At 42.5% G+C, this 461,373-nt stretch carries 414 protein-coding genes, 16 tRNA genes, 6 rRNA genes, 7 pseudogenes and 1 riboswitch (1 of these 444 only partly in view); of the genes and pseudogenes, 170 read left to right on the top strand and 273 right to left on the bottom strand.

Going from position 1 to position 461,373, the window contains the following annotated elements:
- The 4 genes and pseudogenes from tnpC to ACNS8M_RS03210 all read left to right on the top strand — a co-directional run.
- Positions 1-264, top strand: a pseudogene (gene tnpC / locus ACNS8M_RS03225) (IS66 family transposase) (its annotated part extends 1,158 nt beyond the left edge of the window); the annotation flags it as partial.
- A 575-nt stretch (positions 265-839) separates the two neighbouring features.
- On the top strand, positions 840-2,501 hold the full coding sequence (gene ltrA / locus ACNS8M_RS03220) for a group II intron reverse transcriptase/maturase (protein WP_419225113.1): 1,662 nt from the start codon (positions 840-842) through the stop codon (positions 2,499-2,501).
- Positions 2,502-2,605: 104 nt separating this feature from the next.
- Positions 2,606-2,833: pseudogene (locus ACNS8M_RS03215) on the top strand (transposase domain-containing protein); the annotation flags it as partial.
- Between the two features lie 214 nt (positions 2,834-3,047).
- Complete coding sequence (locus tag ACNS8M_RS03210; protein ID WP_168525014.1) at positions 3,048-4,352, top strand: IS4 family transposase; 1,305 nt, start codon at positions 3,048-3,050, stop codon at positions 4,350-4,352.
- Between the two features lie 48 nt (positions 4,353-4,400).
- Here the strand turns inward: ACNS8M_RS03210 and tuf (ACNS8M_RS03205) are convergent, their stop codons facing one another.
- The 5 genes from tuf (ACNS8M_RS03205) to ACNS8M_RS03185 all read right to left on the bottom strand — a co-directional run bounded on the left by tuf (ACNS8M_RS03205) (position 4,401) and on the right by ACNS8M_RS03185 (position 10,620).
- The gene (gene tuf / locus ACNS8M_RS03205; protein WP_236094463.1) at positions 4,401-5,591 is read right to left on the bottom strand and encodes an elongation factor Tu; all 1,191 of its coding nucleotides are present in this window, start codon (positions 5,589-5,591) and stop codon (positions 4,401-4,403) included.
- 94 nt (positions 5,592-5,685) lie between these two features.
- A complete protein-coding gene (gene fusA / locus ACNS8M_RS03200) occupies positions 5,686-7,821 on the bottom strand; it encodes an elongation factor G (RefSeq protein ID WP_168460864.1) in 2,136 nt (711 codons plus the stop codon).
- Positions 7,822-7,952: 131 nt separating this feature from the next.
- Positions 7,953-8,423 carry a 30S ribosomal protein S7 gene (gene rpsG / locus ACNS8M_RS03195; protein ID WP_004975277.1) on the bottom strand — a complete coding sequence of 157 codons (471 nt, stop codon included), beginning with the start codon at positions 8,421-8,423 and terminating at the stop codon, positions 7,953-7,955.
- A gap of 177 nt (positions 8,424-8,600) precedes the next feature.
- Entirely contained in the window at positions 8,601-8,975 is a 375-nt protein-coding gene (gene rpsL, locus ACNS8M_RS03190) for a 30S ribosomal protein S12 (RefSeq protein ID WP_000246374.1), read from the bottom strand.
- A 139-nt stretch (positions 8,976-9,114) separates the two neighbouring features.
- A complete protein-coding gene (locus tag ACNS8M_RS03185; protein ID WP_168541978.1) occupies positions 9,115-10,620 on the bottom strand; it encodes an EcsC family protein in 1,506 nt (501 codons plus the stop codon).
- A gap of 284 nt (positions 10,621-10,904) precedes the next feature.
- Here ACNS8M_RS03185 and ACNS8M_RS03180 point away from each other — a divergent pair, with 284 nt between their 5' ends.
- Together ACNS8M_RS03180 and hemJ are read left to right on the top strand one after the other, a co-directional pair.
- Positions 10,905-12,134: a beta-ketoacyl synthase N-terminal-like domain-containing protein gene (locus ACNS8M_RS03180; RefSeq protein ID WP_168460860.1), complete on the top strand. Its 1,230-nt coding sequence runs from the start codon at positions 10,905-10,907 to the stop codon at positions 12,132-12,134.
- Positions 12,135-12,151: 17 nt separating this feature from the next.
- Positions 12,152-12,604, top strand: coding sequence for a protoporphyrinogen oxidase HemJ (gene hemJ, locus ACNS8M_RS03175; RefSeq protein WP_004975266.1), 453 nt, complete (start codon positions 12,152-12,154; stop codon positions 12,602-12,604).
- Between the two features lie 105 nt (positions 12,605-12,709).
- Here hemJ and ACNS8M_RS03170 read toward each other — a convergent pair whose 3' ends face one another.
- Both ACNS8M_RS03170 and ACNS8M_RS03165 read right to left on the bottom strand, forming a co-directional pair.
- The gene (locus tag ACNS8M_RS03170; protein WP_168460858.1) at positions 12,710-13,072 is read right to left on the bottom strand and encodes a hypothetical protein; all 363 of its coding nucleotides are present in this window, start codon (positions 13,070-13,072) and stop codon (positions 12,710-12,712) included.
- 91 nt (positions 13,073-13,163) lie between these two features.
- Positions 13,164-13,820, bottom strand: coding sequence for an HAD-IA family hydrolase (locus ACNS8M_RS03165; protein WP_168418148.1), 657 nt, complete (start codon positions 13,818-13,820; stop codon positions 13,164-13,166).
- An 88-nt stretch (positions 13,821-13,908) separates the two neighbouring features.
- Here ACNS8M_RS03165 and ACNS8M_RS03160 point away from each other — a divergent pair, with 88 nt between their 5' ends.
- On the top strand, positions 13,909-14,676 hold the full coding sequence (locus tag ACNS8M_RS03160) for a hydroxymethylpyrimidine/phosphomethylpyrimidine kinase (protein ID WP_168418155.1): 768 nt from the start codon (positions 13,909-13,911) through the stop codon (positions 14,674-14,676).
- A 57-nt stretch (positions 14,677-14,733) separates the two neighbouring features.
- Here ACNS8M_RS03160 and ACNS8M_RS03155 read toward each other — a convergent pair whose 3' ends face one another.
- The 8 genes from ACNS8M_RS03155 to rpe all read right to left on the bottom strand — a co-directional run bounded on the left by ACNS8M_RS03155 (position 14,734) and on the right by rpe (position 22,135).
- Positions 14,734-15,372 (bottom strand): nuclease-related domain-containing protein, encoded by a 639-nt coding sequence (locus tag ACNS8M_RS03155; RefSeq protein WP_168460855.1) that lies wholly within the window; start codon positions 15,370-15,372, stop codon positions 14,734-14,736.
- Between the two features lie 40 nt (positions 15,373-15,412).
- Positions 15,413-15,886 carry a methylated-DNA--[protein]-cysteine S-methyltransferase gene (locus tag ACNS8M_RS03150; protein WP_171525248.1) on the bottom strand — a complete coding sequence of 158 codons (474 nt, stop codon included), beginning with the start codon at positions 15,884-15,886 and terminating at the stop codon, positions 15,413-15,415.
- A gap of 80 nt (positions 15,887-15,966) precedes the next feature.
- Positions 15,967-16,284: a quaternary ammonium compound efflux SMR transporter SugE gene (gene sugE / locus ACNS8M_RS03145; RefSeq protein WP_168541980.1), complete on the bottom strand. Its 318-nt coding sequence runs from the start codon at positions 16,282-16,284 to the stop codon at positions 15,967-15,969.
- 140 nt (positions 16,285-16,424) lie between these two features.
- Complete coding sequence (locus ACNS8M_RS03140) at positions 16,425-17,492, bottom strand: cation transporter (RefSeq protein ID WP_419225112.1); 1,068 nt, start codon at positions 17,490-17,492, stop codon at positions 16,425-16,427.
- 125 nt (positions 17,493-17,617) lie between these two features.
- Complete coding sequence (locus ACNS8M_RS03135; protein ID WP_419225111.1) at positions 17,618-18,586, bottom strand: copper resistance protein B; 969 nt, start codon at positions 18,584-18,586, stop codon at positions 17,618-17,620.
- A complete protein-coding gene (locus tag ACNS8M_RS03130; RefSeq protein WP_168541984.1) occupies positions 18,573-20,420 on the bottom strand; it encodes a copper resistance system multicopper oxidase in 1,848 nt (615 codons plus the stop codon). The genes ACNS8M_RS03135 and ACNS8M_RS03130 overlap by 14 nt, the downstream gene beginning before the upstream one ends.
- 47 nt (positions 20,421-20,467) lie before the next feature.
- Positions 20,468-21,010: a hypothetical protein gene (locus tag ACNS8M_RS03125; protein WP_168418142.1), complete on the bottom strand. Its 543-nt coding sequence runs from the start codon at positions 21,008-21,010 to the stop codon at positions 20,468-20,470.
- Between the two features lie 438 nt (positions 21,011-21,448).
- On the bottom strand, positions 21,449-22,135 hold the full coding sequence (gene rpe, locus ACNS8M_RS03120) for a ribulose-phosphate 3-epimerase (RefSeq protein ID WP_004975246.1): 687 nt from the start codon (positions 22,133-22,135) through the stop codon (positions 21,449-21,451).
- A 192-nt stretch (positions 22,136-22,327) separates the two neighbouring features.
- Between rpe and ACNS8M_RS03115 the strand changes: the two genes are divergently transcribed.
- The gene (locus ACNS8M_RS03115) at positions 22,328-22,609 is read left to right on the top strand and encodes a DUF2218 domain-containing protein (RefSeq protein ID WP_168460842.1); all 282 of its coding nucleotides are present in this window, start codon (positions 22,328-22,330) and stop codon (positions 22,607-22,609) included.
- A gap of 9 nt (positions 22,610-22,618) precedes the next feature.
- Here the strand turns inward: ACNS8M_RS03115 and ACNS8M_RS03110 are convergent, their stop codons facing one another.
- The 8 genes from ACNS8M_RS03110 to ffh all read right to left on the bottom strand — a co-directional run bounded on the left by ACNS8M_RS03110 (position 22,619) and on the right by ffh (position 31,301).
- Positions 22,619-23,656, bottom strand: a complete 1,038-nt coding sequence (locus ACNS8M_RS03110) for a M48 family metallopeptidase (RefSeq protein WP_168541986.1) — start codon at positions 23,654-23,656, stop codon at positions 22,619-22,621.
- A 14-nt stretch (positions 23,657-23,670) separates the two neighbouring features.
- Positions 23,671-24,774 (bottom strand): YjgN family protein, encoded by a 1,104-nt coding sequence (locus ACNS8M_RS03105; RefSeq protein ID WP_419225110.1) that lies wholly within the window; start codon positions 24,772-24,774, stop codon positions 23,671-23,673.
- A 169-nt stretch (positions 24,775-24,943) separates the two neighbouring features.
- On the bottom strand, positions 24,944-25,792 hold the full coding sequence (fghA, locus tag ACNS8M_RS03100) for an S-formylglutathione hydrolase (protein ID WP_168418139.1): 849 nt from the start codon (positions 25,790-25,792) through the stop codon (positions 24,944-24,946).
- A gap of 36 nt (positions 25,793-25,828) precedes the next feature.
- Positions 25,829-27,238: a C13 family peptidase gene (locus ACNS8M_RS03095; RefSeq protein ID WP_168418138.1), complete on the bottom strand. Its 1,410-nt coding sequence runs from the start codon at positions 27,236-27,238 to the stop codon at positions 25,829-25,831.
- Positions 27,239-27,384: 146 nt separating this feature from the next.
- A complete protein-coding gene (locus tag ACNS8M_RS03090; RefSeq protein WP_168541992.1) occupies positions 27,385-28,206 on the bottom strand; it encodes a class I SAM-dependent methyltransferase in 822 nt (273 codons plus the stop codon).
- Positions 28,200-29,024, bottom strand: coding sequence for an undecaprenyl-diphosphate phosphatase (locus ACNS8M_RS03085; RefSeq protein WP_168418136.1), 825 nt, complete (start codon positions 29,022-29,024; stop codon positions 28,200-28,202). The genes ACNS8M_RS03090 and ACNS8M_RS03085 overlap by 7 nt, the downstream gene beginning before the upstream one ends.
- Before the next feature lie 12 nt (positions 29,025-29,036).
- Positions 29,037-29,702: a tRNA (adenosine(37)-N6)-threonylcarbamoyltransferase complex dimerization subunit type 1 TsaB gene (gene tsaB, locus ACNS8M_RS03080; RefSeq protein ID WP_168460832.1), complete on the bottom strand. Its 666-nt coding sequence runs from the start codon at positions 29,700-29,702 to the stop codon at positions 29,037-29,039.
- Positions 29,703-29,891: 189 nt separating this feature from the next.
- Positions 29,892-31,301, bottom strand: a complete 1,410-nt coding sequence (ffh, locus tag ACNS8M_RS03075; RefSeq protein WP_168418134.1) for a signal recognition particle protein — start codon at positions 31,299-31,301, stop codon at positions 29,892-29,894.
- 139 nt (positions 31,302-31,440) lie between these two features.
- Here ffh and ACNS8M_RS03070 point away from each other — a divergent pair, with 139 nt between their 5' ends.
- Together ACNS8M_RS03070 and ACNS8M_RS03065 are read left to right on the top strand one after the other, a co-directional pair.
- Positions 31,441-32,250, top strand: a complete 810-nt coding sequence (locus ACNS8M_RS03070; RefSeq protein ID WP_019837757.1) for a cytochrome C assembly family protein — start codon at positions 31,441-31,443, stop codon at positions 32,248-32,250.
- A gap of 176 nt (positions 32,251-32,426) precedes the next feature.
- A complete protein-coding gene (locus ACNS8M_RS03065; protein ID WP_286429199.1) occupies positions 32,427-33,368 on the top strand; it encodes a tRNA dihydrouridine synthase in 942 nt (313 codons plus the stop codon).
- Positions 33,369-33,414: 46 nt separating this feature from the next.
- On the opposite strand, the gene ACNS8M_RS03060 is transcribed toward ACNS8M_RS03065, so the two are convergent.
- From ACNS8M_RS03060 to ACNS8M_RS03050, 3 genes are all read right to left on the bottom strand, one after another.
- Positions 33,415-34,491, bottom strand: a complete 1,077-nt coding sequence (locus ACNS8M_RS03060) for a DUF1176 domain-containing protein (protein WP_168541994.1) — start codon at positions 34,489-34,491, stop codon at positions 33,415-33,417.
- An 86-nt stretch (positions 34,492-34,577) separates the two neighbouring features.
- The gene (locus tag ACNS8M_RS03055) at positions 34,578-35,201 is read right to left on the bottom strand and encodes a DUF2939 domain-containing protein (RefSeq protein ID WP_168418132.1); all 624 of its coding nucleotides are present in this window, start codon (positions 35,199-35,201) and stop codon (positions 34,578-34,580) included.
- 146 nt (positions 35,202-35,347) lie between these two features.
- Positions 35,348-35,689 carry a YegP family protein gene (locus tag ACNS8M_RS03050; RefSeq protein WP_168418131.1) on the bottom strand — a complete coding sequence of 114 codons (342 nt, stop codon included), beginning with the start codon at positions 35,687-35,689 and terminating at the stop codon, positions 35,348-35,350.
- Positions 35,690-35,936: 247 nt separating this feature from the next.
- On the opposite strand from ACNS8M_RS03050, the gene ACNS8M_RS03045 reads away from it, so the two are divergent.
- Entirely contained in the window at positions 35,937-37,088 is a 1,152-nt protein-coding gene (locus tag ACNS8M_RS03045) for an IS4-like element ISAbe18 family transposase (protein ID WP_005176703.1), read from the top strand.
- Between the two features lie 143 nt (positions 37,089-37,231).
- Here ACNS8M_RS03045 and ACNS8M_RS03040 read toward each other — a convergent pair whose 3' ends face one another.
- The 11 genes from ACNS8M_RS03040 to acnD all read right to left on the bottom strand — a co-directional run bounded on the left by ACNS8M_RS03040 (position 37,232) and on the right by acnD (position 46,588).
- Complete coding sequence (locus ACNS8M_RS03040; RefSeq protein WP_168418130.1) at positions 37,232-37,573, bottom strand: zinc ribbon domain-containing protein YjdM; 342 nt, start codon at positions 37,571-37,573, stop codon at positions 37,232-37,234.
- 102 nt (positions 37,574-37,675) lie between these two features.
- Positions 37,676-38,041, bottom strand: coding sequence for a DUF488 domain-containing protein (locus ACNS8M_RS03035; protein WP_419225109.1), 366 nt, complete (start codon positions 38,039-38,041; stop codon positions 37,676-37,678).
- Positions 38,042-38,156: 115 nt separating this feature from the next.
- On the bottom strand, positions 38,157-38,534 hold the full coding sequence (locus ACNS8M_RS03030; RefSeq protein ID WP_168418128.1) for a ribonuclease E inhibitor RraB: 378 nt from the start codon (positions 38,532-38,534) through the stop codon (positions 38,157-38,159).
- Between the two features lie 166 nt (positions 38,535-38,700).
- A complete protein-coding gene (locus tag ACNS8M_RS03025; protein WP_419225108.1) occupies positions 38,701-39,651 on the bottom strand; it encodes a DUF4041 domain-containing protein in 951 nt (316 codons plus the stop codon).
- Positions 39,652-39,910: 259 nt separating this feature from the next.
- Positions 39,911-40,576 (bottom strand): RluA family pseudouridine synthase, encoded by a 666-nt coding sequence (locus ACNS8M_RS03020; protein WP_419225107.1) that lies wholly within the window; start codon positions 40,574-40,576, stop codon positions 39,911-39,913.
- A 131-nt stretch (positions 40,577-40,707) separates the two neighbouring features.
- Positions 40,708-41,421, bottom strand: coding sequence for an SIMPL domain-containing protein (locus ACNS8M_RS03015; protein WP_168418125.1), 714 nt, complete (start codon positions 41,419-41,421; stop codon positions 40,708-40,710).
- 96 nt (positions 41,422-41,517) lie between these two features.
- Entirely contained in the window at positions 41,518-41,769 is a 252-nt protein-coding gene (locus ACNS8M_RS03010) for a DUF6868 family protein (RefSeq protein WP_168418124.1), read from the bottom strand.
- Between the two features lie 571 nt (positions 41,770-42,340).
- Positions 42,341-42,913 carry a DUF4126 domain-containing protein gene (locus tag ACNS8M_RS03005; RefSeq protein WP_168460824.1) on the bottom strand — a complete coding sequence of 191 codons (573 nt, stop codon included), beginning with the start codon at positions 42,911-42,913 and terminating at the stop codon, positions 42,341-42,343.
- A 106-nt stretch (positions 42,914-43,019) separates the two neighbouring features.
- Positions 43,020-43,163 carry a zinc ribbon-containing protein gene (locus tag ACNS8M_RS03000; protein WP_004972403.1) on the bottom strand — a complete coding sequence of 48 codons (144 nt, stop codon included), beginning with the start codon at positions 43,161-43,163 and terminating at the stop codon, positions 43,020-43,022.
- Positions 43,164-43,283: 120 nt separating this feature from the next.
- A complete protein-coding gene (locus ACNS8M_RS02995; RefSeq protein WP_225543760.1) occupies positions 43,284-43,838 on the bottom strand; it encodes a hypothetical protein in 555 nt (184 codons plus the stop codon).
- Between the two features lie 143 nt (positions 43,839-43,981).
- Positions 43,982-46,588 (bottom strand): Fe/S-dependent 2-methylisocitrate dehydratase AcnD, encoded by a 2,607-nt coding sequence (gene acnD, locus ACNS8M_RS02990; protein ID WP_419225106.1) that lies wholly within the window; start codon positions 46,586-46,588, stop codon positions 43,982-43,984.
- A gap of 257 nt (positions 46,589-46,845) precedes the next feature.
- Here acnD and ACNS8M_RS02985 point away from each other — a divergent pair, with 257 nt between their 5' ends.
- Both ACNS8M_RS02985 and ACNS8M_RS02980 read left to right on the top strand, forming a co-directional pair.
- Entirely contained in the window at positions 46,846-47,568 is a 723-nt protein-coding gene (locus ACNS8M_RS02985) for a YgfZ/GcvT domain-containing protein (RefSeq protein ID WP_168526273.1), read from the top strand.
- Positions 47,569-47,749: 181 nt separating this feature from the next.
- A complete protein-coding gene (locus tag ACNS8M_RS02980; RefSeq protein ID WP_168460867.1) occupies positions 47,750-48,556 on the top strand; it encodes a tetratricopeptide repeat protein in 807 nt (268 codons plus the stop codon).
- 55 nt (positions 48,557-48,611) lie between these two features.
- Here ACNS8M_RS02980 and ACNS8M_RS02975 read toward each other — a convergent pair whose 3' ends face one another.
- The 5 genes from ACNS8M_RS02975 to ACNS8M_RS02955 all read right to left on the bottom strand — a co-directional run bounded on the left by ACNS8M_RS02975 (position 48,612) and on the right by ACNS8M_RS02955 (position 53,812).
- Positions 48,612-48,857: a GGDEF domain-containing protein gene (locus ACNS8M_RS02975; protein ID WP_419225105.1), complete on the bottom strand. Its 246-nt coding sequence runs from the start codon at positions 48,855-48,857 to the stop codon at positions 48,612-48,614.
- A 60-nt stretch (positions 48,858-48,917) separates the two neighbouring features.
- Positions 48,918-50,300 carry an IS200/IS605 family accessory protein TnpB-related protein gene (locus ACNS8M_RS02970; protein WP_419225104.1) on the bottom strand — a complete coding sequence of 461 codons (1,383 nt, stop codon included), beginning with the start codon at positions 50,298-50,300 and terminating at the stop codon, positions 48,918-48,920.
- Between the two features lie 188 nt (positions 50,301-50,488).
- Positions 50,489-51,496, bottom strand: coding sequence for a diguanylate cyclase (locus tag ACNS8M_RS02965; RefSeq protein ID WP_419225103.1), 1,008 nt, complete (start codon positions 51,494-51,496; stop codon positions 50,489-50,491).
- Positions 51,497-51,619: 123 nt separating this feature from the next.
- Positions 51,620-52,552 (bottom strand): AEC family transporter, encoded by a 933-nt coding sequence (locus ACNS8M_RS02960; protein ID WP_286429179.1) that lies wholly within the window; start codon positions 52,550-52,552, stop codon positions 51,620-51,622.
- Positions 52,553-52,675: 123 nt separating this feature from the next.
- Positions 52,676-53,812: an NADH:flavin oxidoreductase/NADH oxidase gene (locus ACNS8M_RS02955; protein ID WP_286429177.1), complete on the bottom strand. Its 1,137-nt coding sequence runs from the start codon at positions 53,810-53,812 to the stop codon at positions 52,676-52,678.
- 287 nt (positions 53,813-54,099) lie between these two features.
- On the opposite strand from ACNS8M_RS02955, the gene mutM reads away from it, so the two are divergent.
- Together mutM and ACNS8M_RS02945 are read left to right on the top strand one after the other, a co-directional pair.
- Positions 54,100-54,960 carry a bifunctional DNA-formamidopyrimidine glycosylase/DNA-(apurinic or apyrimidinic site) lyase gene (gene mutM / locus ACNS8M_RS02950; RefSeq protein ID WP_419225102.1) on the top strand — a complete coding sequence of 287 codons (861 nt, stop codon included), beginning with the start codon at positions 54,100-54,102 and terminating at the stop codon, positions 54,958-54,960.
- Positions 54,957-55,235, top strand: a complete 279-nt coding sequence (locus ACNS8M_RS02945) for a peptidylprolyl isomerase (RefSeq protein ID WP_168542004.1) — start codon at positions 54,957-54,959, stop codon at positions 55,233-55,235. The genes mutM and ACNS8M_RS02945 overlap by 4 nt, the downstream gene beginning before the upstream one ends.
- A 143-nt stretch (positions 55,236-55,378) precedes the next feature.
- On the opposite strand, the gene mscL is transcribed toward ACNS8M_RS02945, so the two are convergent.
- Positions 55,379-55,810 (bottom strand): large conductance mechanosensitive channel protein MscL, encoded by a 432-nt coding sequence (gene mscL, locus ACNS8M_RS02940; RefSeq protein ID WP_131260726.1) that lies wholly within the window; start codon positions 55,808-55,810, stop codon positions 55,379-55,381.
- A 187-nt stretch (positions 55,811-55,997) separates the two neighbouring features.
- Positions 55,998-57,833, bottom strand: a complete 1,836-nt coding sequence (gene typA, locus ACNS8M_RS02935) for a translational GTPase TypA (protein ID WP_131260727.1) — start codon at positions 57,831-57,833, stop codon at positions 55,998-56,000.
- A gap of 173 nt (positions 57,834-58,006) precedes the next feature.
- Between typA and ACNS8M_RS02930 the strand changes: the two genes are divergently transcribed.
- From ACNS8M_RS02930 to ACNS8M_RS02920, 3 genes are all read left to right on the top strand, one after another.
- Positions 58,007-59,377, top strand: coding sequence for a uracil-xanthine permease family protein (locus ACNS8M_RS02930; RefSeq protein WP_168542006.1), 1,371 nt, complete (start codon positions 58,007-58,009; stop codon positions 59,375-59,377).
- Positions 59,378-59,442: 65 nt separating this feature from the next.
- Complete coding sequence (locus tag ACNS8M_RS02925) at positions 59,443-60,477, top strand: methyltransferase (RefSeq protein WP_168542008.1); 1,035 nt, start codon at positions 59,443-59,445, stop codon at positions 60,475-60,477.
- The gene (locus ACNS8M_RS02920) at positions 60,477-61,940 is read left to right on the top strand and encodes an amino acid permease (protein WP_419225318.1); all 1,464 of its coding nucleotides are present in this window, start codon (positions 60,477-60,479) and stop codon (positions 61,938-61,940) included. The genes ACNS8M_RS02925 and ACNS8M_RS02920 overlap by 1 nt, the downstream gene beginning before the upstream one ends.
- A 414-nt stretch (positions 61,941-62,354) precedes the next feature.
- On the opposite strand, the gene omp38 is transcribed toward ACNS8M_RS02920, so the two are convergent.
- Complete coding sequence (omp38, locus tag ACNS8M_RS02915) at positions 62,355-63,395, bottom strand: outer membrane protein Omp38 (RefSeq protein ID WP_168542012.1); 1,041 nt, start codon at positions 63,393-63,395, stop codon at positions 62,355-62,357.
- Between the two features lie 376 nt (positions 63,396-63,771).
- Here omp38 and ACNS8M_RS02910 point away from each other — a divergent pair, with 376 nt between their 5' ends.
- Both ACNS8M_RS02910 and ACNS8M_RS02905 read left to right on the top strand, forming a co-directional pair.
- Positions 63,772-64,290: a GspH/FimT family pseudopilin gene (locus ACNS8M_RS02910; protein ID WP_168542014.1), complete on the top strand. Its 519-nt coding sequence runs from the start codon at positions 63,772-63,774 to the stop codon at positions 64,288-64,290.
- A 127-nt stretch (positions 64,291-64,417) separates the two neighbouring features.
- Positions 64,418-65,593: a thiolase family protein gene (locus ACNS8M_RS02905; protein WP_419225101.1), complete on the top strand. Its 1,176-nt coding sequence runs from the start codon at positions 64,418-64,420 to the stop codon at positions 65,591-65,593.
- A gap of 86 nt (positions 65,594-65,679) precedes the next feature.
- Here ACNS8M_RS02905 and ACNS8M_RS02900 read toward each other — a convergent pair.
- From ACNS8M_RS02900 to ppx, 6 genes are all read right to left on the bottom strand, one after another.
- A protein-coding gene (locus tag ACNS8M_RS02900) for an IS3 family transposase (RefSeq protein ID WP_419225100.1) occupies positions 65,680-66,902 on the bottom strand; the annotation gives its coding sequence in 2 pieces (ribosomal slippage) (positions 65,680-66,566 and positions 66,566-66,902; 1,224 coding nt in all).
- Between the two features lie 160 nt (positions 66,903-67,062).
- A complete protein-coding gene (locus ACNS8M_RS02895) occupies positions 67,063-67,632 on the bottom strand; it encodes a YggT family protein (protein WP_104852451.1) in 570 nt (189 codons plus the stop codon).
- A 41-nt stretch (positions 67,633-67,673) separates the two neighbouring features.
- A complete protein-coding gene (proC, locus tag ACNS8M_RS02890; protein WP_168418108.1) occupies positions 67,674-68,501 on the bottom strand; it encodes a pyrroline-5-carboxylate reductase in 828 nt (275 codons plus the stop codon).
- Between the two features lie 31 nt (positions 68,502-68,532).
- On the bottom strand, positions 68,533-69,879 hold the full coding sequence (gene tilS, locus ACNS8M_RS02885; RefSeq protein WP_168418107.1) for a tRNA lysidine(34) synthetase TilS: 1,347 nt from the start codon (positions 69,877-69,879) through the stop codon (positions 68,533-68,535).
- Positions 69,816-70,637, bottom strand: coding sequence for an acetyl-CoA carboxylase carboxyltransferase subunit alpha (locus tag ACNS8M_RS02880; RefSeq protein ID WP_168418106.1), 822 nt, complete (start codon positions 70,635-70,637; stop codon positions 69,816-69,818). Before ACNS8M_RS02880 ends, tilS begins: the two co-directional genes overlap by 64 nt.
- 32 nt (positions 70,638-70,669) lie before the next feature.
- On the bottom strand, positions 70,670-72,190 hold the full coding sequence (gene ppx / locus ACNS8M_RS02875; protein ID WP_168418105.1) for an exopolyphosphatase: 1,521 nt from the start codon (positions 72,188-72,190) through the stop codon (positions 70,670-70,672).
- Positions 72,191-72,453: 263 nt separating this feature from the next.
- On the opposite strand from ppx, the gene trxA reads away from it, so the two are divergent.
- Entirely contained in the window at positions 72,454-72,780 is a 327-nt protein-coding gene (trxA, locus tag ACNS8M_RS02870) for a thioredoxin (RefSeq protein WP_004975164.1), read from the top strand.
- A 321-nt stretch (positions 72,781-73,101) separates the two neighbouring features.
- Positions 73,102-74,370 carry a transcription termination factor Rho gene (gene rho / locus ACNS8M_RS02865; protein ID WP_004975162.1) on the top strand — a complete coding sequence of 423 codons (1,269 nt, stop codon included), beginning with the start codon at positions 73,102-73,104 and terminating at the stop codon, positions 74,368-74,370.
- Between the two features lie 61 nt (positions 74,371-74,431).
- On the opposite strand, the gene ACNS8M_RS02860 is transcribed toward rho, so the two are convergent.
- A protein-coding gene (locus tag ACNS8M_RS02860; protein WP_419225099.1) for an IS3 family transposase occupies positions 74,432-75,654 on the bottom strand; the annotation gives its coding sequence in 2 pieces (ribosomal slippage) (positions 74,432-75,318 and positions 75,318-75,654; 1,224 coding nt in all).
- Positions 75,655-76,103: 449 nt separating this feature from the next.
- Between ACNS8M_RS02860 and ACNS8M_RS02855 the strand changes: the two genes are divergently transcribed.
- On the top strand, positions 76,104-76,403 hold the full coding sequence (locus ACNS8M_RS02855; RefSeq protein WP_167846239.1) for a hypothetical protein: 300 nt from the start codon (positions 76,104-76,106) through the stop codon (positions 76,401-76,403).
- A 382-nt stretch (positions 76,404-76,785) separates the two neighbouring features.
- Here ACNS8M_RS02855 and ACNS8M_RS02850 read toward each other — a convergent pair whose 3' ends face one another.
- The 3 genes from ACNS8M_RS02850 to pheS form a co-directional block, all read right to left on the bottom strand.
- The gene (locus ACNS8M_RS02850) at positions 76,786-77,082 is read right to left on the bottom strand and encodes an integration host factor subunit alpha (RefSeq protein ID WP_004649746.1); all 297 of its coding nucleotides are present in this window, start codon (positions 77,080-77,082) and stop codon (positions 76,786-76,788) included.
- Positions 77,079-79,460, bottom strand: coding sequence for a phenylalanine--tRNA ligase subunit beta (gene pheT, locus ACNS8M_RS02845; RefSeq protein WP_419225098.1), 2,382 nt, complete (start codon positions 79,458-79,460; stop codon positions 77,079-77,081). Before pheT ends, ACNS8M_RS02850 begins: the two co-directional genes overlap by 4 nt.
- Positions 79,461-79,589: 129 nt before the next feature.
- Positions 79,590-80,570: a phenylalanine--tRNA ligase subunit alpha gene (gene pheS, locus ACNS8M_RS02840; protein WP_168418102.1), complete on the bottom strand. Its 981-nt coding sequence runs from the start codon at positions 80,568-80,570 to the stop codon at positions 79,590-79,592.
- 160 nt (positions 80,571-80,730) lie between these two features.
- Here pheS and ACNS8M_RS02835 point away from each other — a divergent pair, with 160 nt between their 5' ends.
- Entirely contained in the window at positions 80,731-81,750 is a 1,020-nt protein-coding gene (locus ACNS8M_RS02835) for a hypothetical protein (protein WP_419225097.1), read from the top strand.
- A 67-nt stretch (positions 81,751-81,817) separates the two neighbouring features.
- Here the strand turns inward: ACNS8M_RS02835 and rplT are convergent, their stop codons facing one another.
- Both rplT and rpmI read right to left on the bottom strand, forming a co-directional pair.
- On the bottom strand, positions 81,818-82,177 hold the full coding sequence (rplT, locus tag ACNS8M_RS02830) for a 50S ribosomal protein L20 (RefSeq protein ID WP_004647525.1): 360 nt from the start codon (positions 82,175-82,177) through the stop codon (positions 81,818-81,820).
- A gap of 11 nt (positions 82,178-82,188) precedes the next feature.
- Positions 82,189-82,383, bottom strand: a complete 195-nt coding sequence (gene rpmI / locus ACNS8M_RS02825; RefSeq protein WP_004975152.1) for a 50S ribosomal protein L35 — start codon at positions 82,381-82,383, stop codon at positions 82,189-82,191.
- A 337-nt stretch (positions 82,384-82,720) separates the two neighbouring features.
- On the opposite strand from rpmI, the gene ACNS8M_RS02820 reads away from it, so the two are divergent.
- Positions 82,721-83,482, top strand: a complete 762-nt coding sequence (locus ACNS8M_RS02820; RefSeq protein ID WP_171525243.1) for an energy transducer TonB — start codon at positions 82,721-82,723, stop codon at positions 83,480-83,482.
- A 16-nt stretch (positions 83,483-83,498) separates the two neighbouring features.
- Here ACNS8M_RS02820 and ACNS8M_RS02815 read toward each other — a convergent pair whose 3' ends face one another.
- From ACNS8M_RS02815 to ACNS8M_RS02780, 8 genes and pseudogenes are all read right to left on the bottom strand, one after another.
- Positions 83,499-83,927 (bottom strand): YqaA family protein, encoded by a 429-nt coding sequence (locus ACNS8M_RS02815; RefSeq protein ID WP_168418450.1) that lies wholly within the window; start codon positions 83,925-83,927, stop codon positions 83,499-83,501.
- Between the two features lie 7 nt (positions 83,928-83,934).
- Positions 83,935-84,219 carry a hypothetical protein gene (locus tag ACNS8M_RS02810; protein ID WP_168460804.1) on the bottom strand — a complete coding sequence of 95 codons (285 nt, stop codon included), beginning with the start codon at positions 84,217-84,219 and terminating at the stop codon, positions 83,935-83,937.
- 74 nt (positions 84,220-84,293) lie between these two features.
- Positions 84,294-84,911 (bottom strand): glutathione S-transferase N-terminal domain-containing protein, encoded by a 618-nt coding sequence (locus ACNS8M_RS02805; protein WP_168418448.1) that lies wholly within the window; start codon positions 84,909-84,911, stop codon positions 84,294-84,296.
- Positions 84,912-85,157: 246 nt separating this feature from the next.
- A complete protein-coding gene (infC, locus tag ACNS8M_RS02800) occupies positions 85,158-85,706 on the bottom strand; it encodes a translation initiation factor IF-3 (RefSeq protein WP_168418452.1) in 549 nt (182 codons plus the stop codon).
- A gap of 5 nt (positions 85,707-85,711) precedes the next feature.
- On the bottom strand, positions 85,712-87,634 hold the full coding sequence (thrS, locus tag ACNS8M_RS02795; RefSeq protein WP_168418447.1) for a threonine--tRNA ligase: 1,923 nt from the start codon (positions 87,632-87,634) through the stop codon (positions 85,712-85,714).
- 187 nt (positions 87,635-87,821) lie between these two features.
- Positions 87,822-88,979, bottom strand: a complete 1,158-nt coding sequence (locus tag ACNS8M_RS02790) for an alanine racemase (RefSeq protein WP_419225096.1) — start codon at positions 88,977-88,979, stop codon at positions 87,822-87,824.
- Positions 88,980-89,004: 25 nt separating this feature from the next.
- On the bottom strand, positions 89,005-90,270 hold the full coding sequence (locus tag ACNS8M_RS02785; protein WP_419225095.1) for a D-arabinono-1,4-lactone oxidase: 1,266 nt from the start codon (positions 90,268-90,270) through the stop codon (positions 89,005-89,007).
- 73 nt (positions 90,271-90,343) lie between these two features.
- Positions 90,344-92,109: pseudogene (locus ACNS8M_RS02780) on the bottom strand (neutral/alkaline non-lysosomal ceramidase N-terminal domain-containing protein).
- A 122-nt stretch (positions 92,110-92,231) separates the two neighbouring features.
- Between ACNS8M_RS02780 and ACNS8M_RS02775 the strand changes: the two are divergent.
- Positions 92,232-93,260, top strand: a complete 1,029-nt coding sequence (locus ACNS8M_RS02775; protein ID WP_419225094.1) for an AraC family transcriptional regulator — start codon at positions 92,232-92,234, stop codon at positions 93,258-93,260.
- A 447-nt stretch (positions 93,261-93,707) separates the two neighbouring features.
- Entirely contained in the window at positions 93,708-95,354 is a 1,647-nt protein-coding gene (locus ACNS8M_RS02770) for an acyl-CoA synthetase (RefSeq protein WP_168418446.1), read from the top strand.
- A gap of 159 nt (positions 95,355-95,513) precedes the next feature.
- Here ACNS8M_RS02770 and yjgA read toward each other — a convergent pair whose 3' ends face one another.
- The 9 genes from yjgA to mazG all read right to left on the bottom strand — a co-directional run bounded on the left by yjgA (position 95,514) and on the right by mazG (position 102,183).
- Complete coding sequence (gene yjgA / locus ACNS8M_RS02765; protein ID WP_419225093.1) at positions 95,514-96,047, bottom strand: ribosome biogenesis factor YjgA; 534 nt, start codon at positions 96,045-96,047, stop codon at positions 95,514-95,516.
- Between the two features lie 2 nt (positions 96,048-96,049).
- Positions 96,050-96,319 carry an HPr family phosphocarrier protein gene (locus tag ACNS8M_RS02760; RefSeq protein ID WP_026438354.1) on the bottom strand — a complete coding sequence of 90 codons (270 nt, stop codon included), beginning with the start codon at positions 96,317-96,319 and terminating at the stop codon, positions 96,050-96,052.
- On the bottom strand, positions 96,316-97,167 hold the full coding sequence (rapZ, locus tag ACNS8M_RS02755) for an RNase adapter RapZ (protein WP_180112618.1): 852 nt from the start codon (positions 97,165-97,167) through the stop codon (positions 96,316-96,318). Before rapZ ends, ACNS8M_RS02760 begins: the two co-directional genes overlap by 4 nt.
- A gap of 24 nt (positions 97,168-97,191) precedes the next feature.
- Positions 97,192-98,037 carry a pantoate--beta-alanine ligase gene (panC, locus tag ACNS8M_RS02750; RefSeq protein ID WP_286429314.1) on the bottom strand — a complete coding sequence of 282 codons (846 nt, stop codon included), beginning with the start codon at positions 98,035-98,037 and terminating at the stop codon, positions 97,192-97,194.
- Between the two features lies 1 nt (position 98,038).
- Complete coding sequence (panB, locus tag ACNS8M_RS02745; RefSeq protein WP_286429313.1) at positions 98,039-98,848, bottom strand: 3-methyl-2-oxobutanoate hydroxymethyltransferase; 810 nt, start codon at positions 98,846-98,848, stop codon at positions 98,039-98,041.
- A gap of 48 nt (positions 98,849-98,896) precedes the next feature.
- Positions 98,897-99,385: a 2-amino-4-hydroxy-6-hydroxymethyldihydropteridine diphosphokinase gene (gene folK / locus ACNS8M_RS02740; protein ID WP_168461625.1), complete on the bottom strand. Its 489-nt coding sequence runs from the start codon at positions 99,383-99,385 to the stop codon at positions 98,897-98,899.
- Positions 99,382-100,842 (bottom strand): polynucleotide adenylyltransferase PcnB, encoded by a 1,461-nt coding sequence (pcnB, locus tag ACNS8M_RS02735; protein ID WP_168461623.1) that lies wholly within the window; start codon positions 100,840-100,842, stop codon positions 99,382-99,384. Before pcnB ends, folK begins: the two co-directional genes overlap by 4 nt.
- Before the next feature lie 129 nt (positions 100,843-100,971).
- Complete coding sequence (locus ACNS8M_RS02730) at positions 100,972-101,406, bottom strand: ComEA family DNA-binding protein (protein ID WP_419225092.1); 435 nt, start codon at positions 101,404-101,406, stop codon at positions 100,972-100,974.
- A 12-nt stretch (positions 101,407-101,418) separates the two neighbouring features.
- The gene (gene mazG, locus ACNS8M_RS02725; RefSeq protein WP_419225091.1) at positions 101,419-102,183 is read right to left on the bottom strand and encodes a nucleoside triphosphate pyrophosphohydrolase; all 765 of its coding nucleotides are present in this window, start codon (positions 102,181-102,183) and stop codon (positions 101,419-101,421) included.
- Positions 102,184-102,291: 108 nt separating this feature from the next.
- Here mazG and ACNS8M_RS02720 point away from each other — a divergent pair, with 108 nt between their 5' ends.
- Positions 102,292-103,065: an SDR family oxidoreductase gene (locus ACNS8M_RS02720; protein WP_168418437.1), complete on the top strand. Its 774-nt coding sequence runs from the start codon at positions 102,292-102,294 to the stop codon at positions 103,063-103,065.
- 84 nt (positions 103,066-103,149) lie between these two features.
- On the opposite strand, the gene der is transcribed toward ACNS8M_RS02720, so the two are convergent.
- The 20 genes from der to orn form a co-directional block, all read right to left on the bottom strand.
- On the bottom strand, positions 103,150-104,562 hold the full coding sequence (gene der, locus ACNS8M_RS02715; RefSeq protein ID WP_168418436.1) for a ribosome biogenesis GTPase Der: 1,413 nt from the start codon (positions 104,560-104,562) through the stop codon (positions 103,150-103,152).
- A 161-nt stretch (positions 104,563-104,723) separates the two neighbouring features.
- Positions 104,724-105,872: an outer membrane protein assembly factor BamB gene (bamB, locus tag ACNS8M_RS02710; protein WP_168418435.1), complete on the bottom strand. Its 1,149-nt coding sequence runs from the start codon at positions 105,870-105,872 to the stop codon at positions 104,724-104,726.
- Positions 105,869-106,573: a YfgM family protein gene (locus ACNS8M_RS02705; protein ID WP_168461617.1), complete on the bottom strand. Its 705-nt coding sequence runs from the start codon at positions 106,571-106,573 to the stop codon at positions 105,869-105,871. Before ACNS8M_RS02705 ends, bamB begins: the two co-directional genes overlap by 4 nt.
- A gap of 30 nt (positions 106,574-106,603) precedes the next feature.
- On the bottom strand, positions 106,604-107,899 hold the full coding sequence (hisS, locus tag ACNS8M_RS02700) for a histidine--tRNA ligase (protein ID WP_104852470.1): 1,296 nt from the start codon (positions 107,897-107,899) through the stop codon (positions 106,604-106,606).
- 3 nt (positions 107,900-107,902) lie between these two features.
- The gene (gene ispG, locus ACNS8M_RS02695; RefSeq protein ID WP_104852471.1) at positions 107,903-109,024 is read right to left on the bottom strand and encodes a flavodoxin-dependent (E)-4-hydroxy-3-methylbut-2-enyl-diphosphate synthase; all 1,122 of its coding nucleotides are present in this window, start codon (positions 109,022-109,024) and stop codon (positions 107,903-107,905) included.
- A gap of 22 nt (positions 109,025-109,046) precedes the next feature.
- Positions 109,047-109,856 carry a helix-turn-helix domain-containing protein gene (locus ACNS8M_RS02690; protein WP_168461615.1) on the bottom strand — a complete coding sequence of 270 codons (810 nt, stop codon included), beginning with the start codon at positions 109,854-109,856 and terminating at the stop codon, positions 109,047-109,049.
- Complete coding sequence (gene pilW, locus ACNS8M_RS02685) at positions 109,847-110,656, bottom strand: type IV pilus biogenesis/stability protein PilW (protein ID WP_019836295.1); 810 nt, start codon at positions 110,654-110,656, stop codon at positions 109,847-109,849. Before pilW ends, ACNS8M_RS02690 begins: the two co-directional genes overlap by 10 nt.
- 54 nt (positions 110,657-110,710) lie before the next feature.
- Complete coding sequence (rlmN, locus tag ACNS8M_RS02680) at positions 110,711-111,943, bottom strand: 23S rRNA (adenine(2503)-C(2))-methyltransferase RlmN (protein WP_168461613.1); 1,233 nt, start codon at positions 111,941-111,943, stop codon at positions 110,711-110,713.
- 138 nt (positions 111,944-112,081) lie between these two features.
- Positions 112,082-112,513, bottom strand: a complete 432-nt coding sequence (gene ndk / locus ACNS8M_RS02675; RefSeq protein ID WP_004975092.1) for a nucleoside-diphosphate kinase — start codon at positions 112,511-112,513, stop codon at positions 112,082-112,084.
- 162 nt (positions 112,514-112,675) lie between these two features.
- On the bottom strand, positions 112,676-112,876 hold the full coding sequence (gene iscX / locus ACNS8M_RS02670; protein ID WP_104852473.1) for a Fe-S cluster assembly protein IscX: 201 nt from the start codon (positions 112,874-112,876) through the stop codon (positions 112,676-112,678).
- Between the two features lie 459 nt (positions 112,877-113,335).
- Entirely contained in the window at positions 113,336-113,887 is a 552-nt protein-coding gene (locus ACNS8M_RS02665) for a phosphatase PAP2 family protein (protein WP_168418432.1), read from the bottom strand.
- 24 nt (positions 113,888-113,911) lie between these two features.
- The gene (locus tag ACNS8M_RS02660) at positions 113,912-115,195 is read right to left on the bottom strand and encodes a glycosyltransferase family 4 protein (protein WP_419225090.1); all 1,284 of its coding nucleotides are present in this window, start codon (positions 115,193-115,195) and stop codon (positions 113,912-113,914) included.
- Positions 115,196-115,460: 265 nt separating this feature from the next.
- The gene (locus tag ACNS8M_RS02655; protein WP_419225089.1) at positions 115,461-115,886 is read right to left on the bottom strand and encodes a hypothetical protein; all 426 of its coding nucleotides are present in this window, start codon (positions 115,884-115,886) and stop codon (positions 115,461-115,463) included.
- 31 nt (positions 115,887-115,917) lie between these two features.
- Positions 115,918-118,227: a fimbria/pilus outer membrane usher protein gene (locus ACNS8M_RS02650; protein WP_419225088.1), complete on the bottom strand. Its 2,310-nt coding sequence runs from the start codon at positions 118,225-118,227 to the stop codon at positions 115,918-115,920.
- Between the two features lie 3 nt (positions 118,228-118,230).
- Positions 118,231-118,947, bottom strand: coding sequence for a molecular chaperone (locus ACNS8M_RS02645; RefSeq protein WP_104852477.1), 717 nt, complete (start codon positions 118,945-118,947; stop codon positions 118,231-118,233).
- 98 nt (positions 118,948-119,045) lie between these two features.
- On the bottom strand, positions 119,046-119,576 hold the full coding sequence (locus ACNS8M_RS02640) for a hypothetical protein (RefSeq protein ID WP_168418428.1): 531 nt from the start codon (positions 119,574-119,576) through the stop codon (positions 119,046-119,048).
- Positions 119,577-120,330: 754 nt separating this feature from the next.
- Positions 120,331-121,257 carry a branched-chain amino acid transaminase gene (locus ACNS8M_RS02635; RefSeq protein WP_168418427.1) on the bottom strand — a complete coding sequence of 309 codons (927 nt, stop codon included), beginning with the start codon at positions 121,255-121,257 and terminating at the stop codon, positions 120,331-120,333.
- Positions 121,258-121,290: 33 nt separating this feature from the next.
- Positions 121,291-124,035 carry a bifunctional [glutamate--ammonia ligase]-adenylyl-L-tyrosine phosphorylase/[glutamate--ammonia-ligase] adenylyltransferase gene (gene glnE / locus ACNS8M_RS02630; RefSeq protein WP_419225087.1) on the bottom strand — a complete coding sequence of 915 codons (2,745 nt, stop codon included), beginning with the start codon at positions 124,033-124,035 and terminating at the stop codon, positions 121,291-121,293.
- A gap of 183 nt (positions 124,036-124,218) precedes the next feature.
- Complete coding sequence (locus ACNS8M_RS02625) at positions 124,219-125,025, bottom strand: enoyl-ACP reductase FabI (protein WP_168418425.1); 807 nt, start codon at positions 125,023-125,025, stop codon at positions 124,219-124,221.
- A 167-nt stretch (positions 125,026-125,192) separates the two neighbouring features.
- A complete protein-coding gene (orn, locus tag ACNS8M_RS02620; protein ID WP_004976254.1) occupies positions 125,193-125,750 on the bottom strand; it encodes an oligoribonuclease in 558 nt (185 codons plus the stop codon).
- A gap of 122 nt (positions 125,751-125,872) precedes the next feature.
- Here orn and rsgA point away from each other — a divergent pair, with 122 nt between their 5' ends.
- Positions 125,873-126,931 carry a small ribosomal subunit biogenesis GTPase RsgA gene (gene rsgA / locus ACNS8M_RS02615; RefSeq protein ID WP_168418424.1) on the top strand — a complete coding sequence of 353 codons (1,059 nt, stop codon included), beginning with the start codon at positions 125,873-125,875 and terminating at the stop codon, positions 126,929-126,931.
- Between the two features lie 1,050 nt (positions 126,932-127,981).
- Here rsgA and ssb read toward each other — a convergent pair.
- The 9 genes and pseudogenes from ssb to ACNS8M_RS02570 all read right to left on the bottom strand — a co-directional run.
- Positions 127,982-128,305 (bottom strand): annotated as a pseudogene (gene ssb / locus ACNS8M_RS02610) (single-stranded DNA-binding protein); the annotation flags it as partial.
- Between the two features lie 246 nt (positions 128,306-128,551).
- Entirely contained in the window at positions 128,552-130,648 is a 2,097-nt protein-coding gene (locus ACNS8M_RS02605; protein WP_419225086.1) for a DUF3987 domain-containing protein, read from the bottom strand.
- Entirely contained in the window at positions 130,645-130,950 is a 306-nt protein-coding gene (locus tag ACNS8M_RS02600; RefSeq protein ID WP_180054913.1) for a hypothetical protein, read from the bottom strand. The genes ACNS8M_RS02605 and ACNS8M_RS02600 overlap by 4 nt, the downstream gene beginning before the upstream one ends.
- The gene (locus ACNS8M_RS02595; RefSeq protein ID WP_419225085.1) at positions 130,943-131,338 is read right to left on the bottom strand and encodes a hypothetical protein; all 396 of its coding nucleotides are present in this window, start codon (positions 131,336-131,338) and stop codon (positions 130,943-130,945) included. Before ACNS8M_RS02595 ends, ACNS8M_RS02600 begins: the two co-directional genes overlap by 8 nt.
- Positions 131,335-131,574, bottom strand: coding sequence for a hypothetical protein (locus ACNS8M_RS02590; RefSeq protein ID WP_419225084.1), 240 nt, complete (start codon positions 131,572-131,574; stop codon positions 131,335-131,337). Before ACNS8M_RS02590 ends, ACNS8M_RS02595 begins: the two co-directional genes overlap by 4 nt.
- The gene (locus ACNS8M_RS02585) at positions 131,571-131,789 is read right to left on the bottom strand and encodes a helix-turn-helix domain-containing protein (RefSeq protein WP_419225083.1); all 219 of its coding nucleotides are present in this window, start codon (positions 131,787-131,789) and stop codon (positions 131,571-131,573) included. The genes ACNS8M_RS02590 and ACNS8M_RS02585 overlap by 4 nt, the downstream gene beginning before the upstream one ends.
- Position 131,790: 1 nt before the next feature.
- Positions 131,791-132,084, bottom strand: coding sequence for a helix-turn-helix transcriptional regulator (locus ACNS8M_RS02580; RefSeq protein ID WP_291338785.1), 294 nt, complete (start codon positions 132,082-132,084; stop codon positions 131,791-131,793).
- 86 nt (positions 132,085-132,170) lie between these two features.
- On the bottom strand, positions 132,171-133,046 hold the full coding sequence (locus tag ACNS8M_RS02575) for a DUF6387 family protein (protein ID WP_419225082.1): 876 nt from the start codon (positions 133,044-133,046) through the stop codon (positions 132,171-132,173).
- A gap of 141 nt (positions 133,047-133,187) precedes the next feature.
- On the bottom strand, positions 133,188-134,378 hold the full coding sequence (locus tag ACNS8M_RS02570) for a tyrosine-type recombinase/integrase (protein ID WP_419225081.1): 1,191 nt from the start codon (positions 134,376-134,378) through the stop codon (positions 133,188-133,190).
- A 269-nt stretch (positions 134,379-134,647) separates the two neighbouring features.
- Here ACNS8M_RS02570 and ACNS8M_RS02565 point away from each other — a divergent pair, with 269 nt between their 5' ends.
- From ACNS8M_RS02565 to secB, 3 genes are read left to right on the top strand one after another with little or no spacing between them, the layout of a single operon-like run.
- Positions 134,648-135,055 carry a rhodanese-like domain-containing protein gene (locus ACNS8M_RS02565; RefSeq protein ID WP_168418423.1) on the top strand — a complete coding sequence of 136 codons (408 nt, stop codon included), beginning with the start codon at positions 134,648-134,650 and terminating at the stop codon, positions 135,053-135,055.
- Between the two features lie 33 nt (positions 135,056-135,088).
- On the top strand, positions 135,089-135,343 hold the full coding sequence (gene grxC, locus ACNS8M_RS02560) for a glutaredoxin 3 (RefSeq protein ID WP_004976247.1): 255 nt from the start codon (positions 135,089-135,091) through the stop codon (positions 135,341-135,343).
- Positions 135,344-135,379: 36 nt separating this feature from the next.
- Positions 135,380-135,838: a protein-export chaperone SecB gene (gene secB, locus ACNS8M_RS02555; protein ID WP_070153851.1), complete on the top strand. Its 459-nt coding sequence runs from the start codon at positions 135,380-135,382 to the stop codon at positions 135,836-135,838.
- Between the two features lie 80 nt (positions 135,839-135,918).
- Here secB and coaBC read toward each other — a convergent pair whose 3' ends face one another.
- Positions 135,919-137,193 carry a bifunctional phosphopantothenoylcysteine decarboxylase/phosphopantothenate--cysteine ligase CoaBC gene (coaBC, locus tag ACNS8M_RS02550; protein WP_168418422.1) on the bottom strand — a complete coding sequence of 425 codons (1,275 nt, stop codon included), beginning with the start codon at positions 137,191-137,193 and terminating at the stop codon, positions 135,919-135,921.
- Positions 137,194-137,306: 113 nt separating this feature from the next.
- Between coaBC and radC the strand changes: the two genes are divergently transcribed.
- Complete coding sequence (gene radC / locus ACNS8M_RS02545) at positions 137,307-138,005, top strand: RadC family protein (RefSeq protein ID WP_168418421.1); 699 nt, start codon at positions 137,307-137,309, stop codon at positions 138,003-138,005.
- Between the two features lie 68 nt (positions 138,006-138,073).
- Positions 138,074-138,982 carry a bestrophin family protein gene (locus ACNS8M_RS02540; RefSeq protein ID WP_168418420.1) on the top strand — a complete coding sequence of 303 codons (909 nt, stop codon included), beginning with the start codon at positions 138,074-138,076 and terminating at the stop codon, positions 138,980-138,982.
- 81 nt (positions 138,983-139,063) lie between these two features.
- On the opposite strand, the gene ACNS8M_RS02535 is transcribed toward ACNS8M_RS02540, so the two are convergent.
- Positions 139,064-139,915, bottom strand: a complete 852-nt coding sequence (locus ACNS8M_RS02535; protein ID WP_168542419.1) for a PHP domain-containing protein — start codon at positions 139,913-139,915, stop codon at positions 139,064-139,066.
- A 45-nt stretch (positions 139,916-139,960) separates the two neighbouring features.
- On the opposite strand from ACNS8M_RS02535, the gene ACNS8M_RS02530 reads away from it, so the two are divergent.
- From ACNS8M_RS02530 to mnmC, 4 genes are read left to right on the top strand one after another with little or no spacing between them, the layout of a single operon-like run.
- Positions 139,961-140,572 (top strand): septation protein IspZ, encoded by a 612-nt coding sequence (locus tag ACNS8M_RS02530; protein WP_168542421.1) that lies wholly within the window; start codon positions 139,961-139,963, stop codon positions 140,570-140,572.
- 29 nt (positions 140,573-140,601) lie between these two features.
- Complete coding sequence (locus ACNS8M_RS02525) at positions 140,602-140,904, top strand: YciI family protein (protein WP_019838031.1); 303 nt, start codon at positions 140,602-140,604, stop codon at positions 140,902-140,904.
- A 5-nt stretch (positions 140,905-140,909) separates the two neighbouring features.
- On the top strand, positions 140,910-141,380 hold the full coding sequence (locus ACNS8M_RS02520; RefSeq protein WP_168542423.1) for a hypothetical protein: 471 nt from the start codon (positions 140,910-140,912) through the stop codon (positions 141,378-141,380).
- Between the two features lie 37 nt (positions 141,381-141,417).
- Positions 141,418-143,325, top strand: coding sequence for an FAD-dependent 5-carboxymethylaminomethyl-2-thiouridine(34) oxidoreductase MnmC (mnmC, locus tag ACNS8M_RS02515; protein WP_419225079.1), 1,908 nt, complete (start codon positions 141,418-141,420; stop codon positions 143,323-143,325).
- 79 nt (positions 143,326-143,404) lie between these two features.
- Here mnmC and ACNS8M_RS02510 read toward each other — a convergent pair whose 3' ends face one another.
- Entirely contained in the window at positions 143,405-143,719 is a 315-nt protein-coding gene (locus ACNS8M_RS02510) for a rhodanese-like domain-containing protein (RefSeq protein ID WP_019838034.1), read from the bottom strand.
- 91 nt (positions 143,720-143,810) lie between these two features.
- Between ACNS8M_RS02510 and ACNS8M_RS02505 the strand changes: the two genes are divergently transcribed.
- Positions 143,811-144,299, top strand: coding sequence for a YajQ family cyclic di-GMP-binding protein (locus ACNS8M_RS02505; protein ID WP_168418414.1), 489 nt, complete (start codon positions 143,811-143,813; stop codon positions 144,297-144,299).
- Positions 144,300-144,311: 12 nt separating this feature from the next.
- Complete coding sequence (locus ACNS8M_RS02500; RefSeq protein ID WP_419225078.1) at positions 144,312-144,821, top strand: DUF4442 domain-containing protein; 510 nt, start codon at positions 144,312-144,314, stop codon at positions 144,819-144,821.
- Between the two features lie 66 nt (positions 144,822-144,887).
- On the opposite strand, the gene ACNS8M_RS02495 is transcribed toward ACNS8M_RS02500, so the two are convergent.
- The 3 genes from ACNS8M_RS02495 to ACNS8M_RS02485 form a co-directional block, all read right to left on the bottom strand.
- Positions 144,888-145,262 (bottom strand): acyl-CoA thioesterase, encoded by a 375-nt coding sequence (locus ACNS8M_RS02495; RefSeq protein WP_228278953.1) that lies wholly within the window; start codon positions 145,260-145,262, stop codon positions 144,888-144,890.
- 96 nt (positions 145,263-145,358) lie between these two features.
- Complete coding sequence (trxC, locus tag ACNS8M_RS02490; RefSeq protein WP_136143965.1) at positions 145,359-145,790, bottom strand: thioredoxin TrxC; 432 nt, start codon at positions 145,788-145,790, stop codon at positions 145,359-145,361.
- Positions 145,791-146,687 carry an alpha/beta hydrolase gene (locus ACNS8M_RS02485; RefSeq protein WP_168461840.1) on the bottom strand — a complete coding sequence of 299 codons (897 nt, stop codon included), beginning with the start codon at positions 146,685-146,687 and terminating at the stop codon, positions 145,791-145,793.
- Between the two features lie 124 nt (positions 146,688-146,811).
- On the opposite strand from ACNS8M_RS02485, the gene ACNS8M_RS02480 reads away from it, so the two are divergent.
- Both ACNS8M_RS02480 and ACNS8M_RS02475 read left to right on the top strand, forming a co-directional pair.
- Positions 146,812-147,147: a TIGR01244 family sulfur transferase gene (locus ACNS8M_RS02480; protein WP_136143963.1), complete on the top strand. Its 336-nt coding sequence runs from the start codon at positions 146,812-146,814 to the stop codon at positions 147,145-147,147.
- Entirely contained in the window at positions 147,140-147,559 is a 420-nt protein-coding gene (locus ACNS8M_RS02475; RefSeq protein WP_419225077.1) for a beta-lactamase hydrolase domain-containing protein, read from the top strand. The genes ACNS8M_RS02480 and ACNS8M_RS02475 overlap by 8 nt, the downstream gene beginning before the upstream one ends.
- A gap of 253 nt (positions 147,560-147,812) precedes the next feature.
- Here the strand turns inward: ACNS8M_RS02475 and ACNS8M_RS02470 are convergent, their stop codons facing one another.
- Entirely contained in the window at positions 147,813-148,964 is a 1,152-nt protein-coding gene (locus ACNS8M_RS02470) for an IS4-like element ISAbe18 family transposase (protein ID WP_419225076.1), read from the bottom strand.
- 94 nt (positions 148,965-149,058) lie between these two features.
- On the opposite strand from ACNS8M_RS02470, the gene ACNS8M_RS02465 reads away from it, so the two are divergent.
- Together ACNS8M_RS02465 and ACNS8M_RS02460 are read left to right on the top strand one after the other, a co-directional pair.
- A complete protein-coding gene (locus tag ACNS8M_RS02465; protein ID WP_419225317.1) occupies positions 149,059-150,231 on the top strand; it encodes a hypothetical protein in 1,173 nt (390 codons plus the stop codon).
- Positions 150,232-150,320: 89 nt separating this feature from the next.
- Positions 150,321-151,703 carry a dihydrolipoyl dehydrogenase gene (locus ACNS8M_RS02460; protein WP_419225075.1) on the top strand — a complete coding sequence of 461 codons (1,383 nt, stop codon included), beginning with the start codon at positions 150,321-150,323 and terminating at the stop codon, positions 151,701-151,703.
- 159 nt (positions 151,704-151,862) lie between these two features.
- Here ACNS8M_RS02460 and rrf (ACNS8M_RS02455) read toward each other — a convergent pair.
- From rrf (ACNS8M_RS02455) to ACNS8M_RS02435, 5 genes are all read right to left on the bottom strand, one after another.
- Positions 151,863-151,977, bottom strand: a 5S ribosomal RNA gene (gene rrf / locus ACNS8M_RS02455).
- 223 nt (positions 151,978-152,200) lie between these two features.
- A 23S ribosomal RNA gene (locus ACNS8M_RS02450) occupies positions 152,201-155,093 on the bottom strand.
- Between the two features lie 418 nt (positions 155,094-155,511).
- Positions 155,512-155,587: transfer RNA gene (locus tag ACNS8M_RS02445), tRNA-Ala, on the bottom strand.
- A gap of 64 nt (positions 155,588-155,651) precedes the next feature.
- Positions 155,652-155,728: transfer RNA gene (locus ACNS8M_RS02440), tRNA-Ile, on the bottom strand.
- A 61-nt stretch (positions 155,729-155,789) separates the two neighbouring features.
- Positions 155,790-157,326: ribosomal RNA gene (locus ACNS8M_RS02435) — 16S ribosomal RNA — on the bottom strand.
- The 16S, 23S and 5S rRNA genes sit together here with 2 tRNA genes alongside, the layout of an rRNA operon.
- 558 nt (positions 157,327-157,884) lie before the next feature.
- On the opposite strand from ACNS8M_RS02435, the gene ACNS8M_RS02430 reads away from it, so the two are divergent.
- The 4 genes from ACNS8M_RS02430 (at position 157,885) to ACNS8M_RS02415 (ending at position 161,359) form a co-directional block, all read left to right on the top strand.
- Entirely contained in the window at positions 157,885-158,802 is a 918-nt protein-coding gene (locus ACNS8M_RS02430; protein ID WP_168542505.1) for a VacJ family lipoprotein, read from the top strand.
- Between the two features lie 101 nt (positions 158,803-158,903).
- On the top strand, positions 158,904-159,872 hold the full coding sequence (gigA, locus tag ACNS8M_RS02425) for an RsbU family protein phosphatase GigA (protein ID WP_419225074.1): 969 nt from the start codon (positions 158,904-158,906) through the stop codon (positions 159,870-159,872).
- A 113-nt stretch (positions 159,873-159,985) separates the two neighbouring features.
- The gene (gene gigB / locus ACNS8M_RS02420; RefSeq protein WP_168418886.1) at positions 159,986-160,513 is read left to right on the top strand and encodes an anti-anti-sigma factor GigB; all 528 of its coding nucleotides are present in this window, start codon (positions 159,986-159,988) and stop codon (positions 160,511-160,513) included.
- A gap of 21 nt (positions 160,514-160,534) precedes the next feature.
- Entirely contained in the window at positions 160,535-161,359 is an 825-nt protein-coding gene (locus ACNS8M_RS02415) for a carbon-nitrogen hydrolase family protein (RefSeq protein ID WP_168418885.1), read from the top strand.
- A gap of 137 nt (positions 161,360-161,496) precedes the next feature.
- Here the strand turns inward: ACNS8M_RS02415 and gspE are convergent, their stop codons facing one another.
- On the bottom strand, positions 161,497-162,984 hold the full coding sequence (gene gspE / locus ACNS8M_RS02410) for a type II secretion system ATPase GspE (protein ID WP_168418884.1): 1,488 nt from the start codon (positions 162,982-162,984) through the stop codon (positions 161,497-161,499).
- A 103-nt stretch (positions 162,985-163,087) separates the two neighbouring features.
- On the opposite strand from gspE, the gene ACNS8M_RS02405 reads away from it, so the two are divergent.
- A complete protein-coding gene (locus tag ACNS8M_RS02405; RefSeq protein ID WP_168418883.1) occupies positions 163,088-163,909 on the top strand; it encodes a hypothetical protein in 822 nt (273 codons plus the stop codon).
- Positions 163,910-163,918: 9 nt separating this feature from the next.
- Positions 163,919-164,842 (top strand): mechanosensitive ion channel family protein, encoded by a 924-nt coding sequence (locus ACNS8M_RS02400; protein WP_168418882.1) that lies wholly within the window; start codon positions 163,919-163,921, stop codon positions 164,840-164,842.
- A gap of 49 nt (positions 164,843-164,891) precedes the next feature.
- On the opposite strand, the gene ACNS8M_RS02395 is transcribed toward ACNS8M_RS02400, so the two are convergent.
- Positions 164,892-167,855, bottom strand: a complete 2,964-nt coding sequence (locus ACNS8M_RS02395) for a DUF2339 domain-containing protein (protein ID WP_168542501.1) — start codon at positions 167,853-167,855, stop codon at positions 164,892-164,894.
- 188 nt (positions 167,856-168,043) lie between these two features.
- Here ACNS8M_RS02395 and polA point away from each other — a divergent pair, with 188 nt between their 5' ends.
- Positions 168,044-170,803, top strand: coding sequence for a DNA polymerase I (polA, locus tag ACNS8M_RS02390; RefSeq protein ID WP_419225073.1), 2,760 nt, complete (start codon positions 168,044-168,046; stop codon positions 170,801-170,803).
- 149 nt (positions 170,804-170,952) lie between these two features.
- On the opposite strand, the gene ACNS8M_RS02385 is transcribed toward polA, so the two are convergent.
- The 4 genes from ACNS8M_RS02385 to ACNS8M_RS02370 form a co-directional block, all read right to left on the bottom strand.
- A complete protein-coding gene (locus ACNS8M_RS02385) occupies positions 170,953-171,939 on the bottom strand; it encodes a diaminopimelate dehydrogenase (protein ID WP_168542497.1) in 987 nt (328 codons plus the stop codon).
- A 285-nt stretch (positions 171,940-172,224) separates the two neighbouring features.
- Positions 172,225-172,710 (bottom strand): DUF934 domain-containing protein, encoded by a 486-nt coding sequence (locus tag ACNS8M_RS02380; RefSeq protein ID WP_168418878.1) that lies wholly within the window; start codon positions 172,708-172,710, stop codon positions 172,225-172,227.
- The gene (locus ACNS8M_RS02375; RefSeq protein WP_168418877.1) at positions 172,703-174,346 is read right to left on the bottom strand and encodes a nitrite/sulfite reductase; all 1,644 of its coding nucleotides are present in this window, start codon (positions 174,344-174,346) and stop codon (positions 172,703-172,705) included. The genes ACNS8M_RS02380 and ACNS8M_RS02375 overlap by 8 nt, the downstream gene beginning before the upstream one ends.
- Before the next feature lie 272 nt (positions 174,347-174,618).
- Positions 174,619-175,737 (bottom strand): CaiB/BaiF CoA transferase family protein, encoded by a 1,119-nt coding sequence (locus ACNS8M_RS02370; protein WP_168461511.1) that lies wholly within the window; start codon positions 175,735-175,737, stop codon positions 174,619-174,621.
- Between the two features lie 210 nt (positions 175,738-175,947).
- On the opposite strand from ACNS8M_RS02370, the gene ACNS8M_RS02365 reads away from it, so the two are divergent.
- The 4 genes from ACNS8M_RS02365 to ACNS8M_RS02350 all read left to right on the top strand — a co-directional run bounded on the left by ACNS8M_RS02365 (position 175,948) and on the right by ACNS8M_RS02350 (position 181,055).
- Positions 175,948-176,958, top strand: coding sequence for an AraC family transcriptional regulator (locus tag ACNS8M_RS02365; RefSeq protein WP_168461512.1), 1,011 nt, complete (start codon positions 175,948-175,950; stop codon positions 176,956-176,958).
- A gap of 233 nt (positions 176,959-177,191) precedes the next feature.
- Positions 177,192-178,397: an acetyl-CoA C-acetyltransferase gene (locus ACNS8M_RS02360; RefSeq protein ID WP_168461513.1), complete on the top strand. Its 1,206-nt coding sequence runs from the start codon at positions 177,192-177,194 to the stop codon at positions 178,395-178,397.
- Between the two features lie 10 nt (positions 178,398-178,407).
- Positions 178,408-180,543: a 3-hydroxyacyl-CoA dehydrogenase NAD-binding domain-containing protein gene (locus tag ACNS8M_RS02355; protein ID WP_419225072.1), complete on the top strand. Its 2,136-nt coding sequence runs from the start codon at positions 178,408-178,410 to the stop codon at positions 180,541-180,543.
- A 170-nt stretch (positions 180,544-180,713) separates the two neighbouring features.
- Positions 180,714-181,055 (top strand): hypothetical protein, encoded by a 342-nt coding sequence (locus tag ACNS8M_RS02350; RefSeq protein WP_168461516.1) that lies wholly within the window; start codon positions 180,714-180,716, stop codon positions 181,053-181,055.
- A gap of 98 nt (positions 181,056-181,153) precedes the next feature.
- Here ACNS8M_RS02350 and ACNS8M_RS02345 read toward each other — a convergent pair whose 3' ends face one another.
- The gene (locus ACNS8M_RS02345) at positions 181,154-181,576 is read right to left on the bottom strand and encodes a GNAT family N-acetyltransferase (protein ID WP_168542489.1); all 423 of its coding nucleotides are present in this window, start codon (positions 181,574-181,576) and stop codon (positions 181,154-181,156) included.
- A gap of 23 nt (positions 181,577-181,599) precedes the next feature.
- A complete protein-coding gene (locus tag ACNS8M_RS02340) occupies positions 181,600-182,820 on the bottom strand; it encodes a class I SAM-dependent methyltransferase (protein ID WP_168542487.1) in 1,221 nt (406 codons plus the stop codon).
- Between the two features lie 98 nt (positions 182,821-182,918).
- Here ACNS8M_RS02340 and trhA point away from each other — a divergent pair, with 98 nt between their 5' ends.
- Both trhA and ACNS8M_RS02330 read left to right on the top strand, forming a co-directional pair.
- Entirely contained in the window at positions 182,919-183,566 is a 648-nt protein-coding gene (gene trhA, locus ACNS8M_RS02335) for a PAQR family membrane homeostasis protein TrhA (protein ID WP_168418869.1), read from the top strand.
- Positions 183,567-183,752: 186 nt separating this feature from the next.
- Entirely contained in the window at positions 183,753-185,066 is a 1,314-nt protein-coding gene (locus tag ACNS8M_RS02330) for an MFS transporter (protein WP_168461520.1), read from the top strand.
- A gap of 56 nt (positions 185,067-185,122) precedes the next feature.
- On the opposite strand, the gene ACNS8M_RS02325 is transcribed toward ACNS8M_RS02330, so the two are convergent.
- Entirely contained in the window at positions 185,123-186,133 is a 1,011-nt protein-coding gene (locus tag ACNS8M_RS02325; RefSeq protein ID WP_096901572.1) for a metallophosphoesterase, read from the bottom strand.
- A gap of 228 nt (positions 186,134-186,361) precedes the next feature.
- On the opposite strand from ACNS8M_RS02325, the gene ACNS8M_RS02320 reads away from it, so the two are divergent.
- Positions 186,362-187,924, top strand: coding sequence for a phospholipase D family protein (locus ACNS8M_RS02320; protein ID WP_416240604.1), 1,563 nt, complete (start codon positions 186,362-186,364; stop codon positions 187,922-187,924).
- Positions 187,925-187,981: 57 nt separating this feature from the next.
- On the opposite strand, the gene ACNS8M_RS02315 is transcribed toward ACNS8M_RS02320, so the two are convergent.
- A complete protein-coding gene (locus ACNS8M_RS02315) occupies positions 187,982-188,800 on the bottom strand; it encodes a lysophospholipid acyltransferase family protein (RefSeq protein ID WP_168418866.1) in 819 nt (272 codons plus the stop codon).
- 321 nt (positions 188,801-189,121) lie between these two features.
- Between ACNS8M_RS02315 and hflX the strand changes: the two genes are divergently transcribed.
- The 6 genes from hflX to ACNS8M_RS02285 all read left to right on the top strand — a co-directional run bounded on the left by hflX (position 189,122) and on the right by ACNS8M_RS02285 (position 193,271).
- Positions 189,122-190,462: a ribosome rescue GTPase HflX gene (hflX, locus tag ACNS8M_RS02310; protein WP_168542483.1), complete on the top strand. Its 1,341-nt coding sequence runs from the start codon at positions 189,122-189,124 to the stop codon at positions 190,460-190,462.
- Positions 190,463-190,496: 34 nt separating this feature from the next.
- Complete coding sequence (locus ACNS8M_RS02305; protein WP_096901574.1) at positions 190,497-190,868, top strand: hypothetical protein; 372 nt, start codon at positions 190,497-190,499, stop codon at positions 190,866-190,868.
- 9 nt (positions 190,869-190,877) lie between these two features.
- Positions 190,878-191,552 carry an LrgB family protein gene (locus ACNS8M_RS02300; RefSeq protein ID WP_096901575.1) on the top strand — a complete coding sequence of 225 codons (675 nt, stop codon included), beginning with the start codon at positions 190,878-190,880 and terminating at the stop codon, positions 191,550-191,552.
- 88 nt (positions 191,553-191,640) lie between these two features.
- Positions 191,641-192,087 (top strand): DUF2147 domain-containing protein, encoded by a 447-nt coding sequence (locus ACNS8M_RS02295; protein ID WP_168542481.1) that lies wholly within the window; start codon positions 191,641-191,643, stop codon positions 192,085-192,087.
- A 179-nt stretch (positions 192,088-192,266) separates the two neighbouring features.
- Positions 192,267-192,710, top strand: a complete 444-nt coding sequence (locus ACNS8M_RS02290) for a DUF2147 domain-containing protein (protein WP_168418864.1) — start codon at positions 192,267-192,269, stop codon at positions 192,708-192,710.
- A 108-nt stretch (positions 192,711-192,818) separates the two neighbouring features.
- Positions 192,819-193,271 (top strand): DUF2147 domain-containing protein, encoded by a 453-nt coding sequence (locus ACNS8M_RS02285; RefSeq protein ID WP_168418863.1) that lies wholly within the window; start codon positions 192,819-192,821, stop codon positions 193,269-193,271.
- 83 nt (positions 193,272-193,354) lie between these two features.
- Here the strand turns inward: ACNS8M_RS02285 and ACNS8M_RS02280 are convergent, their stop codons facing one another.
- From ACNS8M_RS02280 to ACNS8M_RS02265, 4 genes are all read right to left on the bottom strand, one after another.
- Complete coding sequence (locus ACNS8M_RS02280) at positions 193,355-194,203, bottom strand: symmetrical bis(5'-nucleosyl)-tetraphosphatase (protein WP_168461525.1); 849 nt, start codon at positions 194,201-194,203, stop codon at positions 193,355-193,357.
- Positions 194,203-195,015, bottom strand: a complete 813-nt coding sequence (gene rsmA / locus ACNS8M_RS02275) for a 16S rRNA (adenine(1518)-N(6)/adenine(1519)-N(6))-dimethyltransferase RsmA (RefSeq protein ID WP_168418861.1) — start codon at positions 195,013-195,015, stop codon at positions 194,203-194,205. The genes ACNS8M_RS02280 and rsmA overlap by 1 nt, the downstream gene beginning before the upstream one ends.
- A gap of 19 nt (positions 195,016-195,034) precedes the next feature.
- Entirely contained in the window at positions 195,035-196,003 is a 969-nt protein-coding gene (gene pdxA / locus ACNS8M_RS02270) for a 4-hydroxythreonine-4-phosphate dehydrogenase PdxA (RefSeq protein ID WP_154321027.1), read from the bottom strand.
- Positions 196,004-196,065: 62 nt separating this feature from the next.
- Positions 196,066-196,455: a hypothetical protein gene (locus ACNS8M_RS02265; protein ID WP_154321028.1), complete on the bottom strand. Its 390-nt coding sequence runs from the start codon at positions 196,453-196,455 to the stop codon at positions 196,066-196,068.
- Positions 196,456-196,721: 266 nt separating this feature from the next.
- Between ACNS8M_RS02265 and rplM the strand changes: the two genes are divergently transcribed.
- From rplM to ACNS8M_RS02240, 5 genes are all read left to right on the top strand, one after another.
- Positions 196,722-197,150, top strand: a complete 429-nt coding sequence (rplM, locus tag ACNS8M_RS02260; protein ID WP_004909012.1) for a 50S ribosomal protein L13 — start codon at positions 196,722-196,724, stop codon at positions 197,148-197,150.
- Positions 197,151-197,162: 12 nt separating this feature from the next.
- On the top strand, positions 197,163-197,549 hold the full coding sequence (gene rpsI / locus ACNS8M_RS02255; RefSeq protein ID WP_154321029.1) for a 30S ribosomal protein S9: 387 nt from the start codon (positions 197,163-197,165) through the stop codon (positions 197,547-197,549).
- A 223-nt stretch (positions 197,550-197,772) separates the two neighbouring features.
- Entirely contained in the window at positions 197,773-198,426 is a 654-nt protein-coding gene (locus tag ACNS8M_RS02250; RefSeq protein ID WP_168418860.1) for a glutathione S-transferase N-terminal domain-containing protein, read from the top strand.
- 10 nt (positions 198,427-198,436) lie between these two features.
- The gene (locus ACNS8M_RS02245; protein WP_168418859.1) at positions 198,437-198,865 is read left to right on the top strand and encodes a ClpXP protease specificity-enhancing factor; all 429 of its coding nucleotides are present in this window, start codon (positions 198,437-198,439) and stop codon (positions 198,863-198,865) included.
- Positions 198,866-198,881: 16 nt separating this feature from the next.
- The gene (locus ACNS8M_RS02240; protein ID WP_168418858.1) at positions 198,882-199,532 is read left to right on the top strand and encodes a hypothetical protein; all 651 of its coding nucleotides are present in this window, start codon (positions 198,882-198,884) and stop codon (positions 199,530-199,532) included.
- Positions 199,533-199,673: 141 nt separating this feature from the next.
- On the opposite strand, the gene rrf (ACNS8M_RS02235) is transcribed toward ACNS8M_RS02240, so the two are convergent.
- The 8 genes from rrf (ACNS8M_RS02235) to ACNS8M_RS02200 form a co-directional block, all read right to left on the bottom strand.
- A 5S ribosomal RNA gene (rrf, locus tag ACNS8M_RS02235) occupies positions 199,674-199,788 on the bottom strand.
- Between the two features lie 223 nt (positions 199,789-200,011).
- Positions 200,012-202,904: ribosomal RNA gene (locus ACNS8M_RS02230) — 23S ribosomal RNA — on the bottom strand.
- A gap of 418 nt (positions 202,905-203,322) precedes the next feature.
- A tRNA-Ala gene (locus ACNS8M_RS02225) sits at positions 203,323-203,398 on the bottom strand.
- Between the two features lie 64 nt (positions 203,399-203,462).
- Positions 203,463-203,539 (bottom strand) — tRNA-Ile (locus tag ACNS8M_RS02220).
- A gap of 61 nt (positions 203,540-203,600) precedes the next feature.
- Positions 203,601-205,137, bottom strand: a 16S ribosomal RNA gene (locus ACNS8M_RS02215).
- A gap of 431 nt (positions 205,138-205,568) precedes the next feature.
- Positions 205,569-206,690 (bottom strand): DUF6670 family protein, encoded by a 1,122-nt coding sequence (locus tag ACNS8M_RS02210; RefSeq protein ID WP_168541450.1) that lies wholly within the window; start codon positions 206,688-206,690, stop codon positions 205,569-205,571.
- A 41-nt stretch (positions 206,691-206,731) separates the two neighbouring features.
- Positions 206,732-207,556, bottom strand: a complete 825-nt coding sequence (gene pssA / locus ACNS8M_RS02205; RefSeq protein WP_168418544.1) for a CDP-diacylglycerol--serine O-phosphatidyltransferase — start codon at positions 207,554-207,556, stop codon at positions 206,732-206,734.
- 43 nt (positions 207,557-207,599) lie between these two features.
- The gene (locus ACNS8M_RS02200; protein ID WP_168418543.1) at positions 207,600-208,457 is read right to left on the bottom strand and encodes a 23S rRNA (adenine(2030)-N(6))-methyltransferase RlmJ; all 858 of its coding nucleotides are present in this window, start codon (positions 208,455-208,457) and stop codon (positions 207,600-207,602) included.
- Positions 208,458-208,573: 116 nt separating this feature from the next.
- On the opposite strand from ACNS8M_RS02200, the gene ACNS8M_RS02195 reads away from it, so the two are divergent.
- Together ACNS8M_RS02195 and ACNS8M_RS02190 are read left to right on the top strand one after the other, a co-directional pair.
- A complete protein-coding gene (locus ACNS8M_RS02195; protein WP_131261017.1) occupies positions 208,574-209,176 on the top strand; it encodes a 2OG-Fe(II) oxygenase in 603 nt (200 codons plus the stop codon).
- Positions 209,177-209,272: 96 nt separating this feature from the next.
- The gene (locus tag ACNS8M_RS02190; protein ID WP_168541448.1) at positions 209,273-209,800 is read left to right on the top strand and encodes a hypothetical protein; all 528 of its coding nucleotides are present in this window, start codon (positions 209,273-209,275) and stop codon (positions 209,798-209,800) included.
- A gap of 43 nt (positions 209,801-209,843) precedes the next feature.
- On the opposite strand, the gene ACNS8M_RS02185 is transcribed toward ACNS8M_RS02190, so the two are convergent.
- The 6 genes and pseudogenes from ACNS8M_RS02185 to ACNS8M_RS02160 all read right to left on the bottom strand — a co-directional run bounded on the left by ACNS8M_RS02185 (position 209,844) and on the right by ACNS8M_RS02160 (position 216,066).
- Positions 209,844-210,101, bottom strand: a complete 258-nt coding sequence (locus ACNS8M_RS02185) for a DUF2789 family protein (protein WP_026438536.1) — start codon at positions 210,099-210,101, stop codon at positions 209,844-209,846.
- A 159-nt stretch (positions 210,102-210,260) separates the two neighbouring features.
- Positions 210,261-210,509, bottom strand: coding sequence for a DUF2789 family protein (locus ACNS8M_RS02180; RefSeq protein WP_004976204.1), 249 nt, complete (start codon positions 210,507-210,509; stop codon positions 210,261-210,263).
- 267 nt (positions 210,510-210,776) lie between these two features.
- Positions 210,777-212,033 (bottom strand): annotated as a pseudogene (locus ACNS8M_RS02175) (YeeE/YedE family protein).
- A gap of 239 nt (positions 212,034-212,272) precedes the next feature.
- Positions 212,273-213,259, bottom strand: coding sequence for a malate dehydrogenase (locus tag ACNS8M_RS02170; RefSeq protein ID WP_168461095.1), 987 nt, complete (start codon positions 213,257-213,259; stop codon positions 212,273-212,275).
- Positions 213,260-213,460: 201 nt separating this feature from the next.
- A complete protein-coding gene (locus ACNS8M_RS02165) occupies positions 213,461-214,108 on the bottom strand; it encodes a ribonuclease T2 family protein (RefSeq protein ID WP_228278958.1) in 648 nt (215 codons plus the stop codon).
- A 71-nt stretch (positions 214,109-214,179) separates the two neighbouring features.
- The gene (locus ACNS8M_RS02160; RefSeq protein WP_171525269.1) at positions 214,180-216,066 is read right to left on the bottom strand and encodes a lytic transglycosylase domain-containing protein; all 1,887 of its coding nucleotides are present in this window, start codon (positions 216,064-216,066) and stop codon (positions 214,180-214,182) included.
- A 359-nt stretch (positions 216,067-216,425) separates the two neighbouring features.
- On the opposite strand from ACNS8M_RS02160, the gene miaB reads away from it, so the two are divergent.
- The 3 genes from miaB to ybeY are packed head-to-tail and all read left to right on the top strand — an operon-like array spanning position 216,426 to position 219,519.
- Positions 216,426-217,880, top strand: a complete 1,455-nt coding sequence (gene miaB, locus ACNS8M_RS02155; protein WP_168418537.1) for a tRNA (N6-isopentenyl adenosine(37)-C2)-methylthiotransferase MiaB — start codon at positions 216,426-216,428, stop codon at positions 217,878-217,880.
- Positions 217,881-217,919: 39 nt separating this feature from the next.
- Positions 217,920-218,993, top strand: coding sequence for a PhoH family protein (locus ACNS8M_RS02150; protein WP_070155261.1), 1,074 nt, complete (start codon positions 217,920-217,922; stop codon positions 218,991-218,993).
- Positions 218,994-219,036: 43 nt separating this feature from the next.
- Positions 219,037-219,519, top strand: coding sequence for an rRNA maturation RNase YbeY (gene ybeY, locus ACNS8M_RS02145; RefSeq protein ID WP_168418536.1), 483 nt, complete (start codon positions 219,037-219,039; stop codon positions 219,517-219,519).
- 406 nt (positions 219,520-219,925) lie between these two features.
- Here the strand turns inward: ybeY and ACNS8M_RS02140 are convergent, their stop codons facing one another.
- Positions 219,926-220,783: an energy transducer TonB gene (locus tag ACNS8M_RS02140; RefSeq protein ID WP_171525687.1), complete on the bottom strand. Its 858-nt coding sequence runs from the start codon at positions 220,781-220,783 to the stop codon at positions 219,926-219,928.
- A 273-nt stretch (positions 220,784-221,056) separates the two neighbouring features.
- On the opposite strand from ACNS8M_RS02140, the gene ACNS8M_RS02135 reads away from it, so the two are divergent.
- The 4 genes from ACNS8M_RS02135 (at position 221,057) to ACNS8M_RS02120 (ending at position 223,994) form a co-directional block, all read left to right on the top strand.
- Entirely contained in the window at positions 221,057-221,737 is a 681-nt protein-coding gene (locus ACNS8M_RS02135) for a hypothetical protein (protein WP_168526024.1), read from the top strand.
- Positions 221,738-221,908: 171 nt separating this feature from the next.
- Positions 221,909-222,622 carry a DUF3108 domain-containing protein gene (locus ACNS8M_RS02130; protein WP_168418533.1) on the top strand — a complete coding sequence of 238 codons (714 nt, stop codon included), beginning with the start codon at positions 221,909-221,911 and terminating at the stop codon, positions 222,620-222,622.
- A gap of 127 nt (positions 222,623-222,749) precedes the next feature.
- Positions 222,750-223,325, top strand: a complete 576-nt coding sequence (locus tag ACNS8M_RS02125) for a xanthine phosphoribosyltransferase (protein WP_168418532.1) — start codon at positions 222,750-222,752, stop codon at positions 223,323-223,325.
- Between the two features lie 273 nt (positions 223,326-223,598).
- Positions 223,599-223,994: a hypothetical protein gene (locus ACNS8M_RS02120; RefSeq protein WP_168541444.1), complete on the top strand. Its 396-nt coding sequence runs from the start codon at positions 223,599-223,601 to the stop codon at positions 223,992-223,994.
- A gap of 68 nt (positions 223,995-224,062) precedes the next feature.
- Here ACNS8M_RS02120 and ACNS8M_RS02115 read toward each other — a convergent pair whose 3' ends face one another.
- Complete coding sequence (locus ACNS8M_RS02115; protein WP_168418530.1) at positions 224,063-224,254, bottom strand: hypothetical protein; 192 nt, start codon at positions 224,252-224,254, stop codon at positions 224,063-224,065.
- A 290-nt stretch (positions 224,255-224,544) separates the two neighbouring features.
- Complete coding sequence (gene wrbA, locus ACNS8M_RS02110) at positions 224,545-225,141, bottom strand: NAD(P)H:quinone oxidoreductase (RefSeq protein ID WP_168418546.1); 597 nt, start codon at positions 225,139-225,141, stop codon at positions 224,545-224,547.
- Positions 225,142-225,253: 112 nt separating this feature from the next.
- Between wrbA and ACNS8M_RS02105 the strand changes: the two genes are divergently transcribed.
- Positions 225,254-226,501, top strand: a complete 1,248-nt coding sequence (locus ACNS8M_RS02105; RefSeq protein ID WP_168418529.1) for a YihY family inner membrane protein — start codon at positions 225,254-225,256, stop codon at positions 226,499-226,501.
- A gap of 150 nt (positions 226,502-226,651) precedes the next feature.
- Here ACNS8M_RS02105 and ACNS8M_RS02100 read toward each other — a convergent pair whose 3' ends face one another.
- From ACNS8M_RS02100 to ACNS8M_RS02075, 6 genes are all read right to left on the bottom strand, one after another.
- Positions 226,652-227,581, bottom strand: a complete 930-nt coding sequence (locus ACNS8M_RS02100; protein WP_168541442.1) for a DMT family transporter — start codon at positions 227,579-227,581, stop codon at positions 226,652-226,654.
- Between the two features lie 170 nt (positions 227,582-227,751).
- Positions 227,752-228,156 carry an ExbD/TolR family protein gene (locus ACNS8M_RS02095; protein ID WP_168418527.1) on the bottom strand — a complete coding sequence of 135 codons (405 nt, stop codon included), beginning with the start codon at positions 228,154-228,156 and terminating at the stop codon, positions 227,752-227,754.
- The gene (locus ACNS8M_RS02090; RefSeq protein ID WP_004976156.1) at positions 228,156-228,779 is read right to left on the bottom strand and encodes a MotA/TolQ/ExbB proton channel family protein; all 624 of its coding nucleotides are present in this window, start codon (positions 228,777-228,779) and stop codon (positions 228,156-228,158) included. Before ACNS8M_RS02090 ends, ACNS8M_RS02095 begins: the two co-directional genes overlap by 1 nt.
- Before the next feature lie 19 nt (positions 228,780-228,798).
- A complete protein-coding gene (locus ACNS8M_RS02085; RefSeq protein ID WP_168418526.1) occupies positions 228,799-229,584 on the bottom strand; it encodes an energy transducer TonB in 786 nt (261 codons plus the stop codon).
- A 261-nt stretch (positions 229,585-229,845) separates the two neighbouring features.
- Positions 229,846-230,712, bottom strand: a complete 867-nt coding sequence (purU, locus tag ACNS8M_RS02080) for a formyltetrahydrofolate deformylase (RefSeq protein ID WP_168418525.1) — start codon at positions 230,710-230,712, stop codon at positions 229,846-229,848.
- A 91-nt stretch (positions 230,713-230,803) separates the two neighbouring features.
- Positions 230,804-231,505, bottom strand: a complete 702-nt coding sequence (locus ACNS8M_RS02075; RefSeq protein WP_168418524.1) for a TetR/AcrR family transcriptional regulator — start codon at positions 231,503-231,505, stop codon at positions 230,804-230,806.
- A gap of 116 nt (positions 231,506-231,621) precedes the next feature.
- On the opposite strand from ACNS8M_RS02075, the gene ACNS8M_RS02070 reads away from it, so the two are divergent.
- The 4 genes from ACNS8M_RS02070 to ACNS8M_RS02055 all read left to right on the top strand — a co-directional run bounded on the left by ACNS8M_RS02070 (position 231,622) and on the right by ACNS8M_RS02055 (position 235,503).
- Positions 231,622-233,070 carry a coniferyl aldehyde dehydrogenase gene (locus ACNS8M_RS02070; RefSeq protein WP_286429508.1) on the top strand — a complete coding sequence of 483 codons (1,449 nt, stop codon included), beginning with the start codon at positions 231,622-231,624 and terminating at the stop codon, positions 233,068-233,070.
- 163 nt (positions 233,071-233,233) lie between these two features.
- On the top strand, positions 233,234-233,470 hold the full coding sequence (gene rpmB / locus ACNS8M_RS02065) for a 50S ribosomal protein L28 (protein ID WP_004976147.1): 237 nt from the start codon (positions 233,234-233,236) through the stop codon (positions 233,468-233,470).
- A 16-nt stretch (positions 233,471-233,486) separates the two neighbouring features.
- Complete coding sequence (gene rpmG / locus ACNS8M_RS02060) at positions 233,487-233,642, top strand: 50S ribosomal protein L33 (RefSeq protein ID WP_003654787.1); 156 nt, start codon at positions 233,487-233,489, stop codon at positions 233,640-233,642.
- 145 nt (positions 233,643-233,787) lie between these two features.
- Entirely contained in the window at positions 233,788-235,503 is a 1,716-nt protein-coding gene (locus ACNS8M_RS02055) for a cation:proton antiporter (protein WP_168418522.1), read from the top strand.
- Positions 235,504-235,631: 128 nt separating this feature from the next.
- Here ACNS8M_RS02055 and ACNS8M_RS02050 read toward each other — a convergent pair whose 3' ends face one another.
- From ACNS8M_RS02050 to ACNS8M_RS02000, 11 genes are all read right to left on the bottom strand, one after another.
- Positions 235,632-235,910 (bottom strand): hypothetical protein, encoded by a 279-nt coding sequence (locus ACNS8M_RS02050; RefSeq protein ID WP_004976142.1) that lies wholly within the window; start codon positions 235,908-235,910, stop codon positions 235,632-235,634.
- A 103-nt stretch (positions 235,911-236,013) separates the two neighbouring features.
- Complete coding sequence (locus ACNS8M_RS02045; protein ID WP_419225071.1) at positions 236,014-236,517, bottom strand: DUF6586 family protein; 504 nt, start codon at positions 236,515-236,517, stop codon at positions 236,014-236,016.
- Positions 236,518-236,693: 176 nt separating this feature from the next.
- On the bottom strand, positions 236,694-236,948 hold the full coding sequence (locus ACNS8M_RS02040) for an RNA recognition motif domain-containing protein (protein WP_168541438.1): 255 nt from the start codon (positions 236,946-236,948) through the stop codon (positions 236,694-236,696).
- A gap of 79 nt (positions 236,949-237,027) precedes the next feature.
- Entirely contained in the window at positions 237,028-239,016 is a 1,989-nt protein-coding gene (locus ACNS8M_RS02035) for an ATP-dependent helicase (RefSeq protein ID WP_419225070.1), read from the bottom strand.
- Positions 239,017-239,164: 148 nt separating this feature from the next.
- Positions 239,165-239,920 (bottom strand): hypothetical protein, encoded by a 756-nt coding sequence (locus ACNS8M_RS02030; RefSeq protein WP_419225069.1) that lies wholly within the window; start codon positions 239,918-239,920, stop codon positions 239,165-239,167.
- Between the two features lie 14 nt (positions 239,921-239,934).
- The gene (locus ACNS8M_RS02025; protein ID WP_168541432.1) at positions 239,935-240,903 is read right to left on the bottom strand and encodes an NYN domain-containing protein; all 969 of its coding nucleotides are present in this window, start codon (positions 240,901-240,903) and stop codon (positions 239,935-239,937) included.
- Positions 240,904-240,914: 11 nt separating this feature from the next.
- Complete coding sequence (gene topA / locus ACNS8M_RS02020) at positions 240,915-243,554, bottom strand: type I DNA topoisomerase (RefSeq protein WP_419225068.1); 2,640 nt, start codon at positions 243,552-243,554, stop codon at positions 240,915-240,917.
- A gap of 34 nt (positions 243,555-243,588) precedes the next feature.
- The gene (locus ACNS8M_RS02015; RefSeq protein ID WP_168418517.1) at positions 243,589-244,038 is read right to left on the bottom strand and encodes an ammonium transporter; all 450 of its coding nucleotides are present in this window, start codon (positions 244,036-244,038) and stop codon (positions 243,589-243,591) included.
- A gap of 100 nt (positions 244,039-244,138) precedes the next feature.
- Positions 244,139-245,146: a PIN domain-containing protein gene (locus ACNS8M_RS02010; protein WP_168418516.1), complete on the bottom strand. Its 1,008-nt coding sequence runs from the start codon at positions 245,144-245,146 to the stop codon at positions 244,139-244,141.
- A 15-nt stretch (positions 245,147-245,161) separates the two neighbouring features.
- Complete coding sequence (locus tag ACNS8M_RS02005) at positions 245,162-246,127, bottom strand: hypothetical protein (RefSeq protein ID WP_168541428.1); 966 nt, start codon at positions 246,125-246,127, stop codon at positions 245,162-245,164.
- A 146-nt stretch (positions 246,128-246,273) separates the two neighbouring features.
- On the bottom strand, positions 246,274-246,516 hold the full coding sequence (locus ACNS8M_RS02000) for a SlyX family protein (RefSeq protein WP_154321065.1): 243 nt from the start codon (positions 246,514-246,516) through the stop codon (positions 246,274-246,276).
- A 35-nt stretch (positions 246,517-246,551) separates the two neighbouring features.
- Between ACNS8M_RS02000 and ACNS8M_RS01995 the strand changes: the two genes are divergently transcribed.
- The 3 genes from ACNS8M_RS01995 to ACNS8M_RS01985 all read left to right on the top strand — a co-directional run bounded on the left by ACNS8M_RS01995 (position 246,552) and on the right by ACNS8M_RS01985 (position 250,691).
- Positions 246,552-248,459 carry an ATP-binding cassette domain-containing protein gene (locus ACNS8M_RS01995; protein WP_168418514.1) on the top strand — a complete coding sequence of 636 codons (1,908 nt, stop codon included), beginning with the start codon at positions 246,552-246,554 and terminating at the stop codon, positions 248,457-248,459.
- Between the two features lie 159 nt (positions 248,460-248,618).
- The gene (locus ACNS8M_RS01990) at positions 248,619-249,554 is read left to right on the top strand and encodes a lauroyl acyltransferase (protein WP_168541426.1); all 936 of its coding nucleotides are present in this window, start codon (positions 248,619-248,621) and stop codon (positions 249,552-249,554) included.
- A gap of 24 nt (positions 249,555-249,578) precedes the next feature.
- Positions 249,579-250,691, top strand: a complete 1,113-nt coding sequence (locus tag ACNS8M_RS01985) for a glycosyltransferase family 4 protein (protein ID WP_168541424.1) — start codon at positions 249,579-249,581, stop codon at positions 250,689-250,691.
- Positions 250,692-251,030: 339 nt separating this feature from the next.
- Here the strand turns inward: ACNS8M_RS01985 and ACNS8M_RS01980 are convergent, their stop codons facing one another.
- Positions 251,031-252,158 (bottom strand): endonuclease/exonuclease/phosphatase family protein, encoded by a 1,128-nt coding sequence (locus ACNS8M_RS01980; RefSeq protein ID WP_168418511.1) that lies wholly within the window; start codon positions 252,156-252,158, stop codon positions 251,031-251,033.
- Between the two features lie 187 nt (positions 252,159-252,345).
- On the opposite strand from ACNS8M_RS01980, the gene asd reads away from it, so the two are divergent.
- The 5 genes from asd (at position 252,346) to truA (ending at position 258,256) form a co-directional block, all read left to right on the top strand.
- A complete protein-coding gene (asd, locus tag ACNS8M_RS01975; protein ID WP_168418510.1) occupies positions 252,346-253,464 on the top strand; it encodes an aspartate-semialdehyde dehydrogenase in 1,119 nt (372 codons plus the stop codon).
- Positions 253,465-253,635: 171 nt separating this feature from the next.
- A complete protein-coding gene (locus tag ACNS8M_RS01970) occupies positions 253,636-255,045 on the top strand; it encodes a hypothetical protein (RefSeq protein WP_419225066.1) in 1,410 nt (469 codons plus the stop codon).
- Between the two features lie 68 nt (positions 255,046-255,113).
- Positions 255,114-256,418 (top strand): fimbrial protein FimV, encoded by a 1,305-nt coding sequence (locus ACNS8M_RS01965; protein WP_168418508.1) that lies wholly within the window; start codon positions 255,114-255,116, stop codon positions 256,416-256,418.
- 47 nt (positions 256,419-256,465) lie between these two features.
- A complete protein-coding gene (locus ACNS8M_RS01960) occupies positions 256,466-257,446 on the top strand; it encodes an asparaginase (RefSeq protein ID WP_419225065.1) in 981 nt (326 codons plus the stop codon).
- A 12-nt stretch (positions 257,447-257,458) separates the two neighbouring features.
- Positions 257,459-258,256 (top strand): tRNA pseudouridine(38-40) synthase TruA, encoded by a 798-nt coding sequence (truA, locus tag ACNS8M_RS01955; protein WP_168541418.1) that lies wholly within the window; start codon positions 257,459-257,461, stop codon positions 258,254-258,256.
- 114 nt (positions 258,257-258,370) lie between these two features.
- Here truA and ACNS8M_RS01950 read toward each other — a convergent pair whose 3' ends face one another.
- Entirely contained in the window at positions 258,371-259,378 is a 1,008-nt protein-coding gene (locus ACNS8M_RS01950) for an AraC family transcriptional regulator (protein ID WP_168418505.1), read from the bottom strand.
- 230 nt (positions 259,379-259,608) lie between these two features.
- Here ACNS8M_RS01950 and infA point away from each other — a divergent pair, with 230 nt between their 5' ends.
- Complete coding sequence (gene infA, locus ACNS8M_RS01945; protein WP_001284370.1) at positions 259,609-259,830, top strand: translation initiation factor IF-1; 222 nt, start codon at positions 259,609-259,611, stop codon at positions 259,828-259,830.
- A gap of 159 nt (positions 259,831-259,989) precedes the next feature.
- The gene (locus ACNS8M_RS01940) at positions 259,990-260,397 is read left to right on the top strand and encodes a hypothetical protein (RefSeq protein ID WP_168541416.1); all 408 of its coding nucleotides are present in this window, start codon (positions 259,990-259,992) and stop codon (positions 260,395-260,397) included.
- 113 nt (positions 260,398-260,510) lie between these two features.
- Here ACNS8M_RS01940 and leuB read toward each other — a convergent pair whose 3' ends face one another.
- From leuB to leuC, 4 genes are all read right to left on the bottom strand, one after another.
- Positions 260,511-261,590 carry a 3-isopropylmalate dehydrogenase gene (gene leuB, locus ACNS8M_RS01935; protein WP_168417506.1) on the bottom strand — a complete coding sequence of 360 codons (1,080 nt, stop codon included), beginning with the start codon at positions 261,588-261,590 and terminating at the stop codon, positions 260,511-260,513.
- Between the two features lie 40 nt (positions 261,591-261,630).
- Positions 261,631-262,194 carry a hypothetical protein gene (locus tag ACNS8M_RS01930; protein ID WP_168417507.1) on the bottom strand — a complete coding sequence of 188 codons (564 nt, stop codon included), beginning with the start codon at positions 262,192-262,194 and terminating at the stop codon, positions 261,631-261,633.
- A gap of 102 nt (positions 262,195-262,296) precedes the next feature.
- On the bottom strand, positions 262,297-262,947 hold the full coding sequence (gene leuD, locus ACNS8M_RS01925) for a 3-isopropylmalate dehydratase small subunit (RefSeq protein ID WP_168541414.1): 651 nt from the start codon (positions 262,945-262,947) through the stop codon (positions 262,297-262,299).
- 98 nt (positions 262,948-263,045) lie between these two features.
- The gene (leuC, locus tag ACNS8M_RS01920) at positions 263,046-264,494 is read right to left on the bottom strand and encodes a 3-isopropylmalate dehydratase large subunit (RefSeq protein ID WP_419225064.1); all 1,449 of its coding nucleotides are present in this window, start codon (positions 264,492-264,494) and stop codon (positions 263,046-263,048) included.
- 324 nt (positions 264,495-264,818) lie between these two features.
- Between leuC and ACNS8M_RS01915 the strand changes: the two genes are divergently transcribed.
- Positions 264,819-265,055, top strand: a complete 237-nt coding sequence (locus tag ACNS8M_RS01915; protein WP_419225063.1) for a DUF2061 domain-containing protein — start codon at positions 264,819-264,821, stop codon at positions 265,053-265,055.
- A gap of 236 nt (positions 265,056-265,291) precedes the next feature.
- The gene (locus ACNS8M_RS01910) at positions 265,292-266,152 is read left to right on the top strand and encodes a LysR family transcriptional regulator (RefSeq protein ID WP_167845754.1); all 861 of its coding nucleotides are present in this window, start codon (positions 265,292-265,294) and stop codon (positions 266,150-266,152) included.
- Positions 266,153-266,280: 128 nt separating this feature from the next.
- Here ACNS8M_RS01910 and ACNS8M_RS01905 read toward each other — a convergent pair whose 3' ends face one another.
- The gene (locus tag ACNS8M_RS01905; RefSeq protein ID WP_167845753.1) at positions 266,281-266,526 is read right to left on the bottom strand and encodes a DUF2789 domain-containing protein; all 246 of its coding nucleotides are present in this window, start codon (positions 266,524-266,526) and stop codon (positions 266,281-266,283) included.
- A gap of 153 nt (positions 266,527-266,679) precedes the next feature.
- Positions 266,680-267,330, bottom strand: a complete 651-nt coding sequence (locus tag ACNS8M_RS01900) for an HAD family hydrolase (protein WP_168417510.1) — start codon at positions 267,328-267,330, stop codon at positions 266,680-266,682.
- A 183-nt stretch (positions 267,331-267,513) separates the two neighbouring features.
- Here ACNS8M_RS01900 and ACNS8M_RS01895 point away from each other — a divergent pair, with 183 nt between their 5' ends.
- Both ACNS8M_RS01895 and ptsP read left to right on the top strand, forming a co-directional pair.
- On the top strand, positions 267,514-267,996 hold the full coding sequence (locus ACNS8M_RS01895) for an RNA pyrophosphohydrolase (protein ID WP_004976084.1): 483 nt from the start codon (positions 267,514-267,516) through the stop codon (positions 267,994-267,996).
- Between the two features lie 121 nt (positions 267,997-268,117).
- Positions 268,118-270,415 (top strand): phosphoenolpyruvate--protein phosphotransferase, encoded by a 2,298-nt coding sequence (ptsP, locus tag ACNS8M_RS01890; RefSeq protein ID WP_194557507.1) that lies wholly within the window; start codon positions 268,118-268,120, stop codon positions 270,413-270,415.
- A 13-nt stretch (positions 270,416-270,428) separates the two neighbouring features.
- On the opposite strand, the gene ACNS8M_RS01885 is transcribed toward ptsP, so the two are convergent.
- Positions 270,429-270,620 carry a DUF7230 family protein gene (locus ACNS8M_RS01885; protein WP_168417512.1) on the bottom strand — a complete coding sequence of 64 codons (192 nt, stop codon included), beginning with the start codon at positions 270,618-270,620 and terminating at the stop codon, positions 270,429-270,431.
- Positions 270,621-271,062: 442 nt separating this feature from the next.
- Between ACNS8M_RS01885 and ACNS8M_RS01880 the strand changes: the two genes are divergently transcribed.
- Positions 271,063-271,554 carry a macro domain-containing protein gene (locus ACNS8M_RS01880; protein WP_004976080.1) on the top strand — a complete coding sequence of 164 codons (492 nt, stop codon included), beginning with the start codon at positions 271,063-271,065 and terminating at the stop codon, positions 271,552-271,554.
- A 144-nt stretch (positions 271,555-271,698) separates the two neighbouring features.
- Here ACNS8M_RS01880 and ACNS8M_RS01875 read toward each other — a convergent pair whose 3' ends face one another.
- Positions 271,699-273,351 carry an acyl-CoA dehydrogenase family protein gene (locus tag ACNS8M_RS01875; protein ID WP_419225062.1) on the bottom strand — a complete coding sequence of 551 codons (1,653 nt, stop codon included), beginning with the start codon at positions 273,349-273,351 and terminating at the stop codon, positions 271,699-271,701.
- A gap of 82 nt (positions 273,352-273,433) precedes the next feature.
- On the opposite strand from ACNS8M_RS01875, the gene ACNS8M_RS01870 reads away from it, so the two are divergent.
- Together ACNS8M_RS01870 and ACNS8M_RS01865 are read left to right on the top strand one after the other, a co-directional pair.
- Positions 273,434-274,066, top strand: coding sequence for a TetR/AcrR family transcriptional regulator (locus ACNS8M_RS01870; RefSeq protein WP_325781396.1), 633 nt, complete (start codon positions 273,434-273,436; stop codon positions 274,064-274,066).
- Positions 274,067-274,339: 273 nt separating this feature from the next.
- Positions 274,340-275,860, top strand: coding sequence for a catalase (locus tag ACNS8M_RS01865; protein WP_419225316.1), 1,521 nt, complete (start codon positions 274,340-274,342; stop codon positions 275,858-275,860).
- 129 nt (positions 275,861-275,989) lie between these two features.
- Here ACNS8M_RS01865 and ACNS8M_RS01860 read toward each other — a convergent pair whose 3' ends face one another.
- From ACNS8M_RS01860 to hcaE, 8 genes are all read right to left on the bottom strand, one after another.
- Positions 275,990-277,042: an MBL fold metallo-hydrolase gene (locus tag ACNS8M_RS01860; RefSeq protein WP_419225061.1), complete on the bottom strand. Its 1,053-nt coding sequence runs from the start codon at positions 277,040-277,042 to the stop codon at positions 275,990-275,992.
- A 188-nt stretch (positions 277,043-277,230) separates the two neighbouring features.
- Positions 277,231-278,139 (bottom strand): DMT family transporter, encoded by a 909-nt coding sequence (locus tag ACNS8M_RS01855; protein WP_194557496.1) that lies wholly within the window; start codon positions 278,137-278,139, stop codon positions 277,231-277,233.
- 84 nt (positions 278,140-278,223) lie between these two features.
- Positions 278,224-279,450 (bottom strand): 3-phenylpropionate/cinnamic acid dioxygenase ferredoxin--NAD(+) reductase subunit, encoded by a 1,227-nt coding sequence (hcaD, locus tag ACNS8M_RS01850; protein ID WP_419225060.1) that lies wholly within the window; start codon positions 279,448-279,450, stop codon positions 278,224-278,226.
- Between the two features lie 4 nt (positions 279,451-279,454).
- Complete coding sequence (locus ACNS8M_RS01845) at positions 279,455-280,420, bottom strand: 3-carboxyethylcatechol 2,3-dioxygenase (RefSeq protein WP_168460355.1); 966 nt, start codon at positions 280,418-280,420, stop codon at positions 279,455-279,457.
- Between the two features lie 71 nt (positions 280,421-280,491).
- Positions 280,492-281,307: a 3-phenylpropionate-dihydrodiol/cinnamic acid-dihydrodiol dehydrogenase gene (gene hcaB, locus ACNS8M_RS01840; protein ID WP_168417520.1), complete on the bottom strand. Its 816-nt coding sequence runs from the start codon at positions 281,305-281,307 to the stop codon at positions 280,492-280,494.
- Positions 281,308-281,309: 2 nt separating this feature from the next.
- The gene (gene hcaC, locus ACNS8M_RS01835; protein ID WP_178318622.1) at positions 281,310-281,636 is read right to left on the bottom strand and encodes a 3-phenylpropionate/cinnamic acid dioxygenase ferredoxin subunit; all 327 of its coding nucleotides are present in this window, start codon (positions 281,634-281,636) and stop codon (positions 281,310-281,312) included.
- Entirely contained in the window at positions 281,636-282,154 is a 519-nt protein-coding gene (hcaF, locus tag ACNS8M_RS01830; RefSeq protein WP_154321079.1) for a 3-phenylpropionate/cinnamic acid dioxygenase subunit beta, read from the bottom strand. The genes hcaC and hcaF overlap by 1 nt, the downstream gene beginning before the upstream one ends.
- Entirely contained in the window at positions 282,151-283,518 is a 1,368-nt protein-coding gene (gene hcaE, locus ACNS8M_RS01825; RefSeq protein WP_154321080.1) for a 3-phenylpropionate/cinnamic acid dioxygenase subunit alpha, read from the bottom strand. Before hcaE ends, hcaF begins: the two co-directional genes overlap by 4 nt.
- A 281-nt stretch (positions 283,519-283,799) precedes the next feature.
- On the opposite strand from hcaE, the gene hcaR reads away from it, so the two are divergent.
- Positions 283,800-284,699 carry a DNA-binding transcriptional regulator HcaR gene (gene hcaR, locus ACNS8M_RS01820; protein WP_168460357.1) on the top strand — a complete coding sequence of 300 codons (900 nt, stop codon included), beginning with the start codon at positions 283,800-283,802 and terminating at the stop codon, positions 284,697-284,699.
- Between the two features lie 314 nt (positions 284,700-285,013).
- Positions 285,014-285,681: pseudogene (locus tag ACNS8M_RS01815) on the top strand (DUF1345 domain-containing protein).
- Between the two features lie 56 nt (positions 285,682-285,737).
- Here ACNS8M_RS01815 and ACNS8M_RS01810 read toward each other — a convergent pair.
- The 7 genes from ACNS8M_RS01810 to ACNS8M_RS01780 form a co-directional block, all read right to left on the bottom strand.
- Positions 285,738-286,598 carry an alpha/beta fold hydrolase gene (locus ACNS8M_RS01810; protein ID WP_168460359.1) on the bottom strand — a complete coding sequence of 287 codons (861 nt, stop codon included), beginning with the start codon at positions 286,596-286,598 and terminating at the stop codon, positions 285,738-285,740.
- 278 nt (positions 286,599-286,876) lie between these two features.
- Positions 286,877-288,142 (bottom strand): OprD family outer membrane porin, encoded by a 1,266-nt coding sequence (locus ACNS8M_RS01805; RefSeq protein WP_419225058.1) that lies wholly within the window; start codon positions 288,140-288,142, stop codon positions 286,877-286,879.
- A 429-nt stretch (positions 288,143-288,571) separates the two neighbouring features.
- A complete protein-coding gene (gene dmpG / locus ACNS8M_RS01800) occupies positions 288,572-289,591 on the bottom strand; it encodes a 4-hydroxy-2-oxovalerate aldolase (protein ID WP_160232107.1) in 1,020 nt (339 codons plus the stop codon).
- Positions 289,592-289,603: 12 nt separating this feature from the next.
- Positions 289,604-290,500: an acetaldehyde dehydrogenase (acetylating) gene (locus ACNS8M_RS01795; protein ID WP_419225057.1), complete on the bottom strand. Its 897-nt coding sequence runs from the start codon at positions 290,498-290,500 to the stop codon at positions 289,604-289,606.
- 25 nt (positions 290,501-290,525) lie between these two features.
- The gene (locus tag ACNS8M_RS01790) at positions 290,526-291,323 is read right to left on the bottom strand and encodes a 2-keto-4-pentenoate hydratase (RefSeq protein ID WP_168417527.1); all 798 of its coding nucleotides are present in this window, start codon (positions 291,321-291,323) and stop codon (positions 290,526-290,528) included.
- 415 nt (positions 291,324-291,738) lie between these two features.
- Positions 291,739-292,407 carry an HAD-IA family hydrolase gene (locus tag ACNS8M_RS01785; RefSeq protein ID WP_168525247.1) on the bottom strand — a complete coding sequence of 223 codons (669 nt, stop codon included), beginning with the start codon at positions 292,405-292,407 and terminating at the stop codon, positions 291,739-291,741.
- Between the two features lie 353 nt (positions 292,408-292,760).
- A complete protein-coding gene (locus ACNS8M_RS01780; protein ID WP_419225056.1) occupies positions 292,761-293,723 on the bottom strand; it encodes an RluA family pseudouridine synthase in 963 nt (320 codons plus the stop codon).
- Between the two features lie 760 nt (positions 293,724-294,483).
- Between ACNS8M_RS01780 and ACNS8M_RS01775 the strand changes: the two genes are divergently transcribed.
- The 5 genes from ACNS8M_RS01775 to ACNS8M_RS01755 all read left to right on the top strand — a co-directional run bounded on the left by ACNS8M_RS01775 (position 294,484) and on the right by ACNS8M_RS01755 (position 300,440).
- Positions 294,484-297,855 carry an Rne/Rng family ribonuclease gene (locus ACNS8M_RS01775; protein WP_419225055.1) on the top strand — a complete coding sequence of 1,124 codons (3,372 nt, stop codon included), beginning with the start codon at positions 294,484-294,486 and terminating at the stop codon, positions 297,853-297,855.
- A gap of 247 nt (positions 297,856-298,102) precedes the next feature.
- Positions 298,103-299,944, top strand: coding sequence for a long-chain-acyl-CoA synthetase (locus ACNS8M_RS01770; RefSeq protein ID WP_419225054.1), 1,842 nt, complete (start codon positions 298,103-298,105; stop codon positions 299,942-299,944).
- Between the two features lie 194 nt (positions 299,945-300,138).
- Positions 300,139-300,214: transfer RNA gene (locus tag ACNS8M_RS01765), tRNA-Lys, on the top strand.
- A 21-nt stretch (positions 300,215-300,235) separates the two neighbouring features.
- A tRNA-Lys gene (locus tag ACNS8M_RS01760) sits at positions 300,236-300,311 on the top strand.
- 53 nt (positions 300,312-300,364) lie between these two features.
- Positions 300,365-300,440 (top strand) — tRNA-Lys (locus tag ACNS8M_RS01755).
- Positions 300,441-300,597: 157 nt separating this feature from the next.
- Here ACNS8M_RS01755 and ACNS8M_RS01750 read toward each other — a convergent pair.
- The gene (locus ACNS8M_RS01750; protein ID WP_419225053.1) at positions 300,598-301,131 is read right to left on the bottom strand and encodes a hypothetical protein; all 534 of its coding nucleotides are present in this window, start codon (positions 301,129-301,131) and stop codon (positions 300,598-300,600) included.
- Between the two features lie 370 nt (positions 301,132-301,501).
- On the opposite strand from ACNS8M_RS01750, the gene ACNS8M_RS01745 reads away from it, so the two are divergent.
- Positions 301,502-301,768 carry a PspC domain-containing protein gene (locus tag ACNS8M_RS01745; protein WP_168460367.1) on the top strand — a complete coding sequence of 89 codons (267 nt, stop codon included), beginning with the start codon at positions 301,502-301,504 and terminating at the stop codon, positions 301,766-301,768.
- A 189-nt stretch (positions 301,769-301,957) separates the two neighbouring features.
- Here the strand turns inward: ACNS8M_RS01745 and ACNS8M_RS01740 are convergent, their stop codons facing one another.
- Positions 301,958-303,055: an HPP family protein gene (locus ACNS8M_RS01740; RefSeq protein ID WP_419225052.1), complete on the bottom strand. Its 1,098-nt coding sequence runs from the start codon at positions 303,053-303,055 to the stop codon at positions 301,958-301,960.
- A 198-nt stretch (positions 303,056-303,253) separates the two neighbouring features.
- Between ACNS8M_RS01740 and glyQ the strand changes: the two genes are divergently transcribed.
- The 5 genes from glyQ (at position 303,254) to ACNS8M_RS01715 (ending at position 308,733) form a co-directional block, all read left to right on the top strand.
- A complete protein-coding gene (gene glyQ, locus ACNS8M_RS01735; protein ID WP_019836027.1) occupies positions 303,254-304,240 on the top strand; it encodes a glycine--tRNA ligase subunit alpha in 987 nt (328 codons plus the stop codon).
- Complete coding sequence (gene glyS / locus ACNS8M_RS01730) at positions 304,240-306,309, top strand: glycine--tRNA ligase subunit beta (protein ID WP_419225051.1); 2,070 nt, start codon at positions 304,240-304,242, stop codon at positions 306,307-306,309. The genes glyQ and glyS overlap by 1 nt, the downstream gene beginning before the upstream one ends.
- 70 nt (positions 306,310-306,379) lie before the next feature.
- The gene (locus tag ACNS8M_RS01725) at positions 306,380-307,321 is read left to right on the top strand and encodes a COG2958 family protein (RefSeq protein ID WP_419225050.1); all 942 of its coding nucleotides are present in this window, start codon (positions 306,380-306,382) and stop codon (positions 307,319-307,321) included.
- Between the two features lie 66 nt (positions 307,322-307,387).
- Positions 307,388-307,777 carry a hypothetical protein gene (locus ACNS8M_RS01720; protein WP_104852995.1) on the top strand — a complete coding sequence of 130 codons (390 nt, stop codon included), beginning with the start codon at positions 307,388-307,390 and terminating at the stop codon, positions 307,775-307,777.
- 428 nt (positions 307,778-308,205) lie between these two features.
- Positions 308,206-308,733, top strand: a complete 528-nt coding sequence (locus tag ACNS8M_RS01715) for a hypothetical protein (protein WP_419225049.1) — start codon at positions 308,206-308,208, stop codon at positions 308,731-308,733.
- A gap of 47 nt (positions 308,734-308,780) precedes the next feature.
- Here the strand turns inward: ACNS8M_RS01715 and ACNS8M_RS01710 are convergent, their stop codons facing one another.
- The gene (locus tag ACNS8M_RS01710) at positions 308,781-308,981 is read right to left on the bottom strand and encodes a hypothetical protein (RefSeq protein ID WP_168460379.1); all 201 of its coding nucleotides are present in this window, start codon (positions 308,979-308,981) and stop codon (positions 308,781-308,783) included.
- Between the two features lie 120 nt (positions 308,982-309,101).
- The gene (locus ACNS8M_RS01705) at positions 309,102-310,370 is read right to left on the bottom strand and encodes a hypothetical protein (RefSeq protein ID WP_419225048.1); all 1,269 of its coding nucleotides are present in this window, start codon (positions 310,368-310,370) and stop codon (positions 309,102-309,104) included.
- A 120-nt stretch (positions 310,371-310,490) separates the two neighbouring features.
- Between ACNS8M_RS01705 and ACNS8M_RS01700 the strand changes: the two genes are divergently transcribed.
- Entirely contained in the window at positions 310,491-311,267 is a 777-nt protein-coding gene (locus ACNS8M_RS01700) for a class I SAM-dependent methyltransferase (protein WP_419225046.1), read from the top strand.
- Between the two features lie 41 nt (positions 311,268-311,308).
- Positions 311,309-311,860, top strand: a complete 552-nt coding sequence (locus tag ACNS8M_RS01695) for a hypothetical protein (RefSeq protein ID WP_168417542.1) — start codon at positions 311,309-311,311, stop codon at positions 311,858-311,860.
- A gap of 6 nt (positions 311,861-311,866) precedes the next feature.
- Here ACNS8M_RS01695 and ACNS8M_RS01690 read toward each other — a convergent pair whose 3' ends face one another.
- The gene (locus ACNS8M_RS01690) at positions 311,867-313,069 is read right to left on the bottom strand and encodes a TIGR03862 family flavoprotein (RefSeq protein ID WP_168417543.1); all 1,203 of its coding nucleotides are present in this window, start codon (positions 313,067-313,069) and stop codon (positions 311,867-311,869) included.
- A 6-nt stretch (positions 313,070-313,075) separates the two neighbouring features.
- A complete protein-coding gene (locus ACNS8M_RS01685) occupies positions 313,076-313,771 on the bottom strand; it encodes an SAM-dependent methyltransferase (protein WP_317097759.1) in 696 nt (231 codons plus the stop codon).
- Positions 313,772-313,857: 86 nt separating this feature from the next.
- On the opposite strand from ACNS8M_RS01685, the gene ACNS8M_RS01680 reads away from it, so the two are divergent.
- The gene (locus tag ACNS8M_RS01680) at positions 313,858-314,031 is read left to right on the top strand and encodes a DNA gyrase inhibitor YacG (RefSeq protein ID WP_004975985.1); all 174 of its coding nucleotides are present in this window, start codon (positions 313,858-313,860) and stop codon (positions 314,029-314,031) included.
- Between the two features lie 264 nt (positions 314,032-314,295).
- Here ACNS8M_RS01680 and ACNS8M_RS01675 read toward each other — a convergent pair whose 3' ends face one another.
- From ACNS8M_RS01675 to ACNS8M_RS01650, 6 genes are all read right to left on the bottom strand, one after another.
- Positions 314,296-315,678 (bottom strand): transposase, encoded by a 1,383-nt coding sequence (locus ACNS8M_RS01675; protein WP_317305210.1) that lies wholly within the window; start codon positions 315,676-315,678, stop codon positions 314,296-314,298.
- 379 nt (positions 315,679-316,057) lie between these two features.
- Positions 316,058-316,702, bottom strand: coding sequence for an MBL fold metallo-hydrolase (locus tag ACNS8M_RS01670; RefSeq protein ID WP_419225045.1), 645 nt, complete (start codon positions 316,700-316,702; stop codon positions 316,058-316,060).
- A gap of 18 nt (positions 316,703-316,720) precedes the next feature.
- Entirely contained in the window at positions 316,721-317,734 is a 1,014-nt protein-coding gene (hemH, locus tag ACNS8M_RS01665) for a ferrochelatase (protein WP_168460391.1), read from the bottom strand.
- A 65-nt stretch (positions 317,735-317,799) separates the two neighbouring features.
- Positions 317,800-318,819, bottom strand: coding sequence for a DUF4062 domain-containing protein (locus ACNS8M_RS01660; RefSeq protein WP_168417547.1), 1,020 nt, complete (start codon positions 318,817-318,819; stop codon positions 317,800-317,802).
- Positions 318,820-318,904: 85 nt separating this feature from the next.
- Complete coding sequence (murI, locus tag ACNS8M_RS01655) at positions 318,905-319,780, bottom strand: glutamate racemase (RefSeq protein WP_419225044.1); 876 nt, start codon at positions 319,778-319,780, stop codon at positions 318,905-318,907.
- A 46-nt stretch (positions 319,781-319,826) separates the two neighbouring features.
- Complete coding sequence (locus ACNS8M_RS01650; RefSeq protein WP_004975967.1) at positions 319,827-320,438, bottom strand: DUF1285 domain-containing protein; 612 nt, start codon at positions 320,436-320,438, stop codon at positions 319,827-319,829.
- Between the two features lie 195 nt (positions 320,439-320,633).
- On the opposite strand from ACNS8M_RS01650, the gene ACNS8M_RS01645 reads away from it, so the two are divergent.
- Positions 320,634-322,346, top strand: a complete 1,713-nt coding sequence (locus tag ACNS8M_RS01645) for a 4Fe-4S dicluster domain-containing protein (protein ID WP_419225043.1) — start codon at positions 320,634-320,636, stop codon at positions 322,344-322,346.
- Positions 322,347-322,754: 408 nt separating this feature from the next.
- The gene (locus ACNS8M_RS01640; RefSeq protein ID WP_104852982.1) at positions 322,755-323,888 is read left to right on the top strand and encodes a hypothetical protein; all 1,134 of its coding nucleotides are present in this window, start codon (positions 322,755-322,757) and stop codon (positions 323,886-323,888) included.
- Positions 323,889-324,025: 137 nt separating this feature from the next.
- Here ACNS8M_RS01640 and ACNS8M_RS01635 read toward each other — a convergent pair whose 3' ends face one another.
- Positions 324,026-325,684, bottom strand: coding sequence for an autotransporter outer membrane beta-barrel domain-containing protein (locus tag ACNS8M_RS01635; protein WP_419225042.1), 1,659 nt, complete (start codon positions 325,682-325,684; stop codon positions 324,026-324,028).
- A gap of 497 nt (positions 325,685-326,181) precedes the next feature.
- A complete protein-coding gene (gene tusA / locus ACNS8M_RS01630) occupies positions 326,182-326,439 on the bottom strand; it encodes a sulfurtransferase TusA (protein ID WP_180060555.1) in 258 nt (85 codons plus the stop codon).
- A gap of 199 nt (positions 326,440-326,638) precedes the next feature.
- Between tusA and ACNS8M_RS01625 the strand changes: the two genes are divergently transcribed.
- The gene (locus tag ACNS8M_RS01625) at positions 326,639-327,478 is read left to right on the top strand and encodes a CBS domain-containing protein (RefSeq protein WP_104852977.1); all 840 of its coding nucleotides are present in this window, start codon (positions 326,639-326,641) and stop codon (positions 327,476-327,478) included.
- Positions 327,475-329,031, top strand: coding sequence for an apolipoprotein N-acyltransferase (gene lnt, locus ACNS8M_RS01620; protein WP_168525215.1), 1,557 nt, complete (start codon positions 327,475-327,477; stop codon positions 329,029-329,031). The genes ACNS8M_RS01625 and lnt overlap by 4 nt, the downstream gene beginning before the upstream one ends.
- Positions 329,032-329,165: 134 nt before the next feature.
- Here the strand turns inward: lnt and gspG are convergent, their stop codons facing one another.
- Together gspG and gspF are read right to left on the bottom strand one after the other, a co-directional pair.
- On the bottom strand, positions 329,166-329,600 hold the full coding sequence (gene gspG / locus ACNS8M_RS01615) for a type II secretion system major pseudopilin GspG (protein ID WP_104852975.1): 435 nt from the start codon (positions 329,598-329,600) through the stop codon (positions 329,166-329,168).
- 76 nt (positions 329,601-329,676) lie between these two features.
- Positions 329,677-330,882 carry a type II secretion system inner membrane protein GspF gene (gene gspF / locus ACNS8M_RS01610; RefSeq protein ID WP_419225041.1) on the bottom strand — a complete coding sequence of 402 codons (1,206 nt, stop codon included), beginning with the start codon at positions 330,880-330,882 and terminating at the stop codon, positions 329,677-329,679.
- Positions 330,883-331,033: 151 nt separating this feature from the next.
- Between gspF and ACNS8M_RS01605 the strand changes: the two genes are divergently transcribed.
- From ACNS8M_RS01605 to ACNS8M_RS01575, 7 genes are all read left to right on the top strand, one after another.
- Entirely contained in the window at positions 331,034-333,256 is a 2,223-nt protein-coding gene (locus ACNS8M_RS01605; protein WP_419225040.1) for a primosomal protein N', read from the top strand.
- Between the two features lie 73 nt (positions 333,257-333,329).
- Positions 333,330-335,171 carry a monovalent cation:proton antiporter-2 (CPA2) family protein gene (locus tag ACNS8M_RS01600; protein WP_104852972.1) on the top strand — a complete coding sequence of 614 codons (1,842 nt, stop codon included), beginning with the start codon at positions 333,330-333,332 and terminating at the stop codon, positions 335,169-335,171.
- 50 nt (positions 335,172-335,221) lie between these two features.
- A complete protein-coding gene (locus tag ACNS8M_RS01595; RefSeq protein ID WP_419225039.1) occupies positions 335,222-336,097 on the top strand; it encodes an Hsp33 family molecular chaperone HslO in 876 nt (291 codons plus the stop codon).
- Positions 336,098-336,329: 232 nt separating this feature from the next.
- Complete coding sequence (locus ACNS8M_RS01590; RefSeq protein WP_168417555.1) at positions 336,330-336,794, top strand: DUF2147 domain-containing protein; 465 nt, start codon at positions 336,330-336,332, stop codon at positions 336,792-336,794.
- A gap of 256 nt (positions 336,795-337,050) precedes the next feature.
- Positions 337,051-337,512, top strand: coding sequence for a DUF2147 domain-containing protein (locus ACNS8M_RS01585; RefSeq protein WP_104852969.1), 462 nt, complete (start codon positions 337,051-337,053; stop codon positions 337,510-337,512).
- Between the two features lie 364 nt (positions 337,513-337,876).
- Positions 337,877-338,212: a chaperone modulator CbpM gene (locus ACNS8M_RS01580; RefSeq protein ID WP_168417556.1), complete on the top strand. Its 336-nt coding sequence runs from the start codon at positions 337,877-337,879 to the stop codon at positions 338,210-338,212.
- Between the two features lie 88 nt (positions 338,213-338,300).
- Entirely contained in the window at positions 338,301-338,564 is a 264-nt protein-coding gene (locus ACNS8M_RS01575; RefSeq protein ID WP_104853289.1) for a YdcH family protein, read from the top strand.
- A gap of 215 nt (positions 338,565-338,779) precedes the next feature.
- On the opposite strand, the gene ACNS8M_RS01570 is transcribed toward ACNS8M_RS01575, so the two are convergent.
- The 6 genes from ACNS8M_RS01570 to ACNS8M_RS01545 all read right to left on the bottom strand — a co-directional run bounded on the left by ACNS8M_RS01570 (position 338,780) and on the right by ACNS8M_RS01545 (position 353,022).
- A complete protein-coding gene (locus ACNS8M_RS01570; RefSeq protein ID WP_419225038.1) occupies positions 338,780-340,018 on the bottom strand; it encodes a magnesium transporter CorA family protein in 1,239 nt (412 codons plus the stop codon).
- Between the two features lie 225 nt (positions 340,019-340,243).
- Complete coding sequence (gene pnp, locus ACNS8M_RS01565) at positions 340,244-342,331, bottom strand: polyribonucleotide nucleotidyltransferase (protein WP_171525211.1); 2,088 nt, start codon at positions 342,329-342,331, stop codon at positions 340,244-340,246.
- Between the two features lie 260 nt (positions 342,332-342,591).
- Positions 342,592-342,861: a 30S ribosomal protein S15 gene (rpsO, locus tag ACNS8M_RS01560; RefSeq protein ID WP_067761248.1), complete on the bottom strand. Its 270-nt coding sequence runs from the start codon at positions 342,859-342,861 to the stop codon at positions 342,592-342,594.
- An 819-nt stretch (positions 342,862-343,680) separates the two neighbouring features.
- A complete protein-coding gene (gene recD, locus ACNS8M_RS01555) occupies positions 343,681-345,420 on the bottom strand; it encodes an exodeoxyribonuclease V subunit alpha (protein ID WP_171525686.1) in 1,740 nt (579 codons plus the stop codon).
- Positions 345,421-345,523: 103 nt separating this feature from the next.
- A complete protein-coding gene (locus ACNS8M_RS01550; RefSeq protein WP_419225037.1) occupies positions 345,524-349,297 on the bottom strand; it encodes a UvrD-helicase domain-containing protein in 3,774 nt (1,257 codons plus the stop codon).
- The gene (locus ACNS8M_RS01545) at positions 349,294-353,022 is read right to left on the bottom strand and encodes an exodeoxyribonuclease V subunit gamma (RefSeq protein WP_168541355.1); all 3,729 of its coding nucleotides are present in this window, start codon (positions 353,020-353,022) and stop codon (positions 349,294-349,296) included. The genes ACNS8M_RS01550 and ACNS8M_RS01545 overlap by 4 nt, the downstream gene beginning before the upstream one ends.
- A 203-nt stretch (positions 353,023-353,225) precedes the next feature.
- Here ACNS8M_RS01545 and ACNS8M_RS01540 point away from each other — a divergent pair, with 203 nt between their 5' ends.
- The gene (locus tag ACNS8M_RS01540; RefSeq protein WP_171525682.1) at positions 353,226-353,735 is read left to right on the top strand and encodes a hypothetical protein; all 510 of its coding nucleotides are present in this window, start codon (positions 353,226-353,228) and stop codon (positions 353,733-353,735) included.
- 63 nt (positions 353,736-353,798) lie between these two features.
- Here the strand turns inward: ACNS8M_RS01540 and ACNS8M_RS01535 are convergent, their stop codons facing one another.
- Positions 353,799-355,217, bottom strand: coding sequence for a phosphate--AMP phosphotransferase (locus ACNS8M_RS01535; protein WP_168541353.1), 1,419 nt, complete (start codon positions 355,215-355,217; stop codon positions 353,799-353,801).
- Between the two features lie 191 nt (positions 355,218-355,408).
- Between ACNS8M_RS01535 and ACNS8M_RS01530 the strand changes: the two genes are divergently transcribed.
- From ACNS8M_RS01530 to ACNS8M_RS01465, 14 genes are all read left to right on the top strand, one after another.
- Positions 355,409-356,116, top strand: a complete 708-nt coding sequence (locus tag ACNS8M_RS01530) for an FFLEELY motif protein (RefSeq protein ID WP_168525207.1) — start codon at positions 355,409-355,411, stop codon at positions 356,114-356,116.
- Between the two features lie 219 nt (positions 356,117-356,335).
- Complete coding sequence (gene ubiE / locus ACNS8M_RS01525) at positions 356,336-357,280, top strand: bifunctional demethylmenaquinone methyltransferase/2-methoxy-6-polyprenyl-1,4-benzoquinol methylase UbiE (RefSeq protein WP_419225036.1); 945 nt, start codon at positions 356,336-356,338, stop codon at positions 357,278-357,280.
- Between the two features lie 11 nt (positions 357,281-357,291).
- Positions 357,292-357,987 (top strand): ubiquinone biosynthesis accessory factor UbiJ, encoded by a 696-nt coding sequence (locus ACNS8M_RS01520; RefSeq protein WP_168541349.1) that lies wholly within the window; start codon positions 357,292-357,294, stop codon positions 357,985-357,987.
- Positions 357,988-358,000: 13 nt separating this feature from the next.
- Positions 358,001-359,620, top strand: a complete 1,620-nt coding sequence (locus tag ACNS8M_RS01515) for an ABC1 kinase family protein (RefSeq protein WP_168541347.1) — start codon at positions 358,001-358,003, stop codon at positions 359,618-359,620.
- A 193-nt stretch (positions 359,621-359,813) separates the two neighbouring features.
- Positions 359,814-360,893, top strand: a complete 1,080-nt coding sequence (locus ACNS8M_RS01510; RefSeq protein ID WP_168541345.1) for a patatin-like phospholipase family protein — start codon at positions 359,814-359,816, stop codon at positions 360,891-360,893.
- 126 nt (positions 360,894-361,019) lie between these two features.
- The gene (hisIE, locus tag ACNS8M_RS01505; RefSeq protein WP_168525203.1) at positions 361,020-361,802 is read left to right on the top strand and encodes a bifunctional phosphoribosyl-AMP cyclohydrolase/phosphoribosyl-ATP diphosphatase HisIE; all 783 of its coding nucleotides are present in this window, start codon (positions 361,020-361,022) and stop codon (positions 361,800-361,802) included.
- Between the two features lie 28 nt (positions 361,803-361,830).
- Positions 361,831-363,333 (top strand): UvrD-helicase domain-containing protein, encoded by a 1,503-nt coding sequence (locus ACNS8M_RS01500; protein ID WP_168541343.1) that lies wholly within the window; start codon positions 361,831-361,833, stop codon positions 363,331-363,333.
- Positions 363,334-363,349: 16 nt separating this feature from the next.
- Entirely contained in the window at positions 363,350-364,723 is a 1,374-nt protein-coding gene (locus ACNS8M_RS01495; RefSeq protein ID WP_168541341.1) for an AAA family ATPase, read from the top strand.
- 665 nt (positions 364,724-365,388) lie between these two features.
- Complete coding sequence (locus ACNS8M_RS01490; protein ID WP_419225035.1) at positions 365,389-368,226, top strand: monovalent cation/H+ antiporter subunit A; 2,838 nt, start codon at positions 365,389-365,391, stop codon at positions 368,224-368,226.
- A gap of 4 nt (positions 368,227-368,230) precedes the next feature.
- A complete protein-coding gene (locus tag ACNS8M_RS01485; RefSeq protein WP_168417573.1) occupies positions 368,231-368,596 on the top strand; it encodes a Na+/H+ antiporter subunit C in 366 nt (121 codons plus the stop codon).
- A complete protein-coding gene (locus ACNS8M_RS01480) occupies positions 368,596-370,404 on the top strand; it encodes a monovalent cation/H+ antiporter subunit D (RefSeq protein ID WP_168541337.1) in 1,809 nt (602 codons plus the stop codon). The genes ACNS8M_RS01485 and ACNS8M_RS01480 overlap by 1 nt, the downstream gene beginning before the upstream one ends.
- A 2-nt stretch (positions 370,405-370,406) precedes the next feature.
- Positions 370,407-370,940 (top strand): Na+/H+ antiporter subunit E, encoded by a 534-nt coding sequence (locus ACNS8M_RS01475; RefSeq protein ID WP_168525195.1) that lies wholly within the window; start codon positions 370,407-370,409, stop codon positions 370,938-370,940.
- Positions 370,937-371,212 carry a monovalent cation/H+ antiporter subunit F gene (locus ACNS8M_RS01470; RefSeq protein WP_104852958.1) on the top strand — a complete coding sequence of 92 codons (276 nt, stop codon included), beginning with the start codon at positions 370,937-370,939 and terminating at the stop codon, positions 371,210-371,212. Before ACNS8M_RS01475 ends, ACNS8M_RS01470 begins: the two co-directional genes overlap by 4 nt.
- Before the next feature lie 11 nt (positions 371,213-371,223).
- The gene (locus tag ACNS8M_RS01465) at positions 371,224-371,622 is read left to right on the top strand and encodes a Na+/H+ antiporter subunit G (RefSeq protein ID WP_168541335.1); all 399 of its coding nucleotides are present in this window, start codon (positions 371,224-371,226) and stop codon (positions 371,620-371,622) included.
- 77 nt (positions 371,623-371,699) lie between these two features.
- Here ACNS8M_RS01465 and ACNS8M_RS01460 read toward each other — a convergent pair whose 3' ends face one another.
- The 10 genes from ACNS8M_RS01460 to tpiA all read right to left on the bottom strand — a co-directional run bounded on the left by ACNS8M_RS01460 (position 371,700) and on the right by tpiA (position 379,174).
- On the bottom strand, positions 371,700-372,104 hold the full coding sequence (locus ACNS8M_RS01460; RefSeq protein ID WP_168417577.1) for a ribosome-binding factor A: 405 nt from the start codon (positions 372,102-372,104) through the stop codon (positions 371,700-371,702).
- Positions 372,104-374,827 carry a translation initiation factor IF-2 gene (gene infB, locus ACNS8M_RS01455; protein ID WP_168541331.1) on the bottom strand — a complete coding sequence of 908 codons (2,724 nt, stop codon included), beginning with the start codon at positions 374,825-374,827 and terminating at the stop codon, positions 372,104-372,106. The genes ACNS8M_RS01460 and infB overlap by 1 nt, the downstream gene beginning before the upstream one ends.
- A 10-nt stretch (positions 374,828-374,837) precedes the next feature.
- Entirely contained in the window at positions 374,838-376,322 is a 1,485-nt protein-coding gene (nusA, locus tag ACNS8M_RS01450) for a transcription termination factor NusA (protein ID WP_168417579.1), read from the bottom strand.
- Positions 376,323-376,357: 35 nt separating this feature from the next.
- A complete protein-coding gene (rimP, locus tag ACNS8M_RS01445; RefSeq protein WP_168460415.1) occupies positions 376,358-376,882 on the bottom strand; it encodes a ribosome maturation factor RimP in 525 nt (174 codons plus the stop codon).
- Positions 376,883-377,212: 330 nt separating this feature from the next.
- A tRNA-Met gene (locus ACNS8M_RS01440) sits at positions 377,213-377,289 on the bottom strand.
- A 229-nt stretch (positions 377,290-377,518) separates the two neighbouring features.
- A tRNA-Met gene (locus ACNS8M_RS01435) sits at positions 377,519-377,595 on the bottom strand.
- Between the two features lie 183 nt (positions 377,596-377,778).
- Positions 377,779-377,855, bottom strand: a tRNA-Met gene (locus tag ACNS8M_RS01430).
- Between the two features lie 46 nt (positions 377,856-377,901).
- A tRNA-Leu gene (locus tag ACNS8M_RS01425) sits at positions 377,902-377,986 on the bottom strand.
- 53 nt (positions 377,987-378,039) lie between these two features.
- Positions 378,040-378,369, bottom strand: coding sequence for a preprotein translocase subunit SecG (gene secG / locus ACNS8M_RS01420; protein WP_168417581.1), 330 nt, complete (start codon positions 378,367-378,369; stop codon positions 378,040-378,042).
- Positions 378,370-378,382: 13 nt separating this feature from the next.
- A complete protein-coding gene (tpiA, locus tag ACNS8M_RS01415) occupies positions 378,383-379,174 on the bottom strand; it encodes a triose-phosphate isomerase (protein WP_168417582.1) in 792 nt (263 codons plus the stop codon).
- A 277-nt stretch (positions 379,175-379,451) separates the two neighbouring features.
- Here tpiA and pilB point away from each other — a divergent pair, with 277 nt between their 5' ends.
- The 4 genes from pilB to coaE are packed head-to-tail and all read left to right on the top strand — an operon-like array spanning position 379,452 to position 383,899.
- On the top strand, positions 379,452-381,164 hold the full coding sequence (gene pilB, locus ACNS8M_RS01410) for a type IV-A pilus assembly ATPase PilB (protein ID WP_168417583.1): 1,713 nt from the start codon (positions 379,452-379,454) through the stop codon (positions 381,162-381,164).
- Positions 381,165-381,194: 30 nt separating this feature from the next.
- Positions 381,195-382,421: a type II secretion system F family protein gene (locus ACNS8M_RS01405; RefSeq protein ID WP_168417584.1), complete on the top strand. Its 1,227-nt coding sequence runs from the start codon at positions 381,195-381,197 to the stop codon at positions 382,419-382,421.
- Complete coding sequence (locus tag ACNS8M_RS01400) at positions 382,421-383,281, top strand: prepilin peptidase (RefSeq protein WP_168541327.1); 861 nt, start codon at positions 382,421-382,423, stop codon at positions 383,279-383,281. Before ACNS8M_RS01405 ends, ACNS8M_RS01400 begins: the two co-directional genes overlap by 1 nt.
- 9 nt (positions 383,282-383,290) lie before the next feature.
- A complete protein-coding gene (coaE, locus tag ACNS8M_RS01395; RefSeq protein ID WP_168417586.1) occupies positions 383,291-383,899 on the top strand; it encodes a dephospho-CoA kinase in 609 nt (202 codons plus the stop codon).
- Here coaE and ACNS8M_RS01390 read toward each other — a convergent pair.
- From ACNS8M_RS01390 to ACNS8M_RS01380, 3 genes are all read right to left on the bottom strand, one after another.
- Positions 383,896-384,825, bottom strand: a complete 930-nt coding sequence (locus tag ACNS8M_RS01390; protein WP_168417587.1) for a DMT family transporter — start codon at positions 384,823-384,825, stop codon at positions 383,896-383,898. The genes coaE and ACNS8M_RS01390 overlap by 4 nt on opposite strands.
- Positions 384,826-384,866: 41 nt before the next feature.
- A complete protein-coding gene (gene rlmB / locus ACNS8M_RS01385; RefSeq protein WP_168541325.1) occupies positions 384,867-385,616 on the bottom strand; it encodes a 23S rRNA (guanosine(2251)-2'-O)-methyltransferase RlmB in 750 nt (249 codons plus the stop codon).
- A 178-nt stretch (positions 385,617-385,794) separates the two neighbouring features.
- Positions 385,795-386,118: a pyrimidine/purine nucleoside phosphorylase gene (locus ACNS8M_RS01380; protein ID WP_168417589.1), complete on the bottom strand. Its 324-nt coding sequence runs from the start codon at positions 386,116-386,118 to the stop codon at positions 385,795-385,797.
- 478 nt (positions 386,119-386,596) lie between these two features.
- Here ACNS8M_RS01380 and recN point away from each other — a divergent pair, with 478 nt between their 5' ends.
- The 4 genes from recN to ACNS8M_RS01360 all read left to right on the top strand — a co-directional run bounded on the left by recN (position 386,597) and on the right by ACNS8M_RS01360 (position 390,268).
- The gene (gene recN, locus ACNS8M_RS01375) at positions 386,597-388,258 is read left to right on the top strand and encodes a DNA repair protein RecN (RefSeq protein WP_168541323.1); all 1,662 of its coding nucleotides are present in this window, start codon (positions 386,597-386,599) and stop codon (positions 388,256-388,258) included.
- Positions 388,259-388,371: 113 nt separating this feature from the next.
- Positions 388,372-388,926 (top strand): YqgE/AlgH family protein, encoded by a 555-nt coding sequence (locus ACNS8M_RS01370; protein ID WP_168417591.1) that lies wholly within the window; start codon positions 388,372-388,374, stop codon positions 388,924-388,926.
- The gene (gene ruvX / locus ACNS8M_RS01365; RefSeq protein WP_168417592.1) at positions 388,919-389,362 is read left to right on the top strand and encodes a Holliday junction resolvase RuvX; all 444 of its coding nucleotides are present in this window, start codon (positions 388,919-388,921) and stop codon (positions 389,360-389,362) included. The genes ACNS8M_RS01370 and ruvX overlap by 8 nt, the downstream gene beginning before the upstream one ends.
- Positions 389,363-389,485: 123 nt before the next feature.
- Positions 389,486-390,268: an IclR family transcriptional regulator gene (locus ACNS8M_RS01360; protein ID WP_168541321.1), complete on the top strand. Its 783-nt coding sequence runs from the start codon at positions 389,486-389,488 to the stop codon at positions 390,266-390,268.
- 35 nt (positions 390,269-390,303) lie between these two features.
- Here ACNS8M_RS01360 and ACNS8M_RS01355 read toward each other — a convergent pair whose 3' ends face one another.
- A complete protein-coding gene (locus ACNS8M_RS01355; RefSeq protein WP_168541319.1) occupies positions 390,304-390,921 on the bottom strand; it encodes an alpha-ketoglutarate-dependent dioxygenase AlkB family protein in 618 nt (205 codons plus the stop codon).
- Between the two features lie 146 nt (positions 390,922-391,067).
- On the opposite strand from ACNS8M_RS01355, the gene ACNS8M_RS01350 reads away from it, so the two are divergent.
- Complete coding sequence (locus ACNS8M_RS01350; protein ID WP_168541317.1) at positions 391,068-392,870, top strand: ABC transporter ATP-binding protein; 1,803 nt, start codon at positions 391,068-391,070, stop codon at positions 392,868-392,870.
- A gap of 59 nt (positions 392,871-392,929) precedes the next feature.
- Here ACNS8M_RS01350 and pgsA read toward each other — a convergent pair whose 3' ends face one another.
- From pgsA to uvrC, 3 genes are all read right to left on the bottom strand, one after another.
- Positions 392,930-393,517: a CDP-diacylglycerol--glycerol-3-phosphate 3-phosphatidyltransferase gene (gene pgsA / locus ACNS8M_RS01345; protein WP_168460419.1), complete on the bottom strand. Its 588-nt coding sequence runs from the start codon at positions 393,515-393,517 to the stop codon at positions 392,930-392,932.
- A gap of 105 nt (positions 393,518-393,622) precedes the next feature.
- Positions 393,623-394,417, bottom strand: coding sequence for a thioesterase family protein (locus ACNS8M_RS01340; RefSeq protein WP_168460421.1), 795 nt, complete (start codon positions 394,415-394,417; stop codon positions 393,623-393,625).
- A 132-nt stretch (positions 394,418-394,549) separates the two neighbouring features.
- A complete protein-coding gene (gene uvrC, locus ACNS8M_RS01335; protein ID WP_168541315.1) occupies positions 394,550-396,349 on the bottom strand; it encodes an excinuclease ABC subunit UvrC in 1,800 nt (599 codons plus the stop codon).
- A gap of 185 nt (positions 396,350-396,534) precedes the next feature.
- Between uvrC and ACNS8M_RS01330 the strand changes: the two genes are divergently transcribed.
- Positions 396,535-397,599 (top strand): AAA family ATPase, encoded by a 1,065-nt coding sequence (locus ACNS8M_RS01330; protein WP_168541313.1) that lies wholly within the window; start codon positions 396,535-396,537, stop codon positions 397,597-397,599.
- A 90-nt stretch (positions 397,600-397,689) separates the two neighbouring features.
- On the opposite strand, the gene ACNS8M_RS01325 is transcribed toward ACNS8M_RS01330, so the two are convergent.
- The gene (locus ACNS8M_RS01325; protein ID WP_168541311.1) at positions 397,690-398,106 is read right to left on the bottom strand and encodes a PH domain-containing protein; all 417 of its coding nucleotides are present in this window, start codon (positions 398,104-398,106) and stop codon (positions 397,690-397,692) included.
- A gap of 115 nt (positions 398,107-398,221) precedes the next feature.
- A pseudogene (lpxO, locus tag ACNS8M_RS01320) lies at positions 398,222-399,158 on the bottom strand (lipid A hydroxylase LpxO).
- A 481-nt stretch (positions 399,159-399,639) separates the two neighbouring features.
- Here lpxO and fadB point away from each other — a divergent pair.
- Complete coding sequence (gene fadB, locus ACNS8M_RS01315; protein WP_168541309.1) at positions 399,640-401,793, top strand: fatty acid oxidation complex subunit alpha FadB; 2,154 nt, start codon at positions 399,640-399,642, stop codon at positions 401,791-401,793.
- 12 nt (positions 401,794-401,805) lie between these two features.
- Positions 401,806-402,978, top strand: coding sequence for an acetyl-CoA C-acyltransferase FadA (fadA, locus tag ACNS8M_RS01310; RefSeq protein ID WP_168417603.1), 1,173 nt, complete (start codon positions 401,806-401,808; stop codon positions 402,976-402,978).
- A gap of 128 nt (positions 402,979-403,106) precedes the next feature.
- Here the strand turns inward: fadA and ACNS8M_RS01305 are convergent, their stop codons facing one another.
- Together ACNS8M_RS01305 and ACNS8M_RS01300 are read right to left on the bottom strand one after the other, a co-directional pair.
- Positions 403,107-403,379 (bottom strand): hypothetical protein, encoded by a 273-nt coding sequence (locus ACNS8M_RS01305; RefSeq protein ID WP_168417604.1) that lies wholly within the window; start codon positions 403,377-403,379, stop codon positions 403,107-403,109.
- 113 nt (positions 403,380-403,492) lie between these two features.
- A complete protein-coding gene (locus tag ACNS8M_RS01300) occupies positions 403,493-404,242 on the bottom strand; it encodes a hypothetical protein (RefSeq protein WP_168525165.1) in 750 nt (249 codons plus the stop codon).
- A 207-nt stretch (positions 404,243-404,449) separates the two neighbouring features.
- Between ACNS8M_RS01300 and ACNS8M_RS01295 the strand changes: the two genes are divergently transcribed.
- Positions 404,450-405,151, top strand: coding sequence for a DsbA family oxidoreductase (locus ACNS8M_RS01295; protein ID WP_168525163.1), 702 nt, complete (start codon positions 404,450-404,452; stop codon positions 405,149-405,151).
- Positions 405,152-405,253: 102 nt separating this feature from the next.
- On the opposite strand, the gene ACNS8M_RS01290 is transcribed toward ACNS8M_RS01295, so the two are convergent.
- Entirely contained in the window at positions 405,254-405,454 is a 201-nt protein-coding gene (locus tag ACNS8M_RS01290) for a dodecin family protein (RefSeq protein ID WP_168417607.1), read from the bottom strand.
- A gap of 373 nt (positions 405,455-405,827) precedes the next feature.
- On the opposite strand from ACNS8M_RS01290, the gene ACNS8M_RS01285 reads away from it, so the two are divergent.
- From ACNS8M_RS01285 to ACNS8M_RS01270, 4 genes are all read left to right on the top strand, one after another.
- Positions 405,828-405,992, top strand: a complete 165-nt coding sequence (locus tag ACNS8M_RS01285) for a hypothetical protein (protein WP_168525161.1) — start codon at positions 405,828-405,830, stop codon at positions 405,990-405,992.
- A 345-nt stretch (positions 405,993-406,337) separates the two neighbouring features.
- The gene (locus ACNS8M_RS01280; protein WP_168417609.1) at positions 406,338-406,517 is read left to right on the top strand and encodes a hypothetical protein; all 180 of its coding nucleotides are present in this window, start codon (positions 406,338-406,340) and stop codon (positions 406,515-406,517) included.
- A 10-nt stretch (positions 406,518-406,527) separates the two neighbouring features.
- Positions 406,528-408,042: a hypothetical protein gene (locus tag ACNS8M_RS01275; protein WP_168541305.1), complete on the top strand. Its 1,515-nt coding sequence runs from the start codon at positions 406,528-406,530 to the stop codon at positions 408,040-408,042.
- A 105-nt stretch (positions 408,043-408,147) separates the two neighbouring features.
- Positions 408,148-409,293: a hypothetical protein gene (locus ACNS8M_RS01270; RefSeq protein WP_168541303.1), complete on the top strand. Its 1,146-nt coding sequence runs from the start codon at positions 408,148-408,150 to the stop codon at positions 409,291-409,293.
- Positions 409,294-409,424: 131 nt separating this feature from the next.
- Here the strand turns inward: ACNS8M_RS01270 and htpG are convergent, their stop codons facing one another.
- The 5 genes from htpG to ACNS8M_RS01245 form a co-directional block, all read right to left on the bottom strand.
- Positions 409,425-411,341 carry a molecular chaperone HtpG gene (gene htpG, locus ACNS8M_RS01265; protein WP_168541301.1) on the bottom strand — a complete coding sequence of 639 codons (1,917 nt, stop codon included), beginning with the start codon at positions 411,339-411,341 and terminating at the stop codon, positions 409,425-409,427.
- A gap of 94 nt (positions 411,342-411,435) precedes the next feature.
- Positions 411,436-411,780, bottom strand: coding sequence for a lysozyme inhibitor LprI family protein (locus ACNS8M_RS01260; RefSeq protein WP_168541299.1), 345 nt, complete (start codon positions 411,778-411,780; stop codon positions 411,436-411,438).
- Positions 411,781-411,947: 167 nt separating this feature from the next.
- Positions 411,948-412,550: an OmpW/AlkL family protein gene (locus ACNS8M_RS01255; protein WP_168541297.1), complete on the bottom strand. Its 603-nt coding sequence runs from the start codon at positions 412,548-412,550 to the stop codon at positions 411,948-411,950.
- 622 nt (positions 412,551-413,172) lie between these two features.
- The gene (locus tag ACNS8M_RS01250) at positions 413,173-414,549 is read right to left on the bottom strand and encodes a Na+/H+ antiporter family protein (protein ID WP_168541295.1); all 1,377 of its coding nucleotides are present in this window, start codon (positions 414,547-414,549) and stop codon (positions 413,173-413,175) included.
- A 107-nt stretch (positions 414,550-414,656) separates the two neighbouring features.
- A complete protein-coding gene (locus ACNS8M_RS01245; RefSeq protein WP_168541293.1) occupies positions 414,657-415,535 on the bottom strand; it encodes an alpha/beta fold hydrolase in 879 nt (292 codons plus the stop codon).
- 115 nt (positions 415,536-415,650) lie between these two features.
- On the opposite strand from ACNS8M_RS01245, the gene ACNS8M_RS01240 reads away from it, so the two are divergent.
- Both ACNS8M_RS01240 and ACNS8M_RS01235 read left to right on the top strand, forming a co-directional pair.
- Entirely contained in the window at positions 415,651-416,136 is a 486-nt protein-coding gene (locus ACNS8M_RS01240; protein ID WP_168541291.1) for a DUF4442 domain-containing protein, read from the top strand.
- A 213-nt stretch (positions 416,137-416,349) separates the two neighbouring features.
- Entirely contained in the window at positions 416,350-417,201 is an 852-nt protein-coding gene (locus tag ACNS8M_RS01235) for an alpha/beta hydrolase (protein WP_168541289.1), read from the top strand.
- Between the two features lie 101 nt (positions 417,202-417,302).
- On the opposite strand, the gene ACNS8M_RS01230 is transcribed toward ACNS8M_RS01235, so the two are convergent.
- The 30 genes from ACNS8M_RS01230 to ACNS8M_RS01085 all read right to left on the bottom strand — a co-directional run bounded on the left by ACNS8M_RS01230 (position 417,303) and on the right by ACNS8M_RS01085 (position 446,658).
- A complete protein-coding gene (locus ACNS8M_RS01230; RefSeq protein WP_168417618.1) occupies positions 417,303-417,659 on the bottom strand; it encodes a DNA transfer protein p32 in 357 nt (118 codons plus the stop codon).
- Between the two features lie 111 nt (positions 417,660-417,770).
- Positions 417,771-418,331 carry a hypothetical protein gene (locus tag ACNS8M_RS01225; protein ID WP_168541287.1) on the bottom strand — a complete coding sequence of 187 codons (561 nt, stop codon included), beginning with the start codon at positions 418,329-418,331 and terminating at the stop codon, positions 417,771-417,773.
- A gap of 154 nt (positions 418,332-418,485) precedes the next feature.
- The gene (rpoC, locus tag ACNS8M_RS01220) at positions 418,486-422,685 is read right to left on the bottom strand and encodes a DNA-directed RNA polymerase subunit beta' (RefSeq protein ID WP_168461828.1); all 4,200 of its coding nucleotides are present in this window, start codon (positions 422,683-422,685) and stop codon (positions 418,486-418,488) included.
- Positions 422,686-422,822: 137 nt separating this feature from the next.
- A complete protein-coding gene (rpoB, locus tag ACNS8M_RS01215) occupies positions 422,823-426,911 on the bottom strand; it encodes a DNA-directed RNA polymerase subunit beta (protein WP_168417621.1) in 4,089 nt (1,362 codons plus the stop codon).
- Positions 426,912-427,218: 307 nt separating this feature from the next.
- Positions 427,219-427,590 carry a 50S ribosomal protein L7/L12 gene (gene rplL / locus ACNS8M_RS01210; protein WP_168417622.1) on the bottom strand — a complete coding sequence of 124 codons (372 nt, stop codon included), beginning with the start codon at positions 427,588-427,590 and terminating at the stop codon, positions 427,219-427,221.
- Positions 427,591-427,638: 48 nt separating this feature from the next.
- On the bottom strand, positions 427,639-428,145 hold the full coding sequence (rplJ, locus tag ACNS8M_RS01205; RefSeq protein WP_019836123.1) for a 50S ribosomal protein L10: 507 nt from the start codon (positions 428,143-428,145) through the stop codon (positions 427,639-427,641).
- 319 nt (positions 428,146-428,464) lie between these two features.
- Entirely contained in the window at positions 428,465-429,160 is a 696-nt protein-coding gene (rplA, locus tag ACNS8M_RS01200) for a 50S ribosomal protein L1 (RefSeq protein ID WP_168461829.1), read from the bottom strand.
- Positions 429,161-429,163: 3 nt separating this feature from the next.
- Positions 429,164-429,592, bottom strand: a complete 429-nt coding sequence (gene rplK, locus ACNS8M_RS01195; protein ID WP_168417625.1) for a 50S ribosomal protein L11 — start codon at positions 429,590-429,592, stop codon at positions 429,164-429,166.
- Positions 429,593-429,709: 117 nt separating this feature from the next.
- Complete coding sequence (nusG, locus tag ACNS8M_RS01190) at positions 429,710-430,243, bottom strand: transcription termination/antitermination protein NusG (protein WP_004975770.1); 534 nt, start codon at positions 430,241-430,243, stop codon at positions 429,710-429,712.
- 7 nt (positions 430,244-430,250) lie between these two features.
- Complete coding sequence (gene secE / locus ACNS8M_RS01185; RefSeq protein ID WP_168417626.1) at positions 430,251-430,691, bottom strand: preprotein translocase subunit SecE; 441 nt, start codon at positions 430,689-430,691, stop codon at positions 430,251-430,253.
- 74 nt (positions 430,692-430,765) lie between these two features.
- Positions 430,766-430,841 (bottom strand) — tRNA-Trp (locus tag ACNS8M_RS01180).
- A gap of 51 nt (positions 430,842-430,892) precedes the next feature.
- Positions 430,893-432,083, bottom strand: a complete 1,191-nt coding sequence (tuf, locus tag ACNS8M_RS01175; protein ID WP_179989672.1) for an elongation factor Tu — start codon at positions 432,081-432,083, stop codon at positions 430,893-430,895.
- A 148-nt stretch (positions 432,084-432,231) separates the two neighbouring features.
- Positions 432,232-432,306, bottom strand: a tRNA-Thr gene (locus tag ACNS8M_RS01170).
- A gap of 14 nt (positions 432,307-432,320) precedes the next feature.
- Positions 432,321-432,396, bottom strand: a tRNA-Gly gene (locus ACNS8M_RS01165).
- A gap of 36 nt (positions 432,397-432,432) precedes the next feature.
- A tRNA-Tyr gene (locus ACNS8M_RS01160) sits at positions 432,433-432,516 on the bottom strand.
- A gap of 54 nt (positions 432,517-432,570) precedes the next feature.
- Positions 432,571-432,646 (bottom strand) — tRNA-Thr (locus ACNS8M_RS01155).
- Between the two features lie 98 nt (positions 432,647-432,744).
- Positions 432,745-434,238, bottom strand: a complete 1,494-nt coding sequence (trpE, locus tag ACNS8M_RS01150; RefSeq protein ID WP_168418404.1) for an anthranilate synthase component I — start codon at positions 434,236-434,238, stop codon at positions 432,745-432,747.
- Between the two features lie 159 nt (positions 434,239-434,397).
- On the bottom strand, positions 434,398-435,069 hold the full coding sequence (locus ACNS8M_RS01145) for a phosphoglycolate phosphatase (RefSeq protein ID WP_168525691.1): 672 nt from the start codon (positions 435,067-435,069) through the stop codon (positions 434,398-434,400).
- Between the two features lie 62 nt (positions 435,070-435,131).
- Entirely contained in the window at positions 435,132-435,782 is a 651-nt protein-coding gene (locus ACNS8M_RS01140; protein ID WP_168418402.1) for an FHA domain-containing protein, read from the bottom strand.
- Between the two features lie 69 nt (positions 435,783-435,851).
- On the bottom strand, positions 435,852-438,107 hold the full coding sequence (gene gspD / locus ACNS8M_RS01135) for a type II secretion system secretin GspD (RefSeq protein WP_168541810.1): 2,256 nt from the start codon (positions 438,105-438,107) through the stop codon (positions 435,852-435,854).
- A 59-nt stretch (positions 438,108-438,166) separates the two neighbouring features.
- Positions 438,167-439,006, bottom strand: coding sequence for a type II secretion system protein N (locus ACNS8M_RS01130; RefSeq protein ID WP_168541813.1), 840 nt, complete (start codon positions 439,004-439,006; stop codon positions 438,167-438,169).
- The gene (gene gspN, locus ACNS8M_RS01125) at positions 439,006-439,746 is read right to left on the bottom strand and encodes a type II secretion system protein N (protein ID WP_168525684.1); all 741 of its coding nucleotides are present in this window, start codon (positions 439,744-439,746) and stop codon (positions 439,006-439,008) included. The genes ACNS8M_RS01130 and gspN overlap by 1 nt, the downstream gene beginning before the upstream one ends.
- A 163-nt stretch (positions 439,747-439,909) precedes the next feature.
- Positions 439,910-440,236: an H-NS family nucleoid-associated regulatory protein gene (locus ACNS8M_RS01120; protein WP_168418399.1), complete on the bottom strand. Its 327-nt coding sequence runs from the start codon at positions 440,234-440,236 to the stop codon at positions 439,910-439,912.
- Positions 440,237-440,380: 144 nt separating this feature from the next.
- Positions 440,381-440,812, bottom strand: a complete 432-nt coding sequence (locus ACNS8M_RS01115) for an acyl-CoA thioesterase (RefSeq protein ID WP_168525682.1) — start codon at positions 440,810-440,812, stop codon at positions 440,381-440,383.
- A gap of 9 nt (positions 440,813-440,821) precedes the next feature.
- Entirely contained in the window at positions 440,822-442,015 is a 1,194-nt protein-coding gene (locus tag ACNS8M_RS01110) for a heme biosynthesis protein HemY (protein ID WP_168525680.1), read from the bottom strand.
- A complete protein-coding gene (locus tag ACNS8M_RS01105; protein ID WP_168541816.1) occupies positions 442,016-442,852 on the bottom strand; it encodes a hypothetical protein in 837 nt (278 codons plus the stop codon). It abuts the gene before it with no gap.
- A complete protein-coding gene (locus ACNS8M_RS01100) occupies positions 442,849-443,628 on the bottom strand; it encodes a uroporphyrinogen-III synthase (protein WP_168418395.1) in 780 nt (259 codons plus the stop codon). The genes ACNS8M_RS01105 and ACNS8M_RS01100 overlap by 4 nt, the downstream gene beginning before the upstream one ends.
- Before the next feature lie 19 nt (positions 443,629-443,647).
- Positions 443,648-444,568 carry a hydroxymethylbilane synthase gene (gene hemC, locus ACNS8M_RS01095; protein ID WP_168460967.1) on the bottom strand — a complete coding sequence of 307 codons (921 nt, stop codon included), beginning with the start codon at positions 444,566-444,568 and terminating at the stop codon, positions 443,648-443,650.
- A 123-nt stretch (positions 444,569-444,691) separates the two neighbouring features.
- Complete coding sequence (locus ACNS8M_RS01090; protein ID WP_104852924.1) at positions 444,692-445,432, bottom strand: LytR/AlgR family response regulator transcription factor; 741 nt, start codon at positions 445,430-445,432, stop codon at positions 444,692-444,694.
- Positions 445,433-445,503: 71 nt separating this feature from the next.
- The gene (locus ACNS8M_RS01085; protein ID WP_168541819.1) at positions 445,504-446,658 is read right to left on the bottom strand and encodes a sensor histidine kinase; all 1,155 of its coding nucleotides are present in this window, start codon (positions 446,656-446,658) and stop codon (positions 445,504-445,506) included.
- On the opposite strand from ACNS8M_RS01085, the gene argH reads away from it, so the two are divergent.
- A complete protein-coding gene (argH, locus tag ACNS8M_RS01080; protein WP_171525255.1) occupies positions 446,649-448,079 on the top strand; it encodes an argininosuccinate lyase in 1,431 nt (476 codons plus the stop codon). The genes ACNS8M_RS01085 and argH overlap by 10 nt on opposite strands.
- Positions 448,080-448,092: 13 nt before the next feature.
- Positions 448,093-448,365 carry an oxidative damage protection protein gene (locus ACNS8M_RS01075; RefSeq protein WP_026438236.1) on the top strand — a complete coding sequence of 91 codons (273 nt, stop codon included), beginning with the start codon at positions 448,093-448,095 and terminating at the stop codon, positions 448,363-448,365.
- 535 nt (positions 448,366-448,900) lie between these two features.
- Here ACNS8M_RS01075 and phoU read toward each other — a convergent pair.
- Positions 448,901-449,623, bottom strand: a complete 723-nt coding sequence (phoU, locus tag ACNS8M_RS01070; protein ID WP_168418393.1) for a phosphate signaling complex protein PhoU — start codon at positions 449,621-449,623, stop codon at positions 448,901-448,903.
- Positions 449,624-449,784: 161 nt separating this feature from the next.
- Positions 449,785-451,119 (bottom strand): TolC family outer membrane protein, encoded by a 1,335-nt coding sequence (locus ACNS8M_RS01065; RefSeq protein ID WP_168541822.1) that lies wholly within the window; start codon positions 451,117-451,119, stop codon positions 449,785-449,787.
- A 466-nt stretch (positions 451,120-451,585) separates the two neighbouring features.
- Between ACNS8M_RS01065 and ACNS8M_RS01060 the strand changes: the two genes are divergently transcribed.
- The 7 genes from ACNS8M_RS01060 (at position 451,586) to ACNS8M_RS01030 (ending at position 458,375) form a co-directional block, all read left to right on the top strand.
- On the top strand, positions 451,586-452,650 hold the full coding sequence (locus ACNS8M_RS01060; protein ID WP_168541824.1) for a hypothetical protein: 1,065 nt from the start codon (positions 451,586-451,588) through the stop codon (positions 452,648-452,650).
- A gap of 80 nt (positions 452,651-452,730) precedes the next feature.
- A riboswitch (TPP riboswitch) is annotated at positions 452,731-452,874 on the top strand.
- Between the two features lie 95 nt (positions 452,875-452,969).
- The gene (thiC, locus tag ACNS8M_RS01055; protein WP_168541830.1) at positions 452,970-454,865 is read left to right on the top strand and encodes a phosphomethylpyrimidine synthase ThiC; all 1,896 of its coding nucleotides are present in this window, start codon (positions 452,970-452,972) and stop codon (positions 454,863-454,865) included.
- Positions 454,866-454,942: 77 nt separating this feature from the next.
- Entirely contained in the window at positions 454,943-455,563 is a 621-nt protein-coding gene (locus ACNS8M_RS01050; protein WP_168418389.1) for an NUDIX domain-containing protein, read from the top strand.
- A gap of 10 nt (positions 455,564-455,573) precedes the next feature.
- The gene (cpdA, locus tag ACNS8M_RS01045) at positions 455,574-456,383 is read left to right on the top strand and encodes a 3',5'-cyclic-AMP phosphodiesterase (protein WP_168418387.1); all 810 of its coding nucleotides are present in this window, start codon (positions 455,574-455,576) and stop codon (positions 456,381-456,383) included.
- Positions 456,384-456,595: 212 nt separating this feature from the next.
- On the top strand, positions 456,596-457,123 hold the full coding sequence (gene dksA, locus ACNS8M_RS01040) for an RNA polymerase-binding protein DksA (protein ID WP_168418386.1): 528 nt from the start codon (positions 456,596-456,598) through the stop codon (positions 457,121-457,123).
- 2 nt (positions 457,124-457,125) lie between these two features.
- Positions 457,126-458,058, top strand: coding sequence for a tRNA glutamyl-Q(34) synthetase GluQRS (gene gluQRS, locus ACNS8M_RS01035; RefSeq protein WP_419225032.1), 933 nt, complete (start codon positions 457,126-457,128; stop codon positions 458,056-458,058).
- Between the two features lie 56 nt (positions 458,059-458,114).
- Positions 458,115-458,375, top strand: coding sequence for a zinc-ribbon domain-containing protein (locus tag ACNS8M_RS01030; protein ID WP_168418384.1), 261 nt, complete (start codon positions 458,115-458,117; stop codon positions 458,373-458,375).
- Positions 458,376-458,377: 2 nt separating this feature from the next.
- On the opposite strand, the gene ftsW is transcribed toward ACNS8M_RS01030, so the two are convergent.
- From ftsW to ACNS8M_RS01015, 3 genes are all read right to left on the bottom strand, one after another.
- Positions 458,378-459,574, bottom strand: coding sequence for a putative lipid II flippase FtsW (gene ftsW, locus ACNS8M_RS01025; protein ID WP_168418382.1), 1,197 nt, complete (start codon positions 459,572-459,574; stop codon positions 458,378-458,380).
- A gap of 19 nt (positions 459,575-459,593) precedes the next feature.
- On the bottom strand, positions 459,594-460,940 hold the full coding sequence (gene murD, locus ACNS8M_RS01020; protein ID WP_168460933.1) for a UDP-N-acetylmuramoyl-L-alanine--D-glutamate ligase: 1,347 nt from the start codon (positions 460,938-460,940) through the stop codon (positions 459,594-459,596).
- A gap of 171 nt (positions 460,941-461,111) precedes the next feature.
- Positions 461,112-461,363, bottom strand: coding sequence for a DUF6587 family protein (locus ACNS8M_RS01015; RefSeq protein WP_168460934.1), 252 nt, complete (start codon positions 461,361-461,363; stop codon positions 461,112-461,114).
- Positions 461,364-461,373 lie beyond the last annotated feature (10 nt).

Raw genomic sequence — 461,373 nt, 5'->3', positions numbered from 1 at the left:
TTAGTGCTGATTCAGAAACTGTATGCGATAGAAGCAGAACTCAGGAAAAAGACCGATGGTACAGCAGAACAGCGCCGCGAATACCGACAACAGCATAGCCAACCGGTGATGCAACAACTATATGAATGGCTCAACCAACATCATCTGACGGTGCCATCGAGTTCTCCCACCGCCAAGGCCATCAATTACACTCTGAAGCGTTGGCCAGCTTTAAGCCGCTATTTGGATGATGGCAATCTACCGATTTGCAATAATTGGGTAGAGGTGCGACACGAAGTCGCTTAATGAAGTTGTTCCCCCTGCGGGAACCACCCGTGTCACCGGGTGAATCTAGAAGGCTGAATAAAGAGCGCCTTCGACAATGTAACGAGGCACCGTAAGGTGCGGGGTATCAATCGTGAGAGGCGTACTCTTCTGGCAGCCATAGCCGGACAAGGGCTAGATAATCGGTATGGTGAACACATGTGAATCTGCGCAACGATCGTTAAATTGAACGAGCGGAAATGGCTAATACGCTCGAACCAAAACGGTAATGGAGGTGGGAATCGCGTCTTTCTACTACGCATTCGTGACCCATACGCCTCCCGGTCGATAGCAGGCACCTAAGCCGATGTACTTCAGTAAGCGGAACGTGGAAATCCCGTATTACCCCCATTGGGAAAGCAGTTTGCAAAAACTGCCCATGGTGATGCGGGCGAAGGAACGAGGAAAAAGCGAATGCCAGTCTGTAATGGGTTGGATAGAGGTTGAAACATTACCTCACGCGAAAGCGGGCTGACGTCCTTATGGTCTCTCATCACAAGAGAGTGTGTAGAACCCTTTTAATGGAGGGAGAGCAAATGAACGCAGCAGTATCAGCGTGTGCGCCTTCCAGCACATCGTGGGACAGCATCGATTGGATTGCTGTACAGCGTCATGTCAGAGGGCTGCAAGCGCGTATTGTGAAGGCGGTACAAGACGGCAGGTATAACAAGGCGAAAGCTCTGCAATGGCTGCTGACTCACTCGTTTAGTGGCAAAGCATTGGCCGTAAAACGAGTGTCTGAAAACAAAGGCAAAAACACGGCTGGGGTCGACAAGGTGACTTGGAATACACCCAAGGCCAAGACCGGTGCGATGATGTCGTTGAAGAGGCGAGGTTACACGCCCCTTCCGCTTCGGAGAGTCCTTATTCCGAAGAAAAATGGCAAGATGAGACCTCTCGGGATACCCACGATGAAATGCCGGGCCATGCAGGCGCTCCATCTGCTGGCTTTGGAACCCATCGCGGAGACCACCGCTGATCGGAACTCTTATGGATTCAGACCACAACGCTCAACCGCGGATGCTGCAGCACAGTGCTTTGGTGTGCTGTCAAGAAAAGTAAGTGCGGAGTGGGTGCTAGAGGGTGACATTCAAGGCTGTTTCGACAATATCAGCCATGACTGGATGATCGCCAACCTCCCAATGGACAAGGTGATTCTACGGAAATGGCTCAAAGCCGGTTACGTCTACCAAAGCAAGCTGTTTCCCAGTCTTTCCGGAACACCGCAAGGAGGTATTATCTCCCCGGTGCTGGCCAACATGACCTTGGACGGACTGGAAACGATGCTGGCTAAGAGGTTCTCTAACGCCAAATGGACAGGCAAAAAGCTGCAACTGGTACGGTATGCGGATGATTTCATCATCACGGGGTATTCTAAAGAGTGGCTCGAAAATGAAGTTCGTCCTGCCGTGGTTGAATTTCTGGCGCAGCGCGGTCTCGTGCTCTCTCAGGAAAAGACCAAAATCACGCACATAGGGAACGGGTTCGATTTTCTTGGCTGGAACGTACGTAAGTACAACGGCAAGCTACTGATCAAGCCGTCAAAGGCAAACATCAGCGCTCATCTTGACAAGCTGCGAGCATTAATCAATGCAAACAAAGCGACACGACAGGCCACTTTGATCGGTTTGCTCAACCCGATTCTAAGGGGTTGGGCCAACTATCATAGTCATGTCGTTGCCAAGAAGGTTTTCAACCAGGTAGACAACGCAGTGTGGGAAATGCTCTGGCGATGGGCTGTACGTCGCCACCCTCGCAAGACACTCCGATGGGTCAAAGATCGGTATTTCAAAGTACAAGGAGCGCGTCGATGGGTGTTCTCATGTGATGAACAGTCCGCCGATGGTCGGAAGCGACAATACACATTAGTGTCTGCCTCGGACACGCCAATTGTGCGACATATCAAGATCAAGGCTGCTGCTAACCCTCATGACCCCGCATGGGATGAGTACTTCGAATCCCGATGGGGTAAAAGAATGCTGGTCTCCGCAAAGGGGCGAGCCAAGCTGTATCGGGTGTGGCTAAAACAAGGTGGTCGCTGCTGCGCCTGTCTTAAACCAGTCACCAAAGATACACCATGGCACAGCCGTCATATTGTGAAGCTAAGTCATGGTGGAACGGATGCAGTTGCTAATCTTGAGATTTACCATCTGTATTGTCCGAGGAGTGTTCAGTTTGCCAATGTCAACGATGTATAACCGGGTGCCGAATGGCGCCTTAGCAGAGGCTTGAGCCGTGTGCTGGGAAACTCGCATGCACGGTTCTTAGGGGGTTGGACGTAGGTAACTGCGTCTGACTACCCGACAATCAAATGCGACCTTGGGCATTGGGCCGTAAGAACTGGTTGTTTGCAGGTTCGCTGCGCAGCGGTCAGCGAGCAGCCAATATCATGACTTTAATCCAGTCAGCAAAGCTGAATGGCTTGGATCCGTATGCCTATTTAAGTGATGTGCTGAAAAGGTTACCGACACACAAAGTGACCCAAATTGAAGAATTGCTGCCGCACTGCTGGAAACCTAAATCGAATTAAAAAATTGGTATGGGATTCAGCGGACGCTTACAATAATGATGAGTGAAATTGTTTTTGTGGTGCAAAAGCACAAATAGCAATACTTTAAATTTGTTTTGTGATTTAGATAAAAAATAACCATAAAAAAAGCGCTCCAAATGGAGTAATGCCAGTCAGTTAAGCAAAAAAAGTTAAAATACTGTAAAAAGAGCGTATGTAAATACGCTCTTTTTTTATGAATTTATCTCAGAATTTAGATTTAACATTAAAACAAACCCTACCTTCACTTTCACAATTCAGTGAATTGATTGATTTAAACTGGATTGAAGATTGCTTAAACCAAACAGGTAAAGCATCAATTCGAAAAAGAAAACTGCCTGCTGAACATGTTGTTTGGCTGGTAATCGGACTTGCTCTATTTCGAAATCAACCGATTTGGTATGTGGTTCAACAATTGCAACTTGTTTTCGGTACGGCAGAATACTGTGTACCGAGTGCATCCGTACAAGCAAGACAGCGCTTAGGCTTAGAGCCCATGAGTGCTTTATTTTCGACATTAAGTCAGGCATGGTTTAAAGACTCACAACAACAATATAGCAACTTTCACGGTCTATGCGTTTGTGCTGTAGATGGTGTGGTTTGGTCTATGCCTCATACAGAAGAAAACTTTAAGCACTTTGGTTCATCCAAAGGCAAAACAGCAGCTGCCCCTTACCCACAAGTCAGAGCGACTTGCCTGGTGAATACCAATACACATGAAATGATTGATGCCCAAATTGGCAGTATGGATCAAGGTGAATTAACCTTAGCCAGTCAATTAAAAGCACCAGTTCGCAGTATTACCCTATTTGATCGTGCTTACTTCTCTGCTGATTTTTTAGTGAGTTGGCAATCTCAGGCAGAAGAGAGTCATTGGTTGATGCGAGCAAAGGACAACCTGCGTTATGAAGTGATTCATCATAATGCGGCCCATGACTTTCAGATCAAAATGCCTGTTTCAGCAAGAGCAAAAAAGATAAATCCGTCATTGGGTGACTATTGGGAAGCACGTTTAATTGAAGTTGAATATGCAGGAAAAATAAGACGTTACATTACATCATTAACAGATTCTAAAGTTTATCCATTCAAAGACCTTGCAATGCTTTATATCCAGCGTTGGGAAATAGAAATGTGTTATCGGGAAATTAAAAGTGATTTACAGGATGCAAGAATTTTAAGAAGCAAACAACCTGATTTGGTCTATCAAGAATTGTGGGGGGTATTTATTGCTTATAATATCTTAAGAAGACAGATGAGGTTTATCGCTGAACATGCAAAGGTGAGTCCTTTAAGGATCAGTTTCCATATTGCATCTATGAGTATTATCAATATCTTAAGGCACACACCTTTAGAATCAGCAGGAAATCTACCCAAACATTTAGCACAATTATTTGAACAATCTAAAATATTTGTATTACCTGAAAAAAGGCAAAGGCAATGTCCGCGAGTAGTGAAAATTAAAGCACAAAAATATCCAAGAAAATGCCAGTCAATTTCTTAACTGACTGGCATTACTCCAAATGGAGCGCTTTTTCACACTATACAGTGATTATGCTGTTACTTTAGCAACAACACCAGCACCTACAGTACGACCACCTTCACGGATCGCGAAGCGTAAACCAGCGTCCATTGCGATTGGGTGGATTAATTCTACTGACATTTCTACGTTGTCACCTGGCATTACCATTTCAACGCCTTCTTTCAACTGGATTGCACCAGTTACGTCAGTTGTACGGAAATAGAATTGTGGACGGTAACCGTTAAGGAATGGAGTGTGACGACCACCTTCTTCTTTAGAAAGTACGTATACTTCCGCATCGAATTTAGTGTGTGGCTTGATTGTACCTGGTTTAGCAAGTACTTGACCACGTTGTACGTCTTCACGCTTAGTACCACGTAGAAGAACACCACAGTTCTCGCCCGCACGACCTTCGTCTAGAAGTTTACGGAACATTTCTACACCAGTTACAGTTGTTTTAACTGTGTCTTTGATACCAACGATTTCAACTTCTTCGCCTACTTTCACGATACCAGTTTCAACACGGCCAGTTACTACTGTACCACGACCAGAAATTGAGAATACGTCTTCGATTGGCATTAAGAATGCTTGGTCGATTGCACGTACTGGCTCTGGGATGTAAGTATCAAGCGCTTCAACAAGAGCAACTACAGCATCTTCGCCATATTGACCTGATTCACCGTTAAGTGCAGCAAGTGCTGAACCACGGATTACTGGAGTGTCGTCGCCTGGGAAGTCGTAAGTAGAAAGAAGTTCACGAACTTCCATTTCAACTAATTCGATTAACTCTTCGTCGTCTACGATATCGCATTTGTTTAAGAATACGATGATGTAAGGTACACCTACCTGACGAGAAAGAAGGATGTGTTCACGAGTTTGTGGCATTGGACCATCAGTCGCTGAACAAACAAGGATCGCACCGTCCATCTGAGCAGCACCAGTGATCATGTTTTTAACATAGTCGGCGTGGCCTGGGCAGTCTACGTGCGCGTAGTGACGAGTTGGAGAATCGTATTCTACGTGAGAAGTATTAATTGTAATACCACGTGCTTTTTCTTCTGGTGCAGAGTCGATAGCAGCGTAATCTTTCGCTTCACCACCAAACTTACGTGCACATACTGTAGCAATCGCAGCTGTTAAAGTTGTTTTACCATGGTCAACGTGACCGATTGTGCCCACGTTAACGTGTGGCTTATTACGTTCGAACTTAGCCTTAGCCATGAGATCTTCCTTTTTAAAACAACTCATGGAGGATCACTCCATGAGCATTAGGTTTTTAACTATGAATTAGTTTGCGCTTATAGTAATCGAAAGATTACTCGTCGTCACCTTTTTTACCACCAGACTGGAATTTAGCAATGATGCCATCTGCCACGTTACGTGGAGTTTCAGCATATTTAGCAAATTCCATAGAGTAAGTCGCACGACCTTGAGACATAGAACGCATGTGTGTTGCGTAACCAAACATCTCTGCAAGTGGAACTTCAGCACGAATTGCTTTAGTACCGCCAGGTAAGTCGTCCATACCTTGAACCATACCACGACGACGGTTTAAGTCACCCATGATATCGCCCATGTAGTCTTCTGGAGTTTCTACTTCAACTTTCATGATTGGTTCAAGAAGGATAGGATCTGCTTTCATGAAACCATCACGGAATGCGTAAGAACCTGCCATTTTGAACGATAATTCGTCAGAGTCGACATCGTGGTAAGAACCGTCGAACAATGTAGCTTTAATGCCTACAACTGGGTAACCAGCCAAGACACCATTCTTCATACGTTCTTGAATACCTTTGTCAACCGCACCGAAGAATTCTTTAGGTACTACACCACCTACAACTTCTTCAGCGAATTCGTAATCTTTACCAGCTTCAGGATCAAGCGGCTCTAAACGTACGAATACGTGACCGAATTTACCTTTACCACCAGTTTGACGAACGAACTTACCTTCTTGTTCGATAGACTTTTTGATCGTTTCACGGTAAGCAACCATTGGTTTACCAATGTTCGCTTCAACGTTGAATTCACGCTTCATACGGTCAACGATGATGTCAAGGTGAAGCTCACCCATACCCGCAATAATCGTTTGGCCAGATTCTTCGTCTGTACGTACGCGGAATGAAGGGTCTTCTTTCGCCAAGCGACCTAAAGCTACTGACATTTTTTCTTGGTCAGCTTTAGTCTTAGGTTCAACAGCCAATGCAATTACTGGCTCTGGGAATTCCATACGCTCTAGTGTAATCACTGCGTTTTCATCACACAATGTATCACCAGTCGTTGTATCTTTAAGACCTACACACGCTGCGATATCACCCGCACGAATTTCTTCGATGTCGTGACGGTCATTTGCGTGCATCTGTACGATACGACCAATACGCTCACGCTTCATTTTCACTGGGTTATAAACCGGGCTACCCGCTTTAAGAACACCTGAGTAAACACGTACGAACGTTAAGTTACCAACGAATTTGTCGTTCATGATTTTGAACGCTAACGCAGCAAACGGAGCTTCATCAGACGCTTCACGAGAATCTTCAGTTTCGTCTTTGTCGTCTAAGATACCTTTAATTGCTTCAACGTCAGTTGGTGCGGGTAAGAATTCAATTACTGCGTCCAACATACGTTGAACACCTTTGTTTTTGAATGCTGAACCACACATTGCAGGTTGAATTTCACCCGCTAATGTACGTTGACGTAAACCAGCAATGATTTCTTCTTTAGAAAGTTCACCATTTTCTAGGTACTTGTCCATGAGTTCTTCTGATGCTTCAGCAGCAGCTTCAACCATGTTAGTACGCCATTCTTCAGCAGTTGCTTGAAGATCAGCTGGAATCTCGCCGTATTCAAACTTCATACCTTGAGAAGCTTCATCCCAGATGATTGACTTCATTTCGATTAAGTCAATAACACCTGTAAATGTGTCTTCTGCGCCCACTGGAACAACGATAGGCACTGGGTTAGCACCCAAACGTGTCTTCATTTGTTCAACTACGCGGAAGAAGTTTGCACCAGTACGGTCCATTTTGTTAACGAACGCTAAACGAGGTACTTTATATTTGTTTGCTTGACGCCATACAGTTTCAGACTGAGGTTGTACACCACCTACAGCACAGTAAACCATACATGCACCGTCAAGAACACGCATAGAACGCTCAACTTCGATTGTGAAGTCAACGTGTCCTGGGGTGTCAATTACGTTAATACGGTGTTGGTCAAATTGGTTAGCCATACCTTTCCAGAAGCATGTTACAGCTGCTGAGGTAATAGTAATACCACGTTCTTGCTCTTGTTCCATCCAGTCAGTTGTTGCTGAACCTTCGTGAGTTTCACCAAGTTTGTGACTTTCACCTGTATAGAACAAAATACGTTCTGAAGTTGTTGTTTTACCCGCATCGATGTGCGCAGAGATACCAATGTTACGGTAACGAGAAATTGGGGTTTGACGTGCCATGATTTCTAGCATTCCTAAATTTTGTTGTTTAAAACAGGACGCTTTAAGCTGCTTAGCAACTTAAAGCGATTTGATGACAACTCAGTGACAACTGATTCATCACCCTCCTGATTAGGGCCTGTTTTATCCGCTTAGAAACGGTAGTGAGAGAAGGCTTTGTTGGCTTCAGCCATACGGTGCACATCTTCACGTTTTTTGATCGCTGCGCCTTTACCTTCAGATGCATCAAGCAACTCGCCAGCAAGACGTAACGCCATAGTTTTTTCAGAACGCTTAGCAGCAGCATCTACCAACCAACGCATCGCTAGAGCAGTACGACGGGATGGGCGTACTTCCATAGGAACTTGATAAGTAGCACCACCAACACGGCGTGCTTTTACTTCGACCATTGGACGAACTTTTTCAAGCGTAGCTTCAAAAAATTCAACTGGGTCTACTTTAGATTTTTCTTGAACGCGGTCTAAAGCACCGTAAACGATACTTTCAGCAATAGACTTTTTACCATCTTGCATTACGTGGTTCATGAATTTAGCGATTGTTTGGCTGCTGAATTTAGGATCCGGAAGGATTTCACGAGCAGCGACTACGCGACGTCTTGGCATTTTAAACTACCTATAAATATGACACTTCAGGGTGATCCAGCCGTAGCACAAAGTGTCGTGTGCATTTCGCTGGCCTTACTACACGTCGCTTGAATTTCACAAAATTAAATGCAGAAATCAGACAAGCGAGACGATAAAGGATTGCAGTTCTAAGAACTAAGACTAATCTTTAAAAGATTATTTCTTAGGACGTTTAGCACCGTATTTAGAACGTGACTGGTTACGATCTTTCACGCCAGCACAGTCTAAAGAACCACGAACGGTATGGTAACGTACACCTGGTAAGTCTTTAACACGACCACCACGGATAAGAACAACACTGTGCTCTTGTAGGTTGTGACCTTCACCACCGATGTAGCTAGAAACTTCAAAACCTGAAGTTAAGCGAACACGGCAAACTTTACGCATTGCTGAGTTAGGTTTTTTAGGTGTAGTTGTGTAAACACGTGTACAAACACCACGACGTTGTGGACAAGCCTTCAACGCAGGAACTTTTGATTTTTCAACCAAAGTCGTACGACCCTTACGGATCAACTGATTTGTTGTTGCCATGTGGCAATTCTCCCGTTAATAAAAAGCCCCAAAAACATACTACTTTTTGAGGGCATGCAATTGTAAGCGAAGATAGAAAAATGGTCAATATTTCATAGACAGTTAAAACAGCAACCATTTTCCTACTTATCACTTGTTTTTATTCAGCTTTTGGTTTTCGTGCAGTGGTACGTGTTCTTGGCTTTTTTGTAACCTTTGTTTCACTCGCTTTTACTGGCTCTGCTTGTTTTTCTGAAACGGTTTCAGCCACTTGAGTTGAATCCTCTACAGCATCCAAGTCATCTTCTAGTGCATATTCATCTGTTTCTTCAACTGGAATAGCTGTTTTTTGTGGTGCAACTTCGGCATGTGGTTCCAGCATTTGATCTGCCAATTCTTCTAATCCCTGCTGAATATTTTCATCTACCTGTGTTTCGGTTGCGTCCACTTTGTCAGATTTTTTCTGTACTTTGACTTTACGGATGCTTTGATGATCCGTTAGTACTTGTGTGGTCGCATCAGAAGGTTCTGCAGCTTGGTTATTTGTATCTAATGACTCATCTAGATCGTCTTGAGCCTTATCTTCACCTTTTAACTGTTCCAATAGTTTAGGCGCAGCCTGTGCAAGTAATTCTAACGACTTTTCATAAGCATGAATGGCAGATAAGTTGCTGTCTTTATGTTGAATCAAATAGCTGCGAGCATTGGAGAATACTTGTTGCGCTTTGTGATGTACATCTTCTACCAATTTCCAGCTATATATAGCACTGACCGATGCTGTTGCAACAGGCGTAAGTTTATTCAGCATAGAGAACTTAGGTACGCTGTTTAGCCACGGCCATTTGGCTTCACCCTGTTCATTTAAAAAGTATTTTTTTAGGGATTCATAGTCATTACTTGAACCCAACAGGTTTTGTAATTGGTGTACATCATGCGTTTGCAACATATTGGATAGGGTTTTAAGTCCCATCAGCACCGCTTGCTTTTCTGCAATCACACCTAAATCAATTTGTTTGAAAATAAACTGTACGATTTCTTGTTCAGTTTCTTTATTCAGTTCAAAACCGTAAGCACGACCCACCTGATAGATTGTACGCAACGACATAATGATTGATGCAGGTACATCAATCGTTGAACCAATTACCCCTGTTGCCCCTGTCAATGCACCTTGCAGGGAGGCAATCCATTTGTTTTGCTCCGCCAGTGCCTGACCAATACGTTTGGAACGATCGACATCTTGTGTCAGTTCTTCTAAATCACGCACACCCGCCTGATCGAGCACAGCATCGACTGAACTAATGTTAGAACTAAAATTGTTGAGCTGATCAAAAAAGTAATCTGAAATTTTGTCGGAAAAATCTGGAGAAACAAAACTGGCAACCTGATTAACACGAGTGTAGTGACGACCGAGTAACTGACGTGACACTTGTGGAATATGCTGTCTGAGCATGTGTTGAGGATTGTCATAATGGTGCGCCTGAAATGGGCTGTAACTACGTGCCTGACCTTCAATAATTTGTCCTGCATTGGAACGTGGCTCCTGCTTGGTTGCTGTACTTGGTGCAACCTGCTGCAAAACATGCATGCCTGTACTGCTGAGCTTTTTAGCCACTCCAATCGCATTCGAGAAGAATCCGCTTGTTTGTTTATTATTAGAATCTGACATTCTTACTCCTCATTTTTAATTTCTATGATTTATAGGTAAATACTAGGTGTAGTCTAAGTTTATCTCAATATGATTGTGTATCTTTTGGTTGGCTTCCTGCATCCATTCTGCTGTGTTTTGGTGGTTTGAACACTGCTGCAAAGTGGCATCATATTTGCCATAAGAATTCAAAATTCTTTCTGTTATTATGAACGCAATTGAAAGACATGAGTCATCCCGTATCAGGCACAGCTGTGCAATTGCGGTGTTCGGCTCAACATTATCACCATATAAGGGATCTGTAGATGAAACGTGTTGTAATCACCGGCATGGGCATTAACTCGTGCATTGGTAATACTTTAGAAGCTGTGACTCATTCTTTACAAAACGGTATTTCTGGAACACGTTCCAACCCAACGTATGCTGAACTGAATTTCAAGAGCCATGTAAGTGCAGCTGCTGAACAAAATTTTGACCACATTGACCGTAAATTAAAACGCTTTATGGGCGTGTGTGCGATGTACGCTTACAACGCTGCAGTCGATGCGATTGAACATGCTGGCTTAAAGCAAGAAGATTTAGCAGGTAACCCACGTTACGGTATCGCGGGTGGTTCTGGCGGTAACTCAACTGCATCTGTTGCAGAAATGATCGAGTTACTTGAAGAAAAAGGCGCACGTAAAATTGGTCCTTTCTTCGTACCACGTAACATGTCGAACACGATTACAGCTAACTTGGGCGTTGCGTTCAAATTACAAGGGATCGCTCACTCAATTACTAGCGCATGCGCAACTTCTGCAGATGCAATTGGTTATGCCTACAACCTAATTCAATTGGGTAAACAAGATTTAATGCTTGCAGGTGGCGGTGAAGAAGATCACTGGTCACAAAGCTTATTGTTTGATGCGATGGGCGCATTATGTTCTAAATACAATGACACACCTGAAACAGCATCTCGTCCGTATTCTGCAGACCGCGACGGTTTCGTGATTGCTGGTGGTGGTGGTTTCGTGGTGCTTGAATCACTTGAACACGCTCAAGCGCGTGGTGCAAATATCTTAGCTGAAGTTGTGGCTTATGCTGCCAACTCTGACGGCGCAGACATGGTTGCACCAAGCGGTGAAGGTGCAACACGTTGTATCCTCATGGCTTTAGACGAAGCAAAACAACACGGTGTAGAAAAAATTGACTATGTGAACACTCATGGTACTTCTACCCCTGCGGGCGATGTAACAGAATTAAAAGCCATGGAACGTGCATTTGGCGAAGGTCAAGTTCCTGCACTTAGCTCAACGAAGTCAATGACAGGTCACAGCTTGGGCGCCGCTGGTGTTCAAGAAGCAATTTACTCTGTCTTGATGATGCAAAACGACTTTATCGCACCAAACATCAACGTTACTGAACTAGATGAAGGCGCAAAACCATTTGATATCGTACTTGAAAAACGTGACACAAAATTGAATACTGTGATGAGTAACAGTTTCGGTTTTGGCGGTGTAAATGCCTGCCTTATTTTCAAGAAGTGGGATGAATAATCTCCATAGGATGATCGATGGATGCACCTTCTGATGCTTTTTTATGGGTAAAAGCATTACATATTATTGCTGTGGTTTGTTGGTTCGCTGCATTGTTCTACCTACCACGTTTATATGTTTACCATGCCATGAGTGAAGATACGCTGAGCCATCAGCGTTTCGAAATCATGGAGCGCAAGTTGTACCGAGGGATTATGTGGCCATCTATGATTGCCACCCTCATTACGGCACACTTTTTGGTAGATTGGGGTGATGCCACCCGCAATTACCACGATGCGTTATGGTTTTACCTGAAAGTTGCATTGGTGGGTTTATTGGTGATTTATCACTTGGTTTGTGGCTACTACCGTCAGAAATTGATTGGTAATGCACATTACAAATCACATAAGTTCTGGCGATTCTTCAATGAAATGCCAACAGTTTTGTTACTGGCAATTGTGATTTTAGTGGTGGTTAAGCCGCAATTCTAAGCGTTAAACCTCAACATCTAGATACGTCCAACTTAACTCAATTGCAATTGAGTTAGAAAAAAACCTCAGCTCTATATGAACTGAGGTTTTTTATTGACTTCAGCCTTATTTATTTTTGATAGATTGGATTGCGTGATAAGACTTAAACCCTAAGGCTTCTGCTTGTTTCTGCTGAGATTGAGGAATAGTCACGATGGCAATTCGTCCATCCGCCCCACCACAGACTTGTGCATACATTCTTCCATCTGAACCCACACGAGCCTGATATACCTGAATCTGTGCCTGCTGCAAACGCTGGCTAATCTCAGCAACAGTTAAACCAGTGTCAGGCTCACACTGACGATGTTGCAATGAGGTGTACATTTCAATCTGTGCTGCGGACTCTGGAAGTGTGGGTATGCTATTCACGCATGCCGTCATCAGTACTGAAACTGCCACAAAAGTAATCGATTGACTGACTCGCTTCATCACAACCTCCTTCTCAATCTGGATATGAAGATTGAAGCATGATCCTGCCTAAAGCTCTGCGGTAAAAATGCAAACAAATATAGCCCAAAAATTAAGGCAACTCTGCAACTACCGACAAAATTTGTGCAAAATGCTGAATTCGATATTTTGGAGCAGCTAAATCTAACTCCTGTGCTGAGCCATAGCCATATTCAACTGCGACACAATCTATGCCATTAGCACGTGCGCCTAAAATATCGTGCTCACGATCTCCAATCATTAAACACTGCTCAGGCTGCAATTGTTCTTGCTGCAAAATATAGTGAATAAGGTCTACTTTATTGGTACGGTCGCCATTCAACTCGCTACCATATGGATATTCAAAATATTGCAATAAATCAAAATGGTCTAAAATTTGGCGTGCATAAACTTCAGGTTTGGCTGTCGCTAAAAATAATCGATAGCCCAGTTGTTTTAAACTGGCTAGAGTCGTTGCAACATCCTCAAAGACATGATTTTCAAACAGCCCTGTGGTGGCAAAGCGCTCACGATAGCCCAATAAAGCTTGCTCAGCTAAGACATCATGCACATCCACCTCAAGTAATTTCGCCAAAGAGGCTTTGAGTGGCGGCCCAATAATCCAGTCAATATTTTCACTTTCTGCAATAGGGTGCCCAACTTTTGCCAAACCATAGCGTGCAGAAGCGGTAATGCCCTCTTTGGGGTCAGTTAAAGTGCCATCTAAATCAATTAAAAGGGTGTTAATCACAATCCATGCCTATCAGTACAAATGACTATCGAGAGTTATTACAAAGTTACCTATACTAACGTAAATATAAGCAATGAAGGATATGGCTGTGCGACCAACGGTACTTTGTTTTTCTGGTTTAGACCCATCGGGTGGTGCTGGTTTACAGGCTGATATTGAAGCGATTGGCAATAGTGGCGCACATGCAGCGATTGCCTGCACAGCATTGACCATCCAAAACTCTCAACAAGTGTTTGGCTTTGAAGCAACATCTAAAACACTGTTACTGGCTCAAGCCAATGCTGTAGTGAATGACCTGCCAATTAAGGTTGTTAAGTCAGGTATGTTAGGCACAACCAACAATATTGCAGCACTGGCAGATTTTTTGCGTGAACACCCTGACTATTTATATGTGCTTGACCCTGTATTAGTGGCCAATAGCGGTGGTTCTTTAGGTGATCAAGCCACGTTGGTTCAGGCGTTTAAAGCACTAATTCCACTTGCTACCTTAATTACTCCCAACACAGTGGAGTTGCGCGCTTTAACGGGTGAAGATGATCTGGAACGTGCAACCGCCAAGTTGTTTGAAATGGGGGCACAGGCTGTTTTAGTCAAAGGTGGACATGAAGATACGCCCAACTATATTCGTAATGCACTGTATAGCAACAATGAACTGGTTTCAGAAACCCGTTGCCCTCGCCTTGAGGGTGAATATCATGGTTCGGGTTGCTCTTTGGCAAGCTTTATTGCAGGACGCTTAGCAATGGGAGATCAACTCAAACAAGCAGTACAACATGCAGAAACGTGGTTGTTTGGTGTACTTAAACATGCCGAAACACCTGTTCCAAATGGTCAGAAAATTCCGAAACGGTTTTAATTTTAAGGCAGAGATATTTAAGCCCTGAGCATATATCAGGGCTTTTTATTTCAATTCTTAACGTTCATGTCGTTGTTTTAAATTTTCAACATGCTCACGATTTGTTTTCCAAGACTTCTCCAAAATTTCTTTTTCTATCCGTAGTTGAATACGTTTAAGCTTCATCGGTGGAATCACCTCATGCTGAAAGCCTTTAACAAACTCAATCCAAGCACTGCCTTTAAAAACATTCTTAGGTAAACTGGTTTTAAATTCACAATCTGGCATAAATACAATCACAGAATGCAGCAATTGAGGCTCGACAATATCGCTCAATACCGATTCCAATACTTTTATATGTTTATAATTTTGATAGACAGGGTTCTGAAACTTATAGCTTTTCTTATAAATCTTTTGTGTCCATACTTTTTGACGCTCTCCACCAAAAATCCAGCCTTTATAGTTTTTCGTTTCAATCACAAAAACGCCAAAAGGACTTAATAAAATATGATCAATTTGCGTTGTCCCTGCCGACTCATCAGGCAAAGTCACGTCATTCAATAAAATATAACGCTCATCTAAATACAGTTTTACATGCGTACTTACCGCAAACTCTCCCACCTTTCCCTTTAAAAAAGGTTTGAAAATTTTAATTAACCCCACACCTGCAACAAGCAGAATAAGCCACCAAAACTGCAGCACTAATGTTTTTAACATTTCCCCTACTCTATTTTTATATCGCTAAGTTCTGCACAAACTACTCAGCTTTTAAAAGTGATGATTCCAACTCTAATAAGATCGCCTTATTATCCAAACCACCAGCGAATCCCACCAACTTACCATTCGCACCCACCACCCGATGACACGGCGCAATAATCGAAATTGGGTTTTTGCCATTTGCTGCACCAACTGCACGTACAGCTTTAACATTACCTACCTGTTCTGCAATTTGCTTATAGCTACGGGTTTCACCAAATGGAATCTCTAGCAAAGCTTGCCAGACGCTTTGCTGAAATGCCGTACCTTCAAAATCAAGAGGGAGATCAAATTGCTGGCGCTGTCCTGCAAAATACTCTTGGAGTTGCTGCTTGGTCTTACACAAAATAGGATGATCATCTTGCTGTAGCAAAGTGGCCAAGCGTACACGTTTAGGATTTTCATTTTCCCACATGACCGCAACCAGTGCCTGATCATGTGCTACCAGTTTCAGCACACCCACAGGAGTATCCATTTCAGTAAAGAACAATTGCACGATCTACTCCTATTTGCATACCGTGGTTAAATCACAAACCAACAAGACCTTGCCTAACCCTAGCTTGAAGATACTTTCATTAGTACCAAACCTGAGATAATCAACACAGCAGCCAACATACGCATGGCACTGGCAGGCTCACCTAAAATAAAAATACCCACCAAAAAAGAACCCACTGCGCCGATACCTGTCCAAATGGTATAAGCCGTACCTAAAGGTAAAGTCCGCATGGCATAAGCCAACAGCACAAAACTTAAAATCATAAAGATCAGAGTGATGATACTGGGTATCAGCTTGCTAAAGCCATCGGATAGCTTCATCGAATATGCCCAGACGACTTCAAAAATACCCGCCAATATCAACATTATCCAGGCCATGACGCCCTCCTTCAAAATAATGAAATCAGGCCGTCCTGAAGATTTTTTCTTATTCAGTTTTTAGTTCTATCTTTGACTAAAACTCAATAAGGGAGGTCGTTCCCCCTGTGATGCTTTAAATCACGACCACTATTCAAGCGCTATTTTAAACTTAAAATTTTGCGTGCACCATTCAACACAAACATCGCCACAATTAAGCCAATGATCAGGTCTGGATAATTCGAGCCTGTCAGTAGCACCAAACCACCTGCAATAATCACCCCTAAATTGACAATCACATCATTGGCCGAAAAAATATAACTGGCCTGCATGTGCGTACCACCATCTTTATGCCCTGAAATCAGCCATAAACAGGTGACATTTGCCACCAATGCAGCAGCGCCAATGAGCATCATCAACATAGATTCTGGTTCGCTACCCAAGAAGAAACGACGCAGTACATCCACAATCACCACTGCAGCCAAAGCCAATTGCACCCAACCTGAAAGATGTGCAGCTTTAAGTTGCTTTTTAGCCGATTGCCCCACCACAAATAGTGCCAAGCCATAGACTGCAGCATCGGCAAACATATCTAAAGAATCGGCAATTAACCCTGTGGAAGACGCAATCAAACCTGCGATCAATTCCACCAAGAACATTACTGCATTGATACCAAGCAAGGCATATAAGACTTTTCTTTGTGCCCGACTGTCGGTTATAGGCAACTCCGTTTGTGTATTTGCCTCAGTCTGTTCAAGCACCGCACCTAAGCCCAATGTTTCCAACTTTTCGGTAATTTCTGCTACAGATCGAGTGTGGTGATACACCTTCAAATGACGTGCCGCCAAATCAAATGACAAAGCTGCAATATCATTGTGATCTGCCAAAGCAATGCGCACCATTTGTTCTTCTGCACCACAATCCATTTTAGGAATGTTGTAGGCACTGACCCATGGACTTAAAGGAATTTGATCTGCCGCAACCACATTTGCATTGGACTGAGCATTGTTGGTGTTGGCGCAACTCTTGTTACTGCAACACGAATCAGCAGTATTTTCAGCAGATGTAGCGCAATCACTCCCACAAGACTGATTTGACCCTGCAGATTGACTGGAGCAAGCAGATTTAACGGGTTGGTTATCCTGACCATCACAGCCAGACGTATTACTACATTGGTTTTTCAGGTTTTGATCTTGAGTCGACTGAGCGTCCTGAGTTGAAGATGACATACACCACACCCAAACATACAATAGGCTCAGTATAAACCAAGCCTATGCTTTTTGGAGTCACCTATTCATTCAAGAAAACAATACTCAACCCAATATCGTTGGTAAGTTTGTGAGTTGGTGAATAATTAAAACCTGAAACGCAAACCTGCAGCATATAACCAACCCTGTTCAGATGGCGTGGAAGTTTGCCAAGCCGTATGCTGATTGCCTTTATGATAGGCATACCCCACATCTACATAGGGCATAATGTTTTTATTCACCTCATAACGTAGCTCAAGTCCTGCTGCCACATGACTTAAACCCGTTTTTTGTGCATATCGAGTATCATCACTGATCTGCAGTTTCACATCTAAATATGGCTGTGCAATCCACTTTTGGGTAAGCAGCAAATCGCGAGTTGTTTCCAACTCCACTGCCGCATAGTGATCATGGCCAACATAGACATGAGCATCGGTTTCAAAGAAATAAGGCGCTAGACCATGCAAGCCCAGCACGACATCTAAGCTTTCTTCAGTATCAGTTTGCTGTACCAATTCAGCAGTCTGATTGCGATAACGCACACCTGCCTGCACATCCCAAAAGTCTGAAAGCATGCGGCTATATAACAGCTTGGCATCATATTCAGTCGGTTGTGATTCATGCTTAGTACGATGAATTTTCAAAAATAATTTATTTTCATCGGTTCCGATACGGGTTTGTAATTCAGACTGCAATGCACCCTCACCGGATTCATTGAGCTGCCATTGTGTATCAACCGTAGTTACGGCATAGATTTGCGCACCATGCTCTTGACGATGATCATGTGGTTGCGACTCTGGCAAGGAGATGACTGACTGATGCGACTGATGCGACTGATGCGACTGATGCGACTGATGCGACTGATGCGACTGATGCGACTGATGCGACTGATGCGACTGATGCGACTGATGCGACTGATGCGACTGATGCGATGCTGAATCAGATACAACTACAGTTGCAAGCATAGATGCACCTGAATGGGCAGCATGTGATGCGGTTTCAGCCATCACCCCACCACTCAAACTACACACTGAAACACCAAGTACAGATTTGGCAAAAAGATTAATGATGCGCATGTTGCTCTCCTTTTTGCTCAGTACTGTCCTTTCCTTCATTAGACGCAATTGGCGTGCTTGAACGCTGATCATCGCTGACGTGAGCCACAATTAACTTATTCATCATTCCTGCACTCATGTGATAAAGCAGATGACAATGTATAGCCCATTCCCCAAGTTCATCTGCGGTTAAAAGTGCCGTGACAGTTTTGCCAGGCGGCACAATTATCGTGTGCTTATTGGGTAAATCTTTCGCAGTTTGACCATTTTCCAGTTGCATAAACATGCCATGTAAATGCATTGGATGCGCCATCATGCTGTCATTAATAAACTTAATCCGAATCCGTTCGCCATATTGCACCTGTAACGGCTCCGCCTCACTAAACTTCTTACCATTGATGGTCCAAATATAACGCTCCATCGTACCGCCTAAACGAATCACCAATTCACTCGTCGGCTCGCGAGTATCTTTCTGCGGTTGCAGCGCTTGTAAATCTGCATATTGCAAGGCTTTATGGCCTACAGGTGTAGAGGCATTGGCCCAACCATATACCACAGTCGAATCATTTTTCTTTGAAGCTGTGTTGTGCTGAGAATGATCTATGTCTGATGTCACGGCATGGTTCTTTTTAGAGTGATCCATTTCTGACATCGCTGCATGATTCATTTTGGAGTGATCCATTTCTGACATCGCAGTGTGGTTCATTTTAGAGTGATCCATTTCCGACATTGCAGCATGGTTCATTTTGGAATGATCAACGTCTAAATGTTCTGAGCCATGCCCCATATCTTCCATCGTGAGTAAAGCACGTGGGCGTGATTGCGCTACATGCGGCATCTGCATAGTGGGTAGTAGTTCATTTTGTAAGCGACCCAAAGCAAAACCCGAACGATCAATCGATTCGGCTTCAATTGCATAATGTGCGGCTTTAGGCTCAACAACGACATCATAGGTTTCGGCGGTTCCAATACGAAACTCATCGACACTGACAGGTTTCACAGGCTGACCATCGGCACTGACTACCGTCATTTTTAGGTTTGGAATCCGAACATCATAAAAAGACATCGCCGACGCATTAATAAAACGCAGGCGGACTTTTTCATTTGGCTTAAACTTGCCCGTCCAGTTTTGTTCAGGCGTTTTACCATTCATCAAAAAGGTATAGCCCGTGACATCGGAAAGATCGGTTTTCAGCATCCGCATCTGGTTCCACATTTTACGGTCTGACCAAGTGGCTTTTAACCCATCACGCTGAGTTTGACGCAAAACATCAGCCAAAGTTTCACGCCGATTTTGATAGAACTCTGCAGAAATTTTTAAATCTTTCTGAATTTGATTACTAGATTTTTCATGGAAATCTGACAACATCACCACATAATCACGATCTGTTTGTTCATGTGCTGGTAAAGGCTGTTTGGCTTGAGGATGAATGAGCAATGCACCATATAAACCGTCTTGCTCCTGACCTTTGGAATGTGCGTGATACCAATAAGTACCACTTTGACGTACTTTAAATTGATAAACAAAATGCCCCTGCGGCTTAATTCCCCTAAAACCATTAAAAGCGGGTACGCCATCCATTAAGCCTGGCAGCAATAAACCATGCCAATGAATCGATGAGTCCTGATTTTTTAATTGATTATGAACATGAATTACTGCGTCATCGCCCTCTTCAAATTCAAGTAGAGGCGCAGGAAACTGACCATTGACGGTAATGCGCTTTACAGATTTACCTGTGATATTCACGGTTTGTTCTGCAATGGTAAGGTGGTATTCCTTAACTGCTGCAAAAACAGCATTGGAGCATAATGCGCAGGCACTTAAAAACAGTGCACGCTGATAAAATTTAGACATGACTTAATCCTTAAAAATAAAACGACAAACGTGTTTTGGGTTCAGGATTAAGCTTTGGGTGGGCGTAAAATTTGTTGCCAATGCCCCAGTAAATGCTGCGCCTGATAAGCAGGCAACAAGATATTGGCAGTTGTAAGTTCTGCAGGTTGCATCAGTTCAGGCAGTTGCACATTCAGCACAGTGCTTAGGCTTTGGCAATGCAATTGTGCACAATCCTGACAATTCATACTGGCAGCAGAAAAATCAGTAGCGCTGAGGCAATCTGGGTTGTTGGTATTCTTAGATGATAGATGTGCAGCAGATGTATCTAGCTGCGCCACAGCATGTGAACGACTATGCCGATCCTGTAAAAATGCATGTTGCATATCAACAGAATTTTTAGATGCAACAGAATGACAATCCGATAAAGAAGATAAAGGTGGATTGGCAGATGCGGCTGATACAGCAGATTGTGTTTCAGTAATTTGTGTATGGCTAGACATCATCCAGACATGGGTAGGTTTGACAGCAGCACTGACAATACTGCTCCACCCCATGACCCATGCCATGAGGACTACAAACCAAACTTGTTTGTACGCTGGAGCAAGCACTAAATTTATCCTTTTAAGTCGCAATACACAGTCTTGTATTCGCCTTGTTTAGGCATCACAGATGAACATTTTTGCCAAGTGCAACTTCTCTGCGAGTTGTTAAACACTATAATCTAAGCCCCAGTTATGCACAATCTTTTCCAATGGAGAAAATTGATTAAAACAGTCCGATTTAAAAACCTACTAAAACAATCAAGTTATATATTAAGCAACTTATTTTTATGATTCACTGAGTAAATACTCAATAAATTCAGTGTATTTAAAACAAACAAAAAGGATTTAATTGAATCCTTTTTATACTTATTTTGTATAAGTCATAAACAGTTGATGTACAAATGTTTATAAATTAATAGGCTTATCCATAGTGTTATCAACATAGATATCCATACGGTTATCTACAAAGTTATCCACAACTTAAAGCCTTGTGATTGTAGAAACTTATACTTCAACTGCGCCCACTTTTGCCAATTCAGCGCGCATTTCGTCAATCACAGTTTTATAGTCTGGCTTACCAAAAATTGCTGAGCCTGCAACAAACATATCTGCACCCGCTTCCGCAATCTCACGAATGTTGGCAGGGCCTACGCCACCATCAACTTCTAAGCGAATATCACGACCTGAAGCATCAATAATTTGACGTGCCTGACGCAGTTTTTCCAAAGTCATTGGAATGAATTTTTGCCCACCAAAACCTGGGTTCACACTCATTAATAATATTTGATCGACTTTATCTAACACATAGTCCAAATAATGTAATGGTGTCGCAGGGTTAAAGACTAAACCTGCTTTTGCTCCGCCCGATTTAATCAATTGCAATGAACGGTCAATATGCTCTGAAGCTTCAGGGTGGAACGTGATAATGTCCGCACCTGCTTCCAAGAAATCACCAATCATACGGTCTACAGGTTTCACCATTAAATGCACATCAATTGGTGCTGTAATGCCATAATTTTTCAGTGCCTTACACACACCTGCACCAAAAGTTAAGTTAGGTACATAGTGATTGTCCATGACATCAAAATGCACCACATCTGCACCCGCCTGCAGCACATTTTCAACCTCTTCACCCAAACGGGCGAAGTCTGCAGACAAAATAGAAGGAGCAATTAAATAAGGCTTAGACATGGGAGAACCTAGCTGAATATTGGGATTGTGGCGCATTATAGCAAAGACTGACTGGCTTGGTTAAACCCGTTGCGATTCAATGATTCTATATCCGCAACGCTCTGTTGCACCCTCCCGCTCGATTTTTTGAATGACTTTGTTATGGTAAATATCCTTCCACTTATTTTAGCAAGATGGCGGTTGCTACAGATCATGCATAGTTCAGCTCATATTCAAACAACACAGGCAAGTCGTATTGCCAAACGTCTACTTAACCACTGGAAACATAAATTTGAAGTTGCAGAAAGCAGCGATCAATTGCAAATTATGATGCCTACAGCAACCATTTCTCTGATTCCACAAGTGCAAGCATTGCTGGTACACATTCAACTACAAGATACCGAAGCCGATTTAACACGACTTGAACAGGTGGTGCTAGATCACTTAATTCGTATGGGACAAGAACCACTTACTGCTATTTGGCAACGTCATTAATTCATATATTTATGGCGTTGCATGCTGCATTTGTTCAAATTCTTTGACTGCCTGAATCCGTTTTTGCGTTGCAGGATGGCTTTGTAAAAAATCCAGTGGTGATTTCTTGGCTTGGCTGTCTTCGCCAGCATCTTGAGCCAAACGCTCCAAAAAATTTGCTAGATGAACAGTAGGAATACCCTGCTGCTGCATGGTTTTGAGTGCGTAGTGATCTGCATCAGACTCAAAGTTACGTGAATAATTCGCTCCCACCAATGCCACAGGTAAGGCCGAAATTAAATCTGTACCATCACCTGTAATGGCCAGCAAAATAATACTAAACCCTAAACTGGACAAGGCCTGCTGCAAGCTGTGTCGCTCGACCAAATGCCCTTGTTCATGTGCCAAAACTGCAACCACTTCCTGATCATTTTGTGCCAAAGCCACCAACTCATCGGTCAAAATAATAGTGTTGTTGGGAATGGCCAAGGCATTGGCACCCAAGCTTTCGCCTTGACGGAACAGTACTTTGGCAGGTGCATCGCCTGCAATGAGTTTTTGATAACTCCCAATAATTTGTTGCTGACGTGCTTGTGACAACTGACTCGGTTGTGTCATCTCTAAAATATAATGCTCGGCTTCATTGCCAATTTTCTGCAAGCTACTTGCAGGCAATTGATAGGCAACATATTTTGCAGCGCTAGGAATACCCCATTGAATCGTTGCAAAAACCATGAGCAATACAAATACCAGACTAAAGACAATCAGGCTTGGGGTACGTTCAAGTTTCCAAATGGAATGATGCACATCTTTATGCCGCAATTGAAACCATTCTGGCAAGGCTTGAGAAAACTCGATGCGGGCATCATCATTTAACTCAATCACAGGCTGGATTTTGCCTAATGCACCAACCAAGGTCATTGCAGCATAGTCATAGCGTCGTTGTTTTTGCAGTGCATCGCCATAACGTATAAGCACTGACTGGTCATCTATCGGAGAAATTTGCGCTGCCCATGGCTTAGATATCACACCATCATAAAACACGACATCCAACACCTGCGCAGCCATATTCTTCCCCATACTTAGAGCGATACATCAATATCAAAAATATCGCTGATTTCTTCTGCAAGCGCACTATGTTCAGCCTGCAGTTTGTTGATCATCGCATCTGGATCATTTTTTAAATGCAAACTTAAAGATTCCACCTGATAGCGATATAAACGAATCGCAGCCCAAGGCGTCATTAAGCCCAAACTCAGCACTTTAACAATCCAATTCGTGACCATAATCCATGCATAATGCCACTGCCCGCAATCGGTTTTAAATACGCTGCGGCTAATACTGGTATTGTTCCACGTGGTAATAAAAATTCGTGCCGACATCAGCGGCCAGACAAAAAATAAACCAAGTAAATAAATCGCTAAAAACAACCAAATCAATTGTGCAGGGTTGCTGCTCAATTGTCCTGCAAAGGCCAAAACTAGGCCAGCCCCCACTAAAATTCCAATAAACAGAAAAACGGGAATGTACATAGCGCGCATATAGGCAGGCCAGTCTGCATTCAATTTAAATTTGAGCTGACCTGCGTATAAGTGGTCTAGGCAATAGCGTTTATACATCCACACCACAACAGGAAAAAACAGTCCCAGAGTCAACAGGTTGATGACAATACATTTAAGAAATACCCAATAGGCTTCTTTATTGCTGCCCGAAAAATAAAAACGGGCATTGCCAAATTTACTATTTCGGGCATTAAAACGAATAGTGGCACGAATCAACCACGGCACTGCCAGATATAAAATGACCACCCCAATCAAGGTCGCTTTAACTGAATAATTGGAAATTACCGATATGGCCACATAAATACCAATTGCAATTAAGCGCCCCAATAAAATTTTATGTGGAATACCAGTGAAGTCAAAACGACGCTGCACAAACTCAGTATTGCCATAAAAATAGCGCAAACGACGGACTTTAGCCCAAGGTGCATAAAGTCCAAAGGTCACAATCATTAGCAAAATATTGACAATCCAGATGCCAAAATATTCTGAGGCTGTACCGTGAAATTGAAAATGATGGGTACGTCCCAACCATGGGTTTTCTTCAGGTGAGACACGCGGTTCAGGTGTAAAAAATGTAGAGGTTGTAGGCGGATGCTGCGCTGCATTCCAGTCTGAATTATGCATGTTTTGCCTTATTGTGTTTTATTTTGATGCCAGTGGCTTTACCCGTAAACCAATTCTATAAAATACAGTGATCTTTCCAAATGGTAAAAAAGCAAGTGCTGAACATTTTAATCAAAAGTCAGCAACTTGCCTAGAAAAGTTTAAAAAAATCAGCGTCTAAAATTAATTGCTATGCAGCGTCATCATCTTGCAATTGTACTGCATGGAATTGTAAATGCTCATCCATAAAACTTTGAATAAAATAATAACCATGATCATAGCCTGCATGTTCACGTAAACTTAGCGACTGCCCCACAGCAGCACAGGCTTGCTGAAATAATGCAGGATTGAGCTGACTATAAAATTGATCCTGAAGCCCTTGATCAATCAGAATATCTTTGAATAACGCACCTTTGGTTTGTACCAATGCAGTGGCATCATGCTGTAACCACACTTGCTGATCTGTACCTAAATAATTGGAAAATGCCTTTTCACCCCACGGACATTGACTTGGTGCGCAAATTGGCGCAAAGGCAGATACGGACTTAAATTTTTCAGGATATTTAAATGCAAGGGTCAGAGCACCATGACCGCCCATACTGTGGCCCATAATACCCACTTGCTGCGGATTCACTGGAAACTGCGCAAGCACTTGTTGATACAGCTCATCGGCCACAAAACTTTCCATTTGATAATGTGTTGCCCAAGGTGCCTGTGTTGCATTGATATAAAAACCTGCCCCCTGCCCAATATCCCAATGATCGCCTTGTGCGACAGTATCCCCACGTGGGGAAGTATCTGGACTAATCAGAATTAAACCCAGTTGTGCCGCCATGCGCTGTGCATGCGCTTTAATTGCAAAAGTTTCTTCCGTGCAGGTCAAGCCCGCCAAATAAAATACCGTAGGACAGGCCTGACCAGCCAAGGCTTGTGCAGGCAGAAAAATGCCAAAGCGAGTTTCACCCTGCAAGGCAGTAGAATGAAAACGATAAATCCGTTGTTCGCCCTCAAAACAGCGATTGTTCTGAATTACTTCCATCACTCTCTCCTACTGTACAGATACTTTTTATTTAATTTATTCGGCAGTGCGCACATTCATTTGCGTATCACTGTTTGCAGCCATACTGCTTTGTGGAAATAAACGCTGCTCTAATTGTGGCAACATTAATTCCATATTTTTACCCATAGACCACTGCGGTTCTGATGGGGCAAAACCTTGGGCCTGTTCCCATTTTGCCACAGTTACTTTGGCCTCACTAAAGGCATTGGCAAAGGAATTCTGCTCACGCATTGCTTGATCAAAAAACGCACGACCAAAATAAGTGTAGTCTGCTTCATTTGAGCAACCAAACGATTCACGATCTGCTGCCGAAGCGGTGATGACCAAGGTATTATCATCTTGCAAGGCCGACACAAAGCTACCCGAATAACAGGCAGAAATCACAATCACTCGCCAGCGAATACCTGATTTATCTAAAGTGTCTCGTAGCCATTTCGGATCGACCTGATTTAAATCGAGCGGTGCATTTTCAATTTCAAAGTGATCTTTTAAACCGTGTGAAGTCATATATAAAAACAGTACGTCACTTTCACGGTTCATACGCTGTCCAATACGGCGTAACGCCATTTCAATACTGGTTTGTGAGGCAATTGGGATTACATTACGGGTCATAGGGTTATTGATTAACACCATAGAACGCCCAAAAGTTCCAAAACGGGTATCAAACTGTTCACGAATACGTTCAATTTCAGACATAAAGACATCTTGATAACTCGCCCCTGCCACACCTAAAAAATACCAGTGCGATTGAGCAAATTCACCATATTGAATACTTTCTAAAGCCTTATTCAATACACGGCTTTGCGCATAAAAAGCTTCTTCGCTCAAACTAGGTGGAACTTCTTCTACTTTCCAAATGGGCTGACTTTTCACTGACATTTGCCAGACCACTAAAGTAAACAACGTTGCCAAAACAATCAGCGCACGCTCCCACCACGGCCAGTGCAATTCACGTGAAAACACCCATACGACGGCCAAGCTTTGCCATACAAACAGCACCATGAAAATAGTGGGCAAATAGTCATACAATACATACGGCAAGACATCCATCATACCCATGTATTGAATCAGACTTTGTAATAAAGCAACGTGGGTGTCTAGCACTAACCACAGCAACGCAGGGACCAAAAGTAGACGAGGATTATTGACCCGTTGGGACAAAATAATTCCAACAATTAAGGCGATAAACGGCCACAGGGCATAGCTGACCAAACCCTGCGGGTTAAATTCACCAACTTCACCTGCCACTAACCAGCTAAATAAGGTATTGGCAAGACCACCTAGAATCCCCCAAAAAATCAGTTGGGGAATAGATGGACGAATAATTTGTAAGGAGCGTCGCGAACCCAAAAATAACCAAACGCCCGCAGCTTGGTTGCTTTTAAAATCGTGCCAAAAGTTAATGGAGGGTTTGAAGTCAATCATAGGATTCTGTTAATCGCAGCTCGCGTTTTCACACTCCAAGTTTATGCTTGTCGTCGTAATTATCAATTGTCATTTTTAACTATATAACAAATCTTTGCACATTATAGAAGCATTGAGCCGCTTGCCCCTGCTTTAGTGGTAGAAATCTACCCATTGTTCAAATTTGGCTGAAAATAAGCATCGAAGCGACAGGCATCCCCTTGCCATTGATGGGTCGTTGATCGGCCCGCTAAAAACACCGCCAAACGTGGGCGTTTTACCACCACTCGTTTTGCAACTTGCTGTGCCAAACCCAGTAAATGATCGCCTAAATCCATTTCACCATGTTCAGGTAACAACAAATGCAATAACTGCATTTGTTTTTTCACCTGCGCCTGCTTTTTCTGGGCTTGCTGATGCTGATCACGCTGTGGAAACATTGGGTCTAAATACACCACATCAACTATTTTGCCTTGTGCAGCACAGTCCCGCAAATAATCGGCTGAGTCTGCAAAAACCAGATCAATTCGCGCCACCACGGGAGCCAAAAATGGATCCCCCTGTGCTTGGCGTTTAGCATCTTCTAATAAAGTAAATAAAATAGGATGGCGTTCCAGCAAAGTGACCTGCGCACCCAAATGTGCCATGAGCAAACTGTCGTGTCCAAGTCCTGCCGTTGCATCAATCAGACTCGGTTTTTCTGACAAATTACAGGCACGTGCAATCATTTCAGATTTTAAAGATGCACGCTTTAAACGCCCTGATTCTGCTTTCCAGTCGGGCTGCATTTTCATGCCATTGGCGCACAACCATAAGCCGTCTGCGTCTACACATAAAGCAAGCTCAGGATGCAAACGTAAAAAACGGGCATTCAGTTTGTCTACCACTTCTAGACAAACCTGTACCCCTCTAGACAAAAGCACAGCAGAATAATGCTGTGCTTGAGCTTGCCATTCGGCTTCGGTATATAAGCGAAGCCCGCTTACCATAGTTTCCAGCCTGTAAATGCGAACAATAAAATTACCAGACCTGAAGCAATACGGTACCAAGCAAAAATCATAAAATCTCGCTTAGCCACATACGCCACCAAGGCACGGATTAGCAATAGTGCCGATACAAAAGATACGATGATCCCGAAACTGAGCACCGTCCAATCTTCTGTGGTTTGGAATACATCATAGCTTTGGTACAAGTCGAGTAAGCCTGCGCCAATAATGACAGGAATACCCAAAAAGAAAGAAAATTCAGTGGCGGCTTTACGCGAAACACCCAAGAACATTGCACCAATAATGGTTGCTCCTGAACGTGATGTACCTGGAATAAGCGATAACACCTGAATCAGACCAATCCAGATAGCATCTCTATAAGTTAGGTCTTCAACTTCATGCGCACGTACTTGTGGTGGATGTTTCTCAATCCACATAATGATAAAACCACCAATAATCAGACCAATGGCTACGGCAACATCATTAAACAATAATTCTTTTACAGTTTGCCCAAAAGTCAGTCCAATCAGAATAATTGGAATAGACGCCATAATCAGACCAAAGCCCAGACGACGACCTTTTTCTTCGCCTGTAAACATTCCTGTCGCTGCGCCCCAAAGACGTGTCCAGTACTCATAAATGACTGCAGCAATTGCCCCCATTTGAATGGCAATCACAAACACATCACTTTTTTCCTTGGTCCAGAAGTCCATCAGTTCAGCCGCAAGAATCAAATGCCCCGTGCTGGAAATGGGTAAAAATTCGGTAATCCCCTCTACAATACCCATAATTGCCGCTTTGAGCAGCAGTAAAAGATCCATAAATAACCCTAATTATGCTTTGCCTTGTTCTGGAATTTTTTTCCAAGCATTGTCACGTAAATATACAGGCAGTGCTTGTTCTGCGCTCACCCATTGCTGTTGCTGCGCATAGACGCGTGCAATAGTAGCAATATCTTGCGCGGTTGCACTTAAGCCTTTGTATTGTATTTGTTCTTGATCAATTAAACCCGCACCCGAACCCACTAAAGTAAAGCGTACCGCTTTAGCAGCATCGCTATAATTCAGCAATTGTTCCTGATCAACCGCCTGCATAATGCCCTGTTCATTCAACTGAAAACTAGCAATATAGACTTCATTCATTCGTGCATCGAGCACCGCAGTTACTGCATTTAAACCTTCAAGACGATAAGCCGCCTGTGCCAGTGCCTGCAAGGTCGATACAGGAATCACAGGTACATCATGCGACCATGCCAATGCCTGAGTCACTGCCGCATTAATACGCACACCGCTAAATGAACCTGGACCCCGGCTAAATGCAATTGCGGTCAGGTCTGCCGTACTGATTTGTGTTTGGGCAAAACCCTGCTCAATCATGGGTAAAATCGTTTGCGTTTGTGCTTTTGCTCGCGCATCCAACTGAAAAAAGAGTTCCTGCGTTTCATCTACTATGGAAACGGAACACTGCTCATTGGCAGTTTCCAATGCCAGCAATTTCATGCACAACCTTCTAAGGAATAAATTTCAAAAAGTGGCGTTATGATACTCCACTCCAGAAATTCTCGCGAGGATTTAACGCAATCTGCGCATTGAATCCTCTCTAAAAATACATCTAACCCAATATGTAAAGTGCTCAAAGCACAACGCCCAAGCAGAAGCTTGGGCGTTGTTGTGAATCTAGCAGATGGCTTATTTTTTGGTTGGGTCGTTATTGCCAAATAACGGCCCCATACCGCCACCACTGAATTGTTTTTGCAAACCACCCAATGAGCGCATCATTTTTGCCATGCCTGATGGATTGGCAAACTTTTTCATCATTTTTGCCATTTGTGCATGTTGCTTGATGAGTTTATTCACTTCTGCCACCTCCATACCACAACCCGCAGCAATACGTTTTTTACGGCTTGGGTTCATGAGGTCTGGGTTACGGCGTTCTTTAATGGTCATCGACTGGATAATCGCTTCCATTTTCTTAACTTGCTTTTCAGGATTCGCCTGAGCAATGGCATCTTGAATACCTGAGTTACTCATGCCAGGCAACTTGTCCAAGAAGCCCATCATGCCACCCATTTTATTCATTTGCTCAAACTGCATTAACATGTCTTCAAAGTTGAAGCTGCCGCCTTTTTGCAGTTTTTTCGCCATTTTTTCGGCTTTTTCTTTGTCGATTTTACGTTCAACTTCTTCGACTAAAGACAGCACGTCACCCATGCCCAAAATACGTTGTGCAACACGTTCTGGGTGGAATGGCTCTAGGGCATCAAGTTTTTCACCCATCCCCAAGAATTTAATTGGCTTACCTGTAATAGCACGTACTGAAAGTGCCGCACCACCACGCGCATCACCATCCGTTTTGGTCAAGATCACGCCCGTTAATGGCAAGGCATCATTAAAGGCTTTGGCTGTATTTGCCGCATCCTGACCTGTCATGGCATCGACCACGAACAAGGTTTCAGTCGGTTTAATAGCTGAGTGTAATGCTTTAATTTCGTCCATCATGTCATCATCGACATGCAAACGACCTGCGGTATCGACAATTAAAACATCAGCAAACTGAATTTTTGCCTGTTCGATAGCACGGTTGGCAATATCTACAGGGTTTTCATTGGCATTCGAGTCAAAGAAAATTGCACCAACTTCACCAGCAACTGTTTGTAGCTGTTTAATCGCTGCAGGACGGTAAACGTCGGCAGACACCATGGCGACTTTTTTCTTTTGACGTTCTTGTAAAAAACGTGCCAATTTTGCAGCTGTGGTGGTTTTACCCGCACCCTGCAAACCTGCCAACAACACTACAACTGGTGGCTTGGCAGCTAGGTCAAGGCTTTCATTGGCCTCGCCCATCATTTTTGTGAGTTCGTCATAGACAATTTTGACGAACGCCTGACCAGGGGATAACTGAGTCATCACTTCCTGACCCAATGCCTCTTCCTTAACTTTCGCGATGAATTCACGAGTTACAGGTAACGCCACATCGGCTTCAAGAAGTGCCATACGTACTTCACGTAACGTATCTTTAATATTGTCTTCGGTTAGCTGCCCTGAGCCAGTAACATTTCTTAAACTCTGCGTGAGTCGTTCTGTTAAGGTATCAAACATTGCAAATTCCGCTTAAAATAGCCATTAGCAAAAAAATGTTTCTTTAAAATAGAAAATTTATGCACAAGATGCTATAGGATACTGTAGTTCTCATCGAATTTATATAAATGAATATTCATCATCCTGAAAAAGGTTTGACATGATCAGTCTCCCCTTGGTTTATACGATTTTAGCATTAATCGCTTATACCAGCTCTTTTTGGTATTTATTTTCTCATTTAATGTCTAAACGTGCGCCAAATCACTGGTTTATTCGTTCTCTGCTCAGTTTGGGCTTAGTGCTGCATGCTGCGGTGTTATATAACGATATGCTGACGCCAATGGGTGTCAATTACAACGTGTTTAATCTGATGTCATTTACTTCAGGTCTGATGTTATTGCTGAGCTTATTGTTCAGTAGTTACCGTCCTGTGATTGCACTGAATTTGATTGGTATTCCTGTGGCTGCTGCGGGTTTAATTGCAGGCTTTTCATTCAGTCAGCATAATTTATTTATTAGCAAAAATTCGATTGGCTTAGACATTCATATTATTTTGTCGCTAGCGGCCTATGCTGTATTGCTCATGGCGACCATTCATGCGGTGTTAATGTGGTTTCAGAACCGCGAACTGAAAAATAAACAAAAGCGTCGAGTTTGGGTCAATTTACTGCCCTCTTTGCAAGATATGGAATCTTTGCTGTTTGATATGCTAATCGCAGGTTTTGCCCTACTGACTGTCGCATTAGGCTTTGGCTTCTTTACAGTAGAACATTTCTTTGCACAGCATTTAGCGCATAAAACGGCGTTTAGTATTATTTCGTGGTTTGTCTATGGTGCATTACTACTTGGACGCTACAAGTTTGGTTGGCGTGGTCAAAAAGCGATTCGCTTTACCATTATTGGTTTCTTTTTATTGGCGCTCGGTTTTATTGGTTCTAAGTTTGTGTTGGAAATGATTTTGGGGAAGTGAGTTGATTACACTTTTACAATGATCAGAGCGAACGAGTTAATCTATTTATGCCGAGAGCAGATAGAGAACAGAAATATTAAAGTCCTTGTGAAGACCATATCAATTCCAAGCCATTGCCTAGACATCCTCCATAAAAAAACGTATAACTCCACTTTTGTTTGAGCTAGTAGCATCCTGTGAAACTAATTCTTGCACCCATGGAAGGCTTAACCGACCCCATCATGCGTGATGTACTCACGTCTGTAGGCAGTTTTGACTGGTGTGTGACAGAGTTTATTCGGGTCACAGATAGTATTTTACCAGACCATATCTATCATACTTATTGCCCAGAACTACTCACCAACGGTAAAACTGCCGCAGGCACGCCTGTACATGTGCAATTTTTGGGAAATAACCCTGATATGTTGGCGGCCAATGCAGCTAAAGTTGCGGCGATGGGTGCACCTGCGATTGATATGAACTTTGGCTGTCCTGCTAAAACGGTCAATCGTCATCGGGGTGGTTCAGTCTTACTCGATGAACCCGAAGTGGTTTATGAGCTGGTCAAAGCCGTGCGTGATGCTGTGCCTGCCCACATACCTGTTTCCGCCAAAATGCGTTTAGGTTATATGGATCGGAACTTCATGCTGGAAAATGCACATGCCATTGAAGATGCAGGCGCAGCATGGGTCACGGTGCATGCGCGTACCAAAGCCGATGGCTATACACCGCCTGCCTTTTGGGATCAACTGCGCCCTATTCGTGAAGCATTGAAGATAAATGTCATTGCCAATGGCGAAATTTGGAATAATGCCGATGCCAAACAATGCCAGTTAGAATCGGGCTGTGAAGATTTAATGATTGGTCGTGGTGCGGTCACCACCCCAGATTTGACCCAATGTATTCGTCAAAACTCAGACCTACCTTTGCTGAGTTGGCAAGATTTGCTACAACTACAAATTCGCTTTATTCATGGCCCTGCCAAAACTGAAATTGGAATGCTAGGCCGTTATAAACAATGGCTTGGCATGATGTCAAAACATTATCCAGAAGCTAAAGCATTATGGGATGACATTAAGCGACTGAAAAAGTTAGATGAAATTATGGAAAAGTTAGTCGCTCGAGCGCAAGTGAATTAAGCACTTGCACCGATTGAATGAGTCATTAATATTTTTACTTTAGTTTTTAATCGGCAGATGCATATTCAATTTGGCTAACAAAATTGGGCATGTCCCACGCACTGCCCGCAAAGCCTTTACATTGCCCTGCATCGAACTGATAGCTTTTCACAAACTGCTGACCATTCCACGCCCATTCAATTTGACTAAAACAATCTCCAATACCACGACCTTTTTGATATGCAAAAACCTGCCCATTGCTAAATTCTGAAGCTGAATCCGTCACAAACTGATGGATATGTTGCAGCTTTTTGTCCATAACCCAATAAGCCACACCCATATTATATGCACCACGCCAACAATCTGCTTCCACCAAAGTACGCTGCTGATTAAGCGAGTAGAGTCGAATATGCTGATCTTCCTCAGGTTCAAACAACATATAACAATTATCACGGTCTGCTGACTGACGTAATATCGGATACAGTTTGTCTGCACTTGCCGCAGTAAGCACTTGTGCTTTGGCTGTTCTATATTTTGGCTGCATCCGAATACTAATTTTCGGAATAGGCTGCGCAACTAACACTTTTGAAGATGACTGCTTACCCTTTGCAAGTACGGCAGATGTTGTCCCCACCCGCTTTTGGAAGCTATCCATTTTTAACAATATCGCACTTAAGCCTGCATCAGACAATTGCCAGCGTTGCTTAGCTTGCCTTAATTCAATAACGGTATACTGACGTGCCTGCACCAACAGCTTTTGCACACTGGCAGCAGACAAGTTAGCAATATTTTCATTAAAGCGTAACTGTTGCAAAGCCCGTCCATTTAAAAATAGTGTCGCTTGAGGAACATCATTTTGAATTTGTATTTGACCTTGTATGACCTGATTTTGACCTGCTTTACGCGTTAGCAATACGCTAATCGGTTGCTCAAAATTGTCATCAGTTTGGTAACCCGCAGCACGGCAGGTGCCTGTATTATCACAAGCCAACTCCCAGTCTTGATGCTGAAAATATAAGCCTTCAATCGGTGCAGTTTTAGATGTCGCTGTTGTACTTGCTACTGGTGCTGCAATCAACAAAGGGCTAAACAATGCTCCACTGAGTAACAACCCCGCACTCAAACCACCTGATAATTTTTTCATCTTATTCTTCCTGCTTGCTCTTGTTTCACCAAATGACCTTCAACACATCGAGAGGAAAGTTCAAAAAGTCCATACCTCGTACTCACCTACTCGCGTACATCTAAACGAATCGCAACAACTTTCCAGCGCCAGTTGCGTGGTTGCAGCTCAAATTCGGTAAGTCCTGCATATTGGGTGGGTACTTTAACCACGAATCGGTTCCAACGATGAAAACCACTGCGAATATCTAGACTCGGTTTAAAAGCCTCGGCAAGTTCAACTTGTTGTGCATGCGCACGTGGAAAAATACTAAATCCTGTTTTCCGATGCTCCACAGTCCATTGCTCTGCGGAGGTTTGCGGCAATCGTAAGGATAAATCTGGTAAACGAATGGATTCCTGCCATGCTTTGCCCTGCATCAATAAAGCAATACTTTCTGGCGTCAGTAAAACATCTAGCATTTTATCGCTCAGCTGATCAGTCAATAGCTGCCCCAAAACATTTGGTGCTGAAGAGGATGCCTCAAAACCCATTAACTGCTGTAAACGCTGCTGCACTTGTGGTTTTAAACTGGCTTTGACTTGCGGATAATCTATATAGCTTGAAAGTTGGTCTGCTTGATGTTGCTCCACAGCCTGATTGATTTGATACAGGCTCCAATATGGCCCTGCGCACCATACCGCCACCACCGCTATAAGTACCAAGAATATCCGCATCGCCAATTTTTTCATTAATCTTCTTCTCTATCCAAAAATGCTCAAAGTACTTCACTCAATACTGTCAATTGGGGAACTATCCATGACATCCACACCAAAATAAAAAAGCATGCCGCAGCATGCTTTTTATATAAGGCTTAAAATTAAGGATAACCTTAAGGTTAAGCACTTACTGTTAAATCTTTAATGGTACTGCTGCTACCATTTGTTTTAACCGATTCAATGCCTTTTTCACGTGATTGCTCAGTTGTATAGAGCTGGCTTGTACCAATCACCTGATGATTGGCGGCTTTTAAATTAAAATACGGCTTATCGTTTTTAGAAGTCAGACGGTCATAACGGCCATCTTCCTGACTGTTTTTTTGTACCGAAGCGATACCATTTAAAGCCGAAGCTTTAGCTTTATAGTACTCACTGGTTAAAATTATTTCGCCATTCCCCGCTTTAAGTACAAAACGATATTGTGCATTGCTTGCTTGTGAAACTTCGAACCATCCTGACATAGTTTCCCCCAACTGTTTTTGTGAGTGGTGTTGTTAAGTAATGACTACGTTAAACCTGATTAAAACTTGTTCTTTTCATCTAAAATATAAAGGACTTAGGCCAAATAAAAAAGTAGTATTTTTGTACAAACATTAAAAGAGATGCTGTGTCACTGCTGTCCCATAGTTTGCTTTAAATAAAAAAACCTGAGTCCTAACAGTTAAAATATGAGTGCAAACAAACACTTTAACGACCAGGATTCAGGTTTTGTCACATCAGAATACCGTATTTCATGAGCTAATTAAACCTGTTGTGCGACAGGATTTTGAACAACTTGCTAAAGTACACCATGTTGGACAGAAATTTAGAGCGGCTTCCCGGTGGGATCAGTTTATTGCCATATTGATGTCTCAATTCTCTTGTAGGCAAAGTCTGAGAGATATTCAATCCAATTTGGAGTGCCAACAGGAAAAGCTGAGTCATCTCGGAGCAAAGTCTATTCCCCGAAGCACGCTGGCACGAATCAATGAGCAGCAGCCTGCTGCCTTGTATCAACAGCTATTTTACAAGTTGCTTAAATACTATGAACACTCAAAAGTAGCTCATAAATTTCGCTTTAAGAATCCCTTGTATTCCTTGGATGCCAGTCATATTGACCTGTCGCTTTCCTTATGTGAATGGGCCAAAGTTCACGACTCAAAAGCCAGCATGAAACTCAGTATAGGATTGAATCACAGCAATGATATTCCTGAGTTTGTTGCAGTTGAAAATGGCAAAGAAAATGACATGGTACAAGGCCGCAAATTCCAGTTTCCTGCTGGCAGCATTGTAGTTTTTGATAAAGGCTATGTCGATTACCAATGGTATGCAAATCTGACTGCTCAAAACATTGGATTTGTCACACGTTTTAGGCCTAAATCTGTGTATCAGGTGATCCAGCAACATCCAGTGCTTGAATCCAAAGGTATTCTAAAAGATGAAACCATTCAGCTGAATAGCGCACATGCCCTAAAAAGAAAAGCCCCAGTGTTAAGAAGAATTGAATATAGAGATCAGCAAAGTGGCAAGCACTTTAGCTTTCTCAGCAATAACTTTCATTTAGCCGCCTCCACCATTGCGGCGATTTATAAAGATCGTTGGAAAGTTGAGCTGTTCTTTAAGGCGATTAAGCAGAATCTCAAATTAAAAGCGTTTCTAGGCCGCAGCAGGAACGCAATTCAGACACAAATCTGGATTGCGATGATCGCCTATTTATTGGTGAGTTTCGCTCGACATTTAGGAAAAACAGGTTGGACAGTTCAACGTTTACTCAGAATAATTCAAGTGAATTTGTTTGAAAGAAGAACTTTAAAAGCTTTATTTTCACCCGATAAAATACCCATAAAACAAGAGGAAGCTCAAATGAGCTTCCTCTTGTGAAAAATTGTGGGACAGCAATGGATGCTGTGTCATTTTTATTGTCACATATCACAAAACTTAATGATCTTTTTCTTTATGCACTGCATAAAAAAAGCGCAGGCGACTTCTACAAAGTTGCCTGCGCTTGGTATTTCTAATACGGATTATGCTTTTTTCACATACTCAGATTTTAATTTCATCGCGCCCATACCATCAATTTTACAATCAATGTCGTGACCATCGGCAGCGTCTGGAATTAAACGAATATTTTTCACTTTTGTTCCTACTTTTACAGCAGCAGAAGAACCTTTAATTTTAAGGTCTTTAATCACGGTTACCGTGTCGCCATCTGATAACACATTACCATTTGCATCTTTAATTACTGCAGCCGCTTCTTCAGTTACATCACCTTCTTTCCACTCATGTGAGCATTCTGGGCAAATGAGCAAGTCACCATCTTCATAAGTATATTCTGACTGGCATTTTGGGCAATTTGGCAAAGACATAAAAAACCTCAAAAATTTTATTATAACATTTTTCACTGATTATTCATAAACTTAAAAACCTTATAAAGCATAAGGATAATGGTTGAATAATCCGATGGATTTTTACTCTAACGATGTTAAAGATTGCTCCAAAACACGCTTTAACACCACAACATGATTATGCTGTTCATCTTTTGCAGCGGTAATTAAGGTCACTTTTTGCTGCTGTGCCAGTTGAAGCAGTTCCTGTAAGGTCGCTTCCTGCTGAGTCAGTTCGAGCCGATAACGCTGTTGAAATTCATCCCAGTTTTGTTCAGGGTTTTGGTGATACCACTTGCGTAATTCAGTTGAGGGGGTAATTTCTTTAGGCCACCAATCAATTTGAGCACGCGCTTTATTCACACCACGTGGCCACAAACGATCGACTAAAACCCGTGTACCATCTGTAGGTACAGCATCTAGATAGGCTCGTTTAATTGCAATATCCATATTGCCTCTTTCTGCTCTACAATACGCTGCAAGGCTTAATACTAAAAACCAATCCTTATGCGTCATGCAGAATTAAAAAAGCATGTGATCAACACATGCTTTTGGAAAATCAAATTTATTCTTCGTCTTCGTACTCATCTTCATCATCGTAGACGTAGGCCATACAGCCCCAACCATCATATTCACCGCCATGCTCTTCGGCAATTTTAGTGAACCATTGTTCTAAATCTACAATGTCTGAATACTCTGGTTCCATATACACATAAATGGTGATAATCCATTCAACCGCATCAGATTCTTCATCTTGAAATAATGAAATTTTTTGCTCTTCTGCCAACAAATACAACGCACATTTTTCGGCTTGTTCTTGTGTGGTAAAAGCAATGGAGTACTCAATTTCATGTGGCTCTGTCAGGTCATCCCCATCTTCATGCATTTGCCAAAGTACATTGCCGTTATCATCATCTGGGAATTGTTCATAGTCACGTGTCATGCGAATATCCTTGTTATCTTTTTAGCCAATATATATCTGGCAAGTGACAAAATAGTGAATTCAACATAGCACAATTTTGCCGTACTTGATCAAGTTTTCTGTATTTTGCCGCTGACTTTAGTCGGACTGCCGTAAAGAGTTTGCATCTTATAGATGCAGATTATCCTTAAGCATTCGCTGCCAGTTTTACTGGCTGTGTGGTGTCAGTGCCCTGTTGCTTAAGGCCAATCACTAAAGATGCAAATTTTAACTCTTCAAGACGAAGTACCAAGTAAGATTCTAAAATTTTGCTATGTCCAAAAGATGCCGCATAGTGATTAAGCAAGGTGAAATCATCCTGCAACGCTTGTAGAGATTCCCCTAAATTGTGTTGGTTCAACTGGGCTAAATATAAGTCTGCTCTGCTGTTAAATGCGTGACTAAGTATTGTTACCGCAGAAAGACGACGCTGCTCATCTACAAATGCACAATAAGCCATTTCATTATTTTGAATCGCTTGCATAATTTTTTGACGTACCTGTACTAAATGCTGTGCTGCATCAGACTGGCTATAGTCTTCAATTAAATGATCGAGTAACTGCTGTGCTGGCAATTGAAACGCGGGGGTATTCTCTTCAATTTTGTGATAAAGCGCGGCAGTCACCTGCTCTAGCTTTTGACGTTCTTCTGCTAAATGATAAAAAGCACCTAATTGTTCTTGAGCTGCTTTTAGGGTTTTAGCTTTGGCTTTTTGTTCGTGTTCGACTAAAAAATTACTGACTTTTTCAATTTTTTGTTTGCATTGATCACGCATGTTTTCTGCTTCAGACTTGACCATTTCTACAAACATTTCAACTTGTTGGCGACGCTCCTGCACATATTGTTCAACATCTAAAATATCTTGATAATGCTGCAAACTTTCCACACGGTTTTTCAAACTCCCTACTTCTACCCGAAGCAGCGTGAGCTGATGCTCTAACTCGTTACTTTCCAACTCATCTGTTGCCAAATTGGTACGGGTACGGTCTAAATTAGTTTGTAATGATTGAATACCTGCTGATAATTCACGGCTGCGTAATGTTTGCCAAAAAACAATCACCACAAGAACTACAATTATTGCGCCCAATATATACAACATAACTTTGCCTCCCACCCCATCGGCCTGCCCCGTTCAAGTGATGCGTTTTTCACGCAAAAATCACTTCAACCTCAAGTTGCAGCCCCAAACACTCAACACAAAAATTTTAAAATAACCAATCAACCTCCTTTTTGTGCAAGGAAAATGAAAATCTACGGTTATAGCGTTAAATTAACTAGTTCTTGGGATGAAGGCTATCCCAAATTTTGAGTATTTTCACAATAATTTGAAAAAAATGTGACTGTTAGAAAGAAAGTGATTAAAAAGGAAGCTGTGCCCGAATTTCTACAGCTTCATGGCTCAAAGGCTGAGTAAACGCCAAATAGCTGGCATGTAACGCCATTCGTTTTAAAGGACTTTGTTGCGGCTGAGGATGATATAACTTATCGCCTGTGATTGGGTGACCAATATATTGCATGTGCACCCGCAACTGATGCGAACGCCCTGTAATTGGCGTCAGTAATACACGGGTAATATCTTCATCGGCCTGATATTCCAAAGCCTGATACAGCGTTTGTGCAGGCTTGCCTAAATCGAAATGCACAATTTGCCGTGGGCGGTTTTCCCAGTCGGTAATTAACGGCACATCGACACTGCCTTGCCCCTCAAGCTGCCCCTGAATTAAAGCTATATAGTTTTTTTTGACCGTTCGGGCCTGAAACATTTTACTTAATGCAACTTCTGCATCACGGTGCTTGGCGAACATTAAAATACCGGATGTCGCCATATCTAAACGATGGGCAATTTTTGCACTGGGATGTTGAGCTAAAACCCTTAAATAGGCACTGTCCTGATGTTCAGGCAAACGTCCCGGCACAGACAACAAACCTGTGGGCTTATCAATCACCAGCAAATCATCATCTTCATAGACAATTTCTAAAGGTTCTTGTGGTGGTGCATAAATAAAGTTGTCGTTTAAAGCCATGAACATACAGCATAAAAAGCGGTGCGGGCAAAATATCAAGCACAGCCCAAGCTGTCAATTCAGTCGGGCAATGTGCTTGCTTAGCTAAAACGATTAATGATGTCTGTTTCCTGATTGAGTGAGTTTGTACATTAATCTGCCAAATAATATTCTACGGTAGACACCACGCGTACTTTTTTCAAATAAGGGGTGTTGCTGTCACGCTCTTCAATGCTAAATACGCCCTGATTGGCCGATTTGATTTTCCCCAAACGGCTGTCAGAATCTGCGGCAAATTTCTCTGCAACACTGCGGGCATTTTGGGTAGCTTGCTCGATCATGGCAGGTTTAATGTCATTCAACTGCGTATATAAATATTCAGTACGTTGCCCATAATCCTCACCACCAAAGGCAATACCATTCTTGCCTAAATCGACCAGACGGCTTTGTGCACTGCGGACTTTATCTATACTTTTGGTATAGACCGTAATGGTTTGATGCGCGGTATAACGCAAGGCAACATTACCATCTCCACCATATTGCTGGGCGTATTTATCGGTAATCACGGGTGCGGCAATGGTAATTTCTTCCGCAGCAAAACCTTCATTTTTTAAAAAGTTTTGAATTTGTGCAGTCTGGCCTTGCATGGTGTCATACAAAGCAGCCAAATCTTGACTGGCTGCGCTAAAACGAATGGGCCACACGGCCACATTGGCTTTGACTTCACGCTCAGACAAGCCTTTGACCGAAACCACACGCTCATATTGCTTAATTTTCAGTGCACTGTTGCCCAAAATCCAACCTGCCAGCACCATTCCCAAACAAATCAGCCCACCTAAAATCAGTGCGGGTTTTAATTGATTCATGTTTGTAAACTCCTTGAATTGTGGTCTTTCAGCCTTGCTGTGACTACATCTTATATTTTAAAGGTGCTTTAAAATGCGGTATTTCTGTTGTGGTATTTAAGGTCGCATCATATACAGCGCAATGAGCGGAGCAATATTGAACAGCAATACCCCTATTTTATAAACTGCCATACCACCATAATGAATCGCATCAAAACTTGAATCGGTGAGTTTGAACCATTTGCCATGTAACTGTCGAAGCCAGTTATGTGCAAATATCAACACCACAAACCACAGCATTAAAATAGCGTAATTAATCAGTGCGCAAGTCAGTAAAAATCGACACCAAAAATCGTAATCAACACTCATATCACACCTGTTTAGATGCAGATTACAAGCTCAATTTAGCAGATTTAGATAAGTGACTTGATGGGAGTTTTGTAGCGAATGTTTACAAGAGATTTAAATTTAAACTGATATTTTATTTAGATTTTTATAATTTTATGGCTGTTATTTTAAGTTGTTATTTGTTTTGAAAATTCTTGAGGGTGTTAGGGAAAACAACTGTGGTTTACTTCAACTATCATGCTGGATAAGCCATGATCTTATAGCCTATAAACTTTTAATCTATAGCGTCCTAAGCCGAATCGAGACCTTTTGGGTAAGTACTACACGCGCGTTGTACGCAACTGGCAGCAATCTACTCTTTTCGATCCCCATCACACCCTTGAGATATATAGTAGTGATTTGAGCATGGGATTGTTTCCCCAAAATGATTTAATTTTTATATTTTTTTGAATTTTTTATTACATTTTTAACAATATTTTAAAATATTTACCAAATAGGCAATTTTTATGCGCTTAAACCATCAAATAAAGCAGAAATATTGAATTTATTACCACATATTTTATGAAATGGTTTCAAACTGCTCCTGAAAGACTTATATCGAAGATTCTGCGACTTTCTTTTTGCCACGAATCCATCGAATAGCCCAAATTAAAGCAATGACCACCACAAACACCACTAACACAGGCACAATTAAAGACAATACCGAAAGTACTGCTGCACCAATCCACTCTCCTGTAGAAACGATAGGATTCGCAACTCCACCTGTAGTTGCAGTCGATACCCCACGTACCGCAACCGTGCTCATTTGCACTACACCCGCTGTACCTCCACCCACAATAATTGCCGAAGCCCAACTGGCAAATTGCGACATTTCGCCACTGCTTACTGCCATAGTGGTGAGTGTTCCTGCAATCATGGCAGCAGGTGTGGCAACGGTGTCGAGCATATTATCGACCCACGGCACATAATATGCGGCTATTTCACTGACTGTTGCTACAGCCAAAGCTAGACAAACAGCAGGCATGGCCAGCCATTCAAAACCTTTTAAGGGTTCAAACCACCCCATCAGTGCTGCAACACTCATAACCAATAATGGTACGAAAACCCGAAAGCCACTGGCAGCACTCAGACCAATGCCAACACATAAACCGAGAATTGTTTCCATGCTGTACCTCATTGCTTGTGGTTTTCTATGGCTAAAATAGCAAAAAGCCCCATCGGGTGATAGGGCTTTAGATTAAAAACAGGATCAGCTGTTTTTGTCGTGTAGCTTAGGCAACCTTGTTGTTATATTGGGTGCCATGGCATTTGGTACACGGTGGTAGACGGTCTGTACCAATTTCTAAGTAAACGCGATGCCCGCATTGGACACAAAAATAGAAGCCTGTTCCTGGTTTATCACCTGCAGTTACCATCTTTGTTCTCCGTATGGTTTAGAAATGGTCAATCCAGTATATCTATTCTGTGATGATTGTCTATTGTCCATTTTGACAGGTGATGATGGCAATTGGGCGAAAGCCTATACTAATTAATTACTATAGCAGCACATCATTTATTGCAATTCCAGTTTCAACATAACGTGCATACCATTTGCCATATAAGCTGTGATTATCTTCATAAAAACTTGCAGGCATACAATCATTTAATTTATTTATCCTGAGTAACGCATCTTCATCTTTTGTAATAGTTGTATGAAAAATTTGTTTATCTAATAACTCTCGTAAGCTTTCTAGAGTTAAGGGCTTTTTTAAATGCTCTTCCAATAATATCTTAGAAATTACTTTTAAAGGAATAGAGTGATCTCGTGTAACTAACTTGTCTCTTCTTTTGATTAAATCATTACGATCCTTACTGTTTGTAGTTAGGCTTATTTTAGACTCGAAATCCTCATAAATTTTCTTAGCTTTTTCTGATGTTTTCGTATTCCAAAGTAATTTAGACCATTTAGCATTTCCATTTTTACTTATAGAATTATTTGCATAACAGTAATATGAGTCTATGAAATGCCTCATATGCTTCACTCTGCCATGATTTAATTCTAATAGTATATGCTTTAATTCAATTTCTGAATTTTCTAAATGCCCAACCATAATGCTTTTCCTCTGTTTTAATTTTATGATAAATATCAATATATTATCACTATTTTTATGGGTGAATATTTGTCTATTTTTAATTTTTATAATTTCTCCCAACTCTTTTTTTCAAGAAAAGTTAGGAGAAATTTTTTAAAAAATCAAGCCACATTCCCTTCCAAGAAGTCCTGTGCAAAACGTTGCAATACACCGCCCGCTTCATATACAGACACTTCTTCTTCGGTATCTAAACGGCAAGTCACAGGCACTTCAATCATTTGATTTTTGCCGTCTGCAGTTGAACGCTCAATCACCAAAGTTAAGTCTGAACGTGGCGCAATATTACCCATCACGCTATAGAGTTCTGTACCATCCAAACCTAAAGTTTTACGGTTTACACCCGCTTTAAACTCAAGTGGCAATACGCCCATGCCCACCAAGTTGGTACGGTGAATACGCTCAAAACCTTCAGCGACAATTGCTTCCACACCAGCAAGACGCACACCTTTTGCAGCCCAGTCACGGCTAGAACCCTGACCATAGTCAGCACCCGCAATAATAATTAACGGCTGTTTACGGTTCATATAGGTTTCAATCGCTTCCCACATACGCATTACTTCGCCTTCTGGCTCAACACGCGCTTTAGAACCTTGCTTAATTGTGCCGTCTGAACGTACCACCATTTCATTAAACAATTTTGGATTCGCCAAAGTTGCACGTTGTGCCGTCAGGTGATCACCACGGTGCGTTGCATAAGAGTTGAAATCTTCTTCTGGCAAGCCCATTTTTGCCAAGTACTCACCTGCTGCCGAATCTAAAATAATCGCGTTCGATGGAGATAAATGGTCTGTGGTGATGTTATCGCCCAAAATAGCCAAAGGACGCATATTGGCTAAAGTACGCGGTGCCGCCAATGCACCTTCCCAATACGGCGGACGACGGATATAAGTACTTTGTGGACGCCAGTCATATAGCGGACTTTCGGATTTTTCAGACTCGCCCAAATCAAACATTGGGATATACACTTGGCGGAATTGTTCAGGTTTAACTGACTCTTTCACCAAAGCATCAATTTCAGCATCAGATGGCCAAATATCTTTTAAGTAAATTGGGTTACCATTTTGATCGGTGCCTAATGCATCTTTTTCGATGTCAAAACGGATGGTACCCGCAATCGCATAAGCCACAACCAATGGTGGAGATGCCAAGAAAGCTTGTTTCGCATACGGATGGATACGACCATCGAAGTTACGGTTACCTGAAAGCACCGCAGTCGCATACAAATCACGATCAATAATTTCTTGCTGAATAACTGGATCTAATGCACCAGACATACCATTACAGGTAGTACATGCATAGGCCACAATACCAAAGCCAAGTTTTTCTAAGTCTTTCAGTACGCCTGCTTCTTCCAAGTACAATGCAGCTGCTTTAGAACCTGGTGCAAATGACGACTTCACCCAAGGCTTACGCACCAAGCCTAATTCATTGGCTTTACGTGCCAATAAACCTGCCGCCACGGTATTACGTGGGTTTGAGGTATTGGTACAAGAGGTAATGGCCGCAATAATGATCGCACCATCTGGCATTAAGCCATCGCTACGCTGCTCAACCACACCTGCAATGCCTTTTTCTTTCAAGTCTGCGGTAGATACACGCGCATGCGGGTTAGATGGGCCTGCAATGTTACGCGTAACCGTCGAAAGATCAAAACGTAACACACGTGGATATTCCGCCTGAGTCATATCAGATGCCCAAAGACCAATTTCTTTGGCATAGTTTTCAACCAGTTTTACCTGCTCTGCTTCACGACCAGTCAGGGTTAAATAGTCAATGGTGTTTTGGTCGATGTAGAACATGGCTGCAGTAGCACCATATTCAGGGGTCATGTTGGAAATCGTGGCACGATCACCCACCGACATGCTGTCTGCACCTTCACCAAAGAATTCTAAATAAGCACCAACCACACGTTCTTTACGCAAGAACTCAGTTAAAGCCAATACGATGTCAGTTGCTGTAATACCCGCCTGACGCTGACCGACTAACTCCACACCAATAATATCTGGCAGACGCATCCAAGAAGCACGGCCCAACATTACGTTTTCAGCTTCTAAACCACCCACACCTACAGAAATGACACCCAAAGCATCAGTATGTGGCGTATGTGAGTCTGTACCTACGCAGGTATCTGGAAATGCCAGACCTTCGCGGTTTTGAATTACTGGAGACATTTTTTCCAGATTAATCTGGTGCATGATGCCGTTACCCGCAGGAATTACATCTACATTTTCAAACGCAGTTTTAGTCCATTCAATAAAGTGGAAACGGTCTTCATTACGGCGATCTTCCACTTCACGGTTTTTACGGAATGCATCTGGGTCAAAACCACCATATTCCACTGCCAAAGAGTGATCGACAATTAACTGGGTTGGCACTACAGGATTCACTTTAGATGGATCACCACCTTGATCGGCAATCGCATCACGCAAACCTGCCAAATCTACCAATGCGGTTTGACCTAGAATGTCGTGACATACCACACGTGCTGGATACCACGGAAAATCATGCTCTTGTTTACGTTCAATCAATTGTTTTAAAGATTGTTCTAAAATTGCAGGATCACAACGGCGCACCAACTGCTCTGCAAGTACTTTTGAGGTATAAGGAAGTTTGGCATAGGCGCCTGGCTGGATATCTTCAACGGCTTGACGCACGTCATAAAAATCGAGCTGAGTGCCTTGCAGCGGTTTGCGGTAGTTGTTATTCATCTGGTATTCGCCCTTACTCTATTGTTCTCAACATCTTATGGGATGATTGTTTCCACCCGTCGAAAGCATTGTACGCTGCCAAAAACCCATTTCCCAAATCTTTTATATTTCATATACTTAAATATAAAAATAGTGGTTTTTGCAATAATTGGTTACATTTCAAGTAAAATTCTTGCCTGAAAAATGCATTTTTTCTAAAAATAGCGCAAAATTGACCTCATTCTTTAGTCTTAGATTTCATTCTGAAAAGGGTTTTCATGCGCGATTTAGCTTTCTGTGCTTTGAGTTTAAACGGTGTAGATGCACAAAAATTTCTCCAAGGTCAGGTGACCGTCAATGTCGAAGCTTTGGCTGAAAATACAACGTGTTATACGGCTATTTGTAGTTTAAAAGGACGTGTGCTGTTTGGTTTATGGCTCAAAAAAATCTCCTCTGAAAGTTTTGAAATAATCAGCACTGCCGACCAAGCCGAAGATTTAGCCAAACACATTAAAAAATTTGGTGCATTTTCAAAAATGCAGCTTGAGACCATCGGTACGGTCTATCCACAACTTCAAGGTCAGCAGACTGAATTTACTGCTGAAACGACCGATATTCAGGTATGGCAGCTACAAGCCATTGAAGCAGGTCAAGCTTGGATTCAAGCCGCAACCGCAGAGGTGTTTCAGCCACAGGAATTACGTTTGCATCAACGGGATGGCGTGCATTATGACAAAGGCTGCTATTTGGGTCAGGAAGTTGTGGCTCGTTTATGGTTTAAAGCTAAACCAAAACATTGGTTACATTTAATTCAGGGTACTGGTGATGCACCTGCGCCTGCAGACAAACTGAATAATGATGTGGAAGTAGTGAACAGCCTTGCAACTGCAGATGGTTTTAAAGCTTTGGTCGTGGCTAAGCCAAGTGCTTTGGAAGAATTATCTGTACAAGTATTAGATTTACCTGAACATTTAAATGGCGATGTCGCCCGCCCACAATAAACTTAAAAATATTGCTTACACCACGAGGGAATCACAAGATTCCCTCGGTCTTTTCTGTAATCTGAATAATTCACAGTTTTTATATTTACTTTCACATTTTTCAAATTATGATGAATACATCCGCTAAAACTTACACATAAACGGAGTTGTGTGTAAAAAATAATAAGGTCAAATGAAAATGATGAAGAAACTACTCATTGTGGGTGCGATTGCCCTATCTAGCAGCATCAGCATGGCAAATAGCAACATTCCAACCGATCCTGCTTTTGCAAAGATTGAACAATTAATGCAAGCCAATAAAGTCAAAGATGCCTATCAGGAGTTAGAAAAACTGTCCAAAGCTGGCAATGCTCAAGCCATGTATAACTTGGGTTATTTAACCCAAACAGGGCAAGGCACCGCTAAAAATGAAAAGAAAGCCCTACAGTTGTACGAGCAATCTGCTCAAAAAGGCTACCCTGTTGCGCATTATGTGTTAGGTAAAAACTATCTGACGGGTGCTTTGGGTTTAAAACAAGATACTGCCAAAGCTAAACAGCATTTACAAAGTGCCTCTAAACTAGGTTTTCACGATGCAACTGTAGATTTAGCCGTTGTATATTTCTCAGAAAATACGGCAGCGTCCGATCAACAAGGACTAAAGTTATTACAGCCTTTAATAGCGAAGGATCACTATCAAGCCATTCATGCCAAAGCTTTATACGACATTAGCACGGGCTTTAAAAACAAAAATGAAACACCAATTAAACAAGGTCTACAAAGTATCCAAAACTTGGCACAAAAGGGCTATATTCCTGCGCTCATGGCGGTGGGCAATATGTTTGTGAATGGCAATATCGTGCCACAAAATTTACCTGAGGCGAAAAAGATTTTTGCATCATTGGCACAGGAAAATGTACCTCAAGCCAAAGAGTCACTGGCTGCGGTAGAAAAAATGATGGCCGATCAAGCCAAAGGTTCAAACAAAGCTGCAGCCAAGAAAAGTTAAAACTCGGACTTAGTGAGCATAGCGCACACATTCAGCCAGTTCATCTGTCAGTGCGCTATCTTACCAACTCAAGACGCTCGCAAGATGCCAAATCTAAGTCGTCATAATGCATCACACAATTCCGCCCCTGATATTTGGCGGTATACAGTGCCAAGTCAGCTTGTTTGATCAATGGCTCCAAATTACACTGTGCGACTCCAAGTTCTGCCACGCCAACAGACACCGAAAAGTGTAATTCCTGATCTTGCAATGAGATGCCTTGTTGCGACAGCTTTTGGCGTAAACGCTCTGCTATTTTCAAGGCATCCTGTTTGGTCGTATGCGGTAAAAAAACAATAAATTCCTGTTCCTTAAAATGTAGTCAAACATAGTCAAGGACTAATTCGCACTCTGTTAATGTCTTGTTGCCAAGCGTGTAACTAGAGCCTGAGTCGGTCAGTTCCGACTTGTAGCGGTCAGTCCGTTCTTGCAATATACGCTTTACAGTTTTGTAAGGCGTATAACGACTTATCTCATTGTCGTTTAATCTTGCAAGCACGTTTCTCGCAGCATTCCAATCAGCTTGCACAACTTCCCCATTGAAACGGTGAAAACGATCTCCCTTACGTGTACCTATTAAAAGGCCATGCAAGAAAGAATCACTTTGCGAAGTATATGCAGAATTGACTAGATGCACCGTAGAACCTCTACGGTGAGATATAGAAGTTAGGGCATTAGCTAACAAACCTTTAGCCCATGTATTTAAGCGTCTATTGGTGTTTTTGCCATAGTTGCGTTTACTTTGAATTGGGGATGTTAAATCTTCCGCAACAATCACTTTGGCTTTATCAACCAACTTGTGAGTTGCTGTAAATATTAATGTTTTGAGCTTTGCTTTTTGAGTATCTTGTCGCTTATCTAGTTTTTTTCGACCTAGATTATTTAACTCAATTTTCTGTTTCTTGTGTGGTTTAGCTTTAGCAATCGCTCTGAGCTTGTTTCTGTGCTTGTACTTTTGATTTAAATAATCTGATTCACTTGAGATCAGCTTGCCTAGACCACTCCCATATACATCGCCATCAGAGTCCACAAAAGCTTCTGAGTACCCTTTATCAACACCTACTGTTTCCTGACCACAATCTTGTGTTTCAACTGCATCATAGGTTGAATGAACTTCAATATTGCCATTTTTTAGAATAATTCTTAATGTGCCTTGCGGTGCAAAATCAACAGTCGTATTTAATGGAATTTTAATGGTTTGTCGAGGGATTAGGCTTGGTACTTTAAGCCAACATTGACCATTTAACTCAAAGGTTTTACACATATCCGCACGAACAATAATTTGATTATGTGTGTGATTAACACCATGCTTAAAGTGATTACGCATTTGACGATGGAGGAAATTATCTGTTGTCCATTCATCTTTTTTTAGCAGCGTATAGAGTCTTTTACGTTCATTGTCGCAAGTCGTACGTTTGCGAATAGCTTGTTTGACCTTTTCCTTGGAAGCTTCACGATAGGCTTTAATATCACCTATGCAATCACGCAGGGTTTCTTTCCACGCATTTGCAGATACACCGAAGTTGCGACCTTCTTTCATCCACGCATCACGAATAGCCCTGTCACTGATATTTAAGCCTGCAACAGCACCATATTTAGCCCAAACTTCACTGCGAACACGACCAAGTAAAACAGCTTGTTTTTCAAGTTGCTTATACTTTTCTCGATTCAAGTTTTTACAGTGATGAATGCGTGTTAATTTCACAAAGTCATGCCTAGGTTAAGGGATTGGATAATCAATAGATATGGATGCTAATATACCAAGACACTCACCTAAAATACAAAAGATAATCATTTAAATCTCTAATAAATACCCACCTTGCCACTACTGAATCGACATAGACAAAATGAGCACTTATGCAAATATTTGTCTATATTTTTAGTTATAGTTAATTACTCTCCACCAAAACGAGCCAAAATATCCCCCTGTCGCATTTCACGTTGTGACACTTCTGCAATGCTACGTAGTACCCGATCACCTACATCGTGCCCATAGGTGTCATTGATGACTTTAAATCTATCGACATCAAAAATCAGTAAAGCCGCTGTGCTCTCATGGCAACATGCCTGAATGAGATGCCCGACTGCATGCATAAAATGGCGTCTGTTGTGCAATTGAGTCAGTTCATCTGTTTGTGCCATTTCATTTAAAATATGGTAATTCCAGTCTTCCAATAATGCTCTAAGAAAATTCTTACGCGCATTTAGGGTATTAATCCAAGCAATATAAATACTGAACAATAAAATAGGCGTATATACCAACAGAAATATATAAAAATCCTGCAAACTACTCAGACGATAGACACCATATAAAATCACCACGCTGATCAGCGCAGAGGTGATTAAAGAACGGCGAAAATGCACTTGAATGGACAAATTTCCCAAGACAATCAAAATCACGCTGGCATATAGATATGTAGAAATCCACGCACTGGTTGAGTGTAATAAAAGTTCAAACCAAATGATTGCAGATACACTAGTCGAAAGCGGTAAAATCAGATCCAACCATTGAATTTGGCGAACATATTTAAATAAGAAAAAATTAAGACTACAACCAATAAGAATGGCCATCACACGTGTCATACCAGACAGCGCACTTACATCGGGGATGACAAAATGGTCTGCCCAGAAATAAATTAAAAATGCCAGCTGAGCGACATAATTTACTTGTTTTAAATAAGATTTTTGATGTCGATACTGAAACTGATAATAGTTTTGTTTGAATACTGCTGGAATTTTTGCAATTGGGTCTTTTAAGGCATTTTCGATAAGTTGCCGACTCTGAATATCACAATGTGAAGCATTCAAAATCGAGCGTTGTGCAGAATGACTCGCTGACTGTAACAACACTTTTGAAGGTGAAATCTCTTGTGTTGTATCTGAATGTGGGGCATCTTGCATAGCCCATCCTGCAAACAATGCTATATGTCTAATATTGCTAAATAATATACAACTGCCATCTATTTTGTACACTGTTTATTCAAGTGCATTTTCAAAGTTATAACACTAAGCTCTCGTTCAGTTTTATAACCAATGGTCAGATTGGGTTAATAAAATTGCCACCATCACAAAACCTAAAATTGTGCTTAACACTAATGGTGCTAAAGCTTTGTCATGTAAACCATAGTGCTGCCCAAAAATACCAAAGGCGATTGGCATGGGCAAAGCCGCCAATAAAGTTCCAACAAACAACATTTCACGGCTGACATCCAACATCCATAAAATGCCAAAAATCATGAGCGGCATCAGCAGCACCTTGAGCAATGCCAACACTATACTTTGCAGATTCAGCGACTGAATTTTCATTCCAACCAGACTGCCGCCAATCACAAACAGTGCCAAAGGTGAAGCGGTTTTACCCAACATTTCTAGAATTTGTGAGATAGATTGCGGCAGTTTTAAGTTTAAGAACACACACAACATGCCCAATAAAATGGATAAAATTACAGGATTTTTCAGTAAACGCTGCAAGGTTTCCAAATAAAGTTGCCAGCCTGATTTTGTTGTAGATTGCAGCCCACGTTCTGCCAAAATTAGCATAATGGCCACAATAATCAGGTTTTCTACAATTAAAGTTAAAGACAAATAAATTGCGGACTGACTGCCAATCAACAAGGTTAAAATGGCTGTGCCAATAAACCCAGTATTGGACATAGAAGCACCCATCGCCAAAACACTGCTATGGGTTAAACTTTCAGAAAAATAATGCCGATACAGTAAAAATGCACCTGCAAACAATACAATAGAACCGCCACCATACCCCAGAAAATAAGCAGGATGCCAAATTTCCGCCAAGCTCTTACTGGCCAAAGCCTGCAATAAAAATGCAGGCAAGGCCACTTTCATAACAAACTGCCCTAGAAACTGAATTGCGTTTGCTTCTATAAACTGGCTTTTTACGGCAAAATATCCCAAAAGCACAACGGCGCAAATGGGAAATAAAATACTCAGTAACACCCTGACATCCTTTTTCAGTGTTGCCCATATTTCTGCATGGTTTTACTGATTTACCTTACACCGAATCCGCCAATAAAGCACGGCAAAATAGTTTAAGTTTCACTTATTTTAAGTGATCCAATCTCAGGTTTCTGCATCACCCTCTATTGGCTTAAACGGCTGAAATAAACGACGGAATCCGTGTGGCTGACAGCGTAAATATTGTGGTGCAATCTCAACTTGCTCACCCAATTCAGCAGCTGCATGCCATGGCCAGCGCGGGTCATACAAAATTGCACGTGCAATAGCAATGGCATCGGCCTGTTCATATTGCAAAATGCCTTCTGCCTGCATGGCTTCCGTAATCAACCCCACTGCAATCACAGGTATTTTTACCGCCTGTTTAATCGCATGTGCAAAGGGTGTTTGATAGCCTGCGTGTAAATCAATCTGCTGTTCAGGGTGTAAACCACCACTCGATACATGAATATACGCAGCACCTAAATGCTCAAGCGCTTTGGCTAAGCCAATGGATGACTCCAGATTCCAACCACCAGCATCATCCATCCAGTCAGTTGCAGAAATTCGCACTCCAATTGGATAATCTTGTGGGACTGCATTTTTAATGGCTTGGAATACTTCTAAGGTCAGGCGAATCCGATGCTCGAGACTACCGCCATATTCATCTTGCCGTTGATTAGACAATGGCGACATAAATTGATGTAACAAGTAACCATGTGCGGCATGAATTTCAATTAAGTCAAAGCCTGCATCCACCGCACGTACAGCAGCACTGGCAAAGTCTGCAATAATCTGTTGAATTTCATCTTGGCTTAACGCATGCGGTGCATGTTCATGTGCCTGAAATGGCAACTCACTGGCCGATACCGTTTGCCAACCATGTTCTTGATTCGGCGCAAATTGCCCTTTGCCCTGCCATGGTTTATCAGTCGATGCTTTACGCCCTGCATGCGCCAGTTGTATCGCAAATGGCATTGGAGACAGACTTTTAAGTTTATGCAATAGCGCTTTGAGCTGCGCACGCTGCATATCGTTCCATAAACCTAAGTCGGCATAACTAATACGCCCTTCAGCCTGCACTGCAGTAGCTTCGACGATACACATGCCTGCACCAGACAGCGCATAATTTGCCCATTGTTGTTCGTGCCAGTAACTCAACTCGCCCTGTTCATTGGCAGAGTATTGACACATTGGAGCAATCAGAATTTTATTGGCAAGTTGCAGTGAGCCAAATTGAATCGGCTGAAAAAGTAATGTCACGCTGCATGCCCTCATACTGTGCGATTCACCAAAAGTGAATCATGAAATAAAGAAGTAAAAACTCGGAATCTGCCATCTTTTCAAGATGGTTTTTCCCTATAGTAGATGTTCAAAAATGATTTATTTATAACGTGTTGTATGGTTTTTGCAAAGCATGCTTTAGCTTTTCACAGAATAATTTTGCGGTGGCAAGCTATGGCTTGTATTCTATAGGTTATCCCCAATATTAAGCGCATTACTTTATGCCCTTGCCTGCTTAATTTCCACAAGTGGATTGAATTTGTACCATGCCTGAATTGCCCGAAGTTGAAACCACCAAAACCAGTTTATTGCCGCTGCTGGATCAAAAAGTCCTGAATGTAGAAGTACGTCAAGCCAGCTTACGTTGGCCCATTCCAGAAAACCTGCATAAACTCACAGGACAAAAACTTCTGCAATTGACCCGCAGATCCAAATACATTCTGGCGCAATTTGAGCAAGACAGCATGTTATGGCATTTAGGCATGTCAGGTAGTTTTCGTCTTTGCGATGCCCATGAAGATTTACGCAAACATGACCATCTGATTATTCAGTTTGAAGATATGCAATTGCGTTACCACGACCCACGTCGTTTTGGCTGTATTTTATGGCTAGATGAAAGCTCACAACATAAATTGATTGATCCTCTTGGCCCTGAGCCACTGAGTGATGCGTTTAATACTGACTATCTTTTTCACAAGTTAAAAAATAAGAACGTTGGCATTAAAGTTGCAATTATGGATAACCATGTCGTGGTAGGTGTGGGTAATATTTATGCCACGGAAAGCCTATTTAACTTAGGTATTCATCCTGCACAACCTGCGTCATCTCTGAGTTTGGCGCAAATTGAAAAACTGGTGCTTGAAATCAAGCGCATTTTAAAACAAGCGATTGATTTAGGTGGTTCGACCTTGCGTGATTACAGCAATGCCATGGGTGAAAATGGCTACTTTCAGCAGACTTTACTGGCTTATGGACGTGCGGGTGAAATGTGTGTGAATTGCGAAACCACATTAGAAAACCTGAAACTAGGACAACGCGCATCTGTATTTTGTCCTGAATGCCAACCATTGAAAAAAGTACCTACCACGACTAAACATGCCGCAACTAAACGAGGTAAAAAAGCATGAAAACTGCAATTGTGCGTCATATCTTAGTCAAAGATAAAGAAACCTGTGAACAACTGAAAAAGCGGATTCAATCGGGTGCTGATTTTGCCAAAATTGCTAAACAGTTTTCGACCTGCCCTTCGGGCAAAAAAGGCGGTGAATTGGGTGAGGTTAAAAAAGGGCAGCTTGTACCCGTAATTGATAAATTGGTCTTTACTGCAGCAGAACGGGTATTACATGGCCCTGTGAAGAGTCAGTTTGGTTTTCATTTACTCGAAATTAAATTTCGGATGTGATTTATAATTTCCAAAGCTCCCTCTTCTTACAAGAGTGGTTTATCCCCTCACCCTTACGCGGTATTGCCGCTCATCTCCCAAAGGAAGAGAGTAAAAAAACGGCGCATCTTGCACCGTTTTTTTGCTTCATCTAAGGATTAAAATTATTGACGTTTTTTCAATTCATCACGAATTTCACGTAATAATTCAATATCTTCTGGTGTTGCTTCTGGAGCTGGCTCTTCTTCTTGGTTACGGCGCATTTTGTTCATTAATTTCACTAACCAGAACACTACCCATGCCAATAGAATGAAGTTAATCAAAATGGTCATGAAGTTACCGTAATGAAAAATATTTAAACCTGCTTCCTGTGCCGCAGTTAAGGTTTGAATATTATTTGGATTATCACCCAAAATCAGGAACTTGTTGGTAAAGTCGACATCACCACCGAGCACCCATGAAATAAGCGGCATGATCACATCTTTAACCAATGAATCAATAATCTTACCAAAAGCACCACCAATGATGACACCAACCGCCAAATCCATCATATTGCCTTTAATGGCAAATTCTTTAAATTCTTGAATAATGCTCATACGACTCTCCAGTATTTTTTAAGCGTTATTTTGTGACGCAGTATACATTATATTATGTTACAAATTGCACGTGTCGTTATAGCATTGTGTAATTTTAAAGTTTGGTCAATATTGAATTTGTGTTTAAACATTCGGGCATAAAAAAACCGCTAAACGAATTTAGCGGTTTTTAGATCAGGATATTTTATTATTTATCACGGTTACGTTTACGTTCGTTTTCAGTCAACCAACGCTTACGAATACGAATTGATTTTGGTGTTACTTCAACTAGCTCGTCGTCTTCAATAAATTCAAGTGCTTGCTCAAGTGTGAATTCAATTGCAGGCACTAGTGTCAACGCATCATCAGTACCAGAAGCACGTACGTTAGTTAACTGCTTCGCTTTAGTTGGGTTAACCACCATGTCGTCTGAACGAGAGTTAATCCCTACAATCATACCTTCGTAAACTTCTAACTGAGGTTTAGCGAATAAACGACCACGATCTTGTAAGCTGAACAATGCATAGCCCAAGCAAGTACCTTGAACCATAGAAATCAACACACCATTTTGACGTTTCGCTACTTGACCTGCTTTCATTGGGCCATAGTGCGAGAAGCTTGAAGTCATGATACCTGTACCTGAAGTCATGGTCATGAATTCAGAACGGAAACCAATTAAGCCACGTGAAGGTACAGTTGCTTCAATACGGATACGGCCTTTACCGTCTACTTCCATATTGGTCATCTCACCTTTACGGTTACCCATTTGTTCCATCACAGCGCCTTGGTGCTGTTCTTCTACGTCAAAAGTCACGTTTTCGTATGGTTCTTGCATTTCGCCATCGATCTCTTTCAAGATCACTTGTGGACGAGATACACCCATCTCGAAGCCTTCACGACGCATGTTTTCAATCAATACTGAAAGGTGAAGTTCACCACGGCCTGATACTTTGAAACGGTCAGGACTGTCAGTATCTTCTACACGAAGTGCAACGTTGTGAATTAATTCGCGGTCTAGACGTTCACGAATGTTACGTGAAGTCACGAATTTACCTTCTTTACCTGCAAACGGTGAGTTATTCACTTGGAATGTCATCGATACTGTTGGTTCGTCTACAGAAAGCGGTGGTAAAGCTTCTACATTTTTCGGATCACAAATCGTGTCAGAAATATGCAGTTCGTCCATACCTGTTACACATACGATGTCGCCTGCAGAAGCAGATTCAACATCAACACGCTCTAAACCATGGTAACCCATGATTTTTAAGATACGACCGTTACGTGTTTTACCTTCTTGGTCAATCACGGTTACAGGTGTATTTAATTTCACTGAACCACGTTGAATACGACCAACACCAATTACACCTACGAAGCTGTTATAGTCAAGTGAAGAAACTTGCATTTGGAATGGACCATCAACATCAACTGCTGGTGGCTCAACAATATCAACAATTGTTTCAAATAACGGTGTCATATCTTCCGCTAATTCGTCTGGTGCAGGACCAGCAACACCACGTAAGCCTGATGCATATACGATTGGGAAGTCTAATTGGTCATCAGTTGCACCCAAGTTATCAAACAAGTCAAATACTTGATCAATTACCCAGTCTGGACGTGCGTTTGGCTTATCTACCTTGTTGATGATCACGATTGGCTTCAAACCACGTGCAAAGGCTTTTTGCGTTACAAAGCGAGTTTGTGGCATTGGGCCTTCTTGAGAGTCTACAAGAAGTAATACGCAGTCAACCATCGACATTACACGTTCAACCTCACCACCGAAGTCGGCGTGTCCTGGGGTGTCGACAATATTGATACGGTATTCAGTATCAGTACGTTTATCTAACCATTTGATTGCTGTGTTTTTTGCAAGAATGGTAATACCACGTTCACTTTCAATAGCGCCTGAATCCATGACACGCTCAATCTCGCCCGCTCGTTCACCGAGTGCACCCGATTGTTGTAAAAGTTTATCCACAAGAGTTGTTTTACCGTGGTCAACGTGCGCAATAATTGCGATGTTGCGGAGAGTTTTAATATCTGACATGTAAATTCAATACGCTATAAATTTGAGGGCAAATTATACAGAAAAATACTAAAGTTTTATAGTGACACTTTATTGACACACACAATTTTTTTTGATGAGTAACACGCTTTTGATTTTGTAAAGCTGTGTAACTCGATTAGAATAGCGCCACTTTTGCAATATCTTTACGACTTATGTCTGATTTTAACCAATCTCCCTCCCCAAAAGACCAACTTGATCTGGTCTATGGTCTGAATGACCGTCCAAAACCACTTATCGCTTTTTTAGCCGCATTCCAGCATTTATTGGCGATTATTGTACCGATTGTTACACCTGGCTTGCTGATTTGCTTGGCTTTGGGTGTTTCAAAAGAAGATACCAACATGATTTTGTCGATGTCTTTGGTCATTTCAGGCATCGCGACCTTTTTACAATGTAAAAAAGTTGGCCCTTTTGGTGCTGGCTTACTCATTGTGCAAGGTACCAGTTTTAACTTTATTGGCCCCATTATTGGGATCGGCTCTGCCATGGTCGCAGCAGGTACACCTGTTGAGTCAGTCATGGCGGCAATTTTTGGTGTCGTGATCGCAGGTTCATTTATTGAAATGGGCGTGTCCCAAATTTTGCCGTGGGTCAAAAAACTGATCACACCACTGGTTACTGGCATTGTGGTGCTGTTAATTGGTCTAACCCTTATTAAAGAAGGCCTCATCAGTATGGGCGGTGGCTATCAAGCCATGAGCAATAATACTTTTGCCAATACTGACAACCTGATTATGTCGTGTACGGTCTTAGCCATCATTATTATTTTGAACCGTATCAATATCACCTGGATTAAAAGCTCTGCTATTTTAATTGCCTTGGTGATTGGTTATGCACTGGCAGGCATGATGGGTCATTTAGACTTTTCAGGCTTGAAAGATGCGCCACTGATACAAGTTCCTACACCTATGCATTTTGGACTAGATTTCTCTTGGAGTCTGTTCATTCCTTTGGCCTTTATTTATTTGGTGACTTCACTGGAAGCAATTGGTGACATCACCGCAACATCCAAACTTTCCAATCAACCTGTAGATGGCCCGCAATGGATGCAGCGTATCAAAGGTGGTGTATTGGTGAATGGCGCCAACTCATTCTTGGCAGGTATTTTCAATACTTTCCCAAGTTCGGTGTTTGCCCAAAACAATGGTGTAATTCAACTGACAGGCGTTGCCAGCCGTTATGTAGGAATTTGGATTGCAGCACTGCTGATTATTTTAGGTCTACTCCCTGCAGTTGCAGGCGTGATTCAGGCAGTACCTCAAGCAGTTCTAGGTGGTGCTGTAATGGTGATGTTTGGTGCTGTCGCAGCTTCAGGTATCAACATTCTTTCAGGGGTACAGCTAGATCGTCGTGCCTTACTGATTATTGCAATTTCTCTTGGCTTAGGCTTAGGTGTTGCACAAGTGCCACAAATTTTGGAACACTTACCTGAATTATTCCGTAATATTTTCAGCTCAGGCGTTGCCACAGGCGGTATTGCAGCACTCATTTTAAATATTGTGCTTCCTGAAACCAAAAAGTAATTGCATGTCCAAAAAACACTGTCTGAGCTGAACTTAGACAGTGTTTTTCTATTGGAGAGAGAACCATGAACCCCCAAAGCGAAGTTTTACTCAGACAATATGACTATTTGTCTGGTCGTGTTCTACTGATCAATGCCCCAACCGATCAACTCCTCGCAGAATTGGGTGACTCAATCCAAGCCTCTGTCTGGACATGGAATTTCAACGACTATCAATACTTTCAAAATCAGCAGGCTCAAGTGCATTTTGGTGCAGAGTTTCCTGCTGCCGAGTTTGATCAAGCAGTTATTTTCGTACCCAAATCCAAAGAATTACTGAATTATTTAATTCATAATGTTGCGGCCCAACTCAAAGTGGGCAGTAGCATATTTTTGGTGGGCGAAAAGAAAGGTGGGGTTGAGCGCGCAGCCAAACAGTTACAGCCTTATGGCAAAATGCTCAAACTTGATAGCGCACGCCATTGCCAACTTTGGCAGCTGATTTTAGAACAAAATGTTCAGGCTAAAGCACTGTCTGACTGGGCACAACGCTATAACATCAGCACACCAAAAGGTGACTTACAAATTTGTGCGCTACCAGGCGTATTTAGCCAAAAGCATTTAGATGTCGGTACTGCAGTTCTCTTACCTTATTTAAGTCAGGTGACGTCTGGAAAAATTGCAGATTTTGGCTGTGGTGCTGGGGTCATCAGTGCTTATTTAGCGACGTTAAATCCTGAAAACCGAATTTTTGCGCTCGATGTCGATGCCTTTGCTTTAGCATCTACACAAATGACGTTTGAACAAAATCAGCTCAATCCTCAACAACTTGAAATTAAAGCGGTGACAGGCATTCAGGATGCCCCGCTGTTTTTACATGCCATTGTCAGCAATCCCCCATTTCATCAAGGTATTCAGACCGATTACGATGCCAGTGAAACCCTATGTAAAACTTCACGTCGTCATTTGAAATCGGGTGGTGAACTTTGGATTGTAGCCAACCGCTTTTTGAATTACCCGCTATTAATTGAACAAAGTTTTGGTCAATGCACAATCAAGGCAGATCAACAAGGCTTTAAAGTGCTGTTTGCCAGTACACAAAAAAATACGAAGGATGCATGATGAGCGAAACTCAAAACAATCGACAGTTACAGCGTAAGCTCGGTGCACGTCATTTAAACATGATTGCCATAGGCGGCTCGATTGGTACAGGCTTGTTCCTTGCCTCAGGTGCAACCATTGCCAATGCTGGCCCAGGCGGTGCATTACTGGCCTATGCCCTCATTGGTGTAATGATTTATTTCTTGATGACCAGTTTAGGGGAACTTGCCACCCACAATCCAACCTCTGGGGCTTTCTTCACATACGGCAGCAAATATGTAGAAGGCGGCTTTGGTTTTGCGCTAGGCTGGAACTATTGGTACAACTGGGCCATTACGGTTGCATTTGAATTGGTGGCTGTACAATTTATAATGAAATTCTGGTTTCCCGATATTCCTGGTTTCTATTGGAGTGCGTTATTTCTAGCAGTTGTATTTGGTATTAATGCATTAACCGTAAAAGGATTTGGTGAATCAGAATTTTTCTTCTCGCTGGTCAAAGTCCTTGCAATTGTAGCGTTCATCATCATTGGTATATTCATGATTGTAAAAATCATGCTGACTCCAGATGTCGCTACTTTCGCCAATTGGAACAAAGGTGAAGCTCCGTTTGTCGGTGGATTATCTGCCCTGATTGGTGTAGCGATGATTGCAGGATTCTCTTTCCAAGGCACTGAAATGGTCGGAGTTGCAGCAGGTGAATCTAAAAACCCGAAGAAGACCATTCCAATTGCAATTAAACAAATTTTCTGGCGAATCTTATTATTTTATATCGTGTGTATTTTCATCATTGGTACACTCATTGCTTACGATGACCCACGTTTACTCCAAGCAGCAGCGACTGATAATATCTCCCTTTCTCCTTTTACTTTACTGTACGAACAGGCAGGTTTTGCTTTTGCAGCAAGTGTTATGAATGCAGTGATTTTAACGGCTATTTTATCTGCTGGTAACTCAGGCATGTATTCCTCTACCCGTATGCTATTTGATATGGCACGCAAAGGTAGCGCCCCAAAAGCTTTTGCACGACTGGATGCACGTGGCGTACCCATGAATGCACTTTATGCTACTACCGCAATTGCCGCACTGTGCTTTTTAACCACTTTTATTGGTGAAGAACAAGTATTTAACTGGCTATTGAATATGTCAGGTATGTGTGGCTTTATTGTCTGGCTTGGTATTGCTGTATCACATTATCGTTTTCGTAAAGGCTATTTGGCACAAGGCTACCAACTGCATGATTTAGCCTATCGTGCTAAATTCTTTCCATTTGCCCCGTGGTTTGCCTTTATCCTATGTGCGATTGTGGTCTTAGGTCAAAACTACCAAGCGGTGCTTGATGGTGAATGGTTAGCGGTGTTATCAACCTATATTGGGATCTTTTTATTTTTAGCCATTTGGTTAGGCTATAAATGGAAACACAAAACCAAGCTCATTGCCTATCAAGATATGGATGTACAACCCATGCTTACAGATCGTGACTAAAATAGATCACCATCTGTTTCTTCATGATTAATCAAAAACAGCCATCTTTTGGCTGTTTTTTTTTGCGGGATATTTAAACCAATACGGTCAAAAATTATTTTAGTTAAAATCTATTATCAAAAAACAATGATATTCAGCAATTAAGCTATTCAATTTTTTCTCTACCCAGTTTGATATTCTATTCATCATTCCCTAACTCTTTGAGGAATTCTCCTTCACAATCTGAACTTCATTAATCTTTCTATCGCGTGATTGTATTTACATCACCCGTTTCTCTCAATACATGGTTAGCATGCTGCATCTTATCTTAAGACAATGTAAATCCAGATGATTTTCCCTTGTGTTTTCAACACACAAACTGAATAGACATAAAAAAACGACTCCTAAGAGTCGTTTTTTTCAACTTAACTCAAATTATTGAGCTTGTTGTTCAACAGTCACTGTACGGCTGCCAGTGATCGTCGCGAATACACGACGGTTCATAGCACGACCTTCTTTAGTGTTGTTGTCAGCAATCGGTTGATCCCAAGCGAAACCTTGAGTAGACAAGCGAGCTGGATCTACATTGTATTCGTTTACAAGTGAAGATTTAACAGAGTTCGCACGCGCTAAAGATAAACGTTCGTTCAGTGCACGTGGACCAGTGTTGTCAGTGTGACCTTCGATGCGAGCAGTAGCGTTTGGATATTCAACTAACTTCTCAGCAACTTTAGCGATTTCTGGCTTGTACTGATCTTTGATGTTTGATTTGCTAGTATCAAAGAACACACGAAGTTCCATGTTCAGGTCTTCAGTCAACTCTTGTGGAGCTGGTTGAACTGGAGCAACTGTTTCAACTGGAGCAACTTCTACTACAGGAGCAGCTGGTTTCAAGTGACCACCAAGAACAACGTTAAGACCAGCTAAAGCTGTGTAGTTCCAGAATTGCTCATCAAAGTGGTAAGTACCACGTGCTTCAGTACGAAGAGATAAAGCATCGTTCAAACGGAAGAACGCACCAACACCAGCATTACCTAAAGTACCTTCTTCACCATCACGGATATAACCTACACCATTAGCGCCTTCTACGTCATATTTATAGTGACCAGCACCTAACAATACGTATGGCTTGATTTTGCTGTCGTAGTTTTTAGTGATTAGATCAGAAGTCGCATAGAAGTTACCTGCGATATTTTGACCCTTGTATTCACCACCGTTGCTGGCATCACCTTTGATTTGGCTATATTCAGCTTCAAAACCTAACCAAGGAGTAAGCTCAACACCAAGTGCTGCACCAACGAACAGGTCATCATCAAGCTCTACGCTACTTGTTAAACTACCATCATTACCACCATTGTTATGCTGTGTATCAAACATAGTATAACCAAGCATTAATGGGGTAACAGTTACGCCCGCGTTTGCAGCAGCTAAAGGAGCAGCTACGAGCATTGCTAATGCAATACGACTCATTTTCATGGATTTATCCTCCAGAGATAACAATTGTTGTTCAAGCTCAAGCCTAAATTTTCGACTACCCTGAGATAGGCTTTCTTATACCCCAGTATTATTTTTAAGCTAGTCACTTTGAATCATACAAACACTTTATTACTTTTCCAAGTGCTTGATAATTTTAATCAAGTAAATTATTGACAAAATTACTTACAATTTCCGTTGTAATTCGGTAACTTTCTACTCAATTATTTGTGGCGAATAGCCTATCTTTCTTGCTGTTTATTTTAACACTTTCTAGAGAAGTTGTTTAGTAATTATTATACACAGCAGATAAAGCACTATAAAACAACAAATTACTCAGATTAATCATAAAAAACATAACAATAACAGGTAAAGACTTATGTCGAATGTAAGAAAAAACGGCTTCACGCTGTTTGAATTGATCGTCACGTTAGCGATTAGTGCGATTTTAGTCATGATTGCCCTGCCACATTTTCATCAGCTGATGGCAGAACAAGAACTCAAACGAATTCAGTATTCATTACAGTCCAGCGTGAAAATAGCACGCTCTCATGCCTTCACCCATCACAGCAATGTAGTGATTTGTCCTACACAAAACTTTGTTCAATGTAGCAAGCAAAACTGGAATACTGGTTTTTTGATCTTTATGGATCGTAATCGAAACCGCCAAATTGACGACAGTGAATACATTCTTTATACAGAAAAAACTGCACTTAAATACGGAACCTTGGATTGGCGTGGAACTTTAAACATTCCTAGTGTGACTTTAAATGCTCAACAAGGTTTGCCGATCGGCTCAAATGGTAGCTTCTTTTACTGCTCCACTCACCTTACAAGCAAACGCTTAGTACTCAGTAAAATGGGGCAAACCCGAGCAGAAGACATCAATATATGTTAACTCAGCAGTCTAAACGATCTTTACATTGTCACTTTATTCTTATCTTTTTTTGCCTATACTGCAGAAGTGATCTATTCCTGCTTGGAATTCAATTTAGACAAAAGCACATATAAATTGGGAGAATAAAATGACGGATATCGTTATTATAAATGGTGCACGCACTGCAATGGGTGGCTTTCAAGGCAGTTTAGCCAATGTGACTGCACCAGAATTAGGTGCGGCAAGTATTCAAGCGGCCATTCAACGTGCGGGGGTACAAGCAACAGAAATCGATGAAGTCATTATGGGCTGCGTCCTGCCTGCGGGTTTAAAGCAAGGCCCTGCCCGTCAGGCGATGCGTCAAGCCGGCTTACCAGATTCTACAGGTGCGGTCACCATTAACAAACTCTGTGGTTCTGGAATGAAAGCTGTCATGCAAGCTGCCGATGCAATCAAAGCAGGTTCTGCCTCAATCATTGTCGCAGGTGGCATGGAGTCAATGAGTAATGCACCTTATGTACTGACCAAAGCACGTGCTGGCTACCGTATGGGACATGGTGATGTGAAAGACCACATGTTCTTAGATGGCCTTGAAGATGCTGAAACAGGTCGTTTGATGGGCTCATTCGCACAAGATATGGCAAATAGCAAAGGTTACACGCGCCAACAAATGGATGACTTTGCGATTCGCTCACTCAAACGTGCACAAACTGCGGTCAATGAAGGCTATTTCGCTGATGAAATCGTCCCTGTGACAGTTACAACTCGTAAAGGCGATGTCATTGTAGATAAAGATGAACAACCTTTTAATGCCAATATTGAAAAAATTCCAACACTTCGTCCTGCTTTTGCCAAAGATGGTACGATTACCGCAGCCAATGCCAGCTCAATTTCAGATGGCGCTTCAGCCTTAGTCCTAACGTCTGCTGAACATGCTTCTGCCAAAGGGTTAAAGCCTATGGCAAAAATTGTAGCCTATGCAACCAACTCACGACATCCTTCAGAATTCACTATTGCCCCAATTGGTGCAATTCAGAAAGTATTGGATCGAGCAGGCTGGAATGCACAAGATGTAGATTTATGGGAAATTAATGAAGCTTTTGCTATGGTCACCATGTGCCCAATGGATGAATTCAAACTAGATCCTGAAAAAGTAAATATCAACGGTGGTGCCTGCGCACTTGGTCACCCTGTAGGTTCGACTGGCTCACGCATCATTCTGACTTTAATTCATGCACTGAAACGTATAGGTGGTAAGCGTGGTGTAGCGGCTTTATGTATTGGCGGCGGCGAAGCAACTGCTGTAGCAATTGAGTTACTATAAATCAGTAACCGATACCCTTTTTGCACTCTTTTAAAATCAAGTGTCTTGTCCTGAAATAGATTGACAGTATTCCACTTCAAACCGAGTTAAGCAATTAGCTCGGTTTTTGTTTGCTCATACATCTGATTCGGGGTGTTCATATTTAAACTTAAATGCGGTCTATAACAATTGTAAATCATGATAGATTCCGCAATTAAGTGATCTAACTCCTTCATGGTTTGACATCGCGTGGTTAAAAACTCCTGCTTTAATATTCCATTAATTCGCTCTGCTAATGCATTCTGATAACAGTCCTTGCCATCTGTCATGGAAGGACATATCCCATAATGGCGCAATGCCGATTGATATAGCTCAGAGCAATATTGAGCACCTCTATCTGAATGATGAATCATCCTAGTCGCTCGATCTGTCGCTTGCTGCATCGCCATATGTAGAGCCTGCACAACATTCTCCGCACGCATATCATTCGATAACTTATAACCTTTAATCTGTCGGGTATAAGCATCTGTCACCAAGGATAAATAATGCACACCTTCAGCACTCTCAACATAGGTAATATCACTAACAAAGACTTCATTGGCTTGCACTGCTGAATAATCCTTTAATAAATTTGGATGCTTCTTCATCCAATGCTTGCTATCCGTAGTTTTTGTATAGCGACGCTTAGGGCGAATCAATAAGTTATTTTCTTTCAATATTTTAAATAACTGATCCCGTCCACACTTTAAACCACGTTGCAACAATTTGCCTTTAATAAGCCAATACAGCTTACGTGTTCCGATACTTGGCATGAGACAGCGATATTCCATAACCAACTCAAGTATTTGTTCAGTTGCTTGTGCAGTCATTTGAGCACGTTTTTCTGCTTGATAATAAGCTTGTCGGGTGATTCCCAACCACTGACAATAATGTGAAACGCTTAGTCTTCTTTGGCTTTGCCAATCTTTGAAACGTGCTCGGTATACTTTTTTCCAAGATCAGTCCCACATTCTTTATCAATGTGATAAATCACATCCTGAATAAATTCAGTTTTAAGCTTTTCTGCGGCTAACTGCTTTTCTAATTGGCGGATTCGTTGTTGGGGTGTCAATTGGCGTTTAGAAGAAGTCGGCATATTCGAAGTCCAGTCCTGTTGTCCGTGCTTGCGTAACCATACCAGCACAGTTGATCTTCCTTGAATACCATATTTTGCCTGAGCTTGCTTATAAGTAATTTGCCCTTTTTCTACTTCATGTACCACCATCATTTTAAAGGCAAAGCTATAGTCACGTTGTGTACGTTTAACTCGTTGTTCTCGTTTATGTTCCATAAAATAAGTCTCTTAAGGTGTAAACTTATTTCAGGACGGGACAAAGAAAAATAAATAAAAGTCTCAAATTTTGAGGCTTTTATTTTCAAATGCTGACGACCTAAGCATTAAAAGGTGAATACATCATTCACCTTTTTTATATCTAATGATCTAGAGATATTTACAAACCTGTCAGTAGCACAATCGCCACCTGATTCATAATAATTTCAGCAATGTATAAAGCTAAAAATGCAATGATTGGTGATAAATCAATCATACCCATGTTCGGCAATAAACGACGGAATGGTGCTAACAACGGCTCTGCCAACTCTTGAATCACTTCAATATAAGGCCCACGAGACTGGGTAAACATGACCACCCAACTTAAAATAATAGTCGCAAAAATCAGATAGCGACAGAAACGGATTAAATCCTGAATCATGGTCACAAAAGTCAGAATCAACAAGTGAATCGGACTGTTCGGCATAGCCCCATTCAGATACATCACCCCGAAAATTTTAAGTAAATACAGCACCACTAACAAAGCTAAGGCAGCTGAATTAACCCGACCTTTGGCTACAGTTGGAAATATACGACCAAATACATCTACAATTTTGGTGGCTTTGATGGTTGAAAGCACCACAGGGTTATATGGGCTAACCGCAGCCAACTGCATTAAGAAACGGAAGAAGACGAGCAAAATTGCTACGTTAATGATAATGCCAAAAATTAGCGCAGAATTTGCACCCATACTTGAACTTTCCTAAATTTAAATTCTTTGTTTTTCAACTATTAAATGCTGTCGCTTAACTCTTGTGCCAATTCTTGACTGCGCATTTTTGCAGCAGCCAATGCAGCCTGAATATTTTGTGAAATTTGCGCATGGTCAAATACTTCAATGGCCGCCTGCGTAGTACCATTGGGTGAAGTGACATTCTTACGTAATTCGGCAGGCGTATTCGAGCTGGTAATTGCCATTTGTGCGGCACCTAGTGCTGTTTGCAAAGTAAGTGCTGTAGCAACTTTTTCATCTAAGCCTAAGTTTTTACCTGCACGAATCATACTTTCCATCATATAGAAGAAATACGCTGGGCCAGAACCTGATACCGCAGTCACCGCATCAATTTGTGCTTCTGAGTTTACCCAAATCGTCAAACCTGTCGCAGCCAAAACCTGACTGGCCAATTCACGATCTTTGGCATCTACATACTCAGTTGCATATAAACCATGTGCGCCCGTTTGTACCAAAGCAGGGGTATTTGGCATGACACGTACCACACGCTCAGTACCCAATAAATTCGCAATCGTTGAAATTTCTGCACCTGCAACAATCGAGATCACTAATTTATCTGCAAATTGTCCCTGTAATGGACGTAACACCTGTGCCAAAACTTGTGGTTTTACGGCAAAGACGACAATATCTGCCTCTGCAATCGCAGCTAGATTATCGTCAGTCACATGTACATCTTTTTCTTGCAGAAGCTGACGTACTTGCTCTACAGGGTCTGAAACTGTAATACGTGTTGGCGGTAAACCTCTGGCAATCAAACCGCCAATTAAAGCCTGCGCCATGTTGCCACCGCCAATAAAACTAATATTACAATTCAATACTGCACTCATGATCCACGCTCTTCGTTGAGTTCTTTATTCGTTAAGAGACTAAATTCGGTTGCCATCCATCTGCGACACAATAGTCCGACTGTGCAAGCCAAAAGCCTTTGGGGCTAAAGACGCCTAGCATAACATTATCTAGGCTTAATATTTGAATTGTATGACGTGTCCACGGAAAAATTTGTGCTTCCTGAATGGCTTTTTTCAGCGGCCAAGCCCCTACCCGCCCATATAAATGGATTTTTTCGCCCCCCAAACGTGGGCGTAAAGTCAGGGTTTTATTTAATAAACTTGAACATAAACCAACTTTTGCTGGCTGCAATTGATAACAACCCGACCAAAGCTGAAAAGGCTGATCTGCCTGCAACAATAAATCCTGCTCTACCGCTTCAAAATGTTCCTCAGCTAAATACTCTGCTTTAGGCAAACGAAATAATTGTTGCTGATAACGCAGATAATAATAATCCTGACAATGTAACGCCGCTTGCGCATCAGCTTTGGCCTGAATCACTTCTCGCTGCAAACGCTCGACCATATCAAAACTTGGACGATATTGCGCTTGTCCTTTCATCCATGCCGATAATAGCTGACGTTGTCGTGGCAAAGACAATTGTTGCAACTGAATCAAATTTAGCTGCGAATTTGTACCACAAGCGGCCAAATCTTGTGCTAAGACTTCAGCCAAAATTTTCTCGGCATCTTGCATCAAGCTTGCGGTTCGTGTGACGGCTTGCTGCATTTTAGGAAAACGCTGCTGTAACACAGGCCACAAGATTTCTCTCGACCAAGCCCGATCATAATGCACATCCTGATTACTGGGGTCTTGTACATAATCTAGCTTTAACGCAGCACACCATTGGCAAATTTGCTCACGAGAAACATCTAGCAATGGTCGCCAAATGGTCAAATCTTCACGAACATCGATGGCTTGCATTGCAGCAAGTCCGTGTACACCGGCTCCTGAAAGTAAGCGCAACAACACCGTTTCAGCCTGATCTTGTTGATGATGTGCCAATACTAGAACTTCGTTGGCATCCAAATGCTGCATATATGCCTGATAGCGAGCCAGACGTGCCTGATTTTCCAAATTACCCTCGGCCACACTGACTTTTTGTAGCACACATGGCACATTTAAACTATGACAGGTGGTTTGAACCAATTCGCCCCATGTAGCACTCGGACTTTGCAATTGATGATCAATATAAATCGCCCGTACTTTTTCTGGGCACAAAAACGACAAAAGATGCAGTAGCAACATGGAATCCATGCCGCCACTACATCCAATTAAATATTTTGTCTGTGCAGGAAAAGTCTGTAACTGACTTAAGACGCTAGACCTAAATTGTCGCTGCCAAACTTCATTAAACGTTGGTAACGTTCTTCGCATCGTTGTGTTGCATCCATTGCTTGCAATTCACCCAAAGCTTCTTTTAACACAGCTTTTAGACTTTGCATCACTTGTTCAGGCTGTAAGTGTGCACCTTCACCCTCATCGACCACGTATTCTACAATACCGATCTTTTGTAGTTTTTCTGCAGTCAATGCTAATGCTTCACTGGCTTGTTCGGCTTTTTCTGCAGTTTTCCACAGAATAGACGCACAACCTTCTGGTGAAATAACAGAGTAAATACTGTGTGACAACATCACTACGCGGTCTGCCACACCAATGCCCAAAGCACCACCTGAACCACCTTCGCCTAATACTGTGGCAATCACAGGCACTTTTAAGTTTGACAGTTGCGCTAAGCTGGTTGCAATTGCTTCGGCTTGACCACGTTCTTCTGCACCTACACCTGGGTACGCACCCATTGTATCTACAAAAGTGAACACAGGCAGATTAAAACGCTCTGCCATATCCATGAGGCGTTGTGCTTTACGATAGCCTTCTGGGTTACACATACCAAAGTTGTGCTGTAGTTTTTCACGGGTACTGCGACCACGATGCTGACCTATCACCATGACAGGCTGACCATCAAAGCGTGCCAATCCACCGATCATTGCACCATCATCACCAAATAAACGATCACCATGCAAGGCATCAAATTCAGTGAAAATTTCACCCACATAGTCTAGAAATTGCGGACGTTCAGGATGACGTGCAATTTGCACGGTTTTCCATGCCTTAGATTGAGCAGCTTTTTTCATAAGTCGACTGTTATCCCTAAATTAACCAAATCTTAATCGACAAATTGTTCCGACTGAATATTCAATTCAATGTCCCAATTCTTGAATTGCACTTGTTCATCGTGCAATTCAGCGACAAGCAATGGCCATTGTTTGGCATCACCCGACACGCTGAGCTGCCATTGTTGCGCATTGCGGATGCTTAATTCAATGGCAGGAAGCATCGCATCGCTACGACTTGCGTTGACCAAAACTGCAAGGCGCAGTAGCAAACTTAAATAGACAATTTTATTGCCACCGGCTTTCAGCGCTTCTGTTTTCGCGTCTTGACGCAATTTTCTGCGATGATTGGAAACCAAATGTGAGAGATAGTTTTGGTCAATTTGCGAGAAACCCGGAATGTCCGAATGTTGCAATAAATATGCACCATGACGATGATAACTGCTATGACTGATGGCTAAACCAATTTCATGTAAGTATGCCGCACGACGCAATAAGTCACTATCTTCATTATTTAATTTTAAAGCTTCAGCAACGCTATCAAACAAATGCTGTGCTGTTTTTACCACCCGACCCGCTTGTTTAGGGTCTGAGTTATAACGCCCCATTAAGGCTTGTACACTACGGTCACGAATGTCTTCATGCTGGAAACGGCCAAGCAAGTCGTACATTACCCCTTCACGCAAAGCACCGTCTGAGTAAACCAGTTTATCAATATTTAAAACATCAAACACAGCATATAAAATGGCCAAACCTGCTGGCAAAACTGCTCGACGGTCTTCTTTTAAACCATCAAACTCCATTTCTGATACGTGCTTAAACTTAAGTAAACGGTCTTTGAGTTTTTCCAAACCTTCACGGGTGAGATTTTCCTGCTCATTGCTCCAACCCATATTCACGGTAATTTGGCGACATGCCTTAATGGTGCCGCTCGAGCCTGCAACGGTATCCCAACCTGCTTCTTTATAGGTATTGGCAATTGAATACAGCTCTTTACGTGCCGCTACCACTGCTTTTTCAAAACTGCTTTTGCTAATTTCACCATCGGCAAAATAGGCTTTGGTATAGGCCACACAGCCCATTTGTAAAGATTCGGTGTGAATTGGCTCAAATTCTTCGCCAATAATTAATTCTGTCGAACCACCACCAATATCAATCACTAAACGACGACCACTATTGGCCATGGTGTGTGATACACCCAAATAAATTAAGCGCGCTTCTTCACGCCCTGCAATAATCTCAATTGGCTTAGGCAAAATTTCTGCAGCTTTTTGAATAAACTCATGTCCGTTTTTGGCCTGACGCAAAGCATTGGTGGCAACAATACGCAAACGGTTTGACTGTACCGCAGTTAAACGCCCAACAAAACGTGCTAAACATGCCAAACCACGTTGTTGTGCTGCTTCGGTTAAATTCTTGTTTTCATCTAAACCAGCGGCCAACTGCACTTTTTCTGACATTGATGCCACTTTTTTTACTTCACCATGATCCACCCGCGCAATGGCTAAGTGGAAACTATTCGACCCCATATCGATGGCTGCGAGTAACTCTTCATCAATTAAAAAATCAGACATTCTTCAAACAAACCTAGACAGAATTGTGCCTAGAGTAATTCACATACACCTAATTTAAAAGCCATTTATCAGCACAATTTGACGACTATTTAAAAATTCTGCATATATGACAATTGTGTTACAGAATTGTCGTGATCGTGAGGATCAATTAGACAAATTTGTATTTTGGATGGAAAATCCAAAGATCCCCCCTACTTTGTTCAAGATGGCTATGTAATACTAATTGGTATAGCTATTTTTAAAAATTATTTGGAGCGTAATCCATGTCTGGCAACATCGTAAACACCACTGATGCAAACTTCGAAGCAGATGTTCTTCAATCAGATACTCCTGTATTGGTTGACTTCTGGGCTGGCTGGTGTGCGCCATGTAAAGCAATTGCACCAGTACTTGAAGTACTTGCAGACGAATATCAAGGCAAAGTAAAAATTGTGAAAGTGGATGTGACTTCTTGCGAACAAACTGCTGTGAACTACAACATCCGCAATATTCCAGCATTACTTATGTTCAAAAATGGTGAAGTTGTTGCGCAACAAGTTGGTGCAGCACCAAAATCTAAATTGACTGCATTTATTGATGAAAATATCTAAGTCTGTTTTACAGATCATGAATAAAAAAATACGCTCTCTGTTGGCGTATTTTTTTGCCTATAAATTGACAAACTCCCGTTTCTCTCTTATATTGCATGCTCAAGAAACATAGGATCTTCCATCCGCTTTCTTAAAAGACACAACACAAAAATGCCGCTCGGCAACAGAAATTGTTTTTCACATTTTTCAATCAAACAATGAATCAGTGCTCTGAATCGTTATTGTGCAAATACAATTGCTTTCATTTTATTGTATGAATGCGGCTAAATGTTGCTCCCTCTCTAACCTGTACCCCAGAATTTTTATTCTATCAGAACCTCTATGAACTTAACCGAACTCAAGAAAAAACCGATTGGCGAACTCATCAAGATTGCCGAGTTTATGGGCCTTGAAGGAATGGCACGTAACCGTAAGCAAGACATTATTTTTGCCATCTTAAAGCGCCATGCCATGAATGGTGAAGAGATTTTTGGTGATGGCGTTCTAGAAATTCTGTCAGATGGTTTTGGTTTCCTACGCTCAGCTGCAGGTTCATACCTTGCTGGCCCAGATGACATTTACGTGAGTCCTTCACAAATTCGTCGCTTTAACCTGCGTACAGGTGACACCATTACAGGGACTATTCGCCCACCAAAAGAAGGCGAACGTTATTTTGCTTTGCTTAAAGTAAACCAAATTAACTACGACACCCCAGAAAATTCACGTAATAAAATTTTATTTGAAAACTTGACCCCACTCTTCCCAACCGAACAATTGGTGATGGAATTGGGTAATGGTACAACAGAAGATTTAACCGCACGTGTGGTAGATTTGGTTGCACCAATTGGTAAAGGTCAGCGTTCTATTATTGTGGCACCGCCAAAAGCGGGTAAAACTATGTTGCTGCAAAATATTGCTCAATCCATTGTGCGCAACAACCCTGAAGTGTTCTTAATCGTACTTCTCATTGACGAACGTCCAGAAGAAGTGACTGAGATGGAACGTACCGTTCGTGGTGAAGTAATTGCATCAACCTTTGATGAATCACCTGCACGCCACGTTCAAGTAGCTGAAATGGTAATTGAAAAAGCCAAACGCTTGGTTGAACATAAAAAAGATGTCGTTATTTTACTCGACTCGATCACTCGTTTAGCCCGTGCCTATAACACAGTTGTACCATCTTCAGGCAAAGTATTGACGGGTGGTGTGGATGCACATGCTCTAGAACGTCCAAAACGCTTCTTTGGTGCTGCACGTAATATTGAAGAAGGTGGCTCACTGACCATTATTTCAACTGCACTGATTGAAACAGGCAGTAAAATGGACGAAGTGATCTACGAAGAGTTTAAAGGTACGGGTAACCAAGAAATTACTTTAGACCGCCGCATTGCAGAAAAACGTGTTTTCCCTGCCATGAACATCAAGAAATCTGGCACCCGTCGTGAAGAGCGCTTAATGAGCGAAGATAATTTACGTAAAGTTTGGATTTTACGTAAACTCTTGCACACACAAGATGAATTGGCAGCAATGGAATTCTTGCTTGATCGTATGAAAGAAACCAAAACCAATGATGATTTCTTTGATCAAATGAAGCGTAAAGCTGCGAATTAATTATCTGTAAATATCATGTCTTGTCCTGAAATAGATTGACAGTATTCCACTTCAAACCGAGTTAAGCAATTAGCTCGGTTTTTGTTTGCTCATACATCTGATTCGGGGTGTTCATATTTAAACTTAAATGCGGTCTATAACAATTGTAAATCATGATAGATTCCGCAATTAAGTGATCTAACTCCTTCATGGTTTGACATCGCGTGGTTAAAAACTCCTGCTTTAATATTCCATTAATTCGCTCTGCTAATGCATTCTGACAACAGTCCTTGCCATCTGTCATGGAAGGACATATCCCATAATGGCGCAATGCCGATTGATATAGCTCAGAGCAATATTGAGCACCTCTATCTGAATGATGAATCATCCTAGTCGCTCGATCTGTCGCTTGCTGCATCGCCATATGTAGAGCCTGCACAACATTCTCCGCACGCATATCATTCGATAACTTATAACCTTTAATCTGTCGGGTATAAGCATCTGTCACCAAGGATAAATAATGCACACCTTCAGCACTCTCAACATAGGTAATATCACTAACAAAGACTTCATTGGCTTGCACTGCTGAATAATCCTTTAATAAATTTGGATGCTTCTTCATCCAATGCTTGCTATCCGTAGTTTTTGTATAGCGACGCTTAGGGCGAATCAATAAGTTATTTTCTTTCAATATTTTAAATAACTGATCCCGTCCACACTTTAAACCACGTTGCAACAATTTGCCTTTAATAAGCCAATACAGCTTACGTGTTCCGATACTTGGCATGAGACAGCGATATTCCATAACCAACTCAAGTATTTGTTCAGTTGCTTGTGCAGTCATTTGAGCACGTTTTTCTGCTTGATAATAAGCTTGTCGGGTGATTCCCAACCACTGACAATAATGTGAAACGCTTAGTCTTCTTTGGCTTTGCCAATCTTTGAAACGTGCTCGGTATACTTTTTTCCAAGATCAGTCCCACATTCTTTATCAATGTGATAAATCACATCCTGAATAAATTCAGTTTTAAGCTTTTCTGCGGCTAACTGCTTTTCTAATTGGCGGATTCGTTGTTGGGGTGTCAATTGGCGTTTAGAAGAAGTCGGCATATTCGAAGTCCAGTCCTGTTGTCCGTGCTTGCGTAACCATACCAGCACAGTTGATCTTCCTTGAATACCATATTTTGCCTGAGCTTGCTTATAAGTAATTTGCCCTTTTTCTACTTCATGTACCACCATCATTTTAAAGGCAAAGCTATAGTCACGTTGTGTACGTTTAACTCGTTGTTCTCGTTTATGTTCCATAAAATAAGTCTCTTAAGGTGTAAACTTATTTCAGGACGGGACATCAGAACCCTTAAAAAAGCCATCTTATAACGATGGCTTTTTTATTTGGTTGACAGAGTTTACATAAAGACACAATTGCACGTGGTATATGTAAACTTATTTTTAAGTAAATGATTATAAAATAATATTTGGTAAAAAACTTTTAGTTTTTAGCCAGTTACCTTGCAACTCTCCAATCTAAACTGACAAATTGATTGTTATTTTCTGTTAAAAAACCACGTATTTTTCCTGTTTTTTGCCTTTTTTTCAATCAACCTAGTAGCAATTCAAAAAGCGCAGTGATAGCATATTCGCAGACCAGTTAGACTGCGCCTGCGTTGTTAGTGCCTAACAAATTTAGGAATAATAAAAGCATACAACAGACTAACGTCGGTTTTTTTTAATCTCATATTTTAGAGAGTGATGCCATGTTATTCAAAAAAATCGCTATTGCTGCTGCAGTTGCTACTACTTTAGCTTTCGTTGGTTGTGCTAAAAAAACTGAAGAAGCTGCTGCTGACGCTAACGCTGCTGCATCTGAAGCTGTTGTAGCTGCATCTGAAGCTGAAGCTGCTGCTGACGCTGCTGCTGTAGAAGTTGCTTCTGGCGCTGAAGCTGCTGTAGACGCTGCTGCTGATGCTGCTGACACTGCTGCTGCTGCTGCAACTGATGCTGCTGACGCTGCTGTAGACGCTGCTGCTGCTGCTTCTGAAGCTGCTGCTCAATAATCGATTAGATTATGCAGTACAAAAAGAGAGCCTCTGGCTCTCTTTTTTATTGCCTGTTTTAAATTACGGACACAATATACAAATCGTGGTTTTTTAAAGCATCAGAACAGTTCCACCCCACTTGCAAGTATGTTAGTCAAACCTTTGAAATTCAATCAGAATATTTTCCAAAGTTTATTAAAGCTACCATCCATTTTGGGCAAGGTAAAATCATCTATTGATTATGTACTACAGAGACAATTGACTATCTAAGCTATTGGTCTTCTTTATAGATTATTTTAAAAAGTAGGCTAAATGTATTTCAACTCACGCTAGATGCCAGCCTAAACCAAATACAAGTATTAAATATCTAACGCAGAATTAAGACATAAAAAAAAGCAGATCAATCGATCTGCTCATTTCCCACACGCTGGCGGAATTTCTGCCCTGCGCGGAATGTGACGACACGGCGTGCTGAAATTGGAATTTCTTCGCCCGTTTTCGGGTTGCGACCAGGTCGTTGACGTTTATCACGTAACTCGAAGTTGCCAAACCCTGAAAGTTTAACTTGCTCGCCAGAGATCAGTGCTTGGCTGATCTCATCAAAAAATAACTCGACCATTTGTTTCGCTTCACGGCGGTTTAAACTCGTGAGCTCACTTAAATGATCAGCCATTTCTGCTTTTGTTAATGCTGTCATGAAGCCCTCAATGTCGCTTGGTAAGTGTTTTCCAACACTTGCAGAATGTTATCCATACCAGATTTAATTTCAGCATCTTCAAGTGTACGTGTTGGGTGTTGCCACAACAACGCAAATGCTAAAGAACGCTTGCCTTGTTCAACACCTTGTCCAGTATACACATCGAATAACCAAGTTGAGTCTAACAGCGCTCCACCTGTTTTTTCAATAAGTTGCTGAATTTCGCTTACATTTATCTTATCACTAATTAAAAGCGCAATATCACGTCTAACCGATGGAAAACGTGATAATTCTGTAAAATTAGATACATAAGTTTGCAAAACTGCTGCTTGATCAAGCTCTGCCACCCAAGTAATGCCTAAATCCAACTCATCTTCCAAAGATGGATGTAAACGTCCGAAGTAACCAATAGACTGACCATTGACCATAATTTCAGCTGACTGACCTGGGTGTAACCATGCACGTTCAGAACGCACATACTCTACCTGCACTCGACCTGCAGCTAAAATTTCTTCGATATCCCCTTTGAAATCAAAGAAATCCATTGGCTGAGCTTTGGCATGCCAAGATTCTGCTGCTTTCGCACCAACCGCAATCAAGGCGAAGGTTGGAATTTGTTTTAAATCGTGAATGCTGCTGGCATTTTGATAATCAAAACGTAGACCTAATTCAAAGAAACGTACACGGTTTTGCTGACGATTCACGTTGTACTGTACACATGGAATCAAACTAGACAATAAAGTCGAACGCATCACAGCTAAATCACTAGAAATTGGATTTGCCAATGCCAACGGATTTACTGCAGGGTTGAGCTGTTTTTCCAATTTTGCATCAGCAAAGCTAAAACTAATCGCTTCTTGGTAACCCAAAGTCACTGCAGTTTGACGTAATTGACCAACCTCAAATTGGTCTTGATATTTCGCCAATTGCACATCAATCACAGGCAAACTAATTTGGATATTGTCATAACCGTGAATACGTGCGATTTCTTCAATCAGGTCTTGATAAATCGCCATGTCGAAACGGTGTGATGGCGGTACGACGCTCCACTGACCTTCTGCCTGAACAGTTACTTCACAGCCTAAACGTTTTAAGGCATCGGCAATGAATGCAGCATCGACACTATAACCAAGCAATTGATCTACCTGCGCCTGATTTAATTCAATTGCAGAGCGTGTAGGCAATTGAGATGCTTGTTCTGCCACTGTAATAGGGCCAAACTCACCACCAGCCAATTCAGCAATAAGCTGTGATGCACGATGCATGGCCAATAATGGCAATTCAAAATCTACACCACGTTCATAACGCTGTGATGCGTCGGTATGTAAACCAAAACGACGTGCGCGACCCACAATATGCAACGGTGCAAAGAATGCAGATTCAAGGAATATTTCTGTGGTTTCATCGCTGACTGCAGAAGATAAGCCCCCCATAATGCCAGCCATCGCCAAGACTTTTTCGTCATCGGCAATCACCATCACATCTTCTTGAAACTCAACTTCTTGTTCGTTTAAAAGCACCAGTTTTTCTGCAGCATTCGCCATGCGAACCTGAATACCACCTTGCACTTTCGCACCATCAAAGGCATGCATAGGCTGACCCAGTTCAATCAGCACATAGTTGGTAATATCCACCAAAATGCTGTGCTGACGAATTCCTGAGCGTGCCAACGCGCGTTCCATCCATTCTGGTGTCGCCGCTTTGGTATTCACATTTTTAATTACACGACCTAAATAACGTGGGCAACCTTCGGTTAGGCTTTGCACAGTTTTTTCATCGCTAATGGTTGCTGCCACAGCCTGAATTTCAGGAGTATTTACAGCCAATTGGTTAATTACCGCAATTTCACGAGCGATACCACGAATACTAAAACAGTCACCACGGTTTGGGGTAATGCTGATGTCGATGACATTGTCATCTAAGTCAAGATATTCACGAACATTAACACCTACAGGTGCATCTGCAGGTAATTCCAATAAACCATCAAGTTTATCTTCAAGGTCAATTTCTGATGCACCGCAGAGCATCCCCTGTGATTCCACACCACGCAATTTACCTTTTTTAATTTTAAAATCGCCAGGTAATACTGCGCCAATCGTTGCTACAGGTGCTTTCATACCTGCACGTACGTTTGGTGCACCACAAACGATCTGTAATGGCTCGCCTGAACCAATGTTCACAGTGGTAACACGTAAACGGTCTGCATCAGGGTGCTGTTCAACTGTCAGTACTTCACCCACAACAACGCCTGTAAATGGCTTTGCTGCTGGAGACAAGTCATCCACTTCAAGACCCAACATGGTCAATTGATCGGATAGTTTTTCACTATCGATGGCTGGGTTTACCCATGTGCGTAGCCAATTTTCGCTAATTTTCATTTTGTAAAAAACCTATAAATCTAAATTTTGAATCCCCTCTGCCCCCTCTTTTCAAAGAAGAAGCACCCTGTGTCATAGATGGACAACCCCTCTCCTTTTAGGAGAGGTCAGGGAGAGGTATAAATTCGTTTAAGCAAACTGGCGTAAGAAACGCACATCATTTTGGTAGAACATACGCAAGTCATTGATGCCATAACGTAACATCGCAAAACGCTCTACCCCTAGACCAAAAGCAAAACCTTTGTATTTTTCTGGGTCGATGCCTGAAGCTCGCAATACATTTGGATGCACCATACCGCAGCCCAAAACTTCTAACCAGCGGCCACGCTCATCCATAATGTCTACTTCTGCACTTGGCTCCGTAAATGGGAAGTAAGATGGGCGGAAACGGACTTTTAAGTCTTTTTCAAAGAATTCATTGAGCAAGTTAATTAACAAGCCTTTGAGTTCTGCAAAACTGGTATTTTCCGCCACGTATAAGCCTTCAATTTGATGGAACATTGGCGAATGTGTTTGGTCTGAGTCACAGCGATAGACACGACCTGGACAAACAATACGAATAGGCGGTTGTTGATTTTCCATGGTACGAATCTGCACACCTGAAGTATGGGTACGCAATAAATGATTTACATCAAAGTAAAAAGTGTCGTGCATGGCACGTGCAGGGTGATGTCCTGGAATATTCAACGCTTCAAAGTTGTGATAGTCATCTTCAACTTCTGGACCTGTCGCAACAGTAAAACCAGCTTTAGTAAAGAATTGGCAAATACGTTCTTGTACCTGCGTCACTGGGTGAATACTGCCCACACTTTGACCACGGCCAGGTAAAGTAATATCAACTGTTTCATTGGCAAGTTTTTCTGCCAAAGCAGCTTGTTGTAATTCAGTTTGGCGTGCCGTTAAAGCCGCGTTGATTGCTTCACGTACCGCATGAATTTGAGCACCAAATTCCTTACGCTGTTCAGGGTCCATTTTACCCAGTGCTTTGGATTGTTCCGCAAGCTGGCTTTTCTTCCCCGTAAATTGCACTCGCGCCTGGTCGAGTGTAGCAAGGTCCTCTGCTGCTGCAATTGCAGCGAGCGCTTCATTGGTCAGGGCTTCCAGTGACATAGTAACTCTCAAAAGCAACAATATTAGAAATAATTTAAAAACCCCGTATTCTAACAGTTTTTAGTCGCTTTGATGAAGCTTCGATGCAATGAAAATTAGATTAGCATCCTGAAATATAAAAAGTATAAGATAAAGCCAATCACCATGAGATTTCAACATTATGGCGCTCGATCAAATTTGGAAACAACAACTCGCCCTTGTGACTTACGGCAATGAATTTTTGGCTCAGGATTTAAGTTTTAATCATTGGTTAAAGCATCACATTTTTAACCAGCATCAAATTCAGTTCCGTGATTTATTATCGCAACATTTATTGGCGCAGCATTTTCAAATTTGGTTAGAACACCTGAAACAACAAGGTGTACAACGCCTCAGCTTGCACAGCTCTAGCATTTTAAACGAAGAAAAAAATCCAAACCCAAATGTTGAACTCCTGCCTTTTTCACATTTTATTGTGAGTCATGAAGCACAACATAAACATGCTTGGATTTTTGGCAAAGAACTTGCCGAATGGTACAGCGCAGAACAAGACTATATTGCACCTGCGACCCAACAAAGTGAACTGCGTCAGGAAGTCATGTGGCGTTATCAGTTAAATCACAAACTCGCCAAACAGCTTGATGTAGATTTTGCAGCACCCAATTGGGATGAAATTGATCGCTTTATTCGCACAGAGTTGTTGCAAAATAACGTTGCTGCAGACTTCATTCAACCTGAACCATCACGCCCCTATTTAGGAACAGATGCGACTGTTGATTTTCCGCAAGTGCATGCTTTGGCGGTCATTCCAGCCGATTATCCAGCAGATTATGCCCACGACATGCTGCATTGTTTAGAGGCGCTAGATCAGCACATTCAAAATAAAATACAACATCCTTATCACGCCAATGGCACTGAATTTGAGCCAAGTGAACAGCTCAATTTACGCCATTTTTCACAAAAAATTGATGATTTACATGCCAAGTTCATTACCAAAGTGGCTAATCATTATCAGACTGCCCGACTCACGCCCGCACAAACTCCCGACCCATTTACAAATACAACTACACCGCCTGCAAGCACAATGTCGACTCCCTCACCTAAACACCCTGCATCACATAAAGTCGGTGCATCTGCGGTAATTAAACTGATTTTAATTACCGTGGTAATTTGTGCTGCGGCTTACTATTTTGGCTTATAAGCCAGTCATAAATTTTGAGCATAAAAAAGACCGCAAATGCGGTCTTTTTTTTAGTCTTAAAAAAGACTTATGCAGCTAATGCATCTTTAGCTTTTGAAGCTAAAGCAGCAAATGCAACTGCGTCATGCATAGCGATGTCAGCAAGTACGCGACGGTCGATAATCACTTGAGCTTTTTTCAAGCCAGCGATCATACGGCTGTACGATAAACCATTTTGACGAGCACCCGCATTGATACGCGCAATCCATAAAGCACGGAATTGACGTTTCTTTTGACGACGGTCACGGTAAGCGTATTGACCTGCTTTGATTACCGCTTGGAACGCTACGCGATATACGCGTGAACGAGCGCCATAGTAACCTTTAGCACGAGCAAGAATTTTTTTATGACGGCGATGAGCCTGTACACCACGTTTTACACGAGCCATTTATAATCTCCTTAGATGTATGGGCACATAGCACGAACAGCAGCAACGTCACTTACGTGAACCATTACACAGCCGCGCAATTGACGGATACGTTTAGCAGATTTTTTGGTCAAAATGTGGCGTTTGAACGCTTGTTTACGCTTGAAACCGTTAGCAGTCGCTTTAAAACGTTTAGCTGCACCACGGCGAGTTTTTAACTTAGCCATAACAACCTCTTTAAACACCTGTTCGGCACGTCTGCACCATTGCAAAAACGACCTGCAGGTAAGGGAGCGAGTATTCTAAAGCATCTCTGCTCAAAACAAAAGCACCTAGGCCAAATAAATAATTGTGCTTCTTCTGCTTAACGTATAGCAGCCCATTCTACCTACACATCACAAATTGTGTCTTGCTATACAAAATTTAGTTCAAAGCAAACTTTGCTCAATCAGCACATGCAAAATCTTCATTAAATTAATCATTCTGACTAGATTTTCTCTTGCGATTACCACAATTTACATCAATACTTCGCATCGGCTTGTGTTCGATAAAAAGACCGTAAAAATGATCAAACAATCTTTGTGTTTCTCCCTATTGCTTGGCCTTGCAACATCACCGATTTATGCCAAACAGGTGCAGTCGGTTCCAACTCAAACCAATCTACAGGTTCAAAAAAGTGCAGCCCTGCCCGCGCATTTAACAACCCGTTTGGCGTGGCGTACTTTCCCACAACCACAATATAAAAATGAAGACCTGAATCAACAAAACCGCGCAGCAATTGTACGTATTCATGCAGACGAAACCGGTAAAATCCGTCAAGCCACAATTCAGGAAAGTACTGGGCTTAAAAAGCTCGATAACATCTTGCTTCAAGCAGTGCTTGCCGCAGAAATTCAGCCGCATTATGTAGATGATACTGCGGTTGCAACAATTGGTTTTCAAAGCTTTAATTTAAGATTTCAGGATAATTCATCTGAAGATTGTCAATTTGCCTTTGAATCTAAAAACTGGTTAGCACAGCAACAACAGCAAAAAGTTGCTTTTCAGTATCGCAGTCAGCCACAGCTCAACTTAAGTGCAGATGCACTAAAAGATCATTCACGCACCGTGAAGTTTCAATTTAAAATAAATAAACACGGGCAAGTAAAAACAGCAAAAATCACTAAAGGTTCTGGTCAGTATGCGCTTGATCAACAGGTGTTAGCTGCTGTTAAAAGCGCACAAGTTGAAGTACCACGTAAATTTTGGCTCTACAAAAAGTCAAAATTGAAAGATGAAATTTACTTTGATTTAGATACTTGTGATGAATTGACTGCTCAAGAATAACTGCCATCATTCAGCGTTAGACCCAAGTATAAGCGACATAAATAAACAAATAACGCCCGATTTTGGCCAGACTGACCATCAACACAAAACGGGCAAAGTTTTCTTTCATCAGGCCTGCGATCAGGGTAATCGGATCACCAATGATGGGCACCCAACTGAGCAACAAAGACCAAAATCCAAATTTGGCGTAGGTGCGCTGTGCCTTTTCAAGTTGTGTAGCCGAAACAGGAAACCACTTTTTATTTTTATAATGCTCCAGACGTAGTCCCAAATACCAGTTCACACAAGAGCCTAAAATATTGCCTAAACTCGCAACAGTAATCAGCCATATAGGTGCATAGCGGCCTTCAAATAACAGTCCAAGTAATACCGCTTCAGATTGTAGTGGTAATAACGTGGCAGCACCAAAGGCAGATAGGAATAAACCCAGCAGCGACCAAGCCATCAAAAAATTAAAGCCCTAAAGCCTGTTTGGTTTTACGGTATTCTATGTTTGCCCAAATAATACACAATAGAATCAAAACCGCACGTGCCCATGTATAACGTTGAGTGATCGGTTCAATTGCAGCACGTAACACTTGTTGATCTGTACTATTTAAAGTACTAATCAAGTTTTGCACATGAAATGCTTCTGCCACAAAAAGCATGAGGCAACTCACGATTCCAATAATAATGCTCCAATATACTTTGGCATTATTTTCAACAATTTTGGTGAAGTTGAGAAAAAATTCTTGCATAACACATCCAATAAAAAAGCCACCTGAAAATTATGTCTCATCAGGTGGCTGAGCATCTTAGCATAAAACTTGTTTTAAACTTGAATACTCAATGCCTTCTGCACCGCAGGTCGTGCTGTTAAACGTGTAACGTAATCTTTCACGTACGGAAAATCTTCTAAGTTGATACTTTGCCATTCATGGCTTAATGCCCACGGTAAAATAGCCATATCTGCAATTGAATACTCACCTGCCACAAACTTTTGCCCAGTTAATTGCTTATTCAATACCCCATATAAACGCTTGGACTCATTAATATAACGTTCAATTGCATAAGGAATTTTTTCAGGCGCATAGCGGTTAAAGTGATGATTTTGCCCCAGCATTGGGCCAAAGCCACCCATTTGCCACATAAGCCATTGCTCCACTTCTACCCGCTCTTGCTCATCGGTTGGGTAGAACATACCTGTTTTACGCCCAAGATATTGCAAAATTGCACCCGACTCAAATACAGAAATTGGCTCACCACGCGGTCCTTGCTGATCTACGATGGCAGGAATTTTATTATTTGGTGAAATTTTCAAAAAGTCTGGCTGGAACTGATCATTTTCCGAAATATTGATGGGGAAAATTTGATATTCCAAACCCATTTCTTCCAGTGCGATGGTAATTTTGTGACCGTTGGGCGTACCCCAATAATAAAGATCAATCATGTTCTATCCTTCACTATTTTTTACTTTTGGGTGGGCATTATTTTGCTGCGAATTCATTTATAGCATGTTTTACTTTGCTATTGCGCTCTGTACTGTAGAGATTTTTGCTGACTTAACCTGCCTTGCTCCATACAATTTGATGCTTTAATTTTGATGTACCTTATAAATAGGAATCAATACAATTTTTCTTCCAGGCATAAAAAAAGCACTGCGATGCTGCAGTGCTTTTTTCAGTTCAAGATGAGGTTACTTTTTCTTTTTCGGTCCAAGTAACATACCCATTTGACGACCTTCCATTTTTGGTGCTTGTTCAACTACACCATATTCGGTTACATCTGCTTCAACTTTTTGCAATTGAGCCAAACCTAACTGTTGGTGAGCCATTTCACGACCACGGAAGCGTAAAGTGATTTTTACCTTGTTCCCTTCTTCAAGGAATTTGATAATTGCACGTAATTTTACGTTGTAATCACCAACATCAGTCGCAGGGCGGAGTTTGATTTCTTTCACCTGTACTTGATGCTGTTTTTTCTTCGCTTCTTTCTGCTTTTGCTTTAGATCAAACAAATGCTTGTTAAAGTCCATGATTTTACAAACTGGTGGTTCGGCATTTGCCACAATTTCCACCAAATCAAGGTCTACGCTTTCGGCTGCACGCAATGCATCAGCTAAGCTTACAATCCCTTTTTGCTCACCATTTTCGTCTACAAGACGGACTTCTTTTGCACGAATTTCATCATTCAAAGCAGGACGGTTAGATTTTCCGCCCTGTTGATTACGGTCAGGCTGTTTAATCGCTGTTACTCCACAATATACCGGCCGCGTTCTGCGACGGCTGTTTTCACTAGGTCAATGAAAGCATCAATTGACATAGTACCCAAATTTGTTCCTGAGCGAGTACGCACGTTTACAGTACCCTCTTCCACTTCACGGTCCCCAAGTACCAATAAATATGGAATACGCTCTAATGTACGCTCACGAATCTTAAAGCCGATTTTCTCATTTCTCAAGTCAGAAATAGCACGAATACCGTTTTCTTTAAGTTTTGCGACGACCTGTTCACTTGCAGCAGCTTGTGAATCTGTAATATTCATCACACAAGCTTGCACTGGCGCTAACCATGGTGGCATAAAGCCTGCATAGTGCTCAATAAGTATACCAATAAATCGCTCAAAACTGCCAAGAATTGCGCGGTGCAACATTACAGGCTGATCACGATCATTGTCTTCAGTGACATAAGATGCCTCTAAACGTTCAGGCAAGTTAAAGTCACATTGAATTGTACCACATTGCCACACACGACCTAAGCAGTCTTTGAGTGAGAATTCAATTTTCGGACCGTAGAACGCGCCTTCGCCCGGTTGTAACTCCCATTCCAAACCTGCAGCATCTAAAGCATCTGCCAAAGATTTTTCTGCCATATCCCACAGTGCATCATCGCCTACACGTTTTTCAGGACGTGTAGATAGCTTCATTTGCACATCTTCAAAACCGAAGTCTTTATAAACATCTAAAGTCAGTTGAATGAAGTCTGCAACTTCAGGCCCAATTTGTTCTTTGGTACAGAAAATGTGTGCATCGTCTTGAGTAAAGCCACGTACACGCATAATGCCGTGCAATGAACCCGATGGCTCATTACGGTGACATGAACCAAATTCTGCCAGACGAATTGGCAAATCACGATACGACTTTAGCCCTTGGTTAAAGACTTGTACGTGACATGGGCAGTTCATTGGTTTTACCGCATAGTTACGGTTTTCAGAATGGGTAGTGAACATGTTATCTGCATAGTTGGCAGCATGTCCTGATTTTTCCCATAAGGTGAAATCGACCACTTGCGGGGTGCGAATTTCTAAGTAACCATTTTCTTGCTGTACTTTACGCATGTATTGCTCAAGTACTTGATAAATCGTCCAGCCATTTGGATGCCAGAACACCATACCTGGTGCTTCTTCCTGCATGTGGAACAAGTCTAATGCTTTACCAATTTTACGGTGGTCGCGCTTTTCAGCTTCTTCAATACGTTTGATGTAGGCTGCAAGCTGCTTTTTGTCTGCCCAAGCCGTACCATAAATACGTTGTAACTGTTCGTTTTTCGCATCTCCGCGCCAGTAAGCACCCGAGATTTTGGTCAATTTAAATGATTTTAAGAATTTAGTGTTCGGTACGTGTGGACCACGACACATATCCAAATAGTCTTGGTGATAGTACAAGCCCATTTGGGTTTCGTTTGGCATATCTGCAATCAAACGTAATTTATATTCTTCGCCACGTGCGGTAAATTCTGCAATCACTTCATCACGCGGGGTCATTTTTTTCACGACATCATAGTCTTGGTCGATGAGCTTTTTCATGCGCTCTTCGATAGCAGCCAAGTCATCTAAGGTAAATGGACGTGGCATCCAAATGTCGTAGTAGAAACCTTCTTCAATAACAGGACCAATCACCATTTTTGCTTCTGGGAAAAGCTGCTTTACAGCATGCCCCACCAAGTGCGCACATGAGTGACGGATAATTTCTACGCCTTCCTCATCTTTTGGCGTGATAATTTGTAAAGTTGCATCTTCGGTGATTAAATCACAAGCATCTACCAAACGGTCATTGACGCGTCCAGCAACTGTATTTTTGGCAAGACCTGGACCGATGCTTTGAGCAACTTCCATCACAGATACGGCTTGATCAAACTGTTTTTGATCGCCATTTGGCAAAGTGATAATAGGCATAGATAAAAATCCTTAAGGAGTGATGCCCCGTACCATGGAGCATATCACCGCGAGATTATGATTAAGGGAGACCCTCAAAAGATAAAAACGGTGTATAAATAAAAAGCGCCTTAAATTTTACACGGCTTGGGTACAGGTTTAAACCTTTGTGACTTAAAAAAGCCAAAGAATCATGTTTTCCTCTGTTTTATTCACTAAAGCAAGGCCATAAGTCCCATTGTCCCTGTGTATAAGCATAGACCACAGCAAACTGCGGCAAGATCGCTTCACTCTGCTGGGGGCGTAAAAATACATAATCATCTATATAAATTTGATGATTTTTTGGCACTTGAATCAGCTCTTGATTGCTACTGCGACCATATAAGGCATGCGGATGACTGTCCGCAGGATAAATATAATCTGCCAACCAATAACCGCCATAGACAAATACAGCTTGATCACGCTGCGGCAAATAGGGCTGTAAACGGTCTAAACCCGGTACTTGTACCTGCGGCAAAACTTTCAATACAGGTGTAGCAATCCAAAGTGCGCATTGCAAAGTAGACAAACCGTTCAGGTCGAAATCACTGGGTTTGAGCAACATGGAACCAAAAGCTAAATCATTACACTCACTTTGCTGACAATGTTGCATAAAGGTCAGGCTACCGCCACCGTTAAAGCATAAGTTGTCGTGCCACAATTCAGGAAAATGATCTTGAATCAGCTGCTTATAGTGTCGGTATTGCTGTTGCGAATCTTGATAGGCTTTGGCTTGCAATTGAAACACATTCGGCAATTTGGTCACATGTGCGTCATAACCCATCAAACCTGAAAATTTTAAATGTTCGGGGTGTTGCTGAATCAATTCCAGCATTTGCACAAAGGTGGCATGATCTTGCACACCACCACGGTGTAAACCAATGTCAATTTCAATATTAATCTTTAAGCAAAGTTGAAAACGCTGTGCGAGATTTAAATATTGCTGCAAACGCTCAGGCTGATCAATCAGCCACTGAATATTCAAATGAGATGACTGCACTTGCTGATAAAAATGCTCAACTGCCCGCAGTGGCATTGGTTTACCTAGTAGTACATCTGCCTGAGGAAATTGTTGCGCGATGTAATCTATTTGCGGCAAATGAAACAGCATGAAACGCTGTGTATTCAGATGCTGACTGGCCTGTTGCAACAAGTTTAGGCATGCCAAAGATTTGACCACTAATCTAGGTTGTAACTGTGCAGGCAGTTGCGCTGCAACAAAATTTAGGTTTTGTTGAAAACGCTCAACATCCACAATCAACTGTGGCAAGCCAGTACCCTGCTGCTGCAAGTGCTGGGTCATTTTTTGAAAATAATGCACTGACATTTTCACCCTCGCATCATACACAACTTCAGTGTAGGAAAAGTTCGGTTAAATGTGGATTCATCCATTTTTGTTCAGAATCGAGTCGCTGACGTAGCTGCATAAAATCATCCCATTTTGGATATAGCTCACGGAGCTGATTTGCCTGCAAAGTATGCAATTTACCCCAGTGCGGGCGCCCCTGATATTTTTGCAAAATTGGCTCAACCCATTTAAAAACATGCTGGCAGTCTTGCTTGTAAAACTGATGAATCGAAATAGACACAGAATCACGCCCATAAAACGGACTCAACCAAATATCATCACCTTTGACATAACGAAATTCGATGGGGAAGAACATGGCAACCCGTTGCTTTTTCAACACCGCGAGTAACTCTTGCAAGCAGGCCAGACCTTGTTCAGCAGGCAATTGATATTCCATTTCGTTAAATTTGGTATTGCGCGGTGTAGGAAAAATTTGGTTCGACCAATCTACATGTGTGGAAGGCTTGATAAATACACCAAGCAAAGACTGTAAATATGGGTTTAATGCAGGAAATAAGCGTGTCATTTCCGAACAGAAAGTCAATAGACGATCTTCAGACAACCAGTGCTGTGGACGTGGCTCAGTCAAACCACGACTTTCATCTAAGGTTTTTAAAATGACCTGATCGCTGTGCAAAAATGCCCAAAACTCAATATGGCGATGTTGATGTTTCCAACGATCAATATATTGATAAATATCATTTAATGCACATAAGCGCATGTGTTCTTTAAGCTTATAGCGTGGACGGTTTTGTAAGGTAATTTTAGTCATAATACCCAAACTGCCCAAAGCCACCCGCCCAGCTTCAAATATTTCGGCATTTTGTTCAGGTGAGCAATGCAATACATCACCCTGTGCTGTCAGTAACTCAAAGTCGGCAACCAATGCAGACAAGCAAGGTAAATCAACCCCTGTGCCGTGCGTTCCTGTCGCGACCACACCTGCCAAACTTTGATGGTCGATATCACCCTGATTTTGTAAGGCTTGATGAATAGGTGCTAAACATTCACCTAATTTATATAAACGAGTGCCTGCATATAAGGTGCATTGGTTTTTTCGCTCATCAAAATTATGCACCCCCTGAATGTGATCTAAATTGATCATCACATCATCGGTTTTTGCCAAAGGACTAAAAGAGTGTCCCGCGCCCACCATTCTAATTTTGTCGTGCTTGAGCACAATTTTTTTTAGATCATCCAAATTTTTCGGTTGTAAAAAGTCAGGGTGAGCCTGTTGCCCACCTGACCAGTTACTCCAACGCTGTCTCATGCTATTTCCTTTTTCTGCGTTTCCATTATTTTTATTACCTCGCATTCAAAATTTATGCATGCTTACTACAGTTTCATAGCTCCATCCCTTTGTTTTCACTGTGCTCATGTTTCACATGGAACACCTTTGCAGATCCATTTTTGTTGTTTGAATAAGCTTGATAAGTTCTTTTTTCTAATTCGTGCTGTGGCACATCGGGTGGTAGATTAGTTTGCGCATCCCGCTGTGCCGCTGGTAAATTTAATTGTTGGGCTAAATACTGGAATTTAGTCTGTAATGCGGCCAGTGTCCACTGTCCGTATAACGTATGCCCCCCTCATAGGCTTGTTGTTGGTATTCCTCATAGGTGGTGACATAACCCATATAGTCATTGCAGTAAGATGCTAACCACACCTTCTGATTATCTGCCAAGCAATGTTGAACCGTGGCTTTCAGGCGTTTAGCGGCAACCGTGGTGATCTCGCCCGGACAACACAGGATATTCAAATGTCCAATTTTAATCAGTTGCAACGGCACAATATTCGGAACCAACAGATTTTGCTCAATCGCACCTGCACTGACCTGTCGATGCATTTCAGCAATCAGCCGATCTAGAAATTTAGGATAATGGGTCAGGACTTTACCAAAAATGGTTTTAGAACCACAGTCCAGCACAATATCCTTTGGCCCTTGAGATTCATATAAGGCTTGATAGTCACTATAATCTGCCGCATGCGTTTTGCTTAGTTTTTTCTTTTTTTCACGCTGTGCCAGCCATTGCATGGCTTTCATAATAGGTTGGGCAACCCCTGCACCATCTACAGGTGTCCCTGCAAAAAAAGCAGCACCATGACAGGCAGCACTGGTTTTTGCTTGGGTTTGTCCCATCGCAAATTCTGCAGGAATTTCAATATTACTTAAATCGACATAGCTACATACTGCATCTAACTCACCCACTAACGGTGTGCTGTGATGTTCCAATGCTTTCAGTGCCAACTCACTTTGATAGCGGCCATTTTGCTGCGCATATTCGTATTCTTTTTCACCACAGATTGCAGCGCGTATCTGTGACTGTTCAGGCCCATGATAATGCGGTGAAACATCACCAGCGGCAGCCTGCGCAAAAATAGCGACAGGATTTTTCACTCCACGCTGCTGTAATACCCGTTCTGTGCAAGTTGCAGCATAGCCTTTATTGTCACCGTCATGTGCACTCAAACGACTGCTTAAACAAGTCGCATGCACACCAAATAAAGAAAAGACTGCCTGTAACGCACCCTCTCTATAAAAGCCAAGCAATTGCATGTCACGATCGACCGCTAAATGACATTGCTCAGGATTTTTTCGGCTGATATCAGGGTTACGGTTGTAAGAGTCCAAAGCTCGATTCCATGCCACTGGAGTGCCTTCATCAAAGCAGCCCTTACTCATGTAAATATCGGTTTTTTTCTGTGTGGCTAAGGCTTTAATTACACTACTAACAATTGCATCGACCACTGCATTTAAATGTTCGGGTACAAAGCCTAGAGTTGGCATATTATAGAGAGCTTCATAACCGCAGCCGCCAGGAGCTGAATGGATATGTGTTGCCATTAAAATAAAACGCTGTGCCTGAAAACGCTCACCCAGTTTATGTTGCAAATGCTGCACAGCAAGACTACGCATGGCATAAGTCACACAGCCCATATCCAAACAGCAAAAAATCAACAAATCATTGTCTAAAGTTTGAATACAAATGCTACGGGCAAATAAAGCGGTTCTTTTATCATAAGCACGATGCTTCCAAGTGCCATAGCCAAACATTGCCAAACCTTTTGGCTGAATGTAAATTTCCTGTTTATCCCAACCCACCAAATACATTGCTATGCATTCCCTTTCATCGATACAATCAGCCACAACATAGTGCAATCGCATTGAAACAAAATTGGCTACATACCTATAAGGGTTAAATTAACAAGACCTAGGGGGGGGTAATCGGACTTATGTCACCCACATCAAACCATTTACTGCAACATGTACCCCCTGCTTTGCTTTCGGGTTTAATTCACTATGCTAAAGAGCAACAGCTTACATATCAGCATTGGTTTGAAGGCATAGCCTTAGATGTAACTCAAATTGATCAAGGTCATGGTTTTATTTCATTTCAAGACATTTGTAAGGTTGCAACACGTGCGCTACAAGACACCCAATGCGAGCATTTAGGCTTAGAAATTGGACGTGACAAAGGGCTGATTTCCATGGGCATGCTTGGTTTTGCCATGATCTCCAGTCAAAATATTGTGGAAGCGCTACAGACAGGACTGCAATACCATCCAATTTCAGGCAGCGTAATGGACTTGGATTATGATTTTTCCTCTAACCATCCCATGTTAGTCATCAAAGAGCGCTACCCTACAGGTCAGTTGTTGCGCTTTTTCTGCGATGAAGCCCTGTCCAGTATTATTAGCTGTTTAGATGTGATGTTGGGGGATCATCAAGATTTGCTCGAAGTACATTTTAGTTTTGCCAAACCTGCGCATTTAGATGCTTATCACGCACATTATCAATGTCCTTTGCATTTTTCATCACACATGAATGCACTGGTATTTCGTCCTGAAATTTTTACCCGTAACATTAAAACCGCAAGTGCTGCCAACTACAGCACCGCTATGCGTGTCTGCCAAATGGCATTGCAAGATATGCAGGCGATTAATCAGCAGCAATATGCACATGTACTAAGTTATCTGATTGAGCAGCATTTACCGCAGCATTTTGATATGACGCAAGCAGCGCAGCATTTTCAAATGAGTGAAAGACATTTGCGCAGACAGCTTTCAACTGAGGGCTGTAGTTTCCAAAATTTAAGACAACGTGTTTTAGAAAATAAAGCCAAACAACTGCTACAACAATCCCTTTCCATTAGTGAAGTCAGTCAGCAACTGGGCTTTAGTGAATTGCGTGAATTTAGACGTGCCTTTAAACGATGGACAGGACTCAGCCCTTCACTGTATAAAAATCAGATCACACCATAAACACTGATTATTCTTAAAGAAAAACAAAAAGTTAAATTTTACTTCACTCATTATTTAAACCGACTTACAAGCGAACAAAAATAAAAACAACAGGATTTCGACTAAAGCATAACTGCAAAGCTGCCATAAAATCCCTATCTTTTAGGGTCTGTTGCCAATTCATCCATGTTTGCGACAACGCATATTTTTTAGCTGATATAAGGCATGAGGCAGGAAATTTAATCATCTAAATAACTGACTCATAACGTAATAGCAGCAAAAAATATGCTTGTTCCAAAGGACTGTGGCTAAAACTTTCTCAGATTGCGTTATGAAACTTGGCAATAGTCTCGCTATTCCCTGCGTTTCATGCCTGATCTGCTCAGTTTTAGCCTACAGCGCAAGCCATTCATGAAATGTCAGCAGACCCTCTGCTGGATAAAATAACGACATATATGGAGAATAACAATGGTCAGCGCATACGATGAATTACCGCGTACACCCGCCAATTTTGTAGCCTTGTCCCCTTTACGTTACTTAGAACGGGCGGCTTATATTTACCCACATCAAAATGCGATTATTCATGGTTCTCGCCAAATCACATGGCGTGAAACCTATTTGCGCTGCTGCCAATTTGCCCATCAACTTCAACAATTAGGCATTAGCAAAAACGATACTGTTTCGGTGCTGCTCCCGAATGTTCCTGCTATGTTGGAAGCACATTTTGCCGTACCTATGGCGGGGGCAGTGTTAAATACTTTAAATACCCGCTTAGATGCCAAAACACTGGCATTTATGCTAGATCATGCTGAATCCAAAGTACTTTTGGTTGACCCTGAATTTGCAGCCTTGGCGCAGGAAGCCTTGGCAATGGTAACGCATGAAATTTATGTCATTGATGTCAGCGACGCAGAATACGAACATGCTACGAATGCCCTTAGCATCGGACAAATTGAATACGAAACATGGCTCGCAGCGGGTGATCCGAATTTTGAATGGCATTTACCGCAAGATGAATGGGATGCGATTAGTCTAAATTACACATCAGGCACCACAGGCAACCCGAAAGGCGTGGTTTACCATCATCGTGGTGCATATATTAATGCAGCAAGTAATATCATTGCCTGTGGTATGACACCGCGTGCCAAATACTTATGGACGCTACCTTTATTCCACTGTAACGGCTGGTGTTTTGCGTGGACCATGGCCGCCAATGGTGGTACCAATATCTGCTTGCGTAAAGTCGACCCTGAACTGATTTTCAAACTGATTGCAGAACACAAAGTCGATTATTTCTGCGGTGCACCAATTGTCTTATCGATGTTAATTAACACCCCAGATGAGAAAAAGACCCAGTTTGACCACCGTGTAGAAGTCATGGTAGCAGGTGCTGCACCACCAGCCGCAATTATTGAAGGTATGCGCAATATTGGCATTAATGTTACTCACGTTTATGGCCTGACTGAAACTTATGGCCCATCTGCACTCTGTGCTTCTCAAGCAGGTTGGAGCGACTTGTCTATTCAGGAACAAGCACAGTTACATTCTCGTCAGGGTGTGCCATATCCATTGCAGGATGGCATGAAAGTTCTTGACCCTGAAACAATGCAACCTGTACCCAAAGATGGTAAGACCATGGGCGAAATTATGTTCCGTGGCAATATCGTGATGAAAGGCTATTTGAAAAACCCAGAAGCTACCGCAGAAGCATTTGCAGGTGGTTGGTTCCATACGGGTGATTTAGCCGTATGCCAACCCGACGGCTATGCCAAAATTACTGACCGCTCTAAAGACGTGATCATTTCAGGGGGCGAAAATATTTCGTCACTGGAAGTTGAAGAAGTCCTGTATCAACACCCTGCTGTGCTAACTGCTGCAGTGGTAGCAAAACCTGACCCTCGTTGGCAGGAAGTACCATGTGCCTTTATCGAGCTCAAAGACGGTAAACAGGCCAGCCCTGAAGAAATCATTGCCTATTGCAGCCAGCACTTAGCACGCTTTAAAGTACCAAAAGATGTGGTGATTACTGAAATTCCAAAAACCTCTACAGGCAAATTACAAAAGTTTGTATTGCGTGAATGGGCCAAAGAGCGTTCAGTCGGAGAGTTTGGTTAAGGCTAAATTTAATCTAAAACTATGAAGATGTACCCACTACACATCCTCATAGCAAATCCAAATAAAAAAACGACTCATCTTGGAGTCGTTTTTTTATTTTCGAATGAGTTAATAATCTACAACCATCTTCAGATTTGCTCTAACTCAACTTAATTTGACTTAACTTTCAGACAAGAGCGCAACCTGTTGCACATAGTTGAATAACTTGAGTTTAGAGGCCTCTAATTCCTCTTCAGGCACTTCCTGTTTCATATCACGGTGAATACGTAACAGATGCTGACGCAACGTATGACGTTCTGCAGCTTTGTAGGTTTTACTAAAATCATTGATGACAGGGTCGCCATCTTTAATAATACGCTCCACCCAACGCTGTAACTGCGCGGTTTTCTTTGCGCCTTGTTGTGGTGTTAAATACGACAAAATTACCGTTTCATTTTCATTGCGCAGCAGTTTACCAATACGCTGACACTGACGACGGCGTGCTTCATGTGAAGTGATACTTTGCAATTCTAGCAAAGCATCGATTAAGCGCTCTTCTACAGGAAGTTTCTGAATTTGTTTGGTGCTTAACTGCGCCAATTGTTCGCCCAGAGCAGCCATACGCTGTACGGCTTTTTTCTGTTCGGTTTTACTTGCACGCCCTTCTAAAGATTCAAAGTCATCTTCAGTAAAACGTTGCGGTCGACGTGCCACGATTAATCTGCCTCGTAAAATTTTGCTGCAAATAGTGCTTGAATGTCAGATAAAGCTTTTTCTTCATCTGCCCCATCAATCACCAAGCGTAAAGTAGTTCCCTTGCCTGCACCCAGCATGAGCAAGGACATAATATTTTTGGCATCGACCAACTTGTCGCCTTTGCCAATTTGGATTGACGAACGGAATTTGGTGGTCACTTCTATCAGTTTCCCAGATGCCCGTGCATGTAAACCTAGTTTATTAATTACGTCAACAGTTGTGTCAATCATGACCAGTGCTTCATTTCTCGGTGTAAGACTTGTATAGACCATTTTGCCTCAAGTGCTTTTTTTAGTCTATCTACGATATAAACAGAACGATGTTGCCCACCAGTACAGCCAATAGAAATGGTGATGTAGTGACGATGCCCTTCGGCAAAAGCAGGCAACCATTTTTCTAAAAACTGATAAATGTCTTTAAACATTTCATGAGTTTGCGGGCTTTGTTGCAAAAACTCCTGCACGGGTGCATCTAAACCTGAATGTTTTCGCAGCTCTAAATCCCAATGCGGGTTGGGTAAATGCCGTACGTCAAAAACATAGTCGGCATCTAGCGGAATGCCGTGCTTATAACCAAAGGACTGTAAAATCACAATCAGATGATCGCTTTGCCCAAGCTTAGACAGTAATACATGCTTTAGGTCATGCACGCTTTTATCGGTAGTATCTATATGCACAGTCGAGCGAAATTGAATAGGCATCAACAAGTTTTTTTCTTCTTGGATACATTCATTTAAGCTTTTAAATCGACTCGACAAAGGATGCGGACGGCGTGATGCACTAAAACGGGCAATCAGTTCCTGATCTTGCGTGGTCAGGTAAATAATATCTACCGATCCATGCTTCTGCAGTTGCTCAAATACCAGATCAAACTCTTGCAAATCGGCACGGGTACTGCGTACATCCACCCCCAACGCCAACTGCTCTAAATTATTTTCCTGATCCAGTTTGTCTACAATTTCTGGGAGCAATGCCAAGGGTAAATTATCAATACAGTAATAACCTAAATCTTCCAACACCTGTAATGCCGAAGATTTTCCTGAACCCGATTGACCTGTAACGATCAAAATACGTTTCATGGCATGCAACCCTTATATTGCGAACTATGCAGAATGTTTGACCTGCAAATTGTCAATTAAACGTGTATTGCCCAGTTTGGCAGCAACGAATAGCACAACATCTTCACTAAATGCTTCAATTTTTTGCAATTCTGTTGTACGTGCTTCTACATAGTCCACAACAAAGCCCGCAGCTGTCAATGTGGTCTTAATATTCGCTAACACTTGTGACAAGCTTTCGCCTTGCTGTAACGCCTGTTCTGCTGCTTTTAGACTTTGATAAATCGTCGGTGCAATTTGACGCTGTTCTGCACTCAAATAGCCATTACGCGAACTGAGCGCCAAGCCATCTGCTGCACGTACAATTGGTACACCAATCACTTCAAGCGGAATGTTTAAGTCACGCACAAACTGACGAATCACTGCCAATTGTTGATAGTCTTTTTCACCAAAGAAAGCATAGTTTGGCTGCACCATATTAAACAATTTGGTCACTACGACTGCGACCCCATCAAAATGCCCCGGACGCTGTAAGCCACACAAATCTGCAGTAATATCGCTAACAGAAATATTGGTCAAACGCGGCTTATTGCCATACATTTGCTCAACCGAAGGCGCAAAAATAATGTCACAACCAACATCTGCCAACAGTTGACTATCCTGATCCAAAGTCCGTGGATAACTGTCAAAGTCTTCATTTGGACCAAATTGAATTGGATTGACAAAAATACTGACCACCACCACATCACATATTTTTTTCGCTTCACGCACCAAAGTTAAGTGCCCTTCGTGCAAATTCCCCATGGTCGGCACAAAACCAATGGTTTTACGCGCAGCACGTGCAGGCTGTAAAGATGCTGCTAAGCCTTGAATTGTGGTTTCAGTTTTCATATTACAACTCAACTTGGAAAGTGTGTTCACGTGCAGGGAAAGAGCCATCTTGTACTGCGACATGATAGGCTTTAAATGCATCTAAAATAGCAGTTTCACCTGCTTGTTCTTTCATAAAGTTACGTACAAATTTTGCCACCCGGCCAAAGGTGAGCCCTAGCATGTCTTGTACCACCAAGACCTGACCATCGGTCGCTGCACCAGCGCCAATACCAATCACAGGAATTTCAGGGAATAGCTCTGAAATTTCCTGACCTAGCTGTGCAGGTACACATTCCAGCAATAAAATTGCCGCACCTGCATCCACCACAGCTTTACAGTCTGCAATCAGCTTGTCTGCCGCTTCACGTGTACGCGCTTGCAACTTGTAGCCACCAAATACATGCACCGATTGCGGTGTCAAACCCAAATGCACACACACTGGAATACCGTTACGGGTTAATGTTGCAACGGTTTCACTGAGCCATGCACCACCTTCCATTTTGACCATTTGCGCACCTGCCTGCATGACTTCTTTCGAGCTTTGCAGTGCATCATTTAGAGTGGCATAACTCATAAATGGCAGGTCTGTCAGAATAAAAGCATGCTGATTGCCACGGCGTACCGCAGCGGTGTGATAAGCCATATCGGCCACAGTCACAGGCAAAGTCGAGTCACGTCCCTGAATTGACATGCCCAAAGAATCACCAATTAAAATTGTGTCAATTTCGGCAACTTCCATTGCCTTTGCCATGCTTGCGTCATAGCAAGTCAGGCAGGAGAATTTGCGACCTTCCGCTTTAAATTTTCTTAGGTCACTTAGACTAATCATGAAAATATTCCTCTATGGAAAAGCATTACTCATGCTTAATTTAAAACTTTACAGCCCTGCCCAATCCCCTGCATCCGCAACTGTTAAGTTCGGATGTTCAAGCAATGCCAAATGTTTTAAAGCTTGTCCTTTGACGCTTAAATTAGCATCTAAATCTAACAATGGGATGACGACAAAATCACGCTCTAACACACCCACATGCGGTACAGTCAAACGTTCATTTTCAATCGTGGCATCGCCATAAATCAATAAATCTAAATCTAGCGTGCGCTCACCCCAATGACGTAACCGCACCCGACCCGACTCCTGTTCAAAACGCTGTAACTCATCCAACAACGCTAGAGGTTCAAGTTCTGTTTCCAAACGCACTACGGCATTTAAATAGTTTGGCTGATCTTGTGGCCCCATGGGTGGACTTTGGTACAGCTTTGAGGTCTGCACAGCACCCAAAGTTGCCAGTTTTTGTACAGCATCGGCTAAAATTTGACGAGAGTCGCCCAAATTACTGCCTAAACCAATATAGGTGATGTTGCTCATTGTGTAGGCCCAAAAATCACTTGGCTTAAATCACGTTGTACACGTTTACGTTTTAAAATTGGATGATCTGCAGCAATACCAGACTCATGAGTGCTTGCAGAACGTTGAGCACGATTTTCTTCATATTGCTTGGCTTTACGCGCACGACGGCTGCGTGGCTCAGGCTCATTCACCAAAGGCTCAATTTGATGATCAATCTGCTGAGCTAACACCTCAACAGGCTCAGGCGCTGCTTTACGGCGGCTCTTAGCACGTGACCGGTTGTATTGAGCAATCGCACGTTCTTTTTCATCGGTGCTCATGAGCTGATAGGCATCCCACCATTGGCCCATGCCTAGGGTTGAGCTATCGCCTGATTTTTCTCGCAATAACAAGAAGTCAAAACCTGCTCGGAAACGCGCATGTCCCGATAAGGCTTCGATCTGCTGTGGCTTAGGTTGCAACAAGCGGGTTTGCATTTCCCATACTTCACGAATAAAAGTTTCAGCAAAACGTGGAATGATGGTACGTGTTGCTTGACGTTTCAGCACATCTAAACCTGCCTGTGCACGTGCTTCGGCTGCAACTACACCTTTAGATAAATAAAAGTCACAACGCTCTAAAAATGGTTGCCACAACAGCACTGCATAGAAAAATGCAGGATTAATCGTTTTGCCAATGGCAATACGTTGATCTGTATTTTTTGCAGCACGTTCAATAAACGGATTAATGTCAGGTTTAATATCGGCAAATAACTGACGCCAAATTCCGAAATCAATCAACATTGGTAAAACTTTGTTTAGATGCCCCATCGTAAAGAGCTTTTGCGACTCATCATACAAACGGTGGGGTGAAACATCACGCAATAATTGCGTCATTTCAGGCGTAAAAATTTTTAGAATTTTTGGATCAATATTGAAGTTCAATTTAGCAGCGAAGCGCAAAGTCCGCAGCATACGCACAGGGTCTTCTTCAAAACGTAGGGTTGGATCACCCAATAAACGTAAGTTTTTATGCTTAATATCATCTACGGCATTGCAAAAATCCAGCACTATGCCTTTGCGGGGCTGGTAATACAATGCGTTGATTGAAAAATCACGACGGGCAAAATCTTGCTCGATTGTACCCCAGTTATTGTCGCGAAGAATCATGCCTGCGGCAGAAGTCACAGCTTTTTTGGGTGGCGCACGGAAAGTCGCTACTTCAATCAGTTCACGTCCTGCGTAGACATGCGCCAGCTCAAAACGTCGTCCAATAATTCGGCAACGTCGTCCGAAAACCTCTTTCACTTGTGATGGTGTGGCATTGGTCACGGCATCAAAATCCTTAGGATTCAGCCCCAACATTAAGTCACGAACTCCACCGCCTACAATATAGGCTTCATAGCCTGCTTTAGTTAAAGCATCTAAAACATCTAAAATGGAAGAAGGTAATTGAGCGGTAGATAAACCACATTTTGACGCGCGCAAAGTTTGCAAAAGACGCTGTCTCCTACGTCTGAACGTAAAATATATAAGATGTCGCTAATCATATCTCTATCACAATCAAAGGGCAATTTGATTCACACGCTAATTTTGCAATGTGTAGTGCTAAAATTCTGCTTGCAGCTACAATGCCAGCTTGTGTTTATTCTTGGCAAATAAAGCTGGGCCAATGCCTTTGACTTGCTGTAACTCTTCGATACTTTGAAACTGTCCCTTTTGTTTACGATATTCCACAATCGCTTCAGCCTTTTTCAAGCCAATCCCCGATAATTGTTGCAGTTGCTCTAGCGATGCACTGTTCAAACGGACTTGCTGCACACTAGAACTTACTTTTTGCTTCGGACGTGCTAAATAATATTGTGATGTGGCAGCAGTCGTTTGCTTTGCAGTCAAACGCTGATCTTGTGCTTCTTGCTGCGCTTTCCATTTTAAATAATTTTGGTCGAACTGCTGTGCCGTTGTGGGAAGACTGATTCCACACAGCAACACTGCCCATAATCCAAGTACTGTAAATTTGAAATCAGCCCAACTCAAACCCAATATGCGTGGTATATACATACAATGATTAACCTATTTTTTTAATTGTTGTTTTGCTTGCTCCCAAAGTTGATCCATTTCTTCTAAACTCATTTCTTCAATCTGTTTTTGTTGTAATTCGGCTTGATCTTCTATGTAAGCAAAGCGTGTTCTAAATTTATGAATTGTGCTCAATAATGCCATTTCACTGGACAGGCCTAGTTTACGACCTACATTGATCAAAGAAAATAAACAGTCACCAAACTCATCCAGTATTTCGTCGGATTGTTGCTGCTGAATCGCCTGCTGTAATTCCTGCAACTCTTCTTCAAGTTTTACATAAGCCTCTTCTACAGTTGGAAAATCAAAGCTTAACTGGGCTGCATGCTGCTGAATTTGCTGTGCCTGCTGTAATGCAGGGGCATGTTTAATTTCGTCTAAACGTGATTTTGCCTTGCCCTGTTTTTCTTGTTGTTTGATGGTTTTCCATAAGGCAGCAACATCTTCTGCGCTGAGCTGCGCAAACTGTTCGGCCTGAAACACATGTGGATGACGACGAATCAGTTTTTCAGTAATAGCTTGCACCACATCCTGAAAGTTAAACGCACCTTGCTCACTATACATTTGTGCCTGAAACACCACTTGCAGCAAAAGGTCTCCTAGTTCATCTCGAATTTCATCCACATTACCTGAACGTACTGCGGCTTCGACTTCATAGGCCTCTTCAATTGCATATTTGGTCAAACTTTCAGGGGTCTGCTTTTGATCCCACGGACATTGTTGACGAAGTTGTTGCATGACTGAAAGCAATTGCTGCATGAGATATTCCTTATTTCATTTTTTTGCACAAACCTGAATATTTTTTGCTATGCTCAAAACCGCAAGGACGATATGTACAACAAAAATAACATCAGGGAGCAAGTTCAAATGCACAGTATCTTGATTAGTGGTGCTGCACAAGGCATCGGTGCGGCAATTGCCCGTTTGTTTTACCAGCAAGGTTACCGTGTTGGTATTTATGACATTCATCTCACCCAAGCCCAACAACTGGCCAATCAACTGGGTGAACGTGCGCATGCAGGCTTATTGGATGTAGCGGACTATACCAGCTGGCAAGCTGCTTTGTCAGATTTTTGCCAATGGGCGGGTGAACTCAATATTTTAGTCAACAATGCTGGAATTTTATATTCAGGTGCTTTTGAAGATACACCTATAGAAGCTCATCACCGTACCATGGCAGTCAATGTCAATGGCGTGTTGAATGGCTGTCACGCCGCTTTGCCTTATTTGAAACAGGCTAGTTTTGCTCGGGTGATTAATCTGTCTTCCGCCTCTGCAATTTATGGACAAGCTGATTTAATCTCTTACTCTGCTTCTAAATTTGCTGTGCGTGGCATCACTGAAGGACTAGATATAGAATGGGATAAATTTGGTATTCGTGTGTTAGATGTAATGCCACTTTTTGTGCAAACAGCCATGGTTAAAGATATGAATGCTGGCACCATTCAAAATATGGGGGTACATCTCTCAGCAGAAGATGTAGCGCAAGTGGTTTATCAGCAAGCAACGGCCAAAGACTCTATTCTGACCAACACCCACCGTGCGGTAGGTTTAAAAGCCAAAACCTTAATGCAATTGTCTGGCATCAGCCCGCAATGGTTAAATCGTTGGTCGAATCGATTATTGGCAAAGCGCGCATAAGGTAATGCTACCCCAATATGCCGCACACAATAAAAAGCCCGAATTTAAAATTCGGGCTTTTTTTGCATCTTGAAAAATGACAGCTTAACCACGCTTAAACTTTTTCTCAGCTTTCTTGAACTTCTGTACATAGCGGCGGCGACGTGCTGCAGTACGTTCATCCACCTGTGACTTACGTCCTTCAAATGGGTTTTCAGAAGTTTTAAATTCAATTTTTACCGGTGTACCTTCAAGTTTATACACTTTACGGAACACATTTTCTAAATAGCGACGGTAATCCGCAGGGGTTTTATCTACCTTGTTGCCGTGAATGACAATTGTAGGTGGGTTTTGTCCGCCCATATGCGCATAGCGCATTTTGATGGCACGCCCCTGTACTTTTGGTGGATGGTGCGCATCAGTCGCATCATTCAAAATTTGTGTCAGTTTAGCAGGTGAAACTTTCAAATGTGATGATTCATAAGCACGGTGTATAGATGGGTATAGATCGCCCACACCTGTACCATGTAATGCAGAAATCAGGTGAATTTTTGCCCATGGAATAAAGTCAAAACGACGTTCTACATCTAGCTTACATTGCTTGCGATCATACTCAGACATATTGTCCCATTTGTTAATCGCAACCACCATGGCACGCCCTGCTTCGAGTGCATAACCAATCAAGTGTAAGTCTTGCTCTACAATACCATCACGTGCATCAACCACCACTACCACAACGTGAGCATCTTTCATGGCTTGTAAGGTTTTCACAATTGAGAATTTCTCAATCATTTCATCCACCTTACCTTTACGACGCACACCTGCAGTATCAATTAAGGTGTATTTACGCCCATTACGCTCAAATGGAATATAAACCGAGTCACGTGTTGTTCCAGGTTGGTCAAATGCAACTACGCGCTCTTCACCCAATAAACGGTTGACCAACGTAGATTTCCCCACGTTTGGACGTCCAATAATGGCTAAACGCAAACCTGTGTCTTGGTCATGTGCATCTGGGTTTTCGTCTTCAGGAATATCAGCCAGAACATCTTCCAGCATTTGCTGTACGCCACGTCCGTGACTAGCAGCCACTTGTAATGGTTCGCCCATACCTAGCTTGAAGAATTCCACCAAGGCTGCTTCGGCATGTACGCCATCGACCTTGTTGGCCACTAAGAATACTTTTTTGCCTAAAGTACGCAATTCACGTGCAATTTGCTCATCCGATGCGAGTAAACCTGCGCGTGCATCCACCACAAAAATAATGATGTCCGCTTCGTGGATTGCAGTTTTTGACTGCTCTGCCATATAAGAGTCAATACCGCCTTCGGTTTCGCCAATACCACCTGTGTCCACAACAATAAAGGACTTGTTTTGGTAAGTAGCATCACCATATTTTCGGTCACGTGTCAGACCAGCAAAGTCGGCAACAAGCGCATCACGGCTCTTGGTAATCTGGTTAAACAGCGTTGATTTTCCGACGTTCGGACGACCAATGAGCGCAATTACGGGTTTCATAGATTAACCTTTATACAAGATCAGCCAACTTAAATGGCCTGAACATCAGAAACTGTGGAGAAAGTAGATCAAATATCTAAATAAAAACACGGGGTATTGAACATTCAATTACCCCGCGTAAAAATACGGACGACTATTTTAGCATAAAAGTCAGAATAAAATTAACGGTTCTGCCAAACGCTGAAAGCACCCTTTTGCGTTGCTACATAGAGCTGATTGTCAATGACACGCAATGTGCGTACTTCACCGCTGGTTTTTGAGCGTCCAACCAACTGACCTGAACTTGGGTCAAGCAAATGCAATACACCGTCTAAGTCGCCTACCACCAAATACTGACCTAACAACACAGGATTAGACAAACGACGATTCAGTAAACTGTCATTTTCCCAAAGTTGTTGCCCAGACGTAATTTCATAGGCAGCAATTTTACCGTCATCACTACTGACAAACACACCATTACCCGCTACTTCTGGGCGTTTGGTGCTGCTCATGTCTTCGCTCCAGATCACCTGTTGCGATGCCAAGTCCAATACAGTGACCTGACCTTGATAGCTTGTGGTCACCAAGAATTGGCCGGCAACTACAGGGTCACCATCAATATCATTTAAGCGTTGAATGTCTGAACGACCTTCACTGATTGCGACACGACGTTGCATGCGTGGTACGCCTGTCACAATATCTAAGGCATAAACATAGGCATTTGCCGAAGCAATTAAGACTGTACGCGGGTCTAAAGCAACAGGTGCAGCCATACCACGTAAGCTAAACTGTACGTTTGGCAAGTTATAGGTCCATACCAATTGACCCGTTTCTACGTTGTGCGCATACACCGTGCCATCATTGCTGACAGTGACCACACGACCAGACTGAATCAATGAAGGTGCAAGAATTGCACCTGTTAATTGTGCCACCCACTTTTGTTCGCCTGTTTGCTGATCTAGGGCGAACAATTGTCCTTTGCTGTTGCCTGCAACCACTATTCCTTCTGCAGCTTTTACGCCAGCACTAAGACCTTGCTTAGAAACTTGCTTTTGCCAAAGGCGCTGTTTGCCTTGATAGGCGGCCATTTCACCTTTAGGATCAACCGTAAAAATTACACCATTTGCAGCATCGAGCTGTAAACGCAGTGGATCTGCTGCCGTTGTAGAAGATACATTTTGCGAAAATACAGGCACTAAACTCTGTGCTTGTTCAAGTTTTGGGAGTGGATTTGGCTTAACTTCTGCAACTTTAATTTTATTTGTAGAACATCCCACCAAAGCGAGGGTTAAAACTGTCAGTGCAAACGGTATTTTATACTTTCTATTCATTGGCTCTCATCCACTTGTGTTTCTAATACTGGGCGTTCAATTTCAGGATCATCCACCAAAACGCCTACACTTTCGAGTTTTATTTGTAAAATTTGACGCTCTTGTTTACGTTCTACCAAAGTATCCCATGCACTTTGATACGCTTTTTTAGCATTTTCACGGTCATTTTTGGCAACATAGACATCACCACGTGCTTCGTCTGCTGTAGCTTTAAATGCAGGATCGGTCACGCCTGCCAAACTTTGAATGGCTTCGTCATATTTCTTTTGAGCCAGCTGTGCATACGCCAAACGTAACTTGACCAGTTGCACCAAGCCCTGATCTTTCACTTTTGAGTTTTCAACTTTCTTTAAAGCTTTTTCCGCCGCAGCAAAGTCTTGCTGATCATAAGCCAATTTTGCCATTAAAAACTGAGTTTGAATGGCCTGCGCAGAGTCTGGCGCTTCTTTCACAATTTTATCGGCAGTTGCAGACAATTGACTAAAAGCATCAGGATTCGCTTCTGTGTTACGTGCATCATCCATCAGTTGCTGCACTTTGGCAGTATTCATTTGATGCTCAGCCAAGTTTTTTTTCTGCCAATATTGCCATCCGAAAAAGGCAATCAACGCAATTAAAATCCCGCTAATAATGGCCGAGCCATATTTTTTCGCAAACGATTTTAAACTATCAAGTTGTTCGTCATCACTCAATGCGCTCATTGGATTACCCTTTTCCTTATGTTATTTGGCTTATTGTGAAGAAAATTTTTCAATGATGAAAGGCACAATTTCAGCAACAGCGACTGCAGTTTGCTCGGCAGTTGCCAAAGTTTTGACTGCCAATTGCTGTGCTTCCGCTTCGCGCTCACCATAAATCAATGCGTAGATTGCACCTGATTGATCGGCTTTTTTCATTTGGCTTTTCATTGAACCTTGTGAACCGACTTTCAGGCGAATTTGGCTGCCTGCCTGTTCCAACTGGTCACGAATTTGCTCAGCCAAAACCAAAGCCTTGCCTTGCGTATTTGGGTCTGCCAACAAGAACACTTCACAATCACGTACTGGTGTATTGTCTTCGACTTGCTCAAGTAGCAACAACAAACGCTCAATACCCATGGCAAATCCCACGGCAGGTACAGACTGATCTGCTTTGCCTTTCAATTGCCCAACCAGACCATCATAACGTCCACCTGCACAGACTGTGCCTTGTGAACCTAAATGCGTAGTTGTCCATTCAAATACTGTTTTGTTGTAATAATCTAGACCACGTACCAATTTTTGATTAATTACAAAATCAATGCCTGCATCTGTTAAATATTGCTGTAACTGGGCAAAGTGATTTAGGGTGTCTTCACCCATAAAATCATGTAATTTCGGTGCATTTTCTAAGATGCTTTGTGTTTTAGCATCTTTAGAGTCCAAAATACGCAGTGGATTGGTACTTAAACGACGCTGAGAATCTTCATCTAAATCGGCCTTGTGAGCTTCTAAAAACTCAACCAAAGCAGCACGATACGCAGCACGCTCATCCGACTCACCCAAAGTATTCAACTCTAAGCGAACTTTATCGGCAACGCCCATGCGTTTCCATAAACGCGCAGTCATTAAAATAAGTTCGGCATCCATGTCTGGCGTTGCAACACCAAAAGTTTCGACACCAAATTGATGGAATTGGCGGTAACGGCCTTTTTGCGGCTTTTCATAGCGGAACATCGGGCCGATATACCACACACGCGGGGTCGCGCCACGCAGTAAATTGTGCTCTAACATGGCACGTACACAGCCCGCAGTACCTTCAGGGCGTAAAGTCAAAGACTCTGGCGGATTGCCTTTGTCCAAGAAAGTGTACATTTCTTTTTCAACGATATCGGTCGCATCACCAATTGAACGCTTAAACAAATTGGTTTGCTCGACCATTGGCAAACGAATTTGTTGATAACCATAAGCATCCATTAGTGATGCTAAATGTTGCTCTAGACGTCTCCACGCAGGAGTTTGCGTAGGCAGAATGTCATTAAAACCTTTGATTGCAACAATTGAACTCATGTCTTACTCAGAAAAATTTGTACGAATAATCTCTTTAGATTTAGCTTCTTCAAGCTCTGTCACACGTTGACGAACCATGCTTTCGATTTCATCAACAAGTTGGTTGGTATCAATTAAATGGCTTTTTTCACCATTTCGATATACCAACGAACGTGGACTTGCACCCACGACACCAATATCCGCCTCTTTGGCTTCACCTGGGCCATTCACTTTACATCCAATAACCGATACATCCATAGGCGTGCGGATATCTTCCAAACGCTCTTCCAAAGCCTGCATCACAGAAATCACATTAAATTCCTGACGTGAACAGCTTGGGCAAGCAATGAAGTTAATGCCGTTTGAGCGTAAGCTTAAAGATTTAAGAATATCAAAACCAATTTTGACTTCATCTTCAGGTTCTGCCGCAAGCGAAATACGCATGGTATCGCCAATGCCTTCCATGAGCAGACCACCCAAAGCAATTGCTGACTTAACCGTACCTGTACGGTAAATGCCTGCTTCAGTTACGCCTAAATGTAATGGATTATCAATTTGTTGTGACAACAGGCGGTAAGCATCCATGGTTAAAAACACATTAGAGGCTTTGACTGAAACTTTAAATTCATGAAAGTCTAAGCGATCTAAAATATCAATATGACGCATGGCAGATTCTAGCAATGCAGCCCCTGTTGGCTCACCATATTTTTTCTGAATGTCTTTTTCTAGCGATCCTGCATTTACACCAATACGCATGGAAATATCGTGATGTTTTGCAGCAGCCACCACTTCACGAATTTTAGCTTCTGAGCCAATATTCCCTGGGTTAATACGCAAGCAATCTGCGCCAGCATCGGCAACGGCCAAAGCAATTTTATAGTCAAAGTGAATGTCTGCAACTAAGGGTACAGACACTTGCTTACGAATTTCACCAAATGCAGCTGCGGCTTCCATTGTTGGCACAGAAACACGCATGATGTCTACACCCGCATCCACACAACGCTGGATTTGTGCCACAGTCGCAGCTACATCACAGGTTTCTGTATTGGTCATACTCTGAATACTAATGGGTGCATCACCACCGACATAAACAGAACCCACACGAATTTTACGGGTCGGACGGCGTTGAATTGGATTCACAATCATGATATCGCTCTACCTTGCTGCATTATCGAGACAAACGGAATTCGGCTTTTCCGTTTACAGTATATGGCGATAATGAAATCGACTCATTGTTCAAACTTAATGACACAGCAGTGGCATCATCTAAACGAATTTGGAATGGGGCTTCACCTTGTAAATTTAAAGTTGATGCCTGACGTCCTGTTGCCAATACATTGCCTGCAGAGTCGACAATATGCACTGAAGTTGGACGTGCGAATTGCAAATTCAATTGATCACCTGAAGCAAGTGAGGTTGTGCCAACCGTTGCATTGTCTGAAATGATTTGCACATCAGATTGCAGCACTGCAATTTCAGGTTCAGCAGTGTCTTGACTAGAAGACATCCAGTTCTGAATCAATGCCACCAAAGCCCACAGTAGCAACAAGACAGCAATCGCAATGGCGATACGGGTCAGCCACTTCTTATTACGATCACGGTTGGAACCAGGCAACTTCCCCATAATTTTGATGGGTGAATTATTCAAAGCATGGTTGGGCAACAGACCTGTATCGTTGGCATAAATTTCATCAAAACGCTGAATAATCGCAGAAGCATCGACCTGCAAATATTTGGCATAGGTACGATAATAACCTTTAATAAAGGTCGCTTCTGGCAAGGCGGTATATTCATCCTGCTCAAGTGCAGTCAGTGTTTTCAATGGAATTTTCAAATCTTTTGAAACATCAGCCAGATCGCGTTTTTGATTCACACGAATTTGACGAAGGTACTCACCTGGACGTTGAACATTTCCTAATGCATGGGGTACCTGATTGCTCCCCTGTGATGGTTGCGGTGAATTAGGATTTACTTCCATACGGCCTCAGTACTGTACTGTAATTGCAAATAACGTTGGTATTCTTGGCTATTGGGAAATAATGCACGCAGCTGGTTCACTAAAACCTGAGTTCCCAATTGATCGCCATTGGCACGTGCTAAACGAATCCCAATCCATAAGGCACGCGCACCCTGATTTTTTTGCCCGACCGCACGTACAAACTGTTCATACAATTGTCGAGCGGGTGCAAATTGTTGTCTTAAATATAAAATTTCAGACAACTCTAACATTGAAACATAAGAATCGCGGTTGGCTTGCAAGGCTTGTTTGAATGATTTTTCGGCATTCGCGACATCACCCAACTTTAAATAAATACGCCCTACGTTTTCTAATGCTCTAAAACGCTGATCATAACCCAGTGTTGCACCAGCAATACTGAGCTGTTCAATCGCCTCATTATAACGTTCTACTTGATATAAATACGTACCATAGTTGTTACGCGCTTGTGCATTTTGAGGGTCAGCAGCAATGGCACGCTTGAAATAGGCATCGGCTTTTTCTAGATTCAGCTTGCTACCTTCTTGCTGCAACAACACTCCCATCATCATATTGGCAGATGAATCGCGTGAATCGCTTTCCAAAGCTTGATCCAACGCACGCTTAGCAGAATCTAAGTCGCCATTTTTTAAATATTCTGCGGCAAGTTGAGTGCGTACTTGTACTGCTTTTTCTGGGTCTTTTTGTCCGAGCGTTGGCGCTGTGGTTTGACAAGCTGCAGCAAAAATTGCCGAAATACAAACGGTTGTAATTTGTGCGAATTTAAATACAGGCTTATTCAATGGACATCCCCTTTGCGTCTTAATTCGATGCAAGTCGCTTATCTATACAAGTCATTATCCTTGCGAGCGTATAATTTCATTTTGCGCTGCAACTTTCTTTTTCCACTGCTCTGCACGACGGGTACGATCGGCGACTTGTCCGACCAATTGCCCACAGGCAGCATCAATATCATCACCACGTGTCTGACGAATCGTACACACAAAACCTGCATCAGACAAAGTTTTTTGGAAAGAAATAATTCGATTTCGGCTAGAACGCCCATACGGTGCGTGCGGAAAAGGATTAAATGGGATCAAATTAATTTTGCTTGGCAGGTTCTTGAGTAACTGAATCATTTGCTGTGCATGTTCAGGATGGTCATTCACACCATCTAACATGACATATTCAATGGTCACGTGTTTACGGGCACTTTCATTGCCATCTTTGCCAATATAACGCTGACAAGCCGCAATCAATTGTTCCAACGGATATTTTTTGTTGATTGGAACCAGCTCATCACGTAATTGGTTATTGGTGGCATGTAAAGAAATTGCTAGGGCAACATCAATGTCTTGTGCCAATTGATCAATTTTAGGCACTACGCCCGAGGTAGATAAGGTCACACGGCGCTTAGACATACCATAGGCAAAGTCATCTAACATGATGCGCATAGAATTCAAAACAGCATCGTAATTCAGCAATGGTTCACCCATGCCCATCATCACCACGTTGGTCACAGAACGCTCACGCTCTACCACTGGCACATCTTCCATGTAGGAATAGTTTGCCATCCACAACTGACCAATAATTTCGGCTTGAGTCAAGTCACGCTGGAAGCCTTGTTTACCTGTAGAGCAAAATGAACAGTCTAGCGCACAACCCACTTGCGATGAAATACACAAGGTTTTGCGTGAGCCAGTTTTATCTTCTGCAGGAATCAAGACAGTTTCGACGAGTGAGCCTTCACCTTCGCCCACACGGAACACCCACTTACGCGTACCGTCTTTAGAATAGTTTTTATGCACCACTTCTGGCGCTTTAATTTCACAAATCTTTTCCAGTTTTTCACGTAACTTGCCCGAAATATTGGTCATTTCGGCAAAGTCTGTAACAAAAAACTGGTGAATCCATTTCATCACCTGCCCTGCACGGAATTTCTTTTCGCCTAACTCTTCAAAGAATTTTTCCATTTGTGGACGTGACATGCCAAGGAGATTCACTTTCTCTGCAGTATTGGACTGTGCAGGAGCGGATGCAGATGCTTGCTGAACATCTGTCGCAGATGCAGCGAGGACTTCTGTACTCATGTGTGTATTACCTAAACCATGTCTAAAGATGAAAGGAGATGCTCAAGAGGTGAGCAAGGGTTTATTCAGAAAATAAAAATTCGGAGAATAAAAAACCAGATAAGCATAATAACACTTATCTGGTTTGAATACTGCGTATTAACGAGTACGTGGGCAAACTTCAGTTTGAGCAAAGAAGTAGTTTACTTCACGCTCTGCAGATGCAACTGAGTCTGAACCGTGAGCAGCGTTTTCGTCGATGCTTACAGCGAAATCTGCACGGATTGTACCAGGAGCAGCTTCTTTAGGGTTTGTCGCACCTAAAATTTCACGGTGAGCAAGAACTGCGTTTTCACCTTCAAGAACTGAAACAACAACTGGACCAGAAGTCATGAACGCAACTAGGTCACCAAAGAAACCACGTTCTTTGTGCTCAGCGTAGAAGCCTTCAGCTTCAGCTTGAGAAAGGTGTTTCATTTTAGTCGCAACGATTTTAAGACCAGCTTTTTCGAAACGAGCAAAGATGTCACCGATGTGGTTTTTAGCAACTGCATCTGGTTTTACGATAGATAAAGTACGTTCAATAGCCATGATTGGCTCCTTAAGTCAATGTTGACGCGAAAATTTTGCCGCATTATACCGAATAATGGGCTGTTTTCTGCTTTTGATGTGTAAAAAAATTGCTTTTTTCGATATGAAGCAAATTATGCAGATCGACATCGGATAAATCCGTCTGGCTTCACAGCACTATTTTTAACGTGCTTCGTCAATCCACGCCATTTGAATGGCTTCTAACAAACCTTCTGTCGATTTTTCTGGGTTATCTTCAAACTCAGGTAAAGCGCAGACCCACGCGTGTAAATCGGTAAAACGAATCCATTGTGGATCCACATCGGGATGTGCTTCATATAATTCAATCGCAATGTCGATGCTATCTGTCCAACGTAAACCCATGTGTATTCCCTATTCTATTTAAGACAGCGACTACTTTAACAAATTTCACCAAAGCTGCCTGCCTTTCTGTATCTGATCTATAACTTTTCAAATATGATTTACATACATAAAACCATACTTAATGGTACTCAATCACATACATCTGATACTCGGAAACGTCATCCACAACCTGAGCAAAAACAAGCACTGCTTTGTTTGCAGCGCAAGTCAACAATGGAGCAGTAATCCAAATATGGAAAATCGCTTTTATGATGAGTAGCGTTACTCCGCAAGATGATGTTCTCGCGAAACACTCAGCTTCTCATTTTGCTGAATGAAAATATGTGTAGTAAAGTAGGTCGAACCGAAGGTTTATCCAACTGTTTGACCGTAATTAATAGGACTCCGTTATAACTCTTTAGCCCTCTAATCAATAAATTCATACTCAAGTTCTTAATATAAACTTGAGATACAAACCACTTATAAAACAATATTTACATAAGGTGCAGCCAAAATAATCGCACTCGCTACAGCCCCTCCAATCATCGCCCCGACGGCCACATCACTTGGATAGTGCAAACCTAAAATCATACGGGAAATAGCTACCAAAATCGTAAAAGGCAACATCAACATCAACAATACTGGCTGGATATAACCCAACACTGTGGTGGTCATTACTGCATGTAATGTGTGACCCGATGGAAAGCTAAAATGATCTAGCGGGCGCTCACCTAAACGAATGACTTGGTGAACCTGATAGGGACGTGGACGCACTGTTTTTTGTTTGAGGTATTTATAAATACCTGTACCAACCGAGCCGCCCAATAAAAGATAAATAATTTGTAAGCTGTAGCCAATGCCTTGCATGATCCATGCACTTGCTAGCATGACATACCAGAACACACCATCGCCCAAACGGCTAATAATTTTAAAAAATTGTGCCACCCTCTGCGAGTGGGAAAAATGGTTAAGATACAAACAGCCTTTTAAGTCGAGATCCAGCATTCTTATTTTTGCATTTTTAAACTTCATCAGTTCTCTCCTTTTGGCGCATAACTAAGATGGCATGTATCGCTCCTCTGCCACTTGATATAACGCCTGCTCAAATTGTTGGACTGGGTGTTGCCAGCCAATATTTAAAGTCGCTTTGCGGGCCTTTTCGCCCATTTGTCTAAGGGTTGTAATATCGGGAAGTCGGTAAATATGACCGACTAAATGTGTATGCTGTCCCAAAGGGCTGAGCCAGCCTGTTTCAGTTGGACGAACGTGTAAATTGGCACAAGCATAGTCATAAGCAACCACAGGTAAACCACTGGCCATGGCTTCCAATACCACATTGCCAAAGGTTTCGACCTGACTGGCAAAGGTAAATACATCAGCACTGGCATAGGCTTGTGCAAGTGCTGTGCCACTTAAACTACCTGTAAAAATGATATCTCCCTGAGCGTTCATGGCTTCTAAACGTTCACGGTCTGGCCCATCTCCAACAATCACCAATTTCACAGGCTGTTCGGTATTTTTTGGCATACGCTGATAGGCATTAATAATAAGATTGACTTCTTTTTCAGGTGATAAACGCCCGACATACAACATCACCCGCGTGTTTTCACTGGCACCCCAACTTGCTCGCAGTTGGGTCGAACGAAAATACGGGGAAAAATATTCAACATCGACACCACGCCCAACCACCACTAAAGGCCCTTGCACGCCAAACTGACGCAATGATTTTTCGGTGTGGCTACTTGGCACACAAGTCAGCGATGTATTGTTATGAAACCATTTTAGATAGTGCTGAATGGGTTTGAGTAAAAATGCCAAATCGAAAAAACGGCTAAAATCCTGAAAAGCAGAGTGAAAACCACTCGATATTGGAATATTTTTGGACTTTGCAATTTGTAAACTAGCTAGACCCAAAGGACCTTCAGTCACGATATGCACCACATCAGGTTGAAACTCATCTAAAGCCTGCGAAAGTTTAGACCACTGCGGCCAGCCAAATTGTAAATTATGATATTTAGGAATGGCTTGTGCTTTTACCAGACATTCTTGATACGGTTGGAATTGAGTGCAGGCTTGTTTTTGTTCAGGGCGAATCAATAAAATTTTGTGTCCAAGTTCCTGCAATCCTTTGCAAAGCTGCAACAGTGAACGTGCCACACCATTAATTTCAGGTGGCCAAGTTTCTGTTACAAGGGCAATTTTTAAACGTGGACGGACAAGGTCTGAGAGTTCAGAGGTAGGCTGGCTGCTTTTTTGTTTTTGATCTTGTTTGAAATGAAATTTAAATGCATCGCTGTAACGCTCTAATTTACTGCTCTGCTTTGCCAATACATTGCTCATCGCCTTTTGCTCAATTCTTATTTTATGCTTGCTAGCATAGAGCAGCTGCATTGCAGTAATATGATGCTTTGGTGACACATTTGTCATTTTTTTAACAACTCGATGATCGCCTATACCTAGTTTTGCACACATAGTTTTATGTATAAATTTAATGTAAATCGTTTGCTGTCATTCACCCTAAATAGATAAAAAAAGCAGATATTGGATACCTGCCTGCTGAATATCTTGTTTGCTGAATACCTGATCTGCCGCACATCTAAGCCCTCTAAAAAAGTAAATTAATATACAACTCATCGGTATAACGCCCTGCTGGCATTGTCAAACTCGGTTGTTCATCCAAGCGTACCGCGACACTGTATTTATGTCCTGTCGTAGAAACATGCCCTGCTATAGGCGTGTTCCACAAATTTGTTTTTGCTCCCATAATACTCATACTGGTGCGTAAACGGTGTGAACCATTATTCACAAAGCTGCTGCCATGTTTGTCACGTAAATTACGACTGCTGAACTGAATGCTATAACCACGGTCACAGCGCACATTAAAACTGGTTGCGGTCTGGCTACGGTATTGTGAACTCATTTGCAATAAAGATTCACTGACTGAACCAATGGTGCAAGCCTGTGCAGGAAAACAAATCCAGCATCCACACAGCACTAGACTTAATTTTTTTACCATCCCTAATCTTTTCATGTTCTCATCCTCAATCATCCTGCTGATATACTTACTGACAAATCAAATCTAACTGTCTGGTTTGTGGAACAGTGCCTGCTTTAATTTGAGGGACTTCAAGTGAACTATGGCAAACTTTTCCACCTTTGGTTTTAACCTTCAGCGTATAACTGCCTGCTTTCACACCATATAAATGTACTTTTCCATCGCTGCCCACAGGTACAAATTCGGTTGCATCATCACTTAAATACACTTCACTGCCCTGCACAAAGGTCTGCTGATCGGGCGTGAGTAAACGCAATATGATCAATCCTGTACGCTGAACAGGGAAATTCACTTTATAGCCGCGTTGATTCATGCCAATCACTTTTTGGCTTGAATATTCAAAGCTGTCATACAGATCTAACTGGTCTTGATCAAAAGACACGTCGTAATTGACGTAAGGCACAATGTCATGCACAAACGCATAGCCGTGTTGATTGGTTTTACCAACAGGTGTTAAGGCACGTTGTACTTCCACATTTGGAATATCACCAACATTCACCAAAGCAAAAGCATTGTCTACGTATTTGGTCATGGCCCATTTACGGTCTAACCACACTACTGCACCCTGATAATTGGCTTGACTGTAGCTAAAGCTCTCACTTTCATCGTGGCTTAAATATAAATTGCCCATCGGCATTTTCAGGGCGGTATAGGCATTTACTCCTACATCCCCTTCTGCTTGTTGATGACGCACAGCAAGAGTGTAATCCACACCATTTTGCGTCAGGCTGCTCTGTGCATAACGCAACTGGGTTTGCTCATCAAAATTATGTGAAAGCTGCACACTGCGGCGTTGGTCAAATTGATAATTCAGCGTTAAATATGCCCCGTCGCTATCCTGCATTTTCAAATCTTTATAATATGAAAACGACAATGAAGTTTGACGCCCAAACATACGAGAAAAACCGACTGTAAGCATTTGACTATCTGCAAAGCTATTATTTGCATTGGGATAATAACGGCGCTCCAGATAGTTCACATTTAAGGTATTAATGAAAGGAATATTGAAAATACTGACATAAGCTAAGTTGTCGTATTCCACTGTTTGTGTCATATCGCTATAACCCAAACCACGATATTCAGGACTGTAGTATTTATGACTTGCACCAAGTGCAACCCGACTTCCATTACGGCTTAACGAAGCGCCAAAGGTATAACCATCGCCCCAATCACTGTGGCTAGACGCAGCATGCGTATCTAACAAGGCATATTTGCTGAGAGATTGCGTCCATAGCAACCCGACATTCTGCACATCTTTGCTATAACTTAAATTGGTTCCTAAAGTCGTGCTGTCTGTAATTCCACGTCTGAAATAAAGGTTGCCAAAAAACTCCCGATAATCATCCGACACGTAGTCGTAGTCATAACGCAGCTTTCCTGCAGAAAAGTTGTATTCGTTCAGTCCTGGTTTGAGTAGTTGCGTGGTGACATAAACTGGAAAAGATTGCACGGTACGATTTCCCAATACATCTTCCACCACCACTTGCGCCTCGCCCGACTGCTGAATATTTGCACCCGTATTTAAGGTATAGTGCCCAGGCGTCACTTGTTGCTGATATAGATTGATGCCATTAATGTATAGATCGACGGTAGATGGCAGTACGGCACTGCCTCTTAAAGTCGGCACATTCCAATAAATAAAGTCTGGATAACTACTAAAATTTGACCCAAAAGACACACCGCCAAATCTAAAGCTATCTAATAATGGATTATAAACACTGGTGTTATCGCCCAAAGTTAAACGCTGATAACGTGATGGAAATTCTATTTCAAAACTGGTATTCAAACGCAGTAGCTTATCTTGATCTTGTTCTGCCTCTTTGCGATACATCATGCCATTTTTAAAAATCCAGTAATCCTTAAAAATACCAAGCTCCGCCAAGCCATTTAATTCATTGTAATTATCATAACGTGCATACAGCACATCATAATTTAAAAAACCGCCCAACTCTGCTTTAGACGGAATCGCATGGGTTTGGCTCAATTGTGCATCTATAAAATAGCTGGCAGGTACAGTTAATTTAATCGCTTGCAGCGCAAAATCTTGCTCAGACTGAATTTCATTGGTGGTTACAGAACAGAACTGAGTTTGTGCGCTGTGTTTTTGTAAACGGTCTTGCTGTAAACCGAGTTGTTGCAAAACCTCGCATTCCATATAGCGTTGCCCATCCTGCTGCAACACTAGACTTTCAATGACACGATCTACGCCATTTAGCCAGACACTATTCAATGCCATTTCAGTATTGGCAGCATTGGCGGGTAATGGTATCCCCCACAGGACACATTGCAGCGCAAAAAACAGTCGAGTTCTATGCATGATTTAGCCCTTCATTTTTAACTCAATGGCTTGCTCACTTTTATCTGTTTCAAGTTTGAGTATGTAATTTTTCAAATCACTGAGTTTGATTTGCCCCATATCAAAGCTGTGTTTTTGTTGATTTAACAAATATTTCATTTCACGTGTGGTTGCGATGGGTTGTTTTTGTTGGTTTAAAATGCTGATTGAAGAAATTTGCACATGCGATGCAGCATGATTTTCTATCTCTAAAAACAAATGGTCGTTTTGATAACGCGGGGTTGCAGTCACCTGAATGGCATCTTGCTTACCCACAAATAAAGGAACAGAAATCGTAAATAAAAATTGGAGAGCGTCTTCTTCCACCACAGGGGCAATTTCTTTAAAAACAATACGCCAAGTTTTTTCTTGCGCCATTTCTTCCTTAGAAAGTGGTCGGCTAAAACCTACGCGTATCACTTGTTGTGCATTCGGTTGTAAAACAAAGTTTTTAGGATTAATTAAGATGTCTTGTTCTGGTTCTAGCACATCTTCACCCTGTGCATTTTGCGACCATTTGTAGGCAGACATTTCAAAGCTTTTCGGTTCAGTAAGATCTGTGGCTTCCATGACTACTGTTGCACTGCGCTGTCGTGCTTTATCGCCCAAATACATTTGAGTCGGTGAAATCACCAAATTTGCATAAACTGCCTCTGCACATAAACAACTTGCGACCAGCACATATTTCAATAATTTTTTCATGCATCCCCCAACAATGTCTGATTACGCTTGTCTTTAGACTAAAAAGTTGACTCCACCCTGTCGGTAAAGCCAACTGATTCAGATTGCGTTCAAGTGAATTAGAATGACACTCGAATGTTGTATTTATCGGTATAGGTACCCGCTGGTTTAGAAATACCTACACCGTCACTTTTAACCAAGACATTGTAAGTACTCCAGCCATTGTTGCCTGGCGCAATATTGGTTTGCTGATCGTTTAACTGAATCAAAGATGGTGAACCCGCACGTTTGGTTTCAACCGTTAAGCCCACTGCATGATTACCTGATTTGGCTGCAGATTTGGTTGTTTTGCCTCCACCAACACGGTTGTCGGTATCGACCAATAAGTTGTAGTTTGCATTCGCCCCAACCATAAATTGACCAGAAGCTTGTGCACCATCTTTTAATGAGATACTTGGTGTTTTCACTTTCAGCTCACAGCGCTTAGGCACAATCACTTGAATTGGAATACTTCCTGTACATGGCCCTTCGTTACATACTGGGGTTGGCTTAGGGTTTGGTTTAGGATGATGATTACCACCCGCCATTGTTACCGTTGAAAAAGCTCCGAAAACCATCAAAGCAGCAGCAGTTTTAATAAATTTAGACATGTCACTTCTCCATAACTCTTATAAAAAACCATTTTTTAATCATTCACTCGCTTGAGATATCGTTAGAATTATTGAAACTCAATCCTTAGCAAGTTTCTTCATTTTAGGTATTTCTCACAAAAATCCATCTATACGCCCCATTTCACACAATTTTTAATAAACTTTGAATTTCAGCAAATTACGAGATTAAAGTACTGTTTTAAATGACATCGCAAAAAACTAGGGAGCAGCTCACTCCCCAAAATTTGTGATCCAAATTTTAGGGATAATGAAAAATATATATTTATTTACATTTAAACCAACACATTGTTTTTATTTAACTTTAATAACATTTTTATTTTAACTTTTGTTACATTTTAAGTGGATTTATTTTTGAAAGAATGGTCAAAATTCGGTTTCTAGTCTAATTTTTACTACACTTTTCACGTATTTGATTCACTATCTCCTATCACATTCGACAGACTGAGCGTTTTTTAAAATCAAATCTCACCAATTGTAGGGATTGCCTCTCGCTATAAAAAAGCCATGTTTTGGGCGGCTGAATTTATCCAAAAGATCAAATTAGTACATCACCAGCTCAACGAAGAAACAGTTGATCATTCATCTATGTCTGTAACGTGAGAAATAAACCTCCCAAGAAATTTAGCCGTTCAATAACGTAATAGCAGACAAAACAAAACCCCATTCAAGCCACTGCCTGAATGGGGTCATCACACCTGAGTCAGTAATATAGACTCAGGTACACACGCGTGACTTATTTAACGTAAGTCAACCAATGTGCATATTTGTCATTCTTGCCTTGAACTGCATCAAAGAAAGTTTTTTGAATTTCAGTGGTAATTGGGCCACGTGAACCACAGCCAATTACACGGTCATCGTATTCACGAATTGGGGTAACTTCTGCTGCTGTACCTGTAAAGAATGCTTCGTCAGCAATGTAGAATTCATCACGTGTAATACGGCGTTCAACCACCTCATAACCCAAGTCTTTAGCAATAGTGATCACTGTTTGACGCGTAATACCATCTAAAGCACCGCCTGCGATGTCTGGTGTATGTAAAACGCCATCTTTAATTAAGAATACGTTTTCACCAGAACCTTGACATACATAACCTTGTGGGTCCATCAACATCGCTTCATCATAACCTGCTTGCGCGACTTCTTGGTGTGCAAGAATAGACAAAGTGTAGTTACCAGAAGCTTTGGCTTTACACATAGTCACGTTTGGATGATGGTGCGTAAACGATGAAGTTTTAACGCGAATACCATTGGCCATCGCTTCTTCACCTAAATATGCACCCCAACCCCAAGCGGCAACAGCAGCATGAATGGTGTTATTGGTTGCAGCGATACCCAATTTTTCAGAACCAATCCAGATTAATGGACGTAAGTAGCACGATGAAAGTTTGTTTTCACGTACCACGTCAATTTGCGCTTGCTCTAAAGCTGCTTGATCAAATGGTACTTTCATTTGATAAATTTTGGCAGAGTTTAACAAACGCTTAGTATGGTCCTGAAGACGGAAAATCGCAGTTCCGTTTGGCGTTTCATAAGCGCGGACACCCTCAAACACACCCATACTGTAGTGTAAGGTATGCGTTAAGACGTGAATTTTTGCATCACGCCAGTCAACCAATTGTCCATCTTGCCAAATAAAACCATCACGATCAGCCAAATTCATGGCACACACTCCAAATGTTTATACATAGTCATTTTAATCCAACGCAGACATTGCAGTCGGATCAATTAATCTTTGCCATAACTTGCAAACGACCTCACGGGTATCGTACCAGTCCGCAGCATTGACTTGCATGGATTGATTTGCAAGGGCTAAGCGGTGGCTTTCGGCTCGTTCACGGAGATAAGCTTGAATCAATGCTGTCGCATCGTCGCTGGATAAGCAACCTGTTTTTGCGGCATCTTCAAGGATTCTTACGTTGTCGGAATAATGGGCGAGATCAGGATTCGACCCACTCCAGGCTAATACCGCATACTGTGCCATAAATTCGATATCAACGATACCACCTGCATCCTGTTTTAAATGAAAAATTCCATCTTTTTTTTGCTCTTTGGATGAACCCAAATGATCTTTCATTTTTTGACGCATTTTCAGCACTTCACTGCGCACATGTGCTTCTTCACGTGGCTGAGTCAAAATCTGACAGCGCAATACTTCAAACTTGTCACGTAAACGTTGCTCGCCCGCAATACTGCGCGCACGTACTAAGGCCTGATGCTCCCACAACCATGCACTTTTAAGCTGATATTGTTCAAAAGCTCGCAAACTGGTGACCAATAAACCTGCTTCACCCGATGGACGTAAACGGGTATCGACCTCATAGACACGGCCATCTAGGGTTTGTGTGGTCATAAGCGAAATAAACTTTTGCGCAACCCGCATGGCAAATTCAAAACCACTGATGGGTTTCATCCCATCGGTATCGGCTTGTTCATCCATGGCATGCACAAAGACCAAATCCAAATCTGAACCATAACCCAGCTCAATCCCACCGACCTTACCATAGCCTATAATCGCAAAAGCATTATGTTCTAAACCACAGCGCTGCCCTTCACTGTCGAGCGGATAACCATGCTTTTTAGCCGTAATTTGATACGCCAGTTGCAACGCTGCATTTACTGTTACTTCGGCAATATCCGTCAGCGCATCGGACACTTTCATCAAGTGGCTTTCTGCCAATACATCACTGGCTGCAACCGTGAGCACATTGGATTTTTTGAATAAACGCAGCACCCGCATTAAATCTTCAACTTCATCCAGCTCAATACGCAGCAATTGCTGGCGTAGCGAATCTTCCAAATCACTACGCCTCGGCAATTCAAAATCCATAGATAGAAATTCATCCAACAACACAGGATATTGAGTCAGTTCTTCACAAATCCATGGGCTGACCGTGGCCATTTTTACCAAGCGCTGTAAAGCTCCCTTGCTTTCAATCAGCATCACCAAATACACAGTACGGCGTAGTACAGACTCCACCAATGGCATTAAACGCATCAATGCCATTTGTGGATGTTCTGATTGCAACACCGCTTCAATCAAGTGTGGCCAAAAGGTTTTTAAACGCTGTAAAGCTTTGGCTGTGAGTTTTTTTATGCCGTGCCCATACCAAAACTCATGTACTAGGTTTTTCGCTTGATCATCCAGTACCGCATTCAGTTGTTTTTCCAGCTGACTATAATTTTCTAGCAAGGAATCGGGTTCATTTTCTTTAATTAAATGTTCAAACTGATAAATCACTTTGACACGCTTTTCATTCAGGGTCTGCATGAAGCTGTCCCAGTCAGCAAAACCCAAGGTATCGCTAATACGTGCACGTAGTTCAGGTTCGGTAGGTAGGGCTTGGCTTTGCTGATCATTCAAGGCTTGAATAGCATGCTCAACCCGGCGCAGGAACAAATAGGCATCTTCTAAATCCAGCACCGCTTGCGGCTCTAATAATTCTGCCTCACCCAAATGGCGTAAATTGACTAAACATTGACGGTCTTGCAATTCCAGCTTTGAGCCACCGTAAATCAGCTGAAAAACCTGTACGATAAACTCAACCTCACGAATTCCCCCCGCACCCAGTTTAATATTGTCTTCAATATTACGGCGCTGCACTTCGCGCTCAATCATGGCTTTCATTTCGCGCATGGCTTCAAAGGCAGTGTAATCGACATATTTACGAAATACGAAAGGTCGGGTCATCTCCAACAGTTCATCGCCTTCTTGCCCGCCCGTGATAATACGTGCCTTAATCCATGCATAGCGCTCCCATTCACGTCCATGCTGACTTAAGTATTTTTCCAATGCCACATGACTAATGGCCAAAGCTGAACCATCGCCCCACGGACGTAAACGCATATCAACACGAAATACAAAACCATCTGCAGTGATGTGATCTAGCAGATAGATCAGCTTTTGTCCCCATAAAATACAGAATTGCTGTACTTCAATGCACTTGCGTCCGTTGGTTTCGCCTTGTTCATCAAAAGCAAAAATCAGGTCGATGTCACTGGATAAATTCAGCTCCTGTGCGCCATGCTTACCCATAGCCACCACAATTAAATCCTGCACTTTGCTGTTATATCCCATTGGTTCACCATGTTTGGCAACCAGCGGAACTCGCGCAAAATCTTTGGCCACTTGCACACAAATATCGGCAAAATCAGAAAGTTCTTGCGTCAGTGTCACCACATCGGTCAGTTGATTGGCATCTTGCCAAATCCAGCGGAACATTAAACGCGCACGTAAAATGCGCAGGGTTTTCATCCACAGGGTTTCATCACTGATGTCTTGTAAAGTCGAAATGACCAGTTGATGAATATAATCGGCACTCAGTGGTTTCAGAAATTGGTCAATTGCATAATCCTGTTGTAACAAGGCTTCGTGATTTGCCAAGACTTGTTCTGCGTATTGACTGGCATGTAATGTTTTTTGCAATTGTTCCGCATTCATTTTCACAACCTTAAACCGAGCTTTATTTTAAAGTTTTGTCAAAAGACAACTTTCTAGTTATAACAGCAGTTGCCTGCAACAAGGAAATAAAATTGCAGTGATCTGTAAAATATCTCTATTTTGAAAATATACCCATAAAAAAACCGAAGCCTAAACTTCGGTTTGATTTACTAGATGCAATGCTTATTCAGCATCTAGCATTAAATCTGCGCTCATGCCTACAGTATTAAAGCCTGCATCGACATACAGAATTTCACCTGTAATACCGTTGGCCCATGGTGAGCATAGGAATAATGCGGCATTACCAACATCTTCAATCGTCACGTTACGTTTTAACGGTGCAACTTTTTCATTCAGGTCTAACATTTTACGGAATGATTTAATGCCTGATGCTGCAAGGGTACGAATTGGACCTGCAGAAATTGCATTTACACGAATACCCTCCGCACCCAAGCTTGAAGCTAAATAACGCACGCCTGCTTCCAAAGAAGCTTTGGCCATACCCATCACGTTATAGTTAGGCATAACACGTTCAGAACCTTGATAAGTCAGCGTCAATACGCAACCTTGGCGAGCTTGTAATAATGGTTTTGCAGCACGTGCCATTGCAATTAAGCTATAAGCACTGATGTCATGTGCAACTTTAAAGCCATCACGGTCAGTAACATCGGTAAAGTCACCATCTAAAGTATGTGCAGGTGCAAAACCAATAGAGTGAACCAAACCGTCTAAACCATCCCAGTGTTTCGCCAATTCAGCAAATGTTTGCTCAATTTCTGCATCTACACCAACATCACATGGCAAAACAATACTTGAACCAAATTGTGCAGCGAATTCATCAACACGTTTTTTGAGTTTTTCATTCGGATAAGTAAATGCTAATTCTGCACCTTCACGATGCAATGCTTGTGCAATACCAAATGCGATAGATAATTTACTTGCAATACCTGCAATTAAAAAACGCTTACCCGCCAAAAGACCTTGTGCCATGTGAAACTCACCTAGATATATTTCGCTGTATCATGCCAATTCTGAACACAGAGTGAAATTGCATAATGCGCCTTTTTTTGCAGATTATGTAAAAACTTGGCAACAAAAAAAGAGGCGATTGCCTCTTTTTTGCAACATCCGCACAGCTTTGCGTGTGTATATAGAGCTTAGTCTTGATTCATAATAAAAAAATATTGGCGGTAATATTTCAGCTCGGCAATCGAATCGCGAATGTCATCCATCGCCAAATGCGAAGCGTTCTTTTTCAAACCGCTCATAATTTCAGGGCGCCAGCGCTTTGCCAGTTCTTTGACTGAAGACACATCCAAATTACGGTAATGAAAATACTGTTCCAATTCAGGCATTAAACGGTGCAAGAAACGGCGGTCTTGGCAAATTGAGTTACCACACATTGGGGATGTTTTTGGATTCACCCATTTCTTTAAAAACTCAATGGTTTGCTGTTCTGCATCCTGCGCAGTGAGTTTGCTGCGGCGCACACGCTCAATTAAACCTGACTGCCCATGCTGACGCGTATTCCACTCATCCATAGCATTTAAAATGCGGTCAGGTTGATGCACTGCAAGCACAGGCCCTTCTGCCAAAATATTCAGATGATCATCGGTCACAATGGTGGCCACTTCAATAATCTGGTCATTGTCGGTATCTAGACCGGTCATTTCCAAATCAATCCAAATCAGGCGAGTATCAGGCGTGCTGCTCATAAATGTGCAATCTTATTCGGCTTAAAAACAACATAGTAGCAAATTTCTTGCTTCTTGGCTGTAACTGTGCCCCCGCTTCATGCTATTTTTGCCATCCTGAGCTCATGGTTTTTAGGATATGAATGGCTTTAATTCGTAAACGTCGATTGACTGAACAGCAGCAACGTCGAATTGAAAAACAACACAAGTCACGTCAGGCAGATATTGACACCTCACATGATTTAGAAGGCTTGGTGGTACAACACTATGGCCGTCAACTGGAAGTGCAAGCATTATCTGTCCCTGAAATTCATCCTGAAAAGCCTATAGTCCAAGCAGGCGAACCAGAGCCTTTTTGGAAACCCATTGAAATTGGCAGTGTTTGGCGCTGTCACACCCGTACCAATTTAGAATTATTGGTGACGGGAGATCGAGTGAAATGGCAGGCCGACCCAAATACAGGTTTGGGCATTATTAGCGCGATTCATCCACGTCAGTCTTTGCTGACCCGACCAGATCGCTACCATAAGGTCAAACCTGTTGCCGCCAATATCAGCCTGATTGTTATTGTGTTTGCGCCTTTGCCTGAACCTGCACCGGGCTTAATTGACCGCTATTTGGTTGCCTGTGCCGATGCAGACATTCCAGCCCTATTGGTCTTAAACAAATCTGATTTACTGCAAGAAAACGACCCAATTTTAGACTTGCTTAAGGAATATCAGGCCTTGGGCTATGAAGTTATGCAAACCCAGTCCGATGGCAATTTAGACCATTTAGCCGCACGTTTAGCAGGTGAAACTGTAGCCTTTGTGGGGCAATCTGGCGTAGGCAAAAGCTCGCTGATTAATGCCATCGTGCCAGAAGCGGCGCAAAAGACCAATATCATTTCGGAAAACTCAGCCCTTGGGCAGCACACCACCACTTCTACCCGCTTAATTGGCTTTGGCGAAGGCGCTGCCTTGATTGACTCGCCAGGTATTCGTGAATTTGGTTTGTGGCATTTAAGTGCAGATAAAATTCAGCACGGTTTTCCTGAAATTGAAAATTTGCTGGGACATTGCCAATTCCGTAACTGTACCCATAAACACGAAAAGCAATGTGCGTTGCGACAGGCAGCCGCACAGGGTGAAATTTTGCCGCGTCGTTTGGACAGTTATTTAAGACTCTGTGATGAAATTGCCGAAGCGCAACAAAAAAATTAATTTTATTATGGCGCTGCCCTTGAAGCGGTGTTTTTGATCGCCATATTTATGCAATCAATTAAATCTGTATATTATTGTTTTTGCTGGGTTTATTTACATGAGTTAAAATTTTAACCTCCAATTTAACCTCCATTCGTGTTCTGTACCCCCCATTTTTGAGCAATAAATTATTTTTTTTCGCTTCCTCATTTTGGTGGAGCGAAAAACTAAATATTCGATCTGCTCCTCTTATTTGTGGCTCAGGTACTCACTTGGTCACATTTAAAGTGTGGTCAAGATGACCATACCCACAGTGGGGGGGTAATCCTATGTTCAGGTTATTTGTAGCAGTAAACCGCACGAATAATCACGCTGTAACTCTATTGGGATTTTAAAGGTCAAAACCACAGTTGCATCCATCCCTCGCGTGCGCGCGCGTAGTTGTTGCGAAACTCAGCGCAATTTTTCGTTCCGTTCAGAACCCCAAGATTACCACTAGATTTGATTCTGCCTTGCTGCTAACAATTGTTGACATTCAAAACGCTGCGCCTGTTATCAATTGTTATGGTTTGGACTTAGTAAAACTTAGTATTGCAGACTGCGGAAATCCTAAGTAATCCTAAGTTCACAACCTCACAAAACCTCACATTGTGAACCCAACAAAACCCAACGATTGAACCTGATAAAACCTGAAATCATTACGGCCCTGATTACTACAAAATACTACTTTCCGTTTACTGCTCGGACTTAGCAAAACTCAACATTCAAAAAGCTGCCCTTTCGGATTTGAAATCCAGTAGGGTGCATTTGCGAAACAATCCTATGAAAGAAATGATTTTGCGAAACTCACCCTATGAAAGAAGCGTTTTTGTCTAATTAGACTGTACCGATCTAATGCGGTCTAAGATACCCAGTTATCAAGTAATACTTGAATACTGAATCACAGCCAAAAAAAAACCCACACTGGGGAGTATGGGCAAAACTAAACTATAGCAACTTTCTAAACTCAGTATAGAACGGCGTATCACTCACTACATTACCGTTGGTCGGAAAGGTGAATAAACTTCATCACAGCAATTGCAGAATATCTGCCTTTATCTCTGTGACTTCACGATCTGCACCGCTTTGGTCTTTCCACTTCCTTGTTCTCATGCTGCCCTCAATATAAACCTTGCTGCCTTTCTTGAGGTACTGACTAGCAATCTCGGCCAGTCGGTTGTTAGTGGTGATTCTGTGCCATTCTGTAGCACTTTTGCGCTCGCCAGTGGCTTTGTCTTTCCAGTGGTCGGTAGTTGCAACGCTGAAATTTGTAACGCTGCCACCGTTGGGGAATTGTTTTGTTTCAGGGTCACGACCTAGCACACCCATCACGATTGATTTATTCACATTCGCCATTGTTCAATTCTCTAATATATTTCATTTATCTAAAAAGCTGACTAAATGACTAAATTGCTCTGTATGCCTTTATATATAAGGCTTTGCGTTCAGTAGTCACTAAATATCACAATGACTAAGTGACTAAATGAATACATGGTTTAGTCATCCACTTAGTCATTTAGTCATTTAGTCAAAGCCATTTTTGCTGACTGCTAAGTGAAAAGCCTTGCTGTATAAGGGTTTCGGCTTAACTTAGTCACTTAGTCACGATTCCAGTAATAAAGGATTAATTACAACGTATCTTGTGCGCCCTAGTGATTCAATTTTGATATGGTTTGAATCCTCTAGCTGTTGAATAACCATCTCTAGGAGATTTTTATTTTTCTGCATCGGTCTAGGGCATGAGGTTTGTATATAAGAGTAAGCAAGTCGGTCTGTCTTATCCTTTGCACACTTACGGATAATCCATTTAATCAGCCTCTCAGCATCACTTTCCGCTTTGACTTCAATGTCTGCATACATTGCCCACTCATTTAAAGAGTGTTTAAGCACTTCACAAGCTCCCTTGAGGGTTTTAGCATCTATCTGTTCCAATCCCTCAAAATACGCAAATACAGTAGCTAAACGGCGTGCCAATTGACTTGCACGACTAGCAAACGCTTGTAGGTACTCAAAACGCTTGCCTGCACGTTGTAGCGATTCAATGACGTTATAAAACTCTGCATCAATTTCTATGGCTTCCTCATTCATAGGTATGACATAACGCCCATTGTGCAACTCATGTCCTGATTGCACTTGTGGGCAGCTATCGAGTAATGATTCGCAGCGTGTCCAGTAAGCAATAAGCCTGTGGTCTTTGTTGGCATTTTTCGCTCTATAGGCTGCATCCTGTAGGCGTGTGCCTGCCAAGTTCTCAGGATTGGTTAAGATGAATCTAGGCAAAAAACCTTGCCCCCTTAGCACTGGGTCTTTAATGGCATCGGCTAAAACTTCATGCTGCCCTTGTAGGTTGAAAGTCAATCTCACATCATGCGCCCGACCACTACCGTTTAAGTTTGATTTTGAGCGTGTACGTTCCACATACCCATCATCAAACAGTTTTGTATAACCGCCTAATGCTTGGTTACGTGTATCGGCTTTCATAGTATGCCCACCGAAAAATTGCCCTGCTTCATCACTTGAAATAGAAGCATTTTGCAAGATTCCATCAATAAACAACCCTGCAATAGATTCTAGGGTAATGTCGCTGTATAACGTGCTTGGGTCATTGGGTGGGGGATTCTCAGCACAATATGCCTCACGTTCTTTTTTAGGTAATCCAGCACACCCACTTTTCCATTGCTCAAGTTCAGTTCGGTAGATTTCGTATTGCTTGCGCTCATGGTCCAAAATTGCCCGATCTGCTAGATTTCGGCTCGTAGTCTTACGACTGCCACTTTGCCCCTCAGTAAGCAAAAACAAGCTGCATGGCTCGCCGTGTGCTTTGAATCTATCGGGTGCATTTACTTTGGCTTGAGCAATATGTGACATTGCACCAATAACACATTGAGCAGTCATAGATATGGGTGCTTGCACATGCTCGGAAATAGCCAAAACCGCTTCTTTTGCCAATAAGGGCAGTGCATCAATAGGGTAAGGGTTGCTTGCTACTGATTCCGCTTGCTGTAGTGGCAGCAACTCGCCCCATTGTTGAGAATCTGCATCTTGATTGAATGCACCTGATTCAATAATTTGCTTCCGTTTCTCAAGAAAAAACATTTCTATTTGTTGAGAGGTAAACGCTCTAAAAGAGTCATCCACTTGAACAAATAAATCAGTATTTTCTTTTGGTGGAATCTTGCCTGCAATCAATCTAAAAACAGTTTTAGGCATACCACTGTTTAAAATCTTGTACGCTTCATCTAAACTTTGATGCAGCAAAACCGCTTTGCCTGCCTTAGCAAGTTGAATAAATACACCCATATCATTTGTACCGACTACATACGATAAGTGAGGCTTATTTAAACCGCTTGCAAACAATCCTTTTTTACCAATAATGAAAGACACTTGTTGGCTGTCTATTTCTTTAAATGGTGTTGTTGTGGTGTCGTATTTTTTCGCCACTCCTTTGATTGCATAGCCAACAACCTCGCTCAATTTGTTTGGATTTATGAGCGTGTAGGCTTCGCAACTTTCACAGTTATAACTTGGCTTTGTTGGGCAGATATAAACATCAGATTTCACTTTTAGGCTGCATTCATCAATACAGCTTTGAGCAAAATCATCTAGTGATAAATACTCCACTCGATGCCCTGTAACTGGGTCGATATTAACTGCTAGAGGTATTGGCTTGTTTAAAATATCGGGGTGTTTTGCATTCATTCCGCACCCCCTTTGGTGTTCTGCCACTCTTTTTCATATTGTTCTGACATTTCCACATGAAAGCTATGACGTTCCTCTGCTAGGTAGCTATACATTTCCAGTGCGGTTTTTAGTTCATCGAAATGGCATGAATGTATGCCTTGCTGCTGTAAGTCTGCACTTAACTTGATGAAGTCACGGCGGACTCGGTTTAGTGCGCTTTGCATCCAGTTCATGTCATACGCAGCCAACGACTGAATGTCGTGCATATCGCCAGCATCGTATTTTTTAGGTGTATTTGTAGAATTGATTTGTTTAGGCATGAGAATTGCCTCCTAACGGTAGTTTTTGAGTAAAAGCCAGCTCATTTTGATAAATAAAACTGGTAGGAAGTGCCACTCTCAGACCGTTAGTTCTGCCCTGCATATTTCCCACAAGGGGTATTTTATTTTGCAGTGTCCACTCCCCATAGAGGGATTGCAGCCTTGTATGCGTAGCTGAAACGCTTGCGCTTGTTTTCTGCGCAGCTTGAGAGGCTTTGCAAAACTTAGGCACAATAAAACCACAATGACGTTGTGGGGTGACGCTAACGGTTTTTGAGAGGTCTACAGCATAAGCGGAACGGCTTAGAGTTGCAATAACAAAGCAAAACAAAACAAAACACATGCCTATAAGTAGCCCCTTAAACATTTCAAAAAATAGCTCTTTCATGCTGCCACCTCTGCCAACTTGTCAAACAAGGTCTTTAAGCTGCCGTAGTGAAATGCCAAAACGTCCACCGCATCGGGGTTTTTCATTAATTGTGCATGAGCCGCCAAAATCTCTAGCTCTGCACCATCCACCGCATCAAGTTCAACAAATACCATTGCATCATCATTCACGATTAAATGTGCTTCGGTTTCTGTGTCATTCATTGGTCGGTATGAAGCTAATACAAAATCTTTCATTCTTCCCCCTCCCGAAGTTCATAGCGTCCATGTGTGCCAGTAGATCGGCTGTTCTTCTCGTAATGGGTCACAATGTCGTAGCCAGCTTTGCGTAAACGCTCGATATTCGCACTTAGTCGGTAATAGCCATAAGAGTTAGCCGCCTCTGCCTGTGTGATGGTTTTACCGCTTTTGAGGTGTTTTAGGATGGTTTGGTCTTGAGTAGTTTTGTTCATGTTAAGCCTCCATTGTTGCAATGTCGGCTTGTTCTTCAATCCATGCCTCGACCTCTGACATGCGCCATACAGTGACGTTGCTTGATAGCTTCAACGGCTTAGGAAATTTCCCATCGCGCACCCAAGTCCATATTGTTTTTTCGGTCACTGGTAACAATCCGATGCGCTCAGGCTTTGCGCTTACTTTGCGTTTCTTGCCTGCGTTCTCGCCTGTCTTGATGGTGTAGATTTTTTCGGGGGTAGATGGTGCGCTCGCTAATTGCTTAATACGAGCGTATTTTTCATGTGCTGACATGTTGCACCCTTGCAAGTTGTAAAGCGTTATTGCTTGGGTGCAGTATGTTTTTTAATAATTATTAGAGTTGTGACATCGAATGAATATTACTTTTCACTACTTTGATCTGATAAATAGAATAGATATGCGCTCTCATTACTTCCTGAATTTAAGAGTTTTTTTGCAAAAGGTATGATTGTTTCTCGCAATTGCTTTCCAGTGTATTGACCATGAGGAAATAAGAACTCTGCCAGTGTATCGTACTCAATGTGTTGGTCTGTTAGCCTCTGCCACAAAAGAATATCAATGACTTGTAGCGTCCTAAAGTTTTTAAACTTTCTTATAAACTCTTTAGGCGGTAAGAGTTTTGGTCTGTGCTTTAGTTGCTTTCTCAATTTTTTTAAATGCTTTTTTATATCTGCAATGATTGCATCATCCGAAAAATCAAGATTAATACTAATTGCTGGGTACTCATCATACTCATCTACATTGCGTCTAAGAGCATATTTAGAGCGCGTTTCTATATCGTCAGCCATTTCTTTGATTGGTTGGATGTATGGCCTAATATCGAATAGGAGGCGCGGAAAAATCTCAGGATATCGACCACTCTTTCTAATAGTTCCTAGTGTCGGGTGTTCCATATAAGTGGTTGGCTCTGTGCGCTTCTCAATCCATCGTAGATGTGACTGTTTATCATCCTCGATGATTTGTTCGATAGTTCGAGGTGGTGGGGTATATTCAACGCGCTTACCATCAATAGTTATAAAACGCTTTATGGTTATAAATTTTTTATTCTTGAGGTCATCCTCTGTGACTGGGGTGACGTAATCATCTTCAAATATTGAATTAATGTGGAATGATGTGCTTTGCCTATCTTGGATTTCGTGAGTTAGCCTCACGACACCAAAATTTTTATAATATTCGTCATATCTCTTATTATTAAAAAATTCAGGTATCTTTTTTTTATCGCTTATGCGTTTCAATTCATGCCTCCCACAGCATCCCCAAAAGTCGCTAGGTAAACAAGTTGGGTGCTTGCTTGTCGGATGCCTCCTATACCTAGCAATCTGAATATAAGCGAAATGACAAGTTACTGCCAATCATTGAACGTCCTAGCTTGTCGCTTACACTGTCTTTTTAAATGGAATAATGTCGGGGTCATCCTCTTTGTGTAGGTGGTCGGCTAGTTCTTCAATATCAGGGTTGTAATAGGTATTAATTAGAATACCAATGGTTTTATGACCTGTGATTTTTGCCAGTACCTGTACTGGGAGTTTTGCATTTTTAACCATCCGTGAAATGGCTTCATGTCGGGTGTCATGGAAAGTTAAGTCATTAATTTTTAATTCACGCTTCACAACCTGATTAAAAATTGTAGATAAGCCGTTTCCTCCCACTTCGCCCTTTGCAACTAGGTTTTTCACAGTACAAACATCGGTTTCATGTATCCCTCGCATATAGCTTAGAAGCTCAATAGCTCGCTTAGATAAAGGGACTTTTCTAGCTGTACCGTTCTTTGTGATTTCTAGTTCAACATGCCTGTCGTAAACGTCCGCCCACTTTAGGTTAGTTATCTCGCTTGCTCGCATCGCCGTTTCAATAGCAAATAGAAATACCCATGCGGTCTGCTGTTTTTTGGTGACTGGTTGAGAGATACCATCATATTTGAATGCGTCTAGGATTCTATCAATCTCATCTTGGGATATGCGTCTATTTCTGCTCGGTGACTGCTTCGGCTTCGCTACATCATGCAAAGGGGATTCAGTCATAATTCTTAGTTCTTGTCGTGCGTACTTGAACACAGCACCCAGTAAGCCTAAGTCACGAGCTACTGTTGCGCCCTTAACCTTTTTCAACCGTTCATCCCTAAATTGAATCATATCTAGCTGCCCCAGTTGGTTTACTGGTTTTTTCATCAATCGGGGAAATGATTTTATATAACCATTTAATACAGTGACCTCTACCGCCCCACCCCTTTTGTGTGGTGTGACCTTTTCCATATAAAGGCGTATCAGGTCGGCAAAGCTCATCTCTGACAAGTCTTTGATTTTTTCCTGTCGTTTTTGCTCAGTCGGATTAATACCCTCAGATATTTGTTTTTTTATCTCGTCACGTCTTAAACGTGCATCTTTAGCATTCAGCACCTTTGGATATTCGCCCAGTGTGATTGTGCTTTTCTTTCCATCAAGCGTATAAAGCACTTTCCAAGTCTTGCGACCTGTCGGAGATACAAATAAATACAATAACTCACTGTCATGTATTTTCTGTGTTTTTGACGTTGGCTTGATAGCATCAATCTGCAATTTAGACAGCATGGGCGACCTCACGACATTTCTTTAATTTTCATGGCATTAGAGAGGTTGAATATTTTATGGCAATCAATTTTTTTTAACCTCCAATTTAACCTCCGCTTAGGTGGTTTTCGTAGTCTATTGCATGTTGTTGACGTTCACAACAAAGTAACCTAAAACCTTTTAGGGCAAAGGCTTAGAGTTATGGCATGTGATAGTTGGTTTTTGTTAGAATACTGCTATATTTATACGCTATACTCTTGAACAATTTTGAAATTGTAATTAGGTGACTTGTGGAACGTTGGTTCGAATTTATGGGGAATCATCCCTTCTTATTTGGGACACTGGCCGTATTGGTAGTGTTGTTCTTTGTGTTAGAAGGTCAACGCAATGGTCGTAAAATTTCCCCACAATCTTTGGGTATTTTAGTCAAAGCTAAAAATGCCATGTTGATTGATTTACGTGATGCCAAAGATTTCCGTGAAGGTCATATCAGTGGCAGCCGCAATATTCCCTATAGCCAAATTACCAAGCATGTTGAAGAGCTAAAAACCTCAGATCGTCCATTGGTCTTTATCTGTAACTTAGGTCAAGTTGCAGGCAGTGCTTTACAACAAGTCGCTCATGCAGATGCCTATCGTTTAGATGGCGGCATTAGCAACTGGAAAGCACAAGGTTTACCTTTAGTAAAAAGCAAATAGTTATCCCTCATATTTTTCGCAAGGAGAACGATCATGGCTGAAGTCACTATTTATTCAACGACTGTGTGTCCATACTGCATTCGTGCAAAACAACTCCTTGAGCGTAAAGGCGTTGCCTATAAAGAAATTAATTTGTCGAATGAAGCGCCTGAAGTACGGGTTGAATTAATGCAACGTACCAATCATCGTACTGTTCCACAAATTTTCATCAATGACCAGTTTATTGGCGGCTTTGACCAATTATATGCGTTAGATCGCGAAGGCAAGCTCGATCAATTATTGGCATAAACATAACACTATATAACCAACTCGTAAGGATTTAACATGAGTGAAGAACAACAAGCTCAACCACAATTGGCATTAGAGCGCATTTATACCAAAGACATTTCTTTTGAAGTTCCTGGGGCACAAGTATTTACCAAAGAATGGCAGCCTGAACTTAACATTAACCTGTCATCTTCTGCAGAAAAAATAGACCCAACCCACTTTGAAGTGGCATTAAAAGTTGTGGTTCAAGCCAACAACGGTGGCGATACTGCATTTATTGTTGATGTTACCCAAGCTGGTATTTTCCTAGTTGATGGCGTTGAAGAAGAGCGTTTACCGTATATTCTGGGCGCATACTGCCCGAACATTTTGTTCCCATTCTTACGTGAATCTGTAAATGATATGGTAACCAAAGGCAGCTTCCCGCAATTATTGCTCACCCCAATCAACTTCGATGCCGAGTTTGAAGCCAATATGCAACGTGCGCAAGCTGCTGCAGCAGAAGGCCAAGCTTAATTTACGCTGTATTTAAGCTAAAAACCGCTGAAATTTCAGCGGTTTTTTTATGTCATTAACTTATGGATATACGATAAAGGTTAAAACTCATCATCCTGTGATGGATCACGATATAAAGCATCATGTATCGCCTCAACCAATTGCTGTGCAATTTCTTGCTTCGAGGCTTTTTCCAAATCACGTTTTTCCATGTGGTAGCTTTCAGCAAAAAATACGGTCATGGCATTTTCATCTGAAGCAAAGCCAATATCGGCACGGGAAACATCATTGCAGGCAATCATATCTAGCTTTTTCGCCACCAATTTACCCGCTGCATATTCTTCTACATTGCGAGTTTCTGCCGCAAAACCCACCATAAATGGACGTTTTTCCTGCTGAGCAATAGTCGCAACAATATCTGGGTTTTTCACCAAGGCCACATTCAGCTCATCGCCTGACTTTTTAATTTTGTGTTCTGCAATTTCTGCCACGCGGTAGTCGGCCACTGCAGCTGTAGCAATGAAAATATCACAGCCCTTTTCTAGCATTTGCAAACTGGTATCTAGCATTTGAATAGCAGAAGATACATTTATCCGCTGTACGCCATTCGGTGTATCTAAACTCACTGGGCCAGTAATGAGCGTAACTTTTGCTCCTGCCGCATAACAAGCTGCAGCCAGCGAGAAGCCCATTTTGCCGGTACTGTGGTTAGAAATATAACGCACAGGGTCTAAAGCTTCACGGGTTGGCCCGGCCGTAATGGTGACGTTTTTTCCTGCTAACATGCCAAACTTTTCCACCAAGGCACGCTGTGCCTGATGAAAATACTGGGTGACCTGATGGGCTAAATCTTCAGGCTCAGGCATACGCCCTAAACCGACATCGCCACAGGCTTGTTCGCCTGCGTCAGGCATAATCACATGCACGCCATCTTCCACCAAAGTGGTTAAATTACGCTGTGTGGCTTTGGCCGCCCACATTTGCTGATTCATGGCAGGTGCTACCCAAACAGGGGCATTAGTGGCTAAATATAAAGTGCTGAGTAAATCATCGGCCAGACCTGCAGCAAACTTGGCTAAGGTGTCACAGCTGGCTGGTGCAACCAATACTAAGTCCGCCCAACGAGCCAGTTCAATATGCCCCATGCCTGCTTCGGCTTCGGTATCTAGCAATTCAGTATGCACAGGATTACCCGACAGTGCCTGAAAAGTCAGTGGTGTGATAAAGGCTTGCGCACCTTTGGTCATAACCACACGAACACTAAAACCCGCATCTTTTAAACGACGTACTAAAATCGCACTTTTATAGGCCGCAATACCGCCTGTCACAGCTAAAATAATGTTTTTATGAGGGATGACGCTTAAATCGAAGCTCACAAACAAGCCACCTTTTTGTTGCAGTGGCGCTCACAATAGCATTAAATAATGTCATTCCCAAGAGATCTGCTTGGATTAAATTTTCAAATTTAGAATAAAAAAGTCAAATAACAATGCATTTATCTATTAAACATTGGCCTGAACAAGAACGGCCGCGTGAACGTCTCATTCAGCAAGGTGCTGCCAGTTTATCTGATGCCGAACTATTGGCTATTTTCCTACGCTCTGGCTCACAGCAACATTCAGCGGTGGAGTTAGCACGACTGCTGATTCAACATTTTGGCAACTTAACCGCCTTATTAGATGCCCCAATCACAGAGCTGTGCCAGTTTCACGGCATGGGCAGCAGCAAATATTCGCAGCTCATGGCAGTCAAAGAGCTTGGACGGCGTTATGTGGCTGAACATTTAAAACAAGAGACCATAGAGCTGAGCAATTCAAAACGCTTAATGGAATATTTACGTTTTGAACTTTTAGGTGAAACACGTGAGGTCTTTGCTGTACTTTGCCTAGATGCCTGTTTAAGAAAAATTAGCTTTAAAAAACTGTTCTATGGCGCGCTAAATTCTTGTGAAATTTCCATTAATCAATTGTTGCGTTTTGCGATTAGCCAACACGCAACGGCAATTGTGATTGCACACAATCATCCTTTCGGATTGCCACATCCCTCACGTGCAGATTTAGTCCTGACACAGCAGATACAACAGGCCTGTCAGTTGCTAGAACTACGTTTGATTGATCATTGCATCATTTCGAGTGAGGGCAATTTTTCCTTTGCCGAGCAACAATTGCTGAAATTTGAGCACACTTAAAATTTGTATATTGACAAAGCCTGCACAAGCACAGAAGATCATCAAAAAATTGTGATGATTCTAATAAAATGATAGTCGATCAACCCAGCGTATTTAACTTATTATTTTCGTGGCGGGGCACGATTTTACCCAAGGTCTTGCCACCTTTAGGGGTAGTGATGTTACTCTCCACCATTATTGGTGGTTTGTCCTATATTGGTTACTTTCATTTTCCTGAATTGCCCTTAGTCGGCTTTACCTTAATTGGTGTCGTCCTATCGATCTTTCTTGGCTTTAAAAACAGTGCCTGTTATGACCGCTGGTGGGAAGCACGTAAACTCTGGGGCATGCTGATTGCCAATGCACGTCATTTTGACCGTGACTGCCGTATGCTGACTCAGGCACGCCGTGAGCGTGTGATTCAGCATGTCATTGTATTTGCCAACGTACTACGTGACCGACTGCGTCATCAAACCGCCAATCCTACCGAATTAATACAAACCAGTGGTATGAGCCAGCAAGCGATTACCCAACTGTATCAACAGGCCAACGCACCACAATACACCCTAAGTCTGATTCAATGGGAGTTGATGCAAGCCCTAAAAGAAGGTGAAATTTCCGATATTATTTACACCCAAATGAATCAGCACGTGACCGAACTCAGTTTGGTGCAAACGGGCTGTGACCGTATTGCCACCACACCACTGCCATTTGCTTACTCCGTATTGCTGAATCGTACTGTGTACTTTTTCTGTTTTATGCTGCCGTTTAGTTTGGGGTCTACGCTCGGATTGGCGACCCCACTTTTGGTCGGTATTTTAGCCTATACCTTTTTAGGCTTAGATGCGCTCAGTTCTGAAATTGAAGAACCTTTTGGTACGCAAAGTAACGACTTACCATTAGATGCCATGGTGCGTACCATTGAAATTGAATTATTGGGTACTTTGGGCAAACCAACCCCACCGCCTATTCAAGCTCAAGACAATAATTTGCTTTAATTTATTACCCCTCCCTAGCCCTCTTCTATACGGGGAAGGAACTCCTTCTTCATCTGGGAGAAGGTTGGGATGAGGGAGTTATTAAACAAAACTCTCCCAGATCCCGACTTGCCCCTCTTTCACTCGTGGAATATTACCCAGTTTAATCCATGGCATATTTTCACCATGAAAATCGCTGCCAACGGATACTTTTAGGCCATGTTCAGCAATCATACGATCCACCATTTGACGGGTCGAAGTAGGGTCAATATTGGGTGGTAACTCCACAGCATCTCCCCCATATTTGGCAAAAATTTCAATCAAATAACGAATATTGGTGGCAGATAAATCATAACGAGTGGGATGCGCCAACACAGCAAAGCCCTGACTTTCGTGAATTACCCGAATGGTGTCTTGCAGGCTCAAGCCATCAAATTTCACATAGGCTTTTTTGCCTTCTTTAATATATTTATCAAATGCTTGCTGAACACGTGTCACAAAACCTTTTTCTTGCAAGGTTTTGGCAATGTGTGTACGTGTAATCCGATCTGCCACACCCTCGACTTTGGCCAGTACATCGTTATAAATATCTTGCCCAATCAGCGGAGTCAGCAAATCACAAATTTGCTTGGCACGTTCTGCACGAATTTGTTTTTGCTGTTCAAGTACCGCCTGCAACGGCGCAGGATTTTGCATATTCAAGGCCACCACATGCACGCTGTAACTCTTTTTGGTGGCAGGCCGTGACCACTGACTCGAAATTTCCACGCCAGAAACAATCTCTAAAGCCTGTCCCTGTGCAGCTTGTCGCGCTAACAGCACGCCATCCATCGTGTCATGATCAGTCAATGCCAAGGTGTGAATACCCTGTTGAATGGCTGCAGTTACCAGTTCTGCAGGTGACAAAGTTCCATCAGAAATATTACTGTGTGTATGTAAATCTACGCCGTGCATCACTTATACTATGTCATTTATTTGATCAGATTTAGATACTCTAACATGAAAGCACTTTTAGACTTTGTGCCCCTCATTATTTTCTTTTATTTATACAAAACTGTAGATCCAAAAGACACCGACCATCAATTATTACAACTCATCGGCTCTGCAGGCGGTGTCGATAATAATCATATTCTTGTGGCAACCACAGGTCTGATCATATCCATGTTAGTGGTGTATGGCGCATTATTTGTCATGCAAAAATTCCGCCTAGATAAACAACAATGGATTGTGTTGTTTATGACTGTCATTTTTGGTGGTGTCACCTTAATGCTGAGCGATGACTTTTATATCCGCCTCAAAGCCGCCATTTTAAATATTGTCTTTGCCGGTGCTTTTTTACTGTCGCCGTGGTTCAGCAAAGACCGTAAACCCCTTATTCAACGCTTATTTGGCCCAGTGTTCAACTTAAGTGAAACAGGCTGGAAAAACCTGAATTATGCATGGGCTGCGATGTTTGCTGTGATGTCTTTCCTGCATGTGTTTTTTGCATTTTTATTTATGGATGGAAAATATTGGGGAGAATTCACCGCTTTTGGTGACATGATCGTAATGTTTTCCTTTATCATTGTGCAGTTTATTGTATTGCGCAAATACTTTAAAACATCTGAATAATTTCTGATCTGCAATATTCGAGAGTAGCTATGCCTTTATTTGTTCTAAGTTGTACTGACCGTGAAGGTACACTGGAAAAACGTCTTGCGACACGTCCTTTACATTTGGCACGTTTGCAACAGCTAGATGCAGAAGGTCGTTTGATTGTGGCGGGCGCTATGCCTAAAGACCCAAGCAATCCACAAGCAGGTTTTTATGGCAGCACCATGATTGTCGACTTTGATAGCCGTGAAGCCTTAGACGCATGGTTACAAGATGAACCTTTCTTAAAAGAAGGCGTGTACAGTCATATTGACGTCAAGCCATTCAACAAAGCCTTTCCTCAAGGATAAGCAATATGCGTTTCGTTGTTGCCAGTGCTGTTCTACTGAGTTCAGCCGCCTTTGCTGTTGAACCAACGCCAATGCCGAACACAGTTGCTGCAGTTGCGCCTACAGCGGCTGCGAGCAATGCGGCTGCAGCTTCAGCAACCACAGCAGGCAATCCCGCAGTGCCTGCTACTCAAAATAAACCACTGACTGCCGAACAAATTGCTAAAAATAAAGCCATTCAGGAAGCCAAAACCAAAGCCTTGATTAAAGATCAAAGCACACGTTTGCAACAACTCGAACAGGCCAACCTAGATGCCTTAGCACAAAATCAGGAACTGCAACTTAAAAATGATAATTTAGGCGTGCAAGTCCAAGTGCTGCAAAGTGAACGCAGTGCACAAATGTTTTTATATGGTGCAGCGACACTGGCAGTAGGCGTATTGCTCGGCTTTCTAATTGCCAGTTATGTTTATACCAAGCGTCGTCGTCAATGGTAATCTGACTGCGCACCTTTTCATTTAAAGGACTTTTGTTTTGTTTCAGCCTATTCAAACTGCCGAGCTGGATTGGCAACTGGTCGATGGCATTGATGTGCCCATTTCCAAACAGTTTGGTGATGTGTATTTCTCTAAAGACAATGGCCTGCTCGAAACGCGGCATGTGTTTTTACAGGGCAACGACTTACCCACCCGCTTGGCAGCACTCAACGATTTTGAATATTTTTGCGTAGGTGAAACAGGCTTTGGAACAGGCTTAAATATTTTAGCGCTGTGGCAATTGTGGCAACAGGTACGTCCTAATAATCACAGTCACTTGCACGCCATTTCTGTAGAAAAATTTCCACTCCGCAAAGCCGATCTAATTCGTGCCTTAGCCGCTTGGCCAGAACTGAGTCATCTGTCTGAACAGCTGATTCAGCAATACCCTGCAGCCATAGCAGGCTGTCATCGTTTAAATCTTCCAGATGAACGCTTTAGCCTCGATTTATGGCTAGGCGATGCACAGGAAGTATTCCCTGCAATTGCCAAAACCACACCTGTAAACGCTTGGTTTTTAGATGGCTTTGCCCCCTCTTGCAACCCAGATATGTGGCAGGAAACGGTACTGAACCCCATTGTAGCCTTATCAGACTATGGCACGACCTTTGCCTCATTCAGTGTGGCAGGCGTACTTAAACGTGGCTTAAAACAACACGGTATTCAGATTACCCGCCCACGTGGTTTTGGGCATAAACGGGAAATGCTAAAAGCAGTTTGGCAAGCGCCGGACATGCCGCAAACATCAGATCAGACTGAAATGGCACAAATTGCGGCAACAAACCGCAATGCAGCCACCAAACAGCGCCATATTGCGATTGTAGGCGCAGGAATTGCAGGTTTAAGCTGTGCTTGGGCATTTGCACAACGTGGGCATCAAGTCACGCTCTACGATCAAACAGCGCCCCTTGCAGGTGGTTCAGGCAATCCCTTGGCATTGTTAAACCCAAAACTTTGCCCAGCTCATCAAACTGCCGATCACTTAATGACGCTGGCATGGCAATATGCCTTGAATCACTATGCCGTATTCAAGGCATTTCGTCCGTTGCAGATTCATCAATTGGCGCTTAAACATGCCGATGAATTACTAGATTTAGCCACACAATATCCACCAGATATTTTAACAGCACACACCGCAGCTGAACTCATACCACAAAGTGACTTTGCCAGTTTGAACTTATTGCAAGCAGGCGCAGTTTCTCCACATCAACTGCGAGATGAAATTCTTGCACACCCACTCATTCAGTTTCAGCAAGCCAAAATTGAAAAAATTACAGCTGCAGCACAACAGCAGATTTTACACAGTACAGATGCTGAACTCGGACGTTTTGATCATGTTATTGTCTGCGCTGCCCTACAAAGCGGTGCTTTTTTTGAAAACTATCCTGTACTTAAACCTATTCGTGGGCAAGTCAGCTGGTTAAATAATGCCAATCAAGCCTTGCCATTATCACAAGCCTATAGCTATGGTGGGTATTGCATGCAGCTCAATGCTGAGCAGCTCATTTTAGGCGCATCATTTTATCCAAATCGGGAAGATTGCGATGTATTGGCAGAAGACCATGTGCATAACTACGAACTTATCCACAGTGTCTTTCCTGCCTATGCTAAAAATTTAGCCCCTGTAGACACTTGGCAAGGACGTGCTTCTGTACGTGCCCAAAGTCAGGACTATTTCCCTTTACTGGGTAAAATGCATGATGATCAGGAAATTTATAGCTTTGCAGGACTGGGTTCTAAAGGCTTTTTATTTGCCCCATTGTGCAGTGAAATACTGGCAGCACAGGTTTTAGCAGAAGCCTGCCCTGTACCAAAAAACTTACTGCAAAAACTGGCTGTAACTCGCTTTCAAAAAAAAGTGAAAGCCAAAAAACCATATTTTAAAAATCTCCCCCCCTTAGCCTAGCCCTTAGCTGTAGATAAAAAAGATAAAATAACACCCAACAAAAAAGCGCCTTTCGGCGCTTCTTTTTTGCAGTTGCAAATTATGCACCCTGCTCCAGTGCTAAGCCAGCATCACGTGCTGCACGCGTACCACCCATTAACACCACATATTCACGTGAGTTGTCAAAACCCTCAAGTAACTCTGCTGCACGTGGCGCTTTACTACCACCACCACATAAAATGTAAATCGGTTGATCCGCTGACACCTGAGTGAGGCTCTCTGCTGAAAGATCGCTAATAGGCTGATTTACTGCCCCTTTCACGTGTGCTTCAGCATAAGCACTTGAATCGCGTACATCCCAGATCACTGCATTTTCTGGGAACTCAAATGTTGTAATTTCTTGTTTACGGATCATTGCGCACTCCTTTGATGTAAACAACACTTGGCAAATGAAGAAAACATCCCTAGCATCTCAGATATTGTTTCCATTTGCAAAGGTCTTCATTATGCCTTCTTTCGATATTGTTTCTGAATTAGAACTTTTTGAAGTGAATCATGCGGTTCAAAACACACAAAAAGAAATTGGTACTCGTTTCGATTTTCGTGGTCAAGATGTGTCTATCGAACTCAATGAAAAAAACAAAGAGATTAAAATCTCCACTGAAAGTGATTTCCAATGTGAGCAAGTGTATACCATGCTTGAAAATCACTTCTATAAGCGTAAAGTCGACATTCAGGCACTTGATCCACAAAAAATGACGGCATCAGGTAAAAATGTGATTCAAGTGATCAAACTGAAAGATGGTCTTGACTCAGATACCGCAAAAAAAATTAACAAAGCCATTAAAGACAGTGGCATTAAAGTGCAATCTTCTATTCAGGGTGACAAAATTCGTGTAACCGACAAGAAACGCGATACTTTGCAACAAGTGATGGCGTTCTTGAAAGAGCAACAATTTGGTCTGCCATTGCAATTTAATAACTTTAAAGATTAATTTGGGGATGCCATGACACCAACCAATCGCTTAAACAAACTGGTCAAAGCAACATCAAAATTGCCTAAAGGCATTCAAAGCCGCCTTTTAAGTCAAGCTTTTGGTCGTGTCGTGCCTATGGTGGGTAGTGCAAAAATTCGCTATCACGAAGTGACTCCATCACAAGTGGTAGTCAGCATTGCCAATCACAAAGCCATGCAAAACCATATTGGGCAAGTACATGCCTGTGCAATGGCGCTGCTTGCCGAAACTGCAACAGGTTTTGTGACAGCTATGAATGTGCCAGATAGTGCAATTGTGCTGATTAAAAGCTTGAAAGTAGACTTTAAACGCCCTACTCAAGGTGCTATGACCGCCATTGCGACCTTAAGCCCCGAACAGCAACAACTCATACACAGCACCGATAAAGGCGAAACACTGGTCAATGTCAGTGTCATGGATGAATCTGGTGAAGCTCCGATTCAGTGTGAAATGCTGTGGGCTTGGGTGTCTAAAGCACATTTAAAGCAGAAACAAGCCTAAGATTATTCCTTAAAGCAAAAAATCCCAGATTACAGATCTGGGATTTTTTATAGTCACTTAAAATAACTACGCTTGGCTCGCCTGAGCCTCTAAAAACTTCTGTTTGGATTCTTCAGGAATCTGACGTTTTGAACCTTTGACATCTACCGCAACAAAGGTAAACACCCCTTCGGTAACACATACTGCTTCACGTGAATCATCATGGCTGTCCCACACTTCAATTTGCATTTGAATTGAGGTATTGCCCACTTTCAAAATTTTGGTATAGCAACTGATCACATCGCCCACTTTGACAGGCACTAAAAAAGTCATTTGGTTAATTGAAATCGTGGCACAGCGCCCTTTACTAAAGCGCTCGGCATGAATTGCACCCGCTAAGTCCATCTGTGAAACGATCCAGCCTCCAAAGACATCTCCACTCCAGTTGGTATCTGCTGGCATGGCAATTGTTTGTAAGGAAAGCACTCCCTCTGGTTTTGCATGAGAATCTGACACGTTCACTCCGGACATTTGCATTAAGTTAGCACGAACAGTGCATTAAGACTGGGCGTTAAGCTGCTGATCCAACCACTGTTGTAATTCAGTCGCACGTAGCGCACCGCTTATTCTAGCAATTTCATTACTTTTATTCATCAGTACCAGTGTTGGAATACTGCGCACATGAAACGCACTGCTCAAGCGTGGATTGGCTTCTGTATCAATTTTTGCAAATACTACATGCGGATTTTGCTTAGCCACCGTTGCAAAATGTGGTGCCATCATCTTGCATGGACCACACCAGTCTGCCCAAAGATCAATCAGAATAGGTAAATCGCTGTTTTGAATAAAATGACTAAAATTTTGTTCATTCAGTTCAATTGGCGCAAGCGGAATCAAGGCTTGATGGCACTGTCCACACGCAGGGCTGGCAGATAATTTATCTTCAGGTACTCGGTTTTTTGCACCACACTCAGGACACACAATAATCATTTACTGAACTCCAAACAGTTGCTGTAAAAACTCTAATTGGGTCTGAATGGTTTTTTTAAACCATTCACCATGATAAATATCGAAATGTTGCATATCCCACTCTTCATATTGCACATAAGGCGCAATATTGGTGGCTGTTTCACGACTAGATTCAATTGGAATCAAACTGTCGTGCTGTGAGGCAATAAACAACACCGGGATGTTGATTTGGCGGACTTCCTGAATGGGACGATAACGGATTAAATGAAAAAACACCCGCGCAGGAATGGTACCGCTCCAATAATAATCAGAATTTACAATGGACATATAACCTGCATAACTGTCTGCTGTAGGTAAAAAGCACAGCGCCTTTTGCGCCACCACAGGCAGTGTTTTTGGCGACATACCCACCTTTGCACCCATATAATCCTGACTGGAGATTTTTAAGGCTTTAGGAAGTTGCTGCAAAGGATACAACTTGGCACTTTCCGCACCATCGACAAAAGGCACTTGTACCATCACCGCAGCCAAATTGTGTAATCGTGAAGCCAAACTGAGTACATATCCACCGCTGAGCGATGTCCCCCATAAAATCATGCGCTTGGCATCTATAGATTTACGTTCTGCGATATGTGAAATCATGCTGCGCCAATCATCTAACTGCGCTTCAATAGACACCAACTCACGTGGACGACCTGTGCTTCCACCCCAATAGCGATAATCAAACAACACCACGGCATAGCCTGCCTGAGCAAAGTGTTGTGCATATTGCACCAATTTAAAATGCCGCAAGGCCGCCAGACCATGCGCCATCAGAATCACCGCGGGCTTTTCTATAGATTTGGGGCGATAAAAGTCTGCAGCAATCACCTCATGATCGCTTTTGACATATAAAGGCTCGACCGTGTAGGAATGCATACGCGCTCCATTGCGTTATTTTATCGTTATCATCGTTATAAATATTTCAGAACATTCAGCTCATGAATCTGCTTAATGCTATCATAAAACATATTGTCATGAATAAAATGATGGAGTGTTTCCCATGTCTGAACAAGTCGGTTTTGCTGGTCAAATTGGTCCTGAGCATGTAACTCAGGTGCTTGAGAAAGGTTTTAAGTCAATTATTAATAACCGCCCAGATATGGAAGGTGGTCCTGAACAGCCCACCAGTGCACAAATTGAAGAAGCCGCACGTGCTGCAGGTATAGATTATGTTTATCAACCTGTGGTATCAGGTCAGATTACCGAGCTAGATGTTCGTGCATTTGCCAATCACTATAATGAATTGCCAAAACCTGTGTTGATGTTCTGCCGTACAGGTAACCGCTCAAATAACTTATTCCAGTTAGCTAAACAAATGGATTTGTTGGATGACTAAACACATCCTCAAACATGTGTTTTGCTGTATTCTGATCTGCAGCAGTATCTCACTGAGTTATGCGAACAATACACAGATGCTAACAAACAAAGTCAGCGTTGCAGGTCAGATGAATACTGCTAAGTTTTCACAATTGATACGGCAGGGTTTTAAATCGGTGATTGTGAACCGCCCTGATCAAGAGATTGGCAATGTGGTCAAAGTCAGTGAATTACGCAATATTGCAGAAAAATCTCAGGTCAGTGTGATTTATCAGCCCGTTAGTAGCGGTAAAATTTCTCAAACAGATATTCTTGAATTTGCCAAATATTATAATGAGCTTCCAAAACCCATTCTGATGATTTGTCGTAGTGGTGCTCGTTCCAGTGCTTTATTTCATCAAGCAAAATCTCAAGGTTTGTTGCATGAATAAAATTTTATTGGCAGTAATGTGCGTCTTAGTTCTCACTGCGTGTAGTTCGATGCAAGTGCGCCCGACTGTAGGTGTGAGTGTGGGGACTAGTTTATAATTTTTATCTATTGTTCAACCTATGGCGCTATATGCGCCATTTTTAATATATGCTATCTTTGCAAAATTATTTTTTTGTTAATAACAATATAATTCGGGGTATTACACAATGAATTTTTTAAAAGGAACGCTTGCAGCATTGCTGTCCCACAATTTTTCACAAGAGGAAGCTCATTTGAGCTTCCTCTTGTTTTATGGGTATTTTATCGGGTGAAAATAAAGCTTTTAAAGCTCTTCTTTCAAACAAATTCACTTGAATTATTCTGAGTAAACGTTGAACTGTCCAACCTGTTTTTCCTAAATGTCGAGCGAAACTCACCAATAAATAGGCGATCATCGCAATCCAGATTTGTGTCTGAATTGCGTTCCTGCTGCGGCCTAGAAACGCTTTTAATTTGAGATTCTGCTTAATCGCCTTAAAGAACAGCTCAACTTTCCAACGATCTTTATAAATCGCCGCAATGGTGGAGGCGGCTAAATGAAAGTTATTGCTGAGAAAGCTAAAGTGCTTGCCACTTTGCTGATCTCTATATTCAATTCTTCTTAACACTGGGGCTTTTCTTTTTAGGGCATGTGCGCTATTTAGCTGAATGGTTTCATCTTTTAGAATACCTTTGGATTCAAGCACTGGATGTTGCTGGATCACCTGATACACAGATTTAGGCCTAAAACGTGTGACAAATCCAATGTTTTGAGCAGTCAGATTTGCATACCATTGGTAATCGACATAGCCTTTATCAAAAACTACAATGCTGCCAGCAGGAAACTGGAATTTGCGGCCTTGTACCATGTCATTTTCTTTGCCATTTTCAACTGCAACAAACTCAGGAATATCATTGCTGTGATTCAATCCTATACTGAGTTTCATGCTGGCTTTTGAGTCGTGAACTTTGGCCCATTCACATAAGGAAAGCGACAGGTCAATATGACTGGCATCCAAGGAATACAAGGGATTCTTAAAGCGAAATTTATGAGCTACTTTTGAGTGTTCATAGTATTTAAGCAACTTGTAAAATAGCTGTTGATACAAGGTAGCAGGCTGCTGCTCATTGATTCGTGCCAGCGTGCTTCGGGGAATAGACTTTGCTCCGAGATGACTTAGCTTTTCCTGTTGGCACTCCAAATTGGATTGAATATCTCTCAGACTTTGCCTACAAGAGAATTGAGACATCAATATGGCAATAAACTGATCCCACCGGGAAGCCGCTCTAAATTTCTGTCCAACATGGTGTACTTTAGCAAGTTGTTCAAAATCCTGTCGCACAACAGGTTTAATTAGCTCATGAAATACGGTATTCTGATGTGACAAAACCTGAATCCTGGTCGTTAAAGTGTTTGTTTGCACTCATATTTTAACTGTTAGGACTCAGGTTTTTTTATTTAAAGCAAACTATGGGACAGCAGTGACGCTTGCAGTAGCATTAACTGGTTTACTTACCGCATGTGGGGGCGGTGGAAGTGATGGTTATTACGATAATAAAGGCACTAATATTGGAAACCCTCCGACCCAACCATCGACTGGTGGTGCCACAACACCAGCAGATGCTCAAAAAATTTTTAATGAATTAAAAGCTGAAGGGGCAGCATTATTTGGACAGGCTGATCCTGAACAAAAAGGTTATGTTGACCACGCACTAGATGCTTATGCACAAAGCATATTAAAAATATCTCAAGATATTAGAAATGTTGACTTTACAGCTTTTGCTACAACAAACCGTAAAGAAAAATGTTATGACGAAAGTACATCAGATTACCGTACTTGCTATATTTTCAAAGGAGATGAAATCAATACATTACTAGGAGCAAAATATGATGCCTGGGATTTTGTTATTGATGATGGCACGATAGATAACCTAAATGATCAAACGATTGGTAATGATTTAGCAAATATTCGCTTAAAGTCTGAAGAAGTCACACCAGATTTAAAAAGTTATTATGGTGAAACGTATTTATTTGTATTTGAAAATGAAAATAAATTAAAACATTTACAAGATATCGCGATTTCTGGTGCATTTTCATACCCATTTGCACAAACTGACGGCCTTCAGAAACGTTTTATCTTAATTAATAGTGAAACAAGTGATTTCAAAATAACTGTAACAAAAGCTGGTGCTACAGAAAGTACAGTAATGGGAGCTCTCAGCATTTATAAGGTACCAAAAACTTCAGATGACAGTGAATATTATGTAACTGAAGCTGGTTCAGGTTTTAATACATTAATTAACGATAATACTAATGTAGCTTTTGCTGAGCCAGTAAATTTCCGTATTGATTCTGAATTAGGTGTTGCTCCAAGTACATACAAAATTTTGAATAACATTGAAACTTTAAATCTGCCAAGTGTTACAATATCTGGAACACGTGTAGAACATGAACAACCAACCTTAAATGCTAAAGAGTTTATTGGAAGTATTTACCTGGAAGGTCCAAGCATTCTTGATTTTAAACAATCTGCAGTAGATTCAATTTTAAAATTCAAACACGTTCTTAATGGCGTGACTTATGCAGGCCAATCAAAAAATACAGCTTCAGGTATAATCACAGAATTTAGCTCTCCAAGTGCTATCAAATACTAATAAATGTTAATCTAAGAATACAAAAAAGCCTCCAACATGGAGGCTTTTTTGTATTAGATTTAAAGAAATTTAATAAGTTAAGACTACATATGTACGACCTCATTATCATTGGTGCAGGAACCGCCGGCATTAGCGCCTATAAAGAAGCCATTAAACATACCAAAAATCTACTTATCATTAACCATGGCCCTTGGGATACCACTTGTGCCCGTGTTGGCTGTATGCCTAGCAAAGTGCTAATTTCTAGTGCCAATCGAATGCACGACATTCAACATGCACAAGAAGTTGCACTTACTATAAATGCAAAAATTGATACATCTCAAATCATGTCACACGTACGTCAATTACGTTACCGCTTTACTGCAGCAACACAGAAAGATGTAGATCACTGGGAGGCATCCCACAAAATTTCTGGCTTTGCGACATTCGTAGATGCCCATACCATTCAAGTCAATGGACAACGATATCAAGCGAAATCCTTTATTATTGCTGTGGGTTCTACCCCTACTTATGACCAATCATGGAAACAAGCTTTGGGTGAACTCTTAATCACATCAGACCAAATTTTTGAATTGGAAACATTACCTCAGACTTTGGCAGTTATTGGTAGCGGTGTGATTGCAATTGAATTAGCTCAGGCCATGCAGCGCTTAGGAGTACATACCACTATTTTTGCACGTAGTCGCAAAGTAGGCTCTCTCAGTAGTCCTGAACTACAAAAAATTGCCCAAGATACCCTCAACAAAGAATTGAACATTAAATTTGAAACCTTGCCAACCCAACTTAAAAAAACAGCGCAAGGTGTGCAAATTGAATATCAAGAAAATGGACAAACACAAAACTTAACTGCCGATTACGTACTGGTTGCTACAGGTAGACGTAGCTATTTAGATCAACTTCAACTCGAAAATATAGATCAGAGCTTTAATAACTCAAAACACCTCCCAATTGATGCCTACACCAAACAACTTGGGCAACATGCTATTTTTGTAGTCGGTGATGCCCATACAAATACACCAATTCAGCACGAAGCTGCACATGAAGGCCGTGAAGCTGTTCACAATTGTCTGAATTATCCAAACCTAATAAATTTAAAAACACTAACACCAATCGGAATTGTGTTTAGCTCACCTGAAATGGCAACTGTAGGACAAAGCTACAAACAGCTAAAAGATCAGAATATTGCATTCACAACAGGTTTTGTTTCTTATGAAAAACAAGGTCGTGCTTTAGTTTTAGGTAAAAATAAAGGTGGTATTGAAGTCTATATTGATTCAAGTAACCATAAACTCTTAGGTGCAGAACTGTTTGTCGGAGCAGCAGAACACATGGCTCATTTACTTGCATGGATGATTGATGAGGAACTTTCACTTGAAGATATTTTAGATAAGCCGTTCTACCATCCAACCCTAGAGGAAGGGCTAAGAACTGCATTTAAACATGCACGCAGACAACTACGAAAAGCCAATTAAAGTTCTCAAATAAAATCGAATATTTACCTTTAAAACCATCCATTGATGGTTTTATTTTTTGGTGTTCTTTATTTTTAATATTCTTTTATTTCATATTTTTATTTACTTTCTGCATAAAAAAATCCCCCATCTCAAAGAGAAGGGGGACTTAGAATAATGAGCTGGCGATGACTTACTCTCACATGGGTAACCCCACACTACCATCAGCGCGAAGAGGTTTCACTTCTGAGTTCGGGAAGGGATCAGGTGGTTCACTCTTGCTATTGTCGCCAGCACAACTGTTATGGACTTGTTCGGGTCTTAGTTACATTGCTTAAGCTCGATGCTTTCGCTTGTAATGCCTTACTTCGTTCCAAATGAGTTATTAACAGGTTGGCTATTGTATCTGAAATTTCATGTTCAGCAAGGGCTGAATCAAGATATTTGATCTGATCAGGTTTAAGTGATCTTTTATGAATCGATTGATGCTTGTGATACAACAACTGTTTGGGTGTTGTATAGTCAAGCCTCACGAGCAATTAGTATTGGTCAGCTTCACATATCGCTATGCTTCCACATCCAACCTATCAACGTCGTAGTCTTCAACGGCTCTTTAGGAGGCATAAAGCCTCGGGGAAATCTTATCTTGAGGTAGGCTTCCCGCTTAGATGCTTTCAGCGGTTATCCCTTCCGAACATAGCTACCCGGCGATGCGACTGGCGTCACAACCGGTACACCAGAGGTTCGTCCACTCTGGTCCTCTCGTACTAGGAGCAGATCCTCTCAAATTTCCAGCGCCCACGGTAGATAGGGACCGAACTGTCTCACGACGTTCTAAACCCAGCTCGCGTACCTCTTTAAATGGCGAACAGCCATACCCTTGGGACCTGCTTCAGCCCCAGGATGAGATGAGCCGACATCGAGGTGCCAAACACCGCCGTCGATATGAACTCTTGGGCGGTATCAGCCTGTTATCCCCAGAGTACCTTTTATCCGTTGAGCGATGGCCCTTCCATACAGAACCACCGGATCACTAAGACCTACTTTCGTACCTGCTCGACTTGTGGGTCTCGCAGTTAAGCGCGCTTTTGCCTTTATACTCTACGCGTGATTTCCGACCACGCTGAGCGCACCTTCGTACTCCTCCGTTACTCTTTAGGAGGAGACCGCCCCAGTCAAACTACCCACCAGACATGGTCCTCGTCCCGGATAACGGGACAGAGTTAGAACCTCAACATTACCAGGGTGGTATTTCAAGGACGGCTCCACTCGAACTAGCGTCCGAGTTTCAAAGCCTCCCACCTATCCTACACAAGTAAGGTCAAAGTTCAATGTCAAGCTGCAGTAAAGGTTCACGGGGTCTTTCCGTCTAGCCGCGGGTACACCGCATCTTCACGGCGAATTCGATTTCACTGAGCCTCTGCTGGAGACAGCGCCGCCATCATTATGCCATTCGTGCAGGTCGGAACTTACCCGACAAGGAATTTCGCTACCTTAGGACCGTTATAGTTACGGCCGCCGTTTACTGGGGCTTCGATCAAGAGCTTCGCTTACGCTAACCCCATCAATTAACCTTCCAGCACCGGGCAGGCATCACACCCTATACGTCCACTTTCGTGTTTGCAGAGTGCTATGTTTTTAATAAACAGTTGCAGCGGCCTGGTTTCTGAGGCTGTCGACAGCTCAAGGAGCAAGTCCTATCACCATCAACAGCGTACCTTCTCCCGAAGTTACGGTACCATTTTGCCTAGTTCCTTCAGCAGAGTTCTCTCAAGCGCTTTGGTCTACTCGACCTGACCACCTGTGTCGGTTTCGGGTACGATTCCAGTGTAACTGAAGCTTAGAGACTTTTCCTGGAAGCAGGGTATCAGCCACTTCACTGTACAAGTACAGCTTGCTATCAGATCTCAGCATAGAGCACCCCGGATTTGCCTAAGATGCATGCCTACTTCCTTTCACCTGGACAACCAACGCCAGGCTGACTTAACCTTCTCCGTCCTCTCATCGCATTACACTGAAGTATTGGAATATTAACCAATTTCCCATCGACTACGCCTCTCGGCCTCGCCTTAGGGGTCGACTCACCCAGCCCCGATTAACGTTGGACTGGAACCCTTGGTCTTTCAGCGAACGGGTTTTTCACCCGTTTTGTCGTTACTCACGTCAGCATTCGCACTTCTGATACCTCCAGCAGACTTCTCAATCCACCTTCGTCGGCTTACAGAACGCTCCCCTACCACGTATACAAAGTATACATCCGCAGCTTCGGCACATAGTTTTAGCCCCGTTACATCTTCCGCGCAGGCCGACTCGACTAGTGAGCTATTACGCTTTCTTTAAAGGGTGGCTGCTTCTAAGCCAACCTCCTAGCTGTCTATGCCTTCCCACATCGTTTCCCACTTAACTATGATTTTGGGGCCTTAGCTGGCGGTCTGGATTGTTTTCCTCTTGACTACGGACGTTAGCACCCGCAGTCTGTCTCCCGGATAGTACTCATTGGTATTCGGAGTTTGCATCGGTTTGGTAAGTCGGGATGACCCCCTAGCCGAAACAGTGCTCTACCCCCAATGGTATTCGTCCGAGGCGCTACCTAAATAGCTTTCGGGGAGAACCAGCTATCACCGAGTTTGATTAGCCTTTCACCCCTATCCACAAGTCATCCCCTGGCTTTTCAACGACAGTGGGTTCGGTCCTCCAGTTAGTGTTACCCAACCTTCAACCTGCTCATGGATAGATCACCCGGTTTCGGGTCTATACCCAGCAACTAGACGCCCTATTAAGACTCGATTTCTCTACGGCTCCCCTATGCGGTTAACCTCGCTACTGAATATAAGTCGCTGACCCATTATACAAAAGGTACGCAGTCACCGAACAAGTCGGCTCCCACTGCTTGTATGCATGCGGTTTCAGGATCTATTTCACTCCCCTCACAGGGGTTCTTTTCGCCTTTCCCTCACGGTACTGGTTCACTATCGGTCAGTCAGGAGTATTTAGCCTTGGAGGATGGTCCCCCCATATTCAGACAAGGTTTCACGTGCCTCGCCCTACTCGTCATCATTATGTGTGCCCTTTCGTGTACAGGACTATCACCCACTATGGTTGCACTTCCCAGAGCATTCCACTAAAACACACATAACTTAATGGGCTTTTCCCCTTTCGCTCGCCGCTACTGAGGGAATCTCAATTGATTTCTTTTCCTACGGGTACTGAGATGTTTCACTTCCCCGCGTTCGCTTCGTATGACTATGTATTCATCATACGATACCTACCTTAAGGTAGGTGGGTTCCCCCATTCAGAAATCTCCGGATCAAAGGATATTTGCCGCCTCCCCGGAGCTTTTCGCAGGCTATCACGTCTTTCTTCGCCTCTGACTGCCAAGGCATCCACCACATGCACTTAATTACTTGACTATACAACCCCAAACAGTCGTTAACCCCTACAAGTAGGGTTAAGACAATTAAATAAATATAAAATATTTATTTAATTCACAGTTTGACGTCTTGTGCACTTAAGCACTGTACAGCTTCAATTAGATTCATATACCAAAACGCTTGATTCAGTTAATTTGCTAGTTCTCATTTCAATTCGTAATTAAAACGTAACACCGAAGTATTACTGTCAATCTTGAATTAAATGAGTTGAACAATTTATTTCAGACTCAATTTTGCCAATCTGTTAATGATTTCCTACCGCCTCGTCAGCGAGTAGTTCACTGTGATAAATCACAGAATTTAATAAATCATTAAATCTTTACGATTTAACCTATTTACTAAATTCTATAAGCTATCTTTGGAATTTAACTTCAGTTTTACATTACTTTGTAATGTATGGTGGAGACTAGGAGAGTCGAACTCCTGACCTCCTGCGTGCAAAGCAGGCGCTCTACCAACTAAGCTAAGTCCCCAGCTTATCAATAAGTCAATGTTTCTGATTTCCGTTTACTCTGCAATCTCTTGCGTCGTCAGTAGTGGTGGGTCTGACAAGACTTGAACTTGTGACCCCACGCTTATCAAGCGTGTGCTCTAACCAACTGAGCTACAGACCCTCAGATACATCGTCATGAAGAACAACTTGTTGTGGATTCTTACCAATCGTCAATCTTTCGTTAAGGAGGTGATCCAGCCGCAGGTTCCCCTACGGCTACCTTGTTACGACTTCACCCCAGTCATCGGCCACACCGTGGTAAGCGTCCTCCTTGCGGTTAGACTACCTACTTCTGGTGCAACAAACTCCCATGGTGTGACGGGCGGTGTGTACAAGGCCCGGGAACGTATTCACCGCGGCATTCTGATCCGCGATTACTAGCGATTCCGACTTCACGCAGTCGAGTTGCAGACTGCGATCCGGACTACGATCGGCTTTTTGAGATTAGCATCACATCGCTGTGTAGCAACCCTTTGTACCGACCATTGTAGCACGTGTGTAGCCCTGGCCGTAAGGGCCATGATGACTTGACGTCGTCCCCGCCTTCCTCCAGTTTGTCACTGGCAGTATCCTTAAAGTTCCCATCCGAAATGCTGGCAAGTAAGGAAAAGGGTTGCGCTCGTTGCGGGACTTAACCCAACATCTCACGACACGAGCTGACGACAGCCATGCAGCACCTGTATGTAGATTCCCGAAGGCACCAATCCATCTCTGGAAAGTTTCTACTATGTCAAGGCCAGGTAAGGTTCTTCGCGTTGCATCGAATTAAACCACATGCTCCACCGCTTGTGCGGGCCCCCGTCAATTCATTTGAGTTTTAGTCTTGCGACCGTACTCCCCAGGCGGTCTACTTATCGCGTTAGCTGCGCCACTAAAGGATCAAATCCCCCAACGGCTAGTAGACATCGTTTACGGCATGGACTACCAGGGTATCTAATCCTGTTTGCTCCCCATGCTTTCGCACCTCAGTGTCAGTATTAGGCCAGATGGCTGCCTTCGCCATCGGTATTCCTCCAGATCTCTACGCATTTCACCGCTACACCTGGAATTCTACCATCCTCTCCCATACTCTAGCCAACCAGTATCGAATGCAATTCCCAAGTTAAGCTCGGGGATTTCACATTTGACTTAATTAGCCACCTACGCGCGCTTTACGCCCAGTAAATCCGATTAACGCTCGCACCCTCTGTATTACCGCGGCTGCTGGCACAGAGTTAGCCGGTGCTTATTCTGCGAGTAACGTCCACTCTTCTTAGGTATTAACCAAGAGAGCCTCCTCCTCGCTTAAAGTGCTTTACAACCAAAAGGCCTTCTTCACACACGCGGCATGGCTGGATCAGGGTTCCCCCCATTGTCCAATATTCCCCACTGCTGCCTCCCGTAGGAGTCTGGGCCGTGTCTCAGTCCCAGTGTGGCGGATCATCCTCTCAGACCCGCTACAGATCGTCGCCTTGGTAGGCCTTTACCCCACCAACTAGCTAATCCGACTTAGGCTCATCTATTAGCGCAAGGTCAAATGATCCCCTGCTTTCTCCCGTAGGACGTATGCGGTATTAGCATTCCTTTCGGAATGTTGTCCCCCACTAATAGGCAGATTCCTAAGCATTACTCACCCGTCCGCCGCTAGGTTAGTTACCGAAGCAACCTCCCCCGCTCGACTTGCATGTGTTAAGCCTGCCGCCAGCGTTCAATCTGAGCCATGATCAAACTCTTCAGTTAAAATCATTTTGAAGTTTTAATCTAAACTTCCAAATCTGGCTCATCAATTTTCTGACTTAAATTTCGCTCAAATAAACTTCGAGTAATTTAAACCAATCAATCAATGATAATATTTCGATTAATCAATCAGTAAAAATCCACACAAGTTGTTCTTCATAATCTCTTAATGATCTTCTCGATGCTTCGTCAGCATCAAGCTAGGTCGGCCATATTACTCTCTATTTTAAGAAAGTCAACATGTAATGTTGATTTTATTTTCAAACCCATCTACTCAAAACAAACTCAATTAATCTTGAATCAATCAACCAAGCTATTGTTTTTCAACAAGTTTTTACCAACATCACCGCCGATGGATGTGCATTATAGGCCAAATATTTTGCCATGCAAGGCTTTTTTCATAAAAATCATTACAGGCGTTGTTTTTTTGTTCAATTTAATTTTTTTAACACATATTTTGAGCAAATTTGCTTTAATACATCGTTCAAATTAACTGTTACTATATCCGCATCGGCTATTTAACAGCTTTTGCTTACTTAGATTTAAGCGCTAGGATTCTTTATGTATCAACAAAAATATCTTTGGGTGTGCCTTTTTTCTTTAGGATTCATCACCTCTACGCATGCAACAACCGCTTCAGTTGAAGAAGTTGAATCAGAAACTGCTGAAGTTATGGTTACAGATACGACTGAAACCAAAAGCAGTCGTTTAGATGCGCTTAAAGAATTAAAAAATGTAAAAGCCAAAGATTTAAAAGTGAATGCCAATGCAGCTCAGCCCGATGAAGTTAAAGACCCACTTCAACCTTTGAACCGTCAAATTTATGCTTTAAACGACATTTTGGACCGCAATATTGCACGTCCACTTGCGGTGCAATATACAGAAAAAGTACCTGGAGAAGTGCGCGGTTCTTATCGTCAATTTCGTAAAAACTTAGGTGAACCTTGGAATGCAGTCAATCAACTGATTCAAGGTCGTCCATTACGTGCAGTTAAAACTCTTGGACGTTTTAGCTTAAACACCATCACCACTTTAGGCATGGCTGACCCTGCACGTCGTTTAGGTTTAGACACTGAAGAAGAAAATTTTGGTACAACCCTAGGCTATTATGGCGTGCCATCGGGGCCTTATGTCATGTTGCCAATTTACGGCCCAAGCACCTTCCGTGATGGTTTTGGAACGCTAGTAGATGGTCAGGCTCGTCCGCAAAAGTATATTTTAGATGGCAATGACCGTTTATATTGGTCTGAGCAAGTCATGCGTGGTCTAGATACACGCTCTCAGCTTTTAGATGTAGAACAAGTTTTACAAGGCGATAAATATGCGGCAATACGTGATATTTATTTGCAACGTAAAAACTTTGAAATTGCAGAAAAGAAAGGACTAGATGCCGAAAGTATTTCTTTCGTGGACGATGAAACCGAAGAGTTTTTTGATGATCAAGAAGAAATAAATCTGCCTGATGAAAGCAAAGAATAATTTGTAAAACATTTTACTCAAGGTGAGTTTTTACTTTCCTTGAGTATTCAGGCATTGTTATAGTAACGCTTTGTTTAGGTTCAGGGTCAACATAAGCCTCTATGTATTTCATTCAACCCACACGTGATATTCCATATCTAGAACAGGTGCTCGACACACTTCCTAGTGTGCAAATGATTCACATAGATGACATCAGTTTGTATGATCCAACCATTATTGCCATTGCCGATGTGCAAGACTATTTAACCCATCAATGGAATTTACCCACCATTGTTTTAGCCTTTGAAGATGAAGGTACAGCCTTGGTTCAGGCTTGGGAACAAGGTGCTTTAGCGGGTTGGTTATGGAATCGTTTACCCGAAAACCCACCACACGCCCTACGCAAAATTGATGCGCAATATAAGCGTAATCAAGACAGTCGTGACTTACCTTCTGCTGCAGAACTACAAAAAAAATTACTGCCAAATCCAATTGAGCTTTGCAACTACCAAGTTGAAACGTTGTTTAAACCTTCGGCTTATTTGTCGGGGGATTGGTTTGACTATTGGAAAATCAGCGACAAAGAAATTATGTTCTATTTGGCCGATGTTTCTGGACATGGTGTGACCAGTAGTCTGCTCACTTCATGGATGGCCGCGTTTCATGGCCGCTCTAAAACACCACGTGAATTGATTAAAAAATTAAATGGTATGTTGGTTCAAGAAAATATTGAAAAACATATCACCATGATTAGTGGGATTTTAAACATTGAAACCCACCAATTACGCTGGTCCAGTGCTGGGCATTACCCTCCTGCGATTATTTTTGAGCCCAATCAAGCACCTAAAATTTTAAATACCAGCAGCTTTCCTTTGGGTCTGACTGAAGATTTAGAGGTGGAAGAATTTGAATGTATTTTAAATAAACAGGCACGTTTTATTATTTGCTCTGATGGTGCGCTTGAACCTTACAGTGGTGGCTTGAATGAACAGTTTGAGCAATTGATCTTTCATTTGCAAAATCAGTCCTTCCAAGCTCCTGACCATGTGGCAGATGACATTGCCATTTTGAGTTTATGCCGTACAAAATAAACGATTATTCAATCGCTTAACATCTACACCTCGCATATACGACTGTAAGCTACTTGAGTCTACATAGGCGCTATGGGATAATTATTTAATCCTTCTCTGCAAATGGCATTTATATGTCAACAGGTCATGTTGAATATGCAAGCTTGAATGGAACGCATATCTTTAAGCTTTTTGGCGAAGTGCGTGCCCAATCTTGTATTAGTCTAGACAAACTACTCAGTAAAATTGAACAGCAATCCAATGTGGTGGGTGCAATTGTAGATTTAACTCAAACCACATTTATTGACAGCACAGTTTTGGGCGTATTGGCTAAACTAGGCTTAAAACTGAAACAAGTGCATCAAATTCAAGCCGTCATGCTCTCGACCAATCCAGACATTACCACCTTAGCCAACAGCATGGGCTTAGGACAAGTATTTGTGATTCTGAATTACTGTGGCGATCCAACCGTCTGCACACGCGAGTTAGTGGAAGAGCATGTTACTCATAGCAATATGCTAACCACCGTACTTGATGCACACAAAACTCTCATGAAGCTGAATGAGAACAACCAAAATATGTTTGAGCCTTTGGTCAAACAGCTACAAAAAGAACAAGATACGCTGGATCAATGTGCTGAAAACAACCAGCAAAATGTCTGATCTCTTTACTGGAGCGCACCCATGACTTTACTTTCTGTTGCACAAATGAATTCTCAAAACGATTTGGAAGAAAACTTCAAAACCATTGAGACATTGATTCAACAAAGTAAAGCCGATGGTGCAGAACTGATCGTTTTTCCTGAAAATTTTGTCTGCTTTGCAGCGGGCAAGCAACGTGAAACTGCTGCAAAGTTTGAAACTATTCAACAGCGTTTAGAACAGCTTGCACATCAACATCAAATCTGGATTGTGGCGGGGACTTTGCCGTGCCCTTATCGCCCTGATGGCTCCACAATTGCTGATGGTCGTGTACGCACGGTCAGTTTATGTATTAGTCCTGAAAAAACTGAAGCACGTTATGACAAAATTCATTTGTTTGATGTGCAAGTGGGTGACTCTGTTGGTGGTTATCAGGAATCTAAATTTTTTGAACCTGGCTCTGAAACGGTAGTTGCAAAAACACCTTTTGGCAATATTGGCTTGATGGTGTGTTATGACTTGCGCTTTCCTGAATTGGCTTTAACTTTACGTGCTCAAGGTGCAAATATTTTAACAGCACCCTCAGCCTTTACTTACACTACAGGTCAAATGCATTGGCAATTGCTGTTGCAGGCACGTGGCATGGACAGCCAGTGTCAAGTACTGGGTGCAGCACAGCAAGGTTGGCATGGTGAAAAACGCCAAACTTGGGGGCATTCAGGTGCGGCCAATTCACGTGGGCAATTATTGGCAATTGTGGAAAATGAAGGCGCTCAACTGATTACTGTACCCTTTGATTTAGCAGAACAAAGTAAAGTCCGTGAATCTATGCCCTTAATGCAGCATCGTCGTTTGTTGCAATTTTAATATTTTGATTTCATAAAATAATACCCATAAAAAAGTTGATCATTTTTTGTGATCAACCTTTTTTATTTTAGATTATATGCCTCAACATCCTTAAGTCTTTTTATAGATCAGCATTTAATGATCTGTCATCGCCTAACTTATTCAGCTGCCTCATTGGTCACACGCAAGACTTCTTCCAAGGTAGTTTTACCTGCCAAAACTTTGCGCAAACCATCTTCACGAATTGAGCCAGACTGCTTTCTTGCATAATCTTCTAGTTCATATTCTGCGGCATTGCCATGAATCAAACGACGCATCGCTTCATCTACAGGCACAATTTCATAAATGGCGGTACGCCCTGTAAAACCGATATGTGAACAATGATCACAACCTTTCGGTTGCGGCAGTTTTAAATCGGTCGCATCTGTCACATTTTTAAACAGTTCTTTTTCAAAGTCATCTGCGTCATGCCACGTGGCACATTGTGAACATAAGGTACGCACCAAACGCTGTGCAATTACGCCAATTAGGGAGCTGGACAGCAAGAAAGGCTCAATTCCCATATCTTTTAAACGGGTAACCGCACCAATGGCAGTATTGGTATGCAATGTAGATAGCACCAAGTGACCTGTTAAAGACGCCTGCACCGCAATTTCGGCAGTTTCTAAATCACGAATCTCCCCCACCATCACCACGTCTGGGTCTTGACGCAGCATCGCTTTTAAAGCACGTGCAAAGGTCATATCCACTTTGGTGTTGACCTGTGTTTGCCCAATCCCTTCCAACTGATATTCAATTGGGTCTTCTGCGGTCAAAATATTTTTAGAGCCATCATTCAAGTCTGACAATGCAGCATACAAAGTCGTGGTTTTACCCGAACCCGTAGGCCCTGTGACCAAAATAATCCCGTGTGGACGATGCACCAATTGTTTTAGACGTTCATAGTCATTTTGCATAAGCCCTAGATGGGTCATGTTCAAACGACCTGCCTGCTTATCCAGCAAACGCATCACCACTCGCTCACCATGTGAAGATGGCAGTGTTGAAACACGTACATCCACCTCACGACCTGCCAATCTAAGCGAAATACGACCATCTTGCGGGATACGTTTTTCAGCAATATCGAGCTTGGCCATGACTTTAATACGTGACACCAACAACGGCGCCAATTCACGACGAGGCTGTACAATTTCACGTAGCTGACCATCAACCCGTAAACGCACCGACAGTTTCTTTTCAAATGATTCAATATGAATATCGGATGCACCAACCCGAATCGCTTCAGACAACAAGGCATTGATTAAACGCACAATGGGTGCATCATCTTCCTGATCCATTAAGTCTTCTGCTTCAGGTACAGAGTCTGCCAAACTGAGTAAATCAGGATGATCTTCCAGCCCTGCCGCGACTTGCTGAGATTCACCAGTATCGCCTGCAAAACTGCTGCTTAATAATTGATGAAACTCTTGATCGCTACAAAGTTGATGCTGCGCAGGATGCCCCAAAAAACGACGTGCTTCTTGAATCGCAAGCATAGGAGTATTTTCACGACGTACAATAAAGGCATGATCGCCTTCATAACGAATCAGTACCCCATGCCGTTTGGCAAAGCTATACGGTATTTGTAATTGTTTCAGTACTTGCATCAGCGATTATAATAATGATGAAAAAATTTAATTTGAGTGTACTCTAAGCGTATGACAGCGTGAAGTCTGTTTTTCACTGATTTATCAACAAAGGGATAGGCCATTGTCACAAAATCATGAGATTTCGGAACTCGATTCATCCAAATTAAAATGGTGGGGTGACTATGAGTTTGAGCTTAATCGTCCTAAAGCATGGCAATTTGGTTCATTGTTATTGCGTTTAACCCGCGGCATGCAAGAATGGCGTTTGGAATACTATCGTCCGCAAATTCAATATGATTATGAACAGCAATGGCACACGATTGATGATCCTGAATTTGCTTTTCCACAACCTGTGAAAGTTGAACGCTATATGTTCAAATCGACACAGAGCAAATTACAACTGATGCCACGTTTAGCAGACCGCTCTGTGGTGATTAAACCTGTCGATCCAATTTATATTCCTGCAGGGCAACGCGGTACACTGTATATCAGCACGCCACTTTGGATGGCAGGATTTGTAGATGGTCAACGTGAACCCATTTTTGACCTGCCTATTATTCGCCCCAAAGACACTTGGTTTGGCCCGAATCATCGTACGGGTGAAATTTGCTATGCCACGGCGGTGGATGGTCGTACTGAATTACATCAACTCAAACCACGTGCCTTTCGTGCAGTGACTCCAATTGAATTTCACAATACCAGTAATCAGCAATTGCGCTTTGACCGTATGAGTGTACCTGTACCTGCGCTGCCTTTATTTTTTAGTGAAAGTACAGGCCGTTTATGGACTTCACAAATTAGAGTCATGCATGAAGGTTTAGACCGCCCGCCACGGATTCGGATTGAAAACCGCACACCACCACATGCAGGTGAAGTCACCTATTTACAGCCACCACGTGAAACGGCAGGTGCGTTGTTTAATATGTTTGAGTCATTTTTCTAAGAGGATGTCATGGCAGATTCCAATATTTCCAAAGAAATCACCAACAGCCTCAAAGGGATATTTACCAGTGTCAATACAGATCGCTTGACCGAAATTTTGGTAGCAGTGGTACTGTCACTCATTGGTTTTTTAATTGCACGTTTTGTTTCCAATACCTTTGTACGTACCATCGGTGCGCGTTTTAATGCACATCAACGCCTGGTCTGGCGACGCGGAATTTTCTATTTTATTTTTCTGCTGTTTGTGATGGCTAGCCTTAAGGAGGCAGGCTTTAAGCTAAGTGTTTTCTTGGGCGCAGCAGGTATTTTAACGGTAGCACTTGGTTTTGCATCCCAAACATCAGCCTCTAACTTAATTAGTGGTATGTTCCTGATTGGTGAAGGCTCTTTTGAGGTGGGTGATACCATTCAAATTACCCTGATTCGTGGGCATACCATTGAGGGTGAAGTGATTTCAATTGACTTGCTTTCAGTGAAATTACTGACCCAAGACAATATTTATGTGCGTTTGCCCAATGAACAATTAATTCGTGCCCCTGTACATAACCTGTCCAAATTTCCAATACGGCGTGTTCCAATTACGCTCGCCATTAATTTCCATGAAGATATTATTAAAGTACGTGAAGTCTTGCTGAGTGTCGCCAATCAATATCCGCTAGTTTTATCTGACCCAAAACCAGCAGTGACGGTTACAGCTTTCCGAGAGTCTTCAATTGAATTGTTATTTGCAGTGTGGTGTCAGCAAGAAAACTTCTTAAAAGTACGTGATGAAATGCAAGAACGTATTCGTAATGGTTTCTTGGACAATTGCATTGAAATTCCTGTACCAAAAATGGGTTTTGTTGATCATCCATTATCACGCCCCTTGAGCAATGACGAACTTGATCAGTACGCCAATGCTAAAGAACTCAAACGAGAACCTGACTTAAAGTAATCGTTTTGAATCACACCCACTTCGTCATAAATACAACCTGAGCGCCATCTTAAGTTTTAGAAGATGGCGAACTGTTGTTTTTAGCAAGATCAGGTTCAGGAATTGGAGCAATATAGGCAATCAGCAGCATACCCAGTCCTGCCGCAAAGAATGAGAGTACCCGCATAAGAGTGCCAATATTGGATAAATCCAAAAGTACCAGTTTCAAGGTCACCATCACCAAAATACTGCTACCTAGAATCCATAAGGCACGTAATTGCTTGAAACTGGCAATCCACATTGCAATACATGCCAAACTGACCCAAAGTACAGTCAGGCTTAACTGTACGGTGGCATCTTGCCAAACGGCAATCTCGTTGATTGGCGTACCTAAATACAAATGCAAGGCACGCAAAAGAACATAACTGCTTAACCATAGCAGACTGACAACCATAATCACCGCAGCTAAGCCCTGATCTAAATCAGTTTTCCGCTGTAAATTCAGCATCCATAAAATAGCCACCAACATGGCGATACTGACCAGATCAAATGGATTCAAAATTGGCAAAACATAGCCATAAAATGCCTGCTCATTGAGCAGTTGTGAACACAACATCCAAAATAGCATTAAGACCAAGTTACTGCGCGCATACCAGAACATACGCCAGTCTGACTCTGGCTTTTGCCACCAGCACCATGCTGCAAATATCAGCGGTAAAATCACCACACTGCTATAAGGATGCTCAGGTAACAGCGTTAAACTTGCCAGTGCTAAGGCAGGAATCAGCCCTAAACTCACCCAGACTTTATCGGTGCGTACCGTCCATAAAGGGCGTAACCACAAAACACTGAGTAAAAGTGCAAATAGTGCAAATAGCATTCGCTCTGTGCCTGATACCCATTGGATTGCCCCATCATAATCACGGCTGATCACTAAAGATAAAGCAGCGAACATGACTGGAGTGAGTCCCAACCACTTTGGCAGTAGCCAAGACCACGTGGCCTGTCGTGAAAGTATGACTTCATTCATACATACATAGGCTGTGACGATTGCCAGCAGCGTCCAAACCATGGCATATTCGCCAGCTAAGCTATCTAGACCTAACCACAACCACAGACTGCTGGCAGACAGCAGCATGAAACAAAATATGCTGATCGTACCTGTGCTGAGTTGTTCTCGAAAATCTGCTTTGCTGTTGGCCATTAATACCACAGCGGCATAACTCAGACTAAGCACCCAGTAAATACTGGGTTCAAAATATGGCAGCTCCACCAAGTAATACAGTCCTGATAGCCCTGCAACAGCGAACAAACCTAAAGCCAAATAACGACTGATTGAAGAGACTTTAATTAAAGCAAAAGCAAAAACTGCCACACCTTGCAGTGCCCACCCAATCACGCTCCATTGCTCAGGCAATAAAATAGGCGGTATCAGCAAACTGAAAATCAGCATCAGACTAAAATAACTCTGTGCAATAAACTTGGTTTGTGAACGCTGTCGGGTCAGCGTATATAAGGCTGCAAAAACCACAGCAAAGACCAGACTAAAAGCCGCTTGCCATCGAGTTTCTTCAAAATACATCACATATAAATAGGCGTAGGCGACAATAGGTGCACCAAAAATCAGGGCAAGGTCCAAAATAGGTTTGAATTGGAAAGTGGCGACATCATCCTGTGCCAAGAGTTGACTAAAGCGAAAACCGAGCCAAATAAAAATTGCCGCATGTGCCAACAATAAAGCACTTAAAACCTGACGTTCAAACACATATCCATGATAAAAGGCATAGCCACCACCCACGATAGCCGTCATTAAAAATGCAACCTGATTCAGGTATTTCCAAGGGCGCACACTGCTTAAAATTGCTACCGCGACGTTAATCCCTAAATAATAGGCAATCAATTCAATGGCTGTAGCATTGCGAACAGGTAAGGTAAAGGGCGCAAAATAAGCAATCAACATTGCCATTAATGCCAGTTCGATGGACTGTTGTTTCAAACTCAGCCAAAGTGTGAGCAACATTACAGCGATAAAACACACACTGGCTATCGCTAAATTGGGAATGACCAAATTGTAATAGGCAAAAAATAAGGTCAGACACAGCCCTGCCAAACCTAAACCTTGCACCCCTAAAGCAAAGCTCCGATTTTTTGCACGTAGCAAATAACCCAATACAGTCACCGCAGCACTTACAGCTGCAACAAACATGAGTTTGACTGCCAAACTAAATTGCCAATGTTCGGTGGCAAAGCGTAGCAGCAACACCACACCTATTAACAATACGACAATGGCGACTTTCAAGACAGGATTGCCGTGCAATAACCATGTTTGCGCCTGCTCGAGTAAACTAGGATGAGATGTCCGTGTTTGTGATGATGTCTGCGCAGGTGGATGAATGAAATCTTGATTTACAGCATGACTTTCAACAAAATACTGTTCTGCTTGAGTTGCCAAAATAGCTTGAGATGGAACTGACTGAGTCGATAACTCAGAAGAATTGTCTGCCCCAGTCTGTGCTAAATCAATTCTCGATTCAGCAATGTCATCTTCTGGCGTGTATTTCCTTTCAGGTATAGCATTTTGAAGGGTAACAGTTGCTGCTACATCTGTAGTGGTTACATACGGTGCTGATGTATTTGTAGTAGACACCTCTGTTTGAGATGCACTTGTTTGCTGCCGTTGCTGAATTTGATAAACTGCCTGCTCCAAACGAGAAAGCCAACGCAACAACAGAAAAATCCATGCACCCACAGCAAGCGACACAATCAAATACCAATCCAGCAACATACCCAGCATGGCAATCATTGCTGCCAAATACATCGGCACTTTTGAAGTAGGTACATAGCGCATAGTTCGTGCATCTATGTTGTATTCCAAGGCTTGTTGCACGCGCCCACCATACAGCATGATACTCATACCCGCCGCAATCGCGCACACATAACTCAGCATGGGTACATCCAACCACCATGCACCCATTGCAACAACCATCAATACCATGAACCAAATGATTCGAATTTCACTCTGCCTTGTCTGCATTGCTCTTCATTGTGCTTATATTTTCTCTTGGCTCTGATCATACAACAGCCAGCCTGATTCTGAATCAGGATTCATCAGCAATTCAGTAACCGCTTCGACCGCTTGTCCACTTGCACTAAAAATCAGTTTCTGCGACAACTGCAAAAATCACGTACAATAAACTGCTTATTTGCAGAAGGAATCAATCCATGCCACCATTTGTCTTGGTCGATGGCTCATATTTTCTATTTCGTGCCTTTCACGCACTACCACCATTAACCACGTCAACTGGTTTACATACCAATGCAATTCGTGGAGCAATCTCTGCGATTCAAAAACTCATGCGTCGCACCCAGCCAACCCACATGGCTGTTATTTTTGATACGCCTGAACCAACTTTTCGCCATGAATTATCACCTATCTATAAAGGTGACCGCCCAAGTATGCCTGAAGAGCTATCTCAGCAAATTCCATACTTACATGCCTTAATTCGTGCCTTGGGTATTCCGTTATTTATGCTGCCTGGCGCTGAAGCCGATGACATTATTGGCACACTGGCCAAACGTGCAGAGGCCGAAGGACAGCAAGTACTGATTTCTACTGGCGATAAAGACATGGCGCAATTGGTGACTGAAAAAGTCACCCTTGAAGACAGCTTCAAAGAAAAGCCGATGGATGTTCAGGCGGTGTTTGACAAGTTTGGAGTATGGCCTCATCAAATTATTGATTACCTGACCCTAATGGGCGATGCCTCGGATGGCATTATGGGCGTACCTGGTATTGGTGCCAAAACTGCAGCCAAATTGCTGACCGAATACGGCTCCATTGGTGCTATTTTAGAAAATGCCGACAATATTAAAGGCAAAGTTGGACAAAATATTAAAAATAACGCAGATGGCATCGCATTAGACCATCAACTGGCCAGTATCGTTTGTGATTTGGACTTGGACTTTGGTTATTCTGAGCTAAAACTACAAGAACCAGATGTCGAAGCCTTACGTAATTTATATACCGAACTTGAGTTCCGTAATCAGCTGCAATCGCTGGATCATCCAAATAATCCAAACAACCGTAATTATCAGCAAGCGGCAAAAACAGTGACACCACCGACAACCAGTGAAATTGCGACAGAAGATCAGGCCACTCAAAGTAGCGTAGATGATCAACTGGGTTCTGCAAGCTATCACACCATTTTAGATGCACAGCACTGGGATGCCTTACTGCAACGTCTGAATACGGCACAGCGTTTCGCATTTGATACGGAAACCACCAGTCTAGATTATCGAGTTGCGGAAATTGTTGGTTTTTCTGTGGCGTTTGATGCAAAAGATGCCTATTACGTGCCTTTAGCACATGATTATGTAGGCGCACCACAGCAGCTCAACCGTGATCAAATCTTGGCGCAAATCAAACCTATTTTAGAAAATAATGCGGTCGAGAAAATTGGGCACCATTTAAAATATGATGCGCATGTGCTTGAAAATCATGGTATTCATTTACAAGGTTGGTATTTCGATACCATGCTGGCATCTTATGTGCTCAACTCAATTGCAACTCGACACGGCATGGATGATGTGGCACGTTTATATTTAAGTCACCTGACTACATCGTATGAGCAAATTGCAGGCAAAGGCGTTAAACAAAAAACCTTCAATCAAATTGAAATTGAAACGGCTGCACACTACGCTGCAGAAGATGCGCATGTCACTTATCGTTTATATGAAGTGCTGTCTGCGAAGCTACAAAAACATCCTGAATTGGTCAATATTTTGCACAACATTGAAATGCCTGTGGCTCGTGTGCTGACCTGTATGGAAGAAAACGGCATTCAACTTGACCTGAAATTTTTAGATCAATTAGGTGTCGATTTTGCCCAAACCATGCAAGATTTGGAAAATCAAATTGTAAAGTTGGCTGGTGAAAACTTTAACGTCAGCTCACCTAAACAAGTGGGTGAAATTCTGTTTGATAAGCTTGGGCTTAAAGGCGGCAAGAAAACGGCCACAGGTCAATACAGCACCAGTGAAAGTGTTCTGGAAAAAATTGAACATCCGATCAGTGGCTTAATTTTAGACTACCGTGGCTTATCTAAGCTAAAAAGCACCTATACCGATGGTTTGCTGAAACAGGCAAATAAGGATACGCATCGGGTGCATACCAGTTATCACCAAGCCTTGACCGCAACGGGACGCTTATCTTCCACCGATCCAAACCTACAAAACATTCCTATTCGTACTGAAATTGGCCGCCAAATTCGTAAAGCCTTTGTTGCACCTGAAGGCCGTGTGCTGTTGGCAGCCGACTACTCACAAATTGAATTACGTTTGATGGCTCATTTTTCACAAGATGATGCCCTGCTTGATGCTTTTAATCACGGGCAAGACGTACACCGTCGTACTGCTGCAGAAGTTTTGGGTATTGCTTTGGAAGATGTGACTTCAGACCAGCGTCGTCAGGCCAAAGCCGTAAACTTCGGCTTACTTTATGGTATGTCTGAATTTGGCTTGATTCGTCAGCTAGGTTTTACTCGTGAAGAATCACAAAACTACATCAAACAATACTTCCAGCGCTATCCGGGCATTTATGAATATATGCAACGTACCCGCCAAGTTGCACTTGAACAAGGTTTTGTAGAAACCATTTTAGGGCGTCGCCTGTACACACCAGATATTGATGCACGGAATATGATGGTACGTAAAGCGGCTGAACGTGCGGCCATTAATGCACCACTGCAAGGTTCTGCTGCTGACATTATTAAAATGGCGATGATTGAAGTCGATAAAATGTTGCCTCAGGCACAGGCCAAAATGTTATTGCAAGTACACGATGAATTGGTATTTGAAGTCGATGCGGATGCTGCCGATGAACTTGCACCACAGTTGGCGCAAGTCATGCAATCTGTGGTGGAAATTTCTGTGCCATTACTGGTAGAAGTAGGTAAAGGCAATAACTGGGATGAGGCGCACTAAAGGATTAGTGCTTTTCACCTAAGCGAATGAAAGCAAAGACGGTAAATATTTGCCCTTTGAGTAAAAACAGCAACATCTTCGCCTAAACATTTCAGCCACAAAAAAGGACTCAATTGAGTCCTTTTTTGCTTTTAACCCCTAGGGCAAATTTAGAGTATTTCTTTACGCAATTGCTCTGGCGATTTCATTGAAAGTAAGCCTGGTGCAACATCAAAAGCGGTTTTAGCACCATACTGCTGCATTTGGTTTAAACGGTAGCAAGCACGTGCATAAGCGACGAGAACACTTGCAGTAAACTCGGGGTTACTCTCTAGTTTTAAAGAAAACTCAAGCACTTGCTTGTGTTCATCACTGGTGTTACCACTGCGAATCACAAAGCCACCATGCGGCATACGTTGGTGATCTTTAGCTAAAGTCGCTTCATCAATAAAGTTAACCGTGGTGTCATAATCTGCAAAGTAATCAGGCATGGTTACAATTGCTTGTTCCACAGCTGCTGCATCTGCACCATCTTCAAGTACCACATAACACTCACGGGTATGTTTGTCTTTGGTACTTAATTCAGGGCGCGAACCACTACGTACTTTTTCCATCGCTTCAGTTGAAGGAATGGTGTATTGCACGCCCGCTTTAACGCCATCCACACGACGAATTGCATCTGAATGTCCCTGACTTAAACCCTTACCCCAAAAGGTATACGTTTCGCCATCTGGCAACAATGCTTCACCAAATAAGCGGTTGATGGAGAACATACCAGGATCCCAACCAATAGAAATCATGGCAGTTTTCTGATTAGCTGTAGCTGGTGCATCTACAGCAGCATAATATTCAGGAATACGCGCATGGGTATCAAAACTATCGACAATATTGAACTGGCTAGCCAATACAGGGCCTTGCTGTGGTAAATCGTCTTTTGAACCACCACATAAAATAAGCACATCAATTTTGTCTTGGAAATCTGACAATGAATCTACGTGAAACATTTGTGTTTCAGCAAAACAAGGCGAAACCGCTTCAGGTGCACGACGAGTAAAAATACCCACCAATTGTAAATCTGGGTTTTTCTGGATAGCCGTTTCAACACCACGACCTAAATTGCCATAACCAGCAATACCAATACGGATAGAATTTTGCATAAAGACAAATCACTTCATCATGAAAAAATTAAAAAACAAATCAGATGATGATCTATTTTAAATCACCATCTTGATGCGTTTTGCATGCAGCACACAACACCACAGCAGAATTTCGAGGTGCAGAAGCGTGTTTATACTACAGTACTTTGCACCAAATTAAAGCATGAAGAATAACGAAAAAACAATCCATACTCTAAATTTCAAACAAACAAAAAGCCTGCAATGCAGGCTTTTTTTGCAACAGAATCAATACTGTTTTCAGGTCTAATACTTAAGTGTTTAAACTTAAGCACCTGTCTGATAATTCGGTTTTGGTACAGCAGTCGATGCTTGATAAGGATGGGTAAAGTCGGCTAAGCCGGCAGCTGCCTCGCTGACATCTTTACCTTCTTTGATCACGAAAGTATCAAAACCTGCACGCTTCATGTAGTTCAGTACATCTTTAAATACATCACCTACGGCACGAAGTTCGCCCTGAAAACCCTGACGGCGCAATAACGCTGCAAACGAATAACCACGACCATCATTAAAACCAGCGAATTCAATAAAAATCGCATCTAGTTCAGCAAGCGGAAATTCATGGTTTTCTGGAGAAGCATCTACGGTGAGATACAACGCTTTTTTACCTGAAACTTGCGCCAACTGATCAAGTTGCTCAACGCTTAACACTACATCACCTTGAGGTAATGCAGCATCTTCAGCAATCACTTGATAAGTATTTTCTGCAATCGTGCCATCTTTTGCGAGCACAGGCAGTGCGGTATTAAGCATAAGCACGCTCCTTAAATGGCTGGATGCCGACACGACGATAAGTGTCGATAAAATCTTCACCCTCGGTACGCAAGTCTAAATAGGTATTTAAAATTTCTTCCACGACATCTGGAATCACTTCAGCAGCAAATGATGGCCCTAAAATATCGCCAATTGAAGCGTCATGATCGGCATGACCACCGAGGGTAATTTGGTAGAATTCTGCGCCTTTTTTATCGACACCTAAAATTCCGATATTCCCCACGTGGTGGTGACCACATGCATTCATACAGCCCGAAATATTCAAATCCAATTTACCAAGGTTGTAGATGGTATCTAGATCATCAAAACGGCGTGAAATCGCTTCTGAAATTGGAATTGATTTTGCATTAGCAAGCGAGCAGAAATCACCGCCTGGGCAGCAAATAATATCGGTAATAAAGCCAATATGCGCACGTGCCAAGTTGTTGGCATCTAACACTTGCCACAAGGCAAATAAGTCTTTTTGTGGTACATCTACCAAAGCAATGTTTTGCTCGTGTGTGGTACGCAACTCGCCAAAGGTATATTGATCGGCCAAGTCTGCAATCAAATTCATTTCTTCGGTGCTCATGTCACCCGGTGCAATACCCGCACGTTTTAAAGAAATCGTGACAATGCGGTAACCCTGCACTTTATGTGCATTGGTATTGATGTTGAACCATTGCTTGAATTTTGGATACTGTGCAAACAGTTCGCTAAAATCTTCATCGGCATAGTTTTGATAAGCAAATGGCGTGAAGTTTTCATCCATTTTCTGCAAAGTTTCTGCATCAATTTTTAAAGTTTTCACTGTATGTGCAAACTCAGCTTCAACTTTTTCTGCAAATACTGCTGGCGTTAACGCTTTTACCAAAATCTTGATACGTGCTTTATATTTATTGTCACGGCGACCGTGTAAGTTATAGACACGCAATACTGCTTCTAAATAAGCAATCAAATCTTCACGTGGCAAGAATTCACGAATCACACTACCAATAATTGGCGTACGGCCTAAACCACCACCCACTTTAATTTGGTAACCCGTTTCACCTGCCGCATTTTTAACAATATATACGCCAATGTCGTGAAACGCAGTCGCTGCACGATCCACTTCTTCAAGTGCTGAAACAGCAATTTTGAACTTACGTGGCAAGAATGCAAATTCAGGATGGAAGGTAGACCACTGACGAATTAATTCACAAGTCGGACGAGGGTCGGCAATTTCACCTGCCACAACGCCTGCATATTGGTCTGTGGTGGTGTTACGAATACAGTTGCCTGAGGTTTGAATAGCATGCATTTGTACTGTTGCAAGCTCAGCTAGCATATCTGGCACATTTTCAAGTGCAGGCCAGTTAAACTGAATATTTTGACGTGTTGATACGTGTGCATAACCACGGTCATAGTCTTTGGCCAGCTGCGCCACTTTACGCAACTGCTTAGAGTTCATCAGACCGTAAGGCACAGCAATACGCAACATTGGCGCATAGCGTTGTACATACAAACCATTTTGCAGACGTAATGGACGATATTCGTCTTCAGTCAATTTGCCTGCTAAATAACGTTCCGTTTGGTCACGGAACTGTGCAACACGTTCATTAATCAGTTGCTGATCGAAATCAGTATATAAATACATGGCGTACAGCTAGTCATTTCTATTATCACGGCTGACAGCATAGCGAGATTCAATCTATCAACAAAATGTGTTTTTTACATATTTCTTAGCGATTTTATTGATAAGACATTGCAATGGCACAGCCTGCAAGCCTTTGCCGAAATTTCCAGACCTTTTACATAGCTATCACAAAATAATGCATGCTTTAGCACTTTTTATGCTAAAGCATCTATCTTCGTTTTTATTTCGTGTTTAAGTTGAGTTTCCTACATATTTTTAGCTATTGAGCATGATCACCATTGTCCTACACCTAAAGCCTGCCCAATATAGTCATAGCGCATTTTTGAACGTGAAAATTTAATAGGACAAGCCAACTGAGTTTCGGTTTGTGTGGCATTGCCTTGGATTGGAACATTTACAGTCCAACCACGCTGCTGTGCCAAGGGGGAATGTAAAGCTTCATCTAAAGTTAAAACTGGTTCTACACAAACATCGTGTTGTGCAAAGATATGCTGCCACGTGGCAAAATTTTGCGCTTTAATCTTGGCCTGAATGGCTTGTTTCACTTGTATATGGTCTTGCGGGTCTAAAGATGTGCCTTTTTCGAGCAAAATGGGCAAATCTAAAATTTGTGCCAAGCCTTGCATAAATTGTGGCTCTAAGCTGCCCACCGAAAGATAACGACCATCGGCCGTTTCATAATAGTCATAATAACTGCCTCCATTTAAGTAAGATTGCTCAGCATATTGAGGCAGCTGTGCCGCCAAAACAGCAGAAGCTGCCATATTATTTAATGTGGCAGCACAATCGGTCATCGAAATATCAATATACTGCCCTAAGCCACTGTGCTGACGCTCAATCACCGCACTCAAAATTCCAACCAAAGCATGCAATGAACCACCTGCTACATCGGCCACCTGAATACCTAGCGGTGGCGGCCCGCCTGCTTGACGTCCGCTGTGCCCTGCAATTCCCGCCAAGGCTAAATAATTAATGTCATGCCCTGCCCGATGTTTATAATCGCCCGTTTGCCCATAACCTGTAATGGAACAATAGATCAGTCGTGGATTAATTTTTGCCAAGCTGGCATAGTCCAGCCCTAAACGCTGCATCACACCAGGCCTAAATTGCTCCAATACAATATCGAACTCACCAATTTTGTCCAAAATCAATTGAATGCTGTCTGGCGATTTTAAATCGAGAGTAATGGACTGTTTGTTGCGGTTTAAATAACTGTGTGAAGTGGCCTGTCCATTGGCATAGGGTGGAAACATACGAATTAAGTCAGGCCTTGTCGCAGACTCAATATGAATCACCTCTGCACCCATATCTGCCAAATATAAACTTGCAAATGGGCCAGGCAACAAGGTGGAAAAATCTAAAACTTTTAAACCGTTCAGTGCATGTGTCATTGTTGTGATTACGCCATTTTTTCTGATTTTCCGTTTATCTTATAAACACTAAAACTGTAACACAATGTCATCTTCAGCCATTTACCTTGATCATTTCGGCAATTTATTATGTAAAATAAGTAAAATTGGTATTGTAAATTGCCAATTTCAATTTTTTAGCGTCATTTAGGTCAAGCTTACGTGAATACAAAAGAGACTGAAGGATTTAACATGAGCCGAGATACCATTAGTATCCATTTTGTCAATGCTGCGCTCACAGGTGTCAAACGACTCGGTATGGATGTCGAAACCTTATTATCTCATGTCGGTATTGAGGCGGAACTGCTGCGCCAACCGAAAGCACGTATTTCACCTGAACAATACACGCGCTTTATAAAAATGTTGTGGATGGTGACTCAAGACGAGCACGTTGGCTTTGACAGCCAACCACGTCGTTTAGGAACATTCGCAATTATGTGTCAATTGGTGATTCACGCCAAAACACTGGGCGATGCCTTAGAACTCTCCTCTCAATTCTACAAACTGTTTGGTGATGACTGGTCTGTAACCTTAGAACGTGACAAACACGAAGCACGCCTAGTGCCGTCTATTCCACAATCTATGGATCCTGATCACTTCATTACTGAAAGCATGTTAATGATTTGGCACGGCTTGGCCTCTTGGCTAATAGAGCGTCGCTTGCCTTTAGAGCGTGTGCATTTTGGCTATCCTCGTCCTGCACATGCAGATGAATACGATGCGCTATTCTTTGCACCTGTAATGCAATTTGATATGCCACGTACCGAAATTACCTTTGCAGCTGACTATTTGGATTTACCAATTCGTCAAACGCAGGAAACTTTAGACGAGTTCTTAAAAACTGCACCTGCACAATTGTTAGTGAAATTTAAAAACACCAATTCTTTAACTTCACGTATTCGCGATGTGTTAAAGAGTCAGATTGGCGAAGAAATGCCAACCCTGAACGATGTTGCTTCTATGCTGTACTTATCGCCACAAACTTTACGTCGTCGTTTGGCAGCAGAAGGCAAAAGCTATCAAGGGGTGAAAGATGCCTTGCGTCGTGATGCAGCGATTCACTTGCTACTCAATCCTGAACTGACCCTTGAAGATGTCGCACAACAAGTTGGCTTTAGTGAAACCAGTACCTTCCACCGTGCATTTAAAAAGTGGACTGGTGTAACCCCTGGTTTATATCGTCAGTTGCATGGTTATCATTAATTCACAACTAAAAATTCACACTCACCTGTGATTCCAGTTAATCGCCCTTGCACACTGCAAGGGCTTTTTTTAAGTACCACACAGCACTCTCCTCATCCACAACAGTAATCAAACCATACTGCAGTATTGGCAAAAAACTTCACTGACCTGTACCGTTCTCATCATTGCACTTCAGCATTTTCTGTTTACACTCAAAAGCAATCACTAAGAAAACTATCGACAAAGGATTGATTATGAGCGAGGCCTATATCATTGATGCCATTCGCACCCCGCGCGGCAAAGGAAAAAGAGATGGTGCTTTACATGAAGTAAAACCTATTCGCCTACTCACCACCTTATTGAATGAATTACAGCAACGACATAACTTAGACACCTCTCAAGTCGATGATATTGTTTTAGGCTGCGTCACACCTATAGGTGATCAAGGTGCAGATATTGCCAAAACTGCAGCAATTGCCGCAGGTTGGGACAATGATGTTGCAGGGGTACAAATCAATCGCTTTTGTGCTTCAGGCTTAGAAGCCGTTAATTTAGCAGCACAAAAAGTTCGTTCAGGTTGGGAAGATTTAATTGTTGCGGGCGGTGTGGAGTCTATGTCACGTGTGACAATGGGTTCAGATGGCGGTGCTTGGGCATTTGATCCTGAAACCAATATGGCCTGTGACTTTATTCCACAAGGTATCGGGGCTGACTTAATTGCCACACTCGATGGTTATAGCCGCACCGAGGTCGATCAATTTGCAGCTGCATCTCAACAAAAAGCAGCAGCAGCCCAAGTTTTAGGCTATTTTGAGCGCTCCATCGTACCAGTTAAAGATCAGGCGGGTGTGGTCATTTTGGCACAAGATGAATTTATCAAACCACAGACCACGGCTGAAAGCTTGGCTCAGCTTAAACCAAGTTTTGCAACGATGGGGCAAATGGGGTTCGATGCCATCGCCCTGCAAAAATACCCTGAAGCTGGACAAGTCAATCATGTGCATCATGCAGGCAATTCATCGGGTATTGTAGATGGTGCAGCACTGGTCTTGATTGCATCTGAACAAGCGGTACAGCAACAAAACTTAAAACCTCGCGCTAAAGTTTTAGCCACTGCATTGGTCGGCACAGACCCTGCGATCATGCTTACAGGGCCAGCACCTGCAGCACGTAAAGCCTTGGCCAAAGCAGGACTCAACATTGAAGATATTGACCTATTTGAAGTCAATGAAGCCTTTGCCGCTGTGGTGATGCGTTTTATCACGGAACTGAAAGTTGACCCTGCCAAAGTGAACGTAAATGGTGGTGCAATTGCCTTGGGGCACCCTTTAGGTGCGACAGGTGCCATGATTTTAGGCACTTTGTTGGATGAGTTAGAACGACAAGATAAAAAACGCGGCATGGCCACATTATGTGTAGGTGGTGGTATGGGAATTGCCACCATTATTGAGCGAGTATAAGGAGTACAAAATGAGCGCCATTCACTACCAAAAAAATGCCGATAATATTGTCATTCTAACTTTTGACTCGCCAAATCAATCTGCCAACACCATGAATGCAGACTTTCGAGATGCGCTGCAACAGGTCGTACAACAATTACAGTCCGATGAACAAGTAGCCGGCATTATCATGGCCTCTGCAAAAAAAACCTTTTTTGCAGGCGGTGACTTAGATGAACTGATTCAAACACAACCTGAACAGGCCAGTGCTTTTTTTGAAATGATTGAAAGCTTAAAAGCACAGCTACGTTATATTGAAACTCGTGGTATTCCTGTGGTGGCTGCCTTGAATGGCACAGCACTTGGCGGTGGTTGGGAACTGGCATTGTGCTGTCATCATCGTATTGCAATTCATAACCCCAAAACTAAATTTGGTCTGCCTGAAGTAACGCTAGGCTTATTACCAGGGGGTGGTGGAATTGTACGAATGGTGCGTTTACTAGGCCTACAAACTGCCCTACCACTTTTAATGGAAGGTAAACAACTGAGTGTAGAAAAAGCACAAAGTTTGGGTTTGGTGCATGAACTTGCAGACAATGAAACAGAACTGCTCAGCAAAGCCAGTGCATGGATTTTGGCACACCCACAATCTCAACAAGTATTCGATGCCAAAGGCTATAAAATTCCAGGCGGCACACCTGCAACACCTGCTGTGGCACAAATGCTTTCAATTGCCCCTGCCATCTTACGTGATAAAACCAAAGGCTGTTACCCTGCGCCTGAAGCAATTCTGGCGGCAGCGGTTGAAGGTGCTCAGGTCGATGTTGATACGGCGCTGCGAATCGAATCACGCTATTTTACTCAGCTTGCGACAGGCCAAATTTCTAAAAATATGATTGGCACGTTCTGGCATGGCTTAAATGCAATTAAATCTGGGATGAGCCGCCCTAAAGAGATTCCTGTCAATTCAGTACAAAAAGTCGGGATTTTAGGTGCAGGCATGATGGGCGCAGGAATTGCCTACGCAACCGCAACTAAAGGCATTGCGGTGGTGCTCAAAGATGTGTCTATTGAACAGGCTGAAAAAGGCAAAGCATACAGCCAAAAACTGCTCGATAAACAAGTTGCCCAAGGCCGTATCCATGCAGAACGTGCTGCACAAATTCTTGCCCAGATCCATCCAACCGCACAGGCAACAGATTTACAAGGCTGTGACTTAATCATTGAAGCTGTATTTGAAAATACTGCACTTAAAGCACAAGTTACACAGGAAGCAGAAGTATTTTTGCCTGAAGATGGTGTGATGGCCTCTAATACCTCGACCTTACCCATTAGTGAGTTGGCGCAAGCAGCACAAAATCAAAACCGTTTTATTGGTCTGCATTTCTTTAGCCCTGTCGATAAAATGCCGTTGGTGGAAATTATTAAAGGAAAAAATACCGATACAGCCACGTTGGCTAAGGCTTTCGATTTTGTGCAACAAATTGGCAAAACCCCAATTGTGGTGAATGACAGTCGTGGCTTTTTTACCAGTCGAGTGTTTGGCACTTTTGTACAAGAAGGTCTGCGTTTACTGGCCGAAGGCGTGCACCCTGCAAAAATTGAAATGGCAGCCTTAAAAGCAGGCATGCCTGTAGGCCCACTTGCCATTCAAGATGAAGTATCTTTAACACTGTCGGAACACGTGGCTCAGGAAGCGCGTAAAGCATTGCAAGCACAGGGCATAGATCGCGCCGCTTCTCCTGCAGATGATGTCATTCAAACCATGATTCATAAGTTTTCACGTCAAGGCAAAGCCGCAGGTGCAGGTTTTTATGACTACCCAGAACAAGGTAAAAAACAACTGTGGGCAGGCTTAAGCCACTGGTATAAAAACACTGAAATATCTGAACAAGACATGATTGATCGGTTCTTATTTGTGCAAGCGCTAGATAGCTTGCGCTGCTTAGAAGAAGGTGTTTTAGAATCTGTGGTTGATGCCAATGTTGGTTCAATTTTTGGTATTGGCTTCCCTGCATGGACAGGTGGTGCTTTGCAATTCCTGAATCAATATGGTTTAGATCAAGCTTTAGTACGTGCACAGCAATTATCAGCAGAATATGGTGAACGCTTTAATCCACCTCAACTCTTGCAAGAGCGTGTTGCTGCAGGTGCTAAAGTTATTTAGCCATTTAGTCCCATACTTCACAATTCAAGAGGGATACACCATCCCTCTTTTTATTTAATTAAAAATTACCCCAAAAAGGTAACACGCACAGAATTTAATCCGTTTTTTATGCATTTTATGTTATAAAGTTACATAATTTTAAGATATAGATTCAAATTGGGTAGATACACATGACTGAACACCTTACTCCTGAAAAATCGCCTTGGGGTTGGAAAGCACTCTTTATTTTCTGTATTTTGGGTGGAATATTCATGTTTATTTTCTGGTTGGCCGTTACCAATGAACCAGATTACATGCCAAGCCAGCAACAAAAGCAAAATACCCAACAACATGCGTTTAAAAATGCACCAGCTATGTCACAAGAAGCAATTGCAAAGGCACAAGCTGACCGTGAAGCTCGAGAAGCGTTAAAAGCTGCACCTACAGCAGATGCACATGCTATGACTGAAACTGAACATGCTGCTATGCCTGAAAGCCACGAGCAAGCACCTGCCAACACGCATGGACATTAATTTGCGCTAGCAGAAATCAATCAAAAAAATCGCCATGTTTCCAATGAAACATGGCGATTTTTTATAAAAGCCAAATAATAAAAATAAATGAGGAAAAATCAGAACTGCAAACGCATATCCACATGCGGAATACCACAGTCTAAATATGATTCACCTTCAACGTAAAAACCTAAACTTTGATAAAACGGAATTGCATGCACCTGTGCAGACAACTTGACCTCTGGGCGGCACTGCTGCCGTGCCAGTTGAATAATATGCTGCATCAACACACGTCCGAGACCTAAACCACGCTGCGACTTCAATACAGCCACACGACCAATACTATGATTTTCCAACAAGCGTGCTGTTGCAACAGCTTGCCCTGCTAGATAAACAACAAAATGCAAGGCAATTGCGTCTTGTGCATCCCACTCATCTTCAGGGGAAATGTGCTGCTCTTGTATAAACACCTGCTCACGAATGGGTTTAGCATCTGCAGCTAGGCGCGCCCAATCATCCGACTGAATTTCATAATTTTGCATTATTTACTCCAAGCCCATCGACCTTAGCATTTACAGCCAATCCCCTGCTGATCCCACTGATCATTCAACAACAATTCCAAAGAATGTTTCTGAATACCATACATGGCTTTCAGTTCGCGAATTTGAGCCAAAACTGCTTGATCAGGTTGATGAACATCTGCCCGCTTGGTCGCCAAAATCATTTTATTTTTACTGGTATGCTCCAACGAGACAAACTCAAACACTTTGGTGTCATAGCCATAGGCTTTAAGCAATAATGCACGAATGGTATCGGTCAACATTTCTGCTTGCTGTCCTGCATGAATGCCAAACTGCAACATTGGTTTAAGCACACTCGGACTTTGCAATTGTGGACGCAATTCTTTATGACAACACGGTGCACACATAATCATTTGTGCATTCAGGCGAATACCCGTATGAATTGCAAAATCTGTTGCCACATCGCAGGCATGTAATGCAATCATGACATCCAAGTGTTCAGGTTGATAGGTACGGACATCACCCTGAAAAAAGTCCAGCTGCTGAAAATCTGCCGCCTTTGCTACAGACTGACAAAACTCGACCATTTTCGGATTCAATTCCACCCCTGTAACCCAAGGTTTCAATTGCTGCTTTTGCAAATAATCATACAGTGCAAAGGTCAAATAGCCCTTACCTGAACCGAAATCCACCACACGCACGCTTTGCTCAGAAAGATGAATATGCGCCAATGCACCCGCAAAAATTTCAATAAATTTATTAATCTGTTTCCACTTACGCGCCATGCTTGGAATAATCTGCGCCTGCGCATCAGTAATACCTAGAGGCTGTAAAAAAGGACTACTTTGCTCGACATAGCGTTGCTTTTCACGATCATGCCCTTGTTGCTCTTTGGGTTTTGCAGCAGACGTTACCGCTTTACTCATACTGAGCATGGCTTTCTTTTTATTCTTTTTAAGCTGAATTTCTTGATCTAGGGTAAATAAATTCGCCTGTTTACAATCTGCCAATAACTGACTCAATTGTGATTGGGCTTGCGCCAAAGGATAATTTTTGGTGATATCCTGCGTTTTATGACGATACAAACAACTCAATACCTGCTCTTGATTGAGTTGAATAATACGCAGGGTAATTTTTTCTAATTGTTCCAATTCGCCTTTGTACTGGCTAAGTACCACACGATCAAGTTTTTGTGTATCAATGGCTTGCTGAAAAGCCTCCAAGAATTGTTGTTCCTGCACAGAGGGAGAAGCCAAAGTCGACATAGTGAAAACCTGAAAAAATTACAATTCAAGTTTAAATGTTATTACCCTAAAAGCAAAATTGAATTACTATACAGTTGTATAAATAAAAAAGAACACCTATGAAATTGAATGCGCCTTTAGTACCAGATTATGACCATCAAGAGGAACGGATTAACTATCTGAGCCATGGTATTGGTGCAGCTTTGGCATTAATTGGCGGTATTTTTTTACTGATCAAAGGCGCATACCTGAGTACAGGACAATGGCTAGGTTTATGGGCCTATGCCATTAGTATGGTGTTGCTCTTTTCTGCCTCTATGCTGTATCACATGGCAACTGCTGCAGACCGCCGCTATTTTTATAAAAAGCTTGATCACACTGCCATTTATTATTTAATTGCAGGCACCTACACCCCTTTTCTCTCTATTGCCATCCCTACGCCCAAAGCACAATATTTATTAATTGCACTGTGGATCATTGCCCTAATTGGCACCTTGTTCAAACTGGTATTTATCAACCGTTTTCATAAAATTTCTTTAATTGCTTATTTGGTCATGGGCTGGTTGGCCGTTTTGGTCATGGATGATATGCAGGCCTATTTAAGCAGCCAAGCACTAACTTTTTTACTGATTGGTGGCCTTGCTTACACGGTGGGTGCATTGTTTTATGCCTTAAAACGCGTAAGATATACCCACGCAATTTGGCATGTATTTGTCTTGATTGGTGCAGGAGCGCACTTTTTGTCAATTTATCTGTATGTGATTTAATCGCTCTAAAGATACAGTCATCCATCATGTGTGGATTTCTCAGTATTTGATTAAGTCCTGAGATAACATCTTTTGACTTATTTCTTGTTCAAAAAAGTATAACTGCAAGAAGTATTTGCGATTACAGCTGCACCTCTTCTGTCTGTGCTGAATTATATTTTCAAATTCACTTACATAAGGTCCTGTATGGCATCTTCATCTACTGCTGCCGCTGAACAGCCGACTCAAAATTCTAAATTTCGAGTACTGACTGCAAGCTTGGTCGGTACAACCATCGAGTTTTTTGACTTTTATATCTATGCCACTGCGGCAGTGATCATCTTCCCCTATCTGTTCTTTCCGACCAGTACCGACCCAATGACTGCCACCATTCAGTCACTGGCCACCTTTGCAATTGCCTTTATTGCACGTCCTATTGGTGCAGCCCTGTTTGGACATTTGGGTGATCGGATTGGGCGCAAAGCCACCTTGGTTGCAGCCTTACTGACCATGGGCATTTCCACCGTCTGTATTGGCTTACTGCCAACTTATACACAAATTGGTATTGTTGCACCCTTACTTTTGGCACTATGCCGTTTAGGACAAGGCTTAGGCTTAGGTGGAGAATGGTCGGGGGCAGTACTATTAGCCACTGAAAATGCACCCGAAGGCAAGCGAGCTTGGTATGGTATGTTCCCGCAATTAGGCGCACCCATTGGCTTCATTCTGGCGACAGGCTCTTTCTTAACTTTAGGTGCTTTAATGTCTGAACAAGACTTTATGGCGTGGGGTTGGCGTATTCCATTTATTTCCAGTGCCTTACTGGTCATTGTAGGTTTATGGATTCGCTTAAAATTACATGAAACCCCAGCCTTTCAAAAAGTGCTCAATAAACAAAAAGAAGTGAATGTGCCATTTATTCAGGTCTTTAAAAAGCATTCTAAAATGCTGGTTTTAGGTACCGTAGCTGCTATTTGTACCTTTGTGGTGTTTTATCTAACCACGGTATTTGCCTTACAATGGGGCACCAAACAATTAGGCTATTCACGTGAAGAGTTTTTAAAACTTCAACTGTTAGCCACCTTATGCTTTGCGGCTTTTATTCCTTTGTCTGCGGTATTGGCAGAAAAATTTGGGCGTAAAACTACGTCAATTGCAGTGTGTATTATCTCAGCGATTTTTGGTTTATTCTTTGCCGATATGCTTGCTTCGGGCAGTACATGGGTGGTCTTTATTTTCCTGTGCATTGGCTTGGCCATTATGGGACTGACCTATGGGCCAATTGGTACGGTCTTATCCGAGATTTTTCCAACTTCTGTTCGCTACACAGGTTCTGCCTTGACCTTTAACTTGGCAGGTATTTTTGGTGCATCTTTTGCCCCACTCATTGCTACTAAACTTGCCACCAGCTATGGCTTAGCAGCAGTCGGCTATTACCTGAGTGCGGCATCTATCTTATCTTTAATGGCTTTTTTACTGATTCGTGAAACCAAGCATGATGATGTGAACAATCAAATCTAAGTAAATAAAATCACATTAAAAAACCAGCCGAGGCTGGTTTTTTATTTAAATTAATGTCATAACAATTCAATAATATCAATGGTAGGCGGCACGCCAAAACGAAACGGCACACCCACCATGCCCGTGCCCACCGTCACAAAAACATCAGCATGATCATGCCGATATAAACCTTTTTTATGCCCTAAAATCGATACTTTTTTCATCACATAATCGGTTAACCATGGCAACTCAACTTGCCCACCATGGGTATGTCCTGCCAACATCAGCGGACGAGTTGGTAATTTAGGTACCATATCTACTGTATCTGGGTTATGTGATAACAACACCCACGGCTTGTCTTGAGGTAAATCGGGCATATAACGCATGTCGGTTTTACCTGCCCACAAATCGCCAATACCCAACAAACGGAACTCGTCAAACTCGACAATCTTCCCTTCAATATCAATTACATTATTTTGTGCCAAAGCCGTTTGTAAAAGTTCTTGAATAGGCGGACCTGGGTACTGTTCGTCATGGTTCCCATTGACCGAATACACAGGTGCACAAATCTCTTTTAATACAGCAAGTTCCTGAGCCAGTTTATTTTCAGGTTCATAGGTCCAATCTCCTGCCACGACCACAATATCGGGGTTTTGCAAATTGATTTTTTTCACAATTTGCTTGAGTTGACGTTCATGCCCAGAAAACAAACCAATATGTAAATCTGCAATTAAGGCAATTTTGACAGGCTTTAATAAACGGCGGTCTGCATGAATCTGATATTTGGTGGTTTTAACCTGAATTAAATGCGGTTCTATAAAACGTGCATAACTTAATACGGCACTAACCACAAATACAAAAATCGCTTCGTGAACAGAATAATAGCCTTGCATTCCTGCATAGACACTAAAGAACACCAATGGCGGCAACAGATAAGACAAATAAAATGCTAATAAATGCACAAAAGCTTTGAACGGATGAATGGTTTCGGTATTGGCCTGACTGCGCCATGCTTGCGAAACCGCCCACACCGCTAAAATTGCCATGCCAATATAGAAATACAACACCACCGAATCATTATTCCACATAATTGTTCTCTGTTACGTCATACTGCAGCTGCTCAATGTTGCTGTTATTTAGATAGCAACACAGTGCCTTTGCTCGTCGTCTACACACCATTGTCATATTTATCTTTTCATAGCTGACAATTATACTCAAACTCTATTTTTGACTTATTTTCTCCCCATCTGCAAAAAAAGGAATTGAATTTGGCAGACCGCAGCTCATCCATTCGATGCAACCTCCAACGCCGCTATGTGTTATGGCTGAGTTGTGCCCTTATTCTGACCAGTTCAGGCTGCAGCACCTTGCCCAAACAAATTGAACATCCAATTCAGATGGCGTTTGAAACTGCAACCGACCAAACCAGTTTGGCCAAAATTGTGTTGCCACTACGCGAAAAAAATCCACAACTGACGGGTTATCATGTTCTTTATGACCCGCTAGAAGCTTTAGCAGCTCGTATCTACCTGATTAATAGAGCAGAAAAATCTTTAGACCTACAATATTATATTTGGGATAACGACAAAATTGGCGCACTTGCGCTACATGCCATTATTCGCGCAGCAGATCGTGGGGTAAAAGTACGTTTACTGGTAGATGATAACAATGCCAAGAAAATGGAAGGCATTTATCTCGCACTCGATCAGCACAGCAACATCGACATCAAACTATATAACCCGTATCGCTTTCGTCATTATCGTGCGATGGACATGATTCTGGATTTAAAACGTATTAACCGTCGCATGCACAACAAAAGCTTTATTGCCGATAACCAAATTTCTCTGATTGGTGGTCGCAATATGAGTAATCAGTACTATAACGTCAGTGAAAATTATCAATTTTCCGATGTGGATGTCATGCTGGTCGGCTCAGCTTCCGATGAAATCATCCATTCATTTGATGAATACTGGAACGATGACTATGCCTATTCAGTCAAGCAACTGGTCAATCCACGCCATTACACCTTGCGTTATGAAGGTCTAAAGCAACAACTCGAACAACACTACCAAGAAGCCACTGTACAAAATTATCTAGACTTGGTTAGACGCTCCAAAGCCATTGAAGAATGGATGATGCACAACATCCAGTTTGATTGGGTCAGTGCCGAAGTCGTGAAAGATGCTCCAAGCAAAATTAAAGATCGTGCCTCTAAAGAAGAGCATCTCAATTTTCAGTTACTCAATCACTTGGAAAAGCCCAGCAATAGTGTCGATATTATTTCGGCCTACTTCGTCCCTGAACAGTCTGGTGCTCAAAAACTTAAAGACTTAGCCGATGATGGTATTCAGGTACGTGTCTTGACCAACTCCTTTAAAGCCAATGATGTACCTGTGGTACATGCGTTTTATGCCAAATATCGGCAGGATTTACTGGCCAACAATGTGCAACTTTATGAATTCTTGGCTCGCCCTGAAGTGGAAAACCTCAACACGCATACCGATGAAATTTCCAAAAAAGCCAAAGTCAGCATGAAAGGTCTGAGCCGTTCCAGCTTGCATGCCAAGCTCATGGCTTTAGATGAAAAACAGGTCTTTATTGGTTCTTTTAATTTTGATCCACGTTCGGCTTATTTAAATACCGAAATTGGTGTGATTTTAAACAGCCCACCTTTGGCCCGTGCCGTACACCAAACTATGGATGCTAATTTGGCTAAATATGCCTACAAACTGGTTCTAGATGCACAGCAGAATATTCAGTGGCAAATGAAAACACCACAAGGTGAAACCAAAATTCTGAAAAAAGAGCCAGGTATGAAATGGTATCAACGTGGGGCCATGAAAGTCGCCTCATGGCTGCCAATTGAAGGCTTTATGTAGTCTTAACTTGTTTATATGCATGAGCTGATTTTTAAATCAGCTCAGCTCATACCGCTTTTATGATGCAGCCGCTTGTGGTTTCAACACTTTGGCATGTAACTCTGCCAAACCTTCGGTCATGTTCGCTTGCACCACGGCAGTTAAAGATTCTATGTTGTGACCTTCTACCGAAATTGCAGGCAGTGCCATTAAATGTGCCGTTACTTTAGGCATTTCCAACACATCTTTCACATGGTCTACAAAAGTCATGTCATTAATGAACGGAGCAACGGTATCTAGCTCACCCTGTTGATTCACATAACAAATCAAACAAATTTGTACTGGGCGTTTGGCTTCAATTGCAGCCCCTAAAATACGACCATGTACTTTTTTAATTTTAGTACCATCTGAAGTCGTTGCTTCAGGGAAAAATAACACAGGAATATCCTGCTTTAAAAATTGCGTGATTTGTTCACGAATTTTGACCGAATCTCCTGAACCACGCTTAATAAATAGCGTCCCGCCACCTTTGGCTAATTTACCCAATAACGGCCATTTTTCAATTTCAGCCTTGGCAAGAAAAAAGACCCGAGCACTTGAACCCAATACCGCAACATCTAACCATGAAATATGATTGCTGACCCATAGCGCAGGATCATGCGGAATTTCACCATGAACTTGCACTTCAATATTAAAAACTTTGCACAACTGACGGCAAAAATACTGGACATAACGGGTGTTATGCGGGTTGTTGGTGTCTTTATACAATTGGTGACGATAGACCAGATAAAACCCTTCGCCAATAGCTCCCGCTGTGGCCAGTACTTTTTTGCTGTATAAGGCAAACTTGGCAAAGCCATGAATTGGAGAGGAATGAGTTTCAACAGCTGGGTTCATAAGGTGATCACTAATTGTTAAACGCAAAATATCGAATATAAGTCGCAAGTAAACTTGGTCTATAGATCGAACAACACATATTTTGCTCATTCTATACTGTTCAATCTGAACTTGCATTGATAATAAAAACCGAATCTGCCCGCTAAAAATGCGACTTTTTGCAAAATTTAAATGAGGCAAATTCAGTATAGAAATCCCCCCAATTGCTGTGACCAACGCCTAAATAGCAATAAAGATAGGCACAAAAAAATCCAGTCATCTAATTCCCTGCACGATCAGTTTTTCTACTAGAATAAAGCTTTAGTAGGGAGATTGCGCTGAGTGGAAAATTTTGTGCCTCATCAAGAAGGCGAACGTGTTGTACTGGTGAGTGTTCAGGTACAAATACTCGAAGACTTAGATGCCGAAGAATTTCAGCTCTTGGCTGAATCTGCAGGTGCAGAGGTCGTACAACACGTCTACACACAACGCAGCAAACCCGATGCCAAACTGTTTATTGGCTCAGGCAAAGCCGAAGAAATTGCCGTATTGGTACAACAGCACGATGCTAATTTGGTGATTTTTGACCATGCACTCAGCCCCGCGCAGGCACGTAATTTAGAAAAAGTGATGCAGTGCCGTGTGGTCGATCGTACCGAACTGATTTTAGATATTTTTGCCCAGCGTGCCCGTACTTACGAAGGTAAATTACAAGTTGAATTGGCACAATTACAACACCTGTCTTCACGCTTGGTGCGCAGTCGCAGCAACCTAGACAGCCAAAAAGGTGGTATCGGCTTACGTGGGCCAGGCGAAACCTTACTTGAAACAGACCGCCGCCTATTACGTATTCGTATGGGGCAACTCAAAGCCAAACTCGACAAAGTGCGTCAAACCCGTGCCCAAGGCAGAGTAGCACGACAAAAAGCCGCTATTCCAACCGTGTCGCTGGTTGGCTATACCAATGCAGGAAAATCTACCCTATTTAATATTTTGGCACAAAGTGATGTCTATGCGGCAGACCAACTGTTTGCAACCCTTGACCCCACGCTACGCCGCTTAGAATGGGATGGCATTGGTCGCTTAGTCCTCGCAGATACCGTAGGTTTTGTACGCAACCTTTCTCACTCACTGGTGGAGTCTTTTAAAGCCACATTGGAAGAAACCTTGGAAGCCAGTTTGCTGTTGCATGTGATTGATTCAAGCAGCCCCGACCTGATGGAACAAATTGAAGCGGTGGAAGGCGTACTCAAAGAAATTGGCGCAGATGTGCCTATTCTTCGGGTTTACAATAAAATTGATGCGTCAGGTGAAACGGCCAAAATTGTCTATGCCAAACCGCATCAACCTGACCGTGTTTATGTTTCAGCGCATTCAGGCCAAGGACTGGAATTATTAAAACAGGCCGTGCATGAGTGTCTGATGGGACAAATTCAGCCATTTGAACTCAAACTGCAACCTGCCTATGGCAAATTGCGCAATCAACTGTATGAACTAAACGTCATTCAATCTGAACACTATGATGATCAGGGACAATTGCTGCTACAGGTCAATATGGCGCCTCACAAATTGGAACAACTGATTAAACAGGCACATTTACCGATTGAAGAAATTTTAGGTGCGCAGGCGGAACAATTTAAACGTCCGTTAGAAGCATTTGAAATTGACGATCAGATCGGTTAAAACGTGATAAGTGAAATTTTAACGAAAGATCAAAATGAGCAGAATAAAACAGATAGACTGGCCAGCATGGATCGGCACACTCCTCTTGATTATTGTGTTTCGTGAAGCCGCAGTATGGATCATGACTCAGTTTAATCACCCAGAACTTGGCAATTTAGTGGGCTTGCTCAGTTTATTGGCGGTCTTATTTACTTGGCGTAAACTCAGTAAAATTCCTGCTCGTTTGGTCGATACCAACAACAAAATCATGAAAGAAAGTGCATTTGCCTTTTTACCTATTAGCGCAGGTTCATTGATCATGCTGACCCACATGGGCAAACAAATACCAATCTTCCTGATTGTACTGTGTATCAGCACCCTCATTCCGCTTTGGCTCTATGCCAAAATGGCAAAACGCTGGTTGTAGGAGATTAAAATGTTATCTGTTTTATATGGCTTTTTAATTACCCTCATTGCCTATGTTCTGGCAAAACCCTGCAACCAAAAAGTACCGCAAATTCCTGTAATTGTCTTTGGCATGTTCTTTGTGCTGCTACTGTTATACATTTTTGGGATTCCTTACGAAAATTACATGGCGCAAACCAACCCTATTTTTAATCAATTATTGGGTTATGTGACGGTGGCACTGGCCATTCCTCTGGCCGCCATGCGTTATGACGATTTACCACTAAAAGCCATTTTAGGTATTCTACTGTTTGCCAGCATCAGTGCTGTAGCCCTACCTATGGGACTGGCCTATGCCTTGCACATGTCTAGTGCCGATATTATGGCCTTTGCTACACGTGCCGTAACCACACCTATTGCCATTAACATCGCCACACTTTTGGAAGCCCCAATTCAACTGGCTGTCTTGATTGTGATTTTATCGGGTGTTGTAGGTGCTGCTTTCTCACCTTTTATTTTAAGACACATCAATGATGAACGTGCCTCTGGTTTGGCTTTAGGTCTGGCTGCGCATGCAATTGGGACCGCCCAAGCTTGGCAACGTGGTAGCGTAGCTGGACGTTATGCCGCCTTTGGTATGGCCGTCAATGCAGTATTTACCGCAGTATGGCTGCCAACTTTTATACTGTATTTACAAAAAATGTGACTGAGCAATCACTTATTTAGACTTGTCGAGTTTTAACTTTCTTTTTACTATGAAATATACAGTTAGCCAAAAACAAGGAACATTGAACATGGTCAAGATGAGACTCACCGTTGCCTTAATCTGCTCAGCGTTAGGAAGTTTTGCGCTAGCTCAAGATATTACGGGTACTTGGAAAAATATTGATGACAAAACAGGTTCATCAAAAGCAATTTTAGAAATTCGTCAGGAAGCCAATGGCACCTATACGGCTAAAATTGTCAAAGTTACCCCTCGTCCTGGCTACACCCCTAAAGATACCTGTGTCAACTGTCCTGCGCCTTATACCAACCAACCTATTTTAGGAATGGATATACTTAAAGGCTTAAAACATACAGGTGGTACTAACTTCTCTGGTGGAAAAATTATTGACCCATTAAACGGCAATATCTACAGCACCAAAGCCAAATTAAGCAGCAATGGCAAACGTCTGACCATGCGTGGTTATGTGGGCGTATCTGCTCTAGGACGCAGCCAAACTTGGATTAAAAGCGACTAATTAATCGCTTTACTTTTCACTCAAAATGCCACACGTTCGTGGCATTTTTTATTAGTTTTCTTACATTTTAGTCGCAACTTTAAGATTAATTTTTTCTCAAATCGCTTGACTCCTACCACAACCCGCTTTATATCTTGAATAAACCTCTGTGATCAATTTCGGCAATCAAAGGAACTGATATGAAGAAAAATTTACTGATAGGTGCATTTGCAAGCTTAATGTTCAGTGGCAGTTTATTTGCTGCAGACTTAACTGGAACTTGGCAAAGCATTGATGACAAAACTGGCTCACCTAAGGCTTTAATTGAAATTACCAAAGCGGAAAATGGCACGTTTACGGGTAAAATTGTCAAAGTCACACCACGTGCAGGCTATACCCCTAAAACCATTTGTGTCGATTGCCCTGCACCATATACCAATAAACCACTTGTAGGCTTAGAAATTATTAAAGGTTTACAACATGTGGATAACAACAACTATGCCAACGGGCGTATTCTTGATCCACTTGCAGGCAAAATGTACAGCTTAAAAGGACGTCTTGCTGCCAACGGTAAACGCCTAACCTTGCGTGGTTATGTCGGAATTTCCGCCATTGGTCGGACACAAACGTGGATTCGTCAATAAAATCTAACGCATAGTGTCGCATCGGTCATTTTTTCAAGATCCTCAGGGCTTTGTTCAAGCCCTATTCAGAGATTAGACTAGCTGCAAAGACCGAGTAAGGGAAATAAAATGATTCAAAAATTGGCTTTAGGAATAGCCGTCATCTTCGGCAGCCTTAGCACTTTGGCGATGGCACAAGATTTAGCGGGCACTTGGCAACAAATTGATGATAAAACAGGCTCACCCAAAGCTGTCATCGAAATTCGTAAAGAAGCCAATCAAACCTATACGGGTAAAATTATTAAAGTAACTCCACGTCCAGGTTATACCCCACGTGAACTCTGTAATAAATGCCCTGCGCCCTATACTAACCAACCTATTTTAGGGATGGACATTTTAAAAGGCTTACAACAAGTCAAAGACAGCAATAATTACGAAAAAGGACGCGTAATTGATCCATTGGCAGGTCGTATTTACGATGCAAAAATTCGCCTCAACTCGACAGGTAAGCGCTTGACTTTGCGCGCTTATATGGGGGTATCTACACTAGGTCGAAGCCAAACTTGGATTCGGATTCAATAAAATTCAAGATAAAAATAGCCACTTTAATAAGTGGCTGTTTTCATTTCGACATCACATTTTCAAATTATAAAGATAAAGTATTGTTACCATTCTGCCAGCGGATTATCCACTGCAAACAATTGCTGATCTTCCAAACGATACGCCATGAGCTGATTGCCCCACACACAACCGCCATCTACATTTTGAATATTGTCAGCTACCCTTTTCCCTTGCAATGCCGCCCAATGACCAAATACGATTTGATGTGTTTGCGCAGCTAAAGATGGATATTCAAACCACGGTTTAAAACCTTCTGGCATCGGGTCATCTAAGGCATCTTTAAAGCTGAACTCCAAACCACCCTGTAAATTGGCTAAACGCATACGGGTCAAATAATTGGTAATACAACGTAAACGCGCATGTCCCGTTAAATCATCCGACCAAACTGTAGGTTCTGCCCCATACATTTCCTTAAAAAATGCATCCACCACAGCAAAATCTTCATGCCCAATGACCGCTTCGACTTCTTTAGCATAGGCTGCTGTTTGTGCAGCATCCCAAATATGGGGAATACCTGCATGGGTCAAAATCGTATTTTCATTCGGAAAAAGACACAAAGGCTGTTTGCGTAGCCAGTCAATTAAATCATCACTGTCAATCGCATCAATTACATCGCGGGTATTGTCTTGCTCTTTAATTTTCTTTAAGCCACGTGCGCCTGCTAACAGCGTCAAATCGTGATTGCCTAAAACTGTTGCTGCAACGCCGCGATCGACCAGTTTTTTAATAAAGCGCAATGCACCAATTGAGTTTTCACCACGTGCAACCAAGTCGCCAGCAAACCAGATAAAATCCTGATCAGGGTCAAACTGGATTTCTTTAAGTAACAGTTTCAGGGCTTCAAAGCAGCCCTGTACATCGCCAATCACATAGTTGTATCGAATTTCTGCCATTAACTCACCATTTGATCTGCCAATGCGACAAATGCTTCCAAACTTAAAGTTTCAGGACGTGCCATTGGGTCTACCCCTGCACGCTCAAATGCATCTTCAGCCAACATGCCTTTTAAGCTATTACGTAAAGTTTTACGACGCTGGGTAAAAACATGCGACACCAAACGTGCCAATGCCTTTTCATCTTTGGCAATAATTGGTTTGGTTGCATAGGGTTCTAAGCGAAATACAGCAGAAGTCACTTTAGGCGGTGGGTTAAATGCACCAGGCGGCACTTCAAACAAGAAGGTTGGCTTGCAGTAATATTGCATCATCACCGACAAACGCCCATATTCTTTGGTGTTTGGCGATGCGGTAATACGATCCACCACTTCTTTTTGCAGCATAAAGTGCATGTCTTTGACTTTGTCGCCAAATTCTAAGAGATGGAACAATAACGGAGTCGAAATATTGTAAGGCAAGTTCCCGACCACACGTAAAGGACGGCCTTCAGCAAATAATTCACTAAAATCGTATTTCAGGGCATCACTTTCAACAATGGTCAAGCGTTCGGGATGCGGTACACGCCCTGGCAAGCCTGCAGCCAAATCACGGTCTAACTCCACTACAGTCAAGGCATCACACTCACCAATTAAAGGTGAGGTCAATGCAGCCAAACCCGGCCCAATCTCGATAATATTATCACCCGGACGTGGGTTAACAGAGCGTACAATTTTGGCAATCACACGTTGGTCATGTAAAAAGTTTTGACCAAAGCGTTTACGAGCCTGATGCCCTTCTTCCTTTGGGTTTAGGGCATTAATTTGATACATAAAGATTTCCAAGCTGAGATTATGAACGTGCTAAATCCAGCGCTAAATCGACAGCAACATGCAAGCTAGAACTTTTCGCAAGTCCTGTACCTGCGAGGGAGAGCGCTGTGCCGTGATCGACTGAAGTGCGAATAAACGGTAAGCCTAAAGTAATATTAATTGCTTCACCAAAGCCCTGAGATTTTAACACAGGTAAACCCTGATCGTGATACATCGCCAATACTGCATCAGCATCTTTTAAATTTTCAGGGGTAAACAACGTATCTGCAGGCAAACTCAGGCTTAGGTTTTCCCCACGGTTACGGTAATTTTGCAGCACAGGATTAATGACTTCAATTTCTTCCATGCCTAAATAACCATCTTCACCCGCATGTGGATTCAAACCACACACCAACACTTTAGGATGCTCGATCTTAAATTTACTTTTTAAATCATGCAGCAAAATATCAATCACCTGCTGCAAACGGGTTTTGCTAATCGCATCTGCGACTGCACGTAACGGTAAATGCGTTGTTACGAGGGCAACACGTAGCGTTTTAGTCGCCAACATCATCACCACACGTTCTACACCTGCAAACTCCTGATAATATTCAGTATGTCCACTAAACGAAATGCCCGCTTCATTAATAATCGATTTTTGTACTGGCGCTGTCGCAACACCGACACTTTTGCCCGTCATGGCATACGATGCAGAACGACGTAATTGCTCTAACACATAAGCCGCATTTTGAGCATTTAAATGACCAAGTTGTACCTCTGCGGCCAAGGGCACATGTTCAACATACAACTGCCCCACTGCAGCTGCGTGCTGCTGACCTAAATATTCAATCAATTCGACTTTTTGGTTTAGAATTTCGGCACGTTGTTGTAATAATTGATGATCTGCCAATACCACAATTGGACGCTCATCCACTCGGTCTGCCAAACTCAAGCAAATATCAGGTCCAATCCCTGCGGGTTCACCACTGGTGACATATAAAGGTCGCATAAATGCTCAGTCCAGATTTATCTAAGGATAATTAAAGTATAGCGCCATCTTAGTTGATTGTTTTATTTCCAGTCCAAGATAAATCGAGTCTGCAAAATCCCTTGCACATGCGCCCATTCAGAAATAGCGGTAACAGCAACACCCAATAACAGCCCCATCATCAATATTTTTTGTGATTTTTTCAGCACCTCCCGATATTGGGTGTCTGCTAAACACAGCAAAATGATTCCACCAACGCCATACAATAAAAATGGGAAAAGTGCTAAATGGAAAAAAATTGAATACAGTAATAAGATGCTAAACACATCCACACCATATACAGCACCCAATACTACAAAAGCCAGCATATAGACACTGAGCAATGTAATAAAACATCCAGCAATAAATTTAATGAATTTTGAAGTAGGTAGATCAGACTGCTGCTGTATTTCTGATTGCAAATCTTGCGACATCCTATCCCCCCTTTTGTTTCAATATTATCTACTAAAAACTTTACTTATAACCCTATAAAGGCGATTTAAAACAGCATAAATCTAGGCTTTTAATGTTGAATGTTACAAATTTATTCAACTTTTCTTTTGTATTTAAGCTCGCTAAAATATAGCGCTTAAAATGTGACATTTCCATTGTGGTTCTAGTTAATTTCAGGTAGAATTCGGACTCCTTTTTGTTTGGACAGCTTCCATAGTCCAAACCAACTATAATAGGTAGTGGTTTAATGAAAACTCTCAGCGCTAAGCCAGCTGAAGTTCAACACGACTGGTACGTTGTTGATGCTTCTGGCAAAACTCTAGGTCGCCTTGCGACAGAAATCGCTCGTCGTTTACGCGGTAAGCACAAAACTTCTTATACTCCTCACGTTGACACTGGTGACTACATCGTTGTTATCAATGCTGAGCAAGTTCAAGTGACTGGTAACAAATCACTTGATAAGAAATACTATCGCCACACTGGTTTCCCTGGTGGTATCCGTGAAACTAATTTCGAGAAATTAGTTGCTCACAAACCAGAAGAAATCTTCCAACGCGCTGTAAAAGGCATGTTGCCAAAAGGTCCTCTTGGTTATGCTATGATCAAGAAAATGAAAGTGTACGCTGGTGCTGAGCATCCTCACACAGCTCAACAGCCACAAGTTTTGGACATCTAAGGGATACAGCACATGGCTACTAATTATGGTACAGGTCGCCGTAAGACCGCAACTGCACGTGTTTTCTTATCAGCTGGTACAGGTAAACTCGTAATTAACAACCGTACTCTTGAGCAATATTTCGGTCGTGAAACTGCTCGTATGATCGTACGTCAACCGTTAGAACTTCTTGAAGCTACTGACAAATATGACCTTTACATCACTGTTGCTGGTGGTGGTATTGGTGGTCAAGCTGGTGCTATCCGTCACGGTATTACTCGTGCATTGATCGCATCTGACGACACTTTAAAACCTGCTCTTCGTCAAGCTGGTTTCGTTACTCGTGATGCTCGTGAAGTTGAACGTAAGAAACTTGGTTTACGTAAAGCACGTAAACGTCCACAATTCTCTAAACGTTAATTCGTTTACCTAATCGGACACAAAAAGCCTTGGATTTTCCAAGGCTTTTTTATTTGCATAACAACACCAAGATATACGATTCAACCAAAATCTACACTTTAGCTACTTATAAAACCCAATCAGCATCTCAATAAATATCTCATACACTTTTGTCAGGTTTGCTGCGTGATTTTAGTCACCAAGTCTAGTATCCTATTCTATTCATTTGGTTTTATATCGGATTATGTCAGTCGAAAACGCACCTTTACAAGGCATCACCCTCTATAGTCATGCAGACGACTTTCGCTCACATTGGATTCGTTACGTTCTTGCCGAAAAACAAATCAAATATCAACTGATTCTTGTCGATCATGAGGATGAAGACCTCGCTAGTCTCAATCCCTACAATCAATTGCCCATATTATTAGAAAATGATCTCAAATTATTCAATAGCAGCATAATTTCAGAATATCTAGATGATCGTTATCGACAAAATAAGCTCTATGCCGATGCCCCTATGCCACGCGCAGAACAACGTCAATATATCTGGCGCTTTGAGCACGATTGGTTCAAGCTCGCCGATGACATGCTGCGCCACCCTGACAGCTTAAATAGCCAAGCACAACGTACAGCACAAAAACAATTACGTGATACACTCATTTCACTCACACCACTGTTTCAACATTATCCTTTTTTTATGTCTGAAACATTTAATATTTTAGACTGCATGCTAGCGCCATTATTTATACGACTCAAAGCCATGGGCATTGAGCTACCCAAACAACACTGTAGACCTATTTTTCTCTATTGCCAGCGTATTTTTAATCGCCCTGCATTTTTAAAATCAATGACATTGCAGGAAAAAAACCGCTATCAGGAATTTTTAATTCATACTTAAAGAGCACATTATGTCTGAATCTGAAATCAACTTAAGTCCGACCCGTCCCTATTTAGCTCGCGCAATTTATGACTGGATTTGCGACAACCAACTCACGCCACATTTATTGGTAGACGCTACACAGCCGAATACGCTTGTTCCTGAACAATTTGTGCAGGATGGTCAGATAGTATTAAACATTGTTCCACATGCTGTACACGCCTTACACATGAGCAATGATGCAATTACATTCTCCGCACGCTTTGGTGGTGTTTCACGCGACTTATATGTGCCAATGAATGCGGTACTAGGGATTTACGCTCGAGAAAATGGACAAGGCTTATTCTTTGATCCGAGCGAGTATCAACATATCCAAAATGATGAAGATGCTTTAGAATTAAAGACTGAAGAAAAACCCGAACAAACTAAGAAAAAACCAAGCCTTAGATTATTAGATTAAAACAATGGAGTAGTGAATGGCTTTTGATTTAGTACAATATTTTGCAGCGCAGATTAAACTTCAAAAGCCATCGCTTTTGAAACAATATGACTCGGTAGAGCGTGATCAATATATTCAAGAAATTAACGCACTCAGCCTAGGTAAATTGGTAAGTTTATGGCGTGAAGATAATCAAAAACTTTATCAGGAAATAGATAGCCAAGATGAACTCTATATTCAAGAAGTTGCACGCCGCCTAACCACATCAACTGCCAATGAATCCACACTAAGCAAAACCGAACTAGAGCACAACATTAGTGAAATACTAGCCTTACAATTGGCTGAGCTCAAGCAACTGGATCATACTGGCAATTTTGGTAATAAAGGCATAGGCGAGTTATTGCTTGGCCAAATCGAGCATTTATCTGGTCAGGCTGATGATTGGATTTGGTCAACAAACGAACTAACAGAGCTAAAAGGCTCTAAACCAATTCCACAAGAAGAGCTATCATTAGAAGCATCAATGAAGGAGTTTAATCAAATGGTTCAACAACATAGCCACGACAATCACGCAGAAATTGAGCTTATAGAAGCAACTGTTCCAACATGGTCTAAAGTTTTAGAGCCTATTGTTGCAATTGCGATTCTTGCTATTCTTTGGTGTGCTGTTACTCAATTATTTGCTTGATAACACTTCAGTCAAACTAGACCAATTTAAAACCATCCATTGATGGTTTTATTTTTTGGTGTTCTTTATTTTTATTCTTTTTAATTTTAATTCAGGCATAAAAAAACACCCTCAACGCTTGTTGAGGGTGTTTGAATAATGAGCTGGCGATGACTTACTCTCACATGGGTAACCCCACACTACCATCAGCGCGAAGAGGTTTCACTTCTGAGTTCGGGAAGGGATCAGGTGGTTCACTCTTGCTATTGTCGCCAGCACAACTGTTATGGACTTGTTCGGGTCTTAGTTACATTGCTTAAGCTCGATGCTTTCGCTTGTAATGCCTTACTTAGTTCCAAATGAGTTATTAACAGGTTGGCTATTGTATCTGAAATTTCATGTTCAGCAAGGGCTGAATCAAGATATTTGATCTGATCAGGTTTAAGTGATCTTTTATGAATCGATTGATGCTTGTGATACAACAACTGTTTGGGTGTTGTATAGTCAAGCCTCACGAGCAATTAGTATTGGTCAGCTTCACATATCGCTATGCTTCCACATCCAACCTATCAACGTCGTAGTCTTCAACGGCTCTTTAGGAGGCATAAAGCCTCGGGGAAATCTTATCTTGAGGTAGGCTTCCCGCTTAGATGCTTTCAGCGGTTATCCCTTCCGAACATAGCTACCCGGCGATGCGACTGGCGTCACAACCGGTACACCAGAGGTTCGTCCACTCTGGTCCTCTCGTACTAGGAGCAGATCCTCTCAAATTTCCAGCGCCCACGGTAGATAGGGACCGAACTGTCTCACGACGTTCTAAACCCAGCTCGCGTACCTCTTTAAATGGCGAACAGCCATACCCTTGGGACCTGCTTCAGCCCCAGGATGAGATGAGCCGACATCGAGGTGCCAAACACCGCCGTCGATATGAACTCTTGGGCGGTATCAGCCTGTTATCCCCAGAGTACCTTTTATCCGTTGAGCGATGGCCCTTCCATACAGAACCACCGGATCACTAAGACCTACTTTCGTACCTGCTCGACTTGTGGGTCTCGCAGTTAAGCGCGCTTTTGCCTTTATACTCTACGCGTGATTTCCGACCACGCTGAGCGCACCTTCGTACTCCTCCGTTACTCTTTAGGAGGAGACCGCCCCAGTCAAACTACCCACCAGACATGGTCCTCGTCCCGGATAACGGGACAGAGTTAGAACCTCAACATTACCAGGGTGGTATTTCAAGGACGGCTCCACTCGAACTAGCGTCCGAGTTTCAAAGCCTCCCACCTATCCTACACAAGTAAGGTCAAAGTTCAATGTCAAGCTGCAGTAAAGGTTCACGGGGTCTTTCCGTCTAGCCGCGGGTACACCGCATCTTCACGGCGAATTCGATTTCACTGAGCCTCTGCTGGAGACAGCGCCGCCATCATTATGCCATTCGTGCAGGTCGGAACTTACCCGACAAGGAATTTCGCTACCTTAGGACCGTTATAGTTACGGCCGCCGTTTACTGGGGCTTCGATCAAGAGCTTCGCTTACGCTAACCCCATCAATTAACCTTCCAGCACCGGGCAGGCATCACACCCTATACGTCCACTTTCGTGTTTGCAGAGTGCTATGTTTTTAATAAACAGTTGCAGCGGCCTGGTTTCTGAGGCTGTCGACAGCTCAAGGAGCAAGTCCTATCACCATCAACAGCGTACCTTCTCCCGAAGTTACGGTACCATTTTGCCTAGTTCCTTCAGCAGAGTTCTCTCAAGCGCTTTGGTCTACTCGACCTGACCACCTGTGTCGGTTTCGGGTACGATTCCAGTGTAACTGAAGCTTAGAGACTTTTCCTGGAAGCAGGGTATCAGCCACTTCACTGTACAAGTACAGCTTGCTATCAGATCTCAGCATAGAGCACCCCGGATTTGCCTAAGATGCATGCCTACTTCCTTTCACCTGGACAACCAACGCCAGGCTGACTTAACCTTCTCCGTCCTCTCATCGCATTACACTGAAGTATTGGAATATTAACCAATTTCCCATCGACTACGCCTCTCGGCCTCGCCTTAGGGGTCGACTCACCCAGCCCCGATTAACGTTGGACTGGAACCCTTGGTCTTTCAGCGAACGGGTTTTTCACCCGTTTTGTCGTTACTCACGTCAGCATTCGCACTTCTGATACCTCCAGCAGACTTCTCAATCCACCTTCGTCGGCTTACAGAACGCTCCCCTACCACGTATACAAAGTATACATCCGCAGCTTCGGCACATAGTTTTAGCCCCGTTACATCTTCCGCGCAGGCCGACTCGACTAGTGAGCTATTACGCTTTCTTTAAAGGGTGGCTGCTTCTAAGCCAACCTCCTAGCTGTCTATGCCTTCCCACATCGTTTCCCACTTAACTATGATTTTGGGGCCTTAGCTGGCGGTCTGGATTGTTTTCCTCTTGACTACGGACGTTAGCACCCGCAGTCTGTCTCCCGGATAGTACTCATTGGTATTCGGAGTTTGCATCGGTTTGGTAAGTCGGGATGACCCCCTAGCCGAAACAGTGCTCTACCCCCAATGGTATTCGTCCGAGGCGCTACCTAAATAGCTTTCGGGGAGAACCAGCTATCACCGAGTTTGATTAGCCTTTCACCCCTATCCACAAGTCATCCCCTGGCTTTTCAACGACAGTGGGTTCGGTCCTCCAGTTAGTGTTACCCAACCTTCAACCTGCTCATGGATAGATCACCCGGTTTCGGGTCTATACCCAGCAACTAGACGCCCTATTAAGACTCGATTTCTCTACGGCTCCCCTATGCGGTTAACCTCGCTACTGAATATAAGTCGCTGACCCATTATACAAAAGGTACGCAGTCACCGAACAAGTCGGCTCCCACTGCTTGTATGCATGCGGTTTCAGGATCTATTTCACTCCCCTCACAGGGGTTCTTTTCGCCTTTCCCTCACGGTACTGGTTCACTATCGGTCAGTCAGGAGTATTTAGCCTTGGAGGATGGTCCCCCCATATTCAGACAAGGTTTCACGTGCCTCGCCCTACTCGTCATCATTATGTGTGCCCTTTCGTGTACAGGACTATCACCCACTATGGTTGCACTTCCCAGAGCATTCCACTAAAACACACATAACTTAATGGGCTTTTCCCCTTTCGCTCGCCGCTACTGAGGGAATCTCAATTGATTTCTTTTCCTACGGGTACTGAGATGTTTCACTTCCCCGCGTTCGCTTCGTATGACTATGTATTCATCATACGATACCTACCTTAAGGTAGGTGGGTTCCCCCATTCAGAAATCTCCGGATCAAAGGATATTTGCCGCCTCCCCGGAGCTTTTCGCAGGCTATCACGTCTTTCTTCGCCTCTGACTGCCAAGGCATCCACCACATGCACTTAATTACTTGACTATACAACCCCAAACAGTCGTTAACCCCTACAAGTAGGGTTAAGACAATTAAATAAATATAAAATATTTATTTAATTCACAGTTTGACGTCTTGTGCACTTAAGCACTGTACAGCTTCAATTAGATTCATATACCAAAACGCTTGATTCAGTTAATTTGCTAGTTCTCATTTCAATTCGTAATTAAAACGTAACACCGAAGTATTACTGTCAATCTTGAATTAAATGAGTTGAACAATTTATTTCAGACTCAATTTTGCCAATCTGTTAATGATTTCCTACCGCCTCGTCAGCGAGTAGTTCACTGTGATAAATCACAGAATTTAATAAATCATTAAATCTTTACGATTTAACCTATTTACTAAATTCTATAAGCTATCTTTGGAATTTAACTTCAGTTTTACATTACTTTGTAATGTATGGTGGAGACTAGGAGAGTCGAACTCCTGACCTCCTGCGTGCAAAGCAGGCGCTCTACCAACTAAGCTAAGTCCCCAGCTTATCAATAAGTCAATGTTTCTGATTTCCGTTTACTCTGCAATCTCTTGCGTCGTCAGTAGTGGTGGGTCTGACAAGACTTGAACTTGTGACCCCACGCTTATCAAGCGTGTGCTCTAACCAACTGAGCTACAGACCCTCAGATACATCGTCATGAAGAACAACTTGTTGTGGATTCTTACCAATCGTCAATCTTTCGTTAAGGAGGTGATCCAGCCGCAGGTTCCCCTACGGCTACCTTGTTACGACTTCACCCCAGTCATCGGCCACACCGTGGTAAGCGTCCTCCTTGCGGTTAGACTACCTACTTCTGGTGCAACAAACTCCCATGGTGTGACGGGCGGTGTGTACAAGGCCCGGGAACGTATTCACCGCGGCATTCTGATCCGCGATTACTAGCGATTCCGACTTCACGCAGTCGAGTTGCAGACTGCGATCCGGACTACGATCGGCTTTTTGAGATTAGCATCACATCGCTGTGTAGCAACCCTTTGTACCGACCATTGTAGCACGTGTGTAGCCCTGGCCGTAAGGGCCATGATGACTTGACGTCGTCCCCGCCTTCCTCCAGTTTGTCACTGGCAGTATCCTTAAAGTTCCCATCCGAAATGCTGGCAAGTAAGGAAAAGGGTTGCGCTCGTTGCGGGACTTAACCCAACATCTCACGACACGAGCTGACGACAGCCATGCAGCACCTGTATGTAGATTCCCGAAGGCACCAATCCATCTCTGGAAAGTTTCTACTATGTCAAGGCCAGGTAAGGTTCTTCGCGTTGCATCGAATTAAACCACATGCTCCACCGCTTGTGCGGGCCCCCGTCAATTCATTTGAGTTTTAGTCTTGCGACCGTACTCCCCAGGCGGTCTACTTATCGCGTTAGCTGCGCCACTAAAGGATCAAATCCCCCAACGGCTAGTAGACATCGTTTACGGCATGGACTACCAGGGTATCTAATCCTGTTTGCTCCCCATGCTTTCGCACCTCAGTGTCAGTATTAGGCCAGATGGCTGCCTTCGCCATCGGTATTCCTCCAGATCTCTACGCATTTCACCGCTACACCTGGAATTCTACCATCCTCTCCCATACTCTAGCCAACCAGTATCGAATGCAATTCCCAAGTTAAGCTCGGGGATTTCACATTTGACTTAATTAGCCACCTACGCGCGCTTTACGCCCAGTAAATCCGATTAACGCTCGCACCCTCTGTATTACCGCGGCTGCTGGCACAGAGTTAGCCGGTGCTTATTCTGCGAGTAACGTCCACTCTTCTCAGGTATTAACCAAGAGAGCCTCCTCCTCGCTTAAAGTGCTTTACAACCAAAAGGCCTTCTTCACACACGCGGCATGGCTGGATCAGGGTTCCCCCCATTGTCCAATATTCCCCACTGCTGCCTCCCGTAGGAGTCTGGGCCGTGTCTCAGTCCCAGTGTGGCGGATCATCCTCTCAGACCCGCTACAGATCGTCGCCTTGGTAGGCCTTTACCCCACCAACTAGCTAATCCGACTTAGGCTCATCTATTAGCGCAAGGTCAAATGATCCCCTGCTTTCTCCCGTAGGACGTATGCGGTATTAGCATTCCTTTCGGAATGTTGTCCCCCACTAATAGGCAGATTCCTAAGCATTACTCACCCGTCCGCCGCTAGGTCAGTTACCGAAGCAACCTTCCCCGCTCGACTTGCATGTGTTAAGCCTGCCGCCAGCGTTCAATCTGAGCCATGATCAAACTCTTCAGTTAAAATCATTTTGAAGTTTTAATCTAAACTTCCAAATCTGGCTCATCAATTTTCTGACTTAAATTTCGCTCAAATAAACTTCGAGTAATTTAAACCAATCAATCAATGAAATATTTTCGATTAATCAATCAGTAAAAATCCACACAAGTTGTTCTTCATAATCTCTTAATGATCTTCTCGATGCTTCGTCAGCATCAAGCTAGGTCGGCCATATTACTCTCTATTTCTAGAAAGTCAACATGCAATGTTGATTTTATTTTCAAACCCATCTACTCAAAACAAACTCAATTAATCTTAAATCAATCAACCAAGCTGTTGTTTTTCAACAAGTTTTTATCAACATCACCGCCGATGGATGTGCATTATAGATGAATTCCCATCGCTTGCAAGCCCTGTTTTTTGTTTTTAGCAAAAATATTGTTTGAGTGGTTGTTTATTCATCAAAATTATGTAATTTTCCAGAAAAATCTTGATTATTTCTTTTTTTGATCATAAAAGGTTCGGGATTCAATACTGCCGCGGGTACATTTTCCGCCTGATCTTGCTCCTGCCACTTCAGCGCACGGCAATCTATATATTCACAATAACCTGCTTCACCCTGTTGCAAGTTTCCATTGATAGAAAGTTGGTATTGAAAACTCCCTACATAACCTGCAGCCGCGCCAAATTTAAAATCCCCTCGACTTTGCGCCTTGACATAAATACTGTTGCCATTTACATCCTGACAAGTCCATTCAAATTCACGCGGTAAATACATTGTCTGTCCGATTGGTGTTGTCACTTGTGGATAGACACGCTGAATATGTAGCTGAACCTGTTCATCAAACAAAGTACTTTGCCCAGTGCTTGCATCACGCAAATAAATTCGAGATTGCAGAATACGATTGAATACATCACGACTTTGTAACAACAGCATTTGCTGCTGATTCTCTAAATTAATTACCTGATAGCAAAAGAATGCGACCGCTAAATAGGGAAACTGTATTGATCTGGCGTATTCAAAACTGCCTAATTGTTGAATCTCAAAATTTTGATTTTTATAACGAACATCGCCTTCACATTGGCACAATAATGACCAGTGTTCGGCTAAACTCATCCGCAGTTTAGTGAAATAAGAAATTGTGGTACTTGTGGTGATCTGTAAATCAAAACTCAACTCAGTATCATCACGCTGAATCCGAAATTGCGGAAACTTACCTGTAATGCATTCTTTACGAGCAAACTGAAAATTGTGTCGACTGAATTTGCAATCGTGTTGCATGGAATAATGATTGGTTTGTCCTACCATGTGCGGACTGGTGCTGCAATGAATACTGACAGTATCTAAAGCTGAACCGTTCAGCATCTGCTCAGTACGTAACATATTACTATTCAGATGGCCCAATAAACCGAGAAAATTCACATAATGCAATGGTGCAGGTAAAGCAGGCAGAATTAAGCCCTGATAGATAAATTTATAATGATGTTTTGGCGCATGATAAGGCAATTTACAAAGCGCATCAGGAGTTTGATTGAGTTGTTTGGAACGATCTAAAAAATCTTGAAACAGCTGCATATCAAACTCCTTGTGAGTTGATGTGTCAGTCTAATGCTGCACTAACTCACTGCATTTTTTCTTGCCATAAAGGTGGTCACAAAACCTGAAAGTGCATAAATGATTGAAATCACCAAAATACCTACTGGAATGTTATAAGTCATGGCGGCCAAAATAAAGACGGCTATAGGTAAAACAAAAAATGGAACACGTTTACGGTCAAAGGTTTTAAATGAATAATATTTGATGTTAGAAATCATCAATAAGCCTACTGCAATAATAATCACAGCATTCAAGATTTGTAGCCCAAACTCACGAATATCATACAGTTCAGGGAAATCACGCCCCACCCAAACCAAAGACACAATAATCAGTGCTGCTAAAGGACTCGCAACTCCAATAAAATAACGTTTATCGACCACACCAATTTGCACATTAAAACGCGCCAAACGGAAGGCAGCACAAGCGGTATAAACAAAACATGCCGCCAAGCCAATACGGCCTAAATCATGCAAGCTCCAGCTATACATAAGAATGGCAGGCGCAACCCCAAAAGCCAACATATCAGACAAAGAGTCAAACTGCTCACCAAAAGGACTTTGCGCGCCAATAGCACGTGCCACACGCCCATCTAGACCATCAAATAATGCCGCTAGAAAAATAGCGTAAATGGCTTGGCTAAACTCACCATTCATACTGGCAATAATCGAGTAAAAACCCGACAACAATGCTGCCGTGGTAATCAGGTTTGGCCACAGGTAGATACCACGACGTTTCACCTTTTGCCCTTCGCGGGTATGCTCTTCTTCCACCACCTCAAATGTAATTCCGTCATGTTCAAGATCACGGGAACTATATTCACCTTCGGGCTTGGATGTATTTGTCATTATTTTGTGTCCTAACTGTAACCTGAACGTCTATTTAACTTTTTTATTCGCCAACCAACCAGCGCACTGCAGCATGCCCACCATGTTCTTGCATGCGTAAATGAGGGAATAGCCATTGCAAGGCTTCATCTGCATCTTCAGAGAATTTCCAAGGTGGATTAATCACCAACAAACCACAGCCATTTAAACCAACTGGTGTGTCATCTGGCCATACACAAATTTCACAAATTAACTGACGGCGAATACCTGTTTTAAACATTTTCTTTTCAAAACGTTCAATCATGGCGCGGTCTTTAATTGGATACCATACTGCGAACACACCTGTCGGCCATTTTTTATGCGCAGCAGCCAATAATTCCACCAATTGTGGAAAGTCTTTACGTTCCAATTCATACGGTGGGTCAATCATCACCAAACCACGTTTTTCTTTAGGTGGAATCACACCCAATAAACCTTCGTAGGCATCACGTTCATGTAAGCCTGCACGTTTGTCACGAATGTTATGACGTAATTGCTGAAATACGTCGCGCTGCATTTCAAAAATTGTGGCTTTGTCGATGTCACGCATACCCTGTAAGGCAAACCACGGAGAACCTGGATAAGCCCCCTGACCATCGACAGTACGCATTTCTTCAACCAGTTTTAAATATTGCTGTACACCTTCTGGTGCCTGACGCTTGATTGAATCATCTAGTTTTACCAAACGGTGAATACCATTTAAAAATTCACCCGATTTCTGTGCAGGTGCTAAAGACAAGTCATATTTACCCGCACCGCCATGTGTATCGACATAACGATAAGGTTTATCTTTGGCATTTAAACGCGTCAGAATTTGCAGCAATAAGACGTGCTTCATGACATCGGCAAAGTTGCCTGCATGGAAATGGTGACGATAATTCATGTTTGGTTCATTCCTAAAATCAACCGCTATTTTAGCATGAAAAAAAGTTTCATTCAGGAGCTTGTATTCCTCTAAAATAACCAACTCTCAATTTCATCTTTTTCTGAGTATTTTATATGGACGCTACACTTCTCCCAAAGTCCTGGAATGTTGATCGAATTCTTGAAGATTTGGATCAACATGGTTTTGCAATAATTGATGATGCTTATTCACCCGAATATCAGCAACAATTGCTGCTAGAGTGTAGTCAAAATTTAGATCAGTTTCGTGAAGCCGCCATTCAAAATGGCGTGGTCAGCAATATTCGCAGTGATCATATTTTATGGATTCATGAAAACTTAAGCACAGCCCATCAACATACCCAAACGCTTTTAGCCTTAGCAGAACAATTCAATCAGGCATTTTATTTGGGTATTCGTGAAGTCGAAGCACATTTTGCCAGTTATCAAACTGGGTCTTTTTACGCCTTGCACCGTGACAACCCTCAACAGAAAAATGATCGGGTGATTTCTGCCGTATATTATTTACATAGCGAATGGCAACCTGACTGGGGTGGTCAGCTCCGCCTACAAGATAAACACGACCAATGGCATATTATTGAACCATCACCAAACCGATTAGCCATTTTTCAAAGTGATTTATTGCATGAAGTTTTACCCGCCAAGCAACAACGTTTATCCATCACAGCGTGGTTACGCAGTGGCAATGCGCTTTGGTAAGTTTGCTAGAAATGCTTGTAGTTTTTCCAGTGCTTTGGCTTTAAAAGCTCAAATCTGCCCCGATGTATAGCCCATATTGCAACTAGGAATTCACCAATGCGCCATTCGACTCAACAACTTATTCAACGTATTGGTGAAACCGACCAACTTTTCTTACAAGGGAACACCCCAGAACTGGCGCTGGAACGTGCCGATTTACGCTTACAACTGGTCAGTTTAAGTGAGTTGCGCCAAGAGCAGATTTACTTTTTACAAGAAGCGATTGTGCTGTTGGAGCAAGGTCGTGTTGAATTTGAAGAAATGCCCTTGTCGCTGTATATCAATCTGTCTTTGCATTTAGCCAAAGCATATATGATGTATTTTGAGCTCACGCGTGATGCCAAATATGCACTGATTACCCAGCAAATTTTAAAAGCTATGACCCATTATGCGCATGGCGATATTTTCTTTTTCTTGGCCTATGCCAGCGCCAGTAAAAATGAAACTGCACTATGCCGCCATTGGCTAGGAAAATACAGTAAAACTGCCGAGTTTGATTTGGAGTTATTGCAGATTCACCCAGCCTTTAATGCTTACCAAACTGAAGTGTGGTTTAAACAGATGCTTAAAAGCAGAATGCATTAAAAACGCCTCGTATTGAGGCGTTAGCATAAATATGAGATGGTTTTTATACTGCTTGCAAACGATAAGCATCTAAGTGTAACTGTTGATTAAGTTCATCAATCCAAATGGCCCAGTCATCATCCTGTACCAAATGACTAATTAAAAATTCACGTTGCGATTTATTCCAAAACGGCGCTTCATGTAAATTAATCTGTGCAGGTAATTGATGTGTACGTACATACAGCTCAATGGCTGCAGGGCTACTGGCTAAACCGAGCTGGCTGAATAACATGGCTAATGATGGAGTATTTTGCATGAGCACCTTGCCCCCTTTATTAGTTTATTTGTAATTCCTTATTGAACCAACTTATAACACTTTGCATAAAAAACCCAGTCCTTTGACTGGGTTTGTTGTATCTTTTTGTGATTAATTTTTTGAGCTGCTCTCACTCAAGCTTTTTATAACCATACTTCACACCATTTACGTACTTGGATGCTGATCGCTATGCAATTGCTCATTCAGCGTTTCAATCACAATGGCCCAGTCATCATCTTTTTTCCAATGGCTTTGTAAAAATTGCCGCTGACCCTCTGTCCAAAATTCAGCACAGTGTAATTTGGTTTCTGCGGGCAATTGATGTTCACGAATAAATTGATCAATTGCAGCATCATCTGCATCTAGACCCAATTGTTGAAATAGCAGTTCTAAAGTTGGTTGTTGATCAAACATGACATCCTCCTTTAACTCTTTCTGTAATTAAGATGACTGTAACTCGCTTTATAAAAGTATTCAGCAGCAGCCGAGTTGCAGCATGTTATTTTTTGTACAACACAACTGTTTCTGTGCAAGTTTCAAAGCATGCAATACAAGTAAGAATGAATCAAAAATTGTTGATAAGAATGATGTCGAATATTTAGCTAAGAGCTGAGAAATAGCCACGAAATAAAAAGCCAGTCAAAATTTACGCTGACTGGCTGAATAGGTTTAGTTTTAAATTTAGCAACCTGTTAATTTTTCAGGTTGTGGCTTTTCACTTGGAAAGAAAATCGGGCGCAGTTTTACGCCAATTGCATTCCCCATAAAGGCAAATACCAACCACAACCAACCATGCACACTTCCTGATGCAATACCACTGAAGTAAGCACCGATATTACAACCGTATGCTAAACGTGCGCCATAGCCAAGTAATAGACCACCAACAACTGCTGCAACCAGTGAACGACGTGAATATTAAAGTTAGGCGCAAACTTGCCTGCCAAACTCGCTGCAAGCAAAGCACCGAGCATGATGCCAAAATTCATCATCGAGGTAATGTCATGCCAAAGTGAATTGGCTAGAGCTTTAGCATTGCCAGGTTGTTGCCAGTAATCCCAAGCACTTACATCCATTCCTGCTAAGGTCGCCACTTTTGCAGCCCAAACTGCAAGTGCAGAGGTTACACCCCACGGACGACCTGCTAAGGCCAAGGTAGCAAAGTTAAGCAGGGTTAAAATAATGCCGCCCCAAATCAACGGCCACGGGCCTTTCAGAAAGCGTTTCCAGCCGTGCTGCTGACTTTGTGGCTCTGCCTCTAAACTGCCATGGCGTTTCTTTTCAACCCATACTGTCACGGCTGCAATTAACGCAAAAATAACGAAACTCAACAACAGCGCAGGAATCACCCCAAAGCTTTCTACAATAGAAATGGGTGCTAAATGTGGTAGGTTAAACCACCAATCCAAATGTGATGTTGCAATCAACGAACCTAAGCAAAAGAAGAGTAAGGTCACCAACATGCGGGCACTACCACCGCCAACGGTGTACAAAGTCCCTGAAGCACAACCGCCGCCCAATTGCATGCCTATACCAAAAATAAAGGCACCAATCATGACTGACATGGAAACTGGATTTACATTACCTTTGACAGGATTACCAAATAATTCACCTGCCCCTAAAGCAGGGAAAAATAGCAATACCGCCAAACCCAACATGATCATTTGGGCACGCAACCCACGCCCACGCCCTTCTTTAATAAGGCTCTAGACTAGCAGAATAGATATGTTAGTCTAGAGCCTTAATAAATACGCGCCAGCTAGAAGTAAAACCAAAAGAAGCATGATACAAGGTCATCCCCAAAGCACCGCCAATCAAAAATAACAGCGCTTGATTCAGACCAACAATTTGATAGGCACCCAAGGTACCCACAATTAATAAGATAAAAGCCACCCAAACCGAAACATTCGATCTTTGGGAAGCAGCAACAATAACAGACATGGAAGAGAGAATTTGAAAAAGGAAACCCGCGTATTCTACGCAATTTCCCCTACGCTGTAGGGCTGACTGCTTATTTTATCGCAGATAATTCATTCTTATATCTGATAATAAATATAAGGTAATTTGATTTATCAATCTTATTGTTATAAGAAATATGAACATAGAAAAGAAAAGGCCAGTCAATAAAATTGACTGGCCTAACTCTTAATCGAGTTTTAAATTTAATCTATAAGATTAAATTATTTAAGCATGTCAGCAATTGCTGCGCGCTCTTCTTCAAGTTCGTTTAACGTGAAGTTGATACGCTCACGGCTGAACTCGTCGATTTCAAGACCTTGAACGATTTTGTACTCGCCATTTTCGCAAGTTACAGGGAAACCGAACATTACGCCTTCAGGAATACCGTAAGAACCGTCAGAAGGGATACCCATAGTTACCCATTCGCCGTTTGTGCCAAGCGCCCAGTCACGCATGTGGTCAATTGCAGCGTTTGCAGCAGAAGCAGCAGAAGATAAACCACGCGCTTCGATGATCGCAGCACCACGCTTACCAACTGTTGGAAGGAATACGTCTTTGTTCCATTCTGCATCGTTGATTTTGTCTTTTAAGCTTTCGCCGTTTACATTCGCAAAACGGTAGTCAGCATACATTGTTGGAGAGTGGTTACCCCAAACTGTCATGTTTTTGATGTCAGAAACTGCAACACCCGCTTTTTGAGCAAGTTGAGTTAACGCACGGTTGTGGTCAAGACGTAACATTGCTGTGAAGTTTTTCGCAGGAAGGTCTGCAGCAGATTTCATTGCGATGTAAGCATTCGTGTTCGCAGGGTTACCTACAACAAGAACTTTAACGTCACGGCTAGCAACTTCGTTCAATGCTTGACCTTGACCAATGAAGATTTCGCCGTTCACTTTTAACAAGTCAGCACGTTCCATACCAGGACCACGTGGACGTGAACCAACTAATAAAGCGTAGTCAGCATCTTTAAATGCAACTTTAGGATCATCAGTACCGATCATGCCTGCCAATAATGGGAAAGCACAGTCGTCAAGTTCCATCATTACGCCTTTAAGCGCTTGTTGAGCTTTCTCAACAGGAATTTCTAACAATTGAAGAATAACTGGTTGGTCTTTACCCAACATTTCACCGCTAGCGATACGGAATAATAAGCTGTAACCAATTTGACCTGCAGCGCCAGTCACGGCAACACGAACGGGTTGCTTCATGTAATTATCTCCAGTTGAGGATAGTCAATGCGATTAAATAGTCAGTCCATTTAATCTAATAATCATAAACGCGAAAGATTGTACTCCAATCATTCAGCGGATGCATGCAAAAGCGCATCAAATTCCACAAAAGTCTGATAGAAAATATAAATAAAATATTTCCAAAAGACTCAAAACCACAAATTTAATGCGCTCAAAAACCTAGTAAGAACCTTTAATCACAAACTGACTTGGGCAATTTGACCCAATGTTGGCAGCACACTGCTTATAGCGCCCAGCACTGTTATAGCAAATTTTGATTTCGGTTAAATAACTGCTGCCCTGATGATTCGAGCATTGAAAATGAATGCTTTTGGATGACATACCCGAGTTAGATTTTAAGAACAGGCTACGCAACTGACCCAGTTGTACGGTTTGAGTGTCTTGTCCGGTCAATACCGCAGGCACATTAATCCGATCTGCATTGTTAATGATCATTCGGAAATACTGACTAGCATTCATAGGCACACACCCACCTATCCCCTGCCAAAGCTGTACTCGTGCAGCATCATCGGGCATGACTCGCGCCACCACCTTCGCTTGTAACGGTGGTAACTTTGCCGATGAATGGGTGCTACATTCACGTGTCGCTACTTCAGGATATAAACCCTCAATATTCAGCGAGTAACCTTCTAAACATTTACGCTTTTTGCTTTTGGTTGAATCAATTAAACATACGGCTGGAGTCATTTGAACCGACATCACATAGCCTTGCACAGGAGCTGAAAATGCATTTTGTGTACACATGACCAAAGCAGCACCACCCAAACTGAGCAATGCAAAATGAATTGGCTGCAAAATGGTACCCATCCTCATTTTCAATGATTCTGCCCCCTAAATAGTGATTCGATGACAAATAGCATGCTTGAGTATTCCACTAACTATGGTGTATTGCGTGATGGAATACTTTGCATACGACTACTCATAGATTGTCCGCCTTGACCTAACATCAATCCATAATGTGTAGCATTGGTCATGACGTGTTTTACATAGTCACGTGTTTCCAGCAAAGGAATACTTTCAGTATATTGGTCTGCTGCAATTTGCTGAAACTCTGGCTGCCAACGGCGTGCACGGTTTGGCCCTGCGTTGTACCCTGCTGTGGCCAGCACAGGACTATTGCTTAATTGTCGCTGAATGGTCGACAAATAAAATGTACCGTAGCGGATATTGGTATTCATATCACTGAGTGCAGCAGGATTGTAAGTTTCACCCATTTGTCGTGCAACCAAACGTGCCGTGTCTGGCATAATTTGCATGAGTCCACCCGCACCGACATGCGAACGTGCCGTAGTATTGAAACGGCTTTCTTGACGCATCAAACCATAAGCCCAAGCAGGGTCAATACCTGCATTTTGACTATGACTCACCACATAATTACGGTGTGGCATTGCATAACGGTAACTGTAGTTGTGCTTATTCACAGTACGGTCTGCTGCATAAATTGCACGGTCGTACCACCCCATATCGGTCGCACGTTTGGCGGCTGCCAAAATCAAACCATCATCCTGTCTTAAATAGGCCTGACGTACCGCCCAATTCCATTCTCGATTCACATAATTGGCGGGCGCATTAATTTCACGTAAGGCAAAAGCACGGTTAAAGTGAATATCCTGATTTAAACGCTGCAAATCATTAGTTGTCGGCTGGCTATTTACTGGAATGGCATTGTAACGCTGCCCAAGACGATCTTTTGCTAATAAGTTGTGATAATCATCGCCCTGTGCCAACTGTTTATAAATATTTTGCGCACTGCGTTTTGATGCTGCATCACCACGTTGTTCTGAGGCACGGGCCAACCAGTATTGCCAACGGTCTTCTTGTTTCTGAGTCACACTCATGCTGTCTACTGCACGAATCACACTTTCCCATGCACCAAAGCGGATGGCCTGTCTGGCATAAATTTCTGCCTCTTCGGGGCTAAATGGCAAGCCATAACTGGCATCTAAGGCATTTAACACTTCACGGTTGAAATTATTTTTCATCACCGTGGTGCCGCCAATATAGCCTACTGCACGGTGCAACGCTTTTTGTACGGCATCGGGTGTGCCCTCTGCGCTCCGTTTTAGCGAAGACAAGGCCGAATCCAGATCACTGTCGGCTAAACGACCTATGGCATAAATTAAATAAGCGTGATCTTCATTGCTGGCTTTTGGGGCCGACCATAAATAATTCAGTGGATTAGCCTGAATACTGTTCAGTTGTGCCAAACTCAGATTCATACCCAAACTTTGCGCAGTCGCCAAAGCTTGCCCTGACTGCCCTGCACGCAATTGCCCCCACAAACGCTGCTGCTTGTCTTGCTGAGTCATGATTGGACTAGAGAGCATCATGCGGCCCAAACCTGTACAAGATTCAGGTTGTGAATTAGTGGTCAGCCAAACATCTTTATATTCAGCCAGCACTAAAGGATCGCCCGAACGGGTGCGCACCTGCGCCATAGCACAACTTTCCGCCTGATCGGCATTACTCACATAGGCAAGCACAGGTTGTGCACTGCCAAAATCTGCTTGTTTAACTTTTTCTTCGACATAGTCGGCAGCCAATTTTTCCGCCATAGCTGATTGAGGATGTCGCTGTGCAAACTGGATAATAGCGGTGGCAGGCTGCATGCCAAGGTTAGTATTTAATGACCAATATTCAGGATAATAGCCCAATACATCATTTTGCATGGCGTATTGATACTGCTGCAATAAATCGACATCACCTGAATTGGCGGCACGTAACGCATCATTGAACTGTTCATTTGCCGCATGCGTACTTGCCATGACTGCAAATGAAACAAGGCTCAAAGCAAGCTTTTTAGCTAAATTATTATTTTGTTTCATCATTTGCAGCATTCGCTTGCTTTCGGTCATTTACTTCCGCCTCGAGGTCCGCATCTCATCTTTAGGTTTAGTTTAATTAGTCTAGAACCGCAGTTGTGTTCTGTTATGTAACCTTCTGATTAGACACTATTAATCTTACAACTCATGTTCAAACAAATTTCTTCATATTTCAATCAGCTGTTGTGCTGATTTAAGGCTGTCAGTTTAGCGTGAATTCCTGCTAAAATATGCGCCTTTCTTTTGTCTAATGACGTTTATTTTTTATAAACGATTTAGTGAACTATCTCTTAGGAGCCTACATGACGGTTCAAACCTTCATCCCCAATGGTGCCCAAGCTGCCTCAGAAAACACTGTTACCCAGCCACAGCACACCCCAGCCGACGGTTCAGTCAAAAAACTGTATATCGAAACGCAAGGGTGTCAGATGAATGAGTATGACAGTCACCGTATGGCAGACCTTTTAGGCGATTCTCACGGCTATGTACTGACCAGCAACCCTGCTGATGCCGATATTCTGCTCATGAATACCTGTTCGATTCGTGAAAAAGCGCAGGAAAAGGTGTTTTCTGAATTAGGTCGCTGGCGTAAGCTGAAAGAAAAAAATCCTGATTTGGTGATTGGCGTAGGCGGTTGCGTCGCTTCTCAGGAAGGCGACAATATTCAAAAGCGTGCCCCGTATGTGGATATGATTTTTGGTCCACAAACCTTACACCGTTTACCGCAAATGCTTGATCAACACCACGATCAGGTCGAAAAACCAAAGAAAGAAAAAATCAAACTGGTGGATATTTCTTTCCCAGACATCGAAAAGTTCGACTTCCTACCTGAGCCGCGAGTTGAAGGCTTTAAGGCCTTTGTATCGATTATGGAAGGCTGTTCAAAATACTGCTCATTCTGTGTCGTGCCATATACCCGTGGTGAAGAAGTTTCACGTCCTTTAGATGATGTCTTGGCTGAAATTGCGACTTTGGCAGAAAAAGGTGTACGTGAAATTAGCTTGCTCGGTCAAAACGTGAATGGTTACCGTGGTGAGACTTTTGACGGCAAAATTTGTACTTTCGCAGATTTACTGCGTTTAGTTGCCGAAGTGCCTGGCATTGGTCGTATTCGTTACACCACATCACACCCGCTTGAATTTAATGATGATTTAATTCAATGCTACCGTGATTTACCGCAAATGGTGTCGCATTTACACTTACCTGTACAAAGTGGCTCAAACGATGTGCTACAAGCCATGAAGCGTAACCACACCATTGATGTGTATATCGACAAGATTGCCAAATTACGTAAAGTGCGCCCAGATATGCATTTATCTAGCGATTTTATTATTGGCTTCCCTGGTGAAACCGATCAAAACTTTGAAGAAACTTATCAGTTTATTCAAGAGATGGATTTTGACCACTCGTACAGTTTCATCTATTCAAAACGTCCAGGTACGCCTGCATCTGAACTTGAAGACACCACACCTGAAGATGTGAAAAAAGAGCGTTTGGCCAAAGTCCAACAATGGATCAAACAATCGAGTATTGATAAGACCGATGCCATGCTGGGTACGGTGCAACGTGTCCTGATTGAAAATGTTTCTGATAAAGATCCGAACATTTTGGTCGGCACAGCAGACAATACACGTTTAGTAACATTTATTGGTGACCCTGCTTGGGTCGGACGCTTTGCGGAGATTGAGATTACCGAGATTAAAACTTTGAATTTAGTTTATGGTGAGCTCTTGAATCTTGAGCCTGACGTGGCGTAATGTAGGAGCTAAAGTCCAATAACAGATTAAGGAATTCTCTTGACTGCAGCGATTCGACGTACAGTAACTTTTCCTGGTATTTCAATGGAACGTTTAAAAAGCATGCTCGGTGCTTATAACGGACATTTGAAACAAATCGAACAACGCCTAGACGTCCAAATTTCCCATCGTGGTGACGCCTTTTTTATAGATGGGGAAATTGATGCAGTTGAGCGAGCCGAAACGCTCTTGCAACGCCTGCATGAAGAAGCGGAAAGTTCTGCACAAATCAGTGCAGACACGCTCCACATGATGATTCAAGGCAGTCAGACTGACCGTGAATTACAATCGGATGATGGGCAAGAGCATACTGGATTGGATGCTGTTTGGTTACAAACCCGCAAAGGCCGTATTAACCCACGCGGTGCCAACCAAAAGCGTTATGTTCAGCGTATTTTGCAAAGCGATATTTCTTTTGGTATTGGTCCTGCAGGTACAGGTAAAACCTATTTGGCCGTAGCTGCTGCCGTAGATATGCTGGAACGCAATGAAATTCAGCGAATTCTATTGGTGCGTCCTGCGGTTGAAGCAGGTGAAAAACTGGGTTTCCTACCTGGTGATTTAACCCAAAAAATTGACCCCTACTTGCGCCCACTTTATGACGCCCTATATGAAATGTTGGGTTTTGAGAAAGTGGCCAAACTCATTGAACGTCAAGTAATTGAAGTTGCGCCCCTAGCATATATGCGTGGTCGCACCCTAAATCACTCTTTTGTGATTTTGGATGAAGCGCAGAATACCACCCCTGAACAAATGAAAATGTTCCTGACTCGTTTGGGCTTTGGCTCTCGTGCGGTCATTACTGGTGACGTGACTCAGGTTGATTTACCACGTGGTCAGCAATCAGGTTTATCTCATGCGCTGCGTGTCTTGGAAAATGTGCATGAAATTCACATCACACGTTTCCACTCACGTGATGTAGTACGTCACCAGTTGGTGCAAAAAATTGTTGAAGCCTACGAAGGCTGGGACAGTGAGCAACAGCGTTTAAGTGCCGAAGCACGTGCTGAACGCAAAGCACGTCAGGAAGCTTTAATTGCGGAAAATGATGCCGCAGCAGATGCACAGCACTAGTGGCTGTGCGTTCTGCAACCTACTGAAGTATTAAGGATTCATTTTGAAACTAAGTCTAAGCCTGCAACAGGACATTCAAGCACCTGAGCTGGTATTAAAGCGCGCCTATCTTAAAAAAGTGGTGGAAACCACTTTAAGGCATATAGACACCCAAAGTGACTGTGAAATTGGGATTGCCTGTGTTGATCATGCAGAAAGTCTCAAGCTTAATCTGGAATATCGCAAAAAAGACAAATCGACCAATGTCTTGTCTTTCCCGAGTGATTTACCCGATGAAATGGCACAAGTGTTGCCAAGCTTTCCAATTGGTGATCTGGTGATTTGTATTCCTGTGGTTTTACAGGAAGCAGCCGAACAAGCTAAAACACCTTTGGCACATTTCACTCACATGCTGGTACACGGCACGCTGCATCTCATGGGCTACGACCATGAAACCTCAGATGAGGATGCCGAAGAAATGGAAGCTTTAGAAATTGAGATTCTTGCCAAGTTGGGCTTAGAAAATCCATACGTGGAAAGAGATTAAATTTGAAGTTCTAGAACACTATAAAAATAGCGGGCTTCGGCTCGCTTTTTTATTGAAAACTGTCCTACTTCTAATTCCCTCGCGAAGAAGAACGTGAGTTAGAGCCTATGATTGCTGAATACTACAAGAACATTGCTGCACAAAGAAGAAATCAGATGTAGTTACTATATCTATGAAAGCCCCTCTCTCTAACTCCCTCCCAGTGGGAGGGAGAACAATCATGAGAGTCCCATGATTGCTAAATACTAGAAGAACATTGCAGAGATCAGATTTTTATTACTTCGTCCTCTGAAAGCCCTTCCTCTAATTCCCTCGTAGGAAGGAGAACGTGGGTAGAATCCTATGATTTTAACACTACACACAAAATTCTCTCTCCCTTCGGGAGAGAGTTAGAGAGAGGGAAAAACTAGCGCACCTCAAACTCAGCTTCGGCAGGGTCAAAGCGCCACGTCCGCACAATCCGTAATTCAGAAATATCTTTCATTTTCGCATCGAATGCACCAAAAGGTGCGGCCTTACGCACCGAAGCCTTCGCTGCTTCATCCAGCATGGCATGGCCTGAACTTTCAATTAAACGAATGGCACGAATCCCGCCATTGTTATTTAAAATCACCATCAAACGGACTTCGCCAGCCAAATTCTGTGCTTTGGCTTGTTCAGGATAATAACGGTTACCGTAAAATTCGACTTTTTGACGGAATTTTTCCATATAGCCCGCAGTGTTGTCTTGCTTGGCCTGAATTCCATCAATGGTTTTAATTTTTTGCTGACGGCTAAAGTTTTGTTGGCGTTGTAAATATTGTGCCTCAATACTTGCAACCATGGCCGCCTTGGCCTGAAACTGACTATTCAATTCCTGCATGGCTTTTTTACGCTGATTTTCTGCCGCCTGCTTTTGCCAGCTAAGCGTGGTCATCAACACTTTTTCTTCAAAGTTTAATTCACGCTGTTGCTGCATACGCTCTAAGCTTTCCAGCTGCTGTTCACCTGCACTTTGCTCAGTCATAGGTGCTGGCATGTCACTAGACATGCGATGTTCTTCTCGGAAAGTACCCGAACCTTGTTGATCGGCCTGTGCTAAAAAGTCTGCATCTTCAACTTTTGTATCACTCATACGTACCGATACCGCAATTTCTTTGACTGCGGCATCGCTTTGCTGTGGTGCAGCAAATTGCACAGCTAAAATCATCACGTGCAACACAGCAGCCACGAGTAACGCAGCAGCAAAAATAGGGTCTTTCCACCACTCTTGTGAAGTAGGCATCAATTGAATTTTTTTTAGCATCACATTAATCCGACAAAATGTCCGATTCCCCAAGCCGCTAAATGCGGTATAAATCTAAGAGCAAGTTACTTTGAACAGATTTTACTTTTTTCAAAACTGCCAAGTTCATCAAAAAGCTGACTGCCGAATCTTAAAATATTAAAAATGGTGCAATTTATTTTGCTAAACTGCAAGCTTCTGTGCCTGTATTTTTAATACAATTCGATAAAATATTTGTATCTGAAAAGAATCAATGAACGACCTGGACGCCGTATGCAAAGCCTGATCACCAATATCTCTCAACGTATCCGACAAGTGTACCAAAAAGCGGAAGGATTTATTGAGGATGAACGTGAATTTCCATTATCTCAAGTCTTCTTAAATGCGACTTTTCAGCGCTTTGTGACTGATAATGTGAAAATGTTGCAAGATCTGCATGCAGACTTACACGATGACTGGTTACGCCTGTACGCTACGCTGGACTATAACGGTTTAAACATTACCCTTTCGGTTGATTTAAAACTGGTACAGATGGAGCTGAATAAAAACACACAACTGATTGTGTTTGAACAAATCAGTGACACCCAAGTAATTGATGCCAGTTATCCAAGTGTTTTTCATAAAATTGCCGTGAAATGTGCCTTGTTCTACTATCAAAAAATACGCAATGACGACCCTTTGGGGATGATTTTAGAAAAACTTAAAGTCATTAAAGTCAAAGATGACTTACTGCATTTGGACTTAAACCGCTGGCTAGGCAAAAACCGCTCGATCATTGACACCTTAGGCAAAGTTCACGTGAATCACGCTGTATTACGTGAAGCCGAATTGGTACTGATGGGCAACGTCAATTTAACGGCATTGTTCCGTAAAATGTCTGAAGAAAGACTGGATGACCTGAGTGAAACCCTAGAAGATACACAAGTGACACCATTGAAACAAAAACAAAGCTAATGCCTGCCTTGCTCATCGTATCTACTAAATTTGGTTAAATTTTGGAAGAGAATACATACAGGAAAACTACATAAGCCGCATAATTTCCAATTTTCTCTTCATATTCAATGCGTATAATGGCAACAAGCAAGCAAATTGCATCTCCCTACATACAGAGGAAATATCTCAGCAATGGCAAATCATGTATTGAAAACAATGGGTATGGCAGCCGGTGTGTCCACAGCACTGTTCTTGGCTGGTTTCTCTAGCCAAGCATTTGCCATGAGTCCTTTCCAAGCTAGTTACCAGTTTAACTACAATGGTAAAAACTTGGGTTCTGCAACACGTACCTTAAGCAAAACAGGCAATCAGTGGAATTATGTATTTGCAGCCAAAGCAGGTGTGATTGCATCTGCCACTGAAACCAGCCGTTTTACTTTTAATGACGGTAAAATTGGCTCGTCTAGTTTTAGCCGCAGCAGTAAAATTTTGGTGCATAACAACACCATGAATATTAATTTTAATCCTGCTGCAAAAACCATTAACACCAAAAAAGACAGCGATGCACGCTCGTTTGCGTGGAAAGCAGGTGTGTTGGATGAACTCAATGCAGAATTGCAAATTCGTGAAGACTTAAAAAGTGGCGGTTTAAAGTCGAGCTACTATATTGCTGACAACAAAGAAGTTGAATCACGTCGCTTTATTAAACAAGGTTCAGAAAAAATCAAAACCAATTACGGTACGTTTGACACCATTAAAGTGGTTCTTAAACACAACAAACCTAACCGTGACACGATTTTCTGGCTTGCACCAAAACTTGACTACTTACCTGTAAAAGTCACCCACCAAGACAAAGACAAGTCTTATGGATTATTGCTAACAGGTTATAAAGGCCCAACCAACTAATTCTCAACATAGCTGCTGAGCAAACTCGGCAGCTATTCACCATTTGGTAAATTGTTCTTGCATTTTTTCAGGTGCTTTTTAAAATACGCTTTTGCTTTAAAAAGCACCTGCCCTTGAGGATTCTCCCGTGCATGCACTAGAACAGAAAATTTTAGCTGAAGGTATCGTTTTATCTGAGACGGTTCTCAAAGTCGATTCTTTCTTAAACCATCAAATTGACCCTGTGATGATGCAGCAAATTGGTCAAGAATTTGCGCGTTTATTTAAAGATGCAGGCATCACCAAAATTATTACCATTGAAGCATCAGGTATTGCACCTGCAGTCATGGCAGGTTTAGAACTGGGCGTTCCTGTAATTTTTGCACGTAAATATCAATCTTTAACTTTAAAAGATGATTTATACCGTTCTAAAGTGTTTTCATTTACCAAACAAACGGAAAGCACTATCGCCATTTCAAACAAACACATTCATGCTACCGACAAAGTGTTGGTCATTGATGACTTTTTAGCGAATGGTCAAGCAGCACTGGGGCTGGCAGATCTGATTCATCAAGCCCAAGCAGAAGTGGTCGGCATTGGAATTGTGATTGAAAAATCATTCCAGTCTGGTCGTGAATTACTCTTAGAAAAAGGCTACCGTGTCGAGTCATTGGCCCGTGTTAAATCCTTGGCAAATGGTACAGTTGAATTTGTACGTGATTAAGCCTTGCTCGCAGAAGCAATAAATCTAGTCATGACACAAAATTAAATCTCAAAAAGAGCGCTACGGCGCTCTTTTTTTAGCCCTATTATTTTGCAAACTTAAGCAACTCATTTACATATATTTTATTTACAAAATGACAGCGCTACGCCATGCTGAACCTCTTAAACAATAGTGTGTAAATCTCTTAAATATAAAGAAGGGAAAGATTACTCACTCTTTTGACATCCTGCTTGCAGTTATGCAAACAGCATCAGTACAAGGCATTTTACAGTCATGACACAAGACAATCCGTTGATGGAACACAGTATCGTCTGTCCAAAGTGTGGCTCAACCCAAGTTGAAAAACGCGACCATGAACAAAGCTTACAAAAAATTGGTGGAGTCTTATTAGGCTCGGCAGGAACAGCGGCTGGAACCGTCGGCGGTGCTGCCTCTGGTGCATCAATTGGTGCTGCAATTGGTACTGTGGCAGGGCCTCTTGGGGTGATTATGGGTGGTACCATTGGCACTTTTGTAGGTGCAATTAGTGTTGGAATCACTGGCGGCTTTTTAGGGCATCGCTTTGGTAAAAAAGCAGGTGTAATTGTCGACCAAAATATCTTTCTTGATTTTCATTGTCTGAAATGCAAACACCGTTTTAAAGAACAAATCAAACCAAACCAATCTTAAACACACCAAACGTAGATTTTCATATAAAAAAGTGCTGTATAAAACAGCACTTTTATCACATCTTTTTATTATTTTACTTGTACATTTTCGGCTGCAATTACTGGCTTTTGAGCTGCTAAATATTGAACTTCTGCAGGTTGTTTTTGGGCTGGTTGTTCTTGGGGGAAGTTCAGACTGTGTACAATCTCAGTTGCAGCTACACTCGACCACGAACAGCCTAAACTCAATACAGCTAAACCAATTAACACTAACTTATTCATTTCCACTTTTCCTCAATCTCTCATTTTTACAGCAATCCATTGTGCTTAATACATATACCTGCACAAAAAATGCTGCGTGAACCGTGACAGAAAATTCTGCTTTTAAAGTGGCTATTAAATGTGAAAAGTGAAAGACTGAATATCACTAAAAATAGTGATTTTACGTGAAAAGTAATTTGTTTTTTTTGCATAAATAAAAATACTCAAATTACCGCAGCCAATGAAGCTCAAATACAATCAAGGTGTAAAACATTCTATTCGTTTTACACCTGAGTTAATGATTCAGAAAATTACATTCCTTGTAACTTTTTCACCATTTCGCCTAAACGTTGCCCTTGTGCTTCACACAAGATTTTTTCATCCTGACTCAAAGCCTGATCGTGGCGTGGGCCACTCACATGAGTTGCCCCATACGGTGTACCGCCTGTCTTGGTGTTGGATAACGCAGGATGTGCATTGTGCAAGCCCATGATCATCATGCCATGGTGAAAAAGTGGCGGTAACATAGTCAGTAAAGTGCTTTCCTGTCCGCCATGCATCGAACCTGAAGAGGTAAACACACAGGCAGGTTTATTATGTAACGCACCATTCAGCCACAGACTGGTGGTTTGATCCCAAAAGTATTTCATTTCTGATGCCATATTGCCAAAGCGTGTTGGCGAACCTAAGGCTAAACCTGAACAATTGGCCAGATCATCCAAAGTACAGTAAATATCGCCTTCTGCTGGAATACTTGGCTCAGCTTGTTGTACAACAGTTGAAATATTGGGTACGGTTCTAATTTTAACAGGCATGCCACTGGCCTCTACTCCATTGGCAATTAAATGTGCCATTTCCTTAGTAGAACCATATTTACTAAAGTACAAAACCAGAATATATGCTTGCATCATGCGAATAAATCAGACTAAAAATGAAAACTATACGGTATTTTGCTGCTTTTTTGGTTAAGCTTAAACATGAAAACACATAAAGATGATTAAAAATTGAGACAGCGACTGTATGATTGTTGAGTATTTAAAGAAACTGCCCTTCTATGACAAAAAATGGTTTCAATTTGTCTTATTTGTGCTGCGTCGCTTTGAAGCCGACCGCTGCCGTGAACAAGCAGGTTCTTTAACCTACACCACCCTGTTTGCGGTTGTGCCGATGCTGACCGTTTTTTTAGTGATCATCTCTTCCATTAAGGCACTTGAACCTGCACGCCAACAATTACAACAGCTGATTTACAGTAACTTTTTACCTAAAACCACCATCGCATTCGACAAAGCCTTAAGTGCTTTTACTGATAAATCTAGCAACCTCACGATTATCGGGATTCTGTTTTTATTCATTACCACAGTGATGATGCTGACCAGTATTGAAACCGTGTTTAATCGCATTTGGCGTGTCAAAGAAACCCGTGGTGGCATTATGGGTTTTATGCGTTATTGGACCATTATTTCTTTAGGACCTATTTTGCTGGGCAGTGCCTTTGTTATTTCATCCACTTTGGCATCTATGAATGTACTCAGTAATAACTTTGCAGGTTATGAGCTCAACGGTGCGTTTATTTTATGGCTGATTTCATTCGCACTGACTGTTTTAGGCTTTTTTATTCTAAACTGGACGATTCCCAACCGTAGTGTGCCTGTAAAAGCCGCCCTAATTGCAGGTGTTTTTAGCGCAGTGGTGTTTGAATTATTAAAAAACCTGTTTGGTTTTATTATGTCCAACTTCACCAGCTATGAGCTGATTTATGGTGCATTTGCGGCTGTGCCTATTTTCTTACTGTGGATTTTTCTGTCTTGGAACATCGTACTCTTAGGTGTCGAAATTAGTTATGCCCTGACCGCATTTGAAGCCAGTCGAGAAAAAAAATGCCATCCCCTACTTATGCTTTTAGACTTGCTGGAATTGTTCTATAAAAAGCAAATGCGTGGCGAGAGTGTGAGCGAGGCAGAAGCACTGGATGTTTTAGGCCGCAATGAAATTGGACGCTGGCCATCTTATGTATTGATGTTGGAACAACAAAATTTAATTAAGCGCACTGAAAATGATGAATTCGTGTTGGTGCGTAATTTGTCTCAGGTGGATTTTTGGAGTTTTTATTCAAAATTACCTTACTCTTTACCACGCCGTCAGGAGTTAGCCAATGTGTATCCTGATGATGAATGGATGCAAAAACTAGGGCCTATTTTAATTGAATCTGACGACTACTTAGCTGCCAAACTTTCCATTCCGTTATCTAAAATTTTTGAAGCGAAATAACGGCTAATCTAGATCATTTCAATTTTTAGCAAAAACCATTTTCAAGTTTAGGTATGCAATTCACTAAATCGCTTGAAGATGGTTTTTGCTTGATTGCAGATAAAGTCTGCCAAACCACAACCCAACCGAATTCAAACCGAGCAGCACAGCTTATTTGCTTTGCTTTACCTGAGTTTTATTTTTAAACCAACCTTGTGCATTGACCATCAACACGCCCAACATGACCAAAATTGCCCCGACGATAAAACTTTGACTCAGACTTTCATTCAATAACCAAACACCAAACAACACCCCGAATAAAGGGGTTAAAAATGAAAATACGCCTAAGCTAGAGGCTAAATATTGCTTCAACAACCAAAACCAAGCCAAATAGCTAATAAATGAAATCAACACAGCATGAAAAACCAAACTTGCCCATGCAATAGCAGTCCAATGAATGTCTGCTTGCCCGAGTGCATACGCCATAGGCAATAAAATCAGAAAGCCACCTACCAATTGATAAAACAGGGTTTGCGTTGCAGGTGCTTCAGACAAACGGCTTAAACGTACAGCTATCGTGGTGGCTGCCCAAAGCATACCTGCACTTAAGGCCAGTAAATCACCAAAAAGCATTTGGCTGAAGTCTTGCTGTTGAGATTCAGCACGCCACAAAAACGTAACCGCAATCCCGACAAAAGCCAAAATAATTCCGCTCCACTGCAAAGGAGATAACTGCTCTGCAGGTAGTTTCCAATGTAAGCCTAAAGCCACAAAAATAGGTGCGGTATATAGTAAAACCACCACGTGCGAGGCAGAGGTATATTGAATAGCTTGCCCTAGCATAAAAAATTCTGCGGCAAACAACACCCCGACCAATATGCCGGGATACACATATTGCGCTGCAAGCAATTGCGTATTTCTTGCCATCCACAACAAAGGCAACACCATGATGGCAGATAAACCTGAGCGTAATGCCAATTGCATTAATGGAGAAATATCAGGTGCGGCCAGCTTCAGCACCACTTGTTGTAAACCCCAAAAGACGCACAAAATAAGCATCATACTACTGGCTTTTGCATCCAGTGCTTGGCGTGAACTCATGGCTGAACCTGATTTAAACAAAAAATAGACTTTCAAATAAGCGGCGAACTCAACCCAAATAGCTTGGTTGATTAAATACGCTTGAGTAGGTGAAATATTTTGGCATTATGCGTGAGTTCGCATAAAAAAAGCGACCTTAAAAGATCGCTAATTTTAAATAAGATATGGGCTTAATCGTCTGTTGCAAAAGCAATATCACTGAGTCCGGCTTCACTCGCACGTGACATCACTTGCGCTACAGTATCATAACGCGCTTCTTTGTCGGCTCTTAACACCACCGTTGGTTGCTGAGCTTGCTGACTGGCGCTGTTAAAGCGGGTTTGCAACTCATCTAAGCTAATAATTTGATCATCCCACGCCACTTCACCATTGGCATTGATACTGACCTGAATTTGCTCAGGTGGTAAATCGACAATCTCTGCAGTCGTTTGCGGCAAGGTTAATGGTATAGATGGGTTGGCAACGGTCGCTGTCACCAAAAAGATGATCATCAATACCAACATAATGTCGATCAGGGGAATGAGGTTCATCTCATTCATGCCTGAGTCGTTGTCTTCACCCAATTGAAAAGCCATTAAACCTGACCTCCCACCAAACTTTGTTGTGTTGCTTTCACTTCTGTTTTTTGCACAGATGAATCTTGCTGCAACATGGTATCAATCAACAAGCTGTGTGCATGATCTTGCAGATTGTTCGATAAGGTACGGTTCACGCGTGAGCAAATGTTGTAGGCAATCACTGCTGGAATTGCGACTGCCAAACCAAAGCCTGTCATAATTAAAGCTTCACCCACTGGGGTTGCGACTTGTGCCAGTCCTGCCTGCCCACTTTTACCTACGGCAACCAGTGCATGGAAAATTCCCCAAACCGTACCGAATAAACCGACAAACGGTGCAAGTGAGGCAATTGTACCCAATACCGACACCCCTTTTTCTGCCGATGCTTTTTCTACAGAAATTTGACGCAATAGGGCCTGTTCTGCAACCGCTTTGCGCTGTTCAAAACTTAGTGGCGCCAGTTTTGCCTTAAGCTGATTTAAAGCCTGAGACAGTTGAGCATAAGCTTGTTGCTTCAATTGGCGCGTGCCCATCAAACGTAATGCGAAGATGGTCCATGTCGCAATCGACATCGCCAATAACACGAAATACAGTGTTTTGCTGACTGCATCTGCATGTTGCCAATAGACGGAAAAGTTCATACTCGAACTCCTGTTAAGGTTAGCCGTTAGGGTTCAATGTCAATTCAAAAGGCTGCTCAGCACGAATTGGATAAGCAACGCCATTTTCTTTGTACGGTTTGAATTTTGCACTACGCACAGCGCGTAAAATCTTTTGATCTAAAGCAGGTAAACCACTGGAACGGGTGATTTGTGCATGGGTAATTGCGCCTTTTTCATTGGCCTCAATGAGAACTACCACTGTTCGGGTTTCACCTTGTAAATCGCGGTTACTATAAGTTGGTTTTGGTGAGCGACTCCATTGCACCCCTGACCCACCAATTGAAACTGTTTTAGGTGCGGCTGGCACGACAGGTGCGGGTGCAACAGGCGCAGGAGTTGGTTTAGGTGCGGCTTGTACCACCTTAGTTTCAGTCACTGTCGCTACAGGTGCAGGTTTCACAACACGCTCGACAGGTTTTTCTACGGGTTTTGCCACAGGCTTAGGCGCTTCCGCTTTTTTCACCTGCTGTACTTTTTCCACTTTTTTAGGTGGCGGTGGTAACGGTTTTTCTACCACTGGCACTTCTTTCACTGGCTGCGGTTTTGGTTTTTCTGGTTGCGGCTCAGCTTTAGGTTGTGGCGGCAAAGGTTTTGGAGGTTCTTGAATTTTTACAAAGCGGACTTTTAAAGGTTCTTTTTCTATTGGCTTTAAGCTTGGGGTTGGCATCTGCCCCAATGCCCACAACACGCCCACGTGTCCCAATGCAACCACGGCTAAAGCTGTTACAACTTTCTTTTTCATGGTGTGGGATGTATGCGTCATAGCGTTGGGAGATTGGTTCATTAAAGTCAGCGACCTTGAAAAGCAATTGCCAAACCATCACAGCTTATACGATCAAACTGATCGGTTAGCACAATTAAAGTAACGCAATAATAAATGAGAAGTGTTTTCATTTGCAACTATTTTTTAATAACACGTGTGAATAATCACACAATATGCTTATTAATAAACAATTAAAACAAATGTTATAACATTACAATTGTAGCATAAAAAAACATGCCTAGACGGCATGTTTTTTGTTCAATCTTAAGATGGCTTTACACCCTATTGAAATACAACAGTTTTGTTGCCATCTACAATAATACGGTCTTCTAAATGCCATTTGACTGCACGAGCCAGTACATTACGTTCAACGTCCTGCCCCAATTCACGCAGTTGGTCTACCGTAAAGTCGTGGTTCACACGCTCTACATCTTGCTCAATAATCGGGCCTTGGTCTAGGTCTGCAGTCACGTAGTGTGCCGTTGCGCCAATCAACTTCACGCCTTTTTCATAGGCTTGTTTGTACGGGTTCGCTCCAACGAAAGCTGGCAAGAAAGAGTGGTGAATATTGATCACTTTCATTTCCCACTTAGACACAAACTCTTCATCCAGAATTTGCATATAACGCGCCAATACCAGCAAATCATTGCCTTGCATCAATTCATCAATTTGAGCATAAGCTTCACGTTTATTTTCTTTATTTACAGGTACTACTTCAAACGGAATACCAAAATTTTCTACCGCTTCACGCAAGGTGTCATGGTTCGACACCACTTTTGTAATTTCACAAGGTAAGCCGCCACGTGAATGACGCCATAACAACTCTAGCAAAGCATGATCGACTTTAGACACCAAAATGCCGACTTTTTTCACATCGCTGACTAAGGCCAAACGCCACTGCATGTCATAGCGTTCTGCCACGTTAGATGCAAACGTTTGCAATAAGCTTTCTTTACGGCTTTGCAAATGATCTAGCTCAAACTCAACCCGCATGAAATAACGCCCGCCCTGTGCTTCTGTTGCGTATTGATCAAGCGCAGTAATGTTAGCTCCCTGATGATACAAAAAGCTTGATACAGCCTGCACAATACCCGGTTTATCTTCACAGGTAATCAGTAAACGTGCAGTATTCGCAGTCGTCATATTCATGTTGTTTTAAGTCACTACTTGGTTAAATTGAAAAACAAGCCGAGTATTCTAACGCGTTTCTCAGACATTCTAAATAGCCATTCACAGCCGCTTAGTCGGCTTGGGTATTTTTACTGGATGATAAACTTGCAAACAGTTCAGATGAACCTAATGTTTCCAATAATCGCTCATAAGTCGCACGGCTTTCACCACGTAAATATGCCCCCTCAAGAAACAACATTTGACGCAAAGCCTGCCATACCCATTTTTCTTCTAAATGATTGGAATCGGTAATGTGACCCGACATATATAAGAAGTTGGTCCAGTTGGTCAGCACAATCCAGATATTAATAATTAAGGCTTCAATTTCCGACTCGGTCATTTGCATGAGTCCTGCATCCACAAAGGCCTGATAAATTTTCTGCCCCTGCTGCATGACCTGCCCTGCAAAACGCGGATACATTTTGCGGAAATCTTCATTGGTTTCGACCAAGTGATAGACATCACGATGCAAAAAACGATAGGCCCATAACTGACTGCTGAGTACCTGAAAATAACGAATTTTATCGTTGGCATCCAAACCACGGCTTTCAGGTAAGGCCAGCATTTCTAAAGTTTCCTGCTGGTATTGCTCCATCAACTCTTTAATAATTTCGTTCTTATTGCGGAAATGATAATACAAATTCCCCGGGCTCATACCCAGTTCAGCCGCAATATGATTGGTTGTAACTGAACGCTCACCACGCTCGTTAAACAATTGCAAACTCAATTGCAAAATACGTTCTTTGGTTTTCAACGTTTTGGTTTGTGACATCCTAAAAACAACCATTCTTTAAAATTTGGGGGAGCGAAAACATAAAGTCACTTGACTGTTTAGAGTAAATACTCTAAAAACTAACTTATATTGCTTTTATTGAATGGTAACATGCCATGAACAGTCAAACAAAAACAACTTCAATGACCCCTCATTCACCCGATTTACAACGTCTGGATGATATTTTGGCATTGCAGAAATATGCGTATCAACGTCATCCTGTCCCAAGTGCCAAAGAACGCATTGAGCGTTTAGCTCGCTTAAAACGTGTCATTGTGAAATATCAAGACCAATTTGCTGAAGCGATTAATCGTGACTATGGCAACCGTGCCATTGCAGAAACTAAAATTGGCGAGCTGCTGACTTGTTTAGAACATATCAAATACTACAGTAAAAACCTAAGCAATTGGATGAAACCGTCTAAACGTCAAGTCGGAATCATTCACCAACCTGCAAAAGCATGGGTACAGTATCAGCCTTTAGGGGTGATTGGCATTATTGCACCATGGAATTATCCATTATTACTGTCTTTAGGCCCACTCATTTGCGCCTTGGCAGCAGGCAACCACGCCATGATCAAAATTTCCAGTGCCTCGACCCATTTTGGTCGGGTATTGGAAAATGCCTTGAGTGAAGCGTTCCCACAAGAACTGGTGGCAGTGATTAATGGCGGTGGTAATCTTTCTGACGCCTTCAGCCATTTACCTTTTGACAAAATGATTTTCACAGGCTCTACCGAAGTCGGTAAAACGGTAATGGCTGCAGCATCCAAAAACTTAGTTCCTGTCATTTTAGAACTTGGTGGAAAATCACCTGTTTTGGTTCACCCTTCTAGCGACATGGCCGATGTTGCTCAACGTCTTGCCGTAGGTAAACTTTGGAACGCAGGTCAAACCTGCGTTGCGCCTGACTATATGTTCCTGCCTAAAGGTAAAACTGCCGAATTTATGGAACATTTTGAACGCTATGTGACGGAAATGTATCCACACATTCGTGACAATCAGGACTATACCGCCATTATTAATGACAAACAGTACCGCCGTTTGCAAGGTTATTTGGAAGATGCCCGTGAACGCGGTGCCAATATTATTGAAATTAATCCGCAAAGTGAAAATGTCGCTGCAACCCGCAAAATGGCGCCTACCGTACTGACCAATGTCAGCCCAGACATGCAAATTATGCAAAACGAAATCTTCGGGCCAGTGCTACCTATCTTAGAATATGATCAAATTGATGATGTAATCGAGTTTATTAATAGCCGACCGCGTCCTCTTGCTTTATACTATTTCGACTTTGATCAGGCGCGTGCCGACTATGTCGCACAGCGAACCCATTCAGGGCATTTCGGAATCAATACTGTATTGACCCACGTTGCACAAGATGACCTACCGTTTGGCGGTGTTGGCGCATCAGGGATGGGGAAATATCACGGTCCTGAAGGTTTTTTCAGCTTATCACATGAACGGTCGGTAATGTCTAATCCGAAGCTATATAGCTTGAAGTTCATTCTTCCCCCATTTGATAAGCCGATTCATCGATTGATTTCGAAGACGCTGCTTCGCTAACTGATCAAGGCATGAGCTATCAAACTAGCTCATGCTGTTTTTGAAGAAAATCGCTTGTCTTTTAAGCGTATTTTTGATATAAAACGCCCCTTGAATGAATTCATCCGTTTATTTTTGACTGGCCATACAGATTTGCTGTTGGCTAAATCAATGGAGTTACACCATGTCTAAGGTTTGCCAAGTTACCGGCAAGCGTCCAGTCGTTGGTAACAACGTCTCACACGCCAACAACAAAACTAAGCGCCGGTTCGAGCCGAACCTGCACAACCACCGTTTCTGGTTAGAAAGCGAAAAACGTTTCGTACGTCTTCGTTTAACCACTAAAGGTATGCGTATTATCGACAAATTGGGCATTGAAAAGGTTGTTGCTGACCTACGTGCTCAAGGTCAAAAGATCTAAGTAAGGAGTCAAGACAATGCGTGATAAGATTCGCTTAGTGTCTACAGCGGGTACTGGTTATTTCTACACCACTACTAAAAACAAACGTACTATGCCGGAAAAAATGGAAATCAAAAAATTTGATCCAAAAATCCGTCAACACGTGATTTTCAAAGAAGCTAAAATCAAATAATTTTGGCTTTTTAAAAAAACGACCTGAATTAGGTCGTTTTTTTTGCACTTTTTTTGCCCCACTTGTTAAAATTTCCTCGCATTTTCTTTTGGCACTGTTTGTGCTTGTCTTCACATAAGGTTAACCATGGCTTCAGGAGTTTCTCGTGCCGCATGATGTAGAACTCATTATCTTACTTGCCGTTGGTTTTGGCTTGGCGCTGGTATTTGGTTATATCGCTGCTCGTTTACGCCTGCCGCCGCTCATGGGCTATTTAATTGCTGGGGTGATCATTAGCCCCAACACCCCCGGAATTGTTGCCGACATCCATTTAGCCAACCAACTGGCAGAACTTGGGGTAATGTTCCTCATGTTTGGCGTGGGCATGCACTTTTCCCTGAACGATCTCATGCAAGTTCGACGTATTGCCCTGCCTGGTGCAATACTACAAATTGCAGTGGCGACCTTATTGGGTGTGGGTGTGTCGATGATGTGGGGTTGGAGTTTTGGCTCTGCGCTCATCTTTGGCTTAAGCCTGTCCTGTGCCAGTACCGTTGTTTTGCTCAAAGCCTTAGGAGATCGCGGCTTACTTGACTCCGTTAACGGTAAAATTGCTGTGGGTTGGTTATTGGTTGAAGACTTAGTGATGGTCTTGGCCTTGGTACTGCTTCCCGCAACAGCCGTATTACTGGGTGGACAAGCCATTGAAGGTGCAAATGATGAAAATATCTGGCTGACTTTGGGGCTAACCTTACTTAAGGTATCAGGCTTCATTGCCTTTATGCTCATTGTGGGCAAACGCCTTGTGCCCTTTATCATGCAAATTGTGGCACGTTTGGGCTCTCGGGAACTATTCACCTTGACTGTAGTTGCAGCAGCAGTATCGATTGCCTTTGGTGCCTATAAAGTCTTTGGCGTATCAATGGCGCTCGGTGCATTCTTTGCGGGTATGGTGGTGAAAGAGTCTGACTTTAGCCATCGTGCCGAAGAAGAAACGCTTCCACTACGTGAAATTTTCTCAATCCTGTTCTTTGTAGCCGTAGGCATGCTGTTTGACCCACGTATTTTAATTGAAGAACCGATACACGTACTGGCTGTGGTCGCCATTATTATGGTGGGTAAAACCATTGCGGCAATGGCTTTGGTGCTGTTCTTTCGCTACCCACTCAACACGGCCTTAACTGTAGGTGCAAGCTTAGCGCAAATTGGTGAGTTCTCCTTCATTTTGGCAACCTTAGGCGTATCGCTACAACTGTTGTCGCTGGAAGGCCAAAACCTGATTCTGGCAGGAGCACTCATTTCTATTACACTCAACTCTTTTGTTTTCTCTGCAATTGAACCCGTGCAAAACTGGATTCGGGAACGCTCTTACTTGGCACGTTTACTGGAACGTAGCAGCGACCCATTAGCGATGCTACCCGATGAAGTCTCACAGGACTATTTACGTGATCAGGTCGTGATTGTTGGACATGGTGAAGTCGGACGTCGTATTACCCAAAACCTCATGGCTGAAAATATTAAGGTCGTTATTGCCGAAGAAAACCGTGAAATTGTAGAAGATTTGCGTGCCAAAGGCATTGCTGCGGTCAGCGGAGTTGCGACAGAAGCAGGTGTGCTGATTCAGGCGCATATCCAGCATGCAAGACTGTTGGTGCTTTCGCCTATGGATATTCTGGACATTCATAAAATTGTGGATATTGCCAAAACCCTCAACCCTGAAATTCAGGTCTTGGTTTGTGCAGAAAGCAAAGCTGAAGCCGAAGTGATTCGTAAGGACAACATTGGTGAGGTGTATTTCGCCAAAGAAGAAATGGCGAAAAATATGAGTAATTATATTTTAAATCAAATTGAAATTGCGCATCATCAACCACCAACGCATTAAGCCAAGTTTGGACTTATGGCGATCTAAGCCAGATATAAAACAAACAAAAAGCGCACTTTAAACAGTGCGCTTTTTATATGAACGATTGCTTTCTCTGCTGATCTAGCAAGTTCACTGAAGCATACAGATCAACTCATAAATTTTGGCTGCTCATCCACAATTTCTGCATGCCACTCATTGACCTGTTTTTCCAACAAGCCAAATAATGCCGCCTGAATCATGTGCTGGGCAACAACAGCAGTCTGATCACCCAATAAGGCTTTGACTTCGTCATTGAACTGGATTTTCACTAACGGCTCTTTCTCTGAGCCTGCATTACGCAATGCCAACTCACCGCCTTCAAGCTGCACCAGCTCCAAAATAGCTTCCTGATTACCAAATAATTCTTTCAATTGCTCTATAGACATATATCCTCCATGCTCGACATGGCGGCAAAGGCGCTTGCACTTTGCATCGTTCAGAATATTTATATCGGGCTGATCAGAAATTTTTCAAGGGCTCTTGGTCAGCTTAAAACTCTACCATCTCATTGCGAAAACCATCAATCAATTGGGTTAAGTCTCGATGCCATTCGCGTAAAATTTTGATGTCTGGCAACCATGCTTGCGGCGTTTGCGTGACTTTAATAATTAAATTAGATGATGTTTCATCTTCAGGTTCAGGCGCACTCGGTTCTGGTGTGTACTGACACAAGCGATACGCTCGCTTTAACTCTGCAATAAAGCCCGATTTACTCAGTTGCTGTAAAATAGCCACTTCAGGCGAAATCTGCCCTTTTGCGGCCATTAATTCTTCAATCGATTTAAGGGTCGGATTGCTGTCATTCAGGCGATAATAACGTACCAATTCCTGCAAAAAAGCCAGTACTGCGCCATGCAAATGAAATACCGCAGCTTCACGATGCGCCTGCGCTTGCTGAACGTGTTCGGTTTGTTCTGCCTGTTGGCACGAAAGGCGGGCGAAATATAATTTCTGATTGGTACGATCTGCATGAAAACGAGCAACACGAGACATGAGCCTTTCCTCAATTTAGCGGTCTAAGAGCTTTAGATTAAACCGATTTTTACATGATTCCCAATAAAAAAAAGACTGTTTTTATACAGTCCAAAATGCGCACCAATACCGTGCCCATATCAGAATTTGCATTAGAAAATGCGCATAAAAAAGGAGCATTTTTTGCTCCCTTTGAACTATTTTGAGGCAGGCTTATCTTCCGCCGCTTTGACTCGAATACCATGGCCATGCAGACGCAATGTGTTCAAGCCTTTAATTGCTTTCACAGCTTCACGTGCATGCGGCATTTCTACAAATGCAAACCCTTTCGACTTTCCTGTTGCCGCATCCAGCACCAACGTACAAGATTCGACTGTGCCGTATTCCTGAAAAAGTTTTAATAACTCTTCTTCAGTAACCGTGCGCTCTAAACTACGAACTAAAATTTTCATCTTACAACCTTAAAATAGGCAAAAAACATCAAAAAGCACTCGCCTACTCTACTTTTTGCAGGAAACCATGTGACATAGTTTAATCGAGATCAATGCCAAAATCTAAATTAATCGCTTGACGTTCCACCAAGGCGCTTTTAACCGTTTGCTGACGGGGACGGTGATGGGTTTCCATGCTACACAACTGACGGGTCAAATCATTCAAAAAATAACTGTCTAGCTTGCGCCCCTGTTCGTCTACCGTGTCTCGCGCCCACAAATTCAGATTTTGTTTGGTTAAAATCAGTTCATTTTGGGCACGGGTCAAGGCCACATACAACACGCGACGTTCTTCTTCAATATCATCAAAACTGCCTTGCGCCCGTGCGTGTGGATACTGCCCCGGTGTCACATTGGCCACATAGCACACTTTTTGTTCTGTACCCTTGGCAGAGTGAATCGTAATCAAAGTGACAACATCAGTATCTGACTGACGTTCAATTTCTGAAATAGATACAGGATCGAGTACGTACTCTTCTAAAAATTCACTTAACTGCGCATGCTTAGCCGCCAATTGTTGCACCAACTGAAAATCGCCCTCACGACGATTCCAGTCTTTTTTATAATTTTCTGCCAATTGTTCCTGAATAGCTTCAATCCCCAAACCGACACAAGCAGCAACTTCATGCCGTAAAACATCCATCTGCTTCATAATCAGTAAAGTTTTTTCAGGCAATTTTCCAAACTTTTCCAACTTTTCAATAATTTTATCCATGCTCGGTTCAAGCAATAGTTGTTGTGCCAACTTACTTGCACCGACATCACCCACGCCATTCCACAAGGTCAGAAAACGCATCCATGCAATATCATCTAAAGGATTGGCAATGACCCGCAATAAACTGAGCAAGTCTTTCACATGCGCAGTTTCCAACAACTTCATGCCACCAATAAAACGATACGGTACACTTGCCGCAATACATGCCGCTTCAATATGCCGTGCAGCAAAACTGGAGCGTACCAACACCATGTGATCTGACCACGGTGCACCTTCCAAGAAATGTCGCTCTTTAATATCAATGGCGATCCATTTAGCTTCATCAAACTCATTTGGAAAATTATGCATTTTCGGCTTGATGCCATCACCACGATGCGCCTGCAATCGTTTGTTATAGCGAATTTCACTTTGCTCCAGCAACCAATTAGACAGGTCTAATATTTCCTGAGTGGAGCGATAATTTTGTTCCAGTTTAAAAATTTGAGCATTCGGCACACGTTCAGTGAAATGATGAATATTTTCAAAATCCGCACCACGGAAACCATAAATCGACTGCGCATCATCACCTACGCAAAACAGATTGACCCGATCTTTTAAGGGTTCAAGCAACGCCCATTGCAAAGGATTGGTGTCCTGCATTTCATCGACCAGCAAGTGCCGACAAATGGATGCGACATAATCGACCAGACCTTCAGATTGTGCCAATGCCGATGCCACCACAGCCAAAATATCGTCATAATCTAAAAAACCACGCGCACGTTTACGGCTTTCATATTCCTGCATGATCTCAGCAATTTGGTCTTTCATTGCCAAATATTCAGGCTGTTGTTTTTCTAATGCCACACTCAATTTTTGGCGGGTATTTCGCGCAAAAGAATATAAATCACATAACTCTTGAGGCTTAGGCAACTGACTTGGGTTTTTCTTATCATCTTTGCCACGAATTAAACGGAACATCATTAACTGATCATCACGATCAATAATTGAAAACTGCTCTAATCCAAATGCTTTAGGGATACGGCGCAGCAAATACATACAAAAAGTATGGAAAGTCGAAGCACGCAAGCCCTTAGCTTGCTCACCCAATGCTAACTCAACCCGCGCCACAATTTCACTGGCTGCACGACGGGTAAAAGTCAAAATTTGAATCTGATTAGCAGGAATACCCTGATCAATTAAATACGCTGCACGTGCCACAATGGTTTTGGTTTTGCCACAGCCTGCCCCTGCCAAAACCAGACTATGTTGATGTGCTGTGGTGGCTGCTTGTTTTTGTTGGGGGTTCAATTCATCAATTAGGCTGGCTAAACTCATAGTGACTCATCGTGCTGGGTGGATGAATAGTTTAACAGATCGGTTTAAAAATAAGCCCACGAATATCAATAGTGCATTTCATACACTCAGCATACTTTTACACAGGCTGTATCGTGAGTTGTGGATAAGTACAGGTTTATCCTCAGGCTTATTTCCAGCCCAGTTCAATAGCGGTAATTTCGTTGATGCGTGTTTGCTCCAACGACTCAGGCATTTTACTTTTGCTTTGTGAAAGCGGGATATAACCTGCCATTAACTCGGCTTGCTGCTGTGGATATAAAGGTTGTTGATTCGGTGCTGCATAGCCAATTGGGTAAATTGGCTGACCTGTAGCCAAGTCGTATTTGTCTGTTGCACCAAAGGCATGTAGTAATTCATGCACCATCACCATAGTATTGCGCTGACTGTGCGCATTGGAGGCGAATAAATTTACTGAGCCAATTTTGCCTTTTTGCAGTGCGGTGGAGTATTTTAAAATTTGGGTTTGGCTTGGATCATAATAATTCAGATACAGCGTTACAGTTGCCGCACCATCTCTCCCCTGTCTTTGCTGCCAAGCATAAAAACGAAACTTTAAACTCCAAAGAACAGTACTGAGTAAAGAGGCATCCGTTGGGACTTTAGGTGGTAACTGTTTAAGTTCACGGCCTAACTTAAAATACAGCGCAACTGGTTGCCCGCGATACTGCTGTGATGCCTGTTTAAGATAATCTTGTGCCGTATGTAAATTGACGATATTTAAGCCATTGATATAATTTTGTGTGTTTGTCCGTCCATCGGCATTAATGGGGTGTAATAATACGATGACCGGCTTAGTCCAGTCTTGATTCTGATCACGCCATGCATTGACTGCAACAACCAGTAAAACCAGCAATAAGCACAAAATTCGGATTTTTTTCCACATGAGTTACAGCAACACTAAGACATCAGTTTGCCGACTTTAACACGACTAGCATCACCGGAAAATTCCAACCAACCACTATGTATTGAAAGTATAGCTGCTTGTGTGTTTTCAAAACCCTGATTTTGAATATTAAAGTAGGGATCATTTTGCTCAATATGCTGAATAATCTCTGAAACTTTAGCCCACCCCGCCTGATCAGCAAGCTGTTGAATTGTTTTTTGGACAAGCTTGACGAAAGTACTAAAGCTACGCTTTCTTAGGTACATTTGACTCCCCTGTAATTTGGTTTCAAATAGACCTAAGGCTTTAATTAAACCAGAGAGCTTATCGTAACCATAATTTCGGGTATCAAAATCAGGTTTAACCGAGCTGATATAAGTACCAATCGCACCTAAATAAGCCCAACCACTGTCATCGGCATTTTCTTTAACCGCTTTATAAATCAGATTTAAAGTATATTTATCAATACTCTGTGCAATATCTGCAACTTTATTATTTTTTTCTTTCTGATCAGGCTCTTCTGTAGCCGTAGCTTTTTCTGCTTCAGAAACCAAGTTCTCTACATAAATAAATTTATCGCAAGCTTTGCGAAAAGCTTCAGGTGTATTACTACGTCCAAAACCATAAACGATTAGACCACTTTCACGAATCCTAGATGCCAAAGGAGTAAAATCACTGTCACTAGATACAATACAAAAGCCATCTAAAGCCCCGCTATACAACAAGTCCATTGCATCGATAATTAAAATCATATCGGTGGCATCTTTGCTTTTGGTATAAGCAAATTGTTGCACAGGGGTAATGGCGTGCGGTAAAAGTACATCACGCCAATTTTTCAGACTTTCGCTACTCCAGTCACCATACACGCGCTTCACACTGGCGATGCCATATTTCGCCACTTCTTCCAACACAGACTCAATCGAATTGACTGAGGAATTATCTGCATCAATTAAGATGGCGAATTTTTTTGGCTTCAATTCCATAACAGACCGTGCTAAGCCTCAACCCATTTACCTTCTTGGTAAACTAATGACCATTTGGTTTGTTTGCCTTCAGGTGTTTCTGAACCAATATATTGCGCTTGGTTCTTACGGCTAAATTTCACCAAAGTTGGATTGCCTTCTGGGTCTGCATCGGGTGCTTGCAAAATAAATTGATATTTTGGATCAAGCTGTTCTGCCACCGTACGCAACTCAGCCACTTTCGGGGCACGGGTTTCACGCACTTTCGGGAACTTGCTAGCTGCCAAGAATAAACCTGCTGCACCATCACGTAGTACAAAAAAGTCATCGTGTTTGGTCGAGCGTAAATGCTCCATTTTAATTGGATCAACGCGCGGTGGCGCAGGTTGACCATTCTTGAGCACTTTACGCGTGTTTTCACAACTGGTGCAGGCAAAATAAGGGCCAAAACGACCTGTTTTCAGCTGCATTTCGCCATCACACTTGTCACAAGGAATGGTTGGACCATCATAGCCTTTAATTTTGAACTCGCCTTCTTCAAGCTCAAAACCTGAACAGTCTGGGTTATTCCCACAAATGTGCAGTTTACGACCGCCATCAATTACATAACTGTCCATGGCTGTTTCACAAATTGGACAGCGCTTTTTAGACATCAAATCTGCGGTTTCAGCGGCATCATCATCGGATAAGGCGGCAAGTGATTCTACAGGTGTCAGGTTCAGCGTTCCCTTACAACGCTCTTTCGGTGGCAAGTTATAGCCTGAGCAGCCTAAGAATACGCCTGTCGTACCTGTACGAATCTGCATTGGTCGTGAGCATTCTTTACAATGTACTGCATCGACCTCTACAGGCAAGTTACGGCGCATGCCTTGTTCGCCCTGTGCATTGGTTAAACGCTGTTTGAAATCGCCATAAAAACTGTTAAGCAAATCTTTCCAGTTACGTTCACCATCTGCAACTTTATCTAGCTGACCTTCAAGGTCTGCAGTAAAGTCATAGTTCATCAAGTTATTAAAGCTTTCATCCAAACGGTCGGTTACAATCTCGCCCATTTTTTCTGCAAATAAGCGACGATTTTCCAGTTTCACATAACCACGGTCTTGAATGGTCGAAATAATCGCAGCATAGGTCGATGGACGCCCAATGCCTTTTTTCTCAAGCTCTTTGACCAAAGAAGCTTCGGTAAAACGTGCAGGCGGTTTAGTAAAGTGTTGCGATGGATCAAGCTTTTCTAATTTAAGAATTTCACCCACTTTAACGGCTGGCAACAGCACATCATCATCCGATTTGTTTTGGCCACGCACTTTGGTAAAGCCATCAAAAACCAGTGTACGGCCTTTGGCTTTTAACTCTACGCCATTGGCATCAACTAAAATGGTTGATGATAAATATTCTGCAGGTGTCATTTGACAGGCAACGAACTGACGCCAAATTAAGTCATACAAACGCTGTGCATCACGCTCTACACCTACCAAGCTGTCACCTTTCAGCGCAACATTAGATGGACGAATTGCTTCGTGCGCTTCTTGTGCGCCTGCTTTATTGCCATAACGGTTAGGTTTTGCAGGTAAATATTTTTGACCAAACTCGGATTCAATATGTGTGCGTACCATATTTACGGCATCATCACTCAAGAACGTCGAGTCCGTACGCATATAGGTAATAAAACCTGCTTCATACAGACGCTGTGCCAACATCATGGTTTTCTTGACTGAAAAACCAAGACGAGTACTGGCTGCTTGTTGTAGCGTTGAGGTGATATACGGTGCACTCGGATTAACTTTGGTCGGTTTATCTTCACGTGCAGATACGGTGTATTGCGCATCTTTAATCAAGTTCAGTAAAGCATCAGTTTCGGCTTTGTTGCGTAACTTGAGGGTTTTACCCGCTTGCTTCACCGCTTCTAGACGAATGTCATCTTTTGCAGATTTGGTATCTGCAAACACTTGCCAGTATTCTTCAGGGACGAAAGCACGAATTTCACGCTCACGCTCTACCACTAATTTAACCGCAACCGACTGTACACGCCCTGCCGATAAACCACGGGCAATTTTTTCCCATAACAGCGGAGAAATCATAAAGCCAACCACACGGTCTAAGAAACGACGCGCTTGTTGTGCATTGACTTTATTGGTATCTAAACGCGCAGGGTGCTTAAACGCTTCCTGAATGGCATTTTTGGTAATTTCGTTAAACACCACACGCTGATAACGAGAGTCATCGCCACCAATGACTTCTTTTAAATGCCATGCAATGGCTTCCCCTTCACGGTCCAAGTCCGTTGCGAGATAGACTTCATCGACCTGCGATGCCAGTTTTTTTAATTCCGCAACGACATTTTCCTTGCCTGGTAGCACTTCATAATGTGCTTTCCAGTCATGTTCAGGGTCGACGCCCATACGGTTGACTAATGCTGATTGAGCTTTTTCAGCTTTCTGAGCCTCGGTCAGCTTGGTTCGGGTGGTGGTTTTCTTTTCTGTGGTTTTAGCACCGCCACTGGTTGGTAAATCACGCACGTGACCTACCGAAGACTTCACAATGTAGTCCGAACCAAGATATTTATTGATTGTTTTCGCTTTTGCAGGCGACTCCACAATCACTAAGGCACGTTTGTGACCAGCTTCAGATTTGGCTGCTGTGCTTTTGGATGTGGACCGAGGAGCGTTCGCCATAAGTAACCGTATTTCCTATTTAATGGTTTAAAAATTAATGTTCTGCCAAGCCATGTAAAAAGGCTTTCATTTCATCTAACTGAGTAGCACGAAGGTCGGCTTCTTCATCCCAATAGATTCCTACACAGTTTGCCTGCATATCAATAGCATAAATGCCCTTTAATGCAATGGGTAAGCCCTGAAATTTCTCATCGCCATGCAGCACATTAAGCTTTTGATCTGTCACTAAAGCACGCATCAATGGTAAACGAGCATCGGCGATTAAGACGCTATAATACGCCACCATACTGGCACGTGATTCCGTTGCTTTCGGGATTTTGGTCCAGTCGGGTGCAACCACCAAACGTGGGTGTAGTCCCATTTTTCGGGCTTTCTCACGCATTAGTCCCAAAGCTTTTTCTCTTGGGCTTACACGCAGACCAAAAATAGAGCCCATCACAAATACAATGACGGCAACGGCAACCCAAATTCCAGTATTTTCCATAGTACAACCTTTCTATTCTTATATTAGAGTTGCATAAGCACAATATAAAACGCAAGTACCGACGACTAAAATCATAGGCTTTATCCGAAGCTTATGCTCTTTATGACAAAACTTCGGTATTAGGCTGCCCCATTAAATTTGCCTGAATTATTATTGTATTCAAACAAGTTTTGTCTAGACTAGCCCAAGCCTCAATCAAGGAATCGTTATATGTTAGTTTGGTACTCTCTTGTTTAACAATATTTTGCTTTATTAAAATATTGGTAAAATCTTGAGCCGATTGCTGAGTGTTTAACTTTAATACAGATTGAATCGAATTCAGTAAACTATTTAATTTTGCAGGTTTATTATTTCTAATTTTACTTAGATAATCACAATACTGTTTCACTCTTTGTAAATGCGGCTTAATCTGAATTTCATCAACTGATGGTAAAGCTTTACTTAAAGCCTGTACCTCACCTTTTTTTCTAATTTTAAGAGCTTCTTTCATCCTAGATAGCTCATAACTTACAGTCTGATCTTTAATCTGAATTAATTGATAATCTTTTAACTGCTCAATAATTTTTCTAGTATTGCTTGTATATCCTTTTAACCAAGACTTTAAAGCATTGTTTAATGAATTAAATTGTTTTGGTTGATTTTTTAAGAGTAATTGAATTGCAAACAGTAAAGGTTTCATCTCATCAGAGCTTAAATCAATTTCCTGATTTATTAATTTAAACTCTTTACTAGGTGAAGATGAGATATCCTTTTTTAACTGTTGAGACTTAAAACCCATTACTGTCAATAAATCAACAATATATTCAATTTTCTTATCATTCGACATAACATCAAATTCAATATTTGATTTATCCATTTGAATAGACAACTGACCAGCTAAGAAAGCCAACCCAAAGTCTGCAGCATCTGGTCCTATCTTAGGCATTTTAATAAGAACAAGCTTTTTCTTAGTCACAAAATCAGAAAGCATCTGCAAACCGTCCAAGCTTAAATTTATAGGTGATTTTGCATACACCAAATACACATATTGATATTGAGCTAAGTATTTCAAAAGCTCTTTTTCAGTTTTTTGAATATTTTCGATGTCTACTAATAATATTTTTTTCATATACCCTCAGTCTTATCAACTCAAAAACATTTCATGGCTATACAGCACTTCATGCCCATTCCAATAAATATAGCCTTTTTCAATCAGTTCTTTGAGCAATAAGCGAATGTCAGATTTTGGAAAAAGTCGTTCCAATAAATCACGCAACTCATAAATATCTTTAGGCTTATCACCTTTTAGCTCACGTAGTTTTTTTGCCACTTCCCATTGCACAGGGTCAATTTGGCTAAAGTTTTTAAACAACGCATGCTGAGGATGCAATTCTGCAACTTCTGCTTGCTCCGCTAGCGTAGACTTTTCTGTCACCTCTTGAATGGGCTCTGCTACAGCATCTAAATCTAACTGCACCCATTGTTTCAGTACTTTTTTACGGAAACTGATCTGCTCATCTACACGTTTAACAATTTTTAGGTTAATCAACATGCCCAACACATGCTGTGCCTTATCTGCTTCAAGCTGCAAAATATTGGCGATCGAGTTTTTTAAAGCGTCTTGATTCGTCGGTTTACCTGACATTTTTGCCAACGCCTCACAGTACTTTTTCACCAACAGCAATTCAGGCTTACTGCGAATTGCTGCAGGGCTCGGTAATTGATGTTTACTTTTCGCAGCCTGAACTTCAGGCTGAATATGAATCAGGTGACAAGCGATTTCTGAAGCCTGCAACATTTCCAATAAAATCTGAATACTGTCTGCGGCAGAAATGACTTCAACCTGTGTATCGGGCTCAAGCAGCGCCATCAGTTGCCCCACCACCACAGCATATTCAAACTCTTTAAATTCAGCACGAGGGCTATCTAAAATAATGAGCTGACCTGTGCTAACCCAGCCTGCGAACTCGGTTAAATCTTGCAGGCTGTATTCAAATTTTCCTGCACAATTAAACAGATACACACTAGGATGATGCTCAACAATCTCTCGCAACAAGGTCGCGGTAGGCATGTTGTTTTCAAGATCAAGTAACACAACTTTAGAAGACATAAATTTTAGCGAACACGGGTAGATTTTAAGATTTTGGCGCAGCAGCCGAGCATTACAACGGGAAGTATCGTAAAGGTCAAATAAAATTCATGTCTGACATTGTTTTGATCTGAACTACCTTCCCTGTATTTACGCATCTTCGAGCCTTAATAATGCGGTGGACGGTTAGTCAGTGGGTCAAATGGCGCAATGCCTTCCGACAAATCGGCAGACTCAACCCGCTGATACAACAATTGCATTTGTTGCTTTAAATCCGCAATTTCCAGACTTTGGCGTACCACTTGTTCATTCAATTGTTCAACTAAATCGTCCAAAAATGCAATTCGCACTTGCAAATCTTCAATGGGTGCGGAAAATGACGCCTGATCATCTATACTTTGTTTAGTCATTTCAAATCCTCATTTGAGATTTTTTAGGAAACACTATGGCCTATATTACTTTAAGGGATGTCCAACTTGCATTTGGTGGACCTGCCTTGCTCGACGGCGCGAATTTTAACCTAGAACGTGGCGAACGAGTGTGTTTGATTGGCCGTAATGGGGAAGGTAAGTCTACTCTACTTAAACTGATTGAAGGAAGTTTACTACCCGATGCCGGTGAAGTATCGCTGCAAAATGGCATCACTATTTCTATGCTGGCACAAGATGTACCGATGTCATCTGGTAAAGTGGCTGATATTGTGGCCGATGGTGCAGGTGAAGCAGCTGCGGTGCTCAAAGCCTACCATGAAGCCAGCGATGCCTGTGTATTGGGCGATATGGATGCCTGTGATCGCATGGGGAACCTGCAACACAAGTTGGATCAGCTGGATGGCTGGGCGCTAGAAAATAAGGTCAATGCCATTTTAAGTAAAATGGGACTGGATCCGAATGCAGACTTGGCCGATTTATCGGGCGGACGTAAACGTCGTGTGTTGTTGGCACGTGCCCTGCTCACACAGCCTGATGTGTTGTTATTAGATGAGCCAACTAACCACTTGGATGTAGAAAGTATTGAATGGTTAGAAAAATTCTTACTCGATCAAAACAATTTAACCCTGCTGTTTATTTCGCATGACCGTGCTTTTGTAGACAGTATTGCCACTCGTATTGTCGAGCTAGATCGTGGTGTGTTACGCAGCTATGAAGGCAACTATTCACGCTATTTAGATTTAAAAGCACAGCAACTTGAAGCTGAAGAAAAACAAAACGCACTATTTGATAAAAAACTGGCCGAAGAAGAAGCATGGATTCGCCAAGGCATTAAAGCACGTCGTACCCGTAACGAAGGACGTGTGCGTGCCTTAAAAGCCTTACGTGAAGAATCGAAGGCTCGTCGCTTCCAACAAGGCAAAGTCAATATGGCTGCACAGGAAGCCAACCGCTCAGGCAAACTTGTGTTTGAAATTGAACATTTACAAGTTGCTTTTGGCAATCAAGCACCAATTATTAAAGACTTTTCGGCATTGGTTTTACGTGGCGACCGTATTGGTTTAGTGGGTGACAACGGTGTGGGTAAAACTACACTGATTAAAGCCATTTTGGGTGAAATTGAGCATGGCGGTTCTGTCAAAACAGGAACACAGCTCGAAATTGCCTATTTTGACCAATTGCGTAACGTCTTGGATTTGGAAAAATCAGTTAAAGATAACGTATCTGAAGGTTCAGATTTTGTAGATGTAAACGGACAACGTCGTCATATCTATAGTTATTTGCAAGACTTTTTATTTTCACCTGAACGTGCACGTACGCCTGTTAAAGCCTTGTCTGGCGGTGAACGCAACCGCATCTTACTGGCAAAATTATTACTTAAACCATCTAACTTAATTGTGATGGATGAGCCAACAAATGACTTGGATATGGTCACTTTAGAATTGCTTGAGGAAATGCTCAGCGACTATAAAGGAACTTTATTACTGATTTCACACGACCGTGCCTTTATGGACAACGTAGTGACTTCAACTTGGGTGTTTGATGGCAAAGGCAATATTGATGAATATATTGGCGGCTATCAGGACTATTTGCAGCAGCGTCCAGACCAAACTGTGGTTGATCAAAAAAGTGATGTAAAAAAAGCTGTTGCCAAAGCCGAGGCTGCAGCTGCCGCGCCACAAGCGAAAAAAGTCAAATTAAGCTACAAAGATCAACGTGCTTTGGAGCAATTACCAGGCGAAATTGAAGCATTGGAGCAGGAACAAGCAGAATTGTCTGAAAAACTGGCAGATGGCTCTTGGTTTGTAACGGATGCTGAAGCCGCCACCAAAGCCTCACAGCGTTTGGCAGAAATTGATGAAGAGCTATTGGAAAAACTAGAACGCTGGGATGAGTTAGAAAATCTGGCCAATGGTAACTAGGTAAATAAGCTCGAGGGATATGTCAAACGTGTTTAAGCGCTAGGCATAAATCCTCTAAAATCAGACCTCTTAAAGCATCTTTCCCATTGGACGGATGCTTTTTAATTTTAAAATCGGTTCATGCTACACTGCAACGATGCAACAAGCGATCTGGATATTATGAGTCAACGCACTGAATTTCAACCTGGTGAATTTCAATGGTCTTTCCTGTTACCCAAATACTGGGGGGTATGGATTGGCATCGTTTTTCTCATGATTTTAGCCATTTTACCATGGGCAATTCAGTATCGTTTGGCACAGTTTTTGGGCAATTTAGCCTTTAAAAGCATGAAGTCGCGTCGGTTGACCACCTTACGCAATTTAGAAGTGTGTTTCCCTGAATGGAATGAAGCGCAACTGCATGAAAATGCACGACAAGTATTTGTAGATCAAATGCTCGGTGTATTTGAAACGCTTAACGCATGGTACAACCCACAGTGGTTTAAAGGTCGTACCCAAGTTGAAGGTTTAGAGCATATTCAGCAGGCACAGAGTGCAGGTCGTGGTGTTTTGCTTTTGGGCACTCATTCTACTTTACTCGATGCGGGCGGTTATGTCTGTGCCCAATATTTTGACCCTGACGTGGTCTATCGCCCACAAAACAATCCGTTATTGGACATGCTCATTTACCGTTGTCGCGCCACCATTTATGGTCATCAAATTGACCACGATGATATGCGTGGCTTAATCCGACAATTAAAAAACGGGCGTGCGATTTGGTATAGCCCAGATCAGGATTTTGGTTTAAAACAAGGGGTGATGGCGCCATTTTTTGGCGTGCCTGCAGCAACAGTCACGGCGCATCGTCGTCTGTTAAAAATGACCAAAGCCGCTGCAATTCCGTTATATTTTTACCGTACAGGTGAGCTTGCCAACCCTCAATATAAAGTGCTGATTGAGCCTGAACTGTTAGATTTTCCAAGTGCAGATGAAGTCGCAGATGCAACGCGCACCAATTTTATTATTGAGCAGCAACTACGCATCGCTCCTACCCAATATATGTGGTTTCATCGTCGGTTTAAGAGCCGTCCCGAAGGTTATGACAGTATTTACTAATCTGTACGGTAAAAGGAAAGATTCATGAAAGTCATGCAGCTATTACCCGAATTAAACAGTGGCGGTGTAGAACGTGGCACCCTAGAAATTGCCCGTGCCTTAGTCGCTCAAGGGCATACCTCATTGGTGGTGTCGAATGGCGGGCGGATGGTGAACCAACTTGAAACTGAAGGTTCTATACATTTAAAGTTGGCCATCCACAAAAAATCATTATCAAGCTTGTGGCAAATCCGTCCTTTACGCCAACTGATTCTGCAACATCAACCAGACATTGTGCATGTGCGTTCTCGTGTACCTGCTTGGCTGACCCATTTTGCTCTAAAAGGTATTCCAGCAGAAAAACGTCCTCACTTAATTTCAACCGTGCACGGTTTTTATTCAATTAACCGCTACAGCCAAATTATGACCCAAGCTGAAAAAGTGATTGCCGTTTCAGACAGTGTGGTCACCTACATTCACGATCATTATAAAAATTGCCCAGCCGAAGATATTGTCCGTATTTATCGTGGAATTGACCCTGCGGCATTTCCACATGGCTATCAACCTTCTACACAATGGATTCAACAGACCTATCAAGATTTTCCTGAACTTGAACATAAGTTTTTAATTTGTTTGCCAGGACGTATCACACGTTTAAAAGGTCATGAAACATTAATTGATCTAATTGCGAAATTAAAAAACCAGTATCCACATATCCATGCTGTAGTTGTAGGCGGTGCAGATGCGAAAAAAATAGCTTACCTGCAAGAACTAAAACAAAATATTCAGGATAAACATTTGACTGAAGTCATAACATTTGTTGGACACCGTTCTGATATTCGTGAATGGCTTGCTTTTAGCGATATTGTACTTTCTCTTTCTAATCAGGCAGAAACCTTTGGGCGTACCGCACTTGAATCTTTATCTGTAGGTACACCTGTAATTGGCTGGAACCGTGGGGGCGTAGCAGAAATTTTATCGCAATTGTATCCGCAAGGGCTAATAAAAGTCGATGATCAGTCTGCTTTATCGAAAACTGTAGAGTTACACATACAGCAAAAGCAAAGCGTAGCACCTGTGGAGGTATTCAGTTTGGCAGATATGTGCCACCAAACCTTAGATTTATATCAGCAAGTTTTGCAGTCAAAACGCACCTAAAGCCTTAGAACTAAATCAAGCTGATTGAAATTTAATTCGTTTAAAAAACAATGAAAGTGAAAAAAAACAATCCCTAAAAATCATCGCCCGAGTTCTACTTCCTGTAAAACTCGGGCTCATGAGGTTGTGCTTTCAAAACTTATTGTTATTTTATTATGTGGCATTCCTTACCTACATCATATCCTTGATGTTCATCCATCGGCGTCGTCTTCCTTAATGGGATATTCCGTTCCCGAGTCCTTGTGCCGATGAAGTAATCTTAACCAGATCAGTCAGAATAAACTATGCGCCATGTGCCTAAATCCGTGTAAGCTATTTCGTACACTTTTCGATTGATTTCTAAACCGATTTACCCTGCTCTTTATACGGCTGCGCAATTTCATCTGTCACAATCTTTTCTTCTAGCTCAGCTTTTTCAATGCCTTCCTGAATTGCGTCCTGTGCTTCTTGCTCATCGGCATCAGTTTGAGGCAACTCTTCTTGAATCCGATCAAAAATACGCCCTGTCTGCAAAACCACATACACAGGAAAATGATCCGAGCCGATATGTGCTAAGCGTTTCATCTTGACCAAAGCAAAGTCTGTGCTATGAAAAACATGGTCTAACGACCAACGCAGCAAGGGATAATCTGCATGAAAGGTATTGATGTAATGACGTCCTACCCGTGGATCAAGTAAGCCACTAATCCGCTGAAACAGTCGTGTCGTACGTGACCATGCCACATCGTTTAAATCTCCCATAACAATGCAACTTTCATCCAAATCTTTGATTTGATCACCCACAATAAGTAGCTCTGCATCACGCAAAGTTGAATCTTTGGCTTCAGTTGGGCTTGGTGGTTTAGGATGCAAACAATATAGCTGCACAGGTTGTCCTGAAGGCAAAAATACAGTGGTATGAATGGACGGAATTTCATCACTGAGAATAAATTTAATTTCTGTATCTTTGAGTGGCAAACGGCTATACAAATGCATCCCGTACAAATTATCTAAAGGAACTGCGACCCGATATGGATAATCCACCTCAATTTCAGTCAAAGCCTGTTGCCAAATTTGGTCAGACTCCAAGGTCAAAACCAAATCGGGTTTCAGTTGCTGAATTTGTTCAATGAGCAAATGATGCTTTTGATTGGGCGTCAGCACATTGGACACAATTAAAGAAATTTGTTTTTCAGGGTTCAATTGTTCAGGACGAACTTGCTTCACCTGTTTTTTCCACAATAAAGTGTACGGCAAGACCATTTTGAGTTGATAAGCCAAAGCAGCAATCACGCCAATCAAGATCACTTGGCGTGACATATCCCATGGATGTTCCCAAACTAGCAATAAAATAAAGGCAATAATCCCCAGTGCTAAAATTTGCAAACGCGGAAAATCTGCGCCCCGAATCCACCACTCATCACGCGGAATCAGCGACCAAAAACTGAGCCAAATCACCAATATTGCCAGTATCTCCACCCAAATCATGTTGTCTAACTCACTTGTATTTTTTGATTTTTCTTGCTTGAAACAAATGTTATCAATTTGTATGTAACATAAACTAGAGATTTCACTCAATAATACTCATGTTTTGTTCATGTAATGCTTGCAGTTGCGCCCCCTTTTGATAAACTCATACTCCTTTTTGTTTTTTAACGCACCGAGGCAAAGTGACATGAAAGTAGGTCTGGTCGGTTGGCGCGGGATGGTCGGTTCCGTCCTTATGCAACGTATGGTTGAAGAAAATGATTTTGCTCATTTTGAGCCATTCTATTTCTCTACCAGTAATGCTGGCGGTGAAGCACCAGCGTTTGGTGGTAAGACTGCTCCAGCACTTATGGATGCAACAGACCTAAACAGTCTGAAGCAAATGGATGTCATTATTACCTGTCAAGGTGGTGACTATACTTCTGAAGTTTTTCCAAAGCTTAAAGCTGAAGGCTGGAATGGCTACTGGATTGACGCAGCATCTACCCTACGTATGGATGATGAAGCCATTATCGTGCTTGACCCTGTCAACATGAATGTCATTAAAGATGGCTTGGTGAATGGCACTAAAACTTTCGTGGGCGGAAACTGTACTGTTTCACTCATGTTGATGGGCTTGGGCTCACTGTTCCAAAACAATTTAGTGGAATGGGCGACGTCAATGACTTATCAGGCAGCTTCTGGTGCAGGTGCGCAAAACATGCGTGAGCTGATTACAGGCATGGGCTACCTCTACAACAACACCAAAGACTTGTTGGATGATCCACGCTCACCAATTTTAGACATTGACTCTAAAATTGCAGCATTACAACGTGGCGAAGGTTTCCCATCAGAAAACTTTGGTGTGCCTTTAGCGGGTTCTTTAATTCCATACATAGACAAGCAGCTTGAAAGCGGCCAATCGAAAGAAGAATGGAAAGGTCAAGTTGAAACGAACAAGATCTTAGGCAATCAGCAGATCGTTCCAATTGATGGTCACTGTGTACGTATTGGTGCAATGCGTTGTCACTCTCAGGCAATCACCTTGAAGCTGAAAAAAGACGTACCATTGAATGAAATTGAAGATATGATTCGTCAATCAAGCCAATGGGCTAAAGTTGTTCCAAATACTCGTGAAGCATCTATGACTGATCTTACACCTGTAGCTGTGACTGGTACTTTAACTGTTCCTGTGGGTCGTTTGCGTAAAATGAACATGGGCAAAGAGTACTTAGGTGCATTCACTGTAGGTGACCAATTACTTTGGGGTGCTGCTGAGCCATTACGCCGCATGTTACGCATCTTAATTGATTACAAAAACGCCTAAATACTCGCTTGATCACTCAATCATTTTGATGTTGTGATCTAGCAGCAAAAAGCCAGTCAAATTTTGACTGGCTTTTTTTATGTAATCGGTGTGTTAATATTTTACAATCGACCTACAACTCGCTACTCTATCCTTTTCGCCTTGCGATAAATGACCGAGCTAACAATTAAGATGACTGTATATAACAAATTAAAGATCGCCATTTTATCTATTTTGGCTTCGCAGCAAATGTATGCAATGAATGTTGACCCAATTCAAATTCAGTCAACAGCTGGGGAATTGCTTTATGCTGAAATCAACTTTCATCAATCCAATATTAATGAACCGATTGATGTAGGTTTGGCCACGGCAGAAGATTTAATGTCTATTGGTGCAAGCCATCGTCCACCAGGCCATCTTAACTTTTTTACCCGCCGCAACGGCAATGGTACAGGGGTCATTACCATTACCTCCTCACGACCTCTGACAGAGTCTGAGCTTAATATTGTGGTTAAAATTAAAGAAGGTAATGCAACACGTTTACAGCATATTCGTACACCATTAAAGCGCAGTACACCTGCCCCGCTCGCCGCAACGCAGCGCAGTAATGAACAGGCTTTAACCCCTGTGATGATCGTGAATGAGCAAGATATTGCCTTAAATTTACCTGTAAGCACTCATTACCAAGTTGAAACACCAAAGGCGATTGAGCGTAATGCGTTTGAAGCACCGCTTACCATTCAGCGCAGTGCTCCTCCTGCGCTCAATCAGCAGCAAGTGACTGTAGTACAAACAGCACCAAGCCGCAGCAGCACAACAGCAAGTAACACCGTGGTTAACACAACACCAGAGCAACAAGTCAGCAATTCCACAACACCTAAAACGACGACCACAACATCCTCTGTGACTGTGGCACAACAATCTGCTGATCCTTTGGTTCAAAAATTTGCTGCCGAACAGCGTGCAAAACAAGCGGCTCAAGCTAAACCCGAATCACCAGCCAGCAAACCTGCTCAAACAGCAACAACCAAAGCAAAACCAAGCGTGACAGCACCAAGCAAGACTCAACATGTGGTGCAATCAAATGAGTCTTTATGGGCAATTGCCTCACGTATTGCGGGTGAAAATAACCAGCCTGTTGCAAAAGTCATGCAACAAATTAAAGCCAATAATGAGCATGCTTTTATTCAGGGAGATGCCAATCGTTTACGTCGTGGTGCAACCCTAAACCTACAGACACAAGCAGGTACAAAAGCCCAGAAAAAAGCAACGATTCCAGTGCCTGAACAAGCCACTGCAGCACAATCTGGCAAAGCCAAATATCGTTTGAATCAGGCTGAAATGAGCCTTGTCGCTGAAAATCAACAAGACTCCACCCATGGTTCTGCGAAAAAGAACACACAATCCACACAAACTTCGGGTGACTTGTCATTAAAAGTTATGACATCCCGCGAGAAAACCGTTAAATTACAAAAGAACGTAACAGAATTAGAATTGGCATTACGTCAGAAGGATCACAGAATTCAATTACTCAATGCGCGCTTGGCTGAACTGCAACAACAATTGCAAAAACAACAAGCAGCAAATAAGCCAAAACACTAAATGTTACTTACAATGATTTTTTTGGGATATAAGGTCAAACACGCACCACATCCTCAAGGGGTATAAACATGCTGATTTATGTGATTCCGTTTATTTTGCTACTGGTAATCGCAATTTTCTTGAAAAAGCGTGAAGCAAGTAAAGAAGCTGAACCAACCACCAAAAAAGCAGCAACGCCAGCAAAAAGTAGTGCAAAAAAAACCACGACTACAAAAAAAACGGCACAAAAATCAGTTGCTGTTGAAGATGTGGTACCTGCAGCACAGCACTCTACCCCTGTACCTGTTAAAATTCAGACGAATATTGAAAATCTGATTAAGGAACGTAATTTCTTTGCTGCAGAAGCACAGATCAATCAGGCCTTAAAACGCGATAATTCTTTACACGGTCTGTATTTATTCTTGCTCGACATTCATTTACAGCAAAAAGATGAGTTTGCGATTGATCAATTGCTGAATCATTTACGCTCTTTAGAGTTAGATGATATTTTGACGCAGGCCGAAGCGAAAAAGGCCAGCTATGTACGTGAGAGCATTGAAGAAAAATCAGCTGACGAGACCTCTCAATCCGCTTCTAATGCTAGCTTAGACTTCACTGCACCATCTAGCACACCTAATCAAACTGCATCATTTGACCAGTTACAACACGAATTAACTTCAAATAAAACTACAGATACTGCAGCTGGCTTAGAATTTGATACCTCATCATTAAACTTAAGCCCTGCTGCACCTGTAGAAAAAGCAGCTGAGCCTGAAGTAAAAGCAAAACCTGCTGCTTTAGACTTTAATTTTTCTGTAGATACTGCACCAGCAACAGAGAAAACTGAAGTACCTACAATTACACCTGAGCCAAGTACAAGTGCTACAGAAGCAGCCCAACCGCTTGAATTTTCTTTTGATTTAGAGCCGAATAAAACTGAAACTGTAGCACCTGAAACACCAGCAAGTGCACCTGCTACAACTGAAGCCCCAAGTTTAGACTTTGACTTTTCAACAACAGAAACCCCTGCGGCTGTTGAAGCAAAAACTGAACCTGCTACATCTGAATTCAATTTCACATTTGACAGCGCACCTGCTCCAGAAACAACAACTGAAGCAGAAGCCCCAGCTGAGGTCATAGCTACTCCAACTCTAGAGCAAGAAACGACAACTGCTCCTGTTGCTGCAACCGTTGACCTGAATGACCCGTTGGTTAAATCATTCCCTGATTTAGCTCAGGTTGATGAAATTCAATTAAATTTAGACTTGGCTGCTCAATATATCGAATTAGGTGCTTTTGATGCTGCCAAGGCCTTACTCAGCGAGCAAGATGCAGATTACTCAACTGAACAACGCCAACGTGCCGATCAGTTACTGAATCAAATCGCTTCTTGAAGCAAATCCAATTAAGATAAAGCAGTCATCCTTGACTGCTTTTTTTTATGATGAAAAAAATTGCTTTGATTTATATGGGCGGCACCTTTGGCTGTGTCGGCGAACCCCTAAGTCCAATGCCTGCTGAGCAATTTCTACCTCGCTTAGCACAAGTCCTCCCCCTAAATTTAGATATTGAATGTTTTGTTGCACCTGTTATTAAAGACAGTAGCGCCTGTACCGCAGCAGACTGGCTATTGCTGATTCAATATATTCAAAAATTACAACAACAAGATTTTCAGCATTTTGTGATTCTGCATGGCACTGACACTCTCAGCTATGCCAGTGCGGTATTGGCACGTTTTTTAACGCATTCTGCTCACGTCATTTTAACCGGTAGCCAATATCCGCTTTTAAATACACAAGGCACAGACACCCGTGAATTTAGTGATGCACTCGACAACCTAAATTTTGCTTTAGCACAGATTCATCAAGTGAATCTGGGCGTGTATCTAGCTTTTCATCACCAACTCATTCACGCTGCAACAGCCCTGAAACAACACACCACGGAGCTAAATGCGTTTACAGGGCAATCTGCTTTAGCCTGCAGTGGAATTCAACCTTACGATGAGCCACCGTTAAGCATCACAGCTCAGCATATTGAAAAAGCTCAGCACTTTAACTGCCTCAATTGGATGCTACAACCGATTGCACTTTCAGCCTTGATACAGAATTTAAAAGCCTTACAACAACATCCACCCCACTGTCTGATTTTACAAAGTTATGGCACAGGCAATATGGCAGTCAATGCCGAGGTCATCGCCCTGATTCATGCCCTGCAAAGCCAGCAATGTGCAGTGATTCTCACCACACAAGTCACCTTTGGAGCAATAGAACAACGCTATGCCATCAGCCAATGGTTGCAGGACAGTAAAATTTTTATCAGCAATTGCCACAGCCATGCAGATCTGTATGCAAAAGCCTTAAAAATGCATTTACAATACGACAGCCTTGCACAGTGGTATGCGCATTGGCATTCTTCAGTGTAATTTGAGGTCATTATGCAGCGTTTTGCAGTCGGAATTGAATTTTGTGGCATTCGTTATCGCGGCTGGCAAACCCAGCAAGCAGGCGTGCCGAGTGTGCAGGAAACCATGGAAAAAGTCCTGAGCAAAATTGCTGATGAACGAATTATTTTACACGGTGCAGGACGTACCGATGCTGGCGTGCACGCAACCAATATGGTGGCGCATTTTGATACTCAGGCCATTCGCCCTGAACGTGGCTGGTTAATGGGTGCCAACAGCCAACTACCTAAAGATATTGCGATTCAATGGATTAAGGCTATGGACATGGATTTTCATGCCCGTTTTAAGGCACAGGCACGCCGCTATCGCTATGTGGTTTACAATAATCCGCAACGTCCTGCCTTATTGCACAAGCAAGTTACGCATGCTTATTATCCCTTAGATGTCGACAAAATGATTGCGGCTGCACAGAAATTTGAAGGTACGCATAATTTTGAGAGTTTTCGCGCTGCTGCATGTCAGTCCAATCAACCTGTACGCCATGTCAGCCATTGCCGCCTGATTCGTCACGGCAATTATTTGGTGCTGGATATTCAAGCTGATGGCTTTTTGCATCACATGGTTCGCAATATCATGGGGTGCTTATTAGAGATTGGGCAAGGGCTGTATGAAATTGACCATATTGACCAAATTTTTGCAGCACAAGATCGTAAGGCTGCAGGCATTACCGCCCCACCTGACGGCTTATATTTTATTCAGGCGCATTATCCGGAACAGTTTGATTTACCCAAAGTTCCTTTAGGGCCTCATTGGTTAAACATGCCTGAATAATTTCTTTTTCAAAATTTTAGTCCCCCTAACCTCCTGATCAGAGAAGAACTAAATTCCCTGAAAAAGTGCAGCAATGAAAAATCCCTCCATTTAGGAGGGACTTGAACAGGCAACTTAACGCTGTTTGCGCTTTCTATATTCCACAGGGGTTTCATTGGTCCAGCGCTTAAATGCACGGTAAAACGTGCTTGGCTCAGAGAAACCCGTTAAGTACACAATTCGCTCCACACTTTCATTGGTATTAGAAAGTAAGCGTTTCGCCAAACGACAGCGATAATCTGACAAAATCTGCTGAAAACTGGTATTGGCTTCACTCAATTGCGTACGTAAGCGACGTGGTGTGATATTCAATTGTGCCGCTACTGTTTCCAGTGTAGTTTCACCACTTTCCAAGGTAGAGCCAATGGCACGTCGTACCTCACCCACCAAATCATAACGTGCCAATTCCTGCAGCTTTTCCAATGCCAGTTGCTCATGTAACTGCAGCAGCTCAGGTTCAGCCTGCCAAAGCGGATACTCTAAAATACTTGGATCAAAGTACAAACGAGTTTCTTTTTGCCCCAAGCTTACTGGACATTCAAACACCCGAAAGTATTCATCATCCATTGCCCCTTCACTAAAATTGAAGTCGATATAAATGGGCTGAAATCTGCCTTCGGTAATAAATTTAAAAAAGCGCAGTACACCCGACATAGCACATTCAGAAAAGTGGCGATTGACAATATTTTCAGACCACGGCTGCACCCCGTTAGTCAAATAACAACGGTCATCCTCAACCACCAGTTTGGCATCAAAAGCATCACTAATTAGACGTTGATAGGCCAAGGCACGCTTTAAGCCTTCTCCAAAGTTTTCTGAAGAAATAAACAAGTGCTCAATCACTTGCCCTCGGTACAATGGCAAATGCTCACCCAAGTGTAAACCGATATCTGGGTCTTTGCTGACTTCTTCAGCTGCAACCCAAAACGCATATTGTGCATTTAAAGGCGTACGTTGATTGGCATCGACCTGATTTAAGGCCACGCCTGCTTTTGTTAAAATTTCTTCGGTTGGCAACCCCGCACGACGAATCGCTTGGTAGCCTAATCGCAATACAACCGATGCATCAGTTAGCTGACCCACGCAAAAACCTTCCTTGTATGTACTTCATTTATACCCAAAAAGATTGAAATTAGATTAACTGCGATTGACCAAACTGACAACCTACCCAAGCCCCTTTTTACAGAAAAAGTATAAACCGATGATTCGCTTATTTTACTAACAGATGCGCGGTGTATAGGGTAAAGCGTCTTGATTTTTTCAGAAAAATTGCCTATAATTTGCGCCTTTCCAATTTGATACTCAGGTAGGCCATGGCCAATAAAGAGGAACTCATCGAGTTCGAAGGCGTTGTCACCGAAACGCTTCCTAATACTATGTTTCGTGTACGTTTAGAAAACGGTCATGAAGTGATTGCTCACATTTCTGGTAAAATGCGTAAACACTATATTCGTATTTTAACAGGCGACAGTGTGAAGGTTGAAATGACACCTTACGACTTAACCAAGGGTCGCATCACTTACCGCGCACGCTAAGTTTTAGAGTAAGCTAAAGCCACTTTCGAAGTGGCTTTTTTACGTTATTTTTTAAAAATCCTCCATTCTCAAACCTTTTCTAGCTACCGCCTATCGAATCACAACATTTCTTCCAGCGTTGCTCGCTACAATAAAATTTTGAGCAATGGAGAAAAGTTTATGTTTTTTCGATCTTGCGTTGCTTGTATAACAGGTCTTTTTGCACTCAGTTTTGTGGCGTGTAGTAGCAATCCACCGCATTCCACTTTAAACCGCGATACTTATTTACAGCAATTTATTGGTCAATCTAGCCAATATATCCTGACCCATCTGCAATTAAGCCAAATTGGCTATCAACAGCTTGGTACAGCTCAAGCTACCCCTCAATTGCTACATTACCGTATCATTCGTCCTATGCGTGTTCCGATCCCTATGGCGCAGCATCCCACTACAGGTATTGGTGCTGTTCCATTAAATATTGGTATCCCGAGTCATGAAAGTTACGATGTTGCACTGGCTTGTGATTTGTATTTTCGCCTACAGCAGGGTATTGCTACCGCAGTGTATGTTTCAGGACAACGCTGTTAATTCTCCTAGCTAAAACACTCTAAAAGTACAAAACCAATAAAAAACGCAGCCCGAAGACTGCGTTTGATGATTTGATTTAGCGCTGTAAGCGATAGGTTAAATCGCTTAAATTTTTAGTTAAGTGCAGTAACGACTGCTTGACCCATTTCAACCGTACCAACTTTATTCATGCCTTCAGACATAATATCGGCAGTACGTAAACCTTGATCCAATACATTGCCTACTGCATCTTCAATGGCTTTTGCTGCAGCTTCTTCACGGAAGGTATAACGCAACATCATTGCTACAGAAAGAATAGTCGCCAATGGATTCGCTAAGTTTTGACCTGCGATGTCTGGCGCTGAACCATGACATGGCTCATACATACCTTTACCATTTTCATCTAAAGAAGCAGATGGCAACATACCAATAGAACCCGTCAACATTGCCGCTTCATCAGACAAAATATCACCGAACAAGTTAGAGGTTACAATCACGTCAAACTGTTTTGGTGCACGTACCAATTGCATCGCTGCATTATCTACATACATGTGCGATAAATTGATGTTTGGATAATCTGCTTGCTGCATTGCAGTGACTGTTTGCTTCCACAACTCTGTCACTTCAAGTACGTTGGCTTTATCGACAGAACATACTTTACCACCACGTAAGCCAGCCAACTCAAATGCAACTTTGGCAATACGCTTAATTTCAGACTCTGAATAAACGTCGGTGTTATAACCTTGTTTTTCACCATTTTCTAATTCACGAATACCACGTGGCTGACCGAAGTAAATACCACCTGTTAATTCACGTACAATCAGAATGTCCAAACCTGCTACAATCTCAGCTTTCAAGCTAGAAGCATCTGCCAATTGTGGGTACAAAATCGCTGGACGTAAGTTAGCAAACAAGTTCAATTCACTGCGTAGTTTTAATAAGCCACGCTCTGGACGAATTGAACGCTCAATGTTGTCCCACTTTGGACCACCAACAGCGCCTAATAAAATTGCATCGGCTTTTTTAGCCTGTTCAGATGTTACTGCAGGGTACGGTTCGCCATGTGCATCAATTGCTGAACCACCCAATAAACCTTGTTCCCAAGTCAAACCCAAATTGAATTTTTCATTGACACGTGTCAGCACTTGTTCAGCAGCTTTCACAATTTCTGGACCAATGCCGTCACCAGCTAAAATCAAAATATGTTTTGACATGAAAATTTCCATTGTTAATAACAGTCAACGACTGTAGAGACTAAATTTTTTGTTCCACAAACTCGCCTAAGCCATTCAGGACATTGTAGGGTTTGCAAAAACGACGAATGGGTTTGTTGTTTTGCATCAGCTCCACGCAGAGTGGATCGGGTGCAGATACATTTAATAAGCTACCTTTAGTACGAATGCGGTCTCGATACATTCTAAAGGTATATTTTTGCTTGGCATTAAACTTATGAATGACATGCAATTTTTCTGCACGATCTTTAGAAATCGGATAAAAACGTATTACCAACTCATGCTGTGCAGGAGGCACAGACAAATACAAGGCATTCGATTTATTTAAGGAAGATTCCTGTAAACGCACCAAACCTTGTTTGATGGCAGTACGTGTCACACGATGATTTTCTGCATCTACAATGGTGACTTTATTTAACCGTTCAAATTCACAATCATCCGTACCTGTACAGTAAATTAATGCATTGGATTTAGTTTGCGCAGTTTCTTTTACCTGTTTAAGCCGTGCTGTATCCCACGTTTGGCATGCACTTAACGCAGTCACACAAAATCCAATTACAGCAAGCTGACCGAAAATCTTACTCATTGTTCGCGCCCAACCTCACTTGTTAGATACAAAATATAAAAATTATTATGTGCCGATGTTAGCAAGAGTTAGGCCACGATGCTATGACTAATTTGACTGGACTTAAGCCTGAATTTCAGCAAAAACCCATGGACGAGATTGCTTGGTTTTCTCTTCATAAGCACGAATATCATCTGCCGCTTGCAAAGTTAGACCAATATCATCTAAACCATTCAACAAACAATGTTTACGGAATGGATCGACCTCAAACTTAAATGCAGTACCGTTTGGTGTGCGTACTTCTTGCGCTTCTAGGTCAATGGTTAATTGATAACCTTCTGTCGCAGCACATTCCTTAAATAACTGCTCAACCTGATCTTCAGTTAAAATTACAGGTAACATGCCATTTTTAAAGCAGTTATTAAAGAAGATGTCAGCAAAGCTTGGCGCAATCACAGTACGGAAACCATATTCATTCAATGCCCATGGCGCATGCTCACGGCTTGAACCACAACCAAAGTTAGCACGTGAAATCAAAATTGAAGCGCCCTGATAACGTGGCTGATTCAATACGAACTCAGTATTCAACGGACGTTTTGAATTGTCCTGTCCTGGATAGCCTTCATCCAAATAACGTAATTCATCAAATAAGTTATCACCAAAGCCTGTGCGCTTAATTGATTTCAAGAACTGTTTTGGAATGATTAAGTCAGTATCGACATTGGCACGGTCTAATGGTGCAACGATACCTTGTTCAACGGTATATTTTTTCATGTTTAATTCTCACTGAATCCGTAACCTCTCCCTCTCTCTTCTATTACGAGAGAGAACTCCTTCTCCCTCTTAGGAGAAGGTTGGGATGAGGGAATAACTTAGAATGAACGTACGTCTACAAAATGACCTGCAATTGCAGCTGCAGCAGCCATTGCTGGACTCACCAAGTGAGTACGACCACCGTTACCCTGACGACCTTCAAAGTTACGGTTTGATGTCGATGCACAGTGCTCACCTGGTTGTAACTTGTCTGCATTCATGGCCAAGCACATTGAACAACCTGGCTCACGCCATTCAAAACCTGCTTCTACAAAAATTTTGTCTAAGCCTTCTTGTTCTGCTTGTTGCTTCACTAAGCCAGAACCAGGAACAACCATCGCTTGTTTAATGCTTTCAGCAACTTTACGACCTTTAATGACTTCAGCTGCGGCACGAATATCTTCAATACGCGAGTTGGTACATGAACCAATAAATACGCGGTCTAATTGAATGTCTGCCAAAGACTGACCCGCAGTTAAACCCATATATTGATAAGCACGCGTCCAGTCATTGCGCTGTACGTCATCTTTAGCTTGTTCTAAAGTCGGTACGGCTCGCGACACTGGAATCACCATTTCAGGTGAAGTTCCCCAAGACACTTGTGGCTCAATCTCTTCACCTTGCAACACAACGACGGTGTCAAAGTGTGCGCCTTCATCTGAATGTAAGGTATTCCAATAGGCAACTGCAGCGTCCCATTGCTCGCCTTTCGGTGCGTAATTACGATCTTTCACGTATTCAATGGTTTTGTCATCGACAGCCACCATACCTACACGTGCACCCGCTTCAATAGCCATGTTACATACGGTCATACGACCTTCAATAGACATATCACGGAAAACTTGACCACCAAATTCAATCGCATGGCCTGTGCCACCTGCCGTACCAATTTTACCAATAATGGCCAATACTACGTCTTTTGGGGTAACGCCCTGACCTAATTTGCCATCTACACGTACCAGCATGTTTTTCATTTTCTTTTGAACTAAGCATTGGGTTGCCAATACGTGTTCAACTTCAGAAGTACCAATACCATGTGCCAAACAACCAAATGCACCATGTGTCGCTGTATGTGAGTCACCACACACCACCGTCATACCTGGTAAAGTTAAACCTTGCTCAGGCCCAACCACGTGCGCAATCCCCTGACGGATGTCATTGATGTCAAACTGCACCACGTTAAAGGTTTTACAGTTGTCGTCCAAGGTTTGCACCTGAATACGTGAAGTATCATCTTCAATACCTGCAATACCATCTGCACGCTCTTTTTTAGAGGTTGGTACGTTGTGGTCAGGCGTTGCCACGTTGGCACTTAAACGCCACGGTTGACGACCTGCAAGTTGTAAGCCCTCAAACGCTTGTGGAGAAGTCACTTCATGCAATAAATGACGGTCGATATACAATAAAGCTGAGCCATCGTCACGTTGGGTGACCAAGTGATCATCCCACAATTTGTCATACAAAGTTTTTGCTGTTGGATTTTGTGCTTGTTGGTTTTCGCCTGCCATGTCAGATCTACTCCACTGGACTGGGTAATTTTTTCATTCTTTCGATTATAACCGCGAATTTGTATAAATCTAATTTATCATTTTTATTAATTTAAAAACTTTTGGGAATTAATATTTATCTCCAAGCAAAATATTTTTATTGGTTCAAACCTGTTTTGTTTTCAAGTTGAGTTCAATCAACATCGTTTCATCTAAAAAATAATTACGACTAAAATCTAATTTTCCAATCAAAAACACAAAAATATTCGTTTTTACAAATCAAGCAAGAATGATTATCCTTTAGCTATCACACAGAGAAACACCAAAGCAGCACAGGAGTATCACATGAGTCATATTCAAAAATTTGTTGCTAACAATCAATGCATGTTCAAAAAGACCTTGAGCTACTACATTATGCACATCACCGTGGCAATGGTGGTTGGTTATGTGGTCACGGGTAATATTTGGATGGCTATTACCTTAAGTTTGGTCGAACCAACGGTTCAAGCGGTGGCTTATTTCATTCACGAACGTATTTGGGAAAAGAAAACACAAGCTGAAGAGACCAATATTATCGCCTAGTTAACATATCGTTATGCTCTAGTTATCCTCTTCTCAAGTGAATACTGCTGTTCTATTTCTTCCTCTTAGATCATCGTAGCGCAAGCGACGATGATCTTTTTTTATGCCCTTTTTAAACCTACTCCTTTGAGGATGTTTCTGCCTACAGTTTCAAAATATGTAGAATTTGTTTTGATTAATTCTAATTTTTTCTAAATAATAAATACAGTGATAAAAAATACTTATAGGTAGTTCAGATGAATCTTGCAGCCTTCGAAGCTTTTGTAAAAGTCATGGAAACGGGCTCTATTTCTTTGGCCGCAGATCAACTGTTTATTACCCAGCCGGCAGTGACCAAACGCATTCACAGTTTGGAAGATTATTTTGGTGTAAAACTGTTTGAATCGGCAGGACGTGGCGTACAGGCTACACATGCGGCACATTCATTGTTACCTAAAGTTAAAAACTGGCTGAATGAGCTGGGCGATATTCATCACACCCTCAGCCATGAACAAGGGCAAGTTCAAGGCAAACTGAAAATTGGCACCAGTCACCATATTGGTTTGCACCATTTACCCAATCATTTACGAGAATACGTACAGGAATTTCCCAATGTCACGCTAGATGTGCATTTTGTCGATTCTGAACAGGCACATGAGCAGGTTTTGGCTGGAGATTTAGAACTGGCTTTTCTGACCCTTCCACCTAAACTGGATGAGCGCTTGGCTTATGTCACCATTTGGAATGATCCTTTGGTCTTTGTCGTGGCGCCATTTCATCCTCTAGCAGGTCAAAAAAACCTACAATTGTCCGACTTACTTAGCTACCCAAGTTTGTTACCCGCTGCGCAAACCTATACCAGTCAAATCACCTTAGCAGAGTTTGAAAAGCAAGGGGTAAAACCTAAAGTCACCATGAGCAACAACCCGTTAGAATCAATTCGGATGTTGGTGTCTATTGGTTTGGGCTGGTCTGTTCTACCCAAAACTTTGGTCAATCAGGACTTGCAACAGTTAGATATTGATTTAGAAATGAACCGTCAACTCGGTATGGTATGGCATCCTGGACGGACACAATCACGTGCAGTTTTAGAATTGATTGAGATGATGAAGCATTAAGCATTACAACTCAAAAACATTTTTATCTATAAAGCTTACTTTTCTAGACTCAACAAAATAGCCCTCAAGTGATTCATCACTTGAGGGCTATTTTTATCAGAATTTCAAAATGCTGCGTGGTCTATTTCTTAACGATTGACCGAATCTTCATGTAAAGATTCATTCAATTGATCCACCACAATCGCCCATGAACCATCCGATTTTATTTTTTCAACAATAAACTGACGTTGTGCGTCTGTCCAAAAATCAGCATCGGCAATATTGGTTTCTGCGCTAAGTTGATGTGTCACAATAAATTGCTGAATCGCTTCTTCACTGGCATCTAAACCTAATTGTTCAAATAAATGTGTCATTCTTGGGCGTACACCGCTCATTTTTTCACTCCTGCTGTTTTTTAATTCTTGCCTTACCTTAGCACGCCTATTCTAAAAATGAATGACATAATCCAACATTACAGCAAATAAAAACAAAACAGAAACAAGCGACTAGTTACACCTGATACAGCGATAATTGCACTAATCTAAACTTTAAATTGACCAGTCCTGCACATCCCACCCTTGCTCTTCCGCTAAAGCCTGTAAACGTGCATCGGGGTTTACTGCAATGGCATGATCAGCATACTCCAGCAAGAAACGGTCGTTAATGGAATCTGAATACGCCCAAGACTCGGTCACATCACGACCTTCTAGCCATTGCTCCAAACGTACCAATTTGCCTTTTTGGTAACATGCGGTATTAATTACCTTGCCTGTATATTTACCATCGACCACTTCCGCATTGGTGGCAATAATTTCAGTAATGCCAAATTCACGAAAAATAGGTGCCGTAATAAAGTCAGATGTTGCGGTGATGCCTACCAATTCATGTCCTAAAGCCTGATGACGCTGAATTGCTTTAAAACCTTCAGGACGCATTTGCGGACGAATCACCTTTTGCATAAATAATTCATGCAATTCGGTCAGGTATTGATTGTCGTGCTGAGTTAAAAATTCAAATACAAATTCGTTATATGCAATTGGGTCGAGCTGCCCTGCCTTATAGTCTTCATAAAACTTGTCGTTCATGGCGCGGTGACGGACTGGATCGACCAAACCTTCATTTACCAAAAACTCACCCCAAGAATGATCTGAATCAGTATTTAACAAGGTGTGATCGAGATCAAATAGCGCCAATTTCATGAAAATACTCGTAAAAACTGAAATTTAAGAAAAAAATTGTAAATCTATCTCCGCTAGTCGATAGAAATTCGTTAAGATCATAGCAATTTTAACATTATTTACACTTTGCGTTTTCGAGTTGGAGAAAAGAAATCATCATCCCCGAGTGCAAAGTCATAAATTAAACAATATTTAGGTAGCCAAATGATCGACTCAGAAGGTTTCCGACCCAATGTCGGGATCATTTTGGCAAACGAGTTTGGACAAGTTCTATGGGCAAAACGCATTGGTCACAATGCATGGCAATTTCCACAAGGAGGTATCCAATATGGAGAAACCCCTGAACAGGCACTTTATCGTGAGCTGAGAGAAGAAGTTGGCTTACTGCCCGAACACGTCCAAGTTATCGCGCAAACTAAAGGTTGGCTGCGTTATCGTTTGCCACATCGGTACATACGCACGGATTCAGACCCAGTATGTATTGGTCAAAAACAGAAATGGTTTTTATTGCAACTGACGGCTTCAGCACATCATATTCGGCTGAATTTGTCAGACCCGCCTGAATTTGATCAATGGCAATGGGTCAGTTACTGGTATCCGCTCGGTCAGGTCGTCAATTTTAAACGTGACGTCTACCGTAAAGCGATGGTGGAATTGTGTAATCAATTACCGCTCAAAAAACCTTAAAAACCTGCAAAAAATGTAGGTTTTTAAACTTAATGTTATAGACGCAGTTGTGATAACTTAGGGTCATGAGCTGTGTAACAACTGACCTAAAAATAACCCATCTAAATATGGAGTAGCGCGTATGTCAAACATGCAACTGGATACCCTTAGACGCATTGTGCAAGAAATCAATGCGTCCACCAGTTTGCATGAATCACTCGACATTATGGTGAATCAGGTCGCAGAAGCCATGCATGTGGATGTCTGCTCGATTTACCTGTTGGATGAACGTAATCAGCGCTACCTCCTCATGGCTTCAAAGGGTTTAAACCCTGAATCTGTGGGACATGTGTCTTTACATACCAGCGAAGGTCTAGTCGGACTGGTTGGACAGCGTGAAGAAATCGTCAATCTAGACGATGCGCCTAAACATGAACGATTTATGTACTTAGCCGAAACAGGTGAGGAAATTTATAACTCCTTCCTTGGTGTACCAGTCATGTACCGTCGTAAAGTGATGGGTGTTCTTGTGGTTCAAAACAAGGACAAACAAGACTTTTCTGAAGCGGCAGAGTCCTTTTTAGTGACGCTCTGCGCCCAGCTTTCAGGCGTGATTGCACATGCGCATGCCGTGGGCAATATTGATGTATTCCGCAAACCGAACAACCTGCCTGCCTACAAAACCTTTCAGGGGGTTTCGGGTTCAGGCGGGATTGCTTTAGGTCGTGCGGTCATTTTGTATCCTCCTGCGGACTTGGCTGCTGTGCCAGACCGTGAAGCCGATGACATTAGCGAAGAACTGACATTACTGGACAACGCACTCGATGCAGTACGTCAGGAAATTCAGGCGCTCGATGACAAAATGCAGGATGCCTTAATGGCGGAGGAACGTGCACTGTTTAGCGTATTCCTGCGCATGTTGGATGAAAATGCCCTACCTGCCGAAATTAAAGAACTGATTCGCGAAGGGAACTGGGCACAAGGTGCGGTGCGTATTGTGATTGACAATCACATTGCCTTATTTTCGCAAATGGAAGATGACTATTTACGTGAGCGTGTGTCTGATCTGAAAGATTTAGGCCGTCGTATTTTAGCCTCTTTGCAAGAAGCCGATGCCAGTCACCGTGAACTGACCGATGAAAGCATTTTAATTGGCGAAGAAATTTCCACCGCAGCTTTGGTAGAACTGCCTGTCGATAAAATCGCAGCGATTGTCACCACCGAAGGGGCGATGAACTCACACATGGTGATTGTGGCACGTGCCCTCGGTATTCCAACTGTAGTGGGTGTGACTGAGCTGCCAATCAACAGTCTAGACGATGTAGAAATGATTGTAGATGCGCACCAAGGCCGGGTCTTCATCAACCCGCCACGACGTATGCGCACACGCTATAAAGAGATTCAAAAAGAAGAAGAACAGATTGCCAAAGACCTGAAGCAATATGAAACCAAAGACGCGATTACCCCTGACGGCGTTGCGGTAAAATTGTACGTCAATACAGGCTTGATGATTGATGTTGTACGTGGCGTGCAACGTGGCGCTAAAGGGGTCGGTTTATACCGTTCTGAAATTCCGTTCATGCTGCGTGATCGCTTCCCAGGTGAAGAAGAACAACGTGCCATTTACCGCCAACAGCTTAGCCATTTTGCCAATAAACCGGTGGTGATGCGTACGCTGGATATTGGTGCTGACAAGGACTTGCCATACTTCTCGATTGAGGAAGAAAACTCAGCCTTAGGCTGGCGTGGAATTCGCTTCACACTGGATCACCCTGAAATTTTTTCTTCGCAAATTCGCGCCATGCTCAAAGCCAGCATTGGTCTGAATAATCTGCATATTTTACTGCCTATGATTACCAGTGTCAGCGAGGTAGAAGAAGCCTTATATTTGCTCGATCGTGACTGGCAAGCGGTACAGGAAGAAGAACAGGTTAAAATTAACAAGCCTAAAATTGGCATTATGGTAGAAGTGCCGAGTGTACTGCTACAAATTGATGAATTTGCCCCGTTGGTGGATTTCTTCTCGGTGGGATCAAACGATTTAACCCAATATTTATTGGCAGTTGACCGTAACAATCCGCGCGTGGCCAACGTCTATTCACACTTTCACCCCGCAGTACTACGCGCCTTAACCCGCTTGGTAAAAGAATGTCATAAATATGATAAGCCAGTGAGTGTCTGTGGTGAAATGGCGGGAGACCCGCTGTCTGCGGTGCTCTTGATGGCTATGGGCTTTAATACCCTGTCGATGAGTTCAAGTAATATTCTGCGGGTGCGTAAAGCGATTTGTCATGTACCAATGAGTGATGCACAAAATCTACTAGAACAAGCCTTAAAAATGAATAACCCACTTATGGTAAAAAGTTTGCTTGAATATTATTTTAAAACCCATGGCTTGGGCGATATGGTGAAACTGGCAACACGCATCGTAGCGCCATAAACATTGCTAAAGCTCAAGCAGCACGCAATACATCCCAAAAACAACAAGGGCGATAATCATCGGAATATCGCCCTTGTTTGTGTTTGCTATAGCCTCGTTTGGCATTTTTCTTACGGTCTACAAAAACCTGACTTTTGTTGACCTCATGCATGTGCTTTGCCACAAAGTTATGCTGAATAAGCTCTGGCTGTTTTTTCTTTGCCATAACGCTGTTCCTTTCAGTTGATTATTGAAATGAGCAGTATGCCTGCTCTATATAAATGGAGGTGTTGGCGTAAAATTCAAGCCGATAATATCTGCAAAAAATGGTTAATCTTCCTCCAACCGTCCACGTAAGTTGGGCAGCCGATCATACGCTTTTTTGTACAATTTACAAGCGATTTACCCTAAATAGTGCTAAGATAAAAATAAGGGTGAAAAACTTATTAAAAGCAGTTTTACTGGATTTTTCTGACGGTTATTTTTGAAAGCTATTTTAAAGAATATTCAGCTGCTTTACCCATACAACTATAGCACGAAATTCTAAAAAATTTATTACTTTACAAATACTTAGTAGTTATAAAATCCACTAGAAAAACGGCAATGATTGGCTAATATGAATATAGAAGATCAGTTAAACAAGACCATTAAAAACAGGAGTCAAATCTATGATTTATGAAGTATCTGGAGATATTTTACTGAGCGAAGCACGTGCAATTGCTCACGGTGTTGCCCCTAACGATAACTTTGCTACAGGTTTGGCTTTAAGTCTGCGCGAGCACTGGCCTGCATTGTATAAAGACTTCCGTAACTATTGCCATATTTACCACCCTAAAGCGGGCGAGCAATGGACTTGGGTCAATGCTGAAGGTCAACGCATTGTGAACCTGATGACTCAGGAAGCCGCTTATGACAACGGTTCAAAACCTGGTAAAGCATCAACAGAATACGTAAACCGTACTTTGAAAAACTTAAAACAGTTGATTGAAGAAGAGAAAATTGAAAGCTTGGCATTACCACGTCTTGCAACAGGTGTAGGCGGTTTAGATTGGGAAGATGTACGTCCACTGATCTACAAACACTTAGAAGATTTGGATATTCCGATCTACATTTACACACTTTATCAAAAAGGTGTAAAAGCTGAAGAGCCTGCGAAATAAGTATTGCCAGATCAGCTTTGACTCGATCTATTGAGTGTGATTATTCAACACTTAACTGAAAGAGACGGTTCGATTCACCCGTTTGGTGTTTGCCAAGCGGGTGAATTTTTTGGTGTTCTGAACACAGCGAGCGAGTATTGAGTTTTATGCCGCAAATGCACGCTGTAAAATGGCGGCAACATCTACCTGTTCAGGTTTCAGCATACCCACCACTTGCCCATGCGACTCACTATAACGTGACTGAATAAAACCCTGTGCGACAAAGTCTGGGGCATAACGCAGCAACAATACCGCTTGTGCAAAGATCACCAAACGACTGACTAAAGAACGTGCCATAAATTGTAATTCATTGCTGTTCGTGGTCTTCAATAACTGCTGCAAACGATCTAACTCACTGCTCAAAATAGCATCTGTAACGGCAGTACCCGCCAAGTCTTGTAATAACACCTGAATCAGCTCAGGTTCTCGCTGCATGGCGCGTAGCACATCTAAGCACATCACATTGCCTGAACCTTCCCAAATGGTATTCACAGGCGCTTCTTTGAAAATACGTGCCATGATGCCGTTATCGACATAACCATTGCCACCAAAGACTTCCATCATCTCACCTGTAAGCTCCACAGCTCGTTTGCATACCCAAAACTTCGCTGCAGGCGTCATTAAGCGCTTCCATGCCAAAGACACAGCATCATCGCTTTCATAACAATGAGCCAAATGAAAACTGAGTTGTACTGCAGCTTCGGTTTCCAGTGCTAAATCTGCCAAAACCGCCTGCATTAATGGCTGATTAGCCAGTGTCTGCCCAAAAGCCTGACGCTGTCGGGTATAGGCAAGGCACTGCACAAGGGCTTGGCGCAGCATGGCACTACTGCCCACAGCACAGGTTAAACGGGTGTAATTCGCCATTTCAATAATCGTGGGAATACCACGTCCTGCTTCCCCAATCATAATGCCCCAAGCCTGCTGAAATTCGACTTCTGAACTGGAGTTGCTGCGGTTTCCGACTTTGTCTTTTAAGCGCTGTACCTGAACATGATTTTTACTGCCATCTTCCAACCAGCGCGGTACAAAGAAACAAGCCAAACCATCTTGCTCGGTATTGGCCACCACCAAATGCGCATCACACATCGGGGCCGAGAAAAACCATTTATGCCCTGTCAGTAAATAAGCTTGGCCTCGTCCTGTTTCTGCGACTGGAACGGCAAGTGTTTGGTTGGCACGCACATCTGAACCACCCTGCTTTTCTGTCATCCCCATGCCGAGCCAAATAGATTTCTTTTGTGAAATAGGCACATCGCGTGGGTCATATTCATTACTTAGCAGTTTTTCGCCAATTTTGGCCCACAACTCAGGTTCACGCTGAATCAGTGGAATACTGCCCAACGTCATAGAATTCGGGCATAAATTGCCACATTCGACTTGTCCTGCCAAATAAAACCGACTGGCCCAGTCCACCCATTTTGCTGTAGATTGAGGCTGTTTAAATGGATGCGCATGGGTGTCAAATTCACGACTCAGCGCCATCCAGTGATGCCATCCAGGATGAAACTCAACCACATCCTGACGACGTCCACGAGCATCAAAGGCATGTAAAATAGGGGTATGCCGATTGGCTAAATCTGCATAGTGATAAAATTCTGCTGAAGCCGCAATTTGCCCCATTTCATTGAGCCGTGTCTGATCCGTACTGCCATAACGAGATAAAATTTCTTGTAAAACAATGTCACTTTCAAATAAGTTATAGTCTTGTAGTTCGTCAAACTGATTTTGAATTTGATGGGTCGCCCATGTTTGCATTGTGTTAGATCCCTGATGATTTTTTCCTGATGATGCTTTTCAGTATAGAAAATAATAAGCAGCAAGGTGTTCGGCTTTATTTATGAAAAATTCTGAGATACAAGTACGTCGTAAACCACGCCAATCAAGGGCTAAACTGACCCAAGAGGCCTTACAGGAAAGTTTTGTTCGGCTTTTACATGAACGCCCTGCAGATCACATTACCATTCGTGAAATTACAGACTTAGCAGGCGTGGGTTTAGGCACCTTTTATGAATATTTTTCTAAAAAAGAAGATTTAATTGCACTCACCATTCACCTACACGTGAAAACCAATGCAGAACGCCTACAAAGTTATGCACATCGGCAACTGGAGTTATCCACAAATCTGGCTTTTGAGGATTATTTACAGCAAGTTGTTGGCTTTCAACTCGAACAGATTCAGGCTCAGCAATTTTTATGGGCGCATAGTTTTTTATTAGAGCGTCAAATTTCTAGTATTGAAATTTATAGAAAAAGTTATGCCATGATGGTGCAGATGTGGCTGAATATTCTTGGCCCATTTATCGCCAATGCAAGTCAATGCCACACCCTTGCTTTAAATATGCAGCGTATTTGCTATGGTTTTATCGCACAAAGTTTATTAATTGAGCCTGATTTTCAGGATTGGCCGCAATTACATAGCGATATGTTGCAAGCCATGCTGCCTTTTTATAACAACCTTAAAAGCCTTTAATAGCTTCCTATTTACGTCAGCCAAGCACTCAGTTTTAGCATCGTTAATGCCAATCATCAGCAACAAATTTATCTATTTGTAAAATCAATAAAATCGTTTTACATTAAAATGGCAAAATTTAGATGCTTTCAGCTATGCATGACATTTCAGTATGATATTGTGGTGTTGTAGTTGATTTTTTAAACGAACAAAACGGTTCATGGCAGCTTGCTTTATGAAGATAAGTTTCTAATGCAGCCCCCTACATGATGATCACAATAATGGAGAACAATGATGAGCCAAGATATTAAAAAATGCCCTGTGACGCATTTAACCACTGACGCGGGCGCACCCGTTGTTGATAACCAAAACAGTATGACCGCAGGTGCTCGTGGTCCATTGCTTGCGCAAGATTTATGGCTCAATGAAAAACTAGCTAACTTTGTTCGCGAAGTGATTCCTGAGCGTCGTATGCATGCCAAAGGTTCAGGTGCTTTTGGTACATTTACAGTGACCCATGACATTAGCCAATATACTCGCGCTAAAATCTTCTCTGAAGTGGGCAAAAAAACTGAAATGTTTGCGCGCTTCTCTACCGTTGCAGGTGAGCGTGGTGCTGCCGATGCAGAACGTGATATTCGTGGTTTTGCACTGAAATTCTATACCGAAGAAGGTAACTGGGATTTAGTTGGTAACAACACACCAGTATTCTTCTTCCGCGACCCTCGCCAATTCCCAGACCTGAACAAAGCCGTAAAGCGTGACCCGCGCACCAACCTACGTGATGCAACCAACAACTGGGATTTCTGGACATTACTGCCAGAAGCATTACACCAAGTCACCATTGTGATGTCTGACCGTGGTATTCCAGTCGGTTATCGTCACATGCATGGTTTTGGTAGCCATACCTATAGCTTCATTAATGCCAACAATGAACGCTTCTGGGTAAAATTCCACTTCCGCACGCAACAAGGCATCAAAAACCTGACCGATGCAGAAGCAGCAGAATTAGTTGGTCGTGACCGTGAAAGCAGCCAGACTGACCTATATAACGCCATTGAACGTGGTGATTTCCCTAAATGGACGCTGTTCGTACAAATCATGCCTGAACTTGAGGCAGAACAAGTACCATATCATCCATTTGACCTGACCAAAGTTTGGCCTAAAGGTGACTACCCACTCATTCAAGTAGGTGAGTTTGAGCTGAACCGCAACCCAGAAAACTACTTCCAAGATGTTGAACAAGCCGCCTTTGCGCCAAGCAACCTTGTTCCAGGAATCAGCTATTCACCAGACCGCATGCTACAAGCACGTTTGGTTAACTATGCCGATGCTGCTCGTTACCGTGTAGGCGTGAATCATTCACAAATTCCAGTGAATGCAGCACGTTGCCCTGTGCACTCAAACCGTCGTGATGGTCAAGGTCGTATGGATGGCAACTATGGCAGCTTGCCACACTACGAGCCAAACAGCTTCCACCAATGGCAAGAACAGCCGCAATACCGTGAACCTGCATTAAAAATCCGTGGTGATGCAGATTTCTGGGATTACCGTGAAGACGATAACAACTATTTCAGCCAGCCACGCGCATTGTTCAATCTAATGAACCCTGAGCAAAAACAGGCACTGTTTGATAATACCGCACGTGCAATGGGCGATGCGCTAGACTTCATTAAGTACCGCCATATTCGTAACTGTTACGCATGTGACCCTGCTTATGGTGAAGGTGTTGCTGCTGCGTTGGGCATGACTGTTGCAGATGCACAAGCTGCTCGTGCAACGGATCCTGCACTTGGTCAGCCAGGTGTCCTGTAATCTTTACACTTAAAGATTCACTAAAAATATAAACTCATAAAAAGCCCCTATTCGATAGGGGCTTTTTATTGTGTCGTTTGCAAATAACACTTTTCAGCAAGTAGAAAACTACTTTTGGCTTGTTAACGACTACACAATCAGCTTCTTACCTTCACGAATACAATAAAACGGATTCATCAATTTAGATGAACGTTTCATGGCATGATGCAAGTCTGCCTCTGGTTGCTCACGCCCTTCATCGGTCAACTCAAAAGTGCGGTAATGAATGGCCAAAGAACATTTGGAATGCAAATCTTTATGCGCCTGAAAGGCATCTTCAGGGTTCATGTGCATATAACGCATCAGATTACGTGGCTCATAAGAACCAATAGGCAAAAGAGCCACACGTGGTGCGCCAATACGGGTTTGTATTTCCTTAAAATGTGGAGAATAGCCTGTATCCCCCGCAAAGAAACAATGGTCTTGCCCATGCAAAATAGAAAAACCGCCCCACAACGCCATGTTCTGATCACGTCCACCACGCCCCGAACCATGTTGTGCAGGGGTGTACACAATTTTAAGCTCTTTAAACAAAGCCGACTGCCACCAATCCATTTCAATCACATGCAAGTCTGGCGGTAAATACCAGCTATTGCCCAAACCTGTATAAATAGGCATGGCAAATTGATGGTTCAACCATTTTAAGGTGGCTAAATCCATGTGGTCATAGTGGTTGTGGCTAAGCAGCACGGCATGAATGGTGGGTAAATCCTCCAATGCAATGCCCGCAGGACAGGCACGTTTAGGCCCTCTGCCCTGTTTTGGGCTCACATGCTCAGCCCAGACTGGATCGGTCAAAATGTTATAGGGGCCAATTTGAATCAATACAGTGGCATGCCCTACAAACCAGACTTGCCAATCATCCAAACTGGCCTGTGGGCGTAATTGTGGAACCGCACGCGGCGTTGCAAAGAACTGTTGTGCCTCTTGTTGGGCATTGACCTTCCAGCTGTTCGATTTACGTTTTAGCAACCATTTCAGTAAATCAGTTTGGCTGCGCCCCTCAGGACACGCCACAGGATTAAAAAACTGCGTGCCATCATAATGATTTGAAGGCAAAAACTGTAGCTTGGGTTTACGCCAAGTATGTGACCAACAGGCTTCCGTTGGCAGTTGAAAATGCTTTTGTTCCACGTTGTTCATGTAAGCCCAATAATATATAGTGCATCTGCCATGATGCTTTTAATCCTGATCTGTTCAGAAATAAACACAGCTTTGGTTCATGTGTTGACTCTATCACGCATAGTAGCGAAATCAAGCGGGCAATTTCCTTTATGTTTTTGTTGTTTTGAGAAAAAAGTCGTATCGGGCAGCAACTCAGCACGGCAAAGTTAGCCTTTGCAGAAATACTGTTCGCGCCATTCTTTCCAGAAATACATCACAATACCCAACATCACCACAGCAATACCAACAAATGCATTCATGCTGATGTGTTCATTGTTTAGCGTTGCACCTAAAATCAGCGCAATAATAGGCGTCATCACATTGCTTAAAGAAACTGTAGACGCAGTTAAACGGCGAATCAGCCAGAAATAGCACAGCATTGCCACAATAGACGACATGATCATGGTAAAGATAAAACCAATCATGGTTTTCACCCCAGGCATGACGGTTGGAACATGCTGCCAAATAAACGGAATTAATAACAATGAACCCAGTGCCGAAACCATTAATGAACCTGTGGCCTGAGACATAGGACTTAAAGGTGCATTGATTTGTTTGACCCAAAAAATTGAGCTGATATAAGACACCATGCTAATCAGCATGAGCACCACACCCCAAGGATTGACTTTGCTGTCGGCAGAATCGGCAAAAACAAAACTTAGCCCGGATATGGCAATTGCCATACCAATCCACTGTAACACTATCAGTTTTTGTGTACGTAGAATCACATGACCGATCAAGCCTGCAATCAATGGCGAAAAACCAAAAATCAGCGCCATTAAACCTGAAGTTAAATAATTTGCTGCCAAATAGATAAACAGTTGCGCACCAATTAAGTTTAGACTCCCTGCCAGATAACTTTTCATAGAAGTGCTATCAAAAGGTAGTGGGCCACGCATCAATTTGAGTAAACACAGCGCAATCACAGAAGCACCAAAGTAGCGGATTATCAGCACCCACATCGGATGGACTTCTTGTACACTCCAAACAATCGCCAAGGGCGTAGTGGCCCAGATCAGCACCAAGAGCGCATAAATACTGGCGGTCACAACAAGCGGAGATGTATTGGCGTTCATACTTGACTCAACATGAAATCTAACTTTTTTAAGCACATAAAAAACAGACCTAAGTTGCCTCAGGTCTGTTTCATTTACTCAAGATCACTTCACCAGTTTGCGAAGGTCTTGGCTCACATCTAAATACTTGTCTGCTTCAAATACGGCCTGTTTGCTAATCAGCTTTTTCAGATGACGCATGTCTTTGGCAGCGTTCACAGTAATCCCGCCTACAATCACGCCATCAGTCACACCAAACAGTACGAATGAGGAGTCGCTGCGTTTAGTCGCATCCATCTCACCCCGTACATGCCATTCTGCTGCCGACATATCACCAACGAACTGGTAGTTGATGTCGAGCTGATCAGTCCAGAACCAAGCTGGATTTGCAACAGGATGCGCCACGCCCATAACATGACGTGCAAAAATGCCTGCTTGCAAGTTAGCATTTTCCCAAGTTTCTACACGACGATGGTTACCACATTCACGAAGTTGTGAAGCAACATCGCCCGCAGCATAAATATCTGGGTTTGAGGTTTGACAGTTTTCATTCACATGCACTGCAAAATCTGCGTCCAGACCTGCTGCTACAGCCAATTGCGCATTTGGAATAATACCAATACCGTAAATCACAGCGTCAGCACGAAGTTCTTCGCCGCCCTCAAGGGTGACAACAATTTCTTCACCATCCAACTTACAATCTGCAATTTGCGTGGACAGACGTACATCGACACCTGCCAGTTGCTGCTGCTCAAGCAAGAATTCACTCAAAATGCGTGGAGATGAACGCCCCATCACCATTGGCCCCATTTCAATGACCGTTACTTGGCAGTCTTTGAAACGTGCTGAAGATGCCAACTCCAGACCAATCACACCGCCACCAATTAAAATGATACGGCGACCCGCTTGCAGTACAGGAACCAAAGCTTGTGAGTCTTCAAGGTTACGCAGCGTGTAAACGTGTTTACCCAAAGCATCAAAGTTAGGTAAACGACGTGCTGCACCACCTGTAGCAAGCAAAAGTTTGTCGTAAGCAACAACCTCTCCGTTGAAAAGTTCGACGGTTTTCGCTTCAGCATTGATTTTGCTCACACCATTGCCACGGATGGTTTCCACGCCCAATTCTGCCAATTTTTCTTCAGACAGAATTTCGATTTTGGTTTCTTCAGGACGTAAAATTACATCTTTAGACAGTGGTGGGCGCTCATAAGGCAAATGTGTTTCATCACCAATGAGGATGATTTTACCTGCATATTGATTGCCACGCAGCTCAAGAATGGCACTTGCCCCTGCCTGACCTGCTCCCACAATTACAATTGTTTCAACGCTCATGGACTTAACCTTTTAACTCGGCAGATACGATACCAAAGCCCGCAATCCACTCACTAATATCTTCATAGCAATGTGTGGTCATCTCATACGCACCCAGCTCATCCAATGCCGCAAAAGCAGCCATCCATGAACGAACTTCCTGACCACCACGGCCGCCATCACGACGAATTTCAGCTTCAGTCATGGCTTCCATTGCCGCAAAATCTGCATGCTTGAATTTCTCAAGTAAGGCTATATCCCACTCTGGGCTAAGTGGCACTGCGACCGATGTATCACCCGCTGCAAGTTTTTGCCCAACAGCAATAATCTTGGCTTGGCGTGCATGACGTGCTTCAGCACTTGGGTTACGCCCTGCTATTAAAAACTCTTCAACTTCAGGTGGCACTGAACCCATTTGTGGTGTTGGTGGATCGTGCGACAAACCACCTGTACCTAAAACAAGAACACGTTCATTTTCAAGATTTAAAGACTTGATAAACTGCCCCACTGCACGACCCAAAGCAATGGTACGCTTCGTGGTTGGCATTGGTGCAGCAGCACCATTGATAAATACAGGAATGGTTGGGTAACGGTCTAACTGACCATCGCACAAGAAGTGTAAAGGCTGAGTCACCCCATGATCGGCCTGCATACGATAAGAGTACGCCACATCTACGCCTTCATCCAATACACGACGCACCATAGCCAACGCTTTGTCTTCAGGTACATCAATACGGTCATTGTCTTTGCCGTAGTCCCAGTCACCCGCAGCCGTTGCGCGAATACCCACACAGAAACTTGGCATCAAATCATAAAAGAAACCATTAAAATGGTCTGGACCAAACGTGATAATTAAGGTTGGATCGTAAGCTTTGACTTCTGCAGCAAGTTGCTCAAAGGCAGCACGAACTTTTTGTTCTTTGGATTGATCTTGCGGTGTTGCAAATTCCATTAAAGGACTGTGCGATGCACAAATGAGTTTAACGGCCATGAGAGACTCCTAAATAAGGAAGGCAGCCCAGAGAAAGGCTGCCGATTCGTCTATTGAATTTAGACTCAATTTTATTCGTCAAAGAAACCTGCGCGTGGTTGACGTAAACCACGAATACCCAGACCACATTCTGCATTGATCAGAACGCCAGTCAGTGGACGGTTATTTTGACGAGATGCCAAGAGCACATAAGAACCTGTCATATCTTCTGGCTCAGGCAAGAAGTTAAGCGGCATACCGCGTGCAATTTTTTCAGGGTCACGCGCATCGAGTAAGCCAAGGTTTTCCTGCCCCAAAGAGGCTGCACCCTTAATATTGACATTCATTGCTGAAGGCGCAACGGCATTAACACGTACTTTAGGTGCCAACTCATAAGCCAACTCTTTCATGATGCCAACACCTGCATGTTTAGATGCAGTGTAAACAGGACCACCGCCTGAAGAATACAGCGCAGAATTGGATAAGGTTAAGATGATAGAACCTTCAGATTTCACCAACTCATCTAGTGCCGCTTTTGCACCCAAGATCAATGCCTTGGTATTAATGCCCATGATTTCATCAAAGGCTTTTTCAAGCTGCTCACCCGAAGTATTGACGATATCTGCATAATGGTCCCAGATCCCTGCATTGCCAATAAAGCAATCCAGTTTTCCAAAACGCTCCACAGTGGCCTGTACAGCACGGACATTGTCTGCATAGTTGGCAACATCACCAGCGACTGCCACGATTTGATCACCAAAACGTTCTTTTAAGGCATCGACTTTAGATTGTGAGCGCTGTAATACGCCCACATGCGCACCTTCTTCAAGGAAGCGTTCTACCAAAGCCCAACCCAAACCAGAACCGCCACCTGTAATCAGTGCCACTTCGCCTTTTAGCCAACCCATGCTTACTCTCCTGCCATTTCTACGTATAACGCACCATCTTCAACCACCACAGGGAAGGTTTGAATAGGGTCAGTTGCTGGCAAGCATAAAGCTTGACCAGTTTTCAAACAGAAACGTGCAGAATGTAGTGGACATTCAACCGTGCCATCATCTTCAAGATAACCTTCAGACATTGAGGCATTACCGTGTGAACAACGGTCGTTCATGGCAAAGAAATCACCACCGTTGTTGAATACTGCCAGTGCTTCGATACCGTTTACACCGCAGTCCACTTTTAACGCTTCGCCTTCGTCTAATTCGTCAACTTGGCAAACAAAAATCTTATTCATTAGAAGAATACACTCAGGTTGTGTGAGTTATACGTTACTTGGTCAAGCACAATCTTACGGTTGAAAATTTGGAAGCCTAAGCCACCTTCAACACGACGGATTTTGTCATTACGCTTACCACAGTAAATCGTCACGTCTTTCTCTTTTTGAGTACGGTACAGTAAGTAAGTTACGTGTACATCGTATTCACCTTCAACGTCTGTTGCTTCAACAATCACGTTGCTAACCATGTGCGTTGTACGCGATGGCGGCTCTTCCGCCCACGCCATACCCGTTTCTAAACGTGCCACACGGCGCTCAAGCAAGTGTTTGTTGTCGTTGAACACCCAAGTGGTTGGTGGCTCAACTGAACGACGACGGTCACGGGTTTGCGCATTCGGTGTAGTACGCAAGGTATAAGAAATGTCTTCTGCCATGAGTTCTAACCACTCACGGAATTTCCAGTCGTCCAGCAACTTTGCTTCGCGATACAAGAATTGGCTAACTTCGTGTTGAAGTTCTAAACTGATTTGACTCATTTCACTAGCTCCTTCTCGTATTCGTCAGCTGCTTTTTCAACATCTTCCCATTTTTCATGGATCAGCAAATCTGCCCAACGGCGGTACATACCACGTGCTGCAGTTTCAGAGAAAATGTAGTTGGTAATACCCGGAATACCATCTTCACGGATTTTTTCGTTACCTTTACCCATCTCAACAATCAGTTTGTTTTGACGCGCTTTATAACCACGTAATACTTTTTGAATTTCAATCCAGTTTTCAGAGTCGTCTTGCTCTAGGAAACCTGCAGGACCGAATGCACGTGTTGCAGAACGCTCAAAAGCGTCTTTCACTTCTTGAGAAGCTTCAGCATCGGCAATACAGAATGCCCATACTTCAGTTTTGTTCGGGCCACGTGGGTGCCATACGCGAAGTGTTGCTGTACCGTTCAACCAAGACAAGGTTGGGAACATCGTGTTGTGACCAGCCAAACGTAGGGCACGAACTTCACCTAAACGCTCTTTAACTTCGTCATACGTTTCACGGAAATAGTTAGCAACTTCGCCATCTACCCATACGTTTGCATCTGGTTTTTCTGTAAAGAAGAAACCTGAACCGTGACCACGTGAACCGTATTGAAGTGCGTCTTTCGCAGTTTCCCAAACAGGACGAGCGGTTTGTGCAGCACCCAATTGTTTACTGCTGTCATCATCTGGTTTTGCACCCAAAACCTGAATGGCAGATGCGTGAGAGAACAATGCGTGGTATTGGTCAGAAGCAAATTGTTCTGCAGCAAATTTCCAGTTACAGTCAATTTCCCACTTGTGTACACCACCAATAATTTCTGTACCACCCGGACGACGATCCACTACGCCATCTAAGTACCAAGCGATATCACCCATGTATTCTTCTAGGTCAGGAGTCGTTTCATCCCAACAACCGAATACCAAGCCTTTGTAAGACTTCACACGGTTCACTTCCACCAAGCCCCATTGCTCTTTACAAGCACCTTGAGGATAAGCACGTTCTTCTAATGGAATATCTTTGAGTGAACCATCAATACCGTAAGACCAGCCGTGGTATGGGCAAGTAAATGCACGCGTATTACCACAGTCTGCGAAGCTCACACGCATTGAGCGGTGACGGCACTGGTTTAAAAATGCTTTGATTGAACCGTCTTTTTGACGTGCCACAATAATTGGATCTTCACCCATGTAGGTGTTGAAAAAGTCGCCAGCTTTAGGAATTTGGCTTTCATGACACAGGAACAACCACGTACGGCCGAACACGCGTTCAAGTTCTAATTCGTAGATATCTGGATCTGTATAAATAGATGGAGTGATACGTCCATTTTGTGCATCGACCAAAGCGTCGATTTCGCGCACATCAATTTTTCCACTCATGAAAAGCTCTCCTGTGACCAACAACGGCACAAAGTAAATAGACTCAACTTTGGATGGATAATGATTTTTTAGGGACGTTTAGTGAAATATTTTTTTTGTTTCAATTAATAGATTTTATAGATTAATAAAACTTTATATTATGCGATTAAAACATTACACAATGATAAAACCCTATTTATTTCCTAAATGACACAATAATTTTCATCTGATGGTTGTTTATAGATTATACTTTTATTAATCTATAGTAAGACATATTTTGAATTAATCTTTGGAATGGCTGTATGGAATTACGTCACCTTCGCTACTTCATTACCGTGGCTGAAGAACTCAACTTCAGTAAAGCGGCACTTAAGCTTTATACGGCTCAACCTTCGCTGAGTCAGCAAATTAAAGACTTAGAAGAAGATGTTGGCGTTAAACTGTTAAACCGTACCAAACGCAAGGTTGAACTGACCGAAGAAGGCGCTGTATTTTTGGAACAGGCTCGCCTGACCCTTGCCCAAGCCGACAAAGCCGTTGCCATGGCACGTCAGGTTTCACAAGCCAAACAGCAAATGCTGCGTATTGGCTTTGTACCGGTGGCGGAAATGAAAATTTTCCCCTTTGTTTTACCAAACTTACGGGTACAAAATCCAGATTTGAAAATTGAATTGCTCAGCTTGAACAATACCGAGCAAATGAAGATGATCAAAAAAGGTGAGCTCGACATCACCTTTACCCGACACAATATCAATAGTGATGAAATTGAAAGTCAGTTTGTGCTACGTGAGCCGCTGATTTTTATTTTGCCTAAAGATCATCCATTAGCAAAATATGAGCGTATTCCTGTTAAAGCTTTAAATGGCGTAGATTTTATTATTCCTGCGGCAGAAGCATCTTATACCTTGCACCATTTGATTGTCGATTTTTCTAAACAACATAATATTGAACTGAATATTGTGCAAAAAGCAGACAATATTTTATTTAATATCAACTCTGTAGGCATGGGTTTGGGTTGTACTATTTTGCCAGGCTATGTTGCACCACTGACCATGGAAAATACTGTGATTCGCCCCTTAGATGTGGAATTACCGTATTTGGACTTATATGTGAGTTATGGCAAAAACAGTAACTCACCTGCTGTACAGAAGTTTTTAGAGCTGCTCACTCGCGTGTTCTATTTGGACATAAACCGCGAATAAGCCACAAGTCTGAAATACCCAATCATAAAAGTGCTTTTTCTCCGCCACAAGAAAAAGTACTTTTTTATTGCTTCTGCATCAATACTCAGCTTTAGACTTAAGTCTAAACTTATTTTTGAAAGATGATGCAAAATGAATGCTCATTGACTTCAAATATCACATCGCATTTTTATATAAAATTGCTGCCATCTAGCGCCTTAAATTACAACTTAAGTCTAATAAGTAAACCTACCTAAAATACCTAGATTTACTTAGACTCATGCCATAAAACAGCGCACAATCAGGTGAGAACAAAAGCCTTAAAAGGAATAAGAATGCTAAAAAATCCATTTACACGCATGCGATCTGGTATTCAGTCACGTCCTTATTTCTTTATTAGTTTTGTGATTACCATTGTGCTGTATGCCATATTTCAAACTTTCAGTACATGGGCATGGTCAAGTTGCTTATTACTAAGCTGGAATATTGCTATTTACTGCTGACCATGCTTAATCTGTGGCACAGTGATCATGCACATATTTTGCAACGTGCCCAACAGCAAGATGCCAGCAAATGGCTGATTCTATTTTTGGTATTTTTAACTTTGGTGATGTGCTTTATTGCGATCATTATTGAGGTGAATTTATTTGCACAAAGTGAATTTGTGCGCATGGGACATTTTATTTTATCTATTACCACCATTTTATGTGCTTGGTTTTTTATGCACACCATTTTCGCCATCCACTATGCCCATGACTACTATTTGGCATTGCAACAGCAGCAAGAAGGTGGGCTGGATTTTCCTAAAACGCCCTACCCGACTTATCCAGATTTTTTGTATTTTAGTTATGTGATTGGTACTTCAGCACAAACTGCAGATATTTCAATTAGCTCACAACCTATGCGCGGACTAAACACACTGCACATTATTTTGGCTTATAGTTTCAATACCACCATTTTAGCCATTTGCATTAATTTGGTGGCCAGTTTTATCCAACACTAAATGCCCCTGCTCATAAAAAAGGATGGCACGAAGCCATCCTTTTCACATCATACTGCTTATTTTACGCCACGTGCTGTTAAATAGTTTTTAATCACAGTGTTAAATTCTTCCGCTTTTTCAACTTGTGACCAGTGGCCGCATTGGCTGAAAATGTGCGCATCGGCATGTGGCACAACATTTAAAATGTCCCATGTGCGAGATACTGGAATCACTACATCCTGTGTACCGTGAATCAGTAAAACAGGTACCGTAATGTCTTTCATTTTGTCAAAATCGAGTGGGAACTCAAAACGGTCACGGTCACGTGCGCCAACCACATCCATTAAACGGTCTGATGCATAGTCATTTTTTGCAGAAGCAAAACGAACCTTAACCAACTCATCTGTGATCAGGTCTTTGTTCACAACGAACATAGAAAGTGTCTTTTTGATACCTTCTTCTGTAAGTACTGGGTTTGCGTGAGCTTTCAGTGCAGCAGTCTGTTTTGCACCACCTGTACCCATAGACACGATACCAAGTACGCGCTCAGGGTAGTCCAATGCCAATTGGAATGCCAACCAACCACCAAGCGAGTTACCCACCAACCATGTTTTTTCAATGCCCAATGCATCTAAAGTACGCACTGCATGATCAACCCAAGCACGAATACCATAAGCAGTGTTTGGAGCCACCACAGTCTGACCATAGCCAATGGTATCAATTGCGATACAACGTGCTTGCTCACCAATTTGTGGCAAGTTTAACCACCAGTTTGCCGCAGCAGATACACCTGTACCTGAACCGTGTAAAAATAGAATAGGTGTACCTTCACCCACTTCGTGATAGTGCGTTAATTCGCCTTCGGCAGTTTCAATCCATTTATCTTCTAAGCCAAAGAATGGATCTGTTGTATAGTCAGGGATTTGAACAGTGCTCATATATACTCCTCGTACAGTCTTTAGCTTGCGTTTAGCTCTAAAAAATAGAATTTGACGACAAGTGGACTCATTCAACATTATGTATTTACTAGCTTATATTACCTGTTCATGCCTTATGAACTGATACAAATTTACGATCACAACCCATAAAAAAACGATTAAACAACTCTTTGAAATTTATAAATTTAATAAAATTAAAATCTTAATTTTTATAAGGTATTTAGTACATAAATATTAAAAAAAGAGCGACTATATAAAGTCGCTCTTTTTTACAAGGTTTAGAATTTATAGGTATAGGTGGTGGCTACACGATGTTCTTCTAAGTCATTACCAAAATTATAGTTGGTATCAATAAACATGTAATTGAAGCCTAAGCCTTTCAACTTACCTTCAGGCACAACGTAATTTACGATCACATTGTTTTCGTTTTCTTTACCTTCAGGAGCATCACCACGATCAATATTATCACCACGGAAATGACGAATGGTTGTAGTCAAACCTGGTATACCTGCTTCTGCAAAGTTATAGGTATAACCTAAACTCCACGAACGCTCATCTTTACGAATAAAGCTTGCTACCGACCAGTTATCTAAATACGGCTGTGGTACCCAACCACCCAATGTTGGGAACATTGGTGCACCTGTACCATGTTCACCAAACATTTGCTGATAACCTAACTGAACCGTATGCATGCCATGGTTAATTTTTGCACCAGCAGATACTGCTTGGCTGTCGATGTTGCCATACAACTTATCACCTGACTCGCTATTATCAAAATAACGAACATGGGTGTCCAACTTAGTTTTTTCACCAACAGTCGTTTTGTAGTTTGCAGCGACATAATGTTGTTGATAAATATTGGTGACATCTGCATACCAGTAGCTACCACCGACTTTTGGAGTAAATTGGTAATCAACACCTGCGATATACATACCATCATCAGTTGTATTAGTAAAATCGTTATTAGGGAACAAACTTAAATCTTGGTATTGATTGTCATAGCGAGCATTAATGCCCTCAATATATGCCAAAGTTAGTTTAGTATTCTGAATATCCTTAGACTCTAACCATGCACCACTATAAGTTGTGAGTAATTGACGCGATGGATCAAAGAATACCACTGGGGACATTGGTAATAGATCACCAACTTTCAACTCAGTTTCAGAAACCTTAACTTTTAAGGTTGCGCCCAACTTGGCGTTATCACGTTCGGTCTTCTGATTGCTATATGGCATGTGAATGTCATTCACTTCACCACGTGATTTTAAACCAATCGCATATTGTGCCAATAGATCAGCACCGACTTGAATACCTGCACCAATATCATGATAACCAGATTTCGCATCTAAAGTGACAGCTTGCGTCCAATTTCCATAACCAGGAGTTACCGAACGACCTGCCTCATGCGCATATTCTCGATCTAAATAAAAATTCTTAAATTTAAGCTGAACATTGCTGTCGTCGATAAAATCTGCCTGAGTGGCAGTTGTCCCTAAAGTTGCTGTCGCAGCAAAAAGTGCTATCCATAAATTGTGACGATGCATGAGTTTTTCCTATTCATCCAATAAGCGAATTAGCGCATCATGCAAAACTCTGTAATTGAAAAAAATCCGACCACAGTATTAGGGTTTTCAGCAGATTTTAGCCATTCTTTGCATTATGATTTTTTTTAAACATTTTTAATTCTTTTTAACGATAAAACATTTGGCAATGAATCCTCACCAAATGACTTTCTCTCTGAATTCACAGCACAATTTGACCTAAAAGGGTCATTATTTTTTGCAATATGCTAGTGAGTAATCTTTTTTAGATGTAAGTCAATGTGTTAGCGTTATTTTCTATAAACAACACTTATAAGAAAATCATTTTAATCCACCACTAAATTCTGCATAAATTTGCCTATTTTTCGCCATAAAAAAAGCACCCCAAATACATTTGGGGTGCTTCATTCAAGCTAGCTTTATAACTAAAACTTAGGCTTGCATTTCACGTGCTTTAGACATAGTCAAAGCCAAGTCTTCAATCATATCTTCCTGACCGCCCACTGTACCACGGCGACCAAGCTCCATCAGGATTTCACGCGCAGAAACGCCATATTTCGCTTCAGCACGTTTCGCAAACAATAGGAATGATGAATACACACCTGCATAACCTAAAGTTGCCGCGTCACGGTCGGCACGAATTGGGTTGTGCATCATTGGTATCACCAAATCTTCTGCCACGTCTTGTACTTTGAATAAGTCCACGCCAGTGTCCATACCCATACGGTTAGCGACAGCAATGAACAGTTCAAGTGGTGTGTTCCCCGCACCCGCACCAAGACCAGCAGATGCCAAGTCTACACGTACTGCACCTGCTTCAACCGCAGCAACAGTGTTAGAAACACCCATGCCCAAGTTGTGGTGACCGTGGAAACCTAACTCGATGCTTGGGTCCAAGTGTTGACGTAAGTGACCTACACGATCAATCACATCTTGAGGAAGCATATAACCCGCAGAATCTGTCACATAGATACAGTTTGCACCGTAAGACACCATCTTTTTCGCTTCTTCTAGCAATTTTTCAGGTGAAGCCATGTGCGCTAACATCAAGAAGCCCACTGTATCCATTTCTAATTTACGTGCAGCGGTAATGTGCTGTTCCGAACAATCCGCTTCAGTACAGTGTGTAGCAACACGAATGGTAGATACACCAATTTCATGTGCCATTTTCAAATGATCAACCGTACCAATACCAGGAAGAAGCAATGCAGATACTTTGGCATTTTTCATACGTGGCACAACAGCAGACAGGTATTCTTCGTCAGTTGCTGCCGCAAAGCCGTAGTTAACCGATGAACCACCTAAACCATCACCATGAGTGACTTCAATCAAAGGTACACCTGCATCATCCAATGCAGTTGAAATTGCAATCATTTGCTCTACAGTCGTTTGATGGCGCTGCGGGTGCATACCATCACGTAAAGTCATATCATGAACAATAATCTTAGACATTTTGGTGTTCCTTTAAGCTTCAGCAGTGTTGAAAACGTGTTCTGCAAACATTTCTGCAGTACGAGCAGCAGCAGCAGTCATAATGTCTAGGTTGCCTGCGTATTTCGGCAAGAAGTCACCTAAACCTTCAACTTCTAGGAAGATTGAAACACGGTTATCATCAAAAATTGGGCCATTCACCAATTTATAGCCTGGTACATATTTCTGCACTTCTTTGATCATGGCATGCACAGATTCAGTAATCGCGGCTTGATCTGGTTCACCTTCAACCAGACAGTGAACAGTGTCACGCATCATCAGTGGTGGCTCTGCCGGGTTAATGATGATGATGGCTTTACCTTGTTTCGCACCGCCTACTTTTTCAATGGCGCCTGCAGTCGTACGGGTAAATTCATCAATATTTTTACGTGTACCCGGACCCACAGATTTTGTTGATACTGTTGCAATGATTTCGCCATATTCAACTGGTTGAACGCGAGACACTGCAGCAACCATCGGAATTGTTGCCTGACCGCCACACGTTACCATGTTAACGTTTGGCACTTCGCCCGCTTGTAGCAAGGCTTCAAGGTTTACAGGTGGTACACAGAATGGACCAATTGCCGCAGGGGTTAAGTCAATCATCAGCACACCAAGTTCATTTAACTTGCGGCTATTTTCAGCGTGAACATATGCAGAAGTCGCATCAAAAGCAATTTTGATATCATCTTCGATTACGTGAGGAAGAAGACCATCCACACCTTCTGCTGTGGTTTTTAAACCCATTTTTGCAGCACGTGCCAAACCTTCAGAAGTTGGGTCAATCCCCACCATCCATACTGGTTCCAACCATTCACTGCGTTGCAATTTATAAAGCAAATCCGTACCAATATTACCCGGACCGATCATTGCACATTTAATCTTTTTCATGCATGTACTCTCTTAGAATCTCGATTTATTCCGCAGCAAACGCAGCTGTTACTGAACCAAAGCCTTCAATTTCAACTTTGAATTCTTCACCTGGGTGCGCAACAACCATTGGGCCTAAAGCACCTGTTAAGATGATGTCGCCTTTTAACAATGGACGACCACGGCGTACCATTTCATCGGCCAACCACACTGCAGCATTGAGCGGGTTTGCCAAACATGCTTTACCCACGCCTTGAGAAACAACTTCTTCACCACGTGTCATGACCATTTTGCAGTTCACCAAGTCTAGATTTTCTAACTTGACGGGTTGTGAACCTAAAACAAACGCAGCTGAAGATGCGTTATCTGCCACGGTATCAATCAAACTGATTTTCCAGTTTTCAATACGGCTATCGACCACTTCAATGGCTGGCAAGGCATATTCAGTCGCGCTGATAATGTCTGCATAGGTGTGTTTTTCTTTGGTCAGGTCTTGGTTAATCACCAATGCAATTTCTGCTTCTACTTTAGGCTGAATCAGCAAACCGGCTGGAATTGCTTCACCATCGCCATAGGCCATATCGGCAAACAGCATGCCAAAGTCAGGCTGATCTACGCCCAGTTGTGCTTGAACCACTTTAGAGGTCAAACCAATTTTACGCCCCACCAAACGACGGCCTTCTTTTAAGGCACGTTCGGTATTCACTTCTTGAACGGCATAGGCAATATCTACGTCAGCACTTTCACCACCAAGCTCTGGGCGGATTGGCGCGATCGCAGTTTGAGAGAGTTCGGCAGTACGTAATGCTTGCGCAACTGATTCAACAACAGCAGAATTCGACATCAATGTTTCCTTAAACTGCAAAAATTGGGCTTATACCCCGAGGTGTTGGAAAGGTGATAAAAGAAGAAAAGGCACCATGACCCTGATCTTGACCGTCAGCGTGATAAGCTGTCCATCTCAGAGGTATGTATAAACTGATTTAGCATCTGAAAAATGGCGTTTTTATGCCAATACTTATTTTCTTTTTTTCAATAGCTATTAGCTATTAGTCTGTTTTTATAAAAATCAATCAAAACAGCCGCCCGTGGGCTTTACTATTATTTCCCGAGTAGATGGCTCGACTATTTGTAGCAATCTTAAAATGTCTTAATCCTTACTTTAGACTAAAAGCTAAGCATTTCCTGTCAGCACAATATATTCAATAAAAAAGGGCAACTTGCTTGCTACCAAACTGCCCTTTTTGTTGTGCTGTAAATTAACCTGCCCGACGCAAACGGTACTGTTGCAATAAAAATGCATGTAAACTCGGTACATCATGCGCAATAGTCAAAGGCTGATAACGCTGCAACACCTCTACACTATGCACACCGTAGCTCACCCCCACACGTGGCATGGCAATATTCTGCGCCATTTCTAAATCATAAGAGGTATCGCCCACCATAACAGCCTGCTCAACCTGCACTTGGGTGCTGCTTAAAATTTCCTGCAACATTAGAGGGTCTGGTTTAGATTTAGTTTCACTGGCAGCGCGTGTTGCCACAAATAAATCCTGGCTTTTGGTTTGAGCCAATACACGGTCTAAACCTTTACGGCTTTTACCTGTTGCCACGGCCAGTTTCAAACCTAAACCAGACAATTCATCTAGCATTTCTGCCACACCATCAAACCAAACATCGGTTTTTGAGTGTTCCACATAGTGTTCTGAATAGCACTGCAAAATATCCTGATGCAGTTCAGGCACCTGCGGAAACAGGCGCTGCGCCACTTCTGGCAAGCCCAAACCAATAATACTTTTAGCAGCAGCATCGGTCAGTGGTTGCTGAAATTGTTGTGCTGCGAACTGCAAACTCGCCACAATTTGACCGACGGAATTAAATAGCGTGCCATCCCAATCAAAAATGATGAGTTCTACAGGTTTGTTCATATTAGGTTCCTAGATTTGATTCTGCTTTAAAATTCCCTCGCTTTACCTTAACTGAAAAGGATAAATGATCAAGAATCAGCACATATATCACAACAAATATTCGATAGCGAAACGGCGACATGAATGTCGCCGTTTCGCTGTGGCACAGGGATGTTCCATCAGCGAAACAAAAGATTTTTGTTACTTTTCATCTTTGAAAAGTAAGGCATAGCCTATACAACAAGAATTTAAATTAAAAACTATAAAATGTGGCTGTGAATTACCCCTGAAAGCCCAATCTCCGTCTTGAGAAACAATGTTCCTCATCTTTAAAAACAAGGGAACTGCTATCACACAATAGAGAATGACAAAAATTAAAACTCAGGTGGTGCTATCGGCTTATCCGCCTTTTGCGCTCTAAGCTGCGCCACCAGACTCTGCATATCTTCAGGTAAAGGAGCTTCAATCACAGGATAGCCCGGAATTTCCAAACGCATAGCATGTAAGCACAAACGACGTGGTGCAGGACCACGGTATTCAGTTTGATGTCCGTATTTATCATCACCCACCAAAGGATGCCCAATACTTAAACCATGCACACGAATTTGATGGGTACGCCCAGACAGTGGCGATGCATACACCAAACTGGCATGCATAAAACGCTCTGCGACCTTCCACAGGGTTTTGGATTCTTTACCCTCTTTAGATACACGTACTCGACGTTCACCATTGGCCAATTCATAACGATGCAATGGTGCATCAATCAATTGCTGATCTAAACTCACCTGCCCTTTGACAATGGCCGCATAAGTTTTTTGAATTTTATGTTCGCGCAATAAGTCCTGCAGCGTTTTTAAGGTGCTACGCTTTTTAGATACCATCACCAAACCTGAAGTATCACGGTCAATACGGTGAATCAGCTCCAAATATTTTTTACCTGTGGCAGCACGTAAACCCTCAATCAAACCATAAGCGACACCACTACCGCCATGCACTGCAATGCCCGAAGGCTTATTCACCACCATCAAGCCTTCATCTTCATAAATCACACGGCTTAATAAGCTTTGTGCGACCTTATCTGAAATAGGTGCAGCACTGTCGTCTTTTTGTTCATAGCGAATAGGCGCTACACGAATTTGATCGCCAATATTGAGTTTGGTTTCTGCTTTAATACGCTTTTTATTGACCCGTACCTGCCCTTCGCGAATCAAACGATAGATGCGACTTTTAGGCACCCCTTTTAAACGACTAAACAAAAAATTATCGATGCGTTGACCCGCTTGATGCTCATCCACTTCAAACCAAGTGACACTTTGCCATTGTTGGGTAGAATTCATACAGTTAAGTGACCTAATAAAATACTAAAATTGATTAAAAACTGATCATTTAGGCTATGCTTTACACAAGAAACATAAGCTTAGCCCATAGGCAGATGATGCAAGGTTTGATATAGTCAGCGCACGGAAACCATCGTTAGTGGGTTAAGGTTGAATCTATTCAGAATTTTCTGAAACAACACTCAACTGAATACCTCACCATATACGAGCAGGTCCCAAAAGAATTATGCCGACGCCGAAGGCTTATTATATCGGCAAAAAAGCAAACTGTTGCGTTTAATTGTACCTCAGGTACATAAATCAGTTTGTCTGAAAAAATATGTCGCCAACTTTGTTGGTTTTTAAACGTAAACTGATACACATCAGATTAGTCGCACCCTGAAGTCGCATTCAGGCTAAAGCGTTTGATGTATTGGATCTGCACAATTTGTAAAGATACGACGATAATTCCGTATCAAGACACTCTATCTATGTAAAGAAGAGCTGATCTTCGAGCAATGTGACAGTGAAAGTTACACACATCCAATACACCGCTCGTCCGCCAGTGAAGCGATCAGGTGACTTTATCCGTTTAAAGGTTAAAGCCGTATTGCCATCATCAATACGTGAATCATACACCGCAGCCAACCTAAATAAGGCCGGTAAAAAAAGCTCAGACCACAATAGGTTTTTTGAGATCTGAGCAGTTGATCCGTGATGCTTGATGTTCGCTACGTGTCTAGCGATTTTTTGCTGTGTATCACTATTAGGTGTTACACCCATGAAACGTATGTTGATTAATGCAACACATGCCGAAGAAATTCGCGTTGCACTTGTCACTGGTCAGCGTCTTTACGATTTTGATTTAGAAAATCGTACCCGTGAACAAAAAAAATCGAATATCTACAAAGGTCATGTGACCCGTGTAGAACCTTCTTTAGAAGCCGTATTTGTTGAATACGGTGCAGGTCGCCAAGGCTTCCTGTCTATGCGTGAAATCGCAAACTCTTACTACAAAGCCGATCCTCGCCAAACTTCAAATATCCGCGAACTGATTACTGAAGGTACTGAGCTTTTGGTTCAGGTAGAAAAAGAAGAACGTGGCAACAAAGGTGCTGCGCTATCCACCTTCATTTCTTTGGCAGGTCGTTATTTAGTACTTATGCCAAACAACCCGAAAGGTGGCGGTATCAGTCGTCAAATTTCGGGTTCAGTCCGTGAAGAACTGAAAGAGATGTTAGCTTCACTGAACATTCCTCGTGGCATGAGCGTGATTGTGCGTACTGCGGGTATTGGTCGTTCTCAAGAAGAATTGCAGCTTGACCTTCAACACTTAATGGACCTTTGGGCACAAATTCAAAGCACTGCAAGTTCAGGCCCATCACCAATGCTAGTACACCAAGAAGCAGGTGTCGTCACACGTGCCATTCGTGACTATTTGCGTGATGATGTTGCAGAAATTTTAATTGACTCAGAACAAGCCTATAACGAAGCTTATAACTTTGTGAAAGCGGTTATGCCACGTCAGTTAGACAAGCTAAAAACTTACACTTTAAATGAACCACTGTTTGCACATTTTGGTATTGAAAGCCAAATTCAAACTGCGTATGAGCGTGAAGTAAAACTGCCTTCAGGCGGTTCAATTGTCATTGACCAAACTGAAGCATTGGTTTCAATTGACATCAACTCAGCAAAATCGACCCGTGGTCAAGACGTTGAAGATACAGCGTTAAATACCAACCTTGAAGCTGCTGAAGAAATTGCACGCCAATTGCGTTTACGTGATATTGGTGGTTTGGTTGTTATCGATTTCATCGACATGACCAAAGACCGTAACCAACGCATGGTTGAAGCCAAACTCCGTGAAGCCACTCAAAGTGACCGCGCACGTATCCAGTTTGGTCAATTATCACGTTTTGGTTTAATGGAAATGAGCCGTCAGCGTTTACGTCCATCGCTTGAAGAAGCGACTGGTTACGTTTGCCCACGCTGTCACGGTACAGGTATGGTGCGTGACTTACGCTCTCTATCTCTTTCGATTATGCGTAAAGTGGAAGAAATTGCACTACGTGAACGTCATGGCGAAGTTCAGGTTGAAGTGCCTGTAGAAATTGCAGCCTTCTTACTGAATGAAAAACGTCATAGCTTGGTTTACCTTGAGCAAACCTCAAATGTACGTGTGACAGTTTTACCGCACCCACACTTAGAAACGCCGCATTACGAAATTTCGTATAACCCTGAAGGTTTTGCGCCAACGAGCTATGAGCGTACTGAAGCAACCCGTTCAAGTGAAAAAGAATTGGGATATGAGTCTTCTGAATGGCATTTGGAAGAAGCAGATCAATCGCACAGCCATAGCGCACCTGCAGCTGAAAAAACTACAGCGAAAAAACCACAAGCAGCACAGCAAAATAAAGCAGCTGCACAACAGTCTGCACCTGCGGCAGCAACTACAGCAGCCAGCCCATGTGCATGGTTAGAAAATCTGTTTGTGCAAAAACAAGCATCTACCATTGATCAAGCACGTACTGCCAACAACGCTGCAGCAGCCATTGAACAAATGGTAAATAATGGCGCAGTTAGCCGTGGTCAGTTTGGTCAAATTGCAACTGCAGCCGCAGCACCTGCTGCAAGCAGCCAAAATGTGTACCTTGCACCATCGACTGTGGCACAAAAAACTGAACGTGATGGCGCAGAAAAAGCTGCTGAACGTGAAGAAAAATCGGCGCCACGCCACAACAACAAAAAGCCACGTCACAACAATAATAAGCACAAAGAGCAACGCGAACAGCAAACTCAGCACGACAATCAACAACATCAAGTGCATGAAGAAGTAGTTCAGTTGTCACGTCAGGAGCAACGTCAGGAAGCGCGCGAAAACAAACGCAGCTCTCGTCGTCAGCACAACAATGACCAAGCGCAGCAGCAAGATGCTCAACACAACAATGAGCAACAACAAAATGCCGTGCCACGTCGTGACCGTCGTAACCAACCTCGTCCAGAACGCCCAAATCGCCAACGTGATGCCAGCGTATTGAACGAACAAGCAGCTGTCACAGCTGAAGTTGCCAACAACCAACCAAAAGTAGACTTAATTGATGCACCACGCCATGAGTTAAGCACTACAGCCATGGTGGTTAATGTTGATCAAGCACAAACTGAAATCGTGGCATTGAATGCAGCGCCTGCAACTGAACCTACTGTTGCAGCAGCTCCTGTTGCGGAAGCTGTAGCAGAGCAAGTTGAAGCTCCTGCGGCAACAGCGGTTGTGGAAGCAGCTGCTCCTGTAGCAGAAGCACAGCCACAACCAAGTGCACCAGCAAAACGTGCTAGCAACGACCCGCGTCAGCGTCGTCGTCAGCAACGTGAAGCGCAGGCTCAACAAGCAGCTGCACCGAAGTTGACACCATCTCAAGTACCAACTTTAGGGCAATACAACATTGGTAGCTTAATTCGCCATGTCTATGGTGAAGATTGCTCGGTATTAATTGAACAGTTTGGCTTAATTCCCACGTTCAACCGTGCCTTGCAAAAGTTCACTGACGAGTATGCTGCAAGCCTTGTTAGCACTGCGCCTATGGCAGAGAAAAAACCTGTCACTCGTGACGTAGAAGTTGCCAAAGCTGCTCCTGAAGCAGAACCTGCGCCTGTTTTAGATCTGACACCACCAAAACCTGTGTCAGACAAACGTGTGGCCAACGATCCTCGTGAGCGTCGTCGTTTAGCAAAACAGGCCGCAGAACAAGCGTTAGAGCAAGCTAAGCAGGCTCAAGTAGTTGAGAAAACTGAAGCAGAAGCTGAAACCACAGCTGCACCTGTAGCAGCAAATCCAGCAACCGAAGTTGAACAACCTGCTGTTGCTAATGCTGAAGCAGAAGCTGTTTCTACAGAAGTCAGTGTGACTCCAGAAGAACCACCTGCTGTAACAGCTCAAACTGAGCAAGTAGAACAACAGACTGCCTCTGCCGAAGCAGAAACTGCTGAAGCATCTACGCCAGTCGCTGCGGAACCAGTACAAGCAGAATTGGCTGTAGATGATCCAGCCGAAACAGCTGAGTCTGAGCAAGAAAAAGCAGACAAAGAAAAAGTGGTACGTCCGCGTCGTCCACGTGGTCGTCCACCAAAGAAAGCTACGCCGCCAACTGAGTCGTAATTCGCACTTTTGCAGCGGAATAAAAAAATCCAGTCATTTCGATGACTGGATTTTTTTTGTAACGTAAAACTTAGCGCATCGACCTGAATTTAAATCATGCGACAATTTAGATTTACTCCATGATTTTATAAAATCCAGTATAAAGCTGAAAAATTAGGTTGATTGCACTAGCCTTTAGGGATTAAAAAACAACAAGACTTGATGCTTTGCAACAGATGCAACGGATGACGACAAAAATAGGATTCTTATGAACCAAATGACACAAAGCGATTTAATTGGCTTAACGGATGTTGCGGCAAAAATTCCGCAGTTTATGACAAAAGTTCCCCACCTGATTACAGGTTTAAAGCAAGCCTATTTACGTACTCCTCGCACGCCTGCTGGCTTGGGTTTAGCATTTGAAAAGGCTGTCCATCGCAATCCACAGGGCTGCGCCCTCATGTTTGAAGATCAGCAATACAGCTATTTACAGCTAAATGAATGGGCCAACCAAATTGCGCATTACTATTTAAGCATTGGCGCCCGTAAAGGCGATGTCATCGCCGTTATGCTGGAAAATCGACCTGAGTTAATTGCCAGTATCATTGGCTTGGCTAAAATTGGCGTAACTGTTGCCCTCGTCAATACGGCACAAGTGGCTAAAGTCTTGGCTCATAGCATTAATTTAGTTAAACCCATTGCAGTGATTGTGGGCGAAGAATGCCGCCAAGCGGTTGCCGATATCCGTACTGAATTACAACTGCCAGACAATCGTCTGTATTGGTTTGCAGACCAAAATACACACTTGGATGCAGGTACTGCTCCTGAAGGATTTAGTAACCTCTCCCTCTGTTTAGCTACACAACCTGCTTTCAACCCTGCGACCACGCAGTCTGTACAGGGCAAAGATGGGCTGTTCTATATTTATACTTCAGGCACAACAGGTCTGCCTAAAGCCGTTATTTTCACCAATAGTCGCTGGACACTGGCCTACGGCACCTATGGGCACGTATTAGGCTTAAACCAAAACGATGTCATGTATTGCACCCTACCGTTGTACCATGCGACAGGCATTGTGGTGTGCTGGTGTGGCGTGATTGCAAGCAGTGCTACTTTTGCCATTAGACGTAAATATTCCACCTCTTGTTTCTGGCAAGATGTGCATAAATTCAATGCTTCAGCCATTGGTTATGTAGGGGAACTATGCCGCTATTTAATGGATGCACCTGCCTCAGACTTAGAGCGTGGACACCGTGTCACAAAAATGATTGGCAATGGCATGCGCCCAAACATCTGGAGCAAATTCAAAACCCGCTTTGGTGTTCAGGAAATTCTAGAACTGTATGCGTCTAGCGAAGGCAACGTCGGGTTCAGTAATGTCTTTAACTTTGACAATACCGTTGGTTTTTCGCCTACACCTTATGCCGTCATTCAATTTGATAAAGAAAAAAATGAGCCTGTACGTGATGCCAAAGGCAAATGCATAAAAGTTAAAAAAGGTGAAGTCGGTCTGCTCATTGGAAAAATTACCCGCCGCTCACCCTTCGACGGCTATACCGACCCTGAGAAAAATAAAGCCGTGATTTTGCAAAACGTCTTTAAATCAGGCGATGCCTACTTCAACACAGGTGATTTAGTCCGAGACATCGGTTTCCGACATGCCCAGTTTGTTGACCGCTTAGGCGATACCTTCCGCTGGAAAGGTGAAAACGTATCTACCACCGAAGTAGAAAATATCCTCAGTGACTACAGCAAAATTGCTGAAGCCGTGGTGTATGGTGTCGAAATTCCTCATACCAATGGACGTGCGGGTATGGCGGCAATTACTTTGGCAGATGGCTGTCAGCTCGATGATCAGGACTTAAGCCAAATGCTGCTACAGTTTAAACAGAACTTACCCGCCTATGCTGTACCTGTATTTTTGCGTCTGCAAAAGCAAGTGCAAACCACTGGCACATTTAAGTATCAGAAAAACACCCTGAAAACCCAAGGGTTTGATTTAAAACAGTGTGATGAAAAAATTCTGGTGTTATTGCCAAGTCAAACTGCATATTGCGAACTGACCCCAGAAATTTACGACAATATTCAAGCCTATCAATATCGCTTCTAAGCCAATTGGTTGCCTATTTTTTGATTAGATACGACAAATTTGTTGCATTTATAATCAAACATAGGCAACTTTTTTATTTTTTGCTTGCGCTCGCTTCATATCTTGCTACAATACGCTCCATCAAACGAAGTGGTGCTTAAAACCCTCTGGTTTTTCTTGCACTTCACAATCAAGCCTGCTTGGTTGCTGGTTCAGGGTCGTTAGCTCAGTCGGTAGAGCAGCGGACTTTTAATCCGTTGGTCCCGCGTTCGAATCGCGGACGACCCACCATTTCCTTGATCAACCTTAGATGGGTCGTTAGCTCAGTCGGTAGAGCAGCGGACTTTTAATCCGTTGGTCCCGCGTTCGAATCGCGGACGACCCACCATTTTCTAAAAGGTTGATATCATTAAAAATGATCATCTTCATTTTTACTCCTCTGGGTCGTTAGCTCAGTCGGTAGAGCAGCGGACTTTTAATCCGTTGGTCCCGCGTTCGAATCGCGGACGACCCACCATTCATTTTCAAATACCTCTTCAAATATTCAATTCAAAAAAGACATTTGTTCTTTTCTAGCTTTCACACGCCCATAAAAAAACCACAAGCCCAAACAACTCATGGTTTATTCATCGACTCAAATAATGCAGTCCGTTAAATCATCGTATCGCTAATTCTTAGCTTGATTTAATTAAGTGATAGTTCTGCGAAGGCAATGGATGGGTTTTGAAGTATTCACGGTTATTTTCAGTCGCAATCGCAATTTTATTTCGATCCATGATTAAGTTATTTTCATGGTCAACATTGTAATAAAAATTCACCCCAGTGGAACGCGCCACCACAATCTGATGGTTTTGTTCATCATAAAACCAAAAGTCTTTGCGGTACTTCTTTTCAGTGTCGTAACTGATTTTTCCTGCATTCACAAAAATACGATGTGCTGTCCCATCGGGCAATAAAGTCAAAATATAATCTACCGTGCCCTGCTCACACATCACAAATTTATCTGTACAGCTAACTTGAATGGAATAGCGTCCTACATAGGTGTGATGTGCTTCAGGAATTATACGTGTCTCTGGTTGCTCACTCACTTGAATGGGCGCAGTTGCCTGCCCTGCCACCTCAGTCAACCGTTTGGTTTCTACAGGTTCTGAATAATTTTGCACAGCAGCTTGCTCAAGTTGTGATCCATCACATCCTAGTAATAGCATTCCGCTCAGCACAGAGACTACACACATATATGATTTAGCCAATGACACACATTCCCTTAAAAAATTGAAGCTTTTCGTCGTACTCAAATCAGCTGTAGGCAACGTTGAATATATGCCCAACTCATTCCTTGATGTTGAACTTTCATCTCAAACTGCTGCCGACTTCTAATTGAATATTTTAGGGGGATGCTGCTTTAATCAACACCTTAAGTTACATAACTTTACCAATTGCTTTTGGCTAGATACTTTAAAAATTCAACAACAACACCATTTTTATATTAAGCATTCGTGATTCAAGAACAACCTCATTAGTGGATGTTGATTTTTACGAATGTGTTTTCTATTTCATTGATCTCTCAAGGAGAACTGAATGGCCAATGTTGGTTTATATCGCTCAAACCGCTCAAATATGATTGCTGGGGTCATGGGTGGTATTGCTGAACGTTTTGGTTGGAATGCGAACTTATTGCGTTTAATTTTCGTGATCGTGTCAGTAATGAGTGCTGCCTTTCCAGGCATCTTGGTGTATTTGGTATTGTGGTTGGTAATGCCAAAACAGAATCTGTCCAATATGCAAAATCCAACTCAAGGCTATTCAAGACCTGTGCGTACCGTTCATTCAGATCAAGACCGATAAACGGTCTTGAAATTTTACTGACTGACCGCATTTATATCATCAGATTTAAATACATTGAATTTCTTTTTCGCTACGATTGCTCCCCCAAGCATCGTAGCTTTTTTTTGCCTATTGTTTTCACAACAATGTTTTCACAACAAAACTTTTTCTAGCTTGTAGCAAAGGCATGGGTTTGAGTATGAATCGAAACTACTTTTCTACAAGCTGCTGATTCAATACTGCAATCATATCAGCACGGCTAATCATGCCCACTAAACGCTGTTGCTCGACCACAGGAATATAATTAAAAGAACGCTCAACAAAATAAGGCACCAAATCCTGAATACTTTGTTGCGGTTGTACCGTAACGACCTGTCGCAACATAATATGTTTAACTTGATGCTGCCAACGATAAGGCAAATCAGTCACGTGTTTAAACCATTCCACCACTTCATACAATGCTAAAGTTCCGACCAAATGCTGCGCATCATCCACCACAGGCAGGCTCATTAAATTCATCTGTTTAAATTTTTCCAATGCGCTGTGAATATCTTCATCTTGATGCAAAGTCAGTACATCTTTACTCATAATATCGGCACAAGTCAGTGCTTGAGTTTGTCGCTCACTGGCTTTGGACTGCGCCTCTAAAATAATTTTTTGCAGATCATATTCACTAATATCCAAAAGCTGAGTTTGTTCATCTAAAACATCCTGAATATCTTGCGGCTGAATGGTGGCTTTTTGAGTCGGTGTCGGGTCTTGAGAACGTGTATTCAATTGTGGTTTTTGTGGGTACGGTTTACCAATCATGCGGTTAAATGCAATTGCAATGAGCATCAACAGTACAGAATTGAGTAAAACAGGATAAAAAACAAAATGATAACCCAATTCACGTACAGCCTCTCCGCCCAGTACTGCAGTAATTGCGACTGCCCCGCTTGGCGGATGTAAAGAATCTGTGGTCATCATTAAAAAGATAGACAATGCCACAGCCACGCTAAAAGCTTCGGTTAAATTGGGTAGATATAAAGCACAACTGACCCCTAACACGGCCGCAATACTGTTCCCCACCACAATATTCCACGGTTGCGCCAAAGGACTTGCAGGCACAGCGAAAAGCAAGACTGAAGACGCTCCCATCGGTGCGATATACCATGCATTAATATCGCCCAATACCCACCAACTGATCAGTGAAGATAGTGCCAAACCCAGCAACGCCCCCAACCCACACAGCAACCTTTCTTTCAAAGGCAAAACTTTGAAATTTGGTTTAAGTGTATTTAGCCAGTTTAGTTGTGAATGAAACACGGGGATAATCCTGTGGCGAACATTTACCAAGATTATAAGACAATCACGCAATAAGGTGTATTTGTTTTACATCTTTCATTTATCAGTGAATTTGTAAAACCGACTCAGACCACATGCTTTTATGCTTTAACCTTTGCCAGCACCCCGCAAAATCCTTATAATTGAGCACAATTTTTCTCTAATTTTAAGTGGATGACCATGAGTCGCGCCATATCGCATATTGATACCTTTCAAGGCTTAATTCTTGCCTTACAAAACTACTGGGCGGAGCAAGGCTGCGTCGTTTTACAACCTTACGATATGGAAATGGGTGCAGGGACATTCCACACCGCAACCTTCCTACGTGCTTTAGGGCCTGAAACCTGGAATGCAGCATACGTGCAACCGTCACGTCGTCCTAAAGATGGTCGTTATGGTGAAAACCCGAACCGCTTGCAACACTACTATCAATTCCAAGTGGTGCTCAAACCAAACCCAGACAACATCCAACAGTTATATTTGGATTCTTTAAAAGCGATTGGGATTGACCCATTGGTGCATGACATCCGCTTTGTAGAAGATAACTGGGAATCTCCAACATTGGGTGCCTGGGGCTTGGGCTGGGAAGTTTGGTTAAACGGCATGGAAGTGACTCAGTTTACCTACTTCCAACAAGTCGGTGGTGTTGAATGCTACCCAGTAACGGGTGAAATCACTTACGGTCTTGAGCGTTTGGCAATGTACCTACAAGGTGTAGATTCGGTTTATGACTTGGTTTGGACCAAAGGCCAATTTGGTACAGTCACTTATGGCGATGTGTTCCATCAAAACGAAGTTGAACAATCGACCTATAACTTTGAATATGCGCCTGTTGATAAAATGTTTGAACTGTTTGACTTCTATGAAGTAGAAGCGAGCCGTTTAATTGCCGCAGAATTACCATTACCTGCGTATGAACAAGTGATTAAAGCATCTCACTGCTTTAACTTGCTCGATGCGCGTGGTGCAATTTCTGTGACTGAGCGTCAGCGTTATATTTTACGTGTACGCACCTTGGCACGTTCTATTGCTCAAAGTTATGTAGCCGCACGAGCAAAACTAGGTTTCCCAATGGCTGAACCGCATTTACGTGATGAAGTCTTGGCGCAGTTAAAAGCACAAGTTGAAGCGGAAGCTAAAGCGCAAAATACTGAGGAAAGCAAATAATGTCTAAACATACAGTTTTATTTGAACTCGGTTGCGAAGAACTCCCACCGAAAAGCTTAAAAACCTTACGCGATGCCTTACTAGCAGAAACTGAAAAAGGTTTAAAAGAAGCAGGCCTTGCGTTCGATTCGATCGAAGCTTATGCAGCGCCACGTCGCTTGGCACTTAAAATTGTCAATGTAGATGGTGCGCAAGCAGACACCCAAAAACGTTTTGACGGCCCAGCTGTGCAAGCTGCCTATGATGCCGAAGGCAAACCGACCAAAGCGCTTGAAGGCTTTATGCGTGGTCAAGGTATTACGGTTGATCAGGTCTCTACTTTCCAAGCGGGTAAAGTTGAAAAAGTCTGCTATTTAAAAGATGTGAAAGGTCAAAGCCTTGATGCATTATTGCCACAAATTCTACAAACTGCGTTGGACAACCTGCCAATCGCAAAACGTATGCGCTCTGCCGCAAGCCGTACTGAATTTGTGCGTCCTGTTAAATGGGTGGTGTTGCTTAAAGACAACACCGTGGTTGAAGCCACGATTCAAGATCATCAGGCAGCGAATGTAACCTATGGTCACCGCTTCCATGCCCCTGAAGCAATCACACTACAACACGCCAATGACTATTTAGATGCGTTACGTGCGGCCAAAGTCATTGCTTCTTTTGAAGAACGTCAGGCTATTATCGACCAGCAAGTAAAAGCGTTGGCAGATGAGGTCAATGCAATTGCGATTGTGCCTAGCGACTTACGTGATGAAGTGACTGCATTGGTAGAATGGCCTGTTGCACTACGTGCCAGCTTTGAAGAGCGTTTCCTAGCTGTACCACAAGAAGCCTTAATTACTACCATGCAGGACAACCAAAAGTATTTCTGTTTGGTCAATAGCGACAACAAATTACAGCCTTACTTTATTACGGTTTCCAATATTGAGTCGAAAGACCCGACTCAAATTATTGCAGGTAATGAAAAAGTGGTTCGTCCACGTTTGTCTGATGCTGAATTCTTCTTCTTGCAAGACCAAAAGCAACCGCTTGCATCACGCAAAGAAAAATTGGCCAACATGGTTTTCCAAGCGCAACTGGGCACACTTTGGAACAAGTCTGAGCGTATTGCCAAACTGGCTGTTGCTTTAGCGCCAATTACAGGTGCAAATCCGCAAGATGCTGAAAAAGCTGCTTTGCTTGCAAAATGTGACTTAACGTCTGAGCTTGTGGGTGAATTCCCAGAACTACAAGGGATTGCGGGAACTTATTACGCGCGTCTTGAAGGTGAAAATGACGAAGTTGCAGAAGCACTGGGTGAACAATATTTACCTAAATTCGCTGGCGATGTTCTTCCAAAAACCAAAACAGGCACAACCATTGCCCTTGCAGACCGTTTAGACACGCTCACAGGTATTTTTGGTATTGGTCAAGCACCTACAGGTTCTAAAGACCCATTTGCATTGCGTCGTTCTGCCATTGGCATTTTACGCCTTGTGACTGAAAACGGTTTAGATGTTTCAATTGAAGACTTAATCAAGCTAGCTTTGGCTGCTTATGGCGATGTATTGAAAGATCACGACAAGACTTTGGCAGATGCTGTTGCATTCCTTGAAGGTCGTTACCGTGCTAAATATGAAGACCAAGGCGTTGCGGTAGATGTGATTCAAGCTGTTCAAGCTTTATCACCAAAATCTCCACTTGATTTTGATAAGCGTGTAAATGCAGTCAATCACTTCCGTGCCTTGCCTGAAGCTGCTGCATTGGCGGCTGCAAACAAGCGTGTTGCCAATATTTTAGCAAAAGAAGCTACGCCTGAAGGTGCTGTGGTTGAAGCAAACTTAGTGGAAGATGCAGAAAAAGCATTATTCACTGAACTTGCGAAAATCACACCTGTAGTTGAGCCATTATTGGCAGCAAAAGATTACACCACTGCACTTTCTCAATTGGCAGCATTACGTGCGCCAGTAGATGCGTTCTTTGACAATGTGATGGTCATGGCGGATGATGCTGAACTCAAAGCCAACCGTTTACGCTTACTGGCACAGTTACGTGGCTTATTTACACGTGTTGCAGATGTAAGTGTGTTGCAGCACTAAAGTCTTAATTGCTTGTAAAATAAAAGAAACCCCGCTATTTTGATAGTGGGGTTTTTTACATATTGATGAAATGAAATTATCACAACCACAAAAAGTCGCGGAATTTTTAAAAGCACATCCAACTCAAAAATTCACTGCTCGAGAAATTGCTCTAGGGATAACAAAGCTTTATCCAAATGACTACCTAGAAAAAAGAAGCAATTCACGATTTTCGAATGAAGAAGATTTTTTAAATCAAGTTATTGCTGAAATAGGTGCACATAAAAAAGCAATCCTGAAAATCGAGCCAAAAATTCAAATGCAAGACAAGCCTAGACCGCGCTTGTATTGGTTTGAACAAAATAACATCCCCTTACCTGATTTAGATAATTCAGAAAATATTCCTCTCGATGATGAGCAAGAAGTAGTATCTACTCCAACGTATAAAGTACTCTCAGAACATGATTTATATCCTGTTCTCATCGAATATTTGTCTAAAGAGCTAAACCTCTATAGCCTGAGAATTGATGAAAAAAAGTCTTCAAATAATCGAGGACAAAATGGTAATCAATGGTTACACCCTGATATTGTTGCTATACAGCCTATTGATAAAAAGTGGCATGAACTAGTGAAGACCTGCGTTAAACATGGTTCAGGTCAGAATGTTCGGCTTTGGTCATTCGAGGTAAAAAAAGAACTAAATAACTCAAATATTAGAAGTAGCTTTTTCCAAGCAGTCAGTAATTCCAGTTGGGCAAATGAAGGCTACCTTGTGGCTACATCTATTTCAACAAGTGAAGTTGAGGAAGAACTACGCATGCTTTCTGCCTTGCATGGCATAGGTGTGATTTTACTAAACCCAGAAAATCCAACAGAAAGCGAAATACTATTACCCGCTCGACGACGTTCTGAAGTCGATTGGCAATCAATTAATAGAATATTGACTGAAAATTTGGATTTTAAGAATTTTATAGAATTAGTGTCGATTTACTATCAGACTGGACGTATCCGTTCACAAGATTGGAATCATTAATCGGTAGGCATTTTACTCTAGATTCCCTATACTCAACCTAACAACACTCAACAAGAAAACAAGCTTATGAAACTTAAAACACTCATCTTATCGGGTTTAACTTGCCTTTCTCTTAGTGCGTGTACTTCTGCACCTGTTATTCCGCAGCTTACTGCAGGTGTATTACAAGAAGTTCAAAATATCGAAGTTTACCCAGACACCGTAAACAACAGCGCAAAACTCACTAAATTTATTGATAAATGCGTTATTGAATTTACAGGTACACTCAAGGCAGGTCGCTCAATCGAGCAATGGGCATTTAAAGGCAACACTTTAATTTCAGCAGGTTCTGCAACTTTTGCCCAAGACGGCACCAGTACCGCACAGCACTTTGACTTGCACGATGCTACGGTACAAAAAAACTTCATTACCTTGCGCAGTCACTTTCATAAAGATGCACTTGCACAATGCAACTAATTTAAAACGAACCTGAATGTATCCTGATGTAGCAAGATTGTGTGACTTTTAACACAAACCCGCCATCTTCAGATATTTCAAATTAAGATAATCGTGCAGTGCAGTCCAATACTGCCCTGCTTTAAAACTCTCCAGAGTAACAAGACCCACAAATTATTGTGGGTCTTTCTATTTATGCTCTGCTTATGATCTGCATAAATTGTGCTTAGAAACACCACATGATTCAAACGCATGTTCAATCATCACTCTAAAGACAATTAAACTTGCGAGAAGCAAACAGTATTTGTCATGTATTCCTTATACAATCCTCAACAACATCACTACATAGCGCGTGAAGGTTGTAATTTTAAGATGGGTACTGCCAAGAATCCTCATCTACATTCAAGCTTTCAGTAGCCACCACACTGCGTATTTAAAGAGGCCAACACATGAATAAAATCAGTTTCGGTATTGCCATTGGATTATTGCTCAGCAGTGCTGCTGTATGTGCGCAAAACAGTTCTGAACCTACACAAGACAATCAAAGCCACAAACCGATTCGCCCTTATGCAGACAATCCAAATTTATTACACGTCTGGGCTTATAAAACTCAGGAAGGTGTGATTCAGGCTGCACAAAAAGTGGGTGAAGTCACAGAAAAAGGCATTGAGAAAATTCGTCCATCGGCACATCAGGCTTTAGACAATGCCAAAACTTTGGGCAGTCAGGGTGCAGCGCAAGCCAAGCAAACAGGGCAGCAACTGGCGGGTCAGGTCAATAATAAAATTCAGGAAACCAAAGAAGTGATTACAGGGCAAAGTGATCAAGCCGTGCCGATCTATCAAGCGCCATTAAGTACACCATCACAAAATGTAACGCCTGCGCCAACCACTACAACGCCACAGACACAGGAAGCACAGACTCAGGCTGCCCAAAGTGACGAATCTGAAGAAGAAATTAAAGTGATTAAACTATAAAAATATTGGATTGATGATTTGCTTTAAAATTATAAAAAAGCCTGCAATTATTCTGCAGGCTTATTCATGTGAAAACGAATAGAGTTTTGTATTTGTCGGAACACATATAGGCTAAGCCCAAGTAATACCAACACAGCTAAAGCAAAGAATAAATAGGCTTTAGGCTCTGGCGCATCGACAAAAGCCGTTGCAGATACAATTAAACTGAACAATAAAACAAGCACAGCAGGCATTAACAACTTGGTCATACACACTACCCTTGGAATGATCAATAAAACAAGGTTTCAAGACCATCTTAGCCCAATGGCAAAACAATACAAGTGTCTAAAATTTAAACCATAGAAATTAAGGCTTTAAAACTTTGCAGACTACTGTTCAAGTTCTAGAGTAAATTTGGCAGTATCTGGTAAATCTTCTACAAAGTCGTTGCCGCCAAACTCATCGCTGCTCAGGTTTAAATCCTTATAACTCAAGACAAAATAGTCGCTATATTTTTTCAGTATTAAGGGATGCATGCCTGCCGCAAGCGCATCTTGCTCTTTGCATAATTTCATGACATGACGATCATTCATACTAATTAAGTAGCGCTCATCGTTTAGATAAATTTGTACCAAGCCACTGCCTTTGGCATAAATCGGAATCAAAAATTTATGGTTTAAGGCAATTGCATTTGCTGCATAGCTCTCAATTTTTTGGCTGATGATGTTAAACACCAAACCATGACCAAAATGATCGAGCAATACATTCCGATTTTCATACGGTAACTGGATTTGCAGACCCAATTTGTTTAGGTCGTGCTGATCGACCTGTTTATTGCTCAATAAAGAACGAATCAGGTTTTGTTTCAGCTTGGCATCAAAGAAATTACTGTCTAGCTGTAAATTGTTGTATTTTAAAATACGACCTAAAGACCAACGGTGATTCGGTAAGACATTTTCAATCACTTTACGATAGTAAAACTTACTGTTCTTTTTCACCTTGCGAATTTTTTGGTAAAAAAACGGCGCATCAAAAGGATGGGTCAAAAAGTCATTTAATAATTCTGAGTTAGCCAAAATCGCAATCGCATCATGCCCTGTAAATGGCAAATGCAAGGTATGTAAATGCGGAATTAATGGCTGTATTTTTAAATAATGCCCACGATCTTCTGGATAGTATTGGTCATAAACCACAATATATTCACGCTGTGCCGATACATCCTGCGCTTGAATACGCATATTGGCATTCACATCGGCATGGTAAAACATATTGTAGCGTGCGTCGTGAATATCTTCAGGGTCAATCGAGTACTGCGGCACCAAAGCCACAATGCGGTTTAAATCCAGTAAATTAGAATACTTAATTGCCGCATAGCCTCCCATAGAGCCGCCATAGCCGACACGGACTTTAAACGGGGCAATGAGCTCTTGAATGGTTGCCAACATGGCACGCATAGATGCTTCAGGAAACCATGATTTTTCCTTTGGCATCACCCCAATCACATTAAAATGAAACTTTTCCAGTGATTTTTCGGCGTTAATAGACGTTCCTTTGGCACGAGTGATTAAATCGCCAAAAGAAAAAATCAGCTCCTGAGATGAGCCTTTCATGAAAATAGCGCGGATATGTCCGTCTTCAAAAATTATGTGTTTGTCCATTCCCACACCGGCGCCAAGGCGCTGAATTAAACCGTTACTTTAAACTTGAATACACTGTACGCAAGTTCAAAAGTGAATATGTTATTTTATAGATGCACAGCAGATTAAAAATCGCAAAATATGACACAATCTCTACATCCTGCCGCACAACAAGGCTTTGCTTTAGGGGCAAACCTATATCAACAAGTTCGCCCCAGTTACCCGCAAGAAGTCGATGTTTTCCTGCAAGATCAGCTCCAAGTTCCACTGAATAGCCATATTGTAGACTTGGGTTCTGGCACAGGAAAGTTCCTGCCGCATTTGCTCAAACTAACAACGCAGCTTACAGCAGTTGAACCCATTGCTAGCATGTTAACTGAATTACGCCAACTTTACCCACAAGTTGCAACCGTTCAGGCACGAAGTGAGCAATTGCCCTTGCCTGCCCAATGTGCTGATTTAGTCAGCTGCGCACAATCTTTTCATTGGTTTGCCAATCTACAAAGTTTAAAGGAAATTCATCGTATCTTAAAACCTCAAGCTCACTTGTTACTCATCTGGAATCAGCGTGATATTTCAGTGAATTGGGTCAATGTCCTCGCAGAAATGATTCTCCCTTTTGAGGGCGATACACCACGCTTTCACAATCAAGACTGGCGTCAGGTATTTGCAGATACAGATTTATTCCAACTTCGCCACGAACAGCAATTTCACCACAGGCATGTTGGCACAGTCGAGCAAGTGGTTTCCAAGCGTCTGCTTTCGACCAGTTTTATCGCTGCAATGCCTGCCGCTCAGCAACAACAACTCAAAACACAATTTGAACAATTGGTACTGGAATACACCGGACTACATGCGCAAGATACAATTGAATTTCCTTATTGTACCCATGTGTTTATCTATCAAAAAAATGGGTAAAACCAAGCCATAAAAATCAACCAAAAAAGGAGCACATTTCAATGCAGATTACTTTCAAACACACCCTTGCTCCCATGCTGATCGGTCTGGCTTTGGGTCTAACTGCCTGCGAACAGAAAAATGTTGAGCATGCCGACCAACTCAGCCCAGAAGATCAAATCATGCAAAATCAGGTCGAACAGGCTGCAATTCAGCCCTTTGAAATGACTGCAGATGACTCGCATGATATTCAATTGCTGACAGATTATGAACAGCGTCACGAGCAAATGAGTGAAGATATGTTGGATGAATTGGAACGCTTGCATGAAGCCAAGCAACTTGATGCAGCCTTTGCACAGAGCCGCTTACAGGACAATATGCAATCTGCCTTAGCCATGCTGAAAGACTTAGATTTAAAAACCCCACAAGGGCGCTATATTCAAGGTTTAATGAGCAATTATTGGGAACAACAAGCAGCTTATCTAAGCAGCCAAACATCTACAGCAGCATATCCAATTCGTGCAGAACAGCGCCAGCAAGGTTTGCAAGATTTATTACAAGCACAGCAACAACTCGAACATTGGCGTGAGCAATATCCTCAGCTTGATGAATAATGCATTTTAGGGATGCTGCTGTAAATACTGATGTACCCCTTCAGCAGCAGCACGGCCAGTGGCAAAACAGGCTGTTAGCAAATAACCACCTGTCGGAGCATCCCAATCCAGCATTTCACCACAAAGAAAAACCTGAGGATTAGAATTTAACTGTAATTGTGGCGACAATACCTCACGCTTCACCCCACCCGCACAGCTAATTGCTTCTTCAATCGGCCGAAAGCTTGTTAAAGGCACATTTAGTTTTTTAATCTGCTGCGCCAATCGTTGCGGTTGTTGCCAAAGTGTTTTATCCACCAGTTCACGTACAATCGCAGCCTTTGCGGCATCAAGTCCCGCCTTGCGCCATACATTGCTTAACGACTGTTTTTTAGAAGGTTGTAACTTTTGACTGAGTTGCTCAATGCTTAAATCGGGTAATAAATCTAGATATAACTGCATTGGTTGCTGTGCTTGCTGTAACTGTCGCAGCGCACGCCCCTGCTTATAAATTAGGCCACTTTCCAAACCATAATGGCTGATCACAATATCGCCCATGCTCGGCTCAGTACCTTCCACCCATGCCTGCACACGTTTTAAAGGCTGCCCCAATACAGGCTGCATATAGTTTGACCAATGACATTCCACCCCAGCATTGCTGGCCTGAAAAGGCTGAATTTCATTGGCAGACAACCAACGCTGCCATGCACCATCGCTACCCAGTTTTGACCAAGATACCGCACCGCATGCCATTACAATTGCAGCAAACTGCTGCTGCTCAGTCTGTGCCGTAGTTAAATTTAAAATACTGAGTTGATTGTGTTTTAAATCACACACCTGATGTCGATAATGAAATTGCACACTTGCATCGGCTAAACGCTTTAACCAAGCACGCAGTAAAGGGGCTGCTTTCATTTCTTGTGGAAAAATCCGCCCCGATGAACCTACATAGGATTGAATACCTAAACCCTGCATCCAGTTTTGAATCCACGTGGCATCCCATTGCTGAATCCATGGCGCCAACCATTCCGCCTGATCATAACGCTGAATAAATTGTGCAACTGGTTCGGCATGTGAAATATTTAGACCCGTTTTGCCTGCCATCAAAAATTTACGTGCTGCTGAAGGTTTTTGCTCATAGACATGCACCTCATAGGCATACTGACTCAGCACTTCGGCAGCCATTAAGCCAGCAGGGCCTGCACCAATAATTGCAATGCGCTGTTTCATGCCTATTTACTCAGCAACTGAGCTTGAGTCTGCGGAAGATTTTGTTTCAACTGTTTCAGCAGGCATTAAAACTGGCTGCTGTCCCTGTAAAGGCTGAAAATCATCAAAACGAGTTTGATAACCTGCTGGCTTAGTGATACGCAATTCCTGACAACGCTCGCCACGGGCTAAATATTTAATTTCAAAATGGGTACGTGCCGAATCTGTAGGTACATCTTGCTGAATAAACGGCAGTTTCCACACCTCAATCAACTGCTGCTGTGCTTCTGCGATATATTCAGGAATATTACTGACCAAAGTAATACTGCCGCCTGTTTGTAGGCGTGACAGTAAAAACTCAAAAAACGGCATATTCAACCAACGCTGCGTGGCGTTATGCGGTTCTGGGTTCGGATAAAGAATAAAGAACTGTGCCACTTGTGCAGGGAATAAAGCATGCACAATCCATGGAATCGCATCGGCATGAACAATCTGTAAATTCTGCTGACCTTCCAGCTGATGCTGTTTTTGCATCGCCAAAAATTTTTCACGGGTGCGTTCAATTGCAATCAACTTGTGCTCAGGATACTGCCCGCTAAACAATAGGGCGTGTTTGCCTTTTCCTGCCCCAATTTCTACACAAACCGATTCATTGGCAATGGCTTGAAAATCACGAGGGGCATGCATACGCTGTGCTTGAAATTGACGAATTGGCATAATCAGATCAAACTTACAAAATTCGGCACAAGTCTACCAAGTCAGGTGCTATTTGCCTAATCCAATCCTGCATTTTTCATTTGGAGTTGATCATGCCACGCACTTTTCCTTGCCCACGTTGTGGCGAACCTTCGCAATGGGAAAATAATCCATTTCGTCCCTTTTGTTCCGAACGTTGCAAGCTCATTGATTTAGGTGCATGGGCAAATGATGAATACAGACTGCCAACGCAGGATGCGCCTCAAGCAGAAAATTCTGAAGAATAAGCAATAAATTACCACGCCAAATATTGCCTAAAACTACACGCAGTTTCATGGAATTTTTCACATTTTTAGAAAAATTGCTCAAAACTTAGTTGTTCTATAATTGCTTTCAGCAGAAATAGCACAGGTTATACTTTGCACTGTTCGTGACTCCGTCACTGCACATAACAATAAAGAAAGCAAAAAATAACCTAGGAACATCTCACCATGGAAATCATGTTAAAAGGAATTGTAATGCTGTGTATTTTACTGTTCCTTAAAATGTATTCAAACATACTCAAGGACTAATTCGCACTCTGTTAATGTCTTGTTGCCAAGCGTGTAACTAGAGCCTGAGTCGGTCAGTTCCGACTTGTAGCGGTCAGTCCGTTCTTGCAATATACGCTTTACAGTTTTATAAGGCGTATAACGACTTATCTCATTGTCGTTTAATCTTGCAAGCACGTTTCTCGCAGCATTCCAATCAGCTTGCACAACTTCCCCATTGAAACGGTGAAAACGATCTCCCTTACGTGTACCTATTAAAAGGCCATGCAAGAAAGAATCACTTTGCGAAGTATATGCAGAATTGACTAGATGCACCGTAGAACCTCTACGGTGAGATATAGAAGTTAGGGCATTAGCTAACAAACCTTTAGCCCATGTATTTAAGCGTCTATTGGTGTTTTTGCCATAGTTGCGTTTACTTTGAATTGGGGATGTTAAATCTTCCGCAACAATCACTTTGGCTTTATCAACCAACTTGTGAGTTGCTGTAAATATTAATGTTTTGAGCTTTGCTTTTTGAGTATCTTGTCGCTTATCTAGTTTTTTTCGACCTAGATTATTTAACTCAATTTTCTGTTTCTTGTGTGGTTTAGCTTTAGCAATCGCTCTGAGCTTGTTTCTGTGCTTGTACTTTTGATTTAAATAATCTGATTCACTTGAGATCAGCTTGCCTAGACCACTCCCATATACATCGCCATCAGAGTCCACAAAAGCTTCTGAGTACCCTTTATCAACACCTACTGTTTCCTGACCACAATCTTGTGTTTCAACTGCATCATAGGTTGAATGAACTTCAATATTGCCATTTTTTAGAATAATTCTTAATGTGCCTTGCGGTGCAAAATCAACAGTCGTATTTAATGGGATTTTAATGGTTTGTCGAGGGACTAGACTCGGCACTTTAAGCCAACATTGACCATTTAACTCAAAGGTTTTACACATATCCGCACGAACAATAATTTGATTATGTGTGTGATTAACACCATGCTTAAAGTGATTACGCATTTGACGATGGAGGAAATTATCAGTCATCCATTCATCTTTTTTAAGCAAGGTGTATAGTCTTTTTTGTTCATTATTACAGGAGGTGCGTTTTCGGATCGCCTGCTTTACTTTGTCTTTTGATGCTTCTCGATAGGCTTTAATATCACCTATGCAATCACGTAGCGTTTCTTTCCACGCATTTGCAGAAACACCAAAGTCACGACTTTCTTTCATCCACGCATCACGAATAGCTCTGTCACTGATATTCAAACCTGAAATAGCACCATATTTAGCCCACACCTCGCTACGAATACGACCAAGTAAAACAGCTTGTTTCTCAAGCTGTTTGTACTTTTGCACATTCAAGTTTTTACAGTGATGAATGCGTGTTAATTTCACAAAGTCATGCCTAGGTTAAGGGATTGGATAATCAATAGATATGGATGCTAATATACCAAGACACTCACCTAAAATACAAAAGATAATCATTTAAATCTCTAATAAATACCCACCTTGCCACTACTGAATCGACATGGACAAAATGAGCACTTATGCAAATATTTGTCTATATTTTTAGTTATAGTTAATTACTCTCTACCAGCAGTTTAGGCTTTGGACTATATGCGCATGATTTACTCATGCTGTGCATAGGCATCTTACTGACAATTTTTACAATGCTGTTTGCAATTGAAAGCAAACAAATGCTGAATAATCCCTTTCGCAAATAAAAAAGTCAGCGACTGCTGACTTTTTCTTAAAGTATAAATACACACTGCTTCTAACCTGCTTGCCCTGCTACAAACGGGTTATGCTGTTTTTCAAAACCAATGGTGCTGATTGGCCCATGACCTGAAATAAACTGGGTGTCATCAGGCAAACTGAAACACTCACGCTGAATTGAATCTAATAATTGTTGATGATTACCGCGCGGAAAATCTGTACGACCTATTGACCCTTTAAATAGCACATCACCCGTCCACAAAATGCCATATTTGGCGTTATAGAACATCACATGACCTGGAGTATGTCCTGGGGCATAGCGTACTTCAAAACTTTCTTCACCAAGTTTTAGTACTTCACCACCGTCTAGCCACTGGCTCACAGTGACTTGTTCAGGGATAGGAAAACCATAACGCGCAGACACTTCTTGCAACTGATCTAGCCAAAATGCATCTTCTTTCTGTGGACCAATCACAGGAACATTCCAGTGATGTTGCAAAGCACCCACTGCACCAGCATGGTCTAAATGTCCATGCGTTAGCCATAAGGCTTTTACGGTTAAACCCAAAGCTTCTACTTCGGATTTTAATTTTTCAGGTTCACCACCCGCATCAATCAAAACTGCTTCTTTGGTTTCAGCATCCCAAACAATTGAGCAGTTTTGTTGAAATGCAGTTACAGGAACAATTTTGACTTGCAACATAGGTCTAGACCTCAAAATTTAATGGGCGAGCTGAAGCTTTAAAGCCTCAAGATTAGCCTGAAGTAAATGATTGAGCAAATCCAAATGATCGGCACGGGTATTTAAGGCAGGAATATAGGCGTATTGCTCTCCACCTGCCTGCAAAAACAGCTCTGAATTTTGAATCGCTAATTCTTCTAGGGTTTCCAGACAATCTGCAGAAAAAGCAGGGCTCATGATCTGCACAGATTTCACCCCCTGCTGCCCCCACTCTTCTAACAAAACATCCGTATAGGGCTTAACCCATTCCTGCTTGCCAAAACGTGACTGGAAACTGATTGCCCATTGCTGTTCATTTAAATTCAATGCATCGGCAACCAATTGCGCAGTGATACGGCAACGCTCGGCATAAGGGTCGCCCTTATCTGCATAGGGTTGTGGAATGCCATGAAATGACATCAACAATTTTTCTGCCACACCATGTTCGGCCTGAAAGTCACGTACACTTTGTGCCAAAGCCTGTATATATAAAGGATGCTGATAATAATCACGAATGATCGACAGCCCAGGTAAATTACGTTGCTTCGGAATCCAGTGGGCAACGGCATCGTACAAAGGCGCAGTGGATGTAGCTGAATACTGCGGGAACAGCGGAAATAAAATCACATGATCAGGCGGGTTTTGACTCAAACGTGCTAACGCTTGCTGAATCCCTGGATTGCCATAGGTCATCACAGGCACAATATCTAATTCAATCTCTGGATACTGTGATGCCAACTGTTGCTTTAAAGCCGCAACCTGTTGCAGCAAAATTTCCCGCATGGGTGAATCTTGCTGCCATACCATGGCATACGCATGCGCAACACGTTTGGGGCGAAACGGCAAAATGAATAAACCTAAAATAATTTGCCAAATCGGTTTAGGGATTTCAATCACGCGCTGATCAGACAAAAACTGCTTTAAAAAACGGCGTACTGCACTTGCAGTAGGTTCATCAGGCGTACCTAAATTGGCTAAAAGAACGGTTACTTTGGGTTTTGCTGTAGGCAACATTCAGCCCTCTTGTCTACTGATCGAACCCCGCTACTTTAACAGTTTTTTGAGCACTGATTGATAGATTAATACGGTGTCTTTGCTTGGACCTGATCTAGCAAATTACTCTCTAACAACTTTTGCGCTTTCAGGGTGGTTTGCCAGAGCATCCGTTGTCGGTCATCGCGGCCTGCTTGCACAATCCAGTCATTCTGACGCATTTGCATTTTAATATTGTGCAAAGCCCGAATATTAATTTGCGAACGAGCAACCGCATGCGCACGTGGCATGATCCGACGTGCATCATCCAGCCCCGTTTCATTTAAATATTCATTCATGCGTTTAGAAAAATATTCTTCAGGTGTCGGGTGAATAAAAGTGCTGCCAAGCACAGCAAGCAACTGCGCCCAAGTTAGACTTTTTTCAATCTTTAATTCTTTAAAATTACCATCCTGATAGGCATGCATACGATATTCAAACCGATAAGGCTCATGCATAGACACTTTGGGTAAGTTTAAAAATGGGTCTTCTTCACGCTTACCAATTTCAGTTTCTAATTGTCTTAATTTATTCTTTAAACGCTCAATTTCATCATGCAAGGCTTGCGTATTTTGTGGACGCACCCAACCTGTGGTCGGATAACGCTCCAACATTTGCGACATGTTAAAACGAACAGCCAACTCTAAATCACGCATGGTTCGGTAGCTAAAGACCTGATCAACCTCTTGCTGTAGCAATTTGCGAAATTCTTTAAATTTTTCACGCAGTTCAGGCTTTTCATCATGTAACGATGGATCTCTTGAATCTGGATCTTCATGCATAAAAACCACAATCGGTTTTTGTTTGGTCACGGCATAGATATATTCTAAATGCATGTAACCCACGCCCGATACCGATTGCTCACCATATTGGCTGCCCAGTAATATCACCACATAATCGCAATCATCAATTTGACGACGTGCAAAAGCGGTACTGAGTGGGGTGCGTTGCTCTAATCCCCACGAAAAAAAACCCATTCCCACCAATGTTTGAGCCAAGATCACCCGTTCTGGCTGCATATCTGCCCCAGAAGTCGAGATAAAGACCTGATAGCGCTTATCGAGCATTGGTTTCCCCTTCTCCGTTACACATTACACGTCACGAACCGTTTACGTGTCCTGCATATCCCCAATGATAAAAATTGTCATAAAGTCAGTTGTCAGCATCCACATTTGCGATACTCCAAGAAATATTGCCTGGAATAAGATGCTGCAACACGGGCTTTAATTGTTCTGCATTGTTCCCGCTGACATAACACTCAATTTGTAAAGTATCTGCCAAACTTTGTTCAAATAATAACTCATTTTTAATTAAAATGCGGGAAGTTTGACGCGCAACGGCAATTCCTGAGTCAATTAATGTCAGTTTCTGACCAAAAATGGACTCAATCGCAGGTTTTAGGAAAGGATAATGGGTACAACCGAGTACCAAATAGTCCGCGCCCTGATCGACCACAGGTTGCAAACTCTGCTGTAAGGAACTTAAACATGCCTCACTCATTTGCGCCCCTTGCTCAACAAAAGGCACTAAATCTAGATTGGTGACATTCAAGACTTGCACTTGAGCAGGAATCGCAAAACGCTGCATCACATCTTTAATAAGTTGTCCGCGAAAAGTCGCAGGCGTCGCAAGTACAGCCACAGTTTTGCTTTGGCTATTTAATACGGCAGGCTTTAAAGCAGGCACTAAACCAATAATGGGAAAATCTTCGCCGTAATGATCGCGCAGATAATCTAGACTAAAAGCAGAAGCAGTATTACACGCCACGACCGCAACTTTACAACCTTGTCGATATAACCATTCGATTGCAGCTGCAGTGAGTTCTCGAATATTTTGATCATCACGTGGGCCATACGGCACATGTGCAGTATCGGCATAATAAAGGATGCGCTCATTGGGCAAATATTCTGCAATTTCAATGGCAACTGACAAGCCTCCTATGCCCGAATCAAAAATACCAATTGGCGCACTGGCTTGTGCTTTTGGCATGGCTTGATTTAAGGGCGAAACAGGATGAATGGCTGTCATAGCAAGAGATTCAGCAATACAAAATGGGATGAATAAAGCTTAAACCTCAGCTGCTTAAATGCAAGTGCAAATCACCACTTTTCAATGATAAAATCGTTTCGCCCTGCGCATTTTCACTCAGCTCACCCAATTCCACCAAATGTAAAAAAGCCGCACGCTGAATCAGGGCATTAATACCAAAACGCACATGCACATAAGGACGCAGCTCACCTGCATATTCACGCATAAAAATAGGATGCTCGGCATCAACAATCACAATATCCTGATGTGTAGTGATAAGTTGAATATAATTTTGCTGTCCGATTTCGACCACATCAACCTGATTGATGAACAAAGGCTCATCTTCTACCTGGATTTCAATTTGTTCCACTGGGGTTTTTAAATAAAACTTGCCCTGCTCTTTCCATAACACACTAGAAAACAGATCAACCAATGCCTGACGTTTGATCAATTGACCTTCGTGCCACCATTCTCCATTGGCTTTGACCAGCAAATCCATTGCTCCACAATGCTTTGGATGCCATTGCTCCAAAGGAGGGATTGATCTTTTGTGACCTGACTGTCCAGTTTTTATATATTGTGCAATGTGCATTAAATTTTTATTATCAGCCGTAGCTACATTTTCTGTCGGTTTGATTGAATTATCGTCATGCTTCATGCTGCAGTACCTTACTGACGGAAAAATAATACGATTCAGCCAATTGGCTAAGACTCGGTTTAAAACTATACTAGCTCACAATACTTACCCATACTGTAAAAGACACGATTAAATTTGTGTCTGGCAACTAAAAATACTCATGGCAGCACCGTTGCTTGATGCGGTTGCCACCTTCAATTATATGAGGAGTCCTACATGGAACACATCGAACGTGAATCGATGGAGTTTGACGTAGTCATCGTAGGCGCAGGCCCTGCGGGTCTTTCTGCTGCGATCAAAATTCGTCAACTTGCAATTGAAAACAATTTAAATGATCTGTCCGTTTGTGTGGTCGAAAAAGGCTCTGAAGTTGGTGCGCATATCCTTTCGGGTGCAATTCTTGAGCCTCGCGCCATCAACGAGTTATTTCCTAACTGGAAAGAAGAAGGTGCGCCTTTAAATGTGCCTGTGACTGAAGATAAAACTTTCTTCTTGATGTCACCTGAAAAAGCTCAGCAAGCACCGCATTGGATGGTGCCTAAAACCATGCATAACGATGGTAACTACGTGATCTCGTTAGGCAACGTGGTGCGTTGGTTAGGTCAAAAAGCCGAAGAATTAGAAGTTTCTATTTTCCCTGGCTTTGCGGCATCTGAAATTCTTTACCATGCCGATGGTACGGTTAAAGGCATCCAAACTGGTGACATGGGCATTGCTAAAGATGGCGAGCCAACGCATAACTTCACACCGGGTTATGAACTACATGCCAAATACACCATTTTCGCAGAAGGCTGTCGTGGTCATTTAGGTAAGCATTTAATCCAGCAATTCAATTTGGATAAAGATGCTGACCCACAACACTACGGGATTGGTATTAAAGAGTTATGGGAAATTGACCCTGCCAAGCACAAACCTGGCTTAGTTATGCACGGTGCAGGCTGGCCATTAAGTGAAACGGGTTCTTCTGGCGGTTGGTGGTTATACCACGCAGAAAACAACCAAGTGACTTTGGGTATGATTGTGGACTTGTCTTATACCAACCCACACATGTATCCATTTATGGAAATGCAACGCTGGAAAACTCACCCACTGATCAAGCAATATTTGGAAGGTGGTAAACGTATTTCTTATGGCGCGCGTGCAGTGACTAAAGGTGGCTTTAACTCATTGCCAAAATTCACTTTCCCTGGTGGTTCTTTAATTGGTGATGATGCGGGCTTCTTAAACTTTGCCAAAATCAAAGGCTCTCACACAGCCATGAAATCTGGCATGCTTTGCGGTGAAGCGGTATTTGAAGCGATTGCTGCGGGTGTCGCAAAAGGCGGTGATTTAGCAATTGCCCGTGTCACTGAAGGCGAAGATTTCTTTGTTAAAGAATTGACTGCCTACACAGAAAAATTCAACAACAGCTGGCTGAAAGAAGAACTTTATAGCGCACGTAACTTTGGCCCTGCAATGCATAAGTTTGGTCAATGGATGGGTGGTGCGTTTAACTTTATCGACCAGAACGTGTTTAAAGTACCATTTACCCTGCATGATTTAGTGCCTGACTTTAGCGCACTCAAAACTGTAGATGCAGTGAGCTTTAAACCGAACTATCCAAAACCAGATGGCAAGCTGACTTTTGACCGTTTATCTTCGGTGTTTGTATCCAATACTGTGCATGAAGAAAACCAACCTGCACATTTGAAATTAACCAATGCAGACATTCCTGTAAACGTGAACTTACCAAAATGGGATGAGCCAGCTCAACGCTACTGCCCTGCAGGTGTTTATGAAATCATGGAAAATGATGATGGTTCAAAACGCTTCCAGATTAACGCAGCGAACTGTGTGCACTGTAAAACTTGTGACATTAAAGACCCATCACAGAACATCACTTGGGTAACACCTGAAGGTGGCGGTGGTCCGAATTACCCGAATATGTAATTGCGAATCGCAATTGAGAAACCCAAAAGCAGTGCCTCGGCACTGCTTTTTTATACACAGTTTACAAAATTACCAAGGTCTCATAATCCCTTACATTTTTCAGGTATTTCTCTATTCAAAAGCAGGCGATTGAATAACTTTCCTTGTTATGCTGTTTTTGCTTATTTTTTATCTTTTCTATTTTTAGTTTTTTATTTCGTTTTTTTCAGACTTGAACAACCGAAAATGTTGTTTTGTCAGCTTTTATACAATGCTATTCGGCATTTTATGCAGCACTTAGCACGGTAGCAAAATGTTGTAGATGCTGACTAAAACTGACTTGAGTGGAGTATAAAGCAGTACTTTGAGTTTTATCTTGCTCAAGCATTTGGTTGTTCTTCTTATTTTCATTAGAAGAGGAATTCCAACATGCTTAATTTAACAGACACCCTCAACCAACTTAAAAATGTGCAGGCACAACCTGCAGTCAGCTTATTTCTACCCACACATCGTACCTTTCCAGACAATCAGCAAGATGTGATTGCTCTTAAAAACCAACTTAAACAACTCGAAGAACGCCTGTTGGCAGACTATGACAAACGTCTGGTGGCACAAATTTTAGAACAGATTCATCATCAAACCAAAGATTTGAATCCCAACTACCATTTAGACAGTCTGGCTATTTTTGCCACAGCCGACAGTGCACAAGTACTGCGTCTGCCATTCCCTACCCAAGAACGTATTGTGATTGATCAACAATTTTCAGTGCGTGATTTTATTCGTGAGCTATCTTATGCAGTGCAATACTATGTGGTAGTGATCAGTCGTGAAGTTGGACGTCTGATTAAGGCCTCCAATGATCGTGTAATCCATGAGTTTTCTGTAGATGACAGCGACTTGAATGAACGACTGCCACATGGTGCATTTCCTGTTCAAAATGATAACTTATATAGCACCAGCGGTGCAGAACGTGCCACAGCCGCCAATGAAGACCGTTTACTCAAAGAGTTTTTAAACCGTGTCGATAAAAATGTGCAAACTGTACGTGCCAGTGAGCCATTGGGCTTGGTCATTGTGGGTGATCGACGCAATATCAGTTTTTATGAATCTATTTGCGACCAACCCAATGCCATTATTTTCAGTGTAGATAACGTCACTCAGCTAGAACAAGGCAGCGCACAACACATTATTGACAGTATTCAGACCGAGCTAAAAAGCCATCAACAACAATTGCATCAGCAACATGCGCAGCAACTGGATGAACTCTATGCCAGTGACCGTGTTGTGACCGATCTGCAGCAAATTTATCAGGCAGTGTTGCAAAATAATGTCGATACTTTATATGTTCAACAAGGCTACATGCAGACAGGTTGGGTCGATACCGACCAGCAACGAATTTATCTAGATCAAGCGCACGCACCTGACAGCGCACAAGCCACAGACGATGTGATCAACCATATTATTGATGCAGCACAGCAACACGCTGCCAATATCGTATTTATTCCTGCCGATTATTTACAGTCCAAAGCACCACTGACTTTAATGAGTCGCTATGCGGTCTAAAACTCAGTCCATTTGACTGTGATCTAAAAAACAGCCATGCAGATTTATCTACATGGCTGTTTCAATCAAGATTCAAACTTCTCATTCATACGCAAATCTACGCTTTTTCATGACTTTCTCATGAATAAAACGATCAATTAGAATCGAGTCGTTACCGCCAACTGTACCCGATGACTGTCGCTATGTGATCGCCCGCTATATTCATAATTCAAATTGAGAAAACTATGTTGTCCAAAGTGAAGTTGTGAACCTAAGGCAGCATGATATTGACCTTGATCGGCATGCCATGCATCAAACTTCAGTTTCTCCGCTGTGCCTACATAATGGGTATCTAAATATGCTTTTTCCTGAATCGGTTGGCTGTAATACAAGCTGCCTTGCAATTGCCATGCTGGATTCAACTGGTAATTGGCTTGCAAACCTGCACCAAAATTCCAGCGCTGCATCACCAAATCATCTAAGCTGTTGACACCATCCTGCTGAGTTTGTTCGGCATGAACATAATGTTGGAACGAAGCGTCTAAATACGGTTGAATCTGCATTTTTTGACTGAGTGGATAGCTATAATCTAGACGCAAACCTGCGGCATACATTTGTCCATCAAACTGTATTTTTTGTGCTTGAGCATGACCACGCTGCGCGTCAACATCCACCTGCATGCCTTTTAACCATGCCGCGACACTTAAATCACGATTAAGCTGCTGTGCTGTCCCCATAGTTAGTGCATAGGCTTTGCTCTGACTGCTATTTTTTGAGCCTGTTTGTACGGCATCATCTAAGTTCAGTTGACTGAAATCGGCCTGCGCTGCCAAGGTCATCCCTGCCAGTTTTGTTGCCACACCAACACCTTGATGATGACTACGGCGCTCACTATTTAAGCCGACATAATCCATATCATAACTTTGGTAATCACCCGAAAACCAAAGCTGTTTGGGTTGTGCGGTTGCCAAACGCTGTGCAAACTGACGTTCTTGCTTGCTGCTTTCTTCTGCGACATTTAAAACGGTATTGGCATAAAAACTTGGATCAAGTTGATGAAACAGTTGATTCAATGCCTGCGTAGAAACTGTACTTTCAGCAGCATTGCTATAACGTATAGTTTGAGCAAAATTGTTAAATAAGCGATTGGCAAAAACTTTTTCAGCATCTTCCAGCGTTTCTAACTGTTGTTTCTGATCAAGACTTGCTAAAACTACATCTAAATTACGGGCAACCTGAGTACGTCCTTCAAGTTCAGCAGCAAGAGCCGCCACCGTTTCAGTCGATTTACGCTTTGCCGTAATCACCACATCGGTATTGATTGTATCTGCCGCACGTACAGGCTCGCCCGTTGCATTCAGTTCAGGACGATAACTAACTTGTGTCAACTCAAATAATGGATTGCTTGAGCGATAAGCATCGAACTCACGCTGTACGCCTTGTTGCGCACGTAATACGGTAGTTTGTGAACCTTGTGCAGTAATAAGTGGCTGATCAAGTGGCACTTCATCAAACAGGTTCAAAGTCCCTGCCAAATTGGCGGTTCCCGTTACCGTCAGCAAATTGCCAAAACGTGCTTTAAAACCCGCATGTTGCTGCTGATCTGCAGCAATCTGCATCGAATAGTTGCCTGTGATGGTTAAATTGCCTTCATTATTCAGCCAGCCACCAGTTTGCTGCACATCTGCAATACGGCCATAGCCCGTTAGCTCACCTGCATGCAACTGAAATTTTGATGGCCCATTATTGCCATTAATTTCCAGCACACCACCGCGCACAATCGAATCGCCCAAATACTGGTTATTGCCTGTAAACACCAACTTGCCTTCACCCGATTTGGTAAAGCCTTTATCCCCAAATATTCTGCAATCGAACTCAATAAACTGATCGCATTATAGGCTAATTTTTTCATATATTAAAAAATAATTTAAATTATTTTGTTAAAAATCAATAATTAAAATACAATCTAAGTTCACATTTTACAAATGGTTTTTTACACCTTACACATAACGTCGCATAATTTTGCACCAGCACACAGCAAGCTAAAAAAATGCATAAAAGTTAAAAAGCATCCCCCAAAAATGTGCGATGCCTAACGCAAGAAATGGATACTTTCAGCATTTTTCAGTTTGAGCTGTGATGCGGGTTCAATATTTGAATCATTAAAAAAATAAAGATGTCTTGGACGTTCAAAAACACAAAAGGCATATTTCAATTTGCACAAATAACAAATGAAATATGCCTGTATTGATCACATTATTTTTATAGTTATCGTTATTTCATGATGGGCGGTTTCAGTGCGAATACTTTTTCATTAACCTTTTTTCACCAAATAGTGAAACTCTTTATTGCCTTGCTCATCTAGGCGCTCTTCTTGCAATAACAACTCATGCCCTAAATGCATGCAAAATTTTGGAATATCCCAAGACGTAGAGTTGTCTGTTGCAAAAACCTCAACTACATCGCCCGATTTAGATTTGCGAATGGCTTGATGCAACATCATCACAGGTTCAGGGCAACGCAAACCGCGCGTATTTAATTGAATGCTAGGTGTGAGAGGAAGTTCAGACATGCACAGACTCGGTATTTAAAACATCGCGTTAGTTTAGCATAAAGCACACTCTTATTTGATGTGTTGCCGCTGCATCCCACAGCATTTGCGCATGACGTCTTTGCCCTACTTTTCTACCAAGATTAGCAATAGACAACTGTGTTTTCTAAGGTATGATTAAGCTAAGTTTTTTAGATATAAAGAGTCTTTAGGAAAGATCATGCACGAGGAATCAGGCCCATCGTGGGGTATGCGTGGCTTAAGAAAATGGTTAGGCACCGCGCCAGAAACCCGCGATGAATTGCTAAAATTAGTACAAGATTCACGTCGTTTTTTAGAACCCGATACGGTGGCAATGCTCGAAGGTGTTCTGGATTTACCTGCCACCAAAATTCGTGAAGTGATGACCCCACGTACCGCGATGATTAGCTTGCAGGAAGATGACGAGTTACTCGACATTCTGCACGTTTTGGTCGAATCGGCACATTCACGTTTTCCTGTGTTTTCATCTGACCAACCAGACAATGTGGTGGGAATTTTATTGGCAAAAGATTTATTGCCATTACTGACCGAACAAAGAACTAAAGTCGATATTCGTGCCCTCATGCGTCAGCCATTGTTTGTGCCTGAAAGTGCACGTTCAGACCAAGTATTGCGCATGCTTAAAAACACTCAAACCCATATTGCGGTTGTGATTGATGAATACGGCACCACTTCAGGTTTGGTCACGCTAGAAGACATTTTGGAAGAGATTGTCGGTGAAATTGAAGATGAACACGACAATATAGACGAAGAAGCAGAATACATTATTCCAGATAATGACCCGAAAACTGCAAACACTTGGCTGGTACAAGCACTTACACCAATCGAACATTTTAACAATGTTTTAGATGCAGATTTTTCTGACGATGAAGTAGAAACTGTGGGTGGTTTATTGCTTCAAGAAATTGGTTTAGTGAGTGACTTGCAAGGACAAGTGATTGTGATTGGCAATTGGGAGTTCACCATTCTTGAAGCAGATGCCCGCACTATTCATCTGATTCGAGCCGTACGTCAATGAGGTCTTTTTTTTCCAAGCTGTCCAATGCTTCAGAACATCAACAACTGCCTCTGATTTATCCACTCATCATTGCGCTGTTAGCAGGTGCCGTATTTAGTCTGGCACTTGCCCCTTATCATTACTGGTGGATTGCCCTGCTGTCACCAGCTTTACTGTATGCCAGCTTAAGCAAACGCAACCCTAAACAGGCTTTCTTTATCGGTTGGTCTTACGGGATCGGGCTTTGGTTTGTTGGTGCTTTCTGGCTCTATACATCTATTCATGTCTACGGCGATACCAACGCTTTTTTAAGCGTGGTGATGATTGCGATTATGGCCTTGCTCATGGGGCTGTTTACTGCCGTGCAGACGTGGTTGTATCGGCGGTTTTTCCCTGAAACACCTCTGACCTTCGCTCCACTGTGGGTATTTTTTGAATGGGCGAAAACTTGGGTATTTACAGGTTTTCCATGGCTATTTGCAGGCTATGCCTTCACCGAACGCTTTTTAGATAGCTATGCACCGCTGTTTGGTATTTTCGGGGTGTCTTTTGTGGTCATTCTACTGGCCTGTGCACTGGTAGAAATCCTGAAAAAACGAATCTTCTGGCTTATTCCATCTGCAATTTTACTCTTGGGCGCATGGGGGGCAGCGCAACTCAGTTTTGTGACTGAAAAAGCAGAAAAGCCGCTGTCGGTTTCTCTGATTCAGGGCAACATTCCACAAGACTTAAAGTGGCTCACAGAATACCAAATCAAGACACTGGAAATTTATACTCGCCTGACCCGGACCGAATGGGGACGAGACATTATTGTCTGGCCGGAGTCTTCAATTCCAATGTTCCAGACCGATATTGAACCGTTTTTAGATGCCATGAAAACACAGGCAGAGAAAACAGGCAGTTCATGGGTCACGGGTATTCCGTACTGGGACTTGCCAGAATCACAAGTTCAGCAACATCCAATGTATTACAACAGTATTATGGCAACAGGTGATACCGCAGAAGGCTTGTATAAAAAACAACGTTTGGTGCCTTTTGGTGAATACATTCCACTTTCAGGCTTACTGAGCTGGGTTTTACCTGCTATGCAAAATGACCCATCGATGAGTGGTTTTTCACGGGGTGCATCAGATCAAAAACCGCTTTCCATTAAGCAGCATGATTTGGGTGCAGCCATTTGTTATGAAGTAGCCTATCCGAACCTGACCCGCAGAAATGCCAGCCAAAGTGACTTTTTGGTAACCGTATCTAATGATGCGTGGTTTACTGGTACCGCAGGGCCGCTGCAACACTTACAAATGGTGCAAATGCGTGCCAAAGAAAATGGACGCTGGTTTATTCGTGCCACCAATACAGGGGTGACTGCATTTATTGATCATCATGGTCGTATTGTAAAACAAGCACCAATGGATCAAGAGTTTGTGCTACGCGGTGAGTTGCCTGCCATGCAAGGTGAAACACTGTATAGTCGACTCAGCGATTGGCCTGTGCTGATTTTCTCATTGCTGTTATTAATTCTGGGCTGGATTTATCGACCACGTCAGGTAGATGTCTCGTTTAAATCACGGCGCTAATGATGCAGCTCAGGCAAAATAACTTAAAAAACCGAGCTATGCTCGGTTTTTTATTTCATCATATCGATAACAACGGCTATAGATGTTGAATCTATTTGCTTTATAAATGCAGCGTATACCACATTCAATAAACATTAAGGCTGATAATAAATATCGGCATCGGTGCCTTCACCACCTTGCTGACCATCTGCACCAAATGAATACAAATCAAACGTACGTCCTTCCGCACCTGGAATCACATATTGAATGTCATTATCCCAACTGTCTTTCGGATAGCCCCCTTTCACATAACCGCCAGGCAACCAGTTTTTAGCCGATGCAGGCTGATTCACCAAAGCATCTAAACCGCCATCTTGCATAGATGGATATTTACCATTGTCGAGTTTATATTGATCCAGCGCCCCTGCTACTCCTTTTAAAGTAATGGCAGTGGTATCCACTTTGGCTTTTTCACCACGTCCCATCACATTCGGTACGATTAAGGCAGCCAACACCCCTAAAATGACAATCACCACCATCACTTCAATCAGGGTAAAACCAGATTGCTTATTGAGTTGATTCCGTTTCATTCAATTTCTCTCATGTATTTATATCAATTCGACATTTATTTTAAGTTCAGTTTGAAGAAGGATGCTTCAAAACGATTTAAATCATATTGTTCATATTCACAATTGGCAGCATCACCGCAATTACAATCACCAATACAATACTGGCCATCAACACTAACATGAGCGGTTCCAACAGTGCCAACAAGGTTGAAATCAGCGTGGTCACTTCACGATCCTGCATCACCGAGGCACGTGACAACATGCGGTCTAACTCACCCGAGGCTTCGCCACTTTTGATCATTTGTACCATCATCGGTGGAAAATAACCACTCCGCTCCAATTGAGTCGCCAAGTTACCACCTTCGGTCACTTTTTCTGCTGCCAAATTGACAGAATCACGAATCACCCAATTATTGCTAACTGCCGCTCCTATTTTCAGCGCGTCGACCAACGGCACACCTGACTGAGTCAGAATAGACAAGGTACTGGCAAAACGTGCTGCATTAATACCGCGTGATAACTTGCCAAATAACGGCAATTTTAAGGTTAAACGGTCAAAGGCATAATGCCCTGCCTGAGTACGTAAAAAACGAGCCAACAATAAAACCCCAATCACCGATGCCACCAGTAAAAATAGCCATGCTGCACGGATAAAATCACTGGCTTTCATTAAAGCTACGGTAATCCACGGCAAAGCATCTTTACTTTGGTCAAAGGTTTTAACAATGTCGGGCACCACATAGGTCATTAAGCCCATTACAATCGCAAAGGACATCAGCATTAAAATGATGGGATAAATCATGGCGCCTTGAATTTTTTTCTGCATGGCAAAACGATTTTCGGTGTAGTCTGCCAATTGTTCCAGAATTAAATCCAGATGCCCTGAACGCTCACCTGCGGCAATGGTCGCAATATATAAGTCTGGAAAACGTCCCGATTGCTGTAAAGCATTGGCCAGTGAATAGCCTTCTAGTACTTTGGAGCGCACCGACATCAGCAAATTTTGCACGTGCGCTTTTTCACTTTGCTTGCCCACTGCACGAACCGCTTCTTCCAATGGAATTGAGGCTGCCACCAATACTGACAATTGTCGGGTCAGCAAAGCCAAATCATAGGCGGTAATTTTTTTCTGAAACCACTGTCTGCCGCTGTGCTTATCTTTCTGTTCAACGGCATCGACACTGACAGGAATCCATTCTTTGTCCCGCAATTGCTGACGAATTTGACGTGCAGAATCGCCCTCTAAAACACCTTTTTGCTGCTTCCCTGAAGCGTCAATGGCAGTAAATTGATATGCTGGCATTGTAATGCTCTAATTTTCCAAAATTTCTTGCAGCGCAGTTGCGTCTGACCACTAAAATCATTCATATTCTTAGATATAAATTCTGTGCTCACTCTATCACAAGCCAACACAGAGCACGATGCCAATTTTCACAGGACGGTACGACTTTTTTATGCCAGATTCGACTTTAGACCCGCAGCCCATTTACCGTATTCGAGTGGCTGTACCCGTATATCTTTATGACTGCTTCGATTACATGCTCAGTGCAGCACAATATCAGCAAGCAGCCGTTGGCGCACGGGTGTTGGTGTCCTTTGGTCGGCAAAACTTGGTTGGGATTATTGTCGAAAAACTGGCGCTCGACACCCCAATTAACCCACGTTTTAAACTCAAAGCCATTACCGAACTGTTAGATGAACAAGCGATTTTAGACGCTAAAGTTTTAACTTTGTTGACATGGGCATCACAATATTACCAATTTCCCATTGGTGAAGTGATGCACAGCGCTTTGCCAAGTTTATTGCGTCAAGCCAAGCCCTATAATTTGCTGGCTCGAACTTGGAAACTGCTAGATGCACAGGCCGAGGCTAAAATTAAACGCTCAGAAAAGCAGCAGGAAGCCTATAAAATTTTAAAGCTGCATCCAACGGGTACTTCTGAAAATATTTTAAATTTAGCAGGCATTGAAACCGCCACCCTAAAAGCTTTGGCAAGCAAAGAAATTTGCGAATGTGTTTTGGAAACCCAAGATTTCAGCCCAATGCCTGTCACTTTGGCACAAATGCCTTTAACACCCAATCCCGATCAGAAAAAAGCCATCGACAGCGTACTTAAAGTTCGGCAGCAATATAAAGCTTTTTTACTAGATGGCTTAACGGGCAGCGGCAAAACTGAAGTGTATTTGCACATCATGCATGAGGTGCTAAAACAGGGCAAACAAGTGCTGGTGTTAGTCCCAGAAATTGGACTGACCCCACAAACCATCAGCCGTTTTCAGTCACGTTTTCACTGCCATATTGCCCTCTTACATTCGGGTTTAAATGATTCGAAACGTTTGCAAGCGTGGCAGGCGGCACAAACAGGCAAAGCGTCTATTATTTTAGGCACACGCTCTGCGATTTATACTCCATTGCCAAATTTGGGCTTGATTATTTTAGATGAAGAACACGACCTGTCTTTTAAACAACAAGAAGGTTTTCGCTATCATGCTCGAGATGTCGCCCTTTACCGTGGCCATTTGGAAAATTGCCCTGTTATTTTAGGTTCAGCTACACCAAGTATTGACAGTTATGCCTTGGTCGATCAAGGCAAAATGCAGTGTTTGGAGCTGAATCAACGGGCAGGCACCGCGCTTATGCCTAAAATCCACCTGATTGATTTAAAAATTGCCAAAAAACAGCATGGCATCAGTCAACAATTGATTGATGAAATGAAAAAACGTCTGGCAAAAAAAGAACAAGTCTTGGTGTTTTTAAACCGACGTGGCTATGCCCCAGTCCTGATTTGTGAAAATTGTGCCTGGCAAGCCAAATGCCCACATTGTGATGCCAACTTTACCCTGCATCATCAACCTTATGTGCATTTACACTGCCACCATTGCGGAACAATTCACCGCAAACCTGAGCAATGCCCTGCCTGCAACCATGAAGAACTCAAACCTGTGGGCATGGGTACCGCCAAAGTGGAAGACAGTCTAAATGAACTGTTCCCAGATATAGATGTGATTCGGGTAGATCGTGACTCAACCAGTCGTGTCGGCAGCTGGCAAAAAATTTATGACCGTATTCAACGCAGTGAACCCCTAATTTTACTGGGCACACAAATGCTGGCCAAAGGACATCACTTTCCTTATGTAACCTTGGTGGCTATTTTAGATATCGATTCAGGCTTGCTCAGTGTTGATATTCGCGCACCTGAACGTACCGCCCAACTGATTGTGCAAGTGGCAGGACGTGCAGGGCGTGGTGAACATAAAGGCGATGTTTATTTGCAAAGTTTACGTCCTGATCATCCTTTACTCACCACCTTGGTCGAGGGAGATTACCGCAAGTTTGCCAAACAAAGTTTAAAAGAGCGCAAAGCCGCGCAACTGCCGCCATATCGTTATACTGCGCTGATTCGCTGTGAGTCCAAAAGTCAGGAATTAAACCAACAGTTTTTACAACAACATGCGCAATGGCTCAGGGAACATTCCGAACAATTAATTGATATTTGGGGGCCTATTCCTGCGCCAATGGAACGTAAGGCAGGTCGTTTCCAAGCGCACATGGTGCTATTGTCTAAAGATCGGGCGCGCTTACATTTTTATATCAGGAACTGGTGGCAAAATATGTTGCATGAAAAGCCATCCAGCATGAAACTAAGTTTAGATATAGATCCACAAGAATTTAGCTAACCCAGTAAATTGCTGTTTTGGCTGCAAAACCCTGTATTGCAATAATCCACCGCTTTAAACTTTGGATGCCCACATGTCCTTATTGTTACAAATGACCATTTTTTTGGGTGCTTCTTTGCTACTAGTGCCCTTACTAAAACGCTTTGGCATTGCCACAGTGCTGGGCTATTTGTTTACAGGCATCTTACTTGGCCCAAGTGTTTTCAATATTGCCAGCGACCCGGATGCCATTCAGGAATTGGCAGAGTACGGCGTGGTCTTCCTGATGTTTATTATTGGCTTGGAACTACGTCCACAACGACTATGGGATATGCGTAAACCCATTTTTGTTTTAGGCAGTTTACAGGTCGGCATTACAGGCGTTTTACTGGCTGTGTTGGCATTTTTTGCCTTACAGCAAGGCATTGCTGCAAGCGTGGTAATTGGTTTTGCATTAGCGCTGTCCTCCACCGCATTTGTGCTGCAAATGCTGCAAGAAAAGCAACAACTCAATAGCAGTTATGGGCAGCAATCCTTTTCAATCTTACTGTTTCAAGATATCGCCGCAATTCCTTTAATTGCCATGATTCCCATGCTGGCAGGTGCTGAATCTACCCACCATGGTATTGCCTACTTTGCAGCCATTATTGCCACCTTTAGCGGACTGTTTTTATTTAGCCGTTATCTAATGCGTCCCTTCTTCCGTTTTGTGGCCAAAAGTGGTGCACATGAACTGATCACGGCAGTAGGTCTATTCATTGTGCTCGGCGTGGTCAGCATTATGGATGTGCTGGGCATTAGCACCACTTTAGGCGCATTTTTAACGGGTGTCTTGTTGGCCGACTCTGAATTTCGTCATGAACTCGAAGCCAGCATTGCACCCTTTAAGGGTCTGTTACTGGGCCTATTCTTTATGACTGTAGGTATGAGCACCCAGCTTTCCTTGTTGGTGGAACAGCCATGGTTGATTATTGGCGGTGCGTTGGGCTTAATGCTCATCAAACTGCTAACCCTAACGGCCATTGCACGTTATTTTGAATATTCTTGGCGCAATAGTTTGCTCTTGGCAACGTGCTTGGCTCAAGGCGGTGAGTTTGCCTTTGTGGTGCTGAGCGTTGCGCAAAGTGAAAGTGTGCTCAGTCAAGCCATGCTGCAACCGCTGACTTTGATTGTGACGTTGTCGATGGTACTGACCCCAATTTTATATTGGTTGATGAGCAGTCAAATTATCCCGCGTTTGGAGCGGGAAAAAATACCTGTGTATGATGAGATTCCCGATGCGCATCCGCCTATGATCATTGCAGGCTTTGGCCGTTTTGGACAAATCATTGCCCGTGTGGCGCATTTACAGCATCAGCACTTTACCGCAATTGACAGTAATATCGACAAAATTGATTTTGTGCGTAATTATGGCGGCAAAGTCTATTATGGCGATGCCACCCAACCTGAAATTTTACGTGCCGCAGGCATTCAACATGCCCAAATTTTTATTTTAGCCATTGATGATATTGAAGATTCAATGAATGTCGCACGACATATTCGCCTGAATTATCCTGAATTGAAATTATTGGTACGTGCCCGTGACCGCCATCACGTGCATTTATTACGTGATTTAGGCGTGACCCATATTTGGCGGGAAACCTATTTATCCTCCTTGGGCATGGCCTATCAGGCTTTGCGTGATTTGGGTATTAATGAAGATGATGCCTATAAAAGTATTGAATTGTTCCGTGATTATGATGAAAAGCTATTGGCACAGCAGCAACATATTTATACCGATGAACAAAAAATTTATGAAACCCATCGTAATGCCTTGGCCGAATTAGAACACCTGTTTGAAAGTGATGCACAAAACCGTGAAATGCCACTCGGGGTCGATTTAAAACGTGGCTTACATAGTGGTCATATTGATGTAACACGTGATGCAGCAAACTGACTTGTGTTTTACAATAATGCCACCATTAAAACAGGGTTATGGAGAATTTTATGTCTGATTTACGCCAACGCTTTTTTATTGAAGATAGCCCTGTTCGTGGTGAGGTAGTTCATCTCGAAGATGCTTTGCAAACCATTCTAGAACAACGTGACTATGTGCCAGCGGTACAAGTATTGTTGGGCGAAATGCTTTGCGCCACTGCATTGTTGGCCAGTACCCTAAAAATTAAGGGTCGCATCAGCCTACAAATTCAGGCATCTGGCACGTTTAAGTGGGCCATGGCTGAATGTAACCACTTGGGTGAAGTCCGTGCGTTGGCAGACTACGAACCAGATCCACACTTTTTAACTGCAGAAGACAGCAGCACCGTACTGAAAAGTCTGGTCAGCCCTGTGTTGTTTATTAACATTGAGCCAGAATTTGGTGAACGTTATCAAGGGATTGTACCGTTAGATAAAGCCAATTTAGCCGAATGTTTAATGCAGTATTATGACTTATCTGCACAAATTCCTACCCGTATTGTGTTAGCCAGCAATGCAGAACGTGCAGGCGGCTTACTAATTCAACTGTTGCCACGTAACAGTGAAGAAGAACAACAACGAGTCGATGAAGATTTATGGCCACGTGTGACTATGCTCACGGAAACCTTAAAGGCCGAAGAATTGACAGATTTAGAAGTCAATGAAATTCTGTACCGTTTATACAATGAAGAACAAGTGCGTTTACCTGAAGTAGAAGCACTGCGTTTTGGTTGTACCTGTTCTAAAGAACGCTGTGCTAATGCGTTAATTCAAATTGGTGTCGCTGCAGTACGTGAAACACTGGAATATCAAAATCCAATTACTATGGATTGCCAATTCTGTAGCGCACAATATACCTTCAGTGCCGAAGAAGCACTTGGCTTATTTGGAGAACACTTAAGCTAAATTTTGTGATCCAAACCAAGAAAACCATAAAAAATGAGCAGCCTTGACTGCTCATTTTTTATTTCTGCTTTGAGCATCGTTAAAAGCTATCATCCCTTTATTTTTCATGTGATTTATTTCACAAAACTTTCATGTAATTACTAGAAAATACCGCAAAAATTGGGTATAAATAATCCCATATTTTTTTTATGCCTTTATGTTTTGGCTGTCTTCATTGTTGGATGTTAATTTTATGAACACACTGTTCTTCTCTCGTTTAGCTTTCATAAGCGCAATCTGCTGTTCAAGTCTGGCTTATGCAGCCAATGCTGACCCGCTCGTGGGTAAATGGAAAACTTTAGATTACCGTACAGGATTTTCATTGTCAGATGTTGTCATGAGCAAAGACAAACAAGGTGCTTATGCCGCCAAGATTGTAGAACTCCGTGCTGTACCTGGTGCACCACGTCTGGAAAGCTGCACACTGTGCACTGGTAAAAATAAAGATAAGCCACTCATGGGTTTTGTGCCATTAAGCCACTTAAAAGCGACACCAAGCAATCAAATTGAATTTTATGAAGGTGATTATTTAGACCCACGTACGGGTAAGCAATATAAAACGCGCGCACGCCTAAGCAGTAACGGCAAACATTTAACCCTCTACAATGTAGATATTTCTACCAATGCCAGCCGTAAAATGACTTGGATTAAATACTAGTCGCTGTTCTTTCCCCATCTCTTTTTAAGCGATAAAAGTCTGAAATGATTGATATATCCTAAATTGGACTTTTATCGCACTCATCAAAACAATAGCTTCAAAAGCAAACCAAAGTTTTAATTTTCACGTTTTTCTTAGGTATTTCTTTCTAAATTTACCATGATCAATTTGCGTCATCAGTATTTTCTTGCTATAAAGCTCAAAATAGAATTTTTACTCTATTTTTAAGATTTTTAATACATTTGGGGACACATTGATGAAAAAAAATTATAAAGGGATTTTTGCAGGTCTGATTTTCGCCACACTTTCTAGTTTAAGTTTTGCTGAAAGTGATCCTCTAATTGGCAAATGGAAAACCATTGATGACCGTACAGGGTATTCACGTGCGGATGTAGAAATTCGCAAAAAAGCAGATGGTACCTATGAAGGTATTATTGTTGAAACCCGCAATGTTCCTGGCGCAGAAAAAATGGTGACCTGCACCAAATGTCCAGGCACACTCAAAAATAAACCTTTCCTTGGTTTACCTTTTATTTGGGGCTTTAAACAAGACCCGAAAAACCCACGTGAATTTAACCAAGGCCACGTGCTAGACCCAATTGGCGGTAAGGTTTATAAAGGCAAAGCTCGCTTAAGTGCAAATGGTAAACGCTTAACCTTACGTGGTTATGTTGGTGTTTCTGTAATTGGCCGAAGCGTGACTTGGGTGAAATACTAAGTTCCATCGCCATTCAGAATAAGCTGCTGATCCCAAAGACCCTTTCAAGGGTCTTTTTTATTGTCATACTTTGAAACAATAAGCTTAAACTTTAGGCTATCACTTCTGATGAAATGCTTGAATAATTAAACACATTGCACAAAAAATAATCTATATTGGTTGTGCATTTTAATTCTAAGCAGAATAACTCAACGGCATGGATAGGCCACAAATTCACCAAAGCAATACAAATAATAGACTCAATTGCATGCTATAGGCGCTAAATTAAAGGATCATCCACTTTGATATAAAGCAATCAGATGCAAATACAATCCCTCATTTCAGGTTGATGATTCAACTTGAAATAAACTAGAAGGAGTATGCTATGACCACTATTCTATATCGTGAAACTACTTTAGACGGACAACATACAGAACTCATAGAAGAGTTTACCCAACTTGATTTAAAAAATTTTGCTGCTGCCTGTGGGCAAAGCCCAGAATGGGTCTTACAACTTCTAGAATATGACATCTTGCCTTCCCGCCCTGCAGAACGTATCCATCAATTTTTTGGTGAAGATGTGACTCGCGCTCGTCAGGCCTATCGTCTACAACGCGATTTTGAAGCCAGCTTTTCAGCTGTAGCCATGATGCTAGACCTGATTGATGAAGTTCAAAAATTACGCAAAGAAGTTAAACATCTGAATTTTCAACATAGCTAAGCCAACGCTCTAGCCAAGTCCATTTAAGCTTGCTAGAGCGTTTTTCTTTGTATGCCCTATTAATTGTTTCTTGAGAATGATCGCCACAATGAAGACCAAAGACTGCAACAAAAAGATTAAAAATATGTTCCCTGAATTTCGTGATTTAATTCAGGTATTACGTGACAGCAATCCACATTTTTCAAAAATTTTTGAAGACCATGAACAGCTTGATCGTGAGATTATTCAACTTGAGCTTGATCCAGTGCATCAAATTAATGATGACATTGAAGCGCTGAAGCGTAAAAAACTTAAGCTTAAAGATGAAATGTACCACTTGCTTCGCAATGCACAGAATGATCAACTGGCTTGATACACATTCAATATTCAAATTTGAGTCAATCTATCTCAACTTAAATAATTAAATTAAGGCAGAGAATACTTGGCTGTATGTGACACTGCCCAAACGCACAAAAACGGCTAATGTGCTGAAAAGCTGAAAAGCTGAAAAGCTGAAAAGCTGAAAAGCTGAAAAGCTGAAAAGCTGAAAATATGTCACATTTTAGACAAGCAAAAGCGATAGCTTAATTATTTCAGCTTGGTCAGCTTTTCTACTTCTTTGATGGTGCCTTTTACAGTTTGCTTAATCGGTTCGTAATCTAAAAACCAGAATAAACTCATGTGTTGATCGCTATGTTGTTGCGCCAACATATCAATCACACTTTTTTCACCCCGTCCCACCATGTGACGGCGATAGAAATAATACAGCAACAGTAAAGTGGTCATGACCATTACGCCCAGCATAATCCAAAAGGCCTGCGCATGTCTTAAACCTGGCATAAACTCAAAGTTCATGCCATAAATACCTGTAAATAAAGTTAAAGGCGCAAAAACTGCGGTAATAATCGCCAAAATTCGCATATTCTCATTGGTTTGGTTGGCAATTGCAGAAAAATGCAGATCAATGGCAGTTTGTACTGCGGAACGCAATCGAATAGTATGCTTTTGAATTCGTTCAATATGACTGGTTAAATCATCTAACCGCACTAAAATAATATCCTGCTTTTCACTACGCTTTTTTCCACGCAAATGCGGGTAGTTATCCACAATTTCATCACGCAATTCTTGCAAAGCTTCAATTTGCTCTTCACACAAATTTTCAACTTGCTGAAATGCCATATTTTCTTGCAGTAATTGATGCCAGCGAGTAAAACGCCGATGACCTTGCAATAATTCTTGTTGCCAATATTCCACACGGCGGGTCAGTGGCATGCGAATATCCAAGTAATCATCAGCCACCAAATTCAGTAAACGTAAAGTCAAATCCAGTGGCGTTGCTGCCAGTTTGCGTGCCTTATTTTGTTCTTCAATAGGACGTTGCACCGCTGCTTCGACACGTGACAAATAGCTTTCCATGACTTTATTGCCCTGCTCACGTACGGTGATCAGCACCTGCGGTGTCATAATAAAACTCATAGGCGTGGTAGCAAGTCCAAAAACCCGCTCATGTTTCTCCCCCAGTTGCTGCCCTGTGGCAATACGGTCTTCGGGAGTAATCAATTTACGAAGAATGAGCAGGTCATAATCATCTAAGGTGTCAAAAGCACAAGGATGTTCAAGATTTAAAATATCACGCACATGATACTCGTTCAGCGACAACTTACTATGCTGAAAAATTTCCTGTTGCCACTGTTCGGCTCGGTTCAGTACATCATCACGGGTACAATCAATCCAGATAAATTCAGGCTCAAACCCTTCAATTGGCTGTTTTTGCACATAAATATTGGTTTTGTGATTGGTATGCAGATAGAAATAATAACTTTGCATAGAACAGGCTACTCTATTTTCAGTTTTTGTAGGCTTTTAAATATCAGCTTGACTCAGTTTAAGCATGAAATGCGATCGTTTTCAAATATGCGTTGCTATTTATTCTAGTGTTCGTGTAATGATTGCATCGCTGATTAAAATCAACAAAATTTTGCACATAAAAAAAGCCCGCATTCAGTTTGAATACGGGCTTTTCATTGACCATTTCAGATCATCAACACAGCATTATGCTTGTTCGATGTCTTTCATAGTTAATTTGATACGACCACGGTTGTCTACATCGGCAACCTGTACTTTCACTTCCTGACCTTCTTTCAGAACGTCTGCTACGTTAGCAATACGCTCGTTCGAGATTTGTGAAATGTGAAGCAAACCGTCAGTGCCTGGAAGAATATTTACGAAAGCACCGAATTCAACAATACGGATCACTTTACCTGTGTAAATTGTACCTGGCTCGATTTCAGCAGTTAATGCCTGAATTTTTGCAACAGCAGCTTGTGCAGCAGCTTTGGTTTCACCAAATACACGTACTGTACCGTTGTCTTCAATATCAATTGCAGCTTTAGTTTCTTCAGTAATTTGACGGATGGTTGCACCACCTTTACCAATTACATCACGAATCTTGTCTGGGTTGATGTTGATGACTTGGAAGGTCGGCGCGTGCATAGAAATTTCTGGACGTGCACGTGAAATCACTTGGTTCATTGCATTCAAGATGTGCATACGACCTGCATAAGCTTGGTTCAATGCAACTTCCATGATTTCTTCAGTGATGCCTTCAATTTTGATGTCCATTTGAAGTGCAGTAATACCATTGGCAGAACCTGCAACTTTAAAGTCCATATCACCAAGATGGTCTTCATCACCCAAGATGTCAGAAAGCACTGCAAAACGCTCACCTTCTTTTACCAAGCCCATTGCGATACCTGCAACTGGTGCTTTAAGCGGAACACCTGCATCCATAAGTGATAAAGAAGCACCACATACAGACGCCATAGATGATGAACCGTTTGATTCAGTAATGTCAGATACAATACGAATCACATACGGGAAGCGGTCTGCAGCAGGAAGAACAGCTTGCACACCACGACGTGCCAAACGACCGTGACCAATTTCACGACGTTTAGGGCCAGATTCACGACCTGTTTCACCTACAGAGTATGCAGGGAAGTTGTAATGCAACATGAAGTTGTCAGTTTTAGTACCTGATAGTGTATCTACCATCAAGGCATCACGTGTGTTACCCAAAGTTGTAGTAACTAATGCCTGAGTTTCACCACGGGTGAACAATGCAGAACCGTGCGCGCGATCAAGCACACCCACCTGTACATCTAATGCACGTACAGTTTTGGTGTCACGACCATCAATACGTGGCTTACCAGACAAGATGTTGTCACGTACAGTGCGGTATTTCAGGTCTTCAAAGAGTTCATTTAAGTCATCTGCGATGCCATCAACGTCTTCTTCTGGAACAAATTGAGCCACAGCTTCAGCTTGAAGTGCGTCTAATGCAGCATAACGGTCTTGCTTAATTGCAATCGTATACGCTTCAGAAATTTTCGCTTCAAATGCTTCTTTTAACTTCGCACGAAGGTCTTCATTTTTCTCTGGTGCAGTCCAAGTCGATTCTGTTGCGCCAGCTGCCGCAGCAAATTCTTTGATCGCTTGAATTGCAATTTGCATTTCGTCATGACCGAAAAGCACCGCGCCTAACATTTGGTCTTCTGAAAGTTCTTTCGCTTCAGATTCAACCATTAATACTGCAGATTCTGTACCTGCAACCACAAGGTCAAGGTCAGATTGCGCCATTTGTTCAAAGTTCGGGTTAAGTACGTATTCGCCGTTGATTAAACCGACACGTGCAGCACCAATTGGGCCACGGAAAGGCGTACCTGCAATTGCAAGTGCAGCAGAAGTACCTAACATGGCTGCAATGTCAGCGTCCATGGTTTTGTCAGAAGACACAACCGTCGCAGTCACTTGAATTTCGTTATAGTAACCTTCTGGGAACAACGGACGAATTGGACGGTCAATCAAACGTGAAATTAAAGTTTCCGCTTCAGACGCACGGCCTTCACGCTTACCATAACCACCTGGGATACGACCCGCAGCATATTGTTTTTCTTGGTAGTTAACAGTCAACGGGAAGAAGTCTTGACCCGCTTTCGCTGTAGGTTGAGCAACCACAGCAACCAATACAGTTACACCACCCATAGTGATCATAACCGTGTTAGCTTGACGCGCAACGCGACCAGTTTCTAGAACAACTTGGTGCTGACCAAATTGGAATTCTTTACGAATAATATTAAACATCGACATATTTTATTTTTTCCTAGTTCTTGTGAACAATTATTCTCGTGGAGACCCCTAAGGTTTGGCATTCACAACACAATATTTTGGTAAATGACAAAGCTTAGAAGCCGACCTCACTCGAATGAAACACGATTTTTAAACACAAAGAAGGAGCGAAACATTCGCCCCTTCCACTGATCTAGCCAAAGCTAGATTTACTTTAGTTTTCAGTAATACAGCATTCAACATGCAATAGTCCGAAAATAAAAGCTTAAATCGAATTAACGACGTAAACCTAAAGCAGCAATCAATGCGCTGTAACGAGTCGCATCTTTGCCTTTAAGGTAGTCAAGTAACTTACGACGTTGGTTAACCATACGGATTAGACCGCGACGGCTGTGGTGGTCGTGTTTGTGCTCTTTGAAGTGACCTTGTAAGTCATTGATTTGAGCAGTTAAAAGCGCTACTTGAACTTCTGGTGAACCAGTGTCGTTTTCAGCACGAGCAAATTTAGCAATGATCTCTGCGCGATCTGCGTTTGTTAAAGCCATTCGATTTCTCCGAGATGCTTAATAAAAAGATTTGATACCGATCAATTGATGAATCAACTGACTGCCGTGCATCACTACAGCAAGGGCATCATTTTAAGGCAAAAACGTGCCGATTGCAAAACAGAACGACTAACAACTGCTTTAATTTTTACTTTAAGCAGTCACGCCAGATTTTTTCTGCCTGCTGTTTTGCATAGATAAAAGTATAAAGTACTGTGCACAAATAAATATACATTTGTATATGTTTGATAATATGTAATATTTTGCCAATAGCATAAAACATAATGTCATTTTTAGCTCACAAAATAAAACAGCCCGAGCAGAGCTCGGGCTGTTTTTGCGCTGTAGTTTCTTGTCTTATTATTCTTATTGTTTTGTTTATTGTCGTTATTTGCGCGTTTTCGCGTCTTATTGTCTGAACATTCCTGTTCTGGGTTTCACGTCCTTGTGTGGTAGATTTTGCCATAATACTAAAGTGAAAGAAGTCGTATTTCTCGTATCTATTTGTAAGCTTTTTCTTACAACAAGTAAGCATTGTCTGTATTTTGCAAGCCAACAAAACTAACAGACATAAAAAAGCCCTGTAGTCTCTCCCAAAACTACAAGGCTTAGCGGCTGTAAGTTTCCTCTTCTCACTCACGTCCTGTCAGTTCGCTGTCTATCGACAATTATCGTTATTATTCTGCGATTATGCTCAAAATCCTTATTGAGCTTTTTGTGTGAAGTCATCTTCTCAAAAACATACTCGAATCTCTATGCGCAAATTTCTCGAATTGATGTAAGCCATTTCGTACAAAAGTACCTATTATTCACTTCCGCTTAATAATTCAGAACCTCATTAATTCTAGCTAACAAACCACTGCTACGACGGGTGCGAATATTCAATGCCTGTTCCAGCGCTTGTGCATCGACCAGCAAACTCACCGCTTTTTTAGCACGGGTAATAGCCGTATAAATCAGTTCCTTGCTGAGCAAGTTTTTAGCCATAGCATCTAGCACCACTGCTGTATGGCTAAATTCCGAACCTTGAGATTTATGAATAGTGAGCGCAAAAGCTGTTTCAATATTTTTAGGTAAGCGTGTTGCAGGTACCCATTTGTCCAGACTTGGAAAATACACTTCAAACTGGCGCTGTGCGTTATGTGTTCGCATAAAGCAAATGCCAATATCACCATTGGACAGTCCCAGCTGGTAATCATTATAGGTCATCATCACAGGTCGGCCGATATACCAATCCCCTTGTTTTTGCTGTTTGGATTGCTGTAAAAGGCGCTGCTCAATCTGCACATTCAGTTGCTTTAAGCCCAAATGACCATGACGAATCGCGGTTAAAATACGGTAATCATCAAACACCTGAATACCCTGCATCACAAAATGCTGAAAGTCTTGCAAATCATTGCCATCAGCCAAGCCCGCATTCAATACTTCCACATAGGACTGATAGCCATACATGAGCTGGTCATAATAGCCATCCAAATCTGTTGCAGACATTGGGCTGTCTTGACTTGGTAGATATTGAAGTTGAACTTCATCGACCTGTATTTGTTCTAAATTGATTTTGCGTAACTGGGTGGCAGCAACCACCTGCTGTTCAAACGCTGCCAAAACCTGCTGTGCAGGATACTCTAGCTGAATGAACTTCGCCATTGCCCCAACTTTTGCCCCTTCAGCAAAACGGCGTGTGGTGACTAAATTGACACGATTTTTTGCTAATTCAGGAACTTGCTGTAAATCTGCCAACACCGTACCAACATCAACTGAAGCTAACTGATTGGCATCTCCCAACAGGATTAAACGTGCCTGTGCAGGAATGGCAGCCAATAACATGTGTGACAAGTGCAAATCCAGCATAGAGGCTTCATCGACCACAATCACATCGTAAGGCAAAGGTTGTTTGGCATGAAAACGAGGCTTGCCTGTATTCCCCAAACCGAGTAAACGATGCAAAGTGACAGGTTGTAACTGTTGTAAAGCGTCCACATCAAAGGCTTGTAAGGCTTTGCTATTCAACGCATTTTTTAAGGCTTCCTGCATACGCTGTGCCGCCTTGCCTGTCGGTGCAGCCATGGCAATGCGAATATCTGGCAAAGCTTGATTGAGTACGGCAATAATATGCGCCAAGGTATAGGTTTTCCCTGTTCCTGGCCCACCGGTGATAATACTCAAACTTTGGCTGGCAGCAGTCTGTAAAGCCTGCTGTTGCTGTGGGTCTTGCAATAAGTTGAGCTGTTCAGGTTTTAACTCAAATGAAAGCGGTTGCTGTGCCTGAATTCTTAAAATATCAGTGGCGACTTGCTGTTCTAACTTCCAGTAGCGGTACAAATATAAACGCTGCCCGTCAAATACAAACGGGGCAATTGCAGCTGCTGTGTCCGAGGGCTGTACGGGTAGCGTGATTTGTAAATCATGCAAAGCCGCAACCTGTGCCGCACTTGCAGGAATACAACTATCCCCCTGTTCTATTGCATCAAGGACTTGCTGCATCAAAGATTTACCAGCAGCATCAATCGTTGCAGTGCTAAATGGCGGCTGACAGAGGTAATCCAACCATGCCTGCATGGCAGATTGCGCTGGAATTAAGTGAATATGCTTGTTTTCCACACAGTTATCCTCAAAGTTATCCACAGGATAAGCATTTGTTTTATTAAGTCTAAGAACAGGCTTAGTTTGATTTTTTAAGGTCAAAGTAACCTAATATTTCATCTAGTTGCAGAATAAAATCTGCTTCAGGCTGCCAATGGCATACGCCTTGTCCTACCTCACCATTCATGCCGCGCAAGTACAAATAGCTGGCGCCACCCAAGTGTTGATAAATATCATAACCCTGCATGTTGCTGCCCAAATAACGATGTAAGGCCACCAAGTACAGTCCTGCTTGCAACCAGTAACTAGACTGAGTCATATTATTTTCAATATGACTCAAGGCATAATCCTGCTGATCTGCACCTAAATAGTTACTTTTATAGTCCGCAATGTGATAGCGCTGACCATCGAAATACACCAAGTCAATTGAACCTGTCAGGTAACGAGCGCTGTTGGCCTCGTTTAAGCCCTGAATAGGCCGCCCTGCATCGTTAAATAATTGTTGAATGGCGGGTAACAATAAGCGTTGGTCTGCCATGGCCAAATAAAATGGAAACTCAGACAAATAGCCATCTACAGCCAATGCAGACAGACAAAAGTCTTGATGCAATGGGGTGTGCAAGACCTGCATCAGCCAATCGGTCATCAGCTCAAATACTTCGGCTTCCTGTGCCATATTCTGCACATCAGCTTGATGAAGCTTGGCAACCAAATCGGCCAACAGCATATCGGAGTTAAACTCTTTATCATTATGAAAACGGCGTTTCACTTCGTCTGCAATGCGGTCTCGACTGGCCTGAAAGTCGATATATTCAAATAGTTTATGTAAAAAACTACCCGCCTGTGTGCCACGCTGAAAATTGGCTTTAATCCATGCGATCGGTTGCGCAAGCTCAATCGCTTCAACAGGTTCTTGATTGATTTCATCTGCTGCCGCTGCCTGCGTCTCAGCCATCACCACCAAGCTATCCCGAGGGCTTGTACTCGGCAGATGCTGTGCCAAACCACTAAAACTGGTTTTTGTACGTGGGTAAAAACGGCGCACTGGAAAGTCTGCGGCCTCAATCACAACATCTTGTATTTGTTGTAATTCCAATGCCTGAGGTAAATTCAGCATAGGCGCTTCCTCAGTACTGAATTGCGCTGCAATTTGCTGAGTCTGTGAGCACACCGATGCTTTTAAACGCCAGACATTTAATCCGTCCGCTTTAGGTGCAGACGGCTTCTTACTTTTGACATCTTCTTTAGGTGGTTCAGGCTGTTTTAACATCGCATAGACCCGATAACTGGCTCGGGTTAATGCCACATACCACAAGCGATTCAGCTCAGCTAAACGACGCTCACGATGCTGCTGCGTTGCTGTTGCATCCATGTCTTTATGTTTAATGGCAATGACACGTTGCTCTATGCCTTGCTCTTCCTGCGTTGCAAACACCAAAGCAGACTTATCAGGTTTTGGCGGCCGATCTGCTGACATTAAAAAGACCACTTTAAACTCAAGTCCCTTGGACTGGTGAATGGTCATCAGCTTTACACCTGCCGCGTTCGACAGCTTTCGTTCAACTTCCCAGTCACGTTCTCCAGGCGATTCAACCTGCTGCAAATACCAGTAATACAGCATATAAGCGCCTTGATGACGCTCACTCTGCCGACTAAGCAACTCAGTTAAATGACGTAAATTCACCACATGCCGTTCATTGTCAAAGCTCTGCTTTGCCACCAAATTCTCCCAAACTTTAAATAAGTTCAGGCAATAACTCCAAGCGGTTAAAAAGCCTTTATTGACCCACATCTCACGAATACAGTCGAAGTCATATATAAACTGCCCCAAGCCTTGTTGCTCAAGTTCAATTAACTGCTGCAGGTTATAGCCCAGCAAACGAGTCAGTAAAGCACGCTTTACTTTCGCTTCATCAAAAGGATGTAAAATTGCCGTTAAAATTGCCGCAACATCTTGCGCTAGAAATCCTCTAAAAACACTGCGCTTACTGCTTCGATTTACCCGAATACCAATACGCTCCAACTCATATTGCACTTGATCCAGCAATTTATGACTGGTGGATAAAATCGCAATATCATCGGCCTGTAATGCAAGCTTACCTGTAGAATGGTCAAAATATAACTCACCTGAAATCCCCTGATTTAATAAATCACGAATTTTCCAAGCAATTTGAATAGATTCATCTTGATCATGTGCAACGGTGATCCACCGAAGCGGCGCAGGGTTGGCCTGCTGCCGATCGATTAAAGCAGGATGAGGCCGTGAACCCGCAATAACCGGATGATAAGTCACCTGCTCACCAAAATCGGTATGACGTTGGAATAACTCATCCACCACGCTTACCAGTTCTTTGACAGAACGATGATTTTGTCTGAGGGAGTAAATACATCCCTGTTTTTTCAGTACATCATCACGGGCATTGTTATAGGTCAGCATATCGCCGCCACGGAAGCCATAAATTGCCTGTTTGGGGTCACCCACCATGATCATACAGCCCCGTGCATACCATTTTGGATTACGCCAAATTTGCGAGAGCATGTCATCTTGATCTTGGTTGGTATCCTGAAATTCATCCACCAAAATTAACGGATAACGTGTATGTACAAATTGTGCAAAACGCTGCCCGCGCTCACCATGTAAAGCTTCTGCCAAGGTGCGAATTTGTTGCGCAAAAGTGGTTTCACCTTTTTGCTGCAACAACTGTGGTAAGCGCTGTTTGACTTGTTGCACCAAATAAAATTTTAAGTTGGTATCTACCAAATCTATCTGGCCTTCAAATTGCAGTTTCGCATCTGCCACCGCTTTGATTTTACGAATCACTGGATGGTCAAAAAAGGCATCTTGCACATCTTGGGTACACGGTGCTTTGGCTTTATTAAAAATTGCCGATCTTGGCTTACCTTCAGCAGTGAGATACAACCCAAGAACCTCGTTAAACCCATCGCTTAAATGCAGATTAAAATACTGCTCTAACGGGTTGTGCTGCAGCATTTCAATCAGTTTGGGCAACGTGACAGTAAATAGTGGATGTAATTTTTTCTTGTCACTGCCTGCAACATAATGGGAAAAATTAAAGTTGTATTGACCATCATAATATTCTTTTAATTCTTCAATTTGAGTGAGATCTATTGTGGCTAAATGCTGCAAGGCGACTTCTAAATCTTGCACTTCCAGTTGTACTTGCTCAATCCCCTGAATTTTTGCAGATGCAAAATTCAAACTTGTACCCACTAAACCCACATATTCAGTTGCCGATTTTAAGCGCCCACATAACAGCATATAGTCCACAACATGCTGAGGTTGTGCCTGAATCCATTCCCGCAACACATCATGTACCAATTGTTCTGTATAAACCGAAGCTTGGTCGGTAATATCGGCACGTTCAATTTTGCCACTTTCAAATGCAAATTCTCGCAACATTTTTTGGCTAAAGCTGTCTAAGGTGCCCACAAACAACTCATCTAATTGCGCAATCACCAACTGCAAACGTGAACTGGCATAATCTACTTTTAGATGATGCTCCTGCAGCACATACTTAAGCAAAGGGTCTTGTTCTTGCTCAATTTTTTTTAAGATTTCTGGCTGAGATAAATCTAAACACGCATCAAAATATTGTTTGGTTTCCTGTAAGCGAGCACGAATTCGACTTTTTAGTTCAGCCGCAGCAGCACGGGTAAATGTTGTGGCAATCACCTGATTCGGCAAATAATCCTTAAGAAAAATTCGCACCATTAAACTGGACAAGGTATAAGTTTTACCTGTACCCGCAGAAGCCTCAATCCAGTGCAAGCCTTTAAATTGCATTTCTTGAATCGGGTCATAGCAAATTGGAAATATGCTGGATGTATTCATGCTGACTCTCCCTGATTCGCAATTTGGCGCTGTTGGGTAATAGGCTGATACAACCGATAGCTATGCTGCTGAAATGCCTGAATCAACAATGGCTCCGTTTCACTGTCTTGAAAAATAAAGGCCCAGTCAGGGTGATTTTTCTCACTTTCATCAATAAAGCCCCCCCAAGCTCCGCCCTGCCAATGTTTTGCAAAGCTGTCCATATTCAAAACCTGTTCGGAGTCTGTTTCATCCCACTCAATTTCAAATTCTTTTTTATTATTCATTTTTAAAACCAAAGCAGCAGGCAACAACACAGGATATTGCTGTGCCTGTGCCCAAAACTCCATCCACATCGCTAAATAATCTTGTGCCTGTGCGGCATTCACCCCAGCAAAATGGATCACATCATCTTTACAGACCACGATCCGTTCCAAGTCCTGCTGCGCAGTATTTTGATATGCTACCCACAACAAATATTCCAACCAAACATGTGCATAGCGCTGTGGCGTTGCCCGTGAAGCGACCACGTTACACCAACGGGTGGTTGTCGTTGCAGGTACCTGAATGCGGATGTGCACTTGCGGAGTCATTTTCCAGACCTGCTGAGTGGTCAAGGTTTCTTGTTCTGCATATTGCATTAAAACATCACGTAAATATTGCTGCTCCTGCACCCCAGTTTTAAAGGTGGCATTCAGGGTTTTGCCTACAGGCAAAGTATCTTGCAATAAACTTTTTGCTTCTTGTGTGCCGTACTTAAGTAAAAAGTCTCGCACAGCGTATTTTTCCAAACCATTTAAAATCAACGGTTCTTGATTGAGCGCAGCTGTATCTGACTTTAGATTATTCACACCAATGGCTTTTAAATAGGCACGGGCAGGGAAACAAACATCTTTAATCCACTGCGTACTGTCTAGCACCACCACATCTTGTGGCAATGATGGATATTCACAAAACCATGCTTCACGCGGTGTAGTACCCTGCTGCATTTGTTTGGCCACCCGATACCACTGGTCTTTAAAGCGAATTTCACGGCTTTCGGCAAAACGCTGCTGATCGAAAGGCTGTAAGCTATGCAAGTGATAAATTGGCAGCAACTGCACTGGAATATCAACACCTTGCACTTTGATATTTTTAGAAACTTCACCTTCGGGATGTTTCACAATAAAAGCCAGATGCTGTACAAATTCCTGTACCACCACAGAGGGATCACGCACCTCGCCATCGCTCACATCAAAGCCGTTATAGAACAGCCAAACACTGTCCTGAGCCAGCAAAACACTGTCTAAAAAAGCGCCTTGATCATCATCTAGCCGTGAACGATCTCCAAGCTGAGGCTTCAACAACTGCATCAAATCAAAAGGCAGTTGCTGATCACGACTTGGAAATACACCATTGTCCAAATTCAACATCACAATCAGTTTATAAGGCAGTGGGCGTATCGCACCAATTTGACTAAAAGTAATCGCCCCCGATGGACTGGCTTGCTCGAGTTGTGTTTCAAGCTGCGCTGTTATTTCTTGCAAAATATAGTCTAAGGGTAAGCTTAAATGACGGATGTCATGTCCCGATTGCTCATCAAAATAACTGGCCAAAGTCAGCATACGGTCATGCTTTTGCACCAAACTAAAGACCGAGGCCAGTACATCTACACCTGCATCCTGAAATTCACTGACATCTTGCATCAGTTGTTTCAGCCAGAACTCTACCGTTTGTGACTGACCCAATTCATGTTGAATTAACCAGTCACGGCGTACTGCAAAATCTTGATAAATTTGTACAAGTTTAAAGACCAGCTCAAAATCATCGGGCTGTACATCGGCATAACTTAAGGTCTGATTAACCACACAATGTTCAGGGACGGCTACCCCTAAAGCCAAACGGTCTAAAGCAAATTTGAGGGTAAATCTGTAATCCTGATCACCTGCGCTCAAACTACGGCTCAAATGTTCTGCATCTAAACCTCGCTTAAACCCCGCTTCAGACAATAGCGCATTCATGCGTTCAATATGATTTAAGTTCAACGCATAACGCTGCTGCGTGGCGGCCAAACTGAGCCAGTCACTAAACTCTTCAAAACTAAAGCGTCCCTGAACCAAAGTGATCCGCCCAGTGACTGCACGCCAAGCATTGTGAATGTCTAGGGAGCTAATCCCTGCTATTTGAATGGGCAAATACACACTGTCTTGACTGAGTTGATGTGCGAGTCCCGCTTGACTCTGTTGGCCTTTTTGCTGCCCTTTCTGATATAAATCGCGCTCACTTGGCGGTGCAGCAAAGACACTCCGAATTAAAGACTCTTGTTCTTTCAGTTTCGGACTAAGCACCAAAATATCACTGGCTTGACGGCTATCATCTTGGCCTAGCCATGCAATTAAACGATCTTTTAGAACTTCCAGCTGACGCAAACTCGAATGACAAACATGAATTTCGATGGAATCATCTTCAGGGTCTAAGCAATACGACTGTGCTGCAGGCACTTCTAAATTCAATACATCGGACTGAATTTTGCCCAATAAATGTTGAGGATATTGTTCAGGGAACTCATCCACCCATTCGCCTTCCTCACCACTCGACAAAACCGAAAGCAATGAAAAATGGTCCCGTGCCTGTTTGCCAAATCGTGTCAGCAGCGGATGGTGTGATTCACGCATATCGGCATTAAAATGCCCATTATATTTTTCAATATACGCTGCAATGTCCTCATCGCTCACGGTCTTGTTCTGTTTTTCCATCTCACGAACAAAGCGGTCTTTAATACGTGCATCGACCCGTAACTTCCATTTTGGATCGACCATATCGGCCCAGTATTCTTGCGATGGGTTGTAATGCAGAATAAAAATATCCATATACTGCGCTAAACGGCGCATAAAATATAACTGGCTCGGCGGCAAATCCAATACAGTAAAAATCACCAGTTGCTGAGGAAGCTTCTTGATACAAGAATTTGGGTTTTCAGGCGTGCCCAAGGCCTGCCAAAATTGCCGATCAATCTCCTGCATATTTTCAAAATCGGCATGAAAAATATGCGACCACAACCAGCTTTGCCACTGTTCTAATTCTTCGGCCTGCTCCTGCGTAAATACTGCAAGCGCTAAGGCCGACTGTTTCTCTTCTTCAGTATCAAAGCTTTTAGGGACGTAAATCTGTTGCTTTAAATCCAGATGTTGCTGCTGCCCCCAAATCGACAACCAATTACTTTGACATTGGCAGGTTCCTGCACAGCCTTTTTGGCAAAAGCCACGATAAGCCATGTAGTTACTGAACAAGCGCGACACTTTGTCTGCCACCCAGTACAGCATATTTTGTTTTTTTAGCTGCCGCTCTGAGTCAGACTGTAGTGATGCTGCACTGTCATAAATTCGCTGAATTAAACGGTATAAAGCATGCTCAGTTTCTAATGGATTCTGTTCATATTGAATCCAAGGCTGTAAGTCATAGAACACACGCCACTGCATCACAATACGCGGAATATTCGCCTGCCTTACACGGTCTTTATCTTCCAATACTGCCTGATAAGCTGCCCACTGAAACGCCCGAATACGATGATGAAACTGAGTATTGGCACTAATGCCCTGTTGTTCAGCAATCTTTTCAGTCAGCCACGTTGCTACAGCAACCGAAGGCACAATAAAATGCTGGGTTTTAAGTACCTGTAAGGGATTCAATGTCGGCTGACGTATGCTGTTCAGCATCTTTTCAAGCAAAACTTCTATACGCTGACTTTGTATGACATGAATCGCCATAAATACTTATTCCTTATTTTTTAAAAATGAATAAAATGCTAAATACAACAAAAGAATAAAGATTATTTACTATACTTTCACAACACGCTATGCCACCTTAAAAGCATATTTTCATTCATGACTTGATTCAAAAAATGCTTTGAATAAAGTAGCTTAATGATAGCAAATAGCAAAACATTAGGTGCCATTTTAGAGTTATATATATGATAAAAAGAGATACCGTCCCAGATTCGATTGATCCAAGCTTAGATTTGGAAATGATTCGTGCAGAATGCCTAGAACTGGTCAAAAAACGTGCCTATTTTTCTGCAGGCGCAGCCGTGATTCCAGTTCCTTTTTTAGATGTCGTGATTGACGTTGGCATCTTGTCGCAATTAATTCCCGAAATTAATGCACGCTTTGGATTATCACCTGAACAAGTCAGTGTTTACGACCCAGAAACCCGAAAAGTGCACTGGAGCGAATTGCGTAAACGTGGCGTTGAATTTTCAGGTTTGGTCGTGGCGCGTACCGCAGTGAAAAAATCCCTGAATAATGTTGCAGCCAAGTACATCACCAAACAAGTTACCAAGTTTATTCCACTGGGCGGACAGATGGTGGCGGCAGGTTTGGGTTATTTTATTATGAAAAAAATTGCCGAAACCCATGTTGAAGAAAGCTACAAACTAGCCAAAAGCATTCAGCTCAAACAAGCCAAAGTCATGAATGCTTAAATAGTTCTAAAACTAATTTTAACTTCGTTTAAACATTCATACGAACATTCACGCCAAGGCAGATTAATCTGCCTTGAGTTGTTTTAAAATGGTTCTTAAAATTTCTAGACGAGCTGCATTTTTGTCATTGCTTGGAATAACGTACCACGGTGCATATTCCGTACTGGTGCGTTGCAGCATATCTGCCGCAGCCACCAAATAGTCATCCCAACGACCACGGTTGCGCCAGTCTTCATCGGTAATTTTAAAGCGTTTGTGTGCAGTTTCTTGACGCGCCTTAAAACGCTGTTCTTGTTCGTCTTTATCAATCGCCAGCCAAAACTTAATCACCACCGTTTGATGATCATTCAAATCTTTTTCAAAACGGTTAATTTCATCATAGGCACGTTGCCACTCCAGTGGACTGATCAAACCTTCCACCCGCTCGACCAAAACACGCCCATACCAAGAACGATCAAAAATATTAATTTTCTCTTCAGGCAGAATTTTCGTCCAGAAACGCCATAAATACGGGCGACTGATTTCAAAGGCTTCTGGCGCACTAATGGTATAAATTTCGTATTCGCGCGGATCCAGTTTTTTCACAATGCGTTTAATGGCACCGCCCTTGCCTGCGGCATCCATCCCTTCAAATACAATACTGACGTTACGATTATCAAAACGCAGTGCATCTGCCACTTTTTTCGTGAGTTTTTTTAATTCAGCTTTATATTCATCATCTGCCACCGCCTCAGATACAGGATTCAATAAAACTTCAGGAATTTCTGCAGGCTGCCAAGTAATGCCAGAGCTAGTCGGATGTGTAGGACAATGTTTCAGTGCACGTAAAATATGTTGTGCAAACTGCTGATCACGTATGGTTTCATCTTCACAATCAATCATGATCCAGTCGTCAGTAAAACGCTGACGCAGTTTTTGTAAGCTGTCATATTGCTTTTTATTACGCCAGTCCAAGCCATGTAATTTGTGCCAATGCACTTCGCTCGGCTCCATATCATCCAAGCGTTTTTGCAAAGATTTCCAAGACAGATCAAACCAAATTTTAATCACATCAACATGGTTATTTTTTAAATCTTCTTCAAAGGCCCGCATTTTCTCAACATAGTTGTCGAACATGGTGTCATCAATTTGCTTAGACACATGCATAGCGGTACTTAACAAGTCGCTGTACCAATTACCAAACATCACCATAATTTGACCTTCGGCAGGGATAAAACGTGCATAAGGCTGCCACAGTGCCTGTTTCGGATTAAACGGATGTGGTGCATCGGCTTTTACACGCAAATAACGTGGATCAACCCATTCTCTTAATTGTTTAACCGACTCACCTTTACCCGCCAATTCAATACCGCTCACCAAAATCAGCAAACTTTTGGCGTTCTTTTCACCTTTGGTATTTTTTAAGGCATATTGTGCTTCAATCAGCTCGACTGAAAGTTGTTCTTCTTCCATGAGTTTAAATTCAGTATTTGCTTTTGACATCATCTGCTCTGTTCTTGTGTTATTTCATCAGTATACGAATATCGACTCATTTTTTAACAGTTTTTATCAGGTTTTTGTTTATAAATTCAACACACTGACCCGTTGCTTTCTGAATTGTGTGTAATTTGTCATAGCTCCGAAGTCGAACTCACTTTAAGATTTGCCTATTCAAGACAATAATGAGACATCCTATGTCTAAACTTGCTGCTTTAGATGAGCTGTTAGAACTGTATTATCAATTTAAATATCATAAAAATCCTGTTTTATTTCAACGCTTACAAGATGTGCAAGCATGGCAAAAACAGCGTATGCAGCGTACTCACGCCCAGCAGTTTGCAGAAAAACAGAATGTATTAATGGCAGACTACTTTTTAAACCGTTTATACGGCGGCCCCGATTTTGACGCTTTGGCAGGTCAAATTGCACGACTGCTCAAATATGCACATAAGGCTGAAAAAATCATTCCTGAAAATGCAATTAAAACTGGTACATCTGGTGTGAGTCTAGCCATTCTTGCGGTACAGCTTGATGAGCAAGTCGCAGCGCAGTTGCTACAGGACTATCCTGAAAATATGCCCTTAAATGATGAAATGATGCGGTTGACTTATTTAAAGCTCGATCAAGGCGAAGCTCGCTTAAAACAATTAACCATGCTCGATGAGCTGGGTAAAAATCTAGATAAATACATGCGCTCTTTTGTGGTGTATACCGCATTTAAAATGTGTAAAGGTGCAGCTCAAAAATACAGTTTTCAAATCATGTATGAATTTATGCAAGATGGTTTCTTAGCCATGAAACCGCTCAAATCTGCTGAAAAGTTTGTGAAACAATTCACGGCGACTGAGCGCGAGATTATTGCCAAAGTCCATGCAGGTGACTTACATCCCTTTCAATCATAGGCATGTTTACTCAGTTGATCTTTAAGCCATCTGTCAGCTCAAGCAGAGGATTGCTTATTCTGTGAAATAGCCAACAATTCCGCGTATGGCTAGCGCACTATTTGATTTTTTCTGTATATTATTCATAACAATTGCATGATGATTACTGTACAAGTGCTTAGAATCTGTCATCATGCATACACTGCAGCCTTAAGCCTTTTTATCTGAGGAGTGACTCCAATGTCGAATGAAAATCAAATGCCTACCGCTACTCCCGAGTCGGCACAACCAACAGACAAAGTGAGTCCATTCTTAACAGAGCCTCTACCACAAGGCGCTCCACAAGGTCAGCAACAATCTTTAGAACAAAAATTAACGGACACTTCTGTAACAGGTGCAGTGCCAAAATATAATTTGCCACGTGGTGCCAATACAGGCAATGTTGGCCCGACCACGCACTTTGGTTATCAAACTGTGAGCAGTGAAGATAAAGCTCAAAAAGTCGCAGAAGTATTCCATTCGGTTGCCAGCAAATACGACATTATGAATGACTTAATGTCATTTGGTATTCACCGTTTATGGAAGCGCTTTGCGATTAATATGTCAGGTGTACGCCGTGGTCAGCGTGTACTGGATATTGCAGGTGGCACAGGCGACTTAGCCAAAGTATTTAGTCGTGAAGTTGGCTCTACAGGTCGTGTCGTCCTCTCAGATATTAACGAATCTATGTTAAATGTGGGTCGTGACCGTCTGATTGATGCAGGTTGTACCAATGTCGATTTTGTACTGGCCAATGCCGAAACTTTAGAACCTTTTGAAGACAACAGCTTTGACTTGCTCACGATTTCTTTTGGTTTGCGCAACGTGACCGATAAAGATGCAGCCTTAGCCGCAATGTACCGTGTACTTAAGCCAGGTGGCCGTTTATTAATTCTAGAATTCTCTAAACCCGTCTTTGAGCCATTCTCTAAGCTGTACGACTTATATTCATTCACTGCACTGCCAATCATGGGTAAAATTGTTGCGAACGATTCTGAAAGCTATAAATACTTAGCAGAGTCTATTCGTATGCACCCAGACCAACGCACCTTAAAAGGTATGATGGAACAAGCAGGTTTCCAAAACTGTGACTACCACAACCTCACGGGTGGTATTGTTGCTGTTCACCGTGGTTTTAAACTCTAAGGCGGCGCACAATGTGGTCTATTCTTGCCCTTGGTGCTGTAGAACGACTCATTCACCATATTATTGATTTGGATGCAATTACTCGCATCCAGCTCAACCAACTGCACGGCAAAATGTTACGTGTAGTGCTCGACTCACCACAACTTTCGGTAGATGTGTTTTTTGACGACAATAAAGTCCGTTTAGAACCGACTGTAACAGGTCACAGTGAGCGTGCATCTATTTTTGAACAACGTCCTTTTGATCAAGCCGAAAATATCAGTGCTGCCACGGCAACGCTGCATGTGAAGAATGTGGTGCAATTGCTCAAACTGTTGCTATCAGATGAAGTGGGCAATATTCCACTGCAAGGTGACTATCATCTGTTGCAAGATATTCAGCGTATTATGCAACAGGCCGAACCTGACTTGGCAGCGCATTTAAGCCCTTGGATTGGCCCAGCATTGGCGCATGAAATTGGTAAAATTCAGCTTGCACCGAAACATTTAAAACGCAGCCTGCACAGCCATTTATTTTTTGCTGAAGATGCCTTAAAAGAAGACAGTGGTCTATTTGCCCCACGCTGGCAAATGGATGACTTGCAACAAGACACTCGCATTTTCCAACAAAACTTAGACCGTGCTGAAGCCAAAATTCACCAGCTACAGGCTCAGCTTGATGCAATGCCAGAAACGGCTTCTGATACTTCAAACTCCACTCAGCCCTAGGGAATAAGTCTTTATGATTCCGCACGTTTCACGTTTACTCGAACTTTGGCGCATTGCCGCGCACTATAGACTCGACACGTTGTTTCCTGCGGAAGAACTACCAGAAAAGGCTCGACATGCGCTGAGTTTGATTCGCATGCACCCTGCGGCATGGTCAAGTAAAGAGCGTAAAAACCCGCTTAAGCTCAAAGAAGCCCTAGAAGAAATGGGGCCCCTGGCTATTAAACTTGGTCAGTTGTTGTCTACTCGTCGTGACCTGATTCCGCCTGAAGTTTTACAGCAGTTGGTCTTGCTGCAAGACCGTGTCAAACCTTTTGGTTCTGATGTGGCACAAATGCGGATTCAGCAATCACTCAAGGCAGACATCAATACCCTATTTGCTCGTTTTGATGAGCAGCCTTTAGCAGCGGCATCCATCGCACAAGTACATACAGCGGCTTTGCATGATGGTCGTGAAGTGGTGGTAAAAGTCACCCGCCCCGATATTCGTCAGCAAATTTTGCAAGATTTTGAAATTCTGGAATGGCTAGGTGCTGCACTGGAAAAACGTCTGGAAGCTGCACGTGCCTTGCATTTGTCTGAAATTATTCAGGACTATCGTCAAATTATTCTTAATGAACTGGATTTGACCTTAGAAGCAGACAATACTCGCCGCATGCGCCACTACTTTACAGGCTCAAGCATGATGTACGTGCCTGAAGTCTATATGGACAGTAAAGATGTCATGGTGGCAGAGCGCATTACTGGTGTGCCAATTTCCGACACAGCAACCTTTGACCGTTTGGGCATGGATCGTGCCGATTTGGCAGAAAAAGGCCTGACCATTTTCTTTACCCAAGTGTTTCGTGACAACTTTTTCCATGCCGACATGCACCCAGGCAACGTCTTTGTGGAAACCATTAACCCCAACAATCCGCGTTTTATTGCATTGGATTGTGCCATTATGGGGGAGTTGTCTAAACATGACCAAATGACTGTAGCGCGTATGCTACTTGCCGTCATGAACAGCAACTTCATGCAGTTGATTCAAGTGGTGCATCAGGCCGGTTGGATTCCACCAGGCACAGATCAAGATGCCTTAGCCCGTGAAATGCGCCGTACTGTCGGGCCAATGGTGTCTAAACCAATGCACGAATTGGACTTTGCAGGCATCCTGATTCAAGTCATGGATATTGCTCGTCGCTTCCATTTGGAAATTCCACCGCAATTGATGCTGCTACTTAAAACCTTGGTGCATGTTGAGGGCTTAGGCACCGACTTATACCCTGAACTGGACATTTGGAAACTGGCAAAACCAATTTTGACCGACTGGATTAAAGCCAATATGAATCCTGTCAAAAATGTCAAAGAAATTGGTCAGCAAATTCCTGACCTGTTGCTAGGTGCACAAGACTTGCCAAGTTTAATGATTGATAGTTTAAACGGTCTTAAAAACCAGTCAGCGTGGCATTCTAAACAATTGCATGAATTACAAAGCATGCGCCTGCAAATGGAACATCAGCAAAAACGCAGTTGGATTTTTGGCAGCATCATGGCCATTTTCCTATCCATTGCAATTATCGCACCGTGGTATGTGTCTATTGTTTTGATTGTCTTGGCAAGCTTTTTGGCGGTTTGGCGCGTAGTCAAATAAAGTGACATTGTTTGATCAGCAGATCATCAATATTTAAAATCCTGCTTTAAAAGCAGGATTTTTTATCCTCTCAATATCAACATCACCACAAACAGCTCTATGACTGATCAGTCACCAAGTGATGCCTCTCGCCATTGCTGCAAAAATCCCCACGCCTACAATTAATGCACATTTGTAGCGTTATAGATTAAGCATGACTCAGATTTTGCATAAACGTGCCCCTGCCCTCAGTATCCGTGCAGGACATTTGGCCCGCCAACTGATTGAACAAGAAGGTTTACACGCCCAACAGGTTGATATTATTCCTGGTGCAGCAGGTGGCCCCAAAGGCATTGGCATACAAGGACTAGATCAAGCAATTTTTGGTGAGTTTTTTGCCCAAGCCCCTAAACGCCGTACAGTTGTCGGTTCTTCCATTGGCAGTTGGCGCTTTGCCAGTATTTTGGCTTGGGGCGCAAAACAAGGTACTGAGCGTCTGTCCGATTTATACACCAACCTATATTTTCATAAAAAAATGTCACGCCAAGAGGTGGCTGAGATTTGTCAGAACATGCTGTTTGAACTGATTCAAGGACAGCAACAGCAACTGATCAACCACCCTGACTATCACCTAACGGTCATTTCAGTCAAAGCTCAGCATATTTTCCAAAGTGACCAAGCCTTACCTTTGCTCGCTTCTGTGGCAGGAATTATTGGTAGCAATGCCATTGCACGTAAACACAACCGCTTGTTTATGCAACGGGTCATCAGCCAACCTGCGCAAGGGCAACAGTTTATGGTTGAGGATGATTTTGTCACCCATTACCAAGCCCTAAATGAGCAAAATGTCGCACCGTGGCTACTCGCCTCAGCGTCTATTCCAGGGGTGATGTCTGCTATTCGTGACATTCCTGATGCGCCAGTGGGCAGTTATCGGGATGGTGGCTTGATTGACTACCACTTAGATTTGCCATACCAGAGTCAGGGCATCGTGCTGTATCCACACTTTACTGACAGCATCACCCCGGGCTGGTTCGATAAAATGTTGAAAAACCGCAAGGCCAATCCTGAAAATCAGGCACGGACACTTTTACTATCACCTTCGGCAGAATATTTGAGCAGCCTGCCTTTAGGCCGTTTGCCAGATCGTAAAGACTTCACTTTAAAAGGTCTAGATCAAGCGCAGCGAATTCGCTTATGGAAACAGTCCGTAGCGGAAAGCCAACGTTTGGGCGATGAATTCTTGGAAATGGTGGAAAAACAAAACTTCCCGCAGTTTATGCAAACGCTTTGACAGCATAAATCTAGCAAGATAATTTAGGTAAATTGTCCTGAATCACGTACACTATAGGGACGATGCAAAATCGTGCGCTTAGAAAATGGCGTCCATACAATTTAAATTAATTTTGGTGAACAACTCATGAATAACTTGCAATGGCTCGATGAAGTAAAATTTAACGAACAAGGATTAGTGCCTGCCATTGCACAACATCATCAAACAGGACGTGTGTTGATGGTGGCATGGATGAACCGTGAAGCCTTGGCACTGACTGCTGAAAAAAATCAGGCCGTATATTTTTCACGTTCACGCAATAAATTGTGGCACAAAGGTGAAGAATCTGGACACTTTCAGACTGTGCATGAAATTCGCCTAGACTGCGATGCCGATGTCATCATTCTACAAATTGAACAGCATGGCGGCATTGCCTGCCACACAGGTCGTGAATCTTGTTTCTATCGCAAACTCACAGCCAACGGCTGGGAAATTGTAGATGCACAACTGAAAGACCCAAATCAAATTTACGGTGAACAAGCCGCCAATGCCCACACGCAGGCCATGAGTCAGTCTAAGGCACAAGCTGAGCAAGTTGAAGTTTTGGCCTATTTAGGGCAAATGATGAGCGAGCGTAAAACCGCCAATCCTGACTCTTCTTATGTAGCAAAGCTGTACCACAAAGGCTTGAACAAAATTTTGGAAAAAGTCGGTGAAGAAACCGTAGAAGCGATTATTGCAGCCAAAGACTTCAATACCGAAGCCAATGCCAACAATAAAAATGACCTAATTTATGAAGTGGCAGATTTATGGTTCCACAGCATTGTAATGTTGGGTTATTTCGACATTGAGCCGCAAGTGGTACTGAATGAATTGGCACGTCGCCAAGGCTTATCTGGCTTAGTTGAAAAAGCCAACCGCAGCCACTAACGCTTAATTAAAACCAACGCTGATATCTGTGTCTGTCCTTATCAAGCCCAGCCCGACCTATGAGCAAGCCACTGCCATAGACAACGCACGTCTGGGTAAATCCTTTAAAGTGATTGCCTACGCAGGCACAGGTAAAACCACCACCTTACAAATGATCAGTGATGCTATGCCTGAGCGGCGTGGCATGTATTTGGCTTTTAACAAAGCCATTGCCTCTGAAGCACAGAGTAAATTTCACCGTCAGGTCGATTGTCGCACTTTCCACTCGCTTGCTTACCGCAGCGTTCCACGTGGAGTCACCGACAAATTACGTCTACCGCGCTTAAGCCCCAGCTTTATTGCCAAAGAGTACCGTTTAGAGCCGATTACCCTTAGACGGATGATGGGCGGACGTTATGAAAAATATGTGCTGATGCCAAGTCGATTAGCCAGCTTGGTCGCAAACGCAGTCAGTTATTTCTGCTCGACCAGTTCGCAATACCCTGCCCCACGGCATTTACAAGCACCTAGTTGGCTGCACCCAGACGACATCGACACTTTACAAAAACATCTTTACCCTGCGGTGGAGCGGCGTTGGCTGGAGTCGATTGACCCCAATCATCAGGCAGGTATTGGGCACGATATTTACCTCAAACTTTGGGCTTTGTCGGAACCCAATATTCCTGCCGATTATGTCCTGTTTGATGAAGCGCAAGATGCTGACCCACTCATGTTGGGTATTTTACTCAAGCAACGCAATACGCAGGTGATTTATGTGGGCGATGCACACCAGCAAATTTACGCATGGCGTGGTGCAGTCAATGCCATGCAACAACTGCCCTTGCCTGAATCACGCCTGACCACATCTTTCCGTTTTGGTGAAGAAATTGCGCTGACAGCCAATGCCATTTTAGGCGGACTGAATGAAACCGTGCCTTTGCTTGGCAATCCGCAACTACATTCAAAAGTAGTGAACAAGCCACACACCAAAATGCGTGATGCAATTTTATGCCGCACCAATGCCCGTGCTATGGAATTGTTACTGGCAGGTTTGGTGCATGGCGATAAAGTCAGTTTACAGGCTGACCATGTGCGTTTAAACCGTTTTGTTGATGCTGCCGCGATGCTGAAACAAGGCAAACGTGTGACCGATGTACCTGAACTGGCGTGGTTCAACTCATGGCATGATGTACATGAATATTGCGAAACTAACGATGGCAGTGACATTAAACCTTTGGTAAAACTGGTGGATGATCATGGAACCGACCCACTAAAACGGGCACTGGCTAAAATTACCCCCATTGACCAAGCTGACTATATTATTTCGACAGCGCATAAAGCCAAAGGTCTGGAATGGAATCGGGTACATATTGAAGATGACTACCAGTTTAAGCTGAATGACAAAGAACATAAAATTAGTGATGAAGAGTTAAGATTACTGTACGTGGCCTGCACACGTGCTAAAGTAAGTTTAAATATTCATCATATTTACGATTTGGTACAACAACTGAAAATAAAAATGCCGACATCGTTACGCAAAGCGGTGGGGTAATTGCAGCAGGTGCGCTATGAAAATTACATCGGTTCATTTCAGACACATCACCCATTTTGTAGACTTAAAACTTGAACTGAATTATCACGATCTTCCCATCACCCTTATTTTAGGCGACCAGAGTGCTGGGAAAACTTCACTATTGCGCTTTAGTTATCAGGCACTGACCTGGTTTGCTGCACGTTATAAAGATTTACGCACTGCGGGCTTGGTCATGCAAGATCAAGACATTATGCAAACGCGCTTACAAGCAAAAATTGATGTGTGTGTGGAGATTCCGATAGAAATTGGCAGTCTGGCAGAATCAAGCAACACACAAATTGAAAATATTCAACACTGTGACTGGCAACTGTATAAAACCCTGAACAGCAATGCTGTTGGGGTGAGCAAAGTTGAAACCACCAAACTGGAAAAAATGGTGCAGCTCTATCAGCATGCTATTCGACATGACCCAATGCAAGGTCTACCGCTGATCGCCTACTACCCTGCGGAACGCTTTGTGAATGAAGTCAATTTACTCAATAAAAATAACCCACTGATTTTACAGCCTAGGCATGCCTACGAAATTGCAGCGATTCCTTTCACCACCTTTAGCCGTTTTTTTGAGTGGTTGCGGGAAGTTTCTGATATTGAAAATGCCCAAAGTGCGCAATTGCTACACAAGCTGTATCAGCAACAGCAAAGTGAGTTGCCACAGGCACTAAATCAGTCGCTATTACATGCTTACTCACAAATGCATGCACCCGGTTTGCAAGCACTCAAAGATGCTTTACAGATTGTACTACCTGAAATTGAAGATATTTATCTGCAATATTTGCCAAAGCTACAACTCATGGTGCGTTGTCAGGGCAAAGAATTATTGTATCAACAACTATCGAACAGTCAGCGCAACTGGATTGCATTAGTTGGGGATATTGTACGGCGTTTATGTCTACTCAATCCGAACAGCCTTTATCCGTGTACAGAAGGTGACGGCATTTTATTGATTGATCAGATTGACCATCAACTGGATCAATCACATGCTGCACAAATTTTGATGCGTTTGCATCAAGCTTTCCCACGCTTGCAAATTATTGCCACAGGTAACCGTAGCGAACTTTTAGAACAGGCTGAACGCTTTCAGTGCCTAAAACTTGAACACAAACAATTAAACACTATTCATTGGCAAAGCCTACAGCCACAGTTTGCACAAATTTATGCAGATTTACTGGAAACTAGCGTTTCAGAAGATAACTCGCTACAAGAAATAAAAACTGAAGCACAAATAACCAGTGAAATTTGGCAGCAGATTCAAAATCATTGTAGTCCAGAACAAAAACAGGAACTGCTACGTCGTTTGCAAAATGAAGACAGCCAAGCAACAACTGATCAGCTACCTGACTCAATCTAAGCTAAAACTTCAGCTAGATGTAGAGCATGACCATTTATTTTGTACAAAATTTAAGGTTAAGTAGAATATTTCAATAAAATTCAGAGCAAGATGCTTCGGGTCTGTACCATCGGGTATATAATGACTTCGCTGTATGCAGAAAAAATTGATGTTGTTTTATTCATGTAATAAAATCAGATTAATTTTAAACTTTTATAGTAAAATCCGATTTTGCTGTAGTTTTTTAAGTTGCGCAATACAACTTTTTTATATTTTGAATCGTGTCTATCGACCTTTTCATACACGGTGAGTGCTGTAAACTAAAATGCAGCAGGTGTGACATCAAATAAGAAAATAGCCTGACTATTTTCATATTGAACGGATGCATCTAACAGATTTTTAAGCACAGCATTAGCCAAAACCAAGCACAACCCAGTTCGCTGCTTCATACAGCGAAAGATGAGCATATTTTGCTGTCTAAGGTCATGCGGCAAGGCAAAATTGATTTTTGCATAGCCTGTTTCTGACTCAAGCCACAACCAATATGCTGGTCAAAACAATAGACAACGTGTCCACACTGGCACGACCAATTGGCTTTCAAGATTGAGTCTTTTGGATGGCATGTTGCTGTCCTGTAATCCTTGAAAGATAAGATTCATCCTTAGGTTTCAAACCTATTCACGACAATGGATATGAGTGTGCTACCGATTATTATATTGTTACCGTTAGTACTAGGCACAACCCTTGTCTCGTGGCTGAAACAGTTTTCGCGCGGGGTAACGGCTTTAGGGGCAATCGGAGTCAGTCTCAGCAGCCTTATTCTGCTACTGACTCAAGCAAAAGCGGTCTTTAATGGCGCAACGATCATTCAAACATGGTCTTGGCTCCCTCAGTTAGGGATTGATTTAAGCTTTCGTCTAGACGCTCTAGGTCTGTTATTTTCTTTGCTAATTACGGGCATCGGTACGCTCATTTTCATCTATGCGTATTATTATTTAAGCCCTCAAAATTCACTCAGTAAGCTGTACGTGCTGCTCATGCTGTTTATGGCTGCCATGCTGGGCATCTCCCTGTCCAATAACCTGATTTTACTGCTAACGTTTTGGGAACTGACCAGTATTTCCTCATTCTTGTTGGTGGGTTACTGGAGCAATTATGAAGCTGCACAACGCGGCTCACGTATGGCGCTCACCATTACTGGTATGGGTGGACTGGCCATGCTCGGTGGTTTTGTACTGTTAGCACAAATCACAGGCACTTACCAAATTGATCAAATTTTAATGATGACTGAGCAAATTCAGCAGCATCATTTATTTGTACCGACATTATCACTGATTTTATTGGGTGCATTTACCAAAAGTGCGCAATTCCCATTCCATTTCTGGCTTCCGAATGCCATGGCTGCACCGACACCCGTATCGGCCTATCTGCATTCAGCCACAATGGTCAAAGCAGGGATTTTCTTAATTGCACGCCTATTGCCAATTTTTGCTGGGGCAGCGCTGTATCATAATTTGGTCACTTTTATTGGCTTGTTTACCCTATGTATGGCCGCCTTCTTTGCCATTTTCAAAGAAGACTTAAAAGGTTTATTGGCATACTCCACCATCAGCCATTTAGGGCTAATCATGTGTTTGCTCGGCATTGGTTCACCACTGGCAGTGGCAGCAGCAATCTTCCACATCATTAACCATGCCACCTTTAAAGCTGCGCTGTTTATGATTGCGGGAATTATTGACCACGAATCAGGTACCCGCGATTTACGCAAACTCAGTGGTTTGTGGCAATTGCTACCGTTTACCGCCACCTTAACCATGATCACCGCAGCTTCAATGGCAGGTGTACCACTGACCAATGGCTTCTTGTCCAAAGAAATGTTCTTTACCGAACTACTGGCCAATTTGTCAGGCCCTGTCATGCTCATCTCTGCGTTGGTTGCCACACTAGCGGGTATTTTTGCGGTCGCCTATTCTATTCGCCTAGTACATGGCGTGTTCTTTGATGGCCCAATTGGTAAAGATGTACCGAATAAAGATGCACATGAGCCGCCTTTTGGGATGCGTGCACCAGCAACACTCTTGGCGATCTTATGTATTTTAGTCGGTATCTTGCCTGCATTATTGGTCGAACACATAGTCAATAGCACCACACGTGCCAGCACCCAACTGCTCAACTTTGAAGGTGCACATTTAGCCATTTGGCATGGTTTTAATGTACCCCTATTAATGAGTGCGATTGCTCTGCTAGGCGGGATCATCTTCTATTTCTCGCTCGCCAAAGGTGGAAAAATCCGTGAAATTGACCTCGACCCACACTTGGGGCAATTCCAAGGCAAACTGCTGTTTGAATCATTTTTAAAGCACCTGCTACAAGTTTCACGCAAAATCAAACGTAAAACTGAAAATGGTTCACTACAAAGCTATTTGGTGTGGATTATTGTGTTTACCGTGTTTATAGTCGCCACACCTTTGTTGAATCAAGGGTTAAGCACAGGTACACGTGAACTGACCCATGCGCCACTGATTGCTATAGTCTTGTGGTTATTGCTGTTCTCTGCATGTTGGATGATGCTGTGGTTCCACCATGAACGCATCAAGGCTGTCTTAATCAGCGGTGCGGTTGGTTTAGTCGTAACCATGATTTTTGTGGGGCTTTCTGCACCTGATTTGGCACAAACTCAAATCACGGTGGATGTCGTCACCACTGTTTTATTGTTAATGAGCCTATCCCTACTCCCACAATTAACCCCGTATGAGTCAAGCAGTTCACGTCGCTGGCGAGATGCCTTAATTGCGATTGGTGGCGGGATTGGCATTGGCTGGATTGCATGGTTGGTGATGACCCGTGACCATAACTCAATTTCATGGTTCTTCAACCAGCAGTCCATTCCTTTGGGTGGCGGTACCAACGTGGTTAACGTAATTTTGGTCGACTTCCGTGGTTTCGATACCTTTGGTGAAATTACCGTATTGGGCATTGCCGCAATTGGCACACTATGCCTCATGGATGGCATGCGTACACACGGCACCATTATGACCCAAGGCCTGACCTACCGCTTTAACCCATCTCCATTGATGTTGCGTATTACCGCTTCGTGGATTTTACCAATCGCATTGGTGGTGAGTCTGTATATTTTCTTGCGTGGTCACAACTTACCGGGTGGCGGCTTTATTGCAGGTTTAATTACCGCTATGGCTTTAATCATCCAATACATTGCGCTAGGGCAAGATCAAACCGAACAAATGCTAAAAGCCAAATCTGGACGTTTATACGAAATCTGGATTGGCATCGGTTTAAGTGTTGCTGGGCTGACTGGGCTTGCTGCATGGTTCTGGGGACGTCCATTCTTGACCAGTGCACATATTTATGTGAATCCACCGCTGATTGGTGAATTACATCTGGCTTCTGCGGCCTTGTTTGATGTTGGGGTTTATCTGACTGTGGTCGGCGCAGTGATGCTGATGATTTCCGTCTTGGGCGACTCACGTCACTCTGGCATGTCTGGCCCACTTCCAAAGGAGTAATGCAATGATTAGTCTTGAAATTTTAATTGCGTCTGCCATTGGAATGTTAGTCGCGACAGGTATTTATTTAATTTTACGTGCCCGTACCTTTCCTGTGGTACTGGGCTTGGCCATGATTGGCTATGCGGTCAATATCTTCTTATTCAGTATGGGACGTATTCAATTAAATGCGCCTGCTATTTTGACCGAAGCCAGTAAAACCAGTGACCCACTCCCACAAGCTTTGGTTTTAACAGCCATTGTCATTGGTTTTGCTACCACTGCCTTTATTGTGCAATTGGCACTGCGCAGTCGCTATGAAACCGGTAGTGACCATGTCGATGCCAAAGAAGAACACCCGCTGCTAGATCCACGTGAGGATGAGCCATAATGACTGATTTCCTCCAATTTTGGACCCAGCACTCGCCTATTTTTAGCATTCTAATTCCAACCTTTACCGCATTTATTTTAGTGCTGTTGGGTAACCCGGGGTTTGGTTCACTCGCACGTGACTGGCGTCAGCCGTGGCGTCGTGGTATCAGCTATCTTTCGGCTACACTTGGTTTAATCACTGCCATCAGCTACCTGATTCAAGTCAGTAGCGGACAAATTATTATTTATAATTTGAGTGAATGGGCAGCACCGTTTGGCATTATTTTAGTGCTGGATCAATTGTCGGCTTTAATGCTAGTCCTGACGTATGCCCTAGCCTTGCCATTGCTGTGGTTCTCCAGCAAAAAATGGGATGAACGTGGTCGCTATTTCCACACCATGGTGCATTTCCTGCTCATGGGCCTCTGTGGTGCCTTCCTCACAGGTGACTTATTCAACCTGTTCGTTTTCTTTGAAGTGTTATTGCTAGCCTCTTATGTCCTGTTATTACACGGACAAGGTAAAGCACGTTTTCAGCTCGGGATTCACTACGTCACCATCAACCTGCTGGCATCTGCCCTATTCCTGATTGGTTTAGGCATGATTTACGGCAGTGTGGGCAGCCTGAATATGGCTGATGTTGCTCGTCTCATCCCGCTGTTAGATGCCGATGCTCACAAAATTGCCGTTGCAGGTGGGTTACTGTTATTTGTAGTGTTTGGTATTAAAGCCGCCATGTTGCCTGTAGGTTTCTGGTTACCTAAAACCTATGCCGTGGCTACGACCCCTGTAGCAGCTTTGTTCACCATCATGACCAAAGTCGGTGTTTATGCGATTTTACGGGTCAACGGTACTGTATTTGATGATGCGCTCAGCCATAAAATTCTACAAAACTGGCTGCTGCCAATTGGTCTCATTACCTCTCTCTATGGGGTCATTGGCGCCATTGGTGCAGAACGTCTGCGCCGTTTTGTTGGTTTTATGGTGCTGTCTTCAATTGGCACCATTTTGATTGCCATTTCCATGATGAACACGCAGGCTTGGTCTGCCGCACTGTATTATTTGGTACACAGTACGCTCATTGCTGCTGCGTTCTATCTGCTCTGCGGTTGGATTACTTCACAACGTGGACAATTCAAAGATCATTTCACCATCGCACCACAAATGAAACAGCATAAAGTGGTTGCATTAACATACTTTATCATTGCTTTAATGATGGCAGGCTTACCACCGTTTAGCGGCTTTTTGGGTAAAGTCTTTATCTTACAAGCCACGGCCAATGTCCCTTATCAAGGCTGGATTATTGGCATCATTTTATTGGTCAGTTTGCTGAGTATTATTGCCTTTACTCGTGTTGGTTTTATTCTGTTCTGGCGTGCAACCAAACCTGAAGATGACATTCAAGCTGAAGCTTACCATGAGTACCAAGCACTGCCTGCTATTGCACCACCACGTAATGACCGTGTGATTTACTTTTTATTGGCAGGCTTGATGCTGTATGTAGTATTTGCCAACCCAATTCAGCACTATATGGCCAGTACAGCCCAGCAAATTCAGAATAATGCGGCCTATGAAGCCATTATTTTGAAAAAAGACCGTGCGGGTAATGTGATTAGCGTACAGCCTTATGACCCGCTATATTTACCTGAAACCAAATATGGTGGAGAAAGTCTGGATGCTAATGCACACTTAATTCCATACGTGATTCACCCGAACACTTTGGAAGGTGAACATCTTTCTGACTATAAGCAACGTCAGATTCAACAGCAAAATCGACAGGAAGCACAGCAACCTAGCGATACTCAACTCAAACCTGCGGAGCCTTAAACATGCAAAAAACGAGACAAAAAACTTCGTTTTGGGACAGGTTGCTCCCCCACCCCTTTGTTTCAGTGTTGGTCGCACTGAGCTGGCTAATGTTGGCGCATAGTATCTCTGCAGGCAATTTGTTGATGGCTTTGGTTTTAGCTTTACTAATTCCAAAATTGATTCAGCCTTTTATTGCTCGCACGCCCGATATCAAATGGACTGCAGCCATTCACCTATTTTTTGTGGTGCTATGGGATATTATTATTTCCAATGTGCGTGTCGCAAAACTGGTACTTGGCCCGACAGACCGAATGCAGCCAAAATGGTTCCGTGTTCCATTGGAAACGCAACATGAGCAAGTCAACAGTATTCTGGCAATGATCATCACCACGACTCCTGGTACTGTTACCGCAGGTATCGATCAAGATCGTGGTGATATTTTGGTACATGCCCTGAGCACTGAAGATGAAAACGTGGATATTCAGGACATTAAAAACCGTTATGAAAAGCCATTAATTGAAATTTTTGGTGCACAAACAGGAGAGAAGGTATGAGCATCCTACCCTATGCCCTTGGGATTTGTATGATTGCGATCACCATCTCAATGTTAATGTGCTTGTTCCGCCTGATTCTTGGCCCTTCAATAGTAGACCGCCTGTTGGCTTTAGATACCTTATTTTTAAACGCAACCTGCTTGGTGGTGGTATTGGGCATTTATTGGAGCAGTACCTCATTATTTGAAGGTGCTTTATTGGTGGCGATGTTGGGCTTTGTATCAACAGCTGCTCTGGCGCGCTACTTTACCAGTGGCCACGTGATTGATTAAGGAGACTACACATGCAATTACTCATGGAAATTTCGGTGTCATTCTTTTTAATTATTGGGGCGTTTTTTATGCTGGTTGGCGGCATTGGTATGGTGCGTCTGCCTGACTTATTCATGCGCTTACATGCACCAACCAAGTCAAGTACTTTAGGATTAGGGAGCTTTTTAATTGCTGCAATTATTTATGCAGCATTTGAAGGTCGCTTTGGTTTTGCTGAAGTATTGATTACCTTGTTTGCGTTTATTACTGCGCCTGTTTCAGCCAATTTAATGGCGCAAGCGGCACTGCATTTACGCTTACGTTCAATGAGTGGTAATGTACCTGAAACCTTAGAGCGTCCGTTGCCATGGCAGCGTCAACTTCGCAACTTGCGTCGTTATGAAAAAAAGTCTAATGATGATTTAATGTAATACTGAACTTTCATTATTTTCTAACCATAAAAAATGCCACCCTAAGGTGGCATTTTATTTAGAATTTCTCGATTCGATTATTCATCATCTTGCTTAGGTTCTGCAGGTGGCAAATCTTTGACTGCTTCTGCAATTAAACCAAACATATAGTTACCATAAGCATTGGTTTTGTCGTAGTGGAAACGCAAACGCGGGGTAATGCGTGTTTTAATACGACGGCTCAGCTCATGGCGCAAGAAACCTGATGCCTTGTTTAATACATCCAATGTTTCTTTGTTTGCCGCTTCGCTTTGCTCATCGCCTAATTCACGTCCCATTACGGTTACGTACACTTCGGCATATCCTAAGTCTGGGCTCACCTTCACCGCAGAGATGGTCACCAGACCACCTAAGCGTGGATCTTTCAGCTCTTGGCGAATCAATTCAGACAGCTCGCGCTGTACTGAATCGGCCATACGCTTCAGACGTTGACTACCCGCCATTAAAGACTCCGTTTGATCAATTGAACATCGTACACTTCAATCTTGTCGAGTGCTTTGATGTCTTTATAGCCTTTGACTGCAAGACCACATTCCATACCAGCGCGAACTTCTTCCACCACGTCTTTATAGCGACGAAGTGATTCAAGCTCACCTTGGAATACCACCACATCATCACGTAAAACGCGAATCGGTTTGTTACGGTGAAGTACGCCTTCCAGTACCATACAACCTGCTGCAGCACCGAATTTACTTGAGTGGAACACTTCACGTACTTCAGCAACACCCAGAATCGTTTCACGGTGTTCTGGTGCAAGCTTACCGCTCATTGCATCTTTCACATCATCAATTAATTGATAGATGATTGAGTAGTAACGAATGTCGATACCATCTGCATCTGCTTTTTGACGTGCAGTATTGTCCGCACGTACGTTAAAGCCAAGTAATACCGCCTCAGAAGATTCTGCCAATGTCACGTCAGATTCAGTGATTGCACCTACACCTGAACCAATCACACGAACACGTACTTCATCGGTAGACAATTCACCTAACGCTACGATCAAGGCTTCTAAAGTACCACGTACATCTGTTTTCAATACCACATTGACAAATGGTACGTCTTTTTTGCCCATTGATGCCATGATGTTTTCAAGACGCATTGCGCTTTGACGTTCAAGACGTTTTTGACGCTCACGATCCATACGTGCATCTGCAACTTCACGGGCTTTCTTCTCGTCATTCACAACAAGAACTTCGTCACCCGCCATTGGCGCTTCAGGTAAACCTAAAATTTCAACTGGAATTGAAGGACCTGCAGATTTAATACGCTTACCATTTTCATCCGTCATAGCACGTACACGGCCATAAGATGAACCTGCAAGTACTAAATCACCTACATTCAAGGTACCGTTTTGTACCAGAATAGAAGTCACCGCACCACGACCTTTGTCTACACGTGCTTCAATTACCACACCTTGCGCTGCACCTTCTTCAGATGCTTTCAATTCCATCATTTCTGCTTGAATTGAAATTAAGTCAAGAAGTTCATCAATCCCTTGACCTGAATGCGCAGAAACCATAGCAACCGGTACATCACCGCCCCATTGCTCAGGTACGATTTCTTTGGTGGTCAATTCGTTCAATACGCGATCTGGATCAGCCGATTCTTTGTCCATTTTGTTAATGGCCACAATAATTGGCGTACCCGCTGCACGCGCATGGTCAATCGCTTCTGCTGTTTGTGGCATTACACCATCATCAGCTGCAACAACCAATACCACGATGTCAGTTGCTTTCGCACCACGTGAACGCATCGCTGTAAATGCTGCGTGTCCTGGTGTATCTAAGAAGGTAATAATACCTTTGTCGGTTTGTACGTGGTAAGCACCAATATGCTGGGTAATACCACCGGCTTCGCCTGCTGCCACTTTGGCACGACGAATACGATCTAGCAATGATGTCTTACCATGGTCAACGTGACCCATAATCGTTACAACAGGAGGACGAGTCGTTTGAACACCACGTGCCTCTTCTGCTGCTTCAAGTAAGTTATCTTCGGCTTGAGTATCTGAAACCAATACTGGGTTATGGCCCATTTCTTCAACTACAAGTGCCGCGACTTCCTGCTCAATCGCTTGGTTTTGCGTAACTAACTCACCCATTTTCATGAGTGACTTAATTACTTCGCGCACCTTAATAGCCATTTTTGCTGCAAGATCAGCGACAACAATGGTTGCACCAATTTCAACATCATAAACTTGTTTTTTAACTGGTTTTTCAAAGCCGTGCTTATTCGCTTGACTAGTTTTTAAACCACGTTTATGCGGGTTTTGGCTAAACGATTGCTCTTCTTGACCACGACGGCCACCTTTTTTCGGTGAACGTGTATTGGTAGTATTGGTACCACGTTTGATTTCGCGGTCTTCTTTCGCGAATGAATCTTCATACGCTTGACCAACCAAACCAGCGGCCAATGGAGAATCATCTACCACGCGAATAGTTGCAGTAGCATCTTCATTTGAATATTTAGATGCCATCTGACGCATTTGTTCAAGCGTACGTTGCTGCGCTTCTTCAGCTGCCTTACGACGTGCTGCTTCTTCAGTCGCTTTCAACTGTGCCGCTTGTGCTTCACGCGCTTTCTTCTGTTCAGGTGTTTCAGTCACCTTCACCGCTTGCTTCACAATTGGCTTGTTGGTTGACTTACGTTTCACCACAACCGCAGCTTTAGCCACTTCTTGCTTCGCTGTTTCTTTTTTTGCTGCTGCACGCATTGCATCTAAAGCTTGTTTTGCTTTTGCTGCACCTGCTTGCGGCGCATCAGCTTTTGCTTGTACTTTTGCAGTCGCTTGTGATTGCTGTTCCGCACGAGCTTTTTCAGCTGCTTCAGCCTGTGCTTTTGCCAGTGCTTCCGCTTTAATTTGTTCAGGGTCTGGCTTTACAAACGTATGTTTCTTACGAACTTCTACATTAATCGTTTTCGCCTTGCCCGAAGTACTTGCCACTTTAGCCGTACTGGTGGTTTTACGTTTCAACGTGATTTGTCCTGCATTACCCTCTTGACCGTGAACCTTTTTCAAGTGGTTCACTAGGGTATTTTGTTGTTCAGTGGAAATAATATCGTCAGCCTTACGCTGTGGTAAACCTGCGTCACGAACCTGTTCCAGGAGCTTCTCAACTGGACGACCTACACTGAGCGCTAACTCTTTAATCGACTTGTCCGTCATACATTACCTCCTAGTTAAACCATGATTCGCGCGCTTTCATAATCAATTGACCCGCTTTATCTGAACCTAAACCTTCAATATCTTCGATATCGTCAGTTGCTTGGTCAGCTAAATCATCAACTGTGATGACACCACGAGCGGCAAGCGCATAAGCGATCTCTTGTGTCATGCCTTCCATTGCCAGAAGTTCGTCACTCGGATCTTGAATATTTTCTTGCTGTTGCAATGCATCTGCCAATGCCACTTCTTTGGCACGGCTTTGTAGCATTTCAACGATTTCTTCATCTAAATCAATTTCGTCAAATGTTTCCGCAGGAACATACGCAATTTCTTCTAATGAAGTGAAGCCCATTTCAACCAAAGCCATTGCCAAGTCTTCAGCAATGTCTAAACGTGAAACAAATAAATCTAAGTACTGTTGTGCTTCGTTTTGCTGACGTGCGTGATACTCTTCTTCAAGCATCATATTCAGCTTATAACCTGTAAGTTCAGACGCTAAACGTACGTTTTGACCTTGTGAACCAATTGCACGTGCTAACTGATCACTGGTTGCAAAAATAATGTCAGCCGTACGTTCTTCTTCATCAATCACAATACCCGATACATCGGCAGGCTCTAAAGCGCTGGCAATATATTGAGCTGGATCATCAGACCATACCACGACGTCAATACGCTCACCATTCAACTCTTGTTGTACTGCTTGGATACGTGTACCACGCATACCAATACATGCACCTACAGGGTCAATACGATGGTCGTTGGTTTTTACGGCAATTTTTGCACGTACACCTGGCTGACGCGCTGCTGCTTTAATCTCGATGATTTCTTCAGAAATCTCTGGAATTTCTTTCTTCATCAAAGCAATCAGCATTTCAGGCTTAGCACGTGACAACAATAATTGTGCACCACGACCTTCACGGTTTACGTTGTACAAAATTGCATTCACACGTTGCTTAGGACGCAAAATTTCTTTGGCAATCATTTCTTCACGTGCCAAATACGCTTCTGCGTTATCGCCTAAATCAATAATAAAACCATCTTTAGTTTGCTTTTTCACTTCACCGTAAATCAGCTCGCCTACTTTGGCTTCATAAGCATCTGCAACCAATGCGCGTTCTGCTTCACGAATTTTTTGCACAATCACTTGTTTAGCGATTTGTGCCGCAATACGACCGAAGTCAATCGACTCAACCTCAAGTTCGCGAATATCGCCAATTGACCATTGTGCAGGGTCTAGATCAGAAATCGCATCTTGGCATGCAGGCATTTCATGATCTTCATCTGCCACAACTTCCCATTGACGGAAAGTGCGGTAGTCACCTGTTTTACGATCAATTTCCACACGCAAACGTGCTTCTTCTGAGTTTGTGCCTTCGTAGAATTTCTTTTTCGTCGCAGCAACAAGAGCCTGTTCAAGCGCCTCAAAAATTGCCTCACGACTTACACCTTTTTCGTTACTAACCGTTTCAACGACGGTAAGAATTTCACGTGCCATAAGTCACCTATTCGTTCAGATTCTTATTAATTTGATTAATCTTGGTAGATCAGGTTTGCTTTATCAATATTGTGACTGTCAATCTCCAATACTTGCTGCTTTTCAACTTCAACCTGAATGGTTTCATTTTCTAGATCTACCGCAACCAATTTCGCTTGAAATTTACGACGGTTATCTACAGCACTGATCAAACGTAACGCGACAGTTTGCCCAATATAAGCAGGCAACTGCTCAAGTTGGAAAAACGGACGATCCCAACCAGGAGATGACACTTCAAGTGCATATTCACCTGAAATTGGGTCATGCACATCCAACATTGCGCCAACTTGCTGAGTCACACGCACGCAGTCTTGCACACCAATACCACGGCCTTGCTCTAACTCACCATCTTCATTTAAGACAGGTTCAGCATTTTCATCGACCGCTTTGTCGATATAAATACGCAATAAAGAACGCTTACCTTGTGGAATAAATTCGATTCCCCAAAGATCCACATCACATGCTTGCACTGCTGGCGCAATTAAGTCCTGAAGTGCTTGAGTTTTATTTGATAGCTTCATTTACTCTCGTCATTCTGCTGCGGTTCAATGGTCTTATTTGACCACTACACATTCATACAAACTATAGTAGTAGTGAAACATGACACTTTGACTTTAGGCCGCGCACGGCTTGTATCGACACTACACGATAGCCAATAAAAAAGGGCGTAATCGCCCCTATTCTTACACAGCAAAACCAATGTCCACTGTGCAAAAAGGCCCACCTTGTTGTGAGCCTCTTAAGAAATTTGGTAATGGAAACTGGGTCTGAACCAAGTATCTTCGCTAGTAATTTAAAGTCATGCTTGAGTAGCGACTTATCAATAAACAGCGTTACCATACTTTCAAAAATGGTAGCGGGAGCTGGATTTGAACCAACGACCTTCGGGTTATGAGCCCGACGAGCTACCAGACTGCTCCATCCCGCATCAACGTGCAAAAATTATATACAAAAATGAATAAGTTTTCAATCAAACTTAGCATGTTTGCCTGACTAAGTTGCACCTTAATCAGTTAAGTCTAACAAGCTTAAGGCTTATTACACTTTTAAATCTTGGTAGCGGGAGCTGGATTTGAACCAACAACCTTCGCCAAGTTATAAAAGCTGAGCCCAATGAGCTACAACGCCTTACAACTAAACCTTACCACCTTAAATCTTGGTAGCGGGAGCTGGATTTGAACCAACGACCTTCGGGTTATGAGCCCGACGAGCTACCAGACTGCTCCATCCCGCAACAATATGCAAAAATTCATCTCAACTTTAAATTAAGTTGCCTAAGTTTATTTGCAATTAAACTTAAGATTTGATTGGTAACGGGAGCTCGGATTAAACAAAACCACCTCCGCTAAGTTATAAAAAGCTAAGTCCGACAAGCGAGCATCTCATTTTATGAATAGCAATACCAAACCATTAAAAATGGTAGCGGGAGCTGGATTTGAACCAACGACCTTCGGGTTATGAGCCCGACGAGCTACCAGACTGCTCCATCCCGCATCAACAGATTTGCTGCTCACACCAACTTATGTTCTGGATTACAAGTTGGTGCGGAAGGGGGGACTTGAACCCCCACGCCCGAAAGCACTACCACCTCAAGGTAGCGTGTCTACCAATTCCACCACCACCGCAGCTGTGACGCATTCTAGTCGCATCATGCGCAAAAAGAAAGTGCTAAATAAAATTATTCAGCGCTTTTAGGCGCAGTTGGTGAAGTTTCAGGCGATACAGGTTGTGCTGGTACAGTATTTTGTACGGTCTGCAAACTATATGCACCTGTCGTTTGTTTTTTGGCAAAGACAGCCAAAGTTAAACTGGTGGCAAAAAATAATGCCGTTAAAATTGCGGTCAAACGGGTCAAGAAGTTACCCGAACCCGAAGCACCAAATACAGTTGCAGCACCACCGCCACCAAAAGAAGCGCCCGCATCTGCACCTTTACCATGTTGAACCAAAATTAGTCCAATCATTAAAATGGCCAAGATAATATGTACTACCAGCACAAATGTTTGCATGCTGAACTCCTCATTATTGTGTATTTGCAAAGGCTTGTGCAATGTGATGGAACGATGCTGCATTCAGTGATGCACCACCCACCAAGGCACCATTAATGTCTGGGCAAGCTGCTAACTCTACGGCATTTTCTGGTTTTACACTACCACCATATAAAATCGGTAAAGTCACGGCAAAACTAGTTATTTGGCTTAAACCTTCACGAATTTTAGCATGCATGGCTTGAGCATCTTCAGGAGATGCTGTTTTACCCGTACCAATAGCCCAAATTGGCTCATAAGCAATTACAATTTTCTGCCATTGTTCTGCTTCAACCACTGCAGCGATATCACAAATTTGCTGTAATACCACCTGCTCTGCCTGACCATTTTCACGCTGTTCCAAACTTTCGCCAACGCAGTAAATAACAGTCAACCCCGCCTGCAAGGCATTTTTTACTTTTTCATTCAAAATGGCTGGTGTTTCTGCAAACAGCTCGCGGCGTTCAGAATGTCCGACCAACACATATTCAACCTGGCTATCTTTAAGTAATTCTGCACTCACCTCACCCGTGTAAGCCCCCAAGCCTGCAATACGTGAAAGGTCTTGCGCTACGGTATAAACAGGACGCACTGCATCAGCCAATGCCTCCTGCGTTTGCGCTAATGCCAACGTTACAGGGGCAACACCCAAATGACACTTTTCAGCATCTACAGGACTTTCTTGTAATAATGTTTTAAATTCAGAAATAAGTTGCTGAGCGTCGGCATGCATCGGATTCATCTTCCAATTGCCAACCACCCAAGGCTTAATCGTCGTAGCCGACATAGAATAACCTACAAAAACAATTCATTTAATCGCGCACATTCTACACGCAAATCACATTTCTGCTGAGTTTTTTGTGCAAGCTTTGCATCAAAGCTCAGCATGAAGTATCTTTTCAGGGCAAGACTTACAATTTTTTTAACAGATTAATGTAACTGGTTCATGCTTTTAAGCGATACTTAGGTGGTGACAGCACTTTCAGATATGGTATTTTTATGCAACAAAAGTATAATTTTACGATACCAATTATAAACAATCTTAAATTTGAGGACGTTGGGGAATGTCAGTACAACAAGCTACACCTAGATTCACAGGTTTTATTCGGCGTTTGGTCGAAGATGGGCTCGTTTCTGCTGAAAACATGCAAACTGCGATTGCCTCTGCACAAAAAGAAAAAATTGACATTGTTCCCTATCTCATTCAGAACCTGAATATTTCACCTTTGCTGATTGCTGAAAAAATTTCCAATGAATTTGGTGAACCTATTTTTGACTTAGGTGTCTATGATTCCGCTTTGATTGTGCGTGAAGGCATCGATGAAAAGCTGTTCAGCAAATATTGCCTACTGCCTATTTTTAAACGTAATAATTTACTTTACGTTGCGACCAGTAACCCAACCAATATCGAAGCGATGGATGCGATTCGTTTCAACAGTAAAATGAATGTTGAAGCAATTGTGGTTGAACATGACAAACTGGCCAAACTGATTGAGCAGAACTTCGCAGGTGAATCTGCTTTTGAGTTTGAAGATGATGACTTTGAACTCAACTTTGACGAAGGCGACAACGAACAAGAACAAGCCACAGAAGATGAGCCACAGGGCGATGAATCCCCTATCGTCAAATACATCAATAAATTACTGATTGATGCGATTCGTATGGGTGCCTCGGACTTACACTTTGAACCCTATGAAAAAACCTATCGCGTGCGTTACCGTGTCGATGGGGTCTTACGTCAAATTGCCAATCCACCATTACAGTTAGCCAATCGTATGGCATCACGCTTGAAAGTCATGTCGCAAATGGATATTTCTGAAAAACGTGTGCCGCAAGATGGTCGTATTAAACTTAAACTGTCTAAGAATAAATCCATCGACTTCCGTGTTAACTCCTTGCCAACCTTGTTCGGTGAAAAAATTGTACTGCGTATTTTAGATCCATCTAGCGCCATGCTTGGGATTGATGCCTTGGGTTATGAGCCTGAACAAAAAGCTTTGTTTATGGAAGCTCTGGACAAACCGCAAGGTATGTTACTGATCACAGGTCCAACAGGTTCAGGTAAAACGGTATCGCTCTATACAGGTTTAAACATTCTAAACCGAGAAGACACCAACATTTCCACTGCCGAAGACCCTGTGGAAATTAACCTTGAAGGGATCAATCAGGTTAACGTCAACAATAAAGTTGGTCTGACCTTTGCTGCAGCGCTGAAATCATTCTTACGTCAAGACCCTGACATTGTTATGGTGGGTGAGATTCGTGACTTAGAAACAGCAGAAATTGCAATTAAAGCAGCACAAACGGGTCACATGGTGATGTCAACACTGCATACCAACAGTGCACCAGAAACTTTAACCCGTTTACGCAACATGGGAGTACCATCCTTTAACATTGCGACTTCAGTCAATATGGTGATTGCACAGCGTCTGGCTCGACGCCTATGCTCGTATTGCAAAACACCGTCAGATATTCCAAAACAAAGCTTATTGGAAATGGGTTTTACAGAAGCCGACTTGAACAATCCAGAGTTTCAGGTCTACCAACCAGTAGGCTGTGCTGAATGTCGTGAAGGCTACAAAGGACGTGTCGGTATTTATGAAGTGATGAAAGTCACACCAGAAATTTCCAAACTTATTATGGAGGATGGCAATGCCATCCAAATTGCTGAAGCATCGGCAAAATTGGGGTTTAACAATCTACGTCGCTCGGGGTTACTTAAGGTCATGCAGGGGGTGACTTCACTTCAAGAAGTCAATCGTGTGACCAGTGAATAGATGTAATATTTAAAATAAGGATAAATACGCATGGCTGTCAAAAAAGCACAGATGATGCCCACCTTCGTTTATGAGGGGATTGACCGCAAAGGGGCTAAGCTTAAAGGGGAAATTCCAGCGCGTAATATGGCTTTGGCAAAAGTCACATTGCGTAAACAAGGAATTACCATCAAGACCATTCGCCAAAAGAAAAAGAATATTCTTGATGGCTTAATGAAAAAACGGGTGTCAACGCTCGACATCACGATTTTCACGCGTCAGCTTGCCACGATGATGAAAGCAGGTGTGCCTTTGGTACAAAGCTTTGAAATTGTTGCCGAAGGTCTAGAAAACCCTGCCATGCGTGAAGTGGTACTGGGCATTAAAGGCGAGGTTGAAGGCGGGAATACCTTTGCTGGTGCATTGCGTAAATATCCTCAATATTTTGACAACTTATTCTGCTCTTTAGTGGAATCTGGTGAACAATCAGGTGCGCTGGAAACTATGCTAGATCGTGTTGCGATCTATAAAGAAAAGAGCGAATTGTTAAAACAAAAAATCAAAAAAGCCATGAAATACCCTGCAACGGTCATTGTAGTGGCTGTGATTGTGACCATTATTTTGATGGTAAAAGTTGTTCCTGTATTTGAAGAATTGTTTAGCTCTTTTGGTGCAGACTTACCTGCCTTCACTAAAATGGTGGTAAACATGTCACAATGGATGCAGAAATATTGGTTCCTGCTGATTATTGTAATTGGTGTCATTATTGCAGGTTTCCTCGAAGCTAAAAAACGGAGTAAAAAATTCCGTGATTTCTTGGACAAAGCTGCACTCAAAGCACCTATTTTTGGTGATTTGGTCTATAAAGCCATTATTGCACGTTATAGCCGTACCTTAGCCACGACCTTCGCTGCGGGTGTACCATTAATTGATGCTTTGGAATCAACTGCAGGTGCAACCAACAACGTGGTCTATGAAGAAGCGGTCATGAAAATTCGTGAAGATGTCGCCACAGGTCAGCAACTACAATTCGCCATGCGCGTTACCAATAAATTCCCAGCGATGGCCGTGCAAATGGTGGCGATTGGTGAAGAGTCTGGTGCACTCGATGCCATGTTAGATAAAGTCGCAACCCACTATGAAAACGAAGTAGATAACGCAGTAGATGGTTTAACCTCGATGATGGAACCTCTGATTATGTCTGTGTTAGGTATTTTAGTCGGTGGTTTGGTTGTGGCTATGTACCTTCCAATCTTCCAAATGGGTTCTGTGGTTTAATGCAAGAATTAATCGCGTATTTTATTCAAAATCCAACTGCGTTGTACATCGCAGTTGGACTTTTTAGTTTATGTATTGGCAGTTTTTTGAATGTGGTCATATACCGCACACCAAAAATGATGGAGCAGGAATGGCGTACAGACTGCCAAATGCTGTTACATCCAGAACAAGCTATTATTGATGAAAGTAAAATCACACTGAGCAAACCCGCCTCGACTTGCCCTAAATGTCATACACCTATTCGTTGGTATCAGAATATTCCTGTACTGAGCTGGTTAGTTTTACGTGGCAAATGCGGGCACTGTCAAAACCCTATCAGTATGCGCTATCCACTGATTGAAGTTTTAAGCGCAGTTTGTGCGCTGATTGTGGTTGCCGTATTTGGCCCAACTGTACAAATGCTGTTCGGTTTGATACTGACCTATATCTTAATTGCCCTCACCTTTATTGATTTCGACACTCAACTCTTGCCCGATCGCTATACCCTACCTTTGGCTGCATTGGGCTTAGCAATCAACAGTTATGCCATCTACACCTCACCTACCTCTGCTATTTGGGGTTATGTCATTGGCTTCTTATGCTTATGGGTAGTGTATTACCTGTTTAAAATTATTACAGGCAAAGAAGGCATGGGCTATGGCGACTTTAAACTCCTTGCAGCCTTAGGCGCTTGGATGGGTCCAATGATGTTGCCGCTGATTGTGCTTTTATCTTCTTTGGTTGGCGCTATTATTGGCATTATTCTGCTAAAAATCCGTAAAGAGAACCAACCTTTTGCATTTGGCCCTTATATTGCAATTGCAGGCTGGATTGCCTTTTTATGGGGCGAGCAAATCATGAAAGTTTATTTAGGACAATAAGGACAGCACATGCGTTTTGTTTTGGGTCTAACGGGAGGAATTGGCAGCGGTAAATCTGCAGCCAGTGCATGGTTTGAGACCCAAGGCATTCACGTGGTCGATGCTGATGTTGTCGCACGAGAAGTGGTACAAAAAGGACAACCCGCACTGACCCAAATTCAACAACAATTTGGTGACTGGGTTTTACTTGAAAATGGCGAACTTGACCGCCGTGCCTTACGTGAACATATTTTCAAAGAACCGAGCGCCCGCCAAGCCTTGGAAAAAATTACTCATCCTGCAATTCGTGAGTCAATTATTCAGCAATTGCAGCAGGCCAACAGCCCATATGTGATTTTAGTTTCACCATTGCTCTTTGAAACCAATCAACATCAACTGACGCAACACACTTTACTCATTGATGCGACCGAAGCATTACAAATTCATCGAGCATCTCAACGAGATGGTCAAACGGTTGAACAAATTCATAAAATTATTCAGGCACAAATGCCACGTGCTGAAAAACAGCGCTTGGCCAATGATATTGTGCTGAATGATGGGCATTTAGATCATTTGTATAGCAAACTGGAGGTATTACACCAACAGTATTTAACTCGAGCCAATCAATCCTCACACTAATCTGTGTGTGTTTTTTGCTGCTCTAGTTGTGCTTTTAAGCTATCAGGTCTAGCCCACCAACGCCAAGGTTGCAACGCGCCAATCCCCATCCCCAATAAACCACACAAAATTGCCAAGCTCAAAGGCTCACCCAACAACGGCACTGCAAGAATGGCGGCAATAAATGGCGCCAAAGTAACAACACTACCCGCTTTAAATGCACCTAAACGCTTAATTGCTTCAACATACGTTAAGGTGGCAATAATCACGACGAATACACCATGAAAAATGGTTTGTAGCAATAAATGCATGGGTTCGGGTGCGCCAAGTTGTTTTGGGAAAAACAGCAGGTAGATTGGCACATAGACGATTGCCGACCAGATTGCTACACCTGCCATGGCATGCCATGCCGAGAGCTTCCATTGTCTAAGTAAAACAGTAAAGATGCCCCACCAGATGGCACTGATGAAAAACAAGCCATCCCCCAAACCAAAGGCGACACCTGTTTCTTGATACATCAACACACTCATACTGGCAATTGCGGTAAGCATAATCGCAATGCTGATCCAAGTATGTCGATCAAATGGAATACGGAACAACACCCAAGCGGCAATAGCTGTACAGACAGGAATACAACCATTCAGAAAGATAGCTGCATGTGCGGCAGGGACATAATGAAATGCACTATAGGCGGTCAGGCAATAACCCACCCCACCAATCATTGCCAAAATAAATGGCTGTTTTTTCCATAAAAATGCCGTATCTTTTTTCCAGATCAAGATCGGCATTAAAATACAAAAAGCCAAGGCAAAACGTAAGGCAGTAATATCCCAAGCACTGATCTGCCATTGTGCATTGAGCCGTGCGGTTAAGGTAAAACCACCCCAAATACACATGGTGACCAATACCAAGGCATAGCCCTGCTTTTGGGGAGATAAATGAATCACAGTGTTAAGGCATCAATCCAATAAAAATTCAGTATCTGTACTTAAGCTTGGCGCTGGCGACAGGCTTCATAAAGTGCCATCCCTGTTGCAACACTGACATTTAAACTTTGCAAATTGCCTGCCATCGGAATAAATACGGTTTGATCGCATTGTGACTGAGTAATTGGACGTAAGCCCGTATCTTCTGCTCCCATTACTACACACACCGCAGTACCGGTAAAATCGAACTGCTGAATTGGTAAGGCTTTTTCATCCAACATGGTACCCACCACACGCACATTAAACTCTTGTTTCAAATGTGCCAAAGTACGGGCCAAATTGGTGACTTGAATAAATTTGACTTTTTCTGCACCACCTGCAGCCACTTTGCGTGCGGTTGGGGTCAAACTTGCAGAACGATCGCGTGGCACAATCACTGCAGCAACACCCATTGCGGCAGCCGTACGAATACAGGCACCTAAATTATGTGGATCAGTCACTTGATCGAGTGCTAAAAGTAATGGCTGAGCATCCGCTTGCAACAAACTATCTAAGTCTTTTTCATTCAAGCTTGGATGTGGGCGCACTGCCGCCACCACCCCTTGGTGAAAAGGTAGACCTGCTAATTTTTCTAAACTGTCACGGCTGGCTTTTTGCACACTAATGCCAAATGGCTCTGCCAGTTCCAGAATTTTTTGCAAACGTTGGTCTTCACGCCCTTTTAAGGTAAATAAAGTTAAAACGCGCTCTGGCTCAAGCTCCAATAATGACTCCACCGAGTGAACGCCATAATAATATTCAGGTTTTGCCATGAACGACCTCTAAATTAATGCACCAATAAAACAGCGAAAACGAAAAATCCTGCAAAGCTGACTTTACAGGATTTCAATAGAGCTAGTTTAACCGATTCAGGGGAAAATTTCTTAACTCAATTTCTCTGATTATTTGACAGGCAAACTGTGTTGAGAATGTAAAATACCCTACTCTTGATTAACCTTCGAAATGACACACGTAATCTAAAACATCGTCAGTTTCGATGGTAAAGCGGCTGCTACCTTGCACATAGAATGACTGACCTGCACGGAACAATTCACTTTCTTCGCTGTCTGCAATTTTCACACGACATTCACCAGAAATAATTTCCATGCGTTCAGGCACATGCGTTTCAAAAGTTAAGGCTTGTTCGGTCGGTAAAATCACCCCTAATGTTTTTTTGGTGCCGTCTTCAAACTGCACAGTATGACTGATGCATAGCCCACCAAAATAGACATTCGATTTTTTTACAACTGATACATGATCAAACTGAGCTGACATGCGTAATCTCCAGGTAACGCGTTTTTATATTTTTGACTGATGTAGTTTAATTCTGTCCTCAGAACTAATCAATCTGTGTTTACAAAGGGGCTAGCGTAAAGTTGACCATCCCCCAGACAATGCAGAGCACGCTATACATGCTGTCTAAGGTCTTGCCGCTCCTATCCACAAATATGCACCAAGCTCCCGCGACTAAAGTGCTAAAGCTGAATGTGAAATAGTTCACCCATTCTGCCTAGACAGGCACATCTTCCCCGCTCAAACTGCACTTAAAACTCCCCAAGTAAAGCATGCCCTGATTCAATGACCATAAGATGAAATGATCTGGACTTTGCTGCATTTTTTGTTGTTTGCGCTGTAATTTAAGCTAGAATTAAATAGACTCGAAGATGCTTTGATTGAAAATAACAGCCGCAATGTGGCATATCAAAAAACTTGACTCTTTTTAACTGCCACTTTTCGCAGCTTGGATGCGTTTATGCTGACTCACTTAACACTGATTAACTTTGCCCTTGCCGATCACCTAGCCTTGGATATTGAAACTGGGTTTAACGTCCTAACTGGGGAAACTGGTGCAGGTAAATCCTTACTTTTAGATGCGCTTTCTGCCTGTTTAGGTGAACGTACCGATACCAATTATGTACGTTTTGGTGCAGATAAGGCTGATGTAACTGCCAGCTTTAGCTATCAGGAACACAGCCCCGAAGCACTATGGCTCAAAGAACATGAGTTAGCAGACGAGTCCGGAGAAATCCATTTACGACGTGTGATTTTTGCCACAGGACGCAGCAAGGCTTGGATTAATGGTCGTCCAAGTAGTTTGGCAGAGCTCAAAGAAATTGGGCGCTTGCTGGTACAATTGTATAGTCAGTATAGTCAGCAACAATTGCTTGAGCCGCCTTATCCAAAGCATTGGCTCGATCGTTATTATAATTTTTATGCGCCCGCCCAAGCGGTGCGTGATGCCTATAGCACTTGGCAAAAAAATATCCGTCAGCATCAAGCCGCACTGGATGCGCAAGCCACCCGTAAACAACGCATGGAAACGCTGAATTTACAGTTGGAAGAACTCGAAGACTTGGTGCAATTAGATTACAAAGAGATTGAGCAAGAGTTTGATCGTCTAAGCCACCATGAACATATCATGCAAGATTGTAGTTACAGTCTAAATGCACTAGATGAAGCTGAACCGAATATCACCCAAGAAATTGCATCTATTATTCGACGTTTGGAATCACATGCGGGGCGAAGTGAGCAACTGTCCGAAATTTATAATTCTCTGCTCAATGCGCAAAGTGAATTGGATGATGCAACAGCAAACTTGCGCCAATTTATTGACCGTCAAAGTTTTGACCCAGAGCGTATGGAAGAACTCAATCAGAAACTTGAGGTTTTCCATCGTTTAGCACGCAAGTATCGTACTCAACCCGAATTACTCAAACAGGAATACGAAACGTGGCAAGCCGAACTCACTGCGCTGCATGAATTGGAAGACCCTGAAACTTTGGCAGAACAAGTTGAAGTGGCGCATCAGGACTTTTTAGCCAAAGCGCAGCATTTAGATGATATTCGTCGTGAGGCAGCCGCTCCATTGGCCAAACAACTGACCGAGCAAGTCAAACAATTGGCACTGCCTGAGGCACATTTTGAATTTAAATTTGAACCTCTGGAGCAAGTTTCTGCCGAAGGCTTAAGCTTTATTCAATTGCTATTTACCGCCAATAAAGGTATTCCAGCTCAACCTTTAGCGCGTGTGGCTTCTGGTGGTGAGTTATCGCGTATTGCCTTGGTGATGCAAGTTATGAATGCCGAAAAAACTGAAGCCGAAGTCTTGGTTTTTGATGAGATTGATGTCGGCATCAGTGGTGGTACTGCGGAAATTGTCGGACGCTTATTGGCAGGTTTGGCACAACATGTACAGATTTTATGTATTACCCATCAGGCACAAGTGGCGGCACAGTCCGATCAACATCTTTTAGTGAAAAAACGTCAAACTGATCCCGCTAGCAGCACCATAGTTGAATTAGAAGAAGATGAACGTATTTTAGAACTGGCACGCATGACGGGCGGTGTTGAAATTAGCGACACTACCTTGCAACATGCCAAACAATTACGTCAGTTGAAGTTTCAACAGGCTTAAAAAACCAACTCTGTCACAAAAAGAGCTTGGTGAAATCGCAAAGCTCAAGTAACGTGTACCCTAAAGGAATAGGTTTTTTCTAGAAGCAACTGTTTTTAAGGAGAATTGCTTAGGTGACCAAACAATATCTGACGCATCGCTGTCTCATTGCCCCGCCCGATATGAATGACGATTTTTTTGCAAATACCGTTATTTATTTGGCTCGTCATGATGAAGATGGTGCGCAAGGCATTATTATCAACCGTCCTTCTGGCATTCAGATCAAGGAATTACTGAATGATTTAGACATAGACGCCGATAATGTGCATCCTCACGAGGTTTTACAAGGTGGCCCATTGCGACCTGAGGCAGGTTTTGTTTTACACACTGGTCAGCCAACTTGGCATTCGTCTATTGCAGTGGGTGAAAACGTCTGTATTACCACCTCTAAAGATATTTTAGATGCAATTGCCCACAACGAAGGCGTAGGTCGCTATCAAATTGCACTAGGCTATGCCAGTTGGGGCAAACAACAACTAGAACAGGAAATTGCTCGAGGCGATTGGCTAATTTGCGAATCAGACATGGACTTGATTTTTAATTTACCCTATGACGACCGCTGGGATGCTGCCTATCGGAAAATGGGCGTAGACCGCACTTGGTTATCTTCAGAGATTGGTCATGCCTGAAACATCATCAGCACAGAGCATTATGGCCTTTGATTTTGGTACACAAAAAATGGGCATGGCGGTGGGACAATCCCTGATTGAAAGTGCCAGCCCTTTGGCGCTGTTCCCTATGAAAGATGGCATTCCTCAATGGGATGCTCTGCTTAAAATTGTGCAGCAACATCAACCCAACTTATTTTTGGTGGGTCTGCCTTTAAATATGGATGATAGCGAATCAGAGCTGTCTACCCGCGCACGAAAGTTTGCCAAACGTCTGCGTCACCAAACCAATATTCAAACTTTTATGGTGGATGAACGTCTGACCACACGTGAAGCACGTGATGAACTTGAACACTATCAAGCACAAGGTCGGGGCAAAAAATTAGCGGCAGATAGTATTGCTGCAGCCTTGTTGATTGAAAGCTGGTATCGTGATCCGCAGGCAATCAATCCTTAAAGGTTAGTCCTAAAACAGCATTGATCGCTGGAATGCCTAAAGCCATCTGTAAAAAGTCTATTTGTTCGGCTATTTTTTGATATAAAGTAACATCATTCTTTTGGTGTGAATGAGTAAATCCGCATGGCACTGTCTAGCTTTGGCAAGATTCTCACGGTCTTAGACTTATTTTCGACCTCACGTCCTGTGATTAATGTCGATACCATTAGTGCAGAACTCGGTTTATCTAAGCCCACCAGTTATCGCTATTTAAAAGAATTGGTGTCTGCAGAACTACTGCAACGCATGAGTGGTACATCTGGGGATTACACCCTTGGGCCCAAAATTGCGGTATTAGATTATATTTCCCGCACCACAGACCCATTGGTCACCATCAGCACACCGTTTATGAAAAAAATTGCAGAGCGCACCGAGTTTTGCTGTTTACTGACCCAGCTCAATCAAGATTCGTGTATTGATGTGCACCATGAAATTTTCAAAGACACACCATTACTCTCGTATGGTCGTGGTTGCCCACGTCCTGTCTATGTTGGCTCATCCCCTAAAATTATTATGGCGCACTTGCCCAAGCAAAAAATTTTAGACTATTACCAGCGTTTTTCTACTGAATTGGCACAAGTCAACTTTGCACAGAATGAAGATGACTTTTTGCAACAGATGCGCAAAATTAAAAAACAAGGCTATTATTTTTCAAATGGCGAACTGAGTGCAGAAATTGCAGGCTTGTCTGTCCCGATTCGCTTTTCATCTAAAGATGCACCTTATGCCTTAACGTTGCTGGCTTCAAAAAACCGTTTTGAATTTGTGAATTTGCAAAAGTTGATTGAAATTTTGCAGGATAATGCCCAACAAATTGAAAAACAGGTTGAAACCCTGAATACAGATTTAGGCCTAGATGTGAACTAGGACTAGCATGGCAAAATTTTAATCTGAGGATAATCTTATTTAGAAATGCTATGAAAATAGCGAAACGTGAGATTAATTCTGGGTTGTAAAATTTTACTCGATTTAATTAAAGCATGTTTCCAATGCTGCTGTGTTTGTCCTCGCATCACGAGCAACTGACCACTCTGCAATAAAAGCTCCACTTTATTTGCCGTACGTTTATGCTTAAAACTGAACTTACGGGTTGCACCAAAACTCAATGAAGCAATAACGGCATTTTTTCCTAAATTTGGCTCATCGTCACTATGCCACCCCAAGCCCTGCGTACCATCTTGATATAAATTTGCCAAACACGAATTAAAGGGATGCCCCACCCAACGCTCAACTTGCTGTTTTAGTCGCCACAAAGCAGGTTGCCAAACATGAGCTTGCTTTAAAGCACCCGAATACCGATATTGATACTGTTCATCGCCATACCATGCCACTTGGCGCTGTGTCCGATAATACTGACCAAATAGCAGGCCTTCATCGGCTTGCCATGCCAAATGCTGTAAAAAATATTCCAAATAACGTGCGCTATGCTCTGCACTTAGCACTACGCCATAATCCTGAACAATACCATCGTAAGGCAACACATTGTCACATCGTTCAGGTGCAAACAACTCCAGATTCATGGCAGTTCCAGTAATTAGCTTTATTTAGCATCTAACTTAAAAGTTAAACGAGAAGATTGCACACAAAATGATACAGGATCTTGGCTTGTGAGTAGATGGCTTCATCCTTAGACTTAAAGCAAACCTGCTTATAAAAATAACAGCCTATGAATTTATGGAATTTGTTTCAGAAATTGCGTCCCTTTGTTCGTCCCTACCGAATGTTGGTGGTCGCAACCCTGATTTTGACCTTAATTGGCTCATTCACCGCCCAAGTCAATGCACTCACTTTACAATATGCAGTCGATAGCATTAATGCCTTAATTGAAGCAGGACAAGGACTTGCGGCAGGCTGGCATATCTTAATCACCATTTCAGCAATTTTACTGGGCAAAGAAATCATCAATGCCTTTGTGCAATTTGGGCAGAAGTTTTACGGTGAAAAACTACGTATTTTTGTCTCACAAGATTTAGCTCAAGGCATTATTGAAAAGTTTTTACGTTACCGTTTGGCTTTTTTTAATCAAGACAACAACCAAGCAGGCAAATTACAAACACGTATAGACCGCGGGATTGGTTCACTCACCCGCTTAGTCCAAATTTTCTTTATTGATATTTTACCGCTATTTACCAGTGCATTCGTGGCCTTAGGCTTGATGTATTATGCCAATGTATATGTAGGCTTGGTCGCTACAATTATTGTTCCGATTTATTTTTGGCTGACCTATCTGCAAGCGCAAAAGTTAGGCAGTTGGCGACGTAATTTGCGTGATGGACGTGAGAAAAAAAGCCAAGGGATTCTCAGCATCATTAACTCGATTACCGTGATTAAATCCTTTAACCGAGAAAGTATAGAGGCAGAAAAACAACTCACGCTGCAAAAAACACTCACGCATAACCAAATGCAAACCCGCCAAACCAGTTTTTTATTTGATGGTCTCAAAAGCTTTATTGAACAAATTGGGGTGGTGCTGATCATTATTTTAACGGCTTATTTTGTCTTGGATGGGCAAATGAGCATTGGCATGATCATGTATCACGTGTTGCTGTTTAGCAACGTTTCTGCGCCAATCCGTTCATTGCATCGTATTTATGATGAAGTGAATGATGCCATGATCTATTCAGAAAGCTTCTTCCAAATTCTGGAAGCCGATGATGAAATCGAGCCGAGTGGTACACAAAAGCCAGTCATTCGCGGGCAGTTTGACCTCAAAAACATTAACTTTTTTTACCCCAATGGACACCATGCACTCAAAGATATTCAGATGCAGATTCAACCCAATAAAATTACCGCTTTGGTCGGCTTGTCTGGGGCGGGAAAATCGACTCTGATTAGTTTATTAGATAAATTCTATGAACCACAAAATGGTACGATTCAACTCGATGGAATAGACATACAACAGATCGACACCCAGTATTTACGTGATCATATTGGCTTGGTCTTACAAAAGAATCATATTTTCCAAGGCTCTATTTTTGAAAATATTCGTTATGGCAAAACCGACGCCAGTTTAGAAGATGTCATACAGGCTGCCAAAAAAGCCTCTATTCACGAACAAATTTTACAATTACCACAAGCTTATGATGCAGATGCCCTGATGCTTTCTGGTGGTCAGCAACAACGGATTGCCTTGGCTCGAATGTTCCTTAAAAATCCGCCAATTATTTTTTTAGATGAACCCACTGCAAGTCTGGACGCTATTGCAACTGAACAAATCAAGCAAAGTCTGGATGAAATCAAACAGGGACGTACGGTTATCATCATTTCACACAGCTTATCGCAAATTATTGATGCCGATTACACTTATGTCATGAAGGAGGGCAGAATTGCAGAACATGGTGAACATGACACGCTTTATCATCAAAATGGGGTCTATAAAGAAATTTTTGATGCGATGGCAAAGAGCTTAAATATTGAAAAAATTGCCAAAACCTTTGAAGACGATGCCGAAGAAGAAACTCATAGCTAATAAAAAGTGCTTCAGGATAGAAGCACTTTTTTATGAGGAAGCTCTGTGTAAAGCCTGCTTTAAGGCTGTTTCAAATAAGGCCAAGCGGCTTTTAAGTAAATAAACATCGACCAAAGCGTTAAAATCACAGCGGTATAAAGCAGTAAATACGCCAACATTTCTAAAGGTTGCCAGTTCAATAAAAATACTGAAATTGCAATCATTTGAAATGCAGTTTTGTATTTACCTACAGTAGACACGGCCACACTTGTACGTGCGCCCAATTCGGCCATCCACTCACGCAATGCAGATACAGTAATTTCACGAGAAATAATTACAATCGCAGCAAAAGCCATAGAAATAGTGGGTTGCCATTGCACCAACACAATCAATGCCGCAGCCACCATCAGTTTATCTGCTACAGGGTCTAGGAAACGCCCAAATGCAGAAGTCTGATTTAAAGAACGTGCCAAATAGCCATCAAACCAATCTGTAACAGCAGCGATCACAAAAATAGAAGTCAGCAGAATATGACGTGTCATACCACCATCGTAACCATTTACGCCCATTGCAGGCGGCCAATAAGCCACCAACAAAAATACAGGAATCAAGGCGATTCGAGCCAAAGTTAATATATTTGGAATGTTCAGGATACGACCTGTTGTCATAGACACCGCCAATGTTTCCCCTCTATACGCTGTTCATTCACAAGTTTTTTGAGGATTTGTCATCATGAATAGGCTTCACTTTATACGAAATGGCAGAATGTGTCACTAGGCAAACACGGTGATGGTCTGTCGGGCAATTGCAATCAAACGATTCTGCTCATCCCAAAGGTGTGCGTATTCGGTGGCATAACCATGACTGGCATGATCGGTAAATACTTTATATTTCATCCAGTCATGTAACTGATTTTGCAAAGGATTGACATAGGTTACATGCCACGTCAAAGAGCTGGCAGGTGCAAGTTGACTAAACATCGGCAATACCCCAGGTGGCCACATATCAAATGCCACCATTAAATCTGCAATATTCATGGCGCGATTGCTGTGCTGTTCAGGCTTAAAGCGCATCCACCCTGCAAAATCAGGTTTATGGCTGGCACTGAATGGATATTGCCCTTCTGCCCAGACCAAATCCATTTGCTGAAAACACTCAGGTGCTAGGGGGTGATGCTGCGTGACGGGTAATTCACTGACAGGTGCAAAGTTTGGTGCAGTACGTTCTTGCTGCACCACAATACTAGATTCACGTGCTACGCCAAAACTGGCAATCAAAATGCTTTGTACGGCATCATCCTGCCACAAACGCACCTCAATGCTAGTGACTGACTTACCCTGCCGCAGAATTTCAGCTGTAAGACGTGCCCGACCTTGTTGTACAGGTCCAACAAAAGTCACGCTGCTACTGAGTAAGCGCTTTTCAGGATCAGCAATACAATACTGAGCTTTTTGCATCATCAAGCCTGCCACCAACCCACCATAAATGGTGCGTCCTTGTAACCAACCCTGCGGAATATCGATCCATTCTTGTTCGGCAATGGCCTGATAGGTCTGTAGCAACGACATGGTTTTTCCTTAAGCGATGATGTTGTCGATATTACAGCGTTTCGATTGGATGTGAATGTTCAATGACGGCAGAGTCAATGCGCTTTTTTGCTATTTACCTTTGCAGAAATACTGCTTTTATGGATAAAACCATCACTCATGCAGCACTTTATAAATAGTACGTGCCATCACCTCGCCCAGTCCTGGCACTAAGGTCAGCTCTTTTTCAGAGGCTTTAAGTACCCCTTGAATGCCACCAAAATGCGTGAGCAAATCACGACGGCGTTTTGGCCCTAAACCCGGAATCACTTCCAGTACCGATGAACCACGCTTTTTATCACGTTTGGCACGATGTTTGGTAATCGCAAAACGGTGTGCTTCATCACGTACCTGCTGAATCAGATGCAAGGCTTTATGATCTTCAGGCAACTGAATTTTATTGCCATCGGTAAAATGTAGGGTTTCTAACCCAGGTTTACGTCCTTCACCTTTAGACACCCCTATCATAAAGGCATCTAGCCCTAATTCCTGCATGACTTCCATCGCCATATTCAACTGCCCTTTGCCGCCATCAATCAGCAATAAATCGGGCAACATGGCTTTTTTATAACGGCGGGTCAGTGCTTGACGCATGGCGGCATAATCATCTCCCGCCTGAATATCCTGAATGGAAAATTGTCGATAATCACGTTTGCGAATGCCGCCACTGTCAAACACCACACAAGATGCCACCGTGTCTTCGCCCATAGTGTGTGAAATATCAAAACATTCAATTCGATCAATAGGCCGTCCAACCACTTGCTCAAGTTGATAAAAACGCTCATTTAATTCAAAATGATTGGCCAGTTTACCTTTAATGGCATGCTGCACATTCATTTGCGCCAGCTCTTGCCACTCGGCACGGGTTTCACGCACCTTATGCTTAATCTGGACTTTTTTATCGAAGTGTTGCTGTAAGGCTTGTTCTAGCTCTTTGCAATCTGCTACATCCACATTCACAATCAATTCAGCTGGAATTTCATCGGCCACCTGAAAGTAAAAGTTGGCAATAAAGTCGGCCAGCATTTGCCCTAAATCATCACCTAGCATGTCTGGAAAATAACTTTTCCCACCCAGCATTTTGCCATTTCGCACATGCATAATTTGCACGCAGGTCACCCCTGCCTGATATGCAATGGCAATAATATCGGCCTCACCTTTGAGTTTGTAAATGGCTTGCTGTGCCTGCACATCACGTAGCAATGCCATACGGTCACGGTAAAAGACCGCTTTTTCAAACTCCAATGCTTCGGCAGCGGCTTCCATTTTGCTAATCAATTGCTGATTCAGCTCTTTACTGTCGCCCTGTAAAAAACGGATCGAATTATTGACATCTTCTTTATATTCTTCAGGTGAAATGAGTCCCACACACGGCGCCGAACAACGCTTGATCTGATATTGCAAACATGGGCGCTGCCGCTGGGCAAAATAACTATTTTCGCACTGCCGCACATTAAACAACTTTTGTAACACCACCAAAGTATCACGAGCATTATAGGCACTCGGATAAGGCCCAAAAAACTTCCCGACCTGATGCTTGCCTTTGCCACGTCCACTGGCAATACGCGGGTATGGCTGATCTGCTGAAACAAAAATGTAAACATAAGACTTATCATCACGCAGCATAATATTGTACGGTGGGCGATGCAGCTTAATCAGATTTTGTTCAAGCAATAAGGCCTCAGTTTCCGAACGCACCACCAAAGTTTCAATATCATAAATACGTGCAACCAAGGCTTGAGTTTTCGGATGCTCAATGGTCTTAATAAAATAACTCGACACACGATTTTTTAAGTTTTTGGCTTTGCCCACATACAACAACTCTCCGTCTTTACCCAACATACGGTACACCCCAGGCAACTGGGTCATGTTTGCCAAAATTTTCTCAATATGCTCACGTGCGTTTGGGTTCACGAGTCATCCTATAATCGCTGCATTGTCTACATGATGTGATGCTTCAGCTGACTTTTTCAAGCTTTATCCTGTAGCCAATTACAGGATCTATCCACAAAAACAATCAACTCAGTGCTAAAAGCGATTAGTTCACAACACAAGGTTTGCTATGCTCAGGCATCTTGTCAGCAAAACAAAGGTGCAGGATGACGACCACGCAACACGGCCTACATATTATTCAACCCGCGACCTCCGAACCCACCCGTCCTAATCCACACAACTCTGAAAAAGATCGCCTGATTGGTCAACCACGCTTTCATTTTGAACCTGCGCACGTCATGCAGTTGTTGCGTCAGCGGATTATTGGACAAGATGCTGCACTGAATGAAATTGAAAAAATGCTGTATGTGGTCAAGGCCGATTTTTCCAGCACAGAACGACCACTTTCTGTGACCTTAATGCTTGGCCCAACAGGTGTGGGAAAAACTGAAACAGTACGCCTGATAGCTGAAGCCATTTACGGCCGTCCCGATGCTTTCTGCCGTATTGATATGAATACCTTGGCGCAGGAACATTATGCTGCAGCACTGACAGGTGCACCACCGGGTTACGTCGGCTCCAAAGAAGGACACAGTTTATTTGACGAAACAGCCATTGCAGGCTCACATACCCGTCCAGGCATTATGCTGTTTGATGAACTGGAAAAAGCGTCAACTGAAGTACTCCGTGGCTTAATGAATGTATTGGATACAGGCAAACTGACGTTGACCGCAGGCACCAAAACCATCGACTTTCGCAATTGCATGATTTTTATGACCAGCAATGTGGGGGCACAGGCTGCACAGCAATACTTGGATAAACTAAATTTGTTGCCGCAAAAGCTGCAGCAACTGTGCCTAACACGCATGCCAACTCAACGAATCATTGAAAAAGTCATGCAACGCAGATTTGACCCTGAATTTTTAAATCGGATTGACCGCAGCTTGCATTATCAGGCTGTATCTGCCGATGCTTTACCTCAACTGGTTGAAATTGAGTTGGAAAAATTAAATCATCGCCTGCAACATCAACAGCGCCAAGTTCAGCTGACAGCTGCAGCCAAAGCATATTTTTATCAGGGGCATGATATTCGTTACGGCGCTCGGCATTTGGGGCGCAAAATCCGTACCGAGCTAGAACCCATTTTAGCGTTGTATTTTTTAAGCCACCCAGAACGGACAAAGCTGTGTCTGGATTGCAACGCAGGCGCATTACACATTCAAATAGATTGATCTTTGGTTGAGGATGATAATGCTCATCCTCAATGCTTTGACATTTATATATCGTGATGTGTATGGGGCGATACTTTCAAATTCTGTAGATTAGTCAATAATTTCTATTCCCAATGCCTGACTAAACTTGGCTTGATCTTTAGGCGAAACCAAGACAAATTTTGACTGCCCTGCTTGCACATAATCAATTTTTAAACGTTTTAAAGATAAGGCGGGTGATGCCACAGAATTATTGGTTTTAGATATTCTCTGAATATTGGCACGTGGAATATCCCACTTTAAAAACATACAGCGAATCTGCAAGCGTTCTGCATCGACCTGATAGCGAGTATTAAAAATAGGCCACCACAACACAAAAATTGTGATGATATATACCCCCGTATGTACTGGAAATGCAGGCATCGTGCCTTTGGCATACATGGTCAGCAATAATTGAATTAATAAGCCTGACATACAAATCACAAAGGCCAAGACCCACCAATCTTTTTTAGAACGAAACGTTTGCATAAATTTTCCCCTAAGTTGCTTCATTCTATACATAAAAGCAGCGTGAAATTGAAGCTTGACGCTAAAATTATGGAAAAATGCCATAAAAAAACGCCCCGAAAGGCGTTGTGATGATTTAAAACAGATAAGGACGAATAAAAATTAGGAAGAAAATACCTAACATCAAAAACCATTTTAGAAAGTAATACAAACGGCTATTTCTGGCCTTTAAAGCTTTGGCTTTTAAACGCACTTGGTAAACATAACCAAAGACTTTATTTAAGCCGCCCGTTTGGTCACCGGCTTCATTTGGAGAACTGGCTGCAGTCATGACATTCTTACCAAACCAGTGATTAAACTTTTGCATCAAGCGCGATTTTAACGGACGCTCAACATCGGCAAAGAAAATAATACGGTTTTGATCAGTGCCATTTTCGGCATAGTGAATATAGGTTTCATCAAACACCACACTTTCACCATCACGCCATGAATAGCGCTCACCATCTACATCAATAAAGCAGCGCGCGTCATTTGGTGTCATCAGTCCCAAATGGTAACGCAATGAACCTGCGTACGGGTCACGATGGCGCACCAAGCGACTGTCAGGTGCAAGCTCGGTAAACATGGCTGCCTTAATGCTTGGCAAGGTTTTTAATAATGCTTGGCAAGGTTTTTAATAAAGCTGTGGTTTTTGGGCATAATTCTGCTGCAGATGGATGTGCCGAGTCATACCATTTTAAATAAAAGCGCATCCAGCCTGTTTTAAAGAATGAGTTAAAACCCAAGTCATCGTAGGTACTTGAGGCTTTAATGCCACCCTGCTCATACAGAGCCTTGGCTTCATCACGAATCATTTCCCAATTTTCGTCCAGTACTTTTAAATCTTGAAAGTACTGCGTGTCGATATACGGTTGATTCGGCACTTTTGAAAACAGATACATTAAATAGTTAATCGGTGCCAAAATCGTAGAATGGTCAAAGAACTGACGATAAAAACTATGACGCACCTTACCACGCTGTTGAATATACAACGCTGAAGCGATAAAAATCGCCAAAATAATCCACTTCAACATAGAACAACCAAAGTTGTTGAACACAACTCAAAATTTAAAATGCCGAATATTTTAGCCAATTTGCCGCAAGCGGTCATATCCAAAAATAGAACACAGCATTGCAGCTGCTAATTTTTTCTACAGATACTGCTCAAAGTTTTGCTGGAATTACCGTGAATTGACTTTTCTGCCGAAAATAGCATCGCAATACTGTATTATTTTTAAGCTTTTCAAGGATTCACCTGCGACTGTTCAAAATTAAAAATAAAATAGAAAACAAACACTTTCATAGAACTTTAAAAAAACAGTTTTAAAATTAGGTCAAAAAGCAATTCAATGCTGCGATAAAAATCATGACCCTTGCGTCACGGCTTGATACAACTTGCTATATTTTTTTTCGATATAGTTATCGTAAGATTAGCGAGGCATATATGTGTGCAGGACTATCGCACACGCTTCATAACATCAACTTAGAAGTCCTCCAAAATAAAGGAGATCAGGCATGATCCACGCTGGCAATGCCATTACCGTCCAAATGCTTTCGGACGGAATTGCAGAATTCCGCTTTGACTTACAAGGTGAGTCGGTCAACAAATTTAACCGTGCAACGATTGAAGACTTTAAAGCTGCAATTGAAGCTGTTAAAGCAAACAGCGAAGTAAAAGGTTTAATTGTCACTTCAGCTAAATCGACCTTCATCGTAGGTGCAGACATCACCGAATTTGGTGCAAACTTCGCTCAAGGCGAACAAGCAATTGTGGATTGGGCATTGCCTGTTCACGACATCTTCAATGCTTTTGAAGATTTAGAAGTTCCTAAAGTTGCTGCAATCAATGGTATGGCATTGGGCGGTGGCTTTGAAATGTGTTTGGTATGTGACTACCGTGTGATGTCTGACCAAGCACAAGTGGGCTTACCAGAAATTAAACTGGGTATTTTCCCAGGCTTTGGTGGTACGGTACGTTTAAGCCGCGTTATTGGTATCGACAATGCCGTTGAATGGATGGCAATGGCGAACCCTAAACGTCCAGATGCAGCACTCAAAGATGGTGCTGTAGATGCCGTAGTTGCTGCAGACAAATTGCAAGATGCTGCGCTTGACTTGGTTAAACAAGCCATTGCAGGTCGTTTGGACTGGAAAGCAAAACGTCAGGAAAAATTAGACCCTGTTAAATTGAACCCACTTGAACAAATGATGGCGTTCAACACAGCAAAAGGTGCGGTACTGGCAAAAGCAAACCCTGCACAATACCCTGCGCCAAAATTGATGCTTGATTCTTTACAAGCCGGTGCAAGTTTACCACGTAACGAAGCACTTAAAGCTGAAGCTGAAGGCTTTGCTAAAGCGGCTGTAACACCACAAGCAGGTGCGTTGATTGGTTTATTCATCAACGACCAAGTGGTGAAGAAAACTTCTAAGAAATATGAAAAAGGTGCACACCCTGTCAACCAAGCGGCTGTGCTAGGCGCGGGTATCATGGGTGGTGGTATTGCTTACCAAGCGGCAAGCAAAGGCACACCAATCATCATGAAAGACATTGGTAATCCTCAACTTGCTTTGGGTATGAAAGAAGCCAATGGCTTATTGACCAAACAAGTTGAACGCAAAAAGTTAACCCCTGCAAAAATGGGTGAAACTTTGGCACGCATCCGCCCAACTTTAAGCTACGACGAGTTTAAAGAAGTGGATATCGTGATTGAAGCCGTGACGGAAAATCCAAAAATCAAAGGCATTGTACTCAAAGAAACTGAATCTAAAGTACGTGAAAACACGATTATTGCATCGAATACATCGACCATTTCAATCACACGTTTGGCTGAAAACCTAGAGCGTCCTGAAAACTTCGTCGGTATGCACTTCTTTAACCCAGTGCACATGATGCCATTGGTTGAAGTGATCCGTGGTGAAAAAACTTCTGCTGAAGCGATTGCTACCACTGTTGTTCTTGCTCAAAAAATGGGTAAAACACCAATTGTTGTAAACGACTGCCCAGGCTTCTTGGTAAACCGCGTATTGTTCCCTTACTTCGGTGCATTCGACTTATTACTTAAAGACGGTGCAGACTTCCAACAAGTCGACAAAGTCATGGAAAAATTCGGCTGGCCAATGGGTCCTGCATACTTAATGGACGTGGTCGGTATTGACACGGGCGTTCACGGTGCAGAAGTTATGGCTGAAGGTTTCCCTGACCGCATGAAGCCTGACTATAAAGGCTCAATCCAAGTCATGTACGAAAACAAACGTCTTGGTCAAAAGAATGACGTTGGTTTCTACAAATATGAATTGGACCGCAAAGGCAAAAAAGCCAAAGTGGTTGATCCAACTGCATACGAGCTTGTGGCATCTGTTGCAACTGCTGAAAAACGTGAATTTGATGCACAAGAAATCATTGACCGTATGATGCTGGCTTTCTGTAACGAAACTGTTCGTTGCTTAGAAGACAACATTGTGGCAACACCATCTGAAGCAGATATGGCCATGATTATGGGTGTAGGTTTCCCTCCATTCCGCGGTGGTCCATGCCGTTACATCGACCAAACAGGTGTTGCTGAATACGTTGCACTTTGCGACAAATATGCACACTTAGGAAAAGCTTATGAAGCGCCACAAATGTTGCGTGACATGGCTGCTAACAACAAAAAATTCTACGGTTAAGGAGCAACGTGAATGGCTACTTTAAATCCACGTGACGTTGTCATCGTTGATGGCGTACGTTCAGCAATGGGTAAAACCAAAAACGGTATGTTCCGCAATGTACGTGCTGACAGCCTATCGGCTGAATTGGTTCGTGCTTTAGTTGCTCGTAACCAGTTTGATGTTAACGAAGTTGAAGATGTGATCTGGGGCTGTGTCAACCAAACCCTAGAACAAGGCATGAACATTGGCCGTAATATTGCGTTATTGGCTGATCTTCCAAAAACTGTTGCAGGTCAAACTGTAAACCGTCTGTGCGGCTCTTCAATGCAAGCCATCCACACGGCTGCGGCACAAATTGCAACTAATCAAGGTGATATTTTCATCATTGGTGGTGTAGAGCACATGGGCCACGTAGGCATGATGCACGGTATCGACATCAACCCTGCTGCATCTAAGCACTATGCCAAAGCATCTAACATGATGGGCTTAACTGCTGAAATGTTGGGCCGTATGAATGGTATTTCGCGTGAAGAGCAAGATGCGTTTGGTGTGGAATCTCACCGCCGTGCTTGGGCTGCAACGCAGGAAGGTCGTTTTAAAAACGAAATCATTGGCATTGAAGGTCATGACGCAAACGGCTTTAAACAGCTTTGCGACATTGACGAGGTAATTCGTCCTGATGCCAACCTTGAAGCATTCCAAGCGTTACGCCCTGTATTTGATCCGAAAGGCGGTACAGTAACTGCAGCAACATCTTCAGCATTGTCTGATGGTGCATCTGCAATGCTACTTATGTCTGCTGAACGTGCACAAGCTTTAGGTTTAAAACCACGTGCTGTGATTCGCTCTATGGCAGTTGCAGGCTGTGATGCAGCTATCATGGGTTACGGCCCTGTACCTGCAACGCAAAAAGCACTGAAGCGTGCAGGCTTATCAATTGCCGACATTCAAACTTTTGAATTAAACGAAGCATTTGCTGCACAAGGTTTGTCTGTACTGAAAGGCTTAGGCATTTATGACAAGCAAGACCTTGTTAACTTGAACGGCGGTGCAATTGCACTCGGTCACCCATTGGGCTGTTCAGGTGCGCGTATTACCACTACGTTGTTAAACGTAATGGAACAACAAGATACGCAAATCGGTCTTGCGACCATGTGTATCGGTCTTGGTCAAGGTATCGCGACCATTATTGAACGTGTGTAATTTGTTTTAAGCAATAAAAAATCCTCGCAATATGCGGGGATTTTTATTTTATTGTTTTCAGAATTTATAATTTTAAGATTTTATTCTTTTGCATAGTTATATTTGAATATAAATGCTTGATCACGCAACTAAATCAGCAACTCCCCCATCAACCAAGTCATATAACGGTCTTTATCCATAAAGTCTGGCGCACTACCTGTATCTAGACAGTAATATTGCTGATTAAATTCAATCACGATTTGTTCAGTTTGATGCCAGTCTTCAATCAAATGAAAGTGCTGATTGAAAAAGAAACGGTTTTTTCCCCAATTATTTAAGTTTTCCAGTTTAGGGTAGTTTCTATTTTCTAGAAATTGTAAATACAGTTGTTGAATGTCATCAAAGACTTGAATGTTGTTCATCTCAAACCTGCCTATACCAAGCTGTTAAATCAACAGGCTCAGTCTAGGCAAGACAGTTGAACAGCAGATGACATTCTTTTGACAATTTGATGTAAGTGTTTAAAACAACTGCACTATAACTTGGCTTGCAAAGCACGTTGATGATGCTGACTGATTTGCTGCATTTGGTGATTTAATTGCACAATTTCTTGATAAACTGTATTAAATTCTTTTAATGGTGCATCTTCATAAAACATGAAAGTCTTATTTTTCAGCTCCCATTTATTATTTTTTAAAATGGCAAATAACACATAAGCTTTGCCCAAGTTCTGTTTTTCCAACTCATACAAAGCATGTCCCTGATCATTATGGCGGCTTTCAATTAAAGATTCTGCCAAATGACGGCGTAAACTGTTGTCAATGGGCAAGGCCTCAATTTGCTCCAATGCCATTGCTTCATGTTGTTCTAAATGCTCCTGATACAATTCCACCATAGCACGTACTTGTGCCAGCATGGCTTCGGTGTCAGCATAGTCCTGTTTTTTATCTTCAGCCAAACGCTGTGGATCTAAAAACTGATCCCAATTTAAAGCTTTGAGTTCACGCAAATAGCTATTTCTAGCTTCAGCACTTTGTACCATATGGCTCAGCACAAAACTGGCCATGACCTGATAATCACCCTCTAAGCGTGAGTCTTGTACATTAATCTGAATCGGTTTAGACCAATCCTGTGCCTGTACAAAAATCTGTTCCGCTTTTTCATAAATCACGTTTTGATAGGCGTGTAATTGCGTCACTTGTTTTTGCTGACTGCTGTATTGATAAAACATCCACCCAAAAATAATAACCGTTACACATCCAATGATTAGCACTATCCGTCGCATGAGTGCCCTCTTATTTTTAATATTTGCTTTATCTTACCGTGAAGCCCATCACATTTGTATAGATTTCATACTTATTTTATTACTAAGCTATTGGAATATACCAATTTCTATTTGACCAGACACTCAAAAACAAGTTTCCTTTAACTTGCTGCTTTAAATTTTGTACAGCATCCCCATCTTAGTAAAAAATAGAATTTGAGATTTTTCATGCGCGTTGATATTTGGTCAGATATTGTTTGCCCTTTTTGCTACATCGGGAAAAAACGTTTAGAAGCTGCAGCTCAAGAGGCAGGTGTGGAATTAGAAGTGCACTGGCACAGTTTTGAACTTGATCCAGATGCCCCACCTCGTCAGGAAGTTTCCAATTCTGAACGCTTGGCACAAAAATATGGTCGTAGTGTAGCCGAAGTTGAAGACATGCAACGCAATATTGCTGAAATGGCCAAAGCTGAAGGCATTGACTTTCAATGGGAAAATGCCAATTCAGGCAATACCTTTAACGCACATCGCTTGGTGCATTTGGCGCAAAGTAAGGGCTTGGGCAATGAAGCCAAAGAAGCGTTTTTCTATAGTTATATGACGCAAGGTCTTGCTATTGGTGAGCGTGAAACACTGGAAGATGTGGCAGCACGAATTGGTCTAAATCCCGTAGAAGTGGATGATGTGCTCAATTCAGATGAGTATGCAGATTTTGTTAAATTTGACCAAGAAGTTGCCCGTGATCAATTGAAAGTCACAGGTGTACCATTTTTTGTATTTGATCAACGTATTGCTTTGGCAGGTGCACAACCCCGTGAAGTGTTTTTGCAAGTCATGCAAAAAGCCTTAGAAACAGCACAAAATCTAGACATTGAAGATGCTGCAAGCTGTGATAGCGAACAGTGTGATTTGCCTGAGCCTAAAGCTTAAGTATGAAATATAGGCTATGCTAAATAGCGCTATTTCTAAAAACTTAGACCTACAAAAAAATCCCGAAACGGGATTTTTTTGTGCTTTTAAGCGATTTAAATATTATTCAACCAAAAAGCTAATTTTTAAATTTACACGATATTCAGTAATTTTATTGTCTTTAATCACCACTTTTTGTTCATTAATCCAAGCACCTTGGACATTCTTAACCGTTTCCGTCACTTTGGCGATGCCTGTCTGAATGGCATCTTCAAAACTTTTTGCACTACTTGAATTAACTTCTACTACTTTTGCAATTGCCATGATGGTCTCACTGTCCTTTATCGTTATTGCAGATTCATCATAGAATAAAAATGCAGCATTTTTGCTATTGTTTAACCAATCACAGCCAAAACATTACATGTTTTCACAGTGCCAAAAATTGACATAAATTTTCTGTTATTACATTTGCTTAAAATTGAATTTTGTTAATATCTCAATCACTTAAAGCAGCACTAAAAACTAGAGTTAAAACTCTAATACATTGTTTTATATTGTTATTTTTATAAAAATTGCCGAAACGATCATTTTGTAAATTTCAAACTTTGTTATGATTCATGTGAATTTTTTATTTCACTTTATCTCCCTCACCTCCCCTTTCTATGTATAGACATAGAAATGTTGAATGGACATTCTCATGAATATGCTTAAATCTGTTTTAGTGGTTTCAATTTTGGCTATGGCTGCAAATGTTTCAGCTCAAATTGTACATGTACCCGATTTTCCTACAAAAAAAGCTGCGACTGAAACCGTTGCTTCTGAAGCAGCAACCTCAGAAACAGCAGACAAGAAAGCAGCCTAAGTTTTCTAGTTACTGCATGGCGTAACAAACCATTTTATCTCCCATTCTTTTCTCTCCCAAAAAGCAGCTGTCATCAGCTGCTTTTTTTATATGCTGAGTGAAATAAAAGAGAGCTGCTTTCAAACTGAATATAAGTTAAATCTCATCCTATTTAAGTTCAAATTGGCTTTTTAAAGCCATGCTTTGCATTCAGTCTCAGAAAATTTTCAATATTTGTTATAGAAACACCGCACTTTTTGTCAATAATGTCAAAAAAAGCACAAAAGCTGACAATTTTTTGCATGTATTTTTTTATTAAATGCCTATAATTAAACTGATTTGTTTTCATTGCTTTAGCCAATGCCTATGCAACAACTTCAAGCACTTATACAAAAGAAAATTTCACCACAAGACATTGATGTGAATCATTTGGTTGAGTTAGCCAAGCGCTACCCTCAACCACAATCGGCTGAATATAAACTGATCGAGTTGGCCTTGAATATCGTCTTAGCCAGCTATTTAGAAAAAGCGCAACAACATATTTAAGTGTGCATCTATGAATACATTAGAAAAATCACTGCTTATTAAAGAATTACATGATTTAACCAGTGCGTTATCGCTTAAAAAATTAAGTCTGTACGAAACAGCCAAAGCTAAAACACGCATCAAAGAAATTTTTATGCGTTGTGATGAACCTGTTTTTCAAAAACAATTGCTCGCGTTTAAAACACAGCTTGATCCTATTCAGACGGCGCAAGAATTTGCACAACAAAGCTTATATGCACAGTCTTTCCGCGGGATATTTACTCAAGTTGAAGCATTGGAAACTGCACTGTATCAACAACCTGAGTCTGGCTGGGCGATGCTGTATCACGCCCGTACAGGTTGGCAAATTTGGTTAATTCCTGCAGAACATCGCAGCGCATTACTGAGTGAATTTCAAGATTTAGAACAGACGTATCGCTGGCTGTTAGAACAACAGCAACAATACAACTGCCTAAAAACAGATGCTGAACTGAACCAAGCGGCACAACTTACTCAATTACAAGTAGCAGAGCAACAGATACCACAAGTTCTACCACCCGTGGCTGTGACAGAAGTAGATACAAGTAGCACAACGGAGAACATAATTAGTTTTGATCTGATCATAGAACCTACACTTGTCTCTAAGGCTGACTCTCTGCAAATAGAGCCTACGGAAGATAGCCCGCCAGAAATGGCACTTGAGCCTATTGAAAATCAAGTTATGGCGACGCCAATAGTAAGCGAAGCAAACAATAGCACTGATACCACATCAGCCTTACTGAGTACTGCTCAAGCTACAGCAATTGTAAAACCAAGCTCAAATAAAGTAAAAATTTTGCAATTAAATCAATATGATTGCCCAATTTCCGCATTAAACTTAGTGCAAAACGAATCCGCTGAGCTATATCGGGTGTTTGTTCCCGAAGTTCCTGAACTCACTCAATATGCCGATGTAGTGGTGCATCTGTCTACGCCAGAAGAAGATCAACAACAGGTTTTGGCTCGTGCTGTCTATGTAGCTGAACAAACCGATCTTCATGGGAAATTCGTCAAATATGTGGTCTTGCTTGGTGCTTTAGATCAAATGCAGGCCATTCGGCTGATGCGCAGTTTTTGTGATCAGTTTGAACATGAACTTGCTGCAGTCCGTGAAATATCTTGGGAAAAACTACAGTCTCATTTATTTGACTTTGATCGTTTATTTGAATGTTATAGCCATACTGCACAAGTGGTCTGGCAACAAGAAAATTATTTTCCTTTTATTCCGGTACAACATGTTCACGCCACAAAATTTATTCAGTTTGAAGAAAGTGAAGCACAAAGTCAGACGCCATTAATTTTATTGAAAGAGCGCCAAAAAAATCGCCTGATTCATGGGCAAAAGCGCTTGCAGCTCTCACGCACAGAGCAAGCCGTTCCGCATATCCTACTTGACCGTCAACACGGTATTAGCTGGCAAATGATTCAAAAAATCATTTCACAATTACAACAACCCATTGATGCGTTACAACTCTGCCAAGCGATTCAAATGCATCAAGAAAACTAAAACAGATACTCAAATAAACCTTTGTATTATGATTTTGTAGCTAGGGCTTGCTTTTATCTGACAGATTTTCAACACTAACGAAAATAGCTTAAAGATCAGTAAATAATGTCAAGAATAAAGCATACTTCACCCTTTATATTAAGCTGTCTCTTGAGTGGGGTTACTGGCATTACATTTGCCCAAGAATCTAACCAAATCACTGTAGATACAGTTACACCAACACCACCTTATGAACTGCCTGTGGTTCCACCAAGTTCGGCAGAAAAAAACAGTTTTTATTACACTATTCCACGTTGGGTGGATGCAACACCTACCATTTTACCTGAACAGTCCAATGACCCGATTGTACCCAGCACAGCTGATACTGAGCATTTAACATGGTTTGATCAACGCCAAAAAAAGATTCGTCTTTGGGCAGATAAAACAGCACATAAACTTGACAACTGGTTTGGCGAGCCAAGTCCTGAAGAACCAGCATCTGCTACGTTACGTGTTTTAGTGGATAGCCGTTGGGATAAATATAATGATTATGAGGTTAAACCACGTATTCGAGGTAAAATCGATTTACCCACGCTTGAAAAGAAACTCAGTGTGGTTTTTGGTGATGACTCTCTCGATAACGAATTGCAAAATAACGTCGCCATAACCAATGAAAACCCTGCCAATGCTGAAGACAAAACAGTAGATGGTAAACGTAGCCGTGAAGATAACAGCTCTTTAGCCTTACGTTGGTCTAACTTTGCCGAACATCTGCCTTTCGAGACTGATGCCGATTTAGGGGTGCGTTCAGGCGATGATATTTATGTGCGTTTAAAAGCCTCTAAAGATTGGACGCTGGAAAATGATTTCTCGTTCCATGCCGAACAAATTTATCGTTATGGTATCGACAGCGAAAACTATCTCAGAACCAACTTAGAACTTATCCATGCGCGTCCTGATCATGCCTTTTTATCCAATCAATTCAGCCTGACTTATGCCGATGCACAAGAGGATGATTTACGCTGGGATAACTACACCTTTAGACAACACCAATTCTTTGCAGGCAACCGCTTTAACTACGGCGTTTATACGGGGGGTTATTACCATGATGATGACTTACGTTTAAACAGTTGGGGGCCGTTTGTTTCTTGGCGCCAACCTTTTTTACGTGAATGGTTCTTTATTCAGGGCGATGTCAATTATTTGAATGATGATCGCGAAGATCGTAATCATTATTTAGGGGCTTTAGTTCGTTTAGAGGCAATTTTCTAAACGATCTATGACTTAAAATATTACAGCCTCCCATAAAAAGACCAAGCCCTGATGTCATCAGGGCTTGGTCTTTTCCACTGATTCACTGCATACCACACAGTGAATCAAGTTTAAAACAGCGTTTTAACAACTTATTTTAATAATAAACTGTTAATGCGTTTCACGTATTCAGCAGGGTCTTCAGGTAAACCACCTTCAGCAATCACAGCCTGATCAAAAATCACATGTGCCAAATCATCAAACTGATTTGAAGCCTGCAACTTTTGCACCAATGGATGCTCAGGATTGATTTCCAAAATTGGTTTGCTCTCAGGTACAGGCTGACCTGCATCTTTCAACATACGAATCAATTGTGGCGAGAGTTCGCCCTCACCTGTTACCAAACATGCAGGTGAATCTACCAAACGTGTAGTTACACGTACTTCTTTGGTTTTAGCGCTTAAAGATGCAGACAATTGTTCAATCACTGGTTTAAATTGTTCCGCTGCCGCATCTAAAGCCTTTTTCTCTTCGGCATCTTGCAGGTCACCTAAATCGACCGCCCCTTTAGATACGTTTTGCAATGGCGTACCGTCAAACTCTTGGACAAAATTCATCGCCCATTCATCTACACGTTCTGCCATTAACAACACTTCAATGCCTTTTTTCTTAAATAACTCAAGTTGCGGTGAGTGTTTAGCAGCATTCAGACTATCAGCCGTTACATAATAAATTGCTTTTTGGCCTTCTTTCATTCGCGCTTTATAATCCGCCAATGATGTACTCATTTCATCATTATTCGAGGTCGCATAACGCAATAATTTCAGGATACGCTCACGATTACCAAAGTCTTCACCCAAGCCTTCTTTTAAGACTGAACCAAACTCTTGATAGAATTGCTTGAATTTTTCTTGGTCTTTTTCATCTTCTGACTTAGCTAAATTATCCAACATGTTCAGAACACGGCGGGTATTGCCTTCACGGATGGTTTTCACATCACGGCTTTCTTGAAGTAGTTCACGACTGACATTTAACGGCAAATCTGCACTATCAACCACACCTTGCACAAAGCGTAGATAATTTGGAATCAGGTTATCTGCCTCATCCATAATAAAGACACGTTTTACATATAATTTAATGCCCGCTTTGGCTTCACGGGTAAAAATATTGTGTGGTGCTTTACTTGGCACATACAACAACTGGGTATATTCCGTACTGCCTTCCACACGGTTGTGGGCCCATGCCAAAGGTGCATCAAAATCGTGGCTTAAGTTTTTATAAAACTCAATATACTGTTCTTCGCTGATCTCGCTTTTATTACGTGTCCATAAGGCACTGGCCGAGTTAATCGCTTCCCATTCATCCGTTTTAACATATTGTCCAGCTTTGGGTGCTTCTCCCTCAGCAACTTCTTCTTGCTGCCAGATTTCTTTCTGCATTTGAATTGGCAAGCTAATATGATCAGAATATTTATTCACAATCTGCTTTACTTTATAGCTTTCTAAATAATCCAATGCATCATCACGCAAATGCAAAATGATGTCAGTACCACGCTCTGCCTTATGAATTTGCTCAACATCAAATTCACCTGTACCGGCACTGCTCCAACGCACTGCCTCATCTGCAGCAAGGCCTGCACGGCGCGATTCTACGGTAATTTTATCGGCCACGATAAAACCTGAATAGAAACCCACACCAAATTGACCAATCAATTGTGCATCGGCTTTTTGATCGCCCGTTAATTTAGACATAAAGTCTTTGGTGCCCGATTTTGCAATCGTGCCTAAATGATCAATCGCTTCCTGTTGGCTTAGACCAATGCCGTTATCTGAAATGGTTAGGGTTTTGTTTTCTTGATCTAGACGAATACGTACACGTAAATCAGGATCATTTTCATAATATTCAGGATGATTGATGCCCTCAAAACGTAATTTGTCACAGGCATCTGATGCGTTAGAAATAAGTTCACGCAAGAAGATTTCAGGGTTGGAATAAAGAGAATGGGTCACCAAATGTAATAATTGAGCCACTTCGGCTTGGAAACTATGTTTTTGGCTATGCTCGCTCATTCATCACTCCTTAAATTCATAAACATGGTTATTGTTGGATGTGTTAATGAATTGGAGTGATGTCCTGATTTTTCAAGCCTAAATCTAGAAAAATTTAAAAAGGTGCGCGTTGATAGAGACGATTCAGATGCTCATCCAATTTTTGCTGACGTAGATCATACACCTGAGTTAAACACGATAGTGAACTGCCGCAACGATCACGTAATTCTAACCAACGAAATTGCTCATCACGAATTTGTGAGCGTGTACCCATCGCAACTAAACGACTGACTATACGATAGGTGGTGGCCATTTTCACATCGGCATCATTGACAGCGCGGTGCTCACAAATGGCATGTTCGGTTTGTGTTTTGGCTTTTTCACAAGAAAAACTGGCTGCATGACTAAATGAACTGAGCATGAAACAGGCACAAAAAATCCAACTATATTTTATAAACATGATATTTCCTTATTTTTCATACTCTACTTTATTCTTCAAAATTTAAATGAACATTGCCTATACGCTCAATCTTTTCATTTTGCACATTTGTTATTTTTTGCAATAAAAAACCCCATCATAAAGATGGGGTTGCGCTGATTTTTATTATTATAAAGGGCTAGCAATTATTAGAATTTGTAGCTATAACCGATGGTATATACCATTGGGTCGATGTCTAAATCAAACTTCTGAACACGCAATTTTTCAGCTGTATCATCAGCTAACGTAACTTCAGGGCTCAATTGTGCATAACGTGCATCAAAGAAGACACCCCAGTTTTTCGCATCAGCTGGTTGGAAGTTAAAACCAATTTGACCTGCAAAGCCAAAGTCTTCTTTTACGTCTTTAGCAACACCTTTTTCATCCCAAGCAACAAATGCTGTACCACCCACACCAATGTATGGGGTAAAACGGGTTGAATTTTTAAAGTGATATTTAGCTGTTAAAGTTGGCGGTAAATGCTTAATTTTTGCAGCTTTATCACCATTTACCAACACATCATGGCTGATTGGTGTAGCCAATAGAAGCTCTGCAGAGATATTGTCATTAAAGAAATATTCTACAGATGGTGTAAATGCATATTCATGATCTGCTTCAGCAACAACGCCAAAAGCCACTGTTGTATCTTGAGTTGGCGCTAAAACCGAACCACCAACTTTAACTTGCCATTGACCTGCCATTGCAGAAGCAGACATACCCATTAATGCAATTAGAGCAACTTGCTTTAACATTTTAAAACCACCTTTAGAATAAAAATCTTAACGCTTAATTAATATTAAACATGACTGCTATTAATATGCAACACATATTAAACATATATTTTAAATTATTTTACAACTCATTCATTATTATATAAATTTATTTAAATTAGACTAAAATGATTGGTATTTAAAACCAAGCTTATTTATCAACTATTTAGTATTATATTCCGAGTAGAATACTCTATTTTAATTCAAAATATTAATAAAGATTCATTTAAAATACACCTTTTAATTATTTTAAAATTCACATAGATTTATTTTAATTTGATTAATTTACTCAGCTTTATTGCAATACATTCGTAGAATAAAATTCCATCAGCTTAAATTTTGTAAATGTAAATAAAGAGAATAGAAATCATCTGCAATAATGATTGGGTAATACAGTAATTGGATCTATTTTTAATTGTATTGCATGAGGCCTAACAACGTAGATTGCTAAAAAGATTTGGTTAGATGATCTCTTTTTTTTGAATTTATAATTTTTATTGTGGCTTTGATTTTGATCAAGATTGCCATGCTTCGTAAAGCATGAACAATCTTGTATGTGATTCAATTAGATAGACTTAAAGAAAATAACTAGATGCTGCGCTTACTACAGCACCATGGCCGCAATCCAACCAAAAATCATCAATGGAATATTAAAATGAATAAAGGTCGGCACGACGCTGTCTTTCATGTGGTCATGCTGACCATCCATATTTAATCCTGAAGTTGGGCCTAAAGTTGAATCTGAGGCTGGTGAACCTGCATCACCTAACGCCGCGGCTGTACCAATAATGGCAATGGTTGCCGCAGGGCTAAAGCCAAACTGTAAACACAATGGTACATAAATAATCGCTAAAATTGGTACCGTCGAAAACGATGAACCAATGCCCAGCGTAATGAGCAAACCAATCAGCAACATTAAAAAGGCTGCTAAAGCCTTGCTATTACCAATCCATTCTACAGAGGCTTCTACCAAAGCGGGTACCTGATTGGTGGCTTCAATCACCGCGGCAAAGCCTTGTGCCGCAATCATAATAAAACCAATCAATGCCATCATACGCATACCCGTAATAATGACATCATCGGCTTCTTTCCATTTAAAAATTCCTGCACAGCTTAAAATGGCAACACCCACTAAGCCCGCCAAAATCATGGAATCCGAATAGAGTTGTACGACTAGCGTTGCAATAATCGCAAATACAGCCATCCACAAGGTAAATTTAGCAATCTGAGGTTTTTCAGTACCTTGCTCATTTGTATTTGAATTTAATTCACTGGAAATACTTTGGGTACGTTCTACCTGCACATCTTGATAGTGTCTTGGCTTGCGATAGCTCACAAACAACGCGATCAATAGCCCAATGAACATCCCAAATACAGGAATAAACATTGCGGCAGGAATATCTTGATTCTGAATGGCAAAGCCATAAGGTGCACCAAAAGTATTGATGTTATGCGCCAAAATATCGTTCAGGAAGATGGCACCAAAACCTACTGGTACGAACATATAGGTTGCCACCAAACCAAATGTGAGCAAACATGCCACAGCACGACGATCTAAATTCAAGTGATTGAATACACTCAACAGCGGTGGAATCAACACAGGAATAAATGCAATATGCACAGGAATCAGGTTTTGCGAGAACACTGCTGCCAAAGCCACAGTAAAGTAAATCAGATATTTGACCCGATTCTGAACTTTGCTGTTTTGACTGCCAGTTAAAGTACGAATAAGTTTATAGGCCAATAAATCAGGCAAACCTGAACGTGCCAAAGCCAATGCAAATGCACCCAAAATACCGTAAGCCAGCGCGATTTTCGCACCACCACCTAAGCCATTGTTAAAGGAATCTAAAGTTCCTTGTAAGCCCAAACCAGCCAGTAAACCACCAGAAACGGCACCAATCACCAAGGCAAAAACCACAGGCACACGAGCCAGCGACAATCCAAACATGATTGTGATGGCAGCAATAATTGCGAACATAAGAGATGAAAATTTAAAAAAGAAGCTATTTTATCAGAGATTATGAATGATGGAGTTGACCAAACATTCAACTCCGACAAATGAATCTAAGTATGATCAGGCAAAAATCACTGATTTTCATGCTTATAAGCAAAGTCACGGATGGCTGTAGCAACAGCTTGTGGCTGACTAAGAATTGCCCAATGATTAGCAACCAATTCCACCCGTTGAAAATGCTCAACCCAATGTGACATTTCATCGGCCAATTCAGGACTCACAAATTGGTCGTACTTCAATACAATTGCCTGTACAGGACAAACTGCATAACGCGGTCGTGGCTTGAGTAAGCGTGGAATAAAATTGGCGCGATACAACTGAACCCCGTGGCGACCATCCTGTGCAACATGTGGATTCATAGCAATATCTGTATGACGTTCTAAACGCATGACCACGTTGCGCCATTGCTCAGGTTTAAAAAAATGCCACAGCATAGGTGCAACCATTGGCAATTGAAATGCGGCAATATACCAAGACTTGCGGATTTGTTTCAGAAATTTGAGTTTGTGCTGTGCAAATTGCTTACGCATCCAGAATGCTGCATGATCTAAACATGGGCCCGAAATACTACTGTAAGATAAAATCCGCCCTTTAAATTCTGAGCTGGTCACAGCTTCCCAAGACTGAATTGAACCCCAGTCATGTGCGGCCAAATGAAATGCAGCACGCTGCCCCAACACGGCATTGGCCACATACATTAAATCTGTAGCCAATTGCGGCAAGCTATAAGCACGCATAGAACGTGGTGCCAAAGACTGCCCCGCTCCACGTACATCGTAACTCACAATATAAAAATCCTGTACCAACAGCGCAATGACCCGCTCCCAGACTTCTTGATGATCAGGATAGCCATGCACCAAGATCAGCGCAGGTAAGTGAGGCTCACCCCAAGTTTTGACATACAGTTTTTGTTTATCTGAAGTTTCAATCCATTGTGCTTGCGCTTGCATAAATATCCTTTTTATTGACCTTTGTTGCACTCAGCATAACAAAACATGCCATATTGATGCCTAAATTTTAGACTAATATAAGGCATCCAGACTTGAAAGTTATAGTTAAAATCACATGAATCTGCTTAAAAAACTACAAAGTATTCCACTTATTTCTAAATATTTTTTAAATCGTTATGCGCCCTATCGCGGTGCGGGTATCGAAATTGATCAGATTGATTTAGCTGAATATCATGTGCGGGTCAAAATGCCGCTGACCCGAAAAAACCAAAATATTGTTGGGGTGCATTTTGGTGGCAGCCTATATTCTATGGTCGATCCTTTCTATATGCTCATTCTGATGCATCACCTAGGTTCCAAATATATAGTTTGGGATAAAGCTGCGAGCATTCAATTTCTTGCCCCTGGTCGTAGCACGGTATATGCAGATATTCGCCTCAGCGCAGAAGAAATTAATGAAGTTAAGCAACTGACCGAAAATTATGCACCGATCACACGCCAATATAGCTTGAATATTTTGGATGAATCTGGCGTACGCATTGCCGAAGTACATAAGACGGTATATATCCGACGTAAAAAGCCCAAAGCCGTAGCAACATAATTTTTAGCTCACATAAAAACGCAGAATCATGAGATTCTGCGTTGTATGTATTGAAATATCATTTTAATCCAAAGACAAAAAATCGATGTCACCGACAAACTTTGCGACTCTTTTTTTAGCAGGTATGGATCAGTTAAAGTATTGCTGTTAATACATCAGTGGATCATAAAAATTATAAACATTGATGGTATTTAAAATTCAAGGATCATTAAAATGAAAAAAATTCTTGTGCCAATCTTTTCCCTACTTTGTTTTTATTCATCGACATCTATCCATGCTTTAGAGCCTAATACATTTACCAAAGTGCAGACTTTGAAAAATGTGGCTTATGGACCTCATCCTCAACAAGTGATGGATGTCTATTTCCCCGCCAAAGTACTCACAGATCAAACACCTGCACCGCTCATGATGATGGTCCATGGGGGTGCTTGGAAAATAGGTGATAAAAATCATGCTGCTGTGGTCAAAAATAAGCTGAGTTACTGGAACAAACAAAACTGGATTTTTGTGTCTATCAACTATAGATTAATTCCGGATGTGACCGTACAGCAGCAAACTCAGGATATAGCTCAAGCGCTTATTTATATCCAAAATCAGGCACCGCATTGGAATGCTGACTCAAAACGCTTGGTACTTATGGGACATTCTGCGGGCGCACATCTGGTCAGTCTATTAACCGTTCGTCCCCATTGGCTGGCCCCTCAGCCTAAACCTTGGCGTGCTACAGTTGCTTTAGATAGCGCGGCTTATGATATTGAAAAGATGATGCAAACACGTCATGCTCATTTTTATGATCAAGCCTTTGGTGATCAGCCCTCCAACTGGAAAGCCCTTTCTCCGATAGCTCAGCTGCACCAAGCTCTACCAGCATTTCTCGCTGTGTGTTCAACCATCCGCGCAGACCAACCCTGTACTCAAGCTCGGCAATTTATTCAACAAGCACAAAAATTCGGGACTCAAACCCAATTATTGCCTGTCCGACTTTCACATGCTGAAATCAACAAATCATTGGGGCAAAATAATCCCTATACTCAAGCAGTCAATCAATTTATCCAAACGCATTAATTTTTCAGCTCACATAAAAAAACGCAGAATCATGAGATTCTGCGTTGTATGTACTGAAATATAAGTACTTCAATAGGATGGTTTGGCTGTTCGTATTCAGATTAACGCTTTTGCTCGATCGCTGCACCAGCACCACCACCAACAGCACCACCGATTGCAGCGCCTGCGTTACCACCTATCACTTCTTTACCTAAAATTGAACCAATCGCACCGCCAATTCCACTATAGGTTGCGTTACGGTTAGAACCATCTTGGGTTTTACTTCCAACTGCCGCACCTGCACCTGCGCCTGCTGCTGCACCAACACTACCACCTACGCTGTTACCCGCTGCGCCACCAACGGCACCACCTAATGCTGCAGCGCCAATACGCTGGTCATTAGAACTCATGCTTTCACAACCTGCCATAAACATGGTCGATACTGTGGCAATTGCCAATACACTCAATACTTTTTTCATGGTGATTACTCCCCCTCGGTCTATTCGCTCTCAGCTTAGTGCATATTGCGGTAACAACTTTGAAAAAACTGTTACCAAGCACAGTAAGATGAAGGTATTTCTGTAAAAGACTTAAGGCTGAATAGATGATTCAGCACCATCTTCTTCCAAAAGCATGACATCTCTTGTGGTTTGTCCATCTTCAGTAAAAACTGCATGAGAAATCGTTTCTTTGGTTTCAGGTGTTTTTACCTGATCCAACTTCAAAGTACGGTGAATAGGTGCTTGTCCTTGCTTATATTCCACACCTTCCGCATCAATACTTTTGACTTCTGAAAGAATCTGTCCATCTTGTTTTAGGGTTTTATTCAGCTCAATTTTTGAAGTAGGAACAATCACACCGCCCTTTTGAATCACAGGTAAACCCAACTGTTTCTCTGAAAACTGGCTTTGATCATCATCAAATACCACTTCTTTGGCTACAATATCTTTACCCTGATTACTGACTTCAAAAATTGTCGATTCCACATGACGTACAGGTGGCTCACCTGCAACTTTACGAGTCACTTCAGTTTTCAATACAGGCACAATCGCTTTATCTTTCACCACAATACTATGCGGCATTGGTGCCGCAAGAATTGGCAAGCTGATCAACATTGCCGATACACCCAATACAATACCTGTAAATTTCATGTGTTATCCCCTAGTTTTTCATCATATTTTTAAATTGTTCTGATTCCACTATAAGAAATATTCTAGTTTTATTAAAGCAAAATCTGAGTTTAAAGTGACACATAAAAAAAGACGCCCCGAGAGGCGTCTTTTAGATTCATGTATTCAGTTTGAATTACAAATCGTTGAATTCATCGCTAAATGCTTGGCTTAATGCTTGGTCTACATCAGAGAAGTCATTAACCAACGCAATTTCTGCAGCTTCAGCTTCCTGACGACGACGTTCCAAGTGATACGCCAAACCAGTACCTGCAGGAATCAAACGACCTACAACCACGTTCTCTTTCAAGCCACGTAAGTCATCTTCTTTACCTGTTACAGCTGCTTCAGTTAACACACGTGTTGTTTCCTGGAACGATGCAGCAGAAATGAACGAGTCAGTTGAAAGCGATGCTTTGGTAATACCCATCAATTGACGTTCAAACTTCGCAGGGAACTTGTTTTGTGCCAATACTGCTTGGTTTTCTTGTACCACGCGGATGTAATCCACTTGTTCGCCTTTAATGAAGCTAGTATCGCCACCATCGGTGATTTCGACTTTACGCAACATTTGACGTACGATCACTTCAATGTGCTTATCGTTGATTTTTACACCTTGTAAACGGTAAACGTCTTGAACTTCATTCACGATGTAATTCGTTAACGCGACTTCACCTTTCAAGCGCAAGATGTCATGTGGATTTTGTGGACCATCAGAAATGGTTTCACCACGGTTCACATGCTCACCTTCAAACACGTTGATGCTACGCCATTTTGGAATCAACTCTTCGTAAATCTCAGAGCCATCATCCGGTGTAATTACCAAACGGTTCTTACCTTTGGTTTCTTTACCAAAGCTCACGATACCAGACACTTCTGCAAGAATCGCATGCTCTTTAGGTTTACGTGCTTCAAACAAGTCAGCAACACGTGGTAAACCACCGGTAATATCACGAGTACGTGAAGATTCTTGTGGAACACGACCAATGACGTCACCCACACCAATGCTTTCGCCATCACGCACAGAAAGAATGGTATTTTGTGGCAAGAAGTAGAATTGTTCACCACCATCTACAGTGTCTAATACGACTGCAGGACGTAAGTCTTTACCTGACGCAGGACGTGAAGTCACTGGCAAGATTTCAACTGTGGTCATACCAGTCGCATCATCTGTTTTCGAGGTTGCAGTCACGCCATCAGCAATCTGGCTGAAACGGATTTTACCCGCAACTTCAGTTACAAGTGGATGTGTGTGCGGATCCCAAGTCGCAACGATACCGCCTGCTTCTACAGCTTCGCCATCTTTTAGCAAGATTGAGGCACCGTATGGCAGTTTATAGCGTTCGCGCTCACGACCAAGCTCATCGGCAATACCAATTTCACCTGAACGAGATACAGATACCAAGTGGCCTTTAGCGTGTTGTACAGTTTTCACGTTGTGGAAACGTACTGAACCTTTATTACGCACTTGTACGCTGTTCGCTGCAGAAGTTCGGCTTGCTGCACCACCCACGTGGAATGTACGCATGGTTAACTGAGTACCTGGCTCACCAATCGATTGAGCAGCCATAACACCTACAGATTCACCTGGGTTTACCAAGTGACCACGTGCTAGGTCACGACCATAACACTTCGCACATACACCAAAGGTCGATTCACATGACACGACTGAACGCACTTTCACTTCATCGACACCTTGCTCTTCAAGGAAGTTTGCAAGTTTTTCGTCAATGAGTGTATTACGTGGCAGAATAACTTCGTCTGAACCCGCTTTCTTCACGTCTTCAGCAGTCACACGACCCAATACACGTGTACCTAGGTTTTCAATGACATCACCACCCTGAATGAATGGAGTCATCACTAAACCACCATAGGTACCACAATCTGGCTCAGTGATCACCAAGTCTTGTGCAACGTCTACCAAACGACGTGTCAAGTAACCTGAGTTCGCTGTTTTCAATGCGGTATCGGCCAAACCTTTACGCGCACCGTGTGTTGAAATGAAGTACTGAAGTACCGTCAAACCTTCACGGAAGTTCGCTTTAATTGGGGTTTCAATGATCGAACCATCTGGTTTCGCCATCAAACCACGCATACCCGCCAACTGACGAATCTGTGCCGCACTACCACGCGCACCAGAATCCGACATCATGTAGATCGAGTTGAATGATTTTTGCTTCTCGTCTTCACCCTGTTTGTTTTTCACAGTAGTGAATGACAAGTTGTCCATCATCGCTTTAGCAACTTGGTCGTTGGTACGCGCCCAAATATCGACCACTTTGTTATAACGCTCACCTGCAGTTACGAAACCTTGCTCGAACTGTTGTTCAATTTCACGAACTTCAGTTTCTGCCTTTTCAATAATTGCTTGTTTTTGTGGCGGAATAACCATGTCTTCCATACCCACAGACACACCTGAACGTGTCGCTTGACGGAAGCCCAAGTACATCAATTGGTCGGCGAAGATAACTGTATCTTTTAGACCCAATTTACGGTAGCAAGAGTTGATTAACTTCGAGATATTCTTTTTGTTCATCTCAAGGTTAATTTGCTCAAAGCTTAAACCTTCAGGCACAACTTCCCAAAGTAAGCAACGACCTGGTGTAGTGTCGACAACAATCGTTTGTTGCTCACGCTCGCCATTTTCATTGATTACAGTTTGGTGTACACGAGCTTTTACGCGAGCGTGTAAATCTACCTGACCTGTTGCAAGCGCACGGTTTACTTCGTGCGTATCCGCAAACACCATGCCTTCACCTTTGGCATTTACAGCATCACGTGTGATGTAGTAAAGACCCAAGACCACGTCCTGAGAAGGTACGATGATTGGCTCACCGTTCGCAGGAGACAAGATGTTGTTGGTCGACATCATTAACGCACGCGCTTCTAACTGCGCTTCAAGTGTTAATGGTACGTGTACCGCCATTTGGTCACCGTCAAAGTCGGCGTTAAACGCAGCACAGACAAGCGGGTGAAGACGGATCGCTTTACCTTCAATCAGGATCGGTTCAAATGCTTGAAGGCCTAAACGGTGAAGCGTTGGCGCACGGTTCAACATCACTGGGTGTTGACGAATCACAGATGCAAGAACGTCCCAAACTTCTGGCGTTTCACGCTCAACCATTTTCTTCGCAGCTTTAATGGTAGTTGCTTGACCTGAAGCTTGTAGTTTGGCAAAGATGAACGGCTTGAATAGCTCAAGTGCCATTTTCTTCGGAAGACCACATTGGTGCAGACGTAGGTTTGGACCTACAGTAATTACCGAACGACCAGAGTAGTCAACACGCTTACCAAGTAAGTTCTGACGGAAACGACCTTGCTTACCTTTGATCATATCTGCCAAAGATTTAAGCGGGCGCTTATTAGAACCAGTAATTGCACGACCACGACGACCGTTATCTAGCAACGCATCTACTGACTCTTGTAGCATACGTTTTTCGTTACGTACGATGATGTCTGGCGCTGCAAGGTCAAGAAGACGCTTCAAACGGTTGTTACGGTTAATCACACGACGGTAAAGGTCGTTCAAGTCAGAAGTCGCGAAACGACCACCTTCAAGTGGTACAAGCGGACGAAGGTCTGGTGGAAGTACAGGCAGTACATTCATCACCATCCATTCTGGCTTGTTGTTCGACTCTTTGAACGCTTCCATCAACTTCAAACGCTTAGATGCTTTTTTCAGCTTAGTTTCTGAAGTTGTTTGTGGAATTTCTTCACGTAAACGCGCAATTTCAGCTTCAAGATCGATGTCTTTCAACAAATCTTGAACCGCTTCAGCACCCATTTTCGCTGTGAATTCATCACCATGCTCTTCTAAAGCATTGAAGTATTCTTCGTCATTGAGAAGTTGGTATTTCTCAAATGGTGTCATACCTGGGTCAGTCACCACATAAGATTCAAAATACAATACACGTTCGATATCACGTAAAGTCATGTCTAACAATAGACCAATACGGCTCGGAAGTGATTTTAAGAACCAAATGTGTGCAACTGGAGAAGCTAGTTCGATGTGACCCATACGCTCACGGCGAACTTTTGCAGTCGTTACTTCTACGCCACATTTTTCACAAATGACGCCTTTGTATTTCATACGCTTGTATTTACCACACAAGCATTCGTAATCTTTTACTGGACCAAAAATTTTGGCACAGAATAAACCATCACGTTCTGGTTTGAACGTACGATAGTTAATGGTTTCTGGCTTTTTAACTTCACCGTGAGACCATGACTTAATCATTTCTGGTGACGCAAGACCAATACGGATGCGATCAAACTCTACTGGAGCATGACCGTCTGAATCCGTCTTTTTGCGCATGATATCGAGCAAGTCTTTCAATTTTTTTCTCCGTGTGCTGGGCGCTTGGTTTTCACAGCCCAACTGGGTCACAAATATTGTTTTTTAACTGAATCATCCACCCTTGCCCATTTAAAACGGTGAGAAGCTTGGCTTCGCAAGGGGGATGCAATGGTTACTTAGTCACCATTTTTCAGTTCAATGTTGATACCTAAAGAACGGATCTCTTTGGTCAATACGTTAAATGATTCAGGCATGCCCGGATCCATATAATGGTTGCCATCTACAATGTTCTTATAGATGCGGGTACGACCTTCAACGTCATCCGACTTCACAGTGAGCATTTCTTGCAGCGTATAAGCAGCACCGTATGCTTCAAGTGCCCAGACTTCCATCTCACCGAAACGCTGACCACCGAATTGTGCCTTACCACCTAACGGCTGTTGCGTTACAAGTGAGTAAGAACCTGTAGAACGTGCGTGCATCTTGTCATCCACCAAGTGGTTAAGTTTGAGCATGTACATATAACCTACAGTCACAGGACGGTCGAATTTCTCGCCTGTACGTCCATCATACAATACGGTCTGACCAGAACGTGGTAATTCAGCAAGTTCAAGCAATTCTTTGATTTGACCTTCTTCAGCACCATCAAATACTGGAGTAGCCAATGGAACACCTGCACGCAAGTTACCAGCCAATACCAAGATTTCATCATCAGTTAAGCTGTCAAGATCTTCTTGCTCGCCACCCACTTTGTTATAAATCTTGTCTAGGAACGCACGTAGTTCAGCAATCTCACGTTGTTGTTTGAGCATCTTGTCAATTTGCTCACCCAAACCTTTGGCTGCCATACCCAAGTGTGTTTCAAGAATCTGACCCACGTTCATACGAGATGGTACACCTAGTGGGTTCAATACGATGTCAACAGGTACACCGTTAGCATCGTGCGGCATGTCTTCTACTGGCAAGATGTTAGATACAACACCTTTGTTACCGTGACGACCCGCCATCTTATCACCCGGTTGGATGCGACGTTTAACAGCCAAGTACACCTTAACAACTTTCAACACGCCTGTAGTGAGCTCATCGCCTGTAGAAAGTTTACGTTTCTTCTCAGCAAATTTCTCATCAATTTCAAAGCTCTTCTCTTTCAAGAAGGTTTGAATTTGCGTTAAGCGTTCAGCAATCGCTTCATCACTTGGTTGAATTTCAAGTAAATCCACTAAAGCCAAGCCTGACAACATATCTTCAGAAAGCTTGTCGCCACGTTTGGTTGTACCGCCACCGTTAGACTCTTGGCCTTTCAATAAACGGATGATACGTTCACGTGCAGCTTCTTCAAAGATTTTGTATTCTTCTTTCAAGTCTTTGCGATATGCATCTAACTGTGCTTTTTCAATTGCTTGCGCACGTTCGTCTTTTTCAAGACCATCGCGGGTAAACACTTGAACGTCAATCACTGTACCTTTAGTACCTGATGGCACGCGAAGCGATGAATCTTTAACGTCAGCCGCTTTTTCACCAAAGATTGCACGAAGCAATTTTTCTTCAGGTGTTAATTGCGTTTCACCTTTAGGTGTTACTTTACCTACAAGGATATCGCCCGCAGTCACTTCAGCACCAATATAAACAATACCTGACTCGTCTAATTTAGACAGTGCAGCTTCGCCTACGTTTGGAATATCAGCTGTGATTTCTTCAGCACCCAATTTGGTATCACGTGCAACACATGACAATTCTTGAATGTGAATCGACGTTAGACGGTCTTCTTGAAGTACACGCTCAGAAAGCAAGATCGAGTCTTCGTAGTTGTAACCATTCCAAGTCATGAACGCAACGCGCATGTTCTGACCAAGCGCAAGCTCACCGCCATCAGTCGATGGGCCGTCAGCCAATACATCACCACGACCAACCTTATCACCCATCTTCACCAAAACTTTTTGGTTAATACAAGTGTTCTGGTTCGAACGTGTGTATTTGATCAGGTTGTAGATATCCACACCTGCTTCACCTGCGATCATTTCTTCTTCGTTAACACGAATCACCACACGTGACGCATCAACATATTCAATACGACCACCACGTTTCGCGATCACACATACACCTGAGTCATGCGCTACGTTGGCTTCCATACCTGTACCAACAAGTGGCTTGTCGGCAATTAAAGTTGGAACCGCTTGACGTTGCATGTTCGAACCCATCAAGGCACGGTTGGCGTCATCGTGCTCAAGGAATGGAATCAGTGATGCTGCAACAGAAACAACCTGTTGTGCAGATACGTCCATGTGCGTTACACGCTCTGGTGGCATACGCACGAAATCACCTTGGTGACGTACAGATACGAATTCTTCTGTTAAGTTGCCATCTTGGTCTACGCTTGAATCCGCTTGCGCAATAATTGTGCCGACTTCTTCAATTGCAGATAAGTATTCAACTTCTTCAGTCACACGGCCTTCAACGACTTTACGGTATGGTGTTTCCAAGAAACCAAAATTGTTGGCTTTGGCATACACAGAAAGTGAGTTAATCAAACCAATATTTGGACCTTCAGGCGTTTCAATTGGACATACACGACCATAGTGAGTTTGGTGTACGTCACGCACCTCAAAGCCTGCACGTTCACGTGTCAAACCACCTGGACCAAGCGCGGATACACGACGCTTATGGGTGATTTCAGACAATGGGTTGTTTTGGTCCATGAACTGAGACAATTGGCTTGAACCAAAGAATTCTTTGATTGCAGCAGCCACTGGCTTCGCGTTGATTAAATCTTGCGGAGACAAGTTGTCTGTTTCAGCTTGAGACAAACGCTCTTTAACAGCACGTTCTACACGCACTAAACCAACACGGAATTGGTTTTCTGTCATCTCACCTACTGAACGCACGCGACGGTTACCTAAGTGGTCGATGTCGTCGACTTCACCTTTACCGTTACGGATTTCAATTAAGGTTTTCAGTACGTCGGTAATGTCTTCATTTGACAAAATACCTTCAACTTCACGCGACTTCTGATCTGTACCCACTTCGTAAGGACGACCCAAACGACGGTTAAACTTCATACGACCAACTGGCGATAAATCATAACGCTCAGAAGAGAAGAACAAGTTATTGAACAGATTTTCAGCTGCTTCTTTCGTTGGTGGCTCACCTGGACGCATCACTTTGTAGATTTCTACAAGCGCATCTTCACGACCCGTTGTAGTATCTGCACGTAAAGTATCGGCAATGAAAGAACCACGGTCGATGTCATTGGTGAACAGAATATTGAACTGTTTTACGCCGCCTTCAGCAATTTTAACCATGACTTCATGGCTTAACAGCGTGTTTGCAGCAATCACTTCGCCATCACGTAAAGCAATGTCTTCTGCCGTGATGCGTTCGTACAAGTATTCATCTGGAACTGAAAGTTTTTCTAGGCCAGCAGCTTCCATTTGACGTACGTGACGCGCATTAATACGTTTACCTTGTTCAACAATCACTTTACCGTCAGCATCAGTGATGTCGAATTGCGCCATTTCGCCACGTAAGCGTTCTGGTACAAGGTCAATCTGGTAGCTACCCATGTCTAAGTAGACAGGTACTTTCTCAAAGAACAAGTCTAGGATTTGTTCGTTGCTATAACCTAATGCACGCAATACCACAGTCGCTAATAATTTACGACGACGGTCAATACGTACATACACCAAGTCTTTGGCATCGAATTCAAAGTCTAACCATGAGCCACGGTAAGGAATGATACGTGCTGAATACAACACTTTACCGCTCGAGTGGGTTTTACCTTTATCGTGGTCAAAGAACACACCTGGTGAACGGTGTAATTGAGATACGATCACACGCTCGGTACCGTTAATTACGAAAGTACCGTTATCCGTCATTAAAGGCATTTCGCCCATATAGACTTCTTGTTCACGCACATCTTTGATTGATTTTGTTTCGCGATCTTTAATGATCAAACGAATTTTTACGCGCATTGGTGCCGCATAAGTTGAGCCGCGAAGAATACACTCACGCACGTCAAACTCAGGCTTACCAAGACTATACTCAACAAATTCTAAAGCAGCATTGCCAGAATAACTTTCTATAGGAAAAACTGAACGAAATGCGGCTTGGAGACCGATATCTTCGCGGCTTTTTGGAGTTTTGCCATCTTGTAGAAATGTACGGTACGAGTCGACTTGAATCGAAAGCAAGTACGGTGCATCCATCACTTGGGGCAATTTACCAAAATTCTTACGGATCCGTTTCTTTTCGGTATATGAGTATGCCATCTGGAGTCCTCGGAAAGTAAACTAAACCCGCCTGCAGAACGGGTTTAGAAGGAATTACGCAGGCCGATATGGCCACCACTCTTTACAAATGCTGCAATTTTTAGTGGTATTAAAACGCTTAACAATATTTTCAAATGTGGAAAAATATTGGTAAGCGTTTGATTATATTGATTTATATTCTTTTTGATGGTTTTTCCATCATTCAAACAAAAATCGAGCCGATAATTGTAACGCAAAAAGGCTGATGACCCAAGAGCCATCAGCCATTTTTTGGAGCCGATTGTAAAAAAATCGACTCCCCTTAAGATTACTTAAGTGTAACTGTAGCACCAGCTTCTTCAAGTTTCTTCTTAAGCTCTTCACCTTCTTCTTTAGAAACAGCTTCTTTGATCACTGAAGGAGCGCCTTCAACGATGTCTTTAGCTTCTTTAAGACCAAGGCCAGTAGCTTCACGAACTGCTTTAATTACAGCAACTTTGTTCGCACCGAAAGAAGTCAACTCAACGTTGAATTCTGATTGCTCTTCTGCAGCACCAGCAGCAGCGCCAGGAGCAGCAGCAACAGCTACAGCAGCAGCTGATACATTGAATTTCTCTTCAAAAGCAGAGATAAGTTCAACAAGTTCAAGAACAGTTTTTTCAGCAACTGCGTTTAAGATTTCTTCGTTAGTTAAAGCCATGAGAATAACTCCAAATGGAAATTGAATGGTGTGGAAATAAATTTCAGCTTATGCAGCTTCTGACTCGTTTTTCTCTTTGAGCGCAGTAATAAGGCGACCCAATTTCGAAATAGGAGCTTGAAGAACGTTTGCAAGCATAGTAAGCGCTTTTTCTTGGTTCGGAAGATTCGCAATTACGCTAACTTCAGCACCTTGGTAAAGTTTGCCGTCAAATGCAGCAGCTTTAAGTTCAAATGCTTTGTTTGTTTTAGCGAATTCTTCGAACAAGCGTGCAGCTGCACCCATGTCGTCTTCAGAAGTCGAGAAAGCTAAAATTGTTGGGCCAACAAGGTTGTCGTTCAAGATCGTGAATTGCGTATCTTGAAGAGCGCGTTTTGCCAAAGTATTACGTACAACACGTGTAGTAACGCCTAATTTACGCGCTTCAACACGTAGAGCCGTTAATTGCTCAACGCTTAAACCCTGATAGTCAGCAACAACAGCTGAGAACGCTTTAGAAGCAACTTCGTTTACTTCTGCTACGATCTGTTTTTTGTCTTCGATAAGAAGAGCCATTGTAAAACCTCCTAACGGTGATTTATGTACTTACACGAAGTACACTCCCAATTCGTAAATTCAAAACTGAATTTACACGCGGAGGATGAATAAATCACACCACCGCGTCTACCCAGGCTGGGATATTAAGAAAGCAGCATAAAACCACTTTCGCCTGAGGTCTTTGACGCTGATAAATTCTCATTTACCAATTCAAAGTCCGCCTGAATATCCCCTCTCCTGCTAGGAGAGGCTAGGGAGAGGTTTAACCCTCATCCCAACCTTCTCCCAGAGGAAGAAGGAGACTTTTCAGGACTTTAAAATTCTTGCTAAGTCAGACTTAGTTAGAAACGTTTTGTACATCAATAGTAAGACCAGGGCCCATAGTTGAGCTTAAAGTGATCTTTTTGATGTAAACACCTTTAGAAGTTGCAGGCTTTAACTTTTTCAAGTCAGCAACTAAAGTTTCAACGTTTGAACGAACAGCTTCAGCAGTAAAACCTACTTGGCCAATCGCAGCGTGGATGATACCCGCTTTGTCTACACGGTAACGTGCTTGACCTGCTTTTGCATTTTTAACTGCAGTTGCAACGTCAGGAGTTACAGTACCCACTTTAGGGTTTGGCATTAAGCCACGTGGACCAAGAATCGTACCTAACTTACCTACAACGCGCATTGCATCTGGAGCAGCAATTACAACGTCAAAGTCAAGATTACCCGCTTGGATGCTTTCAGCTAGATCATCGAAACCAACTACGTCTGCGCCTTCAGCTTTAGCCGCTTCTGCAGCAGCACCTTGAGCGAAAACAGCTACACGTACAGTTTTACCAGTACCTGCAGGAAGAGTCGTCGCACCGCGAACAACCTGGTCAGATTTACGTGGGTCAACACCTAGGTTTACAGCAACATCCAAAGATTCTTTGAATTTTGCAGCAGGAAGGCTGTTTAATACTTCAACCGCTTCTTCCAAAGTGTAAACTTTGTTCGCTTCTACTGCAGCTGCAATAGCTTTTTGACGCTTAGTTAACTTTGCCATGTCTTATAGCTCCACATCCAAGCCCATAGAACGTGCAGAACCAGCAATGGTACGCACACGCGCGTCTAAATCAGCACCAGTTAAATCTGGCTCTTTAGTAGTCGCGATTTCTTCTAACTGAGCACGAGTCAACTTACCAACTTTGTTTTTGTTAGGTACAGCTGAACCCTTTTGAATGCCTGCAGCTTTCTTAAGAAGAATAGCAGCAGGAGGAGTTTTCATGATGAATGTGAACGACTTGTCGTTGTACACAGTGATCACTACAGGAATTGGCAAACCTGGTTCAACTTTTTGTGTAGCAGCATTGAATTCTTTACAGAATGCCATGATGTTAACACCACGTTGACCTAGTGCAGGACCAATAGGTGGAGATGGATTCGCTTTACCAGCTGGGACTTGCAGCTTGATATAGCCGTCAATCTTCTTAGCCATTTCAAATTACCTCTGGGTACAAACGCCGCTAGGCTCCCCAATATTTTCAAGTAACGATACCGTTACAACAACAATGCCCGACTCATAATAAATCGGGCGTTTTACAACCAACCTAAATTAAACTGATTTTTCGACTTGGCGAAATTCCAGCTCAACCTGTGTAGGTCGGTTAAATACATTAATCGTCAACGTTAAACGTGACTTCTCATATTGAACTTCTTCCACCACACCTTTAAAGTCTGTGAATGGACCGTCAATAACAAGTAATTCTTCGCCTGGTTCAAACATCGTTTTTGGACGAGGTGCCTCACCAGTATTGCGTACACGTGCAAGAATCGCATCAGCTTCTTTTTGCGTAATTGGCGCAGGTTTTTCCGCTGTACCACCAATGAAACCTAAAACTTTTGGACATTCTTTAACAATGTGCCAAGTTTCATCGTTCATTTCCATTTCGACCAATACATAGCCTGGAAAGAACTTACGCTCTGACTTACGTTTCTTACCATCCTTCATTTCTACCACTTCTTCGGTAGGAACAAGAACTTCACCAAAGCTATCGGCAACAGCGCTACGCTGGATTCGATCATTAAGCGAACGCATCACTTGTTTTTCATAACCTGAATAGGCATGAATAATGTACCAACGTTTCATAGCTCTTTTACCCGATAATAAACTTGATTGCCCAGCCTAACAGATAGTCAAAACACCACAACACAATTGAGGTGACCACAACAACCACGAGCACTTGCCACGATGTGGTTACTGTTTCTTGCTTAGTAGGCCAAGTGACTCGACGCAATTCAATGCGCGAATCTTTAAGCAAACGAACAAAGCCTTTGCCTTGATGGGTGGCGTATAATAAACCTAATGCCACAACGATACAAGTCAAAATTACCCCAACACGCACCCAAATATCATTTGCTGGTGCCCAATATGCCGGAAGATGTTGATTTACCATCATCGCTGCGATGAATAAAACCAAGGCAACACCCCATAGCACATAGTCTAATGGAGAACCTGATTGAACAACTTCAGCAGAATTATTTCTTTGAGGGATTGGCGCGTCGCTTAATGCGTCACGCGATTTATCATTCGACATTTTTGTACTCGTCGTAGAATTCGCGACTTATTATATGACTAGATTAGCCGACATCAAGCTTCTTTTAAAAAAAGTGGCAGGCCAGGAGGGACTCGAACCCCCAACATTCGGTTTTGGAGACCGACGCTCTACCAATTGAACTACTGACCTACAGCACAGATCGAGAGCCAAAGCTCCCGACCTGTTTTACACATTCTATAATTATGCTGTTACTTTAGCAACAACACCCGCACCTACAGTACGGCCACCTTCACGGATCGCGAAGCGTAAACCAGCGTCCATTGCGATTGGGTGGATTAATTCTACTGACATTTCTACGTTGTCACCTGGCATTACCATTTCAACGCCTTCTTTCAACTGGATTGCACCAGTTACGTCAGTTGTACGGAAATAGAATTGTGGACGGTAACCGTTAAGGAATGGAGTGTGACGACCACCTTCTTCTTTAGAAAGTACGTATACTTCCGCATCGAATTTAGTGTGTGGCTTGATTGTACCTGGTTTAGCAAGTACTTGACCACGTTGTACGTCTTCACGCTTAGTACCACGTAGAAGAACACCACAGTTCTCGCCCGCACGACCTTCGTCTAGAAGTTTACGGAACATTTCTACGCCAGTTACAGTTGTTTTAACTGTGTCTTTGATACCAACGATTTCAACTTCTTCGCCTACTTTCACGATACCAGTTTCAACACGGCCAGTTACTACTGTACCACGACCAGAAATTGAGAATACGTCTTCGATTGGCATTAAGAATGCTTGGTCGATTGCACGTACTGGCTCTGGAATGTAAGTGTCAAGCGCTTCAACAAGAGCTACAACAGCGTCTTCGCCATATTGACCTGATTCACCGTTAAGTGCTGCAAGAGCAGAACCACGGATTACTGGAGTGTCGTCGCCTGGGAAGTCGTAAGTAGAAAGAAGTTCACGAACTTCCATTTCAACTAATTCGATTAACTCTTCGTCGTCTACGATATCGCATTTGTTTAAGAATACGATGATGTAAGGTACACCTACCTGACGAGAAAGAAGGATGTGTTCACGAGTTTGTGGCATTGGACCATCAGTCGCTGAACAAACAAGGATCGCACCGTCCATCTGAGCAGCACCAGTGATCATGTTTTTAACATAGTCGGCGTGGCCTGGGCAGTCTACGTGCGCGTAGTGACGAGTTGGAGAGTCGTATTCTACGTGAGAAGTATTAATTGTAATACCACGTGCTTTTTCTTCTGGTGCAGAGTCGATTGCAGCGTAATCTTTCGCTTCACCACCGAATTTTTTTGCACATACAGTTGCAATTGCAGCTGTTAAAGTTGTTTTACCATGGTCAACGTGACCGATTGTGCCCACGTTAACGTGTGGCTTATTACGTTCAAACTTAGCCTTAGCCATGTTCATCTTCCTCGTTTACGTCGAACACAATGCTGAGTAAAACTCTGCCCCGACATATCGCCTAAAAATCTAGACACCTAATACTTGAAAAGCAGACTAATAAGCCTGCTTTTTAAAAAATTTTTGCGAATAATCGCTAAACTGTATCTGGAGCTCTTATCGAGATTTGAACTCGAGACCTCTCCCTTACCAAGGGAGTGCTCTACCACTGAGCTATAAGAGCGATAAATCCTTCGATGGAGCGGGAGACGAGGATCGAACTCGCGACATGCAGCTTGGAAGGCTGCCGCTCTACCAACTGAGCTACTCCCGCATCTATGTTGGTAATTACCACTTCTATCGAAGTTAATGGTGGTGGGAGAAGGATTCGAACCTTCGAAGCTTACGCGGCAGAGTTACAGTCTGCTCCCTTTGACCGCTCGGGAATCCCACCATTTCACACTTACTCAGTGTTCGTTCTTTACTTCACGATTTAAACTCTCTAAGATGGTGCCGGCACACGGATTCGAACTGTGGACCTACTGATTACAAGTCAGTTGCTCTACCAACTGAGCTATGCCGGCGTTTCTTAGTGTTTCGTACGTTTCGTATCGGAACGGTGTGCAGTTTAGCAAAACTTGAAATCCGTGCAAGTGTTTTTTTCAAAAAAACCGTTAAAAACTCATAAAATCAATCCATTTGATGATAATTCAACCGCTTTGATCACTGCGCGAGCTTTTATTTGGGTTTCATTCCATTCAGATTCAGGATTTGAGTCAGCAACCAAGCCTGCACCTGCCTGCACATAGACCTTATTTTCACGAATTACACAGGTACGAATGGCAATCGACATATCCATTTCGCCATGCCAGCCTAAATAACCAACAGCACCACCGAAAACGCCACGTTTTACAGGCTCAACTTCGTCAATAATTTCCATAGCACGAATTTTTGGTGCGCCTGAAAGCGTGCCTGCGGGGAAGGTTGCCTGAAAAACATCCAAAGCATCTACATCATCACGCACTTCACCCTGCACATTGGAGACAATATGCATGACATGCGAATAACGTTCGATCACCATTTGATCGGTGACTTGCACTTTACCAATTTTGGCAATACGTCCAACATCATTACGACCTAAATCGATCAGCATTAAATGTTCAGCGATTTCTTTTTCATCTGACAGTAAGTCTTGTTCCAAAGCCAAGTCTTCTTCTTTGGTTTTGCCACGCGGACGTGTACCCGCTAAAGGGCGCACGGTTGCAATGCCATTTTCCAAACGCGATAAAATTTCAGGTGATGAACCGACTATATGAAACGGTTGGTCGTCAGCCAAGGTTTTGCCCTGCACCAAAAACAAATACGGCGATGGATTAAGGTGACGTAAGGCACGATAAACCTGTAACGGTTCACCATCAAAATCCGACACCATACGATGCCCAGGCACCACCTGCATGACATCGCCTGCACGGATATATTCTTTAACTTTTTCAATTGACGCCAAGAATTTTTCTTTGCCTGTGAGTGATTCAAAATGTGGCGGTGTATGCTTTTGTGCTTTTAAGCTAATCGGCGTTGCTAAAACTTCTTCTAGTGCATCGAGCTGCTGTTGTGCCTTGTTATAGGCATCTGCCTGTGCTGCATCGGCATGCACAATTAAAAACAGGGTATCTTTTAAATTATCAAACACGATGACTGTTTTAGACAGCATCATCCAAATATCAGGCAAACCGACAGGGTCTGCTGTCGGCACATTTTTCAAACGTGGCTCAATATAACGAACCGCATCGTAACCAAAATACCCAACTAAGCCACCAGTAAAACTTGGCAATTCGGGTAAATCGGCCTGTGTAGGCACTTTAAACTGCGCTTGAAAATCGCGGATATATTGAAAAGGCTGTGCACAGTTTTGTTTTTCTACTGAACCATCTGCATGTTGAATGGTTAACTCGCCTGCATTGCAGGAAAAAACAGTAGATTCACCCAAACCAATAATAGAATAACGTGCCCAGTTTTCGCCCCCTTCTACAGATTCAAACAAATAGGCTTGTTGATGCTGTTTCAAACGTGCAAATACTGACAATGGCGTTTCGGTATCGGCCAGACGTTGGCGATATACAGGAATCAGGTTATAGCCCGCAGTTTTAAGTTGTTCAAATTGAGTCTGAGTGGTCATGTGAAGCTCCCTATTTCGATACACTAATTTTTTCGATAAGACGAAGTGAAGAATGATTTGCGTTTCTGACTAGTGTCGCCATCGAAATATGGGCATGACAGCCTGACTCATATTGATATCCTTTATAGCGGTTTGGGTTGAATTATGAATTGTTAAGGTTCACATCCTTAACAATTCAGTTAAATTATCCACGATTTGTTGTGGCTGACAATCGGCAATGGATTCACCATGATTATAGCCATAGCTGACTACAATACAATCAATACCCGCACGACGCGCAGCCTCTACGTCATTGGAAGAATCTCCAATCATTAACACTTGCGAAGGGTCAACCTGATAACGCTCGACACAGTGCAGCAATTGACGCGGATGTGGTTTACGTTCTTCAAAACGGTCCCCACCAATCACATCATCAAAATAATTTTGCATGTTTAAAGCTTCGATAATGGCACGTGCAGGTTGTTCAGGCTTATTGGTCACACAAACCAAAGTTTTGTTCTGCGCCTTTGCCCAATCCAAAAACTCAATAATGCCTGCAAAGGGCTGCGTATCGATGCACGGTTCAGCATTATAAATGTCTAAAAAGGTATTCAAGAGCTGTTGATGTTGCTCGGGATGCACAACCCCCATTAAATGCATCAACACGCTATGACAAAAAACAGCAGTGCCCTTTCCAACCCAAGTACGTACTTGCTCTAGAGTCACTAAAGGTAACTGCAGTGCATTCAAACTCATGTTCATGGCACGGTATAAGTCTGTGGCAGAATCTACTAGCGTTCCATCAAGGTCAAATAAAATAACTTGGCGTGTATCGAGCTGAGCAATAGACATCATTCCCCCCTAAATTGACAAAGGCATGCGATTGCATGCCCTGATTGTAAAGCAAAGGTCGCTTATTTAAACAATACCCATGCCAAAATAGCTAAAATCACCAACACGATTAGTGAAATTAAGCCAACAGATGCATTTTTTTGTTGTTCTCTCTCTTGTTCCACACGAGAAATAGGCTGCTCTACCGCAACTGGAGTAGGTTCAGCCTGAACCGCATGAATATCGACACCCTCTGGAATTGGTGCTGGCTTAGGTACAGCAACCCCTTGTGGCATCCCATCACGGTTTAATTGCACCGAACTGTCACGCTGATTCAATTCGGGCATGCCTTGCTCATTCATTTGCTGTGCAGCTGTTTTCTCTGTAGCTTCGGTTACTTTTTCTGCCGTTTCTGCCACATCTGCAGCATGTTCAAGTTCAACGGCTGGTGCAAACACAGAGAACTTCAGGCTAGCAAACTGCACAATATCGCCTTCTTTAAGCAAGGTTTCATCGGCAATGCGCAAATCATTCACAAAAGTGCCATTCGAGGAGTTTAAATCTTGCACGTAAAGTGCTTGGTCTTTCACTAAAAAAGCCGCATGTTTACGTGAAATTTCCGCCGATTGCAGCACCAAATCTGCACTTTGATGGCGTCCCACCAACATATCACGGTCGATACTAATTTCCTGGCCAGTAAATTCACCGCTAATTGCTTGTATTTTCCAAGTCATAAATAATTTCTCTGGTGTGATTTGGCAACATCATAACATGCCCTTAACCACAATCTGTGCAGGATACGATTAAGGTGTAGCACGAATTGTGGTTGTGGTAACCGTATTTTTGGTTTTACTCACTTCCTGCTGCGGCAATGCCACGCTTTGACGTTGTACCACAGGCTCAATTGCAACAGGTGTAGTCACCGTTGCCGTACGGTTGGCAGGCACAGCCGATGGCAGCGTTTGGTACACCCCTGCTTGTGGTGCAACCCGAGATACGGGCAAACGCTGCTGATAAACATCACTGACATTTTCAGGCAATTTGGCAAAGCTACCATCGGCATCCATGGCCAGTTGCAAACTATACAATTGACTATAGCGCTGCTGCGAAATACGACGAATATCCTGACTATCACCCACAATAGTCGGGTGGATAAATATCAAGAGATTACGCTTTTGATTGGATTGACCATCGGAACGGAATAAACGCCCAAGCCCTGGAATCGCACCTAAGCCCGGCACAGCTTGACGACTGTAAATTGAGTTATCTGAAATTAGACCACCCAAGACAATAGTTTGCCCATGCTCTGCTAAAATAGAAGTTTTAATGGCACGTTTACTGGTTACCAAATCCTGTGCCTGACCTTTATTGGCTTTGACATCAGACACTTCTTGTTCCACTTCAAGTCGGAGTGTGCCACCTTCACCAATATGAGGCACAACTTTTAAAGTCACCCCGACATCTTTACGCTCAATGGTGGTATACGGGTTTGCCACTCCGCCATTGGTGGATAATGAACCCGTTACGAAAGGAACGTTCTCACCCACCACAATATAGGCTTCTTCATTGTCCATGGTCACAATAGATGGCGTAGACAATAAATTGGATTTGGTTTTTTCTTTCAGCGCCTGAATCATCGCACCATAGAGCTTGCGTGAACCATCACGACTTTCGCGATAATCACCCAAAACCAAAGATGTACCTGCACCAATCGCACTACCTGCACCTGCTGCACCACCTGTCAAATAGCCTGCGGCAACATTTTTCAGACTGGCACCGATATTGTCAAAGTTAATCAAGCCAATGCCGCTACTTAAATCTCCTAGCGCCCACTGCACACCGAGCTGATCAGCATCAGTGCCTTCTACTTCAATAATCGCAGCTTCAATCAACACCTGTTGACGACGAGTATCTAGCTGCTGAATGGCCGATTCAATTTCACGCATCAGTTGCGGGTCTGCTTTAACCACCAAGGCATTTTGCGAACCATCGGCAATAATACTGACACCATTGCCATTAAAACTGGTGATGTTGTTTTGATTATTGCTATTTGAACTACCACCCAAATTAATACTTGGGGTGGAAATTGTAGATGAATTGCCCGTATTGTTATTGTTGTTACTCAGGTTGCTTGTACTACTATTATTACTGCTGTTGTTATTTGAGCCAGAACTGCTACTGACTGCTTGCCCCGACACCAAACCTTGCAAAATTTCCGCTAAATTCTGCGCACTGGCATATTTCAAACGGAAAACTTTTAAGCCGCCCAAACGGTCTGCGGCAGGCACATCCATCATTTCAATCATTTGACGAATGCGTTTACGGGTTGCAGTGTCACCTTTAATGATAATGCGATTGGTGCGGTTGTCTGCCACAATGCGCACACGAGAGCCTTTCACATCTTTGGCTGCCCCGGTCGAACTCATCGACTCAAGCAAACCAATGACTTCTTCTGCCTGACTAGACTGTAGACTAATCGCTTCAATGTCATTTTGCCCAGTACCATCCAAATTACGAATAATACTTTCTAGCTGGTAAATGTTGCTAGCACGGTCTGACACGATTAAGGCATTGGTGCCGCCCACTGCAGACAAATGTGCAAACTGTGGCATGAGCGGACGTAAAGCAGGAATCAGGTCATTGGCATTGGTATTTTCTAGCCAGATCACACGCGTCACAATTTGATCGCCACGTGCATTTTGACGGCCGTCATAGGGAATACCTGAACTTTTGACATTGCTGTCAGGCACAAGACGAATGGTATTGCCCGATGGAATGGCGACCACACCATTGACATTCAGCACCCCTAAAAACAGGTCATAGACTTCATTTTTATTTAAGGCTTTGTTGGAAATCACCGTGACATTGCCACGCACGCGTGGATCGACTGCAAAGTTCTTGCCCGTAATATCGGCCACTTCATTAATAAATGCAGTCAAGTCCGCATCACGTAAATTAATTTTCCAGGTTTGCGCATGACTTGCAGTACTCACCATTGCAACAAGCGGTGCAGCAGCCAGTAATGCCCAAAATGGACGCTCATGATTCAATAAAGCCATAATCTACTGTGTTTCCTAACCCTAAATATGCCTCTGCATTATTCAACATGCCGATTCATTTAAAAATTTTGTTGTATGGTCATCACCTGATCACCACGTTTTATTTCTAATTTCACCTGACCTTCACGACGCGCCTGTTCCAGTAACTGCACATCGTTTTGCCCTTGCCCGACACTCTGCCCATTTAAAGACAAAATACGGTCACCTGGTTGTAAGCCTAGTTTATTTCTTAACGCTGCGGGAGTCCGTGTGGTTACCTCATAACCGTTGCCTGTATTGGCCTCAACCCCCATTTCTTTTAAATATTGTTCACGGTCTTCCTGAATTCGCTGTACTGCTTGTCCAATTGCATTATTCGGTTGTGCAGGCGCTGTTGGCGCAACCATTGCGGGCGTATTACCACTGGAAATTAATGGGGCGATCGGTTGATTTAAACCATTCTCGATACCCTTAAACAATATCTCACGCGTAGCACCACTACTATGACGCAAAATCACTCGATCCCAATACACTTCTGCCAATTGATACTGACTAGAATCAATCACATCTCCCACACGGTAACGTTCAGCGACTTCATTCACTTTAATCACGGCCGATGAGAACTGACTCGGTTGTCCGACAACAACACCTTGCAAAGTCATATTTAATTGATCGTCTACCGTAGCGGCACGTCCAACTTCATGAAATAGTGCAAAAGAAGAAATATTCGGAATCTGTGGTTGCTGTGAGCCCAATTCCACCCGATCTACCTGCATAGCCTGCGGCGGTGCAAGCACCAGCCAAAATAAACTCGCCAGTTTCCAACACAAATACAAAATGAGCAGGGTTAACAATACAGGCGCAACACGGTCTACTTGCTTCCAATCTAAGTTGGCCCAACGCTCTGAAAAATCACGCATCAAAAGCCTCCTTTCAGTAAAGGCTGACGGGTACTGATAACATAAGTATCTAGTCCTGCTTTACCTTCATAAGAAGCAATATTCATCAACAAACGTTGGGTGAGTTGCACATCCAGCATCAAATTCTGATCAAGTGCAATATTCACCATTTTCTGTTCGCGTTGATCTCGGATATCGAATATCAATTTACCATTTTCGTCCGACAAACTGCCTTTTAAAGCAGGAATATTCATGCGGTCTTGGCGCTGCGCAAAACGATAAAGCAACTCACCCCCTGCCCACTGCATTTGTCCTTCTGACTTTGCAAAACCTTGTTGTTTTTTAAAATTTAAATGAACGTCTTTAAGTTGAATCGCATTGCTCGGCCATTGCCAGTCCACAACACTTTTTAAAGTCTCAGGCGCAATTTGACCTTCGAGTGATTGCAGTAAAATCGTGCCAAAACGATAAGCAACTATGCCTTCCAATTGTGTATTGCCGCTGTGCACTTCTACGTCGGCAGCAACACGCAGTAGTACCAAATCTAAAGGACGCGTATTCCAGCTTAAAGTGCCACGTAATTGTCCTTTTTGCCAGTCGGCTTGCCCCTGCCAAATGTTGCCACTGACATTATGTAAAGTCTGGTTGTTTTTATAAAATTTTGAAATCAACCACGCTGCAGGAATTTGTAATAACACAAAAATCAAAAATGCAATGAGGGCGAAAATCCACCACGTGATGTATTTGGGTTTCTTTATCATGCCACCACGACCAACCTTACTAATTTTTCTATGAATGACTTTTTATAACACTCACACATTATGCACACTTTTTCGGCATCGCCAATTGATACAGATAAAAAAAACCAAGCCGTATTGCTTGGTTTTTGAACTCTAAGTCAACTCAATGACAAATTGATGAAGCTTAGATTAGAAAATCTTCAAGTTTCGCGCCTTTTTCTAATTCAGCAACTAACCAGCGTGGTTGTTTACCACGACCCGTCCAAGTATCTGTTGGATTAGTTTTGCTACGATAACGTGGCTCTACTGTTTTACGTGGGCTTTTTTTACGCTTGCTTTCGCCAACTTCAAGAATTTGCTCAATGCTTAAACCTAAACCATCTGCAATTGCGATAATTTGATTATAGGCATCTTCAATTGCTTGATCTTTTTTCGTGGCAATTAATGCTTCAGCTTCAGCTTGTAAACGCTTTAACTCTTCAACAGATAAATTGCTAATATCGGGCATCATACTTACTCCAAAAACTATGCTTTTTTATATTCAGTTATTAAATTAAGCAGATTCATTACATTTTATCAAACCAAAGCTTTAATAAAAAATCCACTACTCTACGTATAAATAACAGTCGATATATTATGAACTGATTATTCAGTTTTAATCAAGAATATGCTGTACAGTTTTTTCTATTTTATGAATACTTGCGCGTACATTTTCAGGGATTAAGGTTTTTTGCATATTTACATGATCTACACAAACAATAACTGCTTCTGCCTGTGCCACTATAGTTTGTTGAGTTTCGCTGTAGATTAAATAATGCATACGCATAGCACTATTACGTAACTCTTCAACTCGAACCCCAATCTTTAATACATCAGGATAAACCACTGGGCGCATATATTGGCATTGATTAGATGCCACGACCGTGAACACGCCTTGCTGTAAAATTTTCAATTGATCAAAATAACATAAACGTGCACTTTCAATATAACGGTAATACACCACATTATTGACATGCCCAAAAGCATCCATATCACCCCATGCGACACGTTGCTCAAAAATAATAGGATAATCTGATAGTGTTAACACAATTCACCTTTAAATTTTAATTTCGACAAAATTAGAATTATTTTCAAAGATTAAATTTAACTGTTTTAATAATTCAGGCTGATCTTTTAAATTAGATTTAACCCTTAAATAACTCATTAATACATGTTCAGGATATAAAGCAAGTAATTGCTCTGCCTCTGAATAGCGTGCTGTTGCTGTAAAAATATGCCATTTGGCAAAACTAAATACAGGTAATGCAGGGTATTTCTGTTCCCAGATATTTATTTGTTGTTCAATTTTCACATAATCAGGCTGTTGTTTTAACAACTGTTGCTGGAACCATAAATAAAACACTTCCTGATTAAATTGTTCACTCAACAAATGTACAGCTAACTGTTCATGCTGTTGCGTCATATCAGGCAAACGTGAAAGTACTTTCAGCCACAACACCTGAATCGCATAACTTTGGCTAAAAATTTGTTCACCTAAATCTAAATAGCGCTGCTGCAATGCCTGTAAGTTTTCTGCATCTACCTGCTCAAACTGAATCAGTAATTGGGTTAGCCATTGTTGTTTTTTTTCGGCATCTAAATGGCCATATTTAGTCGAACGCAAATAATGCCAAGGATATTGCGTAGCAAATTGCCCCCACAAATCAATTAAACGCTTTTGATATGCCGTTTTAACTTTAAATAACCATGGCGATAATTCATGCTGATTTAGAAACTCTAAATGGGTTAAAGCCTGTTCAGGTTGCTGCTGCGCCAAATAAATTTCAATACGCTGAATTTCTGCCAATTCAAAAGCTGCAGCACTGCTTTGATTTAAAGCTGCCAAGGCTTGTGGATATTGCTGCTGAATGGAATACATACGTGCTTCCATCACCCCTTTCAGCAAACCTGACTGGGCAAAGACTTGTCGGACAAATTGGTGCTGATCCTCAGCAGCATCTAATAACCAAATGACTGCCAATTGCTCATAAGGATGTAGGTTTTTAAAATTAAATACCGTTTCGACTTTACGCTGCTCGCGGCTAAAATAGCGTTTTAACAGCAACCATAACACTTGCAACGAAACACTGATGGATAAGAAAAAGAACAACAGCAACCAGATATTGGTTTGTAATTGCCACTCACGCCAATACACATAAACATAGCCTGAACCATGTCCATAACTCAGCAAACTGAGCAGCGCAACGAGTACAAGACTAACCACCACATAGGCGAGTAGAATTTGTTTCATTTATACCGCCCCCAATAAAGCACGTGTTTTTAAGCTTGGCGTAGGTACAATATTTAAATTTTTAATTTTTTCTAATTGCTGAATCAATTGCTGTGCTTTTTGATCAGGTAATGACTGTAGCAGCTGGATAATGCCATTTAGTTCCTGCTGATATTGCAAATACTGACCTTGCATTAATACCTGACGTGCCAATAACAAACGCAATTGAGCTTCTTTTAAGATAATTTGGCGCTGCATTAAGGTGCTTGCAGGTTGTTTAGCGGCCTCAATACTGAGCCACTTTTGCCAAAAATAACGATCCTCTACATCGGCAGGGTTTAGCTCAGGCTGTTGAATTTGCAGTTTTAAATGCTGATCTAGCTGTTGTAACAACTGACTCACCTGTTGATATTGAGCATCACGCGTGGCAATAAACTGTTGGATTTGTTTTTGATCTTGCTGAATGACCTGATGCAGACTTTGTTTTAAGGCAGGTGCTAAGGCATAGTCAGTCAAATCATCTGCCAACACACTCATTTTTTCCAAAGCATAATGAAACTGTTGTTGCTGCAATGCGAACTCGACCAAGTCTAATTGCTGCGACACCACATCCATAGGCTGAATACTATTTTCCTGCACTTCGCTACTATACGCTGCAGATTGCTCTGAAGACGGCTGAGTATAATTACGGCGCTGCAAAGCCACCAATTGGTCATTTAAATTGGCATTATTTTTTTCGGCAAGATGCAAACTTTGGCTGAGTTGTTGTTGTTGCGCTGAAATTTGCATGACGTCATAACTCAATTTGACTATCCAGATCACAGCGATCGACGCAACGATCAGCATCAGTTTCTTCATAACTTTCCTTGCATACGCATGATTTGCTGCAATATTAATTCTGTTTTTAAATTGGTCAACTTCAGTATTTTATATTTTGTGTGATGCTGTGCCTGATAATCGAGCAAAATTTGTTCGAGTCGATCACCCAATACCCAATAATGACCTTTATTTAGTAAAGTGGCATCGTGCTGAATCAACATCAACCAATTTAACCAACTGGCCTCACTGCTAATCATCATCCAAAATTCTGAAGTTTGTATTAAACGGCTGCGGACTGCTGCCATTTTTTGCACAGAACTGGCAGGACACTCTCGCTGATACAAGACAAAGTTATGTACTTGCATGCCCTGATCAAGCAGGGTTTGCATCATAAATTGTCGCCCACCTTCGCCACGCCAAAATGCAATTTGCGTACCTGCTGCCAAGTTTTGCAAGCTCGCTAAGCTCAGCATCCCTTCAGAGGTTTCCACCTGCGGGATATCGCTGTGCACTCCATATTCACGCAGCACTTCTGCAGTTTTTTCACCCACAGCCACCCAGCGAATATGTTGTAAATCCTGCAATTGCAGATGACTTTGAGCCAAATACGCCATCCCAATTTCAACGGCTGTTGGGCTAACCACCACAATAATATGCGTATTAGGCAATTGGGCATACAGACTGGCTAGTTCAGCCGACCAAGGCCGTGCTGACAAGCGCAACAACGGCAAATCAATCACCTCAATGTGCTGTTGTTGCAAAGCCTGACTGAGCGCTTCAGCACGCCCCTGCGGGCGAGTATTGATAAAAATCATGGCTTAAAACAACAGACCACTATTGGTACAAAGCTTTGAGCAACTCACCTGCACCTTGCGCCAATAAGGCTTGAGCTAATTGTTCACCCAATTGTTCTGCCTGTTCAGGCGCACCAACTTGTACGGCTTTTAAAATAGTTTGCCCATCGACACTGCCAACACGGCCTTCTATCTGTAATTGACCATCTTGTAAGGTTGCATAGCCTGCAATTGGCACCTGGCAACCACCTTCCAAATAGGCATTAAAGGCACGTTCCGCACGTACACAAACATTGGTGTCTGCATCCATCAACGGTAAAATCAAATCCAATACCGCCTGATCTTGGCTACGACACTCCAAACCTAAAGCGCCTTGCCCAACGGCAGGTAAGCTCAGATCAGGCTGAATAGTATGACGAATACGCTGCTCCAAACCTAAACGTTTCAAACCTGCACTGGCCAAAATAATGGCATCATATTGACCATCATCCAGTTTAGATAAACGTGTTCCCACATTACCGCGTAAATCTATAATTTCTAAATCTGGGCGTGCTTTCAAAATTTGGCATTTACGGCGCAAACTAGATGTACCCACTTTAGCGCCCTGTGGCAAATCTGAAAAATGCGCATAGTGATTTGACACGAAAGCATCCAGCGGGTCTTCACGTTCACAAATGACCGCCAAATTTAAGCCCTCAGGCAGTGCCATCGGCACGTCTTTCATGGAGTGCACCGCCAAGTCGGCACGACCATCCATCAAAGCAGCTTCTAATTCCTTAACAAACAGTCCCTTGCCCCCAATTTTTGCCAATGGGGTATCTAAAATTTTATCGCCCTGCGTGACAAAGGTCACCAACTCAACGGTTAAATCGGCATGCAGTGCTTCCAAGCGGGCACGAATATGTTCGGCCTGCCATAACGCAAGCGGGCTTTGTCGAGTTGCAATTTTCAGGGTTTTCATCATAGTGACTAAGCAAGATCAATTTTGTTCATCTAAACTTAACCTGATCCCCTAAAAATGCAAGTCTATTTCTCTACCGATTGCTTGATCTATTTACAAAAAATGCTGGATTCTGCACAAAAATTAGAGTTTTTGGATGCGTTCTCTCAGCAAAGGTAAGTGTCTTCGGCTGACGGCTAAACGCTCATCCAGCTCACGGCAACGTACCTGATATTGTCCTGAATTGACCACTTCTAGCCCCTCCAAAAACTGAATCGACACTAAGGCATTTCGGTGAATCCGAATAAACTGATCACCAAACTCGGTTTCTAAATCTTTCAGCGTTTCATCAATCAGGACACTGCCATTTTTATGACGTACAGTGACATATTTCTGATCGGCTAAAAAATAGTAGATATTTTCTATTGGCACCAACTCTACACCGCGATAGGTTTTCGCCGCGATTTGGTGACGTTTTATTTTTAATTCGTCCATATTTTCTTTTTGTTTTAAATGACTCATCTGCGCTTGCGTGAGTTTTGTTAAATGATCTAAAACCTGTTGCAATTCCTGTTGCATTATCGGTTTTAACAAATAGCCTTCCGCATTGGATTTGAACGCATCAAGTGCGTGTTCATCATAAGCGGTACAAAACACAATGGCTGGCATAGGGTCAAGCTCACGTAAATGCTGAGCACAACTTAGACCATCCATTCCCGGCATTTGAATATCTAATAATATGACATCCGGCTGATGTTCATCCGCCAGTTCAATCGCCTGTTGCCCATGAGCTGCCGTTGCCACCACATGATGCCCCAGTTGAGTGACCAAACGTGATAATCGCTCTCTAGCTAGAGGCTCATCATCACAAATTAGGATGTCCATTTTTCCTCCTTTTTAAGTCAATAACTTTATTTTTATCAAGTCTAGAAAAATCAGAGCAATCACAGCTTATTTTATTTATAACGGTATTGCAGCACCGTGGTGTACATACCATTCCCCGCATAATTTTTGAAAGTAACACTGCGTCCATAATACGCTTTTAAGCGCTGTTCCACGTTTTGCAGTGCAATCCCATGTCCAGATCTTAAATTTATTTTATCGCTGACATACGGATTTGTAATGACAATATTGACTTGGTTTTGCAATATTTCGATCAATATACTTATCGTACTCTTTGCTAAAACTTTTTCAACTCCATGAAAAATACTATTTTCTAGCAAGGGTTGTAAAGTTAATAACGGAATTTGTACCTGACTGAGCAGTTGCGGTTGTTCAATTTTCCATTCTACCGCCAACCGATCACCCAAACGAATTTGCTCAATCTCTAAATATCGTTGGCAAAGTTCGATCTCATCTTTCAGGCTCACCAGTTTTAATTCCTGCAAACTGGCACGGAATAAACGAGATAAATTCAGCAGCATCTGCTCGGCTTTATCAGGGTCAATTGCAATTAAACTGATCACATTATTTAAGCTGTTAAACAAAAAGTGTGGATGAATACGGGCCTGCATGGCATGCACCCGCGCTTGCAATTCACTATGCCGCTGCTGAATAGCTTGTTCCCGTACATAGATATAACGAAAACAAAACGCACCCAAAATCACACCATAACTCAAATGCAGTCCAATCCCATGCATCAATTCATCCAGACTAAACTGCTGCAAATGAAAATTTTGCCCAAAATGCAATAAGGTATTTAAACTGAGTGTCGTGACCAATACGATGGCTTGCAGCAAGATAAAACTCACCATAAATGACAGCGCCAAGCCCATGCGTAAAAAACGTGCCTGAAAAAATTCAACCAAAGCCGCAAAACACAATACTACCCAGTTGATATACAAAATATATTGCAGCACCCGAGCAAAACTTAAACCTTGCCAACCCTGTGCTTCAGCCAAAGCCAAGACCATTGCCAAAGCATTGCTGCCAATAAATAGTTCAATTAGATATTGCCAACGCCCTATTTTCGTAAAAAAATACACATAATTCTGTTCTGCCTGCGTATCAGCAAAAGTTTGATTGGCTTGTTCTTCGGCAAGTGAATCTGAATTTGTTATACTCTTGTCCAAATTACCGCTTTTTACTTTATTGAGCCGATATGACCACATCTTCTAATTCCTCAAATCCGTCACAAGCCCAAACTTCGGGTATGTGGGGCGGTCGTTTCTCTGAAGCTACTGACGCATTTGTTGCTGAATTTACAGCATCTGTTCAATTTGACCAACGCTTTTATAAACAAGATATTGCAGGCTCAATTGCACATGCCACCATGTTGGCAAAAGTGGGCGTACTCACCAGCGAAGAGCGTGATGACATTGTTCAGGGCTTAAACACCATTCAGGCCGAAATTGAAGCAGGTCAATTTGAATGGCGCATTGATCTTGAAGATGTGCACATGAACATTGAATCACGTTTAACTCAGCGTATTGGCATTACAGGTAAAAAACTACACACTGGTCGTAGCCGTAATGACCAAGTGGCAACCGATATTCGTCTCTATGTCCGTGATGAAATTGATGCAATTTTAGAATTATTAAAAAAACTACAACACGGTATTTTGACACTGGCTGCAAAAAATACTGACACTATTATGCCTGGTTTTACTCACTTGCAAACCGCACAGCCTGTGACCTTTGGTCACCATCTGATGGCGTGGTTTGAAATGTTAGTACGTGACTCAGAGCGTTTAATTGACTGTCGTAAACGTGTCAACCGCATGCCATTGGGTTCTGCTGCATTAGCAGGCACGACTTACCCAATTGACCGTGCTTATACGGCGGAACTACTTGGTTTTGAAGCTGTATCTGAAAACTCGCTAGATGCAGTATCAGACCGTGATTTCGGGATCGAATTCAATGCCGCTGCATCGTTAATTATGATGCACTTGTCACGTATGTCTGAAGAGCTGATTTTATGGACATCTGCACAATTTAAGTTTGTGAATATTCCAGACCGTTTCTGCACAGGCTCATCCATTATGCCGCAGAAGAAAAACCCAGACGTGCCTGAATTGGTGCGTGGTAAAACTGGTCGTGTCTATGGCGATTTAATGAGCCTATTAACCCTCATGAAAGGTCAGCCTTTGGCTTACAACAAAGACAACCAAGAAGACAAAGAACCTTTATTTGATGCAATTGATACCGTACGTGGCTCACTCATGGCATTTGCCGACATGATTCCTGCCTTAGTACCAAATATTGCAGAAATGCGTGAAGCAGCATTGCGTGGTTTCTCTACCGCAACCGACCTTGCCGATTACTTGGTGAAAAATGGCGTGGCCTTCCGTGATGCGCATGAAATTGTAGGTAAAGCCGTAGCCTTGGGTGTTCAAGAAGGTAAAGACCTGTCTGAACTGAGCTTAGCGCAATTACAACAATTCTCTGATTTGATTCAAGCCGATGTATTTGAAAAAGCCTTAACCCTTGAGGCTTCTGTAAATGCACGTGATCATATTGGTGGCACTGCACCTGCACAAGTCGCTGCAGCAATTGAACGTGCTCAAGCACGTCTTGCCCAACTTTATGCCTAACCGGGAAGTCGCTATGTCTAAACAAGTGTTTTGTCGTAAATATCAAAAGGAAATGGATGCGATGGATTTTGCGCCATTTCCAGGTGCAAAAGGTCAGGAACTGTTTGAAACCGTGTCTAAGCAGGCATGGCAAGAATGGCTCAAACACCAAACTACACTCATTAACGAAAAGCGTTTAAATGTGTTTGAAGCCGATGCGAAAAAGTTTCTTGAAGAGCAGCGTGAGAAGTTCCTGAACAATGATGCTAGCCTTGAAGTCGCTGAAGGTTTAAAACCTCAAAACTAATTTCGCCTGTATTCTAAGCATCAAGAACCAATATCAAAAAGAGTCTTCACGAAGGCTCTTTTTTTATGCCCTTTTTTGCATGATCTACAGCCATGCAGCAAAACAACTGAAAGAAGATTCAAAAAGTGAAAGCTGTTGCTGATTTTTTAAAGATGAACATTCACATCTTTAAGCCCTAAAAATAGCGGATTAGGCGATGATTTTAAATAAAATCATAAAAAATAAATCACACAAATAACAATGTAATTCTAAAATACATTTGTATATAAAACGCTACATTCCACTACAATAAAGCACATGATTATCGCGCTGGCTTTTCCTATACTTATTTGCAAGGAGATAAGCAATTGTCTCTTACTATAATAAATATCCCCGATTTCAATCTCAGATTTCCCCCAAAGTCTGGGATTTTTTTTGCCCAAAATTTTTCAAAATAGGCCAGTTTCTACTCTCAAAGAAATTCAGAAAATTAAAATAGTGGCATAAAAAAGCCCCACCAACAGATGAGGCTTTAAGACTTACAAGTAACTAGAACTTAGCGTTCCTGTACTTTTTCTTCAATTTCTTTGACGCTGGTATGGCGCACATCAAAACCTTTCACCATATAGATGACTTGTTCAGAAATATTACGCGCGTGGTCACCAATACGCTCCAATGAACGCAACACCCACATCACATTGATTACACGTGAAATATGACGTGGATCTTCAATCATATAGGTCATCAGGGTACGGGTTGCAGATTGATATTCACGGTCAATATCGGCATCTGCCAACAATACACGTAAAGCTTGGTCTACATCTAAACGTGCAAAAGCGTCCAGTGCATCATGAATCATGACACGTACTTGGTTGCCAATATGACGGGTTTCCATATATCCCCGTGGCGAACCGCCTTCTTCACATAAGTTTTGGGCAATACGTGCAATTTTTGCAGCTTCATCACCAATACGCTCTAAGTCAGTATTGGCTTTAGACATGGCAATGACCATACGCAAGTCGATGGCTGCAGGATGACGACGTGCCAAAATCAAAGTTAAGGCTTCGTCAATTTCGGTTTCCATGCGGTTTACCACATTGTCTTGGAATTGCACTTCTACCGCCAACGCTGCATCAGTATCCAAGAGTGAATGAATCGCATTGGCAACCTGCTGTTCTACCAAACCACCCATGGTCATAAATTTGGTATTTACATCCTGCAAATCTTCATTGAACTGAGAAGAAATATGGTGACTTAACACAGGATTATTCGTACTCAAGGAATACTCTCCACAACAAAAGGATAGACTGACGCAATGATTCAATATTAAAGCACAGCAATGATGACGTTTTTATGACATTTTCTCACCAAACTCTAAAGTCTGATCGTTTCTGTCTTTAAACAACAATCGTGTATTTCGGTTTTCTTCGTGAGTCCATGCTACGATGACTTTTGCACCAACCAAGCATTCATTTCCTGCAAGTCTTGTTCGGTTAATTGTCCCACCGCAGCTTTAAGCTGCAAGACATGATTTAAATAATCATATTGTGCATTGAGATAATCTTGCTTCGCCGAAAAAGCATTACGCTGTGCCAGCAATACATCCACCATGGTTTTTAAACCTTCTTGATATTGCGCTTTCGAGGCACGTGCCACCAAGTCTGCAGAATTCATGGCTGCTTGGCGTGCCTGCAATTTGGCCTGATCTGTTTCGACTTGTAAATATGCTTTTTTTACTTCGGTCTGAGCTTTGCGAATTGCGGCATCCAGTTCAGCTTCCGATTTTTGGACTTGCACTGCCGCTTTTTGCACATTTTTACTGACACGCCCACCACTAAACACGTTCCAGTTCATCTCTACCCCAATCTGATCAAACTGACCATCGGGTGACATCACACTTTCAGGGCTTTGCTTGGCATAGCCATAGCTGCCAACGGCCTCAACTTGTGGATAGCGCGCAGCCTGCTCGACCCGACGTGTATCTTCAGCATATTGGCGCTGTAAACGGGCCTGTAAAATGGCTAGATTTTGCTGTTGGGCCAACTGTGCCCAATCTTCTAGACGCTCTGGTACGGGTTTCTGAAATTGAAAATCATCACGCAGTACTGCCAAATTTTCCCGATACGGGCCAATCAATTGTGCCAATTGTTCTTGTGCCAACACCAGTTGCACATGCGTTGCAATACGATTAGCACGTGCATTTTGATATTGTGCATTGGCTTCACTGACTTCACTTTTAGCCACTAAACCTTCACGCAGTTTAGCATTCATCATATTAAGCTGTTCCAGCAGCGCTTTTTCTTCTTGTAAATAGGCGGTGGTTAAGGACTGCTGACGCAACACATTAAAATAAGCTTCAGACACATTCAAAATATGTTGTTGCTGTTGTAAACGCAAAGTCACTTCACTCAAGCTCAAAGAGGTTTTCACTTGTTTTAACGCTTGCCAAGCATCCCAACGGAACAATGGCTGACGCGCAGTTAAAGCCACTTGACGCGAAGTGGATGACGGACTACCAAATATATCATTTGAGGCTGCAGAATTAACCTGACTCATGTCCTGACTTTTACGAGTAATATTGCCAGACAAGGTCACTGTTGGCAGTAAATTACCTTGGGCAATCCCTAAATTCAGTTGATCGGCTTGATACTGCAATTGCTGTGCTTGCCAATTCGGGTCGTTCTGTTGAGCACGTGCATAGGCTTGCAGCAAATCTAAAGCAAATACCCCTGAACTTGCCCACAATAAACTCAGACTCAAAACGATTTTTTTCATTGTTTTTCTAACAACCCACTTTTGCGATTTCATCAATCCAATTGCATGTTCTTTTTACTCTGCACATACTAAAGCTTATTTGCATTTTTTCCGTATGAGTTTCATTACATTGCATTAATTTTCATTTTATTTCAATTCATTGCATAAGCATCAACTCAAAAAAACCTCTGCTTACACAAGCTTCACAATTCAGCTTCACATCACAACCATGTAACCAAACTCTAGCAGAATACTACAATTTCTTGCGGCTATTTAACCTTACAATGAGCACTCTCCCTATCCCTAGTTGTGCAATGAAGTGTATTTCTACAAACCGTCTGCATCGTACGAATGGTCTGGAAATTCTACTTTTTGGCAATGCTTAATTTTTGTTTGATGACGTATGTTTGTACCACTTTTCTCATGATGGATTGACACTTAGAGATCACCTTCAATGACCAATCAATTTTTATGTTGAATTGCTGTAATGGTTAAATTTTTTCGCATGAGTAAACTGATCATACTGCTTAGCAGTTGCTTAGGTTTACTCGCCTGCCAAAACTCGGATACTCCGCCTGTACCTGAGCCGCCACAGGTGCAGACCAGTGCCAGTGAGCCTGTAGATTTAACCCAAATGTGTGACAACATTCAGCACAACATGCAGCAAATTGATAATACCCGCACCACATTTGCCTTAGAGCAAATCAATCAGGACTTAAAAGTCTGTTTGCCGCTGTTGCCTTTAGCAGAACAGTTAAAATTGCTCGACCTTTCCACCCAAATGTATCAACGCTTTTTGCATGTAGAACGTAGTGCTACAGAACAATTAGCGTTTGAACAACACGCCTTTGATATGGCTCAACACCCCACCATTCAGCAAAGTCATTTTGAAAAATTTGCTGCGCGTGATCAGTATTTATTGAAACACAAAGGACAAGCCTACTTAGAACTGCATGATGCAGGTGCAAGCAAGCTTGCATACCGACGCAGTCCGCAATATTTAGCAATTATTTTTGCACCTTATATGCCCGATGCTGAGCAAGTTTTCATTGAAAGACTGGCCAATGACAACATGCAGTCTAGCTTACAAGATGCAGGATTGACGCTCGATGCGACAGACATCGCAGAACGTGCTTTGTTTTGGGAAGATTATCTACAACGTTATCCAAAAAGTCACTTTATTGCAGATGCACGTTATCTGGCTGAACTTTATGCCATGCTGTTGTTTAAAGGGACAGCGCAAAGCCCTGTTTCATACGATTATGTCGATGAATCCAGTATTCAGCCCGCTGTATTATTTGAAGTTAAAAAACTGGCTGAACTGCAAAAATCTACTTTGGCCAATCAAGCACGCAAATTTATTGCCTTTTTACAAATGAGCGCAGAACAACGCCTTAATGAAATTTCCGCCCAGCCTACCGCACAACAAAAACGTGAACATGGCGAGCAAGCTTTGGTACACGCACAACTGAATCAATATTTAAACCTCAAGACCACGCTCACCAATTCAAAGCGTGACTGTTTCAGTGATGGCATTTGCCTGCCGCTTTAAAGGTAATTTTCTACCAAACACCCCACCTGAATAAAAGCACGGTGAGCCCTGCTTTTATAGTCACAACATGCTACTATTTATACAGCTTGACGGAGCGCGAGTAATTCCTCGCTGAGATTGTGTCCATTTTGTGTTCAGCCTAAAGCAATACACAAGATGTAAACCCAAGTACCGTTGAACCTGATCAGGTTAAAACCTGCGTAGGAATCAAGCCACCTAAACACCCCGCCTAAAAACTGTTTTAACTTTTTAAACAGTTTGATTTGCTATGTTTTTGGTCGTGCTTGATTCGTTGATTTCATTCTTCAGGATCATTGCAATGAACCAATTAACGAATCTGTCCCCTGCTGATATTTCTGCTCAACACGAGCAAGATGCCAAAGATTTAACCCGCATTTTACCTGCATCGAAAAAAGTCTATATCCAAGGCTCACGCCCAGACATTCAAGTGCCAATGCGTGAAATTGAATTGACCGATACCCCAACAGGTTTGGGTGGTGAACACAATCCACCTATTATGGTGTATGACACTTCAGGCGTATATACCGACCCAAATGTTGAAATTGACTTAAACAAAGGCTTACCAAATATTCGTGACAGCTGGATTGAAGAACGCCAAGACACCGAAAAACTAGAAACTCTGAGCTCTGCATTTGGTCAAGAACGCTTACGTGACATTCGCACCGCTGAAATTCGTTTTGCGCATATTCAAAAGCCACGTCGTGCCAAAGCGGGCAAAAACGTAACCCAAATGCACTATGCCAAACAAGGCATCATCACCCCAGAAATGGAATATATCGCGATTCGTGAAAACCAGCGTCAGCGCGAAGGGGTCGATATGCGTCAGCACCCAGGTCAAAACTTCGGGGCTAAAAATCTAACCGAAATCACGCCAGAATTTGTACGTCAGGAAGTGGCTGAAGGCCGTGCAATTATCCCTGCCAACATTAACCACCCAGAATGTGAACCGATGATTATTGGCCGTAACTTCTTGGTGAAAATCAATGCCAATATTGGTAACTCGGCACTAGGTTCCAGTATTGATGAAGAAGTCGCAAAAATGACTTGGGCAACCCGTTGGGGTGCAGACACCATCATGGACTTATCGACAGGTAAGAACATCCATGAAACCCGTGAATGGATTATCCGTAACTCACCTGTGCCAATTGGTACTGTTCCTATTTATCAAGCCTTAGAAAAAGTAAATGGCATTGCCGAAGACCTGACTTGGGAAATTTTTAAAGACACCCTGATTGAACAAGCAGAGCAAGGCGTGGATTACTTCACCATTCACGCAGGGGTGTTATTGCGTTATGTACCCCTCACAGCTAACCGCTTAACAGGCATTGTGTCACGTGGTGGTTCAATCATGGCACAGTGGTGTTTGGCACACCATGAAGAAAACTTCCTGTACACACATTTTGATGAAATCTGCGAAATCATGAAGGCTTATGACGTATCGTTCAGCTTGGGTGATGGTTTACGTCCAGGGTGTATTCAAGATGCCAACGATGAAGCACAGTTCAGCGAGCTGCGTACTTTGGGCGAATTGACCCACCGTGCTTGGGAACATGATGTGCAAGTGATGATTGAAGGCCCAGGACACGTGCCAATGCACATGGTCAAAGAAAATATGGACTTGCAACTTGAGGTCTGTAAAGAAGCACCATTCTATACACTTGGCCCATTAACCACTGATATTGCTCCAGGCTACGACCACATTACCTCTGCCATTGGTGCAGCAATGATTGGCTGGTACGGTACAGCAATGCTGTGCTATGTGACACCAAAAGAGCATTTGGGCTTACCAAACAAAAAAGACGTCAAAGACGGCATCATCACCTATAAGATTGCAGCCCACGCGGCTGACCTTGCCAAAGGTCACCCAGGTGCACAAGCCCGTGACAATGCGCTGTCTAAAGCACGTTTTGAATTCCGCTGGGAAGATCAGTTCAACCTGAGCCTTGACCCAGACACCGCACGCAGCATGCATGATGAAACCATGCCAAAAGAAGCGCATAAGTCTGCACACTTCTGTTCAATGTGCGGACCAAAGTTCTGCTCCATGAAAATCACCCAAAATGTGAGAGATTATGCACAAAATCAAAATGCTGCGAACAAAACAGAGCAAGTAGATGCAGAGGTAGAATCAGGTCTCAAAGCCATGAAAACCGCTTATCAGGAACATGGTCAAAAATTGTACCATAAGCTATAAATTGTTTAAAAAGCGTTTGTATTCAATCAAATCTCAGTTAGGATGAAATCATGCTTTGCTCATCCTGATGAGAGTTTATGAAGATTATTCAACAAGCAACTTATGGTCAACACGATGCACAGATTCACCAGCGTGAATACCTGTATCGCGGGTTTATTCAGGTTGAGAAAGTCAGCCTGAGCCATCGCTTGTTTAATCAAACCACCTATACCCCAGTCCTTCAGCGTGAACTTATTCAACGCCCTGAAGCGGCTGGGGTACTCATTTATGATGCCGCACAACAAAAATTTGCACTGATTGAACAGTTCCGCATTGGTGCAATTGACGACAGCGACTCGCCTTGGCAATTGGAAGTGATTGCAGGGGTACTGGATGGCAATGAATCGCCTGAAAGCTGCATTCGTCGTGAAGCCTTAGAAGAGTCAGGCTGCGAGCTGCAACAATTACAACATTTATTTAGTTTTTACCCTTCTGCAGGGGCATGTGCAGAGTTGTTCCACTTATATAGTGCGAATACCACGCTACCACAGGAAGGTGGCGTTTTTGGAATGCCAGATGAGGGAGAAAACATCCAATTACATATTATTGATTATCAGGACATTCCTGACTTACTGACCAATGGTCGGCTAAAGAACGCACCTGTCATTATGGCATTGCAATGGTTACAACAACAGATTAAAACCGTAAAGGATGTCTAAGGGGTCAGGCATGACTTTATTCCCAAATACACACCAGCCAGAGCGCTGGACCATTGTACAAATTTCAGATACACATCTCATGGATCAGGATGATTTAGAGTTTGTGCACATGAATCCTGAACACAGTTTTCATGCGGTCATGCAGGATATTACACAACAATACCCGCAGGCCGATGCAATTTTTCATACTGGCGATTTAGCACAAGTGCCTGTCGCTGCGACATATCAGCGCTATTTAAAATTTATGCAGGCATTAAATATTCCGCATTATCAAATTCCTGGCAATCATGATGATGCCGAGGTCTTCCCTTTTTATGTAAAATCCAATCAAGTCCATGCGATTGAACTGGGTAACTGGTGCGTGATCTTGCTGAATACAGCCGTCAAAAACCGTGTCGATGGATGGATGGATGCAGCACAGTTACAACAATTAGATCAGGTTCTGCAACAACATGCGCATCAGTATGTGATCATTGCCTGTCATCATCATCCTTTTGATATGCATTCACACTGGATTGATCAGCACAAGTTAAAAAACACTGAAGATTTAATTGATGTGTTGGCGCGGCACAGTCAAGTCAAACTGGTGCTGTGCGGTCATGTGCATCAGGACTCGCTCAATGAATGGCAAGGGATTCAGTTTTACTCAACTCCATCGACCTGCGTGCAGTTCAAACCACACAGCCAACACTTTGCTTTAGGTACAGAAGCCCCGGGTTACCGTGTGTTACATTTGAATGCAGATGGCAGTTTTAGCACTCAGGTGCATCGGGTTGAGCATATCGTGCAACAAATAAATTTTGAAATTTCAGGTTATTAACTTTTCATTTTATTTCTTTTGCTTTACTTTATGCCTTCAACGAAAAATGCGATAACACATCCAAACATCAAAGACTATCCATAATCAAAAAAAGTCTATATGATGACGTCCCCCGAAGATCGAATATTGTTCTTTGGGAGTGGATAAAAACACTTGCATATCACCATATTTTTCGCGTACCAATCGTACGCATATGATGAGGAATGCCCTACATGGCGAATGACAACCAAAATCAAGTCTTGGACGAACAAACAGATCTTGTAGAAGAAAAAGCTACAAAACGCGTGCGTAAGGCAAAGCCAAAGGCTTTAGAGGGCGGTTCTACAGCTAGCTTATTTGGTATTGCACCTTATCAGCCTAAAAAAAATGAAGAATACATGTCTGAAGGACAACTCGAGCATTTCCGTCAAATTCTCATGGCGTGGAAAGAAGAGTTAATGTCAGAAGTTGACCGCACTTTAAACACTATGCAAGACGAAAATACAGCCTTGCCAGATGTAAACGACCGTGCGACTCAAGAAGAAGAGTTTGCAATTGAGTTGCGTACTCGTGACCGCGAACGTAAATTGATTCGTAAAATTGAACAATCTATTGAAGCGATTAAAAACGATGACTATGGTTTTTGTGAAACTTGTGGTGTCGAAATTGGTTTACGTCGTTTAGAAGCACGTCCAACTGCAACGTTATGTATTGATTGCAAAACTTTGGCAGAGATCAAAGAGAAGCAAAACAACGGTTAATCGTGACTGTTGAGAATTACCTAGCCGAACACAGTTCGGAGCTTGAGCAGCAGCGAAACGATGTTTCGCTCACTCGCTACACAGGTCGGTTTGCGCCATCGCCAACCGGCCCTTTGCATTTTGGCTCACTCATTACCGCAGTAGCCAGTTATTGTGATGCCAAAGCTCAGCACGGCAAATGGCTCGTCCGCATTGAAGATACCGATATTCCTCGTATCTACCCAGGCAGTGAAAGCCATATTTTGCGCTGCATAGATGCTTTTCAATTTAAACCTGATGCTGAAATTATTTTCCAGAAAGATCGTCTTGAGCTTTATGAAGCCGTATTACAACAGTTACAGCAACAAGATTTAGTCTATGCCTGTCAATGCACCCGTAAAATGCTTGGCTCTAATCATATTTATGCAGGTACCTGCCGTAATCTAGGGCTAGATTTTGCAGAACAAGCCATTCGCGTTAAAGTGAGCGATCAGGACATCTATTTTCAAGACCGTTTACAGGGTCAACAATGTTCCAACCTAACGCAAGACTTGGGAGATTTTGTATTGAAACGGCGCGATGGCATTATCAACTATCAATTGGCGGTGGTGGTGGATGACTATCTGCAAGGCATCACGCATGTGGTTCGAGGTGCAGATTTGCTGGACAACACCGCACGACAAATTTATTTGGGGCAATTGTTAGGCTATCCACGCCTTAATTATATGCACTTGCCTTTAGCCATGAATGCGCAAGGACAGAAACTGTCTAAACAGAACCTTGCTCAGGCTTTGGACTTAACCCAAGCCTCACAATTGCTACAGGCTGCGTTTACTGCGCTAAATCAGCCCCCAATCACCCTAGACACGCCAGCACGTATGTTGCTGCAAGGCATTCAACAATGGGATGCATCTCGTATTCCTGTAGGCACTACGTTACACGGTTGCTACTTATAAAATTCCAGATTCGTTTATGCTCAAAGTCACATTCACAGATTTAGGCAGAAGCATCTATGTTTTTTATTTTTGGTGTAGGGCCGAAAACCAAAGTCGTGGAAAGCAATCAGTTTACTTGTCCTGTTTGTCGTACCCACAGCAGATATGAATTAAGACAACGGCGGCAATATTTTTCTTTATTTTTTATTCCGCTTTTTCCTGTGTCGAAACAGCAGAATGCTACGGTGAAGTGTTTACATTGTGGAACTGAAATGCCGAGCATGGTGCTAAACCATGCTCAGCCGAATTCTGCTAAAGAGATGAATCTAGAAGCTTAAGACTAGAAACTAGATTCTTCACGGCTTGGATTGGTTTCATGGGTCGAGGCTTCAATTTTCAGAATTAGACTCACCATGACTGCGCACATAATCAAAGATGAACCACCATAACTAATGAATGGTAGCGTCAGACCTTTGGTTGGCAACATGCCCATATTCATGCCCGCATTCACCATAATCTGCAACAAGAAGATGATGCTGATTCCATACGCCAAATAGCCTGCACGTAAATATTGGTTTTTTAGGGCACGATGACCAATTTTAATACAAGAAACCAGCATCGCAAAAGACAGGCTGATTACCACAAAAATACCCAAAAAGCCGAACTCTTCACCCAACACAGCCAACATAAAGTCTGTGTGCGCTTCTGGTAAATAGGACATTTTCTGAATACTGTGCCCTAAACCTACACCAACCCACTCACCACGACCAAATGCCATTAAAGCGTTAGATAACTGATAGCCAACACCCAAAGGGTCATTCCACGGGTTTGAGAACGACATTAAGCGTTCAAAGCGATACGGCTCGAACACCACTAAAAACACAAAGGCGGCAATAATTGCCCCGAAGGCAATCCCGAACTGAATTAACGGTGCACCTGCCAAAAAGAAGACGCCCAGCATGGTCAAGGCAATCACCACAGTAGCCCCTAAGTCTGGCTCTGCAATCACCAAACCAACGGTCACGGCCATAATCACCGCAAGACGTACCAAGCCTTTAATATTGTTACGCACTTCTTCGGCACGTCGCACCACATAATCTGCAGTAAATATGGCCATCATGACTTTGGCGACTTCAGAGGCTTGTAAGGTAAATCCTGCAACCCGAATCCAGCGTTTAGAGCCATTAACCTCAGTACCAACCACCAAAACTGCAATCAATAAGGCAATGGTGACAATCCACAGAAAAAAGGTATTGTTAAACCATGTATTCAGCGGCACTTTATACACAACAAAAGCAGCAACCAAGGCCACCACAATCGAAATACCATGGCGGAAAACATAGTGAAAAGCATTTTCATGCATACGCTCTGCATAGGGCATCGACGCCGATGCCACCATAATCGAGCCAATACATAACAATGCCAATACACTAAAAATCAGCACATTACGCACATTTATTTCCGCAGGCAGTTTTGGCAGCCAACGGTCATAGACCTGATTGAGTTTATTGATTGTTGTCTGAGCCAAGCCAGCCATATCTCATCCCTTATTGTTGTTATACCAGCGCGTTAACATAAGCAACGAACTTGTGACCACGTTCTGGATAGCCCGAGAACATATCAAAACTTGCACATGCAGGTGACAATAGCACCACATCATGCGCTTGTGTATGTTGTTGGCAAATTTCGACTGCCTGTTGTAAGGTCTCTGCACGCAAAAGTGTGGTCGTACCCGCAATTACAGCTTCAATTTGCGGTGCATCCTCACCAATCAACACCGCGAGTTTGGCATATTGCTGCAAGGAAGCACGCAGCGCAGTAAAGTCCTGCCCTTTGCCTTGCCCACCTAAAATAATGGCGACTTGCCCACCTTGAGCCTGAATTGCAGCACCCAAGCCATCCAAAGCCGCCAAAGTCGCACCAATATTGGTGCCTTTAGAATCATTATAATAACGCACCTCATGCAAGGTTTTGACAAATTCACAGCGGTGTTCCAAACCTTTAAAAGTTTTCAGCGTTTCCAACATGCTTGCCATAGGTAAACCAATCGCTTCACCCAAAGCCAAACAAGCCAAGGCATTGGCAATGTTATGCGTACCTTGAATATACATTTCGGTACTTTTCAATAAACGCTCACGCCCACGTGCTAGCCACATGCTGCCATCATCATCTTTTAATAAACCGAATTGGTTTAGGTCAGGCGCATTTAAGCCAAAACTTTGCATTGGGGTTTGATCGGGTACTAACGGACGGCTCAAGGCATCATCACGGTTAAACACCACTTTTTTGACACCTTGGAAAATACGATGTTTGGCAGTGTGATAACCCAGCATATCGCCATGGCGGTCTAAGTGATCTTCACTCATATTCAGCACCACCGCCACTTCTGCATTTAAATTCGATGTGGTTTCTAGCTGAAAACTGGAGAGTTCCAATATATACAGCTCAGGATCATCTTTAATCAAATCCAACGCAGGACGGCCTAAATTACCACCCACAGCTACCTTTTTACCCGCCTGCTCTGCCATTAAACCAATTAACGTGGTCACGGTACTTTTCGCATTTGAACCAGTAATAGCCACAATAGGTTTGTCGGTTGCACGACGTAATATTTGAATTTCACTCACCACAGGAATACCCTGCGCCATGGCAGCCTGAATTTCAGGTAATTTTGGGTCTAATCCAGGGCTAATCACAATTTCTTCTGCAGACAGCAATAAATCCTGATCAAACTCCCCAAAACGAGTTTCAACCTCGGCTGGAATTTGATCATGTCCTGGAGGTGTGGGGCGAGAGTCTGTCACAGCAACGCGGTAACCCTGATGATGTAAGAAATTAACGGCTGCAACACCCGAAATACCAAGCCCTGCAACGACTTTTAATCCACCACGTTGTATTAACATTTTTGCCCCATTTTGTGCGGTAATTTTGAAACTGACAAAATGGTAGCACTTTGCTGTTTTGAATGCTTTTTCTGTTTGCAGTTTCTGCAAATTTTTTGTGTCAGTGCGTAAAAAAACCGTCAGATCGCTGACGGTTTTTTAAAACATCTCAGTAAAGTTGGACAGATGTGGCTATTTCCATTTCACTGCTTGGACTTCAACTTTCTTTTCGGTGGGTTGATCTTTGCTGTCACATCCACAACTGCCACCACAACCTGCCACTGCCGCAGGCTTCAACCACTTTGCCAAACCATGCCAACCTTTTTCTGCGCAGGAATTGGACAGTTTTAGAAAAACTGCGCTAGAAGCCTTGGGAAAGACTTTTTTAAAAACCACTACCGCACTCCACAGTACCAGTGCAGCAACAATCAGAATTTCAATCATGTTCGTCTTC

The sequence above is a fragment of the Acinetobacter sp. A2 genome (assembly GCF_048537555.1).
Taxonomy (GTDB): domain Bacteria; phylum Pseudomonadota; class Gammaproteobacteria; order Pseudomonadales; family Moraxellaceae; genus Acinetobacter.
The sequence above is the reverse complement of the archived record's forward strand: the minus strand, read 5'-3'. Positions and strand labels throughout refer to the sequence as shown.

Excerpts from the sequence above, each read along its gene's own strand:
- ftsW (WP_168418382.1), bottom strand. The coding sequence starts at position 459,574 with ATGGCTGGCTTGGCTCAGACAACAATCAATAAACTCAATCAGGTCTAT.
- ACNS8M_RS01405 (WP_168417584.1), top strand. The coding sequence starts at position 381,195 with ATGGCTGTCAAAAAAGCACAGATGATGCCCACCTTCGTTTATGAGGGG.
- ACNS8M_RS02325 (WP_096901572.1), bottom strand. The coding sequence starts at position 186,133 with ATGTGGAATAATGATTCGGTGGTGTTGTATTTCTATATTGGCATGGCA.
- rplJ (WP_019836123.1), bottom strand. The coding sequence starts at position 428,145 with ATGGCTCTTCTTATCGAAGACAAAAAACAGATCGTAGCAGAAGTAAAC.
- ACNS8M_RS02300 (WP_096901575.1), top strand. The coding sequence starts at position 190,878 with ATGTTATCTGTTTTATATGGCTTTTTAATTACCCTCATTGCCTATGTT.
- glyQ (WP_019836027.1), top strand. The coding sequence starts at position 303,254 with ATGAGTCGCGCCATATCGCATATTGATACCTTTCAAGGCTTAATTCTT.
- ACNS8M_RS02570 (WP_419225081.1), bottom strand. The coding sequence starts at position 134,378 with ATGCTGTCTAAATTGCAGATTGATGCTATCAAGCCAACGTCAAAAACA.
- rpmI (WP_004975152.1), bottom strand. The coding sequence starts at position 82,383 with ATGGCTAAGTTAAAAACTCGCCGTGGTGCAGCTAAACGTTTTAAAGCG.
- ACNS8M_RS02295 (WP_168542481.1), top strand. The coding sequence starts at position 191,641 with ATGGTCAAGATGAGACTCACCGTTGCCTTAATCTGCTCAGCGTTAGGA.
- orn (WP_004976254.1), bottom strand. The coding sequence starts at position 125,750 with ATGAGCAGCACGCCTGATACTCGCCTGATTTGGATTGATTTGGAAATG.
- rsmA (WP_168418861.1), bottom strand. The coding sequence starts at position 195,015 with ATGTATCAAATTAATGCCCTAAACCCAAAGGAAGAAGGGCATCAGGCT.
- fusA (WP_168460864.1), bottom strand. The coding sequence starts at position 7,821 with ATGGCACGTCAAACCCCAATTTCTCGTTACCGTAACATTGGTATCTCT.
- rpoB (WP_168417621.1), bottom strand. The coding sequence starts at position 426,911 with ATGGCATACTCATATACCGAAAAGAAACGGATCCGTAAGAATTTTGGT.
- rpsG (WP_004975277.1), bottom strand. The coding sequence starts at position 8,423 with ATGCCAAGACGTCGCGTAGTCGCTGCTCGTGAAATCCTTCCGGATCCT.
- ACNS8M_RS02115 (WP_168418530.1), bottom strand. The coding sequence starts at position 224,254 with ATGAATAAGTTAGTGTTAATTGGTTTAGCTGTATTGAGTTTAGGCTGT.
- ACNS8M_RS01495 (WP_168541341.1), top strand. The coding sequence starts at position 363,350 with ATGAAAATTACATCGGTTCATTTCAGACACATCACCCATTTTGTAGAC.
- ACNS8M_RS03095 (WP_168418138.1), bottom strand. The coding sequence starts at position 27,238 with ATGATTGACTTCAAACCCTCCATTAACTTTTGGCACGATTTTAAAAGC.
- ltrA (WP_419225113.1), top strand. The coding sequence starts at position 840 with ATGAACGCAGCAGTATCAGCGTGTGCGCCTTCCAGCACATCGTGGGAC.
- ACNS8M_RS01570 (WP_419225038.1), bottom strand. The coding sequence starts at position 340,018 with ATGCAAAGTTATTATTTCTATCTGCATACCAATCACAAAACCAATATT.
- pgsA (WP_168460419.1), bottom strand. The coding sequence starts at position 393,517 with ATGACAACAGGTCGTATCCTGAACATTCCAAATATATTAACTTTGGCT.
- ACNS8M_RS01805 (WP_419225058.1), bottom strand. The coding sequence starts at position 288,142 with ATGCATCGTCACAATTTATGGATAGCACTTTTTGCTGCGACAGCAACT.
- ACNS8M_RS02815 (WP_168418450.1), bottom strand. The coding sequence starts at position 83,927 with ATGGCTTGGTCGCTGCTGGGTTTATTCCTATCTGCCTTTGGTGCTGCC.
- ACNS8M_RS02070 (WP_286429508.1), top strand. The coding sequence starts at position 231,622 with ATGAACAGTCAAACAAAAACAACTTCAATGACCCCTCATTCACCCGAT.
- trpE (WP_168418404.1), bottom strand. The coding sequence starts at position 434,238 with ATGACCACTCAGACTCAATTTGAACAACTTAAAACTGCGGGCTATAAC.
- ACNS8M_RS02330 (WP_168461520.1), top strand. The coding sequence starts at position 183,753 with ATGGCATCTTCATCTACTGCTGCCGCTGAACAGCCGACTCAAAATTCT.
- hisIE (WP_168525203.1), top strand. The coding sequence starts at position 361,020 with ATGAATAACTTGCAATGGCTCGATGAAGTAAAATTTAACGAACAAGGA.
- fghA (WP_168418139.1), bottom strand. The coding sequence starts at position 25,792 with ATGGAAGTAATTCAGAACAATCGCTGTTTTGAGGGCGAACAACGGATT.
- der (WP_168418436.1), bottom strand. The coding sequence starts at position 104,562 with ATGAAACCCGTAATTGCGCTCATTGGTCGTCCGAACGTCGGAAAATCA.
- ACNS8M_RS01865 (WP_419225316.1), top strand. The coding sequence starts at position 274,340 with ATGAGCCAAGATATTAAAAAATGCCCTGTGACGCATTTAACCACTGAC.
- ACNS8M_RS03050 (WP_168418131.1), bottom strand. The coding sequence starts at position 35,689 with ATGTCAGGATGGTTCGAAGTTTCACAAGCAAGCAATGCACAATATCGT.
- ACNS8M_RS01710 (WP_168460379.1), bottom strand. The coding sequence starts at position 308,981 with ATGACCAAGTTGTTAATGCCTGCTGTGCTTGTTTTATTGTTCAGTTTA.
- ACNS8M_RS01050 (WP_168418389.1), top strand. The coding sequence starts at position 454,943 with ATGAAGATTATTCAACAAGCAACTTATGGTCAACACGATGCACAGATT.
- ACNS8M_RS01985 (WP_168541424.1), top strand. The coding sequence starts at position 249,579 with ATGAAAGTCATGCAGCTATTACCCGAATTAAACAGTGGCGGTGTAGAA.
- ACNS8M_RS02730 (WP_419225092.1), bottom strand. The coding sequence starts at position 101,406 with ATGTATATACCACGCATATTGGGTTTGAGTTGGGCTGATTTCAAATTT.
- ACNS8M_RS02945 (WP_168542004.1), top strand. The coding sequence starts at position 54,957 with ATGAAAACTGCAATTGTGCGTCATATCTTAGTCAAAGATAAAGAAACC.
- ACNS8M_RS02290 (WP_168418864.1), top strand. The coding sequence starts at position 192,267 with ATGAAGAAAAATTTACTGATAGGTGCATTTGCAAGCTTAATGTTCAGT.
- ruvX (WP_168417592.1), top strand. The coding sequence starts at position 388,919 with ATGCCTGAAACATCATCAGCACAGAGCATTATGGCCTTTGATTTTGGT.
- ACNS8M_RS03035 (WP_419225109.1), bottom strand. The coding sequence starts at position 38,041 with ATGGATATTGCAATTAAACGAGCCTATCTAGATGCTGTACCTACAGAT.
- ACNS8M_RS02010 (WP_168418516.1), bottom strand. The coding sequence starts at position 245,146 with ATGAAAAAAATATTATTAGTAGACATCGAAAATATTCAAAAAACTGAA.
- ACNS8M_RS01360 (WP_168541321.1), top strand. The coding sequence starts at position 389,486 with ATGGCACTGTCTAGCTTTGGCAAGATTCTCACGGTCTTAGACTTATTT.
- ACNS8M_RS01745 (WP_168460367.1), top strand. The coding sequence starts at position 301,502 with ATGGCCAATGTTGGTTTATATCGCTCAAACCGCTCAAATATGATTGCT.
- ACNS8M_RS02920 (WP_419225318.1), top strand. The coding sequence starts at position 60,477 with ATGAGCGAAACTCAAAACAATCGACAGTTACAGCGTAAGCTCGGTGCA.
- dksA (WP_168418386.1), top strand. The coding sequence starts at position 456,596 with ATGGCGAATGACAACCAAAATCAAGTCTTGGACGAACAAACAGATCTT.
- ACNS8M_RS01870 (WP_325781396.1), top strand. The coding sequence starts at position 273,434 with ATGAAAAATTCTGAGATACAAGTACGTCGTAAACCACGCCAATCAAGG.
- ACNS8M_RS02585 (WP_419225083.1), bottom strand. The coding sequence starts at position 131,789 with ATGAACAAAACTACTCAAGACCAAACCATCCTAAAACACCTCAAAAGC.
- ACNS8M_RS01530 (WP_168525207.1), top strand. The coding sequence starts at position 355,409 with ATGTCTAAACTTGCTGCTTTAGATGAGCTGTTAGAACTGTATTATCAA.
- ACNS8M_RS01325 (WP_168541311.1), bottom strand. The coding sequence starts at position 398,106 with ATGCAAACGTTTCGTTCTAAAAAAGATTGGTGGGTCTTGGCCTTTGTG.
- ACNS8M_RS02400 (WP_168418882.1), top strand. The coding sequence starts at position 163,919 with ATGGCAGATTCCAATATTTCCAAAGAAATCACCAACAGCCTCAAAGGG.
- ACNS8M_RS01715 (WP_419225049.1), top strand. The coding sequence starts at position 308,206 with ATGAATAAAATCAGTTTCGGTATTGCCATTGGATTATTGCTCAGCAGT.
- ACNS8M_RS02200 (WP_168418543.1), bottom strand. The coding sequence starts at position 208,457 with ATGAATTATCGTCACCATTTCCATGCAGGCAACTTTGCCGATGTCATG.
- ACNS8M_RS03025 (WP_419225108.1), bottom strand. The coding sequence starts at position 39,651 with ATGTTGTATATATTGGGCGCAATAATTGTAGTTCTTGTGGTGATTGTT.
- leuD (WP_168541414.1), bottom strand. The coding sequence starts at position 262,947 with ATGAAAAAATATACCGTTGAACAAGGTATCGTTGCACCATTAGACCGT.
- tpiA (WP_168417582.1), bottom strand. The coding sequence starts at position 379,174 with ATGTCGGCTACGACGATTAAGCCTTGGGTGGTTGGCAATTGGAAGATG.
- tuf (WP_236094463.1), bottom strand. The coding sequence starts at position 5,591 with ATGGCTAAGGCTAAGTTCGAACGTAATAAGCCACACGTTAACGTGGGC.
- ACNS8M_RS02525 (WP_019838031.1), top strand. The coding sequence starts at position 140,602 with ATGCCTTTATTTGTTCTAAGTTGTACTGACCGTGAAGGTACACTGGAA.
- ACNS8M_RS02905 (WP_419225101.1), top strand. The coding sequence starts at position 64,418 with ATGACGGATATCGTTATTATAAATGGTGCACGCACTGCAATGGGTGGC.
- ACNS8M_RS01480 (WP_168541337.1), top strand. The coding sequence starts at position 368,596 with ATGACTGATTTCCTCCAATTTTGGACCCAGCACTCGCCTATTTTTAGC.
- ACNS8M_RS01230 (WP_168417618.1), bottom strand. The coding sequence starts at position 417,659 with ATGAAAAAAGTATTGAGTGTATTGGCAATTGCCACAGTATCGACCATG.
- ACNS8M_RS02595 (WP_419225085.1), bottom strand. The coding sequence starts at position 131,338 with ATGAAAGAGCTATTTTTTGAAATGTTTAAGGGGCTACTTATAGGCATG.
- rpmG (WP_003654787.1), top strand. The coding sequence starts at position 233,487 with ATGCGTGATAAGATTCGCTTAGTGTCTACAGCGGGTACTGGTTATTTC.
- ACNS8M_RS01060 (WP_168541824.1), top strand. The coding sequence starts at position 451,586 with ATGGTTAAATTTTTTCGCATGAGTAAACTGATCATACTGCTTAGCAGT.
- ACNS8M_RS02510 (WP_019838034.1), bottom strand. The coding sequence starts at position 143,719 with ATGATCCGTAAACAAGAAATTACAACATTTGAGTTCCCAGAAAATGCA.
- trhA (WP_168418869.1), top strand. The coding sequence starts at position 182,919 with ATGAAATTGAATGCGCCTTTAGTACCAGATTATGACCATCAAGAGGAA.
- rlmN (WP_168461613.1), bottom strand. The coding sequence starts at position 111,943 with ATGAGTACAGAAGTCCTCGCTGCATCTGCGACAGATGTTCAGCAAGCA.
- ACNS8M_RS02590 (WP_419225084.1), bottom strand. The coding sequence starts at position 131,574 with ATGAAAGATTTTGTATTAGCTTCATACCGACCAATGAATGACACAGAA.
- ACNS8M_RS01885 (WP_168417512.1), bottom strand. The coding sequence starts at position 270,620 with ATGGCAAAGAAAAAACAGCCAGAGCTTATTCAGCATAACTTTGTGGCA.
- ACNS8M_RS01670 (WP_419225045.1), bottom strand. The coding sequence starts at position 316,702 with ATGTTGCAAGTCAAAATTGTTCCTGTAACTGCATTTCAACAAAACTGC.
- hemJ (WP_004975266.1), top strand. The coding sequence starts at position 12,152 with ATGGATGCACCTTCTGATGCTTTTTTATGGGTAAAAGCATTACATATT.
- ACNS8M_RS02245 (WP_168418859.1), top strand. The coding sequence starts at position 198,437 with ATGTCTGAATCTGAAATCAACTTAAGTCCGACCCGTCCCTATTTAGCT.
- ACNS8M_RS03210 (WP_168525014.1), top strand. The coding sequence starts at position 3,048 with ATGAATTTATCTCAGAATTTAGATTTAACATTAAAACAAACCCTACCT.
- ACNS8M_RS01120 (WP_168418399.1), bottom strand. The coding sequence starts at position 440,236 with ATGATGCCCGATATTAGCAATTTATCTGTTGAAGAGTTAAAGCGTTTA.
- ACNS8M_RS01640 (WP_104852982.1), top strand. The coding sequence starts at position 322,755 with ATGCTTAATTTAACAGACACCCTCAACCAACTTAAAAATGTGCAGGCA.
- ACNS8M_RS01705 (WP_419225048.1), bottom strand. The coding sequence starts at position 310,370 with ATGGACAAACACATAATTTTTGAAGACGGACATATCCGCGCTATTTTC.
- ACNS8M_RS01105 (WP_168541816.1), bottom strand. The coding sequence starts at position 442,852 with ATGAAGAAACTGATGCTGATCGTTGCGTCGATCGCTGTGATCTGGATA.
- ACNS8M_RS01145 (WP_168525691.1), bottom strand. The coding sequence starts at position 435,069 with ATGTCTATTGCTCAGCTCGATACACGCCAAGTTATTTTATTTGACCTT.
- ACNS8M_RS03115 (WP_168460842.1), top strand. The coding sequence starts at position 22,328 with ATGCATAGTTCAGCTCATATTCAAACAACACAGGCAAGTCGTATTGCC.
- ACNS8M_RS02580 (WP_291338785.1), bottom strand. The coding sequence starts at position 132,084 with ATGTCAGCACATGAAAAATACGCTCGTATTAAGCAATTAGCGAGCGCA.
- rpsL (WP_000246374.1), bottom strand. The coding sequence starts at position 8,975 with ATGGCAACAACAAATCAGTTGATCCGTAAGGGTCGTACGACTTTGGTT.
- trxA (WP_004975164.1), top strand. The coding sequence starts at position 72,454 with ATGTCTGGCAACATCGTAAACACCACTGATGCAAACTTCGAAGCAGAT.
- ACNS8M_RS01470 (WP_104852958.1), top strand. The coding sequence starts at position 370,937 with ATGAGCATCCTACCCTATGCCCTTGGGATTTGTATGATTGCGATCACC.
- ACNS8M_RS02625 (WP_168418425.1), bottom strand. The coding sequence starts at position 125,025 with ATGGCACAAGGTCTTTTGGCGGGTAAGCGTTTTTTAATTGCAGGTATT.
- ACNS8M_RS01110 (WP_168525680.1), bottom strand. The coding sequence starts at position 442,015 with ATGAAACAAATTCTACTCGCCTATGTGGTGGTTAGTCTTGTACTCGTT.
- nusG (WP_004975770.1), bottom strand. The coding sequence starts at position 430,243 with ATGAAACGTTGGTACATTATTCATGCCTATTCAGGTTATGAAAAACAA.
- ACNS8M_RS03085 (WP_168418136.1), bottom strand. The coding sequence starts at position 29,024 with ATGGATCTTTTACTGCTGCTCAAAGCGGCAATTATGGGTATTGTAGAG.
- ACNS8M_RS01810 (WP_168460359.1), bottom strand. The coding sequence starts at position 286,598 with ATGAGCACTGTTCAAATCCCTGACTATACAACAGATCCATTCTTTGGC.
- ACNS8M_RS01465 (WP_168541335.1), top strand. The coding sequence starts at position 371,224 with ATGCAATTACTCATGGAAATTTCGGTGTCATTCTTTTTAATTATTGGG.
- ACNS8M_RS02160 (WP_171525269.1), bottom strand. The coding sequence starts at position 216,066 with ATGGCAAGTACGCATGCGGCAAATGAACAGTTCAATGATGCGTTACGT.
- ACNS8M_RS01965 (WP_168418508.1), top strand. The coding sequence starts at position 255,114 with ATGCTGATTTATGTGATTCCGTTTATTTTGCTACTGGTAATCGCAATT.
- ACNS8M_RS01650 (WP_004975967.1), bottom strand. The coding sequence starts at position 320,438 with ATGAAGCATGACGATAATTCAATCAAACCGACAGAAAATGTAGCTACG.
- ACNS8M_RS02965 (WP_419225103.1), bottom strand. The coding sequence starts at position 51,496 with ATGCAAGATGCCCCACATTCAGATACAACACAAGAGATTTCACCTTCA.
- ACNS8M_RS01645 (WP_419225043.1), top strand. The coding sequence starts at position 320,634 with ATGGAACACATCGAACGTGAATCGATGGAGTTTGACGTAGTCATCGTA.
- ACNS8M_RS01775 (WP_419225055.1), top strand. The coding sequence starts at position 294,484 with ATGAAACGTATGTTGATTAATGCAACACATGCCGAAGAAATTCGCGTT.
- ACNS8M_RS01625 (WP_104852977.1), top strand. The coding sequence starts at position 326,639 with ATGCACGAGGAATCAGGCCCATCGTGGGGTATGCGTGGCTTAAGAAAA.
- ppx (WP_168418105.1), bottom strand. The coding sequence starts at position 72,190 with ATGTCTGATTTTTTAATTGATGAAGAGTTACTCGCAGCCATCGATATG.
- pheT (WP_419225098.1), bottom strand. The coding sequence starts at position 79,460 with ATGAAAATTAGCGAAAATTGGCTACGCACATGGGTAAACCCAGCCATC.
- ACNS8M_RS01660 (WP_168417547.1), bottom strand. The coding sequence starts at position 318,819 with ATGCTCGATAAGCGCTATCAGGTCTTTATCTCGACTTCTGGGGCAGAT.
- ACNS8M_RS02460 (WP_419225075.1), top strand. The coding sequence starts at position 150,321 with ATGTACGACCTCATTATCATTGGTGCAGGAACCGCCGGCATTAGCGCC.
- ACNS8M_RS02485 (WP_168461840.1), bottom strand. The coding sequence starts at position 146,687 with ATGCATTCCTACACGGTCGAGCCTTTATATGTCAAAAGCGATCATGAG.
- ACNS8M_RS02280 (WP_168461525.1), bottom strand. The coding sequence starts at position 194,203 with ATGGCAGAAATTCGATACAACTATGTGATTGGCGATGTACAGGGCTGC.
- ptsP (WP_194557507.1), top strand. The coding sequence starts at position 268,118 with ATGTCAAACATGCAACTGGATACCCTTAGACGCATTGTGCAAGAAATC.
- ACNS8M_RS02025 (WP_168541432.1), bottom strand. The coding sequence starts at position 240,903 with ATGGAATTGAAGCCAAAAAAATTCGCCATCTTAATTGATGCAGATAAT.
- ACNS8M_RS01690 (WP_168417543.1), bottom strand. The coding sequence starts at position 313,069 with ATGAAACAGCGCATTGCAATTATTGGTGCAGGCCCTGCTGGCTTAATG.
- ACNS8M_RS02005 (WP_168541428.1), bottom strand. The coding sequence starts at position 246,127 with ATGTCTTCTAAAGTTGTGTTACTTGATCTTGAAAACAACATGCCTACC.
- wrbA (WP_168418546.1), bottom strand. The coding sequence starts at position 225,141 with ATGCAAGCATATATTCTGGTTTTGTACTTTAGTAAATATGGTTCTACT.
- proC (WP_168418108.1), bottom strand. The coding sequence starts at position 68,501 with ATGAGTGCAGTATTGAATTGTAATATTAGTTTTATTGGCGGTGGCAAC.
- leuB (WP_168417506.1), bottom strand. The coding sequence starts at position 261,590 with ATGTCAAAACATATTTTGATTTTAGCTGGTGACGGCATTGGTCCAGAA.
- truA (WP_168541418.1), top strand. The coding sequence starts at position 257,459 with ATGCAGCGTTTTGCAGTCGGAATTGAATTTTGTGGCATTCGTTATCGC.
- ACNS8M_RS01295 (WP_168525163.1), top strand. The coding sequence starts at position 404,450 with ATGCGCGTTGATATTTGGTCAGATATTGTTTGCCCTTTTTGCTACATC.
- ACNS8M_RS01290 (WP_168417607.1), bottom strand. The coding sequence starts at position 405,454 with ATGGCAATTGCAAAAGTAGTAGAAGTTAATTCAAGTAGTGCAAAAAGT.
- ACNS8M_RS02095 (WP_168418527.1), bottom strand. The coding sequence starts at position 228,156 with ATGGCTTTTCAATTGGGTGAAGACAACGACTCAGGCATGAATGAGATG.
- ACNS8M_RS01510 (WP_168541345.1), top strand. The coding sequence starts at position 359,814 with ATGACTCAGATTTTGCATAAACGTGCCCCTGCCCTCAGTATCCGTGCA.
- ACNS8M_RS01910 (WP_167845754.1), top strand. The coding sequence starts at position 265,292 with ATGAATCTTGCAGCCTTCGAAGCTTTTGTAAAAGTCATGGAAACGGGC.
- ACNS8M_RS01990 (WP_168541426.1), top strand. The coding sequence starts at position 248,619 with ATGAGTCAACGCACTGAATTTCAACCTGGTGAATTTCAATGGTCTTTC.
- ACNS8M_RS01490 (WP_419225035.1), top strand. The coding sequence starts at position 365,389 with ATGGATATGAGTGTGCTACCGATTATTATATTGTTACCGTTAGTACTA.
- ACNS8M_RS02370 (WP_168461511.1), bottom strand. The coding sequence starts at position 175,737 with ATGACACATGCACTGAACGGTTTAAAAGTTTTAGATTTTTCCACCTTG.
- ACNS8M_RS03130 (WP_168541984.1), bottom strand. The coding sequence starts at position 20,420 with ATGTCTAAATTTTATCAGCGTGCACTGTTTTTAAGTGCCTGCGCATTA.
- omp38 (WP_168542012.1), bottom strand. The coding sequence starts at position 63,395 with ATGAAAATGAGTCGTATTGCATTAGCAATGCTCGTAGCTGCTCCTTTA.
- ACNS8M_RS01875 (WP_419225062.1), bottom strand. The coding sequence starts at position 273,351 with ATGCAAACATGGGCGACCCATCAAATTCAAAATCAGTTTGACGAACTA.
- radC (WP_168418421.1), top strand. The coding sequence starts at position 137,307 with ATGCATTTATCTATTAAACATTGGCCTGAACAAGAACGGCCGCGTGAA.
- gigB (WP_168418886.1), top strand. The coding sequence starts at position 159,986 with ATGTCAACAGGTCATGTTGAATATGCAAGCTTGAATGGAACGCATATC.
- ACNS8M_RS02265 (WP_154321028.1), bottom strand. The coding sequence starts at position 196,455 with ATGTCGCAAGATTTGCAATCAGAAATACAGCAGCAGTCTGATCTACCT.
- ACNS8M_RS02395 (WP_168542501.1), bottom strand. The coding sequence starts at position 167,855 with ATGCAGACAAGGCAGAGTGAAATTCGAATCATTTGGTTCATGGTATTG.
- folK (WP_168461625.1), bottom strand. The coding sequence starts at position 99,385 with ATGAGCAACATCACCTATATTGGTTTAGGCAGTAATTTGGGCGACTCT.
- argH (WP_171525255.1), top strand. The coding sequence starts at position 446,649 with ATGACCACATCTTCTAATTCCTCAAATCCGTCACAAGCCCAAACTTCG.
- ACNS8M_RS01355 (WP_168541319.1), bottom strand. The coding sequence starts at position 390,921 with ATGAATCTGGAGTTGTTTGCACCTGAACGATGTGACAATGTGTTGCCT.
- ACNS8M_RS03180 (WP_168460860.1), top strand. The coding sequence starts at position 10,905 with ATGAAACGTGTTGTAATCACCGGCATGGGCATTAACTCGTGCATTGGT.
- ACNS8M_RS02180 (WP_004976204.1), bottom strand. The coding sequence starts at position 210,509 with ATGTTTGATCAACAACCAACTTTAGAACTGCTATTTCAACAATTGGGT.
- coaE (WP_168417586.1), top strand. The coding sequence starts at position 383,291 with ATGCGTTTTGTTTTGGGTCTAACGGGAGGAATTGGCAGCGGTAAATCT.
- ACNS8M_RS01790 (WP_168417527.1), bottom strand. The coding sequence starts at position 291,323 with ATGTCGAATTCTGCTGTTGTTGAATCAGTTGCGCAAGCATTACGTACT.
- ACNS8M_RS01930 (WP_168417507.1), bottom strand. The coding sequence starts at position 262,194 with ATGAGTAAGATTTTCGGTCAGCTTGCTGTAATTGGATTTTGTGTGACT.
- ACNS8M_RS03015 (WP_168418125.1), bottom strand. The coding sequence starts at position 41,421 with ATGAATCAATTAAAACCCGCACTGATTTTAGGTGGGCTGATTTGTTTG.
- grxC (WP_004976247.1), top strand. The coding sequence starts at position 135,089 with ATGGCTGAAGTCACTATTTATTCAACGACTGTGTGTCCATACTGCATT.
- hcaF (WP_154321079.1), bottom strand. The coding sequence starts at position 282,154 with ATGAGTCAAATCAGTTTAGAACTTCAACACGAAGTTAGCCAATTCTTG.
- rsgA (WP_168418424.1), top strand. The coding sequence starts at position 125,873 with ATGGCTTTAATTCGTAAACGTCGATTGACTGAACAGCAGCAACGTCGA.
- typA (WP_131260727.1), bottom strand. The coding sequence starts at position 57,833 with ATGTCAGATATTAAAACTCTCCGCAACATCGCAATTATTGCGCACGTT.
- pilB (WP_168417583.1), top strand. The coding sequence starts at position 379,452 with ATGTCAGTACAACAAGCTACACCTAGATTCACAGGTTTTATTCGGCGT.
- hemH (WP_168460391.1), bottom strand. The coding sequence starts at position 317,734 with ATGTTGCCTACAGCAAAACCCAAAGTAACCGTTCTTTTAGCCAATTTA.
- ACNS8M_RS01280 (WP_168417609.1), top strand. The coding sequence starts at position 406,338 with ATGCAACAACTTCAAGCACTTATACAAAAGAAAATTTCACCACAAGAC.
- ACNS8M_RS02645 (WP_104852477.1), bottom strand. The coding sequence starts at position 118,947 with ATGAAAAAATTATTGAAATATGTGCTGGTCGCAAGTTGTTTATGTGCA.
- hcaR (WP_168460357.1), top strand. The coding sequence starts at position 283,800 with ATGGAATTACGTCACCTTCGCTACTTCATTACCGTGGCTGAAGAACTC.
- ACNS8M_RS02635 (WP_168418427.1), bottom strand. The coding sequence starts at position 121,257 with ATGAATTTGGCTGATCGTGATGGTTTTATTTGGCAAGATGGACAATTG.
- rplL (WP_168417622.1), bottom strand. The coding sequence starts at position 427,590 with ATGGCTTTAACTAACGAAGAAATCTTAAACGCAGTTGCTGAAAAAACT.
- fadA (WP_168417603.1), top strand. The coding sequence starts at position 401,806 with ATGGCTACTTTAAATCCACGTGACGTTGTCATCGTTGATGGCGTACGT.
- ACNS8M_RS03070 (WP_019837757.1), top strand. The coding sequence starts at position 31,441 with ATGATCAGTCTCCCCTTGGTTTATACGATTTTAGCATTAATCGCTTAT.
- mutM (WP_419225102.1), top strand. The coding sequence starts at position 54,100 with ATGCCTGAATTGCCCGAAGTTGAAACCACCAAAACCAGTTTATTGCCG.
- gspG (WP_104852975.1), bottom strand. The coding sequence starts at position 329,600 with ATGAAACGGAATCAACTCAATAAGCAATCTGGTTTTACCCTGATTGAA.
- ACNS8M_RS02810 (WP_168460804.1), bottom strand. The coding sequence starts at position 84,219 with ATGCAAGAATTTTTTCTCAACTTCACCAAAATTGTTGAAAATAATGCC.
- ACNS8M_RS02520 (WP_168542423.1), top strand. The coding sequence starts at position 140,910 with ATGCGTTTCGTTGTTGCCAGTGCTGTTCTACTGAGTTCAGCCGCCTTT.
- secE (WP_168417626.1), bottom strand. The coding sequence starts at position 430,691 with ATGTCGAATGATAAATCGCGTGACGCATTAAGCGACGCGCCAATCCCT.
- ubiE (WP_419225036.1), top strand. The coding sequence starts at position 356,336 with ATGTCGAATGAAAATCAAATGCCTACCGCTACTCCCGAGTCGGCACAA.
- ACNS8M_RS01535 (WP_168541353.1), bottom strand. The coding sequence starts at position 355,217 with ATGTCAAAAGCAAATACTGAATTTAAACTCATGGAAGAAGAACAACTT.
- ACNS8M_RS03150 (WP_171525248.1), bottom strand. The coding sequence starts at position 15,886 with ATGGATACTCCTGTGGGTGTGCTGAAACTGGTAGCACATGATCAGGCA.
- ACNS8M_RS02415 (WP_168418885.1), top strand. The coding sequence starts at position 160,535 with ATGACTTTACTTTCTGTTGCACAAATGAATTCTCAAAACGATTTGGAA.
- ACNS8M_RS01240 (WP_168541291.1), top strand. The coding sequence starts at position 415,651 with ATGAATCTGCTTAAAAAACTACAAAGTATTCCACTTATTTCTAAATAT.
- nusA (WP_168417579.1), bottom strand. The coding sequence starts at position 376,322 with ATGGCACGTGAAATTCTTACCGTCGTTGAAACGGTTAGTAACGAAAAA.
- gspE (WP_168418884.1), bottom strand. The coding sequence starts at position 162,984 with ATGCAAGTACTGAAACAATTACAAATACCGTATAGCTTTGCCAAACGG.
- ACNS8M_RS01330 (WP_168541313.1), top strand. The coding sequence starts at position 396,535 with ATGACGACCACGCAACACGGCCTACATATTATTCAACCCGCGACCTCC.
- ACNS8M_RS02350 (WP_168461516.1), top strand. The coding sequence starts at position 180,714 with ATGACTGAACACCTTACTCCTGAAAAATCGCCTTGGGGTTGGAAAGCA.
- ACNS8M_RS03040 (WP_168418130.1), bottom strand. The coding sequence starts at position 37,573 with ATGTCTTTGCCAAATTGCCCAAAATGCCAGTCAGAATATACTTATGAA.
- ACNS8M_RS02660 (WP_419225090.1), bottom strand. The coding sequence starts at position 115,195 with ATGAGCAATGTATTGGCAAAGCAGAGCAGTAAATTAGAGCGTTACAGC.
- infB (WP_168541331.1), bottom strand. The coding sequence starts at position 374,827 with ATGACGGACAAGTCGATTAAAGAGTTAGCGCTCAGTGTAGGTCGTCCA.
- ACNS8M_RS02045 (WP_419225071.1), bottom strand. The coding sequence starts at position 236,517 with ATGTCTCGTGTTGCTCGTTTTCATGCAGATCGTACCAATCAGAAATTA.
- ACNS8M_RS01065 (WP_168541822.1), bottom strand. The coding sequence starts at position 451,119 with ATGAAAAAAATCGTTTTGAGTCTGAGTTTATTGTGGGCAAGTTCAGGG.
- ACNS8M_RS02995 (WP_225543760.1), bottom strand. The coding sequence starts at position 43,838 with ATGGTTGGGCATTTAGAAAATTCAGAAATTGAATTAAAGCATATACTA.
- pssA (WP_168418544.1), bottom strand. The coding sequence starts at position 207,556 with ATGACAAATACATCCAAGCCCGAAGGTGAATATAGTTCCCGTGATCTT.
- fadB (WP_168541309.1), top strand. The coding sequence starts at position 399,640 with ATGATCCACGCTGGCAATGCCATTACCGTCCAAATGCTTTCGGACGGA.
- ACNS8M_RS01130 (WP_168541813.1), bottom strand. The coding sequence starts at position 439,006 with ATGCGTGATTTTTCAGAGCGTTGGGCCAACTTAGATTGGAAGCAAGTA.
- ACNS8M_RS02285 (WP_168418863.1), top strand. The coding sequence starts at position 192,819 with ATGATTCAAAAATTGGCTTTAGGAATAGCCGTCATCTTCGGCAGCCTT.
- ACNS8M_RS02165 (WP_228278958.1), bottom strand. The coding sequence starts at position 214,108 with ATGGGTACCATTTTGCAGCCAATTCATTTTGCATTGCTCAGTTTGGGT.
- ACNS8M_RS03155 (WP_168460855.1), bottom strand. The coding sequence starts at position 15,372 with ATGTTAAAAACATTAGTGCTGCAGTTTTGGTGGCTTATTCTGCTTGTT.
- ACNS8M_RS01940 (WP_168541416.1), top strand. The coding sequence starts at position 259,990 with ATGTTTTTTCGATCTTGCGTTGCTTGTATAACAGGTCTTTTTGCACTC.
- ACNS8M_RS01905 (WP_167845753.1), bottom strand. The coding sequence starts at position 266,526 with ATGAGCGGTGTACGCCCAAGAATGACACATTTATTTGAACAATTAGGT.
- ACNS8M_RS01750 (WP_419225053.1), bottom strand. The coding sequence starts at position 301,131 with ATGCTATTACTAGGATGTGATGGATCACAACTTGAGCAAGCTGCTGTG.
- ACNS8M_RS01725 (WP_419225050.1), top strand. The coding sequence starts at position 306,380 with ATGAAATTATCACAACCACAAAAAGTCGCGGAATTTTTAAAAGCACAT.
- ACNS8M_RS01515 (WP_168541347.1), top strand. The coding sequence starts at position 358,001 with ATGATTCCGCACGTTTCACGTTTACTCGAACTTTGGCGCATTGCCGCG.
- ACNS8M_RS01605 (WP_419225040.1), top strand. The coding sequence starts at position 331,034 with ATGCCAGATTCGACTTTAGACCCGCAGCCCATTTACCGTATTCGAGTG.
- ACNS8M_RS02085 (WP_168418526.1), bottom strand. The coding sequence starts at position 229,584 with ATGAACCAATCTCCCAACGCTATGACGCATACATCCCACACCATGAAA.
- ACNS8M_RS02820 (WP_171525243.1), top strand. The coding sequence starts at position 82,721 with ATGATCAAACAATCTTTGTGTTTCTCCCTATTGCTTGGCCTTGCAACA.
- ACNS8M_RS02850 (WP_004649746.1), bottom strand. The coding sequence starts at position 77,082 with ATGACAGCATTAACAAAAGCAGAAATGGCTGATCATTTAAGTGAGCTC.
- ACNS8M_RS01270 (WP_168541303.1), top strand. The coding sequence starts at position 408,148 with ATGTCAAGAATAAAGCATACTTCACCCTTTATATTAAGCTGTCTCTTG.
- ACNS8M_RS02340 (WP_168542487.1), bottom strand. The coding sequence starts at position 182,820 with ATGTCGACTTTGGCTTCTCCCTCTGTGCAGGAACAACAATTCTTGGAG.
- ACNS8M_RS02705 (WP_168461617.1), bottom strand. The coding sequence starts at position 106,573 with ATGAGCGCATTGAGTGATGACGAACAACTTGATAGTTTAAAATCGTTT.
- pheS (WP_168418102.1), bottom strand. The coding sequence starts at position 80,570 with ATGTCACTGGAAGCCCTGACCAATGAAGCGCTCGCTGCAATTGCAGCA.
- ACNS8M_RS01580 (WP_168417556.1), top strand. The coding sequence starts at position 337,877 with ATGACCACTATTCTATATCGTGAAACTACTTTAGACGGACAACATACA.
- rho (WP_004975162.1), top strand. The coding sequence starts at position 73,102 with ATGAACTTAACCGAACTCAAGAAAAAACCGATTGGCGAACTCATCAAG.
- ACNS8M_RS01585 (WP_104852969.1), top strand. The coding sequence starts at position 337,051 with ATGAAAAAAAATTATAAAGGGATTTTTGCAGGTCTGATTTTCGCCACA.
- ACNS8M_RS01520 (WP_168541349.1), top strand. The coding sequence starts at position 357,292 with ATGTGGTCTATTCTTGCCCTTGGTGCTGTAGAACGACTCATTCACCAT.
- dmpG (WP_160232107.1), bottom strand. The coding sequence starts at position 289,591 with ATGTCTAAGATTATTGTTCATGATATGACTTTACGTGATGGTATGCAC.
- ACNS8M_RS01380 (WP_168417589.1), bottom strand. The coding sequence starts at position 386,118 with ATGTCAGCTCAGTTTGATCATGTATCAGTTGTAAAAAAATCGAATGTC.
- pdxA (WP_154321027.1), bottom strand. The coding sequence starts at position 196,003 with ATGCGACCTTTATATGTCACCAGTGGTGAACCCGCAGGGATTGGACCT.
- glnE (WP_419225087.1), bottom strand. The coding sequence starts at position 124,035 with ATGAATGCGGAACAATTGCAAAAAACATTACATGCCAGTCAATACGCA.
- ACNS8M_RS02605 (WP_419225086.1), bottom strand. The coding sequence starts at position 130,648 with ATGAATGCAAAACACCCCGATATTTTAAACAAGCCAATACCTCTAGCA.
- ACNS8M_RS01305 (WP_168417604.1), bottom strand. The coding sequence starts at position 403,379 with ATGAACAACATTCAAGTCTTTGATGACATTCAACAACTGTATTTACAA.
- ACNS8M_RS01700 (WP_419225046.1), top strand. The coding sequence starts at position 310,491 with ATGACACAATCTCTACATCCTGCCGCACAACAAGGCTTTGCTTTAGGG.
- ACNS8M_RS02140 (WP_171525687.1), bottom strand. The coding sequence starts at position 220,783 with ATGCCTACTTCACAAGAGTGGTGGAAAGACCCTATTTTTGCTGCTGCG.
- ACNS8M_RS01225 (WP_168541287.1), bottom strand. The coding sequence starts at position 418,331 with ATGAAATTTACAGGTATTGTATTGGGTGTATCGGCAATGTTGATCAGC.
- rpmB (WP_004976147.1), top strand. The coding sequence starts at position 233,234 with ATGTCTAAGGTTTGCCAAGTTACCGGCAAGCGTCCAGTCGTTGGTAAC.
- ACNS8M_RS03005 (WP_168460824.1), bottom strand. The coding sequence starts at position 42,913 with ATGGAAACAATTCTCGGTTTATGTGTTGGCATTGGTCTGAGTGCTGCC.
- ACNS8M_RS01855 (WP_194557496.1), bottom strand. The coding sequence starts at position 278,139 with ATGAACGCCAATACATCTCCGCTTGTTGTGACCGCCAGTATTTATGCG.
- ACNS8M_RS02930 (WP_168542006.1), top strand. The coding sequence starts at position 58,007 with ATGTCTGATTTTAACCAATCTCCCTCCCCAAAAGACCAACTTGATCTG.
- ispG (WP_104852471.1), bottom strand. The coding sequence starts at position 109,024 with ATGATTGTGAATCCAATTCAACGCCGTCCGACCCGTAAAATTCGTGTG.
- secB (WP_070153851.1), top strand. The coding sequence starts at position 135,380 with ATGAGTGAAGAACAACAAGCTCAACCACAATTGGCATTAGAGCGCATT.
- ACNS8M_RS01770 (WP_419225054.1), top strand. The coding sequence starts at position 298,103 with ATGAACCAAATGACACAAAGCGATTTAATTGGCTTAACGGATGTTGCG.
- ACNS8M_RS03020 (WP_419225107.1), bottom strand. The coding sequence starts at position 40,576 with ATGGCTTTAAACGACAACTTTATTTATGCACCACCACAAGAACCTTTA.
- ACNS8M_RS02855 (WP_167846239.1), top strand. The coding sequence starts at position 76,104 with ATGTTATTCAAAAAAATCGCTATTGCTGCTGCAGTTGCTACTACTTTA.
- ACNS8M_RS01595 (WP_419225039.1), top strand. The coding sequence starts at position 335,222 with ATGTCTGATTTACGCCAACGCTTTTTTATTGAAGATAGCCCTGTTCGT.
- rpe (WP_004975246.1), bottom strand. The coding sequence starts at position 22,135 with ATGTCTAAGCCTTATTTAATTGCTCCTTCTATTTTGTCTGCAGACTTC.
- hcaD (WP_419225060.1), bottom strand. The coding sequence starts at position 279,450 with ATGAGCGTTGAAACAATTGTAATTGTGGGAGCAGGTCAGGCAGGGGCA.
- ACNS8M_RS03170 (WP_168460858.1), bottom strand. The coding sequence starts at position 13,072 with ATGAAGCGAGTCAGTCAATCGATTACTTTTGTGGCAGTTTCAGTACTG.
- ACNS8M_RS02075 (WP_168418524.1), bottom strand. The coding sequence starts at position 231,505 with ATGTCACAAACCAAAACGTTGAAAACCAAAGAACGTATTTTGCAATTG.
- ACNS8M_RS01235 (WP_168541289.1), top strand. The coding sequence starts at position 416,350 with ATGAAAAAAATTCTTGTGCCAATCTTTTCCCTACTTTGTTTTTATTCA.
- ACNS8M_RS02650 (WP_419225088.1), bottom strand. The coding sequence starts at position 118,227 with ATGCATAGAACTCGACTGTTTTTTGCGCTGCAATGTGTCCTGTGGGGG.
- ACNS8M_RS02365 (WP_168461512.1), top strand. The coding sequence starts at position 175,948 with ATGAGCCGAGATACCATTAGTATCCATTTTGTCAATGCTGCGCTCACA.
- trxC (WP_136143965.1), bottom strand. The coding sequence starts at position 145,790 with ATGATTATTGTGTGTCCTGAGTGTGGTGCAAAAAACCGAGTACCTGAA.
- mscL (WP_131260726.1), bottom strand. The coding sequence starts at position 55,810 with ATGAGCATTATTCAAGAATTTAAAGAATTTGCCATTAAAGGCAATATG.
- secG (WP_168417581.1), bottom strand. The coding sequence starts at position 378,369 with ATGCAAACATTTGTGCTGGTAGTACATATTATCTTGGCCATTTTAATG.
- gspN (WP_168525684.1), bottom strand. The coding sequence starts at position 439,746 with ATGATAAAGAAACCCAAATACATCACGTGGTGGATTTTCGCCCTCATT.
- ACNS8M_RS02790 (WP_419225096.1), bottom strand. The coding sequence starts at position 88,979 with ATGTCAGTGCATTATTTTCAAAAAATGACCCAGCACTTGCAGCAGCAG.
- ACNS8M_RS01400 (WP_168541327.1), top strand. The coding sequence starts at position 382,421 with ATGCAAGAATTAATCGCGTATTTTATTCAAAATCCAACTGCGTTGTAC.
- rimP (WP_168460415.1), bottom strand. The coding sequence starts at position 376,882 with ATGAAGCTATCAAATAAAACTCAAGCACTTCAGGACTTAATTGCGCCA.
- lnt (WP_168525215.1), top strand. The coding sequence starts at position 327,475 with ATGAGGTCTTTTTTTTCCAAGCTGTCCAATGCTTCAGAACATCAACAA.
- ACNS8M_RS02105 (WP_168418529.1), top strand. The coding sequence starts at position 225,254 with ATGATTGTTGAGTATTTAAAGAAACTGCCCTTCTATGACAAAAAATGG.
- acnD (WP_419225106.1), bottom strand. The coding sequence starts at position 46,588 with ATGAATAACAACTACCGCAAACCGCTGCAAGGCACTCAGCTCGATTTT.
- rplT (WP_004647525.1), bottom strand. The coding sequence starts at position 82,177 with ATGGCTCGTGTAAAACGTGGTGTACAGGCTCATCGCCGTCATAAAAAA.
- ACNS8M_RS01900 (WP_168417510.1), bottom strand. The coding sequence starts at position 267,330 with ATGAAATTGGCGCTATTTGATCTCGATCACACCTTGTTAAATACTGAT.
- ACNS8M_RS02135 (WP_168526024.1), top strand. The coding sequence starts at position 221,057 with ATGCAAAGCCTGATCACCAATATCTCTCAACGTATCCGACAAGTGTAC.
- hcaC (WP_178318622.1), bottom strand. The coding sequence starts at position 281,636 with ATGAATAAGATTTTTGTTTGCCAAGTTGACGAATTAGACGAAGGCGAA.
- ACNS8M_RS02770 (WP_168418446.1), top strand. The coding sequence starts at position 93,708 with ATGGTCAGCGCATACGATGAATTACCGCGTACACCCGCCAATTTTGTA.
- ACNS8M_RS02985 (WP_168526273.1), top strand. The coding sequence starts at position 46,846 with ATGCGCGATTTAGCTTTCTGTGCTTTGAGTTTAAACGGTGTAGATGCA.
- ACNS8M_RS01995 (WP_168418514.1), top strand. The coding sequence starts at position 246,552 with ATGGCCTATATTACTTTAAGGGATGTCCAACTTGCATTTGGTGGACCT.
- ACNS8M_RS01085 (WP_168541819.1), bottom strand. The coding sequence starts at position 446,658 with ATGTGGTCATATCGGCTCAATAAAGTAAAAAGCGGTAATTTGGACAAG.
- ACNS8M_RS02640 (WP_168418428.1), bottom strand. The coding sequence starts at position 119,576 with ATGTCTAAATTTATTAAAACTGCTGCTGCTTTGATGGTTTTCGGAGCT.
- ACNS8M_RS01300 (WP_168525165.1), bottom strand. The coding sequence starts at position 404,242 with ATGCGACGGATAGTGCTAATCATTGGATGTGTAACGGTTATTATTTTT.
- ACNS8M_RS01845 (WP_168460355.1), bottom strand. The coding sequence starts at position 280,420 with ATGGCCGTTAAACTCATTTGTGCATCGCACAGTCCTTTAATGGAATTT.
- ACNS8M_RS02015 (WP_168418517.1), bottom strand. The coding sequence starts at position 244,038 with ATGGAAAATACTGGAATTTGGGTTGCCGTTGCCGTCATTGTATTTGTG.
- ACNS8M_RS02035 (WP_419225070.1), bottom strand. The coding sequence starts at position 239,016 with ATGAGTTTAGCCAGCCTAATTGATGAATTGAACCCCCAACAAAAACAA.
- rplK (WP_168417625.1), bottom strand. The coding sequence starts at position 429,592 with ATGGCTAAGAAGATTGACGGCTATATCAAGCTGCAAGTCCCAGCTGGT.
- ACNS8M_RS02000 (WP_154321065.1), bottom strand. The coding sequence starts at position 246,516 with ATGACTAAACAAAGTATAGATGATCAGGCGTCATTTTCCGCACCCATT.
- ACNS8M_RS01960 (WP_419225065.1), top strand. The coding sequence starts at position 256,466 with ATGATGAAAAAAATTGCTTTGATTTATATGGGCGGCACCTTTGGCTGT.
- ACNS8M_RS01915 (WP_419225063.1), top strand. The coding sequence starts at position 264,819 with ATGAGTCATATTCAAAAATTTGTTGCTAACAATCAATGCATGTTCAAA.
- ACNS8M_RS02895 (WP_104852451.1), bottom strand. The coding sequence starts at position 67,632 with ATGGGTGCAAATTCTGCGCTAATTTTTGGCATTATCATTAACGTAGCA.
- ACNS8M_RS01695 (WP_168417542.1), top strand. The coding sequence starts at position 311,309 with ATGCAGATTACTTTCAAACACACCCTTGCTCCCATGCTGATCGGTCTG.
- ACNS8M_RS01545 (WP_168541355.1), bottom strand. The coding sequence starts at position 353,022 with ATGGCGATTCATGTCATACAAAGTCAGCGTATAGAAGTTTTGCTTGAA.
- ACNS8M_RS02480 (WP_136143963.1), top strand. The coding sequence starts at position 146,812 with ATGTCTGAACAAGTCGGTTTTGCTGGTCAAATTGGTCCTGAGCATGTA.
- ACNS8M_RS01350 (WP_168541317.1), top strand. The coding sequence starts at position 391,068 with ATGAATTTATGGAATTTGTTTCAGAAATTGCGTCCCTTTGTTCGTCCC.
- ACNS8M_RS01895 (WP_004976084.1), top strand. The coding sequence starts at position 267,514 with ATGATCGACTCAGAAGGTTTCCGACCCAATGTCGGGATCATTTTGGCA.
- ACNS8M_RS02535 (WP_168542419.1), bottom strand. The coding sequence starts at position 139,915 with ATGCACGGCGTAGATTTACATACACACAGTAATATTTCTGATGGAACT.
- ACNS8M_RS02130 (WP_168418533.1), top strand. The coding sequence starts at position 221,909 with ATGGCAAATCATGTATTGAAAACAATGGGTATGGCAGCCGGTGTGTCC.
- ACNS8M_RS01460 (WP_168417577.1), bottom strand. The coding sequence starts at position 372,104 with ATGGCGGGTAGTCAACGTCTGAAGCGTATGGCCGATTCAGTACAGCGC.
- ACNS8M_RS02345 (WP_168542489.1), bottom strand. The coding sequence starts at position 181,576 with ATGCAAAATTATGAAATTCAGTCGGATGATTGGGCGCGCCTAGCTGCA.
- ACNS8M_RS02505 (WP_168418414.1), top strand. The coding sequence starts at position 143,811 with ATGCCTTCTTTCGATATTGTTTCTGAATTAGAACTTTTTGAAGTGAAT.
- ACNS8M_RS01275 (WP_168541305.1), top strand. The coding sequence starts at position 406,528 with ATGAATACATTAGAAAAATCACTGCTTATTAAAGAATTACATGATTTA.
- ACNS8M_RS02430 (WP_168542505.1), top strand. The coding sequence starts at position 157,885 with ATGTATCAACAAAAATATCTTTGGGTGTGCCTTTTTTCTTTAGGATTC.
- ACNS8M_RS01260 (WP_168541299.1), bottom strand. The coding sequence starts at position 411,780 with ATGTTTATAAAATATAGTTGGATTTTTTGTGCCTGTTTCATGCTCAGT.
- ACNS8M_RS01285 (WP_168525161.1), top strand. The coding sequence starts at position 405,828 with ATGAATATGCTTAAATCTGTTTTAGTGGTTTCAATTTTGGCTATGGCT.
- ACNS8M_RS01575 (WP_104853289.1), top strand. The coding sequence starts at position 338,301 with ATGAAGACCAAAGACTGCAACAAAAAGATTAAAAATATGTTCCCTGAA.
- ACNS8M_RS03185 (WP_168541978.1), bottom strand. The coding sequence starts at position 10,620 with ATGTCAGATTCTAATAATAAACAAACAAGCGGATTCTTCTCGAATGCG.
- ACNS8M_RS02665 (WP_168418432.1), bottom strand. The coding sequence starts at position 113,887 with ATGAAGTTTAAAAATGCAAAAATAAGAATGCTGGATCTCGACTTAAAA.
- ACNS8M_RS02690 (WP_168461615.1), bottom strand. The coding sequence starts at position 109,856 with ATGGAAGTAAATCCTAATTCACCGCAACCATCACAGGGGAGCAATCAG.
- ACNS8M_RS03110 (WP_168541986.1), bottom strand. The coding sequence starts at position 23,656 with ATGGCTGCGCAGGTGTTGGATGTCGTGTTTTATGATGGTGTGATATCT.
- hcaB (WP_168417520.1), bottom strand. The coding sequence starts at position 281,307 with ATGGGTTGGCTAAAAGGCGAAGTGGCACTGATTACAGGTGGCGGTTCT.
- miaB (WP_168418537.1), top strand. The coding sequence starts at position 216,426 with ATGACGGTTCAAACCTTCATCCCCAATGGTGCCCAAGCTGCCTCAGAA.
- ACNS8M_RS01140 (WP_168418402.1), bottom strand. The coding sequence starts at position 435,782 with ATGACTTGGAAAATACAAGCAATTAGCGGTGAATTTACTGGCCAGGAA.
- thrS (WP_168418447.1), bottom strand. The coding sequence starts at position 87,634 with ATGCCTATTATCACTTTGCCAAATGGCGATCAAAAACAGTTTGATCAA.
- ACNS8M_RS03030 (WP_168418128.1), bottom strand. The coding sequence starts at position 38,534 with ATGACACGTGACTATGAACAATTCCCAGATGATGATAACGGCAATGTA.
- leuC (WP_419225064.1), bottom strand. The coding sequence starts at position 264,494 with ATGGCAGGCGAAAACCAACAAGCACAAAATCCAACAGCAAAAACTTTG.
- asd (WP_168418510.1), top strand. The coding sequence starts at position 252,346 with ATGAAAGTAGGTCTGGTCGGTTGGCGCGGGATGGTCGGTTCCGTCCTT.
- ACNS8M_RS01600 (WP_104852972.1), top strand. The coding sequence starts at position 333,330 with ATGTCCTTATTGTTACAAATGACCATTTTTTTGGGTGCTTCTTTGCTA.
- ACNS8M_RS02040 (WP_168541438.1), bottom strand. The coding sequence starts at position 236,948 with ATGAAAATTTTAGTTCGTAGTTTAGAGCGCACGGTTACTGAAGAAGAG.
- ACNS8M_RS01030 (WP_168418384.1), top strand. The coding sequence starts at position 458,115 with ATGTTTTTTATTTTTGGTGTAGGGCCGAAAACCAAAGTCGTGGAAAGC.
- ACNS8M_RS01785 (WP_168525247.1), bottom strand. The coding sequence starts at position 292,407 with ATGAACAAACCTGTAGAACTCATCATTTTTGATTGGGATGGCACGCTA.
- ACNS8M_RS01090 (WP_104852924.1), bottom strand. The coding sequence starts at position 445,432 with ATGGACATCCTAATTTGTGATGATGAGCCTCTAGCTAGAGAGCGATTA.
- ACNS8M_RS02195 (WP_131261017.1), top strand. The coding sequence starts at position 208,574 with ATGGACGCTACACTTCTCCCAAAGTCCTGGAATGTTGATCGAATTCTT.
- ACNS8M_RS02250 (WP_168418860.1), top strand. The coding sequence starts at position 197,773 with ATGTCAGTCGAAAACGCACCTTTACAAGGCATCACCCTCTATAGTCAT.
- ACNS8M_RS02805 (WP_168418448.1), bottom strand. The coding sequence starts at position 84,911 with ATGATTGATCTTTATTATTGGGGTACGCCCAACGGTCACAAAATTACC.
- ACNS8M_RS02835 (WP_419225097.1), top strand. The coding sequence starts at position 80,731 with ATGGCGCTCGATCAAATTTGGAAACAACAACTCGCCCTTGTGACTTAC.
- ACNS8M_RS02385 (WP_168542497.1), bottom strand. The coding sequence starts at position 171,939 with ATGCAAAATTCTATCCGTATTGGTATTGCTGGTTATGGCAATTTAGGT.
- ACNS8M_RS02980 (WP_168460867.1), top strand. The coding sequence starts at position 47,750 with ATGAAGAAACTACTCATTGTGGGTGCGATTGCCCTATCTAGCAGCATC.
- ACNS8M_RS01340 (WP_168460421.1), bottom strand. The coding sequence starts at position 394,417 with ATGTCGTTGCTACAGACCTATCAGGCCATTGCCGAACAAGAATGGATC.
- ACNS8M_RS02305 (WP_096901574.1), top strand. The coding sequence starts at position 190,497 with ATGAGCAGAATAAAACAGATAGACTGGCCAGCATGGATCGGCACACTC.
- ACNS8M_RS02925 (WP_168542008.1), top strand. The coding sequence starts at position 59,443 with ATGAACCCCCAAAGCGAAGTTTTACTCAGACAATATGACTATTTGTCT.
- ACNS8M_RS01860 (WP_419225061.1), bottom strand. The coding sequence starts at position 277,042 with ATGAACAACGTGGAACAAAAGCATTTTCAACTGCCAACGGAAGCCTGT.
- ACNS8M_RS01780 (WP_419225056.1), bottom strand. The coding sequence starts at position 293,723 with ATGAATTCTACCCAACAATGGCAAAGTGTCACTTGGTTTGAAGTGGAT.
- rpsI (WP_154321029.1), top strand. The coding sequence starts at position 197,163 with ATGGCTACTAATTATGGTACAGGTCGCCGTAAGACCGCAACTGCACGT.
- ACNS8M_RS02540 (WP_168418420.1), top strand. The coding sequence starts at position 138,074 with ATGATAGTCGATCAACCCAGCGTATTTAACTTATTATTTTCGTGGCGG.
- cpdA (WP_168418387.1), top strand. The coding sequence starts at position 455,574 with ATGACTTTATTCCCAAATACACACCAGCCAGAGCGCTGGACCATTGTA.
- ACNS8M_RS02785 (WP_419225095.1), bottom strand. The coding sequence starts at position 90,270 with ATGAGACAGCGTTGGAGTAACTGGTCAGGTGGGCAACAGGCTCACCCT.
- rplA (WP_168461829.1), bottom strand. The coding sequence starts at position 429,160 with ATGGCAAAGTTAACTAAGCGTCAAAAAGCTATTGCAGCTGCAGTAGAA.
- ACNS8M_RS01720 (WP_104852995.1), top strand. The coding sequence starts at position 307,388 with ATGAAACTTAAAACACTCATCTTATCGGGTTTAACTTGCCTTTCTCTT.
- ACNS8M_RS01475 (WP_168525195.1), top strand. The coding sequence starts at position 370,407 with ATGCAAAAAACGAGACAAAAAACTTCGTTTTGGGACAGGTTGCTCCCC.
- ffh (WP_168418134.1), bottom strand. The coding sequence starts at position 31,301 with ATGTTTGATACCTTAACAGAACGACTCACGCAGAGTTTAAGAAATGTT.
- infA (WP_001284370.1), top strand. The coding sequence starts at position 259,609 with ATGGCCAATAAAGAGGAACTCATCGAGTTCGAAGGCGTTGTCACCGAA.
- tusA (WP_180060555.1), bottom strand. The coding sequence starts at position 326,439 with ATGTCTGAACTTCCTCTCACACCTAGCATTCAATTAAATACGCGCGGT.
- ACNS8M_RS02120 (WP_168541444.1), top strand. The coding sequence starts at position 223,599 with ATGACACAAGACAATCCGTTGATGGAACACAGTATCGTCTGTCCAAAG.
- rpsO (WP_067761248.1), bottom strand. The coding sequence starts at position 342,861 with ATGGCTTTAACAAACGCAGATCGCGCAGAGATCATTGCTAAATTTGCT.
- ACNS8M_RS01015 (WP_168460934.1), bottom strand. The coding sequence starts at position 461,363 with ATGATTGAAATTCTGATTGTTGCTGCACTGGTACTGTGGAGTGCGGTA.
- ACNS8M_RS01795 (WP_419225057.1), bottom strand. The coding sequence starts at position 290,500 with ATGAAAAAGATTAAATGTGCAATGATCGGTCCGGGTAATATTGGTACG.
- ACNS8M_RS03055 (WP_168418132.1), bottom strand. The coding sequence starts at position 35,201 with ATGAAAAAATTGGCGATGCGGATATTCTTGGTACTTATAGCGGTGGTG.
- purU (WP_168418525.1), bottom strand. The coding sequence starts at position 230,712 with ATGAATATGACGACTGCGAATACTGCACGTTTACTGATTACCTGTGAA.
- ACNS8M_RS02500 (WP_419225078.1), top strand. The coding sequence starts at position 144,312 with ATGACACCAACCAATCGCTTAAACAAACTGGTCAAAGCAACATCAAAA.
- ACNS8M_RS02530 (WP_168542421.1), top strand. The coding sequence starts at position 139,961 with ATGAAAGCACTTTTAGACTTTGTGCCCCTCATTATTTTCTTTTATTTA.
- hemC (WP_168460967.1), bottom strand. The coding sequence starts at position 444,568 with ATGAAAACCCTGAAAATTGCAACTCGACAAAGCCCGCTTGCGTTATGG.
- gigA (WP_419225074.1), top strand. The coding sequence starts at position 158,904 with ATGTATTTCATTCAACCCACACGTGATATTCCATATCTAGAACAGGTG.
- ACNS8M_RS02315 (WP_168418866.1), bottom strand. The coding sequence starts at position 188,800 with ATGAACCCAGCTGTTGAAACTCATTCCTCTCCAATTCATGGCTTTGCC.
- hcaE (WP_154321080.1), bottom strand. The coding sequence starts at position 283,518 with ATGAGTGGAAAAATTGATGTGCGCGAAATCGACGCTTTGGTCGATGCA.
- bamB (WP_168418435.1), bottom strand. The coding sequence starts at position 105,872 with ATGAATAGAAAGTATAAAATACCGTTTGCACTGACAGTTTTAACCCTC.
- ACNS8M_RS01100 (WP_168418395.1), bottom strand. The coding sequence starts at position 443,628 with ATGATTTTTATCAATACTCGCCCGCAGGGGCGTGCTGAAGCGCTCAGT.
- murI (WP_419225044.1), bottom strand. The coding sequence starts at position 319,780 with ATGACAGCCATTCATCCTGTTTCGCCCTTAAATCAAGCCATGCCAAAA.
- ACNS8M_RS01970 (WP_419225066.1), top strand. The coding sequence starts at position 253,636 with ATGACTGTATATAACAAATTAAAGATCGCCATTTTATCTATTTTGGCT.
- ACNS8M_RS01250 (WP_168541295.1), bottom strand. The coding sequence starts at position 414,549 with ATGTTCGCAATTATTGCTGCCATCACAATCATGTTTGGATTGTCGCTG.
- ACNS8M_RS02495 (WP_228278953.1), bottom strand. The coding sequence starts at position 145,262 with ATGCCAGCAGATACCAACTGGAGTGGAGATGTCTTTGGAGGCTGGATC.
- murD (WP_168460933.1), bottom strand. The coding sequence starts at position 460,940 with ATGTTAATACAACGTGGTGGATTAAAAGTCGTTGCAGGGCTTGGTATT.
- ACNS8M_RS02475 (WP_419225077.1), top strand. The coding sequence starts at position 147,140 with ATGACTAAACACATCCTCAAACATGTGTTTTGCTGTATTCTGATCTGC.
- ndk (WP_004975092.1), bottom strand. The coding sequence starts at position 112,513 with ATGGCTATTGAACGTACTTTATCTATCGTAAAACCAGATGCAGTTGCT.
- panC (WP_286429314.1), bottom strand. The coding sequence starts at position 98,037 with ATGAAAACTGAAACCACAATTCAAGGCTTAGCAGCATCTTTACAGCCT.
- ACNS8M_RS01550 (WP_419225037.1), bottom strand. The coding sequence starts at position 349,297 with ATGAATACATCCAGCATATTTCCAATTTGCTATGACCCGATTCAAGAA.
- ACNS8M_RS02360 (WP_168461513.1), top strand. The coding sequence starts at position 177,192 with ATGAGCGAGGCCTATATCATTGATGCCATTCGCACCCCGCGCGGCAAA.
- ACNS8M_RS02210 (WP_168541450.1), bottom strand. The coding sequence starts at position 206,690 with ATGCAGCTGTTTCAAGATTTTTTAGATCGTTCCAAACAACTCAATCAA.
- polA (WP_419225073.1), top strand. The coding sequence starts at position 168,044 with ATGCCACCATTTGTCTTGGTCGATGGCTCATATTTTCTATTTCGTGCC.
- ACNS8M_RS01980 (WP_168418511.1), bottom strand. The coding sequence starts at position 252,158 with ATGATTTGGGTGGAGATACTGGCAATATTGGTGATTTGGCTCAGTTTT.
- sugE (WP_168541980.1), bottom strand. The coding sequence starts at position 16,284 with ATGGCCTGGATAATGTTGATATTGGCGGGTATTTTTGAAGTCGTCTGG.
- ACNS8M_RS01590 (WP_168417555.1), top strand. The coding sequence starts at position 336,330 with ATGAACACACTGTTCTTCTCTCGTTTAGCTTTCATAAGCGCAATCTGC.
- ACNS8M_RS02030 (WP_419225069.1), bottom strand. The coding sequence starts at position 239,920 with ATGTGGAAAAAAATCCGAATTTTGTGCTTATTGCTGGTTTTACTGGTT.
- recD (WP_171525686.1), bottom strand. The coding sequence starts at position 345,420 with ATGCAGGCATGGTTGGATTACCTCTGTCAGCCGCCATTTAGCACTGCA.
- ACNS8M_RS03010 (WP_168418124.1), bottom strand. The coding sequence starts at position 41,769 with ATGAGTGTTGATTACGATTTTTGGTGTCGATTTTTACTGACTTGCGCA.
- ACNS8M_RS02910 (WP_168542014.1), top strand. The coding sequence starts at position 63,772 with ATGTCGAATGTAAGAAAAAACGGCTTCACGCTGTTTGAATTGATCGTC.
- gspF (WP_419225041.1), bottom strand. The coding sequence starts at position 330,882 with ATGCCAGCATATCAATTTACTGCCATTGACGCTTCAGGGAAGCAGCAA.
- glyS (WP_419225051.1), top strand. The coding sequence starts at position 304,240 with ATGTCTAAACATACAGTTTTATTTGAACTCGGTTGCGAAGAACTCCCA.
- ACNS8M_RS02720 (WP_168418437.1), top strand. The coding sequence starts at position 102,292 with ATGCACAGTATCTTGATTAGTGGTGCTGCACAAGGCATCGGTGCGGCA.
- rplM (WP_004909012.1), top strand. The coding sequence starts at position 196,722 with ATGAAAACTCTCAGCGCTAAGCCAGCTGAAGTTCAACACGACTGGTAC.
- pnp (WP_171525211.1), bottom strand. The coding sequence starts at position 342,331 with ATGTTTAATATTATTCGTAAAGAATTCCAATTTGGTCAGCACCAAGTT.
- ACNS8M_RS02600 (WP_180054913.1), bottom strand. The coding sequence starts at position 130,950 with ATGCCTAAACAAATCAATTCTACAAATACACCTAAAAAATACGATGCT.
- mazG (WP_419225091.1), bottom strand. The coding sequence starts at position 102,183 with ATGCAGCAATTGCTTTCAGTCATGCAACAACTTCGTCAACAATGTCCG.
- ACNS8M_RS02355 (WP_419225072.1), top strand. The coding sequence starts at position 178,408 with ATGAGCGCCATTCACTACCAAAAAAATGCCGATAATATTGTCATTCTA.
- ACNS8M_RS02100 (WP_168541442.1), bottom strand. The coding sequence starts at position 227,581 with ATGAGTTCACGCCAAGCACTGGATGCAAAAGCCAGTAGTATGATGCTT.
- ACNS8M_RS01255 (WP_168541297.1), bottom strand. The coding sequence starts at position 412,550 with ATGTTAAAGCAAGTTGCTCTAATTGCATTAATGGGTATGTCTGCTTCT.
- ACNS8M_RS01075 (WP_026438236.1), top strand. The coding sequence starts at position 448,093 with ATGTCTAAACAAGTGTTTTGTCGTAAATATCAAAAGGAAATGGATGCG.
- iscX (WP_104852473.1), bottom strand. The coding sequence starts at position 112,876 with ATGGGTTTACGTTGGACAGATAGCATCGACATTGCGATTGAATTATAT.
- ACNS8M_RS01880 (WP_004976080.1), top strand. The coding sequence starts at position 271,063 with ATGATTTATGAAGTATCTGGAGATATTTTACTGAGCGAAGCACGTGCA.
- gspD (WP_168541810.1), bottom strand. The coding sequence starts at position 438,107 with ATGGCTTTATTGAATCATGAGCGTCCATTTTGGGCATTACTGGCTGCT.
- rlmB (WP_168541325.1), bottom strand. The coding sequence starts at position 385,616 with ATGGCAAAACCTGAATATTATTATGGCGTTCACTCGGTGGAGTCATTA.
- rapZ (WP_180112618.1), bottom strand. The coding sequence starts at position 97,167 with ATGAAACGTATTTTGATCGTTACAGGTCAATCGGGTTCAGGAAAATCT.
- ACNS8M_RS02050 (WP_004976142.1), bottom strand. The coding sequence starts at position 235,910 with ATGTCTATAGAGCAATTGAAAGAATTATTTGGTAATCAGGAAGCTATT.
- ACNS8M_RS03090 (WP_168541992.1), bottom strand. The coding sequence starts at position 28,206 with ATGGTAAGCGGGCTTCGCTTATATACCGAAGCCGAATGGCAAGCTCAA.
- ACNS8M_RS01680 (WP_004975985.1), top strand. The coding sequence starts at position 313,858 with ATGCCACGCACTTTTCCTTGCCCACGTTGTGGCGAACCTTCGCAATGG.
- topA (WP_419225068.1), bottom strand. The coding sequence starts at position 243,554 with ATGGCGAACGCTCCTCGGTCCACATCCAAAAGCACAGCAGCCAAATCT.
- ACNS8M_RS01540 (WP_171525682.1), top strand. The coding sequence starts at position 353,226 with ATGATAAAAAGAGATACCGTCCCAGATTCGATTGATCCAAGCTTAGAT.
- tuf (WP_179989672.1), bottom strand. The coding sequence starts at position 432,083 with ATGGCTAAGGCTAAGTTTGAACGTAATAAGCCACACGTTAACGTGGGC.
- ACNS8M_RS02090 (WP_004976156.1), bottom strand. The coding sequence starts at position 228,779 with ATGAACTTTTCCGTCTATTGGCAACATGCAGATGCAGTCAGCAAAACA.
- ACNS8M_RS02240 (WP_168418858.1), top strand. The coding sequence starts at position 198,882 with ATGGCTTTTGATTTAGTACAATATTTTGCAGCGCAGATTAAACTTCAA.
- ACNS8M_RS03105 (WP_419225110.1), bottom strand. The coding sequence starts at position 24,774 with ATGCATAATTCAGACTGGAATGCAGCGCAGCATCCGCCTACAACCTCT.
- ACNS8M_RS02170 (WP_168461095.1), bottom strand. The coding sequence starts at position 213,259 with ATGAAGCAACCCGTTCGTGTTGCCGTGACTGGCGCTGCAGGTCAAATT.
- thiC (WP_168541830.1), top strand. The coding sequence starts at position 452,970 with ATGAACCAATTAACGAATCTGTCCCCTGCTGATATTTCTGCTCAACAC.
- htpG (WP_168541301.1), bottom strand. The coding sequence starts at position 411,341 with ATGAGCGAGCATAGCCAAAAACATAGTTTCCAAGCCGAAGTGGCTCAA.
- ACNS8M_RS03060 (WP_168541994.1), bottom strand. The coding sequence starts at position 34,491 with ATGAAAAAATTATCAGGTGGTTTGAGTGCGGGGTTGTTACTCAGTGGA.
- ACNS8M_RS03135 (WP_419225111.1), bottom strand. The coding sequence starts at position 18,586 with ATGCGCATCATTAATCTTTTTGCCAAATCTGTACTTGGTGTTTCAGTG.
- tilS (WP_168418107.1), bottom strand. The coding sequence starts at position 69,879 with ATGCGAAGAACGTTACCAACGTTTAATGAAGTTTGGCAGCGACAATTT.
- ACNS8M_RS01485 (WP_168417573.1), top strand. The coding sequence starts at position 368,231 with ATGATTAGTCTTGAAATTTTAATTGCGTCTGCCATTGGAATGTTAGTC.
- recN (WP_168541323.1), top strand. The coding sequence starts at position 386,597 with ATGCTGACTCACTTAACACTGATTAACTTTGCCCTTGCCGATCACCTA.
- ACNS8M_RS02880 (WP_168418106.1), bottom strand. The coding sequence starts at position 70,637 with ATGAAAAAAGCTGCTCAATCTAAGGCATGGAAAACCGTGCAAATTGCA.
- ACNS8M_RS02375 (WP_168418877.1), bottom strand. The coding sequence starts at position 174,346 with ATGTATTTATATACTGATTTCGATCAGCAACTGATTAATGAACGTGTT.
- ACNS8M_RS03000 (WP_004972403.1), bottom strand. The coding sequence starts at position 43,163 with ATGGTAACTGCAGGTGATAAACCAGGAACAGGCTTCTATTTTTGTGTC.
- ACNS8M_RS03140 (WP_419225112.1), bottom strand. The coding sequence starts at position 17,492 with ATGTCATCTTCAACTCAGGACGCTCAGTCGACTCAAGATCAAAACCTG.
- panB (WP_286429313.1), bottom strand. The coding sequence starts at position 98,848 with ATGATTAGTCTAAGTGACCTAAGAAAATTTAAAGCGGAAGGTCGCAAA.
- ACNS8M_RS02380 (WP_168418878.1), bottom strand. The coding sequence starts at position 172,710 with ATGCTTAATACCGCACTGCCTGTGCTCGCAAAAGATGGCACGATTGCA.
- ACNS8M_RS02190 (WP_168541448.1), top strand. The coding sequence starts at position 209,273 with ATGCGCCATTCGACTCAACAACTTATTCAACGTATTGGTGAAACCGAC.
- ACNS8M_RS01245 (WP_168541293.1), bottom strand. The coding sequence starts at position 415,535 with ATGCAAGCGCAAGCACAATGGATTGAAACTTCAGATAAACAAAAACTG.
- tsaB (WP_168460832.1), bottom strand. The coding sequence starts at position 29,702 with ATGAAATTGCTGGCATTGGAAACTGCCAATGAGCAGTGTTCCGTTTCC.
- ACNS8M_RS02760 (WP_026438354.1), bottom strand. The coding sequence starts at position 96,319 with ATGATTGACACAACTGTTGACGTAATTAATAAACTAGGTTTACATGCA.
- ACNS8M_RS02775 (WP_419225094.1), top strand. The coding sequence starts at position 92,232 with ATGTCACCCACATCAAACCATTTACTGCAACATGTACCCCCTGCTTTG.
- hisS (WP_104852470.1), bottom strand. The coding sequence starts at position 107,899 with ATGAGTTCAATTGTTGCAATCAAAGGTTTTAATGACATTCTGCCTACG.
- ACNS8M_RS02655 (WP_419225089.1), bottom strand. The coding sequence starts at position 115,886 with ATGAAAAGATTAGGGATGGTAAAAAAATTAAGTCTAGTGCTGTGTGGA.